Origin of the sequence: Leifsonia sp. EB41 (genome assembly GCF_041262565.1) — a bacterium.
Lineage (GTDB): Bacteria > Actinomycetota > Actinomycetes > Actinomycetales > Microbacteriaceae > Leifsonia.
In genome coordinates, this window is the sequence record NZ_JBGCCJ010000001.1 from 3,592,120 (window position 1) to 4,042,146 (window position 450,027).

Consider the following 450,027-nt stretch of genomic DNA (forward strand, 5'->3'; position numbering starts at 1 on the left):
TTCGTTTGCGCCACGCGCGCCACACCGGGCACACCATGCTGCCCAGCGATGTCCATGAAGCAACGGCTCCAGATTGGGGTCGCACCGAGGCGCGCAGTGCTGTGCATCGGCAGGGGAGTCAGGATCGCACCAGTGACACTCGCGGCACACTCTTCACGGTAGTGTGCCGGTACCCCCGGGAAATTGGGCACCCCCCCACGCGCGGGGCGGACAGGTCGGAGTATCGCTCTAGCGGGTTCGCATCCCGAACTGGGGGCGATCTCTGGGCCTAGTCCGCTGTAGCTTCAGATCATGGCCACGGTGCGAGAGATTACATCGACTCCCGAAGAACGCGAGGCGATCGCACTGCAACTTCTGCCGGTCAAGTTTGCCCAGCTAGAAGACCTGGTGAAGCGCTCACTCGAAATCTCGGTTCAACCCGGGAGTCGTATGGCGCAAGACGACAAGGCCACTCCGTACGACCCAATCTCGTTCCAGGTTGCGCATCTTCTCGCTAGCGCGTCTGACCATCTAACAATGGCGAAGGAGCACGTCGAGAAGATCGGCTTGCCGCCCTACGCCTGGCATGTTCTCATCCGTGCTGCGCTGGAGTCGTGCGCGCTCGGCTTCTGGCTCCTGACGCCGGGCGTGCTTAGCAAGCGTGTCTATCGGTCGGTTCAGTTCGTTTGGAACAACAGACTGGCCGCGGATGCCTTCACGAAACGATCTGGTGCTCACACTCCTGAGACCACCGCCAAACTGCGTGAACGACTTGACGCGATCAAGAACAGCGTCAAGGGTAACGCCCAGCGAAGTCTCGACCGGGAGTTCCCGAGTACGACGGATATCCTCATCGAATCGGAGCGCTGCGTCCCCATCCAGGATGGGTTTTCCGGGCTGGATGTCTGGCGAGCATGTAGCGCCTTCTCGCATTCGAATCGCACATTCGCCTTGGGCACACTCGAACGCAAGCCCGTCGCGCGGCTAGGCGAGAACGCCTCAATGTTCAGGATCACCAGCTCGTATGCGACATTCGTCGCAATGCTGAACGTGGCGCTGACCTATCTGGAGACGCTCCTCGTTATGGTCGAAACGCGGTCGAAGGCCTAACGCTCAGTGCCCGCGAAATTGCTCGGCCTCAGCTGCGCTCAGCTGCCAAAACACGCGATGGTGCTGTGCCAAGATTTCACTGCTTGATGAAGGAGAAACGCCCGTGCACGACCTGCTGCGAGGAATCGTTGAAATGTTCATGGGCTGCGTCGTCGTGCCCGCGGGCGTTCTGCTTTGGCGTCACGCAGAGGGGGCGGCCAAGTCCTTCCGCCGCCCGGGTTCGACCCTCTTTGGGGATAAGGCCGCTGACACCGTGTACACGGCCTCGAACGTGAAGTGGGCCGCTGGCGGGTGGGTGGTCATTGGCTCAATCATGTTCGTCAGTGGTTTGGTCACCATCATCCAGCTTCACTAGACGGACCGAAGATCACCCGGCGAAGTGAGTCACCCTCTCTTGCCGTCTTGGGCGGCGCAGCGCCGCCAGCGCAGGTCGCTGCACGGGCCCCAAGCGGGTCTTCGTCCCACTACCATTTCCACTACCATTTCGCGCTGGTTCACCGAAGTGCGCGGGAATATGCGCGAGTACGGAAGGCGATAAATATGCTGGTGTACGTGGATTTTGGTGTTCTTCAGTGAACTTCGTCGAACGGCCTTGTTTTAACTGGGGGTCAAGGGGTCGCAGGTTCAAATCCTGTCAGCCCGACGTTCTGAAAAAGCCGGAGGGGCACGAAGGTCGCACAGCGACCCCGTGCCCCTCCGGCTTTTTCAGAACTCGCACTGCCAAATGGGGTCCCCGCCCGCGAGGGGCCCCGGGCGCCGTCGAACGCGAAGCGTGAGACGGCGTTTGGGGTAGCGGGTGGGGCGCAGCCTGGCGACGGCCGTGGAGAACCCGTGAAGAGGCGACTCGAACGAGTCGCCCTCTGGAACAGTCACCGTGTCCTGGTTGCGGCACGCTCCGCGATGATCGATTAGCTGACCGGTGCGCGGCACAGAGGATTACTGGGCGTCGATCCACCCGTCGGCGTACAGTGTGCGCCGTGAACCCGAGAACCGCGGCTGACGCCGTGCCTGGCGTCAGGGGTGCGCGTGCCAGGCTTATCGCCTTAATCTCTGTGGCTTTCGCCGTAGGGGCGGCGTTCCTGTTGTGGGCTCTCTCGGCAGTAGGCTCGAACACCCGCCAGGCGTTCGTACTACTGATCTTCGCCGCCGTCGTGTTGGGGACGGGGGTCTTCCTCGGTGTGGCCCTGGCGAAGGACCCGTCCCGGCGGGCACCGGGCGTGTCTCGGCCCGGGCGTGTGGCGACGACGCACACGCTGGCTTTCACTGTCGGCGAGCGGGAGACGCACACCGTCGTCTACACGTTCGACCAGATGTGGGGCTGGCTGACCATCTCCGTGGACGGCAAGCTCATCGTCAAGAAGTTCATCACGTACAGCTTCCAGCTCAGTCGCGTGTTCGAGTTCGAGGTCGGTCAGCACGAACGCCACATCGTCCGCATCGAGAAGACCCGTCCGCTGTTTTTCGCCGGCGTGAACCCGCAACCGATTCGCGCGTTCTGCGACGGGGTGCAGGTCGCGGAGAACAGCGGCGTCTCGTGAACCCGCTGGACCCCCGATCTCCGCAGCAGTCGCTGACGATGCGGCGGATCGCCTTGAACAGAGCTCGGACCTTCGCCCTCAGTGCCATCGTCATCGGGGCCCTCTGGGTCATCCTGGGCATCACAATCGTGCTCACCAGCGCTGGCAACTTCGGACTGCACCTGAGCCAGGTGATACTCGGGGCCCTCTTCCTCGGCACGGGGATCTGGCGGCTTATCGACGCGCGGCGGCAGATACGCAGGTTCGAGGAGGAGAACGGTGTCGGCGCGGGCGAGCAGACACCGGTGCGGTGACGGCGCGCCGCTCGCAGCGGAGGTGGAGTACGGTCGGGTCGTGACCGACGACGATCCGGAACAGGTTCGGCCCGCTCAGGAGTGGGTCGCGCGACAAGCCCGGCGCGCCGCGTGGACCATGATCGTGCTCGGTGGGGTGGCGTTCATCGCAGGCGTTGTACTGCTCGTCGTCGGTATGCGATGGTCGGCTGGCTTCGTCGGCGCCGGGTTGGCGCTCGTCGTCATCGGTGTTCTGTGGCTGGAGAACGCGCGTCGAACACGAGCTGCGCTTGATCGGTCGGCCGCGGAAGGACGAAATCCCGAATAGGTCGATCTGCTTTCGAGGGACGCGACCGTGACTGACGACGCGGGCCGAGCTCGGATCGAACGCGCCGAGCTCATCGGATGATGTGCGAGCCCAACGGGTACCGAAGAACGAAGAAGAGGGCGAAGGCGAGCACGATTGCGAGCACGACGATCAGGGCGATACGAACTGCGCCTCTGGGGCGTTGCATGTCCACATTGAACACTCCATCGTGAATCAGAACATCTCGCTGATTCCTCCGGGCCTCCACCGTTGCGCCTCGCCAAGTTGACGAAGCGTCCCAGCTGGTCGCGGGCACAGCAGCGAGGGCATAGACGGTTCTGACTACCGGGCCTATCATCGTGCTGATCCGATTCAAGGGGGGATCATGAAAGCACAGACGATGCGTCTGATCGGCGTTGCTGCTGCTCTGGTTGTCGTGTACCTCACCGTCCCTGCCACCGTCTTGGGGATGGTCTTCGACAATTTCGACCGGTGGTGGTTGCTCGTGATCGGTTCAGCCGCTCTCGCTGGCGGTATCGTTGCCGGGGTTTCTGCGTACCGGGCACGAAGCCGCGTCCCCTATGTGCCACCTGCCGGGCGCTTCGACGCCCCGGCTATCCCGCGTGTTCAGTCGGATGATCCCGTGCAGTGGTACCCCGGCGTGAACACGAAGGATTGGGACTGGTCCGGCCGCTTCCCCATTCCGAAGAGCGTCGCGACCGACGTGGAGGGCGATGATCTGCTGGCGGGTCGGATCTCACGTCACTGACGCCTGCGCTTTTCGGATTGTGCACGTGACACGGTTGCGACGTTGGGCAGCCGTGACGATCGGCCCACTGGCCGTGGCGCTCCTCGCCGGTTGCGCACCCTTGTTCGCGGTGTGTGCCATGCCCGATATCCGCCCGCCTCATGTCACGATCGACGCCTCGATTTGGCTTCGTCTGCACTCTGGCGGGATGATCGACGCCTGCTACGCCGGCTCGTGCGCCCACGAAGACGGAACCAGCTCGTCGTTCGAGGTCTTGGTTCTGGGCAACGTGGATCCCACGAAGAAGCAGGACCTCGTGGTCACGCTGAAGGACCAGTCGGGCACGACGACCGAGACTGCGTCGATTGCACTCAAGCTCGTACCGGGGCAGAGGGGTGGGCCGTGTCCGATGCCCGATCAATGGAGCCGCCAGATCCTCATCGGTAACGGACGGTCGGATACAGGTGGGCGGCGCCGACGACGGGCGCGGCATCATCCCCAGTCCGGAGGAGACGACCGGCTCGTTGAGCAAACACAGCAGCAGCGCGCCCTAACCTGCGTCAGTGGCCGCGACAGAGGCTGTCCGCATAATCGTCAGGTCTTGCGAGCCGGACCGCCGGTGTGGTCGGGTGACCATCGTGAGCTTCTTCCCACCAGACCCGCCCGAGGACGAGACCGATAACGACGAGCATGTTCCAGCGCCGTGGTGGAAACCATCGGACGACGAGGTCGCGGCGATCTTCCCGATCGGCGAGACGATCGCCACCAACGACACCGTGGCGCTCATTCTCACGATGGCCCGCGTCTACAGCAACGGCGTCGAGTTCGTCATCGAGCGACGAGTCCGCCGGGGAAACGCGACCCGTCGCGAGTGGGCAGAACTGCAGTCGGATATGCACGGCCACTTCGTGCGCTTCAACCCGGACCGCCTGCGCTACGGCATCGTGCTGGGCGACGGGCAGCACTTGATCTCCGACCAGGCTCCGGGCATGTACGGTGTAACGCCCGAGAATCACAGCCTGAACCCATCAGGCGGAGGCGGTCGTGGCAGCGAGGACAACTACCTATTCGACGACGGCTTGTGGCTCTGGCCGCTTCCGCCGGAGGGACCGATCGAGATCGTGGTCCAATGGCCGGTGTTCGGCATCCCCGAGTCGCGTGTCGTTCTCGATAGCGCGCCATTGCGCGGGCTCGCGCCCCAGGCACGGCCGGTGTGGGAGACGTAATCAGTGGTGGATGGAGGTCGACGCAAGCAGATTCATCCCGCCACAGGCGCGCGAATCGCCCTGCCGATGCGAGCCTTATCGCCTTGGAGGTAGCGGCAGGGCGCCGGGTACTCGGCCACCCGCTGGAGAACTTGGGCGCCACCAGGCAAGCGTCCCGCTATCGTGCGCTACGCCGTAAGTAGAGGTTGGATGCTCCGGCGACGAGGCCCACCGCCGCGGCGACAAGCGCGCACAGCCACGCCGGCCACCCGAACGAGACGTAGAGGGCGAACAGCCCGACGCCGATAACTACGAACAGCAGGACGCTGGTGGTGATTCTTCCGCGGCGTTCGCGCACTGTGCTGGACAAACCGTGAAATTTCTCGCTGTCAACCGAACAGTCGCCTCAAGAGCTCGGGCGTGTAGGTCTCCGGTCCCGCGTTGTTCCAGTTCGACGCCAGCCAGATGCCGTGACCGAAGTACTGGGATTCACCGATGGACCGGCCGGTGTGGGAGTCGTTCGTGACGCACCACCTGCCGTCGTAAGCCTGGCCGCAGCCCCATTCGAGCTCATTCATCCGCGAGAACGCGGCCTGCTGCGTCGCGGCATCGACATGACGGATCTGGGTCGTGAGGAACGTGTCGCTCGGCCCCGCAGCCGGCGCCCAGTCGCAGATCAGACCTGGGCTCTGAGACAGAGACGCGCTGAGAACCGGATCGTACGTCCCGTATCCGCTCGCCTCAGCGCGGGCCACTCCCGTGCCCGACTTCCACGCGGGATTGAGAACCAGCGACCCGTCGTCAGAGACGAACTTCTCCAGCCCGGCATAGAGCGCATCGCAGCTGGTGGGCAGCCCGTCGACGAACGCGGGCGTTGCTGAAGGAGCCGGGGTGGAGGTTCCGATGGTTGACCGGATGGGCTGCGTCGTGGCAGGAGAAGTGCAGCTCGTGAGCGCGATGGCGACGAGGCACAGGAGCGCCGGCTTCGCGAGCCTCACATGTGCCACGGCAGTGCGAGTGCCGTTCGTCGTCGTTGCACGGGTGGAGTTGCTCATTCGTTCCCAGTGGACCAGGTGAGAGGCGCGACAGCGAGGACGGGCTCGGTGCACCCTGTCTCGCCCTCCGTCGCCTGACGCACCAGCACCGCGGCACGGAACTTCGGGACCACCCCGGCGGCGAAGTCGGCTGCGGACGCGAAGCGGAAGACCGACTTCGGTTCGGCGGGAGTGCCGCCTACGCTGGCCGTCTTCGCGTCCCCCGGAATGCAGTCCGCTAGTTGCACGGGGTCGACATCCACCAGCACCAGTCGAGCGGTCGGACCTCCGTTGTGGAACGGGTTCAGCGTCAAAGTGAGTGCGTCGTCAGCGCGTTCGATGGAGGCGTTCCCACTCACCCCATTGGCCGGCGTGAACGTTCCATACGCGAGTGGCTGCGACGCCGCTTCTGCGCTTGCTGAGGTTCCAGTCGTCGAGTGTGGCGGGGTGCTCGGCTCGGCGGGCCGCCCGCCCGGAGCCGCCGTGCAACCGGCGACGGCGAGTACCGCCATCGCCATGATCAACCCAGCGCGCGATTCGCGAAGAGAACGCATTCCTGGAACCCCCATTACCCGGTATGTGTCTTGCGATCCTAGCGGGGTATCCGCGCCGCTTGCGCCTCGCCGTGGATGACGCTGGCCCGCTAGCATCATCACCAACCGCGACGAAGGGGGACGTTCGTGAATGAGTCGAGGCTGCGACCGAAGGTAGTGCTGTGGTGGGGCATCGCGCTCACCGTCGCCGGAGCCCTATTGACCGTTCTGATACCGCAGATCGGCATCGCGGCCGTTGTGCAGCCGGGATCAGATGTGAATGTGGACCAAGGCCTCCTCACCGTACTTGAAGTGGTCGTCCGGATCATTGGCCAGGTGGTGGCACCGCTCGGCGTCGCACTCATCGGCGCATCGCTGGTCATGGCATACGTTGGCCGGCTCCTGGCTGCTCGCACGCACGAGGCCGGGCGCGCTGCGTCGATCGACCTGTGACCGTGGATGGACGACAGGGGAAGTCACGCGCAGCGGTCGCGGCAGTGCTGCTGCTCGGCATCTCGCTGACCGGCTGCACTGCGACAGCACACACCCCGGACCTGATCCACCGGGCGGACCACCCCGCGACGCCGACCCCCGCGTCGTCCTTCACCCCGACGTCGAAGCCAGCGCCGACCGCGACCACCGCAGGGTGCGTCGGCTGGGGCTTCTGGGAGAGCGACTACTACAGCGAGGCCCAGCAGCCGGTCGATTGCGGCCCCATCCAGTACGCCACCGGGACTACGAAGCTCAACGACAAGGGTGTGCCGGTCGCGTACGTCGTCGCGCCAGGCGATATCTGGGAGTTCATCGCCAAGCGCTTCGATCTCGGCACGGCCTACCTCACTGCGATCAACGCAGTTCGCCGATACCCACCGACGACGGTCTACGTCGGCGACACCATCAACCTCGATCCGGCGACGATCACCAGCGTCGGCGACCAGAACGGTGTCGTTTCCCACAACCTGGACAACCTGCCGGATCCGCACGTGCCGCAGCACTGAGCGGGTGGGCTATTTGATGAAGCGCTGGCAACCTCTATCGCTCTTGTGGACGTCGACGAGGAATCCGGCAAACAGCACGATGGAGCCCCAACGAACCGCCAGCCACCACGCCAATCGCTTCCGAGTGAACGGCCGGGGTCGAGTCCGATCGAAGCGGTTCCCATCGGTGTGGATCGCTCACGGTATCCCTCCGCGGTCGCGGGTGCTCACGTCTCCAGCAGGCGCAGGCGGACGACTTTCCGCACGGCGTCGATCCGCGATGTGGCGTGGAGTTTCGCGTAGATGTTGGTCGTGTGCCTTTTGACGGTGCCTTCGGTGATGTTGAGGCGTTTGCTGATCTCGCGGTTGGTGTACGCCTGCGCGATCATCCTGATGACTTCCAATTCCCGTTCCGTGAGAACGCGATCCGGTGGGCTCTTCTGTAGCCCCTCGTCCGGCGGGGAGGCCGCGTGAGGTAGTGCGGTGGCGATGAGGCGGTGGAGTGCGTCCTCGCTGATGCTCTTGTCCGCGAAGGCCGATGCGCCCGCGCGGGCGAGCTGGCGCTGGAGGACGGCGTCGGTGTGCATGGTGAGGATGATGACAGCCGTCTTCGGCGATCGGCGTCGGACGGTGCTGATGGTCTGCTCGGGCGGCGGCCCGGGCATCTCGACGTCCAGCAGCAGGACGTCGGGTGCGGTGTCCACTGCGAGTCTGATCGCGGCGTCCCCGTCGCTCGCTTCACCCACGACGTCGAAGTCGCGTTCGATGAGGGCGCGCACCCCCTTGCGGAAGAGAGCGTGGTCATCGGCGAGCACCACTGTCCGGGTCATGCGACGAACTCCCGGCGTGCGATCGTCAAAGCCACTGTGGTCCCGGCTCCCGGGCGGGAGTCGATCGACAAGTCCGCGCCGATGAGTTCTGCGCGTTCCTGGGCGGCGATGAGGCCGAGAGCGCCCGGCCGGATCGTGTCGCGCTCGAAGCCGACTCCGTCGTCCGAAACGCTGATCATCAACCGGTCGGAGCCCCAGTTCGAGACCACGGTGATGCGGCCGGCGCGGGAGTGGCGGCGTGCGTTATGGATGGCTTCGCGAACGATGATGAACGCTTCCTCCTGGACACCGGCCGGCAGGGACCGCGGGGTGCCCTCGCTTGTGGCGTCAACGTGCGGCGGGTCCGAGACGAGATCGGCGACGTAGTCGAGGATCGCCTGATCGAGGAGCTTGTCGCCGACGGAGTGCCGGAGGTCGAGGGCCAGGGAGCGTGTCTCCTCCAAAGCCGACTCCAGAAGGTCGAGCGCTTCGGCGATGCGTCCCGCTGCGGAGCTGGTCAGTTGCCGGCTGAGGCGGACGCGCTGGATCCCGGCGGCGATCCCGTGTGCGACTCGATCGTGGAGTTCGCGTGAGATCCCGAGTCTTTCCTCGGTGTGGGCGACCGCCAGACGTTCCAGCAGCGCATCGACATACGCCAGCGATGCCGGCACGACTTCATCCATGATCGCCGCGTTGAGCGCGCGGGCGACCGCCGACCCGTCCTGGTGGTCGATCGTGAGTTCGGTCAGAGCGATGTCGAACAGGAGGGTCGCCGCAGTGAGGCTGTCGCTGGGATGGATGTTCTGCTCAGCTCGTCTCCTCCCGACTCCGGAGGGCGGTGCGGGCGGGGGCGCATCCTCGACGGAGATGGAGAGGGATGCGAACGTGCGCCGCAGAATCATGTGAACCTGCGCGGCCACCTGCTCGACGACCACAGGATCAGCGGTGAGCGCGCTCCCTCGCGTGGTCAGCCGGCGAACCAGTTCGTCGGTGATGCGGACGTCGAGACGGGCAGCCTCCTCCGCGGAGAGTTGGGTGAGGCTACCGGAGACCACAGGACCATCATGGACGCTCATGAGCCCGGCTCGCGCCAACCGGGATGTTACTTTGGCTACATTCCCTCGCGCCCGAGAGTGCCGATAGCGTGAAGAAGAGCGTCGTGCCACGGGGGATCGCGACGCTGGGTGGCAGGTGGTGGGGGCCTGCCACCCGAGCATCACGCCTGCCGAACCCACCGGGATCACGAAAACGGGGAGCCGACTCGCACATGAGGGGGACACGGGGTCGTTTGCGGCTGCTCGCCGCCGCTCTCGGTGCTGCGCTGACACTGTCGGCAGCGGTGACCGGTTGCAGCACTGCCTCGGATGCGAAGGCGCCGATCCCGAGCACCTCTGCGCGACCGACGGCCTCCCCGGATCGTCCTGACGTGTCGATCCGCCGTGTCTTTCAACTCAGCGATGGTTCGACCGGACAAGGCTGCCTCACGCTCTCTGTGAAGCGTGACCCATCAGCCGCGGATCCCGCAACGGAGCAGGCGGTCGCCACAGCGCGTGCGATCGTCGCAGAGCCGCGCTGGCAAACGGAGCCCGTCTCGTTGAGCGAGGTGTCGGCCGCTGACCTCAAGATAATGAAGGACCGAGGGGAGACCGAGGCAGTCATCCTTGCGGGTCTCCTCAGGGATCACATCCAGGCTGCCATCGAGCAGGCGGGCGCGAGCAGGGGAGTCGTCACCTCCGGGTTCGTGGGTTGCCGATGACGGAGCGGAAGCGCCGGGTTTCGCCGGCGGCAGCGACCGCGTACGGCGTCGCCATCGTGGTCGCACTGTTCGGGCTGGTGATGCGCGCCGTCGCGGCCCACGCCGAGGGATTCGGCTGGGTCGATGTCGTTTCCGTGCTCGGTCTGATCGTGGCCGGGTGCCTCGGATTGATGATCGTCCTCTTCGAATGGTTCGCCTGGCAGGACCGGATTCGCACGCGCGCTCTCACCGAAGCGCACCCCAGCGCTTTCATTGTCTCCGTCTCCACCGACCCGGCACTCGTGTCGAGCGCGGATGCGTTCGCGCTGCAGAGCACGGGGAAGCGGACCCGACTCATCGCCAGCGCGTACATGACTCTCGTCGCCGACCGTGATCTGATCCGGTTCTTCCGCGGCGCCCGCGAACCGCGAGAAGTCGCCGCGTTCCCCACGTCCGTCGTCTCGGGCGTCGAGATGGGTTCGGCGCAGACGGGTGCTCGCATCGTCCCGACACTCGACCTCGTCTGCAACGACGGGCAAGTCCGGGGCCGGATCACCATCCACCTCATGCGATTCGGACGAGTCCTTCCGCGATTCGTGCGCGACGAGCAACTGGAACGGGCCGTTGGAACCCTCCGCACAGTCTGCGGTATCCGCGGGAACCACGACCTGCCGAAGGAGGTGTGAGCTGGCCGGCCGGCGACTGATCGCATCAGGGCTCATAACGATGCTGGTCGCTGCAGCCCTGGCCGGCTGCACCGCATCGCAACCCGGACCGTCCGTCAGCCCGACGATCTCGACAGCCACCTGGCCGACCGCGCAGATCTATCACACGGGTCGCGCCTCCGTGATGCTGACCGTCCCGGCAGGAGCCCGCTCACTCCAGCTCGCTTTCAGTTGCACCTCCGGTCTCTACTCGGTCGGGCCTGAGGTTGACCCGCCTCGAGACGGCATGTGCGGTGGCGCGCAGAGATTCGACTTCGACATCCACAGCGTCGCGACGGACACCCGTCTCACCATAGATTTGGTCGTTCCCGACGCCACTCGGCTTGCTGCGACCATGAACTTCAGCACCTCGGCTTTCACCCCCGATCGGGTGACTTCTAAGGAATGCGCCGCCCTCAGCGCGATCCAAGACGCCTATTTGAACGCCGACCAGGGACATGACCACGGTGACGTCTCGGATCTGCAGTGGAGTCAACTGACGGCCTCGGCAAAGACAGATGTCGCAACTCTGGCGGCCCAGACGAAGAAGAGTCCTTCATCGGCCGGCCTGCTCGGTACTGTCATCCCCTCCCTTGCGGAATGGCTGACAGGGGCAGGGGATCACCCCGGCGGAGTACTGCATGCTCCCCCGGGAGATTTCACGGTGGCAGAGATCCTCGCGGGGCAGATCTGCAGCTCCAACGGAACGTCGATCGTCATCCACTCCAAATACGGTGGCTGAGCACCACATAGATCCAAAACGGGAAAAGGCTGTGGTGATTGCGAGAATCCACTCTGCTCGGGCAGCGACAGTCGTGCTGCTCGTGGCGATTGGACTTACCGGGTGCAGTCCGTCAGATGTTCATGGCCACGCGTCTGCGGCTCGACCGGACTCGTCCAGCACACCTTCCTCGACCTCATCACCGACGTCATCCGGAGAACCGTCTGCCGTCGGGGAGCTCCATCGACCCGGAGACACGGCTCCGCTCGCGCACGTGCGGATCTCGAACGAAGACGGTGATTGGACTGCGCAGATCAGCCCGCTTCCAAGTTCGTCGCCCACACCCGAGTTCATCATCACGCCTCAAGCACTTGATCCGAGTGCCACGTGTTTCGACACAGGGCGGATGTTCGACTTCGGAACCGTCCAGAGCACGCCGATAACGCTCAAAGGACTCCACAACTTCACAAACGACGTGCCCGCTTACCTGAAAACGGTGGTTCTGACGAACCCCGCGGGCATCACGAACGAATGCACGTCTCCAATCGTGGCGTTGGCCACCTTGAACTGGGTCGCTCAATAGACGGGAAGCCGTTGCCCGCAAAACGCCACCGGCCCGGGGCGACCCGCAGGGAGGTCATCGAATCCCGGATGCCTAATTGATTGGACGAGTAATGCCACCAGTTCGACCGCGCCGATCCCACGGTCGGGGCAACGCAGTCGGTAACAGGGCCTTCCGGGGTCGATCGGAGAAAAAATGGTCTGACCCGCGGAGGAAAGGCGAGAACGCAGTCTTCCCGCGAGACTACTCATTAGTCAGCAGCGAACGTGGGCCGTTTATAGAACCCACCGTGGCTACCCTGGTGACGGGCGCGGAGAACGATTTCTCAACTAGGGCCACCAACCCGCCGCACAACCTCCACAACCCGCTCCCACGCCTCTTCGGTCGGCTCGCTGAGCGCATACGACGTCGCCCACACCCCGCTCTCGTCGTCAAGCCTCGCCTCCGGACTCACCCCGAGCGTGGAGTAACGCACCTTGTCGACCTGCCCGCTCCGGAAGAACACCACGACTTTCCCGTCCCGCGCATACCCCGGCTGACCGTAATAGAGCTTGGGCGAGAGCCCCGGAGCGACCTCCGCGACGATCGCGTGCAACCGTTGAGCGAGCTCGCGGTCGCCGTCGGGCATCTCGGCGATCTTCGCGAGCACGTCCGCTGCGTCGGCGGCTGCCTTGTCGGCGGCTTTCGCCCGCTTGGCCTCCGCTTTGAGCTCTGCAGCGCGCGACTTGATCGCGGCTCGCTCCACGGCCGAGAGTCCACCGTTCTCGTTCGTGTCGGTCATGTCGCCGCTCCTTGGTCCTACTCGCAGCTCGGAGTCGCATCCACGCTACCGAAGGACGCGGCGTCTGGGGGAGTGGGCGGAGTCAGCCTGGCTCCGTGGAAAGCGATCCACGCTCCCTGAGCTCGTGGACGGGAACGCAGCCGATTCACCCTCATTCGAGTGGCAGAACCCGATGTCCCCACCGACTAAAGTGATCCCGCCGCCCGGCCCGTTCCACACGCGCCGAGCCCATGCGGCGACGAGGGGGAGACGTGGGTTCTGTGCGGCTTAGGGTGGCGGTGCTCGCCACCATCGGCGCGCTGATCGTGGGGCTGGGACTCGTGTCCGCGCCCGCGGGGGCGGCCACGACGATTACGGCGAGCAACCTGGCGGGGACGACCGATTGCAGCTCGTTGCAGAACGGCTACTATCCCGGGATCCACGTCACCGGGTCGCTCGCGGGGCTGACTCCCTCCGCTCCGTACACCGTCGGCGTCTACAGTCGAACGAATGGCACGCAGGTCGGAAGTGACATCGCCCTCGTAACGGATGCCCAAGGTGCGGCGACCATCGATGCCGCGCTGACCGGCCAGGTCGTCTCGTACTCGGCCTACGGGATCCAGGTCCGGTCGGGCTCGACGCTCGTGTTCGCCCGAGGGGTCTTCCTCAGCAGCCGCTGCGACCCCGGGGTCGCGCCGACGGGTCAGCTCACGGCGGACATGGTGTGTCCGACCCGCTTCCTCACCTACGGCGGCATCTACGGCAGCCAGAACGTGGACGCCACCTCCTTCCACGTGCACGGGACACTGACCGGTTTCGTTCCGGGCCAGACCTACCAACTGGAGGACTACCAGGGCGGGAAGCTGGACGCGTCCGTGGTCGCGGACGCGAGTGGAGCGCTGAGCATCGACATGGCGTTCACGGACACCGGCAGTCAGCATCTCAGCGACAACCTGTTCACCTCGAGCCAGGGCCAGTCGGTCGGGACCGAGTACTTCGCGCCGGCCGACCCGTGCCCCGCCATCAAGCCGTCCACGCAGCATGCGCTCCCCAACCACGATGGGGATGTCAACGGCGACGGAGCGGCCGACCTCCTGGCCATCGACCTGAACGGTCGCCTGCTCGAGTACCAGAACACGCACGACAGTCACCCGTTCGGCGCGGGGCAGGTGATCGGTTCCGGCTGGGGGTCTCAGTTCGCCGCAGGCAAGACCGTCTCCGGCGACATCACCGGTGACGGGTACGCCGAGATCGTGGCCATCCGCTCCGACGGCGCCCTCGTGGCGTATTACAACAACATGGCCATCAACCCCGGGCACCTCCCGTACTCGTCGGGGACGGTCATCGGGTCAGGATGGCAGGCGTTCACGAACATCACGCTGGGCGACATCAACGGGGACGGGTACGCCGACCTCATCGCCGAGCGATCGGACGGCACCTTCTGGGTGTACCTCAACGGGATCCGCAGCAATCCGGGACATCTGCCCTTCAGCACGGGCCGGCAACTCGCCGGCACGTTCAGCGTCGACCCCAATGGCTTCGCCGCCGGGGACCTGAACGGGGACGGGTACGCGGATCTCTTCGCTCTGGACAGCTGGGTGAATCCCAACCGGACCGCGGCCGGCGCCTCGGCACCGTTCGGCGAGCTGTCAGGGGCGTCTCCCTGGGCGAACGGGAACATCAGCTACGCCAACATCCAGGCAGGATGGGCGCTCGGGGACTACCTGCAGACCGGGAACGACGGCCTCCTGATCGCGAACCCCGGCGACGGCTCGCTGGTGCTCGTGGGGGATGCGATGAACGACGGCGGCTCCGGGACCGTGATCGGGTCGGGGTGGCAAGCCATTCGGCAGATCATCCCGTGATGCTGGTCGCCGTGCTCTTGCCGCACGACCCGGCGCAGCGGTTGAATTCGTCCACCACGTGACACGACGGGAGGACTGATGGCCTACTTCGGTGACCCGCGGCGAGAGTTCTTCGCCTCCGACCCCGCTGCGGAGCTCGGCTCCTTCGCGTGGAACGTCTTCGACGACGTCGGCGCATTGGTGGACATGCGCGAGGACCTCTTTCCGCGCTACACGGAGGAACCCGAAGTCGCGATCGAAGGATTCGACGAGTTCCGCGAACTGGCCGGGCAGGCGTTCGGGGCCGTGCTGACCACGCGTGACGAGTTCATCTGGGAGATCCTCGGCCTCGATCCGGGGCAGCTCGAAGGTGTCGGACTGGTCGGGCCGGAGCTGGCGCTCAAGATGGCGGCCTGGCAGGCCTCGCGCGACCTCCTCGCCGCCCTGCTGCGCGGTTCCGGAGGGGAAGAGGAGCAGCAGGAGTTCGTCGTGCCGCCGTCGGAACGCGTCCGGCCGGCGGAGAAGATCCCGTTGGTGCGACGAATCGCGCGTCGGGTCCCCATCCTTCGACCGCTCCTCATCACAGGCAAGGCCGCGCTGGAACGCGCCGACATCGCCCTCGGCAGCCTCGTCAAGCTCGCGCCGCTCGGGGAGCGGTTGGTCGAGCTGAAGGAGATGGTGGAGTCGGGCATGGGAGAGCTCGCCGACCGTATGGACTGAACGGGTCGCGATCCACGGCAACGGGCTCGTGCGTGGTTCGGCCGGATGTTCATGCGCGAGCACTGGATGCGCCGCACGGAGTGACGCGGCTTCGAAAGCGGCGCCGGCGGCGAACTGCCTTGGGGGAGGGCGGCCGCCGACGTCGCTGCTGAATTTTCACCTACCGCGTCTAAGAGACGGCTAAGAATCCAGCCGAAGTCCAAAAATGACCATTGCTCAAACGCAACCTGCGGCCTACCGTGTGCGACGCCGGTCGGACGACCGGTATCGGAGCTAACCGGAGGTTGGATATGAGCACACCGCAGGCGGACGTTCCAGGAGCGGCACCCCGCACGACGGCGACGGGAGGCGCGGGGGTCGCGCCGAAGCAGGTCAACACGGCGTTCTGGCTGTACATCGCGAGCGCGGCAGTGAGTCTGGTCCTGTTGATCATCGCGGTGGCGACGGCCGGCACCGTGGCGGCGCAGGTGCAGCAGAGCACCGGCGGCAAGCTCTCGGGCGCGGCCGTCGGTGCCTCCATCACCATCAGCGTGATCTTCGGCATCCTGTACATCGCCGCCTACGTCGTGTTCGCCGTGTTCATGCGGCGCGGCGCGAACTGGGCGCGCATCGTCCTGCTGGTCGTGACCGCCCTCTCCCTGTTCGGCATCCTGGGAGGCTACGGGGTCGGGGCCGTGCGTGCGGTGCTCGGGGTGATCGCCACGATCCTGATCTTCATCAAGCCGGCCAGCGAGTACTTCCGATCGGGGCGCGGGGCCCGGTAGAAACGGAGGCGGCGACTGCTGACCCCCCCCTACTCCTGGAACACCCCCAGCATCCGCTCGCGGTTGTCGCCGAGCGCCCGCTCGCAGCCCGACACGCAGTGCACATCCTGCGGGGCGGTGCGGAAGCCGGCCTGGCCCGGGTTGCCGAGCATCTTGACGGTGCCGTTCATGCGTTTTCCGCAGACGGGGCAGTCCGCCGTCCGCAGTTCGATTCTGATCGCCATGCGCCAACGGTAGGCCCCCCATTCGCGGGACACGCGCGGCCACGCGGATGGCCGCGGAACGCCCAGGATCAGCGCTTGCCGTAGACCGGACGGTCTGCCACACTGGCGGCGCTCGGACGAGAGGAGCCATCATGCCGAATCCAGGACAGCCGACGGTGCAGGAGGGCGACACCGGCGACGCGGTCAAGCGGGCGCAGCGCGCGGTGCGGCGCACACCGAACCTCGGCATCGTCGTCGACGGGGTCTTCGGACCCGCGACGAAGGCCGCGATCATCGACTTCCAGAGCGGCGCGGGGCTCGTGCCCGACGGGATCGTGGGGCCGCTCACCTGGGCGGCGCTCCCGGACGGCGGGCCGATGCCGGTGCTGAGCGAGGGCTCGACCGGCCCCGTCGTCTCCAGCCTCCAGACCATCCTCACCAACGGAGCCGATCAGTGGGGTGGCGTCACTCCCGGAGGCATCGACGGGATCTTCGGGCCGCACACCCGCGCCTCGGTGGAGGCGTTCCAGGGCTGGGGCGGGGTCACGGTGGACGGCGTCGTGGGGGATCAGACGTGGAGCGTGTCCCTGCACGCGGCCAGCGCGACGTTGGAGACGGCGGTGGGGTTGGAGTACGTGATCTCCTGATAAAGGAGGACGCGGCTGGATCTCCTTCCGAACGGGGGTCTGAAGGAGATCCAGGGTGTGTCGGGCCGGAATCTCCTGTGAGAGGGGGCCGGGTCAGCTGGCGGCCTCTTCCGGGGCGGGCAGGGGGATACGGGCTCGGCCGATGCGGGCTACGCCGGCGGGGGTGAAGAGTTGGTCGCCGAGGGACTCGATGCACATGCGGAGGCAGCCGGTCAGGACGCTGGCGTCGCCGTACTGGGAGCCCCGCAGGCGGGTCTCGATGGGGCGGTCGTTGGTGGCCAGCTTGCGTTCGAGGGCGGGGATGAGGAGGTCCGCCAGCGTGCCGAGCGAGCCGCCGAGGATGATCTCCTCCGGCGCGAGCAGCCACGCGATCAGGGTGACGCCGGTGCTGAGCGCGCTCGCGAGGCGATCGACCTCCTCGAGCGCGTGCGCTTCGCCGGCGCGGGCGGCGATCACGAGCTCCCAGGTCGCGGCGTGGCCGGGCGCGAGCTCGTCGTCCAGGTCGACCAGGAGCGGGCTGACCAGGTCGTGCAGGCCGAGGTCGCGCGCCCAACTCACCTCGCCCGCGGCGCCGTCGCGGCCGCGGTAGAGCTCGTTGCGCAGCACGAGACCGATACCGATGCGCTCGCTGTCCGAGAAGATGTAGGCGAAGTCCTGCACCTCGCCGTCGCGCGACCACTTCTCGCCGAGCGCGGCGACCTTCGCGTCGTTCTCGACGCGCACCGGGCAGTCGAACAGCTCGCCGACCGCGTCGCGCAGTGAGAAGCCGGTCCACTCGGGCATGGTCATCGGGAGGTCGACCATCCCGTCGTCGCGCACGATGCCGGGGGTGGAGACGGTGACGGCGACGACGGCCGACCGGTCGACGGCCGCCTCCTCGAGCAGCCGGGTCACGCAGTCGTCCAGGAGGCTGAGGCGCTCAGCCCGGGAGGTCTTGATCGGCAGCGGCACCCGCAGGTCGCCGAGGATCGTGGTCGCCAGGTCGGCGACGGTCGCGTGGATCTGGCCGGCCTCCAGCTGCAAGGCGACCACGCACGCGGCGTCGTAGCGGAACGCGAACGATCGCGCAGGGCGCCCGACCGGACGCGCGTCGGGGGAGGCCGCGGCCAGCTCCACGACCCAGCCGGAGTCCATGAGGTCGTCGAGGATCAGCTCGATCGTCCGCCGAGACAGCCCGGACTCCTGCTGCAGCTCGGTCATCTTCGCCGGACCGGTGCGGTACAGGATGCCGAGCGTGCTGGCGGCGTTGCGCTGCCGCATCTCCGAATGATCCATGTCTGGTCTACCCCTTCGTGCCAGTGCCTGATCTTACGCGAGAAAAAATAGTTTTGCTATTACCGCGCATAATTGCTAACGTTCCCGTTCAACGGCGAAAAGCAAACGTGCTTCCTCCGCCGAGAGCTTCGAAGAAGAAGGGCCAGCGTGACTGTTCAGAAAGACCGGATCGGGGTCGGCATCGTCGGCTGCGGCAACATCTCGGGCGCGTACTTCCGCGGGCTGGAGCGCTTCGACGGCCTCCGCATCGTCGGCTGCACCGACCTGAGCCAGGAGCTCGCGCAGGCGGCGGGGGAGCGCTACGGCGTCCCGGTCTTCGCGAGCGTCGAGGAGCTGGCCGCGGCGGAGGGCGTGGACATCCTCGTCAACCTCACCCCGCCGCTGGCGCACGAGAGCGTGACCCGCGCCCTCCTCGCGACGGGAAAGCACGTCTTCACGGAGAAGCCGCTCACGGCCTCCTTCGCCACGGCGGCCCCGCTGGTCGCCGAGGCCCGCGAGCGCGGCGTGCTGTTCGGCTCCGCCCCCGACACCTTCCTCGGCTCCGCCGGCCAGACCGCGCGCGCCGCGGTGGACGCGGGACTGATCGGCGAGGTGATCGGCGCGAGCGCCTTCGTCACCCACAGCAAGGCCGAGCTCTGGCACCCGGACCCCACCTTCCTCTTCATCCCGGGCGGCGGCCCGGCGCTCGACATGGGCCCGTACTACATCGCCGCGCTGGTCAACCTCCTCGGCCCGGTCGCGACCGTCTACGCCAGCGCGCGGATCGGCAGCACCGTCCGGCCGGTCTCCACCCCGGGCCGGCGGGTGGAGTCCATCGACGTCACCATCCCGACGCACGCCTCGGCGACGCTCGATTTCGCCTCGGGCGCGATCGGCACGGTGCTGGCCAGCTTCGACGTCTGGGACCACAACCTCCCGTTCATCGAGCTGTACGGCTCGAACGGCACGCTCAGCGTCCCCGACCCGAACAACTACGACGACGCTGTGCGCGTCCGTCTGCACGGTGAGGACGAGTGGCGCGAGCTGCCCGGCGTCATCGAGGGCTTCACGGACGGTCTCCTGGAGGAACTGCTTCCGCTGCGCGGCCCCGGCGTCGCCGACCTCGCCGCCGCGCTGACCGGCGAGCCGCACCGCACCAGCGCCGACTTCGCCCTGCACGTGCTGGAGGTGCTCGACGCGATCGCGAACGGCACCGACGGCGTCCACACCCTGACCACCACCTGCGAGCGCCCCGCCCCGGCTACGGAGACCTGGCGCTCGGCATCCCTCGAGGAGACCGCGATCGCATGACCGCCACCACCGCACCCACCACGACCCGCGCGTTCGGCGTCGACCTGATCACCTTCTTCGACCCGGGCTTCTGGGGCCTCACAGGCCGCGATTCGCTGGAAGCCCTCGCCTCCGCAGAGCCGCTCCGCGTCTGGGACACGATCCTCGACGCCCTGCAGGAGGCCGGCGTCGCCGAGTTCGAGATGACCTTCCCGCCCGCCGACCGCCTCACGGCCATCGCCGCCTACGGATCGGCCGAGGCCTTCTCCGCCGAGCTGGAGCGCCGCGGGCTCTCGGTGGTCAGCGCCTACTTCGCCGACATCGAGCACGCGGAGGACGTGACCGACCCGGCCACCCGCGCCGCCATCCTCGCCGCCGCCGAGACCGAGGCGGCCTTCCTCGCGGGCATCGGCGCGTCCTTCCTGGTCGCCGGCCTGCCGATGCGCCGCAACAACGCGGAAGGCGACGGCCTCGCGCCGGTCGACCTCGCGACTGCAGCGCCGATCGCCGACATCGCCAACGAGGTCGGGGCGATCACGAAGCGGCACGGCGTGACCCTCGCCCTCCACACCGAGAGCCACTCGGTGTTCTGGACCCCGCGCGACGTCGACCTGTTCCTGCTGCTGACCGACCCGTTCCTCGTCGCGTTCTGCCCGGACACCGGCCACATCGTGCTCGGCGGGGGAGACCCGGTCCAGCTCGTCTCGCGCCACCGCGAGCGCGTCGTCATCGCGCACTGGAAGGACGCCGCCGGCGCCTTCCGCGAGCACGCGCTCGTGGACGAGGGCATCTGGGAGCGGCACCGCCCGTACTTCCGCGCCGCCGGTCAGGGCATCGTCGACTGGCCCGCCTTCGCCGCGACCCTCGCCGGAATCGGCTACGAGGGTGGCATCCTGCTCGAGCTCGACGCCGCCTCCGACCCGGTCGGGCAGCTCATCGCGGCGCGCACCTACCTGGAGGACGCCACCGCCGGCATCCTCTGACCCACCCACCGCCAAGAGTGGACAGACGCACCACAACAACAAGGAGAGAATGACGTGAAAGACTCACGCAGCACCAAAGGGCAACGGCGCCGCTCCATCGCACGACGGACGAGTGTCGCCGTCGCAGCGGCCGTCGCAGCCGCCGTCGCCCTGACTTCGTGCTCGCTGTCGCCGAGCGCCTCGGGCAGCGACAGCAACACCCTGACCGTCGCCATCTGGAAGGGCTACGGCGCCGACCTGCCCTGGGTCGCCACCGACTTCAAGAAGGAGACCGGAGCCACCCTCAAGTTCCAGTACATCGACTCCGAGTCGAACGAGCTGCAGCTGGTGAACAAGACCAACGGCGGCATCGACGTCGCCCTCCCGAACATCCAGTACATCGGCCAGGGCATCGACCAGGGGATCTTCCACGAGCTGGACACCTCCAAGCTGACGAACTACAACGACTTCTACCCGGACTTCTCCGGCCGCAAGGAGATCCGCAAGGACGGCAAGCTCTACGGCGTCCCGTGGACCTGGGGCAGCACCGGCCTGTTCTTCGACGGCAGCAAGGTGACGCCGACGCCCGACTCGCTCAGCGTGCTGTGGGACCCGAAGTACAAGGGCCAGATCGCGCTCATCGACGACGCGACCGTGCTCGTCCCGATCACCGCCCTCTACCTCGGCGAGGACCCGCAGAACCCCGACATGGCGAAGGTCACCCCGGCCCTGCAGAAGCTGAAGGACAACGCCAAGCTGCTGTACTCCTCGACCGACGACCTCGCCAAGGGCATCGCCAGCGGCGCCATCGTCGCCGGGATCGCGAACTCCGACGGCATCGGCGGACTGATCGCCGGCAACGCGCCGGGGACGTCGAACTTCAAGTACGAGATCACCAAGGAGGGCGCGGTCGGCTGGATCGACAACTGGGCGATCGCGGCGAAGACGCAGCACCTCGACCTCGCCTACAAGTGGCTCAACTACATGACGGGCAAGGACTTCCTGACCAAGTGGGCGAACACCCCCGCCGACTCCTCGCCGGCCCCGGCGAACAAGTCGGTCGTCTCCGCGCTCGAACCGGCCACGCTGGACCGCCTCCAGGCGAACCCCGACAAGATCTCGAGCCTCGCGCTGCAGCTCCCGCAGCCCGCGGACCGGCTCCAGTCGTGGGTCGACGCCTGGACGCAGGTGAAAGCCGGCTCCTGATGACCACCGCCCCTCTCTCCCTGGCCCGCCGTCCCCGGCGGCGGGCCAGGGGGGCCCTGGGCACGGGCTTCCTGCTCACCCCCGGCGGCCTCCTGCTCGTCCTGTTCGCCCTGCTCCCGCTGGTCGCGCTGCTGATCATCGGGTTCACGAACGGCTCCGGCGGCTTCACCGTCGAGAACTTCACGGAGATGTTCTCGAGTGCGGTGTACATGTCGCTGCTCGGCCGGACGCTGCTGATCGCGTTCTGCGTGACCGTGGTCAGCATCGCGCTGGCCTGGCCCGCCGCGTGGGCGCTGGCCCGCTACACGAGCCCGCGGGCGAAGCCGTTGATCCTCGGGTTCGTCATCATCCCGTACATCACGTCGCAGCTGCTGCTGATCTACGGGTTCGTCAGCCTCATCCAGGCCGGCGGGCCGGTGATGTCGTTCCTGTCCTCGATCGGGCTGGCCGACCCGCAGGCGTCCATCATGTACACGCCGGCGGCGAACATCCTGATGCTGGTGCAGGAGTCCATCCCCACCGCCATCCTGGTGATGTACTCGGCCTCCGAGCAGATCAGCGGGTCGGTGCTGGAGGCCTCCCGGACCCTGGGCGCGTCGAAGGGCTTCGTGTTCACGCGGGTCATCTGGCCGCTCAGCTCGGCGATGATCGGCGTGAACTTCGCCCTCACCTTCGTGCAGACCGTCGGCGCCTTCGCCGAACCCGCCATCCTCGGAGGACCCAACGGGCAGATGCTCGGCAACACCATCTCGGCGCAGCTCTCCGCCGGCGTCCACCAGCAGTTCGCGGTGGCGATGTCGCTGGTACTGCTGGTGACGTCGCTGGCGATCGTCGGAGGCGTGACCGGGCTGCTGTCGTGGTCGCGCAACGCGCTCTCCGGGGTCGCGAAGGCCGGCAAGCCGCGCGTGGAGAGCGTGGCTGCGCAGACCCGCATCGCCGAAGAAGCGCTGACGACCGAAGGAGTCCTCCGATGAAGACCGCCGTGCTGCCCCGGCTGATGAAGGTCTGGCTGTACGTGGTGCTGGTCGTCCTGGCACTGCCGCTGCTGGCCATGACCGCGCTCAGCCTCAACCAGTCCCGGTACGGCACGTTCCCGTTCCACTTCACGTTCGACTGGTACGCGAACCTCTCGCACGACCAGGCGCTCGTGGACGCGCTGCTCACCAGCCTCAACCTCGCGACGCAGGCGACCATCTTCGCCGTGGTCGTCGGCACGCTCCTCTCCCTCGGGATGGCGCGCAGCCGCGTCTACATCACGGCACCGATCAACAGCCTCCTCCTCGCCCTGCTCACAGTCCCTGCGCTGATCCTCGCCGCCGGGTTCGTCGTGGTGTTCGGCTGGCTGGGCCTCGGGTCGAGCGCGCTCGGGCTGATCCTCGCCTCGATCGTGACCTCGTTGCCGTTCGTCGTGCTGATCGTCTCCGGACGGCTGCGCGACCTGAACCCGAACTACGCGGAGGCGGCGCACTCGCTGGGCGCCGGTCCGCTGCGGACGTTCCTGACCATCACCATCCCGCTGATCGGGCCGTCCATCATCGCGGGAGGCCTGCTGGCGTTCGTGATCACGTTCAACAACTTCGCGATCCAGCTCTTCCTCGCCCCGATCGGGGTGTCGACCCTGCCGGTGCAGATCTACTCGATGGTCCGCCTCGGTGTGACGCCCGACGTGGACGCGCTGGCGACGATCATCATCCTCTCCACGGTGCTGCTGGTGGTCATCCTCAACTGGCTGTCCGGCAACGCCGCCAAGCTCTTCACGACCTCTACGAACAAAGGAAACTGATGGCCGAGCTCACTGTGACGGGTGTGTCGAAGACGTTCAACGGCACCCGCGTCCTCGAACCGCTGGACCTCCGCGTCGGCGATGGCGCCTTCTGCTGCATGCTGGGCTCCTCCGGGTCGGGCAAGTCCACCCTGCTGCGCATCGTCGCCGGCCTGGAGGACCCCGACGGCGGCTCCATCCGGGTCGGGTCGCGTGACGTGACCCGGCTCTCGGTGGAGAAGCGCAACATCGGGTTCGTCTTCCAGAACTACGCGCTGTTCCCGCACCTGTCGGTGCTGGCCAACGTGATGTACGGGCTCCGCGCCCGCCGCACCCCGCGGTCGGCGGCGAAGAAGAAGGCCGAGGAGATGCTCGGCCTGGTCGGCCTCGGCGACTTCGGCGGACGCTCCCCGGCGCAGCTCTCCGGCGGTCAGCAGCAGCGCGTCGCCCTCGCGCGCGCCCTGGTGACCTCCCCGGACCTGCTGCTGCTGGACGAGCCGCTGTCCGCGCTGGACAAGAAGATCCGCGGCGAGATGCAGCGCGAGCTCAAGCGCATCCACCGGGAGACCGGGCTGACGACGATCATGGTCACCCACGACCAGGAGGAGGCGATGGACCTCGGCGACCAGGTGATGATGCTCGACCGCGGCGTGGTCCAGCAGAACGACACCCCGGAGTCGCTATACCGCGCACCGGGCAACCGGTTCGTGGCGCAGTTCCTCGGCGGGCAGTCCCTCGGCACTGGCGTCGTCCACGGCTCGGGCCGGGCCGCGAGGGTGGCGATCGGCGGGCTGTCGCTGACGACGGCGCAGGACGACCTCCGCGAGGGCGACCGCGTCGACGTGCTGGTCATGGCCGAGCGCGTGCGCATCCTTGCGGAGGACTCAGCATCCACGCCGGGGTCGGCGTCGGGCGTGCTGCGCGCGGTCGACTTCTTCGGGCCGTTCGCGCGGGCCGAGATCGTCGCGGGCGACCTCCGCATCCCGGTCACCATGCTCTCCCAGGCCGCCGAGGCGTTGACCCCCGGCCAGCAGGTCGGCTTCACCATCGCCCCCGAAGGCCTCCACGCCTTCGCCTGACCGCCGAACGTGACTCATCGCGGGAATCCATCGTCGGATTCCCGCGATGAGTCACGTCTCGTCGGCCTGCACGGTGCGGCGGCGGGCCTGGGGGTCGGTGAGGAGGGCCGGGTTGTCGCTGCGCTGCTCGATCGAGCCCAAGCCGAGCGGGAGGCGGCGGACGTCCTCGTCGGCGATCGGGTCGAGTAACTGGGTGACGATCGCCGGATCCGGGTGCAGGAAGGGCCGGTCCCAGAACGGGACGGTCGCCCGCGCCACGTCCGTCAGCCCCAGCTCGTTCTGCTGGGCCAGCAGCCCCTCCAGGAGGGCGGCGAGCCCGCGTTGCCGGGAGTCAGCGTCGGCCGCGGCGAGCACGGCGTCGGCGTGGGGCTGCAGCTCGGCCGCGCGGGGGAGCGACCCGAAGAGGGTGCCGAACCACTTCGCGTACGGAGGCCAGCGCCGCTCCAGCAGGAAGGACAGGTGCATCGCCACCTGGGTCAGCCGCGCGCCGATGATGCGCGCACCGGCGTCGTCGCCCAGCTCGGCGGCCCGGCCCATCAACGGCAGCTCCTGCGCGAGTCGTGCCCAGTCGCAGGCGACCACGTAACGCCAGACGTCGTCCGGATACCAGTCGAGCGCCTGCCGCGCCCTCCCGAGCTCGCCGTCCGCGTCGACGAAGACCGGCCCGGCGACCACTTCGAGCACGGCCTGCCCGGTGAGCGAAAGCCAGTCGGAGGTCGAGACGCCGGCGCGCGAATCGAAGCCGAGCCGCGACCGGAGGAACTCCGGCAGCGAGCTCACGTCGACGTGGTGGCGCGGGCGGGACTCGCCCGTGAGCGCGAATCGCGTCGGCAGGCCGTCGAAGGTCTCGGGCAGCGCCTGATCGAGGCAGGCGGAGACCTCGCCGATCGCGTCATCGGCGACGAACAGCTGAAGCCGGAGCCCCCAATCGTGATCGCGCGACCTGTTGTCGTCCAGGCCGAGGACGTCCGAGCCCGGGCCGAGCCGTCCGGCCGCGTACGCGAGGCCGGGGAAGCGAGAGGCGAGCAGGGGCCCGACGATCCGCCGGTGGTAGGCGCGGGCGAGGGCGATGCCCGTGGTGTCGTCGTTCACACCCTCCATCGTGCCGCGGGAGGCGTGCGTCAGGCGCGGTACACGCTGCGGCCGTCGATGAGCGTCTCGGCCACGCGGGCGGTGTCGAAGGAGTGCCCGTCGGAGATGTCGCTGTCCAGGAGGACGAGGTCGGCGGCGAGGCCGGGCGCCAGCCGTCCGGTGGTCGACTCCAGCCGGCCGATCCACGCGGCCGTCCCGGTGTAGGCGTCCAGCACGGTCGCCGCCGGCAGCGCCTCGGACGCCAGCAGCGGCTCGGTGAGCGCCTGCCCCGTCGCGTGCGGATCCGTGGAGGGCGCCAGCCGCGTCGTGCCGGTGTGCATCGCCCACAGCGGGTTGGGGTCGGACACCGGCCAGTCGCTGCCGCCGACGATGCGCGCGCCGCGCCGCCGGAGCGACTCGAACGGGAAGTGCCTGCCCGCCCGGTCGCCGCCCATCATCGGCAGCTTGCGCTCCACGATCTCGGTGTCCGTGCGCGCCCACAGCAGCTGCGCGTTCACGGTGACGTCGAGCTCGGCGAAGCGGTCGACGTCGGCGCCGTCCACCACGTCGAGGTGCGCGAGCTGGTGGCGGCCTCCCGCCGGCCCGTTGACGGACCGGGCGTGCGCCACGGCGTCGAGGCACTCGCGCACGGCGCGGTCGCCCACGGCGTGCAGGTGCACGTCGAAGCCGCGGGCGTCCAACTCGGCGACGATCGTCGCGAGCTCGTCCGCTGGGATGAACGAGTCGCCCCGCACGCCCGGCTTGTCGCTGTAGTCCTCGAGGAGGGCGGCGGTGCGGTTCTCGATCATGCCGTCCTGCATGATCTTGACGGTGCCCGCCTCGATCCGTCCGGCCTGCGCGACGCGCTCCCGCCGCGCCTCCAGGTCGGCGAACTGCTCCAGACCGCGGTCGCGGTCCCACCACTGGCAGAGCACCACCCGGGCGGTGAGCGTGCCCTGCCGCGCCAGGTTCAGGTAGGCGTCGAGCGAGTCAGGTCCGAGCTCGCTCTTGCCCACGGCGGCGTCGTGCCAGGTGGTCACGCCGACCGAATGGAGGCGCTGCTGAGCGGCCAGGATGGCCTCCTCCACGGCGCCGGGGCCGGGCTCGGGGAGGATCGGGTCCAGTGCCTGCATCGCGGTGTCGAGCAGCACGCCGGTGAGCGCGCCGCGCTCGTCGCGCACGAAGCGGCCGCCCAGCGGGTCGGCGGCGTCCGGGGCGATCCCGGCGGCCTCCAGCGCCCGGGAGTTGACCCAGACGCCGTGGCCGTCGTGGCTGGTGAGGATGACGGGACGGTGGGCCTCCACGCCGTCGAGCAATTCGCGGGTGGGGAGGCCGCCGGGGAAGACGTCGCCGTACCAGCCGACGCCGACGATGACGTCGAGCTCGGGATGCGCGGACGCGTACCCGGCGATGATGCGCAGGTACTCGTCGGCGTCGTGCACGGGCATCAGGTCGATGCCGAGCAGCGAGGCGCCCGCCATCGGCGGGTGCACGTGCGTGTCGTGGAAGCCGGGGAGCAGGGAGGCGCCGGCCATATCGCGGACGACCGTGCCGGCATCCCGCAGCGCCGCGAGCTCGTCGTCCGGCCCGACCGCGGCGATGAGCTCGTCACGGACGAGCACGCCGCCGTCCTGCCAGACGCCGTCGCCGAGGTACAGGCGGGCGTTCGTGAAGTGCAGACTCGTCATCGGCGTCCCTTTCGCGCTCAACGACCAGTCTCGGCGGTGCAACTGGATCACGCAAATAGTTTCGGATGGACCAGTTCATCATCCATGCAGATGCGGTCGACACTTTCGACTCACGCGCGCAACGGGTCGGGGTTGAGCGCCTCCGCCACCACCTGCGCCGCGATGTCGCTCACCGCGCGCGCCCGGGCGGTCGCCCGCACCGACCGCATCGCCGCCAGCACGACGGGGAGGGCGGGGACGCTGTCCGCGATCGGCAGCGCGGCCACCCGCTCGCCGTCGTAGCTGAAGTCGTGCCGGGGCCGCTGGTTGAGGATCGAGAAGCCGTGCCCGTGTGCCACGAAGGCGCGCACCGTCTCGTAGTTGAGCGACCGGTGGCGGATCTCCGGCTGCAGCCCGGCGCCGGCGAGGATGCCGAGGAAGTACTCCCGGCTGTGCGGCAGGTCCAGCAGGATCATCGGTTCGCGCGAGAGCTCGCGCAGGAACACCTGGGGCGACGCGGCGAGCGGATGGTCGGCGGGCAGAATGACGTGCGGCGGAGCGTCGGACAGCACCGCCGTGCGGATGTCGTTGCCGAAGCCGAAGTCGTAGCCGATCAGCAGCTCCACGCGGCCGCTGCGCAGGGCGGCCCTGGCTCCGTCGGTGTCCAGCTCGTCCACCTCGATGTCGAGGTAGGGGTGCTCGGCCCGCACCCGGCTGACGATCGCGGGGAGGATGAACGGCGCGAGGGTGACGAAGCAGCCGATCCGGATGGTGCCGCGCACCTGGTTGTCGATGCCGCGCGCGGTGTCGAGCGCCTCCTCCAGGTTGAGCAGCAGCGCCCGCGCGTCGCCGAGGAACTGCTGCCCGGCCGGCGTGAGGGTCAGCCCGCGCGAGCGCTGCCGGATGAAGAGCTGCGCGCCGACCTGCTGCTCGAGCTGGGCGATCGCCGACGAGACGGCGGACTGGGCGACGAACAGCTCCTCGGCGGCGCGGGTCATCGAGAGGTGCGTGGCGGCCTCGATGAAGTAGCGGAGCTGCGCGAGCGTGACATCCGGCTTCTTGCTCATGGGAGGCCTCCATTACGACCAGGTTTCGGCGCTGTTACCTGCGGCGTGGTATCTCCCCAAGTGATGCAGTGCTTCAGGCAACCTTAGTTGATTGATGCGCCAGGAAGGCAGAGGCTTCTATGCCAAGCCCCCAGGCCACGACGAGGAGCACACCCATGACCACAGAGGTCCGCAGCGACGCCCTCGGCGTCGAGACCCGCACCATCGACTACATCCCCGAGGACGAGCGGCACGGCAAGGCCCGCAACCTGTTCACGATCTGGTTCGGCGGCAACATCATGATGCTGTCGATCGCGACGGGGCTGCTCGCGACCGCGGTGTACGGCCTCCCGATCTGGGCGGCGATCGTGGCGCTCGTCGTCGGCAACCTGATCGGCGGCGTCGTGATGGCGTTGCACGCGGCCCAGGGGCCGCAGATGGGCGTGCCGCAGATGCTGCAGACCCGCGCGCAGTTCGGCTCGTACGGCAGCCTCCTGGTCGTCGTCATCGTGGTCGGGATGTACGTGGCGTTCTTCGCCTCGAACGTGATCCTGGGCGGTCAGGCGCTCGACTCGCTGACCCACCTCGGCGCGTTCTGGTCGACGGTGATCGTCGGCCTGATCAGCGTCTTCGGCGCCGTGTTCGGCTACCGGCTGCTGCACGTGTTCGGGACGGTGATGAGCGTCGTCGCCGGCCTCACCATCACCATCGTCTTCGTCTACATCTTCGCCGCGGGCACCCTCCCCGCGAGCGCCATCGACTACGGCTCGGTCACCGCCGCCGGCATCATGGGCACGGTCTCGGTCGCCGCGCTCTGGCAGATCGCCTACGCGCCCTACGTGTCCGACTACACGCGCTACATGCCGAAGGACACCGGCGTGCGCGCCGCGTTCTGGGCGACGTTCGCCGGCTGCGTGGCGGGCTCGGTCATCCCGATGGTGCTCGGCTCCATCGTCGGCGCGGCCTTCCCGAAGGACGACGTCGCGACCGGGCTGAGCGCGCTCATCCCCGGAATCGCCGGGCTCGCGATGCTCGTGTTCGGCGTCGGGATCAGCGTCAGCAACGGGATGAACCTCTACTGCGGCAGCCTCGCCATCATCACCATCGGGCAGACGCTGTTCCCGAAGTGGATCCCGCGGGCCGTCACCCGCGGGGCCATCGCGGTCATCCTGTTCCTCGTCGCGCTGGTGCTCGGCTTCGCGTTCTCGGCCAACTTCCTGGTCAACCTGTCGAACCTGATGATCCTGCTGCTGTGCGTGCTCATCCCGTGGACGGCCGTCAACCTGGTCGACTACTACGCGGTCAAGCACGGCAAGTACGACATCCCCTCGCTGTTCCGGCAGGACGGCGGCGTCTACGGGCGGGTCAACCGCAACGCCGTGATCTGCTACGTGCTGGGCGTCCTCATCCAGCTCCCGTTCATCAACACCGCTTTCTACACCGGCCCGATCGCGACCGCGCTCGGCGGCGTCGACATCTCGTGGATCGTCGGCCTGGCCGTGATCTGCCCGCTGTACTACGCGCTCATGAAGTGGGCGCCGTCGAAGGCGGCGGCGCCGGCCGCGGTCTCCACCTCCCTCCCCACCCCCGTCGCAGGAGCAGAATGACCCACGACCCAGCAGCACAGCCCGCCGCCGAGTACGACTACGTCGTGGTCGGCGGCGGCACTGCGGGCGGCATCGTCGCCGCACGCCTCTCCGAGAACCCGGACGTGACGGTCGCCCTCCTGGAGTGGGGGCCGAGCGACCGCGACGAAGGCCGCGCCCGCGAGCTCCGGCGCTGGGAGGAGATGATCGGGAGCGAGTACGACCTCGACTACCGCAGCGCGCCTCAGGAGCGCGGCAACTCGTCCATCCGGCAGACCAGGATGCGGATCCTCGGCGGCTGCTCGACCGCCAACACCATGATCGCGTGGAGGCCGCCGGCGTCTGATCTCTCCGAATGGGTGGAGGCAGGGGCCGACGGGTGGGACGCCGCGAGCTTCCAGCCGTATTACGACAGGCTCACCATCCCGGTGCACCCGATCGGCGCGGCGGACCGGAACCCGTTCGTCGCGGACGTGGTCGCCTCCGCCGTCTCGGCCCTCGGGCTCCCGTTGCAGGAGCGCTGGAACGACGGCCGCACCGACACCCTGGCGCGTGGCGCCGGCTTCTTCGAGGTGGGCTACGACCCGGCGACGAACGTCCGCGGGTCGAGCTCCATCCACTATCTCCACGATGTGATGGACGACCGGGAGTCGCTGGACGTCATCACGGGCGCGCGGGCGTCGCGGATCGTGCTGGACGGCGGCCGTGCGGTCGCGGTGCACTACCGCGACGCGTCCGGCACGCTGCACGATGTCAGGGCGCGGCGCGAGATCGTGCTCGCCTGCGGCGCGATCGACACCCCGCGGCTCCTGCTGCTGTCCGGGATCGGTCCGGCGCCGGTGCTCGCCGCGGCGGGTGTTCCGCTGGTGCACGAGCTGCCGGGCGTGGGGGAGAACCTCCAGGACCACGTCGAGGGTCTTGTCGTGTGGGAGGCCGTGTCGGCGCCGCCCGCGGTCTCGGCCTCCGGCTGGGACGCCGGTGCGATGGTCGGCGTGGACGGCGACCCCACGCGCGCGGACGTGCTGATGCACTTCCCGGTGGAGCCGGTGGTCGACCATCCGCGCGCCCGCGGCGTCGTCTTCCCGCCCGCCATCGTCGCCATCGCGCCCAACGTCGCCAAGCCGCACAGCCGCGGCCGCGTCACCATCGCCTCCGCCGACCCGGACGAGCCCCCCGTCATCGACTACCGCTACTTCACGGACGCGGACGGCCACGACGAGCGGATGCTGGTGGCCGGAGTGCGCCTGGCGCGCCGGATCGCGGAGGCCGAGCCGATGCGCAGCCACCTCGTGCGCGAGGTCTTCCCCGGCCCCGACATCCAGACCGACGAGGAGCTGTCGGCCGTGCAGCGCGACATCCACCAGACCGTCTACCACGTGAGCGGCACCTGCCGCATGGGCGCTGCCGACGACGACCTCGCGGTCGTCGATCCGGAGCTGCGCGTCCGCGGCATCGACGCCCTCCGCATCGCGGACGCGTCGGTCTTCCCGACCCTCACCTCGGTCAACCCGGTCATCACCGTGATGATGGTCGCCGAGCGTGCGGCCGACCTCCTCGCCGCCCGCACCCCCACCCCCAACCCCGCCTGACCGCGCCGCCACCCCACCCCCTCGCAGCTAACGGCGGAGTCCCCGCCCCACCCGGCCGGGATCTCCTCCGTTACCTGCTTTCCCTGGTCCTCCGGCCCCCTATCTCCTCCGTTACCGACACCTGTGGCTAACGGAGGAGATCGACCCTTGCAGGGCCCCGAAAAGCAGTGAACGGAGGAGATCCCGGCTTGTTGGGCCGGGATCTCCTCCGTTGCGTGTGGGTGGGCGGGCCGGGTCAGTCGCGGACCGGCTCGAGGAGGACCTCGGGGCCGGGGGCGACGCGGCGGTCGCGGGCGCGCTGCCAGAAGTAGCCGGCCAGGGCCAGGACGGTGATGACGATCAGGGTGCCGACCGTGAAGCCTTCGAAGGTGGGGCGGTCGACGCCCCAGGTGTCGACGAAGTCGTACTTGAGGCCGAGGAGCGACTCGAGCGTTCCGGGGAAGACGGCGACCCAGGAGCCGAGCAGCACCCACGCGTAGATGATGACGACGGCGGTCCACAGGCCGCCGCGGCCGCCCGGCACACGGAACGGGCGCTCGACGTCCGGGTACTTCCGGCGCAGCCGGATGATGGACGGGAAGATCACCAAGTACGACAGCAGCAGCGTGGAGATCGCGACCGTCAGCACCACCGTGAACACCGCTGCCGTGCTGCCCTTGAGCAGCATCGTGGCCGAGATGCAGAACACGGTCGCCACGATCCCGGAGAGCAGGTTCATCCGCACCGGGGTGCCGAAGCGCTTCGAGAAGACGCCGAAGTAGCGGAAGAACGCGCCGTCCGCGCCGGCGGCGGCCTGCACACGGTCGGAGGCGATCATCCACGCGCTCGCCTGGGTCAGCACCACGAACACGAACAGCAGCGCGGCGACGAACATCGCCGGGCCGGTCGCGATGCCGTAGACCGAGAAGACCTCCTTGAACGCGTCGAGCAGGCCGCTGGCGCCCTGCACCTTGTTCGCGGGGAGCACGGCCAGGATGGCGAAGATCGGCACGAGGTAGCAGAGGATCGAGATGATGCCGGAGGAGGTGATCGCCCGCGGGACGTCGCGCTGCGGGTTCCGCATCTCCTCAGCGGCGCCGTTGGGGGCCTCGAAGCCGACGACCGCGAACAGGATGACCGGCGTCACCGCGAGGAACCCGCCGAGCGTCGGCGAGAACGCGCCGGCCGCATACCCGTGCACGCCGTTCTTGACGGCGTACACGGCCACGGTGACGACGAACACCACCAGCAGCAGGATCTTGACGATCGCTCCGGCCGCGACGATGTGCTTGCCGTACTGGAGGCCGATGATCGCGGTGCCGATGGCCAGCCAGATGAAGACCAGCTTGAAGACGATGTCCCCTGCGCTGCCCTCCGGGAGCGGGGCGATGTAGGCGCCCCAGGTCGCGGCGGAGATGAACACCAGCGAGCCGCCCATCCAGAGTGGGTTGGTGATCCAGTAGAACAGCGTCGCGATCGCCGCGGTGAGCTTGCCGAACGCGAGCCGCACCCAGACGAACGGGCCGCCCTCGTCGTGGAACGTGCTGCCGAGCTCGGAGATGACGAGCGCGTAGGGGAACAGGAAGGTGAGGCCGATCACGGCGGTCCAGGTGAACGCCTCGGCGCCTCCGCCCGCCGCGATCTGCGCGACCGTGTCGATGGAGATGACCGCGCTGATCGACAGGAAGACGATGTCGAGCCGGCCGAGGGTCTTGCGGAAATGCTGGGTTCGGATGTTCGAGGTCTGGAGCTTCGTATCGGTCATCGGGGGACTCCTTCGTCCTTGCATTCTCTTCGGGTGGGACTGGCGGGGGAAATCGGCCGGGGGACGCCCGGCCGATGCGGGCTACCCGGCCGCGCTGAACGCGCGGTCCAGGCGGAGGATCTTCTCGGCGCGGCCGAGCCGCGGGAGGTCGCTGCCGTCGCGGACGACGCGGCCGGCCTCCTCGAACTCGTCGAGGAAGCCGGCCGCCCAGGACACGTCCTCAGCGGAGGGCGCCATCACCTCGTTGACGATGCCGACCTGCGTCTCGCGCAGGCAGAGCCGCCCGGTGAGGCCGAGCGCGGCGGCCGACCGCGATTGCTCTGTGACGACCGGCGGGCCGTCGAGCACCGACGGCCCGTCGATCGGGCCGGGGAGGCCGCCGACGCGGCTCGCGACGACGAGCCGCGAGCGCGGGTAGGCCAGGGCGGCCTCCGAGTTGGCGACGCCGGTGTCGCGGCGGTAGTCGCCGCTGCCGAACGCCAGGCGGAAGGCTCCGCGTGCGCGGGCGATCAGGGCGGCGTTCTCGATGCCGACGGCGGACTCGATCAGGGCGACCACCGGTGTCGCGCCGCCCAGCCGCTCGGCGGTCTCGGTGACGTGGGCCGCCTCCTCGGTCTTGGCGAGCACGACACCGAGCAGGCCGGGGAGGCCGCGCAGCCGGTCCACGTCCCCGGCCCAGAAGGCCGAGGTGCGGTCGTTGACGCGCACCCAGGCCTCGCCCCCGGACTCCAGGAACCGCGCCACGCGTTCGCACTCGATCTCCTTGCGGGACGCGTCGATCGCGTCCTCCAGGTCGATGACGACGGCGTCGGCGGCCGATCCTGCGACGGCCACCGCGTCGAGGCGGGCCGCCGAGAGGAGCAGCCAGGAGCGGGCGACCTCGGGCGGCACCCGGGTGGTCGCGTGCGGCGTGGCGTCGAGTTGCATCGTCATGGCCGGCCTCCTACGCGTGCTGGAACCACGTGGTCTTGAGGCCCACGTAGTTGTCGATGGCGTGCCGGGAGAGGTCGCGGCCGAAGCCGGACTGCTTGAACCCGCCGAACGGGGTCGTGGAGCCGAGCGCGTCCACGGTGTTCACCGAGACGGTGCCGGCGACCAGCCGCTCGGACACCCGGTGGGCGCGGGAGAGGCTGGAGGTCCACAGCGACGCGGCCAGGCCGTAGTCGGTGTCGTTCGCCGCCCGCACCGCGTCGGCCTCGTCGTCGAACGCCTGGACCACGACCAGTGGGCCGAAGACCTCCTCGCGGTGCAGCGCGTGGGAAAGCGGGAGGCCGGCGACGATCGCAGGCTCGATGAAGGCGGTGGAGCCCTGCCGCTGGAGGCGCTCGCCGCCGATCAGCTCGCCGTCGCGCGCCGCCGCCTCGATCGCGGCGGCCACGCCGTCGGCGTGCGACTCGGAGACGAGCGCTCCGTTGCCGCTGGCCGGATCGAGCGGGTCGCCGGAGCGGTACGCCTCGGCGGCGGTGGTGAGCAGCCCGACGAACTCGTCGTACACGGGACGCTCGACGAAGATGCGCGAGTTGGCGGAGCAGACCTCGCCCTGGTTGTAGAACGCGCCGAGCGCGGCCTTCTCGGCGGCCAGCGCCAGGTCCTCCACGTCGGCGAAGATCAGGTTGGAGCTCTTACCGCCGGCCTCCAGACTCAGGCGTTTCATGTTGGACTCGCCCGCGTAGGTCAGCAGCTTCTTCGCGACCGCGGTCGAGCCGGTGAACGTGAGGGCGTCGACGTCCGGGTGGAGGCCGAGCGCCCGGCCGATGACCGAGCCCGGGCCGGGGACGACGTTGAGCACGCCGGCGGGGATGCCTGCCTCCAGCGCCAGCTCGCCGAGGCGGAGGGCGGTGAGGCTCGTCGTCTCCGCGGGCTTCAGCACGACGCTGTTGCCGGCGACCAGCGCGGGGGCGAGCTTCCAGGCGGCGATGTCGAGCAGGTAGTTCCACGGCACGATCGCCGCGACCACGCCGAGCGCGACCCGGCTGACGATCGCGGTCGATCCCGGGGGAGTGGAGGGCACCTCGTCGGTGAGCTTGTCGGCGAGCTCGCCGTACCAGCGGAAGGTCGCCGCGGTGCCGGGGACGTCGACGGTGCTGGTCTGCGAGAGCGGCTTGCCCATGTCGAGGGATTCGAGGAGGGCGAGCTCCGCCGCGTTCTTCTCGATGAGGTCGGCGAGGCGGCGGAGGACGGCGCCGCGGTCGGCGGCGTCGCGGCGGCTCCAGGCGCCGGACTCGAAGGCGGCGCGAGCCGCGGCCACGGCGCGGTCGACGTCGGCGGCGCCGCCCCTGGCGACCTCCGCGAGTGGTTCGCCGGTCGCCGGGTTGATCGTGATGAACGTCTCGCCCGAGCTCGCGCCGACCCTGTCGCCGTTGATGATGGCCCTGCCGTCGATGCGGACCGTTGTGTCGATCGTCATGCCGGAAGCGTACGCACGGGGAATGCATCGAAACGAGCGTTGAAAAGCGTTCCAGTGGATCGATTGAAGTGATCGACTGTACTCCGGCCGAGCATCCCTAGATCCTGAAATGAAGAGCACGCGTGCGCGAATTGCGCGCGAAGCATCACTTCCGTTGATCCAATACGGCGATTCTCATTGTTTTACAGATTCGCTCCGGCCTGCTGACAATGACTGGACACCCCGGGGCAGCACAGCCCAGCAGCGAAGGAGATCAGCATGTCGAGCCAGGAAATCGAGGTCCTCGTCGTCGGCGCGGGACAGGCCGGTGTGGCGATGAGCGCCCACCTGACCGAGCGCGGCATCCCGCATCTCGTGCTGGAGCGCGGCCGGATCGCCGAGCGCTGGCGCTCGGGCCGCTGGGACTCGCTCGTCGCCAACGGCCCCGCCTGGCACGATCGCTTCCCCGGGCTGGAGTTCGACGACGTCGACCAGGACGGCTTCGCCCCCAAGGAGCGCGTCGCCGACTACTTCGTCGCCTACGCCGCCATGACGGAGGCCCCCATCCGAAGCGGGGTGGAGGTCCTGTCGGTCCGCCGCAACGTCGGCGCGCCGGGGTTCCAGGTCGAGACCACGGACGGCAGCTACACTGCCCGCCACGTCGTCGCCGCGACGGGCCCGTTCCAGAAGCCGGTCATCCCGACGGTCATCCCGGCGGACGCGGGGATCGAGCAGCTCCACTCCAGCGACTACCGCAACCCGGACCAGCTCCCGGCCGGCGGCGTGCTCGTCGTCGGCGCCGGATCCTCCGGCGTGCAGATCGCCGACGAGCTGCGCCGTGCAGGACGCCAGGTGCACCTCTCGGTCGGCCCGCACGACCGGCCGCCGCGCCGCTACCGGGGCCGCGACAACGTGTGGTGGCTGGGCGTCCTCGGCAAGTGGGAGGCCTCCGCCCCCGCCGCCGGCGCCGAGCACGTGACCATCGCTGTCAGCGGCGCCCGCGGCGGCCGCACCGTGGACTTCCGCGAGCTGGCCGAGAGCGGCATCACGCTCGTCGGTCGCACGCAGGACTACGCCGACGGGGTCATCCGGTTCGGCGGCGACCTGGCCGCCAACATCCATGCCGGCGACGCCAACTACCTCTCGGTGCTCGACGAAGCGGACGCCTACATCGAGCGCAACGGCCTCGACCTCCCTGAGGAGCCGGAGGCCCGCATCCTCGGGCCCGACCCGGCGTGCGTGACCGATCCGGTCACCGAGCTCGACCTCGCGGCGGCGGGCATCACCTCCATCGTCTGGGCGACCGGCTTCGGCGTCGACTACGGCTGGCTGCAGGTGGACGCGCTGGATGCGGCGGGTCGACCGGTGCACCAGCGCGGCGTCTCCGCCGAGCGCGGCGTGTACTTCCTGGGCCTGCCGTGGCAGTCGCGCCGCGGCTCCAGCTTCATCTGGGGCGTCTGGCACGACGCCGGCTACATCGCCGACCAGATCCAGATCCAGCGCACCTACCTGTCGTACGAGAACGCCGCGGTCGCGGCGGAAGGAGCAGCCGTCTGATGCCGACTCACACCCGCATCCGCCCGTTCAACACCAAGGACACCTACCCCGAGCAGAACCTCGACAACGACCTCTGCCAGGCCGTCGTCGCGGGCGGCGTCGTCTACCTGCGCGGCCAGATCGGCCAGGACCTGGAGACCCGCGAGTCGGTCGGCATCGGCGACGTGGAGGCGCAGGCCGAGAAAGCCATGGCGAACATCGCGATGCTGCTGGAGGAGGCCGGATCGAGCCTCGACGACATTGTGAAGGTCGTCATCTACCTCATCGACCCGCGCTACCGGGAGGCCGTCTACCGCGTCGTCGGACGCTGGCTGAAGGGCGTGTTCCCGGTCTCCACCGGTATCGTCGTCTCGGCGCTGGCCCGGCCGGAGTGGCTGGTCGAGATCGACGCGACCGCCGTGCTGAGCTCTCCGACTGCCGCGGCGGGAGGCATGGAGTGACCTTCTCGATCCTCGCCGTCGACGGCACAGGGGCGATCGGCTCGGCCATCTGCTCCTCCTCGCCCGCGGTCGCCGCGCGCTGCGTGAACCTCGCCGACGGCGTCGGCGGCGCGCACTCCCAGAACATCACCGACCCCCGGCTCGGCCCGCGGCTCATCGACGGGCTGCGGGACGGCCGGCCGGTGGAGGAGGTGCTGGCGTGGGTCGTGGACTCCACGCCGGACATCGACTACCGGCAGCTCCTCGTGATCGACCGGAACGGCCGCTCGGCCATCCACTCCGGCTCGCAGGTGCTCGGCCACCACGGCCAGGCGCAGTCGGCGCACGCGGTCGCGGCGGGCAACATGCTCGCGCGCAACGACGTGCCGCAGCTCATGGTGGACGCGTTCGAGGCGTCCACCGGCGAACTGGAGGTGCGGCTGCTGGCCGCGCTGGAGGCCGCGATCGCTGCGGGCGGCGAGGAGGGGCCGGTGCACTCGGCCGGCGTCGCGGTCGTGCGCGACGCCGGCTGGCGGGTCACCGACCTCCGCGTGGACTGGGCGGACAACCCGGTCGAGCTGCTGGGGGAGATCCTCGTGGAGACGTGGCTGCCGCAGCGGGACGCGTACGTGACGCGCGGGCTGATGCCGGCGGGGGCGCCGAGCTACGGGGTGCCCGGGGATGAGTGACACTGGGCTGAGTGACGTCGCGACGGCGACGTCGCTGAAGGACCGCGCCCGCGCTCTCGTCGACGCCGACGTCCCGTCGCTCGTCGCCCTCTCCGAGGCGCTGCACGCCGATCCGGAGACGGCCTGGAACGAGCACCGCTCCAGCGCCCGCCTCCAGGAGGCGCTCGCCTACCGCGGCTTCGCCGTGACGCCCGCGTACCTCGGCCTGGACACCGCGTTCCTCGCCACCGCAGGCGCCGGCCCGATCCGCATCGGCGTCTGCGCCGAGTACGACGCCCTCCCCGGCCTCGGACACGCCTGCGGCCACAACCTCATCGCCGCGATCGCGGTCGGTGTCGCCTCCGCTCTGGCCCCGCTCGCCGACGAGCTCGGCATCACCGTGGAGGTCTACGGCACCCCGGCAGAGGAGGGCGGCGGCGGCAAGATCGAGTTGCTCGACCGCGGCGCGTTCGCCGGCCTCGATCTCGCCGTGATGGCGCACCCGGGCCCGGTGGACGTCGCCGAGGCTCGCCCGTTCGCGGTCGCGCACTCGCACGTCCGGTACGACGGAAAGGCCGCGCACGCCGGCGCCTATCCGGAGGAGGGCGTCAACGCCAACGACGCCTTCGTGGTCGCGCAGGTCGCGATCGGACTGCTGCGCCAGCAGCTCCCGCACTCGGCGCGCGTGCACGGCATCCAGACGGTCGGGGGTCAGGCGCCCAACGCCATCCCGGACCGCACCGAGGGCCGCTGGTACGTCCGAGCCGAGACGCTGGGCGAGCTGGCGCGCATCGAGGAGAAGGTGAACCGCTGCTTCGAGGCGGGCGCGCTCGCCTCCGGCACGACCCTCACGATCACGCCGGAGAGCAAGCCGTACTCCGAGTTCCGCAACGACGAGCGCGCGCTCGCGCTGTACCGGGCGAACGCGGAGGCGCTCGGCCGGGTCTTCGACGGCTCGTCCGCCGCGGGCCGGATGAACCGCGCCTCCACCGACATGGGCAACGTCTCGCAGGTCGTCCCCGCCATCCACCCGTACATCGGCGTCGGCAGCCTCCCGGCCACCAACCACCAGCCCGAGTTCGCCGCCGCGTGCGTCGGCCCGCTGGCCGAGAAGGCGCTGCGGGACGCCGCCGTCGCGCTCGCGCAGACCGTCGTGGACTTCGCCTCGTGACCACCCGCACCGAGCACGACTCGCTCGGCCCCGTCGAGGTCCCGGCCGACGCCTACTGGGGCGCCCACACGCAGCGTGCCGTGGAGAACTTCCCGATCTCCGGGCGGGGGATCGGGACGTATCCCGAACTCGTGACGGCGCTGGCGCTGGTCAAGCAGGCGGCCGCGCGGGCGAACGCGGAGATCGGGATGCTGGAACCGTCGGTCGCCGACGTCGTCGACGCGGCCTGCCAGGACATCGTGGACGGCGGCCTCCACGACCAGTTCGTGGTCGACCTGATCCAGGGCGGCGCGGGCACCTCCACGAACATGAATGCCAACGAGGTCATCGCGAACCGCGCGCTCGAACGCCTCGGGCATCCGCGCGGGAGGTACGACGTCATCCACCCGCTGGACCACGTCAACCGCAGCCAGAGCACCAACGACGTGTACCCGACCGCTGTCAAGGTCGCTCTCACCATCGGGCTGCGGCGACTGATCGCCGAGCACGCACTGCTGGCCGCGGCGTTCCGCGCCAAGGGGACGGAGTTCCGCGACCACGTGAAGATCGGCCGCACCCAGCTCCAGGACGCCGTGCCGATGACCCTCGGCCAGGAGTTCACGGCGTTCGCGGTGACGATGGACGAGGACAACCTCCGGTTGACCGAGACCATCCCGCTGCTCGCGGAGATCAACCTCGGAGCGACCGCGATCGGCACCGGCATCACCGCCTCGCCCGGCTACGCCCCCGCGGTCGCGCGGCACCTCGCCGCGCTGACCGCCCTCCCGCTGGTCACGGCGTCCGACCTGATCGAGGCGACGTCGGACACCGGCGTCTTCATGCTCGTCTCCGCCGCGCTGAAGCGCGCCGCGATCAAGCTCTCGAAGATCTCCTCGGACCTGCGCCTGCTGTCCAGCGGCCCCCAGTTCGGGTTCGGCGAGCTGCACCTCCCACCCCGGCAGGCCGGCTCGTCGATCATGCCGGGCAAGGTCAACCCGGTGATCCCGGAGGTCGTCAACCAGGTCGCGTTCGCGATCGCGGGAGCCGACGTGTCGATCACGATGGCGGCCGACAACGGCCAGCTCCAGCTCAACGCGTTCGAGCCCGTCATCGCCAACGCGCTGCTGCAGGGGCTCACCTGGCTGACGAACGCGTGCCGGACGCTGCGCGTCAACTGCGTGGACGGGATCCAGGCCGACGCGGAGCTGCTGCGGGCGCGCGTGGCGTCGTCGGTCGGGCTCGTCACGGCGCTGACGCCACGGATCGGCTACACGACGGCCGCGCAGATCGCGCACGAGGCGCTGGAGACCGGGGGAGACGTGCGCGCGGCGATCGTCGGGCGCGGGCTGCTGACGGCGGAGGAGTACGACGCGATCACGGACCCGCGGGTGTTGACCGGCATGCGCTGACCCGGATCCGGGACCGCGGAGTCAGTCGGCAGGGATCACACGGACGATACGTTCGAGGCCGGCGAAGTCGGCGACATTGTGCGTGACGATCGCGGCGCCGTGCGCCCGGGCGACCGCGGCGATCATCAGGTCGGCGATCCGACCGCGGGGCGACCTGCCGGCTGCGTGCACCGCCTCGACGATGCGCCCGTAGTACATCGCTGCGACATCGTCGAACGGGAGGCCGCTCCCGAACGCCTGCCGGATCTCGAGGACCTGGAGCTTGCGGTCGGCGAGCACCGACGGGTCGAGGCCAGGCATCACGAGTCCCTGCTCGAGCTCGGCGTAGGAGACGGAGCAGATCGCGACGTCGGTGATCCCCTCCGGGATAATGTAGCCGCCGCTGATGACGACGTTGGTGTCGAGCAGGGCCCTCACTGCCAGGGGTCCCGCAGATCCTGCTCGGCCCGCTGGTCCTGGAGCTCGCGCGCCCAGTCCTCGTCGCCGCTGCGCCGGAGAAGCGCCGCGACCCGGTCGACCGGGACCCACGCCGATTCGACGTGGGGCACGACGTCGGCGATCGGACGACCATGATTGGTCACCACGTAGCGCTCGCCGCTCTGGACGTCGGCGAGCATCTTCGTCGGGTTCTGACGAAGCTGCCCGACGGTGATGCTGTGGTCATCGATGGTCGAAATCATCTCCCAACCCTATCCCACACCGTAGACATTTATCTACGGCGTTGTGCCGACATCCGCCCAGTCCTGCAGTGTTCCCGCGGCCGGGGACCCGCTCTCGACCACCCACGGCAGCACCGCCATCGCGAAAGTCGCCCGCACCCGGCTGACGTCGTCCTCCACGGACTCCGCGGCCCAGATCACCTGCTCGCCCGCGTAGATCGAGTCGAGCAGGCGCACCAGCGGTTCCACCGGAGTGGTGCCCACGAGCTCGCCGTCGGCCACCGCTTGCGCGAGCGCGGTGCGGGTGAGGTCGGTGAACTCGCGCGTGCGGCCGAACGCCGAGCGCGGGTCGGAGCCCGGGTGCACCTGGCCCCAGAACGCCACCACCACGCGCGCCTCCTCGCGGGTCACTGCGGACGTCGGCAGGATCTCCTCCGCGATCGCGAGCAGTGCCGTGAGCCCGCGGGCGTCGGCGGTGCGGGCCGCGATCCGCTCCAGCGTGCGCTCGACTCCCCGCTGGGCCGCTGCCTCCGCGATCTGCTCCACCGAGTCGAAGTAGTGCCAGAGCGTGCCGGGGACCACGCCGAGGTCGGCCGCGACGGACCGGCCGTGCGTCCCCGCGACGCCGGTGCGCGCGAGCACGCGCAGGTAGGCGTCCACGATGTCGCGGCGGCGCTGGTCGTGATCGACGATCTTCGGCACGCCCCCATCTTGCCCGACGCCCCGTCGCCAACGGAGGACATCCGCCCGCTCCCAAGCCGCGTCGCTAACGGAGGAGATCCGCCCGCGCCATCCCCGAATCGCAGCTAACGGAGGACATCCGACCCCCCGTGGGCCCCGATCTCCTCCGCTCGCCGCCCGCGTCGCCAACGGAGGACTCCCGCCCGCTCCCACCCGCGTCGCCAACGGAGGACTCCCGCCCGCTCCGCCCCCGGATCTCCTCCGCAACCTGCCCCAGCCCGGCGTGCCGCCCCGAATCTCCTCCGTTGTCTGCGGCGCCCCTTCCCAATCCCGGTTTTTGACGCTACAGTCAATAACCATCGGGATCCACCGACGAAGGAGTTCTGGAATGTCCCTGACGATCGCCACCGCGACCTCCCACCCGCTCGCCGCGCTCACCGGGGCCGAGATCGACCGCGCCCGGGAGGTGTTCGCCGCCGCCGGCCTCGTGACCGAGCACACCCGGTTCACCTACGTCATGCTGCGCGAGCCGCACAAGCGCGACGTCCTCGATCCCGACCGCGCTGCGGCGCTGCATCGCGAGGTGGAGGCCCTGCTGCTCGACTTCTCGACCGGCGCCGTCACCCAGGCCGTCGCGGACATCACCGCGGGGGAGGTCGTCCACACCCGCGAGCTCGACCCCGTCACCGAGGGCACCGCCCCCGTCCTGGACGAGGAGTTCACCCTCGTGGACGAGATCGTCAAGGCCGACGCCGGCTGGGTCGCCGCCCTCGCCAAGCGCGGCATCCACGACGTCAGCACCGTCCGCACCTGCCCGCTGACCGCCGGCCACTTCGACTACGACGACGAGGAGGGCCGCCGGATGTTCCGCGTGCTCGCGTTCGTCCAGCAGAGCCCGTCCGACCTCCCGTGGGCTCACCCGATCGACGGCGTGGTCGCGCACGTCGACACCCTCTCGCGCTCGGTGATCCGCCTGGTCGAGACCCCGATCGACACGGTCCCGATGGAGTCCGGCGACTACCTCGACTCCGAGGTCACCGGCCCGCTGCGCACCTCGCTCAAGCCGATCGAGATCACCCAGCCGGAGGGCGTCAGCTTCCAGTACCGGGAAGGCATGCTGAGCTGGGAGAACTGGGACCTCCGTGTCGGCTTCAACGGCCGCGAGGGACTCACCCTCCACGACGTCGCGTTCACCTACCAGCAGGAGCGCCGCCCGATCCTGTACCGGGCGTCCATCTCGGAGATGGTCGTCAACTACGCCGACCCGACGCCCATCCACGGCTGGCAGAACTACTACGACGCCGGCGAGTACCAGTTCGGCCGCCTCGCGAACTCGCTGGAGCTCGGCTGCGACTGCCTCGGCGACATCTTCTACCTGGACGCTGTGGTCGCCGACGACTTCTGCCGTCCGCGCACCATCCGGAACGCGATCTGCATCCACGAGGAGGACTACGGCATCCTCTGGAAGCACACCGACGAGTTCACCCACACCTCGGAGGCCCGCCGCCAGCGCCGCCTGGTCGTCTCGTTCTTCACGACCGTCGGCAACTACGACTACGGCTTCTACTTCTACTTCTACCTGGACGGGACGTTCGAGGTGGAGGCCAAGGCCACCGGGATCGTGTTCACCGGCGCCCACGACGGCGGCGACGACCCGTACTCCACCCCGCTCGCGCCGGGACTCGGAGCGCCCGTGCACCAGCACATGTTCTGCGCCCGGCTCGACATGACCGTGGACGGCGTGGCCAACTCCGTTGACGAGATCGACGTCGCCCGCGTCCCCGTGTCGGCGGGCAACCCGTGGGGGAGCGCGATCGGGCGGACCATCACCCGGCTGTCGTCGGAGTCCGACGCCGTGCGCGACGCCGACGGCTCCGTGGGCCGGGTGTGGTCGATCAGCAGCGCCTCCCGCCGCAACCGCGTCGGGCGCCCGACCAGTTACGTGCTGCACCCGTCGTCGGAGCCTGCACTGTTCACAGCGGACGAGGCGCACCAGCGCCGCCGCGCGGGCTTCGCCGCTCACCACCTCTGGGTCACGCAGTACGAGCCGTCCGAGATGTGGGCGGCCGGTTACGCAGTGAACCTGCACCCGGGCGGCGCCGGCCTCCCCGCGTACGTCGCCCAGAACCGCCCGCTCGACGGCGAGGACATCGTCGTCTGGCACACGTTCGGCCTGACGCACTTCCCGCGTCTGGAGGACTGGCCGATCATGCCGGTCGACTACGCCGGGTTCACGCTGAAGCCGTACGGGTTCTTCGACCGGAACCCGACGCTGGACGTGCCGCGGTCGGCGTCGTCCTGCCACTCGCCGGATGCGGCAGCCTCCACCTCCGCCTCCTGCGGCGCCGATTGCACCTGCGGCCACTGATGCTCCTCGACGTGGGCGCGCTCGGGGCCTCCACGGTCTCCGCATGCTGCCTGCTGGGGTCGCCGCGGCCGGTGCGGGTGTGGGTGTCGGCCGGCCTGATGGTGCTGGCGATGCTGGGCTGCGTGCTCGGGTCCTCCGTGCCTGGCGTCGGATTGGCCGCCATCGTTCTGTCGCTGGCGTCGGCGGGGTTCGCCCTGCAGCGGCGGTCCGGGCGGGTCGCGCCGATGAGCCTGCACCGGGCGCTGGGCGGGGTGACGATGGCGGCGCTCGTGGGGATGTCGCTGGGGATGTCGCGGGGCGGCGATTCTGTCTCGGCGCACGCGCACGGGGTGTCGTTGGGCGCGATCGTGGTCGCGTTCGTCGCGGGGTACTTGGCGTACAGTGCGTGGCTGCTTGTCACGATGGCGCGGGAACGTCAACTCCCGCATCGCCGTGGGGCGCGAGGGCTCCTGGAGCTCGGCGAGGTCGCCGGAATGGCGGTCGGCGTGCTGCTGATGTCCGTGATGTAGGCGGGCTCAGCCCTCGTCGCCCTGCGCGGCCTCCGCGATCGCCACCCGCAGCTCGCGAGCGACATCTTCCAGCGACCGCCCCGACCCGACGGCCAGGCCGGCGATGTAGGCCGTGAGCGGCGCCGCCGGCCGGGTCACCCCGTGGGCGGCATCCCGGGCGAGGTCGAGCAGCGCGGACACATCGCCCGGCTCGAGACTCACCCCGAGTCGCCGCGCGGCAGCTCCTGCCCAGGCGTCGAGTTCCTGCGGTTCCATCAGTGCTCCTTCACTCGTTCGAGGTCGTGCCGTTCGTCGATGTCCGCGACCGCGTCGCGGTGGGCGCGGACGGTCGGAAGGCCGAGGTGGCCGATCAGTGCGCGGGCGGGCCGCCCGGCGGTGCCGCCGGTGGCCTCCAGCTCATCGAGCTGCGTCCGGAGCGCCGCGACCGGGACGCGCGCGAGCAGCCACTGCGCATTGCCGTCCTGGTCGGCGAGCACGCCCGACTCGATGGCGTGCAGCGCGGCGACGGCGAGGGCCGGTCGTGCAAGATCTGCCGAGACGATGAGCGTCTCGGTGGTCGTCTCAGGCAGCGCCGCGACGCCCGCCGCGATGCCGGCGCACGGCCCGCCCCACCGCGGATACTCGGACACGGTCACGACCCCGCGCGGCACGGTCTCGTTGGTCGCGGACACCAGGACGACCGTCGCGCAGCCGCTGACAGCCTCCATCGTCCGCTGCAGCAGTGTGCGGCCGTCGATCTCGGCCAGCAGCTTGTCGCTGCCGAAACGCGACGAGCGGCCGCCGGCGATGACGATGGCGGCGGGCGGCGGGGGAGGGAGAGCCACGGGGTCCAGCCTGCCACGGTCGGGGTGGGGGTGCGAGTCGCCGGAGCCGTTTCCCTACCGTTCGGTATTGTTCTGGACATGCTCTCTGGACTCACCGGTTGGCACGTGATGGTCGTGCTGTCGTTCTGGATCGTGCCGTTCGTGCTGTGGCTGATCGCGATCGTGCAGATCGCGAAGTCGAAGGCCGCGGCCGGGCCGGTGGTCGCGTGGGTGGTGCTCGTGACGCTGATCCCGGTCGTGGGCGCGATCGTGTGGTTCGCGATCGGGCGGCGGTCGCTGCGCGACAGCGGTTCGGCGGGCGGGGCGGCGGGCTAGCCGCTCACGCGGGGCAGGATGACCTGGCTGATGTAGTACAGCATCCACAGCACGAAGAACGCGGCGCCGATGCAGCCCAGGACGAGTCCGGCCGTGGCCCGACCGCGGCCGGAGTCCGCGATGCCGGCTCGCTCCATCTGCTCGGCCGTGGTGCGCGACTGCGCGCCGAACGTGATCGCGAGGATCGACGGCAGCGCGAACGGGTTGATGACCAGGCAGATGATCCCCCAGACGAGCGCCCGGGTCGCCTTGCTGTTCTTCGGGGGAACGGCGACGACGTACTGCGGGCCCGCGTACGGGGACTGCGACTGAAGGGGAACGTACCCGTTCGGATCGCGATACGAGGTCTGGAAGTCGGCTGCCTGCGAAGCGACCCCGTAGCCGGCCGCCTGGCTGCCGGCGCCGGCGAAGGGCGACGTGCTGACCGGCGCGGGCTCGTGCGGGGCGGTGTGCTCCGTCCACGCAGCGCCGTCCCAGTAGCGGACGATTCCCGGGGAGACAGGGTCGGCGTACCAGCCGGCGGGAGGGTTCATGGGGGTGCCTTTCCTGTCTCGGTTCAGACCGCGAGGCAGGTGCGGGGGGTCTTTCTCGGGTCGGGTGAGAGCAGACTACCGAGAAGCCGACCGTTCGGTTTGGAATCGCCCCTGGATTGGGGTGAGTGTGCGCTGAGAACCCTCCCGAATCCGCCCTGAACGATATATCGTTAACTATCGTTACCGACTCACCCGATCCTTATCAGGAGGCACATCATGAGCGGAACATTCACCGGTGGTGGCGGCTGGGGCAACATGAATGCCGACGGTCTCTTCCAGGCGTTCGACCAGCTCCGGTCGCAGTTCGAGAAGAAGGTCGGCACGCGGATGGGGCGCGGCGACGTCCGTTCCGCCGTGCTCGCGCTGCTGGCCGAGAAGCCCATGCACGGGTACCAGATCATCCGGGAGATCGAGGAGCGCAGCGGCGGGAGCTGGAAGCCGTCCGCCGGGTCCGTGTATCCGACCCTCCAGCTGCTGGCCGACGAGGGGCTCATCACGGCCGAGGAGTCCAACGGGCGCAAGACGTATGCGCTCACCGAGGAGGGCAAGGCAGCGGCCGAGGAGGCCGGCCCTGCCCCGTGGGCGCCTGAGGAGAAGAGCGAGACCACGAGCCCGCCCTGGGGTCCGGGCAACTGGAGCGGCGGGCACAACCCGTTCGACTCCGAGCTTCCGAAGGCCGGCATGGCGCTCGCGCAGGCCGCCGCCCAGGTGCGGCGCACGGGAACGCCCGAGCAGGTGAAGGAGGCCGCCGCGGTCCTCGACGAGGCGCGACGGAAGCTGTACTCGATCCTCGCCCAGGACGCCCAGGACTGAGCGGGTGGCGGCGCCCGACGCGGCCGGATCAGGCGCGACGACGACACCAGGCACGAACACCAGGACAGCAGCAGTAGCGGGCTCCGGCAACACCAGGGCCCGCTACCGCCGCATCCTGCGGTTCGCCGCGGCCAACCTCATCCACATCTGGTGGTACGACCTCTTCCTTCCTCGCATCGGGCTGGGCCGCTTCAGTGAGCGCGGGCGGACCAAGCGGCTCACCGCGTTCGCGCGGCGGTTCCACGACCTCGCCGTCGAGCTCGGCGGGCTCATGATCAAGGTCGGGCAGTTCATGTCGTCGCGGCTCGACGTCCTCCCTCCGGAGATCACGAAAGAGCTCGAAGGGCTGCAGGACGAGGTGCCCGCGGTCCCGTTCGACGCCATCAGGCGGCTCGCGGAGGCGGAGCTCGGGATGCCGCTGGAGCGCGTCTTCGACAGCATCGACCCGGTTCCCGTCGCGGCGGCCTCCCTCGGGCAGGCGCACCGGGCGCGGCTCGCGGAGCAGGACAGAAGCGACACCGGGCTCGACACGGTCGTGGTCAAGGTGCAGCGGCCGGGCATCGACGCGATCGTCGACGTCGACCTCGCCGCGCTGCGGCGAGTGGGCGGCTGGCTGAAGCGGGTGCGCGTGGTGGCCGACCGGGTGGACATGCCGGCGCTGGTGGAGGAGTTCGCGGCGACGAGCCTGGAGGAGATCGACTACCTCCACGAGGCCAGGAGCGCGGCGCGGTTCGCGGAGGACTTCACCCACGACCCGCGCGTGGCGGTCCCGGAGGTCGTCTGGGAGCGCACCACGCGCCGCGTGCTCACGCTCGAGGACGTGACGGCGATCAAGATCACCGATGTGCAGGCGCTGCGAGCCGCAGGCATCGACCCGGCGCACGTGGCGCCGGTGTTCGCCTCCGTGATGTTCGACCAGCTCTTCACGAACGGGTTCTTCCACGCCGACCCGCACCCGGGCAACATCTTCGTCACGCCCGATCCCGCGCTCGCCGCCGACGGGATGGACGTGACCACCGCGCACCCGTGGAAGCTGACGTTCATCGACTTCGGGATGATGGGGGAGGTCCCCGAGGGAACGCGGCGCGGCCTCCGCAAGCTGCTCATCGCGGCGGCGGGGCGCGACGGCAAGGGGCTCGTGGACGCGATGCGCGACGTCGGGGTGCTGCTGCCGACCTCCGACACGTCCGAGCTCGAGCGGGCGATGACCCAGCTCTTCGCGCGGTTCGGCGGGATGGGGTTCGCGCAGCTCCGGGAGGTCGACCAGCGGGAGTTCCGCGACTTCGCCATCCAGTTCGGCGACGTGATCCGGTCGCTGCCGTTCCAGCTTCCGGAGCACTTCCTCCTCATCGTGCGGGCGATGTCGCTGACCTCCGGGGTGAGCAGCGCGCTCGACCCGGAGTTCAACCTGTGGGACTCGATCGAGCCCTACGCGACGCAGCTGCTGCGCGACGAGAGCGGCAACATCGTGCAGGACGCGCTGAAGGAGGCCGCCTCGATCGCGGGCGTGGCCGTCCGGCTGCCGAAACGGCTCGACGGGCTGGTCAACCGCATCGAGGAGGGCAACTTCTCGGTGAAGACACCCGCGCTCGACCAGCGGATCGGGCGGCTCGAACGCGTCACCCGGCGGCTGATCGCGGCGGTGCTGTTCAGCGGGTTCCTGGTCGCGGGTGCCGTGCTGCTGCCGACGGTGCTGCCGTTCGGCATCGTGCTGATGAGCGTCTCGGCGGTGCCGTTGGTCTACGTGCTCGTGGGCGGTCGCCGGCACTAGCCCGCAGCGCCGAGGGGCACGTAAACGCCCCTAAAACCGTGCTTTAAGGGCGTTTACGTGCCCCTCGACAGTGGTAAGTGCGGGTCAGGCGGTGGTGACCCAGTGGCGAGTGACCGCCTGGACGTGGGCGCCGTCGAGGTCGGCGAGCTTGACGCCAGCGAAGCGGCGCGCCGCCTCCGAGGTCTGCACCCGCGCGGGAGGCTCGGCGGCGGTCAGCGTCTCCACGATCACCTCGGCCACGCCCTCCGGGGTCTGCGCCGCGGCCGGGTCGAACGCGGCGGCGGTGCGGGCGAGGTACGCGTTCAGTGCGCCCTCGTACGGCGTCCCCGCCACGGCCGGCGGCTCCTGCGCCTGCACGCTCGCGACGAACTCGGTCGTCACGGCGCCGGGCTCGACCACGCTCACGCGGACGCCGACGGTCGCGGCGACCGGGGTCAGCGACTCCATGAAGCCCTCGACGGCGAACTTCGCGGCGCAGTAGGCCTCGTTGAACGGCTGGCCCACAACGCCGCCGACGCTGGAGACGGTGACGACGCGGCCGCCGCTCTCGCGCAGCAGGGGCAGGGCGGCCTTGGTGACGGCGACGACGCCGAAGAAGTTGACCTCCATTACGGCGCGCACGTCGTCGACGGACTCCAGCTCCACCGTCCCGAGATGCCCGGAGCCGGCGTTGTTGAGGAGGGCGTCGAGGCGGCCGTAGGTCGACCGGATGTGGTCGAGGCAGGCCTCGATGGAGGCGGGCGACGTCACATCCAGCGGCTGCAGGTCGAGCGAGACGCCGGCGGCATCCGCTGCCGCCTGCAGCGCGGATGCCTTGCCGAGGTCGCGCATCGTGGCCACGACGGTGAAGCCGTGGCGGGCGGCGGCGACCGCGGTCGCGAGGCCGATGCCGGAGGACGTTCCGGAGACGAGCAGAATCGATTCGGTCACGGTTTCATCCTCCCACCCCGCGCAACTTGACACTGAGTGCCAAATAAAGGATTCTGTGCTGGCTGCCAACGTCGGCATGCGCCTGAAGCCTTGACACGATGGAGTGCCATGAAGTCGGTCCGCCGTCCCCTTGTCGCGGTCTCCGCCGCGCTGGTCCTGGTCGTCCTCCAGGCCGTCCTCGACCCGACCGGGCTGCTCGCGCTGGTCGGCTGGTCGGGGGCGCAGCCCTCCGCGGCTGCGGGCGTCTGGCCGTTCGCCCCTTATCTGGTCTTCCTCCCCGTCCTGCTCGGGATGACGTGGTGGACGGCGCTCCGCGCCGGCGAGCGGTACTGGACGCTGGTGGCGGGGATCGTGCTGGCGGTCCTGCTCGCGCAGGCGGCGGCCGCGCTCGTGATGACGTGGAACCTCGCGGTCAGCGCGTGGGCGGCGGGCTACGTGACGGCGAAGGCAGTGCCCGCCGCCCTTCTCGTGGCGGCTTTCGCACGGTGGTTCGGCGGCCCGACCCGACGGGTCGTGCACCGCTGCGGGCCGCCGTGGATCCCTGCCGCGCTCGTCGCCGCGGCAGCCCCGCTGCTCGCGGGCGTGTGGTGGACGAGTCCTGCCTACGCTCCCGGCGTCCCGGTGGCGCGCCCCGACCACGGGCCGCTGTCGGTGATCCTCGCCGTGCTGCTGATCGCGTTCGCGACGGTGCTGTGCCTGAACTGGATGCGGCGGCGCGTCCCCGGCGTCCTTGGCGGCTGGCTTGCCGCGCTGGTCGCGGGCGGGCTGGTCGGGGTCGTGCAGGCGGTCGTCGCGTTCGCGGTCGACGGCGGGCTGAACGGCGACCTGTGGCCCGGGATGGCCGCCTACGTGGCGATCGCCGACGGACTCTCGTTCGGAGCGTGCGTCGGCTGGGTGGCGGGCGTCGGCGCGCTGGTCGTGGAGCGCATCCCGGCCGCGGGCCGCGTGCGCGTGGCTCAGGCGACGGCTGCGGCGATCGTCGTGATCGGCGTCGTGGTCGCGCTGGCCGTGCCATCGGCGGCGCCGGCGTCTGCGGCCGGTGCGAGGGCGGGTGAGGCTCCGGCCGGCTTCCTCCGCGCCTCCGGCCGGGTCATCACGGACGGCCGCGGCGACCAGGTGCTGCTGCGCGGCGTCAACGTCAACCAGCTCGTCGACTTCTACCAGCCGACGAAGGGCGTGCCGGCGACCCGCCCGCTCACGGAGGCCGACTTCGCGGGGATCGCGTCGCAAGGCTTCGACGTGGTGCGGCTGAATCTGTCCTGGTCGGCGCTCGAACCGCAGCGCGGGGGGCTGTCGAGCAGCTACCTCCACACGATCGAGCAGGCCGTCGGCTGGGCCCGCGCGCACGGGATCTACATCGTGCTCGACATGCACCAGGACGGCTGGTGGAAGGGTGCGACCACCGCCGGGACGGACTGCCGGCCCGGCACCGACCCAATGTGGGGCTACGACGGCGCACCGGCCTGGGCGACCCTCACCGACGGCGCGCCGCGCTGCCAGTTCACCGGGCGCGACATCTCGCCGGCCGGCGACCGGGCGTTCCAGAACTTCTACTTCGACACCGATGGCGTGCAGTCGGCGCTCGTCGCCACGTGGGGGAAGCTGGCGGCCGTGTTCCGCGACGACCCGACGGTCGCGGGCTACGACCTCCTGAACGAGCCGGGCTTCGGCGAGACCGCGCCGGTCACCACGTCGTACCTGCTCGGCCGGTTCTACGACCGGGCGATCGGGGCGATCCGCGCGGCCGGGTCGCAGCAGCTCGTGGTCGTGGAGCCGAGCATCCTCTGGTCGGGGCTCGGCTTCGACAGCGGGCCGACGCCCGGTTTCACGTCCGACCGCAACATCGTGTTCTCGCCGCACCTCTACGCGGAGTCGATCACGATGGACCGCTCGCTCGGCCTCCCGCCGATCGTCGGGCTGGACCGGCAGTTCACGCTCGCCCAGCGGGTCGCCGACGAGTACGGGGCGCCGCTCTGGTCGGGGGAGTACGGCTACTGGGGCGACACCGCCGATGTGGACGCGCGCCTGGCCCGCTACGCGAAGGCGGAGGACGCGAACCGGCTCGGCAGCGCCTACTGGGTGTGGAAGCAGGCCTGCGGCGACCCGCAGAACGGCATCGGCAAGACCGGGGACGGCCTGATGGTGCAGGACTGCGCGACGGGAGGCGACGCCCCGCAGCGCGACGACCTCCTGCGCCTGCTCGGCCGCGCCTACCCGCGCTCGGCGCCGGGGACGGTGACGATGCTGACGGCGAACGGCGCAGACCTCCAGCTGGCCGGGTCGACGCAGAGCGCGAGCTGCGGGCTGGTGGTCTGGGTGCCGGGCACGGCGCGGCCGCACGTGCGCTCGACCGGGCTCACGAAGGTGCAGACGAGCGCGGCGCCGGGCGGCTGGCTGGTGAGCGGCTGCACCGCGTCCCGCTACACGCTCAACACGAACGGCTGAGGTTCGGCGTCAGCCGCTCACCGCTCCGGCAGGGTCACCCGCTCCCCGTCCCTGGTGAACCCGCGGGTGGCCTCGTCGTAGGTCGTGTGCGACCGTTTCGGCGACGAGTCGGCCGGCGGCGGCACGTCGGCGTGTTCGAGTGCGCGCAGGACGAGCGTCTCCACGAGGTGGGACGCCGTGGTGTGGCGGTGCAGTGCGATCCGGACGAGCGCGGCGTACTCCGGCTCGCTCAGGTGCAACTTGAGTGGGATGCCCCCGGGGATGGTGCCGGGGCCGAGGGCGGTGGGGCCGGTGGCGTTGGCTTCGCTCATGTTCGGATTGTGCCTCCAACGGCACGGCCTTGGCTATTCCCGGGATTTTGTCCCCCGGGCGAGGGGGCACGACGTCTTGCCGCGCTCGCGACGGCTGGTGCATCATGCGGCCACACGGTTCGGGGAGGTGCCGATGGCTAAGGCGCGGCGTCCTGGCTGTGCTGCGATGACGACTTTCGGGGGTGGGTCATGGACGAGGCACACGACATGTTCGTGGCCGTCCTCCTCTACCCGGACGACTCCGCGGAGAGCATCAGCAGGCGGCTCCCGATCGTGGGTGCGGGGCCTCCCGCGGTGATCAGAGCGGCGGCCGCGTTCGAGGGCGCCGCGGCGGTCGACGTGTTCCGCCTGGTGGACGCCAGCGCGTGGCCGGAGGCGGCGGCGTACCTCTACGAGGGGACGGTTCCGGGAACCCTGGAGGACGGCGACGGCGTCGAGCAGATGTCGACGCCCGACGACTGAGCGCGCTACCTGGTGTACTCGTACACGACCGCCGACCAGTGGTTCCCCAGCTCGTCCCAGGCCGAGTCGTCCATGTACGCCAGCCGGAACTGCAGGTTGAGCACCGGCCCCAGCACCTCCAGCACGTCGGGACGGAACGGCATCTCCGGGGGCAGCCCGATCCCGAAGCTGTGGATGACGCTGTCGTCGGCGGCGCGCAGCCACACGCCCCAGCCGCGGTCGAGCGGCATCGCGACCACGCGGAAGACGTGCGCGGGGTCGTAGTCGGCGGGGAGCGCGTCCGGGAGGTCGGTCATGGGAACAAAATACACAGACGCCGTTCGACGCGCCTACGACGGCACCCTCGCTTTCCCCACCGGATCCGCCGCCACGGCGTCGACCTCCCGCGCCCGCCGCACCTCCGCCACCCCTGCGCAGAAGGCGCACAGCGCGGCCGAGATCAGCACCACCAGCGCGTCCACCAGCCGCACCGTGCTGAGCGCGGGGCCGGGGGTCGTCGCGAGGGCGACCAGGGCGACGAGTGCCACCGCTCCAGCGAACCTGGCGAGCTCCCGCATCGACCGTCCCCGCGTCCCGTGCCGGCCTACATCGCGGCCGAGAGCTTCCGGATGAAGAGGGTCTGGGTGACGATGATCCGCTCGATCTCGTCCGGGTCGACCGACTCGTCGGAGGCGTGGATGCGCGACTGCTTCGTGTCCTCGGCGCCCCACAGCAGGATCGCCGCGTCCGGCGAGACCTTCTTCAGGGAGGCGACCAGCGGGATGGAGGCGCCGCTGCCGATCGACTCGACGTCGCGGCCGTAGGCCTCCCGCATCGCGTCCATCGCGGCAGGGATGGCCGGGTGGCTCTCGTCGACCCGGAACGCGTGCCCGACCTTCACCTTCTCCACCTCGACGACGCAGTTCCACGGCCGCTGCGACCGCAGGTGCGCCATCAGCGCCTCCAACTGGGCGTCGCCGTCCGAACCCGGGATGATGCGCATCGACAGCTTCGCCGTGACCGACGGCAGCAGCACATTCGACGCCTCGGCGGTGTTCGGGAGGTCCATCCCGAGCACCGTCACCGAGGGCTTCATCCAGATCCGGTCGGCCAAAGAGCCGGTGCCCAGGAAGTCGACACCGGGGAGGATGGCCGATCCTTCCCGGTACACCGGCTCGTCCATCGCAGCCCCGTCCCAGCGACCCGAGTCGACGCCGGGGATCACCGTGTCGCCGTTCTCGTCGTGCAGGGTGTCGAGGATGCGGATCATCGCCGTCATCGCGTCCGGCGCCGCGCCGCCGAACTCGCCGGAGTGGACAGGGTTGGCGAGCGTGCGCACGGTGACCGTGCAGGCCACGTCGCCGCGCAGCGCCACGGTGAGGCCGGGTCGGCCGACCTCCTGGCCGCCGATGTCGGCGATCACAGCGGCATCGCAGGCGAACAGCTCGGGATGGTCCTCCACGAACGCCTCCAGATGCGAGATGGTCTCCTCCTCGCCCTCCGAGAGCAGGATGACGCGGCAGGGGCGGTGGGCGCCGAGCAGCTTCAGCGTGGCGTAGTTGGCGACCAGGCCCGACTTGTCGTCGGCGGCGCCGCGGCCGTAGATGCGGCCGTTCTCCTTGCGGGTCGGCTCCCACGGCGCGCTGGACCAGCCCTGGCTCTCCGGCGCCGGCTGCACGTCGTAGTGCGCGTACAGCAGGACGGTGGGCGAGCCGTCGGGGCCGGGCAGGTCGGCGTACACGCAGGGGTAGCCTCCCGGCACGTCGAGCAGGCGGACGCCCTCCGCGCCCGCCGCCGCGAACAGGTCGACCACCGCCTGACCCATGCGGTGCACGGGCTCCGGGTCGAAGCCGGGGAAGGCGACGGACGGGATGCGCACCAGCGCGTCGAGCCGATCGAGTACGTCGGGCAGCAGCTCCTTCGCGGCTGCCGTCACGTCGGCTGCGGGGTCGGTCATGGTGTCTCCTCCGGGAGCGGCGGTCAGTGGACGACGAGCTGGATCAGGAGGCCGGAGGCCACGACGGCGACCCACGAGACCAGCATCGGGATGGTGAAGGAGTGCCAGATCGGCACCTGCGTCAGCTTGGTCGACCCGGTTCTGTCGGTCTCCACCGACGCGATCTGCGAGCCGTTGGCCGGGAACAGCCAGACGCCGATCAGCGACGGCCACATCGCGGTGATCACCCCGGGGGCCAGCCCGGCGGTCAGCGCGATCGGGATGAGCGTGTTGGTGGTCGCCGACTGGCTGGTCGTCAGACCGCAGACGATGAACAGCGCCACGGCCAGCAGCAGCGGGTTCGCCTGGATGAGCTCGCCGAGCGGCTTGATGATCGTCTCCTCGTTGGCGGAGATGAAGGTGTCGGCCATCCACGCGATGCCGAACAGGGCGACGGCCGCCACGTAGCCGGCCCGCAGCAGCGGCTGCTCGACCACCGCCGACGGCTTCACCCTGCGGACGAGGATAATGACGAGGGCGACGGTGAACATCACCATCTCGATCACGATCGCCATCGCGAGCGGCTGCGGCTTGCCCTCCGCGTCCGGGAAGGCCGGGCGCAGGGACGGGAACAGGCCGAGCAGCACCACGAGCAGCGTGCCGACGACGAAGATCCACGCGGCGGTCCGGCCTCCCGGCGGGACCGGGTGCTCGATCGTGGAGGCCTCCTCCTTCGAGAGCCGGCCGGCCCCGCGCGGCGGCTTGGTGGCGACGGCGGCGGGAGCGGCGCCGGGGGTGCCGGCCCCCTCCTCGCCCGCGGTCGCCGCTGCGGGCGCCGCCAGGCCGACCTGCTGCTCGTACCGGCGCTCCAGCGCGGCGGGGACCTCCACCGTCCCGGCCTCCACGCGCTTCAGGAATACCGGGTCGCTGAGCAGCTCCTTGCCGACCCGCTGCTGCACGAACGAGGTCACGATGCACGCCACGATCGCCGACGGGATGGTGATGGCCAGCACCTGCGGGAGGCCGAAACCCTTCGACTCCATCAGCACCAGGTAGGCGGCCATCGCCGCGGACACCGGGCTCGCCGTGATGCCGAGGCCCGACGTGACGGTGGAGGCCGCGAGCGCCTTCTCGGGCCGCTGGCCGTTGCGGTACGCGGTCTCGTAGATGACCGGGATGAGCGCGAAGAAGATGTTCGACGTGCCGGAGAGCACGGTGAAGACGAAGGCGACGAGCGGCGCCACGTAGGTGAGGCGTCTCGGGTTGCGCTGGATGATCTTCGATGCGATCGACACCAGGTAGTCGATGCCGCCGGCGGCCTGCATCGCGCTGGACGCGGTGATCACGGCGATGATGATGAAGAAGGCGTCGATCGGCGGCGACCCGGGCGGCAGCCGGAAGACGAACACGAGGATCGCGGTGCCGACGACCCCCCACAGGCCCAGGCCGATCCCGCCGGTCCTGACCCCCAGCACGATCGCGCCGATGACGACGCACCCCTCGATGATGACCAAGGCGATTTCCATGATCGGCCTCCCCGACGCCGTCTGCCCCAATGCCGTCTGCCCGTCCGGCCACAGGATGCATCACCCTGGCTGGGATGGGAATAGGGGAATCGGGCGAATGTCTCGGATTCCGAACATTTCGAAAGGCGCGAAAACCGGGTGTAGCCAGAGGTGTCCAGGCGGGGTTACATTCCGGTCGCCGGTCAGAGGGCCGGCGCTCGAGGGGAGGAAAACGAAATGAGCAACTTCTGGAGTACCGTCTGGCTGTTCTTCTGGTGCTTCGCCTTCGTCGCGTACCTGTTCGCGCTGTTCGCGATCATCGGCGACCTGTTCCGCGATCAGAAGCTCAACGGCTGGTGGAAGGCGGTCTGGATCATCTTCCTGATCTTCGTGCCGTTCCTCACCGCGCTGATCTACCTCATCGCCCGTGGCCGCGGGATGGCAGAGCGCAACATGAAGGAGGCCGTCGACACGCAGGCGGCGGTCGACGCGCACATCCGCGACGTCACCTCCTCGACGAGCCCGGCGGACGAGATCGCCAAGGCGCAGGCCCTGCTGGACTCGGGCGCGATCACGCAGGACGAGTTCGCGCACCTGAAGGCGCGCGCACTGGGCTAGCGCGCACGCCGGATCACCGGCTCCGGGCGCCGCGGCGGTTCAACCCCCCGTGCGGCGGCGCCCGCGGCCGTACGCCCACGGGGAGGGGATCGGAGGTCGCGGATGAGTTCGACGTCGGGCGCCAAGCGCATGACGGTGCTGCAGGCGACCTACATCGGGGTCGGCTCGATGGTCGGGGCGGGGATCTTCGCCCTCCTGGGCGCTGCGGGCGCGGTCGCCGGCGCTGCGGTCTGGCTGTCGTTCCTGATAGCGGGGATCATCGCCTTCCTGCAGGGCTACTCGTTCGCGAAGCTCGGCTCCACGTACCCCTCCGGCGGCGGCATCCTCACGTTCCTGTCGAAAGGATTCGGGGAGGGGCACGTCGCCGGGATCGGGGCGTGGCTGTTCTTCACCGCCGGGTCGATCGTGGTCGCGATGATCGCGTCGTCGTTCGGGAGCTACGCCAGCTCGGTCGTCGCGCACGACGACCCGTTCTGGGCGAAGGTCCTCGGCGTGCTGCTCATCCTGGTGATGAGCGGGCTCAACACCATCGGCTCGACGGCGGTCGCGCGCGTGCAGTCGGTCATCGTGAGCGTCGTCCTCGTCATCCTGGTGCTGTTCGCGGTCGTCACGATCGCGAACTGGAACCCGGCCCTCCTCGCGCCGTCCGGCTATCCGGGCTGGACGCAGATCATCTCCAGCGTCGCGCTGACATTCTTCGCCTTCCTCGGCTTCGGTGTCATCACGTTCACGGCGAAGGACCTCCCGAACCCGGCGCGCCAGCTGCCGAGGGCCATCTACTTCGCGCTGCTCATCGCCACGACGGTGTACGTCGCGGTGTCGCTCGGGGTGTTCGGCACGCTCACCGCCGACGAGGTCGTGAAGTACGGGTCGACGGCGCTCGCCGAGGCAGCCAAGCCGGTGCTGGGGCAGGCCGGGTACGTGCTCATGGTGGTGACGGCGCTGTTCTCGACGACCGGCGCGGTGAACGCCGGCCTCTACCCGTCCATCGGGATGACGCAGCACCTGGCGAGCGTCGGCCAGTTCCCGCCGTTCTTCGGCCGCAAGCTCGGGCCGTTCCCGGCCGGGCTGGTCGTGATGGCGGCGCTGGCGATCATGCTGGTCTCGTTCTTCAACCTCAACGCGATCGCCTCCATCGGCAGCGCGGTCGCCCTGCTGGTGTTCTCGGCGGTGAGCGTCGGCCACCTGCGCATCCGGCACGAGACCGGCGGCAACGTCGTGGTGCTCGTCGTCGGCCTGCTGGCCACGCTCGGGACGTTCGTGATCTTCAGCACCACCACGCTCGTGAACGAGCCGAAGACGGCGTTCGCACTGCTCGGCATCCTGGTGCTGGCGGTGGTGATCGACTTCGGGTGGAAGGCCGCGGCGCGCGGGCGGAGGGCGCGGGCCGCCTGAGTTCTCGCGGCGCGGGCTAGGCCGCGGCGCGCTCGGCGGAGTCGAGGATGGCGTCCACGCCCATGCGGTAGATGTCCTCGTCGCGGAGGTCGCGGAGCTCCGCCGCGACGGAGGCGATGTGGGAGTGGGTGAGCGGGTCGACCAAGAGGGGGCCCTCGAACCAGGCGTTGCTGACGCGGGTGTCGTCGCTGGTCGTCGACGTGGTGGTGCGACCGCGGGCGATGCCGGCGGCCTCCGAGAGCACGAAGGACGCGAACAGCGCGTAGTGGCGGACCAGGTCCGAGCCGCTGAGGCCGGCCTCCGCGAAGGCGGCCAGGATGTACTCGATGGTCGCGAGCTCCGCCGGGCCGTTGGTGGTCAGGACCGTCGCCTCCAGGGAGATCGCCGGGTACTGAACGAAGGTGTCGAGCGTCGCGCGGGAGAGGGCGCGGAGGCGGTCGCGCCAGTCGCCGTCCGCGTCTGAGAGCTGCGCCAGCGCGACCGCCTGCACCTCGTCCAGCAGCGCCTTCATCAGGTCGTCCTTGCCGCGGAAGTGGCGGTAGACCGCGGTCGGGTCGACGCCGAGCGCGGTGCCGAGCGCGCGGATGGAGATCGTGGCGGTGCTCGGGCTGGAGGCGATCTCCAGGCCGGCCTTCACGATCGCGGCGCGATCGAGGCGCTTCGAGTGGTCCTGCGTCATCGCTTCAGTCACACCTTCACCCTAGCCCATGCCAACAGTCATGTCAGCAGTGTTGACATTGGTGTTGAAAGTCTTCTAGCATCGCCTCGATCCACTCGATGACGAAGGGAACCAGGGCGATGGCCGACGCAGACATGATCCTGACCGGAGGTCAGATCTTCACCGGGACAGGGCAGCCGCTTGCCGGCCATGCCGTGCTGATCGGCGACGGCCGCATCCTCGGGCTGGTGTCCGAGGCGGGGGCGGAGGCCCACCGCGGCCCGGCCACCGAGGTGGTCGACCTGCGCGGGGCGCTGCTCAGCCCCGGCTTCCAGGACGCGCACATCCACCCGGTCGGCGGCGGCGTCGAGCTGCTGCAGTGCTCGCTGGCCGACTCGGCCGACGCGGCAGACACGCTGCGCCGGGTCGCCGAGTACGCGGCGGAGCATCCCGCGACGGACGATGCGAGCGCCTGGATCCTCGGCGGCGGCTGGTCGATGGACCACTTCCCGGGCGGCGCCCCCGCGCGCGGCCTCCTCGACGCGGTGGTGGGCGACCGGCCGGTGCTCGTCGCCAGCCGCGACCACCACAGCCTGTGGGCGAGCACGGCCGCGATCCGGCTCGCCGGGCTCGACGCGAGCACGTCCGACCCGGTGGACGGGCGAATCGAGCGGGAGGCCGACGGGTTCCCGGCCGGCACGTTCCACGAGGGAGCCGGCGACCTGTTCGACGCGGTCAAGCCGGACATCGACGCCGACCTCGCCTACGCGGGACTGCTGCGCGCGCAGAGCGAGCTGCTGAAGCTCGGCGTCACCGGCTGGCAGGACGCCATGATCGGCGTCGTCGCGTCGATGCCCGCCAACCTCCCCGCTTACCGCCGCGCGCTGGAGGAGGACACCCTCATCGCACACGTCCGCGGGGCCCAGTGGTGGCTCCGCGACACCGGCGCGGAGCAGGTCGACGCGATCGTGCGGCGACGCGACGAGTTCGAGCGGCTGGGGGACGACCGCTTCACGCTCGGCACGGTCAAGATCATGGTCGACGGCGTCGCCGAGAACTTCACCGCGGCGATGAAGTCGCCGTACCTCGACGCGCACGGCCACGAGACGGCCAACTCCGGCCTGTCGTTCATCGACCCTGAGCGGCTCGCCGACTACGTCACCGAGCTCGACCGGCTCGGCTTCCAGGTGCACTTCCACGCTCTCGGCGACCGTGCCGTGCAGGAGGCCCTGGATGCCGTGGCGGCCGCGCGCGACGCCAACGGCGACAGCGACGGCCGGCACCACCTCGCCCACCTCCAGGTGGTGTCGGAGGAGGACGCCACGCGCTTCCCGGAGCTCGGCGCCGTCGCCAACCTGCAGGCGCTGTGGGCCTGCCACGAGACCCAGCTCGACGAGCTGACGCTGCCGTTCCTCCAGGACGGTCTGGAGGCCAGGCAGTACCCGTTCGGCGACCTCGACCGGGCGGGAGCCCGGCTGGCCGCCGGAAGCGACTGGCCGGTGTCGAGCGCCGACCCGATCGCCGCCATCCACATCGCCGTCAACCGCGTCTCGCCGGGATCGGACGACGCCCCGCTCGGGGGAGAGCGGCAGCGCCTCGACCTCTCCACCGCGTTCGCCGCCTACACCTCCGGCTCCGCGTACGTGAACCACCGCGACCACGACACCGGCACGATCGCTCCCGGCTACCGCGCCGACCTCGTCGTGATCGAGCCGAACCCGTTCGCCGTGCCGGCCGACCGCATCCATGAGAGCACGGTCGTCTCCACCTGGGTCGGCGGCGTGCCCGTCTACGTCCGCGACCAGGTCGCCGCGACCGCCTGACCACCCCCGACAGCCCACCCGCCCCCACTGCACAGGAGGATCCGCAATGCCTCGACACCGCACCCGACGCCGTCTCGTCCTCGCGACCGCCGCCGTCCTCGTCACCGGGCTCGCGCTCGCCGCGTGCTCGCCCGCCGGCTCCGGCGCCTCCTCGTCCGGCGCCCACCCGTCCTATCGGCTCACCGCCCAGACTCCCGCGCCCTCCGGCGACATCGGATCGTTCACCTGGGTCTCGTATGCGGAGCCGTACTCCCTCGACTACGCGTACGCGTTCGACTACTCGGACAACCAGGTGCTGTCCAACGTCTGCGAGTCGATGCTGCGCCTCAACCCGGACTACACGATCTCTCCCGGGCTTGCCGAGTCGTACTCCAACCCGACCCCGACCACCTGGGTCTACGAGATGCGGCCCGGCGTCACCTTCCACGACGGCACCCCGATGACCGCCGCGGACGCCGTCGCGTCGATGCGCCGCCATCTCGACCCCGCGGTCGGCTCGTCCTGGTTCTCCGTCTATCAGAACGTCGCCTCCATCGACCAGACCGGGCCCATGGAGGTCACGGTCACTCTGACCAAGCCGGACTCGCAGTTCAACCTCGGCATCAGCGGCGCCGCCGGCGTCGTGGAGTCCGCCGCCACGCTCGCAGCGAAGGGCAAGAACTACGGCAACTCGACCGGACTGGTCAACTGCACCGGGCCGTTCGAGCTCACCTCGTGGAAGTCGGGCGAGTCGGTGACGCTGACCCGGTACGACAAGTACTGGGACCCGAAGCTGAAGGCCAAGGCCGGCACGGTCACCATCCTGTTCATGACCGACCCGAACGCGCGGGTGAACGCGCTCACGTCCGGCCAGGTCGACGGCGGCTGGATGGTGCCGACCGAGGCCATCCAGAAGCTGAACGCGACCAGCGAGGGGAAGCTCTACTTCGGCCTCAACACCGCGGTGGGAAGCCTGATCGTCGGCAACTTGAAGGGCGTGCTCGGCGATCTGAACGTCCGCAAGGCGCTGCTGATGGCGATGGACCGCCAGGGCATCGTCGACGCCGCGGTGAAGGGCTACGGCTCGGTCACCAACGCGCTCACCACCGAGTCGGTGTGGGGGGAGGCCTCCGACGCGACGAAGAAGGCGGCCTTCTCCGGCCTCGCCCCCTACAAGTACGACGTCGCCGCGGCGAAGAAGCTGGTCGAGAATGCCGGAGCGACCGGCAAGACGATCACCATCCGCACCGCGCCGATGGGAGCCGACTTCAGCGTCGTCGCGCAGGCCACGGCCGCGGCGGCCGAGTCGATTGGCCTGAAGGCGAAGATCCAGACGATGACGCCCGACTCGTACACCACGCTGTTCTCCGACCCGACCGCGCGCCAGGGCGTCGACCTGTTCTACACCTCCTGGTACCTCTCCACGCCCGACCCGCTGGAGATGTACGGCGTGCTGCGCACCGGTCAGTTCAGCAACTACGGCAACTGGTCCGACCCGGGCTTCGACGCTCTGGTCGACCAGGCGGTGGGCACCGCCGACCCGAAGGCGCGCGCCGAGACATCGGCCGAGCTGCAGAAGATCGCCAACCAGCAGCTCCCGTGGCTGCCGCTCTTCCAGGGCCCGATGACGGTGTTCGTCGGCAAGAAGATCACCGGGGTGGCGCCGTCCGTCGCGTTCCTCTACTACCCGTGGGCGGCCACGATTGGCGCCCGGTAAGGCGGCGGCGCGGCGGGTCGCGGGCAAGCTCGGCTCGCTCCTGCTGACGCTGTTCCTCGCCTCGCTCCTGGTCTTCTTCTCCCGCTTCCTGGTCCCGGGCAACCCGGTGGGCTTCCTCCTCCGGGGACGCAAGCCGTCCCCGGAGGCCGTGGCCCAGGTCACCGCCGAGTTCGGCCTGAACCTGCCGCCCTGGCAGCAGTACCTGAACTGGGTCGGCGGGATGCTGCACGGCGACTTCGGTCGCTCGCTGCAGTACCGCCAGTCGGTCGCCACGGTGATCGGCGACCGGCTGCCGGTGACCCTCGGGCTCGTCGTCATGGCCGGCCTGATGATCACCGTCGTCGGTCTCGTCGCCGGCACGGTCGCAGCCCTCAACCGGGGACGGATCGCCGACCGGGCGACCCTGACCCTGCTGACCGTGCTGGGCGCCATCCCGTCGTTCGTGGGCTCCATCGTGCTGATCGCGGTCTTCGCCGTGCAGCTCGGCTGGTTCCCCGCGTTCGGCTCCGGCACCGGCCTCCTCGACATGGCCTACCACCTGGTGCTCCCGTCGATCGCACTGGCGATCGTCTTCGTTGTCCTGATCGGAAAGGTGACGCGCATGTCGATGGTCGAGCAGCTCGGCCGCGAGCACGTGGAGGTCGCCACCAGTCGCGGCCTGAAGCGCGCGACGGTCGTGCGGCGGCACGTCTTCCGCAACGCGATCGGGCCGATCGTGACGGTGAGCGGCATGCTGGTCGCCGGCCTCCTGGTGGCCACCTCCATCGTGGAGTCGGCGTTCGGCATCTCCGGCATGGGCTCCCTTCTCGTGCAGTCGGTCGACCGGCTGGACTTCCCCGTCGTGCAGGCGATCGTGCTGTTCGTGGTGACCGCGTTCATCGTGGTCAACGCGATCGTGGACCTCCTGGAGCCGGTCATCGACCCGCGTGCGGCGGCGGGGGAGGCCGGACGATGAGCGCCCCGACTCCGACGCTCGCGCTGAAGGTGATGCGCTCGACCGTGCGCCGGCCGGCACGCCTCGGCTTCACGGTCGCCCTCGTCGTGCTCGCGGTGATCGCGCTCGCGGCGGTCTTCGCCCCGTTCATCGCGCCCTACGACCCCGACCACGTCGACTTCTCCGCCGTGTACGCGAATCCGAGTCCGGCGCACTGGCTCGGCGCCGACGCACTCGGCCGCGACACGCTCAGCCGGATGATCTTCGGCGCGCGCACGGCGCTGCTCGGCCCCCTGCTGGTCGTCATCGCGTCCACGCTGCTCGGCATCGTGCTCGGACTGGTCGCCGGCTGGCGTGGAGGCTGGCTCGACGCCACGCTCGCCCGCGTCTTCGACGTGCTGTTCGCGTTCCCGTCACTGCTCATCGCGATCATGGCGGTTGCGCTGTTCGGCAAGGGGCTGGTGGCCCCGGTGATCGCGATGAGCATCGCGTACTCGCCGTTCGTGGCGCGGCTGACGCGCCAGCTCGTCGCGACCGAGCGGTCCCGCCCCTACGTCTCGGCGTACCGGGTGCAGGGGTTCGCCGGCTCGTGGATCGCGGTGCGTCGGGTGCTGCCCAACGTCGCGCCGACCGTCGGCGCGCAGTCCACGCTGAACTTCGGCTACGTGCTCGCCGAGCTCGCCGGCCTGTCGTTCCTCGGTCTGGGCGTCCAGGCGCCGACGGCCGACTGGGGCGCGATGATCAACGAGGCCCAGGCCGGGGTCGCCGGCGGGTACTTCCTGCCCGCGATCGTGCCCGCCGTCGCCGTGGTGATCGTCGTGGTCGCCGTGAACGTGATCGGCGAGGAGCTCTCGGACCGGATCGGTGGAAGGAACCTCCCATGACCCTGCTCGAGATCTCCGGGCTGACCCTCGACCTCCCTTCGCCGGCGAAGGGCGCGAAAGGCAAGCGCCTGCTGGACGGCATCGACCTCGCGGTGGCCGACGGCGAGACCGTCGGGCTGGTGGGGGAGTCCGGCTCCGGCAAGTCCGTCACGTCGCGCACGGTGCTCGGCCTCCTGCCCGATCGGGCGGAGACGACCGGCGCCGTGCGGCTGGACGGCACGGACGTGCTGACCGCGAGCCGCGCCGGGCTGCGGAGACTGCGTCTCACGACCGCCGCGATGGTGTTCCAGGACCCGCGCGCCGGGATCAACCCGATGCGCACGATCGGCGACCACCTCACGGAAGCCCTGCGGCTCGGCGAGGGGCGTCCGGCGGCGGAGGCCCGTGCCCGTGCCGTCGAGCTGCTGGAGGCGGTGCACCTGCCGCATCCCGAGCAGCACCTGCGGCAGTACCCGCACGAGTTCTCCGGCGGGATGCTCCAGCGCGTGATGATCGCGGGCGCGCTGGCCGGGTCGCCGAAGCTGCTGGTCTGCGACGAGCCGACCACCGCGCTCGACGTGACGACGCAGGCGCAGATCCTCGACGTGCTCGCCGAGCAGCGCGACCGGCGCGCGATGGGGATGCTGTTCATCACCCACGATCTGACCCTCGCCGCGGCCTTCTGCGACCGTGTCTATGTGATGCGCGAGGGGAAGGTCGTCGAGCAGGGCCAGGCGGCCCGCGTGCTCCGTCAGCCGGTGAACCCGTACACGCAGCGCCTGGTCGCGGCGACGCCGACCATCGAGGTCACCGGGGACGAGCCGCGCGAACGCACCGCAGCCGGCGCGCCTCCTGTGCTGGACGTGCGCGACCTCGCCAAGACCTACCAGGTGCGCGGCCGGGGGCCGGTCCGCGCGGTCGCCGGCGCCACCATCGCGATCCCGTCCGGCGAGGCGCTCGGCGTCGTGGGGGAGTCCGGGTCCGGCAAGTCGACGCTGGCCCGCATGATCGTCGGCCTCGAGCAGCCGGACGCCGGGACGGTCGAGATCGACGGCGTCGCCCAGGCCGGGCGGCCGCGCACGCGCACCGACCGGCTGCGGCACGCGCGACGCGTGCAGATGGTGTTCCAGGACCCGTACCTCTCGCTCGACCCGCGGATGACCGCCGGCCGGGCCGTGGAGGAGGCGCTGCGCCTCCACCACCCGGGCCTGAGCGCCGCGGGCGCCCGCTCGCAGGTGCTCGAACTGCTCGGCCAGGTCGGGCTGGTGGAGGCGCACGCGCAGGCCCTACCGCGCACGCTCTCCGGCGGCCAGCGGCAGCGGGTCGCCATCGCCCGCGCGCTCGCGATCGAGCCGGCGCTGCTCGTCATGGACGAGGCGACCAGCGCGCTCGACGTCTCAGTGCAGGCACAGGTGCTCGAACTGGTCGCCGACCTCCGGCGCGAACGCGGGCTGACGGTGCTGTTCATCAGCCACAACCTCGGCGTCGTGCGCACGGTCTGCGAGCGGACGGTGGTGATGCGCTCGGGCGAGATCGTCGAGAGCGGCGCGACCGTCGACCTGCTCTCGGACCCGCAGCATCCGTACACCCGCCTGCTGCTCGACTCGGTGCCGCGGGCGGAAGCCGACCCGGTCGCCTGAGCGGCCCCCGCACCCTCCCGACTCCCTCTCACGACAGGACTCCCATGCCCCACACGACCGTCTTCGAACGGCACGCCCCCTCCGACTCCGCCATCGCGCACCTCCTGGAGGGCAGCGAGCACGGCTCGTTCTGGATCGCGGACGCGCCGAGCGCCCGCCGCCCCGCCGTCGAGGAGCCGCTGCGCGCCGACCTCGCAGTGGTGGGCGGCGGCTACCTCGGGCTCTGGGCCGCGCTGCTCGCCAAGCAGGAGCACCCCGGGCGGCGGGTGGTGCTGCTGGAGGCCGAGCGGATCGGCTGGGCGGCCTCCGGGCGCAACGGCGGGTTCTGCGAGGCCAGCCTCACGCACGGCGAGGTCAACGGCCGCGGCCGGTTCCCGAAGGAGTTCGACCGCCTCCAGCAGCTCGGCCGCGAGAACCTCGACGCCATCGAGCGGACGCTCGCCGAGTTGCGCGTCGACGCCGACTTCGAGCGCACCGGGCTGCTGAACGTCGCGGTCGAGCCGCACCAGGTCGCCTGGGCCGAGGAGGCCGCGGCCGACGGCGATGGGGAGTTCCTGGACGCCGAGGCCGTGCGCGACGAAGTGGACTCGCCGACCTACCTCGCCGGAGTCTGGAACCGCCGCGACGCCGCGCTCGTGCATCCCGCCAAGCTGGCCCGCGGCCTCGCCGACGCCTGCGAGGCGCTCGGCGTCGAGCTCTACGGGGGCTCGCCGGTCGGCGCCGTGGAGACGGACGGCTCCGGCCCGGTGCGCCTGCCGGTGAACGGCACGGTCGTGACGGCCGACCGCGTCGTGCTGGCGACCAACGTGTTCCGGTCGCTGCTGAAGCGCAACCGGCTGATGACCGTCCCCGTCTACGACTACGTGCTGATGACCGAGCCGCTCAGCGATGCCCAGCTGGCCGACATCGGCTGGACCAACCGGCAGGGCCTCAGCGACATGGCCAACCAGTTCCACTACTACCGGCTCTCCCGCGACAACCGGCTGCTGTTCGGCGGCTACGACGCCGTCTACCACTACGGCCGCCGGGTGGAGCCGGGCTACGAGGAGCGCCGGGCGACCTTCGAGCGGCTGGCGGGCCACCTGCTGACCACCTTCCCGCAACTGGAGGGCATCCGGGCGACGCACCGCTGGGCCGGCGCGATCGACACGTGCAGCCGGTTCTGCGCGTTCTACGGCACGGCGCGGAAGGGCCGCGTCGCCTACGCCAGCGGGTTCACCGGGCTCGGCGTGGGGAGCACCCGGTTCGCCGCGCGCGTGCTGCTCGACCTCCTGGGCGGGACGCCGACCGAGCTGACCGAGCTGAAGATGGTCAGGAGCAAGCCGAGCCCGTTCCCGCCGGAGCCGCTGGCGAGCACCGGAATCAACCTCAGCCGGTGGGCGCTCAACCGCGCCGACCACAACGAAGGACGCCGCAACGTCCTCCAGAAGACCCTGGATGCGGTGGGGCTCGGCTTCGACTCGTAGCGCGAGCCGACACCGGACCCGTAGTGTCTTCTCGAGGGCTTCTCCGCCCCGATCACCCCAGGGCCACGACCCCGTCACTGTAGGAATAAGGAGCAACATGAGCTACGCCGTGACCAATCCCGCCACGGGCGAGACGGTCAAGACCTTCGACACGATCACCGACGCCGGCCTCCAGGCCGCGATCGCGTCGGCCGAGAACGCGTACCGCACCTGGTCGAAGACGACCACGGTCCAGGAGCGCGCGGCCCTGGTGCGCCGCGTCGGTGAGCTGCACGTCGAGCGCCGCCAGGAGCTGGCCGACATCATCGTGCGCGAGATGGGCAAGCCGGTGGAGCAGGCGCTCGGCGAGGTCGACTTCGCCGGGGCGATCTACGAGTACTACGCCGACCACGCGTCGGAGTTCCTGAAGGACGAGCCCATCACGCTGCTCGACGGCGCCGGCTCCGCGGTCGTCCGCCGCTCGGCGCTGGGCGTGCTGCTCGGCGTCATGCCGTGGAACTTCCCGTACTACCAGGTCGCCCGCTTCGCCGGCCCGAACCTGATCATCGGCAACACCATCCTGCTCAAGCACGCCGAGCAGTGCCCGGAGTCGGCCGCCGCCATCGAGCGGATGTTCCTGGATGCGGGCTTCCCGGAGGGCGCGTACGTCAACATCTACGCGTCGCACGACCAGATCGAGACGGTCATCGCCGACCCGCGCGTGCAGGGCGTCTCGCTGACCGGCTCGGAGCGCGCGGGCGCCGCCGTCGCCGAGATCGCCGGCCGCAACCTCAAGAAGGTCGTACTGGAGCTGGGCGGGTCCGACCCGTTCATCCTGCTGTCGACCGACGACCTGGACGCGACCGTGCAGAACGCGGTCGACGCCCGCCTCGACAACAGCGGCCAGTCCTGCAACGCGGCCAAGCGCTTCGTGGTCGCTGACGACCTGTACGACTCGTTCCTGGCGAAGTTCACCGCCAAGCTCGCCGAGGTGGAGGCCACCGACCCCACCAGCGAGTCCTCGGCGCTCGGCCCGCTCTCGTCGCTGCGCGCGGCGGAGGGTCTGGACGAGCAGGTGCAGCGCGCCGTCGCCAACGGCGCGACCCTGGTGCGCGGCGGCGGCCGCGACGGCGCGTTCTTCGAGACGACCGTGCTCACCGACGTCACCCCGGAGAACCCGGCCTCCAAGGAGGAGTTCTTCGGACCCGTCGCGCAGGTGTTCCGCGCGAAGGACGAGGCGGACGCCGTGCGCATCGCCAACGACACCCCGTTCGGCCTGGGCTCGTACCTCTACACGACGGACGAGGAGCAGGCCCTCCGGGTCGCCGACCAGATCGAGGCCGGCATGGTCTTCGTCAACGTCGTGCTCGCCGACGGCGCCGAGCTGCCCTTCGGCGGCGTGAAGCGCTCCGGCTCGGGTCGTGAGCTCGGCCGCTTCGGCGCCGACGAGTTCGTGAACAAGAAGCTCATCCGCATCGGCGGCTGACGCTCTCGGACGCGTGAGGCGGCCGGTCGCATTTCGTGCGGCCGGCCGCCTTCGTCGTGCCGGCGGTAGACCGCTCGGTCTTGACACTTCCTCACCATCGGCGGGACCCTTGGCCCGTGCAAGAGCTGCCGATCGTCTACTGCCGCGGGTATGCCGGCCCGACCAGTCAGATCGACTCCACGGTCAACGATCCCTTCTACGGCTTCAACGAGGGCGCCACCCACACCCGGGTCAACGGGGACGGCGACCCGATGTTCTACCAGTTCGAGGGTCCGCTCCTGCGGCTGCTGGGGGAGCGCGCCTACCAGGTGCTCGTGCGCGGCAGCCAGAAGGAGCTGCTCGCGACGGCCGCCGACGGCTCGCTGCCGCAGAAGTCCATCTGGATCCACCGCTTCTACGACGAGGCCGCCACCACCTACGCCGCGCCGACCCCGCGCAGCGGCAACCTGTTCGACCGGGCGATCACCTGGACGGAGGACCTCGTCCGGGAGCACACCAGTGCGCAGGGCTTCGACATCGAGCAGGCGGCGCGCGAGCTGTACGACCTCGTACTGCTGGTCCGCGAGAAGACCGGCGCGTCCAAGGTCTTCCTGGTCGCGCACTCGATGGGCGGCCTGGTCGCGCGCTGCATGATGCAGAAGGTGTGCGAGGAGGACGGACGCATCCCGGCGAAGGAGCTCGTCGCCAAGTTCTGCACCTACGCGACGCCGCACGGCGGGATCGTCTTCACCGGCGGCCTCCTCAACTGGCTGATGGAGACCTTCGGCCCGGCCGGGTCGGACATCTTCTCGCCGCCGAAGATGTACGGCTACCTCACGCCGGGCAAGAAGTTCGGGGACACACCGATCGGGGTGTCGTGGGATCCGCGGATCATCCCGTCGGACGTGTTCGACGTCGACGATGTGTTCTGCATCATCGGCACCGACCAGAACGACTACAACCTGGCCAAGCTCGGCGTCGGTCCGCGCAGCGACGGGCTGGTGCTCATCGAGAACGCCTACGTGAAGGGCGCCCACCGGGCGTTCGTCTACAAATCCCACTCGGGACCGTACGGGGAGGTGAACTCCGAGGAGGGCTACCAGAACCTGTCGCGCTTCCTGTTCGGCCACTGGTCGGTGCAGGTGGAGCTGAGCAAGCTCCCGCCCGCCTCGGTCGTCGCCGCGCAGCCCGACGTCTCCTGGCAGGCCGACCTCCAGCTCGCCATCCGCGGGCTGTCCGTGCTCATCACCGAGCAGAAGGCCGTGCACTACAACCCGGTGCAGCTCAACGCCGAGATCGCGCAGCACGCCCCTGGTGCGCCAGGGGACGACTCGGTGGACGCGCCGATCCCGCTGGTGGGGACGTTCCTGTTCTCGAAGGAGCCGCCCACCGACCTCCCGCCGACGCACGTCACCCCGGGGGTGGGCGACGACCCGACGCCGGCGGTCGTCGTGGACGACGCGCCTGAGCCGCCCGCGCACCAGGGCTGGTGGCATCGTTTCGTCGAATCGTTCGGCGCCGGGAACGACGAGTCGGGCCCCGATGCGGGCTCCCAACCCGTGGACATCGCGCTGGCGAACCCGCTCGATCCGACCCTCCCGGAGGTGTCGGCCTCGGCAGTCGCCGCGGTGGCCCACGAGCTCGCGACGACCGCAGCACAGAGCACGCCCGTCGCGAGCGACTATGCGCGGCTCAGCGAGGACCTCTCCCGCTACGCCCTCACCCTGCGCGTCTACCAGGTCATCACCCGCAACGGCGTCTTCGACTTCTCCAGCAACCTGGAGCAGGTCGGCGACTGGCAGGACGTGCTCATCGTCGACATCGGCCGCGCCGCGGACGGCCGTTTCGGCGCGTGGACGGGCTGGAACAGCGCCGTCCCGGGAGCGATCAACCAGCTCGGGCAGATGGCGGACGAGCTCGTGCTCACGCCCGACCCGCAGGACCGCAACGTCATCCACGCGGTGCTCGACCTCCCGGCCGCCGCCCGCGCCCTGCCGGTCTTCGGTCCGGCGGCGCAGCTCGCGTTCACCATCGTCAACCGGGACGCGTGAGGGCACCACCGCCCCGAAAACATACCGTGCGCCCCGGACTGGGGTGGTCCGAGCCGTCCGATTCGGTCTCGCGGACGCATAGTGTTCATCCGTGACTTCGACCCGACGATGGGTGACCGCGGCCTCCAGTGCCCTCACCGCCTCGCTGATCCTGACCGCCCTGTCCGCCACCGGCGCCGCCTCAGCCGCGCCCGTGCCGGCGACGACCGTTCCGAGCGTGGCCGCGAAGGCCGCACCCGCCTCCGGTCCGCTGACCGTGAATGGGACCGTGCCGCAGGGCTCGCACGCCGTTCCCCTGACGGGCACGCTGCGGGTGACCACCGTCCAGCCCGTCGTCACGAAGACCGGCGCGCCCGTGAAGACCGCGCACACCGGCACGCGCTACGCGGTCGTGACGGGCTCCGGCACGACCATCCCCGTCAGCGGGAAGGTGCCGGCCGGCGCGGCATCGGGCGCGGCCTTCGACGGGACGGTGGCGGTCCCGAGCGGCACGGCCACCGCCGCACCGCTCACGGCGCGCGACGGGAGCGTGAAGCCGCTCCCGATCGCGAAGGCCACGATCACCCCTGCCGTCGCCGCCGGTCCGAACACGCACAGCATCGACATCGTGGTCGTCAACCCCGCGGGCGTCCGTCCGGTCGACCCCACGACCTACTCGACCGCGAATCTGGACACGATCGCGAACACGGTGGGGACGTTCTGGACGAACCAGTCGCACCGCGGGACCGACCCCTCGACCCAGCTCAGCTTCCCGAACACCGCGACGGTGACGACGATCACCTCGCCGCAGGGGTGCGCCCAGGACATCGACACACTCTGGGATCAGGCGGCCGTCGCGCTCGGCTATACCTCCGCTCAGGACTACTGGAACCGGCCGCCGGCCGGAGGCGCCCACCACCTGGTCGTGCTGCTGCCCTCCGACTGCCAGAACGAGTACACGGCCGTCAGCACGATCGGCGACGGCTTCGGCTCCAGCGGCCTCATCGAGGAGACCGTCGGCCTCAGTGTCGACACCCAGCTCCTCGCGAACGGCATCGGCGTCAACGTCGGGATCGGCTCCTCCGATCTCGAGTACTGCGGACTGACCCACGGCCCCAACTGCACCTGGTTCTACGGGGGTGACATGTACGACGTGATGGGGACGGCCGATCCGGAGTACGACCTCCTGGGCGACCTGAACTCGGCCACGCGCGACGCCCTCGGCTGGACGCCGCACACCGAGACCACCTACGCGCTCGCCGCCGGCGAGACCACCCCACACCTGGCACGCCGTGCCGGTCAACGACGTGTCGGCCCAGGGCGACTACGCGCGGGTCGTCGACCCTGCGACCCAGCAGGTCTACTTCGTTGAGGACAGGGCGAACTATGCCCAGACGGCATTCTGGTCGATGGATGGCACGAACGCCTACCCGATCCGGGTCTCCCCGGGTGTCCGGCTGCTCACGGACAACGGGTACGGCGGCTCCGTCGTCGTGACAGAGCCCGACACCGGCGGCGGCCAGTTCAACCAGACGGCAGCGCAGTCCTATTCGAAGGGGCCCCTCCGCAACGTCACGGGGACCATCTCCGTCACCGTCGACACCGACTGGCGCTCGGGCACCCCCGCGACGGTCGACATCACGATCACCGCGCCGCACCCGCGCCTGCACGACTACTCCGGCGACGGGCACCCGGACGTGCTCGCCCGCAACGCCGCCGGCGCGCTGCTGGAGTACCGCGGCAACGGCGCCTCGGGCTGGCTGAACCCTGCCGCTGTCCAGGTCGGTAGCGGCTGGAACGGCATGACGGCGATGGTCGCGCCCGGCGACTTCGACGGTGACGGCCATCCTGACGTGCTCGCGCGGGACAGCTCCGGCACCCTGTGGCTGTACCCGGGCAACGGCTCGGGAGGCTGGGGCGCGCGCCGCGCCGTCGGCAGCGGCTGGAACGCGCTCGTCCGCATCGTCTCGGTCGGCGACTTCAACGGGGACGGGACGGCCGACATCGTCGCGACCGACACCTCCGGCCGGCTCCTGCTCTACCCCGGGAACGGCCACGGCGGCTGGCTGTCGACCAGCGTGATCGGCTCCGGCTGGGCCGGCATGGCCTCCCTCGTCGGCGTCGGCGACTTCAACACGGACGGCAAGGCCGACCTCGTGGCCGAGGACGGCGCCGGCCGGCTCTGGCTGTACCCGCACACCCCGACCGGTTGGCAGCCCACCATCCAGATCGGCAGCGGCTGGGGGATCATGAACCAGCTCCTGGCGGTGGGCGATGTCAACGGCGACGGGACGGACGACATCGTCGCCCGCGACACCTCGGGCAGCCTCTGGCTTTACGGCGGCGACGGGGACACGGGCTTCCTGCCGCCGGTCCGCATCGGCTCCGGCTGGTCCGGAATGAGCTGGCTGGGCTGACGCGAGCCGCCGCCCCTCCCGACTCGAAGGGCACGTAAACGCCCCTGAAACGCCGTTTCAGGGGCGTTTACGTGCCCCTCGGCGGGGTTGCGGGGGCTGGGGCGGCGGCGATGGGGCCGGGGCGGTCCGCGTAGGTGCGGCCGGTGACGACGAGCCGGAGGATCGCGGGCGCGACGTCGTAGCGCTCGGCCAGCTCGGCCAGTTGCGTGCCCTCCGCGTACGCCTCCCGGATGCCGCGGACTTCGTCGTCGCCGAGCCGCCTCCTGTGCGGCTCGGCGATCGGGCCGCCGTGCCCGGCGTGCGAGCTGCCGCGGACGATGAGGCTGACCCGCTGCTGACTGGTGCCGAACCGGCGGGCGATCTCGGTCTGCGACACCCCGGCGCTGTGCAGCCGGCGCATCTGGACGACCTCGTCGTCCTCGCCGGCCGCCTCCGCCACCCCCGTCGTCGCGCCGCGGACGACGGACGCGATCGTCCAGTGCGAGACGCCGAAGCTGTCCGCGATCGCCTGGCGGTCCTCCCCGGCACGGACGCGCTCGCGGATGCGCTCCACCTGCTCGATGGTCAGCGGCCGGGCGCGTGTCGCCGCGGTGCTGGTCAGCGGTCCGCCGACGTCCGCGAACGCGCGGCCGGAGGCGATGTTGGAGACCATCTGGTGCGAGATGCCGTAGCGCTCGGAGACCTCCGCGCGCGGGGCGCCGGCGGCGACGGCCTCCCGGATCGCGACCACCTCCGCGCTCGTCACCTTGCGCGCTTTGCCCGGCATGATCGGGCCGCCGGCCTCCTGGCGCGACCTCCCGGTCACCAGGCTCGACACGGTGTTCTGGCGCACGCCGTACTCGGCCGCGAGCTGCACCTGGCGTGCGCCCGCGGCGTACTTCTCGCGCAGCTCGCGCACCTGCGCGTCGGTGAGCGGGACGGAGGCCATGAGCCGAGAGTATCGGTGCGGGCGGGCGCGGAAAAGGCTCCGCGCATCGCGCCGCTCACTCGAACCGTACCCGTCCCTCCAGCGGACACGCGCCGTCGAAACGGCCCAAAATCGGGATTGAATCGTTCCAGATCGCGATTATGCGCCGCCTCGACGGCTCCTCCGGCGCTACCCTGGCGGCGAGCGGAACGGGAGGCGTCATGAGCGAGAACGGGCGGGGCCGGGTGGTCGTGCAGTCGGCGCAGTGGGGGTTCTTCTTCTTCATCGCCTACATCGGCGCGGCGGTCTACTTCGTGTCGGTCTCCGACGGCTCGTTCTGGGGCGTCGTGCTCGGACTCTTGCAGGCGATCGTCTGGCCCGCGTACGTCGTCTACCACGTACTAGTGCTGTTGCACGTGTGACGGCGCCGGCGTCGGCGGCGGTCGCTAAGGTTGCGGAATGGGGATCGATCCTGCCGCGCTGGTCGCCGGGCCGCGCGGCCGCCGGGTGTGCCTGGACGTCGCGACGCCCCGGCCGACCGGAGTCCTGACCGAGCCGGACCCGATTGTCGACGCCCTCTTCCTGGCGGCGTACGAGCGGGAGGGCGGTGGCACGGTCGTGATCTACTCGACCGCTGACCCCGCGGACATCGGCAGCGACGGTCCGCCCGAGCTGCCTCCCGCCCCGGCACCCGCTGAGATCGCGCGGATGCTCGCCGCGCGGCCGGTCGCGACCCCGCACGCGGGTGAGCTCCTGGACGAGCTCGAGCAGACTGTCACCGCCGCGCGTTACTGGCAGGAGCCGGACGGTCACGATCAGCTCGCGGCCGAGCCGGACCTCGCCGCCGTCTTGCGGGCAGGAGCGGATGCCATCGCGAGCGCGGAGGACGCGCAGTGGTGGGCCGCGCCCCTGCAGCCCGACGACCAGTGGTCGGTCGAGTTCTTCGACGACCGGCCGGACGATGCCCGCCACAACCTCCCCGAGCGTGACGCGCCTGCAGCCGAGACGCTGGCCCACTGGCGTCGGGAGTTCGACGAGGAGGAGGAGAGCCGCCGACGGGACTACCGTCGCGGCGACTCGCCCGAGCATCACGGCGGCTCCTGGTGGTCGGTGCCGCCGCACGGGCTGCCGACGACGACGCGTGGCCTGGCGGACGAAGGCGCGGTCGGCCTGCACCTGGTCGAGGACGGTCTCGGCTGGCGGTACGCACGCCTCACCCGCACGACCGTGCGCGCAGGGGCGCGGGTCTACGAGATCGACGGTCCAGGGAGCTGGGCGGAGCTGTGCGAGCGTTTCCCGCTCGACGCCTCGGCCTCCCGTCGCGGCGACTGGCTGCGCACCACCCGACGCGACGGCCGTTGGCTGATCCCGGACTGGCCGCGGGTGGCGGAGGAGTACGACGGCATCCACATCACCGTCCTCGGCTATCTGAGCACCGCCGGCCGCGCGGTCCCGGTGGTGGACGATTGGGCGACCGTGCTCGCGGGCTGGGACCCCGACGCGACGTACTGGCTGACCGACGACGTCATCCAGCCGACCGGTGAGCGGTCGGACTGGTGGGCCGACGATTTCCGCACCTGGAGGAGACGCTGATGGACGAGACGATGACCGAGTTGATCGTCGCCGACGCCGCCGCGTGGCGCGCGTGGCTCGACGCGAACGAGCACGCCTCGGACGGCGTCTGGCTCGTGCTCGCCAAGAAGGGCACGACCGACCCGACCTCGCTCAGCTACGCGCAGGCGGTGGACGAGGCGCTGTGCAGCGGCTGGATCGACGGACAGAAGCGCAGCCGCGACGCGACGACCTTCGTGGAGCGGTTCACGCCGCGCCGCGCGGCATCGCTGTGGTCGCAGCGCAACATCGGGCTGGTGGAGGCGCTGACCGCCGAGGGCAGGATGCGCGACCGCGGCCACGCCGAGATCGAGCGCGCCAAGGCCGACGGCCGCTGGGAGCGCGCCTACGCGCCGTCGAGCACCGCGGAGATCCCCGAGGACCTCGCAGCCGCATTGGAGGTCTCGGCCGCGGCCGCCGCGACGTTCGCGACGCTCAACGCGGCGAACCGCTACTCCGTCATCCACCGCGTCATCACCGCGCCCAGCGCGACCAGTCGCGGCAACCGGCTCGCCAAGCTGATCGGGATGCTGGAGGCGGGCCAGACGCCGCATCCGCAGTGACGCCGCACCCGCAGTAGCGCTGACACCCGAACCGGGGAGCATCGGTGCGGGCCCCCGCCCCCTAAGCTCGCTCCGTGACCGACACCGCACCGCAGCGGACCCAGTACGACCTGGTTCCCGGGATGACCGCCTACCGTCTCTCCGCGATCTTGTCCAAGGTCGGGATCGGCGTCTACGTGATCACGGGCGCGATCGGCCTGCTCTGGTTCGTCCTGAGCGGCGCGACCGTCACGGGCCGGCTGATCGTGACGGTGATCTACGTCGGCGTGTCTCTGGCATGGACCGCAGCGAGCTTCCTGCTCATGCGCCGACGGAATGCCGCAGAGAACGCAGCGGGCTATACCACGCGATCAGGCGTCCTCCACGGCTTCGATCAGGTCGACCCCAACTCCGGAGTCGTCATCCGCAGGGCAGGCTCGGCCGTCCTCACCAAGCCCGCGCGGCCGCACGCCGCGGGGTCCGGGCTTTCCATGGGGGCGGTGCTCAACGGCGGGTCGTCCGGCGGGGTGCGGTTCGAGGAACCAGCCAGCAGTACGGCCCGGCTGCGGTTCCGCATCCTGATGATCGTCCTCATCGTGCTCGTCGCCGGTGTTCCCGTCATCGTGATCGCGTCACACGGTGGCGACACCGGGTCGGCGCTCGTCATGGTCCTGCTGGTCCTCGGCGTCGTGGCCGTCGTGCTCGGCATCGTCTACGGCGGCACCGCGCTGCGCACGCGCCAGAAGATGAGCGTGGTCGCAGCACGGCGCCCCGACGCGTTCGTCTTCCTCAGCCGGCGCACCCCCGAGCTGGAGGACGCGCTCGACGAGTTGCTGGGCACGCACGGCACTCTCGGACAGTCGGTCACGGTGTCGGTCGGCGCCCTCGGCGTCGAGCTGTGGCGCGTCTCCGCCGACGAGCCGAGGGTGGCCATCCCGTGGAGCGCGATCGGTCACGTCCACCCGGGGCGCCTGCTCGTAGCCGTCAACAACCGTGAGTTCCCGGCCCGTACCGTCCACATCTTCCTGGGCGACGGCGCGCGGTTGGACGCACCGCTGCCGGTCTACGGCCGGCACGGGATCACCGTCGCGGGAGCCGACCGAGCGAACGAGGTGCTGGACGCCTTCCGCCGCTACACGACGGTCGCCTGATCGGCGGCCGACCACTACAGTTCCCGGTATGAACTCGCGCACCGCACGCCCCGACGACGTGGACGCGGTCACCACCACCATCGCGCTCGCGTTCCGCGACGACCCGGTGTGGGGTCCGGCGCTCGTGTCCGCGGACGGCGGCACCGACCACCTCCTCCCGTTCTGGCGGTTCTTCGTGGAGGGGGCGGTCGGCTACGGGACCGTCTCACTCGTGGACGGACCGGACGGGGAGGCCGCGACCGTCGCCGTCTGGCTGCCGCCGGGCGCCGACGAGCTCACGCCGGACCAGGAGCGCGACCTCGACGCCCTCCTGGTCGCGACGCTCTCGCCGGAGCGCTACGCCGCGTACGAGCAGCTCTACTCGCTGTTCGACGACGCGCACCCGGAGGAGCCCGCCCACATGTACCTCAGCCTCCTGGCGACGCATCCCGACCATCGCGGCCAGGGGATCGGTCAACGGCTGCTCGCGGAGGACCTCGCCCGGTTCGACGCGGACGGGCTGCCCGCCTACCTGGAGTCGACCAACCCGGCGAACGACCACCGCTACGCGCGCGCCGGCTTTAGGCCGGTCGACCGCTTCCGCTCGGTCATCGACGGCGCCCCCGTCACGACGATGTGGCGCGATCCGGCGAGTCGGGGCTAGACGCTTCGGCGGTCCCTGAGGAAACCTCGGCGGTAACGGTGCGCACCGGGTGCGCGTGGCCCCGAGGGAGAGACTCCATGAAGCAGAACGACCCGACCGCCTCCATCGCCGACGCCAACCGCGCGCTGCTCGACGCCCTGCCGTTCGCCGACGCGGACGACTTCGCCGACGCCGACCGCGGCTACCTCGGCACGCTCGAAGACGCAGTCATCCGCGACGCCGACGGCAACGCCGTCTGGGACGCTGCGGCATACGACTTCGTCGATGGGGACGCACCGGCCACGGTCAACCCGAGCCTGTGGCGGCAGTCCAAGCTGGTCGCCAAGCACGGCCTCTACGAAGTGGTCGAGGGTCTGTATCAGGCGCGCGGGCTCGACCTGTCGGTCATGTCGTTCATCGAGTCGGACAACGGCGTGATCGTGGTGGACCCGCTCATCTCGAAGGAGACCGCAGCGGCCGCGCTCGGCCTCTACCGGGCTCACCGCGGCGACCGTCCGGTGGTCGCGGTGATCTTCACCCACAGCCACATCGACCACTTCGGCGGAGTGCTCGGGGTGGTGGAGGCCGCCGACCTGGAGGGCCGCACGGTCCAGATCGTGGCGCCGGACGGCTTCCTCGGTCACGCCATCGCCGAGAACGTCTACGCCGGCACCGCGATGGGCCGCCGCGCCGGCTACATGTACGGCGCCGCGCTGGACAAGGGTCCCGCGGGACAGGTGGGCGCCGGCCTCGGCCAGACCACCTCCACCGGGGAGGCCGGCATCCTCGTTCCGACCGTCGACATCCGGGAGACCGGCCAGACGCACACCATCGACGGCGTCGAGTTCGAGTTCCAGCTCGCGCCGGGCACCGAGGCCCCGGCGGAGATGCACTTCTACCTGCCGCGCTACCGGGCGCTGTGCATGGCCGAGAACGCGACCCACAACCTCCACAATCTGCTCACGCTGCGCGGCGCTCTGGTGCGCGACCCGCACATCTGGTCCGCCTACCTGACCGAGGCGATCGAGCGCTTCGCCGACCGGTCCGATGTGCTGTTCGCCTCCCACCACTGGCCGACCTGGGGAGGCGACCGCATCCGGCACTTCCTCGGCGTGCAGCGCGACCTCTACGGCTACCTGCACGACCAGACGCTGCGCGGCATCAACCGCGGCTACACGGGGGCGGAGATCGCGGAGGACTTCGAGCTGCCCCCGGCCCTGGTCGCCGAGTGGAGCACGCACGGGTACTACGGGTCGGTGTCGCACAACGTCAAGGCGGTCTACCAGCGCTACATGGGCTGGTTCGACGGCAACCCGGCCCGGCTCTGGCCGCACCCGCCGCAGCTGCTGGCCGAGCGGTACGTCGCGGCGATCGGCGGCGTGGACCGCGTGGTCGAGCTCGCGCAGGAGGCGTACGACGCGGGCGACTTCCGCTGGGCGGCGACACTGCTCGACCACGCCGTGTTCGCTTCGCCGGAGAGCGACGCGGCCAAAGCTCTCTACGCCGACACCCTGGAACAGCTCGCCTACGGTTCGGAGAACGGCACCTGGCGCAACTTCTTCCTCTCCGGGGCGACAGAGCTGCGAGACGGCAACTTCGGCACCCCGACAGCGACGGCGTCGCCGGCCATCCTCATCCAGCTCTCGCCCGAACAGCTCTTCGACTCTGTTGCGATCCGCGTCGACGGCCCGCGCGCGTGGGACCTCGACCTGGCGTTCGACCTCACGCTGACCGACCTGGGCCGCAGCTTCCACCTCACCCTGCGCAACGGGGTCTTCGTGTACGTGGAGCGCGAGCCGTCCGGGGAGGCGCCGCTGCACCTGACGCTGACGAAGCCGCGGCTGCTGCGGCTGGTCGGGGGCGACACCACGTCGGACGGGCTGACGGTGGAGGGCGACCTCGGGGTGCTGAAGAAGCTGATCGGGGTGCTGGACCAAGGGGATCCCGGGTTCGACATCGTGGTGCCGTAGGGTCTCACCCCTGCTCGCCGCGACCCTCCGCCAGCGCCTCCGCGACAGCCTCCTCCACAGTGAGCTCCCGCCCGTCCGCGATGGCGGCCGCGACCACGTCACCGTGCGGCCCGGCGAGCAGGTCGTCGAGGTAGCGCTGGTGGAACGTGAACGTCGGCCCGTTGTGGAGGCCGCTCCGCTCCCGGAGGGCCTGCGCCGCGCCGGCCAGCTCGCCCGCGCGCTCGTCGTCGTGCAGCAGCGCCGCGACCGCGACCATGCCCTCCAGGCCGTAGGCGATCCCCTCCGGATGCCCGACCGCGGCCGAGATCGTGACGCTCAGCGCGAAGTCAGACCTGGCTGCCGCCACGTCGCCCTGCATCAGCTCGGTCCAGCCGAGGTGGTACGACGCGATCCGCTGGCCCACGCGGTCGCCGGAGCGGTTCGTGAGCGCGAGGCTCGTGGTGAAGTGGTCCTGCGCCTCCGCCAGGTCGCCCTCCCGCAGGGCGACGCGCCCCAGCAGCACCAGCGCCATCGACTCGCCCCACGCGCTGCCGGTCGACCGGTAGAGGGCGAGCGCCGCCTCCATCACCCGCCGGGCGCGCGCGGTGTCGGCTGGGTCCCCGGCGAGCAGGGCGAGGGCGAGGGAGATCGACGCGAGCCCCTCGCCGTTCGGGTCGCCGGTGCGGCGGAAGAGCTCGATGCTCTCGGCGAGGTCGGCGGCGACACTGCCGTCCGGGTCCTTCCAGAACATGATGGTGCGGCTGAAGTAGAGCGCGATGGCGCGGGTGTGCGGGTCGAGCTCGTCGCCGGAGGTCAGCGCCTCCTCCATCCAGGTGCGCACTTCGCCGAGGAGGCCGGTGACCCACCAGTACAGGTAGAGGCTGAACGCGAGGCGCGCAGCCCGATCCCAGTCGCGGCCGTCGAGCAGGAAGCGCTCGGCCGCGCGCAGGTTGTCGCGCTCGTCGCCGAGCCGCTGCATCCACCGGCGCTGGCCCGCGCCGCGGAGGTCGTCCTCGGCGTCGTCGCCGAGCGCGAGGAAGTAGCGCGCGTGGGCGTCGCGGGTCGCCGGCTGCTCGCCGCTTCGGGCGAGCTGCTCCCTGGCGTACTCGCGGACGATCGCCTGCATGGAGAACCGCGGCCGGTCGTCGCTGTCGTGCTGCCCGACGAGGCTGCTGTCGACGAGGGCGGCGAGGTTCTCGAGGACGTCGGCGTCACCGCCGTTCGCGTCGTCACGCCCCGCCGGCGCCGACCCGACGGACTCGGCGGCCTCCAGCGTGAACCCGCCTTCGAAGACTCCGAGTCGGGCGAGCAGCTTCCGCTGGTCGCTGTCGAGGAGCTGCGTGCTCCACTCGATCGTGCGCCGGATGGTCTGCTGCCGCGCGGGCAGGTCACGCGGGCCGCCGACCAGCACCGACAGCCTCCGGTCGAGCCGGTCCAGCAGTTCGGCGGGGGAGAGCACCCGGACCCGCGCCGCCGCCAGCTCGATCGCGAGCGGCACGCCGTCCAGGGCCTCGCAGACCCGTTCGACGGCCTCCTCGTTGTCCGGCGTGATCTCGAAGTCGGGTTTGACGGCGTGAGCGCGTTCGACGAACAGGTCCACCGCCGGCTCATCGGCGAGCGGGCCGACGTCGTAGCTCTGCTCGCCGCTGATCCGCAGCAGCACCCGGCTGGTGACCAGGATCGCGAGCTCCGGCGCGTCCGCGAGCAGCGTCGTGAGGGCGGGCGCGGCCTCCACGACCTGCTCGAAGTTGTCGAGCACCAGCAGGATGCTCCGCTCGCGCAGCGCGGTCGCCAGGTTCTCCATCATGGGGGCGTCGCCGGTGTCGCGGACGCCGAGTGCTTGCGCGATGCGACTGGGGACCCGCTCCGGGTCGTGCACGGCCGACAGGTCGACGAACACGGACCCGTCCTCGAAGTCCGCCGCAGACGCACGAGCCGCCGCGATCGCCAGCCGGCTCTTGCCGATCCCGCCCGGCCCGACCAGTGTCACGAACCGGGTTCCGGAGGCCAGCATCCCGTGGAGCTCCGCGATGTCGCGCTCCCGTCCGACGAGCCCGGTGAGCGGGATGGGCAAGCGGACGGGGTCCGCGACCGCCGGATCGGGTCCCGACCGCCCGATGGTGGGCAGCGCCGGATCGGAGTCGTCGAGGAGTGCGGTCCTGCTCTGGTCGAACCGCTCGGCGAGGAGGATGGCGAGGTCGGCCTCCACCAGCCGGGCCAGCTCTGTGGCGGTCTCGAAGTACTTGTAGGCGGCGCGATCGTCCTCACGGATGCGGTTCAGCAGGCCGGTGAGCCGCTCGTCGCGGTGGTCGGACACCTTCACGTAGAGCAGCCGCGGCACGTCGTCGGGGCACAGGTTGTACTCGTCCTCGAGCCCGGAGACCTGCTCGTCGGGCGCCACCCAGCCGTAGCGTTCCCAGTACAGCCCGAGGAAGACGTCGGACTGCTGGAGGTACGAACGATAGAGCTCCCGAGGCGGGTGCGGCCGAGCGCCGAGCTCGAACATGACGGGAGCGAGGTGCAGCCGCTCGATGGCGGTCCTGGCAGCGCGCCGCTCCGCCGCGAGCTCCTGCAGTGTCGACGACACGAAGATGCGTAATCGCTGATCGGGAGTCCGGATCACATGAGGATGGCTCATGTTAGGTCATTGTGTTGCGTCCGTGTGGAAATGTACAGGGGGCGGCCGAGCCCGTCCTACGGCTGAACCCTCCCGCCCTGCGGCGTCGCCTCCACCCCCTTCACCGGTCCGCAACGCACCTGCGCCGTGTCGCACGCAGCGGTGTCGGCGTCCATCCGGCTCTGCTGCCAGCCGCTCACGAAGTCCGCGTGCCCGGTGACCGGCGGTCCTTGGGTCTGCGGGCCGGTCGAGAGGGTGATCCCCGCGCCGCTCGTGGTCGGATAGCTGACGTGCAGCACGAGTTGCGGGATGTGCACGGGATGCGAGGCCGGGCATCCCGCGCTCGTGGAGTAGACCGCCCCAGCGCGGTCGCGGCCGTCCATCGTGTGGCCGTCCCAGCAGTTCGGGAAGGTGATGACGAGCCGGAGCTGCGAGCCGGCCGGACAGTCGTGCGGCAGCGCGGCACGTCCCGGTCGAGGGTCGGAGGCGGTCGTCGTGCAGGTCCAGTCGACCACGGAGGTGCTCTGCGGCGCCGTCGCCGTCTCGTCGCCGGCGATCAGGCTGATGCCCTCCGGCATCGTGCGCGTCGACGACGCGAGACCCGCCGGGGTCCGCCAGTAGAGCAGCGTGCGCTGCGGGACCAGGGCCGCGCCGTTCTGGTAGACGACCGGCGTCCAGTAGGCCGAGGCGTCGGCGGAGGTCGAACAGGTGGTCGAGCCGGCCCGGAGCATCGCCGCCGTGGAGGAGGCGTCCACCGCAGGATTGCCGAAGAAGTCGTGCTGCATCGACATCCCGGTCATACCGGGCATCATGATCGGATCGTTCGGGGCGGTCGTCGACCGGGCGCAGGTGTCGGTGAAGATGCCCGGGTTCGAGCCTCCCGAGGGGAAGCCGGTCGTGACGACGGGCGGCGGCGGGGCCGACGACGTGACCGCCGCAGCCGTCACGGCGGCGGCGCCGGCGGCGAGGACGAGCGCGGCGCCGAACGCGATCAGCAGGGCGACCGGGCTGCGGAGACGGGAGGTGGCGGACATGCGCCGAGTCAACGCCCGCTGTGTTCGGGCGGTGAGCGGGGAATGTAAGGAAACGGTAAGGCCGAGCCGAAAACGGCCGTGCGCCGCCGCGCGACCAGGGAAGATGGACAGGTGAGTGAGGAGAGAGGGCTGGTGCTCGTCGTCGAGGACGAGGCCGCCATCGTCGAGCTGGAACGCCTGTACCTGTCCGGTGCGGGATTCGGCGTGCACGTCGAGACCGACGGGCACGCGGCGCTGGCCGCGGTGGATCGGCTGCGGCCCGCGGCGATCGTGCTCGACGTCGGCATCCCCGGCCTCGACGGCATCGAGGTCTGCCGCGCGCTGCGTGCGCGCGACGACTGGACCCCCGTCATCTTCGTGACCGCGCGGGACGACGAGATCGACCGCGTGGTCGGCCTCGAGCTGGGCGCGGACGACTACCTCACCAAGCCGTTCTCGCCGCGCGAGCTCGTCGCGCGGGTCAAAGGCATGGTGCGGCGTGCGGCGGGGCCGGCCCCCGCATCCACCCGCACCGTCGGCGGCGTGAGCATCGACGGCGCACGGCGGCGCGTGGAGACCGCCTCCGGACGGGTCGAGCTGACGGCGACCGAGTTCGACCTCCTCGACCACCTCATGAGCCAGCCCGGCCGGGTCTTCACCCGCGAGCAGCTTCTCTCGTCGGTGTGGGGGGTCGCCGACTACAGCAGCAGCCGCACCGTCGATGTGCACATCGCCCAGTTGCGCGTCAAGCTCGGCGACGCGGCCGGGATCGTGCGGACGATCCGCGGCGTCGGCTACAGCGTCGCGGACGAGGGCTGACCGGCATGGCGCAGCGCACGCGGCTGCTCGGCTCGCTGAGCGCGCGATTCGTCCTGGTGACGTTCGCCGTCGCCCTGATCGCCGTGCTGGTGACCGCGCTGGTCGCCGTTCAGGTGGTGCAGACCGTGGAGCAGAACCAGGCGCGCCAGCAGCTCAAGGCGCAGGCGGCGGCGCTGGTGGCCTCCGGACGTGCGGCCGAGGGCAGGGTGGGCGTGGTCGGCGACCGGTTCGCCGTGGTCTCGCCCGACGGGACGGTCACCGGGGCGGCGCGCGGATCCGTCAACCAGGACGTGGTGCGCAAGCTCCAGGACGGGAAGTCGGTCTCGGCGGACACGACGCTGAACGGCAAGGACGCGGTGCTGGTCGGCATCCCCGGCCCCGACGGCGGCGGGATCGTCGGGGTGCGCAAGGTGGCGGACATCGCCGCGGGCGACGCCGAACTCCTTCGCGGCATCGTGCTCGCTCTCGCGATCGGCCTCGCTGTCGCCACCGCGGCCGGCGTGCTGCTCGCGCGACTGCTCGGCCGCCCACTGCGCCGGGTGGCCGACAGCGCACGGGCATTGGCCGGCGGCCGGCGCGGGGTCGAGATCGAGACCCAGTCGGTCGCCGAGATCGATGACATCGCCGAGGCACTGCGCACCCTCGACACCGCGCTCGCGACGAGCGAGGACCGCCAGCGCGAGTTCCTGCTGTCCGTCTCGCACGAGATCCGCACGCCGCTGACGGCCATCCGGGGCTACGCCGAGGCGCTGGCCGACGGCGTCATCCCTCCCGGCGATGTCGCGGAGGCCGGGCGGACGCTCTCGGCCGAGTCCGAGCGGCTGAGGAGGTTCCTGGACGACCTCCTGGAGCTCGCCCGCCTGGAGGCCGACGAGTTCACGATCGTGCCGCAGGACTTCGACGCCCGCGACACCGTCGGAGCCGTGGTGCGGGCGTGGGCGGGAGCGGCCGGGGGCGCGGGCGTGGCGCTCCGCGCCGACCTGCCCGGCGACCCGATCCCGGTGCACACCGACGAGATGCGGCTGCGGCAGGTCCTCGACGGGCTGGTGGAGAACGCGCTGCGGGTCGCGCCCGCGGGCACGGAGATCGTCATCGTCGGGGGACTGACTCCGCACCGGGTCGTCGAGCTCGCCGTCCGCGACCGGGGGCCGGGGCTGAGCGCCGAGGACACCGCCGTCGCGTTCGACCGCGGAGCCCTCCACGCCCGTTATCGCGGGGCCAGGCCGGTCGGCACCGGCCTCGGCCTGTCGATCGCGCGAACGCTCGTCGGCCGGCTGGGCGGCTGGATCAATGCGTCCTCGGTCGAGGGCGGAGGGACCGAGTTCCGGGTGACTTTACCTTCCTCTGACATTCCGTGAGCCTCGCCCTGATCTGCGCCTGAGACGGTGGGGGTATGAACACGAACGACGCCGCGAACGACCCGGCGAACGGGCCCGCGAACGACGAGGCCGCCACCGAACCCATCGAGCGCGCGGGCGGGGAGCATCCCACCGAGCCGCTGCCGTGGTGGGTGGAGCGGCCGGATGCCGAGGACGGCGGCGACACCGTGCCCGTGCCCGTGGCGCCCGTTCCGGTGGCGGCGACGGCGCATGCGGCGCCTGCGGCGTCCGTTCCGCCTGTTGCGCCCGCGAGTTCGGCCGGTCAGGCGGTCACGGACTCGATGAAGTCCGCTGACACCATGGGGGCGGCCGACGCCGATCGCCCCTCCTTCTTCCGCCGTCACCTGGTCGGCCTCTCCATCGCGGCCGCGGCGCTCGCGATCGTGGTGGTCGCGGGCGGGACGGCGTGGGGAGTGTCCGCTGCGGTCGCCGGGGGCGACTCGGCGGCGCCTGCGGCGATGAGCGCGGCGGCGCACGCCAAGAAGGGTGCGGCCGCCGCCAAGCAGAAGCACACCCACGGCACAGTCGGAACCGTGACCGCCATGTCGGGCGGCACCTGGACGATCCAGTCGGCCGCAGGCGCGTCCGTCACGGTCACCGTCGACTCCAGCACCGCCTTCGGCACCGCGAAGAAGCCGGCCGCAGCCTCCTCCTTCGCCGTCGGCGACCGGGTGGGCGTGATCGGAGCACGCACCGGCGACTCCGTCACGGCGACGCGCATCGTGCACCTCGCGGCAGGCAAGCGCGGCACGACAGCCGGCCCCGCTCCGACGCCGAACACCTGACCGGCGGTCAGCCGCAGAGGGACACTCCGGACGACGTGAGGATGACCGAGCGGTTCTGCTCGGCGAGGGCGTCCGAGTAGGAGCCGGAGGCGTCGGTCTCGCTCTGCCAGCCGCACCACTGGAAACCGACGCCGGCCGTCGCGAGCTTCGACTCCGGTACGCCCAGCGACACAAGGGCGGCCTTCACGGCGTTCGCCCGGCGAAGCGACAGCGCCGTGTCGGCGGTGTTGTTCGTGGCCTGGTCCTTGGACGCGGTGCCCGTGATCGTGATCACGCCGCCGGCCTGCTCGATCGACGGCGCGAGCGTCGAGAGGAGCTGCTGCGCGGCTGCGGGGTCGGAGAACGTCGCGGTGTCCTTGACGAAGTGGAGGTCGCTGTTGCGGATGACCACCGGATGCGACCAGTCCGTCTTCGTCGCCACGGCCTCCACCGGCACGGGGGTTACGGCCGGCAGTCCCGTCGCGGCCGCCCCGGAGGCCGGCTCGGGCAGCAGCGAGAGGGTCCCGCCCGCGGCCTTGACGACGGCGGTCCAGATGGCGGTCAGATTGCTGCGTGCGGGGACGGTGAGCGGCTGCTGCGCCCCGGCCGTGTCGCCCATGCCGGACCAGTAGACGGTGACGCCCTTCAGATCGGTGGGGAGGAGGTTCCGCGAGCGGAGATCGGACACCACCTGTTCCGGGTCGGCGTAGAGCAGGCCGCTGCCGGCGAAGTTCAGGGGGTCGGCGGTCTGGAGGCCGTTGCCGATGACGAGCACACCGAGGGGATGGTCGCCGAGGTCGCGGGCGGCCTGGCCGATCGCGCCGAGGAAGTCCACCTCGGGCGTCGCGGCCTTGAGGCCCGCGAGGTAGCCGCCGATCTGGGTGAGCTTGGTGCGCTGGTCGTTCTGGCAGACGATCGCGTCCTGCGCGCTGGAACCCAGCGACGTGGTGCCCATCGTCTGCGGCGTCCCCGAGGGGATGACCACCGTCACGCTGCCGTTGGTGGTCCCTGCCGCCTTGAGCTGGTCGGTGGCGCTCGCGGGCACGGCCACGGCGGGGGCGTTGGCGGTGCTGCCCGCGACGACGCCGAGGTTGCGCTTGTGCGACTGGTCGCACGCCTGGCCGGCGGCGGTCGCCGACGTGCACGCGGTGAGGCCGGCGCCCACCGCGAGGACTCCGGCGACGGCGACGAACGCGAGGAACCGGCGGGACCTCGCACCGCCCTTCATCGTTCCAGCCCCGTCGCCGACGACGGCCACGTCGGCGTGGCCTCCGGCCCCTCCACCGCTGCGGCCTCCGGCATCATCGGCACGGCGGGCGCCGGCGCGGAGGCCTCCACCACCCGGCGCGCACGGAGCTCGCGGATGAGCTGGCTCGTGCTCTCCGGGTCCCGCTCGCGCTGGGCGAGGCGGGTGGCCAGGCGGGCGCGGATGACGTCCACCCGGGAGTGGAACGTGACGCGGGCGCCGGTGTAGCGGACGGCGTCGTGTGCGTCGAGCTGGGCGGCGTGGCGGGCGGCCTCGTCCGCCTTCAGCGCTTCGGCGAGCAGCCGGTCGCGGTGGGTGCGGAGCTTCGCGACGTGCGCGTGCGCCTTCTCGACGGCGGTCAGCAGCGGCCGGGTCGTGAGCCAGGCGACGACGAAGCTGATCGTGCCGGAGGTGGCGAGCACACCGAGCATGAGGAACGCCATCAGCGTGTCGGGCGCCGTCCAGGAGAACGCGGGGGCGGTCGTCGTCCCGCCGCCGACCAGGCCGCTGAGGCCTCCCGAGCTAGCCGCGTCCATGCCCGCCTTGATCCGCGCGATCGTGATCGCCGTCAGCAGCGCCGCCCAGACCAGCAGCAGAGCGACCGAGACCGCGATCCAGCCGCGGGACATCACGCCCGCCTGCACCCGCCGCAGCAGGATCGCCGCCACGTGCGGCAGCGAGACGACCGCGAGCGAGATCCCCAGCGTGATCACGTACATCTGCAGCCCGATCGAGCCGTACTGACTGTCGTTCCGCAGCAGCAGGGTCAGCGCCTGAGCGAGGAGGAGGTAGTCGACGGCCAGCATCGCCAGCAGCAGCACGTAGACCAGGACGTGCGCGGCAGGCGACAGGTGGCCGACGCTCGGGCGGAACCGCGGGGGCTTGGTGACGATGTCTCTCGGCATGCGGGTCCTCCTAGGCGTAATTGTGCAACTCGGGGTCGCCGCCGGCGAGCTTCGCGTCGAGGCGGGCGGCGTCCTGCTCGGCGCGCCGGATGTCGGCCTCCGTGCGCTCCAGCGCGTGCCGGATCAGCTCGACCCGGGACTGCGCCTCGGCCAGGCGGGCGGAGCACTCGGAGACGTTGCGGGTGCGCTGACGTTCCAGCTCGGCGACCCCGACGCGCTCGAACGCGGCGAGCTCGTGCTCGAAGACCTCCAGCGTCTCGACGTCGACGGCGCCGCGCAGCCGCCGCAGGCGCCAGAGCAGCCGCCGTCGCAGGCCGGCGGTGGAGGGGACCCGGTATTCGGTGATCCTGTCACGGTGTCGCATCGATGCTCCCCGGTTCGGTGGATGGTGACGTGGTCGGTGTGAACGGCTGCACGGAGCCCGCGGGATGCCAGCGGTCGACGGAGGTGTCCCTGCCGGCCAGCGAGTCCGCGCGGCGCAGAGCCGGCGCCCGGACGGGCACGAGCCGCGGCGACAGCGCCCGCAGGTACGCGCTCCAGTAGACGGCGATCTTCTCGTCGGAACGGTCGAAGTGGCGCGTCGCCCGCAGCCGCGCGGCGGTGAAGCGGGCGTGGATGCGCGCGCCGAGCTGCTCCGAACGGGCGTTCCGTGCGGTGATCCGGCGGCGCAGCCGGCGCAGGTCCTGGAACGCCACGCCCTCGCCCTCCGTGATGCGGGTCGCTGCGCGGTCGGCGGGCGGCAGGGCGTCGAGCCGCTCGTCATAGGCGTCGAGGTCGGCGGCCAGCGCGTGGGACAGTTCGCGCTGCTCGGCGAGGTCCCGCCTGGACCGGGCGAGGAAGCGCTGCTCCTCGCGGTGGGCGTAGGCGTTCGCCCTGGCCTGGAGGGCGGCGACGGTGGGCGTCGGCTCGGCGCCGAAGGCGGCCTCGTCCGTCGAGTCGGTGAGCCCGCGGATCGCGGCCGGCTCTGCGCTCGACGGTCGCACGGCCTCCGCGTCGTGGCGCGCCCGGCGCTCCAGCCTGCGCCGGGCGAACGGTCCGAGGCGGAGCGGTTGGGTCCCCATAGCGGGGCAGCGTACGAAGCGATGCTGAGCGCTTCCTACGTTTCCGGTGACGATGTGCCGTATGAGACCGAACCGTGACCTGTGCCGGGGCGACGGGGAGGCCCGCCGGACAGGGCAGGATTCCCGGACAGGGCAGGATGGACGGATGGAGACGGTGCTCGAACTGCGCGACGTGACCTTCCGGCGTGACGGCCGGCACATCCTGGAGGACATCGGTTTCGCCGTGCGCGCGGGGGAGCACTGGGCGCTGCTCGGCCCGAACGGCGCAGGGAAGAGCACAGTCCTCGGCTTCTGCGGCGCCGTCGCGTTCCCCACCTCCGGCACCGTCGACGTGCTCGGGCGGCGGCTCGGGCGGGTCGAGCTGCAGGAGCTCCGCAGGCACATCGGCCACGTGAACCCGCGTCATCCGGTGCGCTCGCCGCTCACCGTGACGGAGGTCGTCCTCACCGGGATCACCGGCACGCTGGAGCCTCCGATGCGCTGGGAGCCGGCCGCCGTGGAGGTCGCCCGCGCCCGCGACCTGATCCGCACGATCGGCCTCGACGGACTGCGCGACGCCCGCTGGCCCACGCTCTCCCAGGGGGAGCGCGGGCGGGCCCTGATCGCGCGGGCGCTGGTGTCCGAGCCGCGGCTCCTGCTGCTGGACGAGCCGACGACCGGGCTCGACGTCGCCGCGCGGGAGCAGCTGCTGGAGACGATCGACGGACTGTCGATCGCCGTGCCCGAGCTTGCGAGCGTGCTCGTCACGCACCACCTGGAGGAGCTGCCGGAGACGACCTCGCACGCCCTCCTCCTGTCGCACGGGCGCATCGTCGCGTCCGGCCCGATCGCGGAGGCCGTGACGACCGGGACGGTGAGCGCGGCGTTCGAGCACCCGATCCGGGTGGAGCGCGAGGAGGGGCGGTGGAGCGCGCGGGCGGTGCGGGGTGAGAGTGCTCAGCGCAGCTCGAGCAGCAGCTCCTCCACCGGCCTCCCTGCACCCGCCGCATAGGAGGTCTCGCGGCCGGTCTCCACGAACCCGGCACGTGCCAGCACCCGCTGCGAGCCGATGTTGGCCGCGGCGACCCGCGCGTGCAGCGGCCGGCCCGGCTCCGCCGCGACGAGCAGCAGGAGCGCCGCGGTCGCGATGCCGTTGCCCCAGAGCTCGCGGCGGATCCAGTATGTGACCTCGCGGTCGCCGTCGAGGGTGAACGCCGCGACCGTTCCCGCGAAGTCGCCGTCGGCCTCCACCGCGCGCATCGTGATCGCGGGATCGCCGAGGTGCCGTCGCCACCGCGCGTCGAAGTCGGCCCGGTCGTCGGGGTCGGCGGCGGTGAACGCCGCCATCCGCACGGCCTCCGGGTCGCGCATCATCTCGAACGCGGCGTCGGCGTCGGTGTCGTCCACCGGCCGGAGTCGCACATGCATGCCGCGATGCTAGCGGGTGGCGGCCGGTAGACTCACACGCCGTGCCCCCTCTCGCGACCGCCGACGACGGTGTGCCGATCGCGTTCGAGGAGCGGGGGAGCGGCGTCCCGTTGCTGCTCATCGCCGGGCAGGCGACCGGGATGCACGGCTGGGGGCCGTTCGCGGACGCCCTCGCCGAGGACTTCCGCGTCATCGTGTTCGACCATCGCGGCATCGGCGACAGCGGCGCGGGCGACCCTGCCGCGTACAGCACCCGGCAGTTCGCCGACGACGCGCTCGCCGTGCTCGACGAGGCGGGCGTCTCCGCCGCGCACGTGCTCGGGCACTCGATGGGCGGGCGGGTGGCGCAGTGGCTCGCGGCCGAGCATCCGTCGCGGGTTCGCCGGCTGGTGCTCATCGGCACGACGGCCAGCGACCGGGCCGGCGGAGCGGACAACCGGCGCGACCCCGCCGTCATCGGCGACCTCCTGAGCGGGGACCGGGAGCGGATGCTGCCGCTGTTCTTCGACGCGGACTGGGCGCGGTCCAACCCGGAGGCCGTGGCCGGGTTCTTCGACCGGGTCGCGTCGCGGGCGGCGCTGCGCGGGCACTTCGCCGCGAGCCGGGACCACGACGCGCGGGAGGCGCTCGGCCGGATCCGCGCGGAGACGCTCGTGATCCACGGCCGGGAGGACGCGCTCACGCCGGTCGCCCATGCGCGCCTGCTGGCCGAGAGCATCCCGGACGCGCGGATGCTCGAGCTCGACGCGCGGCACGGCCTCCACCTGGACACCCCGGACGTCGCGCAAGCGGTCCGCGCCTTCCTCAGCGCCCCCGTGAGCGACCACCAACCATCGAGGGGCACGTAAGTGCCCCTAAAACGCGGTTTTAGGGGCGTTTACGTGCCCCTCGGCGGAACGGGGCGAAGCGCAGTCAGCTGAAGTCGCCGGCGCGGACCGCGTCGACGAAGGTCGCGTAGTCCGCCTCGGACTGGTTCGCGTAGGAGTGCGCCCATTCGGACACCGCCCGCACGAACGCGCCCCCCGTCCCCATGTACCCGGCCGCGAACTGCGCCTTCGGCGAGCGCGCGTGCGCGCGGCCGAGAACCACGGCGCACGACTGCGCGTAGTCGCTGAACTGGGCGCGGTTCATGTCGGCGATCTCGAACGAGGCGTTCCGGTTGCGGAAGATGCGCATGTAGAAGCTGTAGTCCTCCACGTTCAGGTAACCGAGGAACGGGTCGGACACCGCCTGCAGGATGCGCTGGCAGCCGACCACCCGGTAGCCCTGGTGCAGCGCCTCCAGCTCCGGGTCCAGGTAGCCGACGACGGGCACGACCCCGCCGTACTGCTGGACCACGGAGCGGCTGGCCTCCTTGAGCTGGAGGATGAGCACGTCGCCGGTCGGGTCGCCGAGCGCGAGGATGAAGCAGCGCGTGCCGACACTGCCGACGCCGACGACGCGGCGCGCGGCGTCGAGCACGGTGTACTGCGACAGCATCAGCGCGAGGTTCGTGGGGACCGTCGCGCGGTACGCGGTGAAGACCGACTCGATGAGGGCGCGGACCTCCGGCTCCAGTCGGGTGAGCACCGGCGGGTTCTCGACGAACTGCACACCGCCGTCGCCGCCCTCCTCGAGGGAGCGCCGGGCGACGCGCTCACTCGTGCGCTTCTCCGACTCCTTGAGGGTGCGTTTGATCATGCGCTCGCTGTCCGGGCTGAGGATCTGCCGGTCCACCAGGCTGGTCGGCCGGAAGTACCGGCCGATGAGCGTGCTCTGGAGGGCGTTCCGCAGCGAGTTGCGGTACATCGCGGCCGCCGAGACCACGATGGCGCGCAGGTCGGAGCCGCCCATCCCGAGCGAGCGCCCGGCCAGGACGACGCTGGCCAGCAGCCGCCGCACGTCCCACTCCCACGGGCCCACGGACGCCTCGTCGAAGTCGTTGATGTCGAACACCATCGCGCGCTCCGGCGAACGGTAGATGCCGAAGTTGCTCACGTGCGCGTCGCCGCAGATCACGACCTCGGCGCCGGAGGTCGGGGCCTCCCGCATGTCCGCGGCCTGGAGGGCGGCCGTGCCCCGGTAGAAGGCGAACGGGTCGGTGGCCATCCGCTGCATGCGCAACTGCACGAGGTTCGGGAGCCGGGACTCGTTCTGCTCGTGCAGGATGCCGAGGGGGTCGCGCCCGGGCGGCGGCGTGTACTCCGCCTGCGCGGACCGCGGCACCTGCGTGCGGGCCTGGCGGCCGGCGTCGTAGAGCTCGGTTTCGGTGAGCGGGGTCGCGATCGTCGTCATGACGCACCTCCTGGGGTGGCGCTCATGGTAGCTCTGTGGGCGCCGGGCGGGTAGACGGTTCCCGTTAGGTGGTCACCAGCGCTCGAAATCGCTCCCCACGAGCCTCTGGATGGCGATCCTCATCAGCCACCCAGCGCCTGCGGACAGCAGAAGACCACTGAACGTTCCAACGCCCCCCGACAGCCCGAGCACGATGAGCACAACCGGGTACAGCGTCACCTGGCTCTCGACCATGACACGTGGGTCGATCTTCCTGATCAAGAAGAAACTCGCGACGGCGATATCGGGAATCACGAAAGCAATGACGATGGCCCACAGGTGCTCGGTCCCGGCGGTTGCGCACGCGATCGATGCGAGCACCACGATCCCGAACGCATCGCGGCGGGTCACCGCGGCGCGCGAGGCCGCTTCCCAGTGCAGTTGGAGGACCTTCATGCTCTTCTGTGCCAAACGAATCACCCACGATGCTTGTCGAAGCCCCATTATGTCTGTACTGAAATCTTAGGCCACGACGATGTGGTTGATTGACCCCGACACCTGCTTCGCGAGCAGCGCATTGTTAGCCTGGACATCGTGGATCAGACAGGATGGATCGAGCACCGCAGGCACGACGGCGAGCGCGTCGGCTGGATGCGCGCGTCCGGCGAGCTGTTCGTCCCCGTCGACCTGCTGGGGCGCGACCTGAGCGGGCCGGTCGGCTGGCTGGAGGCCGAGGAGACGCTGGAGGACGTAGGCATCGGCTACCTCGCGGAGCTGTACGAGCTGCGTCAGCCGGACGGCTCATGGCTGCGGGTGCGGCTGGCGGAGGTCTCGCCGGAGCGGATCGTGGCGAAAAAGGACGACTTCGGCGCCGTCGGTGCGCCCCAGCTCTACTACCCGTTGCCGTTCCCGGCGCCGGAGAGCCTGCGGCTGCTGCACCGCTGAGCGCGGGTCTGGTGCGGCGCGACGGCCGCGGGCTACCATCGGGCAGATTTCCCGGAGGTGGCGGTCATGGCGAATCGGTGGGGCGCGGTCACCGTGCTGGCGTCGGCGCAGTTCGTGATGACGCTCGACAGCACCGTCATGAACGTCTCCATCTCGACCGTCGTCAAGGACCTGCACACGACCATCTCGGCCATGCAGGCGTGCATCACCTTCTACACACTGACGATGGCGGCTTTCATGCTGCTGGGCGCGAAGCTCGGCGACGTCTGGGGCCGCCGGCGCGCGCTCGTCATCGGCTCGATCGTGTACGCGATCGGCTCGGGAACGACCGCCCTCGCGCCCAACATCGTCGTGCTGTTCCTCGGCTGGTCGGTGGTGGAGGGGCTGGGCGCGGTGCTGGTCATCCCGGCCATCGCCGCGCTCATCGCGGACAACTACTCCGGGCACGCGCGCGTGACGGCGTTCGCCACGATCGGCGCGGCCTCCGGCGTGGCCGTCGCGGTCGGGCCGCTGATCGGCGGGTTCCTCACCACCTACGCGAGCTGGCGGTACGTGTTCGCGGGCGAGGTCGTCATCATGGCGATCGTGCTGCTGTTCCGCAACGTGGTCGCCGACAACGGCGAACGCCTGCACATCCGGATCGACTTCCTCTCCGTGCTTCTCTCGGCCGCCGGTCTGGTGCTCATCGTCTACGGCCTCCTGCAGACGAAGACCTGGGGCTGGATCCTGCCGACCCAGCAGAACATCAATGTCCTCGGGATCTCGCCGGTGCCGTTCATCGTCGGGATCGGGGCCGTGCTGCTCTGGCTGTTCTTCCTCCGCCAGCGCCGGTTGATCCGGCTCGGGAGGCCTCCGCTGCTGAACACCGCCATCCTGCGACTCCGGCAGCTCCGCGCGGGGGTGGGGAGCCTCGGCATCCAGTACACGGTGACCGCGGGCCTGTTCTTCATCGTGCCGATCTTCCTGCAGCTCTCGCTGGGGCTGGACGCGCTGACGACCGGGCTGCGGATCTTCCCGCTGTCCGTCGCGCTCGTGCTGTTCTCCATCCTCGGGACGGTGCTCGCGCGGAGGCTGTCGCCGAAGCTCATCGCCCGGATCGGCCAGTACGGGCTCGTGCTGTCAAGCCTGGTGCTGCTCGGCTCGGTGGACTCGAAGCTCGACAACTGGATCTTCGGCGCCGGGATGTTCCTGGCCGGCGCGGCCCTCGGCCTGCTCGCCTCCCAGCTCGGCAACGTGACCATGTCGGCGGTGGGCGACGACGAGCTGAGCGAGGCCGGAGGAGTGCAGGGGGTGTACCAGAACCTGGGATCGTCGCTCGGGACCGCGCTGATCGGCTCGGTGATGATCGCCTCCCTCACCACACTGTTCAGCGGCGGCGTGGCGGCGAGCAGCCTCCCGGACTCGGTGCAGCAGCAGATCGCCGCGGAGACGAAGGCCGGCGTCGCGGTCGTGCCGGTGGCCGACGTGCCGAAGATCGCGACGGACGCCGGCCTCTCGCAGGATCAGGCCAACGAGCTCTCCTCGATCTACAGCACGTCGCAGCTCGAGGCCCTGCGGCTGTCGTTCGCGGCGCTGGCGATGGTCTCGCTCGGCGCGGTGTTCTTCTCGCGCAACCTGCCGTCGAGCGTGCTGGGGAAGCCCGAGGGCGAGGCGGCCGAGGAGGCGGAGGAGGACGCGCCCTCCCGCTGACCGGTCGCGCCCTCGCGCTGTCGGGCCGCGCCCTCCGCTGTCGGGCCGCGTCCTCCGCTGACGGGTCTGGTGCCGCGCTCGCACCCGGAGCTAGCATGCGGCCGTCGGCGCCGGGCGGCGCGGCACGACGGGAGGAGACCCGCATGGAGGCGTTCCCCGACATCGCGGACCACGGTCTGATCGGCGACCTGCAGACCGTGGCGCTGGTCTCGACCGGCGGCTCGATCGACTGGTTCTGCGCTCCCCGGTTCGACTCGCCGACGATGTTCGCGGCGCTGCTCGACCGCGAGAAGGGCGGCTTCTTCCGCATCCACGCGCTCGCCGACGATGTGCGCATCCGGCAGATGTACTTCCCGCAGACCGCCGTGCTGATCACCCGGTTCATGTCCTCCGCAGGCGTCGGGGAGGTCATCGACTTCATGCCCGTCGCCGACGAGCCGCGGATCGCCACCGCCAGGCGCATCATCGTGCGCGCCGTGCGGGTGGTGCGCGGCGAGCTGACCTTCCGGCTGGAGTGCCGGCCGCGGTTCGACTACGGCCGCAGCGCGCACACGGCCACGGCCTCCGAGAACGGTGTGCTGTTCGCCGACGACACCACCAGCGCGGCCCTGCACGGGGTGCCCGCCGAGGCGTTGGTGGACGGCGACGTCGACCTGGAGTTCTCGCTCGGCGCCGGTGACCTGCGGATCTTCGCGTTCGAGACCGAGCCGCGCGGCGAGCCCCGCGACATCGGCCGTGCGCGCGGCAACCGGCTGTTCCGCGAGACGGTTGCGTTCTGGCGGGACTGGATCGGTCGCAGCGGCTACTCCGGCCGGTGGCGGGAGGACGTGGAGCGCTCCTCGATGGTGCTGAAGCTGCTCCAGTACGCGCCGAGCGGAGCGCTGGTCGCCGCCCCGACCGCTGCGCTGCCCGAGCAGCTCGGCGGCGTGCGCAACTGGGACTACCGCTACACCTGGATCCGCGACGCGTCCTTCTCGGTCTACTCGCTGCTCGCACTCGGCTACGAGGAGGAGGCGATCGCCTTCTCGCTATGGACCGCCGATCGGGTCTCCGAGGCCGTGGGCGAGAGCTCCGGGCCGCTCAAGATCATGTACCGGATCGACGGATCGTCCGATCTGGAGGAGCTCACCCTCGACCACTTCGAGGGCTACGCCGGATCGAAACCCGTGCACATCGGCAACGGCGCCGCCGACCAGCTCCAGCTCGACATCTACGGCGAGGCCTTGGACGCCCTGTCCATCGCCGAGGACCATCACCCGATCGGGCATCCCGGCTGGGTGAAGATCGTCGGCATCCTCGACTGGCTCGCCGACAACTGGGACCAGCCCGACGAAGGCGTCTGGGAGACCAGGGGAGGCCGCAAGGACTTCACCTACGGCCGGATCATGTGCTGGGTCGCCTTCGACCGCGCCATCACGATCGCCAGGGAGCGCAGCCGCCCAGCGCCGCTGGAGCGCTGGATCACCACCCGCGACGCCATCTACGAGCAGGTCTTCACGAAGTGCTGGAACCCCGAGCGGAAGGCCTTCACCCAGCATCCCGGCACCGACGTCGTCGACGCGATCACCCTGCTGATGCCGCTGGTCGGGATGATCTCGCCGCAGGACCCGATGTGGCTCTCGACCCTCGACGCGATCGGGGAGGAGCTGGTCACCGACAGCCTGGTGTACCGGTACAACCCGTCGGCCTCGCCGGACGGTCTTCCCGGCGAGGAGGGCACCTTCTCGCTGTGCTCGTTCTTCTACGTCTGCGCCCTGACCGACGCCGGGCGCCTGGACGAGGCGCAATACGCCTTCGAGAAGATGCTGACCTACGGCAACCACGTCGGCCTGTTCGCCGAGGAGATCGACCCCGCCGGCCTCCAGCTCGGCAACTTCCCCCAGGCCTTCACCCACCTCGCGCTCATCCGGGCCGCGATCACGCTGGACGCCGCCCTGACCGCTCAGAACGCCACCAACCGGAAGGCCGCACGATGATCCCGCTCACCATCGGCACCACCGTCGACGCCCCCGAGCGTCCCGCCGTCATCGACGGCTCCCGCTTCAACCGGCACACCTTCTGGTGCGGGCAGAGCGGGTCGGGCAAGACCTACGCGCTCGGCGTCGTGCTGGAGCAGTTGCTGCTGCAGACCGAGCTGCCGATGGCCGTGCTCGACCCGAACGCCGACTTCGTGCGGGTGTCGCGGACCCGGGAGGACGCGTCGGCCGAGGAGCGCGACCGTTTCGCGGACTTCGACATCCGGGTCTTCCACTCCAGCACCCGCGCCGAGCCGCAGCTCCACGCCCGCTACGTCGATCTCCGGGTGCGGTCGCAAGCCGCGGTCGGGAGGCTGGACCCGATCGTCGACGAGGAGGAGTACAACGCCCTCCTGCACCTGGACAAGACGCCGGGGCAGCACTTCGACAAGCACCGCTTCCTGGAGGCGCTCGCCTCCTCGGACGACCCGGCCCGGCAGCGGCTCGGGATGCGGATCGACAACCTGCAGATCCTGGACTGGCCGCTCTGGTCGTTCGGCCGCTCCTCGGTCGTCGACACGATCGACGAGCGGCCCCGCGTCACCGTGCTCGACGTCGGAGGCTTCGCGCACCAGGCCGAGCCGCAGGCCGCGGCGCTGTGCGTGCTGGAGCACCTCTGGGAGAAGCGGATGGAGCGCGACCCGCTGCTGATCGTGATGGACGAGGCGCACAACTTCTGCCCGCCGGAGCCGCGGAGCAGCGTGGAGGCGCAGCTCACCGAGCAGGTCATCCAGATCGCCGCGGAGGGCCGCAAGTTCGGGCTGTGGCTGTTCCTCTCCACCCAGCGGCCCACCAAGATCCACCCGAACGTGCTGTCGCAGTGCGACAACCTCGGTCTGATGCGGATGAACTCGCCGCGAGACCTGGACGAGATCGGCGACGTGTTCGGGTTCGTGCCGCAGCACCTGCTGGAGCAGTCGCCGACGTTCCGCAAGGGCGAGGCGCTGTTCGCTGGCGCGTTCTCGGACGAGCCGCAGCTCGTGCGGATCGGTAGGCGCATCACCGTGGAGGGCGGCAGCGACCTGTCGGTGGAGCCGAGCGCGGTGGGAGTCGGATAGAAGAGGAGGCATCATGAGCCAGGACCAGACCAGCAAGGACGCCGCAGCGGCGCGCGGGATCATGAACGACGTCGTCCACGGGCGGCTGTTGCACATGCCCGCCTCGATCGAGCAGTCCATCGAGGACTTCCACGACACGTCGCAGGAGTGGCGTCGGCTGTTCTCCGAGCTGCTGGGCACCTTCTTCCTGGTGCTGGTGGCCGCAGGCGGCGGGATGATGGGCCAGGCGTTCCCGAACACGATCTCGCGCACGGCAGCCGTGACCGCGCCGGCGCTGATGGTGTTCGCGATCATCCTGTTCATGGGCAAGGTCTCCGGCGCGCACCTCAACCCGGCGGTCAGCGTGGCGTTCGCGCTGCGCGGGGACTTCCCGTGGTCGCGCGTGCCCGGCTACATCGTCGTGCAACTCGGCGGGGCCTCCCTCGCGGCATGGTTCCTGGAGGGCGTCACCCACGTCTCAGCGCGCTACGGCTCCAACTACCCGGCGACCGGTTTCAGCTCCTGGGACGCGCTGCTGATGGAGACGGTGCTGACCTTCGGCCTGGTGAGCGTCATCCTGGGCACGGCCTCCGGAGCCCAGAACCTCGGCATCATCGGCGCGTTCGGCGTCGGCGCCTACATCGCGCTGGCCGGACTGTGGGGCAGCCCGATCTCCGGCGCCTCGATGAACCCGGCCCGCACCTTCGGGCCCGACCTGGTGAGCGGGCACTGGGACGCGTACTGGGTGTACATCGTCGGCCCGGTCGCGGGCGCGGTGATCGCGGTCGGCGCGGCGTTCCTGCTGCGCGGGCGCGGGGGAGGCCTCGCCGGGTCGGCGGCGGCGCAGGGCGGCCTCGACACGGCGGCGCGGTTCCCCGAGAAGGAGTGAGCGCTCCGCGACGGGACTGACGCTTTGACCGGCCGCGGACCATGATGTCCTCATGGACTCGATGGACCTCAACCAGCCGGGAGCTGCGCCGGCGGAGAGCGGCGTCCGGGTGCAGCGGGCGCTGTGGCGGCACTGGGGAACGCCCGCGGGCATCTACGGCACCATCGTTTACGCGAGCGTGGTCGCCGCGAGCTCGGGCGGCGCGACCAGCCAGGCGGACGCACTTCATGTCCTGGTCTTCACCCTGGTGAGCATCGTGGTGTTCTGGCTGGCCCACGTCTACTCCACCGCCCTCGGCTTCCACGCCGACGACGACAGCGCCCGAGCCCGCATCGTCGACTCCCTGCGGCACGCCTTGTTCGAATCGAGCGGGATGCTGGAGGCGGCGGTCGTCCCCAGCATCCCGCTGCTGCTCGCGGCGCTCGGCATCATCCCGGCCGAGGTCGGCGTGTTCGTGTCGCTCTGGCTGACCGTGCTGCTGCTGGCGCTGCTGGGCTACCTGGTGTTCCTGATCCGCGGGAGGTCGGTGCTGGTGTGCTTGACAGGGGCGGTGGTGACCGGGGGTTTCGGGGTCGTGGTGATCCTGTTGAAGACCACCTTGCAGCACTGAGGGCCGACGGGGACCGCGAGACGTGAGTCGTTGCGGAAATCGCCGGTGCGAATTCCGCAACGACTCACGTTTCGGGGTCAGTGATGCAGATGCGCTACGACCGGGAGAACGCCAGGGCCGCCGCGGCCGGCTGACCCGTCAGAAGCTCCCGATCCCTTTTCCGACCAGCACCACCCCGATCACGAGCAGCAGCACCGCCATCACCGTCGCGTTGTTGCCCACGAGCCATCCGCGGAGCGCGTCGAGCGGGCCGCGCATCGCGTCGGCGGCCACCAGATAGCCGATCACCGGGATGGCCACCGAGCTCGCCGCGACGACCACGAAGATCAGGATGACGACCGTCGTGGACCCCGCGGAGAGTCCCGCCGTGCCGATGGCGACCCCGGCACCCGCGGCCAGCAGAAGGTTCTTCGGGTTCACCGCCGCCAGGATGAACGCGAGAACGAAGCCGCGCCCTGCGGTCATCGAGTCGATCGCACTCATCCATTTCGGGAGCGCGGCCGTCTCGCCCGGCTTCGGCCGGGAGCGCCACTGCCGCAGCGCGAGCAGCAGCAGTCCCAGCCCCAGGACGATCTTGATGGTTCCGGCGATCGGCTTCGACGCGTTCGGGTCGGCCGCGGGGATGAGCCCGGACAGCAGCGTGAAGACCAGTACAGCGACGACGATGCCCAGCACCCAGCCGATCAGGAACCCGACGCTCGTGCCGCGCGCCTTCGGCGAGAGCAGCATCAGGATCGCCGCGATGATCGGTATCGGGCTGATCGCGATGCCCAGCGCCAGCGGCAGGGTGTCCCCGATCGCACTCCCCATCTACTCCTCTTTCCGTTCCTCGACCGCAGGCGTGTGCCTCGCGTCCTTCGCCGACTTGCGCTCGGCCTTCGCCGCGTCGGACTCCACCTTCATCAGGTCCTTCGTCTCCCGGAGGTCGCCGATCACCGCGCGCCAGATCCGGGCGCGCGGGTCGGAGTCCACCAGGATCGCGCGGGCCAGCAGCGTCAGCGGGATGGCGAGGATGGCGCCGATCGCGCCGAGCACGATCGCCCACAGCAGCACCGAGAAGAACGTCAGCGTCTGGCTGAGCGCCACGGCGTTGCCGACCACCTTCGGCTGCACGACCGACTGAACGACGGCGTTGACGACCCCGTAGATGACGATGATCGCGATGACGGTGCCCCAGCCTCCGATGAGGTAGCCGAACACCAGGGGAGGCACCAGCGCCAGGAAGTAGCCGACGTTGGGGATGAAGCTGCACAGGAACGACAGGATCGCCCAGAGCAGCGCGGCCGGCACGCCCAGGATGAACAGCGCTATGCCGTTGATCACGCCCTGGACGATGCCGAGCAGGGTGGTCACGACCATGTAGCGGCGGACGCTGTGGGCGAAGCCGGTGAGCGCGTACACCAGGTTCGGCTTGGTCGGCTCGAGCTGGCGCAGCAGCGTCGGCGTGTAGGCGGCGTCGGCGGGCATCAGGATGAGCATGGTCAGCACGATCACGCCGAACGTGATCAGGCCGAAGGCGCCGCCGAGCAGGCCGCTGAAGAAGTTCAGCAGCTTGGTCGGGTCGAAGCCCTGCGTCACGGCCTGGAGGTCCTGCGGGCTGATGCCGATGCTCGTCAGCCAGTGCGCGAACTGCTGGCCGATCTGCTGGAACTGCTCCTTGTACTGCGGCAGCATCGAAACGAACTGGGCCATCGCGATGATCAGGAGGGCGGCGAAGCCGGCCAGCAGCGCGAACGTCGTCAGTGCGACGGCGCCGGTCGCGACCCCGCTCGGCGTGCCGTGCCGCTCCAGCCAGACCCGCACCGGCTGCGCGCAGATGACGAGCACCAGCGCCAGCAGCGTGGGGGCGAGGATGCCGGCGATGGCGTGCATCCCGATCAGGATGACGACGCCGCCCGCCAGCGCGAGGAGGATACGGGCGCTGCGGCCGTTCGCGGCGACGGCCTCCTGGTCGGGGTCCGGCCCGGCCGGCGGCGGAGGCTCTGGCGCGCGGGTGCGGCGGCGGAACGGCCAGATCCCGCTAGTCGTGGTCATGATCGTTTCCCGCGATCGGTGTCTGGAGCGCCATGATGGCCTCCCTGTTGGTGTCGAAGAAGCGCACGCCATCGACGAGCTCGAGGTGCTGGAGCCGGTCGCGGATGCCGGGGCGCACGCGGCTGAGGGCGAGGTCGCCCCCGCGCGTGCTGAGGAAGGCCTGGACGGCCTCCCACGATTCGGCGCCGGTCACGTCGACGTCGGTGACGGCCTCCATGTCGAGCACGACGTGCGTGGCGCCGGTGTCCGTGACGGCCCGCTCGACCGCCTTCTCGAAGGAGGTCGAGTTCGCGAAGAACAGCGGCGCCGCGAGCCGGACGACCACGACGCCCGGTACGGTCGGCTCCCCGGCCGGCGCGGCCTCCAGGAGGGAGTGCTGCGGGTCGCCGTCGGCCGCGAGGGTGTCGATCGGCGGGTTGGCGGCGCGGCGCGTAACGTTGACGACCGCGAGGACGAAGGCGATCACGATGCCGGCGATCGGCCCGATGATCAGGGCGCCGAGGAAGCACGCGGCGCCGATCGCGAACTCGAACCGGTCGAGCCGCCAGAGCCGGATGAAGTCGGGGATGCCGAGCAGCGGGACGACCGCGACCGCGACGATGGTGCCGATGGCGGGGGAGGGGATGTCCGCCAGCAGGGCGGTCCCGAAGATCAGGAGCAGCAGGGTGCCGAGGGCCGTGATCAGGGAGGGCAGCTGCGTGCGGGAGCCGGACTGGTCCATCGCGGCGGTGCGGGAGGTCGACGACCCGACCGCGAAGCCGCCGCTGACACCGGCGCCGATGTTGGCGAGCCCGAAGGCGAACAGGTCGCGGTCGGGGCGGGTCGGGTAGCCGCGCTTCTCGCCGTAGGAGCGGGAGACGAGGAGGCCCTCGCCCATCGCGACGACGGTGAGGGCGATGGCCGAGGGGATGAGCGCGAGCCACTGCCCCCACGCGATGATCGGCCAGGTGAACGTCGGAGGGCCCGCCTCGACGTGGCCGAGCACGGCGACGCCGTCCCGCTCCGCGCCGGTGGACACGACCACGACGGTCGCCACGATGAGGACGAGAAGCGCCCACGGCATGGTGGCGACGAGCCGGCGGCCCACCAGCAGGACGATGAGGGCGCCGAGCGAGATGAGCAGCGACCAGATGTTCAGCGTCGGCAGCCCGGTGATGAGGCCGCCGACCTTCTCCAGGAACTCCCCGCCCGAGTTGATCTTGATGCCCAGCATCTTGGCCACCTGCGACACCAGGATGTCGAGCGCGAGGCCGCCGACGAAGCCGACCAGGATCGGCTTGGAGAGGAAGTTGGCGAGGAAGCCGAGCTTGAAGAACGAGCACAGCAGGAAGAGCACGCCGCTGATCAGGGCCTGCGCGAGGGCGAGCGTTATGTAGTCCTGGTGGCCGGCGACGGCGAGGCCGCCGAGCGAGGAGGCCACCAGCGCGGCGGCCGCGGCGTCCGGCGACGCGACGAGCTGGCGCGACGAGACGGTGAGCGCGTAGAGCACCGCCGGCACCACCAGCGCGTACAGCCCGGCGGTGGCGGGGAGGCCCGCGATCTGGGCGTAGCCGATGTTGAGCGGGATGGCGATCGCGAGCAGGGTGACACCGCCGAGCACCTCGCGGACGGCGTTCTTCGCGGTGAGTCCCGCGAGCGGCCGGATGCGGGTGCGCGACGGCGCCGGAGCCCTGGAGGACTCCGGCGCCGTCGCGGTCGGGTCGGTCACGTCGGTCACCGATCCCGTTCGGTCACGCCGTGGGCGCTGCCGGCGGCGGGGTCGGCGCGGACGGGGCGGCTGGGGCCGCGGGCGCTGCGTGCGCTCCTGCTCCGGCCTGGTGGCCGAGGGCGACGCTCTTCAGGTGCGCGAACTCCTCGGGGGTGATGGTGCCGGCGTCGAGGAGGGCCTTCGCCTTCGCGATCTCGTCGGACGGGCTGGAGGTCGCCACCTCGCGGATGTAGGCGTCGGTGCTCTGCTGCACCTGGCGGGCCTCCTTCTGGCTGCGCTCCGCCATCCCCGGCCCGCGGGCGATGAGGTAGACGAGCGCGGTGAGGAACGGCACGAAGATCAGGAAGATGATCCACAGCGCTTTCCACCAGCCGTTGAGCTTGTGGTCACGGAACAGGTCGCTGATGATCGCGAACAGCGCGAACAGGTACGCGATGAAAGCGAAGCTCCAGAAGAACAGCCAGATGATGTTCCAGAAGTTGTTCCAGAAATCCATGTCGTTTTACCTTTCCCCCTGGGCTCGGGTCCGAGCCTGGATGTGCGCTGAGAGTAACGCCGCGGGGGGAGATGCGTCTAGAGGTCGTTGGGGTGGTGAGGAGGTGAAAATAAGGGAGGGCGTTATTTACACTTAGGCCGCTCAGCGTAAATAAGGACGGCGCCGCGACACCCGTCTAGACGCCATTGCCCGCCTCCGCCTAGCGTGACCCCTGAATCGAGGGGGTACACACGGTGACCAGAGATTTCCAGGGAAAGATCGAACTCGATGTGCGGGATTCGGTGTCCGATTGGGACGCCTTCCTGCCGCCGAAGGCTCCGGAGGGCGCGCCGAACGTGCTGCTGGTGCTCTACGACGACACCGGGCAGGCGGCGTGGTCGACCTACGGCGGCCGCATCCAGATGCCGACGATGGAGCGGCTCGCGCAGAGCGGTCTGACCTACACGCAGTGGCACACGACGGCGCTCTGCTCGCCGACGCGGTCGACCCTGCTCACCGGGCGCAACCACCACTCGAACGGGTTCGCCACCATCTCCGAGTCGTCCACCGGGTTCCCCGGCTACAACTCGCACATCCCCGCCTCCAATGCCACGATGGCGAACCTGCTGCGGGACGCGGGCTGGGCGACGTTCTGGGTGGGCAAGAACCACAACGTCCCGATCGACGAGTGGACCGCGGGCGCCAGCAAGAAGAACTGGCCGCTGGCGCAGGGCTTCGACCGGTTCTACGGCTTCATCGGCGGCGAGACCAACAACTGGTATCCGTCGCTCGCCGAGGACAACCACTACATCGACCAGCCCTACCTCCCGGAGCAGGGTTACCACCTGTCCAAGGACCTCGCCGACCAGGCGCTGCGGATGCTGCGCGACGTCCAGCAGACCGAGCCGGGCAAGCCCTGGTACATGTGGTTCTGCCCTGGTGCCAACCACGCCCCGCACCACGCGCCGCAGGAGTACATCGACAAGTACAAGGGCGTCTTCGACGACGGCTACGAGGCCTACCGCGAGTGGGTGCTGCCGCGCATGATCGAGCGCGGCCTGCTGCCGGAGGGCACCGAGCTGACCGAGCTGAACCCGATGCCGCCGGGGACCTTCTCGGAGACCGACGAGGTGCGGCCGTGGGCCGACCTGAGCGCGGAGGAGCGGGCGCTGTTCTGCCGGCTGGCGGAGGTGTACGCCGGGTTCTCCGAGTACACCGACGCCCAAGTCGGCCGGATCGTCGACTACCTGGAGGAGTCGGGGCAGCTCGACAACACGCTCATCATCTACTGCGCCGACAACGGGGCGTCCGGTGAGGGCAGCCCGAACGGGTCGGTCAACGAGGGCAAGATCTTCGGCGGCTACCCGGACGACCTCCAGGACAACCTGCGGATGGTCGACAAGCTGGGCTCGCCTGACACCTACAACCACTACCCGACGGGATGGGCGGCCGCGTTCTCCACGCCGTACCGGATGTTCAAGCGCTACGTCTACCAGGGCGGGGTGTGCGACCCGCTCGTGATCTCCTGGCCGAAGGGAATCGCGGCTCGCGGCGAGGTGCGCAACCAGTACCACCACTCGACGGACATCGTGGCGACCATCCTCGACGTCTGCGGGGTGGAGCTGCCGGAGACCTACAACGGCGTCGAGCAGCGCCCGCTCGACGGCATCCCGATGACCTACAGCTTCGACGCACCTGCAGACGGCGCGACCACGAAGCAGACGCAGTACTTCGAGATGTTCGGCAACCGCGGGATCTGGCACGACGGCTGGAAGGCCGTGACCGAGCACGGCCCGGTCAGCGGCCGCGGCGACTTCCCGAGCGACACGTGGCAGCTCTTCCACAGCGACGTCGACCGGTCGGAGGCGCACGACCTCGCCGCCGAGCACCCCGACAAGGTCGAAGAGCTGAAGGCGCTGTGGCTGGCGGAGGCCAAGCGCAACGACGTGCTGCCGCTCAACGACCTCCAGATCATCGGCAACCCGAAGGACTTCGAGACGTTCATCTCGATGGAGTTCAAGGTGCCGGTGCCGTCGAGCGGGCAGTACACCTACTACCCGGGCACGAGCGAGGTCCCGGAACGGTCGGCGGCGAACACGCACGGCGTCTCGTACAAGGTGCTCGCGGAGGTCGACACCACCGCGGGCACCGAGGGCGTGATCTTCGCGCACGGCTCCCGGTTCGGAGGCCACAGCCTGTTCGTGAAGGACGGGACGCTGACCTACGTCTACAACTTCCTCGGCATCCCGCCGGAGAACGTCATCTCGGCGCCGGTCCCCGGCCCGGGCCGGCACATCTTCGGCGTCTCCTTCACGAAGGAGCGGATGGGGGAGTATCGGGAGAGCATCGGCCCGCTGGCGCTCTACATCGACGACGAGAAGGTCGCCGAGCAGGAGATCCGGACGATCCTCGGCCACTTCTCGCTGTGCGGCGAGGGCCTGTGCATCGGCTACGACTCGGGCGACGCGGTGTCGAAGCTGTACGAGGGCTCGCGCTTCGAGTACAGCGGCGGTGAGATCGTCAAGGTCGTCTTCGACATCGCCGACGACGCCTACGTGGATGTGGAGGCGCACCTGGCCGCCGCCATGGCGCGGGACTGACGGCAGCGGGTCGAGCGTGACCACCGCGCCCCCGGCCGTCCGGCGGTCGTGGCTGCTGCCGACCCTGGCGGGGTACCGCCGGGAGTGGCTGGGCCGCGACATCCTGGCCGGGGTGTCCGCGGGCGCGGTGGTCGTGCCGCAGGCGATGGCGTATGCGACCATCGCGAACCTGCCGGTGGAGGCCGGCCTCTACACCGCGACGGTGCCGATGGCCGTGTACGCGTTCCTCGGCGGTTCGCGCGCGATGAGCGTCTCCACGACCTCCACGATCGCGACGCTCACCGCCACGACGTTCGTGTCGGCGGGCGTGGTCGCGAACTCGCACGCGATCCCGCGCGACCTGGTGACGCTGACCCTGCTCGTCGGCGTGGCCCTGCTGCTGGCGCGGCTGCTGCGGCTCGGCACGCTCGTCGAGATCATCAACAAGCCGACGCTGCTCGGCATCCAGATCGGCGTCGGCGCGACGGTCGCGGTCGGTCAGCTCCCCAAGCTGCTGGGAGAGACGGACGCCCCGACCGGCGGCGGCTTCATCCACAGCGTCAACGCGGTCGTCGCGGCGATCCCGCACGCCAATCCGGTGACGGCGATCCTGTCGCTGGTGTCGGTCGCCGCACTGTTCCTGTTCAAGCGCTTCCTGCCGCGGGTGCCCGGCCCGCTGATCGTCGTCGCGGCGGGGATCCTGCTGGTGGCGTTCGGCGGCCTCCGTGCCGCAGGCGTGGAGCTGATCACCCCGGTGACGCGCGCGTTCCCGCTGCCGGCGCTGCCGAGCCTCGACCACGTCTTCCAGCTCATCCCCGGCGCGCTGGCGATCGCGGTCATGGCGTTCCTGGAGTCCGCGGCCGTCGCTCGCGGCATCCGCGAGCTGGAGGACCCGCGCATCGACAGCAACCGCGAGCTGTTCGCGACCGCCATGGCGAGCCTGCTCGGCGGCTGGTTCCAGACGCTGCCGGCGGCCGGCGGGTTCTCGCAGAGCGCGGTCAACAAGGCTGCGGGAGCGCGCTCGCAGCTCGCCGCTCTCGTCACGGTCGTGCTGGCGCTCCTGATCGGGCTCTTCCTCGGCCCGGTGATCAGCCTGCTGCCGCAGGCGACGCTGGCCTCCCTCGTCTTCGTGGCGGTGTTCGGCCTGATCGACGTGAAAGACCTCGTGCTGCTCTGGCGGATCAGCAGACGGGACTTCGCGATCTCGATGACGACCGCCGTGATCGGCCTGACCGCCGGGCTGCTCGCCGCAGTGGCCGTCGGCGTGCTGTTCACCCTGGTGCTGGTGCTGGTGGCGCTCAACAAGCCGCGCGTCCGGGTGGACGAGACGGCGGGAGGCCGCATGAGCGTCAGCCTCCTCGGCCCGCTCTACACAGCCAACGTGCTGGCGACGGAGCAGGCGATCCTCGACGCGGCGGACGCCGCCCGCGCCGCCGGGGAGGTCACCGAGCTGACTCTGGACTGCTCACCGTTGCAAGACATCTCCATCACCGTCATCCTCGCCCTGCAGAACCTCGACCAGGAGCTCGCCGGGCGCGGCATCCGACTCCGCGTGCGCGGCATCCCCTCCGCCGCGCACGCGGTCGCGGCGCGGACGAAGTGGTTCCAGCGGATGGAGGGGGAGGGACGGGTCGTGGACTAGTCCGGCTGCGCTCCCGCCCACTCCAGCACCCGCAGCGCGCGCAGCGTGTTCCAGCGGCTCGGCTCGCCCACGGCCTCCATGTCCAGGAGAGCCCGGCCGGAGTGCTCGTGGTCGAGCAGCCACCGCCCGTCGGGCCCCCGGCGCGCCTCCACGACCGAGACGGCCTCGGCGACCCGTTTGTCCGCCGGGACTCCCGCCGCCCGCAGATGGTCGAGTCCGCGCAGGAGGTCGAACGCCCAGTAATACGGGAAGCTGAACCGCTGCCAGCTCTCCTCGATGATCGAGCCGTCGCTCAGGCGCCGCATCAGACCGCGCGTCAGCAGGTACTCGTGGCCGCGCGCGACCGCCGCGTCCACGTCGGTCGGGCCGCCCGCGTCGCGGTACGCAGTCAGGCCCTCAAGCGCGCAGATCGTGCTGTGGAACGATCCCGGGTCCTGGCGGGTCTCCGCGTAGCAGTTCCAGCCGCCGTCGTCCTGCTGCTCGTTCAGGAGCCGCTCGACGATCAGCTCGCTGGGATGCCCGAACCGCGCCCCGGCGACGAGCACCCGGCCGTTGATGCACGGCTCCACCTCGCCGTCGAAGAACGCGTGATTCCACCACTCCTCGCCCCAGTCGACCTGGCGCGCGACCCGGTCGACGGCCCGCCGCGTGCGCTCGCCGTCCGGGGGAGCGCCCAGCACCGCCAGCATGAGCATCGCGTCGTCCACGCCAACCCGGTCGCGCTGGGTCCAGACGCCCTCGCCCCAGGTGCCGTCCTCCCGCTGCCGGTCGAGCAGGGCGGCGCCCCAGCCTTCGGTCTCCACGTTCGCGCGCTCCGCGGCGACGGCGGCGTCCGGCTCGTGCAGGAGGTCGCGGCGCACCTGCCAGCGGATCGAAGGGTCGCCGTCCAACAGCCAGTCGATGACATCCACGGCGGACAGGCTACCCGGCGAACGACTGCGTGCCCAGTACCGCCAACAGCGCCAGCTTCTCCGCCGCTTCCGTGCGCGGCGCGGCCGTCAGCACGAGCAGGCACTGCGACTGGTCCTCGGTGAACAGGGCCTGGCAGTCCAGCTCGATCGCGCCGAGCTCCGGGTGGAGGAGCGTCTTGTGGTCCTCGAACCGGCGGGCGACCTCGTGCCGATCCCACAGCTCCGCGAACTCGGGGCTCCGCTCCAGCAGCGCCCGCACCAGCTCGCCGGCGCGCGACTGCGGCCCCAGGGCGCCGTACGCGTCGCGTAGGGAGGCCACCTGGGCGCGGCTCTGCCGGTCGCGGTCGGCCTCCGGGTACATCGCCCGCGCGGTCGCCGGGTCGGTGAACCAGCGGTAGAACTCGCTGCGCTCAAGTCCCGTGTAGTGCGAGCGGTCGCCCAGCAGCGCGGCGGCCAGACGGTTCTGCACGAGGGTCTCGCCGAGGTTCGACAGCACGAGCGCCGGGGTGTCGTCCAGCCGGTCGAGCACCCGCTGCAGCGCGGGAGGAACGTGCGCCCCGCCGAGACGGTCGGGGGTGTTGTGGCCGGCGACGCGGTACAGGTAGTCGCGCTCGTCGGCGGACAGCCGCAGGGCGCGGGCGAGGGAGGCGAGCATCTGGTCGCTTGGCTGCGGGCCGCGGCGCTGCTCCAGCCGGGTGTAGTAGTCGTTCGACATCGCGGCGAGCATCGCGACCTCCTCGCGGCGGAGGCCCGGAGCGCGGCGGCGGGCGCCGGAGGGCAGGCCGACGTCCTCCGGGCGCAAAGCCTCGCGGCGGCGGCGGAGGAAGTCGGCGAGCGCGGTGCGGTCCATCCCACCATCATCCGTCGTCGGGCGCGGCCGAGCCAGGGATCGCGGATCCCCCGATGAGCGCTCCGCTCCCGCCTTCGGCTCGACGCCCGCAGAGTGGAGGGCATGGACATCACAGGGAACACCGTCTTCATCCCCGGCGCCACCAGCGGCATCGGGCTCGCCCTCGCCGTCGCCCTCCATGAGCGCGGCAACACCGTCATCGTCGGAGGCCGCCGCACCGAGCTGCTCGAACGGATCGCCGCCGAGCACCTCGGCATCGACACCGTGCGCATCGACACCGCCGACGCCGGGAGCATCCGGGAGGCCGCGGACTCCGTGCTCGCCGCCCACCCGGACCTGAACGTGCTGGTCACGATGGCCGGCATCATGCGCGCGGAGGACTGGCATCGCCCTGAGGCGTTCCTCACCTCCGCCGAGTCGATCGTCACCACGAACGTGCTCGGGCCGATCCGCCTGATCGCCGCGTTCGTGGAGCACCTGCAGACCCGGCCGGACGCCACGATCGTGACGGTCTCCTCGGGCCTCGCGTTCACGCCGCTGAAGGTCACGCCGAGCTACAACGCCAGCAAGGCGGCCATCCACATGCTCAGCGAGAGCATCCGCCTGCAGCTCGCCGACACGTCGGTGAGCGTCGTGGAGCTGGAGCCGCCGGCGGTGCGCACCGCGCTGATGCCGGGCCAGGAGGAGAGCGACTTCGCGATGCCGCTGGACGAGTTCGTGGCGGAGGTCATGGAGCTGATCGAGACGCAGCCCGACGCGACCGAGCTGCAGGTGGAGCGGGTGAAGTTCCTCCGCTACGGCGAGGCCCGCGGCGACTACGACCGCGTGGTGGAGATCCTGAACGGCTCCGACCCGCACGCCCGCGAGTCGGCAGCGTAACCGCCGTCGAAGGGCACGTAAACGTCCCTGAAACCGCGTTTTAGGGACGTTTACGTGCCCCTCGGCGATCTGGTCAGGGGGTGTAGGCAGGTGTCAGGTTCAGCCACGTCGCGAGCGCGTCGATCTCGGCGCGTACCGCATCCCGGACCTCCGGGGTGAACGGCTCGTCCTCGTGGATTGCGGTCACGCGCAGCACTCCCGCCTTGCGGTCGGCGGCGGCGTCGAGCTTGCCGATCAGCCGGTCGCCGTGCAGGATCGGCAGCGCGAAGTAGCCCCAGCGGCGCTTGGCCGCGGGCTTGTACATCTCCAGCAGGTAGTCGAACCCGAACATCTCCTTCGTGCGCACCCGGTCGTGCACCAGCCGGTCGAACGGCGACAGCAGCGCGGTGCGGCCGGCGAACGGGAGGCCGACGGCGGCCGGGTCCACCCGCCACTCCAGCGTGCTTCCGTCGACGGTCGCCGGCTCGCCCGCCTCGCCGACCAGGGCGCGGCGGGCGATGCCGAGCGAGCGCAGCCTGCGCTCGTCGCGCAGCAGGGCGGCCTCCGCTTCCGGCACCACTTCGATTCCGGCCGGGTAGACGCGCTCGCCCAGGTCCCAGGTGCGCTGGCGGCCGATCCGGCCGGCGACGGCGACCTCACCGCGGCCCTGCAGCAGTTCGAGCAGGCGGGTGACGTTCTGGTTGTGCGTCCAGCCGGTCGACTCCCACGGCACGGCGGCGGTGTCCGGGATGTCCTTGGACAGCGTCGGGCCGCGGTCGCGCAGCAGCGCGAGCACATCGCGGCGGAACGCGTCGTTGGCGTCCAGCCACTGCTGGGCGCGCGGCAGCCGCTCCGAGGGCCAGCGCGACATCCGGTCGAGGTGGAGGCCGAGGTCGGACACCGGCCGGACCATCGCGAACGGCGGCGTGACGGGATCGTCCATCGCCTTCACCTCGTAGAGCAGCCGGTCGGACTCCAGCGCCGCCACCAGGGTCTCCGGCCGGTACGCCGCGCCGAGGCGCGTGTACGCGATGAGGTCGGCGCTCGGGGCGATCACCGCGGTGGGGTCGAGCTGGAGGAAGGTCAGGCTCTCGGCGAGGGGCACGAGCCCGGCGGCCCGGTCGGCGTCCAGGCGTTGCGCGCGCACGGCGATCCGGCGCGCTTCGTCGCGGTCCAGGGTGACGGCCATGCCCCCACGCTAGCGGCGGCCGCCGACGACGGGGCGCTGCGGCTTACGACTCGACGCGCGACTTCTCGACGCGCGACTTCCGCCGCCGCAGCGCGATCGCCCGCACCAGCACCGGTCCGACCGAGATCACGACGATCCCGATGAGCACGATGTCCAGGTACTTCGACACGAAGTCCGCGACGCCCGGGATGTGGCCGAGGCCGAAGCCGATGAGCGTGACGGCGGCGGCCCAGACCGCGGCGCCGATCACGTTGAAGAGGCTGAAGACGCCGTGGCGCATCCGGCCGACCCCGGCCGCGACCGGCGCGAAGGTGCGGACCACGGGCACGAAGCGGGCGACCACGACAGCGCCGCTGCCGTACTTGTCGAAGAATCCCTGCGTGCGCGCGACGCTCGCCCGGCTGAACACCCCGGACTCGCGCCGATCGAACACGGCCGGCCCGGACTTCCGGCCGATCAGGTAGCCGACCTCGCCTCCCGCGGTCGCGGCGATGGCGACGGCCACGATCACCAGCCAGAGCGGCTGCGGGATGTGCCCGGTGAGCGTGAGCACGCCCGCGAAGAACAGCAGGGTGTCGCCGGGCAGGAAGAAGCCGAGCAGCAAGCCGGTCTCGGCGAAGACGATCGCGCAGATGCCGAGCAGCGCCCAGGGACCTGCGGCCTGGATGAGGCCCTGCGGGTCGAGGAGGCCGGTATGGACGAGGACGCCGGCGGCGGCCAGTGCGTGGGGGGTCATGGGGTCCTTTCGTACAGCGAGATCAGCTCGCGATGCGTCGCGATCCGCGTGGAGGTCTCGTGGAAGCCGAGAGCGGTGAGGTCGGCGACGCCGTAGTCGTCGACCGAGCCGGGGGAGGAGGCGTATTCGATCAGCCAGACCCGGTCGACGCCGTCGAACCGGCCGAGAGCGGCGGCCTGCCGCACACTGTACGCGCTGTCGTGCCAGGAGCTGGTCTTGGCGGCCGGGAGGTCGAGCGCGACGTCCGTCGTGTCCGCGAAGCCGGCGGGGTAGGTGTGCTCGGCGAGGCGGGGGCGCTTGGACGGCTTGGTCGACTCGTCGAACACGACCGCGTCGCCGGGGCGGGCGTGCGTCCCGATCGCGGCGGAGACCTCCGCCCAGTCGCTCTGATTCTTGGCGTAAGGCGTGCGCTCCGCCACGTAGACGGGGACGCACAGGGCGAGCACGAGCACACCGGCGATCACGCCCGCCCAGCGCCGCCACCGGAGGATGTCGTCCACCCCGCACGCGATCAGGAGCGCCGCCGCCGGCGCGCAGAACGACACGTACCGGGCGGTGAAGTCGGGCACGACCGCCTGCACGGCGATCAGGATGACGGGCGGCAGGAGCAGCCAGACCAGGGCGACGCCGACGAGCGACGGGGCGCGCGACTCCGTGAGGGCGAGGAACCGCTCCCCGCGAGCGCGCGCCGTCACCGACCGCTGCCGGATCGCGATCGCAGCGGCCAGGACGATGAGCGCCCAGGCCGCGATCCCGAGCGGCCAGGAGTCGCCGAACCACAGCCCGCTGAACAGGGTCTGCGGCGCCAGCTGCTGCACGGCGCCGAGGTAGGAGATCTGGTTGTGCTGGCCGATCGCGAGGACGAGGAGCGGCACGACGGCCAGCACCGCCCCGCCGACCGCGATCAGCAGGCCACGGACGGTGCGGCGCGGCGGCCGGCAGACCGCGACGATCGCGGCGTGGACCACCACGAACAGGATCGTGTAGAGGAAGAAGTACGTCCCGACCGCGAGCAGCACGCCGTAGCCGACGAACCACGCCGCCCGCGGGCGCTCACGGTCGAGCGCGGCGACGAGCAGCACGGTCAGCCACGCGACGATCGCCGCCGAGAACGCGAACGAGCGAGCCTCCTCGCCCATGTATGTGACGCGGGGGAGGATCGCGCAGACCAGGCCGGCGATGACCGCCGTGCGGGTGTCCCGCAGGCGCGCCGCCAGCAGTACGACCGCCGCTGTGGCGAGCCCGACCACGATCGCGCTCGGCAGCCGCACGGCGAACGGCGAGAACCCGAACAGGTCGCCCCAGAAGTGCAGGCCGAGATAGTAGGTGCCGTGCACGGCGTCCACGTGGCCGAGCATCTGGAACAGCGACGGCAGCGGGCGCTGGGCGGACATGATGCTGGTGGCCTCGTCGCCCCACAGCGACGGGATGCCGGAGCCGATGGCGGAGAGCACGGTCGCGAGCACGCCGAACAGCGCGGCGAGCACCGCGGGGCGGGTGAGGGACGCGGCACTCCGGGCGGGGGCCGGCCGCAGCATCGTGACAGACAGGTCGGCACCGTCCTTTCGAATCAGCGGCCGTTCCCAGTCAATCCCCATCGTCCCAAGAAAAGTCCAAGACGGCGGTGAACGCGGAATAAAGGTTTCCCCCGAGCGTTGAACTTGAGTGCAACCAACTCAACTTTAGGAAAACAGGAGATCAGGTGCCCGAGAACTTCACCCCTGAGAGCGGCAGCGAGAACTCGTTCGACGAGTTCCTCTCGCGCTACCTCGCGGGCGAGCGCGCCCGTGCCGCGCGCTCCATCGACATCAGCCGGTTCCTCAGCCGGCGCACGCAGGAACTCCTCGCCGAGGCGGGCCGTTACGCGCTCGAGCACGGCCACCGCGAGCTCGACGCCCTGCACATCCTCCGCGTGATGGCCGGGCAGGAGCCCGCGTCCGACGCCATGCGCCGCATCGGCGTCGACCCGACCGCGGTCGCCGACGCCGCCGAGCAGCGCCTCCCCGCCTCCGGCGAGTCCATCGACGCTGACGGCGCCGCGATCACGGCGTCCGCCCAGCGCGTGCTGTTCCACGCCTACCAGGTGGCCCGCGCCTCCGGTGCGACCTACATCGACCCTGAGCACCTCTTCTTCGCTCTCGTGATCGGTCAGGACGCGCCCGCCGGGCAGGTCCTCCAGGCCGCCGGCGTCACCCCGGACGCCCTCACCAACGCCATGCGGCAGTCCGCCACGGTCGGCGCGGGAGCCCAGGAGGCCGCAGAGCCGGCCGGCGACTCCGAGACCCCGATGCTCGACCAGTTCGGCACCGACCTGACCGAGCTCGCGCGCGACGGCAAGCTGGACCCGGTCATCGGCCGGCTCGACGAGATCGAGCAGACCGTCGAGATCCTCTCCCGCCGGACCAAGAACAATCCCGTCCTGGTCGGCGAGGCCGGCGTCGGCAAGACCGCGATCGTGGAGGGCCTGGCCCGCGCGATCGTCGCCGGCGAGGTGCCAGAGCAGCTGCTCGAGAAGAAGGTGGTCGCGCTCGACCTCGCCGGAATGGTCGCGGGCACCCGCTACCGCGGAGACTTCGAGGAGCGGCTCACGAAGCTCATGGACGAGATCAGCGCGGGCAAGGACGAGCTGATCGTGTTCGTGGACGAGCTGCACACCGTGGTCGGCGCCGGAGGCTCCGGCGAGTCCGGCGGCATGGACGCGGGCAACATCCTCAAGCCGCGCCTGTCGCGCGGCGACCTCCACCTGGTGGGGGCCACCACGCTCAAGGAGTACCGCCGCATCGAGAAGGACCCGGCGCTGGAGCGCCGCTTCCAGCCGGTGATGGTCGGCGAGCCGAGCGTCGAGGACGCCGTGCTCATCCTGGACGGCCTGCGCGCCGCGTACGAGGAGCACCACGCCGTCACGTACACGCCGGAGGCGATCCGCGCGGCGGTGGAGCTGTCCAACCGCTACATCTCCGACCGGTTCCTGCCCGACAAGGCGATCGACCTGATCGACCAGGCCGGCGCCCGGCTGCGGCTGTCGCTCGGCAAGCGCGTCGACGCGTCCGAGCTGATGCAGCGCCTGGCGACCCTGGAGTCCGAGAAGAACTCCGCCGTCGCCGCCGAGCACTACGAGGAGGCGTCCCGCCTGCGCGACGAGATGGAGGCCGTGCAGCACGGGATCGACGAGCTCGGGAAGGCCCCGCGCCACGCCGCAGAGGCGGTCGTGGACGAGGTCGAGATCGCGGCGATCGTCTCCCGGGCGACCGGCATCCCGGTGTCCCGCATCGGCGACGCCGACCGCGAGCGCCTCGCCGCGCTGGAGTCGGAGCTGCACGCGCGCGTCATCGGCCAGGACGACGCCGTGACCGTCGTCGCGAAGGCCGTGCGCCGCAACCGCACCGGCCTCGGCGACGAGCGCCGCCCGGTGGGCTCGTTCCTGTTCCTCGGCCCGACCGGCGTCGGCAAGACCGAGCTGGCCAAGTCGCTGGCGGAGTCGCTGTTCGGGGACGACAAGGCGATGATCCGGTTCGACATGAGCGAGTTCGGCGAGCGCCACACTGTCGCCCGTCTGGTCGGCGCCCCTCCCGGATACGTCGGCTACGACGAGGCCGGCCAGCTCACCGAGCGCGTGCGCCGCAACCCGTACTCGGTGGTGCTGTTCGACGAGATCGAGAAGGCGCACCCCGACGTGTTCAACCTGCTGCTGCAGGTTCTGGACGACGGTCGCCTGACCGACGGCCAGGGCCGAACGGTCGACTTCCGCAACACGGTCGTCATCATGACCTCCAACCTGGGCTCGGAGTTCCTGGCCTCGCGCAGCGGCGCCCTCGGCTTCGTGCCGGTCGGCTCGGGCGGGTTCGCCTCCGACAAGGACATCCGCGACCGGGTGATGGGCAAGCTTCGGGAGGCCATGCGTCCCGAGTTCCTGAACCGCATCGACGAGATCGTGCTGTTCCGCAAGCTGGACGCCGAGCAGCTCCGCGACATCGTCCGCCTGCTGCTGCAGGCGACGGCGGCCCGGCTGGCGCACCGGTTCATCGGCTTCGAGGTGACGGACGCGGCCGTGGAGTGGATCGCGGAGGCCGGCTACGAGCCGGAGTACGGCGCCCGTCCGCTGCGCCGCGTCATCCAGCGCGAGGTGGACGACCGGATCGCCGAGCTGATGGTGGCGGGCAGCGTCGCGGACGGCGGGACCGTCCTGGTCGACGCCGTCGACGGGGCGCTGCAGGTGCACCCGCGGGCGGTGTACGCGGCGGCGGCGTAGTCGCGCGCAGCGGTGAGAGGCGCCGGCTCCTTCGAGGGCCGGCGCCTTTTCGCATCCCCTTCCTGAAAGTCCCCATAGGGGTACAGTGCATGTCTCAACCCGTCCCACAGCAGACCCTGGAAGCGTGGACCCGTGCCCAACCCGGACAGATTCCCAAATTCCCCGCGCCTGCAGGCGATCGACGAGCGTATCGAGCCCCCTCAAACGGTTCGAACTGCGTACTCCGCGCTCCCGAAACGCCGCGATCGTGCAGTGGGTGGCGCTCGCGCTCGTCGCTGCGGTGCTCTCGACCTTGTTCTTTCTTCCGGGTTTCCTGGGAGCCGGCGTAGCGGCCGCTGCGGGCATCAGCGACTTCAACAAGCTGCCGGCCGACCTCAACATCGGGCAGTTCGCGCAGAACTCCACCGTGTACGCCAAGCAGGGCGGCAACGACGTCCCGATCGCGCAGTTCTACGCCCAGAACCGCAAGGACGTCGCGTGGGCCCAGGTCGCGAACGTCGCCAAGGACGCCGCCACCTCCGCCGAGGACCCCCGGTTCTACAGCGAGGGCGCCGTCGACCTGTTCGGCACGGTGCGCGGCGCGCTCTCCACCGTCGTCGGCGGGGGCGTGCAGGGCGGGTCCTCCATCACCCAGCAGTACGTCAAGAACGTCGAGGTCGAGCACTGCGAGGGCCTCACCGACCAGAAGAAGGTCACAGCCTGCTACAACGACGCGGCGGGCGTGACCCTGCAGCGCAAGATCCAGGAGATGCGGTACGCGGTCGGCCTGGAGAAGAAGTACAGCAAGCAGGACATCCTGCTCGGCTACCTCAACGTCGTCGGGTTCGGCGGCCAGGTCTACGGCATCGAGGCCGCGTCGGAGTACTACTTCAACACCACCGCCGCCCAGCTGACCCTCCCGCAGGCGGCGACCCTGATCGCGATCGTCAACAACCCGTCCAACCTGCGCATCGACGAGGCGAACAACAAGGACAACGGCGCCGCGAACGGCTACAAGCTCACCAAGGCCCGGCGCGACTACGTTCTCGACCGCATGTACGTGAACCACAAGATCTCGCTCGCCGACCGGGATGCCGCCAAGAAGACCCCCATCCAGCCGACGATCACGTCGACGCCGTCGGGCTGTGCCATCGCCCAGAACGTCAACGCCGCATACTTCTGCGACTACGTCCGCGACGTCATCCTCAACGACCCGGCGTACGGCAAGACCAGCGCCGACCGCTGGACGACGCTCAACCGCGGCGGGCTCAAGATCTACACGACCCTGAACCTCGACCTCCAGGGCGCGGCCCAGCAGGCGATCTCCAAGTACGTCCCGTCGTCGCGGCCCGACATCGACGTGGGCGCGACGAACGTGTCCGTCGAGGTCGGCACCGGGCGGATCGTCACGATGGTGCAGAACAAGACCTTCAACAACACAGACCAGCCGCAACCCGGCACGACGGCGGTGAACTACAACACCGACGAGGCCTACGGAGGCTCGCAGGGCTTCCAGACCGGTTCGACGTTCAAGGCGTTCGACCTCGCCGGCTGGCTGGAGGGCGGCCACAGTCTGTACGAGACGATCGACGCCTCCCAGCACACCTTCCAGATGTCCGACTTCTCCAGCACCTGCGGGACGGTCTCCGGCCCGCCGTGGCCGGTGTCCAACGACGAAGGCTCCGCGAGCCGGCTGTCGGTGATGCAGGCGACGGCGCAGTCCGTCAACACGGCGTTCGCCAAGATGGCCACCAAGACCGACCTCTGCTCCATCCTCAAGGCGGCGCAGAGCCTCGGCGTGCACCCGGCCAAGACCGGCGCGCAGCTCAACTCGTACCCGTCGATGATCCTCGGCACGAACAACATCGCGCCGCTGACCATGGCGACGGCGTACGCGGGCATCGCGAACGGCGGCACGGTGTGCACCCCGATCGCGATCGACAAGGTGATCAACGCCGACGGGACCCCGCACAAGGTGAGCCCGTCGACCTGCACGCAGGGCCTCCAGAAGAACATCGCGTCCGGCATCACCTACGCCCTGCAGGGCGTCATGCGCGGCGGCGGCACCGCGGCCAGCGCGAACCCGTACGACGGCACCCCGATCATGGGCAAGACCGGAACGACGGACGACTCGCTGCAGAACTGGATGATCACCTCCACCACGAAGGTGGCGCAGGCCACCTGGGTGGGCAACGTGTCCGGGTCCGTCCCGCTGCGGAGCCTCGACTTCAACGGCATCGGCGGCGGCAACGTCAAGTTCTCGATCGCCAAGCCGATCCTGAAGGCGCTCGACTCCTTCTACGGCGGCGACTCCTTCCCGAAGCCGGACAGCTCGGTGCTGTACGGCAGCCAGGTGACCGTGCCCGACGTGAGCGGCAAGACGCCCGACCAGGCGACGTCGCTGCTGCAGGGGCTCGGGCTGACGGTGACCGTCGACCAGACACCGGTCCCCAGCGACCAGCCGGCCGGCACCGTCGCGGGCACGAACCCGTCGTCGGGCTCCACCGTGGACGGCGGATCGAGCATCACCATCCAGATCAGCTCGGGTCAGAACACCTCGACGCCGGGGCCGAGCACCACGCCGACGCCGCAGCCGACCGGTGGCCTCCTCGGTGGAGGAACCGGCGGCGGCAAGGGCGGCGGCGGCGGAGGCAACGGCGGCTAAGCCGGGACGCGGTCCAGGGCGGGCGTGACCCGACGCCCGCCCGGCCACGCGTCGAGCACCCGCTGGCGCAGTGCGTTCGACCGCTCGGCGAACGCACGCTGCCGGCGCACGTACTCGGCTTTGCCCTCGGCGGTCTCGATCCGCACGGGCTCCGCGCCCCACGGCCGCATGTCGTAGGGGGAGGCCTGCATGTCGAGCAGCCGGATGTCGCGGGCGAGCTCGAACGCGTCGAGCAGGACCTCGCCGGGGACGAGCGGGCCGAGCTTCATCGCCCACTTGTAGACGTCCATTCCGGCGTGCAGGCAGCCGGGCTGCTCCAGCTCCGGCTGCGACTCACGGGTCGGTGCGAAGCGGTTGCGCGGGACGGCCTCCGGCGTGAAGAAACGGAACGCGTCGATGTGCGTGCAGCGCAGCTCTGCGGCCTCCACCACGGCGTCGGTGCCGCCCTGGCCGAGCCGCAGCGGGACGTCGTGGCGGTGCTCGTCCTGCCGGTAGACCATCGCCCACTCGTGCAGCCCGAAGCAGCCGAAGGCTCCTGGCCGCGCGGCGGTGGAGCGGAGGATGCGCTCGATCGTGGTGAGCAGCGGCGCCTTCTCGCGCTCCATCGCGGCGCGGTCGACGACGAGGCCGCCGTGCGTCTCGCCCGCGGTGTACCAGCGCCAGGACGCGCGCGGGTCGCCCGCGGCCTCCAGGAGCTCCACGCCGGCGCCGGGATGCCAGCGACGCAGCACCGACGGCGAGTAGGCGTAGTACGTGAAGAGGAAGTCCTCGATCGGGTGCTTCTCGCCGCGGGAGGCCCGGGCGCGGTGACCGGCCGTGAGCGCGTCGGCGCGCTCAGCGTGCGCGGCCTCGCGGGCGCGCCAGTCGGCGGCGGGGAGCGGGAGAGTCACCAGACGAGGATACGTGGCGTCAGCCGAGCGACTCCAGCGGGTTGTGCAGCAGCTTGCCCGCGACTCCGCGATCGACGATCCGCCTCGCCGCGGTGTCCGGCTTGCGCTCGGCCTGGTCGGTCACGCACGCCGTGAACTCGGCGGCCAGGCTGAGCCGCGGGAACGCGGCGACGACCTCCCGGCGGAACTCCACCGGCAGCACGTCGGGCCGCACGCCGGAGATGTCGAGTGCGGTCGCGACCTCCAGCAGGTGGCCCTCCGGATCGACGGCCGGGTCGACCTGCGGCCAGTTGTGCCGCACGATCACCTCGTGCGCGCGGGTCCGGCGCGCGGCCGGCCAGCCCGCGCCCGCGGTGAGCGCCTTCGCGACCTGGCCGCCGGCGTCCTCGTAGGCGAGGGTGTGGTTGTCGAACGCGGGCACGATCCCGATGTCGTGGAGCACGGCGGACACGTAGAGCAGCTCGCGGTCGACGCCGTGCAGGCCCTCGACGGTCGCGAAGCCCTCCGCCCACAGCCACGACCGGAGCACATGGTTGAGCAGGGACGGCGTGTGGTACTCGGTGGCGAGCTCGAGCGCGGCGCGGGCCGCGGCGGAGTCGGGCGCGGGGATGTCGGCAAGTCGCATCCCCCCATCCTGCCGCCTGCGCCGAAATTCGTGCCGAATGTCGACTTTCGCGCGCCGTTTCGCCACATTCGGCACGAATTTCTGCGCGGGGTTACGGGTGGGTGGGGTCGAGGACGGTGATGCCGGGGGGTGGGGGCGGACTCGGCGAGGGGGAGGAGTCGGGCGGCCTCGGCCAGGCCGACGGTGCGGGTGACGAGCAGGTCGGGGCGGAGGGCGCCCGATGCCACGAGCGCGAGCATCCCAGGGTAGTCGGCGGCCGCCATCCCGTGGCTGCCGAGGAGGTCCAGTTCCCAGGCGATCGCGCGGTCCAGCGGCAGCACAGGCATCCCGCCGGCAAGCAGGCCGATCTGCACGTGCCGGCCGCGGCGGCGCAGCGACAGCGCGCTCGCGGCCGCCGTCTCGGCCGAGCCCACCGCGTCGACCGAGACGTGCGCGCCGCCGGAGGTCAGGGTGGCGACGGCCTCGGGCGCGTCCGGGCCGGCCGGGACGGTGTGCTCGGCGCCGAGGCGTGCGGCCGCGTCGAGCGCGTCGGCCGAGCGGTCGATGGCGATCGGGCGGGCGCCGAGTGCGCGGGCGATCGCGATGGCGCTCAGCCCGACGCCGCCCGCGCCGTAGACCGCGATCCACTCGCCGGGCCGCAGCATGGCGCGCGCGGTCAGAGCGCGGTAGGCGGTCGCGAACCGGCAGCCGAGGGCGGCCGCGGCGGAGTCCGGGAGGCCGTCGGGCACCGCCACCAGGTTGAGGTCGGCCGCCCGCACAGCCACGAGCTCGGCGTGCGAGCCCCAGTGTGTGAAGCCGGGCTGGGTCTGCTGCGGGCACACCTGCGCCTGCCCCGACCGGCACCACTCGCACGTGCCGCAGCCGTTGACGAACGGCGCCGTGACCCGGTCGCCGGGCCTCCAGCTCTCGACACCGGCCCCGACCGCCTCCACGACGCCGGCGAACTCGTGACCCGGGACGTGCGGCAGCCGCACCGAGTCGTCGTGGCCCGCCCAGGCGTGCCAGTCGCTCCGGCAGAGCCCGGACGCGCCGACGCGGATGAGCGCCCCGCCGTCCGGCAGCTCGGGCGAGGGGAGGTCGCCGACCCCGACCGGGCCGGAGAACGTCTCGTAGTGCAGTGCCTTCATCGGGTCTCCTCCTCCACGGTCGCCGCCGCGGCCAGCTCCGCCGCCGCCATCCTCCCCAGTAGCGTGACCACGGGCCGGTCGGCGTCCGCCCACTCCAGGCCCTCGAGGTCGTCCGTCGCGCGCCACTCCAGCGCGTCGTGATCGGTGGAGGCCGTCGGCGCGGGGCCTGCCAGCGTCACCGCGTAGCAGGCCAGCTCGACACCCCCGGTGGCGGTCCTGTCGAGCAGCGCGCCTACCCGTGCCTCAGCGCCGAGCTCCTCGCGCAGCTCGCGGCGCAGCGCCTCCTCGGGCGTCTCACCGGCCTCCACCTTGCCGCCGGGGAACTCCCACCGACCTGCCGCGTCCTTGTGCGCGGCGCGCCGGCAGGCCAGCACGGCGCCGTCGCGCACGATCACCGCGGCGACGACGGGGAGGGGGCGGATCGGGGAGGTCACCGTCCCATCCTGCCCCGTCCGGGATGCCAGGATGGTCACGTGACCGACACGAACCCTACCGTCCTGCTCGTGATCGACCTGCAGAAGGGGGTGCTCCCGGGCTGCTTGGACGCGGATGGCGTCATCGCCCGCACCGCCGCGCTCGTCGACCGGGCACGCGCCGCCGGCACCCCGGTGGTCTGGGTGCAGCACGAGGAGGAGGACCTCCCGTGGGAGAGCGCGCCGTGGCAGCTCGCCGACGGCCTGGTCCCGGCGAAGGGCGAGGCGCTCGTGCGCAAGGAGTACCGCGACGCGTTCGCGGGCACCGACTTGGACGAGGTGCTGGAGTCCCTCGACGCCACCCGCCTGGTGGTCGCCGGCGCGCAGACGGACTTCTGCATCCGCACCACCACGCAGAGCGCGGCGGTGCGCGGCTTCGACGTCGTGCTCGTCGGCGACGCGCACACGACGACCGACGCGGAGTGGGAGGGCGTGACCATCAGCGCGGAGCAGATCGTCGCGCACACCAACCGCTACTTCTCGGGGCTGCGCTACCCGGGGCAGGAGTTCGCGGTGGCAACGGCAGCCGGCGTGGAGCTCTGACCACTCACGGCGTCCACCGCAGCTCGATGATCTCGTGCGCGTCGCTGAGGTAGAACACGTTCTGCGTGCCCTCGTCGACCTCCACGAACGCGACGGGGTCGCCGACGATCGCCGGCGCGCCGACCAGCGGCCCGATGTCGTTCGTGTGCCAGACGCCCTCCTGCCACCAGAGCTCGTGCACGTTGTTGTCGTGCCCCGTGAAGATCACGTGCTGCGTCGCGACCGGCTGGAAGAGTCCCGCCTCGAACGCGTAGCCCGCCGGGCTGGAGGTGGCATACGGCGTGACCGCGGACGCGGCGGTGGTGAGGTCGAAGTAGTGCCAGCCCGACGCATCCCACCACAGCTCGATCAGCCGGCCGTTGCCGCTCACGTAGTCGATGTGCTGCGTGCCCTGCCCGCGGAACACGTACCCGTTCACCGTCTCGGCGTCGCTCACGATCGGCGCGCCGGTGGCCGCGGTGAGGTCGCCCCAGTGCCAGGCGGAGGCGTCCCTCCAGAACTCCAGCAGATGCCCCAGGTCGGTGCGGACCAGCACGTGCGCGGTCCGCTGGTCCTCGAACGAGTACCCGGTCGGCGCGGCATCCGGGGCGCAGGGCGGGGCCCCGGTCGCCGCGGTGAGGTCGAGGTCGTGCCAGCCGTTCCCCGAGTTGCTCAGCTCATGGATGTGGCCGCCGCCGCGCGCCTGGTAGACCACGCGCTGCGTGCCGTCGTAGTACGTCTCGTAGCCGAGCGGCTGCGAGAGGGTGAGCGGCGCTCCCGCGGCATCGGTGAGGTCGTTGGCGTTCCAGCCGTCGTCCTCGGTGTACCAGAGCTCGTGGACGTGGCCGTCGAACCGCTGGCCCTGGTACACCACGTGCTGCGAGCCCTGGTGCGCCCAGATGTAGCCGTTCGCGTTGGTCGCGGCGGCCGCGCCTCCCGCCTCCGAGACGAGGTTCTTGACGTTCCAGTCGTCGCTCGCGCTGCAGTACAGCTCGTAGAGCTGTCCGTCGCCGCCGGTGAGCGAGTTGTAGCCCTGGAACACGACGTGGCGCGTGAACTGCGCGAACAGCCACGCGGTCGGCTGGTACACGGCGTGCGGCGCCCCGGAGGTGGCCGTCGTCAGGTTCTTGAGTCTCCAACCCATGATCCGCTCCGATCGTGCGCCGTCGGCGCCGGGAATCGGCGTCGACAGCCCCAGCGTAGGCGCGAGCGGGCCGCTGCGGGCTGGCGGATTCGTGGTACTTTTCCCCCGGCGAGGGGAGTGCCGTGTACACGTCGACCTTCATCTTCGAGGCGAAGCCCTACGACGACGATTTCCACCGGTTCAACGACGAGATCGCCGCGCGAGCCCGCGTCATCCCGGGCTTCCTCGGCGAGGAGGAGTGGCACAACGAGGCCACCGGGCTCCATGCCGAGGTGTATCACTGGGAGACGCTGGAGGCGTTGCAGCAGTTGATCGGCATGCCGGTGCACCGGGAGGCCAAGGGCGTGCATGAGCGGTGGATCGGCCGGTACCGGGTGGTGATCGCGGAGGTCGTCAGTGTGTACGGAGAGCGGGGGCTGGGGCTGGAGCATGTGCCGCCGGAGGGGGCGACGGCCTGAGCGACGAGCCCAGCCCTGCAACCTCCCCTTACAACTGCGCCCCCAACTTGAACCCGTGCTCCGTATCGTCCTTCCGCGTATACGAGAACCCGTCCGCCCCGATCGTGACTGCCATTTCCGAGTCGTCCGTGCGCGCCGTCAGCGGCTGCACGTTCCCGTCCAGGTCGAGCACGGCCGACGCGTCCGTGTACCACGACGGCACGACCGGATTGCCCCACCAGTCGCGGCGCTGGTTGTCGTGGACGTCCCAGGTGACCACCGGGTTGTCCGGGTCGCCGGTGTAGTAGTCCTGCGTGTAGATCTCGACGCGGTGGCCGTCCGGGTCGCGCAGGTACAGGTAGAACGCGTTGGAGACGCCGTGGCGGCCGGGGCCGCGCTCGATCGCGTCGCTCATGCGGAGGGCGCCGAGCTTGTCGCAGATCGCGATGATGTTGTGCTTCTCGTGGGTGGCGAACGCGACGTGGTGCATGCGCGGGCCGTCGCCGCCGGTCATGGCGGTGTCGTGCACGGTGGGCTTGCGGCGCATCCACGCCGCGTACGTCGTGCCTGCCTCGTCCTGGATGTCCTCCGTCACCCGGAAGCCGAGGTCCTCCATGTACTTCACAGCGCGGGGGACGTCGGGGGTCACCTGGTTGAAGTGGTCGATGCGCACGAGCTCGCCCGGGGTGTGGATGTCGTAGCGCCAGGTCAGCCGCTCGACGTGCTGGACATCGTAGAAGAACTCGTACGGGAAGCCGAGCGGGTCCTCCACGCGGACGCTGTCGCCGACGCCCTTGGTGAAACCGCCCGGCCGACGCTCGATCCGGCAGCCGAGCTCAGTGTAGAACGCGACGGCGCGGTCCAGGTCCTCCGGGGTCCGCACGCGGTAGGCGAACGCGGCGACGGCGGCGATCGGGCCCTTCCGCAGCACGAGGTTGTGGTGGATGAACTCCTCGAGGCTGCGCAGGTAGACCGCGTCCTCGTCCTCCTCGGTGATGTGGAGGCCGAGCACGTCGACGTAGAAGTCGCGGCTGGCCTGCAGGTCGGTGACGACGAGCTCCATGTACGCGGCGCGGACGACGTCCGGCGGCGTGGCGGCGGGGGTGGGGATGGGCGTGCTCATGCTGACTCCTTCGTCATTCGGCGCCGAAGCGCGGCGTGTGGACCGGGCCCAGCGTGATGTGGACGGCCTGCTGGTCGGTGTAGAAGTCGATGGAGCGGTAGCCGCCCTCGTGGCCGAGGCCGGAGGCCTTCACTCCGCCGAACGGGGTGCGGAGGTCGCGGACGTTGTGCGAGTTGAGCCAGACCATCCCGGCCTCGACGTTCTGGGCGAAGGTGTGGGCGCGCTGGAGGTCGTTGGTCCAGAGGTAGGCGGCGAGGCCGTACTTCACGCCGTTGGCGAGCTCCAGGGCCTCGGCCTCCGAGTCGAACGGCGTGATCGCCACGACCGGGCCGAAGATCTCCTCCTGGAAGATGCGGGCGTCGGGCGCGACATCGGCGAACACGGTCGGCGCGACGTAGTTGCCGTGGTCGATGCCCTCTGGACGCCCGCCGCCAGCGAGGAGGCGGCCCTCCTGCTTGCCGAGTTCGACGTAGCTCATCACCTTGTCGTAGTGCTCGGGGTGCACGAGCGCGCCGACCTCGGTCTTCGGGTCGTGCGGGTCGCCGACGACGATGCGCTTCGCGCGCTCCGCGTACCGCTCGCAGAACTCGTCGTAGACCGCGCGCTCGACCAGGATGCGGGAGCCGGCGGTGCAGCGCTCGCCGTTCAGCGAGAACACGCCGAACACGGTGGAGTCGATCGCGGCGTCCAGGTCGGCGTCGGCGAAGACGATCGCGGGGGACTTGCCGCCGAGCTCCATCGACAGCCCCTTCAGGAAGGGCGCGGCGTTCGCGAAGATGAGCTGCCCGGTGCTGCTCTCGCCCGTGAAGGAGATGAGCGGGACGTCGGGATGCTTCACCAGCGCGTCACCCGCCTCCTCGCCGAGGCCGTTGACCAGGTTGAACACGCCGTCCGGCACGCCGGCCTCGCGGAAGATCTCGGCCCAGAGCGACGCCGACAGCGGGGTGAACTCGGCCGGCTTGAGGACGACAGTGTTGCCGGTCGCGAGCGCGGGGGCGAGCTTCCAGCTCTCCAGCATGAACGGGGTGTTCCACGGCGTGATGAGCCCGGCGACGCCGATCGGCTTGCGGTTGACGTAGTTGAGCTGGCTGCCCGGGACCGTGAAGGCGTCGTCGGCCTGGGCGACGATCAGGTCGGCGAAGAAGTGGAAGTTCTCGGCCGCGCGCTGCGCCTGGCCCAGCGCCTGCGTGATCGGGAGGCCGGTGTCGAAGGTCTCCAGTTCGGCGAGGCGGGCGTCCTGCGCGGCGACCGCGTCGGCGATCCGGTTCAGGACGCGGGCGCGCTCGCGCGGCTTCATCCGCGGCCACGGCCCCTCCCGGAACGCGCGCTTCGCGGCGGCGACGGCGAGGTCGATGTCCTCCTTCTGGCCGGCGGCGGCCTGCACATAGGTCTCGTTGGACACCGGGTCGAGCACGTCGAACGTCCTCCCGGAGACGCTGTCGACGAACCTCCCGTCGATGAAGTGCTGGATCTTCGCCGGAAGTCCGGCGGGGACGTGGTGCTGCGGCATGCGCGGCCTCCTGTCTGATGCGTGGTTCTGTAGGGACGTCAGTGCTGGCGCTCGGCCTGGTAGTGCTGGAGCGCGTCCAGGGTGGCGAGCCGGTGGTCGCGGGCGGCGAGCTCGATGTCGATGGGGTCGGCGCCGGTCTCGATCAGCCGGAGGATCTGCTCGTGCTCGGCCACCGACTCGCGGGCGCGGCCCGGCACGAAGCTGAACGTGGAGTCGCGCAGCACGGTCAGGCGGTTCCAGCCGCGGTGCACGAGGTCGAGGATGTGCGGATTCGGGCACTCCTCGAACAGCACGGCGTGGAACCGCTGGTTGAGCTCGGTGAAGCGGTGCGGGATGAAGTCGTCCAGGCACGCGGTCAGCTCGCGGTTGATCATCCGGGCGCGGTGGAGGTGGTCGCCGTTCAGCAGCGGGGCGGACAGTCGGGTGGCCGCGCCCTCGACCAGGGCGAGGGTCTCCATCGTGTACGCGTACTCGGCGTCGTGCAGCAGGGCGACCTGGGCGCCGACGTTCTTCTCGAACGTCACGAGCCCCTCGGCCTCCAGCCGCCGGATCGCCTCCCGCACCGGGACGACGCTGATGCCGAGCTCTCCGGCGATCTGGCCGAGGACGAGCCGGAACCCGGACACGTAACGGCCGTCGTCGATGCGCGCGCGGATGAAGTCGTACGCGAGCTGGGACTTGCTCGGCGCCGTGGACGCCTTCGCCGGCGCCGCGGTCTTCACTGCTGCGTCAGCCATGCCTGGTACCTCTCCTTCCAGGCGGCGTTCATCGGGAACAGGCCATCGACCTTCTCGCCGGCCCGCACCATCTCCGCGATGAACGCCTCCTCGCGCTCCTGCTCGATCGCGTCCGCGACCACCTCGGCCACGAGCGCGGGCGGGATGACGAGGAGGCCGTCCGCGTCGCCCACGATGACGTCGCCGGGCAGCACGGTCGCGCCGCCGCAGGCGATCGCTACGTCCGCGTCCCACGGGATGTGCTTGCGGCCGAGCACCGCCGGGTGCGGGCCGGCGTGGTAGGTCGGGATGTCGAGCGCGGCGACCTCCGCGAGGTCGCGGACGCCGCCGTCGGTCACGATCCCGGCCGCGCCGCGCACCTGCGCGCGCAGCGCCAGCACGTCGCCGACGGTGCCGCTGCCGCGCTCGCCGCGCGCCTCGATGACGAGCACCTCGCCGACGCCGACCGCGTCGAACGCACGCTTCTGGGCGTTGTAGCCGCCGCCGTGCGAGGCGAAGAGGTCCTCGCGGCCGGGGAGGTAGCGCAGCGTCCGCGCGGTGCCGACGAGGCGAGCGCTTGGGCGGGTGGAGGTGAGGCCGTCGATGGACACTGCGTTCAGCCCGCGCTTGCGGAGCTGGGAGCTGAGGGTGGCGGTGGAGACGGAGGCGAGTCGGGCGCGGAGGTCATCGGTCAACGCGAACGCGGGTGCGGGAGGCGTACCCCACGCTTCCGACCGCTGCAGGTCGTCCACGCTCGGCTTCGACCCGAAGTCGCCGAACGCGACGGTGCCCTCGGTGATCCGGGTGACCAGACGGCCGGTGCTCGGGGCGCCGGGCGCGGTCGGGGCGTCGACCTCGACCTCCACCGTGTCGCCGGGCTGCGTGACCGACGACCCCGCCGGCGTGCCGGTGAGGATGACGTCGCCGGGCTCCAGCGTCATCAACTGCGAGAGGTCGGCGACCAGGCGGCCGAACGGGAAGAGCAGGTCGTCGCTCGTGCCGTCCTGCACGAGTTCGCCGTTCAGCCAGGTGCGCACCCGCACGGCGCCGGGTTCGAGGGCTGCGGCCGGGATGATCGCGGGGCCGAGCGGGGTGAAGCCGTCGCCGCCCTTCGAGCGGACGTTGGAGCCCTTGTCGGCGGCGCGCAGGTCGTAGAGGCCGAAGTCGTTCGCGGCGGTGATGCCGGACACGGCCGCCCAGCCCTCCTCGGGGGAGACCCGGCGGGTGGGCCGGCCGATGATGAGCGCGACCTCGCCCTCGAACGCGAGGAGCTCGGTGCCGGCCGGACGTTCGAGCACGTCGCCGGAGGCGGCGACCGAGGAGGCCGGCTTGAAGAAGTAGGAGGGCTGCGCGGGGGTGCGTCCGCGCTGCGCGGCGCGCGAGCGGTAGTTGAGGTGCACCGCGATGATCTTGCCGGGCCGGCCGATGTCGCTCACAGCTCAGGTCTCCTCGTCGTCGGGGATGGATGGAACGTATTCGAGATTGTATACGATCTGACGAACGGGCGGAAGGGGCGTCAGTACGACGCCGGGGCCGGACCTCCGTCGGCGTCGCCGATGAACCGCGACGCGAGCCCCTCGGAGGCCCGCGCCAGCAGCGTCACATCGCTGCCGACCAGCACGTACGCGGCGCCGGCCTCGGCGTACCTGGCGGCCATCGCCGGGTCGAACGCATTGACGCCCACCGGTGTCCCGGCCTCCCGCCCCGCCTGGATGACGCTCTCGACGGCGGCCACGACATCCGGGTGGTCCTGCTGCCCGAGCAGGCCCATCGACGCGGCGAGGTCCGCGGGGCCGACGAGCAGGGCGTCGACGCCCTCCACGGCCGCGATGGCGGCTGCCGCGTGCAGGCCGTCGGCCGTCTCGATCTGCACGGTCAGCGACACCAGCTCGTGGGCGCGGGCCAGGTAGTCCGGGACGCGGCTCCAGCGCGACGACCGCGCCAGTGCGCTGCCGACGCCGCGGACGCCGAGCGGCGGATACCGCACCGCCCGCACCATCTCCTCGGCCTCCCGCACGCTGGACACCATCGGCACCAGCACGTTCTGCGCGCCCAGGTCGAGGAGCTGCTTGAGGATCACCGCATCCCCGATCGGCGCGCGCACCACCGGGACGACTGGGTAGACGGCCGCCGCCTGGAGCTGCGCCAGGATGGACTCCAGCCCGACGGGGGAGTGCTCGCCGTCGATCAGGAGGATGTCGAGTCCGCTGCCCGCGCAGATCTCGGCGACGAGCGGGCTGCCCGCGCACGACCACATCCCGTACAGGGTGCGGTCGGCCGCGCGGAGGCGGTCGGCGAAGGTCGGCGCGGAGGTCAGGCGAATCGGCATGTCACGGCTCCCAGAGTCCCGTAGTCGGCGTGGATGGTGTCGCCCCGCTCCACCCAGAGCGGGCGGGTGAACGAGCCGGCGAGGACGATGTCCCCTGCATCCAGGCGCGTCCCGTGCTGCGCGAGCTTGTTCGCGAGCCACGCGACACCGGCGGCGGGATGGTCGAGCACCGCGGCGGCGACGCCGGACTCCTCGATGCTCTCGTTGCGGTACAGCAGCGCGGACACCCAGCGCAGGTCGACCGCGTCGACCGCGACGGGGCGGCCGCCGACGACCATGCCGCCCATCGCGGCGTTGTCGGAGATGGTGTCGACGATGGTCCGGCCCGCCAGCTCGATGCGGGAGCTGAGGATCTCGAGCGCGGGAACGACGTACTTCGTCGCGTCGAGCACGTCGAACAGCGTGACGTCCGGCCCCTCCAGCGGCTCGGCGAGCACGAAGGCCAGCTCGACCTCGATCCGCACGTTCGAGTACCGGTCGAACGGGATGACCGACCCGGTCTCGCGGACCATGTCCGCGAAGATCGCGCCGTAGTCCGGCTCGGTGATCCCCGTCGCCTGCTGCATCACCTTCGAGGTCAGCCCGATCTTGCGGCCGACCAGGCGTCGCCCGGCGGCGAGCCCGCGCTCGACCCAGACGCGCTGCACGGCGTAGGCGTCGTCCACCGTCATGCCGGGGTGGCGGGCGGTCAGCAGCGGGACCGTCGCGCGCTCGCGCTCGGCGTCCGCGAGCTCGTCGGCGATCGCGTGGATGGTGGAGGTGTCGAGCATCGGCGGCTCCCTGTCGTCGTCGGAGGGCGTCATCCGGGCCCGGAGGGGACCCGTTCAGGATCGTATATCATCCGGGGCGACCGGTCGAGGTCGCGTCCCGCTAGGCTGTGCTCACCCCTGGATTCACCCGAACCGGCGCGGACCAGCGCGCCCCTCCCGAAGGACCACTGTGCGCCGTCGCCCGTTCCGTACCCTCTCGTCTGCCGCCGGCCTCGCGCTCCTCGTCGGCGGCGTCGCCCTCGCGGCAGCACCGGCCGCCGCGAACAGCGCGTCCCCGGCCACCTGCGTCACGAACTGCACCGCGGTCTTCGACACCGCGGGCACCGCGACCTTCACGGCGCCGCCCGCCGCGACCAGCCTTACGGCGACGGTCGTCGGCGCGTCCGGCGCGGCAGCTCCCCTCGCGATCACCGCCGACCCGACCGCGGTCGGCGGCGCGGGAGGCAGCGCGACGGTCGATCTGGGCGCGGCGTTCGCCGGCCACGCGCTCGGCGTCACTGTGGGCGCCGCCGGGAGCGGCAGCGCGAGCGTGCTCACCTCCGCCGGAAGCCTCGTGGCCGTCGCGGGCGGCGGTGGAGGCGGCGGCTACGCAGGCCTCCTCGACCTCCCCGGCCAGATCTTCGCCACGTATCCGGGTGGCGCGGGCGGCTCGCCGACGACGGCCGGAGTCACGCCCGGTGCGCCGGGCGCGGCCTTCGGGACGCTCGCTGCGAACGGCGGAGGCGGCTCCGCGGCCGCCGGAGCCGCGGGCGCCGGTGACGCGCCGGGAACGACCGGCAGCGCCCCGGCCGGCATCGCCGCGGCGGCGGGCGGTACGGGAGGCTCGCTCACGATCGGCGCCACCACGCACCACGCCGGCTCCGGCGGCGCGGGCTACGCGGGTGGCGGCGGCGGCGCGATCATGCGCAACGTCCCCAACGGCGACGACAACGTCGACGTCGTCGCACCGGGCGGCGGCGGCTCCGGCTTCCTCGCGAGCGGCCTGACGGCCTCTGCCGCCGCAGCCGGGACCGGCACCGGAACGGTGACGTTCACGTGGTCCTTCACCCCGACGGCGACCACGTCGGCGACGACCGTGAAGCCCGGCGACACGATCACCGTCCAGGTGAGCGGTCTTCCTTCGAACATCCCGTTCACGGAGACCTTCGCCGGGGCGACCGTCGCGAGCGGCACGACCGACGCGTCGGGGGCTGCCACAGTGACGTTCACGGTCGCCGCCGGCCAGGCCGCGCGGTCCTTCCCGGTGCAGACGGTGGTCGCCGGCGCGGTCGTCGCCGGCACCAGCGCGGTGACGGTGGCCATCCCGGCGCCGGCCGCGGCTGCCGGGACGCCCACCGGGCCCGAGCTCGCGGCGACCGGCTCCACGACGGCGGACTGGGCGCCGGCGGGAGGGGCGGCCGCAGTGCTGCTCGTCGCGGCCGGCGCGCTGGCGCTCGTGCTGCGTCGGCGGGTGCGGGCCTGAGCACCTCGCTACGCTGACCTTTGTGCCAGCGCCCCTGCATCGCGTCGCCGTCCTCGTGCTGGAGGGCGCCAAGCCCTTGGACGTCGGCATCCCGGCGCAGGTGTTCACCACGCGCGCCAGCATGCCGTACGAGGTCCGCGTGTGCGGCGCCGCGCCCGGGCTCGTGACCGGTGGCGACGGGCTCTCGTACCACGTGGCGCACGGCCTGGAGGCGCTCGCCTGGGCGGACATCGTGTTCCTGCCCGGCTACCGGCATCCCGACCGCGACGACCCGCCGGCCGCGGTGATGGAGGCCCTGCTCGCAGCCCACGCGCGCGGCGCCCGGCTGGCCGCGATCTCCACCGGCGCCTTCGCGCTGGCGGCGACCGGCCTCCTCGACGGCAAGCGCGCCACGACGCACTGGCACTACACGCGTGCGCTCGCGCAGCGGCACCCGCTGATCCGGGTGGACGAGAACGTGCTGTTCGTCGACGAGGGCGACGTGCTCACGTCGGCGGGCGCGGCCAGCGGGATCGACCTCTGCCTGCACATCCTCCGCGGCGACCTCGGCATCGCCGCCGCCAACCACGCCGCCCGACGCCTGGTCGCCGCGCCGTACCGCAGCGGGGGACAGGCGCAGTACGTCCCGCGCAGCGTGCCCGAGCCGTTGGGCGAACGGTTCGCGGCCGTCCGGGAGTGGGCGCTGCACCGGCTCGGGGACCCGCTCACGCTGGAGGTGCTCGCACGCAGGGCCGCCGTGTCGCCGCGCACCTTCTCCCGCCGCTTCGTGGAGGACACCGGCTACACGCCCATGCAGTGGGTGATGCGGGCGCGCATCGACGTCGCCCGCGAACTGCTGGAGCGCTCCGAGCTCAGCGTCGAGCAGATCGCAGCGGATGTCGGCCTCGGCACCGGCGCCAACCTCCGCCTGCACTTCCAGCGCATCCTCGGCACCACCCCCAGCGAGTACCGCCGCACCTTCTCCGGCGACGCCGGCTGACATTCGTGCGGAATGTGGCGAATATCGCCGCGAATCGCGACATTCGGCACGAATGCGGCGGCGTGGCGGGATCCTTTTGAAGGGTGGCGATCACGCCGCTGGTGAGTGCGCGACAGCGGCGCGAGCCTGGAGGGGAACGAAAGGATCCCCTCCGCATGACCCGCATCGCCATCAACGGCTTCGGCCGCATCGGCCGCAACGTCCTCCGCGCCCTCCTGGAGCGCGACACCGACCTGGAGGTCGTGGCGGTCAATGACCTGACCGACCCCGCCGCGCTCGCCAAGCTCCTGGCCTTCGACTCCACCGCGGGTCGCCTCGGCCGTCCGGTCTCCGTGGACGGCGACGTCCTCGTGGTCGACGGCCATCGCATCCGCGTGCTCGCCGAGCGCGAGCCGGCGCAGCTCCCGTGGGGCGAGCTCGGCGTGGACATCGTGCTCGAGTCCACCGGCCGGTTCACCTCCGCGACCGCCGCGCGCGCCCACCTGGAGGCCGGCGCGAAGAAGGTCCTCATCAGCGCCCCCGCCGACGGCGCGGACGTCACCCTCGCCTACGGCGTCAACACCGACGCCTACGACCCGGCCGTCCACACGATCGTGTCGAACGCCTCCTGCACCACCAACGCGCTCGCGCCGCTCGCCGCGGTCCTGGACGAGCTGGCCGGCATCGAGCACGGCTTCATGACCACCGTCCACGCGTACACGCAGGAGCAGAACCTGCAGGACGGCCCGCACCGCGACCCGCGCCGTGCCCGTGCCGCCGCCGTCAACATCGTGCCGACCACGACCGGCGCGGCGAAGGCGATCGGCCTGGTCCTGCCGAACCTGGACGGCAAGCTGTCCGGCGACTCGATCCGCGTGCCCGTCCCGGTCGGCTCGATCGTGGAGCTGAACACCGTCGTCGCCCGCGACGTCACCCGCGATCAGGTGCTCGCCGCGTACCGCGCCGCCGCCGAGGGCAAGCTCGCCGGAGTCCTGGAGTACTCGGAGGACGCCCTCGTCTCCTCCGACATCACCGGCAACCCGGCGTCGTCCATCTTCGACTCGGAGCTCACCCGCGTCGACGGCCGCCACGTCAAGGTCGTCGCCTGGTACGACAACGAGTGGGGCTTCTCCAACCGCGTGGTCGACACGCTGGGGCTGCTCGCCGGCTGAGGTCTCCGCTGTGCGAACGGACCGCGTCCCGGTGGGGCGCGGTCCGTTTCCTGTCGGCTACCGTGAGGGGATGCCGTCGTCCTCCGCCGCCGACCCCGCCGTCGAGTCGATCACGCCGGGCGTCCGTCGCGTGCGCGTCCCCATGCCGCCCGGCACCGGCCTCCCGTTCAGCAACGCCTACCTGATCGCGGACGCGGACGGCCGCGTCCACGTGATCGACCCGGGCTCCCCGACCCGCGAGGCGCACGAGACGCTGCGGGCTGCCCTCGGCGGAGCCCCGGTCGCCTCGATCGTGCTCACCCACCTGCACGCCGACCACTCCGGTGGCGCCGCGGCGCTGGCGGCGGAGACAGGCGCCTCCGTCCTCGTCCACGAGCGCGAGCGAGCGGGCCTCGCGCTGATCGCCGCAGGTCTGCCCGCGCCGGACCTGGAGGCGTGGGGCGTCCCCGCCGACCGCCGCCCGGAGCTCCTGGCCGCCGCGGCCGTGCCGACCGGTCCGGCCGCGCAGCTCGCCGACGCGGTTACGGGCGTATTGACGGACGGCGTCCTGCTCGACCTCCCCGGCTGCCGCCTCCGTGTCGTCGGAACGCCCGGCCACACCGGCGGCCACCTCTGCCTGCACGACGAGGAGGCCGGCCTCCTCATCACCGGCGACCACGTGCTGCCGACGGTCAACTCGGGTCTGGGACTGGGCGGTCCCACCCACAGCAACCCGATCGCCGACTACCTCGATTCGCTCGACCGGGTCGCACAGCTCGATCGAGGCGACCTCCGCGCCCTCCCCGGTCACGAGGACCCATTCACCGGCCTGCGCGAGCGCTGCTCCGCCCTCGCCGCGCACCACCTCCGCCGCGCGGACGAGGTCGCCGCGCACCCCGGCGGCACCGTGTGGGAGACAGCCCGAACCCTGACCTGGACCGGCGGCTGGGACGCCCTCGCCGGCTTCACCCTGCTCTCCGCACTGCGGCAGACGTCTCAGCACCGGGAGTTCGTCGCCCGGCGGGGGTGAGCTTCTACAGCATCGTCTCCACGCCCAGCGTCACCCGGTCCCCGAGCCCGACGCCCTCGCGCCGCCGCACGTCGCCCTTGATGGCCACGACGTAGGCGCCGTCCGCGCTCTCCGGGAACACCGACGTCGACCAGCGCGAGCCGCCCAGGGTCACCATCACCTTGACCGAGCCCCAGCCGGCGGGCGGGTGCGGCTGCAGGCGGATCTCCTCCGAGATGTCGTCGGGCAGGCGGGCGAACACCCACAGGTCGCGCCGCGCCTCCCAGCGGAACAGCTCCGTCTCGAACTCGTAACGCACGCCGGCCATCACCCCAGCCTGCCACCGTCCACCGACATCCGCCCGGGTCGCGCGCCGGACGTCCCTCTGCCCACTGGCGCACCGACGGCGCTATCCTCGCACCGACCGTCAGGAGGACCCATGTCAGCCACCCGCCCCGGCAGCGTCACGTTCGTCGCCGTGCTCGTCTACATTAACGGCGTCCTCAACATCATCGGCGGCGTCGTCATCCTGTTCACCCGCGATCAGATGGTGCGCGCGTCCAACGCGGGCGCGATCGCCGGGATAACCACGGCGGCGATCCTCTCGATCGTCCTCGGCATCGTGATCCTGATCGTCGCCCGCGGCCTCCTGAGCGGCAGCCGCTTGGCGCGCGGACTCGTCACCGTCGTCATGATCCTGAACGCGGTCAGCGGAGTGATCCTGTTGTTCAACTTCCAGTTCTTCAGCGGGATCCTCGAGATCCTCTGGGCCGTCGTCGTGATGTACCTGCTGTTCACGCAGCGCGCGAACGCCTTCTTCGCCTCGCGCGCCTGAGCCGTCGGCGGGATCGGCAAGAATGGGACATGGCGCCGCAGCCGGCGCCGCCCGACCGACCCCCGAAAGGCTGTGGCCATGCGCTGGCCGAACTGGCTCAGGAAGCCCACGGTGAAGACCGTGCGCACGCGTCCCTTCGACGAGGACGCCCTGCCGGAGCCCGCCGCGCCCACGCTGGAGCAGACCGTCGACGAAGGTATGCTCCTGGCGGAATACGCCACCAGGATGTCGGTCAAGAACCACATCGTGGTCGACACGCTGCAGTACGGGAACGACTTCGATCCGGCCAGGCACACCGGCGAGGCGGCGCACCTGCTGCGCGAGCTCGCCTCCGAGCAGGGGGAGGCCGCCGGCCGGATCGACGCCGACCTGGAGGCCGCACAGGGACTCCGAGGCGACGCGACCCACCCGCACGACTACCGCGACGTGGACGTGGCGAACCTGCGGCTGCGCCGGGACGCGGCGGTCGCGCTGGCGAGCGCGCTGCGGGCGAAGGCCGACTCGGAGGAGGAGCTGCTCGCGCTCGTGGAGCGCGGCCGGGTGGACGCCTGGGACGAGGTCGGCCGGGCCATCGAGGCCGGGCTGGACGCGTTCTCCGGTGCGGAGGCGCTGAAGGCGGACTACGAGCGTGAGAAGCCGGCACGGCTCAACCTGCTGATCCGGCGCGATCTGGCCCGGCTGCAGGAGGAGCGCACCGGGTACTGAGTCGGGAGTCCGCTCAGCCGCCGTCCCGCAGCGCCACCGGCGGGACCAGCGTCCCGACCTCCGACCGCACCCAGCGATCCCCGGTCGCGCGTCTCTCCGCGTGCGTCGCGAACCGGTAAAGGAACATCGTCGCCCGCACGGATCGCGGCGCGCGGCCGCCGAACGGGTCGTCCCGCAGCAGCCGGAGCGTCGGCCGGTCGGCCTCCAGCAGGCGCAAGAGGAAGACCTCGAACCACGGCGAGTCCCGGGAGCCCAGCGCGAGGAACCACATCAGCCAGTCCAGCCGCAGGTGGTACGGCGCGTATTGGCGGGGCAGCCTCCGCACGTCGCCCGGCTTGCCTTTGAAGCCGTACTCGCGCCACTCGGCCCCTGCGTCGTGCGGGTCGTCGGCCGTGCCCTCCACGACCACCTCGTAGCGCTCCTTCGTGACACTCCCGAACGCGCCGTAGGCGTTGACCAGGTGCCAGCGGTTGAAGCTCGCGTTCATGAGCTGGCGGCGGCGGAACAGGTTCCGCAGCGGCCACCAGCTCAGCGCCACCAGGAACGCGCTCACCAGCAGCGCGACGACGGCGTACCAGAGCGGCACGTCCGCCGCGCCGATCCCGCCGTGGATGGCGCCGCCGCTGATCCACCGCCACGCGCCGTCGCTCACTCCCGCGAAGGCGAGCACGATCGTGATCCAGTTGAGCCAGGCGAAGTTGCCGGTCGCGACGAGCCAGAGCTGGGTCAGGATGACCACCGCGGCCGCAGCGCTCGCGACCGGCTGCGGGAGGAACAGCAGCCACGGCACGATCAGCTGCGCGAAGTGGTTGCCCAGCACCTCCACGCGGTGCCACCACTTCGGCAGCAGGTGCGCGGTCCGGCTCAGCGGGTTCGGCATCGGCTGGGTCTCGTGGTGGTAGTAGAGCGCTGTCAGGTCGCGCCAGGACCTGTCGCCGCGCATCTTGATCATTCCGGCGCCGAACTCCAGCCGGAACACCAGCCAGCGCAACAGGATGACGACCGTGATCGGGGGAGCGGTGTCCCAGGAGCCGAGGAAGGCGACGGTGAAGCCGGCCTCGCAGATCAGGCTCTCCCAGCCGAAGCCGTAGAAGGTCTGCCCGATGTTCGCGATCGAGAGGTACAGGAACCAGATGAGCAGGAATACCGGCACGAACACGTAGGTCGGCGTCAGTTGCAGCACGCCGAAGACGACGAGCGCCGCGAGCCCGGCGCCGGTCCAGGCGACGGCGAGCAGCAGCCGGTCGGAGTACCGCCAGCGGAACAGCGTCGGCTGCCTCCTGGCGTAGGTCGACCGCAGGAAGCGCGGCGCGGGCAGGAGGCCGTGCTCGCCGAGCAGCGCCGGGAACTGCGCGACGGCCGAGAGGAACGCCACCACGTACAGGGCGGCCACGCCGCGCTGCAGGATCTCCCGCGCGATCGTGTAGTCGGTCCCGGCCAGCCAGCCCAGCGCATCCATCGGACCTCACCGTACGCTCGCCGCAGCGGCGGGCGAACGCCGGATCGGCCGGGGACGGATCGTGCCGCGGACGGGCCGGGGCGACTAGGCCGCCAGCTCCGCGTCCAGCCGGATCGCCCTGTGGTCCGAGGCGCCGGCGGGAAGCACATCCACCCGGTCCACATCGAAGCCGGTGGAGGTCACGAAGTCGAAGTAGCCGCTGAAGAACTTGTAGCGCAGATAGGTCGGCTCGTCGGTGCGCTTGAGCGTGTAGCCGGAGGTGGTCAGGTGCCGCTCCAGCCCGCGGATGAACCACGGGTAGTTGAAGTCGCCGACCATGATCGCGGGGGTCTCCGGCGCGAGCGAGCGCATCCCCTCGTGGGCGGCGGCGATCTGCTTGCGGCGCAGCGAGTTGGAGGCCGTCAACGGCGCGGCGTGGAACGAGCCGACCAGCACGCGCTCGCCGGAGTCGCTGTCGCGCAGCAGCACGGCGAGCAGCCGCTCGCTGGCCGGGGCGAGCACGCGGTCGTGGAGGGACTTCTGCACGGCGAAGACCTGCGTGTCCAGCACCTCCCAGCGCTCGTCGCGGACGTACACGGCGAGGCCGAGCCGGTTGGCCCGGGTGGCGTCGGCGAGCTGGAGGTCGTGCAGCCGCGGGGCGAGCGCCTCGCTGTCGCACTCCTGCAGGCACAGCGCGTCGACGTCGTACGTCTTCGCGATGTCCTCGAGCTCGTGACCGGCGGCGTGCTTGCGCAGGTTGTAGCTGATGAGCCTCAGTGTCCTGCACCTCCTCGCGTCGTAGGGTCCGGGGAACACCCGGGTCACCGCTCATTGTGGCCCAACCTTCAGGCTGCGCAACGATGACCTCCGGCATCCCACACGGAATTCACACCCTGGTCATCGCCCGTTGTGCCGGTACGGTGGGTCGCATGGCAGGCGACGCAGTCATCCTCACGGTCCCCGGTCCGCACGGGGAGCGGGAGATCCGCATCTCGAGTCCGGGCAGGGTGCTCTACCCCGAGCTCGGGATCACCAAGCTCGACCTCGCGAACTACCTGGTGGAGGTCGGAGAGGCGTTCGTGCGTGCGAACGGCGACCGGCCGCTGTCGCTGCAGCGCTTCCCGGACGGGATCGACGGTGAGCAGTTCTTCTCCAAGAACCCGCCGCGCGGGACGCCGGACTTCGTGCGCTCGGTGATGGTCGTCTACCCGAGCGCGCGGTCGCACCCGCAGCTCGTGATCGACGAGCCGGCCGCCGCGGTGTGGGCCGCGCAGATGAACACCGTGGTCTTCCACCCGTGGCCGTCGCGGGCGGAGGACTCGGACAACCCGGACCAGCTGCGGATCGACCTCGACCCGCAGCCTGGCACGGACTTCACCGACGCCATCCCCGCCGCGATCGAGCTGCGCGCTGTGCTGTTCGAGGCGGGGCTGGAGGCGTACATCAAGACCTCGGGCAACCGCGGCCTGCACGTGTTCGCGCCGATCGAGCCGAAACGCGAATTCCTCGACGTGCGGCACGCGGTGATCGCGGCGGCGCGCGAGCTGGAGCGTCGGATGCCGGAGAAGGTGACGACGGCGTGGTGGAAGGAGGAGCGCGGCGAGCGGATCTTCGTCGACTTCAACCAGGCCAACCGCGACCGCACGATGGCGGGCGCGTACAGCCCGCGAGCGCTGGCCCACGCGCCGGTCTCCACGCCGGTGACCTGGGACGAGCTGCCGGAGGTCGACCCGCGCGACTTCACGGTGCGCACGGTCCCGGAGCGGCTGCGCACGACGGGCGACCCGTGGCAGGACTTCGGCGAGCGCCCCGGCACGATCGACGCGCTCCTCGGCTGGTGGCAGCGCGACCTCGACAACGGCCTCGGCGAGCTCCCCTTCCCGCCCGACTATCCCAAAATGCCCGGCGAGCCGCCCCGCGTCCAACCCTCCCGCGCCAAAAAGCAGTAGCCCCAAGCATCAGTTCCGGAGTTGTGTACGCCCGACTCCGGCGTGTTGCGTACATAACTCCGGGAGAGATGGTGGGGGTGGGCGGGGTTAAGACATGACGTCGGCCAGGTCGTAGGCGATGGGGCGGTCGAGCTGGTCGTAGGTGCAGGAGGCCGCGTCGCGGTCGGGGCGCCAGCGCTCGAACTGCGCCGTGTGGCGGAAGCGCCAGCCCTCCATCTGGTCGTAGCGCACTTCCATGACGCGTTCCGGGCGCAGCCGCACGAACGAGACGTCCTTGCTGGCCGAGAACCGGCTGCGGTCGGTCTCGCCGGTGACCATCGCGCCGCTGTCGTCGCGCTCGACCAGCGGCTCCAGGTCGTCGACGAGCTGGAGGCGCACCTTGTCGCTGAACGCGGAGACCCCGCCGATGTTGCGCAGGACCCCGTCCTCGCCGTAGAGCCCGACGAGCAGCGACCCGACGCCCTGGCCGCTCTTGTGCACGCGGTAGCCGAGCACGACCACGTCGGCCGTGCGGTGGTGCTTGATCTTGAGCATGGTCCGCTTGTTCGGGGCGTACACGCCGTCCAGCGACTTGGCGACGACGCCGTCGAGCCCCGCGCCCTCGAACTCGACCAGCCACTGCCGGGCGCGCTCGGTGTCGACGGTCGTCCTGGTGACCTTGATGGGGTCGGGGAGGTCGCCGGCGAACTCCTCCAGGGCCGCGCGCCGCTCGGAGAACGGCCGGTCGAGGTACGACTCGGCGCCGAGGGCGAGCAGGTCGAACGCGACGAACGTGGCGGGCGTCTGCTCCGAGAGCAGCTTCACGCGGCTGGCGGCCGGGTGGATGCGCTGCGACAGCGCCTCCCAGTCGAGCCGCTGCGCGCCCGGTTCGCCGGTCGGGACGACGATCTCCCCGTCGAGGACGCACGGCCCGGGCAGCAGCTCCCGGAACGCGGCGATCAGCTCGGGGAAGTAGCGGGTCAGCATCTTGGAGCCGCGGCTGCCGATCTCGATCGCGCCGATCGTGCCGTCGCCGGCGTCGTCGGCGTAGACGAGCGCGCGGAAACCGTCCCATTTCGGCTCGAAGCTGAGGCCGCCCGGGACGCTGTCCTGCTCGGGAACGGCGGGCAGCGCCTTGGCGAGCATGGGGGCGACGGGTGAGCCGGAGGTCGGACGCATGTCTCGATCATGCCCCGCCGCGCAGCCATCCGAAAGGGCGCCGCGGGTTCAACCGGAAGGGCGCGCTGGGCAGGCCTGCGCCTGGTGGACGTCAGTTCCGGTCCGCGACTCCCGTGAGACCCTCGGTCAGCGTCCAGAGGTCGCGGGCGAGCTGCGGGTCCTTCGCCTGCCCGGTCACCCGGCCGTTGGCGGCGAACTGGTCGAAGTAGGTGCCGCTCGGCGCCCCGACCGGCACAGGGCCGGTGAGGCGCTCCAGCGGGGCGGAGCCCTCCTCCGGAGTGATGCCGTACCGGCCGCCGGTGACCGCGCCGCCGAACCGGATGAGCGGCGAGCTCGCGCCGAACCGGGTCACGACCGTGCCCGGATGGAACGAGTAGGCCGAGACACCGGTGCCGGTGAGCCGCTCCGCGAGCTCGGTCACGAACAGGATGGTCGCGATCTTGGACGTTCCGTATGCCCGCCAGCCGCCGCGCCAGCGCCGCCGCTCCCAATCCAGGTCGTCCAGCCGCAGGCTCCCGAACAGGTTGGCCATGCTGGCGGTCGAGACCACGCGGACGTCTCGGCCCGCTGCCGCCGACTCCAGCAGGCGCGGCTGGAGGAGCCGGGTGAGCAGGAACGGCGCCAGGTGGTTGAGCTGGATGGTGCGCTCGTGCCCGTCGACCGTGACACGACGCTCGTGGTACAGCCCGCCCGCGTTGTTCGCGAGCACATCGATGGTGTGGTAGCGGTCGAGGAGGGCGGCGGCGAGCGCGCGAACATCGTCCAGCCGCTCGAAGTCGGCGAGGAACGGCGTTGCCCCGATCCGCTCGGCGACAGCGCGCGTCCGCTCCGGGTCGCGGCCGACCACGGCGACATCGTCGCCCGCCGCGGCGAGCCGGCCGGCGGCGACGGCGCCGATGCCGGAGCTGGCTCCGGTGACGACGACGGTGCGGCGCTCCTTCGCGTTCATCGGTAGCCGCCTTTCTCGAGGCCGGCCTCGATCTCGAACCGGTTGCGGAGCGGGTCGCGCCCGGCCAGCAGGTAGAGGAACGGGAAGAGCATGCCGTAGCGCTGCCACTGCCGCTTGTGGACGGCCTCGTGATCGAGGACGTCGTCGCTCACGTTCCGGTCGGTGAGGTAGCACGCGCCGACGCACGACCCGCCGCGGCCGAACGTCCGCTTCGGCATGCCGCGGAACACGAACAGCCCGGCGCGGCGCTCGACGCGCCCGGTGCTCCAGACGAAGCCCCAGACCATCCCGACCGCGGTCGCGTACAGGTAGCCGAGCCGGCTGATCGGCGAGTCCAGGAGGACCGCCGAGAGCGGGCGCACCACATTTTCGCGCGCCGTCATCTCGTGGGCCGGCCGTACGTCTCGAGCAGCCGCAGCCAGACCTCGCTGACGGTGGGGTAGGACGGGACGGCGTGCCACAGCCGCTCCAGCGGCACCTCGCCGACGATCGCGACCGTCGCCGAGTGCAGGAGCTCGCCGACGTCCTGCCCGACGAAGGTCGCGCCGAGGACGACGCCGCGGTCCTCGTCCACGACCAGGCGCGCCAGGCCGTCGTAGTCGTCCGCGAGCACGTAGGCGCCGCTCACCGAGCCGATCGGGTAGTCCACCACGCGGATGCGGTAGCCCGCCTTGTCGGCCGCGGCCGCCGTCAGCCCGACCGAGGCGACCTCCGGCTCGGTGAAGGTGACCTGCGGGACCGCCTGGTGGTCGGCCGTCGCCACGAACGCGCCCCACGGCGCGAGGGACACCTCCTGACCCTTCGCGCGAGCGGCGATCGCGTCGCCGGCCGCGCGGGCCTGGTACTTGCCCTGGTGGGTGAGCAGCGCCCGGTGGTTGACGTCGCCCGCGGCGTACAGCCAGCCGCCGTCGACCGGCTCGCCCGCCGCGTCGAGCACCCGCATGCTGTCGTCCACGGTGAGCCAGCCGCCGTCCTCCAGCCCGAGGCTCTGCAGCCCGAGGCCCGAAGTGCGCGGCAGCCGGCCGGTCGCGACCAGGAGCTCGTCGGTCTCGACCACCGTGCCGTCGTCGAGGCGGATCCGGAACCGGTCGTCGTCGGTGCGCTCGACGGACTCGGTCGCGACGTCGAGGTGGACCGTCGCCCCGAGCTCTGTCAGCGCCGCCGCGACGCGTTCGCCGGCGAAGGGCTCGGCGCCGCCGAGCAGCCCGTGCCGCGCGATGAGGTGCACGTCGGTCCCGAATCCGGCGTAGGCGGTCGCCATCTCGGTGCCGACCGTCCCGCCGCCCAGGATCGCCAGGGACACCGGCACGCGCTGCACGCTCGTCGCGTCGCGGCTCGTCCACGGCTCGCTCGCGCGCAAACCGGGGATGTCGGGCAGCATGGCGGCGGAGCCGGTGCACACCGCAACCGCGTGCTTCGCGGTCAGGACGGTCGTCACTCCGTCCGCACCGGTGACGGTGACCTCGCGGGGTGCGGAGAGGGTGGCCCAGCCGCGGACCAGGTCGATCCCCGCGCTCTCCAGCCATTTCACCTGCCCGTCGTCCGTCCAGTCGCTGGTCATGTAGTCGCGGCGGCGGAGCACCGCGGCGACGTCGAGCGGCCCGGTCACGGCCTCCCGGGCGCCGCCGACCCGCTGCGCCGCCCGGAGCGCGGCGGAGGAGCGGAGCAGGGTCTTCGACGGGATGCAGGCCCAGTAGGAGCACTCGCCCCCGATGAGCTCGGCCTCGACGATCACCGTGCGCATGCCGCCCTGGGCGGCGCGGTCGGCGACGTTCTCGCCGACAGTGCCGGCTCCGATGACGATGACGTCGTACTCGGTCGTTGCGGTCATCTCTCCTCCACAGTGCTTCGTGATCCCTGGGGTTCGTGGCCCTGGCCGGATGGCCGAGGCGGCGTCAGCGCCCGACGAACTCCGCCGGGGTGCGGGTGAGGAAGGCCTGCATGCCGATGCGGGCGTCCTCGCTGCCGGCCAGCCGGACGAGCGCCGGCTGCAGCGCGGCCTGGGCCGCCGCGTCGCCGTCCTGCACGGCAGTGACCGCGTTCGCGAGTGTCGCCTGCACGGCCAGCGGCGCCTGTGCGGCGATCCGCTCGGCGATGGCGAGCGCGGAGTCGAGCTGGGCGCCGTCGTCGACCACCTCCTGCACGAGCCCCATCCGGTACGCCTCGTCGGCGTCGAAGGGGTCGCCGGTGAGGATGTACCGCATCGCGTTGCCCCAGCCTGCCGCGCGCGGGAACCGGATGGTCGCCCCGCCGAACGGCAGGATGCCACGGGCGACCTCGATCTGCGCGAACGTCGTGGACCGTGCCGCGACCGCGACGTCTGCCGCGAGGATGAGCTCGATGCCGAGAGTGAGGCAGGTGCCCTGCACCGCGACCACGACGGGCTTGCGGACGCGCGGCCCCGACACGCCCCACGGGTCGACGCCGGTGTCGCCGACGAACGACAGTCCCTCCGGCCCGATGCGCGGCCCCACGTCGGCGAGGTCGAGGCCGCCGGTGAAGTGGTCGCCGATCGCATGGACGACACCGACCCGCAGCCCGGGATCGCGGTCGAGCTCCCCGTAGGCCTCCGCCAGCGCGCTCAGCAGCTCGTAGTCCGCCGCGTTGCGCTTCTCGGGACGGTTGAGGCCGATCAGCAGCACGTGGCCGCGCCGCTCGGTCAGGATCTTCGGTTCGCTCATGCCTCTCAAGCTACCGGCGGGATCAGCGGACGTCATCCGGCGGCGCAGTATCCGTGGATAAGTCGCGTGGCCCGTGATCTGTGGAGGAACCTCCGCCGACCGGGCTGCCGGCCGCCGCGCCGTTCTTCAACGGCGCCGTCAGGCTCCCGAGCACCCGCAGGATCACGCTCAGGTCGCGCCCCGCCGCGTCCGGCGACTCCGGTGCGAACTCCGTCACCGCCGCCCCGGCCAGCTCGAACCGCGTGCGCAGCGCCCGGATGGCGTCCGTGAGCTGCTCCGGCGACACCCCGAACGGCTCGGGGAACCCGATGCCGTCGATCGTTGCCGGGTCGAGCACATCGAGGTCGACGTGCAGGTACACGGACGTGGCGCCGGTCGCCTCCACCGCGCGCACCAGCGCCTGCGGGTCCTCGAACTCGTCGGGCGCGACCACCCGGATGCCCATCCGCTCCACGAACGCCGACTCGCCGTCGTCGAGGGCGCGCGTTCCGGCGAGGACGAGCTGCTCGTGGTGCAGGCGCGCCGCGCCGGTCGCCGCCAGCCCGTCCGGCCCGTCGCCGAGCAGGGAGCGCACCACCATGCCGTGGAAGGCGCCGGACGGCGAGGTCGACACGTTGTTGAGGTCGCCGTGAGCGTCGAACCAGACGACCGCGACCGACCCGGCCGGATTCGACTCCACCGCGTGCTGCACGCCGGCGAGGTCGGCGCCGCAGTCGCCGCCGATCGTGACGACCGGCGCCTCCAATACCGCCAGCTCCGCGGCTGCGAGCTCGCGGACCAGGCTGAGGGAGGAGTACCGCAGCACGCCGGTCCCGAGCGCCTCGCCCGCCGCCGCGGGGACCGCCACCGCGTGGGTCGCGTTCGCGGGGAGGTCGCCGCGGATGGCCTCCGCGCCGTCGATCAGCCGCATCGCCCGGGAGGAGCCGGAGCCCTGCCACTGCGGTACGACGAGGAACGATGCCGGGCTCATCCTTTTTCCTTCCGTGTCGCCGCCGCGGCCGCACTGCGCAGGCCGGAGGCGGTCAGATGCTGGCCGTAGGCTGGCATGTCGCGCTCGAACCGCCAGCCTTCGGCGAGCGGGCCGAGGTCGACGACGTCGAAGCCGAACTCGTCGAGCAGCTCGGAGACGAGGGCCTTCGCGTCGTCGTCGTCGCCCGCGATCGCGAGGGCGCGGCGGCCGGGAGTGCCGGGAGGCGCGGCGTCCGCGGTCAGGTTCGCCGCCGGGACGTGGTTGAACGCTTTGACGACGCTCGCCTGCGCCAGGACACGCTGCAGCAGCCCCGACACCGTCTCGCGGCCGTCCTCCAGTTCGGGGATGACACCGTCGCGGGCGGGGTAGTAGTTGCCGGTGTCGATGACGACCTTGCCGGCGAACGCGGCGGAGGGCAGCGAGGCGATCGAGCGCAGCGGGATGGCGACGACGACGATGTCGCCGGCCTGGACGGCCTCCGTCACCGTCCCGGCGCGCGCGTGCGGACCGAGCTCGCCGACCAGCGCGGCGAGCGACTGCGGCGCCCGCGAGTTGCTGATGACGACCTCGTAGCCGTGCGCGATGCCGAGGCGGGCCAGTTGGCTGCCGATCCGGCCGGCCCCGACCAGGCCGAGAGTCGTCATGCTGCGCCCTCTCTGTGCTGCTCGTCCCTGTGCTCCACGATCTGCCTCGCGCCGCGCCTGCGCCGGAAGACCAGCCACAGCACGACTCCGCCGACGATCAGGACGACCGCCAGTGCCACCCAGAAGATCACAGTCCCGCCGCTGTCGCCGACCGCCGCGCCGAGTCCCTGTGCCGCGGCGACGGCGGCGGGCGTCCAGTCCTGCGTGCGCAGCTTCGGCTCGACCTGCGTCTGCTCGATGGTGGTCAGCTCGCGGTCGCTGACCGGGCCGCTGCTGTCGCCGGACAGGTAGTAGGACTGGCCGTCCGTCGCGACCGCGAGGAGGTAGTCGGTCGGGCCGAGGCCGTTGCGGGCGGCGGTCTCGTTGGCCCAGTCCTCCTCGTCGGTGGGGTTGGTGAACTGGTCGACGTAGACGACGTAGAGGCGGATGCCGTGGTCCTTGTACAGGGAGGCCGACGCCGCCTCGATCGTGTCCACGTCGGCGTCCGAGAGCACGCTCGCCTGGTCCACGACGTGCCCGGAGCCGAAGTCGACCGGGTCCGCCGTTCGCGCCGCCTGTGCCGCGGGCGCGGACAGCACCAGCGGGGCGGACACCGCGCCGACCGCGAGCAGGAGAGCGAGGAGCGCGCGACGCCCGATCAGCGAACGGTGCACAGACATTCACCCACTCTCCCGAGCTTTCCTGTCATCGAGCCGAGTCTAGGAGCGCGCTCCCGGCCGTGTCACTGTTTCGACCTGTTACGCGCCCGGGTGCGCCGAAGCGCAGGCCGCCGCAGAATGGCTGTCATGTCCCCGGCCGCCCGCACCCTCGCCGTGGTCGAGGCGACGCGCTTCCGCGGCCACGACCCGGAGTACCACGCGTACGTGCAGGTGCTCGTCGGGGGAGTCGTCCGCGCCGCGGAGGCCGACGGCTGGACCGTCTCCCGGCTCGCAGCCGACGGCGGCACGGACGCCCTGCTGGCGGCCACGGAGCGCGCCGACGCCGTGGTGATCGTCGGCGGCGAGGACATCGCGCCGCGGTTCTACGGCGGCTCAGCGGGCTACCCGCACGAGAGCCTCCACCGCGAGACTGCGGACGCCGCCCAGCTCGCGCTCGTGCACCGCGCGATCGAGCGCGGCCTCCCGCTGCTCGGCATCTGCCGCGGCCTGCAGATCGTCAACGTCGCGCTCGGCGGCACGCTCGTCCAGGACCTGGGGGAGTCCGACCACGTGCGCCGTGGCGTCCCCATCCCGGAGGTGCTCACCACGCATCCCGTGCTCCTGGAGCCGGACAGCCGTGTGGAGGAGCTGCTCGGCGGTCCCGTGGTCGCCGTCCGCAGTGCGCACCACCAGGCGGCGGATGTCGTGGGCGAAGGCCTCCGCGTCACCGGCCGCGCCCCCGACGGCCACGTCGAGGCGATCGAGCACGAGACCGCCCCCATCCTCGCGGTCCAGTGGCACCCCGAGGACCCCGCCGCCCCCGCGGGTCAGCTGACCGCGCTGCTGGGCGCGCTGCGCGCACCGGCGCACGCCTCCCTCGCCGCCTGACCGCGCCGGCATTCGTGCCGAATGTCGCGAATGCGGCGGCGAAACGCGACATTCGGCACGAACGTCACTGCTTCCAGCCGTCGGCGCCGATGAGGGGGACGAACGCGACGGCGCCGAGGTTGCGCTCGCGCAGCGAGCCGTCGGCGGCGCGCTCGAACACGGCCAGGTGCTGGGCGCCTCCCGGATGCCCGACCGGCATCACGATGCGGCCGCCCGGTGCGAGCTGCTCCGGCCAGGCCCGCGGCACGGTCGGACCGGTCGCCGCGGCGACGATGACGTCGTACGGCGCGCCCGCCGGCCAGCCGAGCGTCCCATCGCCGGTCACGACGTTCACGCGGTAGCCCAGCGCCTCCAGCGTCGCAGCGGCGGTGACGGCGAGCTCGGCGTGCCGTTCGATGCTGACCACCCGGTGGCCGAGCTCCGCGGCGACCGCGGCCGCATAGCCGGAGCCGGTGCCGATGTCGAGCACGGCGTCCTCCGGGCCGATCCTCGCAGCCTCCAGCATGAGCGCGACGATGTAGGGCTGCGAGATGGTCTGGCCGTCGCCGATCGGCATCGGGTGGTCCTCGTAGGCGTACCGCTCCGCGCCCTCCGGGACGAACTCGTGCCGCGGCACGCGTCTCATCGCGTCGAGCACCCGCTGGTCCTCGATCCCGCGGAGGCGTAGCTGCTCCTCGACCATCCGCTCGCGTTCGGCGCTGAATTCCCTGTTCGTACGGCTATTGAACCACCGCGGGGCGCCGGTCCTGAAGGCTGGATGTCGCGGTCTCCAGCGCCTCGGCGGACGCGCCGGCGGCCTCCAGGGCCAGCAGGGCGGCGCCGAGGATCGGCGCGGCGGTGACCAAGCGGATGCGCGCGTGCGGAGCGCGCGCCGAGAGCCTGCGCTCCACCCCGGAGAGCAACCGTTCGTCGCGCGACCCGATCACGCCGCCGCCCAGCACGACCGGCACCTCGCGCCCCAGGAGCCCGAGCCGCCGCAGCGTCGTCACGGCGAACACCACGATCTCCTCGGCCTGGCGGTCCACCAGCTCCTGCGCCACCAGGTCGCCGGTGCGCGACGCCGCGAGCACGGCAGGGGCGACGCGGGAGAGGTCACTGCTCGGGAGGCGCCCGAAGTGCAGCGCCTCGATCACGGCGGGGATGCCGTCGAGCCCGAAGATCGACGGGATGGCCTCGACCAGAGAGGTCGCCGACCCCCGGCCGTCCACCGCCCGCGCGGCGTGCCAGAGCGCCTGCTCGCCGAGGTGCCAGCCGCCGCCCCAGTCGCCGGAGGTCATCCCGAGCGACGGGTAGCGCACCACCGCGCCGTCGGAGCGCACGCCGACGCAGTTGATGCCGGTCCCGCAGACGACGGCGACGGCGTCGGGCTCGCTGGTCCCTGCGCGCAGCAGCGCGAACAGGTCGTTGTCGACCACCGCGTCTGACCAGGCGTAGCCGGCGATCCCCGCGCGGAACTCGGCCTCCTCGGCTGGGAGGTCCAGCCCGGACAGGTAGATGTTGGCGGCGGCGATCGGGCGCGGACCGGTCTCGGCCAGGAGCCGCTCGATGAGCTCGTCGACCAGCGCGGCCGTCGCGGCCATCCCGATCAGGTGCGGGCTGGAGGTGGCGCCGCGAGCGGTGGCGGCGACCGTCCCGTCCAGTTCGAGCGCGACCGCGTCGGTCTTCGATCCGCCGCCGTCGACGGCGATCACGATCGGGGAGACCTCCCCCTGCGCCCCGCTCATCGCGCCCATGCCAGGTGCGCCCGGTTGTCGGCGAGGAGCAGGTCGGTGAGCTTCTCCGCGCGGTCGTACTGCCCGACCAGCGGATGGGCGAGCATCGCCCGCAGCACCCGGTCGCGCCCGCCGTGGACGGCGGCGTCGAGCGCGAGTCGCTCGTAACCGGCGACGTGGCCGATCAGCCCGGCGAGGTCGTCGGGGAGCGGTGGGACCTCCACCGCGCGCACGCCGTCCGCGCCGACCACCGCCGGCACCTCGATCACGTGGTCGTCGGGGAGGAAGGGCAGCGTGCCGTCGTTGCGCAGGTTGACCACCTGCACGTCGCCGCGGTCGCTGGTCAGCGATGCGAGCAGGTCGACTGCCGCCTCGGAGTAGAACGCCCCGCCGCGCTGGGCCAGCTGCTCGGGCTTCGTGTCGACGGACGGGTCGGCGTACAGCTCCAGGAGCTCGCGCTCCACCTGCCGCACGGCCTCGGCCCGGGAAGGGGCGTGGAGTTGCTCGCGCAGCACCTCGTCGTGGGCATAGTAATAGCGCAGGTAGTAGCTCGGCACGTTCCCGAGCAGGCGGATCAGGGAGGCCGGCAGCTCGATCTCCTCGGCGAGCTGCGGGAGGTGGGCGCCCAGCAGGTCGGGGAGGACGTCCCGGCCGCCGACGGTGACCGATCGCTCCCAGGTGAGATGGTTGAGGCCGACGTGCCCGAGCGCGACGTCGCCCGGTGCGACCCCGAGCAGGCCCGCGAACCGGCGCTGGAAGCCGATCGCGACGTTGCAGAGCCCGACCGCGCGGTGGCCCTCCTGCAGCAGCGCGCGCGTCACGATGCCGACCGGGTTGGTGAAGTCGACGATCCAGGCGCCCGGCTTGGCGTGCCTCCGCACGGCCTCCGCCACCGAGAGGACGACGGGGACGGTGCGCAGCGCCTTCGCGAAGCCGCCGGGGCCGGTGGTCTCCTGCCCGATGCAGCCGCACGCGTGCGGGAACGTCTCATCCCCGTGACGGGCGGCCTGGCCGCCGACGCGGAGCTGGAGGAGCACGGCGTCGGCGTCGGCGACGCCGGCGACCAGGTCGGAGGTCGGCACGATCCGGCCGGGATGCCCCGCAGCGCGGAACATCCGTTCGCTCACGCCGCCGACCAGCCGGAGCCGCTCCGGGTCGGTGTCGACGAGCCAGAGCTCCTCGATCGGCAGCAGGTCGCGCAGCCGGGCGAACCCGTCCACGAGCTCGGGGGTGTAGGTGGAGCCTCCGCCCACGACGGCCAGTTTCACGAGCTATCCCTTCACGCCGGTGAGTGTGATGCCCTCCACGAACACGCGTTGGGCGAAGAAGAAGATGATCACCACGGGCACGGTGACGAGCATGGTCATCGCCATGGTGAGCCCCCAGTCGGTGCCGTGGACGCCGCGGAACGACGCCAGCCCGTAGGCGACCGGCCAGGCGGCCGGGTTCTCGGACGTGTACAGCAGCGGGCCGTAGTAGTCGTTCCAGGAGTTGAAGAACATGAAGATCGCGGTCGCCGCGATCCCGGGCTTGGCCATCGGCAGGACGACCCGCCAGAGCACCCCGAACTCGCCGTTGCCGTCGATGCGCGCCGCGTCCGAGTACTCCGGCGGGATGGTCAGGAAGAACTGGCGCAGCAGGAAGATCGAGAACGCGTCGCCCAGCAGGTTCGGCAGGATGAGCGGCCAGAGCGTCCCGGTCAGGCCGAGCTGGGACCACATCACGTAGATCGGGATCGCGGTGACCTGGGGCGGCAGCAGCATCGCGACGATGATCGCGGTGAACAGCACGCCGGAGCCGCGGAAGCGGATCTTGGCCAGCGCGTAAGCGGCGGGGACCGACGAGAGCAGCATGAAGGCCGTGGCCAGGATGGCGTACATCGCCGAGTTCGCGAACCACTGCGCGAGCGGCACGGTCGTGAAGACCGTGACGTAGTTGCTCCAGACGAAGGGCTGCGGCCAGAGGGAGGCCGTGAGGGTCTGCGAGCTCGACATCAGCGAGGTGAGCAGCACGAACACGACGGGCGAGACGAACAGCACGGCGAGCACGATGAGCACGGCGTGCTCCGCGATCCAGCCGAGCACGCGGCGGGTGCGCAGCGAGCGCGGGCTGCGGATCCTCCGCTGCGGGGCAGCGGGAGAGGCCGGGGCCTCCGGGGTCAGGGTTGCGGACGTCATTGTGCGCCTTCCGGGGTGAACGCCTTGAAGCGGCGCAGCAGCAGGACGAGGATGAGCGCCGCGACCACGAACAGCAGCACGGCGAGCGCGGACGCGTAGCCGAGCTGGTAGGTGCCGAAGCCGCGCACGTACAGCCACTGCGTGTAGGTGAGCAGGGAGCCGTCGGGGTACCCGAGGGTGTTGCCGATGCCCTCGCCGACCACGGCCTTGCCGCTGGCCACCGAGGAGGCGACCGCGGCCTCCGTGAAGTACTGGATCGCGGCGATCACGCCGGTGACGACGGCGAACAGCAGCACCGGCGAGATACTCGGCAGCGTGACGTAGCGGACCTTCTGGAGGCCGCCGGCGCCGTCGAGGGAGGCCGCCTCGTACTGCTCGCGCGGCACGTCGAGCAGCGCGGCGAGCAGGATGATCATGATGTCGCCCATCACCCACACCCCGAGCAGCACGAGCGACGGCTTCGACCAGGCCGGGTCGTTGAACCACAGCGGCCCCTTGATCCCGAACCAGGCGAGCACCTGGTTGACCGGCCCGGTTCCCGGGTTGAAGAGGAACACGAACGCGACGACGCTCGCGACCGGCGGCACCAGCGCCGGCAGGTAGAAGACCGTCCGCCAGAGGCCGGACGCGCGGCGCGCGCGGGCGAGGAGGCCGGCGACGATGAGCGCGAACCCGGTCTTCACCGGCACCCAGATCACCACGAACCACAGCGTGTTCAGGGTGGCGAGCCAGACGTTCGGGTCCTGCGTGAACAGGTACTCGTAGTTGCGCAGGCCGATCCACTGCGGAGGCGACACCAGGTCGAATCGGGTGAACGAGTAGTAGACCGACGCGAGGAGAGGGTAGACGAAGAAGATCGCGAGTCCCAGCAGCGCGGGGGCGAGCAGGGCCAGCGTCACCAGGTTGCGGCGCCGCCGGCTGCGGGAGGGCCGCGCGGGGCGGGCGGTCGCCCGCCCCGCGCTTCGAGCCGTGACGGTCACGAGCTCACGGACCCGTCGAGAGGGCGAGGGCGTCGTTGATCTGCTTGTCGACCGACTTCAGCCCGGCGTCGATGTCGCCGCCCTGGCTCTGGTACTTGTTCCACCAGTCCTGGAAGGTGTTCTGGTAGCCGGCCCCGAGCGGGCTGGCGGGCGTGGTCATGACGTTCTTGTTCGATGCGATGTCGAGGAACGTCTTGAACTGCGGCGAGACCTCCAGCTTCGGCGAGGCGAGCGCGTCCTTGGTGGTCGGCACGTTCTTCAGGCCGTTGGCGAGTTTCACGACCGCGTCGGTGTCGGTGGTGAGGTACTTCAGCAGCGCCCAGGCCAGCTCGGGCTGCTTCGAGCCCTTCGAGATGCCGATGATGTTGCCCGTGATGTACCCGCCGCCGTAGAGGTCGGTGTGGTCGTCGGCGGTCGGGAACGGCGCCGTCCCGTAGTCGAGCCCCTTGGCCTGGTCGTCGATGAACGCGGTGCGGTACTCGCCGTCCATGTTCATCGCCACCTGGCCGGTCTGGAAGGCGTTGTCGGCGGAGAACTCCTGGCCGAGGCCCGAGGTGAAGGCGTTGAGCTTGTCCCAGCCGATCTTGTCGACGTAGGCCTTCTGCCATTCGATCAGCTCCTTCCAGCCGGGGGAGGAGGAGATCGCGCTGGTGCCGTCGGCCTTCAGCCACTCGGCTCCGGCGGCCGGGCCGTAGTGGGCGGCCGAGTTCTCGTACCAGCCCATCGTCGGGTTGAAGCCGAGGGTCTTGATCGAGCCGTCGGCGTTGAAAGTCGTCAGCTTGTCGGCCATCGACTCCAGCTCGCCGAGCGTCGTGGGCGGCTCGCTGAATCCGGCCGCCTGGAGGAGCTTCTTGTTGTAGTAGAGGCCATAGACATCCGCGAGCATCGGCATCGCGCAGCGGTTGCCCTTGAACTCCGTGTACGACTTCACGGTGTCGCTGAACTGGCTGAGGTCGACCTTGTCGCGCTCGATCACCTTGTTGAGCGAGCGGAACGCTCCGTTCGTGCAGAAGTTGCCGACGATGTCGGTCGAGTAGGAGAGCCCGACGTCGACCTTGCTGCCGGTGGCGATGGCCTTCTGCAGCTTCTCGTCGTCCTGGCCGGAGTGCACATCGACCGTGATCTTGGGGTACTTCTTCTCGAAGTCGTCGACGACCGACTGGATGACCTTGGCCTCCCGGTCGGAGAAGAAGTGCCAGAACGAGACGGTGCCCGACAGGTCGGACGGCGTGCTGTCCTGGAAGGACGCGCCGCTGGACCCGCCGGAGCAGCCGGCCAGGGCGAGCGCCGCGGCCGTGGCGACGGCGGCGGCGGCGATGAGTTGACGGTGTTTCACGGGTGGTTCCTCGCTGATCCTTCTCGTGATGTTCGGGTGGACGGATGTGGTGCGGAGGTGCCGGCGCCGTCTCAGACGGCGATGCGCGACACTTCGTCGAAGAGCGCCTCGCGCACCTCGCCGAGGAGATGCTCGCGGGCGCCGCGGAGGACGGGGTGGGTGGCGACGCCGGTGGCGACGACGGCGCGCTCGCCCCAGGCGTCGCGCAGTTCTGCCGCGACGAGCTCGCCGAGCCGGGGGCCGCAGGCGGCGCCGGTCGGGCCGCCGAGGACGACCAGCTCCGGATCGAGCAGGGCGAGCACGGGGACGACGCCGACGGCGACCCGCGGGGCGAGCTCGGCCACCAACGCAGCCCGTGCGCTGTCGTCGCCCTGCAGGTCGTCGGTCAGGCCGTATGCGCCGGCGAGCCGGGACACGGCCGGGCCTCCGATGAGGTCCTGGAGGTCGGAGGCGCCCGGGTCGAGGGCCGCTGCCGTTCGTGGGATCGGGAGGTAGCCGATCTCGCCCGCTCCGCCCGAGGCGCCGCGGTGGACAGAGCCGGCCTGGTCGACCGCGAGGCCGAGGCCGTCGCCCATCCAGAGCAGCGCGAAGCCGCCGGCCTCGGTGCCCGCGCCGTCGGTGCGCTCGGCGACCGCGGCGAGGTTCACGTCGTTGTCGATGTGGACCGCGATGCCGAGGGCGTCCTCCAGCCGGCGGCGGATGCCCCGCTTGGGCCAGCCGGGGAGCGTCTCGATGTAGGTGAGCTCGTCCGTCCGCGGGTCGAGGGCGCCCTGGACGCCCACGCAGACGGCGCGCACTCGCCCGGCGTCGACGGAGGCCGCGTCGCAGGCGGCGTCGATCGCGAGCCGGAGGTCGGCCTCCGGCGCCCGCGCGGCGAGCGGGGTGACCGCGATGGGGTGCTCGGCTCCCGCGGCGTCCACGATTGTCGAGCGGATGGAGGTCGCGTCGATGTCGACGGCGACGCCGAGCATCCGGTCGGTGCGCACCGCATAGCCGGCGGCATTGGGTCCGCGGCCGGCGGAGACCTCGCCGACCACGTGGATGAGCCCGGCCGTCTCCAGCCGCGAGACCATCTGCGCGGCCGTGGGCTTGGAGAGCCCGGACAGCTCGCCGATCCGGGTGCGCGTCAGCACCCCGTGCTCGAGCAGCAGGGCGAGTGCCGTGCGGTCGTTGGTCTCGCGGAGCCACCCCGGGGTTCCCCGGACGGGTCGGTCGGCCATTGTCATCCCCTCGTCGGAACGATCTGATGGCCAGAATGTATCAGGAAAGTTTCTTTATAGTAAAGAGCCCAGCCCAAAATCACCGAGGGGCACATTGTTGTCACTTCCGGCGTGCGAAAGCGACAACAACGTGCCCCTCGTGGAGTTCAGGTCGGCGTGTGCCGGTCAGACCGCTGAGCGCGCGTGGTCGACGAGGCGGTCGAACGCCGCGTCGAGGTCGGGGTCGAGGCGCTGGCGGGACGCGTCGGCGAGGTACCAGTCGACGATCTCGCCCGCGCCGTGCGCGAAGGTGACGGTGGCCTGGTACTCGGGCACCAGGGCCTTCACCTTGGCGTTGTCGAAGTGCATCGAGTGCGCCTTGTCGCCGAGGAGGCCGGGGCCGAGGTCGGGGATGACGGCGGCGATGGTCTCGCTCGCGACGTGCACGAGCTCGGCCTCCACACCGAGCGCCTCGGCGAGGTAGCAGTAGATCTGGTCCCAGGTCGGCGCCTCGTCCGAGGTGATGTGGAAGGAGTCGCCCACGGCCTCCGGGCGGCCCAGCAGCCCGACGAACGCGACCGCGAAGTCCGTGTTGTGCGTGATCGTCCACCGGCTCGTGCCGTCGCCGTGCACCACGACAGGCGCCCCGCGGCGCATCCGCTCCAGGTCGGTCCAGTGGCCGCTGGTCGGGATCATGGTGCGGTCGTAGGTGTGCGACGGGCGCACGATCGTGATCGGGAAACCGCGCTCGCGGTACGCCTCCACGAGGAGGTCCTCGCACGCGATCTTGTCGCGGGAGTACTGCCAGAACGGGTTGCGCAGCGGGGTGGACTCGATCACCGGCATCCGCGCGGGCGGGGTCTGGTAGGCCGACGCCGAGGAGATGAACACGTACTGGCCGACCCTGCCCTCGAACAGGTCGAAATCGGTGCGGATGTGCTCCGGAGTGAAGGCGAGGAACTCCGCCGCGACGTCGAAGCTGCGCTCGCCGAGCACGTGGTGCACGCTGTCCGCCTCGCGGATGTCGGCGTGCAGCACCTCGACGCCGTCCGGGAGGGGGCGAAGATCGCTGTTCCCGCGGTTCACGACCGTGACCTCGTGGCCCTGCTCGAGGGCCCGGGCGACGCACGCGGAACTGATGACCCCCGTGCCGCCGATGAAGAGTGTCCGTGTCGCTGTCATCCCTGCTCCTCGCATCGTCGCCGGCGGTCCCGCACAGGTTTCGCGGCCGTCGCCGGCCACGCCCCCAGACGACCCAGACTAACGCTCCGACGGCCCCTGAGGTTAAGGTCCCGTCGCCTCCCGCGTACAGTGCAGGTCGTCCACCCGGCAGACCAGGGAAGGAGTCCTCCGCCGTGCCACTGCGAACCTGGCCCTCACTCGTGATCGCGTGCCTCATCGCCATCGTCGCCGCCGTGGTGGTGACGGCGATCGTGGGGCTGATCCTGCGCGGTGTCGGCCGCCATCGCCAATGGCCCGCTGTGCTGACGAAGCGCGCGCGGGTGCCATTCCGGCTGTTTCTGGCGGTCATCGTGCTGTGGATCGCGGTCACGCTGACGCTGCCGCTCGACGTGCCGCTGTACTGGACGGGAGTCATCCAGCATGCGTTCCTGATCCTCGCGATCGCCACCGGGACCTGGTTCCTCGCGGCGCTGGTGGTCTTCGCCGAGGACCTCGGGCTCGCCCGCTACCGCGTCGACGTCCCCGACAACCGGTACGCCCGCCGGGTGCGCACGCAGGTGCTGGTGCTGCGGAGGTTGACGGTCGTCGCGGCGGTCGTGATCGGGCTGGCCGCGATCCTGCTGACCTTCCCCGTGCTGCAGGCGGCGGGGGCCAGCCTGCTGGCGTCGGCGGGGATCATCGGTGTGATCGCCGGTGTCGCCGCGCAGTCGAGCCTGGCGAACCTGTTCGCCGGCATTCAGCTCGCCTTCAGCGACGCCATCCGGATCGACGACGTGGTGGTGGTCGAGCAGCAGTGGGGGACCATCGAGGAGATCACCCTCACCTACGTGGTGGTGCACATCTGGGACGACCGCCGGCTGGTGCTGCCGTCGACCTACTTCACGACGAAGCCGTTCGAGAACTGGACGCGCCAGCACAGCGAGCTGCTCGGCGCGGTGGAGTTCGACCTCGACTGGCGGGTGTCGCCGGCCGGGATGCGTGCGGAGCTGAACCGCATCCTCGCCGCGACGGACCTGTGGGACGGCCGCACCGGCGTCCTCCAGGTCACCGACGCCACGCAGGGCTGGGTGCGGGTGCGCGTGCTGGTCACCGGCAAGGACGCGCCGACCCTGTTCGACCTGCGTTGCTACGTGCGGGAGCGCCTGATCGACTGGATGCAGCGCTACTCCGACGCCGCGCTGCCGCGCAAGCGCGTGGAGATCGTGGAGACCCCGGAGACCCAGGTGCCGAGCTCCCGCGCCCGCAGGGCCCAGGAGGCCGAGGGCCGCCTCTTCGGCGGCACCCCCGAGAAGGAGCAGCGCGCCTCCCAGTTCACCGACGCCATCCCCGTCGTCCCTGACCCCACCCGCACCGACGAGCGCACCGCCGACCCCGCCGACTAACCCCCACCCACCCCACCCCGCCCCACCCGCCCCACCCGCCCCACCCCACCCACGCCCCCCCGCAAACAGGAGGACTTCCCGCGACTCACCCTGAATCTCCTTCCAAACCCCCATCGGAAGGAGATTCAGAACGTGTCTCCTGTTCACACCACCCGCCCCCCGCGGCGGGTTCTCCACAGATTCGGGCGACGCGCCCCATCCGCGCCCTCCCACATCCAGGATCGATCCATGACCTGGATGAATCGGCTCAGAGAACTCGGTGGCGCGGCCACCACCCATCAGCTCCGGATGGCGGGCGCCACACCGGAGGATCTGAAGCGCGCGGTGCGCGGCGGCGCAGTGGATCGCGTGCGGAAGGGCGTCTACGTCTCTCCGCTCCTGGACGGAGTGGCGCTGGAGGCCGTCCGTGCGGGAGCGCGCCTGTCGTGCGTCTCGGCCTGCGCCAGCTACGGGCTCTGGTCCGGCTCGGATCGGCGGACGCACGTGATGCTGTCGCCGCAGTCGCGCCGAGCGCCGCCTGGCTTCGTCTGCCATTGGCGGCCGGCCGAGGACCATCCCGAGCTGTGGCGGGTGTCGCTCGGCGACTGCTTGCGGTCGGTGGCGCGGTGTGCGGACGAGGAGACGGCGGTCGCGGCGTTCGACACGGCGCTCACAGCGGGGCTCGTCAGCCCATCCGGACTGCGGCGGATCCTGGAGGCGGCGCCGAGGGCGGCGCGTGAGCGGGCGGCGCTCGCGCGGGCGGGTTCGGACTCCGGGGTCGAGTCGCTCGTGCGGCAGCGACTGGAGCGGCGCGGGCGCAGAGTCGAGCAGCAGGTGCACGTGCGCGGCGTCGGCCGGGTGGACATGCGGATCGACGGCGAGCTGTTTCTGGAGATCGACGGGTATGCGTTCCACAGCGACGCAGGCTCGTTCGAGCGCGACCGGTTGAGGGATGCCACGCTCGCCGAGCTCGGACACCGGCGGCTCCGGGTGTCCGCGCGGCAGGCGGTCGGCGATTGGCCGAGGGTGGAGGCTGCGATCGACCGCATCGTGCAACAGGGGTAGCCCCCAGCGGGCCTAGCTCCAGCGGGCCTAGCCCCAGCGGGCAAAGCCCCTCAGCGAACTCACAGCAACCCAGGGACCATCCCGGCGCCTTCCGCTGTTCTCCTTACTGACGGCGCCGCAGCCAGCGCTCGCCGCACTCAGGAGGAAACGTGACACAGGACTACCGCAAGAGCCAGGACGCCGTCGCGCGGCTCACCCCCGCGCAGTATGCGGTCACCCAGGAGGCGGCGACAGAGCCCGCCTTCCGCAACGAGTTCTGGAACAATCACGAGGCGGGGCTCTACGTCGACATCGTGTCGGGGGAGCCGCTCTTCGCGTCCGTGAACAAGTACGACAGCCGTTCCGGTTGGCCGAGCTTCACCGTGCCGGTGGAGCCGGGCAACATCGTCGAGAAGAGAGACCGCACCTTCGGGATGGTCCGCACCGAGGTGCGCTCCGCCCACGGCGACAGCCACCTCGGCCACCTGTTCGACGACGGGCCCGCCGAGGCGGGGGGCCTGCGCTACTGCATCAACTCCGCCGCACTCCGCTTCGTCCCGCTCGCCGAGCTGGACGAGCAGGGCTACGGCGACTACCGCCACCTTTTCGAGAACGACGAGAACGAGAACGAGGAGAACCACTGATGACGACCGAGAAGGCCATCCTGGCCGGAGGATGTTTCTGGGGCATGCAGGACCTCATCCGCAAGCGCCCCGGCGTCGTGGGCACCCGCGTCGGCTACACCGGCGGCGACGTGCCCAACGCCACCTACCGCAACCACGGCACCCACGCCGAGGCGATCGAGATCGAGTTCGACCCGGAGCGGGTCAGCTACCGCGACCTGCTCGAGTTCTTCTTCCAGATCCACGACCCGTCGACGAAGAACCGCCAGGGCAACGACGTCGGCACCAGCTACCGGTCGGCGATCTACTACGAGGACGCCGAGCAGCGCCGCGTCGCCGAGGACACCATCGCCGACGTGGACGCGTCCGGTCTCTGGCCGGGCAAGGTCGTCACCGAGGTGGAGCCGGCCGGACCGTTCTGGGAGGCCGAGCCCGAGCACCAGGACTACCTGGAGCGCATCCCGTGGGGCTACACCTGCCACTTCGCCCGCCCGGACTGGAAGCTCCCGCGCCGGGAGGCCGCGGCGAGCTGAGCCCGTCCCATCGCAGCGAGGCCCGCGTCTTCCCGACGCGGGCCTCGTGCCGTTTCGGGGCAGTGGGTGCGGTCGGCCGTCAGACCCGGTCGAGCAGCACCGCGACCTCCTGGTGCCCGGTCTGCGGGAACATGTCGAGCACGCGGCCCGTGCGGATGCGGTACGACGGCATCCGCGTCAGGTCGTGGGCGAGGCTCTTCGGGTTGCAGCTCGAATACACCACGCTCGGAACGCCGGAGCCTTCGAGCCAGCCGGAGAGCTCCGCTCCGATTCCGCGCCGCGGCGGGTTGACGATGACGAGCTCCGGGGCGGTCTTCGCCGCCAGCGCGAACGCGGTCGCGTCTCCCGCCCGGAACGCCACCAGCGGAAGCCCGGCCGCGGAGGCCGTCGCGCGGGCGCTCCGCACCGCCTCCGTGCTGGTCTCCACGCCGACGACCAGCCGGCCCGGCGCCGCCACGTTCAGGGCGAAGCCGCCGACCCCGCAGTACAGGTCCCACACGCTCGCCGGCGACACCTCGTCCACCCAGGCTGCGACCTGCGCGTACAGCGCCTCGGCGACGGCGGTGTTGGTCTGGAAGAAGCTCTGCGGACGCAGCCGCAGCGGAATGCCGCCCACCCGCATCACGAGCGACGACTCCGCGGTCAGCACGATCTCGCGCTCGCCCTCCACCACCGCCTTGTGCTCCGGCTGGAGGTTCACGGTCACGACCCGCGCGGCCGGGAGCGCGGCCAGCAGCTCGGGCAGCCGCGCGCGGATGCGGCCGACGGACTCCTCCGACCGGACGACGAACCGGACCATCAGCTCGTCGTCGGGGGAGAGGGTCACCAGCACGTACTTGAGCTCGCCGCGGCGGTCGGGCACGCTGTACGGCTCGATCCTGGCACGGGTCACGAAGTCGGCGAGCACGGGCAACGCAGCCCGGACGCCCGGCGCGCAGATCCCGCACTCGCGGAGGTCGACGCCGCGTCCCGCCTCGTCGAGGATGCCGATGGTCGGCGCCTCCACCGTGCCGGAGACGACCATCTTGGCTTTGTTCCGATACCCGGACTCGGCGCTCGCGACCGGCGGCAGCCAGACCGCGTCGCCGAACGGCGCCAGGAGTTCGCGCGAGTGGCGGTCCTTGCCGGCGAGCTGCTCGGCGTAGGGGACGCCCATCAGCGTGCACGAGCGGCACACGCCGGCGTCGAAGTACGAGCAATCCATTCCGCGAACGATTGTACGTGGCGTACAGCGCTCGGATTGTAGGCCCTGAACCGCACAGTGTCAGACCGACCGCCCCAGCCTCGCTACGGCTGGACGCTGTACCCCGCGCTCTCCAGAGCCGACTGAACCTGGCTGATCCGGAACCAACTGGCGATGGTCGCCGATCCGGTACCACCACCCAGCTCCCACTTCACTGGATGTTCCCGGGGCCACGGTGCACGGAGACGATCGAAGCACGGGGGATCCACGCGGATGACCCGAGGCCGCTCACCAGGATCCCGTTCTCGTAAACCTCAAGCTTCCGCGGGAACGGCCAGCCGACGTTGACAGGAGCGATCCCGGTCCGGAAGCCGACGCTCTGCGGAGCCAACGTCGCCAGTAACCGTCCCCGAGATCCGGCCCCCGTCGTGTCAGCGCTCATCTCTCGGTCTCTTTTCTGCGCAGCCGACGCACCTCTTCGCCGACTATTTGAACTGTGACGCGATGAACACGACCGCCCAGAACACGAACCCGGCCGCCCCGATGATCATGCCGGCGATCGCCAGCCCCTTGCCGCGTGCACGACCCTGCGCCGCCGCTCGGAACCCGCGGCCGGAGAGTGCAGCGCCGAGGACGCCGATGAACCCGAACACGAACAGGCTCACGCACGAGACCACGAAGCCCCAGATCGCCAACTGACTGAATGGCAGGCGCTGAACCGGCTGGGCCGCTGCGGCCGGGCTGAACGGTTGGCCTGCAACGGATTCGGACTCGTCCATGTGTCTCCCCTCATGCGACGCGTCGCGTCGGCTGGCCTGACTGTAGCGGGAGGTGACGTGCTCTCGACGCGTGGCGCCGCGATTCCCACACGGCCGCACGAAAACACAGAAACAACCACAAAGAATCCTCTTGCTGAATGTGGTTTCGTGTTGTAATGTGTGGGAAACCAAAGGAGGTCTCGGGTGTATGCAACGGAGCGTCAAGAGCTGATCGAGCGGCTGCTGCTCGAGGAGGGCCGCGTCGCCGTGGTCGAGCTCTCCGAGCGGTTCGGGGTGACCACCGAGACCGTACGCCGCGACCTCGACGCACTGGAGACCGCGGGCGCCCTGCGCCGCGTGCACGGCGGCGCCGTCGCCCTGGAGCGCGTGAGCACCGCGGAGGCCTCCGTCTTCGAGCGCACCGGCCTCCGCGCCGACACCAAGCAGCGCATCGCCGCCCGCGCCCTGGACGTCCTCGGCGACGGCTTCCGCGGCTCCCTCTACCTCGACGCCGGCACCACCACTGCGGCCGTCGCCCAGCTCCTGCCCGCCCGGCTGTCCGCCACCGGGGGAGAGGCGGAAGTCGTCACCCACTCGCTCACCCTCGCTCCCGCCCTCGCGGCGGCCGATCGGGTGGCCCTCACCGTCGTGGGCGGCCGCATCCGCGGGGTCACCGCCGCGGCGGTCGGCGCGGCGACGGTCCGCTCCATCGAGTCGCTGCGGCCCGACATCGTCTTCGTCGGAGTCAACGGCGTCTCCGCGGGCTTCGGCCTCAGCACTCCCGACCCGGAGGAGGCCGCCGTCAAGGAGGCCATCGTCCGGGCCGCGCGGCGCGTCGTCGTCGTCGCGGACTCCACCAAGTTCCAGCAGGAGTCGCTCGTCTCGTTCGCGCCGCTCGACGCGGTGGACGTGCTGGTGACCGACCGTGCGCCCGACGGCGAGCTCGCCGACGCGCTGGCCTCCGCCGGAGTCGAGGTCGTGCAGGCATGATCGTCACCCTCACCGCCAACCCGTCCCTCGACCGGGCCGTCACGCTGAGTGCCCCGCTGCGTCCTGGCGAGGTCCAGTCCGCGGCGTCGTCGCGCGAGGACGCCGGCGGCAAGGGGATCAACGTGGCGCGCGTCGTCGCCGCCTCCGGAGTGCCGGCGCTCGCCGTGCTCCCGCTCGCCGCCGACGACCCGTTCGGCATCGTTCTCCGCTCGGCCGCCGTGCCCGTCCGCACGGTCGCCATCCACGGCCACGCGCGCGCCAACCTCACCATCACCGACCCCGCAGGCACCACCACCAAGCTGAACCTGCCCGGCGCGGCGCTCGGCGCTTCAGACGCTGCCGCGCTGGTGGAGGCCGTGGTCGAGGCCTGCGCCGGCGCCCGGTGGCTCGTGCTCGCCGGCTCGCTGCCGCCCGGCGCCGGCGACGACTTCTACGTGACCGTCATCCACGCCGTGCGCGAGCGCTGGGCGGACGCCGCCCCGCTGATCGCGGTGGACACGTCGGGAGAGGCCCTGCGCGCAGCGGTCTTCGACGGCCACCCCGACCTGATCAAGCCCAATGAGGACGAGCTCGCCGAGCTCACCGGGTCCCCATTCACGTCCGGAGAGCTCTGCGAGTCCGGCGAGCTCCCGGAGGCGGTCCTCGCCGTCGCCCGCACGCTCGTCCCCGAGCAGGCCGGCGCAGCGCTGGTCACGCTCGGCGCCCTCGGCTCCGTCCTCGTGACCGCCGACGGCTGCTTCGTGGCCGACGCCCCGCGCATCCGCGTGCGGAGCACCGTCGGTGCAGGCGACAGCGCGCTGGCCGGCTTCCTGCTGGCCGACGTCGCCGGCGCCACCCCCTCCGAGCGGCTCGTGCACGCGATCCGCTACGGCTCGGCCGCGGCCTCGCTGCCCGGCACCCAGGCGCCCCGACCGGCCGACCTGCCCACCGGCGACCTCAAGGTCGCCGCACTCCATCCCTGAACCCCGAACCCCCCGGAACCAATCTCCCCGGAGTTCATCCCCCGACCTGGAGGACACCGTGTCACTGAAGACCATCACCCCCGCACTCGTCAGCCTCGACGGCGCGGCCGGCGACAAGAGCGACGTCATCCGCGCACTCGCCGCGCGCGTCGTCGCCGAAGGCCGCGCCACCGACGCCGACGCGCTGTACGCGGACGCCTGGGCCCGCGAGCTGAAGGACGAGACCGGCCTGCCCGGCGGCATCGCCATCCCGCACGCCAAGAGCCCGTCGGTGACCGTTCCGACGCTCGCGTTCGCGCGGCTGGAGCCCGGCGTGGACTTCGGTGCACCGGACGGTCCCGCCGACCTCGTGTTCCTGATCGCGGCGCCGGCGGACGCGGCCGAAGCCCACCTCGCCGTCCTGTCGAAGCTCGCGCGCAGCCTGATGACCGAGGAGTTCACCTCGGGACTGCGGGCCGCGAGGACCCCGGAGGACGTCGTGGCGCTCGTGGACGAGGCCATCGGCGAGGGCGAGGCGAGCACTGCGACGAAGGCCGCAGCGGCATCCGCCGGCGCCGCACCCGAGGCCGGCGCCGCCCTCCGCATCGACGGCCGCCCGGCCCGCATCGTCGCCGTCACCTCGTGTGCGACCGGCATCGCTCACACCTTCATGGCCGCCGACGCGCTCACCGCCGCCGGCACCAAGAACGGCGTCGCCCTGACCGTCGAGCCGCAGGGCTCCAGCGGCTACCAGGCCATCCAGCAGAGCATCATCGACGACGCCGACGCGGTGATCTTCGCCAACGACGTGGATGTGCGCGAGGAGGCCCGCTTCGCCGGCAAGCCCGTGGTGCGCTCCACCGTCAAGCGCGGCATCGAGCAGCCCGACCAGCTCATCGCCGAGGCCGTCGCCGTCGCGGCCGACCCGAACGGCGCCCGCGTCACCGCGTCCGGCGGCTCATCCGCCGCATCGGCGGCGACGAACCTCTCCTGGGGCGCGAACCTCAAGCGCATCCTGCTCACCGGCGTCAGCTACATGATCCCGTTCGTCGCGGGCGGCGGCCTGCTGATCGCGATCAGCTTCCTGCCGTTCCTCGGCGGCTACGGCATCGCGCTCGCGCACGGCAGCTCCGGCATGAACAACGCGGTCTACACGCTGACGCACTTCGCGATCTGGAACCTCCCGCCGGAAGGCCTCGGCTACTACCTCGGCGCGATAGCGTTCGAGATCGGAAGCGTGAGCCTCGGTTTCCTCGTCCCGGCGCTGGCCGGCTACATCGCCTTCGCGATCGCCGACCGGCCGGGCATCGCACCCGGATTCGTCGCCGGCGCCATCGCGGTCTTCATGAACGCGGGCTTCCTCGGCGGCCTGATCGGCGGCCTCCTGGCCGGCTACGCCGCGTGGCTGATCGGCCGCCCCGCCGTCCCGCGCTGGCTGCGCGGCCTGATGCCGGTCGTGATCATCCCGCTCGGCGCCTCGATCATCGCCTCGGGCCTGATGCTGCTGATCCTGGGCGCGCCGATCGCGTGGCTGATGACCCAGCTCACCGCCTTCCTGAACGGCCTGTCCGGCGCCGGCGCCATCTTCCTCGGTGTCATCCTCGGCCTGATGATGTGCTTCGACCTGGGCGGTCCGGTCAACAAGGTGGCCTATGCGTTCGCGGTCGCCGGCCTCGCCGCGCAGACCGACGCCAGCTTCCACATCATGGCCGCGGTCATGGTCGCCGGCATGGTGCCGCCGCTCGGGATGGCGCTGGCCTCCACGGTGCTCTACCGCCGCGGCTTCACCGAGGTGGAGCGCGAGAACGGAGCGGCCGCCTGGCTGCTGGGACTCTCGTTCATCTCGGAGGGCGCCATCCCGTTCGCCGCCGCCGACCCGCTGCGGGTCATCCCGGCGAACCTCGCAGGCGGCGCCGTCGCCGGAGCGCTGGCGATGGCCTTCGGGGTCGGATCGCGTGCGCCCCACGGCGGGATCTTCGTGTTCTTCGCGATCGACCCGGTCTGGGGCTTCCTCCTGGCGCTCGCGGCCGGGACGCTCGTCACGGCCTTCCTCGTGGTCGGTCTGAAGCGGTTCGCGGCGCCCCGCATCGTGACCCGAGCCGCAGTGGAGGCCGAGCAGCCCGTCCCCGCGACCGTCGCCGCCTGACCGGCACCGCGGCTCCCACCTCCGTCACCACCCACGACCACAGAAGAAGAGAACCATGACCCAGCGCACCGCCACCGTCGCCAGCTCCTCCGGGCTCCACGCCCGCCCCGCCAAGCTGTTCGTGAAAGCCGTCCAGGAGAAGGGCATCCCGGTGACGATCGCCGCCGGCGACGGCCCCGACCTCAACGCGGCCAGCATCCTCTCCCTGATGGGGCTCGCCGCCAGCAAGGGCACCGTCGTCACCCTGAAGTCGGAGGCCCCTGGTGCGGAGGTCGCACTGGACGAGCTCGTCGTGCTCCTGGAGACCGACCTCGACGCCGAGTAGCGGCCGACCCTCGACCCTCCCCGGGCCGACGCGGCCCGCCCCCTCCCCGCCCTAGCGTCGAAGGACACGACCGCTCCCCAGTCGCGTCCGGCGGGGACGCAGGGGCGGGAAGGGGGACAGGATGCGTACGCTCACTCGAGGACTGGCCGCGATCACGGTGGCGGCCGCACTGACGGCAGCAGGCCTGGTGCCGGCTTCGGCGGCGGAGCCGGTGATCGATCCGCAGGGCTACTGGTCGGCGGAGCGGTTGCGGGCGGCGGCCGAGCTCCCGGCCGACCTCCCCGCGGACCAGGTATCGCCGGCTCCTGCGGGCAGCCGGGCCCTGAGCTGGGGGTCGACCACCACCGTCAACCACACGGTCGGGAGGCTGTTCCTCCGTACGCCGACCGGTGACACGTCCTGCACCGCCACTGTCGTCAACAGCGCGACGAAGAACCTGGTCATCACCGCCGGGCACTGCGTGCACCCCGGAGGGCCGGGCAAGGCCTACTACAGCAACTTCCTGTTCGCCCCCGGCTGGAACAACGGCCCGTCCGCGCACGGCTACTGGTCGGGCACGGCGGTGGGCGCCTCCGCCGAGTGGACGCAGAGCAAGAAGTGGGACCACGACTACGCCTTCGTCCGGCTCGCCGCCAGCGGAGGGCAGCAGCTCGCGAACCGGGTGGGCGGCAACGCCGTCGCGGCCGGGGCGGGACACGTCCAGGCGAACGCGCAGATTTGGGGCTACCCCGTGCTCGCGCCCTACACCGGGCAGACCGCCCAGCGCTGCGACGTCACCACCACGCGCGTGAACAGCTACGCACCCGACGCCAGGGCCGCGTGCGGCTTCACCCACGGCGCGAGCGGAGGCCCGTGGCTGAAGGACGTGCAGTCGTCGGGGCTCGGCACGGTGTGGGCGGTGACCTCCCGGTGCGAGAGCCCGCCGGCCGGCGGGAGCGCGTGCGCGGGGACGGCGCTGTTCGCGGCGCCGTTGCCTCCCGGGGTCTTCGCGCTCCGGGATGCGGTCGGGGGCGCCTGAGCACATCGACGGCACTGAGAACAGCAGAGGGCCCCTCCCGCGTGGGAGGGGCCCTCTCGATGCTTTCGGTGCCCCCAGTAGGATTTGAACCTACGGCCTTCTGCTCCGGAGGCAGACGCTCTATCCCCTGAGCTATGGGGGCCAGGAGTGCCCGTCCAGGCTAGCATCCTTTCGCGCGGCGCCCGTCCAGCGCGGCCCGGCTCAGCTCGCGGGGAGGTTGCCCAGAACGCTCTGCATCAGCGGCGCGGCGTCGCCCGGCTCGAAGAACGCGGTCGACTCGGCGACCACCCAGTACTTGCCGCGGAAGATCTGCACCTGACCCGCGGTTCCCGGCTTGAAGTAGCCCTCCACCTGCGGCGGGGTCCCGTAGGTGGGAACCGGCTGGGCCACGGTGATCGCGGTGTTCTTGAGCCCTTCGAGCCTGTCCGCGGGCGGCATCGCCACGGCGATCTGCACCACGTCGCCGCTGGTCTGGTTCTTCCAGGCGCAGGTGACGCCCTTCCAGTCCGCGACCTGCTTCTCCAGCGTCCCGTCGGTGGGGGCGTAGCCCGGGTCGGTCGAGAAGTTGGGGTTGTAGGCGTAGAGCTGGTCGGCGGTCACCACCTGGTCGCAGGTCAGCGTGACCGGCGTCGGCGGCAGCGTCGGAGTCGGCGTCGGGGTGGGCGTCGCGACGGGGTCGGCCTTCGAGCCGCCGGGGTGCGCGGACGACGTCGCGGCGGCGTCCGGCTTCGCGGCTGGCGTGCAGCCCACGAGCGTGACGGCGGCGGCGGCGATCGCGAGGGCGGCGAGGGTCCGTGCTGTGTGCTGCTGCATGCGGTTTGTGCGTCTTCCGTGTCGTCCCGGTGCGTGTCGCATCGCACCCTATCAAGAGCGGGAACGGGTTGCCTTGGAGCGCCATTAGACTAGTTCTTCATGACTCCCGCTGACCTGTCCGCCGCCCTGCTCGCCATCGTGACCACCGTGGTGAGCCGCCGACGCGAGGCCGACGAGAGCATCCCGGAGCTCACCATCACGGCGGAGGACATCCCGCTGGAGCGCCCGAAGAACCGCGAGCACGGCGACTGGTCGTCCAACGTCGCGATGCGGCTCGCCAAGCGGCTCGGCGCCAACCCGCGCGAGCTCGCGGGCGAGATCGCCGAGGGCGCCGCCGGCATCGAGGGCGTCTCCTCCGCCGAGGTCGCCGGCCCCGGCTTCATCAACTTCCGCCTGGAGGCCGCGGCCGCGGGCAAGCTCGCCCAGACGATCCTGGAGGCCGGCGAGGCGTACGGCCGCGGCGACCTCTACGACGGCCTCCTGGTGAACCTGGAGTTCGTGTCCGCGAACCCGACCGGCCCCATCCACCTGGGCGGCGCGCGCTGGGCGGCCGTCGGTGACAGCCTCGCCCGCATCCTGCAGGCCGAGGGCGCCGACGTGACGCGCGAGTACTACTTCAACGACCACGGCTCCCAGATCGACCGCTTCGCGCGCAGCCTCCTCGCCGCCTACCTCGGCGAGGCCACGCCGGAGGACGGCTACGGCGGCGCGTACATCGGCGAGATCGCGACCGAGGTCGCGACCCGCGCCGCCGCGGACCCGGAGATCGGCGACCTGGCCGCCCTGCCGCGCGAGCAGCAGCAGGAGGTCTTCCGCGGCCTCGGCACCGAGCTGATGTTCCAGGAGATCAAGGACCGGCTGCACGCGTTCGGCGTCGACTTCGATGTCTACTTCCACGAGGACTCGCTGCACGAGTCGGGCGCCGTCGAGCGCGCGATCGAGCGCCTGGACGAGCTCGGCCACATCTTCGAGGCGGACGGCGCGATCTGGCTGCGCACCACGACCTTCGGCGACGACCGCGACCGCGTCATCGTGCGCTCGAACGGCGAGCCCGCCTACATCTCCGGCGACCTCGGCTACTACCTCGACAAGCGCGAGCGCGGCTTCGAGCAGAACATCATCATGCTCGGCGCCGACCACCACGGCTACATCGGCCGCCTGATGGCGATGGTGGAGGCCTTCGGCGACGAGCCGCACGTCAACCTCCAGATCCTGATCGGCCAGATGGTCAACCTGATGAAGGACGGCGAGCCGGTCAAGATGTCCAAGCGTGCGGGCACCATCGTCACGCTCGACGACCTGGTCGACGTCGTCGGCGTCGATGCCGCGCGCTACTCGCTGGTGCGCTCCTCCACGGACTCGCAGCTCGATATCGACCTCGACCTGCTCACCAAGCGCAGCAACGAGAACCCCGTCTATTACGTGCAGTACGCGCACGCCCGCACCCGCTCGGTGGCGGCGAACGCGGCCAAGACGGGCGTCGACCGCAGCGTGTTCAAGCCGGAGCTGCTCACCCACGAGACCGAGAGCGCGCTGCTCGGCGGCCTCCAGGAGTTCCCGCGCGTCGTCGCCCAGGCGGCGGAGCTGCGCGAGCCGCACCGGGTCGCGCGCTACGTCGAGGAGCTCGCCGGGCTGTACCACGCCTGGTACGCCGTGCGCGACGGTTCGACCCGCGTGCTCCCGCACGGCGACGAGCCGGTCACCGACGCCCACCGCACCCGCCTGTGGCTGAACGACGCGACCGGCCAGGTCGTCCGCAATGGCCTCGCGCTGGTGGGGGTGTCCGCTCCGGAGCGGATGTGACGACATGAGCGATCACCGCGATCAGTCCACCGAGGTCCTGTCCGGCGCGCAGCCGCCGGCGGGAGGTCCGACCTCGCCCGCGCGCCGTGGCCGCCCGCGCTGGCTGAAGACCCTGCTGCGCATCGTGATCCCGGTCGTGGTCGTCGTCCTCCTGCTGGTGGTCGCCGATGCCGTGACGCGCGCGGTCGCGGAGCAGCGGGTCGCGGCCGAGATCGAGAAGAACCTGCCCTCCTCGGTGAAGGCCGACGTCACCGTGCACATCGGCGGCTTCTCCGTTCTGGCGCAGTTCCTCGAGGGCAGCTTCTCGGATGTGGACCTCGTGGCGCCGCACGCGACCGTCAACGGCGCCCCGCTGAGCGCGGCCATCCACGCCACAGGGGTGCCTGCCGACCTGAGCAAGCCGATCCAATCGGCCACGGGCACGTTGACCATCTCGCAGGACTCGCTCAACAAGCTCGTCACCATCCCCGGCGCGAAGGGCGACATCACGCTCGGCGACGGCGTGCTCGGCTACGACGGGAGCATCGACCTGCTCGGCCTCCCCGTCGACTACACCGTGAGCGCCACCGCCAAGGCGAACGGGACCACCGTCCTTCTCACCCCGGGCAAGGCCACCGTCTCCGCGGGGTCGGGCAACGTGAGCATCACCAAGCTGATCCAGGCGCTGACGGCCAGTGGTCCCTTCCCGCTGTGCGCTGCGCAGTACCTCCCGGACGGCGTGCAGGTGAGCGACATCCACGTGACGCCGAATCGAGCCACTGTCACGTTGACCGCGTCCGACTTCGTGATGGACGAGAAGTTCCTGCACAGCAAGGGCAGCTGCTCGTAGGCGTCCCGTAACACGGCGAAGCGGCATGCGCCGCGTCGATAGACTGCTTTCAGCTTCTCCACCGGCTTCAGGGGCCAATCCGGGTCCGCTCGCCAGAGAGAACCCCACTCGTGATTTCCCGTACTCGTGAGGTTGTCCCCATGGCATCGAATCCGCTCGCACCTCCGTGGCTGAGGGAGCCGGCCGACGCGAACGCGCTGGTCCCCGGCCTCTGGTCGCGCACCGTCCACCGCGAGGAGGGCGCGATCGTCGTCGGGGGCGTCCCCGTCGCGGAGCTCGCTGAGCGCTTCGGCACGCCGCTCTACGTCGTCGACGAGGCCGAGGCGCGCGAGCGCGCCGTCGAGGTCCGCTCGGCCCTGCAGCGGGCCCTCGCCGAGGTCGGCTCCGCCGCCCGGGTCTACTACGCGGGCAAGGCGTTCCTCTCCATCGAGATCGCGCGCTGGATGACGGAGGCCGGGCTCAACATCGACGTCTGCTCGGGGGGCGAGCTGGCGGTCGCCCTCGCCGCGGGAGTCCCGGCCGAGCGGCTCGGGTTCCACGGGAACAACAAGTCGCTCGCCGAGATCGACCGCGCCGTGGCGGAGGGCGTCGGCGCGCTCATCATCGACAGCCTCCAGGAGATCGAGCGCGTCGCGGAGGCAGCCGAGCGCCACGGCGTCGTCCAGCGCGTCCGGCTGCGGGTGAACAGCGGCGTGCACGCGCACACTCACGCGTTCCTGGCCACGGCCCACGAGGACCAGAAGTTCGGCATCGCCCTGGCGGACGCCGCAGATGCCGTTTCGCGGATCCGCTCGCACGCCGGGCTGGCCTTCCTCGGCCTGCACTGCCACATCGGCTCGCAGATCTTCGGCGCGGACGGCTTCGCGGAGTCCGCCGCCCGCCTGCTCGCTGTGCACAAGGAGCTGCTCGCCGGCGGCGACGTCCCCGAGCTGAACCTCGGCGGCGGCTTCGGCATCGCGTACACCGCGGTGGACGACCCGGCCCCGATCGACGTGCTCGCCCGCAGCATCGCGGAGACCGTGGCCGCCGGCTGCGAAGACCTCGACATCCCGATCCCCGCCGTCGCGTTCGAGCCGGGCCGGTCGATCATCGGCACCGCCGGCCTCACCCTCTACACGGTCGGCACGACCAAGGACGTCACGGTCGCCGCCCACGACGACGGCGAGACCGCGGTCCGCCGCTACGTGAGCGTCGACGGCGGGATGAGCGACAACGCCCGCCCAGCTCTCTACGGCGCCGACTACTCGGCCAGGATCGCGGGCCGCGAGTCCGCCGCCGCTCCCGCGCTCGTGCGGGTCGCCGGCAAGCACTGCGAGAGCGGCGACATCGTGGTGGACGCCGAGTACCTGCCCGGCGACGTCGCCCCGGGCGACCTCCTCGCCGTGCCCGCGACGGGCGCCTACTGCTGGTCGCTGGCCAGCAACTACAACTACCTCGGCCGCCCGGCCGTCGTCGCCGTGAGGGACGGCGCCGCCCGCGTCATCGTGCGCGGCGAGACCGAGGCCGACCTGCTGGCACGCGACGCCGCGTACGAAGACGGGAGCACCGGCCGATGATCGAATACCGCAACCTCCGGGTCGCGCTGCTGGGCGCCGGCTCCGTCGGCTCACAGGTGGCGCGGCTGCTGCTGGAGCAGGGCGACGAGTTCGCCTCGCGCGTCGGCGCGCGGCTGGAGCTGGTCGGCATCGCCGTGCGCGACGTGAACGCGCCGCGCGACGTCGACCTCCCGAAGGAGCTCCTCACCACCGACGCCACGTCACTCATCCTCGGCGCCGACATCGTCGTGGAGCTGATGGGCGGCGTCGAGCCGGCCCGCGGCTACGTGCTGGAGGCGCTGAACTCCGGCGCCGACGTCATCACGGCCAACAAGGCGCTGCTCGCCACGCACGGCCCCGAGCTGTTCGAGGCCGCCGAGCAGGTCGGCGCTCAGCTCTACTACGAGGCGGCCGTCGCCGGCGCCATCCCGATCATCCGGCCGCTGCGCGACAGCCTCGCCGGCGACACGGTCTCGCGCATCCTCGGCATCGTCAACGGCACGACCAACTTCATCCTCGACCGGATGGAAGCGACGGGGGAGACCCTCGCCGACGCGCTGGCCACCGCCACCGAGCGCGGCTACGCGGAGGCCGACCCGACGGCGGACATCGGCGGCTACGACGCCGCGCAGAAGGCCGCGATCCTCGCGAGCCTCGCCTTCCACACCACCGTGCCGCTGGAGCAGGTCTACCGCGAGGGCATCACCTCGATCACCCGCGAGCAGGTGGAGGCGGCCCGCGCGGGCGGCTGGGTGATCAAGCTGCTGGCGATCTGCGAGCGACTGGTCGACCCGGAGACCGGCGAGGAGGGCGTCTCCGCCCGCGTCTACCCGGCCCTGATCAGCCGCGAGCACCCGCTGGCCGCCGTGCGCGGCGCGCACAACGCGGTCTTCGTCCAGGCCGAGGCCGCGGGCGACCTGATGTTCTACGGCGCGGGCGCCGGCGGCGTGGAGACGGCCTCCGCCGTGCTCGGCGACGTGGTGTCCGCCGCCCGCCGGCACGTCGTCGGCGGCCCCGGCGTCGCGGAGTCGACGCACGCGGGCCTGCCGGTGCTCGATGTCGGCCGCGTCGTGACCCGCTACCAGATCACCCTGTCGGTGGAGGACCAGCCGGGCGTGCTCGCCACCGTCGCCAACATCCTGAGCGACGGCGGGGTGAGCGTCGAGACGGTGCAGCAGTCCGTGCCGAGCACGACGACCTCCGTCGTAATACCCGGTAATGCTCCGATTCACGGCGCGACCGCCCCCACCGCTACCCTGGTGATCGGCACCCACGAAGCCGAGGAGGCCGCGCTGGCGGCCACCGTGGAGGCGCTCGCCGCGAGCGACGTGGTGACCGCCGTCTCTTCCGTTCTCCGAGTCGAAGGATCGTAATGCCCCAGTCGTCGAATGGGCCGAAGTCGTACAGCCGGCAGTGGCGCGGAGTGCTCCGCGAGTACGCGGACCGCCTGAACATCTCCGAGGCGACCCCGATCGTGACGCTCGGCGAGGGCGGCACTCCGCTGCTCCCGGCTCCCGCGCTCTCCGCGCGCACCGGGGCGAACGTCTTCGTGAAGTTCGAGGGCATGAACCCGACCGGCTCCTTCAAGGACCGCGGGATGACGATGGCCATCTCCAAGGCCGTCGAGCACGGCGCGAAGGCCGTCATCTGCGCCTCCACCGGCAACACGTCCGCCTCTGCCGCCGCGTACGCCACGCACGCCGGCATCCAGGCCGTCGTGCTGGTGCCCGAGGGCAAGATCGCGATGGGCAAGCTCAGCCAGGCGATCGCGCACAACGCGCAGCTCCTCCAGGTGCAGGGCAACTTCGACGACTGTCTCGACATCGCCCGCGACCTCGCCACCAACTACCCGGTGCACCTGGTCAACTCGGTGAACCCCGACCGCATCGAGGGCCAGAAGACCGCCGCGTTCGAGGTCGTCGAGGTCCTGGGCGACGCCCCGGACTTCCACATCGTCCCGGTCGGCAACGCCGGCAACTACACCGCGTACCACCGTGGCTACACCGAGGAGCTGCAGCGCGGCGAGGCCACCACGCTGCCACGGATGTTCGGCTTCCAGGCCGCGGGCAGCGCCCCGATCGTGCTCGGCCACGCCGTCAAGGAGCCCGACACCATCGCCACCGCGATCCGCATCGGCAACCCGGCGTCGTGGGAGCTCGCGCTCAACGCGCGCGACGACAGCGACGGCTACTTCGGCGCGATCGACGACGCGGGCATCCTGGAGGCGCACCGCATCCTCTCCGCCGAGGTCGGCATCTTCGTGGAGCCCGCGAGCGCGATCAGCGTCGCCGGCCTCCTGGAGCGCTCCGCCGCCGGCGTCATCCCGGCCGGCGCCACCGTCGTGCTCACCGTCACCGGCCACGGTCTGAAGGACCCGCAGTGGGCCCTCCGCACGGCCGACGGCTCCGACGTGAAGCCCACGATCGTCCCGGTCGACACGAACGCCATCGCCGACGTGCTCGGGCTGGTGCCGACCGCCGGAGCCTCCGCATGACCTTGCGCACCGCCGACCTGCGCGGGCGCACGGTCGCGGTCAAGGTCCCGGCGACGAGCGCCAACCTCGGTCCCGGCTTCGACACCCTCGGGCTCTCGCTCGCCTTGTACGACGAGCTGCGCGTCAGCGTGCGCGACGAGCCGGGCGCGACCGTGGAGGTCGTCGGCGTGGGAGCCGGGGAGGTCCCGACCGACGAGAGCAACCTCGTCGTGCGCGCGATCGCCCACACCTTCGAGTCGGTCGGCGTCGCGCTGCCAGGGCTGGACCTGCTCGCCCGCAACAGCATCCCGCACGGCCGCGGCCTCGGCTCGTCGGGAGCGGCGATCGTCTCCGGCATCATGGCCGCCAAGGGGCTGCTGGAGGGCGTCGTCGAGTTCGACGCTCAGGCGCTGCTCGCGCTCGCGAACGACATGGAGGGCCATCCCGACAACGTCGCGCCTGCGCTGTTCGGCGGCCTCACGATCGCCTGGGTCACCCCGGACGGCCCGCGCTTCAAGAAGCTGATCGTGCACCGGGGCGTCTCGCCGCTCGTGCTCGTGCCCGAGCACGTCATGTCGACGGCGCTCGCCCGCAGCCTCCAGCCGCAGTCGGTGCCCCACGAGGACGCCGTCTTCAACGTCTCGCGCTCGGCCCTGCTGGTCGCGGCTCTCATCCAGAGCCCCGAGCTGCTGCACGCGGCGACCGAGGACAAGCTCCACCAGAGCTACCGCGCCTCGGCCATGCCGGAGACCGACCGGCTGATCACGCTGCTGCGGTCCAACGGCTTCGCGGCCGTGGTGTCCGGAGCAGGCCCGTCCATCCTGGTGCTCTGCAGCGACCCGAGCCAGCGGCTCGCCGCGGCGGAGCTCGTCGCCCGCGAGGCGCAGACGGCCTGGCAGCCGCTGATGCTCGCGGTCGATTTCAAGGGCGCGACGGTCACCGCGGTGGCCGCCGACGACGCGGACACACCGGCGGCGTAGCGTCCGAAGCCTGTGACGCGAGGTGGTAAACTACCGAGTGCACCCGTGAAGAACCCGCGTCACGAGCGAATCCAGCTTCCGGGTGATCTCTTAGCAATCATGCCGTCACTCCTGCCTGCGCTTTTCGGACCTCCGGAGCATCCGGGAATCCAGAGCGCACCGTAGCGCGGATCAGAACGCAGCACGGTAAGGCAGGCTCACGTGACGATGCTCCACAGCGGCGCGCAGAGTGCGCGCCGGGGGAAAGGAATCCTCTTCAGTGACTGATGTCGAACTCCACGCCGGGGGCGTGGACACCAGCGACCTGACCTCGCTCAAGGTGGCGGAGCTGCAGGCTCTCGCCGCAGAGCTCGGCCTCCAGGGCGCGACCCGGCTCCGCAAGGGCGAGCTGGTCTCGGCGATCGCGGCGGCTCGCGCCGCGGCTGCCGGAACCGAGGCGCCCGCCGAGTCGGAAGCGGCAGAGCCCGTCTCGACCGAGACGGTCCCGGCCGAGACCGAGCAGCAGGCGGACCACGCGACCGCGGCCTCCCAGGTGCTCATCGAGCCGCTCATCGCCGAGCCTGTGGCCGACGAGCCTTTCGCCGGCGACGCCCTCCTCGCCGAGGTCGTCCCGGAGCCGCGTCGCCGCGGCTCGCGCCGGGTCTCCAGCCCGGACGGCACGGGCATCGTCCCGTCGACCAGCGTCGGCGCCGGCACCCACGTCAACACCGGCGAGACCGGTGTCGAGTCGCTCATCCCGGACGTCGACGCTCTGCTCGACTCCGCGCTCGCCTCCCGCGAGCAGGCGCAGCGCGACGGCCAGGGCGGCGGACGCCGTCGCCGCGGCCGCGGTCAGAACGGCCAGGGCCAGCAGAACGGCCAGGAGACCGACGAGCAGTCGGCCGAGGCGCCGGCGCAGGCCGAGCAGGCCCGCGGCGACCAGAACCGTGGCGAGCAGCCCCGTGGCGACCAGAGCGGCGACCAGCAGGGCGACGCCGCCGAGCAGGGCGGTGAGCAGCAGCCCTCCGGCCGCAGCCGCCGCAACCGGAACCGCAACAAGGGCAACGCCCAGAACGACCAGGCCCAGCAGAACCAGCAGGGCGCTCAGCAGAACCAGCAGGGCGGCCAGCAGGCTCAGCAGAACCAGCCGAAGGACCTCCAGGGCGACGGCCAGCAGCGCGGTCAGCAGAACCGCGGCCCGCAGGAGCAGCAGCAGGCCGAGGGCGACCGCGCCGGCCGCTACCGCGACCGCAACCGCAAGCGCCGCGGCGGCGTGGCCGGCGACGAGTTCGAGCCGGAGATCGCCGACGACGACGTGCTGATCCCCGTCGCGGGCATCCTCGACGTGCTGGACAACTACGCGTTCGTCCGCACCACGGGCTACCTCCCCGGCGCCAGCGACGTCTACGTCTCGCTCGGCCAGGTGAAGAAGTACAGCCTCCGGAAGGGCGACGCCGTGGTCGGCGCCATCCGCCAGCCGCGCGACGGCGAGAACAACAGCCGCCAGAAGTACAACGCGCTGGTGAAGGTCGACTCGATCAACGGCCAGACCGTCGAGGAGGCCGCGACCCGCGTCGAGTTCGGCAAGCTCACCCCGCTGTACCCGCAGGAGCGTCTGCGCCTGGAGACCGAGCCCGGCAAGGTCACCCAGCGGATCATCGACCTGGTCGCCCCGATCGGCAAGGGCCAGCGCGGCCTCATCGTCGCGCCCCCGAAGGCCGGCAAGACCATCGTGATGCAGCAGATCGCCAACGCGATCACCACCAACAACCCCGAGGTCCACCTCATGGTGGTGCTGGTCGACGAGCGTCCCGAAGAGGTCACCGACATGCAGCGCACGGTGAAGGGCGAGGTCATCGCCTCCACCTTCGACCGTCCCGCCGAGGACCACACCACCGTCGCGGAGCTCGCGATCGAGCGCGCCAAGCGCCTGGTCGAGCTCGGCCACGACGTGGTCGTGCTGCTCGACTCGATCACCCGCCTCGGCCGCGCGTACAACCTGACGGCGCCGGCCTCCGGTCGCATCCTGTCGGGCGGTGTCGACGCGTCCGCGCTGTACCCGCCGAAGCGCTTCTTCGGCGCAGCGCGCAACATCGAGCACGGCGGCTCGCTGACCATCCTCGCCTCGGCGCTGGTCGAGACCGGCTCCAAGATGGACGAGGTGATCTTCGAGGAGTTCAAGGGCACCGGCAACATGGAGCTCCGCCTGTCCCGCCAGCTCGCCGACAAGCGCATCTTCCCGGCCGTCGACGTCAACGCCTCCGGCACCCGCCGCGAGGAGATGCTGATGGGCCAGGACGAGGTCAAGATCACCTGGAAGCTGCGTCGCGCCCTCGCCGGCGTCGACCAGCAGCAGGCCCTGGAGATCGTGCTCGGCCGCCTCAAGGAGACCTCGAGCAACGTCGAGTTCCTCATGCAGGTGCAGAAGTCGATGCCCGCGCCGGCCAACGGCCACGGCAACGCGCACTCGCACGGCCACGAGAACGACCACCGCTAGCTGACGAAGTGCCCGTCCGCCGCGCCACTGTGCGCGGTGGGCGGGCGCTTTCTCGTTTCCCGCCGGCGCCTCCAGAAAGAAGTCACGCATGTTCGAGTCGGTCAACGGCCTCATCGCCGAGCACGACGACCTCCAGCAGCAGCTCTCCGACCCCGAGCTGCACAGCGACCCTGTGCGCTCCAAGAAGGTGAACCGCCGCTACGCGGAGCTCTCGCGCATCGTCGCCTCGTACAACCAGTGGAAGCAGCTCTCCGACGACCTGGAGGCCGCGCGCGAGCTGGCCGCGGAGGACGAGGCGTTCGCCGAGGAGATCCCCGGCCTGGAGCAGAGCCTGGAGGAGTCCGGCGAGAAGCTGCGCCGCCTGCTGATCCCGCGGGACCCCAACGACAGCCGCGATGTCATCATGGAGATCAAGATGGGGGAGGGCGGGGCCGAGTCCGCGCTGTTCGCCGGCGACCTCCTGCGCATGTACCTGCACTATGCGGACTCGAAGCGCTGGAAGGCCGAGATCATCGAGCAGACCTCCAGCGACCTCGGCGGCATCAAGGACGTGCAGGTCGCCTTCAAGGGGTCGTCGAGCGACCCGGCCGAGGGCGTGTGGGCGCACCTCAAGTACGAGGGCGGCGTGCACCGCGTGCAGCGGGTTCCGGCGACCGAGTCGCAGGGCCGCATCCACACCTCCGCCGCCGGTGTGCTCGTCTTCCCCGAGGTCGACGAGCCCGAAGAGGTGGACATCAACCAGAACGACCTCAAGATCGACGTCTTCCGGTCGTCCGGCCCTGGCGGCCAGTCGGTCAACACGACGGACTCGGCGGTGCGGATCACCCACGTGCCGACCGGCATCGTGGTGTCGATGCAGAACGAGAAGAGCCAGCTGCAGAACCGGGAGGCCGCGATGCGCGTGCTCCGGGCGCGGCTCCTCGCCAAGCAGCAGGAGGAAGCGGACGCCGAGGCGGCCGAGTTCCGCAAGGGCCAGATCCGCACGATGGACCGCTCCGAGCGCATCCGCACCTACAACTTCCCGGAGAACCGGATCGCCGACCACCGCACCGGCTACAAGGCGTACAACCTCGACTCGGTCATGAACGGCGCCCTGGAGCCCGTCATCGAGTCCAACATCCTCGCCGACGAGGAGGCCCGCCTGGCCGACCTCGGCTCCGACTGACGCCGAGACGGCGCAAAGTGGGGCTCTGAGCGCCGAGACGGCGCATTCTCCGCCGCCTCGGCGCTCAGCGGCGCACTTTGCGCCGCCTCGATCGGGTCAGATGTAGAGGGCCGGGTCCTGCCACTCGTCGCCGGCGATCTGCTCGTGGCCGGAGCGCGGGCGGGCCCGCGCGGGCACGCCGGTGAGCACCGAGTCCGGGGGCGCGTCGTGCACGACGACCGCGTTCGCGCCGATCACCGTCCGGGTGCCGATCTCGATCGCGCCCAGCACCTTGGCGCCGGCGCCGACCGTGACATGGTCGTGGATGGTCGGGTGCCGTTTGCCGTGGCCGCTGCCGCGGCCGCCGAGGGTCACGCCGTGGTACAGCATCACGTCGTCGCCGATCCAGGTGGTCTCGCCGATGACGACGCCCATCCCGTGGTCGATGAAGAAGCGGCGGCCGATTCGGGCGCCGGGGTGGATCTCGATGCCGGTCAGGAAGCGGGTGAACTGGGAGAGCATCCGTGCGGGCGTCCGGAAGCCGGCCCGCCAGAGCCGGTGGGCGACGCGGTACGACCAGACGGCGTGGAGGCCGGAGTAGACCAGCGCCACCTCGGCGCCCCCGCGCGCGGCGGGGTCGTGCGTGCGCGCGTTGCGGATGTCCTCGCGCGCCCGGAACAGGGCCACGCCGTCAGTCCAGCAGATCGGCCCAGAGGGCCGTCGAGATGTACCGCTCACCCGTGTCGCAGACGATCGCGACGATGGTCTTGCCCGCGTTCTCCGGCCGTGCCGCGACCTGGAGGGCGGCCCAGATGATCGCGCCGGAGGAGATGCCGGCGAGGATGCCCTCCTCACTGGCGAGCCGCTTTGCCACGGCGATGGAGTCGTCGAACGACACATCGATGACTTCGTCGTAGATGCTGGTGTCCAGGATCTCGGGCACGAAGTTCGCGCCGAGGCCCTGGATCTTGTGCGGGCCCGGCTTGCCGCCGTTGAGGATCGGGGAGTCCGCCGGCTCGACGGCGATCACCTGCACCTCGGGCTTGCGCTCCTTGAGGACCTGGCCGACGCCGGTGATGGTGCCGCCGGTGCCGATGCCGGCGACGAAGATGTCCACTCCGCCGTCCGTGTCCGCCCAGATCTCCTCGGCGGTGGTGGCGCGGTGGATGGCGGGGTTGGCCTCGTTGGCGAACTGGCGCGCCCAGATCGCGTTGTCGTTCTCGGCCACGATCTTCTGGGCGGCCTCCACTGCGCCGCGCATCCCGTCGGGGCCGGGGGTGAGGACGATCTCGGCGCCGAACGCGCGCAGCAGCACGCGGCGTTCCTTGGACATGGTCTCCGGCATGGTCAAGATGACCCTGTAGCCGCGGGCGGCGCCGACCATCGCGAGCGCGATGCCGGTGTTGCCGCTGGTCCCTTCCACGATGATGCCGCCGGGGCGCAGTTCGCCGGACTTCTCGGCGGCGTCGATGATCGCGACGCCGATGCGGTCCTTGACGCTTCCGCCCGGGTTGAAGAACTCCAGCTTCGCCAGCACGGTCGCACCGGCGTCGGCGGCGAGTCTGTTCAGCTTGACGAGGGGAGTGCGTCCGACGGTTTCGGTGATGTTCTCGTAGACCTGTGCTGGCATGGCCTCCACTCTATTCCGCCCGGGGCCTCGGTGGCGGCCTGTGACGGTAAGCTCGTCGGGCCATGTCAGACTCCGCGCCCTCCACCGTCCGCTCCCTCCGCGACGAGACGGTCGCCGCCCTCGCGCAGGCGGGGGTGCCCGACCCGGAGGTGGACGCCGACCTCCTCGTCGCGTTCGTGCTCGGCGTCGGGCGCGGCCGGGTGCAGGCGCTGGTGGTCATGGACACCGCGATCGACGCGGACGACGCCCGCCGGGTCCGCGAGCTCGCCGCCCGCCGGGCCACGCGGGAGCCGCTGCAGCACATCACCGGCGTCGCGCCGTTCCGCTCCCTGGAGCTCGCGGTCGGCCCCGGCGTGTTCGTGCCCAGGCCGGAGACCGAGCAGGTGGTCCAGTTCGCGATCGACGCGCTCCGCGCGGTCCCGTCCGCGGAGCCGGTCGGCGTCGACCTCGGGACGGGCAGCGGCGCGATCGCCCTCGCGATGGCGACGGAGGTCCCGCACGCCCGCGTCTACGCGGTGGAGAAGTCCCCGGAGGCGTTCGCCTGGACGCGCCGCAACGTCGAGTCGGTGGGCGCGAGCAACCTCCAGGCCGTGCTCGGCGACCTCGCCGACGCCCTCCCTCAGCTGGACGGCACGGTGGACGTCGTCATCTCCAACCCGCCGTACGTGCCGGACGACGCGATCCCGCGCGACCCGGAGGTGCGGCTCTTCGACCCGGCCGTGGCGCTCTACGGCGGCGCCGACGGGCTGGACGTCGTGCGCGTCATATCCGGCGTCGCGCGGAGGCTGCTCCGCCCGGGCGGAACCCTCGTGCTGGAGCACGGCGAGCTGCAGGGCGCGCAGATCCGCGAGCTGCTGACCGCCGACGGCTGGCGCGCCGCGGCGACCCACCGCGACCTCACCACCCGCGACCGGGCGACGACCGCGCTGCGCTAGCCCCCGCAGATTCGTGCCGAATGTGCGGTTTCGCGCCGCGAATCGCGACATTCGGCACGAATCCGTGAGCGCTCAGGCGCGCATCGCCCGCTCGCGGGCGCGGGCGATGGCCTCGCGCTCGCGTTTGCGGGCCTCGCGCAGCGCCTTCTCGGCCTCCCGGCGCGCCTTCGTCGCCTCGCGGACGGCCTTGTCGCGCGGCACCGGCTCCGGTCGCGGCTCGTACGCCACGACCGGTTCGCCGGCCGCGCGGGCGGTGACGTAGCGCTCGATCCCGTCCAGGATGCGCTCCAGCCCGAACGCGAAGTCGTCCTGCTCGTCCTCGGCGTCGGAGTAGCCGCCGGAGGCGACCAGGGGAGCGAGGTCGGGGAACCGCTCCGGCGTGACCAGCTCCGCGAGCGCGGCCGTGAACGCCTCCCCGCTCTGCGGCGGCGTCGAGCCCTCCTGGCGCGCCTGCCGCACATCCCGCTCCACGATCCCGACCGCGCGCGCGTACGACGACAGCAGCAGCGCCGTCGACATCTTCTCCGCATCAGCCAGCGGCAGGTCGCGCATCTCGCGCAGCCCCCAGTCGAGCACGGCGAGGTTGTTCGGCATCAGCGGGATGCCGGAGATCGGGATGTCCGGGAACCACGGGTGCGCCTGCATGACCTCGATGGTGGCCATCGACCAGCGCCGCAGCCCGGCGCGCCAGTCCGGCCCGCGGTCGTCCTCGGCCGGGATCGGGACCTCGCACACCGCGTCCTGCATGAGCGCGAGCACATCGTCCTTGCTCGTCACGTAGCGGTACAGGGACATCGTGGTGAAGCCGAGCTCCGTCGCGATCCGGCTCATCGAGACCGCGGACAGGCCCTCCTGGTCGGCGACGCCGATCGCCGTCTCGACGATGCGCTCGATGCTCAGCTCGCGCTTGGGTCCGCGCTGCGGCCGCTCGGCGACGCCCCAGCTCAGCGCGACGGCGCGGGGGAGCGCCTCTTCGACTTCGTCCGCCATTGAGCACGCCTTCCCGGTTCGGTGTTGACACCCATCCTAGAACTGTGTATCACTTAAACGAAATGGTATGCGCCATAAACAGTTTGCAACGTACACAGAACTCGAAAGGAACCGGATCATGACAGCACCAGCGATCGAGGTCGCCGGACTGCGCAAGTCCTTCGGCGCGCAGACCGTCCTCGACGGGGTCGACCTGCGCGTCGAGCGCGGCACCGTGTTCGCCCTGCTCGGACCGAACGGGGCGGGCAAGACGACGTTCATCAACATCCTCAGCACCCTGGTCGCGCCCGACGGCGGCAGCGCGGTGATCTGCGGCCACGACGTCGTCGCCGACCCGGAGGGCGTCAAGCGGTCGATCAGCCTCACCGGCCAGTCCGCGGCGGTGGACGAAGTCCTCACGGCGGAGGAGAACCTCCGCATGATGGCGCGGCTCTCCGGCTTCGGCCGGGCGGAGGCCGCCCAGCGCGCCGCCGAGCTGATCGACGGCTTCGACCTCCGCGACGCCGCCCGCAAGCGCGTGAAGACCTACTCCGGTGGGATGCGCCGCCGCCTCGACCTGGCGCTCAGCCTCGTCGCGACGCCGCCGGTCATCGTCCTCGACGAGCCGACCACCGGGCTCGACACCCGCAGCAGGCAGGCGCTCTGGGCCATCATCCGGGACCTCGCCGCGGGCGGCGTCACCATGCTCCTCACCACGCAGTACCTGGAGGAGGCCGACCAGCTCGCCGACCGGATCGCCGTGCTCGACCACGGCACGATCGTCGCAGAAGGCACGGCCGTCGAGCTCAAAGCGCGTGTCGGCGGGGAGGTCGTGGAGCTCCGCGACGCCGCCGACGAGATCGTCCGCGAACTGCCGACCGACGGCACCGTCGACGGCCTCCGGGACGCGATCGAGGTCCTCGACCGGCTGGGCGTCCCCGGCGCGTCCATCGCCATCCGCAAGCCCAGCCTGGACGACGCGTTCCTCGCGCTCACCGGCAACCGCACCGAATTCCAGAAGGAGGCCGTCCGATGACCGCCCTCACCTCTCCCGTCCTGCCGACCGGCCGCACAGCCTCCCGGCGCGTGGGCCGCGCCACCGCGACAGCGGTGTTCATCGGCCGCAGCGTCCGGCACTCGCTCCGCAATGTCGAGGCGCTGACGATGGCGATCGTCCTCCCGGTGATGCTGATGCTGCTGTTCACCTTCGTGTTCGGCGGTGCGCTCGACAAGGAAGGCGGCTACGTCGACTACGTCGTGCCGGGTATCATCCTGCTCTGCGCCGGGTTCGGAGCCTCCAGCACCGCGGTCGACGTGGCCGAGGACATGAGCAACGGCATCGTCGACCGGTTCCGCACCCATGCCGCTCCAGGCCGGCGGCGTGGTCACGGGGCACGTCGTCGCCAGCCTCCTGCGCAACCTGCTCGCGACCGGGGTCGTGATCGGCGTCGCGCTCGCGGTCGGCTTCCGCCCGACCGCGAACGCGCTCGAATGGCTGGGCGCGCTCGGGATGGTCGCGCTCTTCATCCTCGCCATCACCTGGCTCTACGCGGCGATCGGACTCGCGGCGGCCAACCCGACCGCCGCCAGCGGCTACGGGTTCGCGCTGCTGTTCGTGCCGTACCTGTCGAGCGCGTTCGTGCCCACCGACACGATGCCGACCTGGCTGCAGTGGATCGCGCAGAACCAGCCGATCACGCCGATCATCGAGACCATCCGCGCGCTCCTGTTCGGGCGCGACCCCGGCAGCGAGCTCTGGTGGGCGCTGGGCTGGTGCGCGGTGATCATCGCGGGGGCCTACGTCTGGGCGGTGTGGCTGTTCCGTCGCAAGACCGGGAGGCGCTGAGCGGGACGCTCAGCGCTCACCTCACCGCTCCGCGAACGCGCGGATCGCGGTGAGCATCCCGTCCGTGTCGAACGTCCCGTCGTCGGCGCGCGTGAAGTGGTGGGCATGCATCCCCGCCTCACGCGCGCCTTCGACGTTCGCGAGCGAGTCGTCGAACAGGATGGCGTCCTCCGGCCGCGCGCCGAACCTCCCGAGCGCCCGGGTGTAGATGCGCCGCTCCGGCTTGCGTGCTCCGAGCACCGCGGAGACCAGGTCGTTGCTGCCGAGGATGTCCGCCACCTCCGGCATCAGCACCGGCAGCGAGTCCTTGAACGGGATCGGGTTGTTGGACAGCAGCGAGACGGTCCCGAGCCCGGCGGCCACCCGCAGCGCCTCGATCGACCCGTCGATGCGGGTCATCGCGGCCTTCCTGGCCTCCTGCCACTGCTCCAGCGTGAGATGCGCTCCCGTCACCTCCGCGAACGCCGCGAGGTACTCGTCGCTCGTCGCGTACTCGCCGATCTCGGCGGCGCGCTCGTGGCCTCCGGCCCACCAGCTCGACGCGAGCCGGTACTGGCTCACGCCGCTCAGCTCCGCGAGGCGGGGGAGCCGTTTGTGGAAGTCGTAGTCGTACAGGGTCTTGTCGCAGTCGAAGAAGTAGACGTCCATCGCCACCAGTATCGTCCCGCACGGGGCGCTGTCGCAGGGAACCTTGCACTGGCTCAACTATCATGGGTGCCGTCATGGCTCCCATCTACGACTGCTCCGTCGACTCCGAACTGCTCACCGGCATGCGCCTCGCCCGCGGGGCGATCGGCCGCGGCGAGCTCGTCGTGATCCCCACCGACACGGTTTACGGTGTCGCCGCCGACGCCTTCAGCCCGGCCGCGGTGCAGCGGCTCCTCGACGCGAAGGGACGCGGCCGTCAGTCGCCGCCTCCGGTGCTCGTGCCCGGCATCCCCACGCTCGCCGCGCTGGCCGAGCAGGTCCCCGCCGAGGTCGACGCGCTCGTGCGTGAGTTCTGGCCGGGCGGCCTCACCATCGTCCTGCCCGCCGCACCCTCCCTGGTCTGGGATCTCGGCGAGACCAAGGGCACCGTCGCGCTGCGCATGCCGCAGGACCAGATCGCCCTGGAGATCCTCTCCGAGACCGGCCCGCTGGCCGTCTCCTCCGCCAACCTCACCGGCCGTCCGGCCGCCCGCACCGCTGCGGAGGCGGAGGCCATGCTCGGCGAGTCCGTCTCCATCTACCTCGACGGGGGAGAGGCCGGCACCGCGTACGAGCGCGTGGAGGGCAAGGACTCCTCCTCCACCATCGTCGACGCGACCGCGCTGGCTGCCGGCGCGGGCAAGCTCCGCATCCTCCGGCACGGCGTCATCACGGCCGAACAGCTCCGCGCCGTCGTGGGCGACGCGCTCGCCGACGAGTCCGACATGGCCGACGAGCAGGACGCGGTCGACGAGGCCGAGGCGGTCGCCGACACCGCCGCGGACACCTGAGCCCGTGACCCTCTTCCTTGCCCTCGCACTCATCTCGGCCGTCATCACGTTCGGGATGTCCCTTGTGGTCTACCGGGTGGCGATGCGCTTCAAGCTCTACCCGAAGATCCGGGAGCGCGACGTCCACACCCGGCCGACGCCCCGGCTCGGCGGCGTCGCGATGTTCCTCGGGATCCTCGTGGCGTTCGGCATCGCGTGGCTGCTGTCCAGCCAGTTCGGCGTGCTCTCGCTGATCTTCTCGGACGCGGGCCCCATCATCGCGATCCTGGGCGCTGCCCTGCTCATCGTCGTGCTGGGGGTCGCCGACGACCTGTGGGACCTCGACTGGATGACCAAGCTCGCCGGGCAGTTCGTCGCGGCAGGGATCGTCGCCTGGCTGGGCGTGCAGATCTACTCGCTGCCGATCGGCGGCCTCACCATCGGCTCGCCGGTGATGAGCATCCTGATCACGCTGTTCGCGATCGTGCTCGTGATGAACGCCATCAACTTCATCGACGGCCTGGACGGCCTCGTCGCCGGTGTCGCGCTCATCGCCAACGGCACGTTCCTCGTCTACACGTACCTGCTGCAGCGCGACATCAGCCCGCAGAACTACTTCAGCCTCGCCGGCGTCATCGCGGCCATCCTGGTCGGCGCGTGCGCGGGCTTCCTGCCGCTCAACTGGCATCCGGCGAAGATGTTCATGGGCGACGCCGGCGCCCTGCTGATCGGCCTGCTGATGGCGACCTCGGCCATCTCGGTGACCGGCACGATCAACCCGGAGGCGCTGCAGACGCTCGGCAAGTCGTCGCTGGTGCCCGCGTTCATCCCGGTGACCATCCCGTTCGCGGTGCTCGTCATCCCACTGCTCGACTTCGGGCTGGCGGTCGTGCGCCGGCTGCGGGCGGGCAAGTCGCCGTTCAGCGCGGACCGCAAGCACCTGCACCACCGGCTGCTCGACATGGGCCACTCGCACCTGCACGCCGTGCTGATCTTCTACGCGTGGACCGCCGTGCTGTCGATCGGGTGCCTGCTGTTCTTCTTCGACCCGTACTGGATGGCCATCGTCTTCGTCGCGATCGGCCTGGTGATCTGCACCGCGATCACACTCGCGCCGCTCAGCCGCCGCAAGCTCAACGAGGCCGTCGCCGAGCTCGCCCCTGCGGGGAGCAAGGAGGCCGAGGAGACGGCGAAGTACGACCAGCTCGACATCGCGAGCGAAAGCATTCCCGTGACTATTCCGCCGGGCGACACCGACGGCCCCACCAGCAAGGAGACCCGATGACCGACCACCAGGACGGCGCACCCGCCCCGCGGCCGGACCACACCCCGAAGGCCACCCCTCAGCAGCCCACCTCGACCCCGGTGCTGAGGGACGTGCTGAAGTACGGCCTGATCCTCGCCGTGATCATCGCGGTGGTCGGGATGGTGCTCGGCGGGATCTTCGCCGGCTGGGTCGGCGTCACGAGCGCGCTGATCGGCACCGTGATGGCCGCGGTCTTCCTCGGCATCACCGCGCTCAGCATCCTGATCGCCAACCGCTTCATCGGCTCCGACCTGTTCGTCGGGCTGTTCTTCGGCATCGTGCTGGGCGGCTGGATCGTGAAGTTCGTGCTCTTCATCGTGCTCGCGATCCTGCTGCGCGACCAGCCGTGGATCAACCCCACCGTGCTGTTCCTGAGCCTGATCGCGGGCGTCATCGGGTCGCTCGTGGTCGACATGATCGTGGTGTTCCGGTCGCGGATTCCTTACGCCAGCGACGTCACGCTGCCGGGGGACAAACGCTGAACCTTATCCGATTCGTTACCGGTTGAAAACTCTTGTAGAGTTGTCAGTGATCCCCCACCCGTCGCGCCCACGTAACGCCGGAGCGCAACTCATATCGGGTGTCCACCGTTCGTCGTCGCGAGAGCTTTCCAGCTCGACGCCCCGAAACAGGAGATAGCGCTGTTAGCTAACGCTGTGAACCTGCTGGTCCAGGCCTCAAGCTCCGATGGAGGAAGCTTCCAAGGCCCATCGATCAACGAGTTCTTCCCACCCACCCTGTTCACCATCGGCGGACTCGAGTTCAACCGCATCGTCGTCGTGCGCCTCATCGCGCTGGTCGTGCTGATCCTGGTCTTCTGGCTCGGCACGCGCAAGATGACGATCGTGCCCCGCCGGTTCCAGTCGGTCGTCGAGATGGGCCTCGACTTCGTCCGCGTCAACATCGGGGAGGACCTGCTCGGCCGCAAGGACGGCCGCCGGTTCCTGCCGCTGCTGACCACCATCTTCTTCATGGTGCTGTTCTTCAACCTGACCGGCGCCATCCCGTTCCTCAACATCGCGGGCACCTCGGTGATCGCGCTGCCGTTGCTGCTCGCCGTCGTGGCCTATGTCACGTTCATCTACGCGGGCATCAAGAAGAGCCCGAAGAACTTCTTCAAGAACTCCCTGTTCCCGCCCGGCGTGCCGCCGTTCCTCTACATCATCGTGACGCCGATCGAGTTCATCTCGACCTTCGTCCTGCGGCCGATCACGCTGACGCTCCGACTCCTGATGAACATGGTCGTCGGGCACCTGCTGCTCGTCCTGTTCTTCACCGCGACCTCGTTCTTCTTCTTCGAGGTCGGCGGCTGGTGGGCGCTCTTCGGTGTCGGAACCTTCGCCTTCGGCTTCGCATTCACCCTCTTCGAGATCCTGGTGGCTGTCCTCCAGGCCTACGTCTTCGCACTGCTCACGGCTGTCTACATCCAGCTCGCAGTCGCCGAGGAACACTAAGAACGATCCGCGCGCCCGCACGGATCGCCATCACGGAAGGAAATACATAACGTGGACATCGCTGCTATCAACGGCAACATCGCCACTGTCGGATACGGCCTCGCCGCCATCGGCCCGGCCATTGGCGTTGGCATCGTCGTCGGCAAGACCATCGAGGGCGTCGCCCGTCAGCCTGAGCTGGCCGGCCGTCTCCAGGTCCTGATGTACATCGGTATCGCGTTCACCGAGGCGCTCGCCTTCATCGGTATCGCTACCTACTTCATCTTCGTCTGATCCTCTTTAGCCCATCCCGTAAGGAGGAACGATGCTCAACAGTGTCGTGATCGCCGCGGCGGAGGAGCACCCTAACCCGCTCATTCCGCAGTGGCCGGACATCATCGCCTCGCTGATCTGCTTCATCATCATCCTGTTCTTCTTCTGGAAGCTGGTCCTTCCGCGCATGCGGAAGCTCCTGGATGAGCGTGCTGAGGCGATCGAGGGCAACATCGCCAAGGCCGACGAGGCTCAGCACAAGGCCGAGGCGCTGCTCGAGGAGTACACCGCGCAGCTCGCCGACGCGCGCGCCGAGGCGGCCAAGATCCGCGAGACGGCCCGCACCGACGGTCAGAAGATCGTCGCGGAGGCCAAAGACAACGCCACCGCAGAAGCCGCGCGCGTGACCGCAGCCGCCCAGGCCCAGATCGAGGCGGAGCGCCAGGGCGCGCTCGTCTCGCTCCGCGGCGAAGTCGGCTCGCTCGCGATCGACCTCGCCTCCGGCGTCGTCGGCGAGGTGCTCACGGACGACAAGAAGGCCCAGGCGATCGTCGATCGCTTCCTGGCCGACCTCGAGTCCGCCGACGCCCGGAAGGCCCAGGAAGCAGGGTCGAGCAACTGATGGGAAGCGCCTCCAGAGAAGCACTGGCCCGATCCGTCTCGGCGCTCGCCGAGCTCGGGTCCAAGGCCGATCTGGCGACGGCTGAAGACCTGTTCGCCGCAGGACGAGTCGTCGCAGACTCCGCCCAGCTCCGTGCGGTCCTCAGCGACCCCTCGGCGTCCGCCGAGGGCAAGACCGCGCTGGTCCAGCGCGTCTTCGCGTCGCTCTCGGCGCCAGCGGTCGAGCTGCTGACCGTCGTCGCCGGCGAGCGCTGGTCCGGCCAGGACGACGTCCTTGCCGCGATCGAGGAGCTCGGCATCCGCTCGATCGCCGCCTCCGCGCCCCGGAACGTGGACATCCCTGGCGAGCTCTTCGCATTCGGAGGCGCCGTGACCTCCGACGCGGGGCTCGAGCTCGCGCTCCGCAGCAAGCTCGCAGCGCCCGAGGCGAAGGCCGCTCTCGCCGAGCGCCTGCTCGCGGGCAAGGCGTCGATGCAGACCGTCGCGATCGCGCGCCAGCTCGTGCTGCAGCCGCGCGGCCGCAGCGTCCGCGAGTCGCTGCGCGAGGCCGCCCGCATCGTGGCCTCCCAGTACGGCCAGGCGATCGCCACGGTCGTCACCGCCACGCCGCTCCCGGCCGAGCAGGCCGAGCGCCTCCGCGCGAGCCTCGCCGCGACGTACGGCGACCTCAAGCTCAACGAGGTCGTCGACCCGGCGATCCTCGGCGGCCTGCGCGTGCAGATCGGCGACGACGTCATCGACGGAAGCGTCGCGTCGCGCCTCACCGAACTCCGACTTCAGCTCGCGGGCTGACCGCCCTAGAGAGAAACCCAGATAGGGAAAACGATGGCAGACATTCAGATCAGCCCCGATGAGATCCGGGACGCGCTCAAGGACTTCGTCTCGAAGTACGAGCCGGCCGGCGCCTCCACCACCGAGGTCGGGCACGTCCTCGACGCCTCCGACGGCATCGCGCACGTCGAGGGCCTCCCCGGCGTGATGGCCAACGAGCTCATCCGCTTCGCGGACGGCACCCTGGGCCTGGCGCAGAACCTCGACGAGAACGAGGTCGGCGTCGTGGTCCTCGGCGAGTTCGACCAGATCGTCGAGGGCATGGAGGTGACCCGCACCGGCGAGGTCCTCTCCGTCCCCGTCGGCGACGGCTACCTCGGCCGCGTGGTCGACCCGCTCGGCAACCCGATCGACGGCCTCGGCGAGATCGCCTCGGAGGGCCGCCGCGCGCTCGAGCTCCAGGCCCCCGGCGTGATGCAGCGCAAGTCGGTGCACGAGCCGCTCCAGACCGGCATCAAGGCGATCGACGCCATGATCCCCGTCGGCCGCGGCCAGCGCCAGCTCATCATCGGCGACCGCCAGACCGGCAAGACGGCCATCGCGATCGACACGATCATCAACCAGAAGGCCAACTGGGAGTCCGGCGACGTCAACAAGCAGGTCCGCTGCATCTACGTCGCGATCGGCCAGAAGGGCTCGACCATCGCCTCGGTGAAGGGCGCGCTCGAGGACGCCGGCGCGATGGAGTACACCACCATCGTCGCGGCCCCGGCCTCCGACCCGGCCGGCTTCAAGTACCTCGCCCCCTACACCGGTTCGGCCATCGGCCAGCACTGGATGTACGGCGGCAAGCACGTCCTGATCATCTTCGACGACCTGTCGAAGCAGGCGGAGGCCTACCGCGCCGTCTCCCTCCTCCTGCGCCGTCCGCCGGGACGCGAGGCCTACCCGGGCGACGTCTTCTACCTGCACTCCCGCCTGCTGGAGCGTTGCGCCAAGCTCTCCGACGAGCTGGGCGCCGGCTCGATGACCGGTCTGCCGATCATCGAGACGAAGGCCAACGACGTCTCGGCGTACATCCCGACCAACGTGATCTCGATCACCGACGGCCAGATCTTCCTGCAGTCCGACCTGTTCAACGCCAACCAGCGTCCGGCGGTCGACGTGGGCATCTCGGTCTCGCGAGTCGGCGGCGACGCGCAGGTCAAGTCGATCAAGAAGGTCTCCGGCACGCTCAAGCTCGAGCTGGCGCAGTACCGCTCGCTCGAAGCGTTCGCGATGTTCGCGTCCGACCTCGACCAGGCCAGCCGTCGTCAGCTCGCCCGAGGCGCACGCCTCACCGAGCTGCTCAAGCAGCCGCAGTACTCGCCGTTCCCGGTGGAGGAGCAGGTCGTCTCGATCTGGGCCGGCACCAACGGCAAGCTCGACGAGGTCGCGGTGGAGGACATCCTCCGCTTCGAGGCCGAGCTGCTCGACCACCTGCGCCGCAACACCGACATCCTCACCACCCTGCGCGACACGAACGTCCTCGACGACGACACCGTGTCGAAGCTCGGCGAGGAGGTCGACAAGTTCAAGCTCGAGTTCCAGACGGGCGAGGGCAAGCCGCTCGCCTCGGTCGGCCGCGAGGAGTTCCAGGCCAGCGCCGCAGAGGACGTCAACCAGGAGCGCATCGTCAAGGCGAAGCGCTGAGCACGGATAGGTACTGAGGAAGACACATGGGAGCACAGCTTCGGGTCTACCGGCAGAAGATCAAGTCTGCCCAGACGACCAAGAAGATCACCCGTGCGATGGAGCTGATCTCCGCCTCACGCATCCAGAAGGCGCAGGCCAGGGTCGCCGCGTCCACGCCGTACGCCCGCGCGATCACGCGCGCGGTGTCGGCGGTGGCGACCTACTCGAACGTCGAGCACGTCCTCACCACGGAGCCGGAGAAGATCGAGCGCGCCGCGATCGTCATCTTCTCGTCGGACCGCGGCCTCGCGGGCGCGTTCAACTCGAACGTGCTCAAGGAGTCGGAGAAGCTCGCCGAGCTGCTCCGGAGCCAGGGCAAGGAGGTCGTCTACTTCCTGATCGGGCGCAAGGCGCAGGGCTACTTCAGCTTCCGTCGCCGCGGGTTCGAGCGGGTGTGGACGGGCAACACGGACAGCCCGGAGTTCGAGCAGGCCAAGGAGATCGCCGACGCGGTCCTCGAGTCCTTCCTGCGTGACGCATCGGACGGCGGCGTGGACGAGATCCATGTCATCTACAACCGCTTCATCAGCATGCTGACCCAGGAGCCCCAGATCGTCCGCCTGCTTCCGCTGGAGGTCGTCGAGGGCATGGAGGAGCCGGACCGCACGCAGGTCCTGCCGCTCTACGAGTTCGAGCCCGACGTCAACACGGTGCTCGACTCGCTCCTGCCGGTCTACATCGAGAGCCGCATCTTCAACGCGATGCTGCAGTCCGCCGCCTCCAAGCACGCGGCCACGCAGAAGGCCATGAAGGCCGCGAGCGACAACGCCGACAAGCTCATCACCGACTACACGCGACTGGCCAACAACGCCCGCCAGGCGGAGATCACCCAGCAGATCTCCGAGATCGTGGGCGGCGCTGACGCGCTGAGCTCGGCAAAATAATCGTCCTAACGAGAGAGAACGAATCATGACTACCGCTACCGCCGAAGCCCAGGCTTCGACCGCGCAGCCGGCCGGCGTGGGACGCATCGCCCGCGTCACCGGTCCGGTCGTCGACATCGAGTTCCCGCACGACTCGATCCCTGGCATCTACAACGCCCTGAAGACCACCATCACGATCGGCGAGGAGTCGACCGAGATCACGCTCGAGGTCGCACAGCACCTCGGCGACGACCTCGTCCGTGCCATCGCCCTGAAGCCGACCGACGGCCTGGTCCGCGGCGGCGAGGTGCGCGACACCGGCTCGCCCATCACGGTGCCCGTCGGTGACGTCACCAAGGGCAAGGTCTTCAACGTGACCGGCGACATCCTCAACGGCGAGCCCGGCGAGAAGATCGAGATCAGCGAGCGCTGGTCCATCCACCGCCAGCCGCCGGCGTTCGACCAGCTCGAGTCGAAGACCCAGCTGTTCGAGACCGGCATCAAGGTCATCGACCTCCTCACCCCGTACGTCCAGGGCGGCAAGATCGGCCTGTTCGGCGGCGCGGGCGTCGGCAAGACCGTCCTCATCCAGGAGATGATCCAGCGCGTCGCGCAGGACCACGGCGGTGTGTCGGTGTTCGCCGGTGTCGGCGAGCGCACCCGTGAGGGCAACGACCTCATCCACGAGATGGAGGAGGCTGGCGTCTTCGACAAGACCGCGCTCGTCTTCGGCCAGATGGACGAGCCGCCGGGAACGCGTCTGCGCGTAGCCCTGTCCGCGCTGACGATGGCGGAGTACTTCCGCGACGTGCAGAAGCAGGACGTGCTGCTCTTCATCGACAACATCTTCCGCTTCACGCAGGCGGGCTCCGAGGTCTCCACGCTGCTCGGCCGCATGCCGTCCGCGGTGGGCTACCAGCCGAACCTCGCCGACGAGATGGGCCTCCTCCAGGAGCGCATCACGTCGACCCGCGGCCACTCGATCACCTCGCTGCAGGCGATCTACGTGCCGGCCGACGACTACACCGACCCGGCTCCGGCGACCACGTTCGCGCACCTCGACGCCACGACCGAGCTCTCCCGTGAGATCGCGTCGAAGGGCCTGTACCCGGCCGTCGACCCGCTGACCTCGACCTCGCGTATCCTCGACCCCCGCTACCTGGGCGCCGACCACTACCGCGTGGCCACCACGGTCAAGCAGATCCTCCAGAAGAACAAGGAGCTGCAGGAGATCATCGCGATCCTCGGTGTCGACGAGCTGTCCGAAGAGGACAAGATCACCGTGTCGCGCGCCCGCCGCATCCAGCAGTTCCTCTCGCAGAACACCTACATGGCGAAGAAGTTCACCGGTGTCGAGGGCTCGACCGTCCCGCTGAAGGACACCATCGAGTCGTTCGACGCCATCGCCAAGGGCGAGTTCGACCACGTCGCCGAGCAGGCGTTCTTCAACGTCGGTGCGATCACCGACGTCGAGGAGAAGTGGGCGCAGATCCAGAAGGAGAACGGCTGACATGGCTGTCCTCACCGTCAGCGTCGTCGCTGCCGACCACGAAGTGTGGTCGGGCGAGGCGAGCATGGTCGTCGCGCGGACCGTGGAAGGGCAGATCGGTATCCTGCCCGGCCACGAGCCGCTGCTCGCCATCCTCGCCCAGGGCGAGGTGCGCGTGACCCTGAACGGCGGGGAGTCGATCCGGGCGCAGGCCGACGACGGCTTCCTCTCCGTGGAGAACAACACGGTCACGATCGTGGCCCGTCAGGCCGAGCTGGTCTGACGATGTCCGACCAGAAAGCCCCGCTCGAACGTCAGTTCGGCGACGTCCGCGTCCCCGTGCTGATCGTGACGGCGGGGCTTCCCGGTTCGGGCAAGTCCACCATCGCGGAGATCATCGCGGGCCGGCTCGGCGCGACGGCGATCTCGGTGGACCCGATCGAGGCCGCGATCCTCAAAGCCGGCATCGACTCCGACCAGCCGACAGGCCTCGCCGCATACCTGGTGGCCGAGCGGATGGCCGAGCAGGTGCTCGTCAGCGGCCACTCGGTCGTCGTGGACGCCGTCAACGCCGTCGAGCCCGCGCGTCTGCAGTGGCGCGACCTGGCCCAGCGCTGCGGCGTGAAGCTGCGCATCGTGGAGACCGTGTGCTCGGACGACGAGCTGCACGAGCAGCGCCTCGCGAAGCGCACCGGCCTGATCGCCGCGTACGCCGTCGAGCAGAGCATCGACGAGTACGTCGAATGGAAGGGCGCCGCGGCGTCGCTTCCGCGGGTGACCCTGGACACTGCCCGCCCGCTCGGCGAGAACGTCGACGCGGCACTCGCCTTCCTGGCGGGCTGAGTGCTCGTCCTGCTGCCCCCGTCGGAGACCAAGCGCGACGGGGGAGAGGGGGAGCCGCTCGCCCTGAAGTCGCTCGGTTTCCCCGCACTGAACGCGACCCGCAGGGGCGTCGTCGCCGACACCGTCGCGCTGTCGCGCACCCCGGAGGCCGCGGCGAAGGCGCTCAAGCTGGGCCCGAAGCAGGCGCACGAGGTCCAGCGGAACCGCGGCCTGCGCCGGGCGGCGACGATGCCTGCGCTGCTGCGCTACACCGGCGTGCTCTACGACGCTCTCGACGCGCCGTCGCTGACCCCGGAGCAGTGGCGGTTCGCCGCGCGCTCCGTCGCGGTGCAGTCCGCGCTGCTGGGGCTGGTGCGCGCGGACGACCGGATCCCGGCCTACCGGCTGTCGTTCGACTCGCGGCTCTCGCCGGCGCTCAAGAAGCGCTGGGCCGCGGTGTGCGCCGCGGAGCTCGCGGCCGTCGACGGCGTCATCCTCGACCTCCGGTCGGAGGGCTACGCCGCGCTCGGACCGCTGCCCGAACGCGAGGGCGTGCACTACCTGCGCGTGCTCGCCCGGGACGAGAGCGGCACCGTTCGTGCGCTCAACCACTTCAACAAGCAGGCCAAGGGCCTGTTCGCGCGCGCCCTCATCGAGCGGGGCGAGGACTTCGCCTCCACGGACGCGCTGCTCGCCTGGGCCGCCGCCGAGGGCTACGAGCTGACGCGCTCGGCCGAGCGGATGGGCGAGCTCGACCTCGTCGTCCCGGAGGTCGTCGGGGTACCGGGGAAGCTCAGCGCGGTGCTTCGTTCAGCTGGCTGAGCATCTGCTTCGGGGTGCGACGGGACGGTGGTGCTCCGCGCGTAAGTGAGATATGCTCATGTCACGAGAGAAGGGACATCCCCGCCAGTCCCGGCGCCGTGAACGCCGGAAGACCCACATACCAGTCGGGCCGACGCGCAGATCGCGGACACATCATACGGATGTGCCGAGTCCGGAACCGGTGTGGCGGCAGCACAGTAAGTTCCGCCTGCGGTCGGGCACGAGCGGACGCGCCGTCACCAGCGAGAACGGTTCCGAGATCGACTTCGCCGGCCCGACTCTCTCCTGCCCGCTGTGCGTCAGGTGGCGCGGAAGCAGCCCTCGAAGTGGTCGTCCACCATCCCGGTCGCCTGCATGAGCGCGTACATCGTGGTCGGCCCGACGAAGCGGAATCCGCGACGCCGCAGCTCCTTGCTCATCGCCGTCGACTCCTCGGTGACCGCCGGGACGTCGTGCCACTCGCGCGGCCGAGGCCGGGAGCCGGTCGGGGCGAAGCCCCACATCAGCTCCTCCAGCGGCACGTCGAGCGCGAGGGTCGCGCGCGCGTTCGAGATGGTCGCCTCGATCTTGCCGCGATGACGGATGATGCGCTCGTCGCCCAGCAGCCGCAGCACGTCGGTCTCGGTCATCGCCGCGACGCGCTCCGGGACGAAGCCGTGGAAGACCTCGCGGAACGCCGGCCGGCGCCGGAGGATCGTGATCCACGACAGCCCGGCCTGGAAGCCCTCCAGGCAGAGCTTCTCGTAGAGTGCGCGGGGATCGTGCTGCGGCGTGCCCCACTCCTCGTCATGGTACCGCCGGTACTCGGGGTCGTTCGCCGACCACGAGCACCTGGCCCGGCCGTCGTCGCCGGTCGCGAGGGCCGCGCGCGCGACGGTCTCGGGCGGGAGGGAGGGCGTCGTCTCGGTCTGATCCGTCGTGCTCATGCCGCGAGGGTGATCCCCTCGTGCTCCAGCAGCCACAGCTTGGTGGGGATACCCTCGCCTCCGCTGTACCCGGTGATCTTGCCGGTGGACGAGAGGACGCGGTGGCAGCCGATGATGATGGGCACCGGGTTCGCCCCGACGGCGCCGCCGATGGCGCGCCCGTAGCCCGGGTGGCCGAGCGAGAGCCCGAGCTCGCCGTACGTGGTGAGTGTGCCGTACTCCAGCGACGTGAGGCGTTCCCAGACGGCGGTGCGGAACGCGGTGCCGGCCAGGTGGACGGGGACGTCGAACTCCCGCCGCGTGCCCGCGAAGTACTCCTCGAGCTGGGCAGCAGCCTTCTCGAGGACGGCGTCGCGGTTCTCGGGGAGGTCGTCGTGGGGGAGCACGTCGTCGCGTGCGATCGAGAGGGAGGTGACGGCCTCGCCGTCGCCGGTCAGCTCGATGCGGCCGATGGGGCTCGGCATCCGGAGGAGGGTGATCGTGGAACTGCTCATGGATCGACTCTACGGCCGGCCACCGACAGCCACTCGCGGAAATCGGACATCGGGGATAAGTCGTCTTCCGGCCGTTCCTGTGGAGGACTGATCGGTCGGAGCGCACCCCGGCCGCTGCCTAGACTCGACAGCATGGCGAACATCGAATACCGCACCCTCGGCACCTCCGGCCTGGTCGTCTCGACCATCGGCCTCGGCTGCAACAACTTCGGCCGCGCGGGCACGGCCACCGAGACCCAGGAGGGCGCCGACGCGGTCATCGGCGCCGCCATCGACGCCGGCGTGACGTTCTTCGACACCGCCGACATCTACGGCAAGGAGCGCGGGCTCTCGGAGACGCTGATGGGAGCTTCCCTGCAGGGCAAGCGCGACCGGATCGTGCTGGCCACCAAGTTCGGCATGGACATGGCGGGCGCCAACGGCCCCGACTGGGGCGTGCGCGGCTCCCGCCGCTACATCCGGCTCGCCGTGGAGTCGTCGCTGCGCCGGCTGCGCACCGACTGGATCGACCTCTACCAGCTGCACACGCCCGACCCGGTGACGCCGATCGAGGAGACCCTGGCGACGCTGGACGACCTCATAGCGGAGGGCAAGATCCGCTACATCGGGCACTCGAACCTCGTCGGCTGGCAGATCGCGGAAGCCGAGTTCACCGCGCGGCTCGCGGGGCACCCGAGGTTCGTCTCCTCGCAGAACGAGTACAGCCTGCTGGTCCGCGGCGCCGAGCGCGAGGTGCTGCCCGCGGTCAACGCCTACGGCCTCGGGTTCCTGCCGTTCTTCCCGCTGTACAACGGGCTCTTCACGGGCAAGTTCAGCCGCTCGGGAGGTCCGGCGGACAGCCGTATCATGATGATCCGCAAGCACCTGCTCGACAACGCGCCGTGGGACGCGATCGAGCGCTACCAGGCGTTCTGCGACGAGCGCGGCGTCACGATGCTGCAGGCGACCTTCGCGTGGCTGCTCGCCCAGCCGGGGCTCACCAGCGTGATCGCCGGGGCGACCCGTCCCGAGCAGATCGTCGCCAACGCGGAGGCGGCGACCGCGTGGACGCCGACGGCGGATGATATTGCGACGATCTCCGCCATCTTTTCGTTCGAAAGCTGAGGTTCCCGCGCGACCACTGAGAAATACGGGGGTCGTTCGCTCAGGGCGAACAACCTTTCCGTTGTGAGTGAGCACTCACTCCGCTTACGATTCCAGCGTGGAAACCGAGTTGGAGACGACGCGCAACCGCGCCCAGCCGCTGCCGCCGGAGGACCGCAAGGCGATGATCATCGCCGCGGTCATCCCGCTGCTGATCGAGCACGGCCGCGGCGTGACGTCGCGTCAGATCGCCGACGCCGCCGGGATCGCGGAGGGCACGATCTTCCGTGCCTTCGGCGACAAGGAGACGCTCGTCCAGGCCGCCATCGAGACGTACCTCGACCCGGAGCCTCTGCGAGAGGCCCTGCGCGCGATCGATCCGAGCCTCCCGCTGGAGCACAAGGTCCGCGCGATCGTCTACCTGCTGCGCGAGCGCTTCCAGAACGTCATGCGCATCATGGCCGTGGTCGGCCACGAGCGGCCGCCGATTCCGCACGAGCGTACCGAGTTCGCGGCGATCATCGGCCGCATCCTCGCCCCGGAGGCCGACGAGCTCAACTGGCCGCCCGATCGCGTCGCCCACATCCTGCGCCTGATCAGCTTCTCGTCCGCGTTCCCCGCGCTGAACGACGGCATCGAGTTCAGCGTCGACGACCTCGCCCGGATCGCCCTCGTGGGCGTCGCGGGCCGGCCGTTCGCCATCTATACACCCGTCACGAACGCCGCCGACGCGGCAGACCTGGGAGAGCCCGGATGCTTCTGAAACTCCTCGGCCGGTACCTCCGGCCGCATTGGCGGCTGCTCATCGGGGTGCTGGTCTTCCAGCTCGCCCAATCGCTGCTGTCGCTCTGGCTGCCGACGCTGAACGCCGACATCGTGGACAACGGGATCGCCAAGGGCGACACCGGTTACATCCTGTCGACCGGCGCCGAGATGCTCGGGGTGACCATCGTGCAGATCGCCTGCTCGATCACCGCCGTGTACTTCGGCGCGAAGGTCGCGATGCGGGTCGGCCGCGACCTCCGCGGCGCGATCTTCCACCATGTCGGTGAGTTCTCCGAGCGCGAGGTGACGCACTTCGGCGCCCCCTCCCTCATCACCAGGAACACCAACGACGTCCAGCAGGTGCAGATGCTCGTGCTGATGACCTGCACGCTCCTGGTGTCGGCGCCGATCCTCGCGATCGGCGGCATCATCCTCGCCATGCAGCAGGACATCCAGCTCTCCTGGCTCATCGCCGTGAGCGTCCCCGTGCTGCTGATCGCCGTGAGCATGATCATCGTCCGGATGGTCCCGCAGTTCCGCAAGATGCAGGAGCGGATCGACCGGGTCAACCGGGTGCTGCGCGAGCAGCTCACCGGCATCCGCGTGGTGCGCGCGTTCGTGCGGGAGGACGTCGAGACCGACCGGTTCACGGTCGCCAACGACCAGGTCACCGAGACCGCGATCCGGGCGGGGCGGCTGTTCGCGCTCATGTTCCCCGTCGTGACGCTGATCCTCAACGTCTCGAGCGTCGCCGTGATCTGGTTCGGCGCGTACCGCGTCTCCGACGGGTCGATGCAGATCGGCACGCTGACCGCCTACCTGCAGTACCTCGCGCTGATCCTGATGGGCGTGATGATGTCGACCATGATGGCGATGTTCGTGCCGCGCGCGGCGGTCTGCGCCGACCGCATCGGCGAGGTGCTGAACACGGAGCCGTCGGTGGGCGCCGTCGAGAACCCGATCACCGAGATCAGCGCACGCGGGACGGTCGAGTTCGTGGGCGTCGGCTTCTCCTACCCGGGAGCCGAGCAGCCGGTCCTCAGCGACGTCACCTTCTTCGCGGAGACCGGCAAGACCACGGCCGTGATCGGCAGCACCGGCGCCGGCAAGACGACGCTGGTCAACCTCATCCCGCGGCTGTTCGACGCGACCAGCGGCATCGTCCTGGTCGACGGCGTGGACGTCGCGGAGCTCGAACCGGAGCTGCTCTGGTCCCGCATCGGCCTGGTGCCCCAGAAGCCGTACCTGTTCTCCGGGACGGTCGCCAGCAACCTCCGCTACGGCAACCCGGACGCCACCGACGACGAGCTGTGGCGGGCGCTGGAGATCGCGCAGGCGAAGGGCTTCGTGGAGGAGATGCCGGACAGGCTGGACGGGCCGATCGCCCAGGGCGGCACGAACGTGTCCGGCGGCCAGCGGCAGCGCCTGGCGATCGCCCGTGCGCTCGTGCGGCGGCCGGAGATCTACATCTTCGACGACTCCTTCTCCGCACTCGACACCGCGACCGACGCGCGCCTCCGCAGCGCGCTCGCCCGGCACGAGGCGGAGTCCACGATGATCGTCGTGGCCCAGCGGGTGTCGACCATCGTGGACGCCGACCAGATCGTGGTGCTGGAGGACGGCCGTGTGGTCGGTCGCGGCACGCACGCCGAACTCGTCGAGACCAATCCCACCTACGCCGAGATCGTCTCGTCGCAGCTCACCGCGGAGGAGGCGGCATGACCCGCGAAGACAGCGCCCGCCGTCCCGCTCCCGCTGCCGCTCCGGCCGGTGCCCCCGCCGCGACGCAGACGCCCGTCCGGACCCCGGCCCGCCGCGGTCCCGGAGGCGGCGGGCCGTTCGGCGGGATGACCATGCCCGGCGACAAGTCGATGAACTTCGGCCCATCGGCCAAGCGCCTCGCGGGCCGGCTGCGGCCGGAGCGGGTGGGGATGGTGTTCGTCACGCTCCTCGCCGTGGCCAGCGTCGTGTTCCTCGTGCTCGGACCGAGACTGCTCGGCAATGCGATCAACCTCGTGTTCGCCGGCGCGATCTCCGCGCACCTCCCGGCAGGCATCACCCAGCAGCAGGCCATCGCCGGGCTGCGGGCGAGCGGGCAGAGCCAACTCGCCGACCTCATCTCGGGGATGACGCTGACGCCCGGCCAGGGCATCGACTTCACCGCGGTGGGCCACGTCCTGATGTGGGTGCTCGCGCTGTACATCGCGTCCTCACTGCTCGCGTACCTGCAGGGCTACGTGCTCAACGGGATCACCCAGCGCACGGTCTACCGGCTGCGCCAGGACGTCGAGGCCAAGATCCACCGCCTCCCGCTGACCTACTTCGACCGGATGCAGCGCGGCGAGCTGCTGAGCCGGGTCACCAACGACATCGACAACATCTCGCAGACCCTCCAGCAGACGATGAGCCAGCTGCTCACCTCGCTGCTGACGGTGATCGGCGTGACGGTGATGATGTTCGTGGTGTCGCCGCTGCTCGCCCTGATCGCGATCATCACGATCCCGCTGACCCTCGTGATCACGATGCTGATCGCCAAGCGGTCGCAGAAGCTGTTCGTCGCGCAGTGGCGCAACACCGGCGAGCTGAACGGGCAGATCGAGGAGGCCTTCACCGGGCACTCGCTGGTCAAGGTCTTCGGGCGGCACCGCGAGGTGGAGGAGCGCTTCCGCTCCAAGAACCAGGAGATGTACGAGGCGAGCTTCGGCGCGCAGTTCATCTCGGGCCTGATCATGCCGTCGATGATGTTCGTCGGGAACCTGATGTACGTCGCCATCGCGGTGGTCGGCGGCCTCCAGGTGGCCAGCGGCGCGATGCAGCTCGGCGACGTGACGGCGTTCATCCAGTACTCGCGCCAGTTCACGCAGCCGCTCACCCAGCTCGGTTCGATGGCCAACCTGCTGCAGTCCGGCGTCGCCAGCGCCGAGCGGGTCTTCGAGCTGCTGGACGCCGACGAGCAGAGCGCGGACCCGGCCGAGCCGGTCGACCCGGAGGGCACCCGCGGCCGGCTGGCGTTCGAGGACGTCTCGTTCCGCTACCTGCCGGACCAGCCGCTCATTGAGGACCTCTCGCTGGTGGCCGAGCCGGGCCAGACCGTGGCCATCGTCGGGCCGACCGGCGCGGGCAAGACCACACTGGTCAACCTGATGATGCGCTTCTACGACCTGGACTCCGGCCGGATCACGCTCGACGGCGTCGACATCGCGACGATGACCAGGCACGGCCTCCGCGAGCGGATGGGGATGGTGCTGCAGGACACCTGGCTGTTCAAGGGCACGATCCGCGAGAACATCGCCTACGGCCGGCCGGGCGCGACCGAGGAGGAGATACTGGACGCCGCGCGCGCGACGTACGTCGACCGGTTCGTGCACTCGCTGCCGGACGGCTACGACACGGTGCTGGACGATGAGGGCTCGAACGTCTCCGCGGGCGAGAAGCAGCTGCTCACGATCGCCCGGGCGTTCCTCGCCCGGCCGAGCGTGCTCATCCTGGACGAGGCGACCTCGTCGGTTGACACCCGCACCGAGCTGCTGGTGCAGAAGGCGATGAGCGCGCTGCGCGCCGACCGCACGTCCTTCGTGATCGCGCACCGGCTGTCCACCATCCGCGACGCCGGGCTGATCCTGGTGATGGAGGCCGGACGCATCGTGGAGCAGGGCACGCACGCCGAGCTCCTGGCCCGCGGCGGCGCCTACTACACCCTCTACAACGCCCAGTTCGCGGCCCCGGCGGAGGAGGAGGCGTAGCGATTCGTACCGAATGTCGCGTTTGGCGCCGCCAAAGGCCACATTCGGCACGAATGTGCGGGGGTCAGAGGCGGGCGCGGACGGCCCGCACACACCAGAACAGGCCGTAGGCGAGCAGTCCGAGAGCGATGAGGACGAGCAGCACCACCCCGAACGGGATGCTCACGAGTGTCTTGAGGCTGCCGTCCAGGCCCGCGGCCTTGGACGGGTCGAAGGTGATCGCCGCCACGACCACCAGCCCGCCGACCAGCAGCAGGGCGACGCCCTTCGCGATGTAGCCGACGCGGCCGAGCACCGTGATCGCCCCGGCCCAGCGGTCCGGGGGCAGCTTCAGGTCGCGCTCGAACCGGTGCGTCGCGCCGTTGCGGATGAAGCCGACGCCCACGCCGACGATGACCAGCCCGATCAGCGCCAGCACGAACACGCCGCCGGGGAGGGCGAGCAGCCGTGCGCTGGCGGACTTGTCGCTCGACGACGTGTTGTGGCCGCCTCCGGTGGCGATGGTGATCGTCAGGTACGCGAGGCCGCCGTAGACCACCGCCTTGACGATCTCCAGCGCCTTCTTGCCCGCGCCGGACACCGTGAACGCCACCAGCACCTGCCAGAGCGCCAGCACGATCAGGCCGATCACGATCAGCCAGAGCACGAACACGCCGCCGGGCACCGAGGCGACGGCCTGCAGGGCGCCGGACTGGTCGGCCTGGCCGCCGGCTCCGAACGCGACGGTCAGCGCGATGACGCCGATGAGGATGTGCAGGAGGCCGATCGAGGCCAGTCCCACGCGGGTGAGGGCACGCACCGTGGTGCTGTGCTGGAGCTTCGACGCTGTTCGGGTTGGCGTGCTCATGCCCTGCACGGTACGCGGGGTCCCGGACGCTGAGAATCTCCGGTACCGTAGATAGCTGGGTCCGCCGCGCCATCGCGCGGCGGCGAAGATCTGAATAGCTGAATAGAGGAGGCCGGCATGGACATCGACCTCAGCGTCTTGCGTCTCATGGAGCGCGAGAAGGAGATTCCCTTCGATGAGCTGGTGCAGATCATCGAGCAGGCGATCCTGACCGCGTATCTCAAGCACACCAACCAGGCCGACCACCGCCACGGGCACAGCGACCAGCCGCCCGCCGCGCGCGTCCACCTGGACCGCAAGACGGGGCATGTCACCGTCTACGTCCCGGAGCACGACGACGAGGGCAACATCGTCGGCGAGGCCGAGGACAGCCCGAGCGACTTCGGCCGCATCGCGGCGTTCGCCGCCAAGCAGGTGATCAACCAGCGGCTGCGCGACATCGCGGACGACGCCGTGCTCGGCGAGTTCCGCGGCCGGGAGGGCGACATCGTCGCCGGCATCATCCAGCAGGGGCCGAACCCGCGCATGGTGCACATCGATCTGGGCAGCGTGGAGGCCATCCTCCCGCCCGAGGAGCAGGTGCCGGGCGAGGAGTACACGCACGGCTCGCGCATCCGCGTCTACGTCACGAGCGTGGCGAAGGGCCCCAAGGGCCCGTCGATCACGGTCTCGCGCACGCACCCGGCACTCGTCCGCAAGCTGTTCGCGCTGGAGGTGCCGGAGATCGCCAGCGGCATCGTGGAGATCGTCTCGCTCGCGAGGGAGGCCGGCCACCGCACCAAGATCGCGGTGCGCGCGACCGAGCCGGGCGTGAACGCCAAGGGCGCCTGCATCGGCGAGCTCGGGCAGCGCGTGCGCGCGGTCACGGCGGAGCTGAACAACGAGAAGATCGACATCGTCGACTACTCGCCCGACCTCGCGACGTTCGTGTCGAGCGCGCTCTCGCCGGCCAAGGTGACCAGCGCGTTCGTCATCGACGAGTCGCTCAAGGCCGTGCGTGCGCTCGTGCCCGACTACCAGCTCTCGCTCGCGATCGGCAAGGAGGGCCAGAACGCCCGCCTCGCCGCGAAGCTCACCGGCGCGAAGATCGACATCCAGCCCGACTCGATCCTGGATGAGAAGTAACCGTCCACCGAGGGAATGCGAAGCGGTGACGGAGCGTTGTCCGAAGAGGCGGCGCTCCGTCCTGATTCGGCGCAGAGATGCGTGAGGGGTAAGATGGAAGCCGTCAGAACGTGCGTCGGATGCCGTTCTCGCGCTCCCCGACCCTCTCTTCTGAGGGTCGTCCTCCGGAATTCGGAAGTCGTGGCGGACCCGTCCGCCACTCTCCCCGGACGGGGCGCGTGGCTGCATCCGGTCGACGAGTGTCTCGATCTCGCACTCCAGCGCAGGGCCTTCGGGCGGGCGCTGAAGGTGCAGGAGGCACTCGACCCGACGGCCATCCGGGCCGCACTGCGACCCCGGGTGGCATTGAGAGAACAGGCTGAAGAAGCAGTGACTTCACATGAGTGACAACAAATGAGCGGCTCGAAATGAGTGCCGTCCACTACTAACGCCTGCCCTGTCCGGGGTGGGCCCCAGACAGGAGAATTGTGGCTGCAAAACCACGCGTACACGAGGTCGCGAGCGAGCTCGGCGTCGACAGCAAAGTCGCGCTCGCGAAACTCAAGGAGATGGGCGAGTTCGTCAAGGGACCGTCCTCGAGCATCGAGCCCCCGGTAGCCCGCAAGCTGCGTGCCGCCCTGGAGGCTGAAGGCTTCACCGCCGACAAGGCGTCGGCGCCCAAGACGGAGGCCGCTCCGCGCCCCGCAGCGCCGCGTCCGCCGGCGTCGAGCGAGCCCACCGGGCCCAAGCCGCAGGCGCCGCTGTCCGTCGCCGAGCGTCAGGCCGCGGCCGAGAAGGCCGCTGCCGAGAAGGCCGCCGCAGACAAGGCGGCCGCCGAGAAGGCCGCGCAGGCGGCTCCCGCCGCGTCCGACGCGACCGACGCCGCCAAGCCGGCCTCGCCGCGCCCCAACACGGGTTCCACCCCCGGCTCCGGCAGCATCCCGCGCCCGGGCACCGCACGTCCGGGCAACAACCCGTTCTCGTCCAACCAGGGCATGGGCCAGCGGCCCAGCACGCCGCGTCCGGGGAACAACCCGTTCTCCAGCTCGCAGGGCATGGGCTCGCGCCCGAACCCGAGCCCCGGCAACATCCCTCGTCCGGCCCCGCCGCGTCCCGGCTCGCCGCGCATCGGCGCGCCCGGCCAGGGTGGCGGCGGCAACCGTCCCGGCCAGCGCCCGGGCGGCGGCGGCGGTCGTCCCGGCTTCCAGCAGCGCCCGGGTGGCGCGGGTGGCGGCGCGGGTGGCGGCGGCTTCCAGCGTCCAGGCGGCGCCCCGGGCGGCGGTTTCGGCGCCCCGCGTCCGGCCGGCGGCGGCGGTGGCCGCGGTCGTGGACCCGGCGGCGGCACGGCCGGCGCGTTCGGCCGTGGCGGCGGCAAGTCCAAGGCCCGCAAGTCGAAGCGCGCGAAGCGCCAGGAATTCGAGATGAGGGAAGCTCCGTCGCTGGGCGGCGTGAGCGTTCCCCGTGGCGACGGCGGCACCGTTGTGCGCCTGCGCCGCGGCTCCTCCATCTCGGACTTCGCCGACAAGATCGACGCGAACCCCGCGTCGCTGGTCACCGTCCTCTTCCACCTGGGCGAGATGGCGACCGCGACCGAGTCGCTCGACGAGGCGACCTTCGCGATCCTCGGTGAGGAGCTGGGCTACAAGATCCAGGTCGTCTCCCCGGAGGACGAGGACCGCGAGCTGCTCGAGGGCTTCGACATCGACCTCGACGCCGAGCTGGAGGGCGAGTCCGACGAGGACCTCGAGATCCGGCCCCCGGTCGTCACCGTCATGGGTCACGTCGACCACGGTAAGACGCGCCTGCTCGACGCCATCCGCAACGCGAACGTCGTCGCGGGCGAGGCCGGCGGCATCACCCAGCACATCGGCGCCTACCAGGTGTGGACCGAGCACGACAACATCGAGCGCGCCATCACCTTCATCGACACCCCTGGTCACGAGGCGTTCACCGCCATGCGTGCCCGTGGTGCGCAGGTGACGGACATCGCGATCCTCGTGGTCGCGGCCGATGACGGCATCATGCCGCAGACGATCGAGGCGCTGAACCACGCCCAGGCGGCCAACGTGCCGATCGTGGTCGCGGTCAACAAGATCGACAAGCCCGACGCCAACCCGGCCAAGGTGCGCCAGCAGCTCACCGAGTTCGGCCTGGTCGCCGAGGAGTACGGCGGCGACGTCATGTTCGTCGACGTGTCGGCCCGCAACAACATCGGCATCGACTCCCTGCTCGACGCGGTCCTGCTGACCGCCGACGCCGGGCTCGACCTCCGCGCCAACCCGAACAAGGACGCGCGCGGTGTCGCGATCGAGGCGAAGCTCGACAAGGGCCGCGGCGCCGTGGCGACCGTGCTCATCCAGTCCGGAACGCTGCGCGTCGGCGACGCGATCGTCGCGGGCACGGCGTACGGCCGCGTCCGTGCGATGGCCGACGAGAACGGCGACCCCGTGTTCGAGGCAGCGCCGTCCCGCCCGGTCCAGGTGCAGGGTCTCTCCAGCGTCCCGCGCGCAGGCGACACCTTCATCGTCACCGAGGAGGACCGCACCGCCCGGCAGATCGCCGAGAAGCGTGAGGCCGCCGAGCGCAACGCGCAGCTGGCGAAGGCCCGCAAGCGCATCTCGCTCGAGGACTTCACCCGTGCTCTGGAAGAGGGCAAGGTCGAGGCGCTCAACCTCATCATCAAGGGCGACGTGTCCGGTGCCGTGGAGGCGCTGGAGGAGTCGCTCATGAAGATCGAGGTCGACGACTCGGTCAGCCTCCGCATCCTGCACCGCGGCGTCGGCGCGATCACCGAGTCGGACATCGACCTGGCGACCATCGACAACGCGATCGTGATCGGCTTCAACGTCCGCCCGGACGTGAAGGCGCGCGAGCGTGCGGCCCGCGAGGGTGTGGACGTCCGTTTCTACTCGGTCATCTACAACGCCATCGAGGACATCGAGAACTCGCTCAAGGGCATGCTCAAGCCCGAGTTCGAGGAGATCCAGTCGGGTGTGGCCGAGATCCGCGAGGTGTTCCGCTCCTCCAAGTTCGGCAACATCGCCGGTGTCATCGTCCGGTCCGGAACGATCACGCGCAACGCCAAGGCGCGCGTCATCCGCGACGGCGTCGTGGTGGGGGACAACCTCGCCATCGAGTCGCTGCGCCGGTTCAAGGACGACGTCACGGAGGTCCGTACGGACTTCGAGGCCGGTATCGGTCTCGGCAAGTACAACGACATCCAGATCGGCGACGAGATCGAGACCACCGAGATGCGGGAGAAGCCCCGCGCTTGATCGGTAGCCTGTGAGGCCCGGCGGGAGACCGCCGGGCCTTCGGCTTCCGCACTGAGACATCCCTAGGAGGACCACATGGCCGACCCGGCACGCGCGAGGAAGCTCGCCGACAGAATCCAGGTCATCATCGCCAAGCGGCTGGATCGCGGCCTGCGCGACCCGCGACTCGGCTTCGTGACGATCACCGACGTGCAGGTGACGGGCGACCTCCAGCACGCCACCGTGTTCTACACGGTGTACGGCACCGACGAGGAGCGCGCGGACACCGCTGCGGCTCTGCAGGCGGCGACCGGCATGCTCCGCAGCGAGGTGGGCAAGAACATCACCGCGCGGCTGACGCCGACGCTGGCGTTCCAGCTCGACGCCATCCCGGAGAACGCCGCGCACATCGAGGACCTGCTGCGCAGGGCCCACGACCACGACACCCAGGTGGCGGGGCTCGCCACCGGCGCCAGCTACGCCGGCGACGAGGACCCGTACGTGAAGCCGCGCGAGGACGAGGACGAGGACGAGGACTGACCGGCACCCGCGCGAAGGCGGTCGCCGCGCCCGGGTAGGGTGGCGGGTGTGACTGTCAGGAACATCGTGCGCAAGGGCCTCGCGCCCGTCATCGGTTCGGAACGGGTCGACAGGCTCGTGGACGGGGAGGCGAAGGCACGGGCCTCGCTGGCCTCCTGGATCGCCCCGGCGGACCGGCAGGCCTCGGCACTGGCCGACGCCGTGCCCGAGTCGGAGTACCCGCTCGCCCCGAACGGCTACCGCATCTATCCGTACGACCCCTCGCGGTTCCCGGAGCCCACTCTGACGCGGCATGAGTTCCTGACCGGTCTGCACCAGGTGCTCCAGCCGCGCGCGTACCTGGAGATCGGCGTCGACGACGGCCGGTCGCTGACCCTCTCGCACACCAAGACGATCGGCGTCGACCCGGCCTTCCACATCGTCAGCCCGCTGCGGTCCGATCTGCTGCTCGCCCGCGAGACCAGCGACGACTTCTTCGCGTCGACGCAGGCGGCGGACCACCTGGCGGGCACCCCGCTGGACCTGGCGTTCGTCGACGGGATGCACTGGGCCGAGTTCGCGTACCGCGACTTCGTGAACGTGGAGAAGCTCTGCAGCCCGCTCAGCGTCGTGGTGCTGGACGACATGATGCCGCGGACGGTCCACGAGGCCGCCCGCGACCGCTACACGGACTCCTGGGCGGGCGACGTCTACAAGGTCGTCGAGCTGCTGCGCGCCGAGCGGCCCGACCTGATCGTCGTGCCGGTGAACACGTTCCCGACCGGCGTCGTGCTGGTGCTGTCCGTCGACCCCGCGTCCACGGTGCTCGCCGACCGCTACGACGACCTCCTGCCCGGGCTGACCGCCGCGGACCCCCAGGACGTCCCCGACCACGTGATCGAGCGCACGCGCGCCGTCGACGGCCGCGACCTGATCGCCTGGCCGGGCTGGGCGGAGCTCCGCGACCTGCGCGAGCGCCCGCGGGCGACGGCGATGCGACGCAAACTGCTGGCGTCGTTCGCCGAGACTTTCGTACGCTGAGACCATGTACGCCGTCTCGTTCTACGACCCAGACCCCGACACGACGCCCGAGCGGTTCCAGCGGGTCGTGGAGGCCTACCCGCGCCACAAGGCCTACCTGGACGCGTTCGCCGCGGAGACCGGAGACGTGCTGATGATCGGCACGTTCGGCGACCCGGGCACGCAGGGCTCGATGGCCGTGTTCCGGTCGCGGGAGGCCGCCGAGCGGTTCCGCGACGGCGACCCGTTCGTCACCGAGGGGCTGGTGTACCGGTCGCGGATCCTGGACTGGGACCCGGTCGTCTTCGCGCAGACCTGAGCGTCCTCCTCAGGGCCTCACGGAGGTCAGGGCCTCACGGAGGTCAGGGCCTCATGGAGGTCAGGGCAGCGTGTAGCCGTCGCCCTCCGCGACCGCGAGACCGTCGGCGACCAGCCCGAGGAGGGCGCGGTCGCGCTGCTCGGCGTCGGGCCAGACGTCCTCCAGCTCGGCGGCCGTGACCGGGATGTGCGAGCCGCGCAGTTCGGCCAGGATGCGGCCGCGCACCTGCCGGTCGCTGCCCTCGTACGCCTTCTGCGCCGCCTTGCGCGGCCCGGCGTAGGCGGGATAGCCCGCCGCGCGCCACGCGCAGCTCGCCGCCAGCGGGCACGTGTCGCAGCGCGGCGAGCGGGCGACGCACACGATCGCGCCGAGCTCCATCATCCCGGCGTTGAAGGCGGCGGCCGCCGGGCGGTCGTCGGGGAGGAGCGCCGTCATGGCCGCGAGGTCGCGCCGGGCGCTCGGCGGGGCGGGCTCGCCCTGGCCGTCGACGGCGCGCGCGATCACCCGGCGCACGTTGGTGTCGACGACGGGATGGCGCGCCCCGTATGCGAACACCGCGACGGCGCGGGCGGTGTAGTCGCCGATCCCCGGGAGCGCGAGCAGCGCCTCCACGTCATCCGGCACGACGCCGCCGTGGCGCTCGGTGACCGCGACGGCTGCGGAGTGCAGCCAGAGCGCGCGGCGCGGGTAGCCGAGCGACTGCCAGGCGCGCACGGCCTCGCCGGGCGGGACGGCGGCCAGGTCGGCCGGCGTCGGCCACCGGGTCAGCCACTCCTCGAGCCGAGGGATGACGCGCGCCACCGGCGTCTGCTGCAGCATGAACTCGCTGACCAGCGTGCCCCACGCAGTGAAGCCGTCGCGGCGCCAGGGCAGGTCGCGGCGGTTGGCGTGGTACCAGTCCACGACCGCCGTGGCGAACGCGTCGGATCTGTGCGCGTTCGGCATGCATCGAGGCTACCCGGTGCTGCGGCATATGCTCGTCCCATGATGCTGCCTCCGACGCCGCGGGTCCTCGTCCTCCGCGAGATCGTGGCGGAGGTGCGTGCGCTCACGCCGGGTGGCCGGGTCGTGGTCGCGGTGGACGGCGGTGGCGGCACCTCGGGCTTCGCGGACGACCTCGCGGTGGTGTTCCGGGAGTCCGGCCTCGACGCGCACCGGGCGTCGGTCGGCGACTTCCACCGCTCGCGCGCCGAGCGCACCCTGTTCGGCCCGGAGACGCCGGAGCGCTTCTATCGGGACGCGTTCGACTACTCGACGCTGCAGCGGGTGCTGATCGACCCGTTCCGGATGGCGGGCAGCGCCGGGTTCCAGACCCGGGCGTTCGACGAGGTGCGGGACGCGCCGGTCGTCGCCCGGTGGGAGACGGCGGGGCCGGACGCCGTGCTCGTGATCGACGGCGAGTTCCTGCTGCGGCCGGAGCTGCGGCGGGAGTGGAACGCGTCGGTGCTGCTGGTGAACACGCCGGAGCGGGCCGTCTACGAGGAGGACGCCCGGCCGCGGGATTTCGCCACCTTCCTGGTGGACGACTCGGACCCGCTAGCGCCGGTGCGCCTGCCTCGGGGCGAGCAGGCCTAGCGGCCCAGCAGCGCGGCGAGCCGGCGTGCGACGTCGGCCGGCGCGATGAACGCTTTGGCGGCCTCCACCTCGTGCACCAGGCCGGTCAGCGCGGCGTTGACCGGCGCCTCCTGCCCGCTCGCCCGAGCCTCGGCGACGACCGCCCCGTTCAGGTAGTCGATCTCGCTGAGCTGGCCGCGCCGGATGCTCTGCAGCGTGGAGCCGGGGTTGGGCGTCGCCCCCATCCTGCGCCGCATCAGGAGCGGGACGACCTGGGCCAGCCAGCGCGGGGAGCGAGCGACGAAGCGGAGGATCCGGTCGTCCAGGCCCTGGATGCTGCCGAAGCGCACACCGCGCGCGATGCCGACGCGGACGGCCTCCTGGAGGCTCGCGGTGATGATCGGGCGCAGTTCGCGGCTGCCGAGGGTCTCCTGAGCGCTGAGCCCGGTGATCGCGGGCATGGCGTTGACCTGGTTGACCATCAGCTTGGTCCACTGGCAGCCGGTGAAGTTCTCGACCGCGAAGCTGGGCATGGCGGCGTCGAGGATGCGGGCGGCCTCCACCGCGCTCGCCGGCGGCTCGCCGTCGCCCGCGCCGAGGTAGGTGTTCGCGGTCGTGGTGACGGTGATGCGGCCGGGGGAGAGGTAGCTGGCGGCGTAGAGCGCGAGCGCACCGACGCAGTCCGAGCCGGGGAGCAGCTCGGTGGCGACGCGGAGGCCGGCGAGGCCGTTCTGGACGACGACGACGGTGATGCCGTCGAGGAGGGCGGCGTTGTCGCGGATCGCGGCCTCGGCGTCCTGCGCCTTGGTGCAGATGAACACCAGCTCCGGCCGGGTCTGCAGCCGCTCGGCGGCGGCGACCCGCGCGGTGTGGGCGCCCCAGCCGCCGTCGAGCCGGAGGCCGTCGGCGCGGATGGCGGCGAGCTGCTCGCCGCGGGCGGTCACCTCCACGAGGTGGCCGACCCGATCGAGCAGCGCCGCGATCGTGCCGCCGATCGCTCCCGCTCCCACCACGCCGATTCGCACGCCCTCCAGCCTAGGTGCCGAACGTCGAAGGGCACGTAAACGCCCCTAAAACGCGGTTTTAGGGGCGTTTACGTGCCCTTCGACGGGTCAGTCGGCGAGGACGGGGGTGGGCTCGGCGGTCGCCTCGGCGGCCGCGGCGGCGGGGAGGGCGTCCTCATCGGCGGCGTGCGCGGCGTCGGCGAGCTCCGCCGCGCGGCGGCGGCTCGGCAGGGCGAGCGAGATCACCGCGGCAAGTGCCAGCGCGCCGGCGCCGACCCAGACGGCCGGGATGGCCGCGCTCACGTAGCCGGTCGGGGTGAGTGTCCCGCCCGCGCCGGTGAACACTGCGGTCAGCACTGCGACGCCGAGCGCGACGCCGATCTCCCGCAGCGTGGAGTTCGTCCCGGAGGCCTTCGCGTGGTCGGCCGTCCGCATGTTCGCCAGCACCGCGGTCGAGCTCGGCGCGAACACCAGGCCCATCCCGACGCCGGCCAGCAGGAACGGCGGCCACATCCCCGAGTACGGCAGGCTCGCGGAGAGCGTGCCGGCGATCCAGGCCATCGCGACGGCGAGGAACACCAGACCGACGACGATCGGCAGGCGCGTACCGGTGCGGCCGGAGACGAGCCCGGTAAGCGGCGCGACCACCATCGGCGCCAGCGTCCACGGCATGGTCATCACGCCGGCCTCCAGCGGGGTGTGCCCCTGCACGACCTGGAGGAACTGGATGAGGATGAAGATCGCCCCGAAGATCCCGAAGCTGAAGGTCATGCCGACCAGGTTCGCGACGGTGAAGCTGCGGTCGCGGAACAGCCGCAGCGGCAGCAGGGGAGCGGAGGTGCGCGACTCCCAGAGCACGAACGCGACCAGCAGTGCGCTGCCGGCGATGAGCGCGAACAGCACCTCGGCGCTGTCCCAGCCCGCGTCGTTGCCGCGGACGATGCCGTAGACGAGCCCGAGCACGCCGGGAGCGGCGAGCAGCAAGCCGACGATGTCCGCGCGCACCCGGTCGCCGAAGCTGTTCGGGAGGGCGAGGAGCACGAGCGGGACGGCGATCACGCCGAGCGGCACGTTCAGCCAGAAGATGGCCTGCCAGTTCCAGCCCTGCACGACCGCGCCGCCGATCAGCGGCCCGAGGGCGACGCCGAGGCCGGAGATGCCTCCCCAGATGCCGATGGCGGCGGGGCGCAGCTTCTGGCTGACGCTGCCGGCGAGCAGCGTGAGGGAGAGGGGCAGGAGGGCCGCGGCGCCGGCTCCCTGCACCGCGCGGGCGGCGATCAGCATCCACGGCTCGGTCGCGAGGGCGCTCGCCGCGCTGGCGAGCGTGAAGACGATGATGCCGCCGAGGAACACCGAGCGGCGGCCGAGCCGGTCGCCCAGGCCGACCGCCATCAGCATGAGCGTCGCGAACGAGAGCGTGTAGGCGTTGACCACCCACTGCAGCTGCTCGATGGACGCGCTGAGGTCGCGGGCGATGACCGGGAGGGCGCTGGTGACGACCAGATTGTCGAGGGTCGCCATGAACATCGGGAGGGAGGCCGCGACGATCGCGAGCCAGACGGGGATCCGGCGGGCTGCGCCGGGACGGGATGAGGTCATGGTCGCTTCCTGGATTGTTAGTAATCGAATGATTACAACGAACTTTAGTAATCGACTGATAACCTGTCAAGCATGACTTCGGCGATCAGTGAACGGATCCCCTCGGCCGCGCGGCGCGAGCAGATCCTCGGCGCGGCGAGCCTCGTTTTCGGGGAGCGCGGCTACTTCGGTGCGACCACGGACCAGATCGCCAAGGCGGCCGGGATCAGCCAGCCCTACGTCGTCCGGATGTTCGGCAGCAAGGAGAACCTCTTCGTGGAGGTCCTGCAGCGCGCCCTCGACAAGCTGATGACGAGCTTCCAGGCCACGATCGACGAGTGGAAGGCCGACGGCTCGCCCGTGGGGGAGGACGGCGCAGGCGGCGAGCACCACGAGATCGGCCGCCGGCTCGGACTGGCCTACGTGAACCTGATCGAGGACCGCGGCATCCTGCTCTCGCTCATGCAGGCGTTCGGGATGGGCAACGACGCCGTCATCGGCGGGCGCGCCAGGGAGGGCTTCCTCGCCATCTACAAGCTGGTCCGCGACCAGGTCGGCTTCTCGCCGGACGAGGCGCGCACCTTCCTGGCGGAGGGCATGCTGCTGAACACGCTGCTCGGGCTGAAGCTGCCCGCCGAGTACGGCAAGGATGTCTGCGCCACCGAGATCATCGAGTCCACCTTCCGCACCAAGCTGCAGCTGGTCCTCGACGTCGCCGGCGAGAGCGCATGACCGGCAGCGGTCTGGTCCTGGTCGACAAGCCGGGAGGCTGGACGAGCCACGACGTCGTCGCGCGCGTCCGCCGCCTGGCCGGCACCCGCAAGGTGGGCCACGCCGGCACGCTCGACCCGATGGCGACGGGGCTGCTCATCCTGGGCCTCAACTCGTCCACGCGGCTGCTGACCTACATCGTCGGCGCGGACAAAGAGTACCTGGCGACCATCCGGCTCGGCGCGACCACCACGACCGACGACGCGGAGGGCGACGTCGTCGCGGAGGCCGACCCGGCCGCCGTCGCGGCGGTCGAAGACGACGCGATCGCCCGCGGCATCCTGGCGCTCACCGGCGAGATCGAGCAGGTCCCGAGCTCGGTGAGCGCGATCAAGGTCGACGGCAAGCGCGCCTACGCACGGGTGCGGGCCGGCGAGGAGGTCGTCCTGCAGGCGCGCGCGGTGACCATCGCGGAGTTCGAGCTGCTGGCGGCCCGGCGGCTGCCCGACCCCGCAGCGCCGGTCGCGATCGAGCTCGACGTCCGCGTGGTGTGCTCCTCCGGCACATATATCCGGTCGCTCGCCCGCGACCTCGGCGCAGGCCTCGGCGTCGGCGGCCACCTCACGGCGCTGCGCCGCACCAGGGTCGGACCCTTCGACGTGCGGGAGGCCGGCGAACTCGATACGCTCGATCCCGCGGCGGCCCTCATCCCCGCCGCGCGAGCCGCCTCCGACCTCTTCGAGACGCTCGAGCTGACCGAGCAGCAGGCCATCGACCTGACGCACGGCCGTCGCATCCACATCGCCGATCGGGAGGGACCGGGAGGCGGACCCGTCGCCGCCATCGCCCCCGGTGGCCACCTCGTGGGGCTCATCGAGTTCCGCGGAAAGGAAGCCAGGACCCTCGTGAACTTCCCGACCGACGAGATCGCCTCCGCATGATCGAATGGTTCGTGGCGCTGCAGGTCGGCGTCGCCGTGATCGGCGGCGTGCTCTGCCTTGTGCTCGGGTTCGCCGGGCGGGTTCCGGGCGACCTCACGATGGGCGCCGTCGCGCTGGTGGAGCTGCTGCTGATCGTGCAGCTCGTGATGGCGATCGTGGCCCCGCTGGTGGGCAACCCGCCCACCGGCAGCCTCGCCGAGTTCTACATCTACCTGGTCTCGGCGCTGCTCCTGCCGCTGGCCGGGGGCTTCTGGGCGCTCATCGAGCGCAATCGGTGGAGCACCGTCATCCTGGGCGGCGTCTGCCTCGCCATCGCGGTGATGGTGTACCGGATGGGGCAGATCTGGTTCGTGCAGGGCGCGTGAACGGCCTCCCCAGGCGCGAATAGAATCGTTATCGATGTCCCACCACACCATGTCCGCCCGTGAGCAGAGCGGTGACGAGTCGCCGAAGCGCCGCCTCACCGGCGTCGGCCGCGTCCTCGTGTTCGTCTACGGCGTGCTGGCGCTGGCCGCGACCGGCCGCAGCGTCTTCCAGATCATCGACCGCTTCCACGAGGCGCCGGTCGCGTTCACGCTGTCCGCGCTCTCAGCTGCCGTCTACATCGTCGCGACCATCGCGCTCGTCGCGCCGGGGCGGGTCTGGTACCGGGTGGCGTGGATCACGATCACCTTCGAGCTGGTGGGCGTGCTCGTGATCGGGACGCTCAGCCTGTTCGCGCCTGCCACGCTCGGCCTCCATGACATCGACCCGTTCGGGCGCGACGCGACCGTGTGGTCCGTGTACGGCATGGGCTACCTGTTCATCCCGCTGGCCCTGCCGATCCTCGGCCTCCTGTACCTGTCGAAGCACAAGCCGCGCGACGGGGCGCGTTCGTGAGGGTGTTCGGCTCCGTCGCGGAGATCCCGGACGGCTTCGGGCCGAGCGCGGTCACGATCGGCAAGTTCGACGGCGTGCACACCGGCCACCGCGCGGTGATCGAGCGGCTGCGAACGGTCGCAGCCGAGCGCGGGCTGACCGCGGCGGTCATCACCTTCGACCGGAACCCGCTGGAGCTGCTCGCGCCCGACAAATGCCCGGCGTCGCTGGTGAGCAACCGGCAGAAGCTGGAGCTGCTGGCCGAGACCGGGATCGACGCGACACTCATGGTCGCGTTCGACCGCGCGCTCGCGGACCTGCCTCCGGAGGAGTTCGTCCGCCACATCCTCGTCGACCGGCTGCACGCCGCCGCCGTGCTGATCGGCAGCGACTTCCGCTTCGGCGCGCGCGGGGCCGGCGACGTGACGCTGCTGCGCGAGCTGGGCGAGCGCTACGGCTTCACCGTCGAGCTGATCGACGACGTGCGGCCGGAGCACGGCCGCCGGGTGTCCTCCACCTGGATCAGGGAGCTGCTGGCCGCCGGTGACGTCGGCCATGCCGCCGAGCTGCTCGGCTCGGTCCCGACCGTGCGCGGGATCGTCGTCCACGGTGCGGCGCGCGGACGCGAGCTCGGCTTCCCGACCGCGAACCTGTCGCCGGAGTCGGAGGGCCTCATCCCGGCGGACGGCGTCTACGCGGGCTGGCTGACCGACGACGACGGCACCCGTTATCCCGCCGCCATCTCGGTCGGCAACAACCCGACCTTCGAGGGCGTGCCGCAGAAGCAGGTGGAGGCCTACGTGCTCGACCGAGAGCTCGACCTCTACGGCCACACGGTCGACGTGGCGTTCTCCGAGCGCATCCGCGGCATGGTCGCGTACGCCGGGATCGAGCCGCTGATCGCGCAGATCGCCGCGGACGTGGAGCAGGCCCGTCGCATCCTGACGGTCGAGCCCGCGTGAGCGAGGCCACCCCCGACATCGCCTCCTCGGCCGCGGCGCCGAGACCGCTCTGGCAGGGCAGGACGGTCGCGCTGCTCGGCATCCTGCTGGTCGCGGCGAACCTGCGCACGGCGGTCGCCGCACTGTCGCCGATCTTCGCGGAGATCCGGGTCGAGTTCCCGGTGTCGAGCGTGGGAGTCGGGCTGCTCGGGATGCTGCCGCCGGTCTGCTTCGCGCTGTTCGGGCTCCTGGCGCCGGCGTTCACCCGGCGGGTGTCGCTGGAAGCGGTGCTGCTGATCGCCCTCGGCGTGATGCTGGCCGGGCACCTCCTGCGCGCGACGGCCGGGTCGTTCGTCATGCTCGCGGTCGGGTCGGCGGTCACCTTCGCCGGGATGGGCGTCGGCAACGTGCTGCTGCCCCCGCTGGTGAAGCGCTACTTCCCCGACCGGATCGGCCTGGTGACGGCGCTCTACGCGACCGTGATGTCGGTCAGCACCCTGCTTCCGCCGCTGGTCGCCGTGCCGGTCGCGGACGCCGCCGGCTGGCACGTGTCGGTCGGGATGTGGGCGCTGGTCAGCGTGCTGGCGATCGTGCCGTGGCTGCGCATCCTGATCACCCACCGGCCGGCGCATCCCGCGCACGACGTGGAGGTCGAGGGGACCGACCATTCGATGGCCCGCCGGATCTGGCGCTCCGGACTGGCCTGGGCGATGGCGGTGGTGTTCGCGGTGTCGAGCCTCAACGCGTACGCGATGTTCGCGTGGCTGCCGCAGCTCGTGCACGACGTCGCGGGGACGCCGCCGGCGGAGGCGGGCGCGCTGCTGTCGATCTATGCGGGCATGGGCATCCCGGCCGGCCTGCTGGTCCCGCTGCTCGCCGCGCGGATGAAGAACGTCTCGCTGCTGATCTACGCGGGCGTCGCGTTCTTCATCGCAGGCTACGCCGGGCTGGTGTTCGCCCCGGCGACGGCGACCTGGCTGTGGGTCGCGTTCGCCGGCCTCGGCCCGCTGCTGTTCCCGCTGAGTCTCGTGCTGATCAACGTGCGCACGCGCACCCACGCGGGCTCGGTCGCGCTGAGCGGCTTCACGCAGGGCCTCGGTTACACCCTCGGCGCCCTCGGCCCGCTGGTGGTCGGCATCCTGCACCAGACGACGGGCGGCTGGACCGTACCGCTCGTGGTCCTCACCGCGACGGCGCTCGCCGCCGCAGCGGCCGGCGCCGTCGTCGCCCGCCCCGTCCCCCTCGAAGACCGCTAGTCGCGGGGGTTCGCCGGCAGCATCGCGCAGCGGTGGATGAGGGCGGCGGCGCCGATGAGGGGGCCCTCGGAGGAGAGCGCGCTCGGGACGATGCGGACCTTGCGCACGAACGGGAAGTAGTGCGCCTCGATCACCGCGCGCATGTGCGTGAAGAGGTCGGGGGTGGAGTGCGAGAAGCCGCCGCCGATCGCGACCAGCTCCAGGTCGAGCAGCGCCGTCGCGGAGGCGATGGCGTGGCCGACGGCGCGGCCGGTGCGGGTGATCGCGGCGACGGCGACCTCGTCGCCCGCGGCGTACGCTGCGGCCAGCTCCTCGCCCGTCTCGCCGGCGAAGCCCTGGCGGCGCGCCCACGCGACGGTATGCGGGCCGGAGGCGATGGCCTCCAGCGCGTAGGGCGCGCCGAAGGTGTCCTCACCCCTGGTGTCGCCCACCTCCACGTGGCCGATGTGCCCCGCGTTGCCGGTCGGGCCGGTGATGACCCGGCCGTCGACGATCAGGCCGCCGCCGATGCCGGTCGAGATGACCATGCCCATGACGTTGTCGACGCCCTGCGCCGCGCCCACCCAGTGCTCGGCCATCGTGATCGCCACGCCGTCCATCTCCAGCGTCACCGGCACGTCGAGTCCGGCGGAGGCCGCTACGGAGCCGATGAAGTCGCGGAGCGGGTAGTCGCGCCAGTCCGGCACGTTCAGGGGTGAGACGAGGCCGCGCTTGCGGTCGATCGGGCCGGCGCAGCCGATGCCGACGCCGACGATCGTCGCGTCGCTCGGGAGCGCGGCGAGGGTGTCGCGCACGACACCGCCGACCGAGGCCTCCAGGTCGGCGATCGTCGCCGTGCGGCCGGTCGGGAGGCGGTGGCGGGAGCCGGGGAGGAGGACGCCGTCCGCGTCCACGAGGGCGGCTTCGACCTTGGTTCCGCCGAAGTCGACGGCGAGTGCGAGGTGAGTGGCAGACACGAGCCAACGATAAACGAAACCGGGTCTGCTCATTTGAGCGTTAAGCGCGCAACCGTTGCACACCGATTTATGCTGGACGCGTGGCCCTGAACGATACCGACGAGATCCTCGCCGTCAAAGCCGCAGAGCTGTACTACGAAGCCGGTAAGACCCAGGACGAGATCGGCGTCGCCCTCAACGTCTCCCGGTGGAAGGTCGGCCGGCTCCTGGTGGCGGCGCGCGAGCACGGCTTCGTGCGCATCGAGATCGTGCACCCGAGCGCCAGGAAGTTCTCGCTGGAGCGCGAGCTGTGCGGCTTCTACGGCCTCGTGGACGCTGTCGTCGTCCCCTCCGCCGACTCCGACGCCGACTCGCAGGCCCGCGTCGCGCAGGCCGCTGCCGACTACCTCACGACCCTGCGCCCGGTCCCGCGCACCCTCGGGGTGAGCTGGGGCCGCACCCTGCACGCCGTCGCCGCGCGGCTGCGTCCGGGCTGGGCGGTCGGCGTGAACCCCGTCCAGATCAACGGCAGCGTGTCGAGCACCCGGCAGGCCACGGCCGCGGCGGACACCGCGGTGGTGATGGCCCGCAAGGCCCAGGGCACCGCGACGCTGCTCCCGAGCCCGGCGATCTTCGAGCACGCGGCCACCCGCCGCGCGATCGAGGCCGACCGTTCCGTCCAATCCGTGCTGGAGCTGGCGCGCGGCGCGAACGCGTACCTGTTCAGCGCAGGCGTGGTCGACACCAGCTCGGTCCACGTCGACTCCGGTTACCTGTCCCCCGAGGACGTGCTCGCACTGGCCGAGAAGGGCGCCGTCGGCGACGTGGTCGGGCGCTTCATCAACGACGAGGGCCAGGTCGCCGACCCCGAGCTGGACAGCCGCACGCTCGGCCTCACCCTTGACGAGCTCCGCAACGCGGGCACCTCCATCGCCGTCATCGCGGGGGAGGCCAAGCACGGCATCGCCCACGCGGTCGTCGCCAGCGGGCTGTGCACCACGCTGATCACCGACGAGTCGACCGCCAACGACCTCCTCGGCCGCGCGCCGAACTTGAGAAAGCAGACGTCATGACCATCGAAACGACACCGCCCGTGCGCACGCTCGCGCCGGCGGCCCGCGCCGTCGAGGTGCTGGGCGGCGACCTCACCGAGGGCTCGCTCCGGCGCTACCTCGGCGGCATCCCCGGCGTGGACGCCGTGGGGCTGGAGCAGCGCGCCGCCGGGCTCGGCACCCGCTCCATCAAGACCACCAGCAAGGCCTGGGCGCTCGACAAGATCATCGAGCTGATCGACCTGACCACCCTGGAGGGCGCCGACACGCCCGGCAAGGTGCGCTCGCTCGTCGCCAAGGCGCTCACGCCCGACCCGAGCGACCTGACCGCCCCGCGCCCCGCCGCGGTGTGCGTGTACGGCGACATGGTGCCGTACGCGGTGCAGGCGCTCGGCGCCTCCCACGCCGGCCGGGTGCTCCGCGAGACCGGGCAGCACGGCGGCATCAACGTCGCCGCCGTCGCCACCGCCTTCCCGAGCGGCCGCGCCTCCCTCCCGGTCAAGCTCGCCGACACCGCCGACGCGGTGGCGGCCGGCGCGGACGAGATCGACATGGTCATCGACCGCGGCGCGTTCCTCTCCGGCCGCTACGGCCTCGTGTTCGACGAGATCGTGGCCGTCAAGGAGGCTTGCCGCCGGGACGACGGCAGCTACGCCCACCTCAAGGTCATCCTGGAGACCGGCGAGCTGAACACCTACGACAACGTGCGCCGCGCGTCCTGGTTGAGCATCCTCGCCGGCGCGGACTTCATCAAGACCTCCACCGGCAAGGTGTCGCCCGCCGCGACCCTCCCGGTCACGCTGCTGATGCTGGAGGTCGTGCGCGACTGGCACAACCTGACCGGCGAGGAGATCGGCGTGAAGCCGGCAGGCGGCATCCGCTCCTCGAAGGACGCCATCAAGTACCTCGTGACGGTCGCCGAGACCGTGGGCGAGCGCTGGCTGCAGCCGCACCTGTTCCGGTTCGGCGCCTCCAGCCTCCTCAACGACGTGCTGCTGCAGCGCCAGAAGCTGAGCACCGGACACTACTCCGGCGCCGACTACGTGACGATCGACTGAGACGGGACGACAACACCATGAGCTTCCTCGAGTACGCCCCGGCCCCCGAGTCGCGCGCGATCCTCAACCTGCGCGACCAGTACGGGCTCTTCATCGACGGCGAGTTCGTCGACGGCCACGGAACGCCGTTCCAGACCATCTCCCCGGCGACGGAGGAGCGGATCGCGACCATCGCGACCGCCGACTCCGCCGATGTCGACCGCGCCGTCGTCGCTGCCCGCCGCGCCTACGACCGGGTCTGGTCGCGGATGAGCGGCAGCGACCGCGGCAAGTACCTCTTCCGTATCGCCCGCCTCATCCAGGAGCGCGCCCGCGAGCTGGCCGTGGCCGAGAGCCTCGACAACGGCAAGCCGATCAAGGAGAGCCGCGACGTCGACGTGCCCCTGGTCGCCGCTTGGTTCTTCTACTACGCCGGCTGGGCCGACAAGCTGGAGCACGCCGGCCTCGGCCCCGCGCCCCGCGCCCTCGGCGTCGCCGCCCAGGTCATCCCGTGGAACTTCCCGCTGCTCATGCTGGCGTGGAAGATCGCGCCGGCCCTCGCGGCGGGCAACACGGTCGTCCTGAAGCCCGCGGAGACCACCCCGCTGACCGCGCTGCTGTTCGCCGAGATCGTGCAGCAGGCCGACCTCCCGGCCGGCGTCGTCAACATCGTCACCGGCGCGGGCGAGACCGGCCGCGAGCTGGTGTCGCACCCGGACGTCAACAAGGTCGCCTTCACGGGCTCCACCGCCGTGGGCCGCGAGATCGCGCGCTCGGTGGCCGGCACCGACAAGAAGCTGACCCTGGAGCTCGGCGGCAAGGCCGCGAACATCGTCTTCGACGACGCGCCGATCGACCAGGCCATCGAGGGCATCGTCAACGGCATCTTCTTCAACCAGGGCCACGTCTGCTGCGCGGGCAGCCGCCTGCTGGTGCAGGAGAGCATCCACGACGAGGTGGTGGACCGCCTGAAGCGCCGGCTCTCCACGCTGCGCCTCGGCGACCCGCTCGACAAGAACACCGACATCGGTGCGATCAACAGTGCCGAGCAGCTCCAGCGCATCCGCGAGCTCTCCGACATCGGGGAGGCCGAGGGCGCCGACCGCTGGACGGCCGAGTGCGCGATCCCGGAGAACGGCTTCTGGTTCGCCCCGACGATCTTCGACAACGTGTCGACCAGCCACCGGATCGCCCGCGAGGAGATCTTCGGGCCGGTGCTGTCGGTGCTGACGTTCCGCACCCCGGCGGAGGCCATCGCCAAGGCGAACAACACGCCGTACGGCCTCTCCGCCGGCATCTGGACCGACAAGGGCAGCCGCATCCTGGCCGTCGCCGACCAGCTCCGCGCCGGCGTCGTCTGGGCGAACACCTTCAACCGGTTCGACCCGGCCAGCCCGTTCGGCGGCTACAAGGAGTCCGGCTACGGCCGCGAGGGCGGCAGGAACGGCCTCGGCGCGTACCTGGTGCCCGGCCGGTCGGTGCAGGCCGCGCGCCCCGCGGTCACCGCATCCTCATCCCGGCCCGCCCGGGCCTCCACCCGCACCACGACCCGCAAGGGAGCGACGAAATGAGCCGCCTGGCCGTGCCGAAGACCTACAAGCTCTACATCGGCGGGAAGTTCCCGCGCTCCGAGTCCGGCCGCACCTACGAGGTCGTCTCCGCGAAGGGCGGGTTCCTGGCGAACGCCGCGAAGGCTTCCCGCAAGGACGCCCGCGACGCCGTCGTGGCCGCGCGCGGTGCGGTCTCCGGCTGGGCCGGCGCGACCGCCTACAACCGCGGCCAGGTGCTGTACCGGATCGCCGAGCTGATGGAGGGCCGCCGAGCCCAGTTCATCGACGAGATCCAGAACGCCGAGGGTGTCTCCGCGGCCGTCGCCGGCGCGCAGGTGGACGAAGCCATCGACCGCTGGGTCTGGTACGCCGGCTGGGCCGACAAGTTCGCCCAGGTGGCGGGCAACGCCAACCCGGTCGCCGGCCCGTACTTCAACATCTCGGTGCCGGAGCCCACCGGCGTCGTCGCGATCGTGGCCCCGCAGGACTCGAGCCTGCTCGGCTTCGTCAGCGCGATCGCCCCGGCGCTGGTCGCCGGCAACACGGTCGTCGTCGTGGCGAGCGAGCGGTTCCCGCTGTCGGCCATCAGCCTGAGCGAGGTGCTCGCGACGAGCGACGTGCCGGGCGGCGTGGTCAACATCCTCACCGGCTCGCCGGCGGAGATCGCGCCCTGGCTGGCCTCGCACGCCGACGTCAACGCGCTCGACCTGGTCGGCGCCGGAGCGCTGGAATGGGTGGACCTGCAGATCGCCGCGGCGGACACGCTCAAGCGCGTCCTGGCCCCGGAGAACGGCCCGGACGCCGCCGCCCCATCGCTCGACCGCATCGCGTTCTTCACCGAGACGAAGACGGTCTGGCACACCAAGTCGCTCCTTTAGAGTCGCCTGAGGCGCTCTTCCCGCCTCCCTCGTTCTGAGAGAGGATGGGAGGATGAGCGACGGGTGGGGATCTGGGCACGGCACTCTCGTCCTGGTCGGCGACAGCCTGACCCAAGGCGGTGACTGGGACGCCTGGATGCCCGGCGAGGAGGTCCTCAACCTCGGAGTCGCGGGTGACACGTCCGACGATGTGGTGGCCCGCCTGGACGTCGTGGTGGAGGCCCGTCCGGCGCTGATCGCGCTCCTCATCGGGACCAACGACCTGGCCTGGCGCCGCTCGGTCGAACACGTCGTCCGCAACGTCGAGACCATCCTGGTCACCCTCCGCAAGGAGCTGCCGGAGGTGCGCATCCTGGTGCAGTCGGTGATGCCGCGCGGCCACGAGTTCGCCGACCAGATCCGTGACATCAACCGCCACCTGTGGCAGTTCGCCCCCACCGTCCACGCCGCCTGGCTCGACCTCTGGCCCGCGATGGCGCTGGAGGACGGCGAGCTGAACCCCGCCTACACGGACGACCGCCTCCACCTCAACGCGGAGGGCTACCGGGCGTGGCTGGGGGAGCTGGTGCCCGGGCTGGAGCGCGCGCGGCAGCTTCCGCCGAACAGCCGGGCGATCCAGTTGCCGGATCTGGGCGGGGCGGCGTAGCGGGAGGCCTACCTCCCGCGCAGCACCCCTTCGTAGAACCGGATCCCGCGCAGCCACGTCGCCACGTGGATCCGCTCGTTGCGCGCGTGCAGCGTCCCGCGCTCCTCGGTGCTCATCTCGAACGGCGTGAACCGGTAGACCGCATCGCTGATCGCGGTGAAGTGCCGGCCGTCACTCGCCCCGAGCATGATGTACGGGGTCACGATCGCGTCCGGGTGGACGGCAGCGATGGCTCCCGCCACCGCCTCCCACTCCGGGCCGGACGTGGGGGACACCGGGGACGGCTCCGTCGGGTCGATCGTCTCGATGCGCACGAGCGGGTCGTGGATGGCGCGGCGGAGGTGGGCGACGGTCTCGGCGACGCTCGACCCGACCGCGATGCGCACGTTGAGCACCGCCGTCGCGGTCTCCGGCAGCGCGTTCGCGGCGAGGCTGCCGCTGAGCTGCGTGACCGCGGTCGTCGTGCGCACGATCGCGCGCGTCTCGTCGCTCAGCCGGCCGAGGACGGCGACCAGGGCCGGCTTCAGCCGCCTGGCGCGCGTGAACACCGCACGGAGCGGGCCGGTCGCGTGCGCGCCGAGCGTCTCCACCATCTGGAGGTTCGTCTCGGTGAGACGGGCGGGGAACGGCTTGGCGTTCAGCCGGGTGATCGCGCGCGCGAGCCGCACGGTCGCCGCGAGCTTGGGCGGGGTGGAGGCGTGGCCGCCGTGCTGCTCGACTGTCAGCCGCACGCTGGTGATGCCCTTCTCGCTGACGCCGACGACGGCGATGGGCTTGGTCACGCCGGGGAAGATGTCTTCGACCACGGCCCCGCCCTCGTCCAGCACCAGGGCCGGCCGCACGCCGCGCCCGGCGAGGGCGGTGACGATGGCCTGTGCGCCGGAGCCGACCGTCTCCTCGTCGTGGCCGAAGCTGAGGTACACGTCCGCCGCGGGGGTGTGGCCGGCGGCGACCAGGGCCTCCACCGCCTCCAGGATGGCGACGAACGCGCCCTTATCGTCCAGCGTGCCGCGGCTCCACAGCACGCGGTCGTCGCCGGCACCGGTGAGCTCCGCGCCGAACGGCGGGTGCTCCCAGCCCTCGTCGGTGGCGGGGACGACGTCGTAGTGCGCCATCAGGACGGTGGGGGCGCCGTCGCCCGTGCCGCGCCAGCGGTAGAGCAGTGAGTGGCCGTGCTGCTCGCAGTCGAGAACCGCGTGCAGGCGCGGGTACAGCCCGGGCAGCGCCGCGATGAACGCGTCGAACGCCGCCCAGTCGGTCTCCTCGACAGGGAGGCGGGACATGGTCGGGAGGCGCAGCAGCGTCCGGAAGCGCTCGACGGCGGCGTCGCCGTCGAGACGGAGGTCGTCGCTCACTCGCCGGCCGCCGTGCGGAACGCCGCCAGCGCGTCGTCGCTGAACAGCACGAAGCGCACCAGCTCCACCGAGCCGACGCCGGAGGACAGCACGGCGCGCACGGTGCTCACCGCGATCCGCGCCGCGTCGTCCATCGGCCAGCCGTAGACGCCGGCGGACACGGCGGGGAAGGCGACCGTCGCGGCGCCGAGCTCGCGGGCGACCCGCAGCGACGACCGGTACGCGTTCTGCAGGTCGGGGGTGCGGTCCTCGTGCTGCGCCCAGACCGGGCCGACCGTGTGGATGACCCACTGCGCCGCGAGGTCTCCCGCGGTCGTCGCGACGGCCTGACCCGTCGGCAGACCGTCGGGAAGGGTGGTGGCGCGCAGCTCGCGGCAGGCGGCCAGGATGGCAGGGCCGCCGCGGCGGTGGATCGCGCCGTCGACGCCGCCTCCGCCGAGGAGGGAGCTGTTGGCCGCGTTGACCACGGCGTCCACGGCCTGCTCAGTGATGTCGCCGCGGACGATCTCGATGGGGTCCGTCACATCAGCCCCGGTTGTTCGAGAGCTCGTACACCTTCAGGAGCTCGAGGATGGCGTCGTCGCGCTGGTCCCCGCCCTCCTCGAACATCGCGGAGATGTGCGTCTTCAGGTGGTTCTCGACGAGCAGCTTGTTGAGCGAGCCGAGGGACTTCTGTATCGCGAGCGATTGGGTGATGATATCGACGCAGTAGTCCTCGTTCTCGATCATCTTCTCGAGGCCGCGCAGCTGCCCCTCGAGGATGCGCGTGCGGTGCAGCGCCCTCTTCTTGATGTCTGCGATCACGGGACCAAGGATACCGCGGAAACCGGATACCCCGGCCAGGTATGCGGGAGTAACGGGTGCACCCCCTAAAGGGGGGTGTGAGAGGACATACTGCCGGGTCTATCCTCCCAACAGGGGTTGAGAAATATTCGTTTTACAGGAAAGGCCCGACTTTGCTGAAGAACCTCAGCCCGCTGCTGTCCGGTGCGCTCTTGAGCGCTCTCGATTCCATGCACGATGGCGACATGCTTACCCTTGTCGGCAGCGGCTATCCCGAAGAAGCACTCACCGCGCCCGTCGTCCACCTGGGGGAGGACGCCACCACCGAAGCGGCCGCCGAGGCCATCCTCAGCGTGTTCCCGCTCGACACCGCAGACCCGTCGCCGATCGTGTTCCTCGACCTCGCAGGAGAGCCCTACGAAGTCCCCGACGTCGCCTTCGCCGTCAACGGCATCGCTTCGGACGCAGAACTGCGTCGCATCCCGATGAGCCGGCTCGACCTCGAGCCGTTCGTCGAGCTGGCCCGCCGCTCCGCTGTCATCGTCCGTGTGGGATCGGACGCGCCGCCGTGCGCGTTCCTGTTCCGCAGGGGCGCTCTCTGAACAGCCCGCACCAGCAGGCGTCCGCGTCCCGGGGATGAGGTCTCGTCCCAGGGGCGCGGACCGTTCTGCGGCGCGGACCGTTCAGGGACGGTCGCTTAGAGTTGGACGGTGCCATACACCCCGCAGCCGCCCGCCTACAACCGCGCCGCCCTGGCGCCCGGCATCCTCGGCGCGCTCGTGCTGCTCTTCGGGCTGGCGTTCGCGGACTGGTACACCTACGTGGAGTACGCGGTCTGCATCCTGGCGCTCATCCTGTGCGTGTTCTCCTGGCAGGCGAAGCAGCGCTGGTGGCTGGCCGGGCTGATCCCGATCGCCCTGCTCTGGAACCCGATCTTCCCGGTCCCTGGGCTCACCCCGGTGCTGCCGTTGGTGAGCCTCGCGGCGGCCGCCGTCTTCGTCTCGGCTGGGCTTCTGATCAAGATTCCGGCCGACACACGCCGCTGACCCGTCCCGATACGGTAAAATGACGGTTGCACGGCCGTCCTGCGCCGTGCGCCCGGCGTTCTGCGATGCTCGGTCGGACCACTCGGTTCCGTTCCCCGCCGCCGCGCCGGCCCTCACGCCATAACGGCGTCGCGTCCTCTGTCAGCGCGCGGCGCCTCCACTGGAGGACCATGTCTCGTTCGGGTCAGCGCACGTCGCAACAGCGCATGTCGGGCCAAGGCGCGTCTCAGCGCGCCTCGTCGCAGCAGCAGCAGCGCCGCAACCGCCACGCCAACAACGACGGGCTCATCCCCGTCCTCGCGCGCAAGGTGCGCGAGGTGGAGGCGAAGGCCGCAGACGGCAAGAAGCTCGGCCCGACGAACCGCACCAAGTTCCAGGTCATCGCGTTCCTCATGCGCGAGGAGCGCGCCCGCGCCAAGGCGGACACCGAGCTGAGCGATGCCGCGCGCGCCGAGCAGCTCAAGCGGCTGGACGGCATCGCCACGATCCTGGCGAAGACAGCAGCCCGCGACACCTCGCTCATCGCGCTGCTGGAGAGCGCCGCCCCGCCCACCGCGACGGCGCAGAAGATCCGGCGCGACTGGCTGCTGGAGTCCGGCACCGAGCTCAGCCCGGACGATCTCATCATCACGGTCGAGCGCGTGATCGCGCCCGAGAGCATCATCCCGCCGGAGCTCGCCGAGAAGCAGGTCGTGCCGGCCTCGGTCAAGGCGCGCCAGCTCTCCAACCCGTTCCTCGCCCCCGACTTCAGCAAGGCCACCGCCCCCGCTCCCGCGCCGCGCCGTCGCCTCGACTCGTGGGAGCTGCTCGGCCCGCTGTTCAAGTCGTTCGAGTACGGAGCGGGAGGCCAGGCCGCGAGCATGGAGCTCCCGCCCGCCCCGAAGATCGATCGCTACTCCCCGCAGGGGCTGGAGCTGATGCACCACCAGTCGCGCTTCATCGAGAGCGTGCGCCAGGGCCACCGCCGCTTCCTGCTCGCCGACGAGCCCGGCCTCGGCAAGACCGCACAGTCCATCCTCGGCGCGTCCGTCGCCGGCGCCTTCCCGCTGCTCGCGGTCGTCCCGAACGTGGTCAAGATGAACTGGGCGCGCGAGGTCGAGCGCTGGACGCCGCACCGCCGCGCCACCGTCATCCACGGCGACGGCCAGGGGCTCGACGCGTTCGCCGACGTCGTCATCGTCAACTATGAGGTGCTCGACCGGCACCTGTCGTGGCTGCGCACGCTCGGCTTCCAGGGCATGGTCGTGGACGAGGCGCACTTCATCAAGAACCTGCACTCGCAGCGTTCCCGGCTCGTGCTCGGCCTGGCCGAGGCGATCCGCGAGAAGGCGGCCGACCCGCTCCTCATCGCGCTCACCGGAACCCCGCTGATCAACGACATCGACGACTTCAAGGCGATCTGGCAGTTCCTCGGCTGGATCGACGGCAACAAGCCGACCGCGGAGCTGATGGAGAGCCTGGAGGAGACCGGCCTCACGCCGGCCGACTTCGGGTTCTACGCCGCCGCCCGCGAGTCCGTCATCGACCTGGGCATCGTCCGCCGCCGCAAGGTGGACGTGGCCGCCGACCTCCCGAGCCGACGCGTGGTCGACCTGCCGGTGGAGCTGGACGACGACCTCGGCCGCTCGATCATGCAGGCGGAGAAGGAGCTGGCCGCCCGGCTGGTCGCCCGCTTCCACCGCGCCGCCGCCGCGGGCCGTCCCGACTCGTTCGACGGCGACGACGAGGCGCACCGCAAGCACCTCATCCGCCTGGTCGCGCAGTCCGAGCTGGAGGAGGCGAAGTCGTCCAAGACCGGCGACAACGTCTTCACCATGGTCCGCAAGATCGGTCAGGCGAAGGCCGGGCTGGCCTCCGACTACACCGCGCAGCTCGCGCGCTCGGTCGGCAAGGTGGTGTTCTTCGCCAAGCACATCGACGTCATGGACGCGGCGGAGGAGGCCTTCGCCGCCCGCGACCTGAAGACCATCTCCATCCGCGGAGACCAGACCGCGCTCGCCCGCCAGAAGGAGATCGACGCCTTCAACAACGACCCGGAGGTCGCTGTCGCGGTCTGCTCGCTCACGGCGGCGGGCGTCGGGCTCAACCTCCAGGCCGCGTCGAACGTGGTGCTCGCGGAGCTGTCCTGGACGGCCGCCGAGCAGACCCAGGCGATCGACCGCGTGCACCGCATCGGCCAGGACGAGCCGGTCACGGCGTGGCGGATCATCGCCGCGCAGACCATCGACTCCAAGATCGCGGAGCTGATCGACTCCAAGCAGGGCCTCGCGGCCCGCGCGCTCGACGGCAGCGACGTGGAGATCGGCTCGGCCGACTCGGTGCAGCTCGATGCTCTCATCAACCTGCTCGAGGACGCGCTGGAGGCGTAGCCGGCAGAGAAGGAGAGGGCGTCAGGCGATCTCGGCGTCGTCCGGGTCGAGCGGCACCGGGCGCTCGTCGTCCGGCAGGATCCGGTCGTCGGCCTCGTCGTCGTCCACCGGCAGGTCGTCCTCGTCGCGGATGACGTCGGCGGGCTCGTAGTCGCCCTCCTGCGCCTCGAGGAAGTCGTCGTCGTCCTCTCTGGTGCGGTCCGTCTCGCTCATGCCACGAGGGTACCGCGCGGGCCGAGCGTGCACGAGAGTGGTTCGCGACGGCCCGGCTCAGCCCAGGTCGAACTCGAAGTAGGCGCCGCGGTCGTCGTGCCGGATGCGCGCGGGGCCGCTGACGCCCGCGAAGTCGTCGGTCCCCGTGCCGGGCACGATGTAGCCGAACGCCGAGGGGTCGTCCGGGTGCTGCAGCGCGCCGTGGTGGACCGTGAACGATCCGGAGCGGCCGTCGGGCAGCGTCCCCGTGATCCGCTCGGCCGCGAGGTAGCCGCGGCCGCCCTCCTCCGTGCCCGAGGACACGAAGTGCGCGATCGACTCGCCGACCAGGCCCTCCGTGTACGTCTTGCGCATCACCACCGCGCCCAGCCAGTCGCCCGCGATGCCGGGCAGCTCCTGCGGGTCCCAGCCGGTGACGTCGAAGCGGGCGGTGACGATGGTGGTGTTGTCCATGCCGGGAGCTTAACGAGTGCGTCCGCGCACAGCTTGCAATTTCGCGACAGCGCCGAAGTGGACTAGACAGGGGACATGGCGCAGCACCATACCCAGCTCGAGATCGAGCGCAAGTACGACGTGGACGGCGACCTCCGACCACCCCAGCTCGTCGGCGTCGGGGCGATCGCCGTCGAGAGCGAGCCGGAGACCGCCGAACTGGTGGCGACCTATTACGACACGGCCGAGCTGCGGCTCGCCAGGCAGCGCGTCGCGGTGCGCGCGCGGCGCGGCGGCTCCGACGAGGGCTGGCACGTCAAGCTGCCGCCGACCGGAGAGGGACGGCCGGAGCTGCACTGGCCGCTCGGCGACGGCGTGGAGCCGCCGGCGGACCTGCGGGAGACCATCCGCGACCAGCTCGGCGACGGTGTCCTGATCCCGGTCGCGCGCGTGACGAACAGCCGCGACACCACCATCCTCAAGGACGCGGCGGGCTTCGAGCTCGCCGAGCTGTGCGACGACCACGTCCGCGGCGAGAACCTGCAGACCGGCGCGAGCGACGCCTGGCGGGAGTGGGAGGTCGAGCTGCTCAGCGGCGCCCCCGACTCGCGCGAGCGCCGCACAGCGCTCCTCGACGGCATCGAGGCGGAACTCCTGGCGGCGGGCGCCCGGCCCTCCGCGAGCTCGTCCAAGCTCCAGCGCGCGCTCGGCCTCTGAGCGGCCGGGCGCCGACGGATTTTGGTGCTCCGGTATACCTCGGGCATGATGCCTCTGATCGGCCCGGGCGCGGCGGGATTTTGGTGCTCCGGTATACCTCGGGCATGATGCCTCTGATCGGCCCGGGCGCGGCGGGATTTTGGTGCTCCGGTATACCTCGGGCATGATGCCTCTGATCGGCCCGGGCGCGGCGGGATTTTGGTGCTCCGGTATACCTCGGGCATGATGCCTCTGATCGGCCCGGGCGCGGCGGGATTTTGGTGCTCCGGTATACCTCGGGCATGATGCTCAGGGGCGCAACGAGAAAGAGAGCAGCATGAAGATCGGCATCCTCACCAGTGGCGGCGACTGTCCCGGACTGAACGCGGTCATCCGCGGCGCGGTCCTCAAGGGCGACCGCGTGTACGGGTCCGAGTTCGCCGGCTTCCGCTACGGCTGGCGCGGCGTGGTCGATGGCGACATCATGCCGCTCGACCGGCACAGCGTCCGCGGCCTCTCGCGCCAGGGCGGCACCATCCTGGGCTCCAGCCGCACGAACCCGTTCGAGGGCGACAAGGGCGGCCCGGAGAACATCCAGCGGATGATGGACGAGAACGGCATCGACGCGATCATCGCGATCGGCGGGGAGGGCACGCTCACGGCGGCCCGCCGGCTCACCGACGCGGGCCTCAAGATCGTCGGCGTGCCGAAGACCATCGACAACGACCTCGCCGCCACCGACTACTCCTTCGGCTTCGACACCGCGGTGGAGATCGCGACAGAGGCCATCGACCGCCTCCGCACCACCGCCGAGTCGCATCAGCGCTGCATGGTCGTGGAGGTCATGGGCCGCCACGTCGGCTGGATCGCCTTGCACTCGGGCATGGCGGGCGGCGCGCACGCCATCCTCATCCCGGAGCAGCCCAAGTCCATCGAGCAGATCTGCGAGTGGGTCGAGTCGGTGCGCGACCGCGGCCGCGCGCCGGTGATCGTCGTCTCCGAGGGCTTCCACCTCGACACGATGGAGGAGGCGCACTCGCACAAGGGCCTCGACGCCTTCAACCGTCCGCGCCTCGGCGGGATCGGCGAGATGCTGGCCCCGATGATCGAGGAGCGCACCGGCATCGAGTCGCGCGCGTCGGTCCTCGGCCACATGCAGCGCGGCGGCGTCCCGAGCGCCTACGACCGCGTGCTCGCGACCCGGCTCGGCATGGCGGCGGTCGACGCGGCCTACGAGGGCCGCTGGGGCTCGATGGTGTCGCTGCGCGGCACCGACGTCGTGAACGTGTCGATCGCCGACGCGACCGGCGGCCTCAAGACCGTTCCGCCTGCGCGGTACGAGGAGGCGGAGCTGCTCTTCGGCTGACCCTCCCTTCCGGCGAGGCGCGGGGTTAGGCTCCACCGTATGAGCGGAAGGAGCCCCACGGTGCCCAGATTCGTCCAGCTCGAGGAGTTCGGCTCGCGCGAGTTCCTTCACCTCGTCGAGCGGGAGCGACCGTGGCCGGGGCCAGGACAGGTGCTGGTGCGGGTGATGGCCGCGGGCCTCAACCCGATGGACTACAAGGCGTACCGCAGCGAGCAGGCGGCCGCCCGGATGGGCGTGACCCTGCCGAGCGGGATGGGCCAGGACTTCGCCGGATTCGTGGAGGAGCGCGGTGAGGGCGCCGTGCGCTTCGGGCTCGGCCAGGCCGTATTCGGCACCGCTCCGTTCGCCGCGCTCGCGGACTTCGTCGTGGTCGCCGAGGACGGCCAGATCCTAGAGAAGCCCGACCCGCTCACCTTCGAGGTGGCCGGATCGCTCGGCGTGGTCGGGCGCACCGCGATGGCGACGGCGGCCTCCCTCGACCTCGGCGAGGCCGACACCGTGCTGGTGAGCGCGGCGGCGGGCGGGGTCGGCGTTCTCGCAGCGCAGCTCGCGATCCGGTGCGGCGCCACGGTCGTCGGCACGGCGAGCGAGGAGAACCACGAGTATCTGGAGACGCTGGGCATCATCCCCGTCGCGTACGGCGAGGGCCTGGCCGACCGGGTGCGGGAGGTCCTGGACGACGGGCAGCGCGTGACCGCGGTCCTCGACAACCACGGGCCGGACACCATCGACGCCGCGATCGAGCTCGGCGTGCCACCGGAGCGGATCAACACGATCGCCGCGTTCGGCCCGACCGCCCGTGGCGCGCGCACCGTCGGCGGCCGCACGGCGGGCAACGCCGAGCTGGCCGAGCTCGCCGACCTCCTCGCGCAGAACGAGCTAGTGCTGCCGATCGACTCGATCTGGCCGATCGAGCGCACCGTCGAGGCGTACGGGCGGCTGGAGTCCGGTCACGTGCGCGGCAAGATCGTGATCGTCACCGACTGAGCGCGGCGTCGCCGCACGCCGGCTCAGCCCGGCTTCTGCAGCCCCAGCGTGGCGAACAGCAACGGGAGGCCCCCGTTCAGCCCGCCCATCAGCGCGCCCATGCCGTGGCCTCCGGTCGGGAGGTCGATGAACGTGCTGGCGACCCCGGCGCGCTGGGCTGCCCGCAGCTCGACCTCGGCCACATGGTGGTAGCCCGGATCGTCGCGGCAGGCGGTGAAGATCATGCTGCCGGGGAACGCGCCGGGCGCGAGCCGGTTGAACGGCTTGGCGTGGTCGTAGGCCGCCTGGTCGCCGTGGAAGATCTCGTTCAACGTGGCGGCGGGATGCTCGGCTCCGGGGAACTCCTCGCCGGAGATGTCGAGCACGTTCGAGAACAGCTCGGGATGGTCGATGCCGAACGACAGCCCGCACAGGCCGCCGTTCGAGTAGCCGGCGACCGACCAGAACCGGTGGTCGTGCGTGATCGGGAGGTGCCGGGCAGCCCAGTCCGTGACGTCCCGGGTGATGTAGGTCGCCGCGTTGCCGTACCGCGTCGTGTCCAGGCACAGCGTGTCCGGCGCCCCGGCGCCGAGCTGGTCGGCCACGACGACGACGGGGGCCAGGCCGTGATGCTGGGCGGCGAGCGCGTTGAGCACCGACGCGATCGGCTCCGGGTCCGGATTGCCGGGCTGGCCCATCATCATCACGACGAGCGGCAGCGCGGGCGGATGCGCCACCAGGGCGGCGGGTGGCAGGTAGACGCCGGCCTCCCTGGCGTGGAACCCGCTGATGGTCCCTGCGATGTGCGCCGTGCCGGTCTTGCCCTTGAGCGGCATGTCGGCCGGCGCCGTCCAGTGCTTCCAGAGCGCGACGTCGTACGCCGTGCTCTGGTGGGCGAGCGGCTTGGTCTTGATCGGGTTCGGGATCGTGATGGCGAGGACGTTGCCGACCGTGCGGTCCAGACCGTAGTTCAGGTTGATGCCCAGGGTCGCGGCGAGCACGAAGGCCGGCGCGGCGGCGATGGCCACAGCCGTGCGCCAGCGCGGGGCGCGGCCGATGCTGGCCGCGCAGAGCGCCAGCCCGCAGAACACCGCGGCCACCCAGAGGTAGTTCCCGGCGCCGAGGGACTCGCCGAACAGGTTCAGCCAGCGGACGCACACGAGCCAGGTGACGACGGCGCCGAGGAGGCCGATCGCGCCGGCCAGGCCGAGCCGGCGGAGCAGCGCGAGCGACGGACGGCGCGCCAGCAGGGCGACCAGCAGCGCGGCGGCGATGGCGAACACCAGGATCGGGACGGGGCCGCCGAGCACATCGATCGAGAGCAGTGCGTCAAACACGGCGCGCCGGCGGGATTCCCATACGAGCAATCTATGGCCGACAATCGAACGAACGGTGAACGAGGCCTGGGAACAGGGGCGTATTCTCGGGCCGCGCCCCCGAACTGGGGGTGATCCGAAACGCGAGAGGAGCAGTCATGATCGACGAGGACACCGCGCGTCTGCTGCGCGCCGCCGGCCTGCGTTGGCAACCGGCGTCGGGGGACACCTTCGCCATCGACCGGCCGGGGATGGCGGGCGAGCGCTTCACCGTGAGCGACATGACGATCGAGCCGCACCATTTCGACACCGGCACGATCCTCGGCTTCAACGGCACCACCGAGTGGGCGCTCGACTCGCTCGCCGTCGAGGACGCGCTGTGGATCCCGCGCGAGGACCAGCTCAGGGAGCTGCTCGGCGGCTCCTTCCGCCATCTCGCGCGCACAGCGGACGGCTACCGGGTCACCCTGGAGCGGGACGGCGTCGAGCGCTTCTTCGAGGAGGAGGACGCCGCGTCCGCCTATGCGCAGGCGCTGCTGTCGCTCATCGCCAGAGCGGTTGCCTAACGGGCACAGGGCGGTCGCCTAGCCAGTACAGGGCGGTGGCGTAGCCAGCACCGAGCGGTCGAGGTCGGCGACCCGGGCGACGCCGGAGAGCCCGAGCGTGATGTCGAGCTCGGCGAGGAGGTTGCGGAGCAGCTCGCTCACGCCGCGCTCGCCGGCCAGCGCGAGCGCGTAGGCGTACGGCCTCCCGACCGCGACGGCCCTGGCGCCGAGCGCGAGCGCGATCACGGCGTCCGCGCCGCCGCGGATCCCGCTGTCGAACAGCACGGGGATGCGGCCGGCGACCGCGTCCACGACCCTGGTCAGTGCGTCGAGCGCCGCGACCTCGCCGTCGATCTGCCGCCCGCCGTGCGTGGACACCTGCACGGCGTCCACACCCGCGTCGACGGCGCGGCGGGCGTCGTCGGGGTGCAGGACGCCTTTAAGGACGATCGGGAGGCTGGTGTGCTCGCGCAGGAAGGCCAGGTCGTCCCAGCCGAGCGACGGGTCGGCGAACACGTCGAGGAAGGTCTCGACCGCCGCGAGCGGCTCGCCGGAGCGCAGGTTCTCGCGCAGGTCGCCGGGATGGTGGCGCAGGATGCTCGCGAACGACGCCAGCGCCGCCGGGGTGACCGCGGTGCGCTCACGGGGGCCCGCACTCGCCATCCGCTCGCGCACCAGCCGGCGGAAGACCGGGTCGCTGGTGTACTGGGCGATGCCGAGGCCGCGGCTGAACGGGAGGTAGCCGAGATCGAGGTCCCGCGGGCGCCAGCCCAGCACGTGCGTGTCCAGGGTGACCACGATCGCCTCGCAGCCGCTGGCCTCCGCCCGGGCGACCAGGCTCGCGACCAGATCGCGCGACGAGCTCCAGTAGAGCTGGAACCAGCGCGCGGCGCCCGGCCGGACGTCCTCCATCGCGGCGGCGACGGCCTCCATCGGAGCCGAGGCCTGGGTGGAGAGCACGGCGGGGATGCCGTGCGCGGCGGCTGCGCGTGCGGCGGCCGCGTCGCCGTCGCGCCGGGCCAGGTCGAGCACGCCGATGGGCGCCAGCAGCAGGGGAGTGGGCAGACGGCGCCCGAACAGCTCGATCGAGAGGTCGCGCTGCGAGACGTCCCGCAGCACGCGCGGGACGATCCGGTGCCGTGCGAACGCGTCGGTGTCGGCCCGGTCGGTGCGCTCCAGCCCCGCGGAGCCCGCGATGTAGGCGAATGCCGCGCGCGACATCCGCCTGCGCGCCGCGCGCTCCAGCGCGGGGAACGCGACCGGGATAGCCGGCCGCCGCCCGCTCACGCCCGCGCGGTACACGACGCTCTGCGCCGTCCGGCCGATGCTGGTCCCGATGCTCGCCGTCATCCGCCCATTCTGCCCCGCACCCCATCCACCTCACACGACACGCCGTCTCGCGCGGCGGTGAGACGGCGTGTCCTGTCAGGTGGATGCGCGGTCAGCGCTTGGGGCGGGGGCGCTTGCCGGTGGAGCGCTTGGCGGCGGCGGCGCGCTTGGCGGCGCGCGCGGACTGGGTGGCGGCGATCTTCGCGGACTTGGCGGCTTTCGCGTCCCGAGCCGAGCGCTCGGCCTCTGTCGCGGCCACGTCCGGGTTGCGCGAGCTGTGGGCGGAGCGACCACGCACGATCCCGATGAACTCGTCCACGAGCGGATGCTGGCCGTCGCGCGGCCAGGCGAGGCCGACCTGCGAGACCGGGCCGTCCTCCAGCCGCATCGCGGTGACGTCCTTGCGGCGCAGGGCCTTCGCCACCGAGGCGGGCAGCAGCGCGATGCCGTCGCCCGCGGCCACACTGCGCATGAACGCCTCGGACGGCTCGCCGGTGAGCAGGGGCTCGCCGTCGAGGTCGGCCAGGTGCAGCTTCTCCTCCAGCGTCAGCAGGTGCTCGTGGTGCATCACGACCACGACGTCCTCGGTGTAGAGCGGGATGAGGTGCCGGTCGTCGTCGGCCGGGGCGTCGCGCGCGAACACCATGTCGGCCTCGCCGGCCGCCAGCGCGGCGAGCGGGTCCGCCGACGGCCGCGCCACCAGCTCCACGTCGGGCTGCCGCTCGGCGAACACGCGCGTCCACTTGCCGATCGTGACACCGAGCGGGAAGGCGAGGGCGAAGCGGGAGGCCATGCACGCCAGGCTACCGTCCGGCCGGGCGGCGCGCGGACGATACCCTTGACGGTATGAAGCCCCAGACCATGAAGGCGGCCACCGCAGCCAAGAAGCTCGGCATCCTGCTGTCGGCGGCGCCGGAGGATTTCCAGGACCGCGAGATCAGCCGCACCGAGCTCGACGAGCTGACCGCGAACCCGCCCGCCTGGCTGGTCGCCCTCCGCGCCGACGGCCCGCACCCGCGCGACGTCGTCGCCCACAAGCTCGGCGTGAGCAACTCGGGGCTGGCCCGCGCCGGCGTCACCGAGCCGCTCACCACGGCCGAGATCAAGACGCTGCTGGAGGAGAAGCCGGAGTGGCTGGTCGCCGAGCGCGCGACGCAGGCGCAGGTGCACGCCGAGAACGCGCGCGTGAAGCAGCGCAACGCCGAGCGCGCGGCGCGCTCCGAGCGCGACTGAGCCCCCGAGACTGAGCCCTACGGCCGGTCGGGCGCGCCCGCCGAGCCGGCCTTCCTGGCCGCCCGCGCCAGCACCTCCGGCCCGGTGACGAAGGCGCGGCGCCAGGGCGCGACGCCGTCGATCTCCACCTGCAGCGAGAAGCTCAGGATGGTGCGGATGATCACGATGATGCCGAGCACCAGCGCGTCGGCGAGCGTCGGATTCGACGTGACGGTCTTGACCAGGTCGGCCGCGACCAGCAGCTCCAGGCCCAGCAGGATGACGCCGCCGAAGGACTCGCGCAGCGTGCGGAAGGCGTCCGTGCCGCTGCGCGTGCGCACCCAGACTGCGAGGGCGATCGCGAGCGCCACGACGAAGCCGACCGCCAGGGCGGCGACGCCCGCGAACTCGAAGGCGACCCCGACCGTCTCGAAGACCGCGTGGGTGTCCATGCGCACATGGTGCCACACAGGCGCCCTGACGGAGAGAGCCTTGTGGCCCGGCGTCAGTGTGGCCCGGCGTCACGCCACGTGGACGGCCGGCCTCCGCTTGACGTCCTTCTCCGCCTCGCGCAGCACCTCACGGGTCACCGGGGCGACCTCGCCGACGCCGGTGATGAGGTAGCGGAACATGTTCGAGATCGGGTTGCCTTCCGTCCACTCGAAGTAGACGGTCGGCACCACTCCGGTGATGTCGCGCATCTCCAGCAGGACGGCCGCGATGGTGTTCGGAACGTTGCCGCTCTTCACCTGCAGCACGCGGTAGCCGTACTTGACGACGCCGTGCACGACCAGATCCTCCTCGAAGTCGGACGAGTCGGACTTCATGACCTCGAGGAAGATGGTCCGCGAGCGCTGCGGGATGTGGCTGAAGCGGCGCTCGTCCTTGTTCTTCTCCTCGTACTCCTTCGTGGTGTCGACGTCGGGCTCGTGCGAGATGATGCGGATCTCGCCCTCCTCGGCGTCCTCCAGGATGAAGTCGAGCGCCGACACGTCGAAGGTGACGCTCGTCGCGCGCACCTGGAACGACCGCCCGACGCGCGACACGATCGACACGATCAGGATGCCGATGATGAACAGCGTCGCGATCCGGAGGCCGTCCGGGCGCTCGATGATGTTGTCGATGGTCGTGTAGACGAAGATCGCGGTGATGATCGCGAACACGACCGTGCGCTTCGGCTGCTTCTTGCGCCAGGCGGACAGGCTCACCGCGAGCGACGCGGAGGTGATCAGCACCAGCACGCCGGTGGCGTACGCGCCGCCCTGGGCGTCGACGTTCGCGTCGAAGACCACCGTGATCAGGAAGGCGATCGCGGTGAACACCAGCACGAGCGGCCGCACCGCGCGCGCCCACTGCGGCGCCATCCCGTAGCGGGGGAGGTAGCGCGGCACCAGGTTGAGCAGGCCGGCCATCGCGGAGGCGCCGGCGAACCACAGGATGAGGATGGTGCTGATGTCGTAGACCGTGCCGAAGCCGTTGCCCAGGTACTCGTGCGCCAGGTAGGCGAGGGCACGGCCGTTGGCGGCGCCGCCGGCCTGGAACTCCCTCTGCGGGATGAGCAGCGTGGTCGTGAAGCTCGACGTGATCAGGAACGCGCTCATGATGAGAGCGGCGGTGGTGAGCAGCCGGCCGGCGCCGCGGATGCGGCCCTCAGGATAGTTCGGGTCGTCGTTCGGCTTGCCCTTGATCTGCGGCATGACGGCGACGCCGGTCTCGAAGCCGGAGAGGCCCAGCGCGAGCTTCGGGAACACCAGCAGCGCGACGCCGACGATGAGCAGCGGGTTGCCGTGCGAGACGAAGAGGGCGTCCCACCAGTCGGTGATGGCGGTGGGGTGCTCGAACACCTGGACGATGGAGGTCGTCACGACCACGACGTTGAGCGCGAGGTAGACGGCGACGAGCACGACGGCGATGCCGATCGCCTCCCGGAAGCCCTTGAGGAAGACCGCGCCGAGCAGGGTGATGAGCACCAGCGTGATGATGACGTTGTTGCCGTGGAACCAGGAGGGCGCGAACGGGTTCTCGATCGCGTGCGCTGTCGCGTCGGCCGCGGACAGCGTGATCGTGATCATGAAGTCCGTCGCGGCGAAGCCGAGCAGCACGAGGACGAACAGCTTGCCGGCCCACCACGGCAGGAACCGCTCCAGCATCGCGATCGAGCCGGAGCCGCGGAAGCTCTCGCGCGCGACCCTGCGGTAGACGGGGAGGGCGCCGAGCAGGGTCAGCGCGACGAGCACGAGGGTCGCGAACGGCGAGACCAGTCCGGCCGCGAGGGCCGCGATGGCGGGCTGGTAGCCGAGGGTCGAGAAGTAGTCGAGACCGGTGAGGCACATGACCCGCCACCACGAGTGCAGGTGCTCCGGGTTCTGGCCGTGCGGGCCCGTCTGGGTGCCGCGCTCGTCCACCATGCCGCGCAGCAGCCAGTGCTTGAACCTGCTGCCGCCCGCTGCCGAAGCCAGCGGGTGCGCCTGACCGGGGATCGGGATGGGCTCCTGCGGCCGGACCAGCCGCGGAGCGCTGCCGCCGAGCTCGGCCGGGGCGGGCTGCGAAGCGGGATCGTCCGTGGCGCCGGGGCCGGTGCCCTGCGCCTTGTCACCGGACGGGGTGGTGCTCGACATCGACTGCCCTTCGTTCGCGTTCGTGCTCACTGTACGTTCTGCACGCGCGCGCCCGGAAGACCTTCGGGAAGGTCCTCACCGGCCTCCCCGCGATGCCTGGAAAAGTATAGTCAGGCGGCGGGCGTCACCACGCGGACGATCTGTAATCCTTCAGGAACACCCCGTGGAGGTCCTCGCCGGACTCGCCGCGCACGATCGGGTCGTAGACCCGCGCGGCGCCGTCGACCAGGTCGAGCGGGGCGTGGAAGCCCTCCTCGGCGAGGCGGACCTTCGTGTAGTGCGGGCGCTCGTCGGTGATCCAGCCGGTGTCGACGCTCGTCATCAGGATGTTGTCCGTCTCGAACATCTCCAGCGAGCTCGTGCGGGTGAGCATGTTGAGGGCGGCCTTCGCCATGTTTGTGTGCGGGTGGCCCGCGCCCTTGTAGCGGCGGCCGAAGACGCCCTCCATCGCCGAGACGTTCACCACGTACGAACGGCCCGCGGCGGCCAGCGACGGACGGAGGCGGTCGATCAGGATGAACGGCGCCGTCGTGTTGCAGAGCTGCACCTCCAGCAGCTCTAGCGGGTCGATGCCGCCGACGGCCCTGGTCCAGGTGTTCACGCGCTGCACGTCGGGCACGAGGCCGCCCGCGTCGATAGCAGTGCCGTCGTGGTGGCGCTCCAGCGACGACGAGCCCGCAGTCATCGCGGCCGACGCGAGGTCGTTCGCGGTGAGGGCGGCCGCGCCGACCAGCTCGGCGACGGTGCCGTGGACGTTCGCCGACGACAGCAGCGGGTGGGCGGCGACGGAGGCCTCCAGCGCCTGCGGGTGCGGGTCGGCGGTGTGGCCGAAGGTCTCCAGCTCGGGGAGCGGGCCGTCGGGCAGCGGGTGCGACTCGGCCTCGGCGAGGAGCGAGTAGGCGCCGGGGGAGCGGCGGACCGTCTGCGCGGCGTTGTTGATGAGGACGTGCAGCGGGCCGCGGGCGGCGACGGAGTCCGCGAGGCCGATCACCTGGGCCGGGTCGCGGAGGTCGATGCCGACGACGCGGAGGCGGTGCAGCCAGTCCTTCGCGTCGGGGAGCTGCGAGAACCGGCGCACCGCGTCGCGCGGGAAGCGCGTGGTGATGGTGAGGTCGGCGCCGTCGCGCAGCAGGCGCAGCGCGATGTGCATGCCGATCTTGGCGCGGCCTCCGGTGAGCAGCGCGCGCTTGCCGGTCAGGTCGGTGCGGGCGGTGCGCTTGGCGTGGCTGAAGGCGGCGCAGGACGGGCAGAGCTGGTGGTAGAACCAGTCCACCTCGGTGTAGTGCTGCTTGCAGATGTAGCAGGCCTGCGAGTTGATCAGTGTGCCGGCCGTCGCGGAGCCGGCGGTGGGGGAGGTCAGGTCGCGGCCGCGGGTCTCGTCGTCGATGCGGTCGGGCGCGCCGGTGGCGGTCGCCGCGATCACGGCGCGGTCGGCGGCGAGCTCGGCCTCCCGCAGCTCGCGCCGCCTGGCCTGCTTGACGGCCTTGAACATGTGCGCGGTCGCGCGACGGACGGAGACGAAGTCGGGGTGCTCCTGGTCGAGCTCGTGGAGCTGCGCGAGGACGCGGAGGGTGGTCGCGAGGTCGTCGGGGTCGAGGCTCGCAGGTGATTCTGGCACCGGACGATTGTACGGGGAGCGGATGACCGCCCGCTGAGGGGCGTCACACCTCCAATTCGAGCCAGTCCAGACCGCGGAGGTCGAGGCACAGCTTGCCGTCGCGCTCGGTCGCCATCGCGATCACGTCGCCGCAGATGCGGCAGCGCAGCACCATCCCGTGGTCGTCGGGCCAGAGGTGCGCCCGCGCGATCACCGACACGTCGCCGCAGTGTGCGCACTTGCCGCGCGCCACGGTCACGTCGACCGCGAAGACCTCCGAGAGGAGTCCCGCCGCGGCGTTGCCGTCCAGGTAGTCCATGTCGCTCACGCTGCCCCTCCGATCCCGCCGTAGCGCTCGGTGCGGATGCGGTCCGGGTCGTGGCCGGCGTCGACCAGCCAGCCCGAGACGGCCTCGACGAACGGGGTGGACCCGCACAGGTAGAACCGCGGGGCGTCCGCGGCGGGCACGACGAGCGCGCCGAGCGCCTCCGCGGTCAGCCGGCCCGCCGCGACCGGCCAGCCGGCGGGCGCCTCCCGCGTGTACACGTAGTCGACGGTCAGCGGCGCGGAGGCCTCGCCGAGGGCCATCAGCTCGTCGCGGTAGTAGACCGACATCGGCGTCCGGGCGGAGTACAGCAGCCGGAAGGGCGCGGCGCTCGCCGCGGCGGCGTGCGCGCGGGCCATCGACATCAGCGGAACGACCCCGGAGCCTCCCGCGATCAGCTGCACCGGCTCGTCGTCGCCCGCCCGCCAGACGAACCAGCCGCCGACCGGGCCGCGCACCTCCAACTGGTCGCCCACCGCGAGGCCGTGGACGAGGTAGGGCGACACCTCGCCGTCCGGAAGCTCCTCCACCGTCAGCTCCAGCTCGTCCGCCGCCAGGCCGCCCGTTCCGGAGGCCGACGCGATCGAGTACGACCGCACGGCCTGGTAGCCGTCCGGCGCGGTGAGCCGCACGTCGACGTGCTGACCCGCGAGGTGCCCGGCGAGCCCGGGGATGCGCAGCCGGATCGTGCGGGCCGTCGCGGTCTCCCCGTGCGCGGCCACGACCTCCGCCACCCGCCAGGCGGTGCTCACCAGTAGCGCTCTTCCTTCCAGGGGTCCCCGTACAGGTTGTAGCCGTTCTGCTCCCAGAAGCCCGGCTGGTCCTGCGGCAGCATCTCCAGCCCGCTGACCCACTTGGCGCTCTTCCAGAAGTACAGGTGCGGCACCAGCAGGCGTGCGGGGCCGCCGTGCTCCGGCGGGAGGTCGGCGCCGTCGAACGTGTGGGCCACCCAGGCCTTGCCGTCGAGGAGGTCCTTCAATGGAACATTCGTCGTGTAGCCGCCGTAGGAGTGCGCCATCGTGTACTCGTAGTCGGTGTCGACGTTCTCGAACAGCGTGTCGAGCGCGACGCCGCGCCACGAGGTCCCGAGTTTCGACCAGCTCGTCACGCAGTGGATGTCGGTGCCGACGTCGGCCTGCGGGAGGGCCAGGAACTCGTCCCAGCTCCAGCGGTGCACCACGCCCTTCTCGGTCGTGATGGTGAACGCCCAGTCCTCCTTCGCCACGCGCGGGGTCGGCCCGGCGGACAGGACGGGGAAGCCCTCCGTGACGTACTGCCCCGGTGGGAGGCGGGGGTCCTCGGTTCTGCGCCGGCCGAGGAAGCCGGACGAGATGATTCCCATGCGCGGAGCATATTCCAGTCGCCGTGCGCTGGTCTATGGCCGGGCGGTCTAGGGTGAGGACATGGTGGCGGTGAATCTCGGGCTCCCGCGCAGCGCGTCGCTGCGGGATGAGGCGAGCGCTGCCGCGCCGAGCCTGGACGGCCGTCCGGACGTCTCGGGCCTCGTGGACCGGTTCGGCCGCGTAGCGCGCGACCTGCGCGTGTCGGTCACCGAGAAGTGCTCGCTGCGCTGCACCTACTGCATGCCGGCGGAGGGCCTGCCCGCCATCCCGCGGGAGGACCTGCTGACCCCGGCGGAGATCGCCCGGCTGGTGCGGATCGGCGTGCACGACCTCGGCATCCGCGAGGTGCGCTTCACCGGGGGCGAGCCGCTGATGCGCGCCGACCTCGCGGAGATCATCGGGCTCTCGGCCGCCGCCGCTCCCGGCATCGACCTCAGCATCACGACCAACGGCATCGGCCTCGACCACCGCGTCCGTGAGCTCGTCGCCGCGGGGCTGACCCGGGTGAACATCTCGCTGGACACCGTCGACCGCGAACACTTCGCCGCGCTCACCCGCCGCGACCGGCTGCCCGCCGTGTTCGCCGGGATCGCCGCCGCGCATGCCGCCGGGCTGACGCCGCTCAAGCTCAACGCCGTGATGATGCGGCAGACCCTCGCCGGCGCCCCCGACCTCCTCGCCTGGGCCCTGGAGCACGGCTGCCGGCTGCGCTTCATCGAGCAGATGCCGCTCGACGCCGACCACACCTGGCTGCGCGACAACATGGTCTCCGCCGAGGAACTGCTCGCCGTCCTCCGCACCCGGTTCGACCTGGTGGAGGCCGGCCGACCCGACGACCCGTCGTCCCCCGCCGAGGAGTGGCTGGTCGACGGCGGTCCCGCCACGGTCGGCATCATCGCCTCGGTGACCCGCTCGTTCTGCTCGGCGTGTGACCGCACCAGGATCACCGCCGAGGGCACGGTGCGCTCGTGCCTGTTCGGCGACGACGAGACCGACCTGCGCTCGCTGCTGCGCGGCGGCGCGGACGACGCCGAGCTGGCCCGCTGGTGGCGCGGCGCGATGTGGGGCAAGCAGTCCGGGCACGGGATGGACGCCGCCGGCTTCGTCCCGCCGGTGCGGAGCATGGGAGCGATCGGTGGCTGAGCGCACCATCCTGGTCCGCTACTTCGCGGCGGCCGAGGAGGCCGCCGGACGCGAGGAGGAGCGGGTCTCCCTCGGCACGCCGACGGTCGGCGCCCTCCGCGAGCTGCTGGACGCGCGCTACGGGGAGGCCATGCGGCTGGTCCTGCGCAACGGGTCCTTCCTGGTCGACGGCGTCGTGTCGCGCGACCCTGACGCCGTTGTCGGCGAGCGCGTCGACGTGCTCCCGCCGTTCGCCGGGGGGTGACATTCGGCACGAATGTGCCGAATGCCGGCCGCAAACGCGACATTCGTGCCGAATCTTCGGCGCGCGCTCCGCTAGGCTGCGGCGAGGGGGGACACATGAGCGTGCAACTGCGGGACCTGGAGGCCGTACGGCGACGGCAGGGGAGGTCCGCGGCGCTCGTGGTCGCGGCCGTCCTCACCGCGATCGGGACGTGGCTGACGCTGCCGTTCGGTGTCGTGCTGCTGACGCACGGGGCGGTGTTCGGGCTGGCGCTGGTGGTCGCCGGGGTCGTGCTGCTGGCGGCGTGCGTCGTCGCGATCGTCGGAGCAGCGCGGGTGCGGGTGACGCCGCAGAGTCTCCCGGGAAAGCCGAACCCGGCGTTCGGCGAGCCGCGGCCGTCGGCGAACCCCGACGGCGGCTACTCCACCGCGGGGATGAAGCTCGGCTCCTAGGCGGGGGAGATCCGGACCTCGGCCGGCGGCACGGTCAGGGTCACGCGTGCGCCTGCGGTGAGCCGGAGCTCCGCGACCACCGCGGCAGGGACCAGCGCCGTGAGCCGGTCCGTCCGGATCCGCACCAGGTCGTCGCGCGGCTCCAGAGCCGTGACGGTCGCGGCGATGCCGGCCGCGCCCTCCAGCGGCGCGCCGACCCGCACGGCGACGGTCGACGGCCGCACCACCGCGGTCACCGGCCGGCCCTCCGCGATCGGCGCTGTCGGCGTTCCGTCGAGGGCCAGGCCGTCGTCGGTGACGAGGCCCGTCGCCGTGCGCCGTCCGGTGAGGAGGCTGAGGCCGGTCAGCTCGGCGGTGAACGGGTGCCGCGGCTGCGTCAGCACGTCGCGCGCCGCGCCCTCCTCGACCACCCGGCCGCCGCCGAGGACCGCGACGCGGTCCGCGAGCAGGTAGGCGTCGAGCGCGTCGTGCGTCACGACGACCGCTGTGCGGTCGGCGAGCACCTCCGCCAGCACCCCGCGCAGCTCGCCCGCCACGCTCACGTCGAGGGAGGCGAGCGGCTCGTCCAGGAGGATCAGCTCGGGCTCGGCGGCCAGTGCCCGCGCGATGGCGACGCGCTGCGCCTGCCCGCCGGAGAGCTCGTCGGGCCGGCGCTCGGCCAGCGCGTGGACGCCCGTGCGCTCCAGCCACTCGTCGGCTTTCGCTCGCGCCTCCGGCCGGGACGCTCCCGCCGACCGCGACGCGAACTCGACGTTCCGGCGCACGCTCAGGTGCGGGAAGAGCAGCGCGTCCTGGGCGAGCAGCGCGATGCCGCGGCGGTGCGGAGGCAGCCAGGCCGCCGGGAGGTCGAACAGCGTCTCGTCCGAGAGCGTCGCGTGCCCCGTGTCCGGCCGGATCAGGCCCGCCAGCACCCCGAGCACCGTGGACTTGCCCGCGCCGTTCGGCCCGAGCAGCGCCAGCGTCTCGCCCGTGCCGAGCCGCAGCTCCACGTCGACGTCGCGCTCGGCGACCGTCGCCGCGAAGTCGAGGCTCACGATGCCGCCTCGCGCACCGGACGCGGCCTCCGCCGCAGCGGCTCGCCCGCACCGTGCGCCACCGCGACGACCGCGATGGCGACCGCGATCAGCACCAGCGACAGCGCGACGGCGGTGTCGGGGTCGGTCTCCCGCTGCAGGTAGATCTCCAGGGGCAGCGTGCGCGTCGTCCCCTGCAGGCTCCCGGCGAAGGTCAGCGTCGCCCCGAACTCGCCGAGGGCGCGCGCGAACGACAGGATCGAGCCGGAGACGATCGCGGGGAACACGAGCGGCAGCGTCACGCGGAACAGCACGCTCGACGGCCGCGCGCCGAGCGTGGCCGCGACGGCCTCATAGCGCTGGCCCGTGGTGCGCAGCGCGCCCTCCAGGCTCAGCACCAGGAACGGCAGCGCCACGAACGTCTGCGCTATCACCACCGCGGGAGTCGAGAACGCGATCGGGATGGCGCCGTCCAGCAGTCCGCGCCTGCCGTACAGCGCGAGCAGGGCGAGGCCGCCGACGACGGGAGGGAGCACGAGCGGCAGCAGCACGATCGCCCGCACCAGGGCGCGCCCGCGGAACGGCACCCGCGCCAGCACGATCGCCATCGGGATGCCGAGCACCAGGCATCCGATCGTGGCCGCGACCGAGGTGCGCAGGCTGAGCAGCAGCGCGTCCACCGACGAGGGCGAGGTGATCAGTGTGACGAAGTGCGTCCAGTCCACCCGCGTGACCATCGCGACGATCGGGAGCAGGACGAACAGCGCGCCGAGGGCGGCGACGATGAGCACCCAGCCGGGGATCCCCGTTCCCAGCCGCGCGCCCGCCGCGCGGCGCGTCACGGCTTCCCGAAGCCGGCGGCCTCGAGCACCTTCCTGCCCTCCGGGCCGGTCACGTACGCGATGAAGGCCGCGCCCCCGGTGAAGTTCTGCCCCTGCCTGACGGCGGCGATCGGGTAGGTGTTGACCACGTCCTTCGCCTCGGGGAACGGCACGGAGTCGACGCTCTTGCCGGCGCCCTTCACATCCGTCACGTAGACGATGCCGGCGTCGGCCTCCCCGGACGACACCTTGCCGAGCACGTCCGTCACCGACGACTCCTGGCTGACCGGCTTGAGCGTGACGCCCGTGTTGGCTTCGACCTTCGCCGTCGCCGCGCCGCAGGGGACCTGCGGGGCGCACACGACCACCTTGAGACCGGGCTTCGCGAGATCGGACCACCCCGTGATGTGGGCCGGGTTCCCGGGAGGCACGGCGATCGCGAGGACGTTCGTCGCGAAGTCGACAGGATCGCCGGAGACGACGCTGCCGGAGACGGCCTTGTCCATGTTCTTCTGGTCCGCCGACGCGAACACGTCAGCCGGAGCGCCCGCGATGAGCTGGGTCACCAGGTCGGACGAGCCGCCGAAACTGAAGCTGACGGTGCTGCCCGGGTTGGCCTTCTCGAAGCCTTTCCCGAGCTCGGTGAACGTCTTGGTGAGGGAGGCCGCGGCGAAGACCGTGACGGTGCCGGTGATGGCGTGCTTGGTCGGCGTCTGCGTCGGCGTCTGCGATCCCGGGTCCGCCGAGCATCCCGCGACGGCGAGCAGCACCGCCGCGAGCGCGGCCCCGACGATCCCGACGCGCCTACCGACGAAGCTGCTCACTCGACTGCTCCTCATTCCGGCGATCCCGCCGTCTCGACGATCACGTTGGTGGCCTTGACGACCGCGACGGCGACCGAGCCCAGCTCCAAGCCGAGCTCGCGGACCGCCTCGCTGCTGATCAGCGACACGACGCGGTGCGGGCCGCACTGCAGCTCGACCTGCGCCATCACCTTGTCCATGACGATGTCCGTCACGATCCCGACGAAGCGGTTGCGCGCCGACCGGCCGACACCGGACGGGTCGGGAGGCAGCACCGCGTTCTGCTTGGCGAGCTGCGCGAGCTCCAGGCCGTCCACGACCGTGCGGCCGCCCTCGTCCTTGGCGCTGGAGAGCACCCCGGCGTCGATCCAGCGACGCACGGTGTCGTCGCTCACCCCGAGGAAGCTCGCGGCGTCCCTTATCCGTATTTGCGGCACAATGGCCACTCTAGACCGGCAGGAGCGTGGAAATCGACCGGGCGCAGGCCGCGGCTCAGAGTCCGACCCACTCCGACGCGCCGTCGCCGAAGTGCTGGCGCTTCCAGATCGGCACCTCGGCCTTGATCCGCTCCACGAGCTCGGCGCACGCGGCGAACGCCTCCGCGCGGTGCGGGGCCGCGACCGAGGCGATGAGCGCGAGGTCGCCGATGGTCAGCGAGCCCACCCTGTGTACGGCGGCGACGCGCAGCCCGGTGCGCTCGGCGACCTCCTCGCAGCAGCGCCGGAGGAAGTCGGCGGCCTCGGGATGCGCGCGGTAGTCGAGCGAGACGACCGAGCGGCCGCCGTCGTGGTCGCGCACGATGCCCTGGAACGACACGACGGCGCCGGCCTCGCGCCGCCAGACGAAGGCGTCCAGCGTGGCCGGGTCGAGCGGCCGGTCGGAGACGTCGGCGAAGACGGCGCTCATCGGCGCGTTCCGTCGTGGCCGCGGTCGGTATCGCCGCCGAGCTGATCGAGGAGGTGCGTCAGGACGTCGTCCAGGACGGCGAGCCCGTCGGCGACGCCGCCTCGGGAGCCGGGAAGGTTCACGACGAGCGTGCGGCCGGCGACGCCCGCCCGTCCGCGGCTCAGCGCGGCGAGCGGGGTGGAGGCCGCGCCCCTGGCCCGCAGCGCGTCGGCGAGCCCCGGCAGCTCTCGGTCGAGGACGGCGGCGGTGGCCTCCGGAGTGCGGTCGCCGGGAGCGACCCCGGTGCCGCCCGTGGTGAGCACGACGGCGGGGCGCTCGGCGACGGCGGCCGTCAGCGCCGGCGCGATGTCGGCGTCCGCCACGACGCGCACCTCGGCCTGGAGGCCGTGGGCGTCGAGCCAGGACGCGATGACCGGGCCGGTTGTGTCGTCTGCGGTGCCCGCGGCCGCGCGGGTGGAGGCGACGATCACGACGGCGGCGGTGGAGCGTGCGGGCGCCGGGACCGAGGAGCGTTCCTGCGTCGAGGCGCTGGGGCTCTCCTCACCCTCCCTGCGCCACTCGCCGCGTTTCCCGCCGCTCTTCGCCACCAGCCTCACGTCCGTCAGGCTCGCCGCGGGATCCACGGCCTTCACCATGTCGTGCAGCGTCAGGCCGGCCACGGCCACCGCGGTCAGCGCCTCCATCTCGACGCCGGTGCGCCCGTGCGTGCGCGCGACCGCCTCGATCGCGATCGAGCCCGCCGCCTCGTCCAGCGCGAAGTCGACGCGCAGCGAGTTGAGCGGCAGCGGGTGGCAGAGCGGGATGAGGTCGCTCGTGCGCTTGCCTCCGGCGATCCCGGCGATGCGCGCGGTCGCGAGCACGTCGGCCTTCGGGAGGTCGTCCGCCGCGACCAGGCGCACCACGTCGGGCGTGGTCACCAGCCGGCCGCGGGCGACGGCTTCCCGGTCGGTCTCCGGTTTCGCGCCGACGTCGACCATGCGGGCGCGACCGTCGGCGTCCAGGTGGGTGAGCTCGCTCATAGGGTCCAGACTGTCACGTCCGCGCCCGACTCGACCGCCTCCGCCTCGGCGGGCAGGTCGATCAGCACGTCCGCGGTGGCCATCGCCGCGACGAGGTGGGAGCTGGGGCCGGAGACCGGGGCGACGCCGTCCTCGCCGACCCGTCCGCGCAGGAACTGGCGCTTGCCCGGCACCGACCGCACGGACTCGGCCAGCCGCACGCGGCGCACCGGCAGCGCGGGCAGCCCGGCCGCGTGGCGCAGCGGGCCGCGCAGGAACACCGCGAACGACACCTGCGTGCTCACCGGGTTGCCGGGGAAGCACAGCACGGGCACGCCGTCGACCACCGCTGTCGCCTGCGGGCCGCCCGGCTGCATCGCCACCGTGGTGACCTCCGCGCCGCGCGGCAGCAGCACCTCCCGCACCACCTCGAAGGCGCCCTTCGAGATGCCGCCGGAGGTGATGACCAGGTCGGAGGCGGCGACCGCGGCGTCGAACACGCGCGCGAAGGCCGCGGGGTCGTCGCTGCTGCTCGCCCGCAGCGACACGACGGCGCCGGACTCCTCGACCAGTGCGGCGAGGGCGACGCCGTTCGCGTCGAAGACCTGGCCGAAGCGCACACCCCGGCCGGGCGCCGCGAGCTCCGAGCCGGTGGTCAGGACGGCGACGCGCAGTCGCGCCCGCACCGCCACCGAGCTGACGCCCGCGGCCGCGAGCGCCGCCAGGTGCCGCGCGGCCAGCCGGGTGCCGGCGGTGACGAGCACGTCGCCGCGTTCCAGGTCGCTGCCGCGCTCGCGCACGTACTCACCTCGCTTGCGGGAGCGCCGGATCTCGACCACGGCGCCGGCCAGGTCGTCGTCCCGGCCGAGGACGAGCTCGGTGTCCTCCACCGGCACGATCGCGTCAGCGCCGCTGGGCACGGGCGCTCCGGTCATGATCCGGATGGCGGTGCCGGGGGTCAGCGTCACCGGCACCTCATGGCCGGCCGGGACGTCCCCGGTCACCTCGAGCGCGACCGGCACGCGGGCGACGTCGGCGGCGCGCACCGCGTAGCCGTCCATCTGCGAGTTGCGGAACAGCGGGAGGTCGACCTCCGACCGCACGTCCGCCGCGGCGACGCGCCCGGCGGCGTGGGCGAGTAGGACGGTCTCCACGTCCGGCTGCGCAGAGAGCGGCTCCAGGAGGCGGTTGACGTGATCGACGTGCTCCTCGACGGTGCGCGGTGGGGTCATGGGTTCAGTATCCCGCGGGTCCTGTGGACGTGCGAGGCCCTCAGTAGCGGGAGAGGGACGGGTCGACCTCGCGCGACCACGCGTCCAGGCCGCCCTCCAGCACCACTCCGGGGGCGCCCGCGGCCTCCAGGAGTCTCCGCGCGGTCTCCGCCCGGACGCCGAGGTGGCAGATGATCACGAGCGGGTCGTCGCCCAGCCGCTCCGCAACGCCCGCCGCGTCCCGCACCACGACGTCGAGGGGCACCAGCAGCGAGCCGGGCAGCTCGGCGATGTCGGCCTCCCACGGCTCGCGCACGTCGAGGAGGATGTGCGGCTTCCCCGCGGCCAGTCGCGCGGCCAGGTCGGCGGGGGAGACGGTGGTGGCCGCCGCCGGAGCAGCCCGCACGGGCGAGAGCCCGCAGAACAGCTCGTAGTCGATCAGCTCCGTCACCGGCTCCGCCGCAGGGTCGGCGGCGTACGGCAGCTCGCGGAACGTCCCGCGCAGCCCGTCGTGCACCAGGACCCGGCCGAGCAGGAGGTCGCCCTCCCCGGTCACGACCTTGGTCGCCTCACTCGCCATCAGCGACCCGATCACGCCGCACACGCTGGGGAGCACGCCCGCCTCCACGCAGCTCGGCACGCTGCCGGGCTCGGGAGGCACCGGGAACAGGTCGCGGTAGTGCGGCCCGAAAGCCGCCCAGCTCAGCCCGACCTGTCCGCCGAACCGGTGCACCGCACCCCACACCACCGGCACGCCCGCCAGGAGCGCCGCGTCGTCCACGAGGTACCTGGTCGGGAAGTTGTCGCTGCCGTCGAGCACGAGGTCGAAGCCGGCGAGGATGCCCGGCGCGTTTGAGGAGGTGAGCCGCTCGGGGAAGACCCGCACGTCGATGCCGGCGTCGATGGCGCGGATCGCATCGGCCGCCGACGCGGTCTTCTGCCGGCCGAGGTCGCGCTCGCGGTGGATGGTCTGGCGCGGGAGGTTGCTGAGCTCCACGCTGTCGTCGTCGACGATCCCGATCGTCCCGAACCCGGCGCCCGCCAGCAACGGCAGCACGGCGGAGCCGAGGCCGCCGGCGCCGACCACCAGCACGCGGGCGGCGCGGAGGCGGCGCTGGGCGACCTCCCCGAAGCCCGGGAGCTGGACGGTCCTGGCATAGCGCGCACGCTGCTCCGAGGGCAGCGCAGGGCCGGGCGCCACGAGCGGCGCCGGACGGTCGGGGGAGGTCATGGCGCTAGCCAACCACGGTCACGCCGATGGAGTGCAATCCGGTCGCGCCGTCCGGGATCACGTCCTGCACCTTCGAGGTCTGCACGGTGCCGTGCGCGTCGGTGGCGCGCACCTTGATCGTGTGCGAGCCAGGGGTGGCGTCCCACGCGTACTTCCACTGCCGCCAGGTGTCCGCCGAGATGGCGTCGGCGAGCGTGGCCTGCTGCCAGGCGCCGCCGTCGATCTGCACGTGCACGGCGCTCACGCCGACGTGCTGCGACCAGGCGACGCCCGCGACCGCGACCGTGCCCGCCTTCACCTGATGCCCGTCCGCCGGAACGTCGATGCGCGACTCCAGCTTGACCGGGCCGCGCTCCGACCAGCCGCGGTCGGTCCAGTAGGAGGTCGCCTTGTCGAAGCGCGTGACGTTCAGCTCGACCACCCACTTGGTCGCGGACACGTAGCCGTACAGTCCAGGGACGACCATGCGCACCGGGTAGCCGTGCTCCAGCGGGAGCGGCTGGCCGTTCATCCCGACTGCCAGGATGGCGTTGCGGCCGTCGGTCAGCGCCTCCAGCGGCGTCCCGGCTGTCCAGCCGTCCTGGCTGCGGGGAGAGCACCATGTCGGCGTCGGCGGACGGCCCCGCCCGGGCGAGCAGGTGCCGGATAGGATGGCCGAGCCACTTCGCGTTGCTGATCAGGTTGCCGCCGACCTCGTTGGAGACGCAGGTGAGCGTGGTGACGGACTCCTCCAGCGGCAGGGCGAGCAGTTGGGCGAAGGTGAGTTCGACCTCCTTCTCGACCATGCCGGTGATCCGCAGGCGCCAGGCCGACGGGTCGATGCCGGGGATCTGCAGCGCGGTGTCGATGCGGTAGAAGTCGGCGTTGGGCGTGATGATCGGGGCCAGGCCCGCGATGTCGAACGACGCGGCGGCCGACACGGGCGGGGCGGTGACGGCGGGCTTCGGCAGGTGGAAGGCGGCCCGCGCCGCGGAGGCGGCGCGGTAGCCGGTGGCGATGGCCTGACCCACGATCGTCGCCACGATCCCGGCGGCGGCGGTCGCCGCGGTCGCCGTCACGAAGTGCCGGCGGCTGACCTCGCCGTCCGGGGCGATCCGGGTCGGCCGGGTGCCGCGCAGCAGGTCGGCCAGCCAGCCCAGGATGAGGATGGCGACCAGAGCCGCGAGCGCCGACGGCACGACGTTCACCACCGAGGATCCCGCGCGCGTGACAGCGGCGAACACGCCGAGCGCCCCGCCGATGCCGATCAGGATGCGGCCGAACGGAGGCCGCCGCAGCTCCACCCAGCCCGCCAGCGCGCCCCCGATGAGGAGCACGACGGCGAGGGAGGAGATGAGGAACGCTTTGTCGCCGGTCCCGAACACGCCGATCACGGCGTTCTTCACCCAGGCGGGGGTGAGATCGATGACGAGTGCGCCGACGACGAGGATCGGGCTGCCGTCCTGCACGAAGAACGCGCTCAGCAGCTCGGCGGCGCCGACACCGGCCACGATGCTCGCGGCGCCGACGGCGGCGGAGGGCCAGAACGGGGCTCGCGGCTTCGCGGACGGCCCCGACCCCTCGGCCCCCGGCCTCTCCGGCCGGGCCGGCCCAGCAGACACAGGCGATCCCATACCCGAAGAATAAGCGCGCGATCCGGTGGATATGCCGAGCATCGCGGCCTGTGACAGGCTTGGACCCTATGGCCTCCCTCCGCGTCGACGACCTCCCCGGCTGGGCCGGCCCCTCCTCGGTGAGCGAGGACGCCGTCTACGAGGCGTTCGTCGCCTGGGCGGAGTCCACCGGCATCACCCTCTACCCGGCGCAGGACGAGTCGGTCATCGAGATCGTCGGCGGCTCGAACCTCATCCTGTCGACGCCGACCGGCACCGGGAAGTCGCTCGTCGCCGTGGGCGCGCACTTCGCGGCGCTGGCCCGCGGCGAGCGCAGCTTCTACACCGCTCCCATCAAGGCCCTGGTGTCCGAGAAGTTCTTCGCCCTCGTCGACGTCTTCGGCGCCGAGAACGTCGGGATGATGACCGGCGACTCCTCGGTCAACGCCGACGCGCCGATCATCTGCTGCACCGCCGAGATCCTCGCCAACCTCGCCCTGCGCCAGGGAGCGGACACGCCAGTGGGGCAAGTCGTCATGGACGAGTTCCACTTCTACGCCGACCCCGACCGCGGCTGGGCCTGGCAGGTGCCGCTGCTGGTGCTGAACCGCGCCCAGTTCGTGTTGATGTCCGCCACCCTCGGCGACGTGACGGCGCTCGCCGCGGACCTGAGCCGTCGCACCGGCCGGGAGACCGCCACCGTCACGGGTGTCGAGCGCCCGGTGCCGTTGCACTACTACTACGAGCTGACGCCCATCCACGACACGGTCGAAGACCTCCTGCACACCGGCCAGGCGCCCATCTACATCGTGCACTTCTCGCAGCTCGCCGCCCTGGAGCGCGCGCAGGCGCTCTCCAGCGCCAAGATCGCCACCCGCGAGCAGCGCGACGCCATCGCCGAGCTGATCGGGGAGTTCCGGTTCACGACCTCGTTCGGCCGCACGCTCTCCCGGCTGCTGCGCCAGGGCATCGGCGTTCACCACGCGGGGATGCTGCCCAAGTACCGCCGGCTGGTCGAGCAGCTCGCCCAGCGCGGGATGCTGCGGGTGATCTGCGGCACCGACACGCTCGGCGTCGGCATCAACGTCCCGATCCGCACCGTGCTGCTGACCGCGCTGACCAAGTTCGACGGCACCCGGCTGCGCCAGCTCAACGCGCGCGAGTTCCACCAGATCGCCGGCCGCGCCGGCCGCGCGGGCTACGACACCGCTGGCACCGTCGTCGTGCAGGCGCCCGAGCACGAGAGCGAGAACGTCAAAGCCCTGGAGAAGGCGGGCGACGACCCGAAGAAGCGCCGCAAGATCGTCCGGAAGAAGGCGCCGGAGGGGTTCGTCTCCTGGGGCGAGCCGTCCTTCCGCAAGCTGGTGGAGGCCGACCCGGAGACGCTCACGTCCTCCATGCAGATCACCAGCGCCATGCTCATCAACGTGATCGGGCGCGGCGGCGACGTCTTCGGGCACGTCCGCGACCTGGTCTTCGACAACCACGAGCCCTGGAAGCGCCAGCTCGCCCTCGCCCGCCGCGCGCTCGGCCTCTACCGCTCGCTGCTCACCGCCGGGGTCGTGGAGGTCGTGGACGGCGAGATCCGCCTGACCGTCGACCTCCAGCCCAACTTCGCCCTCAACCAGCCGCTGTCGCCCTTCGCGCTCGCCGCGTTCGAGCTCTTCGACGCCGAGTCGCCGACCTACGCGCTCGACATCGTGTCGGTCGTGGAGGCCACGCTCGACGACCCGCGGCCGGTGCTCTCCGCCCAGCAGTTCCAGGCGCGCGGCGAGGCGGTCGCCGCGATGAAGGCCGAGGGGATCGAGTACGACGAGCGCATGGAGGCGCTGGAGACCGTGACGCACCCCAAGCCGCACGACGAGCTGCTGCACGAGGCGTTCGTCACCTACGCCTCCAGCCAGCCCTGGGTGGCCGACTTCGAGCTGAGCCCCAAGTCGGTGGTCCGCGACCTCTACGAGCGTGCGATGACCTTCGGCGAGTTCATCGCCTTCTACAAGCTCGCCCGCTCGGAGGGCGTCGTTCTGCGCTATCTCTCCGACGCCTACCGCGCCCTGGGCCAGACGGTCCCGCTCGACCTCCGCACCGAGGAGCTGCGCGACCTCGTGGAGTGGCTCGGCGAGCTGGTCCGCCAGGTCGACTCCAGCCTCCTGGACGAGTGGGAGGAGCTGGTGCACCCCGACGCCGCCCGGCACGCGGCCGAGAGTGGCGAGATCGCCCCGCCCGCCCCGCGGAACGTCACCACCAACCGCCGCGCGTTCTTCGTGCTGGTGCGCAACGAGCTGTTCCGGCGCGTGCAGCTCGCGGCGCTCGACAAGGTGCAGGAGCTCGGCGCGCTCGAGAACGAGGCGGCGGCGCTCGCCGAAGCCACCACGCCGTCGTTCACCGAGCTGCAGTGGGACGAGGCGCTGGAGGCCTACTACGCCGAGCACGACGAGATCCTCACGGACGCGTCGGCGCGGGCCGCGGCCATGATCGTCGTGGACGAGACACCGGCCGCCGCGGAGGGGGTCTGGCGGGTGCGGCAGATCCTCGCCGACCCGGCCGGCCACCACGACTGGGGGATCGCCGCGGAGGTGCTGCTGGCGGACTCTGCCCGCACCGGCGTGGCGGTCGTCCGGGTGACGGCTGTCGACCGGCTCTAGCGACCGGCCGGTGGTTTGACGCGCCCGAGACGGCCATGAAAACATGACCACGGTCGCTTAACGGCGCCAGGCACTCCGCATGAACGTCCGGTGAACTCGCCGGGCGTCCGTCGACACACGAGAAAGAAGCCGGTGGATCTCACCCTCATCATCGTGCTGGTCATCGCGCTGGCCCTCTTCTTCGATTTCACCAACGGGTTCCACGACACCGCGAACGCGATGGCGACGCCGATCGCGACCGGCGCCATGCGGCCCAAGGTCGCGGTCGCTCTCGCCGCTGTCCTGAACCTCGTCGGCGCGTTCCTCTCGACGGAGGTCGCCAAGACCATCTCGGGCGGCATCATCAACGAGGGCTCGGGCGGCGTCCTGATCTCGCCGGAGCTGATCTTCGCCGGGCTGGTCGGCGCGATCGTCTGGAACATGGTGACCTGGCTCTACGGCCTCCCGTCGTCCTCCAGTCACGCGTTGTTCGGCGGCCTGATCGGCGCGGCGATCGTCGGCGCCGGGTTCGCGTCCGTGAACTTCCCGGTGGTGGTGCAGAAGGTCGTCCTCCCCGCGGTCATCGCGCCGTTCACGGCCGGTGTGGTCGCCTGGGCGGCGACCAAGCTCGCGTACTGGATCACCCGGCGCTACGACGGCCGCCCCGACGGCCGCGGCGGCTTCCGCTACGGCCAGATCTTCTCCTCGTCGCTCGTCGCCCTGTCGCACGGCACCAACGACGCGCAGAAGACGATGGGCGTCATCACCCTGCTGCTGATCTCGGCCAACCTGCTGCCCGCCGGGAGCGGCCCGCCGCTCTGGGTCGTCGTCGCGTGCGCGCTCGCCATCGCGGTCGGCACCTACTCCGGCGGCTGGCGCATCATCCGCACGCTCGGCCGCGGCCTCACCGAGGTGAAGCCCGCGCAGGGCTTCGCCGCAGAGACGAGCACGGCGGCGACCATCCTGGCCTCCAGCCACCTCGGTTTCGCGCTCTCCACGACCCAGGTCGCCTCCGGTTCGGTGATCGGTTCCGGCCTCGGCCGGCGCGGCGCGTCGGTGCGCTGGGGCACGGCCGGCCGGATCGCCACCGGCTGGGTGCTGACCCTCCCGGCGGCAGGCCTCGTGGGCGCCCTCGCCGCGTTCGTCGGCCTGCTCGGCCTGGTCGGCATCCTGATCGACACGGTGATCGCCGTCGTCGTGATCACGTTCATCTTCTGGCGCTCGCGCCGCAACCAGGTGTCCAGCGCCGACGCGGTGGAGCCCGCCCCGGTTCAGGGTCAGAGCGACGTCGCCGAGTCCGGCCGGGTCGTGAAGATCAGGAAGGTCAAGCCGCTCAAGCGCGAGCGCACCGGAAGGAACCCCGCATGAGCGCCGTCCTTCAGTTCCTCAGCGTGTTCGTCGCATCGCTGGTCGGCGCATGCGTGGTCGTCGGCTTCTACGCCCTGGGCACGCGGCTGCTCGCCGTGGCCGGGCGCGCGCTGTTCGTGGAGCCGGCGGAGTTCACCGACGCCATCACCGTGATCACCCCGGAGCAGGCCGCCAAGGCCCAGCGGAAGGCCGAGAAGGCCCAGCGCAAGAGCCCGCCGGTGAGCGAGGGCCGCAAGCGCGCCGCGCTGGCCGGCGCCTACGCGTGCTTCGTGCTCTGCGCGTTGGCTGTCCTCTACGGCCTGTACCTGATCATCCCGTACTTCCACCACTGACGGCGCTAGGCGGTCCCGCGCACCTTCGCGATCGAGTTCATGACGTGGTACACGACGATCGCGGCGATGGCGCCGAGGGCGATCCCGTTGAACGTGAGCTGGCCGACGTTCAGTGTGAAGTCGCCGATGCCGATGATGAGCGCCGTCGCCGCCGTGAACTGGTTGACCGGCTTGGAGAAGTCGACCTTGTTGTCCAGCCAGATCTTCACGCCGATGACGCCGATGAGGCCGTACAGCGCGGTCGTCACGCCGCCGAGCACGCCGGCGGGGATGGTGTTGATGACGGCTCCGACCTTGGGGGAGAGGCCGAGCAGCACGGCGACGATGCCGGCGACCCAGTACGCGGCCGTCGAGTAGACGCGGGTCGCGGCCATGACGCCGATGTTCTCGCCGTAGGTGGTCGTGCCGGAGCCGCCGAAGAAGCCGGCGATCGTCGTCGCCAGGCCGTCAGCGAACAGTGCGCGGCCGGTGAGCTTGTTGACCGACGGGTTCGTGAGCTGCGCGACACCGCGGATGTGCCCCACGTTCTCGGCGATCAGCACGAGCACGACCGGGAGGAACGCGGGCAGGATGCCCCAGGTCGACGCCGCGTCCGTGAACGGGTTGGCCGGGAACGTGAACTGCGGGAGGCCGATCCACGCCGCCTTCTCGATCTTGCTGAAGTCGACCTGGCCGGCGAACACCGCGAAGACGTAGCCGACGACGACGCCCAGGAAGATCGAGAGCCGGCCCAGCATTCCTTTGAACAGCACGGTGCAGAGGATGACGGCGGCCAGCGTCACCAGCGCCGTGACCGGCGCCGCCATGAAGTTGTTCTTCGCCGCGGGCGCGAGGTTGAACCCGATCAGCGCCACGATCGCGCCTGCGACGATCGGCGGCATCAGCCCGTCGATCCACTTGGTGCCGGTCGCGACCACGATCAGGCCGACGACGGCGAGCAGGAGGCCGGTGACGACGATGCCGAACAGCGCCGACGGCATCCCGTGCGCCTTCGTCGCCGCGACGATCGGCACGATGAACGCGAACGAGGAGCCCAGGTAGCTGGGCAGCTTGTTGCGCGTCACCAGCAGGAACAGCATCGTGCCGACGCCGGAGAACAGCAGCGTGGTGCTCGGCGGGAAGCCGGTGAGCAGCGGCACCAGGAAGGTCGCGCCGAACATCGCGACGACGTGCTGGGCGCCGAGCCCGATCGTGCGCGGCCAGGTCAGCCGCTCGCCGGGGAGCACGACCTCCCGCGCTCCGACCTTCTTTCCGTCGCCGTGCAGCTTCCAGGGCAGAGCCATTCGTGTCCTTATCGTGTCGGGAGGGGAATTAGGCTGGTACGGCGCTGTGACATCTCTTCGAATGCGCCACGAACCTCAAACCCCACCGATATTACGGGAGACCACCATTTCCGCATCGACTTCGACGCCCAAGCCCACCGTCACGGGGCGCCTGGACCGGTTCTTCGAGATCACGGCCCGCGGCACCACGTGGGCCACGGAGATCCGCGGCGGCCTGCTGACCTTCGTGACCATGGCGTACATCGTCATCCTCAACCCGATCATCCTGAGCTCGACGCCGGACGTGTCGGGGCACTCGCTGGGCTTCGACCAGGTCGGGGCCGTCACCGCGCTGAGCGCCGGTGTCATGACCGTGCTGTTCGGCCTGGTCGCTCGGCTGCCGTTCGCGTTCGCGGCCGGCCTCGGCATCAACTCCTTCCTCGCGGTGAACGTCGTCAAGGTGCTCACCTGGCAGGAGGCGATGGGCCTCGTCGTCATCAACGGCCTGATCATCGTGCTGCTCGCCGCCACCGGCCTGCGCCGACTGATCTTCAACGCGGTGCCGCCGCAGCTCAAGACGGCGATCACCGTCGGCATCGGCCTCTTCATCGCCTTCATCGGCTTCGTCGACAGCGGTTTCGTGCGCAGCACCAAGTCGGCCTCGCCGCCCGTGCAGCTCGGGGAGGCCGGGTCCATCGCGACCCTCCCCACCCTGGTGTTCCTGATCGCGCTGGTGATCATGGGCGTGCTCATGGCGCGCAAGGTGAAGGGCGCGCTGCTCATCGGCATCGTCGCGGCGACCGTCGTCGCCATCGTCATCGAGGCGATCTTCCACCTCGGCTCCTCGGCGAAGAACCCGGACGGCTGGAACCTCTCCGTCCCGGCGCTGCCGACCTCGTTCGTGTCCGTGCCGAACCTCAGCCTCGTCGGGCAGTTCGACCTGTTCGGCTCGTTCGCCCGCATCGGCGGCCTCGCGGCCATCATGCTGGTCTTCACGCTCGTCTTCACGAACTTCTTCGACGCGATGGGCTCGATGACCGGCCTGGCCCGCAGCGCCGGCCTCGCGGCCGAGGACGGCACCTTCCCGCGCCTGCAGTCCGCGCTCATCGTGGAGGGCGTCGGCGCGGTGGTCGGCGGCGGCACGTCGGCGTCGTCCAACACTGTGTTCGTCGAGTCGGCCTCCGGCATCGGCGAGGGGGCGAAGACCGGCTTCGCGAGCGTCATCACCGGTGTGCTGTTCCTGCTCGCCATGTTCTTCACCCCGCTCACGAGCGTCGTCCCGAGCGAGGTCGCCGCCGCGGCGCTGGTCATCGTCGGCGCCCTGATGGTGGTGCAGATCCGCCACATCGACTTCCACGAGTTCTCCAGCACGCTGCCGGTGTTCTTGACGATCATCGTCATGCCGCTGACCTACTCGATCGCGAACGGCATCGGCGTCGGCTTCATCTCCTGGGTGCTCGTCCGCTCGCTGTCCGGCAAGGCGCGCGAGATCAGCCCGCTGCTCTGGATCGTCGCGGCCGGGTTCCTGGTGTACTTCGCGCGCGGGCCCATCGAGGCGATGCTCCCGCACTGAGCGGACACTGATCGCACGTCCCGGGTAACCCCTGACCGCAACCGGGGGTTACCCGGATGTGCGCGGGCCACGCGGTTCGCTTGACTGTATGCATGACATCCACCAGCACCTCACCGAACCCGTACCAGGCCGCTCCGGCCCGCACGCTCAGCGTCACGAGCTTCGCGCTCGGCCTCGCGTCCATCGTCTTCAGCTGGACCTTCCTCGCCCCGATCGCCGGCCTCGTGCTCGGCGTGCTCGCGCTCAGCCGGGAGCCGGAGGGCCGCACGTTCGCGATCTGGGGGATCGTGCTCAACGCCGTCATGCTCGCCGGCATCCTGATCGGACTTCTGATCGCGGTGGTCGGCGTGGGCTTCGGGCTGGCGTTCCTGCCCTGGCACGTCGTGGGGGCGCACCTCTGACCCTTGCTGCCCATGCGACATGCCGCTCGTGCGGCCTGCGAGAATGGAGGGATGGAACCGTCCCCCCTCGTCAGGCCGCACAGCTTCGTCGTCCGCGGCAGGAAGACCGAGGCGCAGCGGCGGGCGATCGACGAGTTCTGGCCGGTCTACGGCGTGGACTTCGACGGCTCGCCGCTCGACCTCGACACGACCTTCGCGCGCTCGGCGGCGCGCGTGGTCGAGATCGGCTTCGGCAACGGCGAGAACCTCCTCGCCCTGGCCGCGCGGCATCCCGAGAAGGACTTCCTCGGTGTGGAGGTGCACGGCGCCGGCGTCGGGCGGGTGCTCGCCGCCGCCCACGAGCAGGGGCTGACAAATGTCCGGGTCGTCCGGCACGACGCGGTGGAGGTCTTCGAGCGGGGGCTCGGCGCCGCCAGCGTCGATGAGGTGCTCATCTTCTTCCCCGACCCGTGGCCGAAGGCCCGGCACCACCGGCGGCGCTTGGTGCAGCCCGACGTCGTCCGACTCCTCGTCGCGGTGCTGAAGCCGACCGGCGTGCTCCGGCTCGCGACGGACTGGGAGCCGTACGCCGAGCACATGATCGAGGTGCTGGACGCCGAGCCCGCCCTCGTGAACGTCGCCGGCGCCGGCGGGTTCATCCCGCGCCCGGACGACCGGCCGGTGACCAAGTTCGAGCGGCGCGGCGAGCGGCTCGGACACGCGATCTACGACCTGGAGTACCGGCCGCGCGTGTGATGATGGGCGCATGACGTCCGAGTCCACGCTCTCGTCCGGCACCGTCGCCGGCGACAGCATCCCGCACACCGTCGCGACCCTGCGTGCCACCTTCGAGAGCGGCCGCACCAAGCCGCTCTCCTGGCGGCTCGCCCAGCTCTCCGCCCTCCGCCGGATGCTCACCGAGCGTGCGGCCGAGTTCGAGGACGCCCTGCTGGAGGACCTCGCCAAGAACCCGACCGAGTCGCAGATCGCCGAGGTCGGTTTCGTCGTCGGCGAGATCGACCACATGCGCCGCAACCTCCGGCGCTGGCTGCGGCCCCGTCGCGTCGCCGTCCCCGGCGCCCTGATGCCCGCGAAGGCCCGGGTCATGCTGGAGCCGGTCGGCGTCGTGCTCGTGATCGCCCCCTGGAACTACCCGGTGCAGTTGCTGCTGGCCCCGGTCGTCGGCGCGCTGGCCGCCGGCGACGCCGTCGTGCTGAAGCCGAGCGAGCTCGCGCCCGCCACCTCCGCCGCGATGGCGCGGCTCGTCCCGCAGTACCTCGACCGGTCGGCCGTGGCCGTCGTGGAGGGCGGGGTCGCGGAGACCACGGAGCTGCTCGCCCAGCGCTGGGACCACATCTTCTTCACCGGCAACGGCCGCGTCGGCCGCATCGTCGCCGCGGCGGCGGCCGAGCACCTGACCCCGGTGACCCTGGAGCTCGGCGGCAAGTCCCCGGTGTACGTGGACGACTCCGTCGACCTCGCCGCGGCGGCGCGCCGGATCGCCTGGGGCAAGTTCATGAACGCGGGACAGACCTGCGTCGCGCCCGACTACATCCTGGCCACGAAGGCCATTTCGGAGCGGCTCGCCGTCGAGCTCGGGAACGCCGTGCGCTCGCTCTACGGCGACGACCCGGCCGACAGCCCCGACTACGGCCGGATCGTGGACGACCGCCACTTCGAACGGCTCACCGGGCTGCTCGACTCCGGAACGGCCGCGGTCGGCGGCCGATCGGACGCGGCCTCCCGCTACCTCGCCCCGACCGTGCTCGTGGACGTGCCGCGCGACTCGGCGGTGATGGGCGATGAGATCTTCGGCCCCGTGCTGCCGATCGTCGCCGTCGACGGGCTGGACGACGCCATCGCCTTCATCCGCTCCGGTGACAAGCCGCTGGCCCTGTACGTCTTCAGCGAGCGGCGCGACGTGCGCCGGCGCATCCTCACCGAGACGAGCTCCGGGGCGGTCGGCTTCGGCGTGCCGGCGGCGCACCTCGCGGTCGGCGGCCTCCCCTTCGGCGGCGTGGGGGAGAGCGGATCCGGCGCTTACCACGGCCGCCGGTCGCTGGAGACCTTCAGCCACGAGAAGGCCGTGCTGACGAAGGCGCTCGCGCCCGACACCCTGCAGCTCATCTACCCGCCGTACACCGAGGGCAAGGACCGGTTCGCGCGCGGATTGCTGCGCAAGCTGGGCTGAGCGGAGGCCGTCTCGACAGGCTGTCGAACGGTGTCCGGGATACCGGACGATGTGTCCATCACCCGTGCAGTCACCAGGGGTAGGCTCGGCTGTGCCGGGCGCCACGAACGGCCGGCAGCCCCCAAAAAACGCCAACGCACAACGAGAGGCAATGGAGCCAAGCGTGGATTCCACAGCAACGATGGACGAACCGAAGACTCACCCCATCCCCGTCATCGACACCACGGTCGTCGACGCTTCCGAGAACGTCTCCGACGTCCCGACCCCCAGCGCCGAGGGCCGGCCAACCCGCGTCGAGACCGACTCGCTCGGCAGCCGGGAGATCCCGGCCGACGCCTACTGGGGCGTCCACACCTCGCGCGCCCTCGAGAACTTCCCGATCGCCAAGCGGCCCATCTCCGTCTACCCCGACCTGATCGTCGCCCTCGCCGCCGTCAAGCAGGCCGCGGCGCGCGCCAACGTCGAGATCGGCGTGCTGGAGAAGCACAAGGCCGACCTCATCGACCGGGCCTGCCAGCTCATCATCGACGGCCAGTACCACGACCAGTTCGTGGTCGGCGTCATGCAGGGCGGCGCAGGCACCTCCACGAACATGAACGCGAACGAAGTCATCGCGAACATCGCGTTGGAGCTCGACGGCCGCCCCAAGGGCGACTACGCGTTCATGTCCCCGATCGACGACGTGAACCGCAGCCAGAGCACGAACGACACATACCCGACCGCGATCAAGATCGGACTGACGTTCGCGCTCGACCACCTGCTCGGCGAGCTCGCCCTGCTGCGCGACGCGTTCGCCGCCAAGGGCCGGGAGTTCCGCCACATCCTCAAGGTCGGCCGCACCCAGCTGCAGGACGCCGTTCCGATGACCCTCGGCCAGGAGTTCCACGGCTTCGCCACCACTCTCACCGAGGACCACGCCCGGCTCACCGAGACCAAGTGGCTGCTCGCCGAGATCAACCTGGGCGCGACCGCGATCGGCACCGGCATCACTGCCGACCCCGGCTACGCGGCCTCGGCGGTCAAGCACCTCAACCTGATCACCGGCCTCAACCTGGAGACCGCGCCCGACCTGATCGAGTCGACCAGCGACGCCGGCGCCTTCATGTCGTTCTCCGGCTCGCTCAAACGCAGCGCCATCAAGCTGTCGAAGATCTGCAACGACCTGCGCCTGCTGTCGTCCGGCCCGCAGGCCGGCCTCGGCGAGATCAACCTCCCGCCGCGCCAGGCCGGGTCGTCGATCATGCCGGGCAAGGTCAACCCGGTCATCCCGGAGGTCGTCAACCAGGTCGCGTTCTCCGTGGCCGGCGCCGACGTCACCGTGACGATGGCGGCCGAGGGCGGCCAGCTCCAGCTGAACGCGTTCGAGCCGGTCATCGCCCACTCGCTGCTGCAGAGCATCACCTGGATGGCGCAGGCCTTCCACACGCTGCGCGTCAACTGCGTCGACGGCATCACGGCCAACGAGGAGCGCCTCGGCGCGATGGTCGGCTCGTCGGTCGGCGTCATCACCGCCCTCACCCCGCACATCGGCTACGCCGCCGCGGCCGCGCTCGCGAAGTCCGCGCTGCTGACCGGCCACAACGTCGCCGATCTGGTGGTGGAGGCCAAGCTGATGAGCCGCGAGGAGGTCACCCGCCTGCTGTCCCCGGCCCGCCTGAGCGGCCTCGAGGCGATCACCACCTCCATCCCGATCGTCGAGGCCGAGGCCATCGAAGCCGCCGAGAAGGCCCGCGAGTAGCGCTCCGCCCTCCCTCGAAGGGCACGTAGACGCCTCTAAAATGCCGTTTTAGGGGCGTTTTCGTGCGCCTCGGCCCAGTGGAATGGTCAGCTCGGGTCGGTGGAGCGGAAGAGGGCGATCATGTCGCGGCCGAGCTGGTTGGGGGCCGTCTCGCACGGGCTGTGGCCGGTGCGGTAGACGGCGAGCCGCGCGCCGAGCGCCTTCGCGTTCGCGGCGTGCAGGTGGGTCGGCCACAGGTCGTGGTCGCCCGTCGCCACCAGCACGGGGAGGCCGATCGCGGCGATGCGCTCGCGCACATCGGGCACATGCTTCATCAGCCCGACGATGTCGTCCACGCTCGACCGCCGGGTGAGCGCGAACCGGGAGCGGACGAACGCGAGCCGGGTCGGGCCGACCTTGTTCTTGTTGGTGACGATGCCCCAGATCATCAGCCCGGCGCCCTGCCGGCCGCCGAGGAACCAGCTCAGCCAGCCGATGACACGCACGCTCCTGAAGGCCTGGCCCGGCTCCGGCGGCGAGGTCAGCAGCGTCAGCGTGCGGAACAGCTCCGGGTGCTGCACGAGCGCGAGCTCGGCGAGGATGCCTGCGAACGAGTAGCCGAGGACGTGCGCGGGGCCGCCGTCGCGCAGGAACGCCACGAAGTCGGCCACCAGCAGGTCGTAGGTGTAATGACCTCCCGCCGGTGGTCCGGCGGACGCCGACTCGTACTGGCCGGCCAGGTCGTAGCTCTGCACGTAGTAGCCGGCCGCCGCCAGGATCGGCGCGAGGAGGTAGAAGTCCTCCTTGGAGCCGGTGGCGCCGGGCACCAGGACGACGCGCGGGTCGGCGGGGTCGCCGAGCGCGACCACGGCGAGCTCGCCGCTGGGAGCGCGGAAGGTCGAGAACGTCGCTCCGACGGGAGCGATCGACCAGTCGATGTCCGGCAGGACCGCGTCGAGGCGGGCCGCCTCGTCGTCTCCGCCCGAGACTCCGGGCCGCCGCTCGCCGATCGACATGCACTCACGCTAGCCGACAGCGCCGACTAATGCGTGCAATGCATGTAATGCCGGGATGACGGCGTCAGTTGACGCGGCAGTACGTCGTCAGGTAGCCGATCCCGCCGATCGAGACCGTGACCGTCGAGCGGTCGCGCAGGAAGACTGGGGGAGTGCGCGAGTAGCCGGCGCCGCCCGGGCTGCCGGTCGAGATGAGCGTGCCGGGCTGGATCGTGGCGGACCGCGACAGGAACTCGATGATCTCGGCGACCGAGCGCACCATGTCGGCCGTGGAGGCGTCCTGCAGGATCGCGCCGTCCACGTTCGTGGTGAGCCAGAGGTCCTGCGGGTCGGCGACCTCGTCGGCCGTGACGACCACCGGGCCGTTGGGGGTGAAGCCGTCGAACGACTTGCAGCGCGACCACTGCGCCTCGGAGAACTGGAGGTCGCGCGCGGTGATGTCGTTGACCACCGTGTAGCCCCATACGTAGTCGAGGGCGTCGCGCACCGACACGTTGCGTGCGGGCTTGCCGATGATGACGCCGAGCTCGGCCTCGTAGTCCACCTGGGTCGTGAGGTCTTCCGGCCAGCTCGTGGTGCCGCCGTGGCCGGCGAGCGAGTTGGGCCAGAGCGAGAAGACGGTCGCCGCCTTCTCGCTGCGCAGCTTCAGCTCGGAGGCGTGCGCGGCGTAGTTGGCGCCGATCGCGATGACCTGCGGCGGGCGCAGGACGGCGGAGGCGTGGCGCAGCTCGTGCACGGGGACGAGCGGGGCCCCGGCGGTGACGGCGTCGTCCACGAGGGCGCGCACCTCCGTCAGGGTCGCGTCGCCGCGCTCGATGAGGTCTTGGAGGTCGCGGGGCGCGTCGGCGAGGAGCTCGTCGAGGAAGAGGGCGCCGTCTCCGATGACGGCCGCCAGGCGCGGGTGCGAGTCCGGGGTGGTGCTGAGGTGCGAGAATCTCACACCGTCCAACCTATCGGTCGGGAGCCTGCCGACACGAACCGGGACGGCCGCCGATAGCGCCCACAACGCGCAGAACCCGCGCGCTCGCCCGGCCGCTCAGGCGATCGCGCCGGGGGCCTCCTCGGTGTGCTCGGCCTCCCATCGCCGTCGCGCCGCCCTGCGCCGCCACGGCGTCTCCTCCGGCAGGTGCATGCGCAGCGTGCCGAACGCCCAGCGGATGCGCCGCCCGAAGCCGCGCCACGTCGAGAACGGTCGCGACGAGATGCCGACCAGCAGCCGCTCGTCGTAGCGCACGACCACGCCGGGGTCGAGGTGGATGGCGAGGTCCAGGTCGTCGTGGACCTCGCGCAGATCGCGGTGCACACGCCCGCGGACCTCCTGCCAGACCTCCCGCCGCATCGCGAAGTTGGAGCCGAAGATCGGCGGGTGCCCGAGCCAGATCTCCATCGACCAGAAGTAGCCGCCGATGTAGAGGAGCTGGCCGAGACCCGCGACGAACGTGTTGCCGTCGTAGAAGACGCCGGGGCCGGTCAGCACGCCGATCGCGGGGTCGTCCACGAACTCGGCCTCGATGTGCAGCAGCCAGTCGACGGGAGGCCGCGAGTCGGCGTCCAGGCGCGCGACGATGTCCGTGGTGGCGGCGTCGTAGCCGGTGGCCGCCGCGGGGAAGATGCCGCGCACCGGCTGCTCCAGCACGCGCGCCCCTCCGGCGCGGGCGACGGCCGCGGTGTCGTCGGAGCTGCCGTTGTCCACGACGATGATCTCGTCCGCAGGGCGGAGCTGCGCGGCGAGGTCGGCGAGGCAGCGGGCGAGCATCCCTGCGTCGTCGAGCGCGGGGATCACGACGGTGATCGAGGGCACGAGAACGCTCCCTCCTCGACCGAATCGCCTGTCTTCAAGGCCGGACCGTCACGGTGGCCCGGCGAGTGCGATCCTACGCTTCGCGGGTGCCCGCGGGGCTGCGGCGCGTCGGCCGCGTGGCGCGCTGCGCCGCCTTCTGCGCATCCCTCTGCACCCTGGCCTCCTGCTGCGCCATGTGAGCGCTCTCCCACAGGTGCATCCCGGCGTAGCTGCGCCACGGCGACCAGAGCGCCCCGCGCGCGGCGAGCTCACGCGGGTCTGCCGGGAGGCCGAGCCGCGCCGCCCCCTGCCGCAGCGCCAGGTCGCCGGTCAGCAGTACGTCCGGGCTGCCGAGCACGCGCAGGGCGACGTAGCCGGCGGTCCACGGGCCGATGCCGGGGAGCGCGACCAGCCGGGCCTCCAGTTCGGACCGGGACTCGCCGACGTCGATCGCGAGCGAGCCGTCCGCCAGCGCCGCAGCGGCGCCGACGATCGCGTCGATGCGCTTGCCCGGACCGCGCAGCACCTCCCTGCCGTGCTCGGCGATCGCCGCCGCGGTCGGGAACAGCCGCGTGAAGCCGCCGATCGCCGCGGGCTCGCCCAGCGCGGCGGTGAGGCGGGCGAGCGCGGTGCGCGCGGCCGGCACGGACACCTGCTGCCCGATCAGAGCGCGGAACAGGATCTCCTCCGGGTCGACCGCTCCTGGCACCCGCATCCCGGGCGCCGCGGCCACGGACGGCGCGAGCACCGGGTCGGCCGCCAGTGCGGTGTCGATGGCCTCCGCATCTGCGTCCAGGTCGAGCAGGCGCCGGACCCGCGCCACCAGCGGCGCGAGGTCTGCCATGTCGGCGAGGCTGGCCTCGCACTCGATCGCGGGGGAGTCGGCGTCGCCCGCCAGGGTGAGACGGATGGAGGCGGGTCCGTGGGGGAGGCGGAGCGCGCGGCTGTAGGAGGGGGCGATGCCGGAGCCGTCGGCCCCCGCCACCGCGGCCTCCATGCCCTCGATCGCCCGCGCTCCGAGGAACGCCAGCACCCGCCCGCCGTCGAACGGCGCCCGCGCCGGCAGCCGCAGCGTCAGCGACGCGCCCGCTGTCGCGCCCACCACCATCGGCCCGTGCACGATCCCGGGCCGGCGTCGCGCGGACTCCCGGATCGCGCCCGGCGTCACGTGGTAGATCTCCGCCATCGTTTCGTTGAACTGCCGCACGCTGGAGAAGCCCGCGGCGAAGGCCACATCGGTGACGGGCATGTCCGTGCCCGCCAGCAGCAGCCGTGCGGTCTGTGCGCGATGAGCGCGGGCGAGGGCGAGCGGGCCGGCTCCCAGCTCGGCAGTGAGCACGCGGCCGAGGTGGCGCGGCGTGTAGCCGAGGCGGTGGGCGAGCCCCGGCACGCCCTCCCGCTCGACGGTGCCGTCGGCGATGAGGCGCATCGCGCGCGCGGCGAGGTCGTCGCGGACGTTCCACTCCGGCGAGCCGGGCACGGCGTCGGGGAGGCAGCGCTTGCACGCCCGCAGCCCGGCCTCGTGCGCGGCGGCGGCGGTCAGATAGAAGGTGACGTTGTCGGCCTTCGGCGTCACGGCGGGGCAGCTCGGCCGGCAGTAGATGCCGGTGGAGTGGACCCCGGTGATGAACTGGCCGTCGAAGCGGGCGTCCCTGGCGCTCATCGCCCGATAGCGCTGCGCGAAGACCGGGTCGGCGAGCCGGTCGCCTGCCGTGTCCTGGACGTGCGGCTTCGTCGTGGTGCTGCTCATGCCTCCCAGCGTGACACGGGCCACCGACATCCGATAGCGGAAATCGGACATGGGTGCGACCGGCACTAGCATGACGGTCATGGATGTCATCGACTGGCTCACGGCGGCGCTCGGCGAGGACGCGGGCGATGTGCTGTCGGTCGATCCCGACCACCTCGACGCCGCGCGCGGCGACCACTCCGGCTGGCTGGCGGACGGCCTCCCGCTCGCCATCGTGAACGCCCGCACGGTCGAGCACGTCCAGGCGACGATGCGCGCGGCCTCCGAGTTCCGGGTGCCGGTCGTGCCGCGCGGAGCCGGCACGGGCCTCGCGGGAGGCGCGAACGCGACGGCCGGCTCCCTCGTGCTGAGCGTGGCGCGGATGGACCGCATCCTCGAGATCTCCACGGAGGACCAGCTCGCGGTCGTCGAGCCGGGCGTGGTCAACGGCGACCTCAACGCCGCGCTGGAGCCGTTCGGGCTGTTCTTCGCGCCCGACCCGGCGAGCAAGGCGATCTCCACCGTGGGCGGGAACATCGCGACCAACGCCGGCGGGCTCCTGTGCGCCAAGTACGGCGTGACCCGGGACGCCGTGCTCGGCCTCGACGTCGTGCTCGCCGACGGGCGCTTCGTCCGCACCGGCCATCGCACCGTCAAGGGCGTCACCGGCTACGACCTCACCTCGCTGCTGGTCGGCTCGGAGGGCACGCTCGGCGTGATCGTCGGCGCGACGGTCCGCGTCCTCCCGCTGCCGCAGGGCGAGCCGACGACGCTCGGCGCGCTGTTCGCGGACGTGCGCGCGGCCTCCGACGCCGCCGCGCGGGTGACGGCCGCCCACCTGCGCCCGGCCATCATGGAGCTGCTCGACGGCCCGGCGCTGGAGCGCATCTCGGCCCACCTCGGCGGGCAGGCCATCCGGGAGGCCCTGGGCGCGACCGGGGGAGCGGCGTACCTCCTGGTCCAGTTCGACGGCCCGGCCGCCGCAGCGGACGCCGCCCGGGCGAGCACCCTGATCGCGGAGACCGGCGGCACGGTGCGCGTCGCCGCCGACGCCGAGGAGGGCGAGCGGCTGCTCGCGATCCGCCGGGCGTTCCATCCGGCGCTCGCGGCGAGCGGGACGGTGCTCATCGAGGACGTCGCCGTGCCGCGCTCACGGATGCCGGAGATGTTCGACGCGATCGAGCGGATCGGCGAGCGCTATGGCATCGCCATCCCGACCGTCGCGCACGCGGGCGACGGCAACCTGCACCCGAACTTCATCACGGAGGGCGACGAGGTCGGCCCGGAGGTCTGGGACGCCGCGGGCGACCTGTTCCGCACCGCGGTCGCGCTCGGCGGAACGCTCACCGGCGAGCACGGCGTCGGGGTGCTGAAGCGCCGCTGGCTGGCGGAGGAGCTGGGGCCGGACTCCTACGAGCTGCAGGTCAAGCTCAAGTCGGTCTTCGACCCGCTCGGCATCCTGAACCCTGGAAAAGTGTTCGGCTGACAGGGGCGTTAAAAGACTCGACGCCCGGTGGTGCGGCAATGCCTGCAACGCTCCCGGGTCGTCGAGTTATGCGTCTAGCTTCCCCCAGCCGCGCCCGGATTGCAAGACTTTTGACGCGGAGGTCTCGCACCGGTTGGATGGGTGCATGGCAGAGAACACCAATGAGAAGCCCGAAGTCGACGCCCCGGAGGGCCCGGCCCCCACGACCCTCGAGATCGTGGACATCGTCGAGGGCTCCGGCCCGGAGGCGACCCCCGGCTCCAAGGTCGACGTGCACTACCTGGGCGTCGAGTACGAGTCCGGCGAGGAGTTCGACTCCTCGTGGAGCCGCGGGCAGTCCATCAACTTCCCGCTCAACAACCTGATCAAGGGCTGGCAGGACGGCATCCCCGGCATGAAGGTCGGCGGCCGTCGCAAGCTCACCGTCCCCCCGGCGCTCGCCTACGGGCCGGCCGGCGGCGGTCACCCGCTCTCGGGCAAGACCCTGATCTTCGTGATCGACCTGCTCGGCGTGAGCTGACCACCTTCACCGCACGCCGAAGGGCACGTAAACGCCCCTGAAACGCTGTTTCAGGGGCGTTTACGTGCCCTTCGGCGTGCGCCGGGCGCTCAGAGCGCGGGCGGGTGCATGCGGGTGGGGATGGCGATCCGGTTCCAGAGGTTGATGGTGCCGATCGCGAGGATCAGGTCGGCGAAGCCCACCTCGCCGAACTCGTTCAGCGCGCGCGCATAGAGCGCGTCCGAGACGCCGCCTTCGTGGATGAGCGTGACGGCCTCTGTCAGCTCCAGCGCTGTGCGCTCGCGCTCGGTGAACCACGGCGACTCGCGCCAGGCGGAGACCGCGAACACCTTGCGCAGCGGGAAGCCGCCGCTCTGCAGGTCGACCGAGTGCATGTCGACGCAGTAGGTGCAGCCGTTGAGCTGGGAGGCGCGGAGCTTGATCAGGTCGCCGAGCGGCTCCTCCACGGCTTTTGCGACGTAGCCGTCGAGGTTGATGACCTTGCGGTAGCCCTCCGGGACGATGGCGGAGATCTGCACCCGGTCGACCGGGACGGGATGATCGGCCGTAGCGATGGTTTCGATGATCGAGGTGTCTGTCATGGCTCCACCGTAGGAGCGTTATTGGTTGGTTGTAAGATCCAATTCAAGCGAATTCCATCAGACCATTGTGCAACCGGTTCAGGCGCATCACCGGGGAGGCCGCCGTGGACATCCACGTGTCGATCGAAGGGCGCGGAGACCGCATCGAGCGCGTCTATCGGGCACTGCGCGACGCCGTGCTCGACGGCCGGCTGCGTCACGGCGAGCGTCTGCCCGCCACCCGGGAGCTCGCGGTGAGCCTGGGCGTTTCGCGCAGCACCGTCTCCACGGCGTACGAACGTCTGACTGCGGAGGGCTACCTCGCGGCGCGCGTCGGGTCGGGGACGTTCGTGGCGATGCCGGTCCAGGTTGTCTCGGGATCAGGAGCGCGACCGACGAAATCGGCGTCTGCCCGCCAGGGAGCCCTCCCGGTCCCCACCTGGCGCGACCTCGCCGACCCGCTCTGGACCGAGCCGCGCCCGATCGCCTACGACTTCAGCGTCGGCTCGCCCGACCCCGCGCTCTTCCCGGCCGACGCCTGGCGCCGCAGCGTCGCCTCCGCACTGCGCGGGGCCGCCCTGCGGACGGCGCACTACACCGACCCGGCCGGGGTCGAGCGGCTGCGCGCCGGGATCGCCCGGCACCTCGGGCTCGCCCGCTCGGTCGCGGCCACGGCCGGCGACGTGGTGGTCACCAGCGGCGCCCAGCAGGCCTTCGATCTCCTTGCCCGCACGTTGCTGCAGCCCGGCGACACCGTCGCCGTCGAGGACCCCGGCTACCCGCCCGTGCGCCAGCTCTTCGAGCAGCTCGGCGCGCGCGTCGTCCCCGTCCCGGTCGACGACCACGGCCTCCGCGTCGACCTGCTTCCCGCGGCGCGCCTGGTCTACGTGACGCCCTCGCACCAGTTCCCGCTCGGCGGCGTGCTCCCCCTGGAGCGGCGCACCGCGCTGCTGGAGTGGGCGGCCAGGAACGACGCCGTCATCGTGGAGGACGACTACGACAGCGAGTACCGTTTCGGCGCGCGGGCGCTCGATCCGCTGCAGCGGCTGGACGCCGACGGACGCGTGGTCTACGTCGGCACGTTCTCCAAGACCATGCTGCCCGGGCTCCGGCTCGGTTTCGTGGTCGCGCCGCCCTCCCTCGTCCCGGCGCTGCGGAGTGCCAAACGGTTGACCGACTGGCACAACGACGTCGTGACGCAGACCGCGATGGCCCGTCTCCTCGACTCCGGCGCATTCGCCGCCCACGTGCGGCGGGCGCGGCGCGTCTACGAGGAGCGTCACGCCCTGATCGGCCGAGAGGCCGGGGACCTGCTGAGCGGACGCCTCGCGGTCGTGCCGTCCGCGGCCGGGCTGCACCTGGCGCTCCGTCCGGTCGACGGCGTCGCCTTCGACTCCACCCGGGTCATGGAGGCCGCGGCCATCGCCGGTGTCGCGGTGCAGGCGCTCCCGCGGTTCGCGGTTGGCACGGGCTGGGAGGGCCTGCTGCTCGGCTTCGGGTCGATCGTGTCCGAGGACATCCCCGACGGTCTGCGCCTCCTCGCCGAAGCGGTCGGCCGGTCCCGTCCGGGCCGGCCGACCGCCTGAGCGCGACGGATCAGATCGCCGACCAGCCGCCGTCGGAGGCGAGGACGACACCGGAGATGTTGGCGGAGTCGTCGCTCAGCAGCCAGGTGATGGCTGCCGCGAGCTGCTCGGGCTGCGCCACCGCCGGGACGTTGGTCTGCATGATCGGGCCGAGGCGCTCGCCGGCGAGCTGCGACTTGAAGGTGCCGTCCACGTTCGTGACGACGCCGCCGGGCGCGACCGCGTTGGTGCGGACGCCGTTCGGCGCGTAGAAGACGCTCGTGCTCTTCGTGAGCCCGACGACGGCGTGCTTGGAGGCGGTGTAGGCCGCGCCCGCCGCCGAGCCGCGCAGGCCCGCCTCGGACGACACGTTCACGATCGAGCCGCTGCCGGCCGCCACCATGAGGGGGAGGACCGCGCGGGTGAGGCGCATGATCGCGGTGACGTTGACGAGGAACACGCGGTCCCAGGTCGCGTCGTCGACCTCGGCGGCCGGGAGGAAGCCGTCCATGATGCCGGCGATGTTGGCGAGGGCGTCGACCTTCCCGCCTGCGGCCTCCAGGACCGCGGCGATGGTGTCCTCGCTGGAGACGTCGCCCGCGACGGTGACGATGTCCAGCTCCGGGTTCTCCTCCACCAGGGCCGCCAGGCGGTCGGCGGAGATGTCGCTGCCGACCACGCGCGCGCCCTCGGACGCGAGGCGGAGGGCGGTCGCCTTGCCGATGCCGGAGCCGGCTCCGGTCACGATGGCGGTCTTTCCGGCGAAGCGGCCGGTTCCGTTGCTGCTCATACTGCTGTACTCCTTGAGTCGATGACATCGTCGGCGCTCGAGTTCGGGCGTCGATGCATTTATAACACCGAGTGCCATAATGGAGACTATGAATTCGCCGGAAGCTGAACCCGTCCCGCGCAGACGGGGCCGACCCGCCGACGTCGACCCCGACCGGGTCGCACTGCTGGCCCTCCGGCACTTCGCGGAGCACGGCTACGAGACGACCACGATGGACGACATCGCCGCGCTCGCCGGCATCGGGCGGCGGACGCTGTTCCGCTACTTCCCGTCGAAACCCGACCTGGTCTGGGGCGGCCTGGAGCCGGTGGTCGACCGGATGCACGAGGTCCTGGACGCGGCTCCGGCGGACGAGCGCCCGCGGGACGTGATCGCCCGCGCCATCACCGAGTCGCTCGACCTCGGTCCGGAGGGCGTGGAGGCGACCCGGTTCCGCCTCCGGCTGATGGCCACCGACCCGGCACTGATCGGGTTCGGGCTGACCAGGCTCGGCGCGAACCGCGACATCCTCGCGGAGTTCATCGCACGCCGGCTCGGAGTGCCGGCGGAGGCTCTGCGGGCACAGGTGCTCGCCGACGCGATCAGCTCGGCGAACTTCTCCGCGCTGCTCTGGTGGGCGTCGCGCGGCGAGGGCGACGACCCGGCGGCGGTCGCGGTGGAGGCGCTGGACGAGGTGCTGCGGGGGCTGCCCGGCTGACGCGCCCCGCGAGTAGCCTGTGCGGCATGCCGATCGTCACCGAGTTCCCTTCCGGCACGCCCGTCTGGGCCGACCTCCAGACCGCAGACCCGGCTGCCTCCGCCTCCTTCTACCGCTCGCTGTTCGGCTGGGACGTCCCCGACGCCGACCCCGCCCACGGCGGCTACGCCGTCGCGTCGCTGAGCAGCACGCCCGTCGCCGCGATCGGCCCGTTCCCGCCGGGGATGGAGCGCCCGGTCTGGACGGTGTACTTCGCCGTGGCGGACATCGACGCGTCCGCTGCCGCGGCGACGGCGACCGGGGGAGCGGTCCTGCTCCCGCCGGGCGAGATCATGCCGGGAGTGCGGCTGGCCATCGTCGCCGACCCGGCCGGCGCCGTGCACGGCCTCTGGCAGCGCGACGAGGACTCCCCGTGGCTGCGCGACGAGCCGGGCGCCGTCGACTGGCTGGAGCTCGCAGCGCCCGAGTACGAGAGCACGTTCCCCTTCTACGAGGCCGTGCTCGGCGTCGCGGTGAGCGAGATGCGGGTGAACGGCGAGCCGTACGGCCTCCTGGACGTCGGCCCGGTGAACGTCGCCGGCGCGACGACCTCGGCTGCAGGGGTGCAGGCGCACTGGCTGGTCTATTTCGGAGTGGCCGACCTGGACGCCGCCGTGCAGCGGCTGACGGGGCTCGGCGGGAGCATCCTCGAGGCCCCGGTCGCCGCCGCGGGCGTCGGCCGCTGGGCGATCGTCACCGACGCCCAGGGCGCCGGTTTCGGGCTGCTCGAACCGGAGGCGCGGTGAGGCCGGGAGGGCCCGCTCGCGCGGACTCTGCGCGCATCCCGGTCTGCTAAACTCTTCAGGTTGCCGTCTGAACGGCCGCGGAGAAAGAGAGCCCAGGCATTCGGCCCCGGGCACCGCGCAACGAGAGAAAGGGGATCCCCTCTATGGCACTGGATGCAGAGACCAAGAAGGCGATCATCGACGAGTACGCGACCCACCCCGGTGACACCGGATCCCCCGAGGTTCAGGTCGCCATCCTGACCAAGCGGATCAAGGACCTCACCGAGCACCTCAAGGAGCACAAGCACGACCACCACTCGCGTCGTGGCCTGCTCCTCCTGGTCGGTCAGCGTCGCCGCCTGCTCGGCTACCTGTCGGACATCGACATCAACCGCTACCGTGCGCTCATCGAGCGCCTCGGTCTGCGTCGATAACGCTGGGCCGATAACTCAGGCAGTCGATCGACAACGCGATCTTCTTGCGAACGGGCCGTCACCTCCGGGTGGCGGCCCGTTCCGCGTTCTCGGCCCCGCGACATTCGTGCCGAATGTCGACTCAACGACCGCGAAACGCGACATTCGGCACGAATGTGGCGCGGATTCAGACGCGCCGTGCCGCCGCGGTCCGGTCGATGAGCGTCGCCGCCACCAGCGCCGCCGCCACCACCGCGAGCACGATCGTGACGCCGACCAGCCCGATCAGCGGCGACGCCAGCGGCGCGAGCAGCACCAGCAGCACAGCGATCCCGGTCTTCAGCGGCCGGATGACGACCTCCGGCACCAGCGGTGCGTGCAGCACGTAGAGCATCAGCAGGAACACCGCGACCGGGATCGCGATGGCGTACTCCACCGCCGTGTCCGACACCGCCGCGTGGGCCGCGCCGCGCTGCACCGCGACCTCCAGCCCCGCTCCGAGTGCGGCGAGCGAGGCGAACACAAAGTAGTGGCCGTAGCCCCAGAAGAACGCCCGCTCGCGCTTCGACCGCAGGCCCTCCCCGGCAGGCTCCAGGAAGTACAGCCACCACAGCGCGAACAGCAGCACCAGCCCGGCCGCCGCGATCACCACCAGTGCGGGGGAGACGCCGTGCGCGGCGAGAGCGCTCTGCACGCCGATCGCGGACGCCGACACCGACTCGCCGAGCACGATGATCGTGAACAGCCCGTACCGCTCCGCGATGTGGTGGGGATGCCAGGAGGTCATCCCCGGCCGCTCCGCCCACACCGGCACCAGCAGCTCCAGCAGGGCCGCGAGCAGGAAGGTCCACAGCTTCAGCTCGACGGGCAGGAACCCCCAGGCCACCCAGAGCACCTGCACCGCGGCGATCCCGACCGCGTACCGGGTGGCGGTCGCCCGCCCGTCCGGATGCTCGACCGCCGCGCGGACCCACTGGCCCACCATCGCCAGCCGCATGATGACGTAGCCGATGATGATGGCGGTGAATTCCGTGAGGCCGAAGGCCGCGGGCACACCGGCCGCCAGCACCAGCACGCCGCCCATCTGCAGCATCGTCATCAGCCGGTACGGGACGTCGTCAGTGTCGTAGGCGGAGGCGAACCAGGTGAAGTTCACCCAGGCCCACCAGATGGCGAAGAACACCATCAGATACGGGCCGAGGCTCGCCAGCGCGTGGCCCTGCTCGCCCGCGTGCGCGAGCTGCGCGGACACCTGGGCCACCGCGACGACGAACGTCAGGTCGAACAGCAGCTCCAGCGGGCTGGAGACGCGGTGCGCCTCATCGGTCGAGCGGCCGGACATCGGGATGCGGAAGGCGGTGCTCATGTGCGCAAGCATAGGAGGATGCTCCGCCGTGTCCTCCTCGCCGTCACCGCCGCCTACCTGCTGCTGGTGGCGTGGATCACGCTGAACCCGGCCCCTGCCGATCCGCACCGCAACCCGCTGCTCGAGGGCCTGCTCGCGACCTTCGCGCCGACGCCGCTGCTGACGTGGATCGACTTCGATGTGGTGGAGTTCACGGCGAACGTACTGCTGTTCGTGCCGGTGGGCCTCCTGTTCGCGGTGCTGCTGGGCCGCGGGAGGTGGTGGCTGGCGTTCGCGCTCGGCGTCGCGATGACGCTGACGATCGAGTTCGTGCAGCTCTTCCTGCCCGCACGGGTCAGCGACGCGCGCGACCTGCTCGCCAACACGCTCGGGACGCTGATCGGCATCGGGATCGTGGCGGTGTTCGCGGGAGGGCGCCGGTCGCGCCCCGATGCGACGCCCTCCCGCAGTCTGTGACGGGCCGTCAGCCCAGCCCGAAGGCCGCCAACTCCGCCTCGTCGAGCATCCGGGACCGGATCAGGAAGCGCTTGCCCTCCGGGGCCTCCACCGAGAACCCGCTGCCGCGGCCGTCCACGAGGTCGATCGTCAGGTGCGTGTACTTCCAGTACTCGAACTGGGAGGCCGACATGTACACCCGCACCGGGTCGATCCCGTCCACCTCCAGTTCGCCGAGCAGCACGTCGGACGCGCCGACCCGGAACATCCCGACCGGATAGCACATCGGCGACGAGCCGTCGCAGCAGCCGCCGGACTGGTGGAACATGAGCGGACCGTGGCTCGCCGCCAGCCGCCGCAGCATCGCCGCGGCGGCCGGCGTGACGTCCACGCGGGACTGGATGGCCTCCATCGGCCTAGAAGAAGCCCATCGGGCCGTCGGCGTACGACACCAGCAGGTTCTTGGTCTGCTGGTAGTGGTCGAGCATCATCCGGTGGTTCTCCCGGCCGATGCCCGACTGCTTGTAGCCGCCGAACGCTGCGTGCGCCGGGTACTGGTGGTAGGTGTTCGACCAGACCCGGCCGGCCTCGATCGCCCGGCCCGCGCGGTAGAGCTGGGAGCCGTCGCGGCTCCAGACGCCCGCGCCGAGCCCGTACAGGGTGTCGTTCGCGGTGCGGATCGCGTCGTCGAAGTCGCTGAAGCTGGTCAGCGCGAGCACCGGGCCGAAGATCTCCTCCTGGAAGATCCGCATCGAGTTGACGCCCTCGAACACGGTCGGCTGCACGTAGTAGCCGCCGGCCAGGTCCCCGCCGAGGTCGGCTCGCTCGCCGCCGGTCAGCAGCTTCGCGCCCTCCTGCCGGCCGATGTCCATGTACGAGAGGATCTTCTCCAGCTGGTCGTTGGACGCCTGCGCGCCGATCATCGTGGAGACGTCCAGCGGGTTGCCCTGTTTGATCCGCTTCACGCGCTCCAGACCGTCGGCGACGAAGCCGTCGTAGATCGACTTCTGCACGAGCGCCCGCGACGGGCAGGTGCACACCTCGCCCTGGTTGAGCGCGAAGAACGAGAAGCCCTCCAGCGCCTTGTCGTAGAAGGAGTCCTTCTGCGCCGCGACGTCCTCGAAGAAGATGTTCGGGCTCTTGCCGCCGAGCTCGAGCGTCACCGGGATGAGGTTCTCGCTGGCGTACTGCATGATGAGTCGGCCGGTCGTGGTCTCGCCGGTGAACGCGACCTTGCGGATGCGCGGGTGCGACGCGAGCGGCGCCCCGGCCTCGAAGCCGAAGCCGTTGACGATGTTGAGCACGCCGTCCGGCAGCAGGTCGCGGATCAGGTCCAGCCAGACGTGGATGGAGGCCGGCGTCTGCTCCGCGGGCTTCAGCACCACGCAGTTCCCCGCGGCGAGGGCGGGCGCGAGCTTCCACGTCGCCATCAGGATGGGGAAGTTCCACGGGATGATCTGCCCGACCACGCCGAGCGGCTCGTGGAAGTGGTAGGCCACGGTGTCGTTGTCGAGCTGGCTGATGCCGCCCTCCTGCGCACGGATCGCCCCGGCGAAGTAGCGGAAGTGGTCGATCGCGAGCGGGATGTCCGCAGCGAGCGTCTCGCGCACCGGCTTGCCGTTCTCCCAGGTCTCTGCGACCGCGAGCAGCTCGAGGTTGGCCTCCATCCGGTCGGCGATGCGGGTGAGCAGCAGCGCGCGCTCGGCGGGGGAGGTCCTGCTCCACTCCGGGAAGGCGGCCCACCCGGCATCGACGGCCCGGTCGACGTCGGCCGCGGTGCCGCGCGCGATCTCGGTGAACGGCCTCCCGGTGACCGGGGTGATGTCCTCGAAGTACTGCCCGTTCGCCGGCGCCACGTACCGTCCGCCGATGAAGTGGTCGTAGCGGGTCGCGTAGCTCATCACGGCGCCCGCCGTGCCGGGCTGGGCGTAGACGCTCGGCTTCTCGGTCGTGACCGCTGCGGCGTCCTCGGTCTGTTCCGGGCTCAGAGTCATGCGAGTCTCCTTTGACTGTCGCGTGCGCTCGTCGCACGCCTCTGGTCCCGGAGGTTACGCAGGGAGAGGTTGCATCCGGTTGCGCGGTCAGGACTCCAGCGCCAGCAGCCGCGCCACCACCTGCGCGCGCCGCGGAGAGTGCGGCGGCAACGCCTGCAACGCCGCCCGCCAGATGTCCTCGTCGGCGCTCCCGCGCTCGGTCTCGCCCCACGCGATCAGCAGGTCCGCCGAACCGGACTCGAGCAGGGCCTCCCGCAGCCGGGCGATGACCTCCTCGCGCACGTCCTCGATGCCCGGCGCGGCCGACCCGGGCAGCGGCCCGCCGCCGTAGGACGCGATCGCCGCCCGGTGCGCGCCGCGGCGCTGGAGGTCGATCACCGCGCCGAGGTCCGTCTCCAGCGGCGCGGCCAGCCGGTACGGCCGTGCCAACGGGCCGAGCTCCGGCGCGATCGCGGCGATGGCCTTCCGCAGGCGCACGATCTCGGCGCGGAGGGTGACCGTTGAGGCCGGGTCACCGTAGACCAGCTCGGCCAGGCGCTCGGCGGACAGGCCCTCGCGATGCCAGGAGAGCAGGGTGAGCAGCTCACTGTGCCGTGCGCTCAGGGTCCCTGCGCGGCCGTCGGCGCCGGCCAGCTCGCCGGTGTCGCGGCCGAGCACGCGCAGTGCGGCGATGGCCGGCCGCGGACGGTCGCGCCGCCCAGCGCCGGGCGTCCGCGCGTCCCGCAGCCGCGCGATCAGCAGCTCCCGCTCGACCGCGGCCGCCGTCGCCTCCAGTAGCGGAAGCACGTGCGGCTCGGCCACCTGGTCGCCGCCGGTCACGTCGATCACGCCGATGATGTCGCCGGTCTCCGGGTCGCGCACCGGAACCGCGGTGCAGCTCCAGGGCTTCACCTCCTGGGCGAAGTGCTCTGCACCACGGATCTGCACGCCGTCGCCGATCGCGAGCGCCGTCCCGGGAGCGGAGGTACCCACGTCGCCCTCGGCCCACGCGGCCCCGGGAACGAACAGCATGGACTCCGCGCGCCGGCGCAGCACAGGGTCGCCCTCCACCCAGAGCAGCCGCCCGCGCGCGTCGCCGACCGCCACGACCACGCGGCTGTCCGGCTCGGCGTCCCGCACCAGGAGCTGCCGGATCACCGGGAGGGCCGCGGCGATGGGATGCGTCCGCCTGGCGTCCTCCAGCCAGGGGCCGTCGAGGACGAGCGGGGCGGCGACGGCGGGGTCGAGGTGCGCCTGCTCCGCGCGCCGCCAGGAGGCGTCCACCACGGGGCGCAGCCCGGGATGGAGGGTGCCCTGCAGGCCATCGACGGCGTCGTCCATGCGCAGCATCGTACGCCACCGTGGCCGCTCTTCTCGTTGGAATCTAGGATTAGCATTTCTGAGAAGAATCATATAGTCTCGCTTCATGCCCAGTGGACTTTCACGCAGAGACGCTCTGCTCGCCGCGACCGCCCTGTCGACGCTGGCCGCGGTGGGATGGCGAGTCACCGACCCGTCTGCACCGGCGTCGGCCGCGGCGGCGTACATCTTTCCGACCGCCACTCGGCTCGTGAGCGACGACTTCGCCGCGCACGTCCGCCGTGCGAGCCCGAACCCGGGCACGGATTACGCCTGCCCCGTCGGCACGGAGGTCGTCGCGGTGAAGGCCGGCCGCGTCGCCGGCGTCGACAACTCGCCCTCGGGCTCGGGTGGACGCATGGTCTTCCTCGATCACCTTGACGGCACGCGAACGGAATATCTGCACCTGAGCTCCATCTCGGTCGCGAACGAGCAGGCCGTCCAGCAAGGGCAGCGCATCGCGCTGTCCGGAAATTCGGGCGAGGGCAGCACTGGACCGCACCTGCACATCACGCTGAAGCTCAATGGAGTGCCCGTCGACTTCGAGAAGTACGTCGGGAGCGCCGGTCCCTCAGGTGGGCCGTTCCTCGGCGGGTTGAGCGACAACCAGCAGAGCGAGCTCCTGGAGGCGATGCGCAACGTGGCCGGATTCCTCTATGCCGGGGGTGAGAGCGTGGCCTCCGGACTCACGGGTCGCGACTTCGCGGCCCACTCGCTGATGCAGCGCCTCGACGCGTTGGAGTCCGCCGTCTTCGCCGGTGGCACCTCGATGGCGGACCAGGGCAACGCCATCTCGCGCAGTCTCGCCCAGATCAACCGCAAATCCTAGAAACCAGACAAGAAGAGAGATTCGACATGGCACTTTCCGACGCCGAGCAGGCGGAACTGCTGATCCTTGCGCGCAACATCGCCGGCTACCTGTACGCGGGCGGATCCAGCGTCGCGTCCGGGCAGCCGGGGCGCGACTTCGCGCCGAAGACCGCGATGGCGCGCCTCAACAACCTCGAGGCGGCCGTCTTCTACGGCGGCACCTCGATGGAGGACGGCGGGAAGTCGATCAGCCGGTCCCTGGCCGAGATCAATTCGAAGCTGAGCTGAGGCTTCCCGCGCGCTGAGTACGGTGGAACCCGTGCGCACGATCGTGAAGGAACGTCCCGACGCTCCCGCCGCGTTCTTCGAGGCGGAGGCCGCCGGCCTGCGCTGGCTCGCAGAGGCCGAGCGCGACGGCGGCGCCCGCGTCGTGCGGGTGGTCGGCGCGTCGCCCGGGCACATCGAGCTGGAGGAGGTGGCCGAGACCCGGCCAGATGCCGCCGCCGCACGCGCGTTCGGCGCGGCCCTCGCAGTGACGCACTCCGCCGGCGCCGCCGCCTTCGGCGCCCCGCCGGACGGCTGGGACGGCCCGCTGTTCATCGGTCGCCGACCGCTCCCGGTCGCCCACGAGTCGAGCTGGGGACGCTTCTACGCCCGCGACCGCGTCCGCCCGTACCTCGACATCGCCGTCGCCGCCGGCAACCTGACCGCGCGCCAACGGCAGGTCGTGGACAGCGCCCTCGCCCGCGTGGAGGCCGGCGACTTCGACGACGACGAGTCGCCCGCGCGCCTGCACGGCGACCTCTGGACCGGCAACGTGCTCTGGTCTCCCGACGGCGTCGTCCTCATCGACCCCGCAGCGCACGGCGGCCACCGGGAGACCGACCTGGCCATGCTCGCGCTGTTCGGCGCACCGCACCTGGACGACATCCTCGCCGGCTACGACGCCGCCCGGCCGCTGCGCCCGGGCTGGCGGGAGCGCGTCCCGCTGCACCAGCTCCACCCGCTCGCCGTCCACGCAGCGGGGCACGGGCCGTCCTACGGCGTCGCCCTGGCCGAGGCCGCGCGGGCGACGCTCGCGCTCTGATCCCGGATTTCCGGCGTCCTCAGCACCACGACTGATAGGATTCTGTTGGTCGGCCGAATGCCGATCACTGGAGCAGGCTGGCAGGAGCTGGTCCTCGGTGGTGGTATCCGGATGCGTTCCCCGTAGCGCAACCGTGTATTTCTACTGATGGCCAGACGGGCTCAGCCCACGCACCCGCATGGGATGCCGCGTACACGGAACACGTGTCGAACTGCCTGCTCGCTCCATTGTGGAGTCGCGCCCAGACGGGGCTGCGACGTTAAACAAAGGAGAAAGACCTCTTGGAAGGTCCCGAAATCAAGTTCGCCGAAGCAGTCCTCGACAATGGACGCTTCGGCACCCGCACCGTCCGGTTCGAGACCGGACGCCTCGCCCAGCAGGCGCAGGGCGCCGTCGCCGCCTACCTCGACGAGGAGACCATGCTGCTGAGCGCGACGAGCGCCAGCAAGCACCCGAAGGACAACTTCGACTTCTTCCCGCTGACCGTCGACGTCGAGGAGCGCTCGTACGCCGCCGGTAAGATCCCCGGCTCGTTCTTCCGCCGTGAGGGCCGCCCCTCCACCGAGGCGATCCTCGTCTGCCGCCTGATCGACCGCCCGCTGCGCCCGTCGTTCGTCGACGGCCTCCGCAACGAGGTCCAGATCGTCATCACCGTCCTGAGCATCGCTCCGGAGGAGTTCTACGACGCCCTGGCGATCAACGCCGCCAGCGCCTCGACCCAGATCTCCGGCCTGCCGTTCTCCGGCCCGATCGCCGGTGTGCGCCTCGCGCTCATCCCCGGCAACGGCCAGCACGAAGACCAGTGGATCGCGTTCCCGAAGGCCTCGCAGCTCGAGGAGGCCGTCTTCGACCTCGTCGTCGCCGGTCGCGTCCTCACCAACGAGGACGGCACCGAGGGCGACGTCGCGATCATGATGGTCGAGGCGGAGGCCACCGAGGGCAGCTGGAACCTCATCCAGGCCGGCGCCGTCAAGCCGAACGAGGAGGTCGTCGCCCAGGGTCTGGAGGCCGCCAAGCCGTTCATCCGCCAGCTCGTGGGTGCGCAGACGGTGCTCGCCTCGCAGTCCGCGAAGGCGATCGCCGACTACCCGCTGTTCCTGCCCTACTCGCAGGAGACCTACGACAACGTCGCTGCCCTCGCCTACGACGAGCTGGTGAACGTCTACCAGATCGCCGACAAGGTCGAGCGCCAGAACGCCGACGACGCCCTCAAGGACCGCGTCAAGGTCGCCCTCACCGAGAAGGTGGAGGCCGGCGCGCTCGACGCGGAGGTGCTCTCGCAGTTCTCCGCGGCGTACAAGTCGGTGTCCAAGGTGGTCATGCGCGGCCGCGTGCTGCGCGAGGGCATCCGCATCGACGGCCGTGGCCTGACCGACATCCGTCCGCTCGACGCCGAGGTGCAGGTCATCCCGCGCGTCCACGGCTCGGCGATCTTCCAGCGCGGCGAGACCCAGATCCTGGGCGTCACCACGCTGAACATGCTCAAGATGGAGCAGCAGATCGACTCGCTGTCGCCTGTCACCAAGAAGCGGTACCTGCACCACTACAACTTCCCGCCCTACTCGACCGGTGAGACCGGCCGCGTCGGGTCGCCGAAGCGTCGCGAGATCGGGCACGGCTTCCTGGCCGAGCGCGCGCTCGTGCCGGTGCTGCCGACCCGCGAGGAGTTCCCGTACGCGATCCGTCAGGTCTCCGAGGCGCTGAGCTCCAACGGCTCCACCTCGATGGGCTCCGTCTGCGCGTCCACCCTGTCGCTGCTCAACGCCGGTGTGCCGCTGCGCGCCCCGGTCGCCGGCATCGCCATGGGCCTGATCTCCGACGTCGTCGACGGTGAGGCCCGCTACGCGGCGCTCACCGACATCCTGGGCGCGGAGGACGCGCTCGGCGACATGGACTTCAAGGTCGCAGGCACCAGCGAGTTCGTCACCGCGATCCAGCTCGACACCAAGCTCGACGGCATCCCGTCGTCGGTGCTGGCGGGCGCGCTCAAGCAGGCCAAGGATGCTCGTACGACCATCCTCAGCGTGCTGAACGCCGCGATCGACGCGCCGGACGAGATGGCCCCGACCGCGCCGCGCGTGATCTCGGTCCAGATCCCGGTCGACAAGATCGGCGAGCTGATCGGCCCGAAGGGCAAGACGATCAACGCGATCCAGGACGAGACCGGCGCCGACATCTCCATCGAGGAGGACGGCACCGTCTACATCGGCGCCACCGACGGCCCGTCGGCCGAGGCGGCCCGCGCCCAGGTCAACGCGATCGCGAACCCGACGAACCCGGAGGTCGGCGAGCAGTTCCTCGGAACCGTCGTCAAGATCGCCGCGTTCGGCGCGTTCATCTCGCTGCTCCCGGGCAAGGACGGCCTGCTGCACATCTCCGAGGTGCGCAAGCTCGCCGGCGGCAAGCGTGTCGAGAACGTCGAGGACGTCCTCGGCGTCGGCCAGAAGATCCTGGTGGAGATCACCAAGATCGACGACCGTGGAAAGCTGTCGCTCGCCCCGGTGCTCGCCGACGAGGCGGCCGCCGAGGCCCCCGTCGAGCCCGCAGCGGAGACCGTCGAGAGCTGAGCTCCCGCTCGTAACGAAGGCCGCGCCGACTCCGTCGGCGCGGCCTTCGCCGTTCCCAGCGCGGCGAGACGGCGCAAAATCGCCCGAATCGGCGCGAGACGGCGGAGAATGCGCCGTCTCGGCGTCAGTCGCGAGTCAGGAGGGGCCGGAGGCGGTAGGGGATGAGCTCGCCCATGTCGAGCGACGTCTCGGCGCGCTCGACGCCGTCGGTGGACTGGATCGCGCCGGTGATGCGGAAGAGGTCCTCCGCGTCCGTGCAGACGACACGCAGCAGCAGGTCGGACGGCCCGGAGAGGCCGTGCGCCTGCACGATCTCCGGGATGCCCGCCAGGTGCTCCACGATCGCGGCGAGCTTCTGCTGCTGCACGTGCACGGTCACGAAGGCCGCCAGCGGGTACCCCGCGGCGGTCGGCGAGATGCGCCGCTCGAACGACAGGAAGGCCCCGTTCCGCTCCAGTTCGGCCACCCGCGCCTGCACCGTGTTGCGGCTCAGGCCGAGCCGGTCGGCGAGGGAGACGTTGGTCGATCGCGGGTCGTCGGCGAGGGCGACGAGGATGCGTCTGTCGGTGCTGTCGAACGTGCGCATAGTGTGAAAGCTAGCATCTCGACGCGACCCGCGACAGTGCACTCTGCACGGTCGACACGCCGTCGGTTGTGCGCGCTGATCGTGGAGCGTAGCCTTTCGAGTAATTCCGGCAAGGAGGCCGGAAGCCGGTCATGCCTGCCACAAGCGGGCGGCCGGACGCGAGAGTGAAGGTTGCGTGAACCGTGACGATCGACAATCAACCCGACACCCGGATGGACGATGTCCACTTCCCGGTCGGCGCCGACATCGTCGGGCTGCTGACTCCCGAGGGCGAGCGCGTCAGCGACGTCCGCTTCGACGCCTGGGTCTCCGACATCGGCGCTGAGGAGCTCCTCGGCCTCTACGAGGACATGCTCGTCATCCGCCGCATCGACTCCGAGGCGACCGCCCTGCAGCGTCAGGGCGAGCTGGGCCTCTGGCCTCCGCTGCTCGGCCAGGAGGCCTCCCAGATCGGCTCCGGCCGCGCGCTGCGCCACGACGACTTCGTCTTCTCCAGCTACCGCGAGCACGGCGTGGCCTACTGCCGCGGCGCGGGACTGGTCGACCTGCTGCGCGTGTGGCGCGGCACCGCCCAGTCCGGCTGGAACCCCTACGACATCAACATGGCCACCCCGCAGGTCATCATCGGCGCCCAGACCCTGCACGCCACCGGCTACGCCATCGGCATCCAGGCCGACGGCACCGACGCGGCGGCAGTCGCCTACTTCGGCGACGGCGCGACCTCCGAGGGCGACGTCAACGAGGCGCTGATCTTCGCCGCGACCTACGCCGCGCCGGTCATCTTCTTCTGCCAGAACAACCAGTACGCGATCTCCGAGCCGGTCGGCCTGCAGGCGCAGCGCCCGATCGCCGAGCGCGCCCCCGGTTTCGGCGTGCCGAGCGTCCGGGTCGACGGCAACGACGTCCTCGCGGTCATGGCCGTGACGCGTTCGGCCCTCGACCGCGCCCGCAGCGGAGGCGGACCGACCTTCATCGAGGCCGTCACCTACCGGATGGGCCCGCACACGACCGCCGACGACCCGAGCCGATACCGCGACCCGGCCGAGCTGGACGAGTGGCGCGCCAAAGACCCGATCGCCCGCGTGGAGGCGTACCTCGCGTCGGAGGGCCTGCTGACCCCGGAGCGGCTGACCGCCATCCAGGAGCACGCCGACCGCGTCGCCGCCGAGATGCGACAGGGCGTCGTCGCGCTCCAGGACCCGGACCCGATGTCCGTGTTCGACAACGTGTACGCCGAGCCGCACACGGGCCTCGCCCGTGAGCGGGACCACTACTCGCGCTACCTGCGCACGTTCGTGGGAGGTGACCGATGACCGCATTGACCATGGCGAAGGCCATCAACGCCGGCCTCCGCCGCTCGCTCGCCGAGGACGACAAGGTCGTGCTCATGGGCGAGGACATCGGCACGCTCGGCGGCGTGTTCCGCGTGACGGACGGCCTCCAGACCGAGTTCGGCCCGCGCCGCGTCATGGACTCGCCGCTGGCCGAGTCCGGCATCCTGGGCACCGCCGTCGGGATGGCGTACCGCGGGCTCCGTCCCGTGGTGGAGATCCAGTTCGACGGCTTCATCTACCCGGCGTTCGACCAGATCGTCAGCCAGGTGGCGCGCATGCACTACCGCACCGCCGGCGCCGTACGGATGCCGATCACGATCCGTGTGCCGTTCGCGGGCGGCATCGGCGCCGCGGAGCACCACTCCGACTCGCCGGAGGCCTACTTCGCGCACGCCGCGGGGCTGCGCGTGGTGAGCCCGTCGACCCCGCAGGACGCCTACACGCTCATCCGCCAGGCGATCGCCTCGGACGACCCCGTGCTGTTCTTCGAGCCCAAGCGCCGTTACCACGCCAAGGGCGAGGTGGACGAGGATGCCTCGCTCCAGGACGCCCGTCCGATGGGCACGGCCCGCGTGCTCACCTCGGGCAGCGATGTCACGCTGGTGACCTACGGCGGCCTGGTGCAGCTGGCGGGGGACGCGGCGCTCGCGGCCGGGGATGAGGGCGTCTCGGTGGAGGTGATCGACCTCCGCTCGCTGTCGCCGCTCGACCTCGACACCGTCGCGGCGTCGGTGCGGAAGACCGGGCGCCTGGTCGTCACCCACGAGGCCGCGCTGTCCGGCGGCCTCGGCGCGGAGATCTCGGCCTCCATCACCGAGCGCTGCTTCTACCACCTGGAGCACGCGCCGGTCCGCGTCACCGGCCACGACATCCCGTATCCGGCCGCAAAGCTGGAGTCCGCGCACCTGCCCGACCTCGACCGCATCCTGGACGGCATCGACCGCGTCATGGACCGCCCGAACTCGCTGAGCGGAGTGGAGGACTGATGGCGGTCAAGGAATTCGCGCTCCCGGACCTGGGCGAGGGACTCACCGAGTCGGAACTGGTGAGCTGGCACGTCGCCGTGGGCGACACCGTGCACCTCAACCAGATCATCGCCGAGGTGGAGACCGCCAAGGCGCTGGTCGAGCTGCCCGCCCCGTACGCGGGGACGGTGTCCCGGCTGTACGTGGAGCCCGGCGTGACGGTGGCGGTGGGGGAGCCGCTGCTGGCGTTCGAGGTGGAGGGTGCGGCGGGCGCTGAGCCCGCGGCGCCTGCGGCCGCGCCGTCCGAGGAATCGTCGTCGAGCGGCGCCGCGGTCAGGGAGCCTGTGCTCGTGGGCTACGGCGCGCGACCGGACGCCACGGGCAGGCCCGCCCGGCGCGCCCGTCCGGGGCTGGCGTCGCAGCCGGTCGCCCGGGAGGCTGTCGCATCAGCGCCGGCCGCAGCAGCGCCCGCGCAGTCCGCTGCTCCCGCGTCCGACACCGCGGTGCGCGAGCGCCCGCGGGCGACCCCGCCGGTTCGCAAGCTGGCCAGGGAGCGCGGCATCGACCTCGCCTCCGTCGCCGGCACGGGCGAGCGCGGGCTGGTGACGCGCGCCGACCTCGACGCGTACGCGACCCCGCCGGCGTCAGCGCCGCAGGGGACCGTTCCGGCCGCCGAGGCCGCACCCGCCGAGCTCCGCATCCCGATCAAGGGTGTCCGCAAGGCGACAGCCGAGGCGATGGTGCGCAGCGCGTTCGGCGCCCCGCAGGCGACGGTCTTCCTCACGGTCGACATCACGCCGACCAGCGAGCTGATCGAGCGCCTGCGCGCCCGGCCGGACCTCGCCGACGCGCGTCCCGGCCTCCTCGCCGTGGTGGCGAAGGCGCTGTGCCTGGCGGCACGGCGGACGCCGGAGGTCAACTCCAAGTGGGACGAGGCCGCCCAGGAGATCGTCCAGACCCGCGCGATCAACCTCGGCATCGCCGCGGCGACCCCGCGCGGGCTGCTGGTGCCGGTCATCCGCGACGCCGACGGCCACTCGCTGGCCGAGCTGTCCGGTGCGATCCGCGAGCTCGCGGTGACCGCCCGCTCGGGCAAGACGCAGCCGGCCGCGCTCAGCGGCGGCACGATCACGATCACCAACGTCGGCGTGTTCGGCGTCGACGCGGGCACCCCGATCCTGACGCCGGGGGAGGCCGCGATCCTGGCGGTCGGAGCCGTACGGCGTCAGCCGTGGGAGCACCACGGCGAGATCGCCCTGCGCGACGTGCTCACGCTCGCGCTGACGTTCGACCACCGGATCGTGGACGGCGAGCAGGGCTCCCGCTTCCTCGCCGACATCGGCCGCATCCTGGCCGACCCCGCCTCCGTCCTCACCCTCGTCTAGCCGCCGAGGGGCACGTTGTTGTCACTTTTCGCGTGCGAAAGTGACAACAACGTGCCCTTCGGTGACGGGTCAGGCGTGGAGGGCGGCGTTGAGTTCGACGCCGGTGCCGGTGCGGCGGAGGACCTCCACGGCGCCGGTGAGCGAGTTGCGGCGGAAGAGGAGGCCGGGGACGCCGGAGAGCTCGACGGCCTTGATGGTCTGCGGCCGGCCGTCCGCGGTCGCCGGGCTGTCGACCACGACGACCTTCGTGCCGGCGGTGACGTAGAGCCCCGCCTCGACCACCGTGTCGTCGCCGATCGAGATGCCGATGCCGGAGTTCGCGCCGAGGAGCGCGCGTTCGCCGATCGCGACGCGCTGGGTGCCGCCGCCGGAGAGCGTGCCCATGATGGAGGCGCCGCCGCCGATGTCGGAGCCGTCGCCGACCACGACGCCCTGCGAGATGCGGCCCTCCACCATCGAGGAGCCGAGAGTGCCCGCGTTGAAGTTGACGAAGCCCTCGTGCATCACCGTCGTCCCCGGCGCGAGGTGGGCGCCGAGGCGCACGCGGGACGCGTCCGCGATGCGCACGCGGTCCGGCGTCACATAGTCGAGCAGCCGCGGGAACTTGTCGATGCCCGTGACATGGATTCCGGCGCGCTGCAGCTTCGGCCGGAGGCGATCCAGGTCGGCGGGGAGGATCGGCCCTGCGTTGGTCCAGGCGACGATCGGCAGGTGCGCGAAGATCCCGTCCAGATTCACCGTGTTGGGGCGCGCGAGCAGGTGCGAGAGCAGGTGCAGGCGCAGATAGGCGTCCGGCGTGGAGGCCGGGGCTTCGTCGAAGTCGATCTCCACCGTCACGATGTCGATGCGGACGTTGCGGCGCGCGTCTTCGCCGGCGAGCTCCTCGAACTCGGCCGGGGCGATCCAGCGCTCGCGTCCGGCCGGGAGGCGGCCCAGTCGCGGCTCGGGGAACCAGGTGTCGAGCACGGTGCCGTCGCCGGCGATCGTGGCCAGCCCGTAGCCCCAGGCGGAGCGGGCGGCGGACTCGTCAGGAAAGTCGGAAGGCATGCCCCTAGATTAGTAGCGTGCCTCTCGACCTCAGCGCCACCTCCATCGACCTCACCCGGCAGATCTGCGACATCGAGTCGGTGTCCGGAAACGAGAAGACGCTCGCGGACGCGATCGTCGAGACCCTCTCGCCGCTCCCGCACCTGGAGATCATCCGCGACGGCGACACCGTCGTCGCGCGCACGAACCTCGGTCGCGAGCGCCGCGCGCTGATCGCGGGCCACATCGACACCGTGCCGCTGAACGACAACCTCCCCACCCGGTTCGAGGTGGACGGCGGCGTCCGCTACCTCTGGGGCCGCGGCACGGTCGACATGAAGGCCGGCGTCGCCGTGCAGCTGAAGCTCGCCGCCGAGCTCACCGACCCCGCCATCGACGTGACCTGGATGTGGTACGACCACGAGGAGGTCAACGCCGAGCTGAACGGCCTCGGCCGCCTCGCCCGCAACCGGCCGGACCTCTTCGTCGGCGACTTCGCCATCCTGGGCGAGCCGAGCAACGGCGTCGTGGAGGGCGGCTGCAACGGCAACCTCCGCGTGGAGGTCCGGGCGTACGGGCTGCGCGCGCACTCGGCCCGCGGCTGGGTCGGTGAGAACGCCATCCACAAGATCGCGCCGGTGCTCGACCTGCTGGCCGGCTACACCGCGCGCGAGGTGGAGGTCGACGGGCTGGTGTACCGCGAGGGCCTGAACGCAGTGGGCGTCTCGGGTGGCGTCGCGGGCAACATCATCCCCGACGAGGCGATGGTGCACGTCAACTACCGGTTCGCCCCCTCCCGCAGCTCGGAGGAAGCCATCGCCTACATGCACGAGCTGTTCGACGGCTACGAGATCACCGTGGTGGACCGCGCCGACGGCGCCCGCCCCGGACTGGACGCCCCGCTCGCGCAGGAGTTCGTCGCGGCGGTCGGTGGCGTCGCCAAGCCCAAGTACGGCTGGACCGACGTCGCCCGGTTCAGCGCGCTCGGCATCCCGGCGGTCAACTACGGCCCGGGCGACCCGCTGAAGGCGCACGCCGACGACGAGCGCGTCGACGTGGAGCAGATCGTCGCGGTGGAGGCCGGTCTCCGTGCCTGGCTCAGCGGTCCCGGCGCCCGCTGAGGCCGAGGAGGCGGCGCTGACGCCGCGCGGCCCGTGGTGGTCGCGCTGGTGGGTGCAGGTCCTCGGCGTCTTCCTCGCCAGCCGGGTGGTCACCACCGTCATCCTGCTCATCTTCGCCGCCAACCAGGGCAGGAACCCCTGGACCGGCGCGCACCCCGACTACTTCTCGTTCGCGACGATCTGGGACGGGCTCTGGTACAACATCGTCGCGGTCAGCGGCTACCCGGCGTCGCTGCCGTCGAACGGCCTCCACGTGACCGAGAACGCCTGGGCGTTCCTGCCCGGCTACCCGGGGGTCGTGGACGCGGTGATGTTCCTCACCCGGCTGTCGTGGGCGCCGGCCGCGGTGCTCGTGTCCATGCTGTGCGCGGCCGGGGCCGCGCTGGTGTTCTACCGGCTGATGCTGCGGGTGGGGCTGGGCAGGTCCACGAGCATGTTCGCGGTGGTGCTGTTCTGCTTCTCGCCGGTCTCGCCGCTGTTCCAGCTCGCCTACGCCGAGTCGCTCTACCTGCTGCTGCTCGCGGCCGCGCTGCTGCTCCTGGTCGAGCGGAGGTACGGTTGGCTGTTCCCCGTGGTGCTCGCGATGGCGTTCACGCGGCCGAGCGGGCTGGCCTTCGCGCTGGCGGTCGGCCTCCACGTGGTCTACCGCTGGCTACACCGGCGCGAGGACCCGTTCCCCGTGCGGCAGCGCGTGCTGAGCGCGTCGCTCGCCGTCTTCAGCGCGGTGGCCGGGATCGCCTGGCCGGCCATCGCCGCGATCGCCACCGGATCGTGGACCGCCTACACCGACACCGAGCTCGCCTGGCGCGCGCCGTACATCGGCTACACCCACCTCGTGCCGTTCACGCCGTGGTTCCAGGGCGCGAACTGGTGGGCGAGCGTCATGCTCGGCGTGCCCGGCTGGATCGGCGTGATCGCCCTCCTGCTGCTCGTCGCCGTCTACGCCGTTCTGCTGTTCTCGCCCGCGGTGCGCCGGCTGGGCGTCGACCTGCGGTTCTGGATCGCGGCCTACTCGCTCTACCTGTTCGCGGTGTTCTTCCCGCAGTCGAGCACGTTCCGCCTGCTGATGCCGCTGTTCCCGCTGCTGGGCGTCGTCGCCATGCCGAGGAGCCGGATCTACCGGGTCGGGATGGTCGTGCTGTTCGTCGCGCTGCAGGTCGGCTGGATCGCGCTGTGCTGGGGCGTGGACGGGGCCGACTGGTCGCCGCCGTGACCCGGCGCCCGTGACGGCGTGTCGCACGCGGCCCATTGCGCGTGGGGTAGACCGGCGATTTCCCCCGTCAGCCGTGGATGACGGATAATAGACAGGACATCCACGAAAGGGGAGCTGCATGGCGGCCATGAAGCCGAGGACCGGGGACGGGCCAATGGAGGCTGTGAAGGAGGGACGGCTCATCATCGTGCGGGTACCGCTCGAAGGTGGGGGACGTCTGGTCGTCTCCGTCAACGATGCGGAGGCCAAGGAGCTTCACGACGCTCTCGCGAGCGTCGTGAGCGCGTCCTGACGACGTACCCGACTGAACGAGATACCCGAGAAGGGGCCCCGAGTGATCGGGGCCCCTTCCTCGTTTCGGGGCTCGGCTCGTTTCCGGGCCCGGGCTCGTGCCTGGGCTTAGAGCGTCAGCTTCGTGATCTGCAGCAGCCCGTCGCCCGCCGGCGACAGCGCACTGATCACCGCACCGGAGGCCGCTGTCTCGGTGATGAGCGTGCGGAAGCCGGTCGACAGCGGGTCGCGGGCCGCGGGGTCGGCGACCCGTCCGCGCCAGAGCGCACGGGCGACCAGCACGGTCCCGCCCGGACGCACAAGCCGGAGGCCGTGCTCGACGTACTCGATCACCGACTGCGGGTCGGCGTCGACGAAGACGATGTCGTAGGAGTTCTCGTTCATCCGGGGGAGGACGTCGAGCGCGTGCCCCGTGATGAGCCGGACGCGGTTGGCGGCGATGCCCGCCTCCGTGAAGAACGTGCGCGCGTGCTGCTGGTGGTCGACCTCGACGTCGATGCTGGTGAGCTGGGCCTCCGCGCCGCCGTGCAGCAGCCAGAGCCCCGACACGCCGACGCCGGTACCGATCTCGACGATGTTCTCCGCCTTGGTCGCGGCGACCACGACAGCCGCCTGCGCACCCGTGCTGGGGGCGATCGGATCGACGCCCAGCTCCAGTGACTGCTGCCGGGCTCGGGCGATCACCTCGCTCTCGACGATGACGTCGTCGGCGAATCTCCAGTTCGAGTCCTTGTCAGACACGTGTCTCCCGTCAGTGGCCCCGGTCCAGAATAGGCCCAGCCGATCCAGCATTCGTGCAGCCGCGCGCGATACTCTTCATGTGTGTTCGGCCTGACCTTCGAGAAGCTCCTCATCGTGGCTGTGATCGCTGCGTTCCTGATCGGGCCGGAGCGGCTTCCGCTCTACGCCGGAAAGCTCCGGCAGTTCGTGCGCACGGTGCGCGACTTCGCCGACGGCGCCAAGGACCGCATGAAAGAGGAGATGGGGCCGGAGTTCGACGACGTCGACTGGAAGAAGCTCGACCCGCGTCAGTACGACCCGCGCCGCATCATCCGCGAGGCACTGCTGGACGACGCGCCGGCGCCGTCCGCGATCAAGCCGGTGACCCCGTCCGCGATGGGCCAGTCGGGATTGGGCCAGCGCGCGGCCGCCCTCCCGCCCGGGACCGTGCCGCCGTTCGACGCCGAGTCGACCTGAGCCGCCGGGCGGCCTGAGCGTCCGTACAGAAACCCTGCGCGTCGCTGACCGGTCTGCGCCCCGATACGGCCCTGCATCCCCTACGATGCGGGAATGATCGCAACGCAGCAGTCGCTGACCCGGGCGACGGTCGCCCGATACGCCGTCGGCTCGCTCGGCACCGGAGGCTTCGCGACGCTGCCCGGGCTGGTCCTCGTCTACTACCTGACCGATAGCCTCGGCGTCGCCGCCCTCGCCGCCGGGCTCGTCGTCACAGTCGCCAAGGTGTGGGACGTGATCATCGATCCGGTGATCGGCGCGCGCAGCGACCGGATGCTGGCCGCGCGCGGCTCGCGGCGGCCGATGATGCTGCTGGGCGCGGTGGCGCTGCCGGTGTTCTTCCTGCTCACCTTCGCCGTCCCGGCGGGCACCGCCGCCGTCCCCGCTGCCGTATGGGTGTTCGTGGCCTTCCTGCTGACGGCGACCGCGTTCAGCCTGTTCCAGGTGCCGTACATCGCCCTCCCGGCCGAACTGGCCTCCGGCTACGACGAGCGCACCCGGCTGCTGACCTGGCGCGTGGTGGTGCTGACCTTCGCGATCCTCCTGTTCGGCGCCGGCGGCCCCGCGCTGCGGTCGCTCGGCGGCGGGAACGACTTCACCGGCTACTTCCTGATGGCGCTCGTCGCGGGCGTGGTCATCGGCGGCGGCATGCTGGTGTCGGCGTTCGTCGCGCCGCGGCAGCTTCCCGCCGAGGTCCTGCCGCCGCGGGAGGGCGTGCTCACGACGCTGCGCACCAACTACGCGGCCGGCATCGGCGCCCTGCGCGACAGCCAGCCGTTCCGCGCGCTCCTGCTGACGTTCCTGCTGCAGGGGCTGGCGACCGGGATGATGCTCGCCGGCGCGAACTACGTCGCGACCTGGGTGCTGCACTCGGAGGACGCGGTGACGTTCCTCTTCATCGCGCTGATCGGCCCCGCGCTGGTCGTGACGCCGCTGTGGGGCGTCGTGGCGCGGCGGATCGGCAAGGAGCGCGGCTTCCGGGCGGCGAGCCTTCTGTTCGGGGTGGCGGCGCTGTCGATGGTGCTGCTGGTCTGGTTCCCCGGGGCGTGGGTGTACCTGCCCGTCGCGGTCGCGGGCGCAGCCTACGCCGGGATGCAGTCGTTGCCGATGGCGATGCTGCCGGACGTCATCTCGCACGACGCGCGCCGCAACGGTCCCGGCCGCGCCGGCACGTTCGGCGGGATGTGGACCGCGGGGGAGACGACGGGTATGGCGCTCGGCGCGACCGTGCTCACCGTCGTGCTCGCGCTGACCGGGTACATCGCCCGCTCGGCGTCTGCCGCTGCGGCCGGCGGAGCGACGCAGCCCGCGGAGGCCGTGGTCGGGATCGTGCTGAGCTTCAGCCTCATCCCCGCGGCGATCATCGCAGTGAGCTTGGCACCGCTGGCGCGGTACCGGCTGCGGAAGGGAGACGTCGATGACATCCTTTGACCGGAACGCCATCCTGAGCCGGCTCGCCGGCCTGCGCGCCGCGGACGCGCCGACGCACGGCGGACACGTGCTGAGCTACGTCTACGACTCGGGGATCGCGGAGCTCGACGAAATGGCCGCCGCCGCGGTGCGGATGGTGCAGCCGGTGAACGGGCTCGACCCGACCACCTTCACCTCGGTGGCGGTGATGGAGCGCGAGGTGCTCGGATTCGCGCGCGAGCTGCTGCACGGCGGCGACGACGTGGTCGGCTCCGTGACCTCCGGCGGCACCGAGTCCTGCCTGCTCGCGGTGAAGACCGCGCGCGAGGCGTGGCGGGCGCGCGGCGGCTCCGGTGTGCCGCGCATCGTCGCGCCGGTGACGGTGCACGCGGCGTTCCACAAGGCGGCGGAGTACTTCGGGCTCGAGCTGGACCTCGTACCGGTCGACCCGGACACCGGGCGGCTGGACCCGGCGCGGCTGATCGAGCGGCTGGGGTCGGAGGTCGCGCTCGCGGTCGTCTCCGCGCCCGCGTACCCCTACGGGTCGCTCGACCCGGTCGAGGAGGTCGCGGCGGCGTGCGAGGAGGCCGGCGTCGACCTCCACGTCGACGCCTGCATCGGCGGCTGGATCCTGCCGTTCTGGCGCGAGCCGGACGGGGCTGCGCTGCCTGCGTGGGACTTCCGCGTCGCTGGGGTCACCAGCCTGTCGGCCGACCTCCACAAGTTCGGCTACGCGCCGAAGGGAGCCAGCGTCCTGCTGCAGCGCGGGCGCGACCGGCAGCGGCTGCAGTACTTCGCGACGACCGGATGGCCGGGCTACCCGGTCGTGAACCCGACCCTGCTCGGCTCCAAGTCCGCCGGCGCGCTCGCGGCGTCGTGGGCGATCATCCAGGCGCTCGGGGCGCGCGGCTTCGCGTCGCTCGCCGAAGCGTGCCTGCGCGCGACGCGCACGCTCGCCGACATCGTGGGCGACATCGAGGGGTTGCGCGTGGTGGGAGCGCCGACCGGCCCGCTGTTCGCGGTCGCGACCGACGACGCCGTGCCGGCGGACCGCAGGGTCGACCCGCATCACTGGGCGGACCGCGCGCGCAAGCGCGGCTGGCACCTCCAGCTCCAGCCGGGGCTGACGCAGCCGGACGGGACGCGGCTGCCGCACACGACGCACCTGACGATCACCCCGGTCACCCGGGACCGGCTGGACGAGCTGGAGGCCGCGCTGCGGGCCTCGGCGGACGACGTGCGAGGCGTGCCTCCGGTGGACCCCGCCGTCGCGTTGTCCGCGCTGCCGCCGCTCGGCGACGTTCCGCTCGACTCGGACACGGCGGCGGGGCTGCTGCGTGCCGTCGGGATCGCGGGCGACGCCCCCGGCCTCCCGGACGAGCAGGCCCCGCTCCTGGCACTGATCGAGGCGCTGCCGCGGCCCCTCACCGAGCGCCTCCTCACCGAACTCCTCGCCCGCCTCGCCGAGCCCGCCTGGTAGGGCGTTCTAGCGGGTGGAGAGGGGGAGCTTGCGACGGGGCAGGTCGCGGGGGCGCTGGGCGAGGCCGGCGGCGACGGCGCGGATCGCGGCGGCCGCTGGGTCCTGCGGGTCGGTGACCACGATCGGCGCGCCGGTGTCGCCTCCGGTGCGCAGCGGCACGCTGAGCGGGACGCTGGCGAGCAGCGGCACCGGGACGTCCTGGCCCTTCGAGAGCCTCCGTGCGACCTCGGCTCCGCCGCCGGAGCCGAACAGCTCCAGCACGCTGCCGTCCGGCTGCACGAGTCCGGCCATGTTCTCGATGACGCCCACGATCCGCTGGCCGGTCTGGCGCGCGAGGACGCCGCTGCGCTCGGCGACGTCGGCCGCCGCCGGCTGCGGCGTGGTGATCACGAGCACCTCCGCCTGCGGCAGGAGCTGGCCGACGGAGATCGCGACGTCCCCGGTGCCGGGCGGGAGGTCGAGGAGCAGCACGTCCAGGTCGCCGAAGAAGACATCGCCCAGGAACTGCTGGATCGTCCGGTGCAGCATCGGCCCGCGCCAGGCCACGGCCGCGGACGAGGAGTCCACGAACATCCCGATCGAGATGACCTTCACGCCGTAGGCGACCGGCGGCAGGATCATGTCGTCCACGCGCGTCGGCCGCACCGCGACGCCCTCGGCGTCGGTCAGGCCGAGCAGCCCGGGGATGGAGAAGCCGTGCACGTCCGCGTCCACCAGCCCGACCCGGAGGCCGCGCTCGGCGAGCGCAACGGCGAGGTTGGCGGTGACGGTGGACTTGCCCACCCCGCCTTTGCCGCTGGTCACGGCGTAGACGCGGGTCAGCGAGTCGGGACCGAACTGCTGCGCGCGCGCCGCGCGTCCGCCGCGCAGCTTCTCGGTGAGCGCCGCGCGCTCGGCGGGCGTCATCACCGTGACGTCGACCGTCACGCCGCTGACGCCGGGGACGGAGGCCGTCGCGGCCCGGACGTCCCGCTCGATCTTGTCGGCTGCCGGGCAGCCGACGATGGTCAGCTTCACCCGCACGGTGGCATGCCCGTCGGCGTCGACCTCGACACCGCCGATCATGTCCAGCTCGGTGACGGGCTTGCGGATCTCCGGGTCGAGCACGCCGGAGAGGGCGCGCTCGACCAGTCCTGCGACGCCCGGACCGGAGGGACCGGCCTCAGGCACGCGCACGTCCGTTCTCGGCCGGCTCGCCCTTGTCCAGGTCCTCCAGGAGGGCGCGCAGCTCGGCGCGGATGAAGTCCTTCGTCGCCATGTCCCTGACCGCCAGGCGCAGGGCCACGACCTCGCGCGCCAGGTACTCGGTGTCGGCCAGGTTGCGCTCGGCGCGCTGCCTGTCCTGCTCGATCTGCACGCGGTCGCGGTCGTCCTGCCGGTTCTGCGCCAACAGGATGAGTGGGGCGGCGTACGACGCCTGCAGCGACAGCACCAGCGTCAGCGCGATGAAGCCGAGCGCCGCCGAGTCGAACCGCCATGCGTTGGGCAGGAGCGTGTTCCACAGCATCCAGGCCACGACGAAGATGGTCAGCCCGAGGATGAACCACGGGGTGCCCATCGCGCGCGCGATCCACTCGGTGAACCGGCCGAAGGTGTCCCGCTGCTCCAGCGGGTCGCGCCGGGGGATCACCGACGTGCGGAGGCCCTTCGGGGCGTCCAGGCTGTTGTCCTGCTTACCTCGTGCCACTTCCGCCCCTCCTTCCGTTCACGATGCGGATACTGCCGGTCTCTTCGGACGGGGCCTTGACGGGCTCGTCCTCGTCCTGACTTCGCCAGTCGTCGGGGAGCAGGTAGTCGAGGATGTCGTCGATGGTCACCACCCCGACGAGCCGATGCTTCTCGTCCACGACGGGTACGGAGACGAGGTTGTAGCTGGCGAGGATGCGCGACACCTCGGCGGCGGAGGTGTCGGCGGTGACCGGCTCCAGGCTCGGGTCGAGGAGGGTGCCGAGGCGCACGTGCGGCGGGTAGCGCAGCATCCGCTGGAAGTGCACGATGCCGAGGAAGCGCCCGGTCGGCGCCTCGTACGGCGGCAGGGTCACGCAGACGGCCGCGCCGAGCGCCGGGGCGAGCTCGTGGCGGCGGATGAGGGCGAGGCCCTCGGCGACGGTGGCGTCGGCCGAGACGATGATCGGCTCCGTCGTCATCAGACCGCCCGCGGTGTCCGGCGCATAGCTGAGCAGCATGCGGACGTCGTCGGCCTCCTCCGGCTCCATGAGCTCCAGGAGGTGCTCGCCTCGCTCGTCGGAGAGCTGGGCGATGAGGTCGGCGGCGTCGTCCGGCTGCATCTGGTCGAGCACGTCGGCGGCGCGGTCGTCGTCGAGCTGGGCGAGGATCTGCACCTGCTCGCTCTCCGGCATCTCCTCGAGCACGTCGGCGAGCCGGTCGTCGGGGAGCTCCTCTGCGACCTCGAGCATGCGCTGCTGCGGCAGGTCGAGGAGCGTGTTCGCCAGGTCGGCGGGCTTCAGCTCCGAGTACGCCGCGATCAGCTGCTCGGCAGACTGCGCCTCGCCCCGGGCGGCCTGCTTCTCGCGCACCTCGTTCCAGGCGGCGAACGTGGTCTGGCCCTTGCCGAAGGGGGACGCGCCCGACTTGGGCCGCCGCACGAAGAGCTGGCTCACCGCCCAGTCGCCGGTCGGGGACTCCTGGATGGCGACGTCCTCGATGGTCGCCTCGCCGGTGCCGTCGGTGAAGAGGACCTTGCGGCCGAGGAGCTCCGCGATGACCCGGACCTCGCCGCCGCGCTGCTCGAACCGGCGCACGTTGATGAGACCGTTGGTGATGATCTGGCCGCTGGAGATGCTGGTCACCCGCCCGATCGACAGGAACACGCGCCGCTTGCCCGGGATCTCGACGATGAGGCCGACGACGCTGGGCGGATCGTCCTTGCGGTACACCACCAGGACGTCGCGGACCTTGCCGACCCGGTCGCCGACCGGATCGAACACGCTGGTGCCGGCCAGACGGGCGACGAAGATGCGGGTACTCACGTCTTATAACTTAAGCCCTAGATGCCGGGCGGACGGTGAGGATGGGACAATGACGGGATGACCACACCCAGCCCGCTCGGCGGACGAAACCGGATGCTCTTCCCGACCATGCCCCGGGGAGAGGTCGTGGCGACCTACGAGACGTACGTCGACGCGCAGCAGGCGGTCGACGTGCTGGCCCGCGCGGACTTCCCGGTGGACAAGGTCTCCATCGTCGGCAGCGACCTCAAGAGCGTCGAGCGCGTGACCGGCAAGCTCACCTGGGGGCGCGTCGCGCTCGCCGGGGCGGCCTCCGGCGCCTGGCTCGGCATCTTCTTCGGGCTGCTGCTGCTCATCTTCTCGCCCACGGTCAGCTACGCGTTCGTCATCGCCGCCGTGCTCATCGGCGCCGGGTTCGGGATGCTGTTCGGCATCGTGTCCTACGCGATCAACCGGCGCCGCCGCGACTACACCTCGGTGATGCAGGTGATCGCGACCAGCTACTCGGTCCTGGTGGACGCGGACCTCGTCAACCGCGCGCGCAATCTGCTCGGCGGAGTGGCCGACGTCCAGGCCGCCCCGAGCGGCTGGACGCCGCCCGCGCACCCGTCCGACCCGCCGCCCGCGCAGCCGGTGCAGCCGCAGCCGGCGCCGCCCGCGGGCGAGCAGCCGCCCACCCCACCCACGGCCTGACCCGACCAGCGCCATCGAGGGGCACGTCGTTGTCGCTTTTCACGCCGAAAAGTGACGACGACGTGCCCCTCGGCGGTGGAGCGTCGCGTGGGGGTGGCGGTTAGCGGGCGAGGTTTCTGACCCAGGTTTCGACGTCGTCGGCGGTGCGGGGGAGGGCGATCGAGAGGTTCTCGGCGCCGTCGGCCGTCACGAGGATGTTGTCCTCGATGCGCACGCCGATGCCGCGGAACCGCTCCGGCACCGTGAGGTCGTCCGGCTGGAAGTACAGGCCGGGCTCGATCGTGAAGGTCATGCCAGGCGCAAGCTCCCCGTCGAGGTAGAGGTCGCGGCGGGCCTGCGCGCAGTCGTGCACGTCGAGCCCCAGGTGGTGGCTGGTCCCGTGCACCATGTAGCGGCGGTGGTGCTGGTTGTCGGCCTGCAGCGCCTCCTCGGCGGTCACCGGCAGCAGCCCCCACTCGGCGGTGCGCCGGGCGATGACCGCCATCGCGGCCGCGTGGATCTCGCGGAAGCGGATGCCGGGGCGCACGATCGCGAACGCGGCGTCCGCGGCCTCCCGCACCGTCTCGTAGACGAGCCGCTGGGTCTCGGTGAACGTGCCGTCGATCGGGAGGGTGCGCGTGATGTCGGCGGTGTAGAGGCTGTCGACCTCCACGCCCGCGTCGATCAGGATCAGGTCGCCGGGGAGGACGCGGCCGTCGTTGCGGGTCCAGTGCAGGATGCAGGCGTGCGGTCCGCTGGCGGCGATGGTGTCGTAGCCGACCGCATTGCCGTCCAGGCGGGCGCGCGCGTTGAAGACGCCCTCCACGATCCGCTCGCCGCGCGGGTGGGTGACGATGCGGGCCAGATCGGCGACCACATCGTCGAAGCCGGCGGCGGTCGCGGCGATCGCGCTGCGCAGCTCGGCCACCTCGTACGCGTCCTTGACGAGGCGCAGCTCGGAGAGGTCGCGGGCGAGGCGGTCGTCCTCGCCGTGCTCCTCCGGATCGAACACCGAGGCCCCGGCGTCGGCGCCGGTCTCGGCCGCGAGCACCAGGCGGGCGGCGTCGACCCGGTCCGTCAGCTCGGGGTCGGCCTCGCGCAGCACGAGGGTGGCGGCGTCGACCGCGTCGAGCACAGCCTCCACCTCGCCGATGCCGCGGGTCGGGAGGTCGAGGTCGCTGGCGACCTGGGCGAGCGACGGGCGCGGGCCGATCCAGAACTCGCCGATCTCCGGGTTCGCGTAGAACTCGTCGGAGTCGCGCCCCGCGCGCTCGCGGAAGTAGAGGGTGGCGACGTGGCCGCCGTCGTGCGGCTCCAGCACGAGCACGCTGCCGGGCTCGGCGTCGGAGCCCCAGCCGGTCAGGTGCGTGAACGCGGAGTGCGCGCGGAACGGGTAGTCGGTGTCGTTGGAGCGCTGCTTGAGACGCCCGGCCGGGATGATCAGCCGCTGCCCGGGGAAGAGCTCGGAGACGCGGGCGCGGCGGGCGGCGGCGTAATCGGCCTGCGCGCGGGCGCCGGGGAGGATCTCCGGACGATCGGCCCAGTTGCTGCCGATGTATTCGCGGAAGTTCTCCGATCCGGGGGTGGTGGAGCGGTTCGCGGTTGCGCGCGGCGCGGCGTCGCTTGTGGCTGGGCTCGTGGCGGGCGCGGGCGCGGTGGTGTTCTCGGACGACATGCCGACCATTCTTCCACTCCTAGGATGGTGGGCATGGCTGATGAGCGACGGTTCCGCGGTCCCGTCGACCTCCACACGCACTCCAGCGTGTCGGACGGCACGGAGACCCCCGCCGAGCTGGTGCGCGCCGCCGCGGCCGCCGGGCTCGGCACGATCGCCATCACCGACCACGACTCGACCGCCGGCTGGGCCTCCGCAGCGGCGGCGGGAGCAGAGGCCGGCGTGACGGTCATCCCCGGCATGGAGCTCTCCACCCGCATCGAGTTCGCCAGCGTGCACATGCTCGGCTACCTGTTCGACCCGGCGAACGAGGCGCTCGTCGCCGAGACGCGCCGCATCCGCGAGGGCCGCATGCGCCGCGCGGAGGACATGGTGCGCCGCATCGCCGAGGACTACGAGATCACCTGGGCCGACGTGCTCGCCCAGGCGACGGAGGGCGCGACCGTCGGGCGCCCGCACATCGCCGACGCGCTCGTCGCCCGCGGGCTCGCCGCCGACCGCAGCGCCGCGTTCGCCGGCATCCTGCACTGGCGCAGCGGCTACTTCCAGCCGCACTACGCGCCCGACCCGGCGACCGGCATCCGGCTCATCCGGGGCGCAGGGGGAGTGCCCGTGCTGGCGCACCCGGCGACCAGCAGCCGCGGCGTGATCCCGGAGGACCGCCTGCGCCGGCTCGTGAAGGCCGGGCTGTTCGGGCTGGAGCTCGACCACCGCGAGAACCGGCAGGAGGGGGTGGCCGTGCTGCGCGGCTATGCGGCCAAATACGGCCTCCAGATCACCGGCTCCAGCGACTACCACGGGGCGGGCAAGCCCAACCGACTCGGCGAGAACACCACCGATCCGGCCGTGCTGGAGCTGATGATCGAAGAAGCGACAGGCGCAGCGCCTTTCTACGGATGAGCGCGACCACCCGTTAGCCTGGTCGGCGGGGATCGGGAAGCGAGGTACGTGTGTCTCGACGGCTCTGGACGTCTTCTGTCGTAGTGGCGGCGCTCATCGGCGCGCTCACGATGGCAGGTGGTGCGGCTCCCGCGAGCGCGGACACCTACCCCTCCTGGAACGACGTGGCGGCGGCCAAGGCCAACGCCGCTGCGGCCCAGGCGGAGGTCGACCGCATCAACGGCCTCCTGGCATCGCTGCAGACCGCGGCCAACGCTGCGGGCGACCTGGCGGTGAAGCGCCTCGGCGAGTACGGCAAGGCCGAGGCAGCGCTCACGGCGGCGACGGCCAAGGCGCAGGACATCGGTCAGCAGGCCCAGGCCGCCGCGGCGCGGGCGGACGAGCTGCGGGCGGAGAGCGGCAAGTTCGCGGCCCAGCTCACCCGGTCAGGCACCTCGGACGTGTCGCTCCGGCTGTTCCTCGGCGGAGCGGGCGCGCCAGGCGGGACCGCAGCAGCGACCACCGGCTCGCAGCCGTCGCTGCTGTACCAGCTCGGCGCGGTCTCCAAGCTCGCCGACCAGGCCTCCGGCCTCTTCGCCCAGGCCGCCGCGCAGAAGAACATCGCCGCCGCACTGAGCGAGCAGGCGAACGCCGCGCAGAAGATCCGCGACCAGCTCGACAAGGATGCGCAGAAGGCGCTGCAGGTCGCGACCGCGGCCAAGGCCGCCGCCGACGCGCAGCTCGCCGACCAGAAGACGCACGCCAACACGCTGTACGCGCAGCTCGCGTCGCTCAAGAACACCGCGGCAGCGGTGGAGCAGCAGTACGCCGCGGGCGTCGCGGCGGCAGCGGCTGCGCAGCAGGCCGCGAACCAGGGCGGAAGCGCCGACGGCTTCGCGCCCCCGCCCGGGATGAACGTCGACCCCGCCGCGGCCCAGGCCTACGCGTCCAGCCGGCTGGGCGCCTTCGGCTGGGGGCAGGACCAGATGGGCTGCCTGATCTCGCTGTGGAACCACGAGTCCGGCTGGCGCGCCGACGCCTACAACAGCTCCAGCGGCGCCTACGGCATCCCGCAGGCGTGGCCGGCGAGCAAGATGTCCTCGGCCGGATCCGACTGGATGACGAACCAGAACACCCAGGTCAACTGGGGTCTCGACTACATCAACCGCGCGTACGGCTCGCCCTGCGCCGCGTGGACCTTCGAGATGAGCCACAACCCGAACTGGTACTGATCCCACCTAACTGACAGAACACGCCGCCTGCCGTGATCGGCAGGCGGCGTGTTCTGTCAGCTGGATGCGCGTCAGCTCGCGGGCGTCGGGGCCGAGCCGCCGCGGGAGCGGCGACGGCGGCGGCGCGGGGCGCTGTTGCCGTCGCGGTGCTGCGAGCCGCCGCCGTCGTGCGTGCCGGCTGCGGGAGCCTTCTCGTCGCCGGCGGCGGCGGGTGCGGCGTCCGCCGAAGCCTGACCAGCAGAGCCCTGGGCCGCCGAGCCCTGGCCGGAGCCGCCCGAGCGGGTGCGACGACGACGGTTGCCGGAGCGGCCTTCGCCCTGCGCGCCGGGGCCGGTGGAGTCGTGGCGCGCGCCGTCCTGCGTCTCCGGGGCCTTGACGGCCGGGGTCGACTTCAGCCGGCCCTTGGCGCCCTCCGGGATGTCGAGGTCGCTGTAGAGGTGCGGCGACGACGAGTAGGTCTCGGTCGGATCCGGCTGGCCGAACTCCAGCGCGCGGTTGATGAGGGCCCACTTGTGCAGGTCCTCCCAGTCCACGAAGGTCACGGCGATACCGGTCTTGCCGGCGCGGCCGGTGCGGCCGGCGCGGTGCAGGTAGGTCTTCTCGTCGTCGGGGATCGTGTGGTTGATGACGTGCGTGACGTCGTCCACGTCGATGCCGCGCGCTGCGACGTCGGTGGCGATCAGCACGTCCTTCTTGCCGGCCTTGAAGGCCGCCATCGCACGCTCGCGCTGCTCCTGGTTGAGGTCGCCGTGGACGGCCGCGGTGTTGAAGCCGCGGTCGCCGAGCTCCTCGACCAGCTTGGCCGCAGCGCGCTTGGTGCGCGTGAAGATCACGGTCTTGCCGCGGCCCTCGGCCTGGAGGATACGGGCGACGACCTCGTCCTTGTCGAGCGAGTGCGCCCGGTAGATGAGGTGCTTGATGTTCGCCTGGATCTGGCCCTCGTCGGGGTCGCTGGCGCGGATGTGGATCGGGCGGGTCATGAAGCGGCGGGCCAGCGCGACGATCGGGCCGGGCATGGTCGCCGAGAACAGCATGGTGTGACGCGTCGCCGGGGTCTGGGCGAAGAGCTTCTCGATGTCGGAGAGGAAGCCGAGGTCGAGCATCTTGTCGGCCTCGTCCAGCACCATCTCCCGGACATTGGAGAGGTTCAGGAGGCGCTGGCCGGCGAGATCGAGCAGGCGGCCCGGCGTGCCGACGACGATCTGCGCGCCGGCCTTGAGCTGGGCGATCTGGCCCTCGTAGGCCTTGCCGCCGTAGATCGCGGTGACGGCGGTCGGGCGGTTGCTTGCGGCCTGCTCCAGGTCTTCGAAGACCTGGACCGCGAGCTCGCGGGTCGGGACGACGACGAGCGCCTGCACGCCGGGCGCCGGGTCGAGCCCGAGGCGCTGGATGATCGGGAGGCCGAAGCCGAAGGTCTTGCCGGTGCCCGTCTTGGCCTGGCCGATGATGTCCTGGCCGGCGAGGGCGAGCGGGATGGTCTGGGTCTGGATCGGGAACGGCTCGATGATGCCCTTGGAGGCGAGCGCGTCCACCATGTCCTGGTCGATGTTGAGTTCTGAGAAAGTCACGTAAGGGTGCCTGTCGGTTCGAATAGTGAGTTCCACGCCCTGTTCTCGTCGCAGGCGTAGGGCCGTCGATCCTGCGCCGACGGCACCACAAGCCTACTGGACCTCCCCGTTACACTGCTGTACGTGTCAACGTGGTTCACCAGACGCCGGCCCGTGGTCGAGCTGCCCCGCCTCAGCCCGCGGACTCCTCCGGCGACCGTGCGGGTCGACCTGCACGAGGTGATGCCCGACCTGCTGCCGTATCTGGGCCAGGCGGCGTACCTGCAGCTCGAGCAGTTCCAGACGCTGTCGCGGGTGGCCGCCGACACCGAGGGTCTCGCGGCCAAGGAGGTCGTCTCCGTCGCCGCTGGACTGGCGCTCTCCAAGCACCAGGGCATCGTCGCGGAGATCCGCCGGCGCGGCGACGAGCCTGCGGACGTCATGCGGCCGTTCGCCGAGGAGATCGAGGGCTTCCGCGCCCTGCTGGTGGGCTCCGACTGGCGCGAGACGCTGCTGGCCGCGCTGATGACGGGCGGCCTGCTCGACGACTTCTTCATCCGGCTCGCCGGCGGCCTGCCGGGCGACGTCGGCCCGCGGATCGCGCAGCTCCTGGGCGCCGACTCCGGTCAGGAGGGCCTGCTGGAGGTCCTGCGCGGCGAGATCGCCGCCGACCAGCAGCTCGGCTCGCGGCTGGCGATGTGGGGTCGCAGACTGGTCGGCGACACGCTGTTGGTGGCGCGCTCCGCCCTGCACCTGTCGGGGAACCGCGCGGCCGACGAGGAGCGCATCGAGCCGATCTTCACCGAGCTGATCGCCGCGCACACGCGCCGGATGGACGCACTGGGCCTGACCGCCTGAGGCTGACCGCCTGAGCTATCGGCTCAGCGCGCGACAGCCCCGCGGGTGAGGGTGTGCAGCAGTTTGTCGTCGTGGGCTGTGCGGAGGCGGCCGATGACGAGGTCGGCGACGACCACGACGACGCCGGTGCCCACGAGCGTGATCCACCAGATCCAGCCGCCGTTCCACTTCAGGCCGGTCCAGGTGAGGGCGACCCAGAGGATGCACGCGACGCTCACGCCCAGCGCGGGCATGAGCACGGAGCCGTGCGTGTGACGGTTGGGCAGGAGGTACCGCGCGCCGAGGCCGAGGATGGCGCCGGCGAGCGCGACGAAGAGCAGTTCCACGCTCGGAATCTAGCCGACGAAGCCGATGCGGCGCGACTCCTCGGTGCCGAGCTCGACGTAGGCGATGCCCGCGGTCGGGATGATGTAGACGCGGCCCTTGTCGTCCGCGAGCTTGAGGATGCCCGTGCCGCTGCTGATTCCGGCCTGGATCTGCTCGGTGAGCTCCTCGGGCGACTGGGACGACTCGAAGCTGAGCTCGCGGGGGGCGTTGACGATTCCGATGCGGATCTCCACGGGGATGTGCCTTTCGAATCAGACCGGGCGGTTGCGAGTTCAGACTACGGCACGCGGCTCGCGGGCTCCGGTCGCGTTCTCTGTCGGCGGACGCCGTTACCGTGAAGTCATGTCCACCCGAGGCTTCCGTCCGCGCGTCGACGACGCGGCCGGCGGCCCCGCCGTCGCGCTCGACGACGCCCAGCGCGCGGTGCTCGCGCTGCCGGACGGCGTCTCGTCCGCGGTTCTCGGCGCGCCGGGAACCGGCAAGACCACCGCGCTGGTGGAGGCCATCGCCGAGCGCGTGCACGACCGCGGCTACGCCGCGTCGGAGGTCCTCGCGCTCAGCGCCTCCCGCGCCGCCGCGACCGCCCTGCGCGACCGGATCTCGCTGCGGCTCGGCGTTCCGACGCCCGGCCCGCTGGCCCGCACGGCGACCTCCCTCGCCTTCCAGCTCTCCGGCGAGCAGGCCAGGCGCAACGGCTGGGAGCCGCCGCGGCTGCTCACCGGCGGCGAGCAGGACCAGATCATCGCCGAGCTGCTGGCCGGCCACCTGGAGGACGGCGGCGGACCGGTCTGGCCCCCCTCGCTCGGGCCGGAGGTGCGCATCCTGCGCGGTTTCCGCACCGAGCTGCGCGAGCTCATCGGCCGCTGCGCCGAGCGCGGCGTGTCGCCGTCGCGGCTGGCCGAGCTCGGCGCGATCACCGCTCGCGACGAATGGCGCGCGGCCGGCCGGTTCATCGCGGAGTACCAGAGCGTCCTCGACAGCTTCCGCGGCGGCTACGTCGACGCCGCCGAGCTGATCGCCTCAGCCGTCCCCGTCGTCGCGGAGGGCAGCACGCTCGACGGCCTCAAGGCGTTGTTCGTCGACGACCTCCAGGAGGCCACCGTCGCCACGATCGCGCTGCTGCGCGCGGTGGCGGCGCGCGGCATCGCGGTCATCGCGTTCGGCGACCCCGACGTCGCGTCCACCACGTTCCGCGGCGCGGAGGTCGCGGCGCTCGGCCAGCTCGGCGCGCGGCTGGGCGTGCCCGTGACGCGCGTCGTGCTCGCCACAGCGCACCGCCAGCCCCCCGCGCTCCGCGAGCTGACCTCGCGGGTCACCGAGCGGATCGGCACGGCGGCGGCCGGCGTGCACCGCGTGGCCGTCGCGGGGCGCGAGCAGCCCGAGGACGCCGGGCCGGCCGTCGTGGTCGTGAAGGCGTCGTCCGCTCCGGCCGAGGCCGCGCGGCTCGCCCGGCTGCTGCGCGAGCGGCGGCTCATCGACGGCGTCCCGTGGAACCGCATGGCCGTCGTGGTGCGGTCGGGTGCGCACATCCCCGGCCTCGCCCGTTCGCTCGCCGTCGCGGAGATCCCGACGACCACCAGCATCGCGGGGCGCCCGCTGCGCGACGACTACGCGGCCCGGCAGCTCATCACGATCGCGGGCGTCGCCGTCGGCGCGATCGAGCTGACCCCGGTCGTTGCGACCGAGCTGCTGCTCGGGCCCTTCGGCGGCCTGGACGCGATCAGCCTGCGCCGGCTGCGGCTCGCGCTGCGCCAGGAGGAGCTGGCCGGCGACGGCAATCGGGCGGGCGACGACCTCCTGGTCGAAGCGCTCGCCACGCCGGCGAACCTCGCCACGATCGACTCCTCGCCCGCCCGCCGGGCCGCGCGCCTGGCCGAGACCCTGCGCGGCAGCCGCGAGAAGGCGGCGGCCGGCAGCACGATCGAGGAGCTGCTCTGGCACGCCTGGGAGCGCAGCGGCCTGGCCAAACGGTGGCTGGAGCAGTCCGAGCGCTCCGGGATCGTCGCCGACGAGGCCGACCGGCACCTCGACGGCGTCGTGGCCCTGTTCACCGCAGCCCGGCGCTTCGTGGAGCGCTCGCCCGAGCGTCCGGCCTCCGACTTCGTGATCGAGCTGCTCGGCGCCGAGGTGCCGGAGGACACCCTCGCGGCCCGCACGACCGGTGACGCGGTGCTGGTGTGCACGCCGAGCGCCACGGTCGGCCGGGAGTTCGACGTGGTCGCCGTGGCCGGCCTCCAGGAGAGCGTCTGGCCCAACCTGCGGCTGCGCGGTTCGCTGCTGCACCCGCAGGAGCTGGACGACGCCCTCGCCGGTCGCCGCGCCGGCCCTGCGGACGACGGTGCGGACACCGCGGACCAGCGGGCGGAGGTCCTGAGCGACGAGCTGCGGATGTTCGCCCTCGCGGTCTCCCGCGCCCGGCGTCAGGTGCTGCTCACCGCGACAGCCAACGACGACGAGCAGCCCTCGCCGTTCCTCCGGCTCGCCGCCGGGCTCGCGGTCGAGGACGACGATCCCGGCATCCACCCGCTGTCGCTGCGCGGCATGGTCGGCCGGCTGCGCCGCCGGCTGGTGACCACCGGCTCGCCCGACGCTGCCGACGCGCTGGCCCGGCTCGCCGGAGCCGGGGTGGAGGGCGCCGATCCCGCCGACTGGTACGGCCTCGCCGAGCCGTCGACCACCGAGCCGCTGATCGACCTGGACGACCCGGAGGCGCGGGTGAAGGTCTCGCCGTCGCGGCTGGGCACGTTCGAGAAGTCGCCTCTGGCCTGGTTCGTGGACGAGATGGCCGCCTCGCCGAGCGGGCTCGCCGCCGGCATCGGCACCGTGGTGCACGCGGTCATGGAGGAGGCCGCCGCGACCGAGGAGACGAGCGTCGACGTGCTCTGGTCCGGCATCGAGCGGCGCTGGGCGCAGCTCCAGTTCGAGTCGCCCTGGATCGAGGAGCGCGAGCGCCGCCGGACGCGCGGGCTCGTCGGCGGCGTCTCGGAGTATCTGCGCGACTTCGGGCGTGCGGGAGGCCGCCTGCTCGGCTCGGAGGGCGAGTTCCAGCTCGAGCTCGGCCGGGCGCGGATCAGCGGCAAGATCGACCGGATCGAGGAGACTCCGGACGGCACGGTCGTGATCGTCGACCTGAAGACCGGGCGCACCGTGCCGACGGCCGCGGAGACGGCGTCGCACGCCCAGCTCGGCGTGTACCAGCTCGCGCTGGAGCACGGCGCCGTGGAGGCGGCGGAGCTGCCGCCGGGCGGCGCGAAGCTGCTGTTCGTGGCCAAGGGCGTCCGTGGCAAGGCCTACCGCGAGGTGGTGCAGGAGCGCGTCGACGCGGAGGCGCTCGTCCGGCTGGAGGAGCGCGTGGCGCAGGCAGCGGATGGCATGGCCGGGGCGACGTTCGCGGGAGTGGTGGACCTGGGCGACCGGGACCCGCACGCGGCCTACGGGTACCGCATCCATCTCGTCCCGGCGGTCAGCGCATGAGCAGGGGAGCGGGCATGATGGAACGGAGGGCACAGTGAACGACGACGGACTCCTGGAGCTCGCCGAGGACCAGCCCGGCCTCGATCTGGTCGAGCTGGCCTTCGCGGCCGAGGCCGCGGCTCCCGAGCCGCAACGCCCTGCCCGGCGCGTCAGCGCGGCCGAGATCGCCGACGCGCTCGGTCTCCCGCGGCCGACGCCGCAGCAGCAGGCCGTCATCGAGGCGCCGCTCGCCCCCGCGATCGTGGTCGCCGGTGCGGGCAGCGGCAAGACCGAGACGATGGCGAACCGGGTGGTCTGGCTGCTCGCCAACGGGCTGGTGCGGGTGCCGGAGGTCCTGGGCCTGACCTTCACCCGCAAGGCGGCAGGCGAGCTCGCCGAGCGCATCCGCCGCCGCATCGAGCAGCTCGCCGCCTCCGGGCTCACCGACGTGGTCTTCGACCCGTTCGACGCGCCGGGAGGTCGCGACCTACAACGCGTTCGCCAACGCGATCTTCCGCGAGAATGCGTTGCTGATCGGCCGGGAGCCCGAGTCGGCCATCCTCAGCGAGGCCTCCGCCTGGCAGCTCGCCCGCCGCGTCGTCGTGGGCTGCGACGACGAGCGGCTCGTGGAGCTCGACAAGAGCGTGGACGCAGTCACCACCGCTGTCCTCGACCTCAGCCGCGCGCTCAGCGAGAACGTGGCGGACGCCCGCGATGTGCACCGCATGGTGGAGGGCTTCGGCCGGCTGCTCGAACTGCCCACCGGCAGCGGTCGGGTCAAGGACGCCTACGCGTCGGTCCGCACCGCCGTGGCGTCGGTCGGCTCGCTCCCTCCGCTGCTCGACCTCGCCGAGCGGTTCGCGGACGAGAAGCGGCGACGCGGCTTCGTGGAGTACTCCGACCAGGTCGCGCTCGCCCTGGCAGTGTGCGAGCGGTTGCCGGAGGTCGTCGCGGACTACCGCCGCCGCTACCGCGTCGTGCTGCTGGACGAGTACCAGGACACCTCGGTCGTGCAGACCCGGCTGCTGTCCGCGCTGTTCTTCGGCCAAGCCGTGATGGCGGTGGGCGACCCGCACCAGTCCATCTACGGCTGGCGCGGCGCGAGCGCCGCCAACCTGGGCCGGTTCGCTCTCGACTTCACCGGGCGGAAGGACGGAGCGGCCGCCTTCGCGCTCAGCACGAGCTGGCGCAACCCGACGACGGTGCTGGACGCCGCGAACGCGCTCGTCGCCCCGCTCTCGGCCGACTCACCTGTGCACGTCGAGCAGCTCCAACCGCGGCCGGGCGTGATGGCCGGCGAGCTCGACCACGCCTTCGGGCAGACCGTCGAGGACGAGGCGGCGGCGATCGCCGAGTGGCTGCGCGTCCGGCTGGCCCAGCGGGATGCGCAGGGCATGCCGCCTTCGGCCGCTCTACTCTGCCGCTCGATCAAGAAGATCGACGCGTTCACCGGCGCGCTCGCTGCGCGGGGAGTGCCCTTCCACGTCCTCGGGCTCGGCGGGCTCCTGGAGCAGCCCGTGATCGCCGATCTGGTGAGCGCGCTGCGGGTCATGCACGACCCGACAGCGGGCTCGGAGCTGATCCGGCTGCTGACCGGGGCGCGCTGGCGGGTGGGCACTCGGGATATCGCGGCGCTGCGCCGGGTGGCGAGCTGGCTGGCCGGGCGCGACCACCGCTTCCAGACCCTCGACCCCGACGTGCGCGACCGGCTGCGCGGCTCGGTCGTGGCGGAGGAGTCGGCCTCCCTGGTCGACGCGCTCGACTTCGTCGTCGAGGCGCCGCAGGGCCACGGCCAGCTCGGCGACTTCAGCGCGACCGGCCTGGAGCGGCTGCGGGCGGCGGGCGGGCAGCTCGACCGGCTGCGCTCGCGTGCCGGTCTCGACCTCCTCGACCTCGTCACCCTGGTGCAGCAGGAGCTGCGACTCGACATCGAGGTCGCCGCCAACGAGTCGGCGCAACTCGGTCAGGCCTCCCTCGACGCCTTCGCCGAGCAGGTGGCGTCGTATCTCGCCAGCGACGACCGGGCGACGCTCGGCTCGTTCCTGGCCTGGCTGGCGGAGGCCGAGCAGCGCGACAATCTGGCGCCGCGCAGCGAGGACGCCGAGCCCGGCACGGTGCAGATCCTGACCATCCACGGCGCGAAGGGCCTGGAGTGGGACGTCGTCGCGGTGCCGCGCCTGGTCGAGGGCGAGCTCCCCGGCCCGCCGCAGAGCAAGCGCGGCTGGCTGGCGTTCGGCCAGCTCCCCAACGAGTTCCGCGGTGACTCTGCCGAGCTGCCCGTGCTGCCGTGGCGCAACGCCGAGGACCAGAAGCAGGTGGACGAGGGGATCTCCGCGTTCGAGGCCGCCAACGTGGCGCGCCACCTCGAGGAGCAGCGCCGGCTGATCTACGTCGCCGTCACACGCGCGCGGCACAGCCTGCTGCTGACCGGCTCGTACTGGTCGACGCAGTCCCGGCCGCGATCGCCCGGCGCGTACCTGCTGGAGCTCCAGCAGGCCGGGCTGCTGCCCGAGGACGCCTTCCCGCCGTGCGACGAGCCCGACGAGAACCCGCTCTCGCCAGAGTCGCGCACCGTGCTCTGGCCGCTCGATCCGCTCGGCGTGCGCCGCACCAGGGTGGAGGCCGCGGCTGCGGCGGTGCAGGCCGCCCGCGAGCGCGGCCCGGGCGACGGCGGCGTGTACGCGCTCGACGTCGACCTGCTGCTCGCCGAGCGCGCCAGGCGCGAGGCGGAGGACGGCCTGGTGGAGCTGCCCGCGCGCATCCCGGCCTCCCGGTTCAAAGACTTCGTGAGCGACCCCGCCGGTGTCGCCGCCCAGCTCCGCCGTCCGATGCCCGAGCGGCCCTACCGGCAGACCCGGCTGGGGACGCTCTTCCACCGCTGGGTGGAGGAGCGCTACGGAGTCGAGGGCGGCGCGACCGACGCGCTCGACGCCGCGGCCGCCGAGCTGGACGATCCCGCGGGCGAGCTGCTCGGGGCGGAGGCGCTGGCCGAGCTGCAGGCGACGTTCGCCGCGAGCGAGTGGGCCGACCGGGCTCCCGCGGAGGTGGAGCTGGAGATCCACGTCACGCTCGCCGGCCAGGTGGTCGTCTGCAAGCTGGACGCCGTCTACGCGGTGGACGACGGTCGGCATGACGTCCAGATCGTCGATTGGAAGACCGGCAAGGCCCCCCGCGACGCCGCCGACCTGGAGCGCAAACAGCTCCAGCTCGCCCTCTACCGCCTCGCCTACGCGAAGCACGCGGGCATCGACCCGGCCCGCATCGACGCCGTCTTCTACTTCGTGGCCGACGACCGTGTCGTCCGTCCGGAGCGGCTGTACTCCGAGCCCGAGCTGGTCGAGCTGTGGGCGGGAGTGCGCGGCGCATAGCCGCAGCGCTCCCGCTCGGCTGCGCTCAGCCGGCCTGGTCGTCCACCGGGCGCATGCCGCCCGGCCGGACCGACGCGCGGTCGCCCGGGGTGCGGTCGAGGAGGGCCTCGACGTCGTCGATCGCCATGATGGGCCCGGTGGCCGTCGAGAGCGGCGTGACCGTGTTGCTGTGCACGCGGTCGACCAGACCGTCGAGCATCTGCACGGCGTCGTCGACGATGCCCTGGTCGCGCAACTCGCGGCCGTGCAGCAGCCAGCGGGCGACCTCCAGCTCGGCGTACAGCATCGCGCGCTGGGTGAACTGCCGGTCGGTGGCGACCTGGCGGGTGGAGGCGTAGGCGAGGAGCGCGCCGTCGGTGGCGTCCGGGTTCATGGCGAGCAGCCAGTGCAGGTCGCGGGCAGGGTCGCCGACGCGCAGCGCCGACCAGCCGAGCACACCGGTGACGGACTCGCCGTCGACCAGGAACGAGTCGGCGGTCAGCGCCCCGTTGACGACCGTGGGCTGGAACTGCCACACCGAGTGGTCGGCGACGGCGTCGCGCCAGCGGTCGCGGAGCGCCGCGGGCAGCTTGCCCGTGGCGGCAGCCGACTCGATCAGCGCCGCAGTCGAGGACAGGCATTCGGCGGCGGAGAGGACGGGGAGACCGGCCTCCCCGACGAAGCTGGTCGGGAGGGTGTGGATGGCCGCGATGGCGTGGCCGATCGACCCGGCGAGGCCGTCGCCCGGCGGCACGTCCTCCACGGCGACGTGGTCGCCCGGCAGGAAGTCGTAGACGATGGCGCGCGTGCCGCCGACCGGCGCCTGGCCGAGGTAGGTCGGCACGTCGAACGGGAGACGGCTGCGGATGCCGGTGGTGAGCGCACGCAGCGCGACCAGGTCGGAGCTCTGCTCGGTCTCCGCCGCCTGGGTGAGCGGGAGGCGCACGATGCGGGCGCTCCCGTCGGCCGCGGTGAGCAGCGCGGCGTCGAACTCGCCGGCGCCGTCTGCGGTGTGCGCGCGGGTTCCGGTGACAGTCAGGTCGGGCACGGCCGAGCTGGCCAGCGCGGCTAGAGTGAGTGGGGATCTGGCCATGCACCTAGGCTAAATGGACATCCGCGCGTGGGCAGTTCCGCCACGCCTTGCATCTTTCTCCACGCCTCGAAGGGATCCCGATGTCGTCCGCATCGACGTCCGCGCTGCCGCTCGCCGCGCTCCCGCTCTCGCGCCACGCGATCGACCGCGATCACGCCGCCCGCTCCCGGCCGGCGCTGTTCGACGAGCTGTGGGAGGAGCCGACGACCCGGGTCCTCGCGCTCTGGAAGGGCAGGGCGCTGCTGACTCCGGAGAGCGTGGCCGCCGCGACGCCCGCCTCCGACGGCTGGAGTGCGCCCGACGCCGGTCCCGCGGAGCTCGACCTCCTGCCGGTCGAGCGGGTCACGTCCGCACTCCTGCGCGTCTACCTCGGCCGCACGCTCGTGGACGTCCCCGGCCAGCCGGCCGGCACTGCGGTCGTGCTGGAGGTGCTCACCGACGCCGCCGCGACCGAGCTGGAACCGGACGAGGCGCGCTGGGGCAACCTCCGCACCGTCGCCACCGCCCTGAGCGACCGCGACGCCGGGCTCTTCACCGAGGCCCTGGCGATCGCGAACTGGCACGCCTCGCACACGCACTGCCCGCGCTGCGGCACGCCGACCGTGGTCGAGCAGGCCGGCTGGGTGCGGCGCTGCTTCGAGGACGGCTCCGAAGTCTTCCCGCGCACCGACCCCGCGGTCATCGTCACGGTGCTCGACGCCGACGACCGGCTGCTGCTCGGCTCGAACGCGATGTGGGAGCACTCCCGCTACTCCCTGCTGGCCGGGTTCGTCGAGCCGGGGGAGTCGTTCGAGTCCGCTGTCGAGCGCGAGATATTCGAGGAGGCCGGCGTGCGGGTGACCGATGCCAGGTACAAGGGCTCGCAGCCGTGGCCGTTCCCAGCCTCGGTGATGGTCGGGATGACGGCGCGGCTCGCAGACGGCCAGCACCCTGCCGCGCTCGCGCCGGACGGCGAGGAGATCCTCGACCTGCGCTGGTTCAGCCGCGACGAGCTGTGGGAGGCGCGCGAGCAGATCATCCTGCCCGGCCGGTCCTCCATCGCCCGCGCGCTGATCGAGGACTGGTACGGCGGCCCGCTCGACGAGCCCCCCGCGTGAGCGCGGCGTGAGCATCGCGACGGCGTCGGGACCGGACGGCCTGCTGGGCGGCCTGGACGCGCAGCAGCGCGTGGCCGCCGAGGCCCTCTTCGGCCCGGTCTGCGTGCTGGCCGGCGCCGGCACGGGCAAGACCCGCGCGATCACCCACCGGATCGCCTACGGCGTCGCCTCCGGCGCGTTCACGCCGAACCGGGTGATGGCGCTGACGTTCACCAGCCGCGCGGCCGCCGAGCTCCGCGGGCGGCTGCGGCAGCTCGGCGCCGGGGGTGTGTCGGCCCGAACGTTCCATTCCGCCGCGCTCGCGCAGCTCAACTACTTCTGGCCGCAGGTGGTGGGCGGTCAGCTCCCCAGCGTCCTCGACGGCAAGGGCCGCGTGCTCGGGCACGCCGCCGAGAAGCTCGGGCTGCGCGTCGACACCGCGACCCTCCGCGACGTCGCCGCCGAGATCGAGTGGCGCAAGGTCTCCAGCATGGGTCTGGAGGAGTACGCGGCGGCGCTGGCCACCCGGCCGCTGCCCGGCACGCTGAAGGCCGAGGAGCTCGTGGACTTCCACCGCGCCTACGAGGAGCTCAAGGACGAGCGCAAGCAGATCGATTTCGAGGATGTCCTGCTGGTCTGCGCCGGGATGATCGAGACCGAGCCGTCGGTGGCCATGCAGGTGCGCGAGCAGTACCGCTACTTCGTGGTGGACGAGTACCAGGACGTCTCCCCGCTGCAGCATCAGCTCCTGCGGCTCTGGCTCGGCACCCGCAAGGACCTCTGCGTCGTCGGCGACGCGAGCCAGACCATCTACTCGTTCGCGGGGGCGCGCAGCGAGTACCTGCTGGACTTCGAGCGGGAGAACCCGGGCGCCACGGTCGTACGGCTGGAGCAGAACTACCGGTCGGCGCCGTCGGTCATCGACACCGCCAACCGGCTGATGCGCGGCCGCTCCGGCGCGCTGACGCTGCACGCCGTCCACGAGGCGAAGGCGGGGGACGAGGTCCCGTCGCCCGCGGTGTTCGAGGACGACCGGGCCGAGGCCCGCGCCGTCGCCCAGAGCATCGCGGCGCAGCTGGAGGCCGGCGCCAAGCCCGAGAGCATCGCGGTGCTCTACCGCGTGAACGTGCAGGCGGCCGCCCTGGAGCAGGCGCTCGGCGACCTCGGGATCAGCTACCAGCTCCGCGGGTCCAAGCGCTTCTTCGACCTCCCCGAGGTGCGTCAGGCGGTCATGACGCTCCGTGCGGCGAGCGTCGCGGCGACCGACGAGCCGCTGTTCAAGTCGGTGAGCGACGTGCTGCGCACGCTCGGCTGGTCGGTGCAGCCTCCGGAGGGCCGCGGCGCCGTGCGCGCACGCTGGGAGTCCCTCAACGCGATCATGGGGCTGGTGGACGAGATGCCGGAGGGCGCGACCTTCCGGCGCTTCACCGACGAGCTGATGGCGCGCCAGGCCGGCCAGCACGAACCGACGATGTCCGCCGTGACGCTCGCGACGCTGCACGCGGCGAAGGGCCTGGAGTGGGACTCCGTGTACATCGTCGGCCTCTCGGAGGGGCTGGTGCCGATCAGCTACGCCACCGGCTTCGAGCAGATCGACGAGGAGCGCCGCCTGCTCTACGTCGGCGTCACGCGCGCGCGGCGCCGGCTGCGGCTGAGCTGGGCGCAGCGCGGGAGCCAGCCGGGGCGGCCGGTGTCGCGGCAGGCGTCGCGGTTCCTGGCCGAACTGGCGCCGGTGCGGGCGGCGGCGCAGCCAGCGGACTGAGGCAGCCGCACTCGGGATGCGGCTCCCAGCGCCGCTCCGACCAGCGCGCGGCGACCGGGTCGTAGCGCGCCGCGGCGTCCGATCGTCCTGGGGCGCCGCGCAGCATCGCGAGGACCGCGCCGGCCGCGGCCGACGCCGCCGCTGCGCAGACCAGCTCCGTCTCCCCGGGCTGCGACTGGGTGTGGAGCTGCGCCGCGAGCGCCGGCCAGGCCGGGTCGGCGTCCCTGCGGTGGAGGTCGACACAGCGCAGGCAGGCGCCGTCGCCCGGCCGCACGAAGGGTCCGACGGTCACCCCGCCGTCGCCGAACACCACCGCCAGGTGCGGGATGTCCCTGCGCAGCCAGCGCTGGTGACGGTGCGGCGCGATCGCGAACGCGCCGATGACGACCGCCGCCGCCGCGAGGTCGACCGCCGGATCGTCGGCGGCGAGGCCGCTGCGTGCGTCGACCCCGGCCTCCCGCAGCAGGGCGAGGATGCGGGCCGCCGTGGGGCCCGCGCCGTCGAGCACGACGGTCGGTGCGTCGCCGCGCCGCGCTTCCGGTGGCGATTCCAGCACCGGTCTCAGCCGCGCGAGCAGCGCGTCGACCGCAGCCGGCCCTGTCCCGGCGCCGCGTGCGATCATCCGCAGCGCGCCGAGCGTCGCCCCGGCCGAGAGGGCGGAGATCATCCGTTCCTCCCCGACGCCGACCGGGTCGAGGATCAGGCGCGGCCGTTCGACGCCGAACTGGAGGGCGTGCGGCGAGCGCCACACGCGGGGGATGCGGGGATCGAGCTGGTGGACCATCCCGCCATCCTGACCGGTCGGAACCGCCGGAAACGGGTTATCCACAGCCAGGAGTCACCCGGGCCGGTTCTCCACAGGAAGGGAGGGCGCGTTCAGTCCTCGGCGGGCCGGTCGCCGTCGCCGCGCAGCAGGTCCTCGATGGCCTGGTCCAGCTCGTCGCGCTCCGGCTCCTGGCCGGTGGCCGCGGCGGTGAGCCGGGCGACCAGGCGGGACGGGTCGTCCAGGTCCGCCGCCTGCGGGACCAGGTCGGGGTGCGACCAGAGCCGGTCGCGGGCCTCCTGGCCCACGGCGTCGGTCACGGCCTGCCACATGGCGGCGGCGTCGCGGAGCCGGCGCGGGCGCAGCTCGAGCCCGACCAGCGTCGCGAAGGCCGACTCGGCCGGACCTCCCGCCGCGCGCCGGCGGCGCACCGTCTCGGCGATCGCGTCCGCCTTCGGCAGCAGCCGGGTGGCGCCGGCGGTGACCACGTCGACCCAGCCTTCGACCAGCGCGAGCACCGTCTCCAGGCGGTCGAGGGCCTCCTGCTGCTCCTCGGTCTTCGGCGGGATGAGCGCGCCGGAGACCATCGCCTCGCGCAGCTCCTCGGGGTTGGACGGGTCGAAGCTCTCGGCGAGCGACTCCAGCCGGTCGGTGTCGATCGTGATGCCGCGCGCGAACGCGGTGATCTGGGTGATGAGCTGCAGCCGCAGCCACTTCGCGTGCCGGAACAGGCGCGCGTGCGCGAGCTCGCGCACCGCGAGGTAGAGCTGCACCTGGTCGATGGGGATGTCGAGCCCGTCGCCGAACTCGGCCACGTTCTGCGGGATGAGCGCCGCGCTGCCGTCCGCCAGCAGCGGGATGCCGATGTCGCCTCCGGAGACGACCTCCTTCGCGAGCTGCCCGACCACCTGGCCGAGCTGCATGGCGAACAGGGCGCCGCCGACCGAGCGCATGACCTGGCCGGCGTTCTGGATCATGCCCTGCATCTCCTCGGGCGCCTGCTCGGTGAGAACGCGGGTGAGCGCGTCGGAGATGCTCAGCGCGACCGGCTCGGCGAGCTGGGTCCACAGCGGCATGGTCTGCCGTGCCCACTCGGCGCGGCCGATGAGCTCGGGCGGCGTCGACAGCCCCGCCACCGTGGTGGCCTCGTCCAGCCAGAGTGCGGCGACGTGGAAGGCCTGGTCGAGCGTGGCGCGTTCGGCGGGGGTCACCGCGTGGGCGCCCTCGGAGGCGAGGGTGCGCGCCTGCTGGTCGGCCAGATCCCAGTTGATGTCTCCACCCGGGTTCATCAGGGCGTTCTGGAGCTGGCCGAGGAGCTGCTGGATGGCCGCGGGGTCGTTCGGAAGGCCGGCAGCGCCCGCGAGCTGACTCGGATCGATGGAGGAGTCGCCGGACAGGAACTCCCGCAACATGTCCCGGAACTCGTCGTCCGGTTCCTTGTTCGGATCGTCGGCCATCTGGCTCGCCCCCGTCTCGATTGGTGTCGGCCGTGCGATTACGGCTTTCCAGGCTTGGCATCTACGCTAGCCCGAGATCACCGCGAGCCGGGTGAGAATCGGCTTGGGCGATGCCGTGGGCTGTGCGCCCGTGGCGAACACGACCGAAGGGACAGCGCGTGACCCTGTTCACCGACGACGACCGACCAGCGCCGCTGCCTGACGGTGGCCGGATCGCCCCGTCGCGCAGGACGATCGTCGGCTGGGTGGCCATCGCCGTCGCCGTGGTGCTCGCCATTGTCCTCGCGCTCGCACCCGCGCCGTTCGTCATCGAGCAGCCCGGCCCGGTCTTCAACACGCTCGGCACCGACCAGGCCGTCGGGAGCCCGCCGTCGGGCGACGCCAAGCCGCTGATCAGCATCCCGAGCAAGACCACCTACCCGACCGGTGGCTCCCTCGACCTCCTCACCGTGTCGGTGGTCGGCAATCCGGACCAGAGCCCGAGCTGGTGGAACATCATCCAGGCCTGGTTCGACCCGAGCCGCGCCGTGACGCCGATCGACGAAGTGTTCCCACCGGGGACGACCACGGAGCAGTCCAATGCCGCGAACGCGGCCCTGATGGTCGACTCCCAGCAGGACGCGATCGCCGCGGCGCTCAACCAGCTCGGCTACCACTTCCCGCAGGCGGTGGCGGTCAAGCAGCTCCTGCCGGGCACCCCGGCGGCGAAAGTGCTGAAGACGGGCGACGAGATCACCAGCGTCAACGGGGAGAGCATCGAGAGCGTCGCCGCGCTGCGCAAGGCGGTCAACGCCAACGGCACGGGCAAGGCGGCCGAGATCGGGATCGTGCGCGACGGCGCGGCCTCCACGGTCTCGATCACGCCCACCGAGACGCAGGGCCAGGTCGTGCTCGGGATCGGGGCGGGGATGGACTACACGTTCCCGTTCGACGTGAACATCGAGCTCAACAACGTGGGCGGCCCGAGTGCAGGACAGATGTTCGCGCTCGGGATCATCGACAAGCTGACGCCGGACAAGCTCAACGGCGGCAAGAAGGTCGCAGGCACGGGCACGATCGACAACGTCGGCACGATCGGGCCGATCGGCGGCATCCGGCAGAAGATGTACGCCGCCCGCGACACCGGGGGAGCGAGCTACTTCCTCGCGCCCGCGTCGAACTGCGACGAGGTCACCGGGCACATCCCTGCCGGACTGCACGTTTTCGCGGTCAAGACGCTGAAGGACTCGCTCGCGGTGCTCCAGGCGGTCAGCAGCGGGTCCAGCACGGCGAAGCTGCCGACCTGCCCGGCGTCCTGACCGTCGATCGCGCGCTCGGCGCGCATCCCGGGTCTTCACCGCCGGGCCGCAGCATTCTCCAAGCGACGCCCGCCTAGGATGGATCTCTGAGTCACCCCACGAGGAGCAAGAGGGCCCACACGTGAGTTCAACCGCCGCAGTTCGACCCCCTGGACGTCGCCGGGCCGCCATCTGGATCACCCTCGGGGTGGTCGTGGCGCTGGTGATCCTGTTCTTCGTCTTCGCCGGGTTGTACGCCGACATCCTCTGGTACCAGCAGCTCGGGTACCTCAACGTGCTGACCACGCAGTGGTTCGCGGGCGCGGCGATGTTCTTCATCGGGTTCTTCGCGATGGCCGTGCCGCTCTGGCTGTCCATCCAGCTCGCCTACCGGCTGCGCCCGGTCTACGCGAAGCTCAACACGCAGCTCGACCGCTACCAGCAGGTCATCGAGCCGCTGCGCCGGCTGGCGATGTACGGCATCCCGATCGTCTTCGGCATCTTCGCCGGCGTCTCGGCGGCCAGCCGCTGGCAGGCCGCAGCGATGTGGCTGAACGGCACGTCGTACGGCAAGACGGACCCGCTGTTCCACCTCGACATCGGCTTCTACCTCTTCGCGCTGCCCTTCTACCGCAGCGTCGTGGGCTTCGCCTCGGCCGTCGTCCTCATCGCGTTGCTGGCCACGCTCGCCACCTGCTACCTGTACGGCTCGATCCGGGTCAGCGGCCGCGAGGTCCGCATCTCGAAGGCAGCACGCGTCCAGATCTCGGTCATCGCCGGGCTCTACCTGCTGCTGCAGGGCGTCAGCATCTGGCTCGACCGCTATGCCGCCGTGACCGACTCGAACGTCAACGACATGGTCAACGGCGCCGCGTACACCGATGTCAACGCGACCATCCCCGCCCGTGCGGTCCTCGCGGGGATCGCGGTGCTGGTCGCCATCATGTTCTTCGCGACCGCGTTCATCGGGCGCTGGCGTTTCCCGCTCGTCGGCACCGCGCTGCTCATCGTCGCCGCCCTCGTGGTCGGCGCGATCTACCCGTGGGTCGTCCAGCGCTTCCAGGTCGACCCCAGCCAGAAGACGCTGGAGACGCCCTACATCCAGCGTTCGATCGACGCCACGCGCGACGCGTACGGGCTCAGCAACATCGACGTCATCCCGTACAACGCGACCACCAACGCGCAGCCGGGCGCACTCCGCCAGGACGCCCAGACCACCGCGCAGATCCGCATCATGGACCCGGCGGTCATCAGCCCGTCGTTCCAGCAGCTCCAGCAGTTCCGGCAGTACTACGCGTTCCCGCGCAACCTCAACGTCGACCGGTACAACATCAACTGCAACGAGCAGGACGCGGTCGTCTCGGTCCGCGAGCTCAACCAGAACGGCCTCACCAGCCGGAGCTGGTTCAACGACACCGTCGTCTACACGCACGGCTACGGGATGGTCGCCGCCTACGGCAACCAGCGCTCCAGCGACGGCCAGCCGGTGTTCATGGAGTCGGGCATCCCCAGCACGGGAACGCTCGGCCAGTACGAGCCGCGCATCTACTTCGGCCAGCAGTCGCCGACGTACTCCATCGTCGGCGCCCCGAAGGGCTCCAAGGCGGTCGAGCTGGACTACCCGGGCGGCGCCGACAACGCGCAGCAGACCTCCACGACGTTCAGCGGCAACGGCGGCCCGAAGCTCGACAACGTGTTCAAGCGGCTCGTCTACGCGCTCAAGTTCCAGGACGAGCAGATCGTGCTCTCCGACGCCGTCAACAGCGACTCGCAGATCCTCTACGACCGCGACCCGATCAAGCGCGTCCAGAAGGTCGCGCCGTACCTCACGCTCGACTCCCAGGCCTACCCGGCCGTGATCAACGGCCGCATCAAGTGGGTCATCGACGGCTACACGACGAGCGACCAGTACCCGTACTCGCACGTCGGCAGCCTGAGCGACGCCATCGCGGACACCGAGACGCCGAAGCCGGCCTACGCCTTCGACGACATCAACTACATCCGCAACTCGGTCAAGGCCACCGTCGACGCCTACGACGGCTCCGTGCAGCTCTACGCGTGGGACGCCAAGGACCCGGTGCTCCAGACCTGGGAGAAGGTCTTCCCGACGACGGTGAAGCCCATCAGCGACATGAGCGCCCTGCTCCTCAGCCACGTCCGCTACCCGGCCGACCTGTTCAAGGTGCAGCGCTCGGTGCTCGGGCAGTACCACGTCACCGACGCGGGCTCCTTCTACTCGCGCGACGACGCCTGGACGACGCCGAACGATCCGACCTCGTCGCCGTCCGACCCGACGCTGCAGCCGCCGTACTACCTGACGCTGCAGATGCCGGGGCAGGAGACCCCGTCGTTCTCGCTCTACACGACCTTCATCCCGCAGGCCGCCAGCGACTCCAGTCGCTCGATCCTGAAGGGCTATCTGGCGGTCGATGCGGACGCGGGCTCGACGAAGGGCGAGGTGTCGCCCGGCTACGGGAAGCTCAGACTCCTGTCGCTGCCATCGAGCGACACCATACCCGGGCCGGGTCAGGTGCAGAACACGTTCAACTCCGACCCGACCGTCTCGCAAGAGCTCAACCTGCTCAGGCAGGGCAAGACCGACGTCATCAACGGCAACCTGCTGACGCTGCCGGTCGGCGGCGGCCTGCTCTACGTCCAACCGGTCTACGTGAAGTCGACGGGGGAGACGAGCTACCCGATCCTCCAGAAGGTGCTCGTCGCCTTCGGTGACAAGATCGCCTTCGAGGACACGCTCGACCAGGCCCTGGACTCCCTGTTCGGCGGTGACTCGGGAGCGAGCGCGGGTGACAACAACATCCCGACGACGGGTGGAGGCGGCTCGACCGGCGGCGGATCGAGCGGCACAGGCTCCGGCACGGGCTCAGGGTCGACCAGCGTGAACAACACCGCCCTCCAGCAGGCGCTGCAGCAAGCGAAGCAGGCGCTCGCCGACCGCACGGCCGCGCTCAAGGCCGGCGACTGGGCCGCCTACGGCGCCGCGGACGCCCGACTGCAGCAGGCTCTCCAGCAGGCGCTGGCGGCCGAGGGCAACACCGGCACCGTCACGACGCCGACGCCGACCTCGACGCCGAAGGCGTCGTCGACTCCGTCCCCGACGCCGTCGAAGTAGGGCGGCTCCGGCACAGCGCGCGAACGACCCGCATCCGTGAAGGGTGCGGGTCGTTTCCGTATGCTCAGGCACTGTACGAAGTGCGGCCGCACGGCCTGCGAAAGGTCGCACATCGCCGGTATTTCAGGGCGGAACCCTTGCGCGGACTTTGATTGTCTACTTTACTAACAAACATGCTCATCGATGAAGCGCGGCGCTCAGGCCCCTCCGATCGGCGCCAGGTCGGCGTCGACGGCGCGATGGTCCCGGGCCGCGCGCTCCGTCCGCGTACGAAGGTGCTTCCCGAGCACGCCCGCAACCACAACCGCTCGCTGGTGCTGCAGTCGCTCTACCGGAGCGGGCGCGCGAGCCGCGCCGACCTGGCGAGGGAGACCGGCCTCACGCGCGTCACGATCTCCGACCTGATCGGCGAGCTGATCGCCGAGGGCCTCGTGGTCGAGCTCGGCCAGCGCGACGACGCCCGCCCGGGCAAGCCGGCCGTGCTGCTGGACGTGAACCGCGCCGCAACCCAGATCGTCGGCGTCGACCTCAGCGAGCACGCCGAGTTCCGCGGCGCGGTGCTCGACATCGACGGCGCGGTGCTGCGCTCGGCGTCGGTCGGGCTGGCCGGCAGCCGCGGCGAGGAGGCCGTGGCGAAGGTGCTCGCGCTGGTGGACGAGCTGGTGGCCGCCGCGACCGCTCCCATCCTCGGCATCGGCGTCGGCTCGCCCGGCATCGTCGACGCGACGGGGACGGTCGTCGCCGCCCCCAACCTCGGCTGGACCGACGAGCCCCTGCAGCGACGTCTCGCCGAGCGGACGGGTCTGGCGGTGTTCGTGGCGAACGACGCGAACGTGGCAGTGCTCGCCGAGCACGGCTTCGCGGACGCGCAGGGCGACATGATGCTGGTCAAGATCGGCCACGGCGTCGGCTCCGGCCTCCTGGTCGCGGGCGCCCTGGTCTTCGGCAGCCGCTTCGCCGCGGGGGAGATCGGCCAGGTGATGGTCGGCACCGACGACGGCGCCCAGGGCCCGTACGACCGCGAGAAGTGCCTGGAGGCCTGGCTGGCGGTGCCGCGCCTGGAGGCGAAAGTGGCCGCGGCCACCACCGTGGGCGACCCCGTCGAGCCTGTTCTTCGCCAGGCCGGGCAGCGCCTCGGCGTCGCTCTCGCGCCGATCGTCGGCGCGCTCAACCTGTCGGAGGTGGTCCTGAGCGGCCCCGACGAGCTCCTCGCCGGCACGCTCCTCGACGCGGTGCGCGAGACGCTGCAGAACCGCACGATGGCCGGGTTCCACTCGGACGTCACCATCGGGATGACCAGCCAGGGCCGCGACATCGTCCTCCGCGGCTGCGTGGTCATGGTGCTGTCGGCCCGGCTCGGGGTCTCCTGATGACCCTGGTCGCCGAGACGCAGGCGCTGACCGGCTTCCGCTTCGCGCCGGGCGTGCGCGAGGAGCTCCCGGCCTTCCGCACGCGCAGCACGGTGGTGCGCCTGGCCAGCCTCGACAACGAGCGCCTCGGTGTCCCGCGCTGGTACACGCTGGCCGAGGCCTGGACCGAGCCCGGCTCCCCGGAGGGCGCGCTCTGGTCGCGCAACCCCGTGATCGACGTGGACAGGGACGACCCGCCGGAGCCCGTGCTCGCGACGGGGGCGCCGGTGATCGTCCTCGGAGCGGGGCTCGGGGCGATGCCGTGGCAGCGCGCTGTGGTGGACGCCGTGCGGGCGCTGGGGGCGCGGGTGCTGGTCGTCGAGATGGGGGCGATCGTCGTCCCCGGCTACGCCGACATCGCGACGGGCGGGTACGGCCGGGCGCACGGGGAGCGGCTGCTCTCTCTGCTGTGCGGCGTGCGCGAGGCCTGAGGGCGGTCAGCGCCTCACCGCGCCCAGCTCACGCCGAGCGTCGCCTGCAGCGCGTACTGCGCCGCTCCGCGGAACGGCTGTTCCTGCGCAGTCTTCGCGTAGCGGAAGCTGAGCGGCATCGCGGCGCGGACCGGATGGCGGGCCGCCTCCGCGCGCACATGCCCGATGAAGTCCGGACCGAGCTTCGGCGCGGCGCCGCCGAGGACGACGTTCGGCACGTCGAGAGCCGCGCCGACCATCAGGAGCGCCCGCGCCAGCACGCGGGCGCCCGCGGCGATGCGCTCACGGGACGCGGGGAGCGCGGCGAGCGTTGCCACATCGACGGCCTCCAGGTCGGCGCCGTGGGGGAGACCGAGGAGGCTCGTCACCGAGACCACCTCCTCCAGGCATCCGCGGTTGCCGCAGGCGCACAGCGGCGCGTCGTCGCCGAACAGCACCGGCACGTGGCCGATCTCGCCCGCGCGGTGCGTCGCGCCCGCGAGCACGTCGCCGTCGACGATGACGGCGGCGCCGACGCCCGTGCTGAGTGAGACGAAGAGCTGGTTGGCGCCGAACTCCTCGGAGATCGCATAGTCGGCGATCGCCTCCGCGTCCGCGTCGTTGACCAGGTGCACGGGGGCGGAGACGACCCCGGCGAGCTCACGGCCGAGGTCGACGTCGACCCAGCCGAGCTGCACGCTCTCCCGGATCAGGTCGGCGTCCACGATGCCGGGGACCTGGACCGCCACGGCGACCACGCGGGCCGTCGTCGCTCCGGCGAGGCGGCGCACGATCGCGCGCACGTCCTCCACCGTCGCGGTCGCGGTGGTGCGGTGAGCCACGGACTGCACCACGACGCCGAGGAGGTCGACCACGGCGCCGCGGACGAGCCCGGGCTGGACGATCACCGACAGCAGCACGTTTCGGGAGGCCTCGACGCGCAGCGTGGTCGCGCGCTTGCCGCCGGTGCTCTCGGCGAGGCTGCCCTCCACGACCAGGCCGTCGGCGATGAGGCCGGCCAGCAGCGACGACACGGTCGCCGAGGTCAGCCCGGTGCGGCGCGCGATGCTCGCCCGGGTGGCCGATCCTTCGCCGGACAGCACGAGCTGCAGCGCGCTGGTCAGGTTGCGCTCGCGCACGGCGGACTGCGTCGCCTTGCCGTGATCGTCAGCCACAGTCCTCCTCGCGGCGCGCGTCTCTCGTGGCCCCCGGTTTACGACCATAGCGAACGCGGCGCATGATGGGACGCATGGGATATGGCCTCATGCTCGTCGACGTCCAGCGCAACATGCTGGAGGGCGAGAGCGCCGTCGAGGGCGCCGCGGACTTCCGGGGCGTGCTCGCCGACCTGCTGGACGCGGCACGGGACGCGGACGCCGCGATCGTGCACGTGAAGAACGACGGACGCCGAGGCGACCCCGACGAGCCGGGCATGCCGGGCTGGGAGCTCGTCTTCGCGCCGCTGCCCGGCGAGCCGGTCGTGCGCAAGGACGCCGCGAACACCTTCGAGTCCAACCCGGCGCTGGCGGACGTGCTGCGGGCGATGGGCGTGGACACCCTCGTCGTGGCCGGCCTGCAGAGCGAGTACTGCGTGCAGGCGACCGCGGTCGGCGCGCTGGAGCGCGGGTTCGACGTGATCGTCCCGGCCGGAGCGCACTGGACCTACGACGACGGTGAGCCGGCGGCCGACATCGTGGAGCGCGTCACATTGGACCTCATCGCGGCCGGGGTGGAGGTTCCCGAGCTGGACGAGGTGACGTTCGGCTGAAGCACGCCGGCGGCCCCGCCTAGGCCTGCAGGGCCCCGATCCGCTCGCCTTCCAGCGCCTCCCGGATGCTGAGTGAGTAGATCCGCGACAGTCCGGGCCGCGCCGGGTCGCCCGTGACGTACGCAACCGACTCCACGTGCTCCTCGAACGCGTTCACCTTGTCGCGCGGGGCGCCGACGATGAGCTGGAAGCCGAGCCCGCGGAACGCCGCGAGGGCGCGCCCGGTGTACTCGTTGTCCGCCTTCACGAAGCCCTCGTCGAGCACGATCGGGGCGTAGGTGGGAGTGGCGTCCGTCCCGTCGCCGAGCCGGTAGCGCAGCGCGGCGCCCAGCACGAAGGCGATGAGCTCCTGGCCCTCGCCGCCGGACTTGCCCGCAACGCCTTCGTGGACGATCTGCGTCCCGTCGGCGCGGGTCTCGATCGCCCGGAACTGGTAGTGCTCGCGGGCGTCGAGCACGCGGCGCCGCCACGCCTCGCCCGCCCGGGAGCGCTCCTCCAGCCGGGACAGGTCGCGGCGGAGGTCGAGGAAGTCGCGCTCGATCGACGCGGCGTCCCTCCGATCGGCTCCGGAGGCGGTCGCTGTGTGCTTGCGCAGCGTGCGCGTGAACTCGTGGAGGTCGCTGTTGGACACCGGCCGCGGGTCGATGTCGAGCGTCGACCCCTCCCGGAACTCGATGCCGCGCAGCGCGCTCGAGATCGGGCGGACGCCGCGGCGGATGGCGTGGCCGTCCTCCTCGATCTGGGTGAGCAGGGCGCGCAGGCTGTCGCCCATGCTCGCGCCGGCCTTGACCAGCCAGTCGGACTTCGCGCGCGGGAGGTCGTCCTCCACGAGCACCCGGTGGATGGCCTCCACGGCGGGGAGGCTGTCGATGGTCGCGTCGATCTCGGCGCCGGGGTCGAGGTCGCGGTAGCGCTCGAACGTGACGATGAGGAGCTGCTCGTAGTGCTCGACGTTCTGCTGGTGGGCGTCGATCTGGTCGCGGAGCGCCGCCAGCGCCTCGGCGTACCGTCGGTCGACGTCGGCCGGCTCCCGCGGCGCCGTGAACGGCAGCGTGCCGAGCAGGAGGCGCTCCTCGGCGGTCAGCGCGCTGTTGTCCTCCAGGGCGTCGGCGACGCTGTCCTCGATGTCGATGAGGTCGGCGTGCTGCGACTCCAGCTCGTCCACGCGCGACTGGAGGGCGGCGCCGCGCTTGGCGGCGTCGATGCGCTCGCGGTCGTGGCGCTCGGCCTCCTCCTGCAGGGCGGCGGCCTCGGGGTGGGCGACCGAGACGTTCGCGAGCTGCTCGGCGAGCTCGGCCACCCGTGCCGCGTGGGACGCGACGTCGATGGCCTCCCACTCGATCGCGCGGATCGCGCCGAGGGCCTCGCTGCGGCGGCGGGCGTCGCCGTGCTCGGCCTCCGCGCGGTCGGATTCGGCTCGGGCCTCCGCCAGTTCGGTCTCCAGGGCGGCGATGCGGGACGCGAGCTCGTGGATGCGCGGGGTGTTGTCGAGGCCGATCCAGGAGGCGGTGCGGCGGTCGTCCTTCACGACGCGGCCGCGTGCGGCCGAGCGCATGCCGGAGCGGGTGACGGCGCCGGAGACGCCGGCGGGTCGCGGCGCGTCCAGCTCGTCGGGCGACTCGACGCAGAGCACGCTGCGGTCGGCCACGAGTTCGTCGTGCAGCCAGCCCCAGAACGGGCTGGCGTCGTCGAACTGCAGGAGGGCGGGCAGGGTGCGGTCCACCGGGTCGAGCGCGGGTGCGCGTCCAGCGACCGCGGGGACCAGCACGACCCGGCCGCGCATGTCGGCCTCGTTCACGAACCGGCGGACGGCGTCGAAGCTGCGCTCGTCGACGATCAGGTGCGTCGCGACCTCGCCGAGCACGGACTCCACCGCGCGGCTCCAGTCCCGGCGGCCCGCGGCGACCTCGAACAGCTCGCCCGCGTACGGGAGGTCTTCCGGGGACAGCCCTGCGCCCTCGGCGATCCGGCGCCGGCGCTCGTCGGCGTCGGCGGGGACGTTGCTTCGGCGCTGCTCGAACGACCGTTTCTCGGCGTTCGCGGTGGCGATGGCCTTCTTCGCCGCGTCGACGCGGCCGGCCAGCTCGTAGCGGTGCGCCTGCTGGTCGTCGTCGGCGGTGACCGCGGCGAGCCGCGACTCGGCCTCGCGCTGCAGCTCGGCGAGCTGGTCGGCGGACTCCGGCGCGGTCAGGCCCGCCCGGGCGAACAGGGCGTCGGCCGCCGCGCGCTCGCGCGTCTGGGCGGCGAGCACGCGCTCGGCGAACTCGTGCTCGCGGCGGAGAGCCACGGACGGGTCGCCGCCGGCCGCGGCGAGCCGGGCCTGGGCGTCCTGGTGCGCTCGGTGCGCCGCGCGCTCCTGGGTGTCGGCCTCGCGGCGCCGCGCCTCCTGCTCGCGCTTGCGGTCGCGGACCTCGTCCACCCGGCCGGACACCCAGTCACGGATGCGCTCGGCCAGCCAGACCCGCAGGCGCGGGTCCGTCTCGCCGTCGGCGGGGGAGAGGAGCCGGCGCTTGCCGGTCGCGTCCTCCGCGGCAGCCGCGTACTGCTCGGCGCGGGCGGGGACGTCGGCCAGCACCTCCAGCTTGCGGCGCGTGGTCTCGAACACGTCGTAGAGCGCCGACGCCTCGCGGTAGCTGCTGAGCGTGGTCTCCCAGCGGGACAGCGCGCGCGGCTCGGTGAGCACGAAGCTCTTGAACAGCTCGTCGATGGAGAAGACGCCCTTGGACGCCTGCGCGCGGCGCAGCAGGGTGAGCGCCTTGAGCTGCGACTCGTCGCTGCCGCCGATGCCGAGCTCCTCGCACAGCCGCACGCGCAGCTCGGGCTGCGAGGAGGTGACCAGGTCGCGCTCCGGGTGCACCAGCCGGGCGAGGGAGGCGCGGGTGAGCGGCGACGAGCTGCCGGGCTCCTGCACCAGCTCGTTGAGCCGGCCGAGCGGGAACTCGCCGTGGGCGAGCAGGTACACGGTCGAGCTGGTGACCTCGTCCTGCGTGGAGGTCTCCGGCCCGATCCAGGCGAGGCGCGCTGCGGTGATGGTCTCGCCGAGCTCGGTGCGCCACGTGACGGCGGCGCCGCTCGGGAACGCCGTGCCGAGCGGGCGGAGGAAGTGGGTCGTGGTGGTGTCCGAGCCGGCGTCCTTCACCTCGTCGGTCTTGCCGCGGGCGTAGCTGTAGACGGTGCGCTCGGAGCGCTGCCGGGAGTCGTCCCGCGCCGCGCGGTTGAACTCCTGCGGGTTCGGCATGATGACGGCCGACATCGCGTCGAGCACGGTCGACTTGCCGCGCCCGGTCGGGCCGAGGATGGCGATGCCGCCGCGGCCCACGGGCATGCGGTGCAAGCCCTCGTAGCTTCCCCAGTTGAGGAGCTGGACGAGCTCGATGCGGAACTGGCCGCGGCGCAGCAGGCCTTCGTCTGCGGGCAGGTCGGTCACTCGGCGTCCTCCTCGGCGGCGGTGGCGGTCTCGCTGGGCGCCCCTGCGCCCTCCAGGAACATCCGCTCCAGGTGGAGCAGCTCGGCGGTCCCGATCAACGGCACGACGGCAGGCGAGACCAGGAAGAGGTCGGGGTCGTCCGGGGCGGGCGTCAGCAGCTCCAGCCGGTCGAGGGCGGCGATCGCCGCGCGGATGCGGCGGTCCACGCGCACCTCGTCGTGGGCGGAGTCGCCCTGGAACCGGCCGAGGAACTCCGCGATGTGGTCGCGGCTGACGGTGACCGGCTCGTCCTGCGCGTCGGTGTACGCGTGCTCCTGCCGCAGCAGCACGAGCAGCAGCGAGGCGTCGCGGGACAGCGGCTTCTCGCGCCGCAGCAGCACCGGGACGCCGTCCTCGCCGTTCTGCCGCTTGAAGGCGACCTCGTGCTCGCGGTCGAGGTGCAGGGTCAGGAACAGCTCGTCGAGCCGTGCGCGGATGTCGTCCTCGTGATCGAGGAGGCCGCGCCAGGCGTCCGGCTGCTTGGCGCGGGTGATGAACCGGCTCGTCAGCAGAGTGACGAGGGCCGTGCGGGCCTCGCGCGGGAGGGCGTCGGAGGGGTGGTCGCCGAAGGCGTCGGCGCCGGTGCCGTCCTCGACCCCTTCACTGCTCATCTGGTCCTGTTCGAGAGTGTCCGTCATCGGTCCTCCGCCTCCGTCTCGAGCGCGTCCCGTCCGAAGACGAGCAGCGGCATGGTCACTTCCCGGTCGCCGTCCGCCAGCTTCAGCGGCACGGTCTGGACGCCCTCGGCCACGGCGTCGTGCTCGGCGCCGAGCTCGATGAGGCTGACGGCCAGTCCGAGCCGGCGGAACTCCGGCGGAGTCTCGGCGTAGACGTCGGCGCCGGTCACGGTCTCCGCACGTGAGAGCAGCGAGTCGATCGTCTCCCGCACCGCTGCCGCGCTGGTCCCCACCGCGAGCCGGAGCGCCTCGCGCTCGTGGTCGGGCAGCGGGTCGTCGTTCTCGGTGATCGTCACGCCGACCTGGGGGCGGCCGCGGTCGCGCCAGAGCTGCGTCTGGGTCACGTCCACGAGATCCCAGCCGCCGATGCCGAGCACATCGCCGTCGACCAGCACAGGTCCCGGCCGACGCTCCGTCCACAGCGCCCCGGCGTCGAGCGCGCGGGCCGCGAGCGAGAGCAGCCGGGCGTGCCGGTCGGACCCGCTGCGGCTGAGGAACCGGCGCAGCGAGGAGGTCCAGCGCACGTAGGTCTCCTGGACCGTCTGCTCCTCAGCCAGGAGCGAGGTGATCAGGGTCTCGAGCTGGGCGCGCTGCCGCTCGGTCAGCTCGGTGTTGGGACGGGACAGCACACGGTCGATGTCGGCGCGCATCCCGTCGAGCTGGCGCGAGGACAGCATCCCCGCGAATCCGCGGTAGGCGCGGCCCTCCGGCGTCTGCTCCAGCAGGTCGTTGTCGCGCAGGAACCGGTCGACGAGCGCGCCCTTGCCGACGTGCTGGGAGGAGGCGGCGCGCGCGACCTCGCGGTGGCGCTGCTCGACCATCGCGCCGAGCTGGCGGAAGTCCTCCGGCAGCGTCGCGGTGAGCCGGAGCACCTCGCGGAGCTGGCGGGCGACCGTCTCGGGGGAGGCCGCGACCGCCCCGTCGCGCGCGATGGCGTCGCGTCGCGCCTGCAACTCGGCGATCTCCCGGTCGAGGCGTTCGAGCTGGGACTCCGCGGTGGGGTCGGTGAGCGCGGCGAGGTGGTGGACGGCGTGCGCGATGCTCGCGAAGCGCGCCTCCGACACCGCGCTGTCCGGCTCGGCCAGCTCGCGGACGATCCGCAGCGCCTGGAGGGCGTACTGCGAGAGCCGGTAGCGCGCGCGGCCCTCGCCGGCCCCGGCGCGGGTGCGGACCAGCCAGCGGCTGTCGACCCAGCTCCGGCAGTACTCGACCGGCGAAGTGCGTGAGGACTCGGCGTCGGCCGGAGCCTCAGCCTCCGGCTCGCTGTCGTCGCGGTCGTCGTCCAGCGCGTCGAGCGCCTCGGCGACCTTCTGGTGGAACCAGTCGGCGGAGACGGTGCCGTCGGCGTACTCGAGGTGGCGCGAGAACAGCGGCAGGACCCAGCGGCCGTTGTAGCTGCGCAGCAGCGCCCAGGTGGGGTGCTCCTCCCAGACCGCTGCGACGCGCGCGGCGTCGAGAGCCTCGTCCATCATCCTCCGGTGCAGACAAAAATCGGCCCGGACCTGGGGATTTCTCCTCAAGTCCGGGCCAGTTGGTTGCGGGGGCAGGATTTGAACCTACGACCTCTGGGTTATGAGCCCAGCGAGCTACCGAGCTGCTCCACCCCGCGGCACAAGGAAAAACTTATCACGAGCTCGCGGCAGTGCGAAATCGGCTGCAGGCCCGGGCGAGTCCGGTCACGTAGACCGGTCGTCCCAGTAGAGTTCTGCCAGGACCCGGAGGACGGCGAATGGCGAACCCTGCTCAGAAGTACCGCGTGTGTGTGATCGAGGACGATCCGGACGTCGCCTTCTACATGAAGACGGTGCTCGAGAAGCGTGCGGACGCGCAGGTCGTCGCCGTCACGGACCCGTCCATCGCCCTCGACACCATCGCGGCGTTCGACCCCGATGTCGTCATCACCGACATCGAGATGCCCGGAATCTCCGGCATCGACCTCCTGCGCGAGCTGCGCGGCCGCCACCCGGGGATGCCCGTCGTGGTGATGACCGCGCACGTCTCCGTCGACTACGCCGTCTCCGCGCTGCGCGCCCAGGCCGACGAGTTCCTCACCAAGCCGATCGCCTCCTCCGAGCTGGTCGCGATCGTCGGACGGCTCGCGGAGGAGGGCCGCGCCAAGCGTGCCGCCAGCCAGCAGCAGGTGGTCCTCGCGATCGGCGCGCACCCGGACGACGTCGAGATCGGCGTCGGCGGCATCCTCTCCGCGCACCGCGACGCCGGCAACCAGGTCGTCATCCTCACCCTCTCCCGCGGAGCCCGCGGCGGCGACGCCGACGACCGCCAGCACGAGTCGCTCGCGGCGGCCGAGCTGCTCGGCGCACGGCTGTTCCTGGAGGACCTGGAGGACACCCGGATCTCGGCGGCCGACCCCACCGTGACCATCATCGAGCGCGTCGTCGCCGAGGTGAAGCCGGACATCGTCTACACGCACTCCGCGCACGACCGCCACCAGGACCACCGTGCCGTGCACGCCGCTGTGAGCGTCGCGACGCGCGACGTGCGCACGGTGTGCTGCTTCCAGAGCCCGTCGGCCACCATCGACTTCCGGCCGACCCGCTTCGTGCCGATCGACGGGTTCACGGAGGCCAAGCTGCGGCTCATCGACTGCTTCCGCTCGCAGGCCGAGCAGCGCGCGTACCTGGAGCACGACTTCGTGCTCGCCACGGCGCGGTACTGGTCGCGGTTCGGCGGCGGGACGAGCTGCGAGCCGCTGGAGGTGATGCGCGACACCGCCGACATCTCGGTGCCGGCTTCGAGCATCCACACCGACGCCCGGATCAGAAGGACCCAGGAATGACCCAGAGCACCACCCGCGTCCTCGTCACCGGAGCCGGGGGACCGGCCGGGATCGCCGTGATCCGCTCGCTGCTCAAGCGCGCGGACGTGGAGGTGCTCGCCGCGGACATGGACGGCTGGGCGAGCGGGCTGTACCTCGTGCCGGAGCAGGCCCGCCGGATCGTGCCGCCGGGGAAGTCGCCGCGGTTCGTGGACGACGTGATCGCGCTGTGCGCCGCCGACGATGTGGACGTGCTGTTCTCGACCGTGGACGTCGAGCTGCCGGGGCTCGCCGCGCGGAGGGACGAGCTGGCCGCCGTCGGCACGTCGCTCGCCGCCCCGAGCCACGAGACGCTCGTGACCTGCCTCGACAAGTACCGGCTCGCGCAGGCCGTCGACGGCCACGCGCGCCTCCCGGAGACCCGGCTGCTCGACCGCGACGGCGTCGGTGCGGAGTGGGTCTTCCCGGTCATCGTCAAGCCGCGCAGCGGCGCAGGCTCGCGCGGCGTCCGGCTGATCGCCGACCGTGCGGCGCTGGAGGCGCTGGGCGAGGACCGCAGCATCATCATCCAGGAGAACCTCCCCGGCGAGGAGTTCTCGGTCGACGTGCTCGCCGGCCTCGACGGCAGCGTCATCGCCGCCGTCCCGCGCTCCAGGGAGCGGGTCGACTCCGGAGTGTCGATCGCCGGCCGCACGGTGCGCAGGGCCGAGCTGTCGGAGACCGCTGCGGACGTCGCGCGCGCCATCGGCCTGACCGGGGTCGCCAACGTGCAGCTCCGCTACAGCAGCGACGGCGTCCCCGCCCTGCTGGAGGTCAACCCGCGCTTTCCCGGGGCAATGCCGCTGACGATCGCCGCGGGCGTCGACATGCCCTCGCTGCTGCTGGACCTGGTGCTCGGCCGTCCCGCCCCGTCCGCCGTGGACTTCGCCGAGCTCGCCAACGTGCGCTTCCTGGAGGACGTCTTCCTCGACCCGCGAGACGTGCTCGTGTCCGAGAACGCCGCCCACGCCGAAGGGCCGGAGGAGTGACCGGACTGACGGTGCTGCTGCAGGGCGACTACCACGTGCACTCGACCTTCTCCGACGACGCCCGCAGCACGCTCGCCGAGAACATCGCGGCGGCGCACTCGGCCGGGCTGCGGACCATGCGGCTGACCGACCACGTGCGCGCCTCCACCGCCTGGGTACCGGAGTTCGTCGCCGCGGTCGCGGCCGAGCCGGTGCCCGACGGCCTCACCGTGCTCACCGGCGTGGAGGCGAAACTCCTCGACGTGACGGGCGCCGTCGACACCCCCGCCGACCTCGTGGTCGGTCCGGGCGGCGTGGACGCCGTCGTCATCGGCGACCACCAGTTTCCCGGGACCGACGGCCCGTGGTCGCCCGACGCCACCAGGGAGCGGCTCGCGGCCGGTCTCTCGGCGGACGACGCCCTCGACCTGCTGATCGAGGCGAGCATCCGCGCGATGGAGCGCACGCCGCACGCGCAGCTCGCGCACTGGTTCTCGATCCTGCCGAAGGTCGGACTCGCCGAGGAGCAGCTCGGCGCCTCCCGGCTGGCCGCCTGGGCCGCCGCGGCAGCAGCGACCGGCACGATCGTGGAGGTCAACGAGAAGTGGGCCTGCCCCGGCCCCGACGCCGTGCGCGCGCTGCGTGCCGCCGGTGCGCGTATCGTTGCCTCCACCGACAGTCATGACGCCGCCGACGTGGGCCGCTACGACCGTGTGGCGGCCGTGCTCGACGCCGTCGAACCGGAGGAGCACGCATGAGCCCCGTCGACCTGACCCGCGTCCAGCGCGAGGAGCTGCAGCGCGAGCTCGACAGCAACCGGCGCTGGGAGCTGCGCCTGCCGATCTACGGCGGGGTCGCTCTCCTGTTCATCGCCGTGATCGTCGTCGTGAGGCTGGTGTTCTTCTCGTGACCGTCAAGAGAGTCGTGATCGCAGACGACGACGCCGACATCCGTGGGCTCATGGTCATCGCCGCCAACCGCGCAGGGGTGGAGATCGTGGCCGCCGTCGACAACGGCCAGTCGGCGCTCGACGCGGTGAACGCCGGCGGCATCGACCTGGCGGTGCTCGACATCTCGATGCCCGGGCTCAACGGCGTGGAGGTCGCCGAGGCGATCCGCGGCGGCGAGCTGACCAAGAGCACGCTCATCCTCATGGTGTCGGCCTCCGTGCAGCTCCTCACCGACCACGGCATCGTCGCCGACCGCTCGGACAGCTTCATCATCAAGCCCTTCAGCCCGCGGGTGCTCTCGGAGCGCATCCGCTCGATGCTCGGACTGGGAGAACCCGCATGACGGTCGACCGCTGGCTCAGCCGCATCCCGCTCGAATCGCCCTCCGTCTTCGTGAAGCTCGTGCCGACCCTGGTCGGCTACATCATCGCGCTGGGCCTGTCGCTCATCCCCGGGGTGGTGAGCGCGCACATCCCGCTCTTCGTCGCAGGCTCGGTCGCCGTGATGATCGGCGCGTTCCTGCTGGCGATACTGGTGCCGTGGACGCGGATCGACGCACACTGGAACGTCGTCGTGCCGCTGGTGGCGATGCTCTCGATCGGCCTGATGCGGATCGGCACCGGGGGCAGCACGTCCTCCATCGGCGTCATCCTGCTGCTGCCGTTCGTCTGGATCGCGACAGAGGACGGCCGGCGCAACATCGTCATCGCCGCGGTCGGGATCTTCCTCGTGCTGATCGGCCCGATCCTGGTCGATGTGGGCTCGACGAGCCCCGCCGACCTGATCCGCGCCTTCTTCTCTCCCGTGATCTACGCGATCGTGGCCGCGGTGGTCAACGAGATCGCCCACCGCTCGCGGAGGCAGCTGCAGGCGACCCGCGCCGCCGCGGAGCAACGCGAGGAACTGCTCGCGCAGGCCGTGCGCACGCAGGACGAGCTGGTGCTCAACGAGGCCAGGCTGAAGACCGCCAACCGGCTCATCCAGAGCATCTGGAACGCCGTGACGGAGCAGTCCGTGATCGGCACCGACCTCGACGGCGTGATCGACGTCTGGAACCCGGGCGCCGAGAAGATGCTCGGGCTGACCGAGAAGCAGGTCCTCGGCGCCGACCGCAAGGTCATCGAGTTCCACCTCGTGAGCGAGCTGGAGGAGCGGCTGCGCGACATGGACGCGCGCTTCACGACGGTGTCGGGGATGGACGACTTCTCCGCGCTCGTCGACACGGTGCGCGCGGGCTACGCCGACGTGCGCGACTGGACCTATGTGCGCGCCGACGGCAAGCAGGTGCCCGTGCAGGTCGCCGCGACGCCCCGCCTGGACGAGAACGGCCACCGCGTCGGCTTCATCTTCGTCGCCACCGACATGACGCAGGCGCGGGAGTTCGCCCGTCTCAAGGACGAGTTCGTCGGCCTCATCTCGCACGAGCTGCGGACGCCGCTCAGCTCGATCCTCGGCTACCTGGAGCTGATGCGCGACGACGACGAGTCCCCGCTGTCGACCGAGCAGCTCCAGTACCTGGGCGTCGCCGAGCGCAACGCGCACCGGCTGCTGCGGCTGGTCGGCGACCTGCTGTTCACCGCGCAGGTGGAGTCCGGCCGGTTCCCGATCGACATCAAGGACGCGGAGCTGCGCTCGGTCGTCGCCGCCTCCGTCGAGTCGGCGACCCCGGTCGCCGCGACCGCGGGCGTCGAGCTGGTCTGCGACGTGCCGGACGAGTCGGTGGAGGTGCGCGGCGACACCGTGCGCCTCGGCCAGGCCGTCGACAACCTCGTCTCCAACGCGATGAAGTTCACGCAGGCCGGCGGCACGGTCACGGTCTCGCTGCACCGCGAGGGCGACGAGGCGGTGGTGGCCGTGACGGACACCGGCATCGGCATCCCGGCGGTCGAGCTCAGCCAGCTCTCGCAGCGGTTCTTCCGCGCCTCCACCGCGACGCGCAACGCGGTCCCCGGCGTCGGACTCGGACTGACGATCACCAAGGCCATCGTCACCGCGCACGGCGGCCGGCTCGACATCGCGAGCGAGGAGGGCGTCGGCACCTCGATCAGCGTCCGGCTCCCGATCGAGACGCCGCGCCCGGTCGCGGAGGCGGTGCCCGGCGCGGAGGCCCGGCCGTGACCGCCGTCGGCGTCGCGGTCGCGCAGTTCACACCCGGCGACGACCGGGTGCACAACCGGGACGTGGCGGCGGCGCTGATCGCCGTCGCGGCCGCGCGCGGCGCACGCCTCGTCGTGCTGCCGGAGTACTCGTCCTACTTCACCGACCCGCTCGGGCCGTCCTTCGCCCGCAACGCCGAGCCGCTCGACGGCGAGTTCGTCCAGTCGCTCCAGGCCTCGGCGCGGGACCACGACGTGTACGTGATCGCCGGGCTCGTCGAGCAGACCGGCGTGCACGACAAGTTCGCCAACACGCTCGTCGCGGTCGGCCCGACCGGCGAGCGGCTCGCCGTCTACCGCAAGCAGCACCTGTACGACGCGTTCGGCTCCACGGAGTCCGACTGGGTGGTGCCGGGCGACCTCGCCCTGCCCGAGGTGTTCGAGGTGGACGGCCTCCGGATCGGGATGCAGACCTGCTACGACCTGCGCTTCCCCGAGGTGACGCGCCGGCTGGCGGACGCGGGCGCCGAGCTGGTCGCCGTGCCCGCCGAATGGGTGCGCGGACCGCTCAAGGAGCAGCACTGGTCGACGCTGCTCGCCGCGCGCGCGATCGAGAACACCCTGTACGTCGCGGCGGCCGACCACACCCCGCCGATCGGTGTCGGCTCCAGCGCGATCATCGACCCGATGGGCGTCGTGCTCGCCGGGCTGGGGGAGACCTCGGGCGTCGCCGTCGCGGAGGCGTCGGCCGAGCGCGTGCAGGAGGTGCGTCGGAGGAATCCGGCGCTCGCTCTGCGGCGTTACCGGGTGGAGCCGATCGACTGAGCGCCCTCGGCGCCGGCCCGTGCGCCGATCAGCCGCCCAGCGTGGCCAGGCGGGCCGCGGCCTCCTCGAGCACCTCGACGCGCTTGCAGAACGCGAACCGCACCAGCGAGGCCGTCCGTCGTGCGTAGTCGTCGCGGCAGAAGGCGGACAGCGGCACGGCGACCACCCCGGCGAGCTCGGGCAGCCGACGGCAGAACTCGACGGCGTCGTGGTAGCCGAGCGGCGCCGCGTCCGCGACGACGAAGTAGGTGCCGTCGCTGCGGTTCACGTCGAACCCTGCCGTCCGCAGCCCCGCCGACAGGACGTCGCGCTTGTGCGCGAGCGCAGCGGCGATCCCGGTGAAGAACTCGTCGGGGAGCGCGAGGCCGGCGGCCATCGCCGGCTGGAACGGCGCGCCGTTCACGTAAGTGAGGAACTGCTTCACCGCCAGGACGGCCGTCACCAGCTCGGCGGGCGCGGTCAGCCAGCCGACCTTCCAGCCGGTCGTGTTGAAGGTCTTGCCGCCGGAGGAGATGGTGACGGTCCGCTCCCAGCCGCCGGGCAGCGTCGCGATCGGGATGTGCTGCGGCCCGAAGGTGAGGTGCTCGTAGACCTCGTCCGTGACGATGATCGCGTCGTGCCGGTGGGCGAGCTCGACGATCGTCGTCAGGGTCTCCCGGTCGAAGACCGCTCCGGTGGGATTGTGCGGCGTGTTGACCAGGATGACCCTGGTGCGGTCGGTCACCGTGTCGCGCAGCCGGTCGAGGTCCGGCCTGAACGCGGGCGGCTCCAGCGGGACGGTGCGGTGCACCCCGCCCGCGAGGGAGATCACGGCGCCGTACTCGTCGTAGAACGGCTCGAACGTGACGACCTCGTCGCCCGGCTCGAGCAGCGCGAGCAGCGTCGCGGCGATGCCCTCCGTCGCGCCGGCGGTGACCAGCACCTCCCGGTCGGGATCGACCTCCAGCCCGTAGAAGCGCCGCTGGTGAGCGGCGACGGCGTGCCGCAGCTCCGGGATGCCGATGCCGGGCGGGTACTGGTTCGCGCCGCCCCGGATCGCGTCGACGGCGGCGTCGAGCACGACGGCGGGGCCGTCCTCGTCGGGGAATCCCTGCCCGAGGTTGATCGCGCCGCTGCGCACCGCGAGGGCGCTCATCTCGGCGAAGATCGTCGGGCGGACCACGCCGTCCGCGCCCAGCAGTCCCGCGCCGCGCGCGGCGGCCCTCCATGCGCCGGAAACCGTCATGGATCCAACCTAGGGCCTCGCTCCCATCGCATCCATTCGTTACGTTGGGGGGAGTCATCGGGAGGCGGAAGGTCGCCCACAGGACCCGCAAATAGAACGCTCAGGTTGGCATCCCAAGCTGTCTAGTGCTTGGAAGGAGCACCACACCATGACCGACACCCCGATCACCCCGGAGCCCGCGAAGCCCCAGAACGACGCCGACGCCGACGCGGTCGTGGATGCCGGCGCGGCTCGCCCTGCCGAGACCCCCGCTGCGGCCCCGGCCCCGGCCGCCGAGCAGCCTGCGGCCCCGGCCGCCGAGCAGCCCGCCGCCCAGCAGCCCGCCGCCCCGGCAGCGGACCACGGCTGGACCGCTCCGGCCGCCGCCCAGCCTGCGGCGCAGCAGCCGACGGCCGAGCAGCCGACCGCGCAGCAGCCCACAGTGGAGCAGCCGACGGCGCAGCAGCCCGCGGCGCAGCAGCCGACCGCGCCCCAGGGTCCCATCCCCGTCGCGAACCACACGCAGCCGACCCAGCCGGTCGCTCCCCAGCAGCCGTACGGCCAGCCGGTCGGCGCGCAGCAGCACCAGCCGCAGCCGCAGCCCAACTACGGCAACGGCTCGTTCGGCCAGCCCGCCTACGCGCAGGCCCCCTACGCCCAGCAGCCCGGCGCCCAGCAGCCCGGTGCTCAGCAGCCCTACGCCACCGCGCCGGGCACCGGTGAGAAGGCGCCCCGCAAGCGCAACACCGGCCTCATCATCGCCACGCTCGCCATCGGCGCGCTGATCGGCGGCATCGCCGGCGCCGGCGCCGGGATCGGCCTGTACTCGGCCACCGGCAGCAACGCGACGATCAAGACGGTCTCCGGCCCGCAGAACATCACCGTCAACGACACCAACAACGCCACCACCGTGACCGCGGTGGCCGCCAAGGCGTCGCCGAGCGTCGTCACCATCTCCGTCAGCGCCTCCAGCGAGGGCGGCACCGGCTCCGGAATCGTGCTCAGCTCGGACGGCTACATCCTCACCAACACGCACGTCGTCACCCTCGACGGCGCCGCGTCCAACGTGAGCATCAGCGTCACCGACAACAACGGCAAGATCTACACCGCCAAGATCGTCGGCACCGACCCGACCACCGACCTCGCGGTCATCAAGCTCGACGGCGCCAGCGGGATGACCCCGATGAACTGGGCCGACTCCAGCAAGCTGAACGTGGGCGACACCACGGTCGCGATCGGCGCCCCGCTCGGGCTCTCCGGGACCGTCACCGACGGCATCGTGAGCGCGCTGAACCGGTCGATCAGCATCGCGTCCTCGGCGGCGCCGAAGTCCAGCGACGGCTCCGGCAGTGGAGGCAGCGGCAACGGAAGCACGCAGAACCCGTTCAACTTCGACTTCCCGAACCAGGGCGGCGGCTCGTCGCAGAGCGGAACCCAGGGCACGATCTCACTCCCGGTCATCCAGACGGACGCGTCGATCAACCCCGGCAACTCGGGCGGCGCGCTGCTCAACAGCAAGGGCGAGCTGATCGGCATCAACGTCGCCATCGCGAGCGCCAGCGGCAGCAGCTCCTCCGGCACCCAGTCGGGCAGCATCGGCGTCGGCTTCTCGATCCCGTCGAACCTGGCGAAGCGGATCTCCGACGAGCTGATCAAGAACGGCTCGGCGACCCACGGCCTCCTGGGAGCCTCGGTCGGCGACGCCAGCGCGGACAGCAAGGCGACCACCGTCGGCGCGTCGATCAAGTCGGTCACCTCCGGCGGCGCGGCGGCGAGCGCGGGCCTGCAGGCCGGCGACATCGTGGTCAACTTCAACGGCCTCCCGATCACCGACGCGACCGACCTGACCGCTCAGGTGCGGGCGCTCCCGGCCGGCGCCAAGGCCGACGTCACCTACATCAGGGGCGGCCAGTCCAAGACCACTTCGGTGACCCTGGGCTCGCTCCCGGCGAACTGACCCGGACCCCCTCGGAAGGCCGTCCCGCGATGCGGGGCGGCCTTCCGTCGTGCTGCCGTCAGACGGGCCGCCCAGGCGCCGGCTGATAAGCTCGGCGCGACCCGAACGACGAATGGATCAGATGCCGGACGACAACGTGAACACCCTCCCGGGTGTGTCCTACGTGATGCCCGTCCTCAACGAGGCGACCCACGTCCGGGCGGCGGTCGACAGCCTGCTGGCGCAGGATTACGCCGGTCCGTTCGAGGTCACCATCGCCCTCGGGCCCAGCATCGACGGCACCACGGAGCTGGTCGCGGAGCTCGCCTCCGTCGACTCCCGGATCCGGGTCGTCGACAACGAGGTGGGGTCCACCCCTGCCGGCCTGAACCTGGCCATCCGCTCCTCGCAGTACCCGGTCGTCATCCGCGTCGACGCGCACAGCGTCCTGCCTCCGGACTACGCCCGCGTCGCGGTGGAGGCCATCCAGGAGACCGGCGCCGACAACGTCGGCGGCCTCATGGACGCCCAGGGCACGACGTCGTTCGAGCGCGCGGTCGCCCGCGCATACGGCAGCCGGATCGGGCTCGGCGGCACCAAGCTGCACGTCGGCGGCGCGGCCGGCCCCGCCGAGACGGTCTACCTCGGAGTGTTCCGTCGTGACCGGCTCCTGGAGGTCGGCCTCTTCGACGAGGAGATCAAGCGCGGCCAGGACTGGGAGCTCAACCGGCGCATCCGGCAGGCGGGAGGGACCGTCTGGTTCACCCCGCGCCTGCGTGTGGTCTACCGGCCGCGCCCCAACCTGTACCGGCTCGCCCGGCAGTTCTTCTCGACCGGCATCTGGCGCGGCGAGCTCGCCCGGCGCTTCCCGGCCTCGAACGGCGTGCGCTACTTCGCTCCGCCGGTGATGGTGCTCGGCGTCGCGCTCGGCGTGCTGCTCGGCCTCGGCGGCGTGCTGCAGGCGCTGCTCGGCGCTACCCCGTGGCTGCTCTGGGCGTTCGCGGTCCCCGTGGTCTACCTGGTCATCGTGGTGGCGTCCGCGTTCGTCTGGGGGCGTCGCGACGGCTTTTCGTCGTTCCTCTGGTTTCTCGTAGTCTTGCCGTGCATCCATTTCAGCTGGGGCATCGGGTTCATCCTCGGATACCTGTCGCTCACGCGGAACATCACGGCACACACCGGAAGGTAGGCATGACAGCAGCGGGACCGGCAGCGCACGGAGCGCGGCCAACGTCGATCGCCGAGCTCAAGGCGGTGGCGCAGCCTCCGGAGGTGCGCGGGCGTCGCAACGCCGAGCACTGGACGGCGTCGCTGTACCTGCGCAACCTGTCGCCGTACCTCACCTGGTTCCTGCTCAAGACCTCCATCTCGGCCAACGGCGTGACCGGGCTGATGATCCTGACCGGCTGGGCGACCGCGGCCAGCCTCCTCATCCCGGGGATCGGCGGCGCCGCGCTGGCGCTCGTCCTCGGCCAGCTGCAGATGCTGGTGGACTGCTGCGACGGCGAGGTGGCGCGCTGGCGCAACACATCGTCCCCGGCCGGGATGTTCCTCGACAACGTCGGCCACTACACGACCGAGACCCTGATCGCGATCGCGCTCGGCGTCCGTGCCGCCGGCTTCCCGTTCGAGACGCCGCAGGACTTCCTCTGGACGAACCTCGGCACTCTGCTCGCCCTCATCATCGTGCTCAACAAGGCGCTCAACGACATGGTGCGCGTCGCGCGGGCCAGCGCGGGCCTGCCGAAGCTGGCCGACACGGAGGCCGCCTACGCGCCGACGCACGGCGTCGTCGCCACGCTGCGCAAGGCCGCCAAGTTCCTCCCGTTCCACCGGATGTACCACTCGGTGGAACTGACCATCCTGATCTTCGTCTTCTCGATCGTCGGGCTGTTCATCGGCTCGCCGCTCGCCGACCGCGTCCTGCTGGTGATCCTGGTTCCGCTGGCGCTGCTGGCGGCGATCGGGCACTTCGTGGCGATCATGTCCTCGAAGCGGGTCCGTGGCTGACCCCACGGTCGGCGTCGTCGTGCTCACGCAGGGCACGCGACCGGACGACCTGCTGCGCGGCGTGCGGTCCGTCCTCGCCCAGGAGGGCGTGACCACCGACATCGTCGTGGTCGGCAACGGCTGGGACCCCGCGACGTCGGACCCGCCGCTGCCGCCCGGGGTCGCGACGCTGGCGCTGCCGGAGAACCTCGGCATCCCGGCCGGGCGCAACCAGGGAGTTCCGCGCGTGGCGGGGGAGTACCTGCTGTTCCTCGACGACGACGCCGACATCCCGTCGCCCGGCTTCCTGCGCGACGCGGTCGGACTGCTGCGGCGCGACCCCGGCATCGGGATGATCCAGCCCCGGCTGCGGGCGCGCGACGGCAAGCCGTCTCCGCGCCGGTGGATCCCGCGGATCCGCAAGGGCGACCCGGAGCAGTCGTCCGCCGTGTTCTCGGTGCTGGAGGCCGTGATCGTGCTCCCGCGCGACGTGTTCGAGCGCGCGGGCGGCTGGGCCGACCCGTTCTTCTACGCCCACGAGGGCATCGAGCTCTCCTGGCGGGTCTGGGACCAGGGCAAGCGCGTCTGGTACGCGGGCGACCTGGTCGCCGAGCACCCGGCCGTCTCGCCCACCCGGCACTCGTACTACTACCGGCTGAACGCCCGCAACCGCGTGTGGCTGGCCCGTCGCAACCTGCCGGCGGTGCTGGTCCCGCTCTACGTGGGCTCGTGGACGGGAATCCAACTCCTGCGCTGGTTCCGGAAGCCGGACGTCCTGCGCGCGTGGTTCGGCGGCTGGCGCGAGGGCTGGAGCGCCGACCCGGGCGAGCGCCGGCCCATCCGCTGGAGCACGGTGCTGCGGATGACCGCCGCGGGGCGCCCGCCGATCGTCTAGCGCTCGGGTGGCGCGTCGGCGGCCTCGATGGCGGCCTGGCCCTCCGCGGTCGTCAGTGAGGAAGCGTCCTCGCCCTTCGTGCCGCGGCGCAGCGCACGCGCCGGGATGGCGCCGCGCAGCACCGACCCCGCCTGCACCACGCGGCGTCCGGTGTTCGCCCCGAAGCGACGCACGGCCCCCGGGCCTTCCGCGGGCGTCAGCGCCGCCGGGATGACGAGCGGCGCCGCCCCGAAAGCCAGCCGGGAGTTTGTCACGACGCGCCGGCCCAGGATATGGTTGCCGGTCCCGCCGACGACAGCGCCGATGCCGAACGGGATCGCCCTGGCGACGATCGACGCCCCGCCACGCACCGCGAACTGCCGGATGAAGACGGTCCGCAGCCGGTCCACGAGCGGCCCGACGACCATCGACGGAAGCGTGGTCGTGACGAGTTCGCCCCAGTACGCCGTGCGGGTCACCCCGGTGCCGGCCACCTGCCCGGCGAGCTGGCGCACCAGGTCCGAGCCCTCGCGGCCGAGCATCATGGTCAGGACGAGCGCGCGCGCACGCGTGGGATCCTCCACCGCGATGCCGTGCAGCTCGCTGAGGGATTGCGCGTACAGCGCGGTGGCCTCCAGGAACGCTGCGGTCTCCAGCCCGGAGAGCGCCAGCGTCACGCCTGTGCCGATCGCGGGGATGACCGCTGTGGCGCCGACCGCCGCGCCACCGGTGGTGACCGCCGCGAGATACCGCCGTTCGAGGATGGCGGCGAGCTCGCCGGCTGTCGCATCCGGGAATCGCCGCCGCAGGCCGCGCAGGTGCGCGAGGACCACGGGGCGCTGAATGCCGAGGAACCGGTCGAGGGTGTTGTCGACGGCGCGCGGGGTGTCGCCACCGCGGGGCGGACCGCCGGTCGGGGAGACGATGGGCTCGGGTCGCTTGGTCATCCTTACCGAGTGTATGCCTCCTCGTCGACGCGATCAGGCCGGCGACGCGATCCATCCCTCAGCGTCGTCTGTCACGCTCCTGCAGGAACTCGTCCGCGCTCAGGACGTCGAACTCGGCCGGCAGGTCGTCCCGCGACAGTCCTTCGGTCAGGAGTGCGATCTCGGTGCCGAGGACGCTGGCGATGCGCAGCATGGTCACGAGGCTGGGGTTGGCGAGGCCGCGTTCGATCTTGCCGTAGTTGGTGACGTGCATCTGGGCGAGCTCGGCGATGCTCTCCTGGCTGAGTCCGAGGGCGATGCGGGCGTGACGTACCTTGGCTCCGAAGTGGATCGCGGCAGCAGACGTCGTTTGATTCATGCTTCATGCCTATCCGGTTGCGGATTCCCGAACCAGAGTGCTCGCCACCGGGTCATCCGTGCCTGAGGCCAGTAGGGCGGAAAATGCATGCCCGCAGCCGAGGCCGGCCGCGCACACGGCGCGGCCGGCCTCGGCTCAGAAGCTGACCTGCCAGAGGTACTCGTGGCCGTCGGGCGGGAACCAGCGCACGACGAGCAGCGTGTCCCGGGCGGGGTCGTCGCTGCCGCTGACGCTGGCGCGCACGGCCTCGCCGGGCCGGATGGACGACGGCGAGCTCACACGCACGGACGAGCTGCCCGCGATGCTCACGGTGACGCCGCGAAGCTCGTCGGCGCTGGTGTTGACGAGGCGGTAATGGGGCGCGCCGCTGCGATCGACGGTCCAGGGGACGCGATAGGCGCAGCGCTTGTCGCGGAGCGGGGCGAGTGGGTTGCGAAGGTTCCGAACGTGTCTCATGCGCACCAAGTTAATGACCCCCTCCGACGCCCCAACGTCGAAATCGGGTCTACAGACCCCTTCTGGGGATAACTCGCGCGAATTCTTTTCCGTGGAGGACATTCAGCCGGACAGAAACCCGCTCCGACCAGGAGTTTTCTATGTCCCGTAATCCTGGTTGTAGAGGTCGAGCACGTCGTCGATCGGCCCATCCAGCACGAGGCGGCCTTTGTCGAGATAGAGCCCGCGGGCGCAGAACCGGCGCAGGTCCTTCTCGTTGTGCGAGACGAAGAAGAGGGTGCGGCCGCTGGCGAGGAGCTCCTCGATCTTCGCGTAGCACTTCTCCCGGAAGCCCCGGTCGCCGACCGCGAGCACCTCGTCCACCAGCAGCACGGGCTCCTCGAGCTGCGCGATCACGGCGAACGCGATCCGGACCTTCATGCCGCTGGAGAGGTGCTTGTACGGGGTGTCCACGAAGTCGCCGATCTCGGCGAAGTCGATGATCTCCTCGAACCGCGCGTCGATCTGGCCCTTGGTCATCCCGTGCAGCCCGGCTGTGAGGTAGACGTTGTCGCGCACGGTGAGATCGTCCACGAACCCGCCGGTGATCTCGATGAGGGGAGCGACGCCCTCGGTGACCTTCACCGTGCCCTCGTCGGGCAGCAGCACGCCGGCGACGAGCTTCAGCAGGGTCGACTTGCCCTGGCCGTTTCGGCCGACCACGCCGATCGCCTCACCGGGCGCGACGCGGAACGACACGTTCCGCAGCGGCCAGAAGTCGTCGGGGCGGGCCCGGCGCTTGCGCCCGGCGAACAGATCCTTGAACGAGCGACGGGCTCCGCGGTTGCGCTTGAAGCGCACGCCCAGGCCGGTGACGTCGATGACGGCTGACACCTAGATCTCCTTCAGGACGTCGCGCTCGAAGCGCTTGAAAACGAGCCAGCCGACCCCGAGCAGAATGAGCGACATCAGCGCGGCCACGATGACCAGGTACCAGTCCAGCTCCTCCGGGAAGAACGCCGACCGGTAGAGGCTGAAGATGCCCGTGAGCGGGTTGAACGCCGACCAGAAGTGCAGAGAGAAGAGCGTCTCGGTCTGGGTTCCGGGGTGCGCGGCGACGTACGCGGCACAGTGCTTGGCTGCGACGCCGGCGCCGCAGCCGCCCGGGAGGTCGCGGGCGCTGTAGATGATCGGCGACGCATAGAAGAGGAACCGCAGCGCCAGTTTCACGGCGCGCTCCAGGTCGCGGAAGAACACCACGAGCGGCGCGACGATCAGGCCGACGCCCACCGAGAGGATGACCTGGATGAGGATGGCCAGCGGGAAGAGCAGGATGTCGACGTTCACGCGGGCGCCGGTCGCGATCGCGAAGATCGCCAGCACCGGCAGCGACAGCAGGAACTCGATCCCCTTGGCGGTGACGATGCGGTTGACCCAGATCGTGCGGGGGATCATCGTCGAGCGGATCAGCTTCGCCTCGCGGAGGAACGCCCGCGTGTTGTCGGACACCGCGCCGTTGAACCACATCCACGGCAGGAGCGCCGTGAGCAGGAAGACGATGTAGGGGTTCTCACCGACGCTGCGGTGGAAGATCACCGTGAAGACGAACCAGTAGATCGCGCTCATGACGAGCGGGTCGAGGATCGACCACAGGTAGCCCAGAGCGCTGGTCGAGTAGCGCACGCGCAGGTCGCGCACCGTCAGCAGCCACAGCGAGTGGCGGTAGCGGGCGGAGCGCGTCCGCTGCGCTGGGCGCAGATCGGCGGAGGTAGTGGTCACGGGAACCTATCGTATTGATCGCAGGCTGCGTGTTCGCATCACGCGGCCCTTCGACTATACGAAAAGATTCGCGCGCTCCAGGTCCTCCTGGAAGTCGACCTCGACGGCGTACAGGTCGGAGATGTCGACCGGCTCGGCCAGCAGGCGGTCCTGCTCGATCGCGAGCTCGATGCCGCGCTCGAAGTAGTCCTGGTCGGCGACGCGCTGCAGCTGGCGCAGCAGGGCGGCCTTGTCCTTGCCCGAGACGTAGTTGATGCCGACGGCCTCGCCCAGCCCGCCCTTGACGGTCTTGGACAGCTCGTGGATGTAGCCCTCGGGGCCCGTGGTGTACTTGACCTCCTCGTCGGCGACCGACGAGGTGTTGACGGTCACGAAGGTCTGGTCGCGGGCCACCATGGCCGCGCCGCGGACGAGCACGGCCGGGTCGAAGACGACGTCGCCGTTCATCCACAGCACGCCGCCGGGGCCGGAGGCCTGCAGAGCGCGCATCAGGCTCTTGGAGGTGTTCGTCTGGTCGTACTGCTCGTTGTAGACGAACTCGGCGTCGGGGAACGCCTCGATGATGTGCTCGAGCTTGTAGCCGACGACGATCGTCACCGTGACGTCCTTGCCGAACGCGGCGTGGATGTTGTCGAACTGCTGCTGCATGATGGTGCGGCCGTCGTTCAGCTCCGTCAGCGGCTTGGGGAGGCTGCGGCCGAGCCGGCTGCCCATTCCGGCCGCGAGGATCACTACCTGGGTCGTCACAATCTTCTCCTTGAATCCGCGCGAACCCCGTGTGGGTGTGATGCTGCGGGGCTTGGTCGCCCGCCACTCCCGGGATGTCACCGGGAGTTCATTCACGCTTTACGTGTTTCGACACGCCTTCATGCCTGCACCAGAATACCGGGGGCCCTCATCCGGGGGCAGGGGTTGACGTCGGTCGTTGCGCGGTCGTTATGTTCCTCACAGGACTTTCCTAGGCAGTCTGAGAAGCCTGAGCCCGTGACTGCGAGGTCACCCGTCGGGGGGTACGCAAGCGGTTCTGTCTTGGTACGGTTGCGTGGTGAGTTTCGAGCGCGCGCGACCCGGCAGCAGCACCGATCCGGAGTCCGGCGCGCCCGATTCTGTGGGGGACGACGAGGGGGAGCGGATGTCCGAGATCGCGCAGTCAGAGCCGGAGCAGGCGGGCGCCGGCGGCGCGCCCGGCGGCCAAGCGCACACAGCCCAAGACGGCCGCGGCCGCTGCGGCGTCGAGCACGCGCACGCCGACGCCGCGCAAGCGCACCAGCGCCGCGAAGACGACGCAGAAGCCCCGCACGGTGAAGGCGGTCGTCGAGACGGCCCCCGTCGTTCCCGCGCCCGCCGAGCCTGTTGAGCCGTCGCGTCCGGCCCCGGTCGTCGACACGCGGCCGAGCGTCCTGACCGTTCACGGGCTCAGCAAGCGCTACGGCTCGATCGTCGCCGTGGACGGCGTCTCGCTGGACGTCCGCGAGGGCTCCTTCTACGGCATCGTCGGACCGAACGGCGCAGGGAAGACCACGACGCTGTCGATGATCACCGGGCTGCTGCGTCCCGACGAGGGCCGCGTCGTGGTGCACGGCGTCGACGCCTGGACCGAGCCGGTGCGCGCCAAGCACGTCATCGGGGTCCTCCCCGACAAGCTCCGCCTGTTCGACCGCCTCACCGGCGCGCAGTTCCTGCACTACGCCGGAACGCTGCGCGGGCTCTCCGCCCGGACGGTCCACGCGCGCACCGCCGACCTCGCGAACGCCTTCGGCATCGCCGACGCCCTCGACCGGCTGGTCGCCGACTACTCGGCGGGCATGACCAAGAAGATCGCCCTCGCGGCCGCCATGATCCACTCGCCGCGCCTCCTGGTGCTCGACGAGCCCTTCGAGTCCGTCGACCCGGTCTCCGCCGCGAACGTCGTGGACATCCTGCAGCGCTACACGTCGGCGGGCGGCACGGTCGTTCTCTCCAGCCACGGCATGGACATGATCGAGCGGGTCTGCGACAGCGTCGCCATCATCGTCCGCGGCCAGGTGCTCGCGGCCGGGACCATCGACGAGGTGCGCGGAGAGCAGACCCTGGAGGAACGGTTCGTCGACCTGGCGGGCGGACGCAAGGCGGCGGAGGGCATGGAGTGGTTGCACAGCTTCTCGGACTGAGGCTCAGACTCCTGGGCAACTCCTTCCGGCGCAGCCCGTGGCAGGTGTTCGGCCTGGTCCTGGCGCTGGCGTACGGCATCGTGACGATCGTGCTGGTGTTCGGCGCCCTCGTGGCGGCGCGCCTCGCGCCCGACGTCGCGGACGTGCACGGCGTGCTCGTCGTCATCGGCTCGATCGTGGTCGCCGGCTGCCTCCTGCTTCCGCTGCTGTTCGGCGCGGACGACGCGCTAGACCCGCGCAAGTTCGCGCTGTTCGGCATCCCCGACCGGGAGCTCGCCCGCGGGCTGGCCCTCGCCGCGCTGGTCGGCGTCCCCGCCCTCGTGCTGTTCGTCTGCTCGCTGGGCACGGTCATCACCTGGTCCCGCGATCCTGGCGCGGCCGTGCTCGCCGTGCTCTCGGCGCTGATCGCCGTGCCCACCTGCGTCCTCGCGTCGCGGGTATCGACGGCGATCGCGTCGCTCCTGGTGCCCCCGCGCCGGTCGAAGGAGGCCGGCGGCGTCATGGCGATCCTCGCCCTCGTGCTGCTCGCCCCCGTGCTGATCCTGCTGCTCACCGTCGACTGGGGCCGCGACGGCCTCGGCACCCTGAACGGTTTCGCCGGCTGGCTGCAGTGGACCCCGCTCGGCGCGGTCTGGAGCATGCCGGGAGCCGCGGCCGAGGGCGACGGGGGAGCGGCGTTCGTCCAGTTCCTGATCGCCGTCGCGACCGTCGGCGTGCTCTGGCTGGTCTGGCGCACCCTCGTCGCGCTGGTGCTCGTCGCGCCGGAGCGTGAGGAGCACGTACGCGACCACCACGGCCTCGGCTGGTTCGCCCGGCTCCCCGGCGGCCCGACCGCGGCGATCGCCGCGCGCTCGATGACCTACTGGGGGAGGGACGCGCGCTACTGGGTGGCCCTGGTGGTGGTGCCGGTCATCCCGGTGTTCGTGGTCGTCGCGCTCGCGCTCGGCGGCCTCCCGATCCACTTCGCCTCGCTGGTGCCGCTGCCGCTGGTCTGCCTGTTCCTCGGCTGGACCATCCACAACGACGTCGCGTTCGACAGCACCGCGGTCTGGCTGCACCTGGTGTCGGGCACCCGCGGCATCGCGGACCGGCTCGGGAGGATGTTCCCGCCGGTGCTCATCGGCATCCCGGTCATCCTGGTGGGCTCGATCGTGACCGCTGCGGTGTACGGCGACTGGGCCGTGCTGCCCGCGGTCGCCGCGCTGTGCGGGTCCATCCTGGTGATCGGCCTCGGCCTGTCGAGCGCATTCTCCGCGCTGTTCCCGTACCCGGCGACCAAGCCGGGCGACAGCGCGTTCATGCAGCCGCAGAACTCCGGAGCGTCGGCCGCGCTCGCGCAGGCGTTCAGCTTCTTCGCGATCGTCATCCTGGCGTCGCCCGCGGTCATCTTCCTGGCGCTCGGACTGACGGTCAGCCCGTTCTGGCTCGGCATCTCGCCCATCGCCTCGGTGCTGGTCGGCTTCGCGGCCCTCGGCGGCGGCCTGTGGGCGGGCGCGCGCGCGTTCGACAAGCGCGGCCCTGAGCTGATGGCGTTCGCCAACCGCAACGACTGAGCGACGTGCCTAGACTGGGACGATGAACGACGCCAGCATCCTCGAACCCGGCGGCGAGCCGGGCGGCGGTGGCACCTCCACTCTGGAACGGCCCGATGTCCGGGAGACCCCGCAGAACTCCGAGCCGGGCGATCACGAGCGCTTCTCGCACTACGTGAAGAAGGAGCAGATCCTCGAGTCCGCGATGACCGGCAAACCCGTCAAGGCGCTTTGCGGCAAGATGTGGACCCCGGGTCGCGACCCGGACAAGTTCCCGGTCTGCCCGACCTGCAAGGAGATCTACGAGAAGCTGCGGGACGAGTGAAGCTGGACGAGTAGGGCGCTCAGCCGAAGATCGTCGGCAGCACCGGGTCGCCCCGGCCCAGCCGGAACGCCTCGTCCGGCAGCTCCCGCATCGCGCTCGCGCGGTGCTCGCGCGCCCGGGTCGTGCCCTCCGGACCGAGGTGCTCCCGGTGCAGCTCGCCGTCCGTGACCAGCGGGACGAGCAGGTCGCGGCCGGTGTCGTCGGGGACGTCCCCGGCCTCCACGATGTGCACGACCTCCGCGACCGCATGCCCCGCCGCGTCGAGCCGGCGCACCGGGTGCTTCCGGCCCGGGATGCTCGGCTTGCCGTCCGACTTCTTGGCCACCGGCACCCACGCGCCGTCGTCGCCGCGGTGCGCGACGAGCTTGTAGACCATCCCGGAGGCCGGCGACCCTGAGCCGGTGACGACCGACGTCCCGACTCCGTACGAGTCGACGGGCGACGACGACAGTGCCGCGATGGTGAACTCGTCCAGGTCGTTCGTCACGGTGATCCGCGTGCGGGTCGCGCCCAGCCGGTCGAGCTGGTCGCGCACCCGGCGGACGAGCTTCGGGAGGTCGCCTGAGTCGAGCCGGACGGCGCCCAGCTCCGGTCCGGCGACCCGGACGGCGGTCTCGATGGCGCGCTCCACGTCGAACGTGTCGACCAGCAGCGTCGTGCCGGAGCCGAGCGCCGCGACCTGGGCGCGGAAGGCGTCCTCCTCGCTGTCGTGCAGCAGCGTGAACGCGTGCGCCGCCGTGCCCATCGTCGGCACGCCCCAGGTGCGGCCGGCCTCCAGGTTGGAGGTCGCGCCGAAGCCCGCGATGTACGCGGCCCTGGCAGCCGCGACGGCGCTGCGCTCGTTGGCGCGGCGCGATCCCATCTCGGCGAGCGGCCGGCCCGCGGCGGCGGTGACCATTCTGGCCGCGGCGGACGCGACGGCGGAGTCGTAGTTGAAGACGCTGAGGATGAGCGTCTCCAGGATGACCCCCTCGGCGAACGGCGCGTCCACGATCAGGAACGGCGACCCCGGGAAGTAGACCTCGCCTTCCCGGTACCCGCGGATGGTGCCGGAGAACCGGAAGTCGGCGAGCCAGTCGAGCGTCTCCTGGCGCACGACCTCGTTGTCGCGCAGGTACTCGAGCTCGGCGTCGCCGAAGCGGAAGCGCTCGATCAGTTCCAGCAGCCGCCCGGTGCCGGCGATGACGCCGTAGCGCCGGCCGGTGGGCAGACGGCGGGTGAACGCCTCGAAGACGCTCTCGCGGTCGTGGGTGCCCCTGAGCAGTGCGGCGTCGAGCATGGTGAGCTCGTAGCGGTCGGTCAGGAGCGCGGAGGACTCGGTCACCGCTCCACCTTAGCCACGGCGAGGGCGGGTAGGCTGGTCTGCTGTGACGGATGCGCCGATTGGGATCTTCGACTCGGGGGTCGGCGGGCTCACCGTCGCCCGGGCGATCCGCGACCAGCTCCCGAACGAGTCGCTGCTGTACGTCGGCGACACCGCGCACTCGCCGTACGGGCCGAAATCGATCGCGGATGTGCGGCGCTACTCGCTGGAGGTCCTCGACTTCCTGGTCGACCAGGGCGTCAAGCTGATCGTGATCGCGTGCAACACCGCGTCCTCGGCGATGCTGCGCGACGCCCGCGAGCGCTACTCCGTGCCGGTGATCGAGGTCATCCAGCCGGCCGTGCGCCGCGCCGTGTCCGCGACCAGGACGGGCCGCGTCGGCGTCATCGGCACGGCGGGCACAATCTCCTCCCGCGCCTACGAGGACGCCTTCGCCGCCGCGCCGTCGCTGCGGCTCTTCACCCAGGCCTGCCCGCGCTTCGTCGAGTTCGTGGAGGCCGGGATCACCAGCGGCGAGGAGGTGCTGCGCGTCACCGCCGAGTACCTCCAGCCGCTGCGCGAGGCCGACGTGGACACGCTGGTGCTCGGCTGCACGCACTACCCGTTCCTGAAGGGCGCGATCTCCTACGTCATGGGAGAGGGGGTCTCCCTCGTCTCCAGCGACACCGAGACCGCCAAGGACGTCTACCGCACGCTCGTCAGCCGCGGCCTGGAGCGCACGGAGACCACGCCGCCCAGCATCCGCTACGAGGCGACCGGCCTCGACGCCGACTACTTCCTGCGCCTCGCGCACAGGTTCATCGGCCCGGAGATCTTCCGGGTCGACCTGGTGCAGACCGGCGTGATCGACCTCCCGCTCTGACCTACGACCACCGTTTCCGACCGAGGAGAGAACTGTGACCGACATCACCCGCGCCGATGGCCGCACCCCCGACGGGCTCCGGCCCGTCACGATCGAGCGCGGCTGGAGCCGGCAGGCCGAGGGCTCCGCGCTCGTCTCGTTCGGCAACACGCGCGTGCTCTGCACGGCCTCCTTCACGAACGGCGTGCCGCGCTGGATGACCGGCAAGGGCAAGGGCTGGGTCACCGCCGAGTACGCCATGCTGCCGCGCTCCACGAACGAGCGCATGGACCGGGAGTCGGTCAAGGGCCGGATCGGCGGCCGCACCCACGAGATCAGCCGCCTGATCGGCCGCAGCCTCCGCGCGGTGGTGGACATGAAGGCGCTGGGCGAGAACACGATCGTGATCGACTGCGACGTGCTCCAGGCCGACGGCGGCACCCGCACAGCCGCGATCACCGGCGCCTACGTCGCCCTCGCCGACGCCCTGGAGTGGGGCCGCGAGCACCGCTTCATCGGCCAGAAGGCCACTCCGCTGATCGACTCGGTCTCCGCGGTCTCCGTCGGCATCATCGACGGCACGCCGATGCTCGACCTGGCCTATGTGGAGGACGTCCGCGCCGAGACCGACATGAACGTCGTCGTCACCGGCCGCGGCCTGTTCGTGGAGGTGCAGGGCACGGCGGAGGGCGCGCCCTTCGACCGCAGCGAGCTGAACTCCCTTCTGGACCTGGCGCTCGGCGGCACGACCGAGCTCGCCGCAGTGCAGCGCGCGGCGCTGGAGTCGTCAGCGCTCGGCATCGAGGGCTGATGGTCCGCGTCGTCCTCGCCACGCACAACCAGCACAAGGCGCGGGAGTTCCAGCAGATCCTCGGCGACGCCGTGCCCGGGCTGGAGATCGTCGGCTACGACGGACCCGAGCCGGTGGAGGACGGCGTCACGTTCGAGGCGAACGCGCTCATCAAGGCGCGCGCCGCGGCCGCTCACACCGGGCTGCCCGCGCTGGCGGACGACTCCGGCATCTGCGTGGACGCGATGGGCGGCGCGCCGGGGATCTTCTCGGCGCGCTGGGCCGGCCGGCACGGGGACGCGCAGGCCAACCTCCGGCTGCTGCTCGACCAGCTCGCCGACCTCCCGGACGGCTCGCGCGCGGCGCACTTCACCGCGACGCTGGCGCTGGTGTCGCCGGCCGGGCGGGAGACCGTGGTCGAGGGGCTCTGGCCCGGCCGCATCGCGCACGAGGCGCGCGGCGAGCACGGCCACGGCTACGACCCGATCTTCGTGCCGGACGGCCACGACGCCACCGCGGCGGAGCTCGGCCCGGAGGTCAAGAACGCCGAGAGCCACCGGTCGCGGGCCTTCTCGGCCATCGTTCCCGCGCTGCGGGAGCTGGTCGCGGCGGCGGGCTGAGCGGTCGCACCGTGAGAATGAGAACGGCACTCATTCCTATCTAGCCGCAGCGCTGGCACGTCGCGACGACTTCGACATACCGTAGAAGAACCATGAGTCACGACCACGGCCACTCCGCCAACCGCAACCGCCTCCTGATCGCCATCGGGATCGTCGCCGCGGTGTTCGTCGTGCAGATCGTCGGCGCGTGGCTGAGCGGATCGCTCGCGCTGCTCGCCGACGCCGGGCACATGCTGAGCGACCTGACCGGCCTGGTCGTCGCTCTCATGGCCACCATCGTGGCGGCCCGCCCGGCGACCGACCGGCAGACGTTCGGCTACCGCCGGGCCGAGGTCTTCGGCGCGCTCATCAACGGGCTGATCCTGGTCGTGGTGGCGGTGTTCGTGACGGTCGGGGCGATCGGCCGGCTCGTGTCGGGGGAGGCGGACGTCCAGTCCGGCCCGATGCTCGTGGTCGCCGTCATCGGCCTGGTCGCGAATCTCGGTGCCCTGCTGCTGCTGCGTCCCGCCGCCGACCACTCGATCAACATGCGCGGCGCCTACCTGGAGGTGTTCGGCGACCTGATCGGCTCGCTGACCGTCATCGTCGCGGCGCTGGTGATCATGTTCACCGGCTTCGCACCCGCCGACGCCATCGCGTCGCTGCTGATCGCCGCGTTCATCGTCCCGCGTGCGGTGCTGCTGCTGCGCGACGTGGTGCGCGTGCTGAGCGAGGCGGCTCCCGCGGACACGGACGTCGCGGAGATCCGCGACCACATCCTGGGCACCCCCGGCGTCGTCGCGGTGCACGACGTGCACGTCTGGGCGATCACCTCCGGCGCGCCGGTGTTCACCGCGCACGTCGTGGTCGACGCGGGAGTGTTCCGCTCCGGTGCCACCGGCGAGCTGCTGGACGAGCTCTCCGGCTGCCTGGCGAAGCACTTCGACGTGGAGCACTCGACGTTCCAGCTCGAGCCGGCCGAGCACGCCGCGCACGAGGACGAGTTCCACCGCTGAGCCAGCGCCGAGGGGCACGTAAACGCCCCTAAGACGCGGTTTTAGGGGCGTTTACGTGCCCCTCGGCGTCAGGCGTCGGGCGTGGGGCGCGGCTCGGTGACGGTCGCCTCGGCCGCCTCCAGGCGCTTCTTCTTCGCCTTGCGCAGCGACTGGAAGTAGTGGAACAGCGTCGGGATGAGCGTGATCACCACCGCGCCGACGAGGATCAGGTCGATGTAGTGGGTGACGAAGTTCGCGATCGGTGGGATGTAGCCGATGAGGAAGCCGAAGAGGGTGAGCCCCGCGCCCCAGAGCAGCGCGCCGATCGCGTTGTAGAGCGAGTACTTCTTGTAGTTCATGTGCCCGACGCCCGCGGCGACCGGGGCGAAGGTGCGCACGATCGGCACGAACCGTGCCAGGATGACCGCGAGCGCGCCGAACCGGTCGAAGAACGCGTTGGTGCGCCGCACGTTCTCCATGCTGAACAGGCCGGTCTCCTTGCGTTCGAACACGCGCGGGCCGGCCTTGTGCCCGATCAGGTAGCCGACCTCGCCGCCGAGGAACGCTGCGAACGAGATCGCCAGGCAGACCCACCAGATGTCGACGCCGAAGACGCGCGACGTGTGGGTGAGCAGGCCGGAGATCACCAGCAGCGTGTCGCCGGGCAGCAGGAAGCCGACCAGGAGGCCCGTCTCGGCGAACACGATGCCGCACACCACGAGCAGCGCCCACGGGCCGGCCGCGCCGATGATCGTGGTGGGGTCGAGCCAGGGGATGAGGCCGGCGTGATGGATCACGTGTCTCCAGGGTTTCGGGTGGCGGATTCAGCCCCGAGTTTAGTGGGCGCAACCTCCATGAACCGTGCGAATCAGGGCACTCCCGGCCAACATCACCCTGTGGACCCACTGAATGCGGTCGGTGTTCATCCCGTGGACGGACGATGAAGTGCGGGAGAAGGGACTCGAACCCTCACGCCGTGAAGCACAGGAACCTAAATCCTGCGTGTCTGCCAGTTTCACCACTCCCGCGGTCGCGCTGCGCGCGGCTACGACAATAGCTCATCCACGCGCGGCGCGACCTCGCGGCCGAGCAGGTCGATGGCCCGCATGATGTGGTCGTGGCCGAGGGTGCCGTTGCTGAGCTTGACGTCGAACCGGGTGAGGCCGAGGCCGCGCGCGGCGTAGGCGATCTTCTGCGCGACCGTCTCCGGCGAGCCGACGACGAGGGCGCCGTCCTCCGCCGCCTCGTGCTCGAAGCGCGCACGGGTCGCTGGCGGCCAGCCGCGCTCGCGGCCGATCCGGTTCGTCATCGCCTCCCAGTGCGGCCAGAGCAGGTCCTTGGCCTCCTGGTCGGTCTCGGCGACGAAGCCGGGGGAGTGCACGCCGATCGGGAGGTCGGTGTCCTGGCCGAACTGCTCCAGCGCGTTGCGGTAGAGCTGGGTCAGCGGCTGGAAGCGCATCGGGCCGCCGCCGATGATCGCGACCATGAGTGGGAGGCCGTAGCGCGCGGCGCGGACCACGGACTCCGGGCTGCCGCCCACGCCGATCCAGGTCTTCAGCAGGCCGTGCTCGACAGGAGGGTAGACGGACTGCTCGGTCAGCGGCGGCCGCAGCGTGCCGCTCCAGGTCACCGGCTCCTGCTGCCGGACGGCGGCGAACAGGTCGAGCTTCTCGTCGAAGAGCTCCTCGTACTGGCCGAGGTCGAAGCCGAACAGCGGGAACGACTCGATGAACGAGCCGCGGCCGAGGATGACCTCCGCGCGGCCGTTCGAGACGCCGTCGAGGGTCGCGAAGCGCTGGAACACCCGGACGGGGTCGTCCGAGCTGAGCACGGTGACCGCCGACCCGAGGTGGATGCGCTCGGTCTGGCCGGCGATCGCGGCCAGGACGACTTCGGGCGCGGCGACCGAGAAGTCCTTGCGGTGGTGCTCGCCGATCCCGATGAAGTCCAGGCCGGCCTGATCGGCCTGCACGCCCTCCGCGACGACGTTGCGCAGCACCTGCGCGTGCGGCAGCGGATTCCCCTCACCGTCCAGCGTGATGTCGCCGAACGTGTCGATCCCGATTTCCAGCTTCGCAGCCATGCCCGTCCTCCTGCCGTCTCGCACCGATCGATGCGTATGCATCGAACTGGAACCGCGGCGGGGCCGAGCCTATTCCGTCAGTCCGGCGGGAGGCGAGGCGGGCCGTCGCGGGATGTAGCGCGGGATGAAGCGTGCCAGCAGCCCGGCGCCGACCAGACCCAGCACGCCCATCACCCCGCTCGCGAACGCGATCGAGACCAGGGCGGTCAGCAGCGAGACCACGAGCGGCGCGACGGCCTGGCCCGCGTCGCCGGTGAACCGCCACGCGCCGAGGAACGCCGCAGGGCTCTCCTTCGGCGCCAGGTCGGCCCCGAGCGTCATGATGATGCCGGAGCCGATGCCATTCGCGAACGCGAGGAACAGCGAGACGCCGATGTACCAGACCACCGCGCCGGGCAGGTCGTGGCTGACCGACAGCACGAGGAAGCCGATGCCGAGCCCGAGCATGGAGGGCACGACGCTCCACATCCGGCCGAACCGGTCCATGAGCTGGCCGCTGGCGTAGAACAGCGCGAAGTCCACGGCGCCGGCGATGCCGATGATGAGGGCGGTGTTCGCCTCGCTCAGTCCGATCGAGACGGCCCAGAGCGGCATCAGCACGGTCCGCGCCGAGCGCACGGCCGCGACGAGGGAGACGCCGGAGCCCATCCGGGCGAGCACACCGCGGAACGCCCAGATCGTCGCGAAGAGCCCGCGGGTGCGCTCGTCGGCGTCCTCCTCGCCCTCGGTCAGCCGCTCGCCGCCGTGGCCGGCTGTGGTCGGGGCCGGGCCGAACATCCGCTCAGGGTCGGGGAGCACCAGCAGGACGACGACGGAGCCCAGACAGCTCACGATGAAGATCCAGAACACCGACTGCGTCGATCCGGTCGCCGCGATCACGACGGAGGCGACCAGCGGGCCGATGAACCAGCCTGCGCGGAAGATGCCGCCGAGCGTGGACAGGGCGCGCGCCCGGTAGCGGACGGGGACGTACGTCGTCATGAAGGCGTGCCTGGCGAGGGCGAAGACGGCCGTCGCGACCCCGACCACGAAGATGCCGGCCATGAGCACCCAGTAGTTCGGGGCGAGTAAGCAGACCACCACGCCGGCCACCGCGACCGCGGCGGCGCCGATCATGGCGGTGCGCTCGCCGATCCGGGAGACCACCCACCCGCTCGGGATGTCGCCGGCCAGCTCGCCGAGCATGAGCATCGACGCGATGAAGCCCGCCATCGCCAGGGTCGCGCCGAGGTTGCCGGCGGCGATCGGGATGATCGGGATGATCGCGCCCTCGCCGATCGAGAAGAGCAGCGTCGGCAGGAAGGCGGCGAGTGCGACGGAGCGGAAGGAGAACGGGCGCTCGTCGGAAGTCATTTGCTTAACACAGTACAACTGTCCGGTGGGTGTCTCCGCGGACGTCGCCGGTAGGCTGGAGGACGCCATGATCGAACTAGACCTCTCCCCGCAGATCGCGGAGCTCCGCTCGACCCTCGACGACATCATCGCCGTCGTCAACGTCGACAAGCTCCGCGCCGACATCGCCGACCTCAGCGAGAAGGCGGGGGCGCCGGACCTCTGGGACGACACGTCGAACGCGCAGAAGGTCACCAGCGCGCTCAGCCACCGCCAAGCCGAGCTCGGGCGCATCACCTCCGTGGAGAGCCGCCTCGACGACCTCGAGGTGCTGGTGGAGCTCGCCAACGAGGGCGATGACGAGGAGTCCGCCGCCGAGGCGCGCGCCGAGCTGGAGTCCCTCCAGAAGACGCTGGGCGACCTCGAGGTGCAGACGCTGCTGAGCGGCGAGTACGACGAGCGCTCGGCGATCGTCACCATCCGCTCCGGCGCAGGCGGCGACGACGCCACCGATTTCGCCGAGATGCTCATGCGCATGTACCTGCGCTGGGCGGAGCAGCACAAGTACCCGGTGAAGGTCATGGACACCTCCTACGCGGAAGGCGCCGGCATCAAGTCGGCGACCTTCGAGGTCGAAGCCCCGTACGCGTTCGGCACGCTCTCGGTGGAGGCCGGCACGCACCGGCTCGCCCGGATCAGCCCGTTCGGCTCGGCGGACAAGCGCCAGACCTCTTTCGCGGCGGTGGAGGTCATCCCGCTGATGGAGGAGGCCACGGCGGTCGAGGTGCCCGAAGGCGACATCCGCGTCGACGTGTTCCGCTCCTCCGGTCCGGGCGGCCAGTCGGTCAACACGACCGACTCCGCGGTCCGCATCACCCACCTCCCGACCGGCATCGTCGTCTCGATGCAGAACGAGAAGTCGCAGATCCAGAACCGCGCGGCCGCGATGCGCGTTCTGCAGACCCGCCTGCTCCTGCTCCAGAAGGAGGAGGAGGCCGCCAAGAAGAAGGAGCTCGCCGGCACCATCACCGCGAGCTGGGGCGACCAGATGCGCTCCTACTTCCTCTACGGCCAGCAGCTCGTCAAGGATCTGCGCACGGGCTACGAGTCCGGAAACCCGGCGTCGGTGTTCGACGGCGACCTGGACGGCTTCATCGCCGCGGGCATCCGCTGGCGCGCAGGATCCAAGGACGAGGACTAGCCGGAGTCATAGCTCTCCTGTCGCCCGCGCTCAGCGCGTGTGCCGGGGACTGTCAGGCTTGCGGCCCGCTGGCATGTCGCTACTGTGGAACGCGGAAGTGTTGCTTAGTCTCTAACAGTCATGATCCGGTTCGAACACGTATCCAAGCAGTATCCGGGAACCGCACGCCCGGCACTCAACGGCATCAACCTGGAAGTGCTGCGCGGCGAGTTCGTCTTCCTGGTCGGCGCGTCCGGCTCGGGCAAATCGAGCTGCCTGCGGCTGATCCTCAAGGAGGAGCGGCCCACCAAGGGCGGCATCCATGTCCTGGGCCAGGACCTCGGCACGATCTCGTCGCGCAAGGTCCCCTACTTCCGCCGCAACATCGGCGTGGTCTTCCAGGACTTCCGGCTCCTGCCGAACAAGACGGTCTTCCAGAACGTCGCGTTCACCCTCCAGGTGATCGGCAAGTCGCGCGGCTTCATCCAGGAGGCCGTGCCTGACGTGCTCGCGATGGTCGGCCTCGACGGCAAGGCCCAGCGCCTGCCGCACGAGCTCTCCGGCGGTGAGCAGCAGCGCGTCGCGATCGCCAGGGCCGTCGTCAACAAGCCGCAGATCCTCCTGGCCGACGAGCCGACCGGAAACCTCGACCCGGCCACCAGCGCCGGGATCATGTCGGTGCTCGCCCAGATCAACGCCGGCGGCACCACGGTGCTGATGGCCACGCACGAGGCGGCGATCGTCGACCAGATGAAGCAGCGCGTGATCGAGCTCGTCGGCGGCCAGATCGTCCGCGACGAGCGCCACGGCGGCTACGGCGTGACGGCCGCCATCCCGCTGCCGCGACCGACCGCGGAGGGGCTCGCGGCGCCGTCCGCGCCGATCCCGACCGTTCCCGTGTCCGCAGCCGCTGCGGCGCCCGCTCCGTCCGAGCCGATGACCCGTCCGCACACGCCGGTCGCGAATCCCGCCGGGCCGGTCCCGGTCTACCAGCCGGCGCCGCCCGCCCCCGTGCAGCAGGCGCCGGAGCAGGCCCCGGCCGTGCCCGCACCGGTCCCCGTCCCGGCCGCCGTGCCCGCCTCTGCGGGCGAGGACCTCCCGGACCACCTCAACTTCACCGCCAACCTCGACCTGAGCGGGCTGCGCGACGCGTCCGACCGCGACGGCGAACAGAATGTGGGTCCCACGAAATGAGATTCGGGCTCATCTGGTCCGAGGTCGGCAACGGCCTGCGCCGCAACCTCTCGATGGTCGTCTCCGTCGTGCTCGTCACCTTCATCTCGCTGACCTTCGTCGGCACGGCCGCGCTGCTCCAGCTCCAGATCGGGCAGATGAAGACGTATTGGTACGACCGTGCCCAGGTCGCGGTGTACATGTGCACCGAGACCGACAACTGCCCGGGCGGCGCCGCGACCGCGCAGTCCGTGGCGGCCGTCGAGAAGCAGCTCCAGTCGCCGGAGATCGCGCCCTACATCCAGAAGTTCTACTTCCAGGACCAGAAGCAGGGCTACGAGCAGTTCAAGCAGCAGTTCAAGGGCAACCAGATCGCGAACTACGTCACGCCGGAGATGATCCCGCAGACGTTCTGGGTGAATCTCAAGGACCCGAACCGCTCCGACGTGCTGAGTGAGACGCTGTCCAGCACGCCGGGCGTGCAGAGCGTGGTGGACCAACGCAGCTACCTCGACCAGATCTTCAGCATCCTCAACGCGGCCAGCATCACCGCGATCGGCATCGCGATACTCATGCTGGTGGCCGCCGTGCTGCTGATCGCGACAACGATCCGGCTCTCGGCGTTCTCGAGACGCAGGGAGATCGGGATCATGCGGCTGGTCGGCGCGTCCAACCGGTTCATCCAGACACCGTTCATCATCGAGGGTGTGATCGCCGCGCTGATCGGATCGATCCTGAGCTGCGTCGTGATCTGGCTGCTGGTGCAGTACTTCGTGCGCGGCTTCCTCGGCCCGCGGATCCCGTCGATCAACTTCGTCGGGATGGATCAGGGCTGGCTGGTGATCCCGCTGCTGATCGTCGTCGGCGTAGTGCTGGCGGCCGGCGCCGCGAACTTCGCGATCAAGCGATACTTGCGGGTCTGACCCGATAGACTGGTCTGCTGCCCGGCGCTGTGCCGGGCAGCACCATCTTGACGTCAGGAGACGCTGTGCCCAGGGAACGTGGTCAGAAGGTCGTGGCCACCAATCGCCGAGCGCGCCACGACTACACCATCGAGGACACCTACGAGGCAGGCCTGGTGCTCACCGGCACCGAGGTGAAGTCGCTCCGTGAGGGGCGGGCGTCCCTGGTCGACGGCTACGCGTTCGTCGACGGCGGCGAGGCCTGGCTCGACGCCGTGCACATCCCCGAGTACCTCGACGGCACCTGGAACAACCACGCCCCGCGTCGTAAGCGCAAGCTCCTGCTGCACAAGGCGCAGATCGTCAAGATCGAGAACAAGGTCAAGCAGGGCGGATACACGATCGTCCCGCTGCAGATCTACTTCAGCGACGGGCGCGCGAAGGTCGAGATCGCGGTCGCCAAGGGCAAGCGCGAGTACGACAAGCGCCAGGCCCTCCGCGAGCGTCAGGACAACCGCGAAGCCGAACGGGCGATGTCCAGCAGGCGTCATCTCGGCGAGTGACGGCAGGCGCACGGCGCCCCCTGTCGGCCCCCGGTGGCAGGATGAGGGCATGAGTACGAACGACGAGGTGACGGCGGGCGTCGTCGCCGCGCGCATCCCGGTGAACGGCACCTACAACTTCCGCGACGCGGGCGGGTATCCGGTTCCGGAGGGCGTGGTGCGCCGCGGCAAGCTGTTCCGCTCGGACGGCCTGGCGCGGCTCGGCGACGAGGGGCGGCAGGCGCTGCGCGACCTCGACGTGCGGGTCGTGATCGACCTGCGCGACGACTTCGAGGTCTCCGTGCTGCCGGACGACGTCGCCGGCCTGGGCCTCCAGCGCCTCCACCTCCCGGTGTTCGAGGGCTCCGGCGCCTCGCAGTCGACCATCGGCATCACGCTGGTGGGGCTCTACGAGAAGATCCTGCTGCAGCACGGCGACGTCGTCGTGACCGCGCTGCGGGAGATCGCGGACACCGGCGAGGAGGCCGTCGTCGTGCACTGCACGGCCGGCAAGGACCGCACCGGCATCGTCGTCGCGCTCGCTCTGCTCGCCGTCGGCGTCGACCGCGAGCTCGTCATCGCGGATTACGCGGCGACGCAGGCCAACCTCCGCGGCCCCTGGCTGGACGCCATGCTCGACCTGGTGCGCAGCCACGGGGTGGAGGTCACGCCCGACCTCCGCATCATCCTCGGCGGCAGCCCGCCCGAGGCGCTCGAGGAGGCGCTCGACCTGGTCGAACGCCGGTTCGGGAGCGTGCGCGGGTACTTGCTCGCCACCGGCATGGACGAGCTGGAGCTGGCGAAGCTGCGCTCCGTGCTGGTTGAGCCGGCGTGAGTTCACATCGAAGCCATAACCGGCGTTCAGCGGTATCGCGGCTGGATCAGGTGTTCTTGTGAGCATGGACGAGAACCAACCCACCGAGCCGCTGTACCCGCAGGAGCCGGGCGCTCAGCAGCCCGGCGCGCAGCAGCCTGGCGCACAGCAGCCGCAGGACGTCCCGCCGCAGCAGGGCGTTCCGCCGCAGCAGGCGGGGAATGCGTACGGACGGCAGGCGCCGCAGTACGGCGCGGCCGCGCGACCGGTGGGGGAGCCGTTCTACAAGCGTCACGGACTGGCGTTCGCCATCTCGACGCTGGTGCTCGGCGTCATCGTGCTGTTCGGCATCGCCGGGGCCGGCGCGTTCGCCGTGGGCTCCATCGTGTTCCACGGTGGCTCGTCCGTGTCCCGGCTGCTGCACGACGGCAACCGCGGCCCGGTGCAGGTGAAGCCGGGCGCTCCCGGGTTCCCCGGGCAGAACGGCAAGGGCAACGGCTCCGGCCAGAGCGGTCGGCAGGACGAGGGCCCGATCGCCAAGGGCGTCGTCCGCGGAACCGTGACGACGATCTCCGGCGCGTCCTGGACCATCACGACTCAGCGGGGCGCGACCTTGACCGTCGAAACCTCCTCGTCCACCGTGTACGGCGCGCCAGGCCAGACCCAGAAGGCGTCCGACTTCGCCGTCGGCGACGAGGTGATCGTCGTCGGCACCCGCTCGGGCACCACGGTGACGGCGCTCCGCATCCTGAACGTCGCCGACCTCCCGCTGCGGCCCGGGCAGTCGAGCGCGACGCCGACGCCGAAGCCGAGCAGCTGAGCGACCGGCGCTCGCCTCAGGACGCCGCGAACCGCGCGTGCACCTGCACCGCGACCGTGATGTCCTCCGGCTTGAGCGCGAGCGTCGCTCCGTCGAAGTCCGCCGACATCGCGCGCGCCTGGAGCGGCTGCGGCTGACCGTTCGTCGGCCCGTCGCCGAGCATCCCCGGGTCGCTGAGCGCGAGCGGCTTCACGGTCGTCAGCCCGAGGCTCGTCGCGTAGACCGTCGCCTTGGCCACCGCGTTCTCCACCGCCCGGCGCCGTGCCTCCTGCGTGATCGACTGCCGCCGCGCCTCCGTCAGACTCCAGGTGACGCCCTGGATCGTGACGCCGTCGAGCAGGGAGACCACGCCGACCCAGTCGGAGAGCGCGGTCAGCTCGCTGAAGGTGACGTCCATCCCGACCTCCGCGTGGTAGATCGGAGCGAGCCGGCGCCCGTCCTGGTTCCACGGCCGGTCGCCCCAGACACGGAACTGGTCGGAGGCCCACGCGGTCACCGGTCCGGTCTGCGGGTTGTGCAACTCGCGCAGCTCGGAGGCGAGGGAGGCGTGCCGCTGGGTGGCGAGGGCGAGCGTCTCGCTGCGCTCCTCGCCCTCATAGGCCACGCTCAGCCGCACCGCTCCCCGCTCGGCCGGATGCGTCAGCTCGAACTCGCCCTGGACGGTGATGATGGTGTCGGCCATCCACCGATCGTGGCATAGATGTGGGAGCGGTGTTGTTATAGGATGAGAAGCTCGCCGCCAGGAGCGGCGTGTATCTGGACAACTCAACAGCGCGCGATGACGACCCGGCCTCACGGCCGTCGCACGGGGATGATCGGTTTCGACATTGTCTGCACGAGTGTGAGAAGCGGGTCGAGGACGCATGGTTATCTCGTAAACGATCCATGCAAAACAATAAGTGCCAATAACAAGAGCACTGTCTCGGCCAAGGCCGACTTCGCCCTCGCGGCGTAAGTTCCCCTTCGCTATTTAAGAGACCGTCAGACCGGGAACTGTCTTCTACCCGGATCCTGGCGTCAGCTAGAAGACTTGCTTCTGCATTGAGCATCAGGGTGCAGAGGGACTCCAACTGATACTGAGCCCGTCGGAGCAGGTGCCAGAGACAAGTTCCGGGGCTGAGAAAGCGACTTAACTGGCTACACCCGTAGAAGGCACATGACCACAGCAGTGGACGGGGGTTCGATTCCCCCCATCTCCACCGATCGGTCGTCGTCGCGCGTTGCTTGAGATCCGCGTAATCACGCGGAAGTTGGGGTCTTTTCCGCTTGCGGGGAAGGCCCCGATTTTGTCTCGTGCCCACACTTTGCCCACACTTTTGTGGGCGATGGGTGATCTCGTTGCACCCAATGGAGCCCATTGTGATGACTAAGGGGCTGTAGCCGCAGACTCAGTTGAGCGCCCACACGTCGGCGAGGTTGGCTCGGCGTGCACCTTCGTCGAGGCGCTCAGCCACCTCGTCGAGGTCGTCTTCAAACAGGTCCGCGTATGTGTCGAGCGTCATCGCGGCCGACTTGTGGCCGAGCATCCGCTGTACGGCCTTGACGTTCGCTCCGGAGCTGACTGCGAGGCTGGCTGCCGTGTGCCGGAGGTCGTGCGGGGTGAGCCGTTCGATATCAGACGCGATGAGAGCGTCGAGGAACCATGACGACGTACCGGCGCTGGTCTTTGGTCTGCGTAGGAATTGTCCGAACCGATCGGCGAAGACGAGGTCGTCCGGCGCCTTGCCCTCGCAGAGTTGGGCGAGCGGTTCGGCGAGGACGGCCGGGAATGGCACAGCACGCTTCTCCCACGACTTGGGTGCGCCGACGAGGATCTTGCCGTCGACTTCGGTGGCTGTTCGGCTAATCTGCAGGCGGCGGCGCAGCATGTTCAGGTCGCGAACTTGTAGCCCGACGGCTTCTCCCCATCGCAGCCCACAGTAGGCGAGCAGGACGATCAATGTCCGTTGCGTCGGGGTAGAGGCGGCGGAGGCGAAACGGGCGACCTCGGCGTGGCTGAGATAGCGACGTGGCTTGTTCGACACCTTGCGGGGCGCGCCCTCGGTGCGCCGGGCAACGTTCTTGGGTACTCGCCCGTCTTTGAGGGCCATGTCGAGGACGCCAGCGAGGACACCAAGGGCGCGGAGGACTACCGTCGCTGATCGCGGTCGGGCCTGTGTCACAGGGATGGTCTTTCCGTCGCTCTTGTGAGTGATGGCCGTTCCTTGGCCGAGCTGACGGATCCACTGCTCGACGGCGCTGGCGCGGATCGCCCCGACTGGAGTCGTTGCCCAACGCGGGCCAACGTAGACGCGCCAGGAGACCGCGATCGAGTGATAGCTCGAGGGCTTCATCGATTGCTTCTTATTGGCTAGCCACTCGCTAGCCAGTTCGCCGACTGTGACGCGCGCCGCAGATGCGGACACGAACGCCCCAGTTGCTTTCGAGATTTCTATGTTGGCGAGGTAGAGCTCGGCATCGCGCTTGGTGGTGAACCCCCGCTTGTCCGTCTGAACGTGCTCCGGTGTCCGGTACCGGACACGCCAGCGCCGCCCGGATGTTGTGTCGTACGGAGTGATGCTTCCCATCGCGATCTCCTTTGAACTGCTCGCGGCCCTTCGCATTGGAAGTGCCCCTCACTTACACGTTGCCCACTTCCGGAGAAAACGGCGCGCATTTCGAGTTTGGGGCTTACGAACGATCGAAACCTACAGTGCGCATTTCCATTGGCCGCCCCGCTCCCTGATGTTGGCGTGTTGGGAGACCGTGTCAAGGGCGCTGCGCGTCGGTTCGCGATGCAGCGGAGCTGCACCCTTGACTCGGCCTCCCAACGCGCGAGACTGTTCGCTGCGGGGCCGCCGGAGACGTGGTCGGAGGGTGAGGTTCTCGTGTTAGGCATTTGGTGTTCGCCTGCTGAGTGCATGACGACTCAGTCCCGTCAGGGCGGCGAGTGAGTTCCAGCTTTCGCCGGCATTGCGTAGACGTGCGATCAACTCGTCGCGCTCGGAGCGAGCGGAGTGTTGTTCACGCCGCAGGCGTTCTACCGTCGCCGAGACGTCACGTAGCTGCCGGAGGGCCTGAGCACGTCCGCCCCACCTGGTTTCCAGCTCTAGGAGAGCGTTGGCAGTTCGTGCTCTCTCAGCGATGCGCTGCCTCTCGGATGAGAGTTTGACGGAGGCGGCGTCGTGCTCCAGCCGCTGACGCGCGTACGAATCGGCGCGTCCCTGCGCCCGCTTTGATTTCCCCCGAATTGCCATGCACCTTGGTTTACACGCGACCCCTGTCATTCCGGTCGCGGAGAAGCGCTCCACTTAAAGTGCCTACGTGCATTCGTCTTTCGCCTCTTGTATTCGCTCTGCTCTCCTTGTCTTGGTCACTTGCTTTCGTCTGGATTCGTATCGTTCTTCTTCGGCTCGTTCGTTTCTTGCGTTACTTCCATCGGTTCGGACTTTGGTTGCTTCTAGCCGTTTCCTCCCGCATCGCGCCCATCCGGGCATAGGGGCCGCCCCAAGCGACGCCGGCTATTGACAGAGTTCATTGGGCCGAGGCACATCTCGCAATCCGTGAGTCGCCGCGGCTAGAGGCTCGATCGAGCAATCGACCTGCGTTCGTGGGATACGACGACCTGTGCGCTTTCTGCCGCCGGCGTCCGGGTGCGCAACGTTTAGATCGTAGGTCGCAGCTTGTCGCGCATGGTGGCGGCGGATTGGGTCCAGAGGTCAGCGTCGGCGAGAATCACTACTACCGTGTCGTCCGCTAGTCCGGTGCGTATTTTGACGCCTTCCATTCTCGCGAGTCGTCGCACCTCGCGACGGATGGCGGCGACGTCATCTTCGCTGCTTAGCCTGTGGGCAGACTGCTGCTGAGTGATGGCGTGACGGAGAAGCCGCTTCGCTAATGCATGACTTTTCATGACCCTCCAGGTGGTCGTTCGCAGGATGATATCTCGGGGCCGGTTCGCGCGCGACCGTCGGTGCGTCCACGGAAACCCCCGTAACCGCAGGAATCCGCCAGGTCGCGCGCGAACGGCTTCCTCAGGCGGGTCGCACTTCCCGGCCGTGGACGGTGACCGCGTAGATGACGAGGAGGTCGAGTGCCACCATCACGATCAACCACCAGGGCTGCGCGGGCAGCGACATAAGCTGGCTGACCGCGTTCATCGCCACGTGCTTAACCGGGCAGCCTGGGCTCCCTCCGAACCCTGAGCGAAGTCAGACCGGATCGACTGTCTGATCCGACTGGTCACGGGCGAAACCGCGCGTCGCCTCCTCGTAAGTCGTGTGCGGTCGGCTCGGGTGAGACTCAGCGGGTGGGGGAACCTCCGCATGTGCGAGCGCGTTCAGAACCAGCTGCTCCACCAGAGCGGCCGGCGTCGTCCGCCGGCGCGCGGAGATCCGCTCCAACGCGCGGTACTCAGCCGGATCCAGGACCACCTTCAGGGGGATGCCACCCGGCGCGCTCCCCGGTCCCAACGTTGACGCACCCGTAAACTCCTCCACAATCCCAGTGTGCGAGCCGAAACCGTCCCCGTCTAGATCGCCTAGCACCGCATCCCGAGAAGTGTCACCACCAAACGGAGCCCTAGTGTCACCGATGTCCTGAGACACATTCGTCAGCGATGTCGTGAGACCTAACACAGCGCTCCACTTACAGTGCGCCACCTACGTGCATTGGCTCCGGGTTCATTGGGCCGGAGTTCTTCTCTCTTGGCCTCTCTGTATCCCCCTGGTTCTTGTCGGTCTTGGGCTTGGTCTCTTTATCTCTCATTGGGGCCCGTCTCTCTTGGGCTTGGCCACTTCTGTCCCGCTCGGCTGTCGGTTCGCAACCGTCTCGGCACCTCGGCCGCGCCGTCGTCGAAGCAGGATCTTGCCGGGCGTTGGGCACGGGGTGGATTATGCCGATTCGAGGACGGTAGCGCGGTCGGCGAGCGACGGGAGCAACAGGTGGACCTCGGGGGAGTTTGGCGCAACCTGGTCCGTCGCTGGCGCGAGCCGAAAGTAATCGAGTCGAGCACGAGCAACGACCCCTCGACGACGCAGGCTTTTCTGATGGGGCTCGGGAGTGCGCTGCTCTCGGTCGGAGTCGCCACCACCGATATTCAGCGCACGCTCCGGTCTGTGGGGAACGCGCTCGGCCATCCGGGGATGTCGATCATCGTGTTGCCGACGGTGATGATCGTCTCGTTGCCGGGCACCGAGAGCCGCGGCCTGCAGGCGGTTACTCCGGTTGCCAGTGAGGTCCGGTTCGACCGTGCCGCCGACGTGTATCGGCTCGTTCTTGCGGCTGAAAATGGTGAGTTGTCCGCGGAAGAGGGGATCACGAGCCTCGAGGAATCGCTCGCACGCCCGCCGCGTTTCGCGCCGGTGGTGCGCGTCGTCGGTCACGGGGTCGCCGCGGCCGGGGTGGCGTTGGTGCTTCTCGGTGCTCAGTTGGACAGCATGCTCGGGGCGTTCGTCCTCGGAGCTCTGGTCGGCGCCGCCAAGTTGACGGTCCGGCCCGGTTCGTTCGGTGCGACGATCCTGCCGGTGTTCCTGTCCTTCGTCGCGGCCCTTCTCGTGTTCACGGCCGCTGAAGCGCACATCATCGCGATTCCGCTTCAGGTGCTCGTCCCCGCGATGGTGACCCTGCTGCCGGGTGCTGCGCTGACGACGGGTATTCAGGAGCTCGCCTCAGGCGACATGGTTTCTGGCTCGAGTCGCCTGGTGTACGGCCTGACGCAGCTCGGTCTCCTCGCGTCGGGGATCGTCGCCGCGCTGAGTATCACTGGGCTCTCGCCCTCGACGGCGCTTTTCGCCCCTGAGCCCGGATTCGGGGTATTCGAGCCGTGGGTCGGCGTCGTCCTTCTTGCCACAGGGTTCTACCTGTACTACTGCGGCCCCAGCCGGTCGATCTTCTACCTGGCCTTCACGCTGCTCATCGCGTACGCGGCGCAGGTGCTGACCGCCCAGGTCCTTCCGGCGGTGTTCGGCGGCTTCGTAGGTGCATTCGCCCTCACGGTGGTGGCGTACCTTTTGCAAGCCCTCCCTGGGGCGCCGCCTGCCGTGGTGTGCTTCCTTCCGGCCTTCTGGCTCCTGGTCCCGGGAGCAGCGGGGTTGATCGGTCTCACGCAGCGTGTGCTCGGGTTGGCCCTCGACTCGCTGAGTCTGTTCACCATCCTCGGCTCGATCGTGGCCATCGCGCTTGGTGTTGTAACTGGCACGGCGTTCTACCGTCAGATCTACCGCGTTGCCCCATCCCGATGGGGTTTGCGGTTCGGCTGAGCCGAACGGGCAACGGCCCTCGCCACCACAAAATTGGTCTCTTGCCGAGATCCAACCAGCGGATGCACCATTCTGCCGGAGGGAACGAACTCCGCCGGCCGGCTGCGGGGGCGCAGCCGGCCGACATCCCGCCAGCACAGCCCTGGGGACGGATGAAGTCACCGTAGGTCGCGACAGCGACAGCGGCGCAATCATCGGGAAGGAGTGGTGAGCATGTTCAGTTCGTTGGGTTCTCTCGAGGTGGGGACGCTGTCGTGAGCGCCGCCGACGCCGACGCGAGCCGGTCCTTCGCAGCCGCGGCTTCGAAGTCGCAGTCCCGGGTGTGGATCACCTGGGTGGCCCTGGCCCTGATGACGACCAGTTCGGTGGCCAGCCTCCGGCCCGCGCCGACGATGGCCGTCTACGGCTTGGCATCCGTGTTCCTCTACCTGGTTCCGGCCATCCTGTTCCTGCTGCCGACCTCGCTGGTGTCGGCGGAGCTGGCCTCGGGATGGAAGGGCGGCGTCTACAACTGGGTGTCGACCGGGATCTCCAAGCCGATGGGATTCCTGGCGGTGTGGTGCCAGTTCGCGATGACGATCTTCTATTACCCGAGCCTTCTCGGGTTCGTTGCGAGCACCCTCGCCTATGTCATCAATCCTGACTTGGCCAGCAACGGGGTCTGGACCGCTTTGGTGATCATGGTCTGCTATTGGTCCGGGGTGTTCATCTCCAGCCGAGGCACCAAGGGTGTCGCAGGGCTGGCGAGCGGCGGCCTGATCATCGGCACCCTCATCCCGGGTGCCTTGCTGATCTTCCTCGGGGCGGTCTTTCTCGGGCAGGGCCACCCGTCGGCGGCGCCGATGACGGCGGCGAACCTACTGCCGCAGTGGGCCGGAATCGCGAGCCTGGTGCTGATCGTGAACAACTTCCTCTCCTACAGCGGCATGGAGATGAACGCCGTCCATGTGTCCTCGCTCCGTAATCCGGCGAAGGAGTTCCCGCGTGCGATGTTCCTCGCGATGGGGCTGGTGCTGTTGATCTTCATCCTGCCGGCGCTGGCGATCAGCTGGATCGTCCCGGCAGACCAGCTGTCGTTGACGGCCGGCGTGATGCAGGCCTTCGACGCGATCTTCGCCCAGTTCGGAGTGCAATGGCTGACGCCGATCATCGGCATCATGCTCGTCGCGGCCTCGCTCGGCGGCATGCTCACCTGGCTGGCCGGCCCGTCGAAGGGCCTGCTGCTGATCTCACGTCAGGAGGGCTACCTGCCCCCGTTCCTGCAGAAGCTGAACAAGAACGGCGTGCAGCAGAACCTCCTGGTCACCCAAGGACTGGTTACGACCGTGATCGCACTCGGCTACGCCCTCATCCCGAGCGTGTCGAGCGCGTATTGGATCTTCTCGGTGATCACTACCCAGGTGTACCTGATCATGTACCTGCTGATGTTCATCGCCGCCGCACGATTGCGGAGGACACAGGCGGATCACCCTCGCGGTTTCCATGCCCCGATCTTGATCACTCTCTGCGTGGTCGGCTTTCTCGCGTCGTTCGCAGCACTGCTTGTGGGATTCATTCCGCCGTCCCAATTCGCCAGCGGCAACGCCGGCGTGTACATCCTCATCGTGGCGGGAGGAGCACTTGGGCTTGGGCTGCTCGTGCCGTTCCTGTTCTACCGCCTGCGCAAGCCCTCCTGGAAGCTCGATACCGCCGAGTCGGAGGTGAGTGAGCAATGAGCACGGGAAACGAGACCTCGACTAGGCGCGGACGATCGGTCCTTTACATTGTCGTGGTCGTCATTCTGGTCATTCTTGCGGTGGTCGGTCTCTTCACGTTCCGCGGGGGCAGACAGTCCGCACAAGCTCAGGACAAAGCGACCGAGCTGGTCGCGACCCTGCACGCAGCCGGCCTCCCCACACCCACGACCGAGCAGATCGTCGGCGTGCTCGGAACCAACGGCGGTGCCGTCTGCGCCGGCCCGAACGACGCCCTCTACCGCGCCCTCGTCCTCGATAACCTCACGACGGGCACAGGCGGGTCGGGAATGAGACCCATCATCGCTGAGCGCCAGGTGCTCACGGGAACACTTGCAGTGATGAAGGTCTACTGCCCGAAGGAGGTCCCCGACTTCCAGAAGTTCGTCGACAACCTCCAGACCACCAACACGGAAGGCTCCTGATGGAAGGCGACCTGCGCGCCTCGATCCGGGAGCAGATGTCGACGGCGCGCTCGGAACTCGCCGAACTCGTATCGATGCGCTCCGTCGCCGACCCCCGCCAGTTCCCGCCAGAGGAGTGCGCTCGCGCCGCGAACTGGGTGCGCGACAAGTTCAAAGCGGAGGGCTTCTCGGATGCGCGGCTTGAGCTGACGCCGGACGGGAGTTCGGCTGTGGTGGGATCGCGGCCCGGCTCCGAACCGAACGCGCCCACGGTGCTCCTCTATACCCACTACGACGTCCAGCCGCCGCTGGATGACATTGCGTGGCGGACGCCACCGTTCGAACTGACGGAGGTCGACGGCCGCTGGTACGGTCGCGGCGCCGCCGATTGCAAAGGCAACATCGTCGCCCACCTCCTCGCGCTGCGCTCGCTCGGCGACGACGTGCCGGTGAACCTGAAGCTCGTCGTCGAAGGATCGGAGGAACAAGGCACGGGCGGCCTCGAGCAATTCGTTGCCGCGAACCCCGACGTGTTGCGGGCCGACACGATCCTGATGTGCGACACCGGCAACGCCGCCGTCGGGCGTCCTGCTGCGACAGTGACCCTGCGCGGGATGGTCAACGTCGTCGTCACGGTCGAAGCGCTCGCGTCGGAGGTGCATTCCGGGATGTTCGGAGGGCCGGCACCGGATGCGCTCGCAGCCCTCGTCGCCATGCTGGCGTCGCTGCGTGATGCCGAGGGCAACACGACCGTCAGCGGTCTCGACAACACTCGAACGTGGGCGGGCGCGCTCTACCCTCCCGACCAGTTTCGGAGGGATGCCGGTGTGCTCGACGGGGTGGACCTGCTCGGGTCGGGCCGGGTCTCCGACATGCTCTGGGCGCGCCCGGCGATCACAGTGCTGGGCATCGACTGCCCGCCGGTCACCGGGTCGACTGCGGCGATCGTGCCGCGCGCGGCCGCCCGGCTCAACCTGCGGATTCCGCCCGGCGTAGCGCCCGACGACGCACACACGGTGCTCCTCGCCCACCTGCGCTCAGCCGCGCCGTGGGGGGTGCACGTCTCAATCGAGACCGAGGCTGTCGGGCCCCCGTTCGCCGCGTCGACCGGCGGCCCGGCGTTCGAGGCCATGCGCGCAGCCATGCTGGACGCCTTCGGCACCCCGATGACGTCGCTCGGGCAGGGTGGCTCCATCCCGCTCTGCAACGTCCTTGCCGAGACCTACCCGCAGGCCGAACTGATCCTGCTCGGCGTGGAGGAGCCGCTGGCCCTGATCCACGCGCCCAACGAGAGCGTGCACCCGGGCGAGTTGGAAGGGATCGCGACCGCGATAGCGCTCTTCCTCCAGCAGTACGGTCACGCAGACAGCTGAGGAGCGCGATGAGCCAACGCGCCGAGGACAAGCGAATGACGGTCCTGCAGGCGACCTACATCGGTGTCGGATCGATGGTGGGCGCTGGCATCTTCGCGCTCCTCGGAGCAGCCGGCGCAGTAGCCGGCGCTGCGGTCTGGCTGTCATTCCTCATCGCCGGGATCATCGCCGCGCTTCAGGGCTACTCATTCGCCAAACTCGGCTCCAAGTTCCCGTCCGGCGGCGGCATCCTCACGTTCCTCTCGAAGGGGTTCGGTGAAGGCCATCTGGCCGGGATCGGAGCCTGGCTGTTCTACACTGCAGGTTCGATCGTCGTCGCCATGGTCGCCTCATCATTCGGCGGGTACGCCAGCTCGATCGTGGCCAAGAGCGACCCGGTCTGGACGAAGGTGTTCGCCGTGCTGCTCATCGTGGTGATGTCCGCGGTGAACGCGATCGGCTCGACCGTCGTTGCGCGCGTCCAGTCCGTCATCGTCACGGTCGTCCTGATCATCCTCATCCTGTTCGCCGTCGTCACCATCGCGAACTGGAACCCCTCGCTTCTCGCCCCATCCGGTTACCCCGGTTGGCAGCAGATCATCTCCAGCGTCGCGCTCACCTTCTTCGCCTTCCTCGGTTTCGGCGTGATCACCTTCACCGCAAAGGACCTCCCGGACCCGGCCCGGCAGCTGCCCAGAGCGATCTATCTCGCACTGCTTATCGCGACGACCGTGTACGTCGCGGTATCGCTTGGCGTGTTTGGGACGCTCCCCGCCGCGGACGTCGTGAAGTACGGCACGACGGCGCTCGCCGAAGCCGCGAAACCGACGCTCGGAAACGCGGGATACGTGCTGATGGTGATCACCGCGTTGTTCTCCACGACAGGCGCCGTCAACGCGGGCCTCTACCCTTCGATCGGACTCACGAAGCACCTCGCCAACGTCGGCCAGTTCCCGCCGTTCTTCGGCCGCTCACTTGGTCGATTCGCCGTCGGACTGCTGGTGATGGCGGGATTCGCGATCATCCTCGTCGCGTTCTTCAACCTGAACGCCATCGCGTCGATCGGTAGCGCCGTCGCACTGCTCGTCTTCTCGTCGGTCAGTCTCGCGCACCTCCGCATTCGGAAGCAGACGGGGGCGTCGATCGTCCTCCTTCTGATCGGTCTGGTGGCCACACTGGGAACGTTCGTCATCTTCTGCACGACCACACTGGTCTCCGAACCGGCTACCGCGTGGGCTCTGCTGGTGATCATCGCACTGGCCGTGCTGATCGACGTCATCTGGAAGGCGAGCGCAAAGCGCTCCAAGCCTCCCGTTCAGGGAGGGGTAGCAGGATGAGCGCCGCGACCGCGGGACGCCGAACGGCCGCAAAGGCGCTGGTTGTGTTAGCTGTGCTCGCCGTCGCGGGCTGTACGGGGCAGGTCAGCGACGTCGACCGCGCACAGGCGCAGGTGACCGCCGCGGAGAAGGCGGTCACGGAGGCGCAGAGCGCTGCGAAGGCCGCGTCGGACAGTTTCTGCACGGTGAGCAAGACGTACCTCCAGGCGCTGGACCGGTACGGCGACGTCTTCACGCAGACTGCGCCAACTGTCGGGGATGTCCGGAAGGCCGGCTCTGACCTGGCCAAACCGCGCGACAACGCATTCGACGGCGCCGAGGCAGCGGTCAAAGCCCAGGAGGAGCTCGTCGCCGCTCAGAAGGAGCTCGCAGACGCCCAGACTGCGTTGGAGCGGGCCAAGGCAGGTCCGTCGGGGACCCCGACAACGTCTGCCGCACCGCAGCCGTCCGCCACCCCGCTCGCGCCGGCCGCCACCGTCGACCGGGTCAAGACCGCCGAGTCGGATTTCGCCTCAGCCCAGAGCGCGATCATGGACACCACCCCGCTCGCCGACGCATCCGAGCAGTTCAACAGCGCCGTCGTTTCGCTGGAGTTCGCCTGGCTGCGGCTGTTCGTCGATGCCGGCTGCGTTCCGGATTCGCAGACCCAGGAGGCCCAGGCCGCAGTGAGTGCCTATGTGACCACGCTCCAGCAGGATCTCGCCGCAGCCGGGTACTACACCGGAGCGATCGACGGTGTCTACGGACCGCAGACGGTAGCGGCAGTGGAGGCGCTTCAGAAGGAGAGCGGGCTTCCTGTGACAGGCGCAGTCGATAAGGCGACCGCAGCCGCGCTCCAAGCCAAACTGCTTGCGGTCGGCGGCGCCGCCGCCCAGCAGGACACCGCGACGACGGCTGCGGTTCAACAGACGTTGAAGCTGGCCGGGTTCTGGGATGGACCAGTGGACGGTGTCTGGACTCCCGCACTGGCGGACGCCCTCAAATCGTTCCAGGCGAAGCTCGGAGTCGAGCAGACGGGTGCCGTCGACGCCGCAACCATCAGCGCACTGGAGAAGGCGATTGCGCAGGCGAAGCAGCCGACGTCGACCCCGTCGCCGACTCCGACGCCCTGATAGCGGGGCGCGTCAGATCGCAGGGAGACGGACCCGAAGGTCTGCTGCCGTGCCCACACTTTGCCCACAAGAATCTGAGAACATACGAGATCTCCCTGATTTCACGTGATCTCAAACCCGCGGAATTACGCGGATTTTGAGCAGTTTCCGCGGCCTGCTGAGGCGCAGAATAGGGTTCGATTCCCCCCATCTCCACACATGGTCGTCGTCGCGCGTTGTTGAGGTTCGCGGAATTCCGCGGAAGTTGGGGCTTCTCCGGTTTCGGAGAAGGCCCCATTTTGTCTCGGCTTGCGACTGGCGCCTCCCGCAGGCCGACTGCTGCGAGTGCTCGTGCGGGCGTACAGATCCGTCCTCGTCACCGACGTCTCCAGCGCCTCCACACGACGACCGCGACCACGAGCGCAACGAGGATGCCGGCGACCGAGAGCCACACGACGTCCGGTATCGGCCCGTACGCCACAGTGTCGTTGCACGGCTGACCGTTCGGCGGCGGCGTCGCGCACGACGCGTGCACCAGAGCCGCGGTCACCCGTGTTCGCTCTGCAGTCGGAGCGAAACCCTGTGCGTCAGCACCAGGACGACGGCTGCAGCACGCAGCCACCACACCACGAATCGCCCCCGCATCCGCTCAGGCTAACGGTCGGCCGGCTGCGCCGTACAGCCCGGGCTGGAAGCGAGCCCGACCCGCACGCCCCGTGAGGTGAGTCCGTCCGCCGCGACCGCGATCTCTGCGTAGAACTGCGAATACCGTTCACGCCGCCGCAGGCGCACCATGACAGCGGAGGCGATCACCGTGAACGTCCTGAGCGCGCCTGTCGAGCCCGTCGCCATCGACTGCGTCATCATCGACTGGGACCAGGTTCATCTGCCTGCGACCGGTCCGGAACCCCATCCCGCGATCGAGCCCGCCAGCCGGTAGAGCGCGGGGACGGGTGAATCGGGTCACCCGTCCCCGTCCGCCGAGCGCCTACGCACTTCTCCGTATCCCCTTCACGCGCCCGGCCTCACATCATGAGCGTCGGAGGTGGAGCCTGATGTCTGAACCGGAAGTTGTGGACGTCGACCATGTCGAAGACCGCACCCTCATCGCGTTCGCCGTGTCGATCGTTCCCGTGCACGAGCATCCGCACGAGGGGGCATCCTGAGCGGCCGTACGCGAACCGTGCGGTGGGAGGAGCCCGCCCCGGCATCGGAGGCCCTCCGAGCGGTGTCGGGGCTGGACTGCATCCGGCCCGTGATCGTCGGCGACGCGAGCCCCGCCCCGAGGGATGTCCTGCTCCGTCCCTGAGCGATCCTCACTGAGAGTTCTCGAAGACTCCGAGCCGCGCGTCCGTGGATGGTCGTATTCTGTCGCGCAGGTGCGTTGGGGGCGCAGCGCGGGCGCGATCATGGACGTTCTGGCGCAGGTACTGTCGGTCAGCTACGACGTCGACGGCGTCGCAGGGAGGGACGCGCGCGTTCGCGCCATCGCCGAGTCACTCGATGCGCTCCTCCCGTCGGAGCACTCCGGGTGGGCCGACGTCGGGTCGCTGCCCGGCGACGTCACCCTGATCGCCCGCTACGGGCCGGAACGCGCCGTCATCGTCGACGCGGTGAAGCGGACGGCCGACGCGCATCCGACCATGCTGGCCTTCCGCAGCCGCCCGCGTTCGGTGGACCCGGTCCGCCTGAGCGATCGGATCGAGCTGCGCGAGTGGCGCCGGCACCAGGTCTACTCCGAGCTGTTCAGCCTGATGGGCACCACCTATCAGGTCTCGCTCCCCGTCCAGCCGCTCGCCACCGGCAGGCTGCGGACGTGGGTGTTCAACCGGGCGGACCGCGACTTCGGCGACGACGAGCTCGAGCTCGCCCGCCGGCTGCAGCCGCTCCTGGCCGCGGTCGACCGGCTCGCGGTCGCCACCCGCCCGGCCGGCGACTCCCCGGCGTTCGCCGCGCAGGCCGATCTGACCGCCCGCGAGGCCGAGATCCTCGGGATGCTCGGCTCCGGGATGACCGCCAGCTCGATCGCGTACGTGACGCGCGTCAGCCCGCGTACCGTCCAGAAGCACATCGAGCACATCTACGTGAAGCTGGGCGTGCACGACAGGGTCTCGGCCGCGCTCCTCGCCGCGGGTCGGTTCGGCCGTCCGTAGTTCTGCGTATGGCGCCGCCTGTCGCGGATCGGCGACGATCGCAGCGATCGGGGGTGCGCGATGCTCATCCGGGCGGCGGTCTGTGCGGTCGTGGCGGCGGCTCTGCTGGCGATGCCGTCAGCGCCGCAGAACCGTGTCGTCGTCCCGGCCGGCCGGAGCGCGGGGGTCGTCGTCGTCGACCCGTTCCAGCACGCCGGAGCGCGCCCGATCGACTACGCGCCGCCCCGCTGACCGCGGAGGCTCCCGGCGCGTCGCGACCACGATCGAGCAGTTCTGGAGAAGCGCCCCGCCTCCCGCGACCGTAGATTGTGTCTCAGCCGATCCAACGGCGCCGAGATCACACGAAGGGGACAATCATGGCCGACACCACATTCAGCAAAGAGGAGAAGGCCGCGATCCGGGCCACCGTCGCCGAGCAGAAGGCGATGAAGGCGGGCGCCGACGCCGCCGCCGCGTGCGAGGAGGCCATCGCCGCGATGACCGGCACCGACCGGGAGCTCGCGGAGGCCTTCCACCAGCTCGTCACGGAGAACACCGACCTCGCGGCGAAGACCTGGTACGGGATGCCGGCGTACGCGGACGCCGAAGGCAGGACCGTCGTCGCGTTCAAGCCGGGCTCCAAGTTCAAGATCCGCTACGCGACGCTCGAGTTCCAGCAGGCCGCGACGCTCGACGACGGCAGCCTCTGGCCGGTCGGGTTCGCCCTGACGAAGCTCGACGACGCCGACAAGGAGCGCGTCGCGCAGATCCTCCGCACGGCCGTCGGGCGCTGACCCGGCGCGGCCCGCCGCGACAGTACGCGTCGGGGCCGCGGACGTGATTGGATGAGCGCGTGACCCAGACTCCGGACGGCCTCCCCGCCGCTGCGCGCTCGCGCGTAGAGCGGCAGGCCGCGAGCGGGGTGCGGTCGTCGCTCTTCTCCGCCCCGGCGGCCGCCGCCGCCCGCAGCGCCGGGCTGCTCCCGGTCGGCGAGGTCTTCGGCGGCATGGTCGTCAACCTCGGCTGGACCGGCACAGGCTGCGCGTGGTGGAGCCAGGTCGGACCGACGCCGGGGCTGAACGCGCTGAGCCGCACCGCCTGGCGCTCGCCGGTGACGACCTCCGGCGGCAGCACCTACACGGGCTACGCGCCCTACGTGAAGGCGTTCGAGTCCGCCTGGTACGGCGCCGTGCGGCGGATGCTCGCCGAGGCCCGCGCGCTCGGAGCGCACGGCGTGGTGGGAGCGACAGTGCAGCGCACCCGGCTGGACGGGTCGGCGTGGGAGTTCACGGCGCTCGGCACCGCGGTCCGCTCAGACGACCCGCTGCTCGTGCCGTACCCGAAGAACCGCGGCGACGTGTGGAGCACGAACCTGACGGTCGAGGACACGGCGTCCGCCATCCTCAGCGGGTACTCGCCCGGCGAGCTGCTGCTCGGGATCTCCATCTCCACCAAGCACGAGGACTACGAGCTGCGCACCCAGCGGACGAGCTGGGTGAACGGCGAGGTGACCGGGATGACCGAGCTCGTCCAGGCGGCGCGCGCGGAGGCCCTGCACCGGCTGGAGACGCGCGCCACCGCGAGCGCGGGCGCCCAGCTCGTCGTGACCGACCTCCACCTGGGCGAGTTCGAGACGCCGTGCGGCGAGGAGAAGGACCTCCATGCCGAGGCGACCGTGGTCGGGGCCACCCTGATCCCGGTCCCGCGCTACAGTCGCCGCGCCGAGCTGCCCGCCGTCACCACCGTCATCCCGCTCGGCGACCTGCGCCCGCGAGCCTGAGACCCACCACCACCCGAGAGGAACCGCCGTGTCCGACCCGTTCTCCAGCGTCACCCTGCCCAGCGACGCACGGGCCCGCCTCGCCGACGGGCGCGCGCGGCTGTTCACCTCCGACCTGTCGGTGAACGAGTTCCTCCTCGTCCGGCAGGCGGGATTCCGCCCCGTCGGCCTCGTGCTCGGCTCCAGCGTCTACCATGTGGGCATCCAGGCTCGTAAGTGGAGCAAGAACATGGAACTCGAGAAGCTGAGCCAGGCGATGTACCACGCCCGCGAGCTCGCGATGACCCGCATGGAGGCCGAGGCCGACGCGCTCGGCGCGGACGGGATCGTCGGCGTGCGGCTCGAGATCGAGTTCAAGGAGTACGGCAACGACCTCGCCGAGTTCGTGGCGGTCGGCACGGCCGTCGTCGCCGACGAGAAGCCGCCGACCGGCACCTGGCGCAACAACAAGCGGATGCCGTTCACCTCCGACCTGTCCGGTCAGGACTTCTGGACGCTCATCCAGTCCGGCTACGTCCCGCAGGGTCTCGTCATGGGCACCTGCGTCTACCACATCGCCCACCAGGGCATGATGGCGACCATGAACAACCTCGGCTCGAACGTGGAGATCACAGCGTTCACCGAGGCGCTCTACGACGCCCGCGAGCTGGCGATGGGCCGCATGCAGGCCGAGGCGGAAGCGCTCGACGCGGAGGGCGTCGTCGGCGTCCAGCTCCTGTCGCTGCCGCACCGCTGGGGCGGCCACACCACCGAGTTCTTCGCCATCGGCACCGCGGTCCGCCCGCTGCGCGACGACCACGTCATCGCGACACCGAACCTCGTCCTCCCGCTCACCGACGGCGGACGATGACCGGACCCGCTGAGGCGGCGGCCGACCCGCAGACGTTCCTGACCGACCTGGTCGAGAGCGTCGGGCGCGCGCTGCCGCCTGTCCTCGCCGCCCGGGTGCTGGTCGTCGAGCGCAAGCGGACGCTCGCCGACCGCGTCTCCGGGAGGCCGGGCGCGATCTCCCGGGTCAGCCTGATCGGCACGGAGGAGACGCTCACGCTCGGCTACGAGCCCGGACCGCACTGGAAGGGGGAGGCGCACCGCGTCTACGGCGGCGTGACGATCGCGCGCCGGGCCCTTGGCCTCGGCGACTGGCTCACCGCGTTCGCGGGCCGGGTCGCCGCGCTCGCCGCGGAGGCGGCAGGGGACGCCGCGACCTCCTCGCGCGCGCTGCAGACCCTGGGCCTGGAGCCTGCCGGGTCGGAGATCCAGGTGCGGGACGCCACGATCGAGGGCGACCTCCGGACTCTGCCCGCGCGCCTCGGCCACCGGGTGCCGGACGAGGCGGTCGCCCAGGTCGGGCGGATCGGGGACCTCCTCATCGACGCCCTCCCGCGGGTCGCAGGCCAGGGCGAGCCGGAGGTCGTGGTGCGGCGGACGGCGACCGTCTACCTCCCCGACACGCTGCGCGCGTACTTGTCGCTGCCGCCGGACTGGGCAGCCGACCACGTCTTCCCCGACGGCACGACCGCGTCGGCGGCGCTGGTCGGTCAGCTCTCCGAGCTGGAGCGCGCGGCGAAACGGATGCGGGACGCCGCGATCGAGCAGGACGCGTCGGCGCTGCTGGTCAACGGGCGGTTCCTGGCGGACCGGTTCGGGGCGTCGCGGCTCGACCTGCCGTGAAGCCGGCGTCGGGGCTCGACGCCCCTCAGTTCTGCGAGTGCGACCGGTCCAGGTAGCTGCGCGAGCGCGAGATCTGCTGCTCCAGGGCGTCCACCGTCTTCGCCATGCTCTCCACCGCCTTCACGCGGTAGCTGTCGATCGAGTCCATCGTCGCGAACACGTTGTCGAAGGCGTGCTGCAGCGTCTCCAGGCTGACGCCGGTGGAGACGGCGTCCTCATGGACGCGCGCCGTCTGCTGGCGCAGCAGCTCGCCGGTGCGGTCGATCATGGAGTTCGTCGCGTCGTTGAGCGCGCTGATCTGGTCGAGCACCAGCTCCTGGTTGCCGAGCGCCTGCGCGACGATGATCGCGGTGCGGAGGGCTGCGACGGTGGTCGTGCGAGCGCGCTCGACGCCCTTGATCAACTCCAGGTTGTTCTTGCGGATGGCGTCGAGCGCGAGGTAGCCCTGCACGGACACCGCGATCTGCGTCGTCAGGTCCTGCCGGCGCTGGCGGATCGGGAAGAGCGCGTCGGCGAGCAGGGCATCCGCCCGGCGCGGGTCGGTGGCGCGGAGCTGCGCGGCGCGCGCCTCGATCGAGTCGTCCAGGGCCTTCGCGAGCGTGGTGTACTCGCCGAGCTTGCCCATCGTCGCCCACAGATTGGTGCGCTCCAGGTCGATGGCGGCGTTGTCTTTCAGGAGCGCGTCCTGACCGGAGATCAGTGCCGTGATGATCGCGTCGAGCTGCTTCTGCGCCGGCTGGTAGCGCTCGAAGTACCTCATCAGGGACTTGCCGCCCGGCAGCTTCCCGAGGAAGCCCTTCGAGCCGGACAGGTTCGCGTGGCCCGGGTCGAGGTCGGTGATCGTCGTGCGGAGCTGCTGCAGGGTCTGGGCGACCTGGGTCTGCGGGTCGGACGGACCGCCGCGACCGCGGGCCGCGGCGAGCGAGGACTCGGGCCGCTGCAGCATCCGGTTCGACACCTCGGAGGACGACCGGATCTCCTGCACGCCCATCCGTGCGATCTCATCGACGCGGCGGGTGAACTCCGGGCTCCCGGGCTCCACCCCGGCGAGTCCGGAGACGAACTCGTCCGCCTTCGCGGCGAGCTCGGCCCGCTTGTCGGCGGGCACGGCGACCATCCCGACGGCCTGGTCGCCGCCGACCTCCGGCACCGCGGCGGGAGGCGTGAGGCTCACCCCGGCCGCCGGCTGGTCCGGAGGCGTCAACGGCTGGTTGAGGTCGAGCTCGGACATCGGTAACTCCTCCCCGGGTCGGGCGCGCGAACGTGCGGTGCCCGACGACAAGACACTTGAGGCAACACTAGAACGAACAGTGCGGTGCGGGCGCGCGGTTCGGGTGACTCGCAGGTGAGTCGACGTGCCGCTGGCCGCTACGCCGTCGGCTCCCGGTCCTTCCCGACCGCCGTCGTGAACCCGGTGACCGGCTGGTTCTCGTCGAAGGCCGCGGCCCGGCGGCGGAAGCCGCGCGTGAGCACCAGCAGGTATGCGAAGCCGATCGCCGTCCAGATCAGGCCGCCGATCAGCGCGTCCGCGTGGAGGTTCGCCCACAGGACACCCGTCAGCGCCATGCCGATCCCCGGGAGGACGATGAAGCTCACGACGTCGCGGAAAGTCTTGCGGCGGCCCTGGCGGACCGCGAACCACGCGATCACCGAGATGTTCACGAACGTGAAGGCGATCAGCGCGCCGAAGTTGATGAAGGCCGAGATCATCTCGAGCGTGAACGACGCCGCCAGCAGGCAGATCGCCCCGACGAGCACGATGTTCAGCGTCGGCGTGTGCGTCCGGGGGTGCACGTAGCCGAAGAACCGACGGGGGAGGACGTTGTTGCGGCCCATCACCAGCAGCATCCGGGACACCGACGCGTGCGACGCGAGGCCCGAGGCGAGCGTGGCCGCGAAGCCGGCCGAGACGAAGATGGCCTGGAAGACCGGGCCGCCGACGATCAGGCCGATCTGCGGGAGCGGGTCGTCCGTGAACTCGCCGAACGGCGCGTTCGTCGGGAACCGGAGCTGCGTGAAGAACCCGGCGATGAGGAAGATCGCCCCGCCGATCACGACCGTCAACAGGATCGCCCGCGGCATCACCTTCGGGGTCTTCGCCTCCTCGGCGTACATGGTCACCGCGTCGAAGCCGATGAACGAGAAGCAGACCACCGTCGCACCGGTGAGCACGGCCGACAGGGTGACGCCGTCGTGGAAGAAGGGCTTCACCGAGGCCACCGTCCCGTCGCCCGCGCCGTTCGCGAGCTGTGCGATCACCATGACCACGAACACGGTCATCACGACGATGGCGAAGACGAGCAGGATCATGTTGATGTTTGAGGTGCCGCGCATCGTGAAGTAGATGAGCGTCGTGACCGCGGCACAGTAGATCACGACCCAGATCCATCCGGGGACGCCGGGGAAGACCTGCTCCAGGTAGAGCCGGATGATCAGGCAGTTCACCATCGGCAGCAGCACGTAGTCGATGAGGGAGGTCCAGCCGACCATGAAGCCGAGGTTCGGGTGGATGGACTCCCGCACGTACGTGTACGCCGACCCGGCGCTCGGGATGGCGCCCGCCATCTTGCCGTAGCTGACGGCCGTGAACATCATCACGATGAGCGCGACCAGGTACGCGGCGGGGACGGCGCCGCTGGTCTCGTCCGAGACGATTCCGAAGGTGTCGAAGACGACGGTCGGCGTCATGTACCCGAGGCCGAGGCCGACGATGGCCCACAGCCCCAGGCTGCGGCGCAGCGTGCCGGAGCGTGCCGGCGCGGGCGCAGTGGACGTCGTCGTCATGAGCTCTCCTTCGGGAACGGGATGCGGCGTGCCTCGCAGTGGCCCAGCCGGTGACTTCCCGAGACCCTAGCAGGAGAAGAGCGCTTTTCTGAAAGAACCCACAGAAATGCGAGTGTGTCGGTCAGCGGGTGGAGGTCGCGACCACCCAGTCCAGCGCGACGGGGAGTGCGGTCAGCACCGAGACGTGGCCCTCGCGCGGCCGCAGCCAGAGTTCGCCGCGGCGGAGCCGTTCGAGCATCCAGCCGGCGTGCGTGGCGGGGATGACGCGGTCGCGTCCGCCTTGCACGAGCAGGGTCGGGGCGGTCACCGCGCCCAGCTCGACGCCCCAGGGAGTGACGAAGGCGAGGTCGTCGTCCACCTCGCCGGCGTGCCCCTCGGCTGCGCCGGCTCCGGCGTCGGCTCCGAGCGCGGCCCACGGGCCCTTGAGCGTCTCGTAGTCGCGGTCGGTGAACGACTCCGGCTCGAACTCGGCGGTCTCGGCGTGCGCAGCGCGGGCATCCCGGCCTGCGAGGGCGGCACGGAGCCCGCCCGGGTCGGCCATCCCGGCGAACCAGTCGACGTCGCCCCAGTAGGGAGCGACGCCGGCGAGCGACACCACCGCGCTCACGCGTGCGGGGGCGAGCGCCGCGTACGCGAGCGCGTGCGGGCCGCCGCCGGAGGCGCCGAGTGTGGCGAAGCGCTCGATTCCGAGCTCGTCGAGGACGGCGAGCACATCGGCCGCCGCGTCGGCGACGGTGCGGCCGGTCAGGGCGGCGGAGCCCGGGTAGCCGGGCCGGGCGACCGAGACGACGCGGAGGCCGCGGGCGGCGGCCGCGTCGGCGACGGGCCGGATGACGGCCCCGGTCTGCGGGGTGCCGTGGTGCCAGACGACGACCGGCGCCGCGGTGTCGTCCGCTGCGGCGGTGTCGTCCGCTGCTCCGGCGTCCTCCGGGGCTCCGGTGTCGAAGAACCGCACCGAGCGTCCGTCGGGACGGGTGATGCTCCCGACCCGGCCTCCCGTCAGCTCCGCCACGCGTCCACCTCCCGCTGCAGTTCGGCCTTCCGCTCGGCGGTCGCGAACGAGGCGTCGATGGAGGTGCGCGCGAACTGCTCGGCCTGCTCGGAGGTGACCCCGAGCGCGTCCCGGATCGCGAGGTAGTTGTCTCCTGCGTAGCCGCCGAAGTACGCCGGGTCGTCCGAGTTCACCGTGACGCGGACCCCGGCGGCGTCCAGCCGCAGCAGCGGGTGGGCGCTCAGGTCGGGGACGGTGCGCAGTCGGACGTTGGACAGCGGGCACACCGTCAGCGGGATGCCGTCCGCAGCCAGGCGCGCCATGAGCTCCGGGTCCTCGGCGGCCCGGATGCCGTGGTCGACGCGCTCCACGCCGAGCAGGTCGAGCGCCTGGACGATGTAGGAGGGCGGACCCTCCTCGCCGGCGTGCGCCACCGCGTGCAGCCCGGCGTCCTTCGCCCGGGCGAACACGTCCGCGAACAGCTCGGGCGGATAGCCGACCTCGGCCGAGTCGAGCCCGACCCCGAGCAGCCGCTCCGGCCGGGTGAGCGCGGCGGTGAGGATGGCGTCGGCAGACTCCACCGGCTGGTCGCGCAGGAAGCACAGAATGAGGCCGCCCGACATCCCGAGGTCGCGCTCGGCCTCCGCCAGGGCGCCGCTGATCCCGTCCACGACCGCTTCGATCGGGACGCCGCGCGACACGTGCGCCTGCGGGTCGAAGAACAGCTCGGCGTGCCGGACGCCTTGCGCGGCGGCCGTCCGGAGGTACCGGCGGGTGAGCTCGGCGAAGTCGTCCTCGGTGCGCAGCACGGCCATGGTCGCGTAGTAGAGGTCGAGGAACGATTGCAGGTCGGAGAAGTCGTACTGCGCGGCGAGCTCCTCGACCGAGGCGTACGGCAGCTCCACTCCGTTGCGCCCGGCGAGCTCGAACGCCAGATCGGGCTCGAGGGTGCCCTCGATGTGCAGGTGGAGCTCGGCTTTCGGCAGGGCGAGCAGGGCGTCGTCGGAGGGCGGCGTGGTCATGGTTCGATCCTCCCACTGAACGGGCGGAGGACGGTCAGCGGAGTCGGGAGCGGACCTGGGCGAAAAGGCTCAACGCTGATTTTGAGTGGAAGCGGATTCTTCGATGTGACGTCGTTGGACGGCTCGCAAACGTTTCGAGCGGTCGGGGCTGCGGAGAACGGAGACCAGATAGAGGAGCGGACCGACGTTTCGCGTCAGTGACCAGACAAGGACTGCCGACGGTATCGTGACGAATTCGACCGCGCGAAGCCGAGGATGTCCCGTGCCGAGACGACGCAATGTTCTGCGGATGAGTGCGACGCCGAGTGCGGCAGAAAGGACGGGTATCCCGGCGAGCCACGCCTGGCCGAGGAGGATCCCGGAGACGGCGAGAAACCAATACGGCACCGGAGCCAAAACGAAGCAGCCTGCACTGCGATAGAGCGAAGCTGCTCGCTGGAGCTCATAGCGGATCGCGCTCTTCTCTCGGAGTTCTGGATGGAGTCGGTGGAAGTTGACGACATCCGCCATCCCTGAGAACCAGTAGCGCTTCTGGGCCGTGACTGCGACGGCCGTCGAAGGCGATTCGGTGTCCTCCAGGACGGGTACGGGAACGACGGGAACATCGTGAAGCGAGAGCCGGAAACCCAGCTCGAGGTCCTCGCACGGCGTGTGAGTGCTCAACCCGTCGAGGCTCAAAGCTCGATCGAGGCGCAGGACGAGCCCGTGGCCCTTCAGATGATAGGAATGGCCGAGAGGTCCGGAGCGTGCTGGAGCACTGTTTCTCCGGTGGAGGTCGAACTCGAAACCGAGCGCCCAGCGAGTCTGATAGTAGGCGGCGCCGAGCGCGTACCAGCCAGAGGCGCCGCGCATCTGTTCGGCGTTCCGAAGCGACGAGTGATTCAGCTGGAGAACCTGGGGAAAGTCGTTCGCGAGGATCGCATCACCGAGAGCGCACACCGAATCGGGCGACGCCGTCGAGTCGGCGTTGTACGCGACGACGTACACTCGAGGCTCAGCTCCAGCGGCTTCGGCCGCAATCGTTCGAATCCCGAAGTTGAATGCCGAAGCCATGCTCGGAGCGGGGGAGGGGTCGACGACGACACGAGACCCCGGAAAGTCAGCGCAGAGCCGTTCGGCCACGGCTCGCGTGCAGACTCCGTCGGGAGCGGGCGACTCATCGGTGATCGAGGTGACCACCGTGACGCGAGCCCGATACGACGAACGCTCGATCGATCGTTGGAGGGCTGAGAAGGTCGCGGGGAGCGCATCCACCTCCTGGTATGCGGGGACGACGAAGTGGAGTTCGAAAGGCCGATCGTCCTCTTTCGATCGCGCGGCGATGGCGGTCCTTTCCGACAGCAATCGGCGGGGCTGACGCCACATTCTGACCAGGTAGGCGACATTGCGCGTCACGGTCATCGCAGCTATCAGCAGAGCTGTCACGAGGAGCGCCGCATGCAGGTCGGGGTCGTCTATCACGTCGCTCCTTGATTCATGCTGGTGGATGTCGCCGTCTTCACGGTGGCGGCGAGCCCGAGGGCCGCGACGATGACCACTAGGACGCCGGCGGTCGCTGCCACCGCAGAGGTGAGCCCGAGTTCTTGCCAGAGCTGCCCCATGACGCCGTTCGTCACGGCGATCGTGACGCCGGTCGCCGAGCCGACCAGGGCGGTGGCGGTCGCTCGAATCGCGTCGGGAAACGTGGCCTGCGCCCACACCGCGAGCGTCGTGAGCGCTACCCCGATCAGGAACTCGGCCAGGACGTAAGCCACGATGGCGCCGATGGCGCCGAGCAGCGCCACGATGAGGGCGAGATTGGTCAGCGCCAGCGTCGCACCCAGCACCGCGGAGGACGAGAACCGCTTGGTCCACCGTGTCACCCAGGCGCCAGCGGCCGTGGCCACGGACAGGGTGAGCAGCACGACTCCCAGAAGTCCTTCATCGATTCCGACGACCTCGACCGTCATCGGTTGCCACGTCAGGATGATGATGGCCAGATCGACGGCTGCGAGCACGCTGAACGCGAGGAGCAGCCGAGCTTTGCTGGATGCGATGTAGCGCACACCCCGAAGCATCGATCGACCGATGCGCGCTCCAGCACGCCGAGGGGAGTCGGGCCACGTGAACGTCACCCAGATCGATGCGGCGACGAGCAGGACGCCGGCAAGCGCGATGGAGACACCGTCGGCCATCGCCCATCCTGCGAGAGCCACGAGGATGGCTCCGCACGCTGCCGACGCCCAGCGGATCGTTTCGGATCCCCTGATCGCGCGTTCTCCGTGGTGGGACAAGCCGACCGAGTTCAAGGTGTTGACCAAGAGCGCGGTCGACGCTCCGCTGTACAGGGCGAGCCCTGCCGACCAGAGCACGATCGCTGCCGCGAAGACCACGGGATTCGACGCCACTGAGAACACAAGCAGGCCGGCGCCCCAGATGATGAGCCCGCCGCTCACGAGACGTTTGTGTCCGAACCGATCTCCCCAGGCGCCGCTCGGAGTCTCGACGAGAAGAGCCGTGACCGCCGTGAGCGAAAGCAATCCGCCGATCATCGCAGCGCCGAGGCCGCGCTGACCCATCAGCGTGACGAAGGTCGCACCGAAGATGAAGTCGGCGATGGCGACGACTCCGGTGAGGACCCATACTTTGACGATCAGCGGTCTGGTGACAGCGTGCGCAGGCTCGCTCATCGTCGGGCCGCGCGTGATTGCTCCAGCGTGTCGGCAAGGCGGCGCGAGAGCGCCACCATCGTGAGGAACGGGTTCCAGGAGCCCCGCGTCGGGAATGTCGCGCCCCCGAGGACGAAGACGTTGGAGGCCCCGCGAAGCCGGCCATCCTCATCGGTGACAGCTCCGGACGCCTCGTCGCCCATCCACAGGGTTCCCGTCTCGTGGAACGCGAACGGCATCCGGCGCACCTCGAGGTGAGGAAGCCACGATCGGCTGGCTGCTGACCAGTACTCGACGGCGGCTCCGCCTGACACACCCTCGAGGATGCGGTCAGCGCAGTCGTCGAGCGAATCCCATGCTTCGTGGTCGGCCTCATCGAGAACGAACCGACCGATGGTGACATCGTGATCGACGTCGATTCGGCTGGCGTCGGGCGCGACACCTCGTCCGGCGATCTCCGCGAGTCCGTGGACGATGAGTACGACGTGGTCCTCGTCGCACACCAATTCAGGAGTCCCGTTGCCGAACATGTCCGGCATGAGCCGGTACACCCGCTCGATGTCCCGGTTGCGATCGGTTGTCGCAACCGCCGAGAGGTGAAGATGGAACTCACGCCGTTCGGTACGGCCATCGATGTACAGAGCCGCAAGCTCTGGACCGCGGGTGGAGAGCTCTGCGAAGGCACTCCGCGGGACTCTGCATGTGAAGAAGCTCGCGGAGTTCGCCGCGAGATTCCTTCCTGCGTTCGGTGCGTCGACGGTGGCGCAGGAGCGGAGGACGAGTCCGGTCGCCTCCGAGGTCCCGAGTGCGAGAACGACGGTCGCGTCGCCGACTTCGAGGGTTCCCAGCGATGTGCAGACCTCCGTGACGGCGCCGTGGCGCTCGACCAGTCGTTCAACGAGGCATTCGGTGACGATGTCGAATCCCGGCGCCTCGGACGCCGCACGGAGGAGGGGCGCGATCGCGCTGAACTTGACCGTGACGCCGCTGGCGTCTTCGGGATGAGCCAGCGGAGCGTCGAATTCTTCGGGTCGGCCCGCGGTCTGCAGACGAGGATCGCGTCGGACGACATCGAAGGCGCGATCGCGAAGCTGGGCGTGAAGGCCGCCGTACTCTGCTGCGATCGATGTCGCTGACCGCGCGCCCAGCCACGACCGTGCCTGTCCCCAGTGGTCATCCAGGCTGTCGACGATCGAGGCAGGCCAACGACGGAGATGATCGCGGGAAGGCTGGGGGACAGAGCCGCTCCACACGAGTGTGCGCCCGCCGAGAAAGGGTACCTGCGACACCAGGTCGAGGTCCCCCTCCGACCTCCACGGACTCGCTGCTGCGGTGGACATGAGAGGTTGGAAGGCCACACCGAGGTTCTGTGCGTGGCTCGACAGCAGAAAGGCGCCTTGCTCCAGAACGAGGATTCGGGCTGCCGGGCGTCGAGCGACGACTCCGGCGATGAAGGCAGCCGCTGTGCCACCGCCGCCCAGCACGACATAGTCGTAGCGGCGCGAGCACGCAGTGTCGAATGAGACGGTGAGATGCGAAGCGGCGCTCGTGCCTGCGATGGTCATTCGGATTCCCTTTCGACCCGGATGGCGTCGTCGACCAGATCGAGGATCGCGGACGCGTCCAGCCGGGGGAGGTGCACATGAGCTGCCTCTCTGGCCGCTTGACTTCCCTCTCCGATGGCGATCGCGAGATCCGCTTCCTCGAACATGGGCGCGTCGGCGGTTCCGTCGCCGATGGCGAGCGTATGCGTGCTGCCGAACCTCTGGATGAGTTCTGCTGCCCGGCTCCCTTTGTCGCTCTCGCCGACCTCGAGCGTCGCGATACCCGTGCAGATGCCCTCGTGCGTGGCGAGGTCGTTGGCGATGCACACGTCGATCGGCACGCGTTGCACGATGATGTCGGTCAGCACGCGAAGCCCTGTCGAGATGAGGGCGATCCGGTAGCCCCGCGCGCGAAGCCCGTTAAAGAGCTCCGGCACGCCGGCATGCAGGGGGATGCCTCCTGCGATACCGACCAACTCCGAATAGCTGACACCGGCGAGCAGCTGCGCGTCGAGCTGACAGAACTCGTCGTAGCCGATTTCGCCCGCGACGAATCGATCGAGATTGTCTGCTCCCTCCGGCGTCCACCGGCCCTTCGCTTCGAGGAGGTGCTGCCACACGGATCGGATCGGGGTGAGCGTGCCATCGACATCGAAGAGCGCGAGGCGGTTCTCCGGACTCACGCGGCTACGAGCCCATCAAGAGAGGTGCCTGTCCGCACGAGTATGTCCGTGTCACGCGGACCGACCGTGACCGCTCCGATCTCCACAGACAGCTGCTCTCCGATGAATGCGATGAACTCCCGCGCCGCGAGAGGCAGCCTCTCGAACGACGATGTGCTGGTGGTGGGCTCGAGCCATCCATCGAAGTAGCGGAAGACGGGCCGACAGCGCTCGAGCGACTCGTGTTCGGCGTCGAATTCGACCAGAAGCTCCCCGTCGCGTTCGTATCCGACGCACACGCCGATCCTTTCGAAGCTGTCGAGGACGTCGAGCTTCGTGATCACCACACTCGTGAACCTGTTCACCTCGATGGCCCAGCGGGCCTGAACGAGATCAAGCCAGCCGCAGCGTCGCTGACGTCCGGTGGTCGTTCCGAATTCGTCCCCCTCGGCTCGAAGGCGCTGCCCCAGCTCTGACAGGTCCTCTGACACGAAGGCGCCGTTCCCGACCATCGTCTGGTAGGCCTTGAGAACTCCGATCCGGTGGTCGATCTGCTGCTGGGGGAACCCGGCTCCCGATCCGACCGAGTAAACGGCGGTGGGAGACGTCGTCACATACGGGTAGATCCCGTGTTCCAGGTCGATGAGGGGGCCTTGTGCTCCTTCGAAGAGGACCGAGTGATTCGTCGCGACCAGATCGTCGATGAGGCGTGCGGAGTCGACCTCTCGCGTGAGCGCCGCTTGGCGGTGGAAGAGGACCCACTCGACATTCCGCTCGAACTCGTCCTTAGGCAGGTCGAAGAACTCGACAGCTTCGCGGATCCTCTTCTCGATGAGCGTCGGATCAGCGAGGTCATGGACACGCAGACCGATCCGATTCACCTTGCACACGTTCGCCGGCCCGATCCCCCTCCTCGTCGTCCCGATCTCGGAGCCGGTGCCCTCGCGAGCGGCTTCCTGACGATCGTCGACCGAGCGATGGAGGGGCAGAATCAGGTGCGCGCGACCACTGACGAAGAGCCGGCCTCCGATTCCCGGCGAAATCGCCTCGAAACTCGCCAGCTCCGCGTCGAGTCGTTCGAGGTTGATCAAGACTCCGTTCGCCAGGATGCCGATCACATCCGGGCGTCGCATGCCCGAGGGGAGGAGGTGATTCTTCAGCACCGTGTCCACACCGTCGGACGCTCGGAAGACCGTGGTGTGACCGGCGTTGTCGCCGCCCTGCACTCGGACCACGACCTGGTGCTGTGCAGCCAGCCGGTCCGTCATCGCCCCTTTTCCACCGTCTCCCTGTTGCAGGTCGCCGACCCAGGTGATGGTCGGTTCTGCACTGGGTCTGAGACCGTGCGCCCGGAGCGGTTCGAGTCTGGCGTCCCGCCGCTTGGCGAGCTGGGTGCGGAGATACTCCGTGTCGATGGGCGTGTGCATGTGTTCCCCCGAGTGTGCTTTAGTGCTGAGTTGGTTCTGATCGAATCGAGCGCGCCTCGAAGCCCGCGCGCGTTCCCGCGATCACCAGCGGGTGGAGAAGCGATGTCACCGCCTCCAGCAGGTGACTGGGCACGATTCGCCGCAATCCTCCTGGTGCGAGGGTGCGGAGACTCTCGCGGACACGCGCCGCATCGAGCCCGCGAGGGGCGGGCGAGAGGTCGCCGATGGCAGCGCCGATGAGGTACGCGGTCCGCCAGATCTCACGCTGAATGATCGTGCTCACTCGATCGTCGAGTTCATCGGGATCGGTCAGCCGGGCAGACCAGTCCTCGAATCGGCGATCAGCAGCGTCCCGCGACAGCTCGAGCAATCTGAACGCCGCGTCCGATCGCAATCGGCGCCATCCGTCGGCGCTCGCCCGATCCGGGACGAAGAGCGCCGCCTGCTGATCCCACCAGTCGTAGTAGGGAACGACAGAGGGCTCGAGGACCGCCGTGGTGATCAGCGTGGCGCGGCGGTCGACGAAGTGCGCAGCACGTCGTATGCCCATGATGGAGTTCCCGACCAGGCTGTCACCGACGTCGTGTTGAAGTGGGCTGTCCACGGGAGCGATGCTGGCGACACCGACCGACCGCAGGTAGTCGAAAAGCATGACGTCGTCCGGCACGTCGAGCGTCGAATGACGCGCCGCGTATCCGTCGAGACCGCGGGCGGTGTCGACCGGAAGGACCAGCCCGACCGTTGGCACGTAGTCATCGACAACCGTCGTCCAGTCGACGTCGGTCGCCGCAGCAAGCCGGGCAGCGGTGGCCGTACGCGACCCCCATTCGATGAAGAGGGAGATGGCGTCGTTCGGCCTCGCGGCGATCAGGTGCCGAACGCGTTCTTCGAAGTCGTCGGATGTCGCCACATCGTCTTGGAGGACGAGGTGGTGGGTTGCTTGCGGCGATGCCGTCGCCCACGCGACGCGAGCTGTGCGCCAGGCGGATGGCGGGCCTTCAGGATCGGGATCCATCACGATCTGAAGGTGGAGTCCGGGGTGGCGCGATTGAAGCTCCTGCGCTGCCTCCAGGCGGCGGGGATGGGTCATGATCGCGGCCGAGAGGATCACGGATGGAGCTCGTGTCACTACGTCCTCGTTGTGCTCTTTCGACCGGGGTCGAGGTGGTTCATTTACTCAAATTTAGAGTGTAACGATCTAGAAACACAAATCGGCGCGACGCGACTGCTGGTCTCATCCCATCGATGTACGCTGCGCTCGATCGCCCGATGGACGCAGGCCGCGAGGAGTCCCGATAGCCTCGACCCCGTGCCATCCCTCGCCCGCCGCCGTGCCCTCCTGATCGTGGCGGCGATCGCCACCGTCGTCGCCGGGCTGACCGTCCACGAGACCGTCGACAGCTGGGCCGGCGCGTTCGCGGGGGATGCGCTGTACGCTGTGCTGATCTTCCTGCTGGTCGCGGTCGTGGCCGTGCGGGCGGCGAGCGCGGTCGTGGGCGGCGTCGCGTTCGCGGTCTGCGCCGCCGTGGAGCTGTTTCAGCTCACCGGGGTCCCCGCTTACCTGTCTGCGACGATCCCGGGAGTCGAGCTGGTGCTCGGGTCCACGTTCCAGTGGAGCGATCTGGTCGCGTACGCGGTCGGGGCGGCGCTCGCGGCCGCGGTGGACGCGGGGATCAGGAGACGCGCAGCAGGATCTTCCCGAGGTGGGCGGACGACTCCATCCTCCGGTGAGCTTGGGCCGCGTCCGCCAGCGGGAACACCGAGTCGATGACCGGGTGGACCTCGCCGGACTCCAGCAGCGGCCACACGTGCTCGCGCACGGCGGCGATGATGGCGACCCGTTCGGCGAGCGGGCGGGCGCGCAGCGTCGTGCCCTGCAGGCGCGCGCGCTTCATCATCAGGAGGCCCATGTCCACCGCGGCCGGGGTGCGGTCGCGGATCGCGATCGACATGATGCGGCCGCCGGTCGCGAGGGCCTCCAGGTCGCGGGCGATGTACGCACCGCCGACGATGTCGAGGACGACGTCGGCGCCGCGGCCGTCGGTGAAGACGTGGACCGCCTCCACGAAGTCGTCGGTGCGGTAGTCGACGGCGGCGTCCGCGCCGAGGCCGCGGCAGAAGGCGGCCTTCTCAGGGCTGCCGGCGGTCGCGATCACCGGCGAGCCCAGCGCGTGGGCGAGCTGGATGGCCATGCTGCCGATCCCGCTGGAACCGCCGTGCACTAGCAGCGTCTCGCCAGGCGCCAGCGCGCCGAGGTCGAACACGTTCGACCAGACCGTGGCGGCGACCTCGGGCAGGCCGGCGGCCTCCACCGGGTCCACACCGGGCGGGATCGGGAGCACGAGTCCGGCGTCCACCGTGACGTACTCGGCGTAGCCGCCGCCGGGCAGCAGCGCGCAGACGAGGTCGCCCTCGCGCCAGCGCCCGGGCTCGACGTCGGCGCCGATCGCGTCGATGACGCCGGACACTTCGAGGCCCGGCCATTCCGGGGCGCCGGGCGGCGGCGGGTAGAAGCCGCGGCGCTGGCTGAGGTCGGCGCCGTTCAGCCCGGCCGCGATCACGCGGATGCGGACCTCGCCGGGTGCGGGTTGCGGGTCCGGGACGTCGGCGACGGTCAGGACCTCTGCGTCGCCCGGCTGCGGCACGACCACGGCGCGCATCAGCGGACCGCCGATCCCGCGGGCTTGCGCCCAAGCACATCCCGGATGCGCACCTTGCTGGAGTACTCGATGGACCCGTACCGGAAGAGCCGCACGGCCAGCCGGAGCACGACATAGGACAGGACGAACAGCTCCACGACGATCACGATGGCCTGCCACAGCGGCAGGGACCCGAACGCGTTGAGGATCAGCGCGGTGATCGGCGCCGTATAGGGGAAGAACGCCAGGACCTGCACGATGGGCGCCTCCGGCGTGCTGACCGCGTAGCTGGACGCGTAGATCGGGATGACGACGGCGAAGATCACGACCGAGAAGAACGGTGCGGCGTCCTTCGCGGTCGGCATCACCGCGCCGACGGCGACGAGCGTCCCGGTGAACAGCGCGAACCCGCCGATCGTGATGAGCGCGCCGACGATCATCTTCTGCGGGTCGAACACCAGCGAGCTCAGGTCGAAGTTCGGGATGGCGAGCTGGTCGCGGAAGAACAGGTAGCCGATCACGACCGGCAGGGCGAAGACGGCGATCTGGATGATGCCGACCGCGAACAGCGACACCACCTTGCCGACCAGGAGGTTCGTCGGGTTGATCGTGGTGAGGATCATCTCCGTGACCCGGTTCTCCTTCTCCTCCAGTGTCGAGTTGAGCATCTGGTTGCCGAGGAACACGATCACGACGAAGAACGCCGCCAGGAAGATCAGCGGGGGCAGGATGCCTTGGAAGCCCGGCGCGACCGCGCCGTCCTTGAACGTGGTCGTCGAGGTGTTCGTCTCGCCGCGGAGGATCGCGACATCCACCGGGCTGTTCAGCTTCTGCTCCACGCTCGTCGCGAGCAGCGACTGGGCGACGGCGGAGTACTTGCTGTTCGCGAACACGCCCGCGTCGGCCCCGTAGACCTTGATCGTCTGTTTCGAGGGGTCGGCCGGGTAGTCGAAGAAGGCCGGTGTGCCGCCGATCTGCACCTCCTCGACCCCCTCTGAGCTGCTGGCGATCTCCTTGCCGCCGTAGCTGCTCGCGACCGCCGGGTCGACCAGGCCGGACGCGTCGGCGTAGAGGAAGTCGAAGCGCGCGTTCTTCTGCTGGTCGGCGGTGTTGGCGCTGGAGACGTTCGCTGAGATGACGAGGGCTCCGAGGCCGAAGACCAGGATCGGCAGGATGAGCGTCACAGCCCAGAAGCTGCGCTTCTTGATCGTGCGGGTGAACTCGAACCCTATGACGGTGGAGAGGTTGTGGCGGGCCATGCTCAGTCCTCCTGGCGGCTCTCGGCGCCGTAGACCTCGACGAAGATGTCGTCCAGGGATTTGCGGGTGGGGGCGAAGCGGGTGATGTGGAGGCCGGCGTCCACGAGGCCGCGGAGGATCGCCGCGGTGTCGGCGTCGTTCGCGACCTCCAGCTCGGCGCGCCCGTCCTCGTCCCTCGCGACGCGGTAGGCGAGGGAGGCGGGGATGGTGCCGTCGTGGTCCACGTGGACTACGGTGCCGCCGAACTGCTCCTGCACCTCCGACACGGTGCCGTAAGCGCGGGAGACGCCGTCCTTGAGGAGGATGACGCGGTCGCAGAGCCGCTCGACCTCCTCCATCTGGTGGGTCACCATCATCACGGTGGAGCCTGCGCGCTTCTGGTCGTCGATGATGTCCATGAGCAGGCGCCGGTTGACCGGGTCGAAGCCCTTCGTCGGCTCGTCGAGGATGAGCAGCTCCGGCTGGTTCATGATCGTGACGCCGAGCTGCACCTTCTGCTGCTGGCCGCCGGAGAGCTTGTCGAGCCGGACCTTCTCCTTGTCGCCGATGCCGACGCGCTCCAGGTACTCGCTCGACCAGCGCCGCGCCTTCTCGGCGCCGAGGCCCTTCAGCCGGCCGAAGTAGACCATCACGTCGATGACGGACTCCTTCTTGTAGAGGCCGCGCTCCTCCGGGAGGTAGCCGAGCCGCTCGCCGGCCTCCGGCGAGAAGTCCTTGCCGTCGATGTGCAGGACCCCGGCGGTCGGCTGGTAGATGCCGAGCAGCGCACGGATCGTCGTGGTCTTGCCCGACCCGTTGCTGCCGAGGAAGCCGAACGTCTCTCCTCGGACGATGTCGAACGAGAGGTCGCGGATGACGGTCGTGCGCCCGAAGTCCATGCGGAAGCCGGCGATGTGCACGAGGGGCTCGGCGCTCTGGGTGTTCACACGATCGAGCCTATTGGGTGGAGGGTGCGGCGGTCGCGGGATTCGGAGGCTATGAAAGCATTCCCCGGCGTTGCCTTCTCGGGGGACGCCCGCTACGCGAGCGCGTCGAGCAGTGCCGCGTGCAGCAGGCCGTTCGACGCGAGCGACGAGCCGTGGGACGGCCCCGCTTCGCCTGTCACCGAAGTGAAGGCGCCGCCGGCCTCCTCCACGATCGGGATGAGCGCCGCCAGGTCGTAGGTCTTCACATCGAACTCGCCCACCGCGTCCAGGAGGCCCTCCGCCAGCAGCATGTACGCCCACATATCGCCGTACGCGCGGTCCCGCCACACCCGCCGGGTGAGGGCGACGAGCCGGTCGAGGTAGCCGGCCTGATCCCACTGCGCGATGCTCTGGAAGCTGACCGACGCGTTCGCGAGGTCGTCGACGCCCGAGGTGTGGATGCGACGAGGCGTGGCGCCGGGGGCGTCCGTCGTCCACGCGCCTCCGCCGGCCGCCGCCCACCAGCGCTTGCCGAGCGCGGGGGAGCTGACCACGCCGACAACAGGCTTGCCGTCCTCGGCGAGGGCGATGAGCGTTCCCCACACCGGCACGCCGCGCAGGTAGTTGGAGGTCCCGTCGATCGGGTCGAGGATCCACTGCCGCGCGGCGTCGCCCTCGGTGCCGTACTCCTCGCCGAGGATGCCGTCGGCCGGCCGCTCGACGGCGAGCGCCTCCCGGATGGCCCGCTCGACGGCCAGGTCGGCCTCCGTGACGAACGTGCGATCGGGCTTGGTGTCGATGTGCAGGCCGCGCTCCCGGAAGTGCGCGGACGAGATGCCGTCGGCGAGGTCGGCGAGCCGCAGCGCGAGCGCCAGGTCGTCGGAGCGGAGCGGGGCGGTGTCACGAGCGTCGTTCACGCCAGGAGCCTAGCGGCCCTGCGCCGGGACACGCCCGGGGTGCACTGCCGCCGCCGCCGATTGGCGTCCCGCCCGGACCGGATGCTAATGTTGAGCCTCGTTCCGGGAAACCGGAGCGAATGCGCCTCTAGCTCAATCGGCAGAGCAATTGACTCTTAATCAATGGGTTCAGGGTTCAAGTCCCTGGGGGCGCACAGTACGACGGAAGTGGTGAGAGGCCCCCGATCCCCTGGAAACACAGGGATCGGGGGCTTTCTCGTTGGTGGGGGCCCGAGCGTGATTAGGCTGTTTGTCCACATTTTGCCCACATCCAATTTCGCCCGCCTCGTAGAGCCGCTCCTAAGTGTGGGCTAACCGCGCGTTGGCCGGATTGGTGTCTCGGTCTCACGACGCTCGGTGTCGTCGTGGGCGAGATCCTCGCAAAGCGCACCACGCCAGACATTTTGAACGCGAAGTTGTACTGTGTGTCGTCGCGGTTAGGCTTCACCCGATGGACCTGAATCAAAAGGCGGGTGTGTCCGCGTCGATTCTGCTCGGCACGTGGGAATGGCCAATCCACGGGCTGCGCCACCTTCCGACGACGGGCACGAGTGGTTGGTATGTCTGGACAGGCGATTTGACCGACGATGACGACTTCTTCCATCCCTGGCACCTGGCTCACTTGATCCGACTCGATGCGGCGCTTCCTCGTCTTCTGGATCGACCGCCTGGCTCTCGGTTCCTCATCGCACCCGGCTACGAGGATGTCTGGCACGATGAATCGCTTCTGGATTTATAGACCGCTCGCCGCAGACGCAGCACGGGACGGTCTCACGTTCGGCTTAGTGATCACGGTCAGCCTCAATGGGCTCGACAGCCGACGTTGAAGGTTCACGCGCCGCCCATCGTTCGTACCAAGTTGCCGCTCGCAGTTGTTCATCCGCGCGGCGCCCTTGTGGCCGAGCATCTTCTGCAGCACTTTGATGTTCGCGCCTGAGCTAACCGCCAAGCTCGCGGCCGTGCGCCGGGGTCATGCGGGGTCATGTACGCGGAATGCCCGCTGTCTTGCGATCCATCATGCGGCTGACCTGGGGCTTGCTGCTAGATTCAGTGAACGGCTTGCCAGCTATCCGCCAGCGCCGTGGAGCGAGGTAAGCGGCACGATGGGTCCCGGCCAAATAAGACCGACCTTCGCGATTCACGATCGCGAAAAACGATATGCCGTGACCGCCGCTGCCTGGGTGCTCGGAGCTGGCGGAATCCTCAATGTGATGCACCCGTCAGCATCGATACCGTTCTTCGTCGGTCTGGTGGGGCTGATCGTTGCGATGCAGGTCGTCTATCTGAAGCGCATGGGCTTCGTGCGGCGCGTTGCCTCCCAGCTCGCACAAGAATTCCCGGGCGATCGTTTCCTCGTCGGAAACGTGCGGTTCGTTCGCGCAGGAGACGGCGGTCCGAATGCGGTCGAATTCACGACGACCGTCCTCCAATTCGGGAGCACGGCACTGTCGCTGTGGAACCCAGACTCGCCTTCGCATCCTCGTGTCGCGATCTCGTACGACGATCTCGACGTTGACGTCACGAAGGGGACGCCTCCCCGTTGGGCCCTGGTCGTTCCGTATTCGGCCGGGGAGACGCACATTGCCGTGTTCGCTATGGCGGGCTTGGGCTTCGAGAACGAAGCTCGATTGAAAGAGCTCGCACGTGAACTCTTCCGAATCGATGGCATGACTGAGCTCAGAGTGACGACTGAAGGCGGCACCGAGACGCCTTAGTGTCTGTTCCAAGGATTGGTCGCCAACTTCGCGGCCGCCTCGTAGAGCCGGACCGCGACCATGTCGCAGTGTCGTGAGCAGGGTATGCGTTCTCGACTAGCAGTGCTTCGGGGGACTCGACCAATGCGGTTGCGTCGCCGATCTGCGACTCATAACGTGCTTTGTTCTAAGTGTCTACTTGTTCGCGGAACGAGCTGATCGGAGAGCCTGTCGGGGTAGCCGCAGCTCAGAACCCACGAGAGGCAGTCCAATCGAGTCTCAAGAGGCGGGCCGTGCCGGCGTCACTCGGAGCGCCTCCGGAATGGTCTGCGCAGGAGCCATGGGATCTGGGTAGAGCCCTTCCGGATTCGGGAGCAAGTTGAGCTGCAGAGACCTTGGAATCCAGCCGCTCCGAGGGCGCGCGCTGTCTGAGACCGCGAGTGCAAACAGCTCATCTCTGTCGGCAGGCTGGGCGCTCAGTTCGTTGAACAGTCCACCGTTGAGTGCTTCAGTCGTCCCGGGCAGGACGCTGCCCTCCAAGTATGGGCGGTACGCATTCCCGTACCAGCTCCAGAACGTCGGGTAGGGCAGCAGGCCGAGCCATTCGCCTCTGTTGGGGTAGCTCGTCCGCTCGGTATGGCTCAACGAGAACCATGGTTGGCGCCCCGACCATTCGTATCCTCGTGCGACCTCGCCATAGGCGTACACGCTTTCAGATCGTTCGGCGAAGTCGACGAAGAGCCTGCGGAACCCCGATGTCCACCTGGGGTCGTCGAACGCGGAGAGAAGCACGGAGACCTCGACTGCTTTGACGATTCGGGCTTGGCCTCGCCTGCGCTCGCGGCCGACGGGAAGCGATCCCCCCGTGACAGGAAGGGAACCAGCGAAGGAGATCGTGTCTTCAGCCAGCTCCCACTCGCGCAAGAATTGTTCTTGGCCGCCGTCGGCGAGCATGCCTTGGAGTGGTTCGAATGAGCCGTAGCGCCGCGGGAGGGCTTCCGGAACATCCCTCCGGCACAACTCGAGCCAGTTCTGTATGAGGTCGGGAGACACTCGAGACGCTGGCAAGAACCACGAGAACTCGACAAGCGACACAATCGAGTTGCGTTCCGGCTTCGCCACCTTGCGCCTCGATGACCTCGGCCAGATCTCATCATTCTGACGGTCCAACGCGACGCCTTCGAATCCATCAGCCAGGGCCTTGGCTGCCCTGCGAGCAGCAGCAATCTCCCGCTCATCAGCCCCGTTGGCACTGATCGCGATGTAGGAAACCGGAGCAAACATCGCGGCACTGATCCCTTCGGGCAGATCCTCGGTCTTGACCCTGACGGGAAGATCGAGCGAAAACGAATGCTTGCCCCGCGGGCCTCGAACGACCTGCCACACGTCAGCGAAAGAATCCGCGATTGCGAGTCCAGGGATCCCGTCGAGGACGGCACCGAGCTCTCTTAGACGAGGTTCGCGGCCGAGGAACACGTCGAAGTCATATGACACGGCGAAAGTATCTCAAGCGCCAGGCAGACCGGCGGCTTCGCCACGTCGATGCTCTCGCGGGTGCGGGCAAACTTGTTGCGCGTCAGCGTGCGTGAGCGAGTGCTGTGAGCGACGGTGGTCGCTTGTGCGATGGCTATCAACCACGCAGAGACGACTCCAGGCCGAAGGCCATCTCAGAGGGAGGACGAGATACCAACGAATAGGAAATGAGGAAAGTAATCCACGAAAGAAGAGACGAAACGAGATGGAGCCAAGAAGGGGGATACGAAGAGGCAACCGAGAAGCAAGAACAAGCGGATAGAAGCAAGAACAAGCGGATGCACGCAGGCACTTCGAGTGGATCGCACTTACGGCTCGCGTCGCGGGCGCAGGTTTGCAGTCTTCAATGAGGTACCGACTCTTCCATGCGGACTTCCTCTCGAATTGGCTCCAAATCAAATGACCTCAAGGCAACCGGGTCTGACGGTAGTGGTTTCGTTCGGCTTTGACGGTGGCGAAATATTGGTTCGCTAGAGGCAGCCACAACAGCGCGACTCCGGCTACCAACGCCACGGTCGTCGCATCGCTCAGTAGAGCTTCCGACCCGCCGACATTCAGTTTGCCTGTCGCCACGTCCCAAACCGTCGACAGCAGCCCGATGGCCACCAGAATCGAAAGGACGAGCCGCGCCCAGCCAAACCCTCGCAGTATCTTCACCGCGAGTAGAACGCGTATTGCCGCGCCGACCAGAACGATCACAATTCCAAAGACGACCGTGAAGACCACGATCTCTGGCGTCACTTCGATCCTGTGGCCGTTATGTACGAACCAATGAACTCGACTTGACACGTAAGTGCCCCAGTTCGTCGTGGCCGTCCTGATTGCCACGAATACGACGGCAATTGCGGCATCGACCAGCGTCGCCCAAAATACGGCTCGGACGGTCCACGGGGTGGGTCGTGAGGGCCGGAATCGATCGGGCATGGGCGCCAGTGGTGCGACGAGCGATCGGGCCAGTGGACGAGGCGAGACGTAACGAGGCACGCTCGAAGGCTAGTGCTCCAATGGCCACCCTTGTCGCAACTGCTGAGTTCTTAATCGTGGAGTTCGGCGTCATTAGACGTGACGACGTCCTCGAGCTATGCGTTTGCCGGGGCTTGTTGTCTTTCCGTCGGCCGATCGTAGCTCGCTCCCGGATCTCCGTGCCGGGCTTTCGCGGCATATCCTCCTTCCGCTTCGCTCCAGTTCGGTATTCCACGGTCCCGGCACTGCGCTCCGTCCACTCGCTCTCGATCACTCACCGGAAAGGCAACAAGAACTGATCGAGCGGGGAGTGAGCGAGATGCGGGTATTCATCATCGACACGAGCAACATGGGTCCGGAACTGCACGGTGGACTCATCGGCGTGGTCGGGTCGGCGCACCCGTCAAGCGGAGGAGAAGCAAGAGTGTGTGGACATCGTCAGCAGGTACGCGATAGCCGGGTGGGTGATCAGCTCTGACCCGTTCACACTGATCGGATTGTTGGCCGCGATAACTGCCGAAACAGCGTGCGTCCCCTTCGTTTCCGAAGCATTGTCGAGGCTTCCGTACGGTTTCGAAGCGGAGACGGCTGGTGGCGACGTCGCAGACCCGTCACGTTCCGGCCAATGATCATTCTCTTGTTCTGGTCAACGATCAATACTCTGGAGCGATTCGGCGGCTGATACATTCAGTCCCGTGACGGTGGGGGGACGTTTGGCCGCGGGAGCCGCAATCGTTGGTCTTCTTTTCGCGCTTGCCGGGTGCACTGGCGACTCCTACCCGCTGGCAAAGGACGCCTCTGACGTGGTCGGTACGTGGGTGCATGGTCCGGGCCGACTGGTTCTGAGATCGGATTCGACTTTCGTCATGACGAACATGCCGGAATACGTTGCCGATGGACTCTCTGATGAACCGCACGGCCCAGTCGTGAGCTGTTCCGGGAAATGGAACATCCTCCTCGCGGACCAAAACATGCAGCTGTATCCGGATTCAGCGACGTGCCGAAGTAGCGGTCTCTTCGTCACCGGCCGCGACAATCAGCGAACGATCGCGTTCGGTCTGGACACTGGGTCCGACAATCCTCTGTGCTTCGAACTCGTCCGATCCGATTCGAAGCTCACGCCCCAAGGGGTGGACGAGTGCTCCACACATTGAATCCGGCAAGGCGACCGTGAACTCCGCGAGCTGGGCAGATTACGCCGAGGACCCGTATCGGGCACGGCTCATTCGCTCGTCGACCGTTGGCAATCTGATGTGGGGTGCCTTCATCGTTGTTGTCGCCGTTGCGATCGTTCTGGCTGCGATCGCAGCCGTGAGTGTCACCTCGCTCAACTGGATCGCGGGCGGGTTGGCGCTGATCGCCTCGTACGCGGCGCCGCTTGTTTTCCTGAGCAGGTCACGCATTCGGCGCGACATCGAGATACGTCTCTCTGCAGCAGGTATTCAGTTCTCCGGTCATCCGCCGACTTACTCTGCCGCGGCGTTCACAAGATGGATGACGCGAAATGCGTTAGACGCTGAGTCGGTGCGAGCCGCGCTGCGAGAAGCGTAGGAAACCAACTCCTTGAACCGCAGATCAGCACTTTCGCGCGGTGAAATCCGTTGGCATGGGATAATTCCTGACCGATGACCTCCCGGAGTTGATCTCTGTGCTCGAAGGTTTGCTCGCAGAAGTCGAGGCCACGGATCCGTCGCTCCAAGACCGCGATGCCGGCCCGAGGGCCCAGCCCCAATACTTTCCCAGCGTGCCCACATTTTGCCCCCAACCGAGTGAGATCGTATGAGATCCAAACGGTCTCTAGTCAACCAAAAGGCGCATAATTCCGCGGATTTTCGAGCCGGTTGACCTCCTCCGGCGGCCCGTATCCGGGTTCAAGTCCCTGGGGGCGCACCCAACACCGCAGGTGGCGAGAAGCCCCCGATCCCTTGGAAACAGTGGGATCGGGGGCTTCTGCGTTTTCGTGGGACGGTGCGCGATGCGGCCGCATTTTGCCCACATCTGATTTCGTATCTCCCAGTCGATAAGACCAGTCTTGTTCGACGCCAACGAAAGCGGGGCCCTTACGTCGTCGAGCGCGGGTTGATCGCCGTCTTCGCCCGCAGCGCTTCAGTGATCGAGGTGGTTTAGGCCTCACTTCTGCCTGTAGATCCACAAACTGAGAAGTAAGGATCCCGCGAAGATCGCTCCCGCCATAGTGAGGATCTCGCCGAACGGCCGCGGGCCTTGGAGGAGTAGCCATCCCACCCCGGCCGCGCACACGACGAGCCCGCAGACTGCACCGATGATCTTTATTCGGTTCGAGGTTTTCACGGAGCGGATCTTACGCCGGGCCCAGCTGGCGGCATCGGTTCAGGTTCACCGTGAGATCCAGCGAGTTGACCAATCTCCGGGGCGAGAAGCCCCCGATCCCTTGGAAACAGTGGAGACGGGTATCCCCGGCGTTCACCAGCCCAGTGACCCGGGCGATCCCTTGAAGGGCCCGACGACGGCACTCGTGATCCAGCCGCCGTAGAAGCCTCCCGGCTGCGGCGTGACGACCTCGCCGTCGACCGTGCACTCGTCCATCTGCTGCGCGTAGACGGCGACGCGCTCTCGGAGCGGCTCGAACCCGGGCGATGGCTGCGGGTAGTTCCACGCGCACGCGGACCGCACCTCGCCTCCGCCGCGCACGTCGAGATATCGTGCGGTGCCCTTGAACTCGCAGAACGATGAACCGTCGGCGTCGACCAGCGCGCCGGCCGCGAAGTCCGCTATCGGCAGGTAGTAGACCGGCGGATGGCTGGTCTCGAGCACCCGGACGACGTCACGGGTCTCAACGATGAGCTGTCCGCCCAGACGGATCGTGACAGGCGCGGTGACGCGCTCGATGCGCGGCGGCCTCGGGTAGTCCCACACGGACTCCTGCCCCGTTCCTGGGATCTCGGGGCGCGGTCGGGACACCTTTTCACTCTATGCCCCCGGTGCTTCACTGGAGTATGGCCGCCTCACCGATGTTCCCGCTCGGATCCGTGCTGTTCCCCTCCGTGGCCGTCCCGCTGCGGGTGTTCGAGCCGCGGTATCTCACGATGGTCGGGCGACTGCTCGACGAGGACGAACCGGGGTTCGAGTTCGGCGTCGTCCTCATCGAGCGCGGACCCGAAGCCGGGGGTGGCGACCAGCGCGCCTCGGTCGGGACGATGGCGCGCCTGGTGAGCGCCGCCGCGGGCGCCGACGACCTGCTGATCGTCGGCGTGGGTACCCGGAGGTTCACGGTCGAGCGCTGGGTCGAGGAGGAACCGTATCCCCGGGCCGAACTCTCGATGTTGCCGGACCTGGAGTGGTCCGAGGCGCTCGCACCACTGCGGGCCGAAGCCGAAGCGGTTGTCCGCCGCGTGATCGCCCGCGTCGCGGAGCCGCACTCGGATGCCGGCGTCGAGCTGTCGGACGATCCCGCCGCAGCCGTGTGGCAACTGGCGGCGATCGCCCCGCTGGGCGAGTACGACAGGTACACCCTGTTGAGGTCGACAACGATGGGGGGTCTGCTGCGTCAGCTGGTCGATCTGACCCTCGAGGCAGAGGAGCTCTGGTCCGCCGAGGGAGGTCTCTGACCACCGTCCATCACCTCTGGTCCTTCCGTCCGCGAAGTTCTGCAAGCCGCTTTCACCCAGAGGCGGATCCGCTATCGATACTTCTCGGCCGAGACGTGCGAATAGGCCGGAACCGTGAGGAGTTCCGCTATAACGTGTGAGCCATGGCAGACGTCGAAATCGTTACGCTTTGGCGTCCGACCGGGCCCGAAGAACTGTTGCTGGTCGAGGAGTCCGGCTGGACTCGATGGCCGCCGAGACTGCCTGACCAGCCGATCTTCTATCCGGTGCTGAACGAGGACTACGCCGTGCGTATCGCCCGGGACTGGAATGTCACAGCGTCCGGTGAGGGCCACGTCACGCGTTTCCGTCTGCGTCAGGATTTTCTGGACGAGTTCGACGTCCAGCAGGTCGGCGGCCAAACCATCCTCGAATACTGGATCCCCGCCGAACGACTCGACGAACTCAATGACAACGTCGTCGGGCTGATCGAAGTGACCCGCAGCTTCCGACGCGGACGGGACGGCGACGTCGTCGAGTTCCGGTTTGGATCACAGCCAACCTCGAAGGGCCGGTCACAGACGTGACTCTCGAAAAATCGCTCACCGTTCCGACCGCTGACTTGCGGAGGGTGTTCGAGGCGGTGATCACGCACATCGAAGAGCACGAGGGCAACGCTGTGATCCTCCGCGACGACTATTTCTGGTGGATCCAGCGACCTGAGGCCTACGAAATGACTGCGAAGCCTGAACCGGACGCGATGACCATCGGTCAGTTGACAGAGGCATGGCAGTCCTTGATCGGCAGCGTCGAGCAGGATCGTGTCATCTCGCACTCGGCCGTGTGGCTTTCCCAAATTCTGCGGGCGGTGGGCGAAGAGGCGGCGGGCTGACGGTGACGCTGAATTTGGACAGTAGACGTCACGACGGGGGAGAGCTGAGTCGATGAGATCGCGGGTTCGGATCTGGTGGTTGGCAGGCGGCGCAGCAGGGGCGGCGATGGTGCTGCTGCTGGGAGTCGGAGTGGGACCTACGACAATCGCCTCGATGGCTCAGGGAATCATGCCCTCCGACCAGGCGCAGATCCGCCAGGCCATCGGAGCCGACATCGATTACCGGAACGGTCGGATGGTGACCTCGGCGCTCGCGTCGTCGTTCACGCCTCCGGCCTTTCCGCAGCACGTCACAGCCGCTGAAGGGGTGCGGCTTCGGCGGGCCCCGGCCGCGGGGAGCGAGCCGGACACGTTCGTCGGCTTCACGACATCGATCGATGCGACCGGAATGAGCAGGAAGGGAGACGATGTCGTCGTGGAGTTCACCGAGACCACCATGATGCCGCGGCCGCACCCGCTGCCCGAGTACGGCTATGCCACCCAGCAGGTCGCGACGCTCGTCCAGAAGGACGGCGTCTGGCTTGTGGACAGCATCGCCTTCGCTCCCGGAAGCGGGATGGACGGCGCCACCTGCCAGCCGGGCCGTTGGGCGGGGGACTGCTGACGCATTCGCCCGCGAGTGGAGCGCTCTCCTCCCTAGGGATGATGTCAGCGGCGCAAGGCAGCAGTTCGGTCCTCCGGAGCCCTAGCGTGTTCGCATGAGGTCGTTCATGCACCGCAGCCGATGGCTCTTCGAACCCGCCCTCGCTCTGATCTTCTTCGTGCTCTGGGCGCTGGAGGTCGTCGGCCGGCACCAGATCGGTCCGGGGGCGCTCCGCAGCACAGTGCCGTTCTGGGCTGCCTTGCTCGCACTGTCGATTGCGATCGGGATTTCGCGGCTCCTGCCGATTGTGGCAATGGCGGCGGGGGCAGCCGTGCTCGTCGGCCAGTTGTTCTTTCCCACAGCGATCTTCGATGAGCCGCTCGTGTACCTGGGCTACGCGATCGTCATCCTCGTGGTGGCGTCGGCGGTACATGGCCGGATGCGCGTCGTCGTGCTCGTCTTCGCCGTCGGGGTCGGCGTGTCGATTGCGGGGTTGCTGTCCTGGTGGTTGGGCATCGGTCGCGGCGACCCCAGTGCGCGAGCCATGTTCTTCACGCTGTGCGCGGCTGCCGCGACCGTCGCATGGCTGAGCGGGACGTTGATCGGGGTGTGGGGCCGCAAACGCGCGGACGAACTCGAGTTGGCCCTTGCCACACGCAAGCTGCGTGCCGCGGAATCGGAGTTGTCCGTGGCGGCCGAGCGGGAACGGATCGCGCAGGATGTGCACGACATCATGGCGCATTCGTTGTCGGTGATCCTGGCTCAAGCGGATGGCGCGCGTCTGCTCGCGGACGAGCGGCCGGCGGCCGTGGTCCCGTCCCTGGCCACCATCGCCTCCACTGCACGGTCTTCGCTCACGGAAGTCCGCGTCCTGATCGAGACCCTCCTCGGGACTCCGCACGGACCGACCCATCCGGGGCTGGGAGACCTGGATGAATTGGTGAAGCGGCTCTCGGCGTCCGGCCTGTCGGTGTCGGTCGAGCACTTCGGGGAGATCGGCGAGTTCACCGCCGCGCAACAGCTGGCCATCTACCGGATCGTTCAGGAGGGACTGACGAACACCCTGAAACATGCCGGGCCTGGCGCGTCGGCGCGTCTCGCGCTGGACGGGCGCGACGATGGGATCGCCCTCTCGCTCGCGTCCCGTCCCGCCGACGATCGGAAGCCGGCAGCAGCGGTCAACGAGGCTGGGCGAGGTCTCATCGGGATGCGGGAGCGCGCGCGGCTGGCCGGAGGATGGCTCGACGCCGGACCCGACGACGACGTCCCAGGCGGCTACCTCGTCACGGCCTACATTCCCGCCGTGGAGCTCGAAGGGGTGACCGCGTGATCCGGGTCGCTGTCGCTGACGATCAGCCGTTGTTCTGCGCGGGGCTGCAGATGGTGATCGAGTCACAGCACGACCTCGACTTCGCAGGGACGGCGAACGACGGTCGGCAGGCAATCGAGCTCGCGCGAGCGAAACGGCCGGATGTCATGCTCATGGACATCCGGATGCCGGAAGTGGACGGCATCGCGGCGACGCGCGCGATCCGCAGCATGTCGGACTCCGTTCCGACGCGCATCGTCGTGCTCACGACCTTCGACCGCGATGAGGCGGTCGCTGCTGCGCTCCGGGCGGGCGCCGACGGCTTTCTGCTGAAAGACTCGACGCCCGACTTCATCCTCGCCGCTGTCCGGACGGTGCACGAGGGGCACTCCGTCATCGCGCCCAAGGCGACCAGCGAGCTCTTCCGCGCGCTCGCACGCCGGCGGCCCGAAGCGATTGACCCGTTGACTATGCGGGAGAAGGAAGTGTTCCTCCTGGCCGCACGCGGCCTCAGCAACGGCGAGATCGGCGCCACCGCGTTCATCGCCGAGGCCACCGTGAAAACGCATATCCGAAGCATCCTCGCCAAGCTCGCGTTGACCTCACGCGTCCAGCTAGTGGCGTTCGCGTATGAGAACGGGCTGGTTCGTTGAAGCTCGGGACGGAAGGCAGCGGAGCCACGTGGGCGTGCCCGGACATCCCCTGCGGGGCGATGCGCTGAACGACCTCCGCTCTGCCAAGATCGACCTGAAATGGAGAACGCCGACCCGACCCGCGCCGATCAGATCGCGCCCGCGACCGACACACCCCCGAGAGGCCTGCGCTTGTCCGGGTTCGGCCTCGTCGCGGTGTGGGCCGGGCGCGCACTCGTCATCGCGACGGTCGCGGCCGTCGTCGCGAGTCGGCTGACCCGTCCGACTTGGGCGGCGGAGGGATGGGACTCGAACGGGCAGCCGCGAGACTGGCTGCCCAACCTCGCGTTCGTGCTCGTCCTGGTGACGGGGCTGGTCGGTCAGTGGCTCTGCGGACTCGCGGTGCCTCCCAGCGCGGCGTGGCGGGAGGGCGATGAACTCGTGGCCGCCACGGTCGTCTGGCGTCGCAGGATCCGGGTTCCCGGCGCCCTGGTCGTGCGGTTCAGGGCGCCCGGGAAAGGTGGGACGGTCCACGGGGCGTTCGTGATCGGTCGTGGACTGCGGATGCTTGTGCTGCTCTCGCCCTTCGCAGTGGGTGGTCGATCCCGGATCGAGCGCCTCGTGGGGCAGCGTGCGCCCGATACCCGTGGGCGGGCCGGTGTCGAGTACCTGGTCGGGTTTCTGTGGCTGCTGCTGACCGTTGCCGGTGTGTTCGTGCTCGGCGGACTGGCTGTGTGGTGGATCGGGATGTTCCACTCCTGAGGGATGCCGGCCTGGGCTCAGGGCAGGAAGGGGAGGAACTCGTCGTGGTCCAACTCAACCGTCGTCCGGGGCGTCCGAGCGGTGTATCCGGCGTCCAGCGGCGCGGAGCAGAAGCATGGCCACTGGCCGGAACGTGTCTCGGAGATCACGCCGAGATGGACCTGACGATCAGCGTGATGCCAACGATGACGGATATCACTCCCACGGGAATCATCTTTCCCGGAGTCGACCGTTCGCCGAAGCCGGGGAATAGTTTGCCGACGATGCTCGCCTCGATGTTCTTCTTGTTCCTAGCCGCGAACTCCGAGCGGAACAGCACGAGTGCGAATCCTGTTGCGATACTTCCGCACCCAGCGATGAGCATCACGATCGGTTCTACGTTCACGTGGGTCATTCTGCCGGGGATCGGCGCGTGAACCGAGATAGACGGGCAGAATCGCTTGGGCGAATAGCCTGGTACTCCGTTCACCGCGAAGGAAGACGCCCATGTTCACGCCGTTAGTGGTTCTGGAATTGATTGCGTTCTGGCCGCTGGTCATCGGAATCTTCGCGTTGATCCTCCGGCGTCGACTCGTCGGCGTACTAGAGCGGGCTTCGAAGCGCTCATTCGATGCGGCGCGCTCACGCGCACTGAAGCGTTCGGTCGTGTACGGCGCCCTACTGCTCATCGACATCGGACTTGGTGCGACCGTGTGGAGTTACGCGTCGAGTTCGCGACCGGCGGTCTTCGTCTCCTCGCTCGTCGTCGGTTCGGCGTTGCTTGTCTTGACGGTGACGAACGTCGTTGCGGTCTTCCGTGGGCGAATCCCGATCCGTGACGTTGCGCCCAAGGCTGAAAGCGACTCAAGCGTGGCGGGATCCGATTCGGTCACAGTCGAACGGCTTCCCTATTCGGGAATCGTGGAGACGGCCATCGCCAAGGTCTTTGTCGACGACGCGGACCCGAGGACAGACGTGCGTCGCACTGTGATTCATCGGCTGACGGTCGTTGCCACCCTGATCTTCGCGGTGGCGGCGCTCATCATCGTTGGCATCATGCTGGTCGCAGTCGTCGGCATCATGCAGCAGTAGCACTTCGACGGCACACGAATAGCGGCATCCGGGAACGGTCTCATCGCAGGCACGGGCTCGTCGCCACTGTCGAGTGGAGCCCTGCGCCTTGCACCACCCCCGCGTTGGGACTGCCGGGCAACCCGCAATGGGTGTCAGGGTTGCCCCATGAGTTCAGGCCCGGGCTGGGGCAGCCAGCCGACGCAGTACGTCTACGTTCAGCACGCCCCCAAGCCGCCGACCAACGGGCTGGCCATCGCCGGGATGGTGCTCGGCATCGTCGGGGCCGCTCTGTCGCTCATCCCGTTCGTCGGAATCTTCATGTGTTGGCTGCCGGCGCTGCTGGGGATCATCTTCGGGTTCATCGGTCTCGGCACGGCCAAGCGCATCGGTGGGTTCCGTCGGCGTGAAGCCATCGCGGCTATCGTGTGCGGGTTCCTGCCCATCCCGATCATCCTGTTCGGCGTGATGATCCTCGCCGCGATCGGTTCGGCCTCCCACACGTCCTGATGACGGCGGTTCCTGGAGGCAGCGGCGCTGCGGATCCGTCCGGGATATCGGTCGGGTCTGAACACCCCGCCTCCCCACGCGCCATAATGCCCGCATGCGCCGCGTCCCGCTCTCAACCGGTGTCGACCTGGCCATACACGAGTCCGGCCGCGGCGAAACGGTCGTGCTCCTGCACGCGTGGGGCGAGACGCACCGCTCGTTCGATCGGCTGGTCCCCTTGCTTTCGCCTGACCTTGGGCTCGTCGTACCCGATCAGCGCGGCGTCGGCGAGAGCGCGAAGCCGGCGGGCGGGTACTCGCTGACCGACGCCGGCGAGGACGTGGTCGCGCTCCTGGACGCGCTGGGGATCGACGCCTGCTGGCTGCTCGGGACGTCCAGCGGCGGCTATGTGGCGCAGCAGGTCGCGGTCGCGCATCCCGAGCGCGTGCAGGGACTCGTGCTGGTCGGGGCGCCGAGCGACCGGCAGGGACCGGTGCCGGAGACGCTCGCGCGCGTGCTGGCGTCGTTCCAGGACCCCGTCACCCGGGACGACATCCGGGCGCTCGACGGGGTGCTCCCGCTGCGCTCGCCGGTGCCGGAGGGTTTCCTCGACGACCAGTCGACCTCGGCGTTGACCATCCCGCTGGCGGTCTGGGTGGCGGGAATCGAGGGGCTCGTCGCCGCGCCGCCGCCGCTCCGGAGCGGGACGATCGCGGTGCCGACCCTGATCCTGTGGGGCGCGCAGGACGACATCCTGCCCGCCTCGCAGGCGCAAGAGCTCGCGGCGGCGATCGACGTCAGCCGGCTGGTGATCTACGAGGAGACGGGGCACCTGGTCCTGTGGGAGCGGCCGGAGCGGGTCGCGGCGGACGCGGCGGCGTTCATCGCGGCGAACACGTCAGGGCGCGGTTCGGCGGCTGACCGCGCTGAACCATCCACCCGCCCACCCCGTGTACCTCACAGGAGGACGCACGCCGTGACGACCCCACGGCCCGACCCATGACCATTCGCACCGAGAGCAGGATCGTCGTCGCCGGCAGTGTCCGCGACGTGTGGGACTACCTGAGCGACGTCGGGCGCTGGGCCGAGTGGGCGCCCACGGTGCTCGAATGCAACGTCCGGGGCGGCGGGTCGCTCGTCGCCGGCGGGTGGATCGATCAGCGGGCGAGGGACTTCCGGCGGGAGCATCGTCGCAGTGAGCGGATCACCGACGTCGACGCGCCGCACACGATGGGGTTCGCGGGCACCATCGGGTCCTCGCCGGCGCGCTGGGGCATGGAGATCCTGCCGGCGGGCGAGGACAGCACCGACGCCATCATGTGGGTGGAGGTGGACCTCGCGAACGTCATGCGCCTCATTCCGCCCGGCATCCTCCGAAGCAGGATCCAGCGCACGAGCGACATCGAGATGGCCGCGATCAAGGCCGCTGTGGAGGCCGACGTCCAGGCAGGCGCGGGGTCGCCGTGACCCGGGTGGACGGCGCCCAGCGCCTGATCGAGGTCTACCGGCGGAAGGCCGCGCACTACGACCTCACCTCACGGCTGTACCCGGTGCCCGGCTACCCGCAGCGGTCGCAGCGGCTCCGCACGGTGCGGGCGCTCGGCCTCCGCCCCGGCGCGACCGTGGTGGAGGTCGCCTGCGGCACGGGACTGAACTTCCCGCTGCTGCAGGACGCGATCGGCCCGGGCGGACGGCTCATCGGGGTCGACCTGACGGACGCCATGCTCGACCGCGCCCGGTCGCGGGTCGCGGCGCACGGCTGGCGTAATGTGGAGCTGGTGCAGGCGGAGGCGGGGGAGTTCGTCTTCCCGCGAGGGGTGGATGCCATCCTGTCCACGTACGCGCTGACGCAGGTCCCGGACTGCGGCGCGGTCGTCGCTCACGGGGCTGCTGCCCTCGTCCCCGGCGGCCGCTGGGCGGTGCTCGATCTGAAGGCGCCCGACCGCACGCCGGCGTGGCTGACGCGGCTCGGGGTCGCGGCGGTGGGGAGGTCGGCCTCCCTGGACGAGTGGATCGGGCGGCGGCCGTGGGAGGTCATCCGCACGGCGATGCGTGAGGGGTTGGCGGACGCGGCGTGGGAGGAGCTGTGCTTCGGGACGGCGTTCCTCGCGACCGGGACGCGTGCGGGGGAGTCGGCCCCACGGTGAGGCGAGTCTTGCCGTCGCGCTTGCGGAGGCGGCTCACAGCGCCTACCATCGCACAAACCATCCAATAGTGGGTTTTTCCGGCCCGCCCGAGGGAGACCCCGCTTTCGATGACCGATCAACTCACCCGCACCCCGTCCGCCGTGCGGGTCGTGCTGGCCTCCCCGCTCTACCGTGGCGCGACGGTCGCGCTGTTCCTCTCCGGGCTCGGCTTCTCCGCCGCGGCCCCGCAGATCGCCCAGTTCCTGGTCAGGGACCTCGGCGCCTCGCTCACCACGGCCGGCCTCTACTACCTCACCAACCTCACCGCCCCGGTCGCCGGTTACCTGATCGGGCGGCGCTCCGACCGCACCGGGCGCCGGCTCGGGCTGTTCCGGCTCTGCGCGGTCGCAGGGTTCGCCGGCTGGCTCGCGATCGCGTTCTCCGGCGCGCTGTGGATGCCGTTCGTGATCAGCGCTGTGGTGCTCGGCTTCGCGGGCGCGGCGACCTCCCAGCTCTTCGCGGCCATCCACGACGAGCTCGCGGCGTCGCCGACCCCGGCGGCGGACGGCGTGGTGTCGATCGTGCGGATGGCGCTGACCCTCGGCTGGGTCGTCGGGCCGGTGGCCGGCGCGTTCCTCGCGGCGCAGGCGGGGCTCCGCGCGATGCTGGTCGCGACCGCGGTGTGCACGCTCGCCCAGATCGTGCCCCTCGGGACACTGCGCGAGCGCGACGACGCGACCGCGGACGACCCGGGCGCCGCGCGGCCGGTCGCGCACGTGCCGGTGCGGGCGATGGGCGCGCTCCTCGCGTTCACGGGGCTGTTCATCCTGGTGTACGCAGGCGAGCCGATCAAGTACGCGTACCTGCCGATCTACATGAACGAGCAGCTCCATTTCCCTGCCGCTCTGAGCGGCGCGATCATCGGCATCCAGCCGCTCGTCGAGCTCGTGCTGATGCCGGTCGCGGTCGTGGTCGCGCGGCGGATGGGGATGCTGCCACTCATGGTGCTCGGCGCGCTGTTCGGGGTGGGCGCGAACCTCCTCTTCGCGACGACGGGGACGGCGATCGGCCTGTTCGCGGGCCAGGTCCTGATGGGCGGAGTCTGGGGCGTCTTCGCCGGCCTCGGGATCATCGTGGCCCAGCGGCTGCTCCCCACCGCCATCGCGACGGCGTCGGCGATCTACCTCAGCGCGCCTGCGCTCAGCTCGGCGGTCGGCGGCCTTGCCGGAGGCCTCGGGGCGGGCGCGCTCGGGCTGCCCCTGGTGTTCGTGATCCCGGCGGGGCTGGCGCTGGTGGCGGCAGGCGGCCTGGTGGTTCTGAACCGGGCGGTGGGGGAGCGGGTGCGGGGGTAGGTGGGCGCGGGTCGCACCTGCTGGCCCTCCATCGCGGGTATCGGTGGATGCACGCGCGGACAGTACTCTGTGGAAGCGCCTTCCGGTGCGATCGCATCGAGAGGGTTCCCGTGAAAGCACGTCTGCGTCGGCTGGTCGTCGGAGTGGTGGCCGCCGTCGCCCTGGTCGCGGGAGCGGGTGTGCTCTCCGCGCCGGCGCAAGCCCTCCCTGCCTCGGTCAACGGCTTCGCATCCGCCAGCGTCACCATCGACTGCACGAGCCTGCAGAGCGGGTACTACACGTCGGCGCAGGTCGCGTCGACCATCACCGGACTCGCCCCGAACACGGCCTATGTGCTGGGCGCCAGCCGGTGGACGGGGTTGTACCCGACGGCGCCGCCCGATCCGTCGATCGCGCTGACGACCGACGCGAACGGGGGCGCGACCGTCGCCGGCACGCTCGCCCAGAACTTCGTGTCGGGCGCCCAATACATGGTCGAGGCGTCGCGGGTGAACTCGACCGGAGGGCAGTCCACCGTTGTGACCGCCAACACCTGCGCGAGCGGCGTCACGATGACCGGTGCGCCCACCGTGACGCTGAACTGTCCGCTGCGCTTCCTCACGACCCAGGGGGAGAGCAGTACGGAGGTCGACTTCGGCGGCGCTCTGGGCGGGTTCGTGCCGGGGCAGCCCTACCAGTTCGACTTCCTGAACACGGCGACGACGGTGCGCACCCTGGTCGGGGCCGTGGCCGACGCGAACGGCCGGCTGATCGCCAGTAAGCCCGTCACCCCGGACGGACTCATGGCGAACGGGGGCTATACCTGGAGCGTGACGAGCACGAGTCAGGCCGCACCGATCGCGCAGGGTACGCTCACGACCACCGACCCGTGTGCTCCGATCGCCAAGGCTCCGAAGCGGGCGGCCCTCTTCCACGACTCGGACGTCACCGGCGACGGCTACGGGGACCTGCTCGTCATGGACGCGGGCGGGCACCTCCTGCTCTACCCGAACGGCATCCGCTCCAACCCGGGCGGTGTGCCGTTCAGCACGCGGCGGCTCATCGGCACCGGCTGGGGCCCGAACTACGGGATGCGGCAGGTCGTCACCGGAGACCTCACCGGCGACGGCGTCGCCGAGGTGGTCGCGCTCAGGACGGACGGCACGCTCGTCGCGTACTACAACAACATCTTCAGCTCGCCCGCGGGCCTGCCGTACTCGGCGGCCACGCTGATCGGAACGGGCTGGCAGTCCTTCACGTCGATCAGCCTCGGCGACGTCGACGGCGACGGATACGCGGACATCGTCGCCGACAAGTCGGACGGCACCCGGTGGTTCTACAAGAACCGGTTCCTCACCGACCCGCTCCACCGTCCGTTCAGCACGGGCGTGCGGATCGCGAGCGACGGTCTGGTGAACGGCACGAACCTGACGACCATCGGGCTGGCCGATTTCAACGGTGACGGCTATGCCGACCTGACGCCGGGAGGCGCGGCCATCGACCTCAACCGCACTCCGGCCGGGAACAGCACGCCCTTCCCCGCGTCCGTGCCGTTCACTCCGTCGAGCAGCATGAACGCGCCCCTCGGCGGATGGTCGACGGGCGACTACGAAGGCCGCGGCTCCTCCGGCATCGTGGTCGCGAACCCCTACAACAACGGGCAGCTGCTGTACCTGAAGGATCCCCTCGTCCCCGGCGAGCAGCCGCGGGTCATCGGATCGGGGTGGTCGTTCTTCCTCACCCTGATCCAGTAGCGCCGCGCGACGCTAGCCGATCCAGCTCATGCCGTTCCAGCCTTCCCCGATCTGGTACGGCGCGCCCCAGCCTCCCTGGCCGTCGGTCGGGTAGAGCCAGAGCGTGCCGCTGCTGTCGCGGGCGACGACGTCGGTGATGCCGTCGCCGTCGAAGTCGCCGACGGAGAGGATGCTGGTCATGCCGTTCCAGCCGTAGCCCACGACGTCGGCCCCGGTCCAACCGGTGGGCGTGTGGTAGTAGGCGAGGAGCTGGCCTGCGCTGTTGCGCGCGAGGAGGTCGGGGTTGCCGTCGCCGTCGAAGTCGCCGGGGGAGAGGATGGCGGTCATCACATTCCAGCCGGAGCCGATGTCGCTGGGCGTGCCCCAGCCGCCCTGTCCGTTCCCGGGGTAGAGGCGCAGCGTGCCGTCGGTGGTGACGGCGAGGACGTCGGGGTGGCCGTCGCCGTTGAAGTCGCCGGCGGCGACGATGCTGGTCATGATGTTCCAGCCGGAGCCGACGGCGGTTCGGGCGCCCCAGCCGCCGTGTCCGTCGCCGGGGTAGAGCCAGAGGGTTCCTGTCGCGTCGCGGGCGAGGATGTCGGGGTGGCCGTCGCCGTTGAAGTCGCCGGGGGCGATCATGGCGGTCATGCCGTTCCAGCCGGAGCCGACCCGGGTGGCGATCGGTGGAGCCCAGCCTCCGGTGCCGTCGCCGGTGTACATCAGGAGGGCGCCTGCGCTGTTGCGCGCCATCACGTCCGGGTAGCCGTCCCCGTTGAAGTCGTGCAGCCGCCAGACCGATTGCGTTACCGTGAACGGATTGCTGACGCCGCTGGCGCCGCCTGCACCCTCCGTGGCGCTCTCTTGCAGGAAGAGTACGTGGTCGCCCAGGGACGTGCCGGCCGGGATCGGCACCGCGACCGTCGCGCCTCCGACCGTGTCCGTCCTGCTGTCGGCGAGGTCGGGGCCGGAGGCGGAGTCGAGCCGGATGGCGAACGCGTTCTGGCGCTCGAGCCCGGCGATGGTCGCGGTGACCGACCCGCCGGAGGCCACGCTGTCGGGCGAGACGGACAGGCTGAAGGGGATGGTGAACCGGAAGACGATGCCCCCGAGGAACGTCTTCGTGTCACCGCTGGTAACTGTCACGCCCGGCGCCACGTAGGCGGAGCCTCCGCCGCCCGCACCGTTCGAGGTCGTCCCTCCCGCAGTGTACGTGCTGCCGCCCCCGCCGCCGGTGTAGCCGCCTCCGCCGCCACCTGCGCCCGGTGCACCGTAGCCGCCGAGCGCCGGCTGGATGACGCCGTTCACGACCGACGCCGGCCCTGACCCCGCCGACCCGGTGGGGGCGCCGGTGCTGTTGGCGCCGGGTGTGCCCGCCGTGCCACCGGACGCGCCGCCGCCGACGGCCTGTGGATTGGCGCCCGCGGTGCCTGCTGCGCCCGCGACGGACGTTCCGGAGGCGGCGATGTAGCCTCCGGAGCCGCCGACCGTGGTCGCCGTGGCCGCGCCCGTGTCGCTTCCGGTTCCGCCGCCGCCGCCCGCCACCGCGAGGAGGGTGTTCCCGATCGCGAGGTAGGTGCCCCCGCCTCCGGCGTTCTGCGTCCCGGCCGGCGCCGCCGTGCTGCCCAAGCCGTTCCCTCCGACCAGGTAGCTGAGGGTCTGTCCGGCGTACGCGGTGCCGAGGTCGATGACGAAGTGGCCGGCGCGCGAGTGGTTCGGGTTGCTCACCGGCGTCGTCCCCCCGCCACCGAGCTCGACCGTGAGATCGCTGATGCCGGCCGGAACGGCGTACGACCCCTGCGTGCCGGTGTAGTAGTAGAAGTCCGTGGTCAGTGCAGACGGTGTCGCGGTGGCGCCGGCCGCGGCGGCTGGCCCATCGCTCTGCGGTGCGGCTGCGAGCGCGAGCGCTCCGACGACGGCGAGCACGGCGGCGAGGCCGGCGCTCCTGGTAGCGAATGCCATAGCGATCCCTGATCCCCCGATCGGGCCCTGCGAGTGGGCGTTTCGTTCGGAAGGCTACACGCTGCGGGAGCGCTTTCCCAGGGTCATCCGGCAGGGTGGGCGGCCGGACGTCCGGCGCCCCGCCCGTTCCCGCGCTTGCGCACCTCGCGCAGCACGATCTGCTCCGGGCACACGGTCGACAGGAAGTCGCCTACCGACAGCGCGAGCCGGTCGGTCACCAGGGAGTAGAGGATCCGATTGGCGTCCCGGCGCTCGGTGACGAGTCCGGCCTGGCGCAGGACGCTCAGGTGGCGGGAGATGGTCGGGCCGGTGGCGTTGAACCGGGCGGCGATCTCCCCGGCGGCGAGCTCGCCGTCTTTGAGGTCCTGGAGGATCTGGCGCCGCGTCGGGTGCGCGAGCGCCGCGAAGACCTCGGTCGCGCTGTCTGTCATGGTTGCAATATAGCACCATTGCTAGATACAGTTTAGCTTCATTGCTAACTAGCGAAGGAGCAGGGACTGTGCGCATCGCCATCACCGGGGGAACCGGGTTCGTCGGACGTCACCTCGCCGAGCGGCTGGACCCCGCCGAGACCGTCATCGTCTCCCGCCGCACCGGCGTCGCCATCGACGACGTCGACGCCCTGACGCTGGCCTTCGCCGGCTGCGATGCGGTCGCGCACTGCGCGGGGATCAACCGCGAGATCGGCGGCCAGACCTTCCAGCGCGTCCACGTCGACGGGACCCGTGCCGTCGTGGAGGCCGCGCGGCGTGCGGGCGTGAAGCGGATCGTCATGGTCAGCTTCTTGCGCGCCAGGCCGGACTGCGGGTCGCCGTACCACGAGACGAAGTTCGCCGCCGAGGAGCTCGTGCGCGCCTCCGGGGTCGAGCACACCATTCTCAAGTGCGGGATGATCTACGGCGAAGGCGACCACATGATCGACCACGTCACGCGCGCGGTGCGCACCCTCCCGATCTTCGCGACGGTCGGCTTCCGCGAGCGGAACGTCCGACCGGTCCCGGTGGAGGACGCCGTCGACGTGCTGCTCGCGGCGCTGGAGGGCCGCATCCCGGACCCGACCGTCGCGGTCATGGGCGCGGACGAGTTCACGCTGGGGGAGGCCGTCCGCCGCATCGCGCGCGTCGCCGGGCGCCGGCCCGTCTACGTCCCGGCGCCGGTCTGGACGATCCGGGTGCTCGCGCGGCTCACCGAGTGGACGATGGTGGTCCCGCTGGTCGCGAAGGCCCAGGCGCGCATGCTGGCCGAGGGCGTGGACGAGCCCGCGCCGTACGCGCCGGAGCTTCCGGAGGGCCTGCGGCCGTGGCGGTCGTTCGACGATGAGCGGATCCGGGCGGCGCTGCCGACCGGCGGCTTCGGGCTGGACGATCTGCGGGCGGTGCGGTGGTGGCGCGAGCGCGGTCGCGGCCGTGGTGGCGCTGGCCGGACCGGCTACCAGGGCAGCACGCCGTAGCCGCCCTCGCCCTCACGCAGCCACAGGTGTCCCCAGAGCACGCCGGACGGCCCGTCGTCGGGCAGCGTCGCCAGGTGGACGCTCGGCTCCGCGCCGTCCTCGACCGAGCGGATGCCGCGGTGGTCGTTGAAGTCGGTGTCCGTGAAGCCGGGGTTGGCGGCGTTCACCTTGATCGGGGTGCCTCTCAGCTCCTTCGCGTACATGGCGGTGAGCATGTTGACCGCCGCCTTGGATGACGGGTACTGCGCGGACGCAGGCATGTCGTACAGCGGGCTGGCCGGGTCGGACTGCGACCCGATCGAGCCGACCTCGCTCGACACGTTGACGATGCGCCCGGCCGCGGAGCGGCGGAGCAGCGGCAGCATCGCGTTGGTGACGGCGACCAGGCCGAACACGTTGATGTCGTAGACCGCGCGCATGTCCGCCAGGGAGGTCGCGCTGGCGAGGGCGCGCTGCCGGGAGACCGTGGCCGTGCCCGCGTTGTTCACCAGCACGTCGAGTCGGCCGAACTCGTCGTCGATCCAGCCGGCCGCACGGGCGATCGAGTCGGCGTCGGTCACGTCCAGCTGGACGAACCGGGCGTCCGCGCCGCCGTCACGCAGCGCGGCCTCCGCTTCGAGCCCGCGCTGCTCGTCCCGCGCACCGAGGAGCACGGTCATCCCGAGCTCGCCGAGCCGCCGGGCCGTCTCGAAGCCGATTCCCTTGTTTGCCCCGGTGATGAGGGCGATATTCGTGGTCACGTCGATGGACTCTACGCCGCTACGTCCGATCCTTCCTGGGCATGACGACCTCCTTGATGATGAGGATGATGCCGGCGGAGATCGGGATGGCGACCAGCGCGCCCGGGAGGCCGAACAGGGTCGAGCCGGCGAGCGCGGAGATGAGCACGACGGAGCCGGGGACCTGCACCGCCTTGCCCATCACCTTCGGCGTGAGGATGTATGCCTCCACCTGCATGTAGATCAGCATGAAGATCAGCACCACGATCGCGCTCACCGGCGAGTGGATCAGCGCCAGGATCGTCATCAGGATGGTGGTGAGCACCGTTCCGATCAAGGGGATGAGCGTGATGAAGAACGCCGCGAGCGCGATCAGGAACGCTCCAGGCACGCCGGTGACCAGCAGCAGGATGAGGCTGTAGGTCGCGTTGAGGAACGCGAGGATCACCATTCCGCTCAGGTATTTGCCGAAGTTCTGCAGGATCCGCTCGGTGTAGCCCTCGAACCGGTCGCGGTGCGAACGGCGCACCAGGTGGTACAGCGAGGCCTTGGTGGAGTCGTAGGAGGCGATGAAGTAGATCGTCAGGATGGCGATGAAGAAGCCGGTCGTGAAGCCGTTGAGCACGGAGAGTCCGAAGCCGACAAGACCGTTCCCGATGTTGGCCCAGGTCTTCGGGTCCTTGACCTGGTCGGAGATCCAGGTGAGCGCCTGCCCGAGGACGCCGTTGCTGGCGGCGTTGGTGGAGTCGAACCAGCCTTCGGCCCGAAGCTTGGCGACCTCGGCTGGGATGGCCGTCGCGAGGTTGGTGATCTGCTGCACGATCAGCGGGACGACGACCCAGATGATCGCGACGAGCACGCCGACGATGAGCAGGATGACCGTGACGATCGCCCAGGCCCGCTTCATCCCGTGCCGCTGGAACCAGCGGATCAGCGGGTCCAGGCCGACGGTCGCGAAGGCCGCGAGGAAGACCGAGAAGATGATCGAGCGGAGGCCGTAGAGCATGTAGCCGGCGGCCACAGCGCCCAGCGCGCCGAGCGTGACGACGAAGCCGAACAGCAGCGGGCTGCGCTTCAGGAGCGGAGCGCTCCCGGTGTCGGGAGCGTGCGAGTGGATGCGCCGCTCCGGCGACTGGATGAAACGCATGGCGCCCGCCTCTCGTGGTCGGCGTATTTCACGCCTTCCGCCGAGCGTATTGGCGCGCGGTCGGGGAGGACAAGACCGACGCGCGCGGCCGGTGGAACCGGGGTCGAATGGTCGGGAATACGCAAATCGATTTGTTTGTAGGAAACTCGCTCTTGACCTTCTCCCGAAAGGCATGCTCTACTGTCCGAAAGCAATTACAAAAGTCATTTTCTTTGTAACGGACGGAGAGGTCCAGCGATGGTCCATGGCGACAACGGCGCGACGCACGACGTGCGACTGACAAACGCGAGCGGTGCTCGTGTCGCCGTCGCGCTGCGCGACGGGGGCCGCGCGACCGTGGCCCAGCTCGCCGAGCGCATCGGCCTCTCGCGTCCCACGGTGGAGGCCACCCTCCCGCTGCTGCGCGAGCGCGGTCTCGTCGGCATGATCGACGAGCACACCCTCGGCGGCCGCGGGGCCGGCCGGCCCGCCCGCATCTTCGAGTTCGTCGCCGACGCGGGACTCCTGGTCGGGGTGGACGTCGGCATCCACCGCATCCGCGTAGTCGTCGCCGACCTCACGGGCCGCGTCGTCGCCTGGCACCAGCGCGACATCGACGGCAGCTTCGTCGGCGCGGGCCGCCTCGAGAACGTCAAGGAGGCCGTGCACGCCTGCTTCGAACTCGCAGGCATCGAGATCGGCCGGCTGTCCCACCTCTCGGGCATGGCCGTGGCCGTCTCCGGCATGGTCGGCTCGGACGGCCGGCTCACCGTGTCGCACAACTTCCCGGACTGGGAGGGCGTCGACATCGCCGGCAGGCTGAGCGAGGAGTTCGGCTGCCCGGTCACGATCGAGAACGACATGCGGCTCGCCGCCCTGGCCGAGCACCGGATGGGCGCCGCTCGGCTCGTCGACGACGTCGCCTACTTCTTCGCCGGCCACCGCATCTCGATGGGGCTGATCATCGACGGCAGGCTGCGGCGCGGGCGCCACGGCGCCGCGGGCGAGATCGGCGGCAGCGTCTTCTCGATGCACGTGGACGAGTCGGGGCAGCTCCGCTGGGAGTCGGCCGGAACCGGTGAGGAGGTCTTCCGCGCCGCGGGCGAGGGCGACCCGGCCGCGATCGCAGAGATCGAAGCGTTCGTGCGCGGGGTCGCGACCGGCATCGCGACCGTGACGATGGCGGTGGACCCGGACGTGGTGGTCGTCGGCGGCGGTCTGTCGCGCGCGGGCGAGGAGCTGCTCCGGCCGCTGCGCGCGGCGGTCATGTCCGAGATCGGCGTGCCCGTGCGGCCGTCCATCATCCAGTCCGAGCTCGGCGCCGAGTCGGTCGTGCTCGGCGCGCTCGCGCTGGCCTCCGGCCAGGCGATGGAGCGGCTGTACCTGGTTCCCGGGATGCCGGAGCCCGAGATCGACGTGGCCGGGGCGCAGGCTCTGGCGGCGCAGGAGAGCGTGGAGGGATCGCGGAGATGACCGTTCAGGAGACGATCGGCGTGGACGCCGCCGAGAAGCGGGTGCTTCGCCTCGCCGTGATCGGCGCCGGCGCGCGCTCGGAAATCGCCCACCACGCCGTCGAGAGCGGCGACGGCAGGATCGTCGCCGTCGTGGACCCGTCGCCCTCGGCGCGGGAGCGCGCGGCCGCGACGTTCGGCGCCGGCGCGACCTTTGCCGGCCACCGCGACCTGATCGCGGGAGGCGACGCGGTCGACGCCGCGTTCGTCACCTCGCCCGACCACACGCACGCGGAGATCGCGGTCGACCTGCTGCGCGCCGGGATCGCGGTCTACCTGGAGAAGCCGCTCGCCATCGAGGTGGCCGACGCCGACGCCATCCTCGCGGCCGCCGCCGAGACCGGCACCCGGCTCTACGTCGGCCACAACATGCGCCACATGAGCGTGGTGCGCACCATGCGCGACATCATCCGGCGCGGCGAGATCGGCGAGGTCAAGGCGGTCTGGTGTCGGCACTTCGTCGGCAACGGCGGCGACTACTACTTCAAGGACTGGCACGCCGAGCGGGCGAAGTCCAACGGCCTGCTGCTTCAGAAGGGCGCGCACGACATCGACATCATCCACTGGCTGGCGGGCGGATACTCCGAGCTGGTCACCGGGATGGGCGGGCTGACCGTCTACGGTGGCATCGACGACCGCAGGGACAACTCCGACCGGGCGATGCCGGACTGGTTCTCGCTCGACTCCTGGCCTCCGCTGACGCAGCGCGAGCTCAACCCGGTGATCGACGTGGAGGACATCTCCATGGTCGCCATGCGGCTCGACAACGGGGTCTACGCCTCGTATCAGCAGTGCCACTACACCCCGGACTACTGGCGCAACTACACCGTGATCGGCACGGAGGGGCGCCTGGAGAATTTCGGCGACACCGAGGGCGCGGTCGTCCGCGTCTGGAACCGCCGGACCACCTACAACCCCGCAGGCGACGTCGAGTACCCCGTACTCGGCGACGAGGGCGGGCACGGAGACGCGGATCGGCTCACCATCGCCGAGTTCGTGGACTTCGTGCGCGACGGCACCGCGACGACGACGTCAGCGGTGGCAGCGCGCAACGCCGTGGCCACCGCCGTGGCGGCCACCGAATCGCTTCGCTACGGATCGCGGCCTCGAGCCGTGCCCCCCGCGGACGAGAGGGTCGTCGCACTGCTGTAGCGACGGCCCGCGCTCCGCGAGAAGCGGAGCACCCTGCACCGAAGGAAGACCGGGCCGGCGAGGTCAAGTCGCCGACCCGGGAAGCATCGACACCACATTTCGAAGGAGAAACCAATGCGAAAAGCCCTGCTCGCCGCCGCGGCCGCGGTCGCGTCCGCAGTCGTGCTCGCCGGATGCTCGTCCAACACTGGCAGCGGCTCCGATGCCCCTGCCGATCATAATCTGTCGGCCAGCATCTCCTACGCGTACTGGGACGTGAACCAGAAGCCCGCGATGGAGGCCCTGATCAAGGACTTCAACAAGACCTATCCGAACATCAAGGTGACGTCGCAGATCACCCCGTACCAGAACTACTTCACCAAGCTGCAGACGCAGGGCTCGTCCAAGACGCTGCCCGACGTGTTCTGGATGAACGGGCCGAACTTCCAGCTCTACGCGTCCAACGGCCTGCTGGAGCCGGTCGGCTCGGCGATCGACCCCGCCAACTATCCGAAGGCGCTGGACTCGCTCTACTCGTACGGCGGCAAGCAGTACGGCGTCCCGAAGGACTTCGACACGATCGCCGTCTACTACAACAAGGCGATCTTCGACAAGGCGGGCGTCTCGTACCCGACCGCGGGCTGGACCTGGGACGACTTCCACCAGAAGGCCAAGGCGATCTCGGACAAGCTCAAGGGCGACGGGATCTATGGCGAGGCCAGCGGCCTCAGCGGCGGCCAGGAGATGTACTACAACACCATCCTGCAGGCCGGCGGCTCGATCATCTCCGCCGACGGCAAGAAGTCGGGCTACGACGACCCCAAGTCGATCAAGGGCCTCCAGTTCGTGCGCGACCTGATCGCGGACGGATCGTCGCCCACGCTCGCACAGCTCTCCGACACGCCGCAGGACCAGTGGTTCATCAACGGCAAGTCGGCCATGTTCTGGTCCGGCACCTGGTCGAACGCCGAACTGCTGAGCTCGCCGGTCAAGGCCCAGATCGCGGTCGCTCCGCTGCCGACCGGAGCGCGTCAGGCCACCGTCATCCACGGTCTCGCCAACGTCGTCGCCAAGGACTCCAAGAACAAGTCGGCCGCCATCGCCTTCCAGAACTACCTCGGCGGCAAGGAGGCCGCGCAGACCCAGGCGAAGATGGGCGCGGCGAACCCGGCATACAACGGCACCCAGCAGGCGTTCGTCGACTCGGCGCCGTGGGACCTGAGCGTGTTCGAGAAGGCGGCGACGGACTACGCATACCCGTACCCGATCTCCAAGAACACCGCGGCCTGGAACAAGGCGGAGAGCGACCTGCTGCCCGACGCGTTCAGCGGTACGAAGCCGGTGGCCGAGGTCGCCAAGGAGCTCGCAGCGCAGATGAACGCGGACCTCGCCAAAGAGTGACGATGTCCACTCAGACGATCACGAAGGGAGCGGGCGCCGCGCAGGCGGCGCCCGCCACCCCGGGCTCCCGCGCACCGCGCGCGGCCGGCCGGGGCCGGGGCCGCCGCCTGCGCTCGGACGGCTGGTGGGCGCTGCTGTTCGTCGGGCCGTTGCTCTTCGGCGTGCTGGTGTTCTACATCTGGCCGATCTTCCGCAACGCCTACTTCAGCTTCACGACCTGGGGCGCGTTCGGCGGCGCGACCTGGAGCGGGATCACGAACTACCAGCAGATGCTGGCGGACTCCGACTTCTGGCGCGCGATCCTCAACACGCTCATCTACGTCGTCATCCTCCTGCTCGGCATCCCGCTGGCGGTCTGGTTCGCGGCGCTGATCAACCGGCCGGGGCTGCGGTTCGCAGCCGCCTACCGCACGGCGTTCTTCCTGCCGTACGTGGCGATGCCCGCCGCCATCTCGATGGTGTGGCGGATCATCTTCAACGGCGACTTCGGCGTCATCAACTACACGCTCTCGCTGATCGGCATCAAAGGGCCGAACTGGTTGAGCACGCAGTGGTTCGCGCTCTTCGCGGTCGGCGTCGTCGGCGTGTGGATCTCGCTCGGGTTCAACCTCATCGTGCTCTCGGCCGGGATGCGGAGCATCCCGCCGGAGATGTACGAGGCGTCCTCGATCGACGGCGCGAGCCGTGCGCGGCAGTTCTTCTCGATCACCGTGCCGCTGCTGACTCCGTCGATCTTCTTCGTCTCGGTCATCACCGTCATCACCGGGTTCCAGCTGTTCGATCTGCTCTACGCGCTGATGGGCACGCAGAACCCGGCGATCAACCAGACGCAGTCGCTCGTCTACCTGTTCTTCGCGCACCAGCAGACCGGGGACAACGGCTACGCGGCGGCGGTCGGCGTCGCGATCCTGGTGCTGGTCGGCGCGTTCACGATGCTCCAGTTCCGCATGCAGAAGAAGTGGGTGAACTATGTCTAGCTCGGTGATCGCACGGCCGCGGCCTCGGGCCGGCCGCACGCGCGGGAACGGCCTGACCCACGCGGTGCTCATCGTGGCGTCGCTGCTGATGATCTTCCCGTTCGTCTGGCAGATCCTGATGTCGCTGGCGACGAATGCGCAGGTCACTTCCGTGCCGCCCACGGTCTGGCCGGGGACACTGCATTTCGAGAACTTCGCGCACGTGTTCGACCAGCTCCCGTTCCTCAACCAGCTCTGGGTGTCGGTGGCCGTCACGGTCATCCGCACGGTCGGCCAGCTCCTGCTGTGCTCGATGGCGGGCTATGCCTTCGCCCGGATGGAGTTCCCGTTCCGGCGGACGATCTTCGCCTTGGTGCTCGCCATCCTGATGGTGCCGCCGCAGGTCTACCTGTTGCCGCAGTACCAGATCATGCAGGGGCTCGGCTGGCTCAACACCATCGCGGGCATCGCGGCGCCCGGCATCTTCAGCGCGTTCGGCACCTTCCTGATGCGGCAGTTCTTCCTCGGCCTGCCCGACGAGTTGGCCGAGGCGGCGCGACTCGATGGGGCGAACCACTTCCAGGTGTTCTGGAAGGTGATGCTGCCGCTGGCCAAGCCCGGGCTGTCCGCGCTGGCGATCATCACGGTGCTGGCCTCGTGGAACGACCTGCTCTGGCCGCTCATCGTGGCCACGGACTCCACGCAGATGCCGCTCGCGCCGGGGATCGCCACCCTCACCAGCCAGCGCTCCATACCGGACTACCCGCTGCTGCTCGCGGCGAGCCTGCTCGCGATGGCGCCGGTCCTCATCCTCTTCCTCCTCATGCAACGACGCGTCATCGACGGCATCGCGTTCTCCGGTCTGAAATGACGACGGAGACCGAGGCGACGACGACAGAAAGGCACACCGTGAACACCCTTCGAGTCGGCCTGATCGGGGCCGGCGGCATCTCGCGCGTCCACGCGGACGGCTGGCGGGCGCTCGGCGCCGCGGTCACCGTGCACTCGCACGAGGGCGCACCGGAACTCGCCGCGCAGTACGGCTTCGCCGTCGCCGGCGACCTCGACGCGTTGCTCGCCGCGAGCGACGTCGTGGACATCGTGACCCCGACCACCAGCCATGCGCCGCTGGCCCTGGCGGCGATCCGCGCAGGCAAGCACGTCATCTGCGAGAAGCCGCTCGGCGGCTCCGTCGAGGAGGCCAGGGAGGTCGTCGAGGCGGCGCGGGAGGCCGGGGTGCGGCTGTTCCCCGCCCACGTCGTGCGGTACTTCCCGGAGTACGCGGCCGTGCAACGCGAGATCGCGGCAGGGCGCATCGGCGAGCCCGCAGTGCTGCGGTTCGTGCGCGGCGGCGAGGCGCCGAAGGCGGGCACCTGGTTCCACGACGAGGCCCGCGGCGGCGGGATCGTGCGCGACCAGATGATCCACGACCTCGACCAGGCACTCTGGCTCGCCGGCGACGTCGTCCGGGTGTACGCGGTCCAGAGCGCGCCGGGCGGTGACGCCGCCGAGCCGCACACGGTCACGGCCCACGTCGTGCTGACGCACGCGACTGGCGCGATCAGTCACCTCCAGGGCACTTGGGGGGCGCGCGGGCTGCCGTTCCGGACCAGCGCCGACCTCGCCGGTTCCGCGGGCACGCTCGCGATCGACTCGACGCGGACGCCGAGCCGGGTCGACATCCCGTCGGCGCACGACGCGGACGGCTATCTGCCGCCGCCCGTGCACGCTGAGAGCCCGTACACCGCGCAGCTCCGCGACTACGTGGCGGCCATCGCGGAGGGCCGTGATGCCCGGGTGACGCCGGAGGACGGCGTGCGCGCCGTCGCGCTGGCCGAGGCGGCGATGGAGTCGCTGCGCAGCGGCTTGCCGGTCGAGCTGGACCTGGCGTCGGCGTCAGCTGAGGCGATGGTCGGCGCATGACCGTCCCGATTCAGGAGGAGAAGACCGTGGGGATCCCCGAAGGCCGACCGTTGAAGGTGGCGGTGCTGTCGCTCGCGCACACGCACGCGATCGGTTACTGCCGCGCGCTCTCGGGCCGCGCGGACATCAAGCTCGTCGTCACCGACCCGGACGGCGCGTCGGCGCCGGATGCCGCCCTCCGCGGCAGTGCACTCGCCGAGCAGCTCGGCGTGCGCTACCTGCCGACGTACGAGGAGGCGCTGGCCTGGGGTCCGGACGCTGTGATCGTCACGGCCGAGAACGTCCGCCACCGCGCACTCGTGGAGGCGGCAGCGGCGGCCGGGGCCCACATCCTGTGCGAGAAGCCGCTGGCCACGACGGTGGAGGACGCCCAGGCGATGCTGGCGGCCGCCGAGCTGGCCGGCGTCACCCTGATGACGGCGTACCCGGTCCGGTTCGCGCCCGCGTTCGCCGACCTCCTTCACCGCGTGCGCGGCGGCGCACTCGGGACGCTGCTGGCAGTGAAGGGGACGAACAACGGCAAGGTGCCCTCCGACCGCGCCTGGTTCACCGATCCCGCGCTCGCGGGCGGCGGCGCACTGGTCGACCACGTCGTGCACTGCGCCGACCTGCTGGACGAGCTGCTCGGCGAGCAGCCGGCGACCGTGCACGCGGTCGCCAACCGCATCCTGCACCCGGAGGCGTCCGTCGAGACCGGCGGCCTGGTGACCGCGGTGTACCCGAGCGGCGTGGTGGCGACGATCGACTGCTCGTGGAGCGTCCCGGACGCCGCGCCGACCTGGGGCGGCCTGACGTTCCAGGTGACGGGCACGCGCGGCTCGGTCACGATCGCGCCGTTCGCAGAGCACATCGGCGGCCAGACCGGCGACGGGCCGGTGTGGGTCCCGACAGGCGACGACCTGGACGCAGCCATGCTGGAGGAGTTCGTCAGCGCTGTGCGGGAAGGGCGGCCGGCGGTCCCGGACGGTGGGGTCGGGCTGCGGACGCTGCAGGTCGTGGACGCGGCGAGGCGGTCCGCGGCTGGAGGTGGAGTGGTGACCCGGCTCGCGTGTTGATGATCGAGGGGCACGTAAACGCCCCTAAAACCGCGTTTTAGGGGCGTTTACGCGCCCCTCGACGAGCGCGGCCTCATCGATCCCGCGCGATCACCGAGAAGTCCATCCCGCCGTGCCCCGCGTCGATCGCGCGCTGCAGCTCGGCCGCGACGAGCGCGACGGCCGGCAGCGGCACGTCCGCGGTCGCGAGCATGAGGCGGGCGTCCTTGGCGAGGGCGTCGGCGGTGAACTGCGCGTCGTCGTAGTCTCCTGCGGTCACGAGCGGGCCCTTCATGGCGGCGAGCGGGGCGATCGCGGTCAGGGAGAGTGTGGCGAGCACCTCGTCGTCGGTGAGGCCGGCGGCGCGGCCGAGGCGCAGTGACTCCGATAGCGCCTCCATCGAGATGGCGAGCGCGAGGTTGGCCACCAGCTTCGCCGCCGTCGCCGCCGCCGGCGTGCCGAAGGTGCGCAGTTTCTCCTGGTCGGCCCAGAGGCCCACGACGCGCTTCGCCTCGCGTGCCGCGTCGTGCTCGCCGCCGACCAGCACCGCGAGCGCTCCGGCTCGGGCGGGGGCGAGCGAGCCGACGACGGGGGAGGCCACGTAGCGGATGCCGAGGACGGCGGCGCGGGCGGCGAACTCCGTCGCCTCGGCGGGGGAGACCGTCGTCACGTCGATCCAGAGCGTGCCGGGGCGCCACGGGAGGTCCGGGTCCAGCAGCGTCTCGCGCACGGCCTCCGGCCCGAACAGCACGCTCACGACCGTGCCCGCCGCGGCGACCGCCTCTGCGGCCGATCCGGCGACGTGGGCGCCGCGGCGGCCGATCGTCCGGGCCGGCTCGGGTGAGCGGTTCCAGACGGTCACGGTGTGGCCGGCGTCGATGAGGTGGGGGACGAGCTCGCGGCCCATCCGGCCGAGCCCGAGGAATGCGATGTCCATAGCGCCACTCTCCACCGCCGGCCGCGCGGACGGAAGCCGGAGCGCCGATCACACCTCACACCTCCGGCAGCCGCGCCCGTTGCCTGGACAGGAACTCGCGTTCGCTGTCGTTCGCGCACAGGCGCACCGCCTCGTCGTATTCGGCCGCGGCCTCCTCCGGCCGTCCCGACCGGCGCAGCAGCCCGGCGCGGATGCCGTGCAGCAGATAGAACGACCCCAGCTCCTCGCGCAGCGGCTCGATCGCCGTCAGCGCCGGCCCGGGTCCGACGGCCTCCGCCACCGCGACCGCACGGTTGAGGGCGACGACGGGGGAGGGCTGCACCCGCAGGAGCTGGTCGTAGAGGGCGACGATCTGCCGCCAGTCGGTGTCCTCGGCGCGCGCGGCGTCGTCATGCACCGCCTGGATCGCCGCCTGGAGCTGGTACGGTCCGGGCCGTCCCGCGACGAGGCAGCGACGCACGATCGCGTGGCCCTCGGCGATCAGCGCGGCCTCCCAGCGGCCGCGGTCCTGGTCGGGGAGGGCGACCATCGACCCGTCGCGATCCAGGCGGGCGGGACGGCGGGCGTCGACGAGCAGCAGCAGGGCGAGCAGCCCCTGGGCCTCGGGCTCGTCGGGAAGCAGCGCCGTCAGGAGGCGCGCGAGCCGGATCGCCTCGCCGCACAGCTCCTCGCGCACCAGCCGGTCGCCCGCGGTCGCGGTGTACCCCTCGCTGAAGATCAGGTAGACGACGGCGAGCACCGAGCCGAGCCGTTCCGGGAGGTCGGCGGCGGCCGGGACCCGGTAGGGGATCCTGGCGTCCCTGATCTTCGCCTTCGCGCGCGAGATGCGCTGGGCGAGCGTGGCCTCCGGCACCAGGAACGCCCGGGCGATCTCGGCGGTGCTGAGCCCGCCGAGCAGCCGCAGCGTCAGCGCCACCCTGGCGTTCGGCGCGAGCGCAGGGTGGCAGCAGGTGAAGATGAGCCGGAGGCGGTCGTCGGTGATCGCGCTGGTGTCGGCGGCCTCCACCGTGGAGGCCAGCGCGAGCAGCGTCGTCGCCTCCGCCTCCCGCTCCCGGCCGACCGCCTCCCGGCGCAGTCGGTCGATCGCGCGGCGGCGGGCGGTGGTGATGAGCCACCCCGCCGGCGCAGGCGGAAGGCCGTCGACCGGCCAGCGCGCGACGGCGACGGCGAAGGCCTCCTGCACGGCGTCCTCCGCGCGGTCCAGGTCGCCGAGGGAGCGGTAGAGCACGGAGACGGCGCGGCCGTACTCCTCGCGGAAGATCGAGTCGATCGCTCCGGAGGAGACGGCCGCGCCATCCTGGTCGCGGCTCACGCGAACGGCCGCACCTCGATCGGCAGCGTGGTCGCGACGGCGAGCCGCCTGCCCCACTCGAGGGCGGCGTCCAGGTCGGGCACGTCGACGATGGTGAAGCCGCCGAGGTGCTCCTTGCCCTCCGCGAACGGGCCGTCGGTGACCATCACCTCCGCGCCGGCCGGCCGCAGCACGGTCGCCGACTGCGGCGGCAGGAGGCCGTTGGAGAACACCCAGGCGCCGGCCGCGCGCATCTCGGTGTTGAGCGCGTCGAGGTCCTCGCCGATCGCGGCGAGGACCTCCGGCTCCGGGACGGGCCCGTCGGGCTGGTAGACGCTGAGCAGGTACTGGGACATGATCGTGATTCCTTCCTCTCACCGTCCATACGAACGGGAGGACGTCATCTCGACATCATGTCGCGGAAGTCGCCACCCGCTCCAGCTTCGCGACGCCGATCTTCGAGTCCGCCATCCCGTAGAAGACCCAGTCGACGCCGTCCACGCGCTCGATCGCGGTGGGGAACACGACGTTCGGCACGATGCCGCTGCGCTCCTCCTCGGTCTCGGCGCTCAGCAGCGGCTCCTCCGTCCGCCGGATCACCCGCCATGGCTCGTCGGCGTCGAGGATCATCGCGCCGGCCGAGTAGTTGACGTGCTTCTGCTGGTCGACACCGCGCTCCAGCCGCCCGGTGACGCCGTGGTGGAGCAGCAGCCAGCCCTCCGGCACCCGCACGGGGGCCGGTCCTGCGCCGATCTTCAGCTCCTCGAACGGGAACTCCGGACCGGCGAGGAAGCGGTTGTGCCGCCACCGGGTCAGCTCGCCGAGGTCGTCGCGGGCGGCGGCCAGCGGGATGAACGCAATCCAGATGCTCGGGCGCTTCTCGTCCAGCCCGGTCGGCGGATGCGCACCCTCGCCGTCCCTGACCTCGCCGAGGTCCCACACCGGCCGGTGCAGCACGGCCAGGCTCTCCACGCCGTCCGGCCCGGTGACCGGCTCGGGGAAGAACACCGTGTCCTTGTTGTGGAACAGCGCCAGGTCGACGCCCAGCTCGTCGTCGTACTCGAAGGTGACCGGGCCGAGCCGCTGCCACGACCGCAGGTCGGCCGAGACGGCGACGGCGGTGCGCGGGCCGAGCGGGCCGTACGCGACATAGGTCATCACGTGGAGGCCGAGGGCCGGCACGAACGTCGTGCGCGGGTCCTCCACGCCGGAGTTGCGCCGGCCGCGCTCGAAGTCGCGGTCGGGCGCCAGCACGACGCCCTCCCGCTCGACGCCGACAGGCACGCCGCCCTCGACGACCACGCGGGCGAGGCCGACCCGGGACACGTTGCCGTCGGCGACCAGCCGGGGCAGGAGGTACAGCTCGCCGTCGGCGTCGCGGCCGGACGCGGGGTTCAGCACGCCCTCCGCCTCCAGCGGCTCGCCGGGGTCGGGAGTCATCACCACGCCGGAGCGGGAAAGACGGTACGGGAAGGGCTCAGTCACTTCGTGACCTCCTTGTAGACATAGAGTTCGCGCTCTCCGCGGGGAGCGTCCCAGCCTTGCGCGAACGACCAGCGGCCGTCCACCTTCTGCAGGCCGCCCCAGGCGAGGGAGCCTCCGCGGTGGAGGCCGAGCTGTGTGAAGGGGGCGTCGACTGAATAGTTCGCCTGGGCGGCGGAGAAGTCGCCGTTCTCGTCGGCGTAGAAGAAATCCAGCACGAGGTCGTCCCCGCGCACCACGGCGCAGGCGACCTCGAACAGGCTGCCGGGCAGCGAGGACAGGTCGAGGTACGGCTGCTCGGCGAAGGTCCAGGAGACCAGATCGTCGGAGTGGCCGATCATCGGCCGCCCGCCGCAGCCCTCGGAGAGGAACATCAGGTACTCGCCGCCGATCCGCACGGCTCGGCCATGCTCGTCGCGAGGCACGACGGCGCCCTTCGCCCAGTCCTGGGAGACCTCGAGCGGGACGACCAGCCCGATCTTCTCCCACGACACCAGGTCGTCGGAGACCATCCCCATGATGTCGACCGCGATCTCGCCCGCCTCGGTACGCCGGTTGGCGTTATAGAAGAGCACGTAGCGGCCTTCGACCTCGTAGACCTTGGGGTCCTCGCAGCCGAGCGGCTCGTTGGGCAGCGTCGGGTAGACGATCGGGTTGGCGGGGTCGTCGTGCCACACCCCGTCGCGGAGGACGGCATGGCCGATCCGGCTCGCCAGCGACTCCATCCGCGGCGAGGCCCGGTAGAAGAGGTGCAGTTCTCCGTCGCGCTCGATCATCGACGGGTTGAAGATCGCGCTGCTCGTCCAGCCGACGCCGGTGGGGTCGTCCCACTGGCCGTCGAGCCGGAAGGTCAGCGACGGGTCCCGCTGGAACGGGCCGATCGCCCAGTCCGGCGGGTCGATGTAGTTCGCCGAGAAGTGGTCGGTCGAGATGTGGTCGGTGAGGGCGTTGGCGTGACCCAGCGCCTCCTCATAGCTGAGGCGGAGGGCGTCGGTGTATGCGGCGTCCACGGTTCTCCTTGCGTTCGGTGCGGGTGGCTCAGCCCTTGACGGACGAGCCGATGTCGGTGGAGGTGAAGTAGCGCTGGAAGATGATGAACAGCACGACGACGGGTGCGGCCAGGACGACCGCTCCGGCGAGGATCGCCCCGTACGGGTTGGCCGTGGAGGCCGCGACCGTGCTGATGTAGTTCGCCAGCGAGACGGCCAGCGGCTGCAGGCTCGCCTCCTTCGTGATCAGGAACGGCCAGAGGAACTCGTTCCACGGGCCGATGAAGGTCAGCAGCAGCACGGTCACCAGAGCCGGTCGCACCAGCGGGAGGGCGACCCGCCAGAGCAGCGTGAACTCCCCGGCGCCGTCCACGCGGGCGGCGTCGAACAGCTCGCGCGGCAACTGCAGGAAGTACTGCCGGAAGATCAGCACCGCCGCCGAGTTGATGGCGTACGGCAGGATCATCCCCAGGTAGTTGTCGCCCAGCCCGTAGTTGCGTGCGATGAGCACGTACAGCGGGATCATCAGGAGCTGGAACGGGATGGTCTGCACCAGCAGCGCCAGCGCGAAGGTCACCCCGCGCCCCCGCCAGTGCAGGATCGACAGCGCGTACCCGGCGAGCACCCCGAACACGACGGTGCACAGCAGCACGCCGCCGGTGAAGATGCCCGAGTTGATCAGGCCCTGCACGAGGTTGATCCGGGAGTCGATCGCTGCGTAGTTGTGCAGCGTGATGTTCGCCGGATTGGGGAACGCCCCCGCGACGGTCGTGTCGGGCGACGCCTGCAGCGACCCGATCAGCATGTAGTAGAAGGGGAACAGGAAGGCGAAGGCGCCGATCGTCAGGACGATCCCGCGAAGGATCGCCTGCGGGCGGCTCAGCCGCGCGGCGGCGGCCATGTCGCGGCGACGGCGCTTCCTGGGGGCGCGCGGAGTCTGCGGCGCCGGTTCGGCGCCTGTCGGCTTGAGGGTGGTCATGACTCTCGTCCTCCCGCGAATCGGTTCTGCAGCCAGGCGATGATCAGCACCAGGATCACGAGCACGACGCCGATCGCTGAGGCGTAGCCCGGGTGACCCTGCTGGATGCCCTGCTGGTAGATGAGGAGCACCGGGGAGGTCGAGTGGCCGTCCGGCCCGCCGCCTCCCGTGAGGAGGTACGGCTCGGTGAACATGTTGGCGCCGGTGATGGTGGCGAGCAGCAGCACGAGCACGGTCGCGGGCCGCACGCCGGGCACGGTGACGGAGAAGAACTGCCGCACCCTCCCCGCGCCGTCGGTGGCCGCCGACTCGTACAGCTCGCGCGGCACGTTCTGCAGCGCGGCGAGGTACAGCAGGATGTAGAGGCCGAGCTGCTTCCAGGTCACGTAGATCGCGATGGTCGGCATGGCCAGCACGGGGTTGATGAACCACGACGGGTTCGGGGCGAGCGGGCCGAGGATCTGGTTCACCAGCCCGGAGCCGTTGAACAGGAACAGCCAGACGCCGATGATCGCGACGCTCGCCGTGACGTACGGCACGTAGTAGCTCACCCGCAGGAACGTGCGGAACCGGGTGATGCCGTTGAGCCCGCTCGCGAGCACCAGCGACAGCACGACCGTCAGCGGCACGTTGATGATCAGGAAGATCCCGACGTTGGCGAACGACTGCAGCACGGCCGGGTCGGTGAAGGCCTGGATGTAGTTCTGGAACCCGACGAAGGGCTGGGTGACCTGGGCGCCTGGAGCCGCGAAGAAGTAGTCGAAGAACGACATGTAGACCGCGTAGATCAGCGGGTAGGCGAAGATCACCAGGACGAAGATCAGGTACGGCGCAGCGAACAGCCAGCCGAGGGGGTTGGTGCCGAGGATGCGCTGCAGCAGCGGCTTGCGTCGCCGCGGGGCCGCCCCGGCGGCGGGCGTGGTGCCCGCCGCCGGGGGTGCGGAGAGGGTGCTCATGATTACTTCTGAGCCTGGAGCTGGTCGATCTTCTGCGATGCGGCCTTGAAGGCGTCCTCCACCGTGCCGGTGCCGTTGATCACCGACTTGGAGTACGCGTCGCGCAGGGCCTGGAGCTGGGCGATCGTGTTGACGCCCGTGGGGTCGTCAGCGGTGCGCTCGCTCTGGGCGCCGAACTCCTTGTACGCCGGGTGCGAGTCGAAGTAGCTCGCGTACACGCTGGACACGTTGGAGCGGATCGGCATCTGGCCGGTGACGTTCAGCAGCTTGCCGTCCTGGTCCTTCGAGGTGGCGTACTTGATGACGTCCCAGGCCGTTCCCTGGTTCTTGCACGAGGTGTACATGCCGATGTTCTTGGCGTCGGGGAAGGTGTAGGTCTGGTCGGCCGACTTGCCGTCCTTGGTCGGGACGGGCACGGAGCCCCACTGGATCTTGTTGTAGACCGCGATCGCCCACGGTCCGACGATGGCCATCGCGGACTTGCCGTCGGCGAAGGCGTCACCCTGGTACTGCTCCTTGCCGGCGAGGCCGTCGGCGTAGATGCTCTTCCAGAAGTTGGCGACGTCGATGGAGTCCTGGCTGGTGATGTTCGACTTGCCGTTCTCGATGAACGTCTTGCCGCCGGTCTGCGCGGCCAGCAGGGGCAGGTAGTCGAAGTTCGGCTGGAAGAACTCGCTGGTCGGCGCCGGGTAGATCGCGTACGGCGCTGCGCCGGACGACTTGATCTTCTGGGCGGCGGCGATGAACTTGTCGTAGGTCGACAGGTCGGGGCTGTTCGGGTCGATGCCGGCCTTCTGGAAGATGGCCTTGTTGTAGAAGATCATCACCGGGTTCTGCTTCCACGGCATCTGGAAGAAGTCGCCGTTCGGGGACTTGTACTGGTCGGCGGTCGCGCCGCTGCGGCCCTGGATGTACGAGTTGCCGTCGGAGAACTTCGACAGGTCGACCAGGCCGCCCTGCTTCTCCCACTGTCCGGTCGCGGCGGGCAGGTTGTTGAACACGAGGCAGGGGGTGGTGCCGGCGGTGATGGCGGCGCCGATGACCTCTTCCGTGCTCTTTCCGGCCGGGACCTCCTGGGCCTTGATCTGCTCCTTGGGGTGCGAGGAGTTCCAGGAGGAGACCATGGACTTGCCCCACTGCACCTCCTGCGGGTTGTTGGAGTACCAGATGGTGATCGGGCCGTGCGCCTTCATGGCGTCGGTCTGGCCGCCTCCGCTGCTGGAGCCGCACGCGGCCAGGGTGCCGGCGACGAGGCCGGCGCTGATGACGGCGACCGCGAGTCGGCGGCCGGTGATGCGTTTACGCATGTTCTGTGCTCTTTCTATGATTTCAGTGACGCGATGGCGCAGCCGTGGAGGCGCGCACCACCAGTCGGGCAGGGGGCAGGGCGACGTCGGCAGGCTCACCGTGCTCCACCAGCCGCAGCAGTGCGGTGGCGGCGGCGATGCCCCAGCCGGCCGGGTCGTTGTCCAGGGTCGTCAGGCTCGGATAGATGTAGGTCCCGATCTGGGAGCCGTCGAGCCCTGTGATGGACAGGTCGTGGGGGAGTCGGAGGCCGCGCTCGTGCGCGACCCCCATGCCCGCGATCGCCATCGGGTCGTTGCCGTAGACGATGGCGGTGGGCGGCTCCGCGGAGTCGAGGAGCGTCTTGGTGGCCTCCGCGCCCTGTTCGGGCGAGAAGTCGGTGGGGACGATGACCGGGCGGAGGCCGGCCGCGAGCATGGCCTCCTCGAAGCGCTCGCGGCGGCGGAGGCCGTGCAGCATCCGCTCGTCGCCCGACACGTGCGCGATGCGCGTGTGGCCGAGTCCGAGCAGGTGCGCGACGAGCTCGTCGATGCCCGCGTCGTAGTCGCGCGTGATGACGGGGAACGGGCTGCCGCCGGCCGGCGCGCCGAGCGAGACCGCCTGCGAGCCGAACTCCTGCACGAGCGCGGGACGGTGGTCCTCGGCGAGGATGTCGGTGAGCAGGAAGCCGTCGACGCGCTTGTCGAGCGCGAGCCGCTCGTAGGCGCGGGCCTCCGCCTCGTGATCGGGGACGACCGTCAGCACGAGCACCTGGCCGCGCTCCGAGAGCACCGTCTCGACACCCGCGATGAAGGCCGCGAAGAACGGGTCCACCTCGATGGTGCGGGCGGCGCGGCGCAGGATGAGGCCGAGCGCGTAGGCACGCCGGGTGGTGAGCCCGCGGGCGCTCGGGTTGGGGGTGAACCCGAGCTCCCGCGCGGTCGCGAGGATGCGCTCGCGGGTCTCCAGCGCCACGCCGGGCTTGCCGTTGAGGGCGAGGGAGACGAGTCCCTTGCTCACGCCCGCCGCCCGTGCGACGTCGTTGATCGTGATGTCGGCCGGCGTCACCGCGGCACCACCGTGGTGAAGCCGCCGGGCACGATCGTGACGGTGCCGTTCCCGTTCAGCGGGATGGGTGCGCCGACCTGGTGGCCGGAGCCGTCGTAGCGGGTCGCGAGCACGGGGCCGGAGGCGGCGAGGTGCTGCACGGCCGTGCCGGAGGTGGCGTTGACGTAGACGTCGAGCGCACCGGAGCCGGTCAGGCCGAGGTGCGAGACCTCCGGCTGCACGAGCACCGCGTCGAGCCGGGCCTGACCGTTCACCCGCGCCGTGATCGTGGTCGCGCCGGCGGGGGCGGAGACCGGGAGGGTCTGCGGCAGCAGGAACACCGTGGTGGGCGCGATGCCCTGTGCTCCCGGACGCACGTTCTGGCTGGTGCCGAGCTGCACGGTGCGGTTGCCCGCGCTGGCCGTCCAGGCCGTCGTGCCCGACCCGCTGGTGGCGGTGCCGTCGGGGCCGAGGTCCTCGATCGGGAGGATGCGCGCGGCCGGGTGGCCGGCGGGCAGGGTCATCGTGACAGTCGCCCCGGTCGAAGCGGAGACGTACGCGCCGCCCGACCAGTTCGCCGAGCCGGTCCACGCGGACGGCGGGGTGACCACGGTGGCGGGGCCGGTGAGCGTGCCCTTCTCGGCCTCCACGACCTGGAGGCCGTCGGCGGCGGAGCGGTGCGTCAAGGCCAGGGCCTCGCGCTTGATCGCCGGGTGGGCGTCGAGCGCGAGCATGCTCAGCTCGGTGTGGATGACCGACTCGGCGCCGCAGTTGTGGTTGATGCCGCCGTCGCCGCCGATGCCGTCGACGCAGACTCCGGTCGACGGGTCGTACACCGGCACGCCGGCCGGGTTGGCGCCGAAGTACCAGGCGGCCTGGGCGCCGGCGAGGGTGGCGAGGCCGGTCGAGCCGCTGGCGTCGGAGGCCGCGACCAGGCCCTCCACCCGGGAGTCGACGCCGTAGGCGATCTGGGACTGGTCGGCGGGGGTGGGCGTCCAGCCGTTGTCCGGGCCGCCGCTGGCGAGGAGCTGCGGAGTGAAGCTCGCGAGGTCGGTGTTCGCGGCGCTCTGCAGGCTGCCGTCGTGGAGCTGCGTCGCGGCCGCGGTCAGAGCCGCGGGGGCCATGCCGCCCCAGGCGTGCCAGAAGGTGGGGGAGTTGGCCTCGGGGAGCAGCGCGCCGAACGGCCACTGGCCGGTGCCGCCGGAGGACAGCCCGGCGATCCCCTTCGCGTAGCGCTGGAGGTCGGTGCGTGCTTGGGTGTCGCCGGGCGCGGCCGCGGTGTACGCGCTCAGGCCGAGCACGGCCTCCGCCGTCGGGGCTGCGCTGTTCGTGATGAGCCACCCCGGAACCGTGACGCCGTTGGCCGTGTCGGTGGTGCCGTACTTGGCGAGCGACTGGCGCTCCAGGGAGCGCAGCGCGAGGTCCATCCGCTGCTGGAGGAAGGAGGCGAACGCCGGGTCGGACTTCTGGAAGCCGGCGTAGCCCTCGCCGAGCGCCCAGACGGTGCGCGCCAGCCAGTACGACTCGCCGGAGTCGCTCGGGTTCGGGTTGTCGGCCGGGATGGCGGACGGGTTCAGGGTGCCGTCGTGCTGCTGCCAGAGCACCACGTTGCCGGCGTTCGGGCCGGAGTCGACCTGCAGGTAGGTCAGTTCGCGCAGCAGTTCGTAGGCGGAGGCGCGGCTGGCCGCGGTGCCGTTCTGCTTCCAGTCGCGGAGGTAGACCACGGCCGAGCGGGAGATGTCGTCGGCGTCGAAGGTGCCCTGCGCGTAGTAGCCCTTGGCGGCGTTCGTGATGGGGCCGCCGCCGACGCGCGTGAAGCTGCCGTCGGCGTTGCGGTTGGCGTACACCCACGGTGCTCGGGCGGTCGGCTCCTGGCTCTGCTGGTACGTGGAGTGACCCGCGACCCCGGGAAGCAGCGGGACATCGTCCAGGAGGAAGTTCAGATGGGCGAGGTTCGTCAGGGCAGTGCCGGATGAGGGGGTGGGGGCGGCCGGGGCCGCGGGAGTGGGGGAGGCGTTCGCCGGGGCGGCGATCACCGGTACGAGCGCGGCGGCGGCGAGGGCTGCGCCCGTCGCTGCGGCGAGGAGTCGATTCCGCTTCATTGCGTTTTCCTGTCTGTGGCTCCGGTGCCACCCCCAGAACGGGTGTCGTCTAAACCGGTTTAAAGGACGGTAGCCGCGCTTTTCGGATCTGTCAACGGGATGACCCCACGGTTCACCCCCGGGGTCTTGTGCCGCTCTGCACCCGCGACGAGACTGGGGCGACCGGCCGCCGACGTCCGGCCGGGTCACGACCGAGGAGGAAAAGTGGAGTACAAGGACATTCCGACCAAGGCCGACATCGAGAGGATCGCGGCGCTCCGCGAACCGGGTTGCGTCAGCATCTACCTGCCGACCGGCACGACGCCGCCGGAGGCGGACAAAGCGCGGATCGACCTCAAGAACCACCTCGCCCTCGCGGTGAAATCGCTGGAGGCGATG

438 protein-coding genes, 4 tRNA genes, 1 other RNA gene and 6 pseudogenes (1 of these 449 only partly in view) are annotated in these 450,027 nt (G+C 70.6%); 255 read left to right on the plus strand and 194 right to left on the minus strand.

What is annotated here, in order from left to right:
- Window positions 1-291 precede the first annotated feature (291 nt).
- The 7 genes from ABH923_RS17695 (at window position 292) to ABH923_RS17725 (ending at window position 5,180) form a co-directional block, all read left to right on the plus strand.
- The gene (locus ABH923_RS17695; RefSeq protein WP_370056703.1) at window positions 292-1,089 is read left to right on the plus strand and encodes a hypothetical protein; all 798 of its coding nucleotides are present in this window, start codon (window positions 292-294) and stop codon (window positions 1,087-1,089) included.
- Window positions 1,090-1,192: 103 nt separating this feature from the next.
- On the plus strand, window positions 1,193-1,444 hold the full coding sequence (locus ABH923_RS17700) for a hypothetical protein (RefSeq protein WP_370056704.1): 252 nt from the start codon (window positions 1,193-1,195) through the stop codon (window positions 1,442-1,444).
- 622 nt (window positions 1,445-2,066) lie between these two features.
- A complete protein-coding gene (locus tag ABH923_RS17705) occupies window positions 2,067-2,627 on the plus strand; it encodes a hypothetical protein (protein ID WP_370056705.1) in 561 nt (186 codons plus the stop codon).
- Window positions 2,624-2,920 (plus strand): hypothetical protein, encoded by a 297-nt coding sequence (locus ABH923_RS17710; protein ID WP_370056706.1) that lies wholly within the window; start codon window positions 2,624-2,626, stop codon window positions 2,918-2,920. Before ABH923_RS17705 ends, ABH923_RS17710 begins: the two co-directional genes overlap by 4 nt.
- 40 nt (window positions 2,921-2,960) lie before the next feature.
- Window positions 2,961-3,227 (plus strand): DUF3040 domain-containing protein, encoded by a 267-nt coding sequence (locus ABH923_RS17715; RefSeq protein ID WP_370056707.1) that lies wholly within the window; start codon window positions 2,961-2,963, stop codon window positions 3,225-3,227.
- 364 nt (window positions 3,228-3,591) lie between these two features.
- A complete protein-coding gene (locus ABH923_RS17720) occupies window positions 3,592-3,975 on the plus strand; it encodes a hypothetical protein (protein ID WP_370056708.1) in 384 nt (127 codons plus the stop codon).
- A 608-nt stretch (window positions 3,976-4,583) separates the two neighbouring features.
- A complete protein-coding gene (locus ABH923_RS17725; RefSeq protein WP_370056709.1) occupies window positions 4,584-5,180 on the plus strand; it encodes a hypothetical protein in 597 nt (198 codons plus the stop codon).
- Between the two features lie 157 nt (window positions 5,181-5,337).
- Here the strand turns inward: ABH923_RS17725 and ABH923_RS17730 are convergent, their stop codons facing one another.
- From ABH923_RS17730 to ABH923_RS17740, 3 genes are read right to left on the minus strand one after another with little or no spacing between them, the layout of a single operon-like run.
- The gene (locus tag ABH923_RS17730) at window positions 5,338-5,529 is read right to left on the minus strand and encodes a hypothetical protein (RefSeq protein WP_370056710.1); all 192 of its coding nucleotides are present in this window, start codon (window positions 5,527-5,529) and stop codon (window positions 5,338-5,340) included.
- A 19-nt stretch (window positions 5,530-5,548) separates the two neighbouring features.
- The gene (locus ABH923_RS17735) at window positions 5,549-6,214 is read right to left on the minus strand and encodes a hypothetical protein (RefSeq protein ID WP_370056711.1); all 666 of its coding nucleotides are present in this window, start codon (window positions 6,212-6,214) and stop codon (window positions 5,549-5,551) included.
- A complete protein-coding gene (locus tag ABH923_RS17740; protein ID WP_370056712.1) occupies window positions 6,211-6,456 on the minus strand; it encodes a hypothetical protein in 246 nt (81 codons plus the stop codon). The genes ABH923_RS17735 and ABH923_RS17740 overlap by 4 nt, the downstream gene beginning before the upstream one ends.
- Before the next feature lie 417 nt (window positions 6,457-6,873).
- Between ABH923_RS17740 and ABH923_RS17745 the strand changes: the two genes are divergently transcribed.
- Window positions 6,874-7,179 carry a hypothetical protein gene (locus ABH923_RS17745; RefSeq protein ID WP_370056713.1) on the plus strand — a complete coding sequence of 102 codons (306 nt, stop codon included), beginning with the start codon at window positions 6,874-6,876 and terminating at the stop codon, window positions 7,177-7,179.
- Between the two features lie 2 nt (window positions 7,180-7,181).
- Entirely contained in the window at window positions 7,182-7,724 is a 543-nt protein-coding gene (locus ABH923_RS17750) for a LysM peptidoglycan-binding domain-containing protein (protein ID WP_370056714.1), read from the plus strand.
- A 206-nt stretch (window positions 7,725-7,930) separates the two neighbouring features.
- Here the strand turns inward: ABH923_RS17750 and ABH923_RS17755 are convergent, their stop codons facing one another.
- Entirely contained in the window at window positions 7,931-8,533 is a 603-nt protein-coding gene (locus ABH923_RS17755) for a response regulator (RefSeq protein ID WP_370056715.1), read from the minus strand.
- Window positions 8,530-9,567, minus strand: a complete 1,038-nt coding sequence (locus ABH923_RS17760) for a sensor histidine kinase (RefSeq protein ID WP_370056716.1) — start codon at window positions 9,565-9,567, stop codon at window positions 8,530-8,532. The genes ABH923_RS17755 and ABH923_RS17760 overlap by 4 nt, the downstream gene beginning before the upstream one ends.
- Before the next feature lie 371 nt (window positions 9,568-9,938).
- Between ABH923_RS17760 and ABH923_RS17765 the strand changes: the two genes are divergently transcribed.
- The 4 genes from ABH923_RS17765 to ABH923_RS17780 all read left to right on the plus strand — a co-directional run bounded on the left by ABH923_RS17765 (window position 9,939) and on the right by ABH923_RS17780 (window position 12,255).
- On the plus strand, window positions 9,939-10,268 hold the full coding sequence (locus tag ABH923_RS17765; RefSeq protein ID WP_370056717.1) for a hypothetical protein: 330 nt from the start codon (window positions 9,939-9,941) through the stop codon (window positions 10,266-10,268).
- Complete coding sequence (locus tag ABH923_RS17770) at window positions 10,265-10,933, plus strand: hypothetical protein (protein ID WP_370056718.1); 669 nt, start codon at window positions 10,265-10,267, stop codon at window positions 10,931-10,933. The genes ABH923_RS17765 and ABH923_RS17770 overlap by 4 nt, the downstream gene beginning before the upstream one ends.
- A 40-nt stretch (window positions 10,934-10,973) precedes the next feature.
- Entirely contained in the window at window positions 10,974-11,693 is a 720-nt protein-coding gene (locus tag ABH923_RS17775) for a hypothetical protein (protein WP_370056719.1), read from the plus strand.
- A gap of 253 nt (window positions 11,694-11,946) precedes the next feature.
- Window positions 11,947-12,255, plus strand: coding sequence for a hypothetical protein (locus ABH923_RS17780; RefSeq protein ID WP_370056720.1), 309 nt, complete (start codon window positions 11,947-11,949; stop codon window positions 12,253-12,255).
- A 304-nt stretch (window positions 12,256-12,559) separates the two neighbouring features.
- Here ABH923_RS17780 and ABH923_RS17785 read toward each other — a convergent pair whose 3' ends face one another.
- The gene (locus ABH923_RS17785) at window positions 12,560-13,015 is read right to left on the minus strand and encodes a DUF1801 domain-containing protein (protein WP_370056721.1); all 456 of its coding nucleotides are present in this window, start codon (window positions 13,013-13,015) and stop codon (window positions 12,560-12,562) included.
- 278 nt (window positions 13,016-13,293) lie between these two features.
- Between ABH923_RS17785 and ABH923_RS17790 the strand changes: the two genes are divergently transcribed.
- The 3 genes from ABH923_RS17790 to ABH923_RS17800 all read left to right on the plus strand — a co-directional run bounded on the left by ABH923_RS17790 (window position 13,294) and on the right by ABH923_RS17800 (window position 16,322).
- Window positions 13,294-14,859, plus strand: a complete 1,566-nt coding sequence (locus ABH923_RS17790; protein WP_370056722.1) for an FG-GAP repeat domain-containing protein — start codon at window positions 13,294-13,296, stop codon at window positions 14,857-14,859.
- Between the two features lie 78 nt (window positions 14,860-14,937).
- Window positions 14,938-15,558 carry a hypothetical protein gene (locus ABH923_RS17795; protein ID WP_370056723.1) on the plus strand — a complete coding sequence of 207 codons (621 nt, stop codon included), beginning with the start codon at window positions 14,938-14,940 and terminating at the stop codon, window positions 15,556-15,558.
- A gap of 290 nt (window positions 15,559-15,848) precedes the next feature.
- Window positions 15,849-16,322 carry a hypothetical protein gene (locus ABH923_RS17800; protein ID WP_370056724.1) on the plus strand — a complete coding sequence of 158 codons (474 nt, stop codon included), beginning with the start codon at window positions 15,849-15,851 and terminating at the stop codon, window positions 16,320-16,322.
- A 29-nt stretch (window positions 16,323-16,351) separates the two neighbouring features.
- On the opposite strand, the gene ABH923_RS17805 is transcribed toward ABH923_RS17800, so the two are convergent.
- A complete protein-coding gene (locus ABH923_RS17805; RefSeq protein WP_370056725.1) occupies window positions 16,352-16,546 on the minus strand; it encodes a hypothetical protein in 195 nt (64 codons plus the stop codon).
- A 131-nt stretch (window positions 16,547-16,677) separates the two neighbouring features.
- On the opposite strand from ABH923_RS17805, the gene ABH923_RS17810 reads away from it, so the two are divergent.
- Window positions 16,678-17,172, plus strand: a complete 495-nt coding sequence (locus tag ABH923_RS17810) for a peptidoglycan-binding protein (RefSeq protein WP_370056726.1) — start codon at window positions 16,678-16,680, stop codon at window positions 17,170-17,172.
- A 93-nt stretch (window positions 17,173-17,265) separates the two neighbouring features.
- Here the strand turns inward: ABH923_RS17810 and ABH923_RS17815 are convergent, their stop codons facing one another.
- Window positions 17,266-18,432 carry an ROK family protein gene (locus ABH923_RS17815; RefSeq protein ID WP_370056727.1) on the minus strand — a complete coding sequence of 389 codons (1,167 nt, stop codon included), beginning with the start codon at window positions 18,430-18,432 and terminating at the stop codon, window positions 17,266-17,268.
- 162 nt (window positions 18,433-18,594) lie between these two features.
- Between ABH923_RS17815 and ABH923_RS17820 the strand changes: the two genes are divergently transcribed.
- The 6 genes from ABH923_RS17820 to ABH923_RS17845 are packed head-to-tail and all read left to right on the plus strand — an operon-like array spanning window position 18,595 to window position 24,725.
- Entirely contained in the window at window positions 18,595-19,737 is a 1,143-nt protein-coding gene (locus ABH923_RS17820; protein WP_370056728.1) for a Gfo/Idh/MocA family protein, read from the plus strand.
- Window positions 19,734-20,699, plus strand: a complete 966-nt coding sequence (locus ABH923_RS17825; protein ID WP_370056729.1) for a sugar phosphate isomerase/epimerase family protein — start codon at window positions 19,734-19,736, stop codon at window positions 20,697-20,699. Before ABH923_RS17820 ends, ABH923_RS17825 begins: the two co-directional genes overlap by 4 nt.
- 54 nt (window positions 20,700-20,753) lie before the next feature.
- Window positions 20,754-21,884, plus strand: a complete 1,131-nt coding sequence (locus ABH923_RS17830; protein WP_370056730.1) for a PotD/PotF family extracellular solute-binding protein — start codon at window positions 20,754-20,756, stop codon at window positions 21,882-21,884.
- The gene (locus ABH923_RS17835) at window positions 21,884-22,858 is read left to right on the plus strand and encodes an ABC transporter permease (RefSeq protein WP_370056731.1); all 975 of its coding nucleotides are present in this window, start codon (window positions 21,884-21,886) and stop codon (window positions 22,856-22,858) included. The genes ABH923_RS17830 and ABH923_RS17835 overlap by 1 nt, the downstream gene beginning before the upstream one ends.
- Window positions 22,855-23,667 carry an ABC transporter permease gene (locus ABH923_RS17840; RefSeq protein WP_370056732.1) on the plus strand — a complete coding sequence of 271 codons (813 nt, stop codon included), beginning with the start codon at window positions 22,855-22,857 and terminating at the stop codon, window positions 23,665-23,667. The genes ABH923_RS17835 and ABH923_RS17840 overlap by 4 nt, the downstream gene beginning before the upstream one ends.
- Complete coding sequence (locus ABH923_RS17845; protein ID WP_370056733.1) at window positions 23,667-24,725, plus strand: ABC transporter ATP-binding protein; 1,059 nt, start codon at window positions 23,667-23,669, stop codon at window positions 24,723-24,725. The genes ABH923_RS17840 and ABH923_RS17845 overlap by 1 nt, the downstream gene beginning before the upstream one ends.
- Before the next feature lie 51 nt (window positions 24,726-24,776).
- On the opposite strand, the gene ABH923_RS17850 is transcribed toward ABH923_RS17845, so the two are convergent.
- The 3 genes from ABH923_RS17850 to ABH923_RS17860 all read right to left on the minus strand — a co-directional run bounded on the left by ABH923_RS17850 (window position 24,777) and on the right by ABH923_RS17860 (window position 28,530).
- Complete coding sequence (locus ABH923_RS17850; protein ID WP_370056734.1) at window positions 24,777-25,817, minus strand: DUF4037 domain-containing protein; 1,041 nt, start codon at window positions 25,815-25,817, stop codon at window positions 24,777-24,779.
- 29 nt (window positions 25,818-25,846) lie between these two features.
- Window positions 25,847-27,484, minus strand: coding sequence for an amidohydrolase (locus ABH923_RS17855; protein WP_370056735.1), 1,638 nt, complete (start codon window positions 27,482-27,484; stop codon window positions 25,847-25,849).
- A gap of 110 nt (window positions 27,485-27,594) precedes the next feature.
- Window positions 27,595-28,530, minus strand: a complete 936-nt coding sequence (locus ABH923_RS17860; protein WP_345836604.1) for a LysR family transcriptional regulator — start codon at window positions 28,528-28,530, stop codon at window positions 27,595-27,597.
- Window positions 28,531-28,685: 155 nt separating this feature from the next.
- Between ABH923_RS17860 and ABH923_RS17865 the strand changes: the two genes are divergently transcribed.
- Window positions 28,686-30,116: a cytosine permease gene (locus ABH923_RS17865; protein WP_370056736.1), complete on the plus strand. Its 1,431-nt coding sequence runs from the start codon at window positions 28,686-28,688 to the stop codon at window positions 30,114-30,116.
- Window positions 30,113-31,684 carry a GMC family oxidoreductase gene (locus ABH923_RS17870; protein ID WP_370056737.1) on the plus strand — a complete coding sequence of 524 codons (1,572 nt, stop codon included), beginning with the start codon at window positions 30,113-30,115 and terminating at the stop codon, window positions 31,682-31,684. The genes ABH923_RS17865 and ABH923_RS17870 overlap by 4 nt, the downstream gene beginning before the upstream one ends.
- A gap of 235 nt (window positions 31,685-31,919) precedes the next feature.
- Here ABH923_RS17870 and ABH923_RS17875 read toward each other — a convergent pair whose 3' ends face one another.
- From ABH923_RS17875 to ABH923_RS17885, 3 genes are all read right to left on the minus strand, one after another.
- On the minus strand, window positions 31,920-33,428 hold the full coding sequence (locus tag ABH923_RS17875) for an APC family permease (protein ID WP_370056738.1): 1,509 nt from the start codon (window positions 33,426-33,428) through the stop codon (window positions 31,920-31,922).
- Between the two features lie 81 nt (window positions 33,429-33,509).
- Window positions 33,510-34,361: a CoA ester lyase gene (locus ABH923_RS17880; protein WP_370056739.1), complete on the minus strand. Its 852-nt coding sequence runs from the start codon at window positions 34,359-34,361 to the stop codon at window positions 33,510-33,512.
- Between the two features lie 10 nt (window positions 34,362-34,371).
- Window positions 34,372-35,835: an aldehyde dehydrogenase family protein gene (locus tag ABH923_RS17885; RefSeq protein WP_370056740.1), complete on the minus strand. Its 1,464-nt coding sequence runs from the start codon at window positions 35,833-35,835 to the stop codon at window positions 34,372-34,374.
- 258 nt (window positions 35,836-36,093) lie between these two features.
- On the opposite strand from ABH923_RS17885, the gene ABH923_RS17890 reads away from it, so the two are divergent.
- The 5 genes from ABH923_RS17890 to ABH923_RS17910 are packed head-to-tail and all read left to right on the plus strand — an operon-like array spanning window position 36,094 to window position 41,017.
- Window positions 36,094-37,371 (plus strand): flavin-containing monooxygenase, encoded by a 1,278-nt coding sequence (locus ABH923_RS17890; protein ID WP_370056741.1) that lies wholly within the window; start codon window positions 36,094-36,096, stop codon window positions 37,369-37,371.
- On the plus strand, window positions 37,371-37,811 hold the full coding sequence (locus ABH923_RS17895; protein ID WP_370056742.1) for a RidA family protein: 441 nt from the start codon (window positions 37,371-37,373) through the stop codon (window positions 37,809-37,811). Before ABH923_RS17890 ends, ABH923_RS17895 begins: the two co-directional genes overlap by 1 nt.
- On the plus strand, window positions 37,808-38,479 hold the full coding sequence (locus tag ABH923_RS17900) for a DUF1028 domain-containing protein (protein WP_370056743.1): 672 nt from the start codon (window positions 37,808-37,810) through the stop codon (window positions 38,477-38,479). The genes ABH923_RS17895 and ABH923_RS17900 overlap by 4 nt, the downstream gene beginning before the upstream one ends.
- A complete protein-coding gene (locus ABH923_RS17905; RefSeq protein ID WP_370056744.1) occupies window positions 38,472-39,629 on the plus strand; it encodes a M20 family metallopeptidase in 1,158 nt (385 codons plus the stop codon). The genes ABH923_RS17900 and ABH923_RS17905 overlap by 8 nt, the downstream gene beginning before the upstream one ends.
- Window positions 39,626-41,017 carry an aspartate ammonia-lyase gene (locus ABH923_RS17910; RefSeq protein WP_370056745.1) on the plus strand — a complete coding sequence of 464 codons (1,392 nt, stop codon included), beginning with the start codon at window positions 39,626-39,628 and terminating at the stop codon, window positions 41,015-41,017. The genes ABH923_RS17905 and ABH923_RS17910 overlap by 4 nt, the downstream gene beginning before the upstream one ends.
- 21 nt (window positions 41,018-41,038) lie before the next feature.
- On the opposite strand, the gene ABH923_RS17915 is transcribed toward ABH923_RS17910, so the two are convergent.
- From ABH923_RS17915 to ABH923_RS17925, 3 genes are read right to left on the minus strand one after another with little or no spacing between them, the layout of a single operon-like run.
- Window positions 41,039-41,434: a PIN domain-containing protein gene (locus ABH923_RS17915; RefSeq protein WP_370056747.1), complete on the minus strand. Its 396-nt coding sequence runs from the start codon at window positions 41,432-41,434 to the stop codon at window positions 41,039-41,041.
- Window positions 41,431-41,697, minus strand: coding sequence for a type II toxin-antitoxin system Phd/YefM family antitoxin (locus ABH923_RS17920; RefSeq protein WP_370056748.1), 267 nt, complete (start codon window positions 41,695-41,697; stop codon window positions 41,431-41,433). The genes ABH923_RS17915 and ABH923_RS17920 overlap by 4 nt, the downstream gene beginning before the upstream one ends.
- Window positions 41,698-41,730: 33 nt before the next feature.
- Complete coding sequence (locus ABH923_RS17925; protein ID WP_370056749.1) at window positions 41,731-42,378, minus strand: TetR/AcrR family transcriptional regulator; 648 nt, start codon at window positions 42,376-42,378, stop codon at window positions 41,731-41,733.
- Window positions 42,379-42,745: 367 nt separating this feature from the next.
- Between ABH923_RS17925 and ABH923_RS17930 the strand changes: the two genes are divergently transcribed.
- Both ABH923_RS17930 and ABH923_RS17935 read left to right on the plus strand, forming a co-directional pair.
- Window positions 42,746-44,725: a primary-amine oxidase gene (locus tag ABH923_RS17930; RefSeq protein WP_370056750.1), complete on the plus strand. Its 1,980-nt coding sequence runs from the start codon at window positions 42,746-42,748 to the stop codon at window positions 44,723-44,725.
- Window positions 44,725-45,234, plus strand: a complete 510-nt coding sequence (locus tag ABH923_RS17935) for a hypothetical protein (RefSeq protein WP_370056751.1) — start codon at window positions 44,725-44,727, stop codon at window positions 45,232-45,234. Before ABH923_RS17930 ends, ABH923_RS17935 begins: the two co-directional genes overlap by 1 nt.
- Window positions 45,235-45,240: 6 nt before the next feature.
- Here ABH923_RS17935 and ABH923_RS17940 read toward each other — a convergent pair whose 3' ends face one another.
- On the minus strand, window positions 45,241-45,489 hold the full coding sequence (locus tag ABH923_RS17940) for a DUF6457 domain-containing protein (RefSeq protein ID WP_370056752.1): 249 nt from the start codon (window positions 45,487-45,489) through the stop codon (window positions 45,241-45,243).
- Entirely contained in the window at window positions 45,489-46,058 is a 570-nt protein-coding gene (locus ABH923_RS17945; protein ID WP_370056753.1) for a molybdenum cofactor guanylyltransferase, read from the minus strand. The genes ABH923_RS17940 and ABH923_RS17945 overlap by 1 nt, the downstream gene beginning before the upstream one ends.
- A gap of 78 nt (window positions 46,059-46,136) precedes the next feature.
- On the opposite strand from ABH923_RS17945, the gene ABH923_RS17950 reads away from it, so the two are divergent.
- Window positions 46,137-46,373 (plus strand): PLD nuclease N-terminal domain-containing protein, encoded by a 237-nt coding sequence (locus tag ABH923_RS17950; RefSeq protein WP_370056754.1) that lies wholly within the window; start codon window positions 46,137-46,139, stop codon window positions 46,371-46,373.
- Here the strand turns inward: ABH923_RS17950 and ABH923_RS17955 are convergent.
- Complete coding sequence (locus ABH923_RS17955; protein WP_370056755.1) at window positions 46,370-46,906, minus strand: DUF2510 domain-containing protein; 537 nt, start codon at window positions 46,904-46,906, stop codon at window positions 46,370-46,372. The genes ABH923_RS17950 and ABH923_RS17955 overlap by 4 nt on opposite strands.
- Before the next feature lie 216 nt (window positions 46,907-47,122).
- On the opposite strand from ABH923_RS17955, the gene ABH923_RS17960 reads away from it, so the two are divergent.
- The gene (locus ABH923_RS17960; protein ID WP_370056756.1) at window positions 47,123-47,719 is read left to right on the plus strand and encodes a PadR family transcriptional regulator; all 597 of its coding nucleotides are present in this window, start codon (window positions 47,123-47,125) and stop codon (window positions 47,717-47,719) included.
- A 4-nt stretch (window positions 47,720-47,723) separates the two neighbouring features.
- Window positions 47,724-49,490, plus strand: coding sequence for an ABC1 kinase family protein (locus ABH923_RS17965; RefSeq protein ID WP_370056757.1), 1,767 nt, complete (start codon window positions 47,724-47,726; stop codon window positions 49,488-49,490).
- 84 nt (window positions 49,491-49,574) lie between these two features.
- On the opposite strand, the gene ABH923_RS17970 is transcribed toward ABH923_RS17965, so the two are convergent.
- Window positions 49,575-50,420, minus strand: coding sequence for an SDR family NAD(P)-dependent oxidoreductase (locus ABH923_RS17970; RefSeq protein WP_370056758.1), 846 nt, complete (start codon window positions 50,418-50,420; stop codon window positions 49,575-49,577).
- Between the two features lie 108 nt (window positions 50,421-50,528).
- Here ABH923_RS17970 and ABH923_RS17975 point away from each other — a divergent pair, with 108 nt between their 5' ends.
- Complete coding sequence (locus ABH923_RS17975) at window positions 50,529-52,865, plus strand: glycoside hydrolase family 5 protein (protein WP_370056759.1); 2,337 nt, start codon at window positions 50,529-50,531, stop codon at window positions 52,863-52,865.
- A gap of 17 nt (window positions 52,866-52,882) precedes the next feature.
- Here ABH923_RS17975 and ABH923_RS17980 read toward each other — a convergent pair whose 3' ends face one another.
- Window positions 52,883-53,176: a hypothetical protein gene (locus tag ABH923_RS17980; RefSeq protein ID WP_370056760.1), complete on the minus strand. Its 294-nt coding sequence runs from the start codon at window positions 53,174-53,176 to the stop codon at window positions 52,883-52,885.
- 189 nt (window positions 53,177-53,365) lie between these two features.
- Here ABH923_RS17980 and ABH923_RS17985 point away from each other — a divergent pair, with 189 nt between their 5' ends.
- The gene (locus ABH923_RS17985) at window positions 53,366-53,638 is read left to right on the plus strand and encodes a hypothetical protein (RefSeq protein WP_370056761.1); all 273 of its coding nucleotides are present in this window, start codon (window positions 53,366-53,368) and stop codon (window positions 53,636-53,638) included.
- A gap of 5 nt (window positions 53,639-53,643) precedes the next feature.
- Here ABH923_RS17985 and ABH923_RS17990 read toward each other — a convergent pair whose 3' ends face one another.
- From ABH923_RS17990 to ABH923_RS18005, 4 genes are read right to left on the minus strand one after another with little or no spacing between them, the layout of a single operon-like run.
- Window positions 53,644-53,934, minus strand: coding sequence for a hypothetical protein (locus ABH923_RS17990; RefSeq protein WP_370056762.1), 291 nt, complete (start codon window positions 53,932-53,934; stop codon window positions 53,644-53,646).
- Between the two features lie 33 nt (window positions 53,935-53,967).
- Window positions 53,968-54,165 (minus strand): hypothetical protein, encoded by a 198-nt coding sequence (locus ABH923_RS17995; protein ID WP_370056763.1) that lies wholly within the window; start codon window positions 54,163-54,165, stop codon window positions 53,968-53,970.
- A gap of 56 nt (window positions 54,166-54,221) precedes the next feature.
- On the minus strand, window positions 54,222-55,574 hold the full coding sequence (locus ABH923_RS18000; RefSeq protein ID WP_370056764.1) for a M20/M25/M40 family metallo-hydrolase: 1,353 nt from the start codon (window positions 55,572-55,574) through the stop codon (window positions 54,222-54,224).
- Between the two features lie 23 nt (window positions 55,575-55,597).
- Window positions 55,598-57,079: an anaerobic C4-dicarboxylate transporter family protein gene (locus tag ABH923_RS18005; RefSeq protein WP_370056765.1), complete on the minus strand. Its 1,482-nt coding sequence runs from the start codon at window positions 57,077-57,079 to the stop codon at window positions 55,598-55,600.
- A 216-nt stretch (window positions 57,080-57,295) separates the two neighbouring features.
- On the opposite strand from ABH923_RS18005, the gene ABH923_RS18010 reads away from it, so the two are divergent.
- Entirely contained in the window at window positions 57,296-57,676 is a 381-nt protein-coding gene (locus ABH923_RS18010) for an SHOCT domain-containing protein (RefSeq protein WP_370056766.1), read from the plus strand.
- Between the two features lie 102 nt (window positions 57,677-57,778).
- A complete protein-coding gene (locus ABH923_RS18015; RefSeq protein ID WP_370056768.1) occupies window positions 57,779-59,071 on the plus strand; it encodes an APC family permease in 1,293 nt (430 codons plus the stop codon).
- Window positions 59,072-59,087: 16 nt separating this feature from the next.
- Here the strand turns inward: ABH923_RS18015 and ABH923_RS18020 are convergent, their stop codons facing one another.
- Window positions 59,088-59,762: a TetR/AcrR family transcriptional regulator gene (locus ABH923_RS18020; RefSeq protein ID WP_370056769.1), complete on the minus strand. Its 675-nt coding sequence runs from the start codon at window positions 59,760-59,762 to the stop codon at window positions 59,088-59,090.
- A 107-nt stretch (window positions 59,763-59,869) separates the two neighbouring features.
- Between ABH923_RS18020 and ABH923_RS18025 the strand changes: the two genes are divergently transcribed.
- The 10 genes from ABH923_RS18025 (at window position 59,870) to ABH923_RS18070 (ending at window position 74,042) form a co-directional block, all read left to right on the plus strand.
- Window positions 59,870-61,552: an amidohydrolase gene (locus ABH923_RS18025; protein WP_370056770.1), complete on the plus strand. Its 1,683-nt coding sequence runs from the start codon at window positions 59,870-59,872 to the stop codon at window positions 61,550-61,552.
- Between the two features lie 46 nt (window positions 61,553-61,598).
- Entirely contained in the window at window positions 61,599-63,248 is a 1,650-nt protein-coding gene (locus ABH923_RS18030; RefSeq protein WP_370056771.1) for an ABC transporter substrate-binding protein, read from the plus strand.
- Window positions 63,235-64,203 (plus strand): ABC transporter permease, encoded by a 969-nt coding sequence (locus tag ABH923_RS18035; protein WP_370056772.1) that lies wholly within the window; start codon window positions 63,235-63,237, stop codon window positions 64,201-64,203. The genes ABH923_RS18030 and ABH923_RS18035 overlap by 14 nt, the downstream gene beginning before the upstream one ends.
- Entirely contained in the window at window positions 64,200-65,066 is an 867-nt protein-coding gene (locus ABH923_RS18040) for an ABC transporter permease (RefSeq protein WP_345836568.1), read from the plus strand. The genes ABH923_RS18035 and ABH923_RS18040 overlap by 4 nt, the downstream gene beginning before the upstream one ends.
- A complete protein-coding gene (locus ABH923_RS18045; RefSeq protein ID WP_370056773.1) occupies window positions 65,063-66,685 on the plus strand; it encodes a dipeptide ABC transporter ATP-binding protein in 1,623 nt (540 codons plus the stop codon). Before ABH923_RS18040 ends, ABH923_RS18045 begins: the two co-directional genes overlap by 4 nt.
- Before the next feature lie 44 nt (window positions 66,686-66,729).
- Window positions 66,730-68,151: an NAD(P)/FAD-dependent oxidoreductase gene (locus ABH923_RS18050; protein ID WP_370056774.1), complete on the plus strand. Its 1,422-nt coding sequence runs from the start codon at window positions 66,730-66,732 to the stop codon at window positions 68,149-68,151.
- Between the two features lie 97 nt (window positions 68,152-68,248).
- Complete coding sequence (locus tag ABH923_RS18055) at window positions 68,249-69,616, plus strand: NAD-dependent succinate-semialdehyde dehydrogenase (RefSeq protein WP_370056775.1); 1,368 nt, start codon at window positions 68,249-68,251, stop codon at window positions 69,614-69,616.
- 116 nt (window positions 69,617-69,732) lie between these two features.
- Window positions 69,733-71,646: an esterase/lipase family protein gene (locus tag ABH923_RS18060; RefSeq protein ID WP_370056776.1), complete on the plus strand. Its 1,914-nt coding sequence runs from the start codon at window positions 69,733-69,735 to the stop codon at window positions 71,644-71,646.
- Window positions 71,647-71,737: 91 nt separating this feature from the next.
- Complete coding sequence (locus ABH923_RS18065; RefSeq protein ID WP_370056777.1) at window positions 71,738-72,997, plus strand: hypothetical protein; 1,260 nt, start codon at window positions 71,738-71,740, stop codon at window positions 72,995-72,997.
- Window positions 72,918-74,042: an FG-GAP repeat domain-containing protein gene (locus tag ABH923_RS18070; protein ID WP_370056778.1), complete on the plus strand. Its 1,125-nt coding sequence runs from the start codon at window positions 72,918-72,920 to the stop codon at window positions 74,040-74,042. Before ABH923_RS18065 ends, ABH923_RS18070 begins: the two co-directional genes overlap by 80 nt.
- A 67-nt stretch (window positions 74,043-74,109) precedes the next feature.
- Here the strand turns inward: ABH923_RS18070 and ABH923_RS18075 are convergent, their stop codons facing one another.
- Window positions 74,110-74,970: a hypothetical protein gene (locus ABH923_RS18075; RefSeq protein ID WP_370056779.1), complete on the minus strand. Its 861-nt coding sequence runs from the start codon at window positions 74,968-74,970 to the stop codon at window positions 74,110-74,112.
- Window positions 74,971-75,170: 200 nt separating this feature from the next.
- On the opposite strand from ABH923_RS18075, the gene ABH923_RS18080 reads away from it, so the two are divergent.
- The 6 genes from ABH923_RS18080 to ABH923_RS18105 all read left to right on the plus strand — a co-directional run bounded on the left by ABH923_RS18080 (window position 75,171) and on the right by ABH923_RS18105 (window position 80,845).
- A complete protein-coding gene (locus ABH923_RS18080) occupies window positions 75,171-75,371 on the plus strand; it encodes a hypothetical protein (RefSeq protein ID WP_185278082.1) in 201 nt (66 codons plus the stop codon).
- A gap of 37 nt (window positions 75,372-75,408) precedes the next feature.
- Complete coding sequence (locus tag ABH923_RS18085) at window positions 75,409-76,542, plus strand: hypothetical protein (RefSeq protein WP_370056780.1); 1,134 nt, start codon at window positions 75,409-75,411, stop codon at window positions 76,540-76,542.
- Window positions 76,542-77,123, plus strand: coding sequence for a YdeI family protein (locus ABH923_RS18090; RefSeq protein WP_370056781.1), 582 nt, complete (start codon window positions 76,542-76,544; stop codon window positions 77,121-77,123). The genes ABH923_RS18085 and ABH923_RS18090 overlap by 1 nt, the downstream gene beginning before the upstream one ends.
- Window positions 77,124-77,197: 74 nt before the next feature.
- Window positions 77,198-78,253, plus strand: coding sequence for a hypothetical protein (locus ABH923_RS18095; protein ID WP_370056782.1), 1,056 nt, complete (start codon window positions 77,198-77,200; stop codon window positions 78,251-78,253).
- A 28-nt stretch (window positions 78,254-78,281) separates the two neighbouring features.
- On the plus strand, window positions 78,282-78,896 hold the full coding sequence (locus tag ABH923_RS18100; protein WP_370056783.1) for a GNAT family N-acetyltransferase: 615 nt from the start codon (window positions 78,282-78,284) through the stop codon (window positions 78,894-78,896).
- A gap of 77 nt (window positions 78,897-78,973) precedes the next feature.
- On the plus strand, window positions 78,974-80,845 hold the full coding sequence (locus tag ABH923_RS18105) for an alkyl/aryl-sulfatase (protein WP_370056784.1): 1,872 nt from the start codon (window positions 78,974-78,976) through the stop codon (window positions 80,843-80,845).
- Between the two features lie 4 nt (window positions 80,846-80,849).
- Here the strand turns inward: ABH923_RS18105 and ABH923_RS18110 are convergent, their stop codons facing one another.
- Together ABH923_RS18110 and ABH923_RS18115 are read right to left on the minus strand one after the other, a co-directional pair.
- Complete coding sequence (locus ABH923_RS18110) at window positions 80,850-83,462, minus strand: DUF4062 domain-containing protein (RefSeq protein WP_370056785.1); 2,613 nt, start codon at window positions 83,460-83,462, stop codon at window positions 80,850-80,852.
- 56 nt (window positions 83,463-83,518) lie between these two features.
- Window positions 83,519-84,475, minus strand: a complete 957-nt coding sequence (locus tag ABH923_RS18115) for a DUF1996 domain-containing protein (RefSeq protein ID WP_370056786.1) — start codon at window positions 84,473-84,475, stop codon at window positions 83,519-83,521.
- A gap of 111 nt (window positions 84,476-84,586) precedes the next feature.
- Here ABH923_RS18115 and ABH923_RS18120 point away from each other — a divergent pair, with 111 nt between their 5' ends.
- From ABH923_RS18120 to ABH923_RS18130, 3 genes are read left to right on the plus strand one after another with little or no spacing between them, the layout of a single operon-like run.
- Window positions 84,587-85,273, plus strand: a complete 687-nt coding sequence (locus ABH923_RS18120) for a response regulator transcription factor (protein ID WP_370056787.1) — start codon at window positions 84,587-84,589, stop codon at window positions 85,271-85,273.
- A gap of 5 nt (window positions 85,274-85,278) precedes the next feature.
- The gene (locus ABH923_RS18125; protein ID WP_370056788.1) at window positions 85,279-86,631 is read left to right on the plus strand and encodes an ATP-binding protein; all 1,353 of its coding nucleotides are present in this window, start codon (window positions 85,279-85,281) and stop codon (window positions 86,629-86,631) included.
- A gap of 35 nt (window positions 86,632-86,666) precedes the next feature.
- Window positions 86,667-87,437, plus strand: coding sequence for a DUF5666 domain-containing protein (locus ABH923_RS18130; protein WP_370056789.1), 771 nt, complete (start codon window positions 86,667-86,669; stop codon window positions 87,435-87,437).
- 7 nt (window positions 87,438-87,444) lie between these two features.
- Here the strand turns inward: ABH923_RS18130 and ABH923_RS18135 are convergent, their stop codons facing one another.
- From ABH923_RS18135 to ABH923_RS18150, 4 genes are read right to left on the minus strand one after another with little or no spacing between them, the layout of a single operon-like run.
- Window positions 87,445-88,644, minus strand: coding sequence for an OmpA family protein (locus ABH923_RS18135; RefSeq protein ID WP_370056790.1), 1,200 nt, complete (start codon window positions 88,642-88,644; stop codon window positions 87,445-87,447).
- Window positions 88,641-89,567, minus strand: a complete 927-nt coding sequence (locus ABH923_RS18140) for a hypothetical protein (protein ID WP_370056791.1) — start codon at window positions 89,565-89,567, stop codon at window positions 88,641-88,643. The genes ABH923_RS18135 and ABH923_RS18140 overlap by 4 nt, the downstream gene beginning before the upstream one ends.
- Window positions 89,568-89,577: 10 nt before the next feature.
- Window positions 89,578-89,931: a hypothetical protein gene (locus ABH923_RS18145; RefSeq protein WP_370056792.1), complete on the minus strand. Its 354-nt coding sequence runs from the start codon at window positions 89,929-89,931 to the stop codon at window positions 89,578-89,580.
- The gene (locus tag ABH923_RS18150; RefSeq protein ID WP_370056793.1) at window positions 89,918-90,628 is read right to left on the minus strand and encodes a hypothetical protein; all 711 of its coding nucleotides are present in this window, start codon (window positions 90,626-90,628) and stop codon (window positions 89,918-89,920) included. Before ABH923_RS18150 ends, ABH923_RS18145 begins: the two co-directional genes overlap by 14 nt.
- 145 nt (window positions 90,629-90,773) lie before the next feature.
- Between ABH923_RS18150 and ABH923_RS18155 the strand changes: the two genes are divergently transcribed.
- Window positions 90,774-91,619 carry an ABC transporter ATP-binding protein gene (locus ABH923_RS18155; protein WP_370056794.1) on the plus strand — a complete coding sequence of 282 codons (846 nt, stop codon included), beginning with the start codon at window positions 90,774-90,776 and terminating at the stop codon, window positions 91,617-91,619.
- On the opposite strand, the gene ABH923_RS18160 is transcribed toward ABH923_RS18155, so the two are convergent.
- Window positions 91,565-92,035 (minus strand): GNAT family N-acetyltransferase, encoded by a 471-nt coding sequence (locus ABH923_RS18160; RefSeq protein ID WP_370056795.1) that lies wholly within the window; start codon window positions 92,033-92,035, stop codon window positions 91,565-91,567. The genes ABH923_RS18155 and ABH923_RS18160 overlap by 55 nt on opposite strands.
- Before the next feature lie 41 nt (window positions 92,036-92,076).
- Between ABH923_RS18160 and ABH923_RS18165 the strand changes: the two genes are divergently transcribed.
- On the plus strand, window positions 92,077-92,883 hold the full coding sequence (locus tag ABH923_RS18165) for an alpha/beta fold hydrolase (RefSeq protein ID WP_370056796.1): 807 nt from the start codon (window positions 92,077-92,079) through the stop codon (window positions 92,881-92,883).
- 64 nt (window positions 92,884-92,947) lie between these two features.
- Here the strand turns inward: ABH923_RS18165 and ABH923_RS18170 are convergent, their stop codons facing one another.
- Window positions 92,948-94,309: a DUF2252 domain-containing protein gene (locus tag ABH923_RS18170; RefSeq protein WP_370056797.1), complete on the minus strand. Its 1,362-nt coding sequence runs from the start codon at window positions 94,307-94,309 to the stop codon at window positions 92,948-92,950.
- A gap of 72 nt (window positions 94,310-94,381) precedes the next feature.
- Entirely contained in the window at window positions 94,382-94,768 is a 387-nt protein-coding gene (locus ABH923_RS18175) for a hypothetical protein (RefSeq protein WP_370056798.1), read from the minus strand.
- Window positions 94,769-94,882: 114 nt separating this feature from the next.
- Between ABH923_RS18175 and ABH923_RS18180 the strand changes: the two genes are divergently transcribed.
- The 6 genes from ABH923_RS18180 to ABH923_RS18205 all read left to right on the plus strand — a co-directional run bounded on the left by ABH923_RS18180 (window position 94,883) and on the right by ABH923_RS18205 (window position 101,473).
- Window positions 94,883-95,233 (plus strand): hypothetical protein, encoded by a 351-nt coding sequence (locus ABH923_RS18180; RefSeq protein ID WP_370056799.1) that lies wholly within the window; start codon window positions 94,883-94,885, stop codon window positions 95,231-95,233.
- A 66-nt stretch (window positions 95,234-95,299) separates the two neighbouring features.
- Window positions 95,300-96,922, plus strand: coding sequence for an MFS transporter (locus tag ABH923_RS18185; protein WP_370056800.1), 1,623 nt, complete (start codon window positions 95,300-95,302; stop codon window positions 96,920-96,922).
- 143 nt (window positions 96,923-97,065) lie between these two features.
- Entirely contained in the window at window positions 97,066-98,898 is a 1,833-nt protein-coding gene (locus tag ABH923_RS18190) for a glycoside hydrolase family 15 protein (RefSeq protein WP_370056801.1), read from the plus strand.
- The gene (locus ABH923_RS18195) at window positions 98,895-99,995 is read left to right on the plus strand and encodes an ATP-binding protein (protein ID WP_370056802.1); all 1,101 of its coding nucleotides are present in this window, start codon (window positions 98,895-98,897) and stop codon (window positions 99,993-99,995) included. The genes ABH923_RS18190 and ABH923_RS18195 overlap by 4 nt, the downstream gene beginning before the upstream one ends.
- 13 nt (window positions 99,996-100,008) lie before the next feature.
- Window positions 100,009-100,863: an MIP/aquaporin family protein gene (locus tag ABH923_RS18200; protein WP_370056803.1), complete on the plus strand. Its 855-nt coding sequence runs from the start codon at window positions 100,009-100,011 to the stop codon at window positions 100,861-100,863.
- Window positions 100,864-100,915: 52 nt separating this feature from the next.
- The gene (locus ABH923_RS18205; protein WP_370056804.1) at window positions 100,916-101,473 is read left to right on the plus strand and encodes a hypothetical protein; all 558 of its coding nucleotides are present in this window, start codon (window positions 100,916-100,918) and stop codon (window positions 101,471-101,473) included.
- Between the two features lie 138 nt (window positions 101,474-101,611).
- Here ABH923_RS18205 and ABH923_RS18210 read toward each other — a convergent pair whose 3' ends face one another.
- Genes ABH923_RS18210 through ABH923_RS18225 form a run of 4 tightly spaced genes read right to left on the minus strand, consistent with a single transcriptional unit; the run spans window position 101,612 to window position 105,711 of the window.
- The gene (locus ABH923_RS18210) at window positions 101,612-102,283 is read right to left on the minus strand and encodes a GAP family protein (RefSeq protein ID WP_370056805.1); all 672 of its coding nucleotides are present in this window, start codon (window positions 102,281-102,283) and stop codon (window positions 101,612-101,614) included.
- Entirely contained in the window at window positions 102,284-103,507 is a 1,224-nt protein-coding gene (locus tag ABH923_RS18215) for an AI-2E family transporter (RefSeq protein WP_370056806.1), read from the minus strand.
- A complete protein-coding gene (locus ABH923_RS18220; RefSeq protein ID WP_370056807.1) occupies window positions 103,494-105,224 on the minus strand; it encodes a SulP family inorganic anion transporter in 1,731 nt (576 codons plus the stop codon). The genes ABH923_RS18215 and ABH923_RS18220 overlap by 14 nt, the downstream gene beginning before the upstream one ends.
- Before the next feature lie 13 nt (window positions 105,225-105,237).
- The gene (locus ABH923_RS18225; RefSeq protein ID WP_370056808.1) at window positions 105,238-105,711 is read right to left on the minus strand and encodes an SHOCT domain-containing protein; all 474 of its coding nucleotides are present in this window, start codon (window positions 105,709-105,711) and stop codon (window positions 105,238-105,240) included.
- A 233-nt stretch (window positions 105,712-105,944) separates the two neighbouring features.
- Here ABH923_RS18225 and ABH923_RS18230 point away from each other — a divergent pair, with 233 nt between their 5' ends.
- Together ABH923_RS18230 and ABH923_RS18235 are read left to right on the plus strand one after the other, a co-directional pair.
- Entirely contained in the window at window positions 105,945-108,290 is a 2,346-nt protein-coding gene (locus ABH923_RS18230) for an arylsulfatase (protein WP_370056809.1), read from the plus strand.
- Window positions 108,291-108,306: 16 nt separating this feature from the next.
- Window positions 108,307-109,911 carry a SulP family inorganic anion transporter gene (locus tag ABH923_RS18235; protein ID WP_370056810.1) on the plus strand — a complete coding sequence of 535 codons (1,605 nt, stop codon included), beginning with the start codon at window positions 108,307-108,309 and terminating at the stop codon, window positions 109,909-109,911.
- Here the strand turns inward: ABH923_RS18235 and ABH923_RS18240 are convergent.
- Both ABH923_RS18240 and ABH923_RS18245 read right to left on the minus strand, forming a co-directional pair.
- The gene (locus ABH923_RS18240; RefSeq protein WP_370056811.1) at window positions 109,908-110,822 is read right to left on the minus strand and encodes a hypothetical protein; all 915 of its coding nucleotides are present in this window, start codon (window positions 110,820-110,822) and stop codon (window positions 109,908-109,910) included. The genes ABH923_RS18235 and ABH923_RS18240 overlap by 4 nt on opposite strands.
- Window positions 110,823-110,832: 10 nt before the next feature.
- A complete protein-coding gene (locus ABH923_RS18245) occupies window positions 110,833-111,672 on the minus strand; it encodes a helix-turn-helix transcriptional regulator (protein WP_370056812.1) in 840 nt (279 codons plus the stop codon).
- Between the two features lie 102 nt (window positions 111,673-111,774).
- Here ABH923_RS18245 and ABH923_RS18250 point away from each other — a divergent pair, with 102 nt between their 5' ends.
- Window positions 111,775-112,551 carry an SDR family oxidoreductase gene (locus ABH923_RS18250; protein WP_370056813.1) on the plus strand — a complete coding sequence of 259 codons (777 nt, stop codon included), beginning with the start codon at window positions 111,775-111,777 and terminating at the stop codon, window positions 112,549-112,551.
- Between the two features lie 73 nt (window positions 112,552-112,624).
- Here the strand turns inward: ABH923_RS18250 and ABH923_RS18255 are convergent, their stop codons facing one another.
- Genes ABH923_RS18255 through ABH923_RS18265 form a run of 3 tightly spaced genes read right to left on the minus strand, consistent with a single transcriptional unit; the run spans window position 112,625 to window position 116,053 of the window.
- Window positions 112,625-113,719, minus strand: coding sequence for a DNA glycosylase AlkZ-like family protein (locus ABH923_RS18255; protein WP_370056814.1), 1,095 nt, complete (start codon window positions 113,717-113,719; stop codon window positions 112,625-112,627).
- Window positions 113,720-113,762: 43 nt separating this feature from the next.
- Window positions 113,763-114,455 (minus strand): DedA family protein, encoded by a 693-nt coding sequence (locus ABH923_RS18260; RefSeq protein ID WP_370056815.1) that lies wholly within the window; start codon window positions 114,453-114,455, stop codon window positions 113,763-113,765.
- Window positions 114,452-116,053 (minus strand): glycosyltransferase family 39 protein, encoded by a 1,602-nt coding sequence (locus ABH923_RS18265; RefSeq protein WP_370056816.1) that lies wholly within the window; start codon window positions 116,051-116,053, stop codon window positions 114,452-114,454. The genes ABH923_RS18260 and ABH923_RS18265 overlap by 4 nt, the downstream gene beginning before the upstream one ends.
- A gap of 104 nt (window positions 116,054-116,157) precedes the next feature.
- Between ABH923_RS18265 and ABH923_RS18270 the strand changes: the two genes are divergently transcribed.
- Together ABH923_RS18270 and ABH923_RS18275 are read left to right on the plus strand one after the other, a co-directional pair.
- Window positions 116,158-118,704 carry an ATP-dependent Clp protease ATP-binding subunit gene (locus ABH923_RS18270; protein ID WP_370056817.1) on the plus strand — a complete coding sequence of 849 codons (2,547 nt, stop codon included), beginning with the start codon at window positions 116,158-116,160 and terminating at the stop codon, window positions 118,702-118,704.
- A gap of 256 nt (window positions 118,705-118,960) precedes the next feature.
- Window positions 118,961-121,348 (plus strand): transglycosylase domain-containing protein, encoded by a 2,388-nt coding sequence (locus ABH923_RS18275; RefSeq protein WP_370056818.1) that lies wholly within the window; start codon window positions 118,961-118,963, stop codon window positions 121,346-121,348.
- Here the strand turns inward: ABH923_RS18275 and ABH923_RS18280 are convergent.
- The 4 genes and pseudogenes from ABH923_RS18280 to ABH923_RS18295 all read right to left on the minus strand — a co-directional run bounded on the left by ABH923_RS18280 (window position 121,345) and on the right by ABH923_RS18295 (window position 124,424).
- The gene (locus ABH923_RS18280; protein ID WP_370056819.1) at window positions 121,345-122,238 is read right to left on the minus strand and encodes a 3-methyladenine DNA glycosylase; all 894 of its coding nucleotides are present in this window, start codon (window positions 122,236-122,238) and stop codon (window positions 121,345-121,347) included. The two genes, ABH923_RS18275 and ABH923_RS18280, sit on opposite strands and share 4 nt — an antisense overlap.
- 19 nt (window positions 122,239-122,257) lie before the next feature.
- Complete coding sequence (locus ABH923_RS18285; RefSeq protein WP_370056820.1) at window positions 122,258-122,863, minus strand: HD domain-containing protein; 606 nt, start codon at window positions 122,861-122,863, stop codon at window positions 122,258-122,260.
- A gap of 91 nt (window positions 122,864-122,954) precedes the next feature.
- Window positions 122,955-123,990 (minus strand): annotated as a pseudogene (locus ABH923_RS18290) (alcohol dehydrogenase catalytic domain-containing protein).
- Window positions 123,987-124,424 (minus strand): (deoxy)nucleoside triphosphate pyrophosphohydrolase, encoded by a 438-nt coding sequence (locus ABH923_RS18295; protein WP_370056821.1) that lies wholly within the window; start codon window positions 124,422-124,424, stop codon window positions 123,987-123,989. The pseudogene ABH923_RS18290 and the gene ABH923_RS18295 overlap by 4 nt, the downstream one beginning before the upstream one ends.
- A 39-nt stretch (window positions 124,425-124,463) precedes the next feature.
- Here ABH923_RS18295 and ABH923_RS18300 point away from each other — a divergent pair, with 39 nt between their 5' ends.
- Window positions 124,464-125,006, plus strand: a complete 543-nt coding sequence (locus ABH923_RS18300) for a cysteine hydrolase family protein (RefSeq protein ID WP_370056822.1) — start codon at window positions 124,464-124,466, stop codon at window positions 125,004-125,006.
- Window positions 125,007-125,010: 4 nt separating this feature from the next.
- Here the strand turns inward: ABH923_RS18300 and ABH923_RS18305 are convergent, their stop codons facing one another.
- Window positions 125,011-126,129, minus strand: a complete 1,119-nt coding sequence (locus ABH923_RS18305; RefSeq protein WP_370056824.1) for a hypothetical protein — start codon at window positions 126,127-126,129, stop codon at window positions 125,011-125,013.
- Window positions 126,130-126,251: 122 nt separating this feature from the next.
- Here ABH923_RS18305 and ABH923_RS18310 point away from each other — a divergent pair, with 122 nt between their 5' ends.
- Window positions 126,252-126,587: an antibiotic biosynthesis monooxygenase gene (locus ABH923_RS18310; RefSeq protein ID WP_370056825.1), complete on the plus strand. Its 336-nt coding sequence runs from the start codon at window positions 126,252-126,254 to the stop codon at window positions 126,585-126,587.
- A gap of 28 nt (window positions 126,588-126,615) precedes the next feature.
- Here ABH923_RS18310 and hpaD read toward each other — a convergent pair whose 3' ends face one another.
- From hpaD to hpaH, 6 genes are all read right to left on the minus strand, one after another.
- The gene (hpaD, locus tag ABH923_RS18315; RefSeq protein ID WP_370056826.1) at window positions 126,616-127,689 is read right to left on the minus strand and encodes a 3,4-dihydroxyphenylacetate 2,3-dioxygenase; all 1,074 of its coding nucleotides are present in this window, start codon (window positions 127,687-127,689) and stop codon (window positions 126,616-126,618) included.
- Between the two features lie 13 nt (window positions 127,690-127,702).
- On the minus strand, window positions 127,703-129,199 hold the full coding sequence (hpaE, locus tag ABH923_RS18320) for a 5-carboxymethyl-2-hydroxymuconate semialdehyde dehydrogenase (protein WP_370056827.1): 1,497 nt from the start codon (window positions 129,197-129,199) through the stop codon (window positions 127,703-127,705).
- A gap of 38 nt (window positions 129,200-129,237) precedes the next feature.
- A complete protein-coding gene (locus ABH923_RS18325) occupies window positions 129,238-129,936 on the minus strand; it encodes a GntR family transcriptional regulator (protein ID WP_370056828.1) in 699 nt (232 codons plus the stop codon).
- Window positions 129,918-131,351, minus strand: coding sequence for a fumarylacetoacetate hydrolase family protein (locus ABH923_RS18330; RefSeq protein ID WP_370056829.1), 1,434 nt, complete (start codon window positions 131,349-131,351; stop codon window positions 129,918-129,920). The genes ABH923_RS18325 and ABH923_RS18330 overlap by 19 nt, the downstream gene beginning before the upstream one ends.
- A gap of 80 nt (window positions 131,352-131,431) precedes the next feature.
- Window positions 131,432-132,244 (minus strand): aldolase/citrate lyase family protein, encoded by an 813-nt coding sequence (locus ABH923_RS18335; RefSeq protein ID WP_370056830.1) that lies wholly within the window; start codon window positions 132,242-132,244, stop codon window positions 131,432-131,434.
- Complete coding sequence (hpaH, locus tag ABH923_RS18340; RefSeq protein ID WP_370057391.1) at window positions 132,229-133,014, minus strand: 2-oxo-hept-4-ene-1,7-dioate hydratase; 786 nt, start codon at window positions 133,012-133,014, stop codon at window positions 132,229-132,231. The genes ABH923_RS18335 and hpaH overlap by 16 nt, the downstream gene beginning before the upstream one ends.
- 169 nt (window positions 133,015-133,183) lie before the next feature.
- Here hpaH and ABH923_RS18345 point away from each other — a divergent pair, with 169 nt between their 5' ends.
- The 4 genes from ABH923_RS18345 to ABH923_RS18360 all read left to right on the plus strand — a co-directional run bounded on the left by ABH923_RS18345 (window position 133,184) and on the right by ABH923_RS18360 (window position 137,615).
- Window positions 133,184-134,476: an LPXTG cell wall anchor domain-containing protein gene (locus ABH923_RS18345; RefSeq protein WP_370056831.1), complete on the plus strand. Its 1,293-nt coding sequence runs from the start codon at window positions 133,184-133,186 to the stop codon at window positions 134,474-134,476.
- A 22-nt stretch (window positions 134,477-134,498) separates the two neighbouring features.
- A complete protein-coding gene (locus tag ABH923_RS18350) occupies window positions 134,499-135,455 on the plus strand; it encodes a GlxA family transcriptional regulator (protein ID WP_370056832.1) in 957 nt (318 codons plus the stop codon).
- Between the two features lie 155 nt (window positions 135,456-135,610).
- Window positions 135,611-136,606 carry a type I glyceraldehyde-3-phosphate dehydrogenase gene (gap, locus tag ABH923_RS18355; RefSeq protein WP_370056833.1) on the plus strand — a complete coding sequence of 332 codons (996 nt, stop codon included), beginning with the start codon at window positions 135,611-135,613 and terminating at the stop codon, window positions 136,604-136,606.
- Window positions 136,607-136,676: 70 nt separating this feature from the next.
- The gene (locus ABH923_RS18360; protein WP_370056834.1) at window positions 136,677-137,615 is read left to right on the plus strand and encodes an MBL fold metallo-hydrolase; all 939 of its coding nucleotides are present in this window, start codon (window positions 136,677-136,679) and stop codon (window positions 137,613-137,615) included.
- 4 nt (window positions 137,616-137,619) lie between these two features.
- On the opposite strand, the gene ABH923_RS18365 is transcribed toward ABH923_RS18360, so the two are convergent.
- Window positions 137,620-137,922 (minus strand): DUF1905 domain-containing protein, encoded by a 303-nt coding sequence (locus ABH923_RS18365; RefSeq protein WP_345836499.1) that lies wholly within the window; start codon window positions 137,920-137,922, stop codon window positions 137,620-137,622.
- A gap of 111 nt (window positions 137,923-138,033) precedes the next feature.
- Here ABH923_RS18365 and ABH923_RS18370 point away from each other — a divergent pair, with 111 nt between their 5' ends.
- Together ABH923_RS18370 and ABH923_RS18375 are read left to right on the plus strand one after the other, a co-directional pair.
- Window positions 138,034-138,429 carry a hypothetical protein gene (locus ABH923_RS18370; protein WP_370056835.1) on the plus strand — a complete coding sequence of 132 codons (396 nt, stop codon included), beginning with the start codon at window positions 138,034-138,036 and terminating at the stop codon, window positions 138,427-138,429.
- Between the two features lie 78 nt (window positions 138,430-138,507).
- Window positions 138,508-139,134, plus strand: coding sequence for a hypothetical protein (locus tag ABH923_RS18375; protein ID WP_370056836.1), 627 nt, complete (start codon window positions 138,508-138,510; stop codon window positions 139,132-139,134).
- 13 nt (window positions 139,135-139,147) lie between these two features.
- Here ABH923_RS18375 and ABH923_RS18380 read toward each other — a convergent pair whose 3' ends face one another.
- Both ABH923_RS18380 and ABH923_RS18385 read right to left on the minus strand, forming a co-directional pair.
- Window positions 139,148-140,593: a lipase maturation factor family protein gene (locus ABH923_RS18380; protein WP_370056837.1), complete on the minus strand. Its 1,446-nt coding sequence runs from the start codon at window positions 140,591-140,593 to the stop codon at window positions 139,148-139,150.
- Between the two features lie 84 nt (window positions 140,594-140,677).
- Entirely contained in the window at window positions 140,678-141,397 is a 720-nt protein-coding gene (locus ABH923_RS18385) for an endonuclease/exonuclease/phosphatase family protein (RefSeq protein WP_370056838.1), read from the minus strand.
- A 104-nt stretch (window positions 141,398-141,501) separates the two neighbouring features.
- Between ABH923_RS18385 and ligD the strand changes: the two genes are divergently transcribed.
- A complete protein-coding gene (gene ligD, locus ABH923_RS18390; protein ID WP_370056839.1) occupies window positions 141,502-142,521 on the plus strand; it encodes a non-homologous end-joining DNA ligase in 1,020 nt (339 codons plus the stop codon).
- A gap of 87 nt (window positions 142,522-142,608) precedes the next feature.
- Here the strand turns inward: ligD and ABH923_RS18395 are convergent, their stop codons facing one another.
- From ABH923_RS18395 to ABH923_RS18430, 8 genes are all read right to left on the minus strand, one after another.
- Window positions 142,609-143,679, minus strand: coding sequence for an ATP-dependent DNA ligase (locus ABH923_RS18395; RefSeq protein ID WP_370056840.1), 1,071 nt, complete (start codon window positions 143,677-143,679; stop codon window positions 142,609-142,611).
- A gap of 91 nt (window positions 143,680-143,770) precedes the next feature.
- On the minus strand, window positions 143,771-144,628 hold the full coding sequence (locus ABH923_RS18400; RefSeq protein WP_370056841.1) for an SDR family NAD(P)-dependent oxidoreductase: 858 nt from the start codon (window positions 144,626-144,628) through the stop codon (window positions 143,771-143,773).
- Complete coding sequence (locus ABH923_RS18405; RefSeq protein ID WP_370056842.1) at window positions 144,625-145,011, minus strand: Fe-S oxidoreductase; 387 nt, start codon at window positions 145,009-145,011, stop codon at window positions 144,625-144,627. The genes ABH923_RS18400 and ABH923_RS18405 overlap by 4 nt, the downstream gene beginning before the upstream one ends.
- Window positions 145,008-146,459, minus strand: coding sequence for an NAD(P)/FAD-dependent oxidoreductase (locus tag ABH923_RS18410; RefSeq protein WP_370056843.1), 1,452 nt, complete (start codon window positions 146,457-146,459; stop codon window positions 145,008-145,010). The genes ABH923_RS18405 and ABH923_RS18410 overlap by 4 nt, the downstream gene beginning before the upstream one ends.
- Before the next feature lie 64 nt (window positions 146,460-146,523).
- Window positions 146,524-147,309, minus strand: coding sequence for a crotonase/enoyl-CoA hydratase family protein (locus ABH923_RS18415; RefSeq protein ID WP_370056844.1), 786 nt, complete (start codon window positions 147,307-147,309; stop codon window positions 146,524-146,526).
- A gap of 22 nt (window positions 147,310-147,331) precedes the next feature.
- The gene (locus ABH923_RS18420; RefSeq protein WP_370056845.1) at window positions 147,332-148,279 is read right to left on the minus strand and encodes an arginase family protein; all 948 of its coding nucleotides are present in this window, start codon (window positions 148,277-148,279) and stop codon (window positions 147,332-147,334) included.
- Window positions 148,276-148,923, minus strand: a complete 648-nt coding sequence (locus ABH923_RS18425; protein WP_370056846.1) for an NADPH-dependent F420 reductase — start codon at window positions 148,921-148,923, stop codon at window positions 148,276-148,278. The genes ABH923_RS18420 and ABH923_RS18425 overlap by 4 nt, the downstream gene beginning before the upstream one ends.
- Window positions 148,920-149,582, minus strand: coding sequence for a TPM domain-containing protein (locus tag ABH923_RS18430; RefSeq protein WP_370056847.1), 663 nt, complete (start codon window positions 149,580-149,582; stop codon window positions 148,920-148,922). Before ABH923_RS18430 ends, ABH923_RS18425 begins: the two co-directional genes overlap by 4 nt.
- Window positions 149,583-149,708: 126 nt before the next feature.
- Between ABH923_RS18430 and ABH923_RS18435 the strand changes: the two genes are divergently transcribed.
- Window positions 149,709-150,449, plus strand: a complete 741-nt coding sequence (locus tag ABH923_RS18435) for a gamma-glutamyl-gamma-aminobutyrate hydrolase family protein (protein ID WP_370056848.1) — start codon at window positions 149,709-149,711, stop codon at window positions 150,447-150,449.
- Between the two features lie 64 nt (window positions 150,450-150,513).
- Here the strand turns inward: ABH923_RS18435 and ABH923_RS18440 are convergent.
- The 8 genes and pseudogenes from ABH923_RS18440 to ABH923_RS18475 form a co-directional block, all read right to left on the minus strand.
- Window positions 150,514-151,146 (minus strand): annotated as a pseudogene (locus ABH923_RS18440) (protein-L-isoaspartate(D-aspartate) O-methyltransferase); the annotation flags it as partial.
- Between the two features lie 22 nt (window positions 151,147-151,168).
- Window positions 151,169-152,173, minus strand: a complete 1,005-nt coding sequence (locus tag ABH923_RS18445; RefSeq protein ID WP_370056849.1) for an N-acetylglucosamine kinase — start codon at window positions 152,171-152,173, stop codon at window positions 151,169-151,171.
- Window positions 152,170-153,429 carry a 6-phospho-beta-glucosidase gene (locus ABH923_RS18450; protein ID WP_370056850.1) on the minus strand — a complete coding sequence of 420 codons (1,260 nt, stop codon included), beginning with the start codon at window positions 153,427-153,429 and terminating at the stop codon, window positions 152,170-152,172. Before ABH923_RS18450 ends, ABH923_RS18445 begins: the two co-directional genes overlap by 4 nt.
- A 3-nt stretch (window positions 153,430-153,432) precedes the next feature.
- Complete coding sequence (locus ABH923_RS18455) at window positions 153,433-154,338, minus strand: carbohydrate ABC transporter permease (protein ID WP_370056851.1); 906 nt, start codon at window positions 154,336-154,338, stop codon at window positions 153,433-153,435.
- Window positions 154,335-155,318 carry a carbohydrate ABC transporter permease gene (locus tag ABH923_RS18460; protein WP_370056853.1) on the minus strand — a complete coding sequence of 328 codons (984 nt, stop codon included), beginning with the start codon at window positions 155,316-155,318 and terminating at the stop codon, window positions 154,335-154,337. Before ABH923_RS18460 ends, ABH923_RS18455 begins: the two co-directional genes overlap by 4 nt.
- A gap of 4 nt (window positions 155,319-155,322) precedes the next feature.
- The gene (locus ABH923_RS18465; protein WP_370056854.1) at window positions 155,323-156,654 is read right to left on the minus strand and encodes an ABC transporter substrate-binding protein; all 1,332 of its coding nucleotides are present in this window, start codon (window positions 156,652-156,654) and stop codon (window positions 155,323-155,325) included.
- 71 nt (window positions 156,655-156,725) lie between these two features.
- On the minus strand, window positions 156,726-157,874 hold the full coding sequence (locus ABH923_RS18470; protein WP_370056855.1) for an ROK family protein: 1,149 nt from the start codon (window positions 157,872-157,874) through the stop codon (window positions 156,726-156,728).
- Window positions 157,875-158,039: 165 nt separating this feature from the next.
- Window positions 158,040-159,035 (minus strand): SDR family oxidoreductase, encoded by a 996-nt coding sequence (locus tag ABH923_RS18475; protein WP_370056857.1) that lies wholly within the window; start codon window positions 159,033-159,035, stop codon window positions 158,040-158,042.
- A 173-nt stretch (window positions 159,036-159,208) separates the two neighbouring features.
- Here ABH923_RS18475 and ABH923_RS18480 point away from each other — a divergent pair, with 173 nt between their 5' ends.
- From ABH923_RS18480 to msrA, 4 genes are all read left to right on the plus strand, one after another.
- Window positions 159,209-160,417: a mechanosensitive ion channel family protein gene (locus ABH923_RS18480; protein ID WP_370056858.1), complete on the plus strand. Its 1,209-nt coding sequence runs from the start codon at window positions 159,209-159,211 to the stop codon at window positions 160,415-160,417.
- A 228-nt stretch (window positions 160,418-160,645) separates the two neighbouring features.
- Window positions 160,646-161,461 carry a hypothetical protein gene (locus ABH923_RS18485; RefSeq protein WP_370056859.1) on the plus strand — a complete coding sequence of 272 codons (816 nt, stop codon included), beginning with the start codon at window positions 160,646-160,648 and terminating at the stop codon, window positions 161,459-161,461.
- Window positions 161,462-161,610: 149 nt separating this feature from the next.
- Window positions 161,611-162,084, plus strand: a complete 474-nt coding sequence (msrB, locus tag ABH923_RS18490; RefSeq protein WP_370056860.1) for a peptide-methionine (R)-S-oxide reductase MsrB — start codon at window positions 161,611-161,613, stop codon at window positions 162,082-162,084.
- Window positions 162,084-162,596: a peptide-methionine (S)-S-oxide reductase MsrA gene (gene msrA, locus ABH923_RS18495; protein WP_370056861.1), complete on the plus strand. Its 513-nt coding sequence runs from the start codon at window positions 162,084-162,086 to the stop codon at window positions 162,594-162,596. Before msrB ends, msrA begins: the two co-directional genes overlap by 1 nt.
- Window positions 162,597-162,675: 79 nt before the next feature.
- Here the strand turns inward: msrA and rlmC are convergent, their stop codons facing one another.
- Window positions 162,676-163,800, minus strand: a complete 1,125-nt coding sequence (gene rlmC, locus ABH923_RS18500) for a 23S rRNA (uracil(747)-C(5))-methyltransferase RlmC (protein WP_370056862.1) — start codon at window positions 163,798-163,800, stop codon at window positions 162,676-162,678.
- 464 nt (window positions 163,801-164,264) lie between these two features.
- The gene (locus ABH923_RS18505) at window positions 164,265-164,558 is read right to left on the minus strand and encodes a DUF4190 domain-containing protein (RefSeq protein WP_370056864.1); all 294 of its coding nucleotides are present in this window, start codon (window positions 164,556-164,558) and stop codon (window positions 164,265-164,267) included.
- Between the two features lie 183 nt (window positions 164,559-164,741).
- Here ABH923_RS18505 and ABH923_RS18510 point away from each other — a divergent pair, with 183 nt between their 5' ends.
- From ABH923_RS18510 to ABH923_RS18530, 5 genes are all read left to right on the plus strand, one after another.
- A complete protein-coding gene (locus tag ABH923_RS18510) occupies window positions 164,742-165,527 on the plus strand; it encodes a DeoR/GlpR family DNA-binding transcription regulator (protein WP_370056865.1) in 786 nt (261 codons plus the stop codon).
- A complete protein-coding gene (locus ABH923_RS18515) occupies window positions 165,524-166,489 on the plus strand; it encodes a 1-phosphofructokinase family hexose kinase (protein ID WP_370056866.1) in 966 nt (321 codons plus the stop codon). Before ABH923_RS18510 ends, ABH923_RS18515 begins: the two co-directional genes overlap by 4 nt.
- Before the next feature lie 58 nt (window positions 166,490-166,547).
- Window positions 166,548-168,614: a fructose-specific PTS transporter subunit EIIC gene (locus tag ABH923_RS18520; protein WP_370056867.1), complete on the plus strand. Its 2,067-nt coding sequence runs from the start codon at window positions 166,548-166,550 to the stop codon at window positions 168,612-168,614.
- Between the two features lie 55 nt (window positions 168,615-168,669).
- Entirely contained in the window at window positions 168,670-168,939 is a 270-nt protein-coding gene (locus ABH923_RS18525; RefSeq protein ID WP_370056868.1) for an HPr family phosphocarrier protein, read from the plus strand.
- Window positions 168,940-169,060: 121 nt separating this feature from the next.
- Entirely contained in the window at window positions 169,061-169,957 is an 897-nt protein-coding gene (locus ABH923_RS18530) for a serine protease (protein ID WP_370056869.1), read from the plus strand.
- Between the two features lie 69 nt (window positions 169,958-170,026).
- Here the strand turns inward: ABH923_RS18530 and ABH923_RS18535 are convergent.
- Window positions 170,027-170,099: transfer RNA gene (locus ABH923_RS18535), tRNA-Arg, on the minus strand.
- A 59-nt stretch (window positions 170,100-170,158) separates the two neighbouring features.
- The gene (locus ABH923_RS18540) at window positions 170,159-170,770 is read right to left on the minus strand and encodes an iron ABC transporter ATP-binding protein (RefSeq protein ID WP_370056870.1); all 612 of its coding nucleotides are present in this window, start codon (window positions 170,768-170,770) and stop codon (window positions 170,159-170,161) included.
- Window positions 170,771-170,869: 99 nt separating this feature from the next.
- On the opposite strand from ABH923_RS18540, the gene argS reads away from it, so the two are divergent.
- The 8 genes from argS to prfA all read left to right on the plus strand — a co-directional run bounded on the left by argS (window position 170,870) and on the right by prfA (window position 182,031).
- Window positions 170,870-172,573: an arginine--tRNA ligase gene (gene argS, locus ABH923_RS18545; RefSeq protein ID WP_370056871.1), complete on the plus strand. Its 1,704-nt coding sequence runs from the start codon at window positions 170,870-170,872 to the stop codon at window positions 172,571-172,573.
- A 4-nt stretch (window positions 172,574-172,577) separates the two neighbouring features.
- On the plus strand, window positions 172,578-173,402 hold the full coding sequence (locus ABH923_RS18550; protein ID WP_370056872.1) for a DUF2993 domain-containing protein: 825 nt from the start codon (window positions 172,578-172,580) through the stop codon (window positions 173,400-173,402).
- A gap of 140 nt (window positions 173,403-173,542) precedes the next feature.
- Window positions 173,543-174,958, plus strand: coding sequence for a diaminopimelate decarboxylase (gene lysA, locus ABH923_RS18555; RefSeq protein ID WP_370056873.1), 1,416 nt, complete (start codon window positions 173,543-173,545; stop codon window positions 174,956-174,958).
- Complete coding sequence (locus tag ABH923_RS18560; protein WP_370056874.1) at window positions 174,955-176,310, plus strand: homoserine dehydrogenase; 1,356 nt, start codon at window positions 174,955-174,957, stop codon at window positions 176,308-176,310. Before lysA ends, ABH923_RS18560 begins: the two co-directional genes overlap by 4 nt.
- Entirely contained in the window at window positions 176,310-177,431 is a 1,122-nt protein-coding gene (gene thrC, locus ABH923_RS18565; RefSeq protein WP_370056875.1) for a threonine synthase, read from the plus strand. Before ABH923_RS18560 ends, thrC begins: the two co-directional genes overlap by 1 nt.
- A complete protein-coding gene (thrB, locus tag ABH923_RS18570; protein WP_370056876.1) occupies window positions 177,428-178,390 on the plus strand; it encodes a homoserine kinase in 963 nt (320 codons plus the stop codon). The genes thrC and thrB overlap by 4 nt, the downstream gene beginning before the upstream one ends.
- A 259-nt stretch (window positions 178,391-178,649) precedes the next feature.
- Window positions 178,650-180,866: a transcription termination factor Rho gene (gene rho, locus ABH923_RS18575; protein WP_370056877.1), complete on the plus strand. Its 2,217-nt coding sequence runs from the start codon at window positions 178,650-178,652 to the stop codon at window positions 180,864-180,866.
- 88 nt (window positions 180,867-180,954) lie between these two features.
- Complete coding sequence (prfA, locus tag ABH923_RS18580; RefSeq protein WP_370056878.1) at window positions 180,955-182,031, plus strand: peptide chain release factor 1; 1,077 nt, start codon at window positions 180,955-180,957, stop codon at window positions 182,029-182,031.
- 96 nt (window positions 182,032-182,127) lie between these two features.
- Here the strand turns inward: prfA and epsC are convergent, their stop codons facing one another.
- A complete protein-coding gene (gene epsC / locus ABH923_RS18585) occupies window positions 182,128-182,697 on the minus strand; it encodes a serine O-acetyltransferase EpsC (RefSeq protein ID WP_370056879.1) in 570 nt (189 codons plus the stop codon).
- A gap of 4 nt (window positions 182,698-182,701) precedes the next feature.
- On the minus strand, window positions 182,702-183,640 hold the full coding sequence (gene cysK / locus ABH923_RS18590) for a cysteine synthase A (protein ID WP_370056880.1): 939 nt from the start codon (window positions 183,638-183,640) through the stop codon (window positions 182,702-182,704).
- 62 nt (window positions 183,641-183,702) lie between these two features.
- On the opposite strand from cysK, the gene prmC reads away from it, so the two are divergent.
- Window positions 183,703-184,575: a peptide chain release factor N(5)-glutamine methyltransferase gene (gene prmC, locus ABH923_RS18595; protein ID WP_370056881.1), complete on the plus strand. Its 873-nt coding sequence runs from the start codon at window positions 183,703-183,705 to the stop codon at window positions 184,573-184,575.
- Between the two features lie 72 nt (window positions 184,576-184,647).
- Here the strand turns inward: prmC and ABH923_RS18600 are convergent, their stop codons facing one another.
- Window positions 184,648-185,565 carry a TetR/AcrR family transcriptional regulator gene (locus ABH923_RS18600; protein ID WP_370056882.1) on the minus strand — a complete coding sequence of 306 codons (918 nt, stop codon included), beginning with the start codon at window positions 185,563-185,565 and terminating at the stop codon, window positions 184,648-184,650.
- Window positions 185,566-185,683: 118 nt separating this feature from the next.
- Between ABH923_RS18600 and ABH923_RS18605 the strand changes: the two genes are divergently transcribed.
- Window positions 185,684-186,580, plus strand: coding sequence for an ATP-binding cassette domain-containing protein (locus ABH923_RS18605; protein WP_370056883.1), 897 nt, complete (start codon window positions 185,684-185,686; stop codon window positions 186,578-186,580).
- Window positions 186,581-186,904: 324 nt separating this feature from the next.
- Window positions 186,905-187,390, plus strand: a complete 486-nt coding sequence (locus ABH923_RS18610) for an ABC transporter permease (RefSeq protein WP_370056884.1) — start codon at window positions 186,905-186,907, stop codon at window positions 187,388-187,390.
- Window positions 187,391-187,411: 21 nt separating this feature from the next.
- Here ABH923_RS18610 and ABH923_RS18615 read toward each other — a convergent pair whose 3' ends face one another.
- Window positions 187,412-188,038 (minus strand): HAD family hydrolase, encoded by a 627-nt coding sequence (locus ABH923_RS18615; RefSeq protein ID WP_370056885.1) that lies wholly within the window; start codon window positions 188,036-188,038, stop codon window positions 187,412-187,414.
- A gap of 74 nt (window positions 188,039-188,112) precedes the next feature.
- Between ABH923_RS18615 and ABH923_RS18620 the strand changes: the two genes are divergently transcribed.
- The 13 genes from ABH923_RS18620 (at window position 188,113) to ABH923_RS18680 (ending at window position 198,981) form a co-directional block, all read left to right on the plus strand.
- Entirely contained in the window at window positions 188,113-188,868 is a 756-nt protein-coding gene (locus ABH923_RS18620) for an L-threonylcarbamoyladenylate synthase (protein WP_370056886.1), read from the plus strand.
- Window positions 188,869-188,872: 4 nt separating this feature from the next.
- Window positions 188,873-190,132 carry an MraY family glycosyltransferase gene (locus tag ABH923_RS18625; protein ID WP_370056887.1) on the plus strand — a complete coding sequence of 420 codons (1,260 nt, stop codon included), beginning with the start codon at window positions 188,873-188,875 and terminating at the stop codon, window positions 190,130-190,132.
- Window positions 190,129-190,635 carry a hypothetical protein gene (locus ABH923_RS18630; RefSeq protein WP_370056888.1) on the plus strand — a complete coding sequence of 169 codons (507 nt, stop codon included), beginning with the start codon at window positions 190,129-190,131 and terminating at the stop codon, window positions 190,633-190,635. The genes ABH923_RS18625 and ABH923_RS18630 overlap by 4 nt, the downstream gene beginning before the upstream one ends.
- A gap of 174 nt (window positions 190,636-190,809) precedes the next feature.
- Complete coding sequence (gene atpB, locus ABH923_RS18635) at window positions 190,810-191,607, plus strand: F0F1 ATP synthase subunit A (RefSeq protein WP_370056889.1); 798 nt, start codon at window positions 190,810-190,812, stop codon at window positions 191,605-191,607.
- Between the two features lie 51 nt (window positions 191,608-191,658).
- Window positions 191,659-191,880: an ATP synthase F0 subunit C gene (gene atpE / locus ABH923_RS18640; protein WP_064111451.1), complete on the plus strand. Its 222-nt coding sequence runs from the start codon at window positions 191,659-191,661 to the stop codon at window positions 191,878-191,880.
- Window positions 191,881-191,911: 31 nt separating this feature from the next.
- Window positions 191,912-192,481 (plus strand): F0F1 ATP synthase subunit B, encoded by a 570-nt coding sequence (locus ABH923_RS18645; RefSeq protein ID WP_370056890.1) that lies wholly within the window; start codon window positions 191,912-191,914, stop codon window positions 192,479-192,481.
- Window positions 192,481-193,272 carry a F0F1 ATP synthase subunit delta gene (locus tag ABH923_RS18650; RefSeq protein ID WP_370056891.1) on the plus strand — a complete coding sequence of 264 codons (792 nt, stop codon included), beginning with the start codon at window positions 192,481-192,483 and terminating at the stop codon, window positions 193,270-193,272. The genes ABH923_RS18645 and ABH923_RS18650 overlap by 1 nt, the downstream gene beginning before the upstream one ends.
- 33 nt (window positions 193,273-193,305) lie before the next feature.
- Window positions 193,306-194,943: a F0F1 ATP synthase subunit alpha gene (gene atpA / locus ABH923_RS18655; protein ID WP_370056892.1), complete on the plus strand. Its 1,638-nt coding sequence runs from the start codon at window positions 193,306-193,308 to the stop codon at window positions 194,941-194,943.
- A 26-nt stretch (window positions 194,944-194,969) separates the two neighbouring features.
- Complete coding sequence (locus ABH923_RS18660) at window positions 194,970-195,869, plus strand: F0F1 ATP synthase subunit gamma (RefSeq protein ID WP_370056893.1); 900 nt, start codon at window positions 194,970-194,972, stop codon at window positions 195,867-195,869.
- Window positions 195,870-195,894: 25 nt separating this feature from the next.
- Window positions 195,895-197,358: a F0F1 ATP synthase subunit beta gene (atpD, locus tag ABH923_RS18665; protein WP_370056894.1), complete on the plus strand. Its 1,464-nt coding sequence runs from the start codon at window positions 195,895-195,897 to the stop codon at window positions 197,356-197,358.
- A gap of 1 nt (window position 197,359) precedes the next feature.
- Complete coding sequence (locus ABH923_RS18670; protein ID WP_370056896.1) at window positions 197,360-197,620, plus strand: F0F1 ATP synthase subunit epsilon; 261 nt, start codon at window positions 197,360-197,362, stop codon at window positions 197,618-197,620.
- A 2-nt stretch (window positions 197,621-197,622) separates the two neighbouring features.
- Window positions 197,623-198,180 (plus strand): AAA family ATPase, encoded by a 558-nt coding sequence (locus ABH923_RS18675; protein ID WP_370056897.1) that lies wholly within the window; start codon window positions 197,623-197,625, stop codon window positions 198,178-198,180.
- Window positions 198,181-198,981, plus strand: a complete 801-nt coding sequence (locus tag ABH923_RS18680; RefSeq protein WP_370056898.1) for a YaaA family protein — start codon at window positions 198,181-198,183, stop codon at window positions 198,979-198,981. It begins immediately after the preceding gene.
- A 299-nt stretch (window positions 198,982-199,280) separates the two neighbouring features.
- Here the strand turns inward: ABH923_RS18680 and ABH923_RS18685 are convergent, their stop codons facing one another.
- Window positions 199,281-199,907, minus strand: a complete 627-nt coding sequence (locus ABH923_RS18685; RefSeq protein WP_370056899.1) for a DNA-3-methyladenine glycosylase I — start codon at window positions 199,905-199,907, stop codon at window positions 199,281-199,283.
- Complete coding sequence (locus tag ABH923_RS18690; protein WP_370056900.1) at window positions 199,904-200,401, minus strand: methylated-DNA--[protein]-cysteine S-methyltransferase; 498 nt, start codon at window positions 200,399-200,401, stop codon at window positions 199,904-199,906. Before ABH923_RS18690 ends, ABH923_RS18685 begins: the two co-directional genes overlap by 4 nt.
- Window positions 200,402-200,533: 132 nt before the next feature.
- Between ABH923_RS18690 and ABH923_RS18695 the strand changes: the two genes are divergently transcribed.
- The 4 genes from ABH923_RS18695 (at window position 200,534) to ABH923_RS18710 (ending at window position 205,992) form a co-directional block, all read left to right on the plus strand.
- Complete coding sequence (locus ABH923_RS18695) at window positions 200,534-201,505, plus strand: aldo/keto reductase (RefSeq protein WP_370056901.1); 972 nt, start codon at window positions 200,534-200,536, stop codon at window positions 201,503-201,505.
- A gap of 97 nt (window positions 201,506-201,602) precedes the next feature.
- Window positions 201,603-202,247, plus strand: coding sequence for a TetR/AcrR family transcriptional regulator (locus ABH923_RS18700; protein WP_370056902.1), 645 nt, complete (start codon window positions 201,603-201,605; stop codon window positions 202,245-202,247).
- Window positions 202,238-203,971: an ABC transporter ATP-binding protein gene (locus ABH923_RS18705; RefSeq protein WP_370056903.1), complete on the plus strand. Its 1,734-nt coding sequence runs from the start codon at window positions 202,238-202,240 to the stop codon at window positions 203,969-203,971. Before ABH923_RS18700 ends, ABH923_RS18705 begins: the two co-directional genes overlap by 10 nt.
- The gene (locus ABH923_RS18710) at window positions 203,968-205,992 is read left to right on the plus strand and encodes an ABC transporter ATP-binding protein (protein ID WP_370056904.1); all 2,025 of its coding nucleotides are present in this window, start codon (window positions 203,968-203,970) and stop codon (window positions 205,990-205,992) included. Before ABH923_RS18705 ends, ABH923_RS18710 begins: the two co-directional genes overlap by 4 nt.
- Window positions 205,993-206,056: 64 nt before the next feature.
- On the opposite strand, the gene ABH923_RS18715 is transcribed toward ABH923_RS18710, so the two are convergent.
- Window positions 206,057-206,839: a DUF1206 domain-containing protein gene (locus ABH923_RS18715; RefSeq protein ID WP_370056905.1), complete on the minus strand. Its 783-nt coding sequence runs from the start codon at window positions 206,837-206,839 to the stop codon at window positions 206,057-206,059.
- Between the two features lie 117 nt (window positions 206,840-206,956).
- On the opposite strand from ABH923_RS18715, the gene nusA reads away from it, so the two are divergent.
- From nusA to ABH923_RS18745, 6 genes are all read left to right on the plus strand, one after another.
- Window positions 206,957-207,964 (plus strand): transcription termination factor NusA, encoded by a 1,008-nt coding sequence (gene nusA, locus ABH923_RS18720; protein WP_370056906.1) that lies wholly within the window; start codon window positions 206,957-206,959, stop codon window positions 207,962-207,964.
- 93 nt (window positions 207,965-208,057) lie between these two features.
- Window positions 208,058-208,351 (plus strand): YlxR family protein, encoded by a 294-nt coding sequence (locus tag ABH923_RS18725; RefSeq protein WP_370056907.1) that lies wholly within the window; start codon window positions 208,058-208,060, stop codon window positions 208,349-208,351.
- An 80-nt stretch (window positions 208,352-208,431) separates the two neighbouring features.
- Window positions 208,432-211,218 carry a translation initiation factor IF-2 gene (gene infB, locus ABH923_RS18730; RefSeq protein WP_370056909.1) on the plus strand — a complete coding sequence of 929 codons (2,787 nt, stop codon included), beginning with the start codon at window positions 208,432-208,434 and terminating at the stop codon, window positions 211,216-211,218.
- A 75-nt stretch (window positions 211,219-211,293) separates the two neighbouring features.
- On the plus strand, window positions 211,294-211,737 hold the full coding sequence (gene rbfA / locus ABH923_RS18735) for a 30S ribosome-binding factor RbfA (RefSeq protein WP_370056910.1): 444 nt from the start codon (window positions 211,294-211,296) through the stop codon (window positions 211,735-211,737).
- 48 nt (window positions 211,738-211,785) lie between these two features.
- A complete protein-coding gene (locus ABH923_RS18740) occupies window positions 211,786-212,757 on the plus strand; it encodes a class I SAM-dependent methyltransferase (RefSeq protein ID WP_370056911.1) in 972 nt (323 codons plus the stop codon).
- 4 nt (window positions 212,758-212,761) lie between these two features.
- Complete coding sequence (locus ABH923_RS18745; RefSeq protein WP_370056912.1) at window positions 212,762-213,055, plus strand: YciI family protein; 294 nt, start codon at window positions 212,762-212,764, stop codon at window positions 213,053-213,055.
- 60 nt (window positions 213,056-213,115) lie between these two features.
- Here ABH923_RS18745 and ABH923_RS18750 read toward each other — a convergent pair whose 3' ends face one another.
- The gene (locus ABH923_RS18750) at window positions 213,116-214,000 is read right to left on the minus strand and encodes an A/G-specific adenine glycosylase (protein ID WP_370056913.1); all 885 of its coding nucleotides are present in this window, start codon (window positions 213,998-214,000) and stop codon (window positions 213,116-213,118) included.
- A gap of 39 nt (window positions 214,001-214,039) precedes the next feature.
- On the opposite strand from ABH923_RS18750, the gene ABH923_RS18755 reads away from it, so the two are divergent.
- On the plus strand, window positions 214,040-214,630 hold the full coding sequence (locus ABH923_RS18755; protein WP_370056914.1) for a hypothetical protein: 591 nt from the start codon (window positions 214,040-214,042) through the stop codon (window positions 214,628-214,630).
- Here the strand turns inward: ABH923_RS18755 and ABH923_RS18760 are convergent.
- Both ABH923_RS18760 and ABH923_RS18765 read right to left on the minus strand, forming a co-directional pair.
- Window positions 214,627-215,634 (minus strand): ketopantoate reductase family protein, encoded by a 1,008-nt coding sequence (locus ABH923_RS18760; protein WP_370056915.1) that lies wholly within the window; start codon window positions 215,632-215,634, stop codon window positions 214,627-214,629. The genes ABH923_RS18755 and ABH923_RS18760 overlap by 4 nt on opposite strands.
- 87 nt (window positions 215,635-215,721) lie before the next feature.
- A complete protein-coding gene (locus ABH923_RS18765) occupies window positions 215,722-217,212 on the minus strand; it encodes a DHA2 family efflux MFS transporter permease subunit (RefSeq protein ID WP_370056916.1) in 1,491 nt (496 codons plus the stop codon).
- A gap of 72 nt (window positions 217,213-217,284) precedes the next feature.
- Between ABH923_RS18765 and ABH923_RS18770 the strand changes: the two genes are divergently transcribed.
- Genes ABH923_RS18770 through ABH923_RS18795 form a run of 6 tightly spaced genes read left to right on the plus strand, consistent with a single transcriptional unit; the run spans window position 217,285 to window position 221,898 of the window.
- Window positions 217,285-217,923, plus strand: a complete 639-nt coding sequence (locus ABH923_RS18770) for a TetR/AcrR family transcriptional regulator (protein ID WP_370056917.1) — start codon at window positions 217,285-217,287, stop codon at window positions 217,921-217,923.
- Window positions 217,920-218,843, plus strand: coding sequence for a tRNA pseudouridine(55) synthase TruB (gene truB, locus ABH923_RS18775; protein WP_370056918.1), 924 nt, complete (start codon window positions 217,920-217,922; stop codon window positions 218,841-218,843). Before ABH923_RS18770 ends, truB begins: the two co-directional genes overlap by 4 nt.
- Window positions 218,840-219,208, plus strand: coding sequence for a hypothetical protein (locus ABH923_RS18780; protein WP_370056919.1), 369 nt, complete (start codon window positions 218,840-218,842; stop codon window positions 219,206-219,208). The genes truB and ABH923_RS18780 overlap by 4 nt, the downstream gene beginning before the upstream one ends.
- A 34-nt stretch (window positions 219,209-219,242) precedes the next feature.
- Window positions 219,243-219,722, plus strand: coding sequence for a hypothetical protein (locus ABH923_RS18785; protein ID WP_370056920.1), 480 nt, complete (start codon window positions 219,243-219,245; stop codon window positions 219,720-219,722).
- Window positions 219,719-220,663, plus strand: a complete 945-nt coding sequence (locus ABH923_RS18790; RefSeq protein WP_370056921.1) for a bifunctional riboflavin kinase/FAD synthetase — start codon at window positions 219,719-219,721, stop codon at window positions 220,661-220,663. Before ABH923_RS18785 ends, ABH923_RS18790 begins: the two co-directional genes overlap by 4 nt.
- Window positions 220,660-221,898: an MFS transporter gene (locus ABH923_RS18795; protein WP_370056922.1), complete on the plus strand. Its 1,239-nt coding sequence runs from the start codon at window positions 220,660-220,662 to the stop codon at window positions 221,896-221,898. The genes ABH923_RS18790 and ABH923_RS18795 overlap by 4 nt, the downstream gene beginning before the upstream one ends.
- Here the strand turns inward: ABH923_RS18795 and ABH923_RS18800 are convergent.
- A complete protein-coding gene (locus ABH923_RS18800; RefSeq protein ID WP_370056923.1) occupies window positions 221,895-222,854 on the minus strand; it encodes an ROK family protein in 960 nt (319 codons plus the stop codon). The genes ABH923_RS18795 and ABH923_RS18800 overlap by 4 nt on opposite strands.
- Before the next feature lie 80 nt (window positions 222,855-222,934).
- Here ABH923_RS18800 and ABH923_RS18805 point away from each other — a divergent pair, with 80 nt between their 5' ends.
- From ABH923_RS18805 to ABH923_RS18825, 5 genes are read left to right on the plus strand one after another with little or no spacing between them, the layout of a single operon-like run.
- The gene (locus ABH923_RS18805; RefSeq protein WP_370056924.1) at window positions 222,935-223,906 is read left to right on the plus strand and encodes a sugar-binding transcriptional regulator; all 972 of its coding nucleotides are present in this window, start codon (window positions 222,935-222,937) and stop codon (window positions 223,904-223,906) included.
- Window positions 223,903-224,943, plus strand: a complete 1,041-nt coding sequence (deoC, locus tag ABH923_RS18810) for a deoxyribose-phosphate aldolase (RefSeq protein WP_370056925.1) — start codon at window positions 223,903-223,905, stop codon at window positions 224,941-224,943. Before ABH923_RS18805 ends, deoC begins: the two co-directional genes overlap by 4 nt.
- A 17-nt stretch (window positions 224,944-224,960) precedes the next feature.
- The gene (locus tag ABH923_RS18815) at window positions 224,961-226,493 is read left to right on the plus strand and encodes an aldehyde dehydrogenase family protein (protein WP_370056926.1); all 1,533 of its coding nucleotides are present in this window, start codon (window positions 224,961-224,963) and stop codon (window positions 226,491-226,493) included.
- Window positions 226,490-227,350, plus strand: coding sequence for an aldehyde dehydrogenase (locus ABH923_RS18820; RefSeq protein ID WP_370056927.1), 861 nt, complete (start codon window positions 226,490-226,492; stop codon window positions 227,348-227,350). The genes ABH923_RS18815 and ABH923_RS18820 overlap by 4 nt, the downstream gene beginning before the upstream one ends.
- A 52-nt stretch (window positions 227,351-227,402) precedes the next feature.
- Window positions 227,403-227,996, plus strand: a complete 594-nt coding sequence (locus tag ABH923_RS18825; RefSeq protein ID WP_370056928.1) for an SGNH/GDSL hydrolase family protein — start codon at window positions 227,403-227,405, stop codon at window positions 227,994-227,996.
- 8 nt (window positions 227,997-228,004) lie between these two features.
- Here ABH923_RS18825 and ABH923_RS18830 read toward each other — a convergent pair whose 3' ends face one another.
- The 3 genes from ABH923_RS18830 to ABH923_RS18840 are packed head-to-tail and all read right to left on the minus strand — an operon-like array spanning window position 228,005 to window position 230,155.
- Window positions 228,005-229,351, minus strand: a complete 1,347-nt coding sequence (locus ABH923_RS18830) for a M20/M25/M40 family metallo-hydrolase (RefSeq protein WP_370056929.1) — start codon at window positions 229,349-229,351, stop codon at window positions 228,005-228,007.
- Window positions 229,348-229,875 (minus strand): O-acetyl-ADP-ribose deacetylase, encoded by a 528-nt coding sequence (locus tag ABH923_RS18835; RefSeq protein ID WP_370056930.1) that lies wholly within the window; start codon window positions 229,873-229,875, stop codon window positions 229,348-229,350. The genes ABH923_RS18830 and ABH923_RS18835 overlap by 4 nt, the downstream gene beginning before the upstream one ends.
- A 1-nt stretch (window position 229,876) precedes the next feature.
- On the minus strand, window positions 229,877-230,155 hold the full coding sequence (locus tag ABH923_RS18840) for a metal-sensitive transcriptional regulator (protein WP_370056931.1): 279 nt from the start codon (window positions 230,153-230,155) through the stop codon (window positions 229,877-229,879).
- 152 nt (window positions 230,156-230,307) lie between these two features.
- Between ABH923_RS18840 and ABH923_RS18845 the strand changes: the two genes are divergently transcribed.
- From ABH923_RS18845 to ABH923_RS18855, 3 genes are all read left to right on the plus strand, one after another.
- Complete coding sequence (locus ABH923_RS18845; RefSeq protein WP_370056932.1) at window positions 230,308-230,736, plus strand: RbsD/FucU domain-containing protein; 429 nt, start codon at window positions 230,308-230,310, stop codon at window positions 230,734-230,736.
- 108 nt (window positions 230,737-230,844) lie between these two features.
- Window positions 230,845-231,180: a DUF6804 family protein gene (locus tag ABH923_RS18850; RefSeq protein WP_370056933.1), complete on the plus strand. Its 336-nt coding sequence runs from the start codon at window positions 230,845-230,847 to the stop codon at window positions 231,178-231,180.
- Between the two features lie 170 nt (window positions 231,181-231,350).
- Entirely contained in the window at window positions 231,351-233,549 is a 2,199-nt protein-coding gene (locus ABH923_RS18855) for a DEAD/DEAH box helicase (RefSeq protein ID WP_370056934.1), read from the plus strand.
- A gap of 21 nt (window positions 233,550-233,570) precedes the next feature.
- Here the strand turns inward: ABH923_RS18855 and ABH923_RS18860 are convergent, their stop codons facing one another.
- A complete protein-coding gene (locus tag ABH923_RS18860) occupies window positions 233,571-233,762 on the minus strand; it encodes a hypothetical protein (protein ID WP_370056935.1) in 192 nt (63 codons plus the stop codon).
- A 57-nt stretch (window positions 233,763-233,819) separates the two neighbouring features.
- On the minus strand, window positions 233,820-234,215 hold the full coding sequence (locus ABH923_RS18865) for a DUF3224 domain-containing protein (protein ID WP_370056936.1): 396 nt from the start codon (window positions 234,213-234,215) through the stop codon (window positions 233,820-233,822).
- Between the two features lie 75 nt (window positions 234,216-234,290).
- On the opposite strand from ABH923_RS18865, the gene ABH923_RS18870 reads away from it, so the two are divergent.
- The 3 genes from ABH923_RS18870 (at window position 234,291) to ABH923_RS18880 (ending at window position 237,243) form a co-directional block, all read left to right on the plus strand.
- Entirely contained in the window at window positions 234,291-234,911 is a 621-nt protein-coding gene (locus ABH923_RS18870) for a CYTH domain-containing protein (protein WP_370056937.1), read from the plus strand.
- A gap of 316 nt (window positions 234,912-235,227) precedes the next feature.
- The gene (locus ABH923_RS18875) at window positions 235,228-236,256 is read left to right on the plus strand and encodes a 6-phosphofructokinase (RefSeq protein WP_370056938.1); all 1,029 of its coding nucleotides are present in this window, start codon (window positions 235,228-235,230) and stop codon (window positions 236,254-236,256) included.
- Between the two features lie 60 nt (window positions 236,257-236,316).
- The gene (locus ABH923_RS18880) at window positions 236,317-237,243 is read left to right on the plus strand and encodes an NADP-dependent oxidoreductase (protein ID WP_370056939.1); all 927 of its coding nucleotides are present in this window, start codon (window positions 236,317-236,319) and stop codon (window positions 237,241-237,243) included.
- Between the two features lie 23 nt (window positions 237,244-237,266).
- Here the strand turns inward: ABH923_RS18880 and ABH923_RS18885 are convergent, their stop codons facing one another.
- The gene (locus tag ABH923_RS18885) at window positions 237,267-238,559 is read right to left on the minus strand and encodes an alpha/beta hydrolase (protein WP_370056940.1); all 1,293 of its coding nucleotides are present in this window, start codon (window positions 238,557-238,559) and stop codon (window positions 237,267-237,269) included.
- 137 nt (window positions 238,560-238,696) lie between these two features.
- Between ABH923_RS18885 and ABH923_RS18890 the strand changes: the two genes are divergently transcribed.
- Entirely contained in the window at window positions 238,697-239,104 is a 408-nt protein-coding gene (locus tag ABH923_RS18890; RefSeq protein WP_370056941.1) for a hypothetical protein, read from the plus strand.
- An 18-nt stretch (window positions 239,105-239,122) separates the two neighbouring features.
- On the opposite strand, the gene ABH923_RS18895 is transcribed toward ABH923_RS18890, so the two are convergent.
- Both ABH923_RS18895 and ABH923_RS18900 read right to left on the minus strand, forming a co-directional pair.
- A complete protein-coding gene (locus tag ABH923_RS18895) occupies window positions 239,123-240,433 on the minus strand; it encodes an alpha-hydroxy-acid oxidizing protein (RefSeq protein ID WP_370056942.1) in 1,311 nt (436 codons plus the stop codon).
- 91 nt (window positions 240,434-240,524) lie between these two features.
- Window positions 240,525-241,205, minus strand: coding sequence for a LysR family substrate-binding domain-containing protein (locus ABH923_RS18900; RefSeq protein WP_370056943.1), 681 nt, complete (start codon window positions 241,203-241,205; stop codon window positions 240,525-240,527).
- 53 nt (window positions 241,206-241,258) lie between these two features.
- Here ABH923_RS18900 and ABH923_RS18905 point away from each other — a divergent pair, with 53 nt between their 5' ends.
- Entirely contained in the window at window positions 241,259-241,645 is a 387-nt protein-coding gene (locus ABH923_RS18905) for a DUF5997 family protein (protein WP_370056944.1), read from the plus strand.
- A gap of 17 nt (window positions 241,646-241,662) precedes the next feature.
- On the opposite strand, the gene ABH923_RS18910 is transcribed toward ABH923_RS18905, so the two are convergent.
- From ABH923_RS18910 to ABH923_RS18935, 6 genes are all read right to left on the minus strand, one after another.
- On the minus strand, window positions 241,663-242,076 hold the full coding sequence (locus tag ABH923_RS18910; RefSeq protein WP_370056945.1) for a DUF1622 domain-containing protein: 414 nt from the start codon (window positions 242,074-242,076) through the stop codon (window positions 241,663-241,665).
- Between the two features lie 69 nt (window positions 242,077-242,145).
- Complete coding sequence (locus tag ABH923_RS18915; protein WP_370057392.1) at window positions 242,146-244,032, minus strand: amino acid transporter; 1,887 nt, start codon at window positions 244,030-244,032, stop codon at window positions 242,146-242,148.
- 334 nt (window positions 244,033-244,366) lie between these two features.
- On the minus strand, window positions 244,367-245,860 hold the full coding sequence (locus tag ABH923_RS18920; protein WP_370056946.1) for an SDR family NAD(P)-dependent oxidoreductase: 1,494 nt from the start codon (window positions 245,858-245,860) through the stop codon (window positions 244,367-244,369).
- A gap of 43 nt (window positions 245,861-245,903) precedes the next feature.
- Window positions 245,904-246,158: a DUF6510 family protein gene (locus tag ABH923_RS18925; RefSeq protein ID WP_370057393.1), complete on the minus strand. Its 255-nt coding sequence runs from the start codon at window positions 246,156-246,158 to the stop codon at window positions 245,904-245,906.
- 5 nt (window positions 246,159-246,163) lie between these two features.
- Window positions 246,164-246,919 (minus strand): ferredoxin reductase, encoded by a 756-nt coding sequence (locus tag ABH923_RS18930; protein ID WP_370057394.1) that lies wholly within the window; start codon window positions 246,917-246,919, stop codon window positions 246,164-246,166.
- Window positions 246,913-247,506 (minus strand): sulfite oxidase-like oxidoreductase, encoded by a 594-nt coding sequence (locus tag ABH923_RS18935; RefSeq protein WP_370056947.1) that lies wholly within the window; start codon window positions 247,504-247,506, stop codon window positions 246,913-246,915. Before ABH923_RS18935 ends, ABH923_RS18930 begins: the two co-directional genes overlap by 7 nt.
- 61 nt (window positions 247,507-247,567) lie before the next feature.
- Between ABH923_RS18935 and moaA the strand changes: the two genes are divergently transcribed.
- From moaA to ABH923_RS18950, 3 genes are all read left to right on the plus strand, one after another.
- Complete coding sequence (gene moaA / locus ABH923_RS18940; RefSeq protein WP_370056948.1) at window positions 247,568-248,650, plus strand: GTP 3',8-cyclase MoaA; 1,083 nt, start codon at window positions 247,568-247,570, stop codon at window positions 248,648-248,650.
- Window positions 248,643-248,894: a MoaD/ThiS family protein gene (locus ABH923_RS18945; RefSeq protein WP_370056949.1), complete on the plus strand. Its 252-nt coding sequence runs from the start codon at window positions 248,643-248,645 to the stop codon at window positions 248,892-248,894. The genes moaA and ABH923_RS18945 overlap by 8 nt, the downstream gene beginning before the upstream one ends.
- A gap of 95 nt (window positions 248,895-248,989) precedes the next feature.
- Complete coding sequence (locus tag ABH923_RS18950; protein ID WP_370056950.1) at window positions 248,990-249,325, plus strand: hypothetical protein; 336 nt, start codon at window positions 248,990-248,992, stop codon at window positions 249,323-249,325.
- Here the strand turns inward: ABH923_RS18950 and ABH923_RS18955 are convergent.
- From ABH923_RS18955 to ABH923_RS18995, 9 genes and pseudogenes are all read right to left on the minus strand, one after another.
- On the minus strand, window positions 249,322-250,359 hold the full coding sequence (locus ABH923_RS18955; RefSeq protein WP_370056951.1) for a sulfate/molybdate ABC transporter ATP-binding protein: 1,038 nt from the start codon (window positions 250,357-250,359) through the stop codon (window positions 249,322-249,324). The two genes, ABH923_RS18950 and ABH923_RS18955, sit on opposite strands and share 4 nt — an antisense overlap.
- Window positions 250,356-251,180 carry an ABC transporter permease gene (locus tag ABH923_RS18960; RefSeq protein ID WP_370056952.1) on the minus strand — a complete coding sequence of 275 codons (825 nt, stop codon included), beginning with the start codon at window positions 251,178-251,180 and terminating at the stop codon, window positions 250,356-250,358. The genes ABH923_RS18955 and ABH923_RS18960 overlap by 4 nt, the downstream gene beginning before the upstream one ends.
- Window positions 251,177-251,983: a molybdate ABC transporter substrate-binding protein gene (modA, locus tag ABH923_RS18965; RefSeq protein WP_370056953.1), complete on the minus strand. Its 807-nt coding sequence runs from the start codon at window positions 251,981-251,983 to the stop codon at window positions 251,177-251,179. Before modA ends, ABH923_RS18960 begins: the two co-directional genes overlap by 4 nt.
- A gap of 11 nt (window positions 251,984-251,994) precedes the next feature.
- Complete coding sequence (locus tag ABH923_RS18970) at window positions 251,995-252,399, minus strand: molybdopterin-binding protein (protein ID WP_370056954.1); 405 nt, start codon at window positions 252,397-252,399, stop codon at window positions 251,995-251,997.
- Window positions 252,400-252,454: 55 nt separating this feature from the next.
- Window positions 252,455-252,868, minus strand: a complete 414-nt coding sequence (locus tag ABH923_RS18975) for a molybdenum cofactor biosynthesis protein MoaE (RefSeq protein ID WP_370056955.1) — start codon at window positions 252,866-252,868, stop codon at window positions 252,455-252,457.
- Window positions 252,865-253,887, minus strand: coding sequence for a bifunctional molybdenum cofactor biosynthesis protein MoaC/MoaB (gene moaCB, locus ABH923_RS18980; protein WP_370056956.1), 1,023 nt, complete (start codon window positions 253,885-253,887; stop codon window positions 252,865-252,867). Before moaCB ends, ABH923_RS18975 begins: the two co-directional genes overlap by 4 nt.
- On the minus strand, window positions 253,884-255,098 hold the full coding sequence (glp, locus tag ABH923_RS18985; protein WP_370056957.1) for a gephyrin-like molybdotransferase Glp: 1,215 nt from the start codon (window positions 255,096-255,098) through the stop codon (window positions 253,884-253,886). Before glp ends, moaCB begins: the two co-directional genes overlap by 4 nt.
- A gap of 40 nt (window positions 255,099-255,138) precedes the next feature.
- Window positions 255,139-256,308, minus strand: coding sequence for a ThiF family adenylyltransferase (locus tag ABH923_RS18990; RefSeq protein ID WP_370056958.1), 1,170 nt, complete (start codon window positions 256,306-256,308; stop codon window positions 255,139-255,141).
- Window positions 256,309-256,312: 4 nt separating this feature from the next.
- Window positions 256,313-257,921, minus strand: a pseudogene (locus ABH923_RS18995) (molybdopterin-dependent oxidoreductase).
- A 68-nt stretch (window positions 257,922-257,989) separates the two neighbouring features.
- Between ABH923_RS18995 and ABH923_RS19000 the strand changes: the two are divergent.
- The 3 genes from ABH923_RS19000 (at window position 257,990) to ABH923_RS19010 (ending at window position 262,224) form a co-directional block, all read left to right on the plus strand.
- Complete coding sequence (locus tag ABH923_RS19000; protein ID WP_370056959.1) at window positions 257,990-260,545, plus strand: DEAD/DEAH box helicase; 2,556 nt, start codon at window positions 257,990-257,992, stop codon at window positions 260,543-260,545.
- 132 nt (window positions 260,546-260,677) lie between these two features.
- Window positions 260,678-261,892 (plus strand): anion permease, encoded by a 1,215-nt coding sequence (locus ABH923_RS19005; RefSeq protein ID WP_370056960.1) that lies wholly within the window; start codon window positions 260,678-260,680, stop codon window positions 261,890-261,892.
- On the plus strand, window positions 261,889-262,224 hold the full coding sequence (locus ABH923_RS19010; RefSeq protein WP_370056961.1) for a peptidase: 336 nt from the start codon (window positions 261,889-261,891) through the stop codon (window positions 262,222-262,224). The genes ABH923_RS19005 and ABH923_RS19010 overlap by 4 nt, the downstream gene beginning before the upstream one ends.
- Window positions 262,225-262,229: 5 nt before the next feature.
- Here the strand turns inward: ABH923_RS19010 and ABH923_RS19015 are convergent, their stop codons facing one another.
- A complete protein-coding gene (locus tag ABH923_RS19015) occupies window positions 262,230-263,507 on the minus strand; it encodes a uracil-xanthine permease family protein (protein ID WP_370056962.1) in 1,278 nt (425 codons plus the stop codon).
- A 61-nt stretch (window positions 263,508-263,568) separates the two neighbouring features.
- Here ABH923_RS19015 and ABH923_RS19020 point away from each other — a divergent pair, with 61 nt between their 5' ends.
- The 5 genes from ABH923_RS19020 to ABH923_RS19040 all read left to right on the plus strand — a co-directional run bounded on the left by ABH923_RS19020 (window position 263,569) and on the right by ABH923_RS19040 (window position 269,368).
- Window positions 263,569-265,059 (plus strand): NCS2 family permease, encoded by a 1,491-nt coding sequence (locus tag ABH923_RS19020; RefSeq protein WP_370056963.1) that lies wholly within the window; start codon window positions 263,569-263,571, stop codon window positions 265,057-265,059.
- A 92-nt stretch (window positions 265,060-265,151) separates the two neighbouring features.
- Window positions 265,152-265,460: a hypothetical protein gene (locus ABH923_RS19025; RefSeq protein WP_370056964.1), complete on the plus strand. Its 309-nt coding sequence runs from the start codon at window positions 265,152-265,154 to the stop codon at window positions 265,458-265,460.
- Between the two features lie 51 nt (window positions 265,461-265,511).
- Entirely contained in the window at window positions 265,512-266,195 is a 684-nt protein-coding gene (gene trmB / locus ABH923_RS19030; protein WP_370056965.1) for a tRNA (guanosine(46)-N7)-methyltransferase TrmB, read from the plus strand.
- Between the two features lie 10 nt (window positions 266,196-266,205).
- Complete coding sequence (locus ABH923_RS19035) at window positions 266,206-267,630, plus strand: aldehyde dehydrogenase family protein (RefSeq protein ID WP_370056967.1); 1,425 nt, start codon at window positions 266,206-266,208, stop codon at window positions 267,628-267,630.
- A 181-nt stretch (window positions 267,631-267,811) separates the two neighbouring features.
- On the plus strand, window positions 267,812-269,368 hold the full coding sequence (locus ABH923_RS19040) for an aspartate ammonia-lyase (RefSeq protein ID WP_370057395.1): 1,557 nt from the start codon (window positions 267,812-267,814) through the stop codon (window positions 269,366-269,368).
- An 86-nt stretch (window positions 269,369-269,454) separates the two neighbouring features.
- Here ABH923_RS19040 and ABH923_RS19045 read toward each other — a convergent pair whose 3' ends face one another.
- From ABH923_RS19045 to ABH923_RS19060, 4 genes are all read right to left on the minus strand, one after another.
- The gene (locus tag ABH923_RS19045; protein WP_370056968.1) at window positions 269,455-270,363 is read right to left on the minus strand and encodes an alpha/beta fold hydrolase; all 909 of its coding nucleotides are present in this window, start codon (window positions 270,361-270,363) and stop codon (window positions 269,455-269,457) included.
- Window positions 270,364-270,427: 64 nt separating this feature from the next.
- On the minus strand, window positions 270,428-271,303 hold the full coding sequence (locus ABH923_RS19050) for a fumarylacetoacetate hydrolase family protein (RefSeq protein ID WP_370056969.1): 876 nt from the start codon (window positions 271,301-271,303) through the stop codon (window positions 270,428-270,430).
- A 96-nt stretch (window positions 271,304-271,399) separates the two neighbouring features.
- Window positions 271,400-272,164 (minus strand): glycosyltransferase family 2 protein, encoded by a 765-nt coding sequence (locus ABH923_RS19055; protein ID WP_370056970.1) that lies wholly within the window; start codon window positions 272,162-272,164, stop codon window positions 271,400-271,402.
- A gap of 73 nt (window positions 272,165-272,237) precedes the next feature.
- Window positions 272,238-273,923, minus strand: coding sequence for an AlkA N-terminal domain-containing protein (locus tag ABH923_RS19060; RefSeq protein ID WP_370057396.1), 1,686 nt, complete (start codon window positions 273,921-273,923; stop codon window positions 272,238-272,240).
- A 49-nt stretch (window positions 273,924-273,972) separates the two neighbouring features.
- On the opposite strand from ABH923_RS19060, the gene ABH923_RS19065 reads away from it, so the two are divergent.
- Together ABH923_RS19065 and ABH923_RS19070 are read left to right on the plus strand one after the other, a co-directional pair.
- Entirely contained in the window at window positions 273,973-275,358 is a 1,386-nt protein-coding gene (locus ABH923_RS19065) for an FAD-binding oxidoreductase (RefSeq protein ID WP_370056971.1), read from the plus strand.
- 145 nt (window positions 275,359-275,503) lie between these two features.
- Complete coding sequence (locus tag ABH923_RS19070; protein ID WP_055919382.1) at window positions 275,504-275,878, plus strand: FKBP-type peptidyl-prolyl cis-trans isomerase; 375 nt, start codon at window positions 275,504-275,506, stop codon at window positions 275,876-275,878.
- A gap of 89 nt (window positions 275,879-275,967) precedes the next feature.
- Here ABH923_RS19070 and ABH923_RS19075 read toward each other — a convergent pair whose 3' ends face one another.
- Window positions 275,968-276,459: a carboxymuconolactone decarboxylase family protein gene (locus tag ABH923_RS19075; RefSeq protein ID WP_370056972.1), complete on the minus strand. Its 492-nt coding sequence runs from the start codon at window positions 276,457-276,459 to the stop codon at window positions 275,968-275,970.
- 104 nt (window positions 276,460-276,563) lie between these two features.
- Here ABH923_RS19075 and ABH923_RS19080 point away from each other — a divergent pair, with 104 nt between their 5' ends.
- A complete protein-coding gene (locus ABH923_RS19080) occupies window positions 276,564-278,024 on the plus strand; it encodes a PLP-dependent aminotransferase family protein (RefSeq protein ID WP_370056973.1) in 1,461 nt (486 codons plus the stop codon).
- 10 nt (window positions 278,025-278,034) lie between these two features.
- Here ABH923_RS19080 and ABH923_RS19085 read toward each other — a convergent pair whose 3' ends face one another.
- Window positions 278,035-278,793 carry an SDR family NAD(P)-dependent oxidoreductase gene (locus tag ABH923_RS19085; RefSeq protein ID WP_370056974.1) on the minus strand — a complete coding sequence of 253 codons (759 nt, stop codon included), beginning with the start codon at window positions 278,791-278,793 and terminating at the stop codon, window positions 278,035-278,037.
- Window positions 278,794-278,881: 88 nt separating this feature from the next.
- Between ABH923_RS19085 and ABH923_RS19090 the strand changes: the two genes are divergently transcribed.
- The 3 genes from ABH923_RS19090 to rpsO all read left to right on the plus strand — a co-directional run bounded on the left by ABH923_RS19090 (window position 278,882) and on the right by rpsO (window position 280,688).
- Window positions 278,882-279,490: a TetR family transcriptional regulator gene (locus ABH923_RS19090; protein WP_370056975.1), complete on the plus strand. Its 609-nt coding sequence runs from the start codon at window positions 278,882-278,884 to the stop codon at window positions 279,488-279,490.
- 26 nt (window positions 279,491-279,516) lie between these two features.
- Complete coding sequence (locus ABH923_RS19095; protein ID WP_370056976.1) at window positions 279,517-280,275, plus strand: VOC family protein; 759 nt, start codon at window positions 279,517-279,519, stop codon at window positions 280,273-280,275.
- Between the two features lie 143 nt (window positions 280,276-280,418).
- Complete coding sequence (rpsO, locus tag ABH923_RS19100; RefSeq protein WP_055919394.1) at window positions 280,419-280,688, plus strand: 30S ribosomal protein S15; 270 nt, start codon at window positions 280,419-280,421, stop codon at window positions 280,686-280,688.
- Window positions 280,689-280,854: 166 nt separating this feature from the next.
- Here rpsO and ABH923_RS19105 read toward each other — a convergent pair whose 3' ends face one another.
- Window positions 280,855-282,033, minus strand: a complete 1,179-nt coding sequence (locus ABH923_RS19105; protein ID WP_370056977.1) for a low temperature requirement protein A — start codon at window positions 282,031-282,033, stop codon at window positions 280,855-280,857.
- A gap of 18 nt (window positions 282,034-282,051) precedes the next feature.
- Here ABH923_RS19105 and ABH923_RS19110 point away from each other — a divergent pair, with 18 nt between their 5' ends.
- Window positions 282,052-282,489 carry a VanZ family protein gene (locus ABH923_RS19110; protein ID WP_370056978.1) on the plus strand — a complete coding sequence of 146 codons (438 nt, stop codon included), beginning with the start codon at window positions 282,052-282,054 and terminating at the stop codon, window positions 282,487-282,489.
- 7 nt (window positions 282,490-282,496) lie between these two features.
- Here ABH923_RS19110 and ABH923_RS19115 read toward each other — a convergent pair whose 3' ends face one another.
- The 3 genes from ABH923_RS19115 to ABH923_RS19125 form a co-directional block, all read right to left on the minus strand.
- Window positions 282,497-282,880: a DUF779 domain-containing protein gene (locus ABH923_RS19115; protein ID WP_370056979.1), complete on the minus strand. Its 384-nt coding sequence runs from the start codon at window positions 282,878-282,880 to the stop codon at window positions 282,497-282,499.
- A 4-nt stretch (window positions 282,881-282,884) separates the two neighbouring features.
- Window positions 282,885-284,462, minus strand: coding sequence for an aldehyde dehydrogenase family protein (locus ABH923_RS19120; protein ID WP_370056980.1), 1,578 nt, complete (start codon window positions 284,460-284,462; stop codon window positions 282,885-282,887).
- 87 nt (window positions 284,463-284,549) lie between these two features.
- Window positions 284,550-285,782, minus strand: a complete 1,233-nt coding sequence (locus ABH923_RS19125; RefSeq protein WP_370056981.1) for a GAF domain-containing protein — start codon at window positions 285,780-285,782, stop codon at window positions 284,550-284,552.
- An 85-nt stretch (window positions 285,783-285,867) separates the two neighbouring features.
- Between ABH923_RS19125 and ABH923_RS19130 the strand changes: the two genes are divergently transcribed.
- The 4 genes from ABH923_RS19130 (at window position 285,868) to ABH923_RS19145 (ending at window position 290,264) form a co-directional block, all read left to right on the plus strand.
- Complete coding sequence (locus ABH923_RS19130) at window positions 285,868-286,629, plus strand: M23 family metallopeptidase (RefSeq protein ID WP_370056982.1); 762 nt, start codon at window positions 285,868-285,870, stop codon at window positions 286,627-286,629.
- Window positions 286,630-286,655: 26 nt separating this feature from the next.
- The gene (locus tag ABH923_RS19135) at window positions 286,656-286,898 is read left to right on the plus strand and encodes a hypothetical protein (RefSeq protein ID WP_370056983.1); all 243 of its coding nucleotides are present in this window, start codon (window positions 286,656-286,658) and stop codon (window positions 286,896-286,898) included.
- Between the two features lie 40 nt (window positions 286,899-286,938).
- Window positions 286,939-287,697: a fructosamine kinase family protein gene (locus ABH923_RS19140; protein WP_370057397.1), complete on the plus strand. Its 759-nt coding sequence runs from the start codon at window positions 286,939-286,941 to the stop codon at window positions 287,695-287,697.
- 281 nt (window positions 287,698-287,978) lie between these two features.
- Window positions 287,979-290,264, plus strand: coding sequence for a polyribonucleotide nucleotidyltransferase (locus ABH923_RS19145; RefSeq protein WP_370056984.1), 2,286 nt, complete (start codon window positions 287,979-287,981; stop codon window positions 290,262-290,264).
- A 124-nt stretch (window positions 290,265-290,388) separates the two neighbouring features.
- Here the strand turns inward: ABH923_RS19145 and ABH923_RS19150 are convergent, their stop codons facing one another.
- Window positions 290,389-290,850 (minus strand): Lrp/AsnC family transcriptional regulator, encoded by a 462-nt coding sequence (locus ABH923_RS19150; RefSeq protein WP_370056985.1) that lies wholly within the window; start codon window positions 290,848-290,850, stop codon window positions 290,389-290,391.
- A gap of 212 nt (window positions 290,851-291,062) precedes the next feature.
- Between ABH923_RS19150 and pdhA the strand changes: the two genes are divergently transcribed.
- The 3 genes from pdhA to ABH923_RS19165 are packed head-to-tail and all read left to right on the plus strand — an operon-like array spanning window position 291,063 to window position 294,534.
- On the plus strand, window positions 291,063-292,163 hold the full coding sequence (gene pdhA / locus ABH923_RS19155; RefSeq protein WP_370057398.1) for a pyruvate dehydrogenase (acetyl-transferring) E1 component subunit alpha: 1,101 nt from the start codon (window positions 291,063-291,065) through the stop codon (window positions 292,161-292,163).
- Entirely contained in the window at window positions 292,160-293,170 is a 1,011-nt protein-coding gene (locus ABH923_RS19160; protein WP_370056986.1) for an alpha-ketoacid dehydrogenase subunit beta, read from the plus strand. Before pdhA ends, ABH923_RS19160 begins: the two co-directional genes overlap by 4 nt.
- Window positions 293,170-294,534, plus strand: coding sequence for a dihydrolipoamide acetyltransferase family protein (locus ABH923_RS19165; protein WP_370056987.1), 1,365 nt, complete (start codon window positions 293,170-293,172; stop codon window positions 294,532-294,534). Before ABH923_RS19160 ends, ABH923_RS19165 begins: the two co-directional genes overlap by 1 nt.
- Window positions 294,535-294,603: 69 nt before the next feature.
- Here ABH923_RS19165 and dapD read toward each other — a convergent pair whose 3' ends face one another.
- Window positions 294,604-295,581 (minus strand): 2,3,4,5-tetrahydropyridine-2,6-dicarboxylate N-succinyltransferase, encoded by a 978-nt coding sequence (dapD, locus tag ABH923_RS19170; RefSeq protein ID WP_370056988.1) that lies wholly within the window; start codon window positions 295,579-295,581, stop codon window positions 294,604-294,606.
- 17 nt (window positions 295,582-295,598) lie between these two features.
- On the opposite strand from dapD, the gene dapE reads away from it, so the two are divergent.
- From dapE to ABH923_RS19185, 3 genes are all read left to right on the plus strand, one after another.
- A complete protein-coding gene (gene dapE, locus ABH923_RS19175; protein WP_370056989.1) occupies window positions 295,599-296,681 on the plus strand; it encodes a succinyl-diaminopimelate desuccinylase in 1,083 nt (360 codons plus the stop codon).
- A complete protein-coding gene (locus tag ABH923_RS19180; protein ID WP_370056990.1) occupies window positions 296,650-297,894 on the plus strand; it encodes a hypothetical protein in 1,245 nt (414 codons plus the stop codon). The genes dapE and ABH923_RS19180 overlap by 32 nt, the downstream gene beginning before the upstream one ends.
- A gap of 118 nt (window positions 297,895-298,012) precedes the next feature.
- Window positions 298,013-298,186, plus strand: a complete 174-nt coding sequence (locus tag ABH923_RS19185; RefSeq protein ID WP_021764147.1) for a DUF3117 domain-containing protein — start codon at window positions 298,013-298,015, stop codon at window positions 298,184-298,186.
- Between the two features lie 107 nt (window positions 298,187-298,293).
- Here the strand turns inward: ABH923_RS19185 and ABH923_RS19190 are convergent, their stop codons facing one another.
- Complete coding sequence (locus ABH923_RS19190; RefSeq protein WP_370056991.1) at window positions 298,294-298,926, minus strand: O-methyltransferase; 633 nt, start codon at window positions 298,924-298,926, stop codon at window positions 298,294-298,296.
- Between the two features lie 81 nt (window positions 298,927-299,007).
- Between ABH923_RS19190 and ABH923_RS19195 the strand changes: the two genes are divergently transcribed.
- From ABH923_RS19195 to ABH923_RS19205, 3 genes are all read left to right on the plus strand, one after another.
- Complete coding sequence (locus ABH923_RS19195) at window positions 299,008-299,382, plus strand: Sec-independent protein translocase TatB (RefSeq protein WP_370056992.1); 375 nt, start codon at window positions 299,008-299,010, stop codon at window positions 299,380-299,382.
- 93 nt (window positions 299,383-299,475) lie between these two features.
- The gene (locus tag ABH923_RS19200) at window positions 299,476-300,852 is read left to right on the plus strand and encodes an MFS transporter (protein WP_370056993.1); all 1,377 of its coding nucleotides are present in this window, start codon (window positions 299,476-299,478) and stop codon (window positions 300,850-300,852) included.
- Window positions 300,839-302,311, plus strand: coding sequence for an aspartate aminotransferase family protein (locus ABH923_RS19205; RefSeq protein ID WP_370056994.1), 1,473 nt, complete (start codon window positions 300,839-300,841; stop codon window positions 302,309-302,311). The genes ABH923_RS19200 and ABH923_RS19205 overlap by 14 nt, the downstream gene beginning before the upstream one ends.
- Before the next feature lie 6 nt (window positions 302,312-302,317).
- Here ABH923_RS19205 and ABH923_RS19210 read toward each other — a convergent pair whose 3' ends face one another.
- Genes ABH923_RS19210 through ABH923_RS19220 form a run of 3 tightly spaced genes read right to left on the minus strand, consistent with a single transcriptional unit; the run spans window position 302,318 to window position 305,301 of the window.
- The gene (locus ABH923_RS19210; RefSeq protein WP_370056995.1) at window positions 302,318-303,481 is read right to left on the minus strand and encodes an Mrp/NBP35 family ATP-binding protein; all 1,164 of its coding nucleotides are present in this window, start codon (window positions 303,479-303,481) and stop codon (window positions 302,318-302,320) included.
- Window positions 303,474-303,998: a DUF1003 domain-containing protein gene (locus ABH923_RS19215; protein ID WP_370056996.1), complete on the minus strand. Its 525-nt coding sequence runs from the start codon at window positions 303,996-303,998 to the stop codon at window positions 303,474-303,476. The genes ABH923_RS19210 and ABH923_RS19215 overlap by 8 nt, the downstream gene beginning before the upstream one ends.
- Window positions 303,985-305,301 (minus strand): magnesium transporter MgtE N-terminal domain-containing protein, encoded by a 1,317-nt coding sequence (locus ABH923_RS19220; protein WP_370056997.1) that lies wholly within the window; start codon window positions 305,299-305,301, stop codon window positions 303,985-303,987. Before ABH923_RS19220 ends, ABH923_RS19215 begins: the two co-directional genes overlap by 14 nt.
- Before the next feature lie 57 nt (window positions 305,302-305,358).
- Here ABH923_RS19220 and ABH923_RS19225 point away from each other — a divergent pair, with 57 nt between their 5' ends.
- On the plus strand, window positions 305,359-305,973 hold the full coding sequence (locus ABH923_RS19225; protein ID WP_370056998.1) for a general stress protein: 615 nt from the start codon (window positions 305,359-305,361) through the stop codon (window positions 305,971-305,973).
- Between the two features lie 100 nt (window positions 305,974-306,073).
- Here the strand turns inward: ABH923_RS19225 and ABH923_RS19230 are convergent, their stop codons facing one another.
- Window positions 306,074-307,627 (minus strand): aminopeptidase P family protein, encoded by a 1,554-nt coding sequence (locus tag ABH923_RS19230; RefSeq protein ID WP_370056999.1) that lies wholly within the window; start codon window positions 307,625-307,627, stop codon window positions 306,074-306,076.
- 33 nt (window positions 307,628-307,660) lie between these two features.
- On the opposite strand from ABH923_RS19230, the gene ABH923_RS19235 reads away from it, so the two are divergent.
- Together ABH923_RS19235 and ABH923_RS19240 are read left to right on the plus strand one after the other, a co-directional pair.
- On the plus strand, window positions 307,661-308,527 hold the full coding sequence (locus ABH923_RS19235) for a PHP domain-containing protein (protein WP_370057001.1): 867 nt from the start codon (window positions 307,661-307,663) through the stop codon (window positions 308,525-308,527).
- A gap of 83 nt (window positions 308,528-308,610) precedes the next feature.
- Window positions 308,611-309,738, plus strand: a complete 1,128-nt coding sequence (locus ABH923_RS19240) for a hypothetical protein (RefSeq protein ID WP_370057002.1) — start codon at window positions 308,611-308,613, stop codon at window positions 309,736-309,738.
- A gap of 71 nt (window positions 309,739-309,809) precedes the next feature.
- Here ABH923_RS19240 and ABH923_RS19245 read toward each other — a convergent pair whose 3' ends face one another.
- Window positions 309,810-311,306 carry a DEAD/DEAH box helicase gene (locus ABH923_RS19245; protein ID WP_370057003.1) on the minus strand — a complete coding sequence of 499 codons (1,497 nt, stop codon included), beginning with the start codon at window positions 311,304-311,306 and terminating at the stop codon, window positions 309,810-309,812.
- 123 nt (window positions 311,307-311,429) lie between these two features.
- Here ABH923_RS19245 and ABH923_RS19250 point away from each other — a divergent pair, with 123 nt between their 5' ends.
- The gene (locus ABH923_RS19250; RefSeq protein ID WP_370057004.1) at window positions 311,430-312,143 is read left to right on the plus strand and encodes a ferritin-like fold-containing protein; all 714 of its coding nucleotides are present in this window, start codon (window positions 311,430-311,432) and stop codon (window positions 312,141-312,143) included.
- Between the two features lie 23 nt (window positions 312,144-312,166).
- Here the strand turns inward: ABH923_RS19250 and ABH923_RS19255 are convergent, their stop codons facing one another.
- Window positions 312,167-312,469, minus strand: coding sequence for a hypothetical protein (locus tag ABH923_RS19255; protein WP_370057005.1), 303 nt, complete (start codon window positions 312,467-312,469; stop codon window positions 312,167-312,169).
- Window positions 312,470-312,478: 9 nt separating this feature from the next.
- The gene (locus ABH923_RS19260) at window positions 312,479-312,703 is read right to left on the minus strand and encodes a DUF3107 domain-containing protein (RefSeq protein ID WP_370057006.1); all 225 of its coding nucleotides are present in this window, start codon (window positions 312,701-312,703) and stop codon (window positions 312,479-312,481) included.
- A gap of 109 nt (window positions 312,704-312,812) precedes the next feature.
- Here ABH923_RS19260 and ABH923_RS19265 point away from each other — a divergent pair, with 109 nt between their 5' ends.
- Window positions 312,813-315,944 (plus strand): PD-(D/E)XK nuclease family protein, encoded by a 3,132-nt coding sequence (locus tag ABH923_RS19265; protein WP_370057007.1) that lies wholly within the window; start codon window positions 312,813-312,815, stop codon window positions 315,942-315,944.
- Here the strand turns inward: ABH923_RS19265 and ABH923_RS19270 are convergent.
- Entirely contained in the window at window positions 315,934-316,077 is a 144-nt protein-coding gene (locus tag ABH923_RS19270; protein WP_370057415.1) for a hypothetical protein, read from the minus strand. The genes ABH923_RS19265 and ABH923_RS19270 overlap by 11 nt on opposite strands.
- Between ABH923_RS19270 and ABH923_RS19275 the strand changes: the two are divergent.
- A pseudogene (locus tag ABH923_RS19275) lies at window positions 316,039-319,291 on the plus strand (ATP-dependent DNA helicase). The gene ABH923_RS19270 and the pseudogene ABH923_RS19275 sit on opposite strands and share 39 nt — an antisense overlap.
- A 25-nt stretch (window positions 319,292-319,316) precedes the next feature.
- Here the strand turns inward: ABH923_RS19275 and ABH923_RS19280 are convergent.
- Window positions 319,317-320,363 (minus strand): phosphotransferase, encoded by a 1,047-nt coding sequence (locus ABH923_RS19280; protein ID WP_370057009.1) that lies wholly within the window; start codon window positions 320,361-320,363, stop codon window positions 319,317-319,319.
- Between the two features lie 80 nt (window positions 320,364-320,443).
- Between ABH923_RS19280 and nudC the strand changes: the two genes are divergently transcribed.
- Complete coding sequence (gene nudC / locus ABH923_RS19285) at window positions 320,444-321,460, plus strand: NAD(+) diphosphatase (RefSeq protein WP_370057010.1); 1,017 nt, start codon at window positions 320,444-320,446, stop codon at window positions 321,458-321,460.
- Between the two features lie 7 nt (window positions 321,461-321,467).
- The gene (locus ABH923_RS19290) at window positions 321,468-323,201 is read left to right on the plus strand and encodes an ATP-dependent helicase (RefSeq protein WP_370057011.1); all 1,734 of its coding nucleotides are present in this window, start codon (window positions 321,468-321,470) and stop codon (window positions 323,199-323,201) included.
- Window positions 323,202-323,211: 10 nt separating this feature from the next.
- On the opposite strand, the pseudogene ABH923_RS19295 reads toward ABH923_RS19290, so the two are convergent.
- Together ABH923_RS19295 and ABH923_RS19300 are read right to left on the minus strand one after the other, a co-directional pair.
- A pseudogene (locus tag ABH923_RS19295) lies at window positions 323,212-323,985 on the minus strand (TOMM precursor leader peptide-binding protein); the annotation flags it as partial.
- A 92-nt stretch (window positions 323,986-324,077) separates the two neighbouring features.
- Window positions 324,078-325,421: a zinc-dependent metalloprotease gene (locus tag ABH923_RS19300; RefSeq protein WP_370057012.1), complete on the minus strand. Its 1,344-nt coding sequence runs from the start codon at window positions 325,419-325,421 to the stop codon at window positions 324,078-324,080.
- Window positions 325,422-325,579: 158 nt separating this feature from the next.
- Here ABH923_RS19300 and ABH923_RS19305 point away from each other — a divergent pair, with 158 nt between their 5' ends.
- The 4 genes from ABH923_RS19305 (at window position 325,580) to ABH923_RS19320 (ending at window position 331,668) form a co-directional block, all read left to right on the plus strand.
- Entirely contained in the window at window positions 325,580-326,719 is a 1,140-nt protein-coding gene (locus tag ABH923_RS19305; RefSeq protein WP_370057013.1) for a PDZ domain-containing protein, read from the plus strand.
- A gap of 121 nt (window positions 326,720-326,840) precedes the next feature.
- On the plus strand, window positions 326,841-329,828 hold the full coding sequence (locus ABH923_RS19310; RefSeq protein WP_370057014.1) for a UPF0182 family protein: 2,988 nt from the start codon (window positions 326,841-326,843) through the stop codon (window positions 329,826-329,828).
- 173 nt (window positions 329,829-330,001) lie between these two features.
- Window positions 330,002-331,198 (plus strand): ROK family protein, encoded by a 1,197-nt coding sequence (locus ABH923_RS19315; protein WP_370057015.1) that lies wholly within the window; start codon window positions 330,002-330,004, stop codon window positions 331,196-331,198.
- Window positions 331,198-331,668, plus strand: coding sequence for a hypothetical protein (locus ABH923_RS19320; RefSeq protein WP_370057016.1), 471 nt, complete (start codon window positions 331,198-331,200; stop codon window positions 331,666-331,668). Before ABH923_RS19315 ends, ABH923_RS19320 begins: the two co-directional genes overlap by 1 nt.
- 14 nt (window positions 331,669-331,682) lie before the next feature.
- On the opposite strand, the gene ABH923_RS19325 is transcribed toward ABH923_RS19320, so the two are convergent.
- Window positions 331,683-332,822: an ROK family protein gene (locus tag ABH923_RS19325; RefSeq protein ID WP_370057017.1), complete on the minus strand. Its 1,140-nt coding sequence runs from the start codon at window positions 332,820-332,822 to the stop codon at window positions 331,683-331,685.
- 74 nt (window positions 332,823-332,896) lie between these two features.
- On the opposite strand from ABH923_RS19325, the gene ABH923_RS19330 reads away from it, so the two are divergent.
- On the plus strand, window positions 332,897-333,415 hold the full coding sequence (locus ABH923_RS19330; RefSeq protein WP_370057018.1) for an isochorismatase family protein: 519 nt from the start codon (window positions 332,897-332,899) through the stop codon (window positions 333,413-333,415).
- A gap of 19 nt (window positions 333,416-333,434) precedes the next feature.
- On the opposite strand, the gene ABH923_RS19335 is transcribed toward ABH923_RS19330, so the two are convergent.
- The 4 genes from ABH923_RS19335 to ABH923_RS19350 form a co-directional block, all read right to left on the minus strand.
- The gene (locus tag ABH923_RS19335; protein WP_370057019.1) at window positions 333,435-336,842 is read right to left on the minus strand and encodes an ATP-binding protein; all 3,408 of its coding nucleotides are present in this window, start codon (window positions 336,840-336,842) and stop codon (window positions 333,435-333,437) included.
- Entirely contained in the window at window positions 336,839-337,519 is a 681-nt protein-coding gene (locus ABH923_RS19340; RefSeq protein WP_370057020.1) for a DUF4194 domain-containing protein, read from the minus strand. Before ABH923_RS19340 ends, ABH923_RS19335 begins: the two co-directional genes overlap by 4 nt.
- Window positions 337,516-339,027: a DUF3375 family protein gene (locus tag ABH923_RS19345; protein WP_370057021.1), complete on the minus strand. Its 1,512-nt coding sequence runs from the start codon at window positions 339,025-339,027 to the stop codon at window positions 337,516-337,518. The genes ABH923_RS19340 and ABH923_RS19345 overlap by 4 nt, the downstream gene beginning before the upstream one ends.
- A gap of 63 nt (window positions 339,028-339,090) precedes the next feature.
- Window positions 339,091-339,167, minus strand: a tRNA-Met gene (locus tag ABH923_RS19350).
- A 120-nt stretch (window positions 339,168-339,287) separates the two neighbouring features.
- Between ABH923_RS19350 and ABH923_RS19355 the strand changes: the two genes are divergently transcribed.
- Genes ABH923_RS19355 through ABH923_RS19385 form a run of 7 tightly spaced genes read left to right on the plus strand, consistent with a single transcriptional unit; the run spans window position 339,288 to window position 345,212 of the window.
- A complete protein-coding gene (locus ABH923_RS19355; RefSeq protein ID WP_370057022.1) occupies window positions 339,288-340,355 on the plus strand; it encodes a response regulator in 1,068 nt (355 codons plus the stop codon).
- Window positions 340,352-341,362, plus strand: coding sequence for an ATP-grasp domain-containing protein (locus ABH923_RS19360; protein ID WP_370057023.1), 1,011 nt, complete (start codon window positions 340,352-340,354; stop codon window positions 341,360-341,362). Before ABH923_RS19355 ends, ABH923_RS19360 begins: the two co-directional genes overlap by 4 nt.
- A gap of 5 nt (window positions 341,363-341,367) precedes the next feature.
- A complete protein-coding gene (locus ABH923_RS19365) occupies window positions 341,368-342,099 on the plus strand; it encodes a PHP domain-containing protein (protein WP_370057399.1) in 732 nt (243 codons plus the stop codon).
- Window positions 342,096-342,251 carry a hypothetical protein gene (locus tag ABH923_RS19370; RefSeq protein WP_370057024.1) on the plus strand — a complete coding sequence of 52 codons (156 nt, stop codon included), beginning with the start codon at window positions 342,096-342,098 and terminating at the stop codon, window positions 342,249-342,251. The genes ABH923_RS19365 and ABH923_RS19370 overlap by 4 nt, the downstream gene beginning before the upstream one ends.
- Window positions 342,248-342,634 (plus strand): response regulator, encoded by a 387-nt coding sequence (locus tag ABH923_RS19375; protein ID WP_370057025.1) that lies wholly within the window; start codon window positions 342,248-342,250, stop codon window positions 342,632-342,634. The genes ABH923_RS19370 and ABH923_RS19375 overlap by 4 nt, the downstream gene beginning before the upstream one ends.
- Window positions 342,631-344,409 carry a sensor histidine kinase gene (locus tag ABH923_RS19380; RefSeq protein WP_370057026.1) on the plus strand — a complete coding sequence of 593 codons (1,779 nt, stop codon included), beginning with the start codon at window positions 342,631-342,633 and terminating at the stop codon, window positions 344,407-344,409. The genes ABH923_RS19375 and ABH923_RS19380 overlap by 4 nt, the downstream gene beginning before the upstream one ends.
- Window positions 344,406-345,212 carry a carbon-nitrogen hydrolase family protein gene (locus tag ABH923_RS19385; protein WP_370057027.1) on the plus strand — a complete coding sequence of 269 codons (807 nt, stop codon included), beginning with the start codon at window positions 344,406-344,408 and terminating at the stop codon, window positions 345,210-345,212. Before ABH923_RS19380 ends, ABH923_RS19385 begins: the two co-directional genes overlap by 4 nt.
- Before the next feature lie 28 nt (window positions 345,213-345,240).
- Here ABH923_RS19385 and ABH923_RS19390 read toward each other — a convergent pair whose 3' ends face one another.
- Entirely contained in the window at window positions 345,241-346,437 is a 1,197-nt protein-coding gene (locus ABH923_RS19390; RefSeq protein WP_370057028.1) for a pyridoxal phosphate-dependent aminotransferase, read from the minus strand.
- A gap of 148 nt (window positions 346,438-346,585) precedes the next feature.
- Between ABH923_RS19390 and ABH923_RS19395 the strand changes: the two genes are divergently transcribed.
- From ABH923_RS19395 to ABH923_RS19410, 4 genes are all read left to right on the plus strand, one after another.
- Complete coding sequence (locus tag ABH923_RS19395) at window positions 346,586-348,373, plus strand: trypsin-like peptidase domain-containing protein (protein WP_370057029.1); 1,788 nt, start codon at window positions 346,586-346,588, stop codon at window positions 348,371-348,373.
- Between the two features lie 121 nt (window positions 348,374-348,494).
- A complete protein-coding gene (locus ABH923_RS19400; protein WP_370057030.1) occupies window positions 348,495-349,538 on the plus strand; it encodes a glycosyltransferase family 2 protein in 1,044 nt (347 codons plus the stop codon).
- A gap of 2 nt (window positions 349,539-349,540) precedes the next feature.
- A complete protein-coding gene (locus ABH923_RS19405) occupies window positions 349,541-350,359 on the plus strand; it encodes a CDP-alcohol phosphatidyltransferase family protein (RefSeq protein ID WP_370057031.1) in 819 nt (272 codons plus the stop codon).
- A complete protein-coding gene (locus ABH923_RS19410) occupies window positions 350,352-351,233 on the plus strand; it encodes a glycosyltransferase family 2 protein (protein ID WP_370057032.1) in 882 nt (293 codons plus the stop codon). Before ABH923_RS19405 ends, ABH923_RS19410 begins: the two co-directional genes overlap by 8 nt.
- On the opposite strand, the gene ABH923_RS19415 is transcribed toward ABH923_RS19410, so the two are convergent.
- From ABH923_RS19415 to ABH923_RS19445, 7 genes are all read right to left on the minus strand, one after another.
- The gene (locus tag ABH923_RS19415) at window positions 351,230-352,159 is read right to left on the minus strand and encodes a hypothetical protein (protein ID WP_370057033.1); all 930 of its coding nucleotides are present in this window, start codon (window positions 352,157-352,159) and stop codon (window positions 351,230-351,232) included. The genes ABH923_RS19410 and ABH923_RS19415 overlap by 4 nt on opposite strands.
- Before the next feature lie 58 nt (window positions 352,160-352,217).
- Window positions 352,218-352,517, minus strand: a complete 300-nt coding sequence (locus ABH923_RS19420) for a helix-turn-helix domain-containing protein (protein ID WP_370057034.1) — start codon at window positions 352,515-352,517, stop codon at window positions 352,218-352,220.
- Between the two features lie 135 nt (window positions 352,518-352,652).
- On the minus strand, window positions 352,653-352,973 hold the full coding sequence (locus tag ABH923_RS19425; RefSeq protein ID WP_370057035.1) for a hypothetical protein: 321 nt from the start codon (window positions 352,971-352,973) through the stop codon (window positions 352,653-352,655).
- 138 nt (window positions 352,974-353,111) lie between these two features.
- The gene (locus ABH923_RS19430; protein WP_370057036.1) at window positions 353,112-353,846 is read right to left on the minus strand and encodes an ABC transporter ATP-binding protein; all 735 of its coding nucleotides are present in this window, start codon (window positions 353,844-353,846) and stop codon (window positions 353,112-353,114) included.
- Window positions 353,847-354,731, minus strand: coding sequence for an ABC transporter permease (locus ABH923_RS19435; protein ID WP_370057037.1), 885 nt, complete (start codon window positions 354,729-354,731; stop codon window positions 353,847-353,849).
- A 54-nt stretch (window positions 354,732-354,785) separates the two neighbouring features.
- Window positions 354,786-355,478 carry an NTP transferase domain-containing protein gene (locus ABH923_RS19440; RefSeq protein ID WP_370057038.1) on the minus strand — a complete coding sequence of 231 codons (693 nt, stop codon included), beginning with the start codon at window positions 355,476-355,478 and terminating at the stop codon, window positions 354,786-354,788.
- Between the two features lie 403 nt (window positions 355,479-355,881).
- Complete coding sequence (locus ABH923_RS19445) at window positions 355,882-356,031, minus strand: hypothetical protein (protein WP_370057039.1); 150 nt, start codon at window positions 356,029-356,031, stop codon at window positions 355,882-355,884.
- A gap of 1 nt (window position 356,032) precedes the next feature.
- Here ABH923_RS19445 and ABH923_RS19450 point away from each other — a divergent pair, with 1 nt between their 5' ends.
- From ABH923_RS19450 to ABH923_RS19460, 3 genes are read left to right on the plus strand one after another with little or no spacing between them, the layout of a single operon-like run.
- Window positions 356,033-356,881, plus strand: coding sequence for an ABC transporter ATP-binding protein (locus ABH923_RS19450; RefSeq protein ID WP_370057041.1), 849 nt, complete (start codon window positions 356,033-356,035; stop codon window positions 356,879-356,881).
- The gene (locus tag ABH923_RS19455; RefSeq protein WP_370057042.1) at window positions 356,857-358,434 is read left to right on the plus strand and encodes a hypothetical protein; all 1,578 of its coding nucleotides are present in this window, start codon (window positions 356,857-356,859) and stop codon (window positions 358,432-358,434) included. The genes ABH923_RS19450 and ABH923_RS19455 overlap by 25 nt, the downstream gene beginning before the upstream one ends.
- Before the next feature lie 22 nt (window positions 358,435-358,456).
- On the plus strand, window positions 358,457-358,738 hold the full coding sequence (locus ABH923_RS19460; protein ID WP_370057043.1) for a DUF3039 domain-containing protein: 282 nt from the start codon (window positions 358,457-358,459) through the stop codon (window positions 358,736-358,738).
- 19 nt (window positions 358,739-358,757) lie between these two features.
- Here ABH923_RS19460 and ABH923_RS19465 read toward each other — a convergent pair whose 3' ends face one another.
- A complete protein-coding gene (locus tag ABH923_RS19465; protein ID WP_370057045.1) occupies window positions 358,758-360,062 on the minus strand; it encodes a nicotinate phosphoribosyltransferase in 1,305 nt (434 codons plus the stop codon).
- Between the two features lie 43 nt (window positions 360,063-360,105).
- Between ABH923_RS19465 and murI the strand changes: the two genes are divergently transcribed.
- From murI to ABH923_RS19485, 4 genes are all read left to right on the plus strand, one after another.
- The gene (gene murI, locus ABH923_RS19470; RefSeq protein ID WP_370057047.1) at window positions 360,106-360,924 is read left to right on the plus strand and encodes a glutamate racemase; all 819 of its coding nucleotides are present in this window, start codon (window positions 360,106-360,108) and stop codon (window positions 360,922-360,924) included.
- A 34-nt stretch (window positions 360,925-360,958) separates the two neighbouring features.
- Window positions 360,959-361,714 (plus strand): ribonuclease PH, encoded by a 756-nt coding sequence (gene rph, locus ABH923_RS19475; protein WP_370057049.1) that lies wholly within the window; start codon window positions 360,959-360,961, stop codon window positions 361,712-361,714.
- Entirely contained in the window at window positions 361,714-362,313 is a 600-nt protein-coding gene (rdgB, locus tag ABH923_RS19480) for an RdgB/HAM1 family non-canonical purine NTP pyrophosphatase (protein WP_370057050.1), read from the plus strand. Before rph ends, rdgB begins: the two co-directional genes overlap by 1 nt.
- A 92-nt stretch (window positions 362,314-362,405) precedes the next feature.
- Window positions 362,406-363,308, plus strand: a complete 903-nt coding sequence (locus tag ABH923_RS19485; protein ID WP_370057051.1) for a cation diffusion facilitator family transporter — start codon at window positions 362,406-362,408, stop codon at window positions 363,306-363,308.
- 68 nt (window positions 363,309-363,376) lie between these two features.
- Here ABH923_RS19485 and ABH923_RS19490 read toward each other — a convergent pair whose 3' ends face one another.
- From ABH923_RS19490 to ABH923_RS19505, 4 genes are all read right to left on the minus strand, one after another.
- The gene (locus ABH923_RS19490) at window positions 363,377-364,084 is read right to left on the minus strand and encodes a DedA family protein (protein ID WP_370057052.1); all 708 of its coding nucleotides are present in this window, start codon (window positions 364,082-364,084) and stop codon (window positions 363,377-363,379) included.
- 149 nt (window positions 364,085-364,233) lie between these two features.
- Window positions 364,234-364,315, minus strand: a tRNA-Leu gene (locus ABH923_RS19495).
- Window positions 364,316-364,332: 17 nt separating this feature from the next.
- Complete coding sequence (locus ABH923_RS19500; protein WP_370057053.1) at window positions 364,333-365,370, minus strand: LLM class flavin-dependent oxidoreductase; 1,038 nt, start codon at window positions 365,368-365,370, stop codon at window positions 364,333-364,335.
- 69 nt (window positions 365,371-365,439) lie between these two features.
- Window positions 365,440-366,723, minus strand: a complete 1,284-nt coding sequence (locus tag ABH923_RS19505) for an MFS transporter (protein ID WP_370057054.1) — start codon at window positions 366,721-366,723, stop codon at window positions 365,440-365,442.
- Window positions 366,724-366,790: 67 nt separating this feature from the next.
- On the opposite strand from ABH923_RS19505, the gene prfB reads away from it, so the two are divergent.
- The 6 genes from prfB to ABH923_RS19535 all read left to right on the plus strand — a co-directional run bounded on the left by prfB (window position 366,791) and on the right by ABH923_RS19535 (window position 372,133).
- The gene (prfB, locus tag ABH923_RS19510; RefSeq protein WP_370057400.1) at window positions 366,791-367,903 is read left to right on the plus strand and encodes a peptide chain release factor 2; all 1,113 of its coding nucleotides are present in this window, start codon (window positions 366,791-366,793) and stop codon (window positions 367,901-367,903) included.
- A 120-nt stretch (window positions 367,904-368,023) separates the two neighbouring features.
- On the plus strand, window positions 368,024-369,076 hold the full coding sequence (gene ftsE, locus ABH923_RS19515; RefSeq protein WP_370057055.1) for a cell division ATP-binding protein FtsE: 1,053 nt from the start codon (window positions 368,024-368,026) through the stop codon (window positions 369,074-369,076).
- Window positions 369,073-369,978, plus strand: a complete 906-nt coding sequence (ftsX, locus tag ABH923_RS19520) for a permease-like cell division protein FtsX (protein WP_370057056.1) — start codon at window positions 369,073-369,075, stop codon at window positions 369,976-369,978. Before ftsE ends, ftsX begins: the two co-directional genes overlap by 4 nt.
- Before the next feature lie 65 nt (window positions 369,979-370,043).
- Window positions 370,044-370,520, plus strand: coding sequence for an SsrA-binding protein SmpB (gene smpB / locus ABH923_RS19525; protein ID WP_179606746.1), 477 nt, complete (start codon window positions 370,044-370,046; stop codon window positions 370,518-370,520).
- Between the two features lie 49 nt (window positions 370,521-370,569).
- Window positions 370,570-371,334, plus strand: a complete 765-nt coding sequence (locus tag ABH923_RS19530) for a tyrosine-protein phosphatase (RefSeq protein ID WP_370057057.1) — start codon at window positions 370,570-370,572, stop codon at window positions 371,332-371,334.
- 64 nt (window positions 371,335-371,398) lie between these two features.
- Window positions 371,399-372,133: a hypothetical protein gene (locus tag ABH923_RS19535; protein ID WP_370057058.1), complete on the plus strand. Its 735-nt coding sequence runs from the start codon at window positions 371,399-371,401 to the stop codon at window positions 372,131-372,133.
- Between the two features lie 16 nt (window positions 372,134-372,149).
- Here ABH923_RS19535 and ABH923_RS19540 read toward each other — a convergent pair whose 3' ends face one another.
- Entirely contained in the window at window positions 372,150-372,815 is a 666-nt protein-coding gene (locus tag ABH923_RS19540) for an SIMPL domain-containing protein (RefSeq protein WP_370057059.1), read from the minus strand.
- A 125-nt stretch (window positions 372,816-372,940) separates the two neighbouring features.
- On the opposite strand from ABH923_RS19540, the gene ssrA reads away from it, so the two are divergent.
- Window positions 372,941-373,335, plus strand: a transfer-messenger RNA (tmRNA) gene (gene ssrA / locus ABH923_RS19545).
- Window positions 373,336-373,521: 186 nt separating this feature from the next.
- Here the strand turns inward: ssrA and ABH923_RS19550 are convergent.
- Together ABH923_RS19550 and ABH923_RS19555 are read right to left on the minus strand one after the other, a co-directional pair.
- Complete coding sequence (locus tag ABH923_RS19550) at window positions 373,522-374,700, minus strand: tyrosine-type recombinase/integrase (protein ID WP_370057060.1); 1,179 nt, start codon at window positions 374,698-374,700, stop codon at window positions 373,522-373,524.
- Between the two features lie 1,446 nt (window positions 374,701-376,146).
- The gene (locus tag ABH923_RS19555; RefSeq protein ID WP_370057061.1) at window positions 376,147-376,272 is read right to left on the minus strand and encodes a hypothetical protein; all 126 of its coding nucleotides are present in this window, start codon (window positions 376,270-376,272) and stop codon (window positions 376,147-376,149) included.
- 783 nt (window positions 376,273-377,055) lie between these two features.
- On the opposite strand from ABH923_RS19555, the gene ABH923_RS19560 reads away from it, so the two are divergent.
- The 6 genes from ABH923_RS19560 to ABH923_RS19585 all read left to right on the plus strand — a co-directional run bounded on the left by ABH923_RS19560 (window position 377,056) and on the right by ABH923_RS19585 (window position 384,310).
- Window positions 377,056-378,372 carry a threonine/serine exporter ThrE family protein gene (locus tag ABH923_RS19560; protein WP_370057062.1) on the plus strand — a complete coding sequence of 439 codons (1,317 nt, stop codon included), beginning with the start codon at window positions 377,056-377,058 and terminating at the stop codon, window positions 378,370-378,372.
- A 254-nt stretch (window positions 378,373-378,626) separates the two neighbouring features.
- Window positions 378,627-380,087, plus strand: coding sequence for an APC family permease (locus tag ABH923_RS19565; RefSeq protein WP_370057063.1), 1,461 nt, complete (start codon window positions 378,627-378,629; stop codon window positions 380,085-380,087).
- 53 nt (window positions 380,088-380,140) lie between these two features.
- Window positions 380,141-380,530, plus strand: coding sequence for a hypothetical protein (locus ABH923_RS19570; protein ID WP_370057064.1), 390 nt, complete (start codon window positions 380,141-380,143; stop codon window positions 380,528-380,530).
- A complete protein-coding gene (locus tag ABH923_RS19575; RefSeq protein WP_370057065.1) occupies window positions 380,530-381,882 on the plus strand; it encodes a dipeptidase in 1,353 nt (450 codons plus the stop codon). Before ABH923_RS19570 ends, ABH923_RS19575 begins: the two co-directional genes overlap by 1 nt.
- 35 nt (window positions 381,883-381,917) lie before the next feature.
- Window positions 381,918-383,198, plus strand: coding sequence for an APC family permease (locus ABH923_RS19580; protein ID WP_370057066.1), 1,281 nt, complete (start codon window positions 381,918-381,920; stop codon window positions 383,196-383,198).
- Window positions 383,195-384,310, plus strand: a complete 1,116-nt coding sequence (locus ABH923_RS19585) for a peptidoglycan-binding protein (protein ID WP_370057067.1) — start codon at window positions 383,195-383,197, stop codon at window positions 384,308-384,310. Before ABH923_RS19580 ends, ABH923_RS19585 begins: the two co-directional genes overlap by 4 nt.
- Window positions 384,311-384,665: 355 nt before the next feature.
- Here the strand turns inward: ABH923_RS19585 and ABH923_RS19590 are convergent, their stop codons facing one another.
- Window positions 384,666-384,839, minus strand: coding sequence for a hypothetical protein (locus ABH923_RS19590; RefSeq protein WP_370057068.1), 174 nt, complete (start codon window positions 384,837-384,839; stop codon window positions 384,666-384,668).
- A 243-nt stretch (window positions 384,840-385,082) separates the two neighbouring features.
- On the opposite strand from ABH923_RS19590, the gene ABH923_RS19595 reads away from it, so the two are divergent.
- The 7 genes from ABH923_RS19595 (at window position 385,083) to ABH923_RS19625 (ending at window position 389,872) form a co-directional block, all read left to right on the plus strand.
- Window positions 385,083-385,229, plus strand: a complete 147-nt coding sequence (locus tag ABH923_RS19595; protein ID WP_370057069.1) for a hypothetical protein — start codon at window positions 385,083-385,085, stop codon at window positions 385,227-385,229.
- Window positions 385,230-385,668: 439 nt separating this feature from the next.
- Window positions 385,669-386,442, plus strand: coding sequence for a response regulator transcription factor (locus tag ABH923_RS19600; RefSeq protein WP_370057070.1), 774 nt, complete (start codon window positions 385,669-385,671; stop codon window positions 386,440-386,442).
- A gap of 60 nt (window positions 386,443-386,502) precedes the next feature.
- Window positions 386,503-386,673 (plus strand): hypothetical protein, encoded by a 171-nt coding sequence (locus ABH923_RS19605; protein WP_370057071.1) that lies wholly within the window; start codon window positions 386,503-386,505, stop codon window positions 386,671-386,673.
- A gap of 125 nt (window positions 386,674-386,798) precedes the next feature.
- Window positions 386,799-387,215, plus strand: coding sequence for a hypothetical protein (locus ABH923_RS19610; protein ID WP_370057072.1), 417 nt, complete (start codon window positions 386,799-386,801; stop codon window positions 387,213-387,215).
- Window positions 387,216-387,274: 59 nt separating this feature from the next.
- A complete protein-coding gene (locus tag ABH923_RS19615) occupies window positions 387,275-388,201 on the plus strand; it encodes a heavy metal-binding domain-containing protein (RefSeq protein ID WP_370057073.1) in 927 nt (308 codons plus the stop codon).
- Between the two features lie 28 nt (window positions 388,202-388,229).
- Window positions 388,230-389,051, plus strand: coding sequence for a heavy metal-binding domain-containing protein (locus ABH923_RS19620; protein WP_345839466.1), 822 nt, complete (start codon window positions 388,230-388,232; stop codon window positions 389,049-389,051).
- A complete protein-coding gene (locus ABH923_RS19625) occupies window positions 389,048-389,872 on the plus strand; it encodes a hypothetical protein (RefSeq protein ID WP_370057074.1) in 825 nt (274 codons plus the stop codon). Before ABH923_RS19620 ends, ABH923_RS19625 begins: the two co-directional genes overlap by 4 nt.
- Window positions 389,873-389,897: 25 nt before the next feature.
- On the opposite strand, the gene ABH923_RS19630 is transcribed toward ABH923_RS19625, so the two are convergent.
- The 10 genes from ABH923_RS19630 to ABH923_RS19675 form a co-directional block, all read right to left on the minus strand.
- Window positions 389,898-391,103 carry a toxic anion resistance protein gene (locus ABH923_RS19630; protein WP_370057075.1) on the minus strand — a complete coding sequence of 402 codons (1,206 nt, stop codon included), beginning with the start codon at window positions 391,101-391,103 and terminating at the stop codon, window positions 389,898-389,900.
- Between the two features lie 137 nt (window positions 391,104-391,240).
- Complete coding sequence (locus ABH923_RS19635; protein ID WP_370057076.1) at window positions 391,241-392,656, minus strand: APC family permease; 1,416 nt, start codon at window positions 392,654-392,656, stop codon at window positions 391,241-391,243.
- Between the two features lie 121 nt (window positions 392,657-392,777).
- A complete protein-coding gene (locus ABH923_RS19640; RefSeq protein ID WP_370057077.1) occupies window positions 392,778-393,668 on the minus strand; it encodes an alpha/beta fold hydrolase in 891 nt (296 codons plus the stop codon).
- On the minus strand, window positions 393,656-394,669 hold the full coding sequence (locus tag ABH923_RS19645) for an adenosine deaminase (protein ID WP_370057078.1): 1,014 nt from the start codon (window positions 394,667-394,669) through the stop codon (window positions 393,656-393,658). The genes ABH923_RS19640 and ABH923_RS19645 overlap by 13 nt, the downstream gene beginning before the upstream one ends.
- A 69-nt stretch (window positions 394,670-394,738) precedes the next feature.
- Entirely contained in the window at window positions 394,739-396,130 is a 1,392-nt protein-coding gene (locus ABH923_RS19650; RefSeq protein ID WP_370057079.1) for a hypothetical protein, read from the minus strand.
- Window positions 396,127-397,338, minus strand: coding sequence for an MFS transporter (locus ABH923_RS19655; RefSeq protein ID WP_370057080.1), 1,212 nt, complete (start codon window positions 397,336-397,338; stop codon window positions 396,127-396,129). Before ABH923_RS19655 ends, ABH923_RS19650 begins: the two co-directional genes overlap by 4 nt.
- Window positions 397,335-398,882: a GMC oxidoreductase gene (locus ABH923_RS19660; protein ID WP_370057081.1), complete on the minus strand. Its 1,548-nt coding sequence runs from the start codon at window positions 398,880-398,882 to the stop codon at window positions 397,335-397,337. Before ABH923_RS19660 ends, ABH923_RS19655 begins: the two co-directional genes overlap by 4 nt.
- Complete coding sequence (locus ABH923_RS19665) at window positions 398,879-399,544, minus strand: HAD family hydrolase (RefSeq protein WP_370057082.1); 666 nt, start codon at window positions 399,542-399,544, stop codon at window positions 398,879-398,881. The genes ABH923_RS19660 and ABH923_RS19665 overlap by 4 nt, the downstream gene beginning before the upstream one ends.
- Complete coding sequence (locus tag ABH923_RS19670; protein ID WP_370057083.1) at window positions 399,541-400,950, minus strand: adenylosuccinate synthetase; 1,410 nt, start codon at window positions 400,948-400,950, stop codon at window positions 399,541-399,543. Before ABH923_RS19670 ends, ABH923_RS19665 begins: the two co-directional genes overlap by 4 nt.
- A 19-nt stretch (window positions 400,951-400,969) precedes the next feature.
- Window positions 400,970-402,061, minus strand: coding sequence for a hypothetical protein (locus ABH923_RS19675; RefSeq protein WP_370057084.1), 1,092 nt, complete (start codon window positions 402,059-402,061; stop codon window positions 400,970-400,972).
- Between the two features lie 198 nt (window positions 402,062-402,259).
- Here ABH923_RS19675 and ABH923_RS19680 point away from each other — a divergent pair, with 198 nt between their 5' ends.
- Entirely contained in the window at window positions 402,260-402,721 is a 462-nt protein-coding gene (locus ABH923_RS19680) for a DUF2809 domain-containing protein (RefSeq protein ID WP_370057085.1), read from the plus strand.
- Here the strand turns inward: ABH923_RS19680 and ABH923_RS19685 are convergent.
- The 4 genes from ABH923_RS19685 to ABH923_RS19700 form a co-directional block, all read right to left on the minus strand.
- Window positions 402,624-403,610, minus strand: a complete 987-nt coding sequence (locus ABH923_RS19685) for an NAD(P)H-quinone oxidoreductase (protein ID WP_370057086.1) — start codon at window positions 403,608-403,610, stop codon at window positions 402,624-402,626. The genes ABH923_RS19680 and ABH923_RS19685 overlap by 98 nt on opposite strands.
- Window positions 403,610-404,848, minus strand: a complete 1,239-nt coding sequence (locus ABH923_RS19690; RefSeq protein WP_370057087.1) for an ABC transporter permease — start codon at window positions 404,846-404,848, stop codon at window positions 403,610-403,612. Before ABH923_RS19690 ends, ABH923_RS19685 begins: the two co-directional genes overlap by 1 nt.
- A 2-nt stretch (window positions 404,849-404,850) precedes the next feature.
- Window positions 404,851-405,726 (minus strand): ABC transporter ATP-binding protein, encoded by an 876-nt coding sequence (locus tag ABH923_RS19695; protein WP_370057401.1) that lies wholly within the window; start codon window positions 405,724-405,726, stop codon window positions 404,851-404,853.
- A 140-nt stretch (window positions 405,727-405,866) separates the two neighbouring features.
- The gene (locus tag ABH923_RS19700; protein WP_370057088.1) at window positions 405,867-406,670 is read right to left on the minus strand and encodes an inositol monophosphatase family protein; all 804 of its coding nucleotides are present in this window, start codon (window positions 406,668-406,670) and stop codon (window positions 405,867-405,869) included.
- Between the two features lie 121 nt (window positions 406,671-406,791).
- Between ABH923_RS19700 and ABH923_RS19705 the strand changes: the two genes are divergently transcribed.
- Window positions 406,792-406,864 (plus strand) — tRNA-Lys (locus tag ABH923_RS19705).
- Window positions 406,865-407,160: 296 nt separating this feature from the next.
- Window positions 407,161-407,448: a hypothetical protein gene (locus ABH923_RS19710; protein WP_370057089.1), complete on the plus strand. Its 288-nt coding sequence runs from the start codon at window positions 407,161-407,163 to the stop codon at window positions 407,446-407,448.
- A 144-nt stretch (window positions 407,449-407,592) separates the two neighbouring features.
- Here ABH923_RS19710 and ABH923_RS19715 read toward each other — a convergent pair.
- A pseudogene (locus ABH923_RS19715) lies at window positions 407,593-407,693 on the minus strand (tyrosine-type recombinase/integrase); the annotation flags it as partial.
- Between the two features lie 179 nt (window positions 407,694-407,872).
- Here ABH923_RS19715 and ABH923_RS19720 point away from each other — a divergent pair.
- Window positions 407,873-408,424 carry a hypothetical protein gene (locus tag ABH923_RS19720; protein WP_370057090.1) on the plus strand — a complete coding sequence of 184 codons (552 nt, stop codon included), beginning with the start codon at window positions 407,873-407,875 and terminating at the stop codon, window positions 408,422-408,424.
- Window positions 408,425-408,682: 258 nt separating this feature from the next.
- Here the strand turns inward: ABH923_RS19720 and ABH923_RS19725 are convergent, their stop codons facing one another.
- A complete protein-coding gene (locus tag ABH923_RS19725; RefSeq protein ID WP_370057091.1) occupies window positions 408,683-409,897 on the minus strand; it encodes a hypothetical protein in 1,215 nt (404 codons plus the stop codon).
- A gap of 444 nt (window positions 409,898-410,341) precedes the next feature.
- Window positions 410,342-410,677 (minus strand): hypothetical protein, encoded by a 336-nt coding sequence (locus ABH923_RS19730; RefSeq protein WP_370057092.1) that lies wholly within the window; start codon window positions 410,675-410,677, stop codon window positions 410,342-410,344.
- A 1,088-nt stretch (window positions 410,678-411,765) separates the two neighbouring features.
- Between ABH923_RS19730 and ABH923_RS19735 the strand changes: the two genes are divergently transcribed.
- The gene (locus tag ABH923_RS19735) at window positions 411,766-412,053 is read left to right on the plus strand and encodes a hypothetical protein (RefSeq protein WP_370057093.1); all 288 of its coding nucleotides are present in this window, start codon (window positions 411,766-411,768) and stop codon (window positions 412,051-412,053) included.
- A gap of 16 nt (window positions 412,054-412,069) precedes the next feature.
- Window positions 412,070-412,450, plus strand: coding sequence for a hypothetical protein (locus tag ABH923_RS19740; RefSeq protein WP_370057094.1), 381 nt, complete (start codon window positions 412,070-412,072; stop codon window positions 412,448-412,450).
- Window positions 412,451-413,341: 891 nt separating this feature from the next.
- Here ABH923_RS19740 and ABH923_RS19745 read toward each other — a convergent pair.
- Window positions 413,342-413,839, minus strand: coding sequence for a DUF427 domain-containing protein (locus ABH923_RS19745; protein WP_370057095.1), 498 nt, complete (start codon window positions 413,837-413,839; stop codon window positions 413,342-413,344).
- 50 nt (window positions 413,840-413,889) lie between these two features.
- Here ABH923_RS19745 and ABH923_RS19750 point away from each other — a divergent pair, with 50 nt between their 5' ends.
- The 7 genes from ABH923_RS19750 (at window position 413,890) to ABH923_RS19780 (ending at window position 418,643) form a co-directional block, all read left to right on the plus strand.
- A complete protein-coding gene (locus ABH923_RS19750) occupies window positions 413,890-414,486 on the plus strand; it encodes an LON peptidase substrate-binding domain-containing protein (protein WP_370057402.1) in 597 nt (198 codons plus the stop codon).
- A 143-nt stretch (window positions 414,487-414,629) separates the two neighbouring features.
- Window positions 414,630-415,052, plus strand: coding sequence for an ADP-ribosylation/crystallin J1 (locus tag ABH923_RS19755; RefSeq protein WP_370057096.1), 423 nt, complete (start codon window positions 414,630-414,632; stop codon window positions 415,050-415,052).
- Window positions 415,049-415,357, plus strand: a complete 309-nt coding sequence (locus ABH923_RS19760) for a hypothetical protein (protein ID WP_370057097.1) — start codon at window positions 415,049-415,051, stop codon at window positions 415,355-415,357. The genes ABH923_RS19755 and ABH923_RS19760 overlap by 4 nt, the downstream gene beginning before the upstream one ends.
- A 154-nt stretch (window positions 415,358-415,511) precedes the next feature.
- Window positions 415,512-415,961, plus strand: coding sequence for a hypothetical protein (locus tag ABH923_RS19765; RefSeq protein WP_370057098.1), 450 nt, complete (start codon window positions 415,512-415,514; stop codon window positions 415,959-415,961).
- A gap of 94 nt (window positions 415,962-416,055) precedes the next feature.
- Complete coding sequence (locus ABH923_RS19770) at window positions 416,056-417,270, plus strand: sensor histidine kinase (RefSeq protein ID WP_370057099.1); 1,215 nt, start codon at window positions 416,056-416,058, stop codon at window positions 417,268-417,270.
- Complete coding sequence (locus ABH923_RS19775) at window positions 417,267-417,902, plus strand: response regulator (protein ID WP_370057100.1); 636 nt, start codon at window positions 417,267-417,269, stop codon at window positions 417,900-417,902. The genes ABH923_RS19770 and ABH923_RS19775 overlap by 4 nt, the downstream gene beginning before the upstream one ends.
- 99 nt (window positions 417,903-418,001) lie before the next feature.
- Complete coding sequence (locus tag ABH923_RS19780) at window positions 418,002-418,643, plus strand: hypothetical protein (RefSeq protein WP_370057101.1); 642 nt, start codon at window positions 418,002-418,004, stop codon at window positions 418,641-418,643.
- Between the two features lie 145 nt (window positions 418,644-418,788).
- Here ABH923_RS19780 and ABH923_RS19785 read toward each other — a convergent pair whose 3' ends face one another.
- Window positions 418,789-419,028, minus strand: a complete 240-nt coding sequence (locus ABH923_RS19785) for a hypothetical protein (protein ID WP_370057103.1) — start codon at window positions 419,026-419,028, stop codon at window positions 418,789-418,791.
- Window positions 419,029-419,129: 101 nt separating this feature from the next.
- Between ABH923_RS19785 and ABH923_RS19790 the strand changes: the two genes are divergently transcribed.
- From ABH923_RS19790 to ABH923_RS19820, 7 genes are all read left to right on the plus strand, one after another.
- The gene (locus ABH923_RS19790; RefSeq protein WP_370057104.1) at window positions 419,130-419,714 is read left to right on the plus strand and encodes a hypothetical protein; all 585 of its coding nucleotides are present in this window, start codon (window positions 419,130-419,132) and stop codon (window positions 419,712-419,714) included.
- Window positions 419,715-419,861: 147 nt separating this feature from the next.
- Window positions 419,862-420,203, plus strand: a complete 342-nt coding sequence (locus ABH923_RS19795) for a DUF4190 domain-containing protein (protein ID WP_370057105.1) — start codon at window positions 419,862-419,864, stop codon at window positions 420,201-420,203.
- A 94-nt stretch (window positions 420,204-420,297) separates the two neighbouring features.
- On the plus strand, window positions 420,298-421,185 hold the full coding sequence (locus tag ABH923_RS19800; RefSeq protein WP_370057106.1) for an alpha/beta fold hydrolase: 888 nt from the start codon (window positions 420,298-420,300) through the stop codon (window positions 421,183-421,185).
- Window positions 421,182-421,649: an SRPBCC family protein gene (locus ABH923_RS19805; protein WP_370057107.1), complete on the plus strand. Its 468-nt coding sequence runs from the start codon at window positions 421,182-421,184 to the stop codon at window positions 421,647-421,649. Before ABH923_RS19800 ends, ABH923_RS19805 begins: the two co-directional genes overlap by 4 nt.
- Window positions 421,646-422,329 (plus strand): class I SAM-dependent methyltransferase, encoded by a 684-nt coding sequence (locus tag ABH923_RS19810; RefSeq protein WP_370057108.1) that lies wholly within the window; start codon window positions 421,646-421,648, stop codon window positions 422,327-422,329. The genes ABH923_RS19805 and ABH923_RS19810 overlap by 4 nt, the downstream gene beginning before the upstream one ends.
- Window positions 422,330-422,436: 107 nt before the next feature.
- The gene (locus tag ABH923_RS19815) at window positions 422,437-423,660 is read left to right on the plus strand and encodes an MFS transporter (protein ID WP_370057109.1); all 1,224 of its coding nucleotides are present in this window, start codon (window positions 422,437-422,439) and stop codon (window positions 423,658-423,660) included.
- A 110-nt stretch (window positions 423,661-423,770) separates the two neighbouring features.
- Window positions 423,771-425,393, plus strand: coding sequence for an FG-GAP repeat domain-containing protein (locus ABH923_RS19820; RefSeq protein ID WP_370057110.1), 1,623 nt, complete (start codon window positions 423,771-423,773; stop codon window positions 425,391-425,393).
- Window positions 425,394-425,405: 12 nt separating this feature from the next.
- On the opposite strand, the gene ABH923_RS19825 is transcribed toward ABH923_RS19820, so the two are convergent.
- Both ABH923_RS19825 and ABH923_RS19830 read right to left on the minus strand, forming a co-directional pair.
- Complete coding sequence (locus ABH923_RS19825; protein ID WP_370057111.1) at window positions 425,406-427,331, minus strand: FG-GAP repeat domain-containing protein; 1,926 nt, start codon at window positions 427,329-427,331, stop codon at window positions 425,406-425,408.
- A gap of 83 nt (window positions 427,332-427,414) precedes the next feature.
- The gene (locus tag ABH923_RS19830) at window positions 427,415-427,762 is read right to left on the minus strand and encodes a metalloregulator ArsR/SmtB family transcription factor (RefSeq protein ID WP_370057112.1); all 348 of its coding nucleotides are present in this window, start codon (window positions 427,760-427,762) and stop codon (window positions 427,415-427,417) included.
- Window positions 427,763-427,830: 68 nt separating this feature from the next.
- Here ABH923_RS19830 and ABH923_RS19835 point away from each other — a divergent pair, with 68 nt between their 5' ends.
- Window positions 427,831-428,781 (plus strand): NAD-dependent epimerase/dehydratase family protein, encoded by a 951-nt coding sequence (locus ABH923_RS19835; protein ID WP_370057113.1) that lies wholly within the window; start codon window positions 427,831-427,833, stop codon window positions 428,779-428,781.
- Here the strand turns inward: ABH923_RS19835 and ABH923_RS19840 are convergent.
- Both ABH923_RS19840 and ABH923_RS19845 read right to left on the minus strand, forming a co-directional pair.
- The gene (locus tag ABH923_RS19840) at window positions 428,760-429,521 is read right to left on the minus strand and encodes an SDR family oxidoreductase (protein WP_370057114.1); all 762 of its coding nucleotides are present in this window, start codon (window positions 429,519-429,521) and stop codon (window positions 428,760-428,762) included. The genes ABH923_RS19835 and ABH923_RS19840 overlap by 22 nt on opposite strands.
- A gap of 19 nt (window positions 429,522-429,540) precedes the next feature.
- The gene (locus ABH923_RS19845) at window positions 429,541-430,647 is read right to left on the minus strand and encodes an AI-2E family transporter (protein WP_370057115.1); all 1,107 of its coding nucleotides are present in this window, start codon (window positions 430,645-430,647) and stop codon (window positions 429,541-429,543) included.
- Between the two features lie 237 nt (window positions 430,648-430,884).
- Here ABH923_RS19845 and ABH923_RS19850 point away from each other — a divergent pair, with 237 nt between their 5' ends.
- From ABH923_RS19850 to ABH923_RS19880, 7 genes are all read left to right on the plus strand, one after another.
- Entirely contained in the window at window positions 430,885-432,099 is a 1,215-nt protein-coding gene (locus ABH923_RS19850; RefSeq protein ID WP_370057116.1) for an ROK family protein, read from the plus strand.
- Window positions 432,096-433,289 carry a Gfo/Idh/MocA family protein gene (locus ABH923_RS19855; RefSeq protein WP_370057117.1) on the plus strand — a complete coding sequence of 398 codons (1,194 nt, stop codon included), beginning with the start codon at window positions 432,096-432,098 and terminating at the stop codon, window positions 433,287-433,289. Before ABH923_RS19850 ends, ABH923_RS19855 begins: the two co-directional genes overlap by 4 nt.
- 114 nt (window positions 433,290-433,403) lie before the next feature.
- Window positions 433,404-434,669, plus strand: a complete 1,266-nt coding sequence (locus ABH923_RS19860) for a sugar ABC transporter substrate-binding protein (RefSeq protein WP_370057118.1) — start codon at window positions 433,404-433,406, stop codon at window positions 434,667-434,669.
- Window positions 434,670-434,671: 2 nt separating this feature from the next.
- Complete coding sequence (locus ABH923_RS19865; protein WP_370057119.1) at window positions 434,672-435,646, plus strand: carbohydrate ABC transporter permease; 975 nt, start codon at window positions 434,672-434,674, stop codon at window positions 435,644-435,646.
- Complete coding sequence (locus ABH923_RS19870) at window positions 435,639-436,496, plus strand: carbohydrate ABC transporter permease (protein ID WP_370057120.1); 858 nt, start codon at window positions 435,639-435,641, stop codon at window positions 436,494-436,496. Before ABH923_RS19865 ends, ABH923_RS19870 begins: the two co-directional genes overlap by 8 nt.
- The gene (locus ABH923_RS19875) at window positions 436,493-437,548 is read left to right on the plus strand and encodes a Gfo/Idh/MocA family protein (RefSeq protein WP_370057121.1); all 1,056 of its coding nucleotides are present in this window, start codon (window positions 436,493-436,495) and stop codon (window positions 437,546-437,548) included. The genes ABH923_RS19870 and ABH923_RS19875 overlap by 4 nt, the downstream gene beginning before the upstream one ends.
- Entirely contained in the window at window positions 437,545-438,603 is a 1,059-nt protein-coding gene (locus ABH923_RS19880) for a Gfo/Idh/MocA family protein (protein WP_370057122.1), read from the plus strand. Before ABH923_RS19875 ends, ABH923_RS19880 begins: the two co-directional genes overlap by 4 nt.
- A 73-nt stretch (window positions 438,604-438,676) precedes the next feature.
- On the opposite strand, the gene ABH923_RS19885 is transcribed toward ABH923_RS19880, so the two are convergent.
- From ABH923_RS19885 to ABH923_RS19930, 10 genes are all read right to left on the minus strand, one after another.
- Window positions 438,677-439,519 carry an NAD(P)-dependent oxidoreductase gene (locus ABH923_RS19885; RefSeq protein ID WP_370057123.1) on the minus strand — a complete coding sequence of 281 codons (843 nt, stop codon included), beginning with the start codon at window positions 439,517-439,519 and terminating at the stop codon, window positions 438,677-438,679.
- Between the two features lie 55 nt (window positions 439,520-439,574).
- Window positions 439,575-440,831, minus strand: coding sequence for an RNA polymerase sigma factor (locus ABH923_RS19890; RefSeq protein WP_370057124.1), 1,257 nt, complete (start codon window positions 440,829-440,831; stop codon window positions 439,575-439,577).
- On the minus strand, window positions 440,828-441,166 hold the full coding sequence (locus tag ABH923_RS19895; protein WP_345839428.1) for a YciI family protein: 339 nt from the start codon (window positions 441,164-441,166) through the stop codon (window positions 440,828-440,830). Before ABH923_RS19895 ends, ABH923_RS19890 begins: the two co-directional genes overlap by 4 nt.
- Window positions 441,167-441,221: 55 nt before the next feature.
- A complete protein-coding gene (locus tag ABH923_RS19900; RefSeq protein ID WP_370057403.1) occupies window positions 441,222-442,250 on the minus strand; it encodes a glycosidase in 1,029 nt (342 codons plus the stop codon).
- 41 nt (window positions 442,251-442,291) lie between these two features.
- Complete coding sequence (locus ABH923_RS19905; RefSeq protein ID WP_370057125.1) at window positions 442,292-443,302, minus strand: hypothetical protein; 1,011 nt, start codon at window positions 443,300-443,302, stop codon at window positions 442,292-442,294.
- 28 nt (window positions 443,303-443,330) lie between these two features.
- On the minus strand, window positions 443,331-444,182 hold the full coding sequence (locus ABH923_RS19910) for a carbohydrate ABC transporter permease (RefSeq protein ID WP_370057404.1): 852 nt from the start codon (window positions 444,180-444,182) through the stop codon (window positions 443,331-443,333).
- Between the two features lie 74 nt (window positions 444,183-444,256).
- Window positions 444,257-445,216, minus strand: a complete 960-nt coding sequence (locus ABH923_RS19915) for a carbohydrate ABC transporter permease (protein ID WP_370057126.1) — start codon at window positions 445,214-445,216, stop codon at window positions 444,257-444,259.
- A gap of 2 nt (window positions 445,217-445,218) precedes the next feature.
- Complete coding sequence (locus tag ABH923_RS19920) at window positions 445,219-446,523, minus strand: ABC transporter substrate-binding protein (protein WP_370057127.1); 1,305 nt, start codon at window positions 446,521-446,523, stop codon at window positions 445,219-445,221.
- A 22-nt stretch (window positions 446,524-446,545) separates the two neighbouring features.
- Window positions 446,546-447,568, minus strand: a complete 1,023-nt coding sequence (locus tag ABH923_RS19925; RefSeq protein ID WP_370057128.1) for a LacI family DNA-binding transcriptional regulator — start codon at window positions 447,566-447,568, stop codon at window positions 446,546-446,548.
- Window positions 447,565-449,649 carry a hypothetical protein gene (locus ABH923_RS19930; RefSeq protein WP_370057130.1) on the minus strand — a complete coding sequence of 695 codons (2,085 nt, stop codon included), beginning with the start codon at window positions 449,647-449,649 and terminating at the stop codon, window positions 447,565-447,567. Before ABH923_RS19930 ends, ABH923_RS19925 begins: the two co-directional genes overlap by 4 nt.
- 204 nt (window positions 449,650-449,853) lie before the next feature.
- Between ABH923_RS19930 and ABH923_RS19935 the strand changes: the two genes are divergently transcribed.
- Window positions 449,854-450,027: the 5' end (the start) of a hypothetical protein gene (locus ABH923_RS19935; protein WP_370057131.1), read on the plus strand. It continues 948 nt past the right edge of the window; only the first 174 of its 1,122 coding nucleotides appear in the window; it begins with the start codon at window positions 449,854-449,856; its stop codon lies off the right edge, out of view.

Bases quoted from the DNA above. Each gene is read 5' to 3' on its own strand.
- ABH923_RS17695 (WP_370056703.1), top strand. From the start codon at position 292: ATGGCCACGGTGCGAGAGATTACATCGACTCCCGAAGAACGCGAGGCG.
- ABH923_RS17720 (WP_370056708.1), top strand. From the start codon at position 3,592: ATGAAAGCACAGACGATGCGTCTGATCGGCGTTGCTGCTGCTCTGGTT.
- ABH923_RS17735 (WP_370056711.1), bottom strand. From the start codon at position 6,214: ATGAGCAACTCCACCCGTGCAACGACGACGAACGGCACTCGCACTGCC.
- ABH923_RS17755 (WP_370056715.1), bottom strand. From the start codon at position 8,533: ATGACCCGGACAGTGGTGCTCGCCGATGACCACGCTCTCTTCCGCAAG.
- ABH923_RS17770 (WP_370056718.1), top strand. From the start codon at position 10,265: ATGACGGAGCGGAAGCGCCGGGTTTCGCCGGCGGCAGCGACCGCGTAC.
- ABH923_RS17775 (WP_370056719.1), top strand. From the start codon at position 10,974: ATGCTGGTCGCTGCAGCCCTGGCCGGCTGCACCGCATCGCAACCCGGA.
- ABH923_RS17785 (WP_370056721.1), bottom strand. From the start codon at position 13,015: ATGACCGACACGAACGAGAACGGTGGACTCTCGGCCGTGGAGCGAGCC.
- ABH923_RS17795 (WP_370056723.1), top strand. From the start codon at position 14,938: ATGGCCTACTTCGGTGACCCGCGGCGAGAGTTCTTCGCCTCCGACCCC.
- ABH923_RS17800 (WP_370056724.1), top strand. From the start codon at position 15,849: ATGAGCACACCGCAGGCGGACGTTCCAGGAGCGGCACCCCGCACGACG.
- ABH923_RS17805 (WP_370056725.1), bottom strand. From the start codon at position 16,546: ATGGCGATCAGAATCGAACTGCGGACGGCGGACTGCCCCGTCTGCGGA.
- ABH923_RS17810 (WP_370056726.1), top strand. From the start codon at position 16,678: ATGCCGAATCCAGGACAGCCGACGGTGCAGGAGGGCGACACCGGCGAC.
- ABH923_RS17815 (WP_370056727.1), bottom strand. From the start codon at position 18,432: ATGCGGCAGCGCAACGCCGCCAGCACGCTCGGCATCCTGTACCGCACC.
- ABH923_RS17825 (WP_370056729.1), top strand. From the start codon at position 19,734: ATGACCGCCACCACCGCACCCACCACGACCCGCGCGTTCGGCGTCGAC.
- ABH923_RS17835 (WP_370056731.1), top strand. From the start codon at position 21,884: ATGACCACCGCCCCTCTCTCCCTGGCCCGCCGTCCCCGGCGGCGGGCC.
- ABH923_RS17840 (WP_370056732.1), top strand. From the start codon at position 22,855: ATGAAGACCGCCGTGCTGCCCCGGCTGATGAAGGTCTGGCTGTACGTG.
- ABH923_RS17845 (WP_370056733.1), top strand. From the start codon at position 23,667: ATGGCCGAGCTCACTGTGACGGGTGTGTCGAAGACGTTCAACGGCACC.
- ABH923_RS17855 (WP_370056735.1), bottom strand. From the start codon at position 27,484: ATGACGAGTCTGCACTTCACGAACGCCCGCCTGTACCTCGGCGACGGC.
- ABH923_RS17860 (WP_345836604.1), bottom strand. From the start codon at position 28,530: ATGAGCAAGAAGCCGGATGTCACGCTCGCGCAGCTCCGCTACTTCATC.
- ABH923_RS17865 (WP_370056736.1), top strand. From the start codon at position 28,686: ATGACCACAGAGGTCCGCAGCGACGCCCTCGGCGTCGAGACCCGCACC.
- ABH923_RS17870 (WP_370056737.1), top strand. From the start codon at position 30,113: ATGACCCACGACCCAGCAGCACAGCCCGCCGCCGAGTACGACTACGTC.
- ABH923_RS17875 (WP_370056738.1), bottom strand. From the start codon at position 33,428: ATGACCGATACGAAGCTCCAGACCTCGAACATCCGAACCCAGCATTTC.
- ABH923_RS17880 (WP_370056739.1), bottom strand. From the start codon at position 34,361: ATGACGATGCAACTCGACGCCACGCCGCACGCGACCACCCGGGTGCCG.
- ABH923_RS17885 (WP_370056740.1), bottom strand. From the start codon at position 35,835: ATGACGATCGACACAACGGTCCGCATCGACGGCAGGGCCATCATCAAC.
- ABH923_RS17890 (WP_370056741.1), top strand. From the start codon at position 36,094: ATGTCGAGCCAGGAAATCGAGGTCCTCGTCGTCGGCGCGGGACAGGCC.
- ABH923_RS17895 (WP_370056742.1), top strand. From the start codon at position 37,371: ATGCCGACTCACACCCGCATCCGCCCGTTCAACACCAAGGACACCTAC.
- ABH923_RS17905 (WP_370056744.1), top strand. From the start codon at position 38,472: ATGAGTGACACTGGGCTGAGTGACGTCGCGACGGCGACGTCGCTGAAG.
- ABH923_RS17920 (WP_370056748.1), bottom strand. From the start codon at position 41,697: ATGATTTCGACCATCGATGACCACAGCATCACCGTCGGGCAGCTTCGT.
- ABH923_RS17930 (WP_370056750.1), top strand. From the start codon at position 42,746: ATGTCCCTGACGATCGCCACCGCGACCTCCCACCCGCTCGCCGCGCTC.
- ABH923_RS17935 (WP_370056751.1), top strand. From the start codon at position 44,725: ATGCTCCTCGACGTGGGCGCGCTCGGGGCCTCCACGGTCTCCGCATGC.
- ABH923_RS17940 (WP_370056752.1), bottom strand. From the start codon at position 45,489: ATGGAACCGCAGGAACTCGACGCCTGGGCAGGAGCTGCCGCGCGGCGA.
- ABH923_RS17950 (WP_370056754.1), top strand. From the start codon at position 46,137: ATGCTCTCTGGACTCACCGGTTGGCACGTGATGGTCGTGCTGTCGTTC.
- ABH923_RS17955 (WP_370056755.1), bottom strand. From the start codon at position 46,906: ATGAACCCTCCCGCCGGCTGGTACGCCGACCCTGTCTCCCCGGGAATC.
- ABH923_RS17960 (WP_370056756.1), top strand. From the start codon at position 47,123: ATGAGCGGAACATTCACCGGTGGTGGCGGCTGGGGCAACATGAATGCC.
- ABH923_RS17975 (WP_370056759.1), top strand. From the start codon at position 50,529: ATGAAGTCGGTCCGCCGTCCCCTTGTCGCGGTCTCCGCCGCGCTGGTC.
- ABH923_RS17980 (WP_370056760.1), bottom strand. From the start codon at position 53,176: ATGAGCGAAGCCAACGCCACCGGCCCCACCGCCCTCGGCCCCGGCACC.
- ABH923_RS17985 (WP_370056761.1), top strand. From the start codon at position 53,366: ATGGACGAGGCACACGACATGTTCGTGGCCGTCCTCCTCTACCCGGAC.
- ABH923_RS17990 (WP_370056762.1), bottom strand. From the start codon at position 53,934: ATGACCGACCTCCCGGACGCGCTCCCCGCCGACTACGACCCCGCGCAC.
- ABH923_RS18000 (WP_370056764.1), bottom strand. From the start codon at position 55,574: ATGACCGACCCCGCAGCCGACGTGACGGCAGCCGCGAAGGAGCTGCTG.
- ABH923_RS18005 (WP_370056765.1), bottom strand. From the start codon at position 57,079: ATGGAAATCGCCTTGGTCATCATCGAGGGGTGCGTCGTCATCGGCGCG.
- ABH923_RS18010 (WP_370056766.1), top strand. From the start codon at position 57,296: ATGAGCAACTTCTGGAGTACCGTCTGGCTGTTCTTCTGGTGCTTCGCC.
- ABH923_RS18015 (WP_370056768.1), top strand. From the start codon at position 57,779: ATGAGTTCGACGTCGGGCGCCAAGCGCATGACGGTGCTGCAGGCGACC.
- ABH923_RS18025 (WP_370056770.1), top strand. From the start codon at position 59,870: ATGGCCGACGCAGACATGATCCTGACCGGAGGTCAGATCTTCACCGGG.
- ABH923_RS18030 (WP_370056771.1), top strand. From the start codon at position 61,599: ATGCCTCGACACCGCACCCGACGCCGTCTCGTCCTCGCGACCGCCGCC.
- ABH923_RS18040 (WP_345836568.1), top strand. From the start codon at position 64,200: ATGAGCGCCCCGACTCCGACGCTCGCGCTGAAGGTGATGCGCTCGACC.
- ABH923_RS18045 (WP_370056773.1), top strand. From the start codon at position 65,063: ATGACCCTGCTCGAGATCTCCGGGCTGACCCTCGACCTCCCTTCGCCG.
- ABH923_RS18050 (WP_370056774.1), top strand. From the start codon at position 66,730: ATGCCCCACACGACCGTCTTCGAACGGCACGCCCCCTCCGACTCCGCC.
- ABH923_RS18055 (WP_370056775.1), top strand. From the start codon at position 68,249: ATGAGCTACGCCGTGACCAATCCCGCCACGGGCGAGACGGTCAAGACC.
- ABH923_RS18075 (WP_370056779.1), bottom strand. From the start codon at position 74,970: ATGGCCTCCGTCCCGCTCACCGACGCGCAGGTGCGCGAGCTGCGCGAG.
- ABH923_RS18080 (WP_185278082.1), top strand. From the start codon at position 75,171: ATGAGCGAGAACGGGCGGGGCCGGGTGGTCGTGCAGTCGGCGCAGTGG.
- ABH923_RS18085 (WP_370056780.1), top strand. From the start codon at position 75,409: ATGGGGATCGATCCTGCCGCGCTGGTCGCCGGGCCGCGCGGCCGCCGG.
- ABH923_RS18090 (WP_370056781.1), top strand. From the start codon at position 76,542: ATGGACGAGACGATGACCGAGTTGATCGTCGCCGACGCCGCCGCGTGG.
- ABH923_RS18100 (WP_370056783.1), top strand. From the start codon at position 78,282: ATGAACTCGCGCACCGCACGCCCCGACGACGTGGACGCGGTCACCACC.
- ABH923_RS18105 (WP_370056784.1), top strand. From the start codon at position 78,974: ATGAAGCAGAACGACCCGACCGCCTCCATCGCCGACGCCAACCGCGCG.
- ABH923_RS18110 (WP_370056785.1), bottom strand. From the start codon at position 83,462: ATGAGCCATCCTCATGTGATCCGGACTCCCGATCAGCGATTACGCATC.
- ABH923_RS18115 (WP_370056786.1), bottom strand. From the start codon at position 84,475: ATGTCCGCCACCTCCCGTCTCCGCAGCCCGGTCGCCCTGCTGATCGCG.
- ABH923_RS18125 (WP_370056788.1), top strand. From the start codon at position 85,279: ATGGCGCAGCGCACGCGGCTGCTCGGCTCGCTGAGCGCGCGATTCGTC.
- ABH923_RS18130 (WP_370056789.1), top strand. From the start codon at position 86,667: ATGAACACGAACGACGCCGCGAACGACCCGGCGAACGGGCCCGCGAAC.
- ABH923_RS18135 (WP_370056790.1), bottom strand. From the start codon at position 88,644: ATGAAGGGCGGTGCGAGGTCCCGCCGGTTCCTCGCGTTCGTCGCCGTC.
- ABH923_RS18140 (WP_370056791.1), bottom strand. From the start codon at position 89,567: ATGCCGAGAGACATCGTCACCAAGCCCCCGCGGTTCCGCCCGAGCGTC.
- ABH923_RS18145 (WP_370056792.1), bottom strand. From the start codon at position 89,931: ATGCGACACCGTGACAGGATCACCGAATACCGGGTCCCCTCCACCGCC.
- ABH923_RS18150 (WP_370056793.1), bottom strand. From the start codon at position 90,628: ATGGGGACCCAACCGCTCCGCCTCGGACCGTTCGCCCGGCGCAGGCTG.
- ABH923_RS18155 (WP_370056794.1), top strand. From the start codon at position 90,774: ATGGAGACGGTGCTCGAACTGCGCGACGTGACCTTCCGGCGTGACGGC.
- ABH923_RS18160 (WP_370056795.1), bottom strand. From the start codon at position 92,035: ATGCATGTGCGACTCCGGCCGGTGGACGACACCGACGCCGACGCCGCG.
- ABH923_RS18170 (WP_370056797.1), bottom strand. From the start codon at position 94,309: ATGACGACGATCGCGACCCCGCTCACCGAAACCGAGCTCTACGACGCC.
- ABH923_RS18185 (WP_370056800.1), top strand. From the start codon at position 95,300: ATGGCGAATCGGTGGGGCGCGGTCACCGTGCTGGCGTCGGCGCAGTTC.
- ABH923_RS18190 (WP_370056801.1), top strand. From the start codon at position 97,066: ATGGAGGCGTTCCCCGACATCGCGGACCACGGTCTGATCGGCGACCTG.
- ABH923_RS18195 (WP_370056802.1), top strand. From the start codon at position 98,895: ATGATCCCGCTCACCATCGGCACCACCGTCGACGCCCCCGAGCGTCCC.
- ABH923_RS18200 (WP_370056803.1), top strand. From the start codon at position 100,009: ATGAGCCAGGACCAGACCAGCAAGGACGCCGCAGCGGCGCGCGGGATC.
- ABH923_RS18205 (WP_370056804.1), top strand. From the start codon at position 100,916: ATGGACTCGATGGACCTCAACCAGCCGGGAGCTGCGCCGGCGGAGAGC.
- ABH923_RS18210 (WP_370056805.1), bottom strand. From the start codon at position 102,283: ATGGGGAGTGCGATCGGGGACACCCTGCCGCTGGCGCTGGGCATCGCG.
- ABH923_RS18215 (WP_370056806.1), bottom strand. From the start codon at position 103,507: ATGACCACGACTAGCGGGATCTGGCCGTTCCGCCGCCGCACCCGCGCG.
- ABH923_RS18225 (WP_370056808.1), bottom strand. From the start codon at position 105,711: ATGGATTTCTGGAACAACTTCTGGAACATCATCTGGCTGTTCTTCTGG.
- ABH923_RS18245 (WP_370056812.1), bottom strand. From the start codon at position 111,672: ATGGACCGCACCGCGCTCGCCGACTTCCTCCGCCGCCGCCGCGAGGCT.
- ABH923_RS18250 (WP_370056813.1), top strand. From the start codon at position 111,775: ATGGACATCACAGGGAACACCGTCTTCATCCCCGGCGCCACCAGCGGC.
- ABH923_RS18255 (WP_370056814.1), bottom strand. From the start codon at position 113,719: ATGGCCGTCACCCTGGACCGCGACGAAGCGCGCCGGATCGCCGTGCGC.
- ABH923_RS18260 (WP_370056815.1), bottom strand. From the start codon at position 114,455: ATGACCCCCCACGCACTGGCCGCCGCCGGCGTCCTCGTCCATACCGGC.
- ABH923_RS18265 (WP_370056816.1), bottom strand. From the start codon at position 116,053: ATGGGGATTGACTGGGAACGGCCGCTGATTCGAAAGGACGGTGCCGAC.
- ABH923_RS18285 (WP_370056820.1), bottom strand. From the start codon at position 122,863: ATGCGACTTGCCGACATCCCCGCGCCCGACTCCGCCGCGGCCCGCGCC.
- ABH923_RS18305 (WP_370056824.1), bottom strand. From the start codon at position 126,129: ATGGGTTGGAGACTCAAGAACCTGACGACGGCCACCTCCGGGGCGCCG.
- hpaD (WP_370056826.1), bottom strand. From the start codon at position 127,689: ATGAGCACGCCCATCCCCACCCCCGCCGCCACGCCGCCGGACGTCGTC.
- hpaE (WP_370056827.1), bottom strand. From the start codon at position 129,199: ATGCCGCAGCACCACGTCCCCGCCGGACTTCCGGCGAAGATCCAGCAC.
- ABH923_RS18325 (WP_370056828.1), bottom strand. From the start codon at position 129,936: ATGGCTGACGCAGCAGTGAAGACCGCGGCGCCGGCGAAGGCGTCCACG.
- ABH923_RS18335 (WP_370056830.1), bottom strand. From the start codon at position 132,244: ATGCCGATTCGCCTGACCTCCGCGCCGACCTTCGCCGACCGCCTCCGC.
- hpaH (WP_370057391.1), bottom strand. From the start codon at position 133,014: ATGCTCGACACCTCCACCATCCACGCGATCGCCGACGAGCTCGCGGAC.
- gap (WP_370056833.1), top strand. From the start codon at position 135,611: ATGACCCGCATCGCCATCAACGGCTTCGGCCGCATCGGCCGCAACGTC.
- ABH923_RS18360 (WP_370056834.1), top strand. From the start codon at position 136,677: ATGCCGTCGTCCTCCGCCGCCGACCCCGCCGTCGAGTCGATCACGCCG.
- ABH923_RS18365 (WP_345836499.1), bottom strand. From the start codon at position 137,922: ATGGCCGGCGTGCGTTACGAGTTCGAGACGGAGCTGTTCCGCTGGGAG.
- ABH923_RS18370 (WP_370056835.1), top strand. From the start codon at position 138,034: ATGTCAGCCACCCGCCCCGGCAGCGTCACGTTCGTCGCCGTGCTCGTC.
- ABH923_RS18375 (WP_370056836.1), top strand. From the start codon at position 138,508: ATGCGCTGGCCGAACTGGCTCAGGAAGCCCACGGTGAAGACCGTGCGC.
- ABH923_RS18380 (WP_370056837.1), bottom strand. From the start codon at position 140,593: ATGGATGCGCTGGGCTGGCTGGCCGGGACCGACTACACGATCGCGCGG.
- ligD (WP_370056839.1), top strand. From the start codon at position 141,502: ATGGCAGGCGACGCAGTCATCCTCACGGTCCCCGGTCCGCACGGGGAG.
- ABH923_RS18395 (WP_370056840.1), bottom strand. From the start codon at position 143,679: ATGCGTCCGACCTCCGGCTCACCCGTCGCCCCCATGCTCGCCAAGGCG.
- ABH923_RS18400 (WP_370056841.1), bottom strand. From the start codon at position 144,628: ATGAACGCGAAGGAGCGCCGCACCGTCGTCGTCACCGGAGCCAGCTCC.
- ABH923_RS18405 (WP_370056842.1), bottom strand. From the start codon at position 145,011: ATGACGGCGCGCGAAAATGTGGTGCGCCCGCTCTCGGCGGTCCTCCTG.
- ABH923_RS18410 (WP_370056843.1), bottom strand. From the start codon at position 146,459: ATGACCGCAACGACCGAGTACGACGTCATCGTCATCGGAGCCGGCACT.
- ABH923_RS18415 (WP_370056844.1), bottom strand. From the start codon at position 147,309: ATGAGCGAACCGAAGATCCTGACCGAGCGGCGCGGCCACGTGCTGCTG.
- ABH923_RS18420 (WP_370056845.1), bottom strand. From the start codon at position 148,279: ATGAGCCCGGCATCGTTCCTCGTCGTACCGCAGTGGCAGGGCTCCGGC.
- ABH923_RS18425 (WP_370056846.1), bottom strand. From the start codon at position 148,923: ATGACGACTCTCGGCCTGGTCGGGGCCGGCCGGATCGGCAGCCAACTG.
- ABH923_RS18430 (WP_370056847.1), bottom strand. From the start codon at position 149,582: ATGTCTGTGCACCGTTCGCTGATCGGGCGTCGCGCGCTCCTCGCTCTC.
- ABH923_RS18435 (WP_370056848.1), top strand. From the start codon at position 149,709: ATGTCCCCGGCCGCCCGCACCCTCGCCGTGGTCGAGGCGACGCGCTTC.
- ABH923_RS18445 (WP_370056849.1), bottom strand. From the start codon at position 152,173: ATGAGCGGGGCGCAGGGGGAGGTCTCCCCGATCGTGATCGCCGTCGAC.
- ABH923_RS18455 (WP_370056851.1), bottom strand. From the start codon at position 154,338: ATGACGTCCGCAACCCTGACCCCGGAGGCCCCGGCCTCTCCCGCTGCC.
- ABH923_RS18470 (WP_370056855.1), bottom strand. From the start codon at position 157,874: ATGGCCGACCGACCCGTCCGGGGAACCCCGGGGTGGCTCCGCGAGACC.
- ABH923_RS18475 (WP_370056857.1), bottom strand. From the start codon at position 159,035: ATGACAGCGACACGGACACTCTTCATCGGCGGCACGGGGGTCATCAGT.
- ABH923_RS18485 (WP_370056859.1), top strand. From the start codon at position 160,646: ATGACCTGGATGAATCGGCTCAGAGAACTCGGTGGCGCGGCCACCACC.
- msrA (WP_370056861.1), top strand. From the start codon at position 162,084: ATGACGACCGAGAAGGCCATCCTGGCCGGAGGATGTTTCTGGGGCATG.
- rlmC (WP_370056862.1), bottom strand. From the start codon at position 163,800: ATGGATTGCTCGTACTTCGACGCCGGCGTGTGCCGCTCGTGCACGCTG.
- ABH923_RS18505 (WP_370056864.1), bottom strand. From the start codon at position 164,558: ATGGACGAGTCCGAATCCGTTGCAGGCCAACCGTTCAGCCCGGCCGCA.
- ABH923_RS18515 (WP_370056866.1), top strand. From the start codon at position 165,524: ATGATCGTCACCCTCACCGCCAACCCGTCCCTCGACCGGGCCGTCACG.
- ABH923_RS18525 (WP_370056868.1), top strand. From the start codon at position 168,670: ATGACCCAGCGCACCGCCACCGTCGCCAGCTCCTCCGGGCTCCACGCC.
- ABH923_RS18530 (WP_370056869.1), top strand. From the start codon at position 169,061: ATGCGTACGCTCACTCGAGGACTGGCCGCGATCACGGTGGCGGCCGCA.
- ABH923_RS18540 (WP_370056870.1), bottom strand. From the start codon at position 170,770: ATGCAGCAGCACACAGCACGGACCCTCGCCGCCCTCGCGATCGCCGCC.
- argS (WP_370056871.1), top strand. From the start codon at position 170,870: ATGACTCCCGCTGACCTGTCCGCCGCCCTGCTCGCCATCGTGACCACC.
- ABH923_RS18550 (WP_370056872.1), top strand. From the start codon at position 172,578: ATGAGCGATCACCGCGATCAGTCCACCGAGGTCCTGTCCGGCGCGCAG.
- lysA (WP_370056873.1), top strand. From the start codon at position 173,543: ATGGCATCGAATCCGCTCGCACCTCCGTGGCTGAGGGAGCCGGCCGAC.
- ABH923_RS18560 (WP_370056874.1), top strand. From the start codon at position 174,955: ATGATCGAATACCGCAACCTCCGGGTCGCGCTGCTGGGCGCCGGCTCC.
- thrC (WP_370056875.1), top strand. From the start codon at position 176,310: ATGCCCCAGTCGTCGAATGGGCCGAAGTCGTACAGCCGGCAGTGGCGC.
- thrB (WP_370056876.1), top strand. From the start codon at position 177,428: ATGACCTTGCGCACCGCCGACCTGCGCGGGCGCACGGTCGCGGTCAAG.
- prfA (WP_370056878.1), top strand. From the start codon at position 180,955: ATGTTCGAGTCGGTCAACGGCCTCATCGCCGAGCACGACGACCTCCAG.
- cysK (WP_370056880.1), bottom strand. From the start codon at position 183,640: ATGCCAGCACAGGTCTACGAGAACATCACCGAAACCGTCGGACGCACT.
- prmC (WP_370056881.1), top strand. From the start codon at position 183,703: ATGTCAGACTCCGCGCCCTCCACCGTCCGCTCCCTCCGCGACGAGACG.
- ABH923_RS18600 (WP_370056882.1), bottom strand. From the start codon at position 185,565: ATGGCGGACGAAGTCGAAGAGGCGCTCCCCCGCGCCGTCGCGCTGAGC.
- ABH923_RS18605 (WP_370056883.1), top strand. From the start codon at position 185,684: ATGACAGCACCAGCGATCGAGGTCGCCGGACTGCGCAAGTCCTTCGGC.
- ABH923_RS18610 (WP_370056884.1), top strand. From the start codon at position 186,905: ATGCCGCTCCAGGCCGGCGGCGTGGTCACGGGGCACGTCGTCGCCAGC.
- ABH923_RS18615 (WP_370056885.1), bottom strand. From the start codon at position 188,038: ATGGACGTCTACTTCTTCGACTGCGACAAGACCCTGTACGACTACGAC.
- ABH923_RS18620 (WP_370056886.1), top strand. From the start codon at position 188,113: ATGGCTCCCATCTACGACTGCTCCGTCGACTCCGAACTGCTCACCGGC.
- ABH923_RS18630 (WP_370056888.1), top strand. From the start codon at position 190,129: ATGACCGACCACCAGGACGGCGCACCCGCCCCGCGGCCGGACCACACC.
- ABH923_RS18645 (WP_370056890.1), top strand. From the start codon at position 191,912: ATGCTCAACAGTGTCGTGATCGCCGCGGCGGAGGAGCACCCTAACCCG.
- ABH923_RS18650 (WP_370056891.1), top strand. From the start codon at position 192,481: ATGGGAAGCGCCTCCAGAGAAGCACTGGCCCGATCCGTCTCGGCGCTC.
- atpA (WP_370056892.1), top strand. From the start codon at position 193,306: ATGGCAGACATTCAGATCAGCCCCGATGAGATCCGGGACGCGCTCAAG.
- ABH923_RS18660 (WP_370056893.1), top strand. From the start codon at position 194,970: ATGGGAGCACAGCTTCGGGTCTACCGGCAGAAGATCAAGTCTGCCCAG.
- atpD (WP_370056894.1), top strand. From the start codon at position 195,895: ATGACTACCGCTACCGCCGAAGCCCAGGCTTCGACCGCGCAGCCGGCC.
- ABH923_RS18670 (WP_370056896.1), top strand. From the start codon at position 197,360: ATGGCTGTCCTCACCGTCAGCGTCGTCGCTGCCGACCACGAAGTGTGG.
- ABH923_RS18675 (WP_370056897.1), top strand. From the start codon at position 197,623: ATGTCCGACCAGAAAGCCCCGCTCGAACGTCAGTTCGGCGACGTCCGC.
- ABH923_RS18685 (WP_370056899.1), bottom strand. From the start codon at position 199,907: ATGAGCACGACGGATCAGACCGAGACGACGCCCTCCCTCCCGCCCGAG.
- ABH923_RS18690 (WP_370056900.1), bottom strand. From the start codon at position 200,401: ATGAGCAGTTCCACGATCACCCTCCTCCGGATGCCGAGCCCCATCGGC.
- ABH923_RS18695 (WP_370056901.1), top strand. From the start codon at position 200,534: ATGGCGAACATCGAATACCGCACCCTCGGCACCTCCGGCCTGGTCGTC.
- ABH923_RS18705 (WP_370056903.1), top strand. From the start codon at position 202,238: ATGCTTCTGAAACTCCTCGGCCGGTACCTCCGGCCGCATTGGCGGCTG.
- ABH923_RS18710 (WP_370056904.1), top strand. From the start codon at position 203,968: ATGACCCGCGAAGACAGCGCCCGCCGTCCCGCTCCCGCTGCCGCTCCG.
- ABH923_RS18715 (WP_370056905.1), bottom strand. From the start codon at position 206,839: ATGAGCACGCCAACCCGAACAGCGTCGAAGCTCCAGCACAGCACCACG.
- nusA (WP_370056906.1), top strand. From the start codon at position 206,957: ATGGACATCGACCTCAGCGTCTTGCGTCTCATGGAGCGCGAGAAGGAG.
- ABH923_RS18725 (WP_370056907.1), top strand. From the start codon at position 208,058: ATGGAAGCCGTCAGAACGTGCGTCGGATGCCGTTCTCGCGCTCCCCGA.
- rbfA (WP_370056910.1), top strand. From the start codon at position 211,294: ATGGCCGACCCGGCACGCGCGAGGAAGCTCGCCGACAGAATCCAGGTC.
- ABH923_RS18745 (WP_370056912.1), top strand. From the start codon at position 212,762: ATGTACGCCGTCTCGTTCTACGACCCAGACCCCGACACGACGCCCGAG.
- ABH923_RS18750 (WP_370056913.1), bottom strand. From the start codon at position 214,000: ATGCCGAACGCGCACAGATCCGACGCGTTCGCCACGGCGGTCGTGGAC.
- ABH923_RS18755 (WP_370056914.1), top strand. From the start codon at position 214,040: ATGATGCTGCCTCCGACGCCGCGGGTCCTCGTCCTCCGCGAGATCGTG.
- ABH923_RS18765 (WP_370056916.1), bottom strand. From the start codon at position 217,212: ATGACCTCATCCCGTCCCGGCGCAGCCCGCCGGATCCCCGTCTGGCTC.
- ABH923_RS18770 (WP_370056917.1), top strand. From the start codon at position 217,285: ATGACTTCGGCGATCAGTGAACGGATCCCCTCGGCCGCGCGGCGCGAG.
- truB (WP_370056918.1), top strand. From the start codon at position 217,920: ATGACCGGCAGCGGTCTGGTCCTGGTCGACAAGCCGGGAGGCTGGACG.
- ABH923_RS18780 (WP_370056919.1), top strand. From the start codon at position 218,840: ATGATCGAATGGTTCGTGGCGCTGCAGGTCGGCGTCGCCGTGATCGGC.
- ABH923_RS18785 (WP_370056920.1), top strand. From the start codon at position 219,243: ATGTCCCACCACACCATGTCCGCCCGTGAGCAGAGCGGTGACGAGTCG.
- deoC (WP_370056925.1), top strand. From the start codon at position 223,903: ATGACCATCGAAACGACACCGCCCGTGCGCACGCTCGCGCCGGCGGCC.
- ABH923_RS18815 (WP_370056926.1), top strand. From the start codon at position 224,961: ATGAGCTTCCTCGAGTACGCCCCGGCCCCCGAGTCGCGCGCGATCCTC.
- ABH923_RS18820 (WP_370056927.1), top strand. From the start codon at position 226,490: ATGAGCCGCCTGGCCGTGCCGAAGACCTACAAGCTCTACATCGGCGGG.
- ABH923_RS18825 (WP_370056928.1), top strand. From the start codon at position 227,403: ATGAGCGACGGGTGGGGATCTGGGCACGGCACTCTCGTCCTGGTCGGC.
- ABH923_RS18855 (WP_370056934.1), top strand. From the start codon at position 231,351: ATGTCTCGTTCGGGTCAGCGCACGTCGCAACAGCGCATGTCGGGCCAA.
- ABH923_RS18860 (WP_370056935.1), bottom strand. From the start codon at position 233,762: ATGAGCGAGACGGACCGCACCAGAGAGGACGACGACGACTTCCTCGAG.
- ABH923_RS18865 (WP_370056936.1), bottom strand. From the start codon at position 234,215: ATGGACAACACCACCATCGTCACCGCCCGCTTCGACGTCACCGGCTGG.
- ABH923_RS18870 (WP_370056937.1), top strand. From the start codon at position 234,291: ATGGCGCAGCACCATACCCAGCTCGAGATCGAGCGCAAGTACGACGTG.
- ABH923_RS18875 (WP_370056938.1), top strand. From the start codon at position 235,228: ATGAAGATCGGCATCCTCACCAGTGGCGGCGACTGTCCCGGACTGAAC.
- ABH923_RS18890 (WP_370056941.1), top strand. From the start codon at position 238,697: ATGATCGACGAGGACACCGCGCGTCTGCTGCGCGCCGCCGGCCTGCGT.
- ABH923_RS18895 (WP_370056942.1), bottom strand. From the start codon at position 240,433: ATGACGGCGAGCATCGGGACCAGCATCGGCCGGACGGCGCAGAGCGTC.
- ABH923_RS18900 (WP_370056943.1), bottom strand. From the start codon at position 241,205: ATGGCCTCCCGCTTCGCCCTCGCCTTCCCGCTCGGTGTCACGATCGGC.
- ABH923_RS18905 (WP_370056944.1), top strand. From the start codon at position 241,259: ATGAAGCCCCAGACCATGAAGGCGGCCACCGCAGCCAAGAAGCTCGGC.
- ABH923_RS18910 (WP_370056945.1), bottom strand. From the start codon at position 242,076: ATGGACACCCACGCGGTCTTCGAGACGGTCGGGGTCGCCTTCGAGTTC.
- ABH923_RS18915 (WP_370057392.1), bottom strand. From the start codon at position 244,032: ATGGTGGACGAGCGCGGCACCCAGACGGGCCCGCACGGCCAGAACCCG.
- ABH923_RS18925 (WP_370057393.1), bottom strand. From the start codon at position 246,158: ATGGACTACCTGGACGGCAACGCCGCGGCGGGACTCCTCTCGGAGGTC.
- ABH923_RS18935 (WP_370056947.1), bottom strand. From the start codon at position 247,506: ATGGGAATCATCTCGTCCGGCTTCCTCGGCCGGCGCAGAACCGAGGAC.
- moaA (WP_370056948.1), top strand. From the start codon at position 247,568: ATGGTGGCGGTGAATCTCGGGCTCCCGCGCAGCGCGTCGCTGCGGGAT.
- ABH923_RS18950 (WP_370056950.1), top strand. From the start codon at position 248,990: ATGAGCGTGCAACTGCGGGACCTGGAGGCCGTACGGCGACGGCAGGGG.
- ABH923_RS18975 (WP_370056955.1), bottom strand. From the start codon at position 252,868: ATGAGCGCCGTCTTCGCCGACGTCTCCGACCGGCCGCTCGACCCGGCC.
- moaCB (WP_370056956.1), bottom strand. From the start codon at position 253,887: ATGAGCGAGCTCACCCACCTGGACGCCGACGGTCGCGCCCGCATGGTC.
- glp (WP_370056957.1), bottom strand. From the start codon at position 255,098: ATGACCCCACCGCGCACCGTCGAGGAGCACGTCGATCACGTCAACCGC.
- ABH923_RS18990 (WP_370056958.1), bottom strand. From the start codon at position 256,308: ATGACCTCCCCCGACCGTCCGGCGCCGCTCGTGGCGCCCGGCCCTGCG.
- ABH923_RS19000 (WP_370056959.1), top strand. From the start codon at position 257,990: ATGGCCTCCCTCCGCGTCGACGACCTCCCCGGCTGGGCCGGCCCCTCC.
- ABH923_RS19010 (WP_370056961.1), top strand. From the start codon at position 261,889: ATGAGCGCCGTCCTTCAGTTCCTCAGCGTGTTCGTCGCATCGCTGGTC.
- ABH923_RS19015 (WP_370056962.1), bottom strand. From the start codon at position 263,507: ATGGCTCTGCCCTGGAAGCTGCACGGCGACGGAAAGAAGGTCGGAGCG.
- ABH923_RS19020 (WP_370056963.1), top strand. From the start codon at position 263,569: ATGCGCCACGAACCTCAAACCCCACCGATATTACGGGAGACCACCATT.
- ABH923_RS19025 (WP_370056964.1), top strand. From the start codon at position 265,152: ATGACATCCACCAGCACCTCACCGAACCCGTACCAGGCCGCTCCGGCC.
- trmB (WP_370056965.1), top strand. From the start codon at position 265,512: ATGGAACCGTCCCCCCTCGTCAGGCCGCACAGCTTCGTCGTCCGCGGC.
- ABH923_RS19035 (WP_370056967.1), top strand. From the start codon at position 266,206: ATGACGTCCGAGTCCACGCTCTCGTCCGGCACCGTCGCCGGCGACAGC.
- ABH923_RS19040 (WP_370057395.1), top strand. From the start codon at position 267,812: ATGGACGAACCGAAGACTCACCCCATCCCCGTCATCGACACCACGGTC.
- ABH923_RS19045 (WP_370056968.1), bottom strand. From the start codon at position 270,363: ATGTCGATCGGCGAGCGGCGGCCCGGAGTCTCGGGCGGAGACGACGAG.
- ABH923_RS19060 (WP_370057396.1), bottom strand. From the start codon at position 273,923: ATGTCGGTGGCCCGTGTCACGCTGGGAGGCATGAGCAGCACCACGACG.
- ABH923_RS19065 (WP_370056971.1), top strand. From the start codon at position 273,973: ATGGATGTCATCGACTGGCTCACGGCGGCGCTCGGCGAGGACGCGGGC.
- ABH923_RS19070 (WP_055919382.1), top strand. From the start codon at position 275,504: ATGGCAGAGAACACCAATGAGAAGCCCGAAGTCGACGCCCCGGAGGGC.
- ABH923_RS19075 (WP_370056972.1), bottom strand. From the start codon at position 276,459: ATGACAGACACCTCGATCATCGAAACCATCGCTACGGCCGATCATCCC.
- ABH923_RS19085 (WP_370056974.1), bottom strand. From the start codon at position 278,793: ATGAGCAGCAACGGAACCGGCCGCTTCGCCGGAAAGACCGCCATCGTG.
- ABH923_RS19090 (WP_370056975.1), top strand. From the start codon at position 278,882: ATGAATTCGCCGGAAGCTGAACCCGTCCCGCGCAGACGGGGCCGACCC.
- ABH923_RS19095 (WP_370056976.1), top strand. From the start codon at position 279,517: ATGCCGATCGTCACCGAGTTCCCTTCCGGCACGCCCGTCTGGGCCGAC.
- rpsO (WP_055919394.1), top strand. From the start codon at position 280,419: ATGGCACTGGATGCAGAGACCAAGAAGGCGATCATCGACGAGTACGCG.
- ABH923_RS19105 (WP_370056977.1), bottom strand. From the start codon at position 282,033: ATGAGCACCGCCTTCCGCATCCCGATGTCCGGCCGCTCGACCGATGAG.
- ABH923_RS19110 (WP_370056978.1), top strand. From the start codon at position 282,052: ATGCTCCGCCGTGTCCTCCTCGCCGTCACCGCCGCCTACCTGCTGCTG.
- ABH923_RS19115 (WP_370056979.1), bottom strand. From the start codon at position 282,880: ATGGAGGCCATCCAGTCCCGCGTGGACGTCACGCCGGCCGCCGCGGCG.
- ABH923_RS19120 (WP_370056980.1), bottom strand. From the start codon at position 284,462: ATGACTCTGAGCCCGGAACAGACCGAGGACGCCGCAGCGGTCACGACC.
- ABH923_RS19125 (WP_370056981.1), bottom strand. From the start codon at position 285,782: ATGGACGACGCCGTCGATGGCCTGCAGGGCACCCTCCATCCCGGGCTG.
- ABH923_RS19130 (WP_370056982.1), top strand. From the start codon at position 285,868: ATGCCCAGTGGACTTTCACGCAGAGACGCTCTGCTCGCCGCGACCGCC.
- ABH923_RS19135 (WP_370056983.1), top strand. From the start codon at position 286,656: ATGGCACTTTCCGACGCCGAGCAGGCGGAACTGCTGATCCTTGCGCGC.
- ABH923_RS19150 (WP_370056985.1), bottom strand. From the start codon at position 290,850: ATGCGCACGTTCGACAGCACCGACAGACGCATCCTCGTCGCCCTCGCC.
- pdhA (WP_370057398.1), top strand. From the start codon at position 291,063: ATGGACGATGTCCACTTCCCGGTCGGCGCCGACATCGTCGGGCTGCTG.
- ABH923_RS19160 (WP_370056986.1), top strand. From the start codon at position 292,160: ATGACCGCATTGACCATGGCGAAGGCCATCAACGCCGGCCTCCGCCGC.
- ABH923_RS19165 (WP_370056987.1), top strand. From the start codon at position 293,170: ATGGCGGTCAAGGAATTCGCGCTCCCGGACCTGGGCGAGGGACTCACC.
- dapD (WP_370056988.1), bottom strand. From the start codon at position 295,581: ATGCCTTCCGACTTTCCTGACGAGTCCGCCGCCCGCTCCGCCTGGGGC.
- ABH923_RS19185 (WP_021764147.1), top strand. From the start codon at position 298,013: ATGGCGGCCATGAAGCCGAGGACCGGGGACGGGCCAATGGAGGCTGTG.
- ABH923_RS19200 (WP_370056993.1), top strand. From the start codon at position 299,476: ATGATCGCAACGCAGCAGTCGCTGACCCGGGCGACGGTCGCCCGATAC.
- ABH923_RS19205 (WP_370056994.1), top strand. From the start codon at position 300,839: ATGACATCCTTTGACCGGAACGCCATCCTGAGCCGGCTCGCCGGCCTG.
- ABH923_RS19225 (WP_370056998.1), top strand. From the start codon at position 305,359: ATGACCACACCCAGCCCGCTCGGCGGACGAAACCGGATGCTCTTCCCG.
- ABH923_RS19230 (WP_370056999.1), bottom strand. From the start codon at position 307,627: ATGTCGTCCGAGAACACCACCGCGCCCGCGCCCGCCACGAGCCCAGCC.
- ABH923_RS19235 (WP_370057001.1), top strand. From the start codon at position 307,661: ATGGCTGATGAGCGACGGTTCCGCGGTCCCGTCGACCTCCACACGCAC.
- ABH923_RS19265 (WP_370057007.1), top strand. From the start codon at position 312,813: ATGTCCACCCGAGGCTTCCGTCCGCGCGTCGACGACGCGGCCGGCGGC.
- ABH923_RS19280 (WP_370057009.1), bottom strand. From the start codon at position 320,363: ATGGCCAGATCCCCACTCACTCTAGCCGCGCTGGCCAGCTCGGCCGTG.
- nudC (WP_370057010.1), top strand. From the start codon at position 320,444: ATGTCGTCCGCATCGACGTCCGCGCTGCCGCTCGCCGCGCTCCCGCTC.
- ABH923_RS19300 (WP_370057012.1), bottom strand. From the start codon at position 325,421: ATGGCCGACGATCCGAACAAGGAACCGGACGACGAGTTCCGGGACATG.
- ABH923_RS19315 (WP_370057015.1), top strand. From the start codon at position 330,002: ATGCTCATCGATGAAGCGCGGCGCTCAGGCCCCTCCGATCGGCGCCAG.
- ABH923_RS19320 (WP_370057016.1), top strand. From the start codon at position 331,198: ATGACCCTGGTCGCCGAGACGCAGGCGCTGACCGGCTTCCGCTTCGCG.
- ABH923_RS19330 (WP_370057018.1), top strand. From the start codon at position 332,897: ATGGGATATGGCCTCATGCTCGTCGACGTCCAGCGCAACATGCTGGAG.
- ABH923_RS19340 (WP_370057020.1), bottom strand. From the start codon at position 337,519: ATGACGGACACTCTCGAACAGGACCAGATGAGCAGTGAAGGGGTCGAG.
- ABH923_RS19345 (WP_370057021.1), bottom strand. From the start codon at position 339,027: ATGGACGAGGCTCTCGACGCCGCGCGCGTCGCAGCGGTCTGGGAGGAG.
- ABH923_RS19355 (WP_370057022.1), top strand. From the start codon at position 339,288: ATGGCGAACCCTGCTCAGAAGTACCGCGTGTGTGTGATCGAGGACGAT.
- ABH923_RS19360 (WP_370057023.1), top strand. From the start codon at position 340,352: ATGACCCAGAGCACCACCCGCGTCCTCGTCACCGGAGCCGGGGGACCG.
- ABH923_RS19370 (WP_370057024.1), top strand. From the start codon at position 342,096: ATGAGCCCCGTCGACCTGACCCGCGTCCAGCGCGAGGAGCTGCAGCGC.
- ABH923_RS19380 (WP_370057026.1), top strand. From the start codon at position 342,631: ATGACGGTCGACCGCTGGCTCAGCCGCATCCCGCTCGAATCGCCCTCC.
- ABH923_RS19390 (WP_370057028.1), bottom strand. From the start codon at position 346,437: ATGACGGTTTCCGGCGCATGGAGGGCCGCCGCGCGCGGCGCGGGACTG.
- ABH923_RS19395 (WP_370057029.1), top strand. From the start codon at position 346,586: ATGACCGACACCCCGATCACCCCGGAGCCCGCGAAGCCCCAGAACGAC.
- ABH923_RS19400 (WP_370057030.1), top strand. From the start codon at position 348,495: ATGCCGGACGACAACGTGAACACCCTCCCGGGTGTGTCCTACGTGATG.
- ABH923_RS19405 (WP_370057031.1), top strand. From the start codon at position 349,541: ATGACAGCAGCGGGACCGGCAGCGCACGGAGCGCGGCCAACGTCGATC.
- ABH923_RS19415 (WP_370057033.1), bottom strand. From the start codon at position 352,159: ATGACCAAGCGACCCGAGCCCATCGTCTCCCCGACCGGCGGTCCGCCC.
- ABH923_RS19420 (WP_370057034.1), bottom strand. From the start codon at position 352,517: ATGAATCAAACGACGTCTGCTGCCGCGATCCACTTCGGAGCCAAGGTA.
- ABH923_RS19425 (WP_370057035.1), bottom strand. From the start codon at position 352,973: ATGAGACACGTTCGGAACCTTCGCAACCCACTCGCCCCGCTCCGCGAC.
- ABH923_RS19460 (WP_370057043.1), top strand. From the start codon at position 358,457: ATGAACGACGCCAGCATCCTCGAACCCGGCGGCGAGCCGGGCGGCGGT.
- rdgB (WP_370057050.1), top strand. From the start codon at position 361,714: ATGGTCCGCGTCGTCCTCGCCACGCACAACCAGCACAAGGCGCGGGAG.
- ABH923_RS19485 (WP_370057051.1), top strand. From the start codon at position 362,406: ATGAGTCACGACCACGGCCACTCCGCCAACCGCAACCGCCTCCTGATC.
- ABH923_RS19500 (WP_370057053.1), bottom strand. From the start codon at position 365,370: ATGGCTGCGAAGCTGGAAATCGGGATCGACACGTTCGGCGACATCACG.
- ABH923_RS19505 (WP_370057054.1), bottom strand. From the start codon at position 366,723: ATGACTTCCGACGAGCGCCCGTTCTCCTTCCGCTCCGTCGCACTCGCC.
- prfB (WP_370057400.1), top strand. From the start codon at position 366,791: ATGATCGAACTAGACCTCTCCCCGCAGATCGCGGAGCTCCGCTCGACC.
- ftsE (WP_370057055.1), top strand. From the start codon at position 368,024: ATGATCCGGTTCGAACACGTATCCAAGCAGTATCCGGGAACCGCACGC.
- ftsX (WP_370057056.1), top strand. From the start codon at position 369,073: ATGAGATTCGGGCTCATCTGGTCCGAGGTCGGCAACGGCCTGCGCCGC.
- ABH923_RS19530 (WP_370057057.1), top strand. From the start codon at position 370,570: ATGAGTACGAACGACGAGGTGACGGCGGGCGTCGTCGCCGCGCGCATC.
- ABH923_RS19535 (WP_370057058.1), top strand. From the start codon at position 371,399: ATGGACGAGAACCAACCCACCGAGCCGCTGTACCCGCAGGAGCCGGGC.
- ABH923_RS19540 (WP_370057059.1), bottom strand. From the start codon at position 372,815: ATGGCCGACACCATCATCACCGTCCAGGGCGAGTTCGAGCTGACGCAT.
- ABH923_RS19550 (WP_370057060.1), bottom strand. From the start codon at position 374,700: ATGGGAAGCATCACTCCGTACGACACAACATCCGGGCGGCGCTGGCGT.
- ABH923_RS19555 (WP_370057061.1), bottom strand. From the start codon at position 376,272: ATGAACGCGGTCAGCCAGCTTATGTCGCTGCCCGCGCAGCCCTGGTGG.
- ABH923_RS19575 (WP_370057065.1), top strand. From the start codon at position 380,530: ATGGAAGGCGACCTGCGCGCCTCGATCCGGGAGCAGATGTCGACGGCG.
- ABH923_RS19580 (WP_370057066.1), top strand. From the start codon at position 381,918: ATGACGGTCCTGCAGGCGACCTACATCGGTGTCGGATCGATGGTGGGC.
- ABH923_RS19585 (WP_370057067.1), top strand. From the start codon at position 383,195: ATGAGCGCCGCGACCGCGGGACGCCGAACGGCCGCAAAGGCGCTGGTT.
- ABH923_RS19595 (WP_370057069.1), top strand. From the start codon at position 385,083: ATGACAGCGGAGGCGATCACCGTGAACGTCCTGAGCGCGCCTGTCGAG.
- ABH923_RS19605 (WP_370057071.1), top strand. From the start codon at position 386,503: ATGCTCATCCGGGCGGCGGTCTGTGCGGTCGTGGCGGCGGCTCTGCTG.
- ABH923_RS19610 (WP_370057072.1), top strand. From the start codon at position 386,799: ATGGCCGACACCACATTCAGCAAAGAGGAGAAGGCCGCGATCCGGGCC.
- ABH923_RS19625 (WP_370057074.1), top strand. From the start codon at position 389,048: ATGACCGGACCCGCTGAGGCGGCGGCCGACCCGCAGACGTTCCTGACC.
- ABH923_RS19630 (WP_370057075.1), bottom strand. From the start codon at position 391,103: ATGTCCGAGCTCGACCTCAACCAGCCGTTGACGCCTCCGGACCAGCCG.
- ABH923_RS19635 (WP_370057076.1), bottom strand. From the start codon at position 392,656: ATGACGACGACGTCCACTGCGCCCGCGCCGGCACGCTCCGGCACGCTG.
- ABH923_RS19645 (WP_370057078.1), bottom strand. From the start codon at position 394,669: ATGACCACGCCGCCCTCCGACGACGCCCTGCTCGCCCTGCCGAAAGCC.
- ABH923_RS19655 (WP_370057080.1), bottom strand. From the start codon at position 397,338: ATGAGCGAGCCTGCGCACGCTGTCACCAGACCGCTGATCGTCAAAGTA.
- ABH923_RS19660 (WP_370057081.1), bottom strand. From the start codon at position 398,882: ATGACCATCGCAGGCACGAGCGCCGCTTCGCATCTCACCGTCTCATTC.
- ABH923_RS19670 (WP_370057083.1), bottom strand. From the start codon at position 400,950: ATGCACACGCCCATCGACACGGAGTATCTCCGCACCCAGCTCGCCAAG.
- ABH923_RS19685 (WP_370057086.1), bottom strand. From the start codon at position 403,610: ATGCGCGCCGTGGTCGTGCCGCAGCCGGGCGACGCAGAGGTCCTGACC.
- ABH923_RS19690 (WP_370057087.1), bottom strand. From the start codon at position 404,848: ATGGCCCGCCACAACCTCTCCACCGTCATAGGGTTCGAGTTCACCCGC.
- ABH923_RS19695 (WP_370057401.1), bottom strand. From the start codon at position 405,726: ATGGACTTCGGGCGCACGACCGTCATCCGCGACCTCTCGTTCGACATC.
- ABH923_RS19710 (WP_370057089.1), top strand. From the start codon at position 407,161: ATGGACCTGAATCAAAAGGCGGGTGTGTCCGCGTCGATTCTGCTCGGC.
- ABH923_RS19735 (WP_370057093.1), top strand. From the start codon at position 411,766: ATGACGAACATGCCGGAATACGTTGCCGATGGACTCTCTGATGAACCG.
- ABH923_RS19750 (WP_370057402.1), top strand. From the start codon at position 413,890: ATGTTCCCGCTCGGATCCGTGCTGTTCCCCTCCGTGGCCGTCCCGCTG.
- ABH923_RS19755 (WP_370057096.1), top strand. From the start codon at position 414,630: ATGGCAGACGTCGAAATCGTTACGCTTTGGCGTCCGACCGGGCCCGAA.
- ABH923_RS19765 (WP_370057098.1), top strand. From the start codon at position 415,512: ATGGCTCAGGGAATCATGCCCTCCGACCAGGCGCAGATCCGCCAGGCC.
- ABH923_RS19770 (WP_370057099.1), top strand. From the start codon at position 416,056: ATGAGGTCGTTCATGCACCGCAGCCGATGGCTCTTCGAACCCGCCCTC.
- ABH923_RS19780 (WP_370057101.1), top strand. From the start codon at position 418,002: ATGGAGAACGCCGACCCGACCCGCGCCGATCAGATCGCGCCCGCGACC.
- ABH923_RS19790 (WP_370057104.1), top strand. From the start codon at position 419,130: ATGTTCACGCCGTTAGTGGTTCTGGAATTGATTGCGTTCTGGCCGCTG.
- ABH923_RS19795 (WP_370057105.1), top strand. From the start codon at position 419,862: ATGAGTTCAGGCCCGGGCTGGGGCAGCCAGCCGACGCAGTACGTCTAC.
- ABH923_RS19800 (WP_370057106.1), top strand. From the start codon at position 420,298: ATGCGCCGCGTCCCGCTCTCAACCGGTGTCGACCTGGCCATACACGAG.
- ABH923_RS19805 (WP_370057107.1), top strand. From the start codon at position 421,182: ATGACCATTCGCACCGAGAGCAGGATCGTCGTCGCCGGCAGTGTCCGC.
- ABH923_RS19815 (WP_370057109.1), top strand. From the start codon at position 422,437: ATGACCGATCAACTCACCCGCACCCCGTCCGCCGTGCGGGTCGTGCTG.
- ABH923_RS19825 (WP_370057111.1), bottom strand. From the start codon at position 427,331: ATGGCATTCGCTACCAGGAGCGCCGGCCTCGCCGCCGTGCTCGCCGTC.
- ABH923_RS19830 (WP_370057112.1), bottom strand. From the start codon at position 427,762: ATGACAGACAGCGCGACCGAGGTCTTCGCGGCGCTCGCGCACCCGACG.
- ABH923_RS19845 (WP_370057115.1), bottom strand. From the start codon at position 430,647: ATGCGTTTCATCCAGTCGCCGGAGCGGCGCATCCACTCGCACGCTCCC.
- ABH923_RS19850 (WP_370057116.1), top strand. From the start codon at position 430,885: ATGGTCCATGGCGACAACGGCGCGACGCACGACGTGCGACTGACAAAC.
- ABH923_RS19855 (WP_370057117.1), top strand. From the start codon at position 432,096: ATGACCGTTCAGGAGACGATCGGCGTGGACGCCGCCGAGAAGCGGGTG.
- ABH923_RS19860 (WP_370057118.1), top strand. From the start codon at position 433,404: ATGCGAAAAGCCCTGCTCGCCGCCGCGGCCGCGGTCGCGTCCGCAGTC.
- ABH923_RS19865 (WP_370057119.1), top strand. From the start codon at position 434,672: ATGTCCACTCAGACGATCACGAAGGGAGCGGGCGCCGCGCAGGCGGCG.
- ABH923_RS19870 (WP_370057120.1), top strand. From the start codon at position 435,639: ATGTCTAGCTCGGTGATCGCACGGCCGCGGCCTCGGGCCGGCCGCACG.
- ABH923_RS19875 (WP_370057121.1), top strand. From the start codon at position 436,493: ATGACGACGGAGACCGAGGCGACGACGACAGAAAGGCACACCGTGAAC.
- ABH923_RS19880 (WP_370057122.1), top strand. From the start codon at position 437,545: ATGACCGTCCCGATTCAGGAGGAGAAGACCGTGGGGATCCCCGAAGGC.
- ABH923_RS19885 (WP_370057123.1), bottom strand. From the start codon at position 439,519: ATGGACATCGCATTCCTCGGGCTCGGCCGGATGGGCCGCGAGCTCGTC.
- ABH923_RS19895 (WP_345839428.1), bottom strand. From the start codon at position 441,166: ATGTCCCAGTACCTGCTCAGCGTCTACCAGCCCGACGGGCCCGTCCCG.
- ABH923_RS19900 (WP_370057403.1), bottom strand. From the start codon at position 442,250: ATGACTCCCGACCCCGGCGAGCCGCTGGAGGCGGAGGGCGTGCTGAAC.
- ABH923_RS19910 (WP_370057404.1), bottom strand. From the start codon at position 444,182: ATGGCCGCCGCCGCGCGGCTGAGCCGCCCGCAGGCGATCCTTCGCGGG.
- ABH923_RS19915 (WP_370057126.1), bottom strand. From the start codon at position 445,216: ATGAGCACCCTCTCCGCACCCCCGGCGGCGGGCACCACGCCCGCCGCC.
- ABH923_RS19920 (WP_370057127.1), bottom strand. From the start codon at position 446,523: ATGCGTAAACGCATCACCGGCCGCCGACTCGCGGTCGCCGTCATCAGC.
- ABH923_RS19930 (WP_370057130.1), bottom strand. From the start codon at position 449,649: ATGAAGCGGAATCGACTCCTCGCCGCAGCGACGGGCGCAGCCCTCGCC.